At 58.9% G+C, this 461373-nt stretch carries 387 protein-coding genes, 9 tRNA genes, 3 rRNA genes and 23 pseudogenes (2 of these 422 only partly in view); 210 read left to right on the top strand and 212 right to left on the bottom strand.

Annotated features, from left to right (window positions below):
* From ACYZTX_RS22730 to ACYZTX_RS22720, 3 genes are all read left to right on the top strand, one after another.
* A protein-coding gene (locus ACYZTX_RS22730) for an ADP-ribosylglycohydrolase family protein (protein ID WP_462035942.1) crosses the window boundary here: on the top strand, nt 1-391 show its final stretch. Its footprint begins 608 nt before the window's first position; only the last 391 of its 999 coding nucleotides appear in the window; its start codon lies beyond the left edge, outside the window; its stop codon occupies nt 389-391.
* 231 nt (nt 392-622) lie between these two features.
* A complete protein-coding gene (locus tag ACYZTX_RS22725) occupies nt 623-2086 on the top strand; it encodes a purine-cytosine permease family protein (protein WP_462035941.1) in 1464 nt (487 codons plus the stop codon).
* Entirely contained in the window at nt 2079-3008 is a 930-nt protein-coding gene (locus ACYZTX_RS22720; protein WP_462035940.1) for a PfkB family carbohydrate kinase, read from the top strand. The genes ACYZTX_RS22725 and ACYZTX_RS22720 overlap by 8 nt, the downstream gene beginning before the upstream one ends.
* A gap of 111 nt (nt 3009-3119) precedes the next feature.
* On the opposite strand, the gene ACYZTX_RS22715 is transcribed toward ACYZTX_RS22720, so the two are convergent.
* Nucleotides 3120-3374, bottom strand: coding sequence for a hypothetical protein (locus tag ACYZTX_RS22715; protein ID WP_462035939.1), 255 nt, complete (start codon nt 3372-3374; stop codon nt 3120-3122).
* A 122-nt stretch (nt 3375-3496) separates the two neighbouring features.
* Complete coding sequence (locus ACYZTX_RS22710; RefSeq protein WP_462035938.1) at nt 3497-4702, bottom strand: MFS transporter; 1206 nt, start codon at nt 4700-4702, stop codon at nt 3497-3499.
* Nucleotides 4703-4911: 209 nt separating this feature from the next.
* Here ACYZTX_RS22710 and ACYZTX_RS22705 point away from each other — a divergent pair, with 209 nt between their 5' ends.
* From ACYZTX_RS22705 to ACYZTX_RS22680, 6 genes are all read left to right on the top strand, one after another.
* On the top strand, nt 4912-5394 hold the full coding sequence (locus tag ACYZTX_RS22705) for a GNAT family N-acetyltransferase (protein ID WP_462035937.1): 483 nt from the start codon (nt 4912-4914) through the stop codon (nt 5392-5394).
* A 198-nt stretch (nt 5395-5592) separates the two neighbouring features.
* Nucleotides 5593-6585, top strand: a complete 993-nt coding sequence (locus ACYZTX_RS22700) for a 2-dehydro-3-deoxygalactonokinase (protein ID WP_462035936.1) — start codon at nt 5593-5595, stop codon at nt 6583-6585.
* Nucleotides 6586-6604: 19 nt separating this feature from the next.
* On the top strand, nt 6605-7225 hold the full coding sequence (locus tag ACYZTX_RS22695; protein WP_462035935.1) for a 2-dehydro-3-deoxy-6-phosphogalactonate aldolase: 621 nt from the start codon (nt 6605-6607) through the stop codon (nt 7223-7225).
* 48 nt (nt 7226-7273) lie between these two features.
* Nucleotides 7274-8422 (top strand): galactonate dehydratase, encoded by a 1149-nt coding sequence (dgoD, locus tag ACYZTX_RS22690; protein ID WP_008152275.1) that lies wholly within the window; start codon nt 7274-7276, stop codon nt 8420-8422.
* A 197-nt stretch (nt 8423-8619) separates the two neighbouring features.
* Nucleotides 8620-9930 carry an MFS transporter gene (locus tag ACYZTX_RS22685; RefSeq protein WP_462035934.1) on the top strand — a complete coding sequence of 437 codons (1311 nt, stop codon included), beginning with the start codon at nt 8620-8622 and terminating at the stop codon, nt 9928-9930.
* A gap of 60 nt (nt 9931-9990) precedes the next feature.
* Nucleotides 9991-10794, top strand: a complete 804-nt coding sequence (locus ACYZTX_RS22680) for an IclR family transcriptional regulator (protein WP_008152270.1) — start codon at nt 9991-9993, stop codon at nt 10792-10794.
* On the opposite strand, the gene ACYZTX_RS22675 is transcribed toward ACYZTX_RS22680, so the two are convergent.
* On the bottom strand, nt 10791-11843 hold the full coding sequence (locus ACYZTX_RS22675) for an NAD(P)-dependent alcohol dehydrogenase (RefSeq protein WP_462035933.1): 1053 nt from the start codon (nt 11841-11843) through the stop codon (nt 10791-10793). The genes ACYZTX_RS22680 and ACYZTX_RS22675 overlap by 4 nt on opposite strands.
* 188 nt (nt 11844-12031) lie before the next feature.
* Between ACYZTX_RS22675 and ACYZTX_RS22670 the strand changes: the two genes are divergently transcribed.
* Nucleotides 12032-12922 (top strand): AraC family transcriptional regulator, encoded by an 891-nt coding sequence (locus ACYZTX_RS22670; protein ID WP_462035932.1) that lies wholly within the window; start codon nt 12032-12034, stop codon nt 12920-12922.
* A 51-nt stretch (nt 12923-12973) separates the two neighbouring features.
* Here ACYZTX_RS22670 and ACYZTX_RS22665 read toward each other — a convergent pair whose 3' ends face one another.
* The gene (locus ACYZTX_RS22665; RefSeq protein ID WP_462035931.1) at nt 12974-14638 is read right to left on the bottom strand and encodes an electron transfer flavoprotein-ubiquinone oxidoreductase; all 1665 of its coding nucleotides are present in this window, start codon (nt 14636-14638) and stop codon (nt 12974-12976) included.
* A gap of 548 nt (nt 14639-15186) precedes the next feature.
* Here ACYZTX_RS22665 and ACYZTX_RS22660 point away from each other — a divergent pair.
* From ACYZTX_RS22660 to ACYZTX_RS22615, 10 genes are all read left to right on the top strand, one after another.
* Entirely contained in the window at nt 15187-15936 is a 750-nt protein-coding gene (locus ACYZTX_RS22660) for an electron transfer flavoprotein subunit beta/FixA family protein (protein WP_056745417.1), read from the top strand.
* Nucleotides 15937-16866, top strand: a complete 930-nt coding sequence (locus tag ACYZTX_RS22655) for an electron transfer flavoprotein subunit alpha/FixB family protein (RefSeq protein WP_462035930.1) — start codon at nt 15937-15939, stop codon at nt 16864-16866.
* A 198-nt stretch (nt 16867-17064) separates the two neighbouring features.
* Entirely contained in the window at nt 17065-17901 is an 837-nt protein-coding gene (locus ACYZTX_RS22650) for a substrate-binding periplasmic protein (protein WP_462035929.1), read from the top strand.
* A gap of 9 nt (nt 17902-17910) precedes the next feature.
* On the top strand, nt 17911-18267 hold the full coding sequence (locus tag ACYZTX_RS22645) for a DUF4398 domain-containing protein (protein WP_462035928.1): 357 nt from the start codon (nt 17911-17913) through the stop codon (nt 18265-18267).
* Nucleotides 18264-19076 (top strand): OmpA family protein, encoded by an 813-nt coding sequence (locus ACYZTX_RS22640; RefSeq protein ID WP_462035927.1) that lies wholly within the window; start codon nt 18264-18266, stop codon nt 19074-19076. Before ACYZTX_RS22645 ends, ACYZTX_RS22640 begins: the two co-directional genes overlap by 4 nt.
* A 352-nt stretch (nt 19077-19428) precedes the next feature.
* The gene (locus ACYZTX_RS22635; protein WP_462035926.1) at nt 19429-20868 is read left to right on the top strand and encodes an aminotransferase-like domain-containing protein; all 1440 of its coding nucleotides are present in this window, start codon (nt 19429-19431) and stop codon (nt 20866-20868) included.
* An 88-nt stretch (nt 20869-20956) separates the two neighbouring features.
* The gene (locus ACYZTX_RS22630; RefSeq protein ID WP_462035925.1) at nt 20957-21430 is read left to right on the top strand and encodes a translation initiation factor 2; all 474 of its coding nucleotides are present in this window, start codon (nt 20957-20959) and stop codon (nt 21428-21430) included.
* Between the two features lie 165 nt (nt 21431-21595).
* Complete coding sequence (locus ACYZTX_RS22625) at nt 21596-21850, top strand: YkgJ family cysteine cluster protein (protein WP_462035924.1); 255 nt, start codon at nt 21596-21598, stop codon at nt 21848-21850.
* Nucleotides 21851-21891: 41 nt separating this feature from the next.
* Nucleotides 21892-22497, top strand: a complete 606-nt coding sequence (locus ACYZTX_RS22620) for an START domain-containing protein (protein ID WP_462035923.1) — start codon at nt 21892-21894, stop codon at nt 22495-22497.
* 994 nt (nt 22498-23491) lie between these two features.
* Entirely contained in the window at nt 23492-25585 is a 2094-nt protein-coding gene (locus ACYZTX_RS22615) for an LTA synthase family protein (RefSeq protein WP_462035922.1), read from the top strand.
* 60 nt (nt 25586-25645) lie between these two features.
* On the opposite strand, the gene ACYZTX_RS22610 is transcribed toward ACYZTX_RS22615, so the two are convergent.
* Nucleotides 25646-25804, bottom strand: a complete 159-nt coding sequence (locus tag ACYZTX_RS22610; RefSeq protein ID WP_172901242.1) for a DUF3309 family protein — start codon at nt 25802-25804, stop codon at nt 25646-25648.
* Nucleotides 25805-26083: 279 nt separating this feature from the next.
* On the opposite strand from ACYZTX_RS22610, the gene ACYZTX_RS22605 reads away from it, so the two are divergent.
* The 3 genes from ACYZTX_RS22605 to csrA all read left to right on the top strand — a co-directional run bounded on the left by ACYZTX_RS22605 (nt 26084) and on the right by csrA (nt 27635).
* Nucleotides 26084-26899: an SDR family oxidoreductase gene (locus tag ACYZTX_RS22605; protein WP_462035921.1), complete on the top strand. Its 816-nt coding sequence runs from the start codon at nt 26084-26086 to the stop codon at nt 26897-26899.
* Nucleotides 26900-26963: 64 nt separating this feature from the next.
* On the top strand, nt 26964-27296 hold the full coding sequence (locus ACYZTX_RS22600; protein ID WP_462035920.1) for a YnfA family protein: 333 nt from the start codon (nt 26964-26966) through the stop codon (nt 27294-27296).
* A gap of 153 nt (nt 27297-27449) precedes the next feature.
* Nucleotides 27450-27635: a carbon storage regulator CsrA gene (csrA, locus tag ACYZTX_RS22595; RefSeq protein WP_282481278.1), complete on the top strand. Its 186-nt coding sequence runs from the start codon at nt 27450-27452 to the stop codon at nt 27633-27635.
* A 5-nt stretch (nt 27636-27640) separates the two neighbouring features.
* Here the strand turns inward: csrA and ACYZTX_RS22590 are convergent, their stop codons facing one another.
* The 4 genes from ACYZTX_RS22590 to ACYZTX_RS22575 all read right to left on the bottom strand — a co-directional run bounded on the left by ACYZTX_RS22590 (nt 27641) and on the right by ACYZTX_RS22575 (nt 32904).
* Complete coding sequence (locus ACYZTX_RS22590; RefSeq protein WP_010461751.1) at nt 27641-27868, bottom strand: YheU family protein; 228 nt, start codon at nt 27866-27868, stop codon at nt 27641-27643.
* Between the two features lie 160 nt (nt 27869-28028).
* Nucleotides 28029-29219, bottom strand: coding sequence for an osmoprotectant NAGGN system M42 family peptidase (locus ACYZTX_RS22585; protein ID WP_462035919.1), 1191 nt, complete (start codon nt 29217-29219; stop codon nt 28029-28031).
* 160 nt (nt 29220-29379) lie between these two features.
* Nucleotides 29380-31128 carry an N-acetylglutaminylglutamine synthetase gene (gene ngg / locus ACYZTX_RS22580; protein WP_462035918.1) on the bottom strand — a complete coding sequence of 583 codons (1749 nt, stop codon included), beginning with the start codon at nt 31126-31128 and terminating at the stop codon, nt 29380-29382.
* A gap of 3 nt (nt 31129-31131) precedes the next feature.
* A complete protein-coding gene (locus ACYZTX_RS22575) occupies nt 31132-32904 on the bottom strand; it encodes an N-acetylglutaminylglutamine amidotransferase (protein WP_462035917.1) in 1773 nt (590 codons plus the stop codon).
* A 369-nt stretch (nt 32905-33273) separates the two neighbouring features.
* Between ACYZTX_RS22575 and ACYZTX_RS22570 the strand changes: the two genes are divergently transcribed.
* Entirely contained in the window at nt 33274-38022 is a 4749-nt protein-coding gene (locus ACYZTX_RS22570) for an NEL-type E3 ubiquitin ligase domain-containing protein (RefSeq protein WP_462035916.1), read from the top strand.
* Between the two features lie 5 nt (nt 38023-38027).
* Here the strand turns inward: ACYZTX_RS22570 and mnmC are convergent, their stop codons facing one another.
* On the bottom strand, nt 38028-40010 hold the full coding sequence (gene mnmC / locus ACYZTX_RS22565) for a bifunctional tRNA (5-methylaminomethyl-2-thiouridine)(34)-methyltransferase MnmC2/FAD-dependent 5-carboxymethylaminomethyl-2-thiouridine(34) oxidoreductase MnmC1 (protein WP_462035915.1): 1983 nt from the start codon (nt 40008-40010) through the stop codon (nt 38028-38030).
* 253 nt (nt 40011-40263) lie between these two features.
* On the opposite strand from mnmC, the gene pap reads away from it, so the two are divergent.
* Together pap and ACYZTX_RS22555 are read left to right on the top strand one after the other, a co-directional pair.
* Nucleotides 40264-41784 carry a polyphosphate:AMP phosphotransferase gene (gene pap, locus ACYZTX_RS22560; protein WP_462035914.1) on the top strand — a complete coding sequence of 507 codons (1521 nt, stop codon included), beginning with the start codon at nt 40264-40266 and terminating at the stop codon, nt 41782-41784.
* 105 nt (nt 41785-41889) lie between these two features.
* On the top strand, nt 41890-43074 hold the full coding sequence (locus ACYZTX_RS22555) for a thiolase family protein (RefSeq protein WP_462035913.1): 1185 nt from the start codon (nt 41890-41892) through the stop codon (nt 43072-43074).
* A gap of 112 nt (nt 43075-43186) precedes the next feature.
* Here ACYZTX_RS22555 and ACYZTX_RS22550 read toward each other — a convergent pair whose 3' ends face one another.
* Complete coding sequence (locus ACYZTX_RS22550; protein ID WP_462037097.1) at nt 43187-43381, bottom strand: DUF6316 family protein; 195 nt, start codon at nt 43379-43381, stop codon at nt 43187-43189.
* A 211-nt stretch (nt 43382-43592) separates the two neighbouring features.
* On the opposite strand from ACYZTX_RS22550, the gene ACYZTX_RS22545 reads away from it, so the two are divergent.
* On the top strand, nt 43593-44552 hold the full coding sequence (locus ACYZTX_RS22545) for a DMT family transporter (RefSeq protein ID WP_462035912.1): 960 nt from the start codon (nt 43593-43595) through the stop codon (nt 44550-44552).
* Between the two features lie 125 nt (nt 44553-44677).
* On the opposite strand, the gene ACYZTX_RS22540 is transcribed toward ACYZTX_RS22545, so the two are convergent.
* Nucleotides 44678-46072 (bottom strand): class II fumarate hydratase, encoded by a 1395-nt coding sequence (locus ACYZTX_RS22540; RefSeq protein WP_462035911.1) that lies wholly within the window; start codon nt 46070-46072, stop codon nt 44678-44680.
* A 191-nt stretch (nt 46073-46263) separates the two neighbouring features.
* On the opposite strand from ACYZTX_RS22540, the gene ACYZTX_RS22535 reads away from it, so the two are divergent.
* The 5 genes from ACYZTX_RS22535 (at nt 46264) to ACYZTX_RS22515 (ending at nt 50596) form a co-directional block, all read left to right on the top strand.
* A complete protein-coding gene (locus tag ACYZTX_RS22535; RefSeq protein WP_109633752.1) occupies nt 46264-46788 on the top strand; it encodes a DUF2059 domain-containing protein in 525 nt (174 codons plus the stop codon).
* 12 nt (nt 46789-46800) lie between these two features.
* The gene (locus tag ACYZTX_RS22530; protein WP_008151216.1) at nt 46801-47100 is read left to right on the top strand and encodes a BolA family protein; all 300 of its coding nucleotides are present in this window, start codon (nt 46801-46803) and stop codon (nt 47098-47100) included.
* A gap of 102 nt (nt 47101-47202) precedes the next feature.
* A complete protein-coding gene (gene trhO / locus ACYZTX_RS22525) occupies nt 47203-48144 on the top strand; it encodes an oxygen-dependent tRNA uridine(34) hydroxylase TrhO (protein ID WP_462035910.1) in 942 nt (313 codons plus the stop codon).
* A 39-nt stretch (nt 48145-48183) separates the two neighbouring features.
* Nucleotides 48184-48786: a DsbA family protein gene (locus ACYZTX_RS22520; RefSeq protein WP_462037096.1), complete on the top strand. Its 603-nt coding sequence runs from the start codon at nt 48184-48186 to the stop codon at nt 48784-48786.
* Nucleotides 48779-50596 carry an ABC transporter ATP-binding protein gene (locus ACYZTX_RS22515; RefSeq protein WP_462035909.1) on the top strand — a complete coding sequence of 606 codons (1818 nt, stop codon included), beginning with the start codon at nt 48779-48781 and terminating at the stop codon, nt 50594-50596. The genes ACYZTX_RS22520 and ACYZTX_RS22515 overlap by 8 nt, the downstream gene beginning before the upstream one ends.
* 13 nt (nt 50597-50609) lie before the next feature.
* Here the strand turns inward: ACYZTX_RS22515 and ACYZTX_RS22510 are convergent, their stop codons facing one another.
* Nucleotides 50610-55220 carry a deaminase domain-containing protein gene (locus ACYZTX_RS22510; RefSeq protein WP_462035908.1) on the bottom strand — a complete coding sequence of 1537 codons (4611 nt, stop codon included), beginning with the start codon at nt 55218-55220 and terminating at the stop codon, nt 50610-50612.
* A 184-nt stretch (nt 55221-55404) separates the two neighbouring features.
* On the opposite strand from ACYZTX_RS22510, the gene ACYZTX_RS22505 reads away from it, so the two are divergent.
* Together ACYZTX_RS22505 and ACYZTX_RS22500 are read left to right on the top strand one after the other, a co-directional pair.
* Complete coding sequence (locus ACYZTX_RS22505; RefSeq protein WP_462035907.1) at nt 55405-57864, top strand: EAL domain-containing protein; 2460 nt, start codon at nt 55405-55407, stop codon at nt 57862-57864.
* Between the two features lie 78 nt (nt 57865-57942).
* Entirely contained in the window at nt 57943-58704 is a 762-nt protein-coding gene (locus ACYZTX_RS22500; RefSeq protein ID WP_462037095.1) for a TenA family transcriptional regulator, read from the top strand.
* An 82-nt stretch (nt 58705-58786) separates the two neighbouring features.
* Here the strand turns inward: ACYZTX_RS22500 and sugE are convergent, their stop codons facing one another.
* Both sugE and rdgC read right to left on the bottom strand, forming a co-directional pair.
* Nucleotides 58787-59101: a quaternary ammonium compound efflux SMR transporter SugE gene (gene sugE, locus ACYZTX_RS22495; protein ID WP_131062177.1), complete on the bottom strand. Its 315-nt coding sequence runs from the start codon at nt 59099-59101 to the stop codon at nt 58787-58789.
* Nucleotides 59102-59299: 198 nt separating this feature from the next.
* Nucleotides 59300-60220, bottom strand: a complete 921-nt coding sequence (gene rdgC / locus ACYZTX_RS22490) for a recombination-associated protein RdgC (RefSeq protein WP_462035906.1) — start codon at nt 60218-60220, stop codon at nt 59300-59302.
* Nucleotides 60221-60379: 159 nt separating this feature from the next.
* On the opposite strand from rdgC, the gene ACYZTX_RS22485 reads away from it, so the two are divergent.
* From ACYZTX_RS22485 to ACYZTX_RS22470, 4 genes are all read left to right on the top strand, one after another.
* Nucleotides 60380-60455, top strand: a tRNA-Val gene (locus tag ACYZTX_RS22485).
* 19 nt (nt 60456-60474) lie between these two features.
* A tRNA-Asp gene (locus ACYZTX_RS22480) sits at nt 60475-60551 on the top strand.
* Between the two features lie 187 nt (nt 60552-60738).
* Nucleotides 60739-60814, top strand: a tRNA-Val gene (locus ACYZTX_RS22475).
* 18 nt (nt 60815-60832) lie between these two features.
* Nucleotides 60833-60909, top strand: a tRNA-Asp gene (locus tag ACYZTX_RS22470).
* Nucleotides 60910-61050: 141 nt separating this feature from the next.
* Here ACYZTX_RS22470 and ACYZTX_RS22465 read toward each other — a convergent pair.
* A complete protein-coding gene (locus ACYZTX_RS22465) occupies nt 61051-62184 on the bottom strand; it encodes a catalase family protein (RefSeq protein ID WP_462035905.1) in 1134 nt (377 codons plus the stop codon).
* A complete protein-coding gene (locus ACYZTX_RS22460) occupies nt 62181-63989 on the bottom strand; it encodes a di-heme-cytochrome C peroxidase (protein WP_462035904.1) in 1809 nt (602 codons plus the stop codon). Before ACYZTX_RS22460 ends, ACYZTX_RS22465 begins: the two co-directional genes overlap by 4 nt.
* Nucleotides 63990-64258: 269 nt before the next feature.
* On the opposite strand from ACYZTX_RS22460, the gene ACYZTX_RS22455 reads away from it, so the two are divergent.
* From ACYZTX_RS22455 to ACYZTX_RS22420, 8 genes are all read left to right on the top strand, one after another.
* On the top strand, nt 64259-64975 hold the full coding sequence (locus ACYZTX_RS22455) for an FKBP-type peptidyl-prolyl cis-trans isomerase (RefSeq protein ID WP_462035903.1): 717 nt from the start codon (nt 64259-64261) through the stop codon (nt 64973-64975).
* A gap of 294 nt (nt 64976-65269) precedes the next feature.
* Nucleotides 65270-65725 (top strand): YkvA family protein, encoded by a 456-nt coding sequence (locus ACYZTX_RS22450; RefSeq protein WP_462035902.1) that lies wholly within the window; start codon nt 65270-65272, stop codon nt 65723-65725.
* Between the two features lie 114 nt (nt 65726-65839).
* A complete protein-coding gene (locus tag ACYZTX_RS22445) occupies nt 65840-66181 on the top strand; it encodes a helix-turn-helix domain-containing protein (protein ID WP_131062170.1) in 342 nt (113 codons plus the stop codon).
* The gene (locus ACYZTX_RS22440) at nt 66178-66549 is read left to right on the top strand and encodes a hypothetical protein (protein WP_462035900.1); all 372 of its coding nucleotides are present in this window, start codon (nt 66178-66180) and stop codon (nt 66547-66549) included. The genes ACYZTX_RS22445 and ACYZTX_RS22440 overlap by 4 nt, the downstream gene beginning before the upstream one ends.
* Nucleotides 66550-66957: an SEL1-like repeat protein gene (locus ACYZTX_RS22435; RefSeq protein ID WP_462035899.1), complete on the top strand. Its 408-nt coding sequence runs from the start codon at nt 66550-66552 to the stop codon at nt 66955-66957. It abuts the gene before it with no gap.
* A 239-nt stretch (nt 66958-67196) separates the two neighbouring features.
* Nucleotides 67197-71852, top strand: a complete 4656-nt coding sequence (locus tag ACYZTX_RS22430; protein WP_462035898.1) for an RHS repeat-associated core domain-containing protein — start codon at nt 67197-67199, stop codon at nt 71850-71852.
* Nucleotides 71852-72139 carry a contact-dependent growth inhibition system immunity protein gene (locus tag ACYZTX_RS22425; RefSeq protein WP_462035897.1) on the top strand — a complete coding sequence of 96 codons (288 nt, stop codon included), beginning with the start codon at nt 71852-71854 and terminating at the stop codon, nt 72137-72139. The genes ACYZTX_RS22430 and ACYZTX_RS22425 overlap by 1 nt, the downstream gene beginning before the upstream one ends.
* Nucleotides 72140-72515: 376 nt before the next feature.
* Entirely contained in the window at nt 72516-72839 is a 324-nt protein-coding gene (locus ACYZTX_RS22420; protein ID WP_462035896.1) for a hypothetical protein, read from the top strand.
* A gap of 42 nt (nt 72840-72881) precedes the next feature.
* Here ACYZTX_RS22420 and ACYZTX_RS22415 read toward each other — a convergent pair whose 3' ends face one another.
* Complete coding sequence (locus ACYZTX_RS22415; RefSeq protein WP_462035895.1) at nt 72882-74672, bottom strand: bifunctional diguanylate cyclase/phosphodiesterase; 1791 nt, start codon at nt 74670-74672, stop codon at nt 72882-72884.
* Nucleotides 74673-74820: 148 nt separating this feature from the next.
* A complete protein-coding gene (locus tag ACYZTX_RS22410) occupies nt 74821-76902 on the bottom strand; it encodes a carboxy terminal-processing peptidase (RefSeq protein ID WP_462035894.1) in 2082 nt (693 codons plus the stop codon).
* A gap of 140 nt (nt 76903-77042) precedes the next feature.
* Between ACYZTX_RS22410 and ACYZTX_RS22405 the strand changes: the two genes are divergently transcribed.
* Nucleotides 77043-78005 (top strand): zinc-binding dehydrogenase, encoded by a 963-nt coding sequence (locus ACYZTX_RS22405; protein ID WP_462035893.1) that lies wholly within the window; start codon nt 77043-77045, stop codon nt 78003-78005.
* A 124-nt stretch (nt 78006-78129) separates the two neighbouring features.
* On the opposite strand, the gene ACYZTX_RS22400 is transcribed toward ACYZTX_RS22405, so the two are convergent.
* The 6 genes from ACYZTX_RS22400 to ACYZTX_RS22375 form a co-directional block, all read right to left on the bottom strand.
* Nucleotides 78130-78783: an HAD family hydrolase gene (locus tag ACYZTX_RS22400; protein WP_462035892.1), complete on the bottom strand. Its 654-nt coding sequence runs from the start codon at nt 78781-78783 to the stop codon at nt 78130-78132.
* A 34-nt stretch (nt 78784-78817) separates the two neighbouring features.
* Nucleotides 78818-79807 (bottom strand): ABC transporter ATP-binding protein, encoded by a 990-nt coding sequence (locus ACYZTX_RS22395; protein ID WP_462035891.1) that lies wholly within the window; start codon nt 79805-79807, stop codon nt 78818-78820.
* Entirely contained in the window at nt 79804-80604 is an 801-nt protein-coding gene (locus ACYZTX_RS22390; protein WP_462035890.1) for an ABC transporter permease, read from the bottom strand. The genes ACYZTX_RS22395 and ACYZTX_RS22390 overlap by 4 nt, the downstream gene beginning before the upstream one ends.
* Nucleotides 80591-81427, bottom strand: coding sequence for an ABC transporter permease (locus ACYZTX_RS22385; protein WP_462037094.1), 837 nt, complete (start codon nt 81425-81427; stop codon nt 80591-80593). The genes ACYZTX_RS22390 and ACYZTX_RS22385 overlap by 14 nt, the downstream gene beginning before the upstream one ends.
* 5 nt (nt 81428-81432) lie before the next feature.
* Nucleotides 81433-82239: an alkaline phosphatase family protein gene (locus ACYZTX_RS22380; RefSeq protein WP_462035889.1), complete on the bottom strand. Its 807-nt coding sequence runs from the start codon at nt 82237-82239 to the stop codon at nt 81433-81435.
* Nucleotides 82240-82419: 180 nt separating this feature from the next.
* Nucleotides 82420-83487 (bottom strand): ABC transporter substrate-binding protein, encoded by a 1068-nt coding sequence (locus ACYZTX_RS22375; RefSeq protein ID WP_462035888.1) that lies wholly within the window; start codon nt 83485-83487, stop codon nt 82420-82422.
* Between the two features lie 349 nt (nt 83488-83836).
* On the opposite strand from ACYZTX_RS22375, the gene ACYZTX_RS22370 reads away from it, so the two are divergent.
* A complete protein-coding gene (locus ACYZTX_RS22370) occupies nt 83837-84550 on the top strand; it encodes a UTRA domain-containing protein (RefSeq protein WP_008145862.1) in 714 nt (237 codons plus the stop codon).
* A gap of 37 nt (nt 84551-84587) precedes the next feature.
* On the opposite strand, the gene ACYZTX_RS22365 is transcribed toward ACYZTX_RS22370, so the two are convergent.
* Nucleotides 84588-85355, bottom strand: coding sequence for a DODA-type extradiol aromatic ring-opening family dioxygenase (locus ACYZTX_RS22365; protein ID WP_462035887.1), 768 nt, complete (start codon nt 85353-85355; stop codon nt 84588-84590).
* Between the two features lie 103 nt (nt 85356-85458).
* Between ACYZTX_RS22365 and ACYZTX_RS22360 the strand changes: the two genes are divergently transcribed.
* On the top strand, nt 85459-86112 hold the full coding sequence (locus tag ACYZTX_RS22360; RefSeq protein WP_462035886.1) for a thiopurine S-methyltransferase: 654 nt from the start codon (nt 85459-85461) through the stop codon (nt 86110-86112).
* Nucleotides 86113-86169: 57 nt separating this feature from the next.
* Here ACYZTX_RS22360 and htpX read toward each other — a convergent pair whose 3' ends face one another.
* Together htpX and ACYZTX_RS22350 are read right to left on the bottom strand one after the other, a co-directional pair.
* Complete coding sequence (gene htpX, locus ACYZTX_RS22355) at nt 86170-87057, bottom strand: protease HtpX (RefSeq protein ID WP_462035885.1); 888 nt, start codon at nt 87055-87057, stop codon at nt 86170-86172.
* A gap of 315 nt (nt 87058-87372) precedes the next feature.
* Complete coding sequence (locus ACYZTX_RS22350; RefSeq protein ID WP_219095308.1) at nt 87373-88584, bottom strand: pyridoxal phosphate-dependent aminotransferase; 1212 nt, start codon at nt 88582-88584, stop codon at nt 87373-87375.
* A 226-nt stretch (nt 88585-88810) separates the two neighbouring features.
* On the opposite strand from ACYZTX_RS22350, the gene msrB reads away from it, so the two are divergent.
* The 3 genes from msrB (at nt 88811) to ACYZTX_RS22335 (ending at nt 90257) form a co-directional block, all read left to right on the top strand.
* Nucleotides 88811-89206 carry a peptide-methionine (R)-S-oxide reductase MsrB gene (msrB, locus tag ACYZTX_RS22345; RefSeq protein ID WP_462035884.1) on the top strand — a complete coding sequence of 132 codons (396 nt, stop codon included), beginning with the start codon at nt 88811-88813 and terminating at the stop codon, nt 89204-89206.
* A gap of 104 nt (nt 89207-89310) precedes the next feature.
* Nucleotides 89311-89796 carry a glutathione peroxidase gene (locus tag ACYZTX_RS22340; RefSeq protein WP_462035883.1) on the top strand — a complete coding sequence of 162 codons (486 nt, stop codon included), beginning with the start codon at nt 89311-89313 and terminating at the stop codon, nt 89794-89796.
* Nucleotides 89793-90257: a MarR family winged helix-turn-helix transcriptional regulator gene (locus ACYZTX_RS22335; RefSeq protein WP_462035882.1), complete on the top strand. Its 465-nt coding sequence runs from the start codon at nt 89793-89795 to the stop codon at nt 90255-90257. Before ACYZTX_RS22340 ends, ACYZTX_RS22335 begins: the two co-directional genes overlap by 4 nt.
* On the opposite strand, the gene ACYZTX_RS22330 is transcribed toward ACYZTX_RS22335, so the two are convergent.
* Nucleotides 90238-92559 (bottom strand): hybrid sensor histidine kinase/response regulator, encoded by a 2322-nt coding sequence (locus tag ACYZTX_RS22330; RefSeq protein ID WP_462035881.1) that lies wholly within the window; start codon nt 92557-92559, stop codon nt 90238-90240. The two genes, ACYZTX_RS22335 and ACYZTX_RS22330, sit on opposite strands and share 20 nt — an antisense overlap.
* Before the next feature lie 166 nt (nt 92560-92725).
* Between ACYZTX_RS22330 and ACYZTX_RS22325 the strand changes: the two genes are divergently transcribed.
* Together ACYZTX_RS22325 and ACYZTX_RS22320 are read left to right on the top strand one after the other, a co-directional pair.
* The gene (locus tag ACYZTX_RS22325; protein ID WP_462035880.1) at nt 92726-93616 is read left to right on the top strand and encodes an ATP-binding protein; all 891 of its coding nucleotides are present in this window, start codon (nt 92726-92728) and stop codon (nt 93614-93616) included.
* The gene (locus ACYZTX_RS22320; RefSeq protein ID WP_462035879.1) at nt 93613-94095 is read left to right on the top strand and encodes a GAF domain-containing protein; all 483 of its coding nucleotides are present in this window, start codon (nt 93613-93615) and stop codon (nt 94093-94095) included. Before ACYZTX_RS22325 ends, ACYZTX_RS22320 begins: the two co-directional genes overlap by 4 nt.
* Here ACYZTX_RS22320 and ACYZTX_RS22315 read toward each other — a convergent pair whose 3' ends face one another.
* From ACYZTX_RS22315 to ACYZTX_RS22275, 9 genes and pseudogenes are all read right to left on the bottom strand, one after another.
* Nucleotides 94096-97044 (bottom strand): HD domain-containing phosphohydrolase, encoded by a 2949-nt coding sequence (locus ACYZTX_RS22315; protein WP_462035878.1) that lies wholly within the window; start codon nt 97042-97044, stop codon nt 94096-94098.
* A gap of 49 nt (nt 97045-97093) precedes the next feature.
* Complete coding sequence (locus ACYZTX_RS22310; protein WP_462035877.1) at nt 97094-100738, bottom strand: transporter substrate-binding domain-containing protein; 3645 nt, start codon at nt 100736-100738, stop codon at nt 97094-97096.
* Between the two features lie 8 nt (nt 100739-100746).
* Complete coding sequence (locus ACYZTX_RS22305) at nt 100747-101373, bottom strand: response regulator (protein ID WP_462035876.1); 627 nt, start codon at nt 101371-101373, stop codon at nt 100747-100749.
* Between the two features lie 254 nt (nt 101374-101627).
* Nucleotides 101628-102020, bottom strand: coding sequence for a response regulator (locus ACYZTX_RS22300; protein WP_462035875.1), 393 nt, complete (start codon nt 102018-102020; stop codon nt 101628-101630).
* Nucleotides 102021-102203: 183 nt separating this feature from the next.
* A complete protein-coding gene (locus ACYZTX_RS22295) occupies nt 102204-103532 on the bottom strand; it encodes a deoxyguanosinetriphosphate triphosphohydrolase (RefSeq protein WP_462035874.1) in 1329 nt (442 codons plus the stop codon).
* A gap of 68 nt (nt 103533-103600) precedes the next feature.
* Nucleotides 103601-104752, bottom strand: a pseudogene (locus ACYZTX_RS22290) (EAL domain-containing protein).
* Nucleotides 104753-104877: 125 nt separating this feature from the next.
* Nucleotides 104878-105219, bottom strand: a complete 342-nt coding sequence (locus ACYZTX_RS22285) for a hypothetical protein (protein ID WP_462035873.1) — start codon at nt 105217-105219, stop codon at nt 104878-104880.
* Nucleotides 105216-105605 carry a phage holin family protein gene (locus ACYZTX_RS22280; protein WP_201182589.1) on the bottom strand — a complete coding sequence of 130 codons (390 nt, stop codon included), beginning with the start codon at nt 105603-105605 and terminating at the stop codon, nt 105216-105218. The genes ACYZTX_RS22285 and ACYZTX_RS22280 overlap by 4 nt, the downstream gene beginning before the upstream one ends.
* 1 nt (nt 105606) lies before the next feature.
* Nucleotides 105607-105921: an ElaB/YgaM/YqjD family protein gene (locus tag ACYZTX_RS22275; protein WP_150713107.1), complete on the bottom strand. Its 315-nt coding sequence runs from the start codon at nt 105919-105921 to the stop codon at nt 105607-105609.
* Between the two features lie 327 nt (nt 105922-106248).
* On the opposite strand from ACYZTX_RS22275, the gene ACYZTX_RS22270 reads away from it, so the two are divergent.
* The gene (locus ACYZTX_RS22270) at nt 106249-107457 is read left to right on the top strand and encodes an ammonium transporter (protein ID WP_462035872.1); all 1209 of its coding nucleotides are present in this window, start codon (nt 106249-106251) and stop codon (nt 107455-107457) included.
* On the opposite strand, the gene ACYZTX_RS22265 is transcribed toward ACYZTX_RS22270, so the two are convergent.
* Nucleotides 107454-109166, bottom strand: coding sequence for a cation:proton antiporter (locus ACYZTX_RS22265; RefSeq protein WP_462035871.1), 1713 nt, complete (start codon nt 109164-109166; stop codon nt 107454-107456). The genes ACYZTX_RS22270 and ACYZTX_RS22265 overlap by 4 nt on opposite strands.
* 204 nt (nt 109167-109370) lie before the next feature.
* Here ACYZTX_RS22265 and ACYZTX_RS22260 point away from each other — a divergent pair, with 204 nt between their 5' ends.
* The 3 genes from ACYZTX_RS22260 (at nt 109371) to ACYZTX_RS22250 (ending at nt 111035) form a co-directional block, all read left to right on the top strand.
* Nucleotides 109371-109607: a glutaredoxin family protein gene (locus ACYZTX_RS22260; protein ID WP_462035870.1), complete on the top strand. Its 237-nt coding sequence runs from the start codon at nt 109371-109373 to the stop codon at nt 109605-109607.
* A 148-nt stretch (nt 109608-109755) separates the two neighbouring features.
* Nucleotides 109756-110073 (top strand): hypothetical protein, encoded by a 318-nt coding sequence (locus ACYZTX_RS22255; RefSeq protein WP_008145883.1) that lies wholly within the window; start codon nt 109756-109758, stop codon nt 110071-110073.
* Nucleotides 110074-110144: 71 nt separating this feature from the next.
* Nucleotides 110145-111035, top strand: a complete 891-nt coding sequence (locus ACYZTX_RS22250; protein ID WP_462035869.1) for a pseudouridine synthase — start codon at nt 110145-110147, stop codon at nt 111033-111035.
* Between the two features lie 87 nt (nt 111036-111122).
* Here ACYZTX_RS22250 and ACYZTX_RS22245 read toward each other — a convergent pair whose 3' ends face one another.
* On the bottom strand, nt 111123-111344 hold the full coding sequence (locus ACYZTX_RS22245; RefSeq protein ID WP_462035868.1) for a YgdI/YgdR family lipoprotein: 222 nt from the start codon (nt 111342-111344) through the stop codon (nt 111123-111125).
* 76 nt (nt 111345-111420) lie between these two features.
* Nucleotides 111421-112023 carry a molybdenum cofactor guanylyltransferase MobA gene (gene mobA / locus ACYZTX_RS22240; RefSeq protein ID WP_462035867.1) on the bottom strand — a complete coding sequence of 201 codons (603 nt, stop codon included), beginning with the start codon at nt 112021-112023 and terminating at the stop codon, nt 111421-111423.
* An 81-nt stretch (nt 112024-112104) separates the two neighbouring features.
* Between mobA and moaB the strand changes: the two genes are divergently transcribed.
* Both moaB and ACYZTX_RS22230 read left to right on the top strand, forming a co-directional pair.
* Nucleotides 112105-112644, top strand: a complete 540-nt coding sequence (gene moaB, locus ACYZTX_RS22235; RefSeq protein ID WP_462035866.1) for a molybdenum cofactor biosynthesis protein B — start codon at nt 112105-112107, stop codon at nt 112642-112644.
* Nucleotides 112628-113854 (top strand): molybdopterin molybdotransferase MoeA, encoded by a 1227-nt coding sequence (locus tag ACYZTX_RS22230; RefSeq protein WP_462035865.1) that lies wholly within the window; start codon nt 112628-112630, stop codon nt 113852-113854. The genes moaB and ACYZTX_RS22230 overlap by 17 nt, the downstream gene beginning before the upstream one ends.
* Before the next feature lie 64 nt (nt 113855-113918).
* Here ACYZTX_RS22230 and ACYZTX_RS22225 read toward each other — a convergent pair whose 3' ends face one another.
* Nucleotides 113919-114227: a hypothetical protein gene (locus ACYZTX_RS22225; protein ID WP_462035864.1), complete on the bottom strand. Its 309-nt coding sequence runs from the start codon at nt 114225-114227 to the stop codon at nt 113919-113921.
* Between the two features lie 227 nt (nt 114228-114454).
* Here ACYZTX_RS22225 and yegS point away from each other — a divergent pair, with 227 nt between their 5' ends.
* Nucleotides 114455-115372 (top strand): lipid kinase YegS, encoded by a 918-nt coding sequence (gene yegS / locus ACYZTX_RS22220; protein ID WP_462035863.1) that lies wholly within the window; start codon nt 114455-114457, stop codon nt 115370-115372.
* Here yegS and ACYZTX_RS22215 read toward each other — a convergent pair.
* The 3 genes from ACYZTX_RS22215 to ACYZTX_RS22205 all read right to left on the bottom strand — a co-directional run bounded on the left by ACYZTX_RS22215 (nt 115356) and on the right by ACYZTX_RS22205 (nt 117716).
* The gene (locus ACYZTX_RS22215; protein WP_462035862.1) at nt 115356-116015 is read right to left on the bottom strand and encodes a response regulator transcription factor; all 660 of its coding nucleotides are present in this window, start codon (nt 116013-116015) and stop codon (nt 115356-115358) included. The two genes, yegS and ACYZTX_RS22215, sit on opposite strands and share 17 nt — an antisense overlap.
* Nucleotides 116012-116905: a sensor histidine kinase gene (locus tag ACYZTX_RS22210; protein WP_462035861.1), complete on the bottom strand. Its 894-nt coding sequence runs from the start codon at nt 116903-116905 to the stop codon at nt 116012-116014. Before ACYZTX_RS22210 ends, ACYZTX_RS22215 begins: the two co-directional genes overlap by 4 nt.
* Before the next feature lie 340 nt (nt 116906-117245).
* Nucleotides 117246-117716 (bottom strand): hypothetical protein, encoded by a 471-nt coding sequence (locus ACYZTX_RS22205; protein WP_462035860.1) that lies wholly within the window; start codon nt 117714-117716, stop codon nt 117246-117248.
* Nucleotides 117717-118178: 462 nt separating this feature from the next.
* Between ACYZTX_RS22205 and ACYZTX_RS22200 the strand changes: the two genes are divergently transcribed.
* Together ACYZTX_RS22200 and ACYZTX_RS22195 are read left to right on the top strand one after the other, a co-directional pair.
* Nucleotides 118179-119114 (top strand): chemotaxis protein CheV, encoded by a 936-nt coding sequence (locus ACYZTX_RS22200; RefSeq protein WP_462035859.1) that lies wholly within the window; start codon nt 118179-118181, stop codon nt 119112-119114.
* Nucleotides 119115-119204: 90 nt separating this feature from the next.
* Entirely contained in the window at nt 119205-120011 is an 807-nt protein-coding gene (locus ACYZTX_RS22195; protein WP_462035858.1) for an MOSC domain-containing protein, read from the top strand.
* 71 nt (nt 120012-120082) lie between these two features.
* Here ACYZTX_RS22195 and ppnP read toward each other — a convergent pair whose 3' ends face one another.
* The 8 genes from ppnP to ACYZTX_RS22155 all read right to left on the bottom strand — a co-directional run bounded on the left by ppnP (nt 120083) and on the right by ACYZTX_RS22155 (nt 129427).
* Nucleotides 120083-120367, bottom strand: coding sequence for a pyrimidine/purine nucleoside phosphorylase (gene ppnP, locus ACYZTX_RS22190; protein WP_034151340.1), 285 nt, complete (start codon nt 120365-120367; stop codon nt 120083-120085).
* Between the two features lie 69 nt (nt 120368-120436).
* Complete coding sequence (locus ACYZTX_RS22185; RefSeq protein WP_462035857.1) at nt 120437-120979, bottom strand: 3'-5' exonuclease; 543 nt, start codon at nt 120977-120979, stop codon at nt 120437-120439.
* A gap of 71 nt (nt 120980-121050) precedes the next feature.
* Nucleotides 121051-123012, bottom strand: coding sequence for an acetyl/propionyl/methylcrotonyl-CoA carboxylase subunit alpha (locus tag ACYZTX_RS22180; RefSeq protein ID WP_462035856.1), 1962 nt, complete (start codon nt 123010-123012; stop codon nt 121051-121053).
* A 118-nt stretch (nt 123013-123130) separates the two neighbouring features.
* On the bottom strand, nt 123131-123928 hold the full coding sequence (locus ACYZTX_RS22175) for an enoyl-CoA hydratase/isomerase family protein (protein ID WP_462035855.1): 798 nt from the start codon (nt 123926-123928) through the stop codon (nt 123131-123133).
* A complete protein-coding gene (gene atuD / locus ACYZTX_RS22170; protein ID WP_462035854.1) occupies nt 123925-125082 on the bottom strand; it encodes a citronellyl-CoA dehydrogenase in 1158 nt (385 codons plus the stop codon). The genes ACYZTX_RS22175 and atuD overlap by 4 nt, the downstream gene beginning before the upstream one ends.
* Nucleotides 125083-125107: 25 nt before the next feature.
* Nucleotides 125108-126724, bottom strand: a complete 1617-nt coding sequence (atuC, locus tag ACYZTX_RS22165; RefSeq protein WP_462035853.1) for a geranyl-CoA carboxylase subunit beta — start codon at nt 126722-126724, stop codon at nt 125108-125110.
* Nucleotides 126725-126727: 3 nt separating this feature from the next.
* Complete coding sequence (locus ACYZTX_RS22160) at nt 126728-127612, bottom strand: SDR family oxidoreductase (RefSeq protein ID WP_462035852.1); 885 nt, start codon at nt 127610-127612, stop codon at nt 126728-126730.
* A 12-nt stretch (nt 127613-127624) separates the two neighbouring features.
* Nucleotides 127625-129427, bottom strand: coding sequence for an acyclic terpene utilization AtuA family protein (locus ACYZTX_RS22155; RefSeq protein ID WP_462035851.1), 1803 nt, complete (start codon nt 129425-129427; stop codon nt 127625-127627).
* Nucleotides 129428-129605: 178 nt separating this feature from the next.
* Between ACYZTX_RS22155 and ACYZTX_RS22150 the strand changes: the two genes are divergently transcribed.
* From ACYZTX_RS22150 to ACYZTX_RS22140, 3 genes are all read left to right on the top strand, one after another.
* Nucleotides 129606-130232 carry a TetR/AcrR family transcriptional regulator gene (locus ACYZTX_RS22150; RefSeq protein ID WP_462035850.1) on the top strand — a complete coding sequence of 209 codons (627 nt, stop codon included), beginning with the start codon at nt 129606-129608 and terminating at the stop codon, nt 130230-130232.
* Nucleotides 130233-130323: 91 nt separating this feature from the next.
* Nucleotides 130324-131130 carry a substrate-binding periplasmic protein gene (locus ACYZTX_RS22145; RefSeq protein ID WP_462035849.1) on the top strand — a complete coding sequence of 269 codons (807 nt, stop codon included), beginning with the start codon at nt 130324-130326 and terminating at the stop codon, nt 131128-131130.
* Between the two features lie 100 nt (nt 131131-131230).
* Entirely contained in the window at nt 131231-132244 is a 1014-nt protein-coding gene (locus ACYZTX_RS22140) for a GNAT family N-acetyltransferase (protein WP_462035848.1), read from the top strand.
* Nucleotides 132245-132355: 111 nt separating this feature from the next.
* On the opposite strand, the gene ACYZTX_RS22135 is transcribed toward ACYZTX_RS22140, so the two are convergent.
* Nucleotides 132356-132904, bottom strand: a complete 549-nt coding sequence (locus tag ACYZTX_RS22135; RefSeq protein ID WP_462035847.1) for an RNA polymerase factor sigma-70 — start codon at nt 132902-132904, stop codon at nt 132356-132358.
* A gap of 372 nt (nt 132905-133276) precedes the next feature.
* On the opposite strand from ACYZTX_RS22135, the gene ACYZTX_RS22130 reads away from it, so the two are divergent.
* A complete protein-coding gene (locus ACYZTX_RS22130) occupies nt 133277-146260 on the top strand; it encodes a non-ribosomal peptide synthetase (protein ID WP_462035846.1) in 12984 nt (4327 codons plus the stop codon).
* Between the two features lie 171 nt (nt 146261-146431).
* Entirely contained in the window at nt 146432-147244 is an 813-nt protein-coding gene (locus ACYZTX_RS22125; RefSeq protein ID WP_462035845.1) for an alpha/beta fold hydrolase, read from the top strand.
* A 42-nt stretch (nt 147245-147286) separates the two neighbouring features.
* Here the strand turns inward: ACYZTX_RS22125 and dsbG are convergent, their stop codons facing one another.
* The 4 genes from dsbG to ACYZTX_RS22105 all read right to left on the bottom strand — a co-directional run bounded on the left by dsbG (nt 147287) and on the right by ACYZTX_RS22105 (nt 151421).
* Nucleotides 147287-148057: a thiol:disulfide interchange protein DsbG gene (dsbG, locus tag ACYZTX_RS22120; RefSeq protein ID WP_462035844.1), complete on the bottom strand. Its 771-nt coding sequence runs from the start codon at nt 148055-148057 to the stop codon at nt 147287-147289.
* Nucleotides 148033-148899 carry a TlpA family protein disulfide reductase gene (locus ACYZTX_RS22115; RefSeq protein WP_462035843.1) on the bottom strand — a complete coding sequence of 289 codons (867 nt, stop codon included), beginning with the start codon at nt 148897-148899 and terminating at the stop codon, nt 148033-148035. Before ACYZTX_RS22115 ends, dsbG begins: the two co-directional genes overlap by 25 nt.
* On the bottom strand, nt 148899-150635 hold the full coding sequence (dsbD, locus tag ACYZTX_RS22110) for a protein-disulfide reductase DsbD (protein ID WP_462035842.1): 1737 nt from the start codon (nt 150633-150635) through the stop codon (nt 148899-148901). The genes ACYZTX_RS22115 and dsbD overlap by 1 nt, the downstream gene beginning before the upstream one ends.
* Before the next feature lie 90 nt (nt 150636-150725).
* Nucleotides 150726-151421 carry a hypothetical protein gene (locus ACYZTX_RS22105; protein ID WP_462035841.1) on the bottom strand — a complete coding sequence of 232 codons (696 nt, stop codon included), beginning with the start codon at nt 151419-151421 and terminating at the stop codon, nt 150726-150728.
* A 265-nt stretch (nt 151422-151686) separates the two neighbouring features.
* Between ACYZTX_RS22105 and ACYZTX_RS22100 the strand changes: the two genes are divergently transcribed.
* The 5 genes from ACYZTX_RS22100 (at nt 151687) to ACYZTX_RS22080 (ending at nt 156194) form a co-directional block, all read left to right on the top strand.
* Nucleotides 151687-152370 (top strand): response regulator, encoded by a 684-nt coding sequence (locus ACYZTX_RS22100; RefSeq protein ID WP_462035840.1) that lies wholly within the window; start codon nt 151687-151689, stop codon nt 152368-152370.
* On the top strand, nt 152367-153692 hold the full coding sequence (locus tag ACYZTX_RS22095; protein ID WP_462035839.1) for an ATP-binding protein: 1326 nt from the start codon (nt 152367-152369) through the stop codon (nt 153690-153692). Before ACYZTX_RS22100 ends, ACYZTX_RS22095 begins: the two co-directional genes overlap by 4 nt.
* A 217-nt stretch (nt 153693-153909) precedes the next feature.
* On the top strand, nt 153910-154395 hold the full coding sequence (locus ACYZTX_RS22090; protein ID WP_462035838.1) for a GNAT family N-acetyltransferase: 486 nt from the start codon (nt 153910-153912) through the stop codon (nt 154393-154395).
* A 77-nt stretch (nt 154396-154472) separates the two neighbouring features.
* Nucleotides 154473-155885: a diaminobutyrate--2-oxoglutarate transaminase gene (locus ACYZTX_RS22085; protein ID WP_462035837.1), complete on the top strand. Its 1413-nt coding sequence runs from the start codon at nt 154473-154475 to the stop codon at nt 155883-155885.
* Nucleotides 155886-155966: 81 nt separating this feature from the next.
* A complete protein-coding gene (locus ACYZTX_RS22080; protein ID WP_461969733.1) occupies nt 155967-156194 on the top strand; it encodes an MbtH family protein in 228 nt (75 codons plus the stop codon).
* Between the two features lie 163 nt (nt 156195-156357).
* On the opposite strand, the gene ACYZTX_RS22075 is transcribed toward ACYZTX_RS22080, so the two are convergent.
* The 10 genes from ACYZTX_RS22075 to soxR form a co-directional block, all read right to left on the bottom strand.
* Nucleotides 156358-157269, bottom strand: coding sequence for a metal ABC transporter substrate-binding protein (locus ACYZTX_RS22075; RefSeq protein ID WP_462035836.1), 912 nt, complete (start codon nt 157267-157269; stop codon nt 156358-156360).
* Nucleotides 157270-158169, bottom strand: coding sequence for a metal ABC transporter permease (locus ACYZTX_RS22070; RefSeq protein WP_462035835.1), 900 nt, complete (start codon nt 158167-158169; stop codon nt 157270-157272).
* Nucleotides 158169-158927 carry a metal ABC transporter ATP-binding protein gene (locus ACYZTX_RS22065; RefSeq protein ID WP_462037093.1) on the bottom strand — a complete coding sequence of 253 codons (759 nt, stop codon included), beginning with the start codon at nt 158925-158927 and terminating at the stop codon, nt 158169-158171. The genes ACYZTX_RS22070 and ACYZTX_RS22065 overlap by 1 nt, the downstream gene beginning before the upstream one ends.
* A gap of 74 nt (nt 158928-159001) precedes the next feature.
* On the bottom strand, nt 159002-159931 hold the full coding sequence (locus tag ACYZTX_RS22060) for a metal ABC transporter substrate-binding protein (protein ID WP_462035834.1): 930 nt from the start codon (nt 159929-159931) through the stop codon (nt 159002-159004).
* Between the two features lie 35 nt (nt 159932-159966).
* The gene (locus ACYZTX_RS22055; RefSeq protein ID WP_462035833.1) at nt 159967-160539 is read right to left on the bottom strand and encodes a DUF6162 family protein; all 573 of its coding nucleotides are present in this window, start codon (nt 160537-160539) and stop codon (nt 159967-159969) included.
* Nucleotides 160536-160865 carry a hypothetical protein gene (locus ACYZTX_RS22050; RefSeq protein ID WP_462035832.1) on the bottom strand — a complete coding sequence of 110 codons (330 nt, stop codon included), beginning with the start codon at nt 160863-160865 and terminating at the stop codon, nt 160536-160538. The genes ACYZTX_RS22055 and ACYZTX_RS22050 overlap by 4 nt, the downstream gene beginning before the upstream one ends.
* Nucleotides 160862-161404 (bottom strand): thiamine pyrophosphate-binding protein, encoded by a 543-nt coding sequence (locus ACYZTX_RS22045; RefSeq protein ID WP_462035831.1) that lies wholly within the window; start codon nt 161402-161404, stop codon nt 160862-160864. Before ACYZTX_RS22045 ends, ACYZTX_RS22050 begins: the two co-directional genes overlap by 4 nt.
* Entirely contained in the window at nt 161401-162600 is a 1200-nt protein-coding gene (locus tag ACYZTX_RS22040) for a PepSY-associated TM helix domain-containing protein (protein ID WP_462035830.1), read from the bottom strand. Before ACYZTX_RS22040 ends, ACYZTX_RS22045 begins: the two co-directional genes overlap by 4 nt.
* 332 nt (nt 162601-162932) lie before the next feature.
* Nucleotides 162933-163391, bottom strand: coding sequence for a VOC family protein (locus ACYZTX_RS22035; protein ID WP_449644178.1), 459 nt, complete (start codon nt 163389-163391; stop codon nt 162933-162935).
* A gap of 128 nt (nt 163392-163519) precedes the next feature.
* Nucleotides 163520-163966, bottom strand: a complete 447-nt coding sequence (soxR, locus tag ACYZTX_RS22030; protein ID WP_462035829.1) for a redox-sensitive transcriptional activator SoxR — start codon at nt 163964-163966, stop codon at nt 163520-163522.
* Nucleotides 163967-164061: 95 nt separating this feature from the next.
* Between soxR and ACYZTX_RS22025 the strand changes: the two genes are divergently transcribed.
* The 5 genes from ACYZTX_RS22025 (at nt 164062) to ACYZTX_RS22005 (ending at nt 168862) form a co-directional block, all read left to right on the top strand.
* A complete protein-coding gene (locus tag ACYZTX_RS22025; RefSeq protein WP_192410921.1) occupies nt 164062-164427 on the top strand; it encodes an antibiotic biosynthesis monooxygenase in 366 nt (121 codons plus the stop codon).
* Nucleotides 164428-164648: 221 nt separating this feature from the next.
* On the top strand, nt 164649-164918 hold the full coding sequence (locus ACYZTX_RS22020; RefSeq protein ID WP_462035828.1) for a hypothetical protein: 270 nt from the start codon (nt 164649-164651) through the stop codon (nt 164916-164918).
* A gap of 94 nt (nt 164919-165012) precedes the next feature.
* Complete coding sequence (locus tag ACYZTX_RS22015) at nt 165013-165627, top strand: LysE family translocator (RefSeq protein WP_462035827.1); 615 nt, start codon at nt 165013-165015, stop codon at nt 165625-165627.
* A 203-nt stretch (nt 165628-165830) separates the two neighbouring features.
* On the top strand, nt 165831-166988 hold the full coding sequence (locus tag ACYZTX_RS22010; RefSeq protein ID WP_462035826.1) for a cysteine desulfurase family protein: 1158 nt from the start codon (nt 165831-165833) through the stop codon (nt 166986-166988).
* Between the two features lie 65 nt (nt 166989-167053).
* Nucleotides 167054-168862 carry an aminopeptidase P family protein gene (locus ACYZTX_RS22005; protein WP_462035825.1) on the top strand — a complete coding sequence of 603 codons (1809 nt, stop codon included), beginning with the start codon at nt 167054-167056 and terminating at the stop codon, nt 168860-168862.
* A gap of 54 nt (nt 168863-168916) precedes the next feature.
* Here ACYZTX_RS22005 and ACYZTX_RS22000 read toward each other — a convergent pair whose 3' ends face one another.
* Together ACYZTX_RS22000 and ACYZTX_RS21995 are read right to left on the bottom strand one after the other, a co-directional pair.
* Nucleotides 168917-169507 carry a 2-hydroxychromene-2-carboxylate isomerase gene (locus tag ACYZTX_RS22000; protein WP_462035824.1) on the bottom strand — a complete coding sequence of 197 codons (591 nt, stop codon included), beginning with the start codon at nt 169505-169507 and terminating at the stop codon, nt 168917-168919.
* A 33-nt stretch (nt 169508-169540) separates the two neighbouring features.
* Nucleotides 169541-170269, bottom strand: coding sequence for an SDR family oxidoreductase (locus ACYZTX_RS21995; RefSeq protein WP_462035823.1), 729 nt, complete (start codon nt 170267-170269; stop codon nt 169541-169543).
* A gap of 92 nt (nt 170270-170361) precedes the next feature.
* Here ACYZTX_RS21995 and ACYZTX_RS21990 point away from each other — a divergent pair, with 92 nt between their 5' ends.
* Nucleotides 170362-170922, top strand: coding sequence for a TetR/AcrR family transcriptional regulator (locus ACYZTX_RS21990; RefSeq protein ID WP_462035822.1), 561 nt, complete (start codon nt 170362-170364; stop codon nt 170920-170922).
* Nucleotides 170923-170937: 15 nt separating this feature from the next.
* Here the strand turns inward: ACYZTX_RS21990 and ACYZTX_RS21985 are convergent, their stop codons facing one another.
* Nucleotides 170938-171219 (bottom strand): hypothetical protein, encoded by a 282-nt coding sequence (locus ACYZTX_RS21985; RefSeq protein WP_008156219.1) that lies wholly within the window; start codon nt 171217-171219, stop codon nt 170938-170940.
* A 174-nt stretch (nt 171220-171393) separates the two neighbouring features.
* Entirely contained in the window at nt 171394-172281 is an 888-nt protein-coding gene (gene rhtA / locus ACYZTX_RS21980; RefSeq protein WP_462035821.1) for a threonine/homoserine exporter RhtA, read from the bottom strand.
* 659 nt (nt 172282-172940) lie between these two features.
* On the opposite strand from rhtA, the gene ACYZTX_RS21975 reads away from it, so the two are divergent.
* From ACYZTX_RS21975 to mrdA, 6 genes are all read left to right on the top strand, one after another.
* Nucleotides 172941-174479: ribosomal RNA gene (locus ACYZTX_RS21975) — 16S ribosomal RNA — on the top strand.
* A gap of 162 nt (nt 174480-174641) precedes the next feature.
* Nucleotides 174642-174718: transfer RNA gene (locus ACYZTX_RS21970), tRNA-Ile, on the top strand.
* Nucleotides 174719-174748: 30 nt separating this feature from the next.
* Nucleotides 174749-174824, top strand: a tRNA-Ala gene (locus tag ACYZTX_RS21965).
* A 251-nt stretch (nt 174825-175075) separates the two neighbouring features.
* A 23S ribosomal RNA gene (locus ACYZTX_RS21960) occupies nt 175076-177967 on the top strand.
* 155 nt (nt 177968-178122) lie between these two features.
* Nucleotides 178123-178238, top strand: a 5S ribosomal RNA gene (rrf, locus tag ACYZTX_RS21955).
* Together the 16S, 23S and 5S rRNA genes with 2 tRNA genes alongside form the textbook arrangement of a ribosomal RNA operon.
* A 251-nt stretch (nt 178239-178489) precedes the next feature.
* The gene (gene mrdA / locus ACYZTX_RS21950; protein WP_462035820.1) at nt 178490-180382 is read left to right on the top strand and encodes a penicillin-binding protein 2; all 1893 of its coding nucleotides are present in this window, start codon (nt 178490-178492) and stop codon (nt 180380-180382) included.
* A gap of 12 nt (nt 180383-180394) precedes the next feature.
* Here the strand turns inward: mrdA and ACYZTX_RS21945 are convergent.
* Nucleotides 180395-180601, bottom strand: a pseudogene (locus tag ACYZTX_RS21945) (LysR substrate-binding domain-containing protein); the annotation flags it as partial.
* A gap of 411 nt (nt 180602-181012) precedes the next feature.
* Between ACYZTX_RS21945 and ACYZTX_RS21940 the strand changes: the two are divergent.
* Nucleotides 181013-181273: pseudogene (locus tag ACYZTX_RS21940) on the top strand (hypothetical protein); the annotation flags it as partial.
* 46 nt (nt 181274-181319) lie between these two features.
* Here the strand turns inward: ACYZTX_RS21940 and ACYZTX_RS21935 are convergent.
* Complete coding sequence (locus ACYZTX_RS21935; protein WP_462035819.1) at nt 181320-181721, bottom strand: lysozyme inhibitor LprI family protein; 402 nt, start codon at nt 181719-181721, stop codon at nt 181320-181322.
* A 63-nt stretch (nt 181722-181784) separates the two neighbouring features.
* The gene (locus ACYZTX_RS21930) at nt 181785-182183 is read right to left on the bottom strand and encodes a GFA family protein (RefSeq protein ID WP_462035818.1); all 399 of its coding nucleotides are present in this window, start codon (nt 182181-182183) and stop codon (nt 181785-181787) included.
* Nucleotides 182184-182404: 221 nt separating this feature from the next.
* On the opposite strand from ACYZTX_RS21930, the gene ACYZTX_RS21925 reads away from it, so the two are divergent.
* Nucleotides 182405-182893: an SRPBCC family protein gene (locus tag ACYZTX_RS21925; RefSeq protein ID WP_462035817.1), complete on the top strand. Its 489-nt coding sequence runs from the start codon at nt 182405-182407 to the stop codon at nt 182891-182893.
* Nucleotides 182894-183434: 541 nt separating this feature from the next.
* Here the strand turns inward: ACYZTX_RS21925 and inhA are convergent.
* A complete protein-coding gene (gene inhA / locus ACYZTX_RS21920) occupies nt 183435-184130 on the bottom strand; it encodes an isonitrile hydratase (RefSeq protein WP_462035816.1) in 696 nt (231 codons plus the stop codon).
* A gap of 92 nt (nt 184131-184222) precedes the next feature.
* Between inhA and ACYZTX_RS21915 the strand changes: the two genes are divergently transcribed.
* Nucleotides 184223-185206, top strand: coding sequence for a GlxA family transcriptional regulator (locus ACYZTX_RS21915; protein WP_462035815.1), 984 nt, complete (start codon nt 184223-184225; stop codon nt 185204-185206).
* Here the strand turns inward: ACYZTX_RS21915 and ACYZTX_RS21910 are convergent.
* The 4 genes and pseudogenes from ACYZTX_RS21910 to ACYZTX_RS21895 all read right to left on the bottom strand — a co-directional run.
* Nucleotides 185175-185759 (bottom strand): annotated as a pseudogene (locus tag ACYZTX_RS21910) (alpha/beta hydrolase); the annotation flags it as partial. The gene ACYZTX_RS21915 and the pseudogene ACYZTX_RS21910 overlap by 32 nt on opposite strands.
* A 58-nt stretch (nt 185760-185817) precedes the next feature.
* Nucleotides 185818-186207, bottom strand: coding sequence for a hypothetical protein (locus tag ACYZTX_RS21905; RefSeq protein WP_462035814.1), 390 nt, complete (start codon nt 186205-186207; stop codon nt 185818-185820).
* Nucleotides 186208-186374: 167 nt separating this feature from the next.
* On the bottom strand, nt 186375-188201 hold the full coding sequence (locus ACYZTX_RS21900; protein WP_462035813.1) for a glycoside hydrolase family 15 protein: 1827 nt from the start codon (nt 188199-188201) through the stop codon (nt 186375-186377).
* The gene (locus ACYZTX_RS21895) at nt 188194-188994 is read right to left on the bottom strand and encodes an SDR family oxidoreductase (protein WP_462035812.1); all 801 of its coding nucleotides are present in this window, start codon (nt 188992-188994) and stop codon (nt 188194-188196) included. The genes ACYZTX_RS21900 and ACYZTX_RS21895 overlap by 8 nt, the downstream gene beginning before the upstream one ends.
* A 242-nt stretch (nt 188995-189236) precedes the next feature.
* Between ACYZTX_RS21895 and ACYZTX_RS21890 the strand changes: the two genes are divergently transcribed.
* From ACYZTX_RS21890 to ACYZTX_RS21870, 5 genes are all read left to right on the top strand, one after another.
* Nucleotides 189237-190409, top strand: coding sequence for an MFS transporter (locus ACYZTX_RS21890; RefSeq protein ID WP_462035811.1), 1173 nt, complete (start codon nt 189237-189239; stop codon nt 190407-190409).
* 66 nt (nt 190410-190475) lie between these two features.
* Nucleotides 190476-191210, top strand: a complete 735-nt coding sequence (locus ACYZTX_RS21885; protein WP_462035810.1) for a thioesterase II family protein — start codon at nt 190476-190478, stop codon at nt 191208-191210.
* A gap of 256 nt (nt 191211-191466) precedes the next feature.
* Entirely contained in the window at nt 191467-202440 is a 10974-nt protein-coding gene (locus ACYZTX_RS21880) for an amino acid adenylation domain-containing protein (protein WP_462035809.1), read from the top strand.
* The gene (locus ACYZTX_RS21875) at nt 202440-214202 is read left to right on the top strand and encodes a non-ribosomal peptide synthase/polyketide synthase (protein WP_462035808.1); all 11763 of its coding nucleotides are present in this window, start codon (nt 202440-202442) and stop codon (nt 214200-214202) included. The genes ACYZTX_RS21880 and ACYZTX_RS21875 overlap by 1 nt, the downstream gene beginning before the upstream one ends.
* Before the next feature lie 60 nt (nt 214203-214262).
* On the top strand, nt 214263-215219 hold the full coding sequence (locus tag ACYZTX_RS21870; protein WP_462035807.1) for an alpha/beta hydrolase: 957 nt from the start codon (nt 214263-214265) through the stop codon (nt 215217-215219).
* 109 nt (nt 215220-215328) lie between these two features.
* Here ACYZTX_RS21870 and ACYZTX_RS21865 read toward each other — a convergent pair whose 3' ends face one another.
* The 6 genes from ACYZTX_RS21865 to pvdM form a co-directional block, all read right to left on the bottom strand.
* Entirely contained in the window at nt 215329-216597 is a 1269-nt protein-coding gene (locus ACYZTX_RS21865) for an IS110 family RNA-guided transposase (RefSeq protein WP_462035806.1), read from the bottom strand.
* 420 nt (nt 216598-217017) lie between these two features.
* Nucleotides 217018-219495, bottom strand: coding sequence for a TonB-dependent siderophore receptor (locus ACYZTX_RS21860; protein ID WP_462035805.1), 2478 nt, complete (start codon nt 219493-219495; stop codon nt 217018-217020).
* Nucleotides 219496-219781: 286 nt separating this feature from the next.
* A complete protein-coding gene (locus ACYZTX_RS21855) occupies nt 219782-221431 on the bottom strand; it encodes a cyclic peptide export ABC transporter (RefSeq protein WP_462035804.1) in 1650 nt (549 codons plus the stop codon).
* Between the two features lie 209 nt (nt 221432-221640).
* A complete protein-coding gene (gene pvdO, locus ACYZTX_RS21850) occupies nt 221641-222504 on the bottom strand; it encodes a dihydropyoverdine dehydrogenase (protein WP_462035803.1) in 864 nt (287 codons plus the stop codon).
* 22 nt (nt 222505-222526) lie between these two features.
* A complete protein-coding gene (gene pvdN, locus ACYZTX_RS21845) occupies nt 222527-223807 on the bottom strand; it encodes a pyoverdine-tailoring periplasmic protein PvdN (protein WP_462035802.1) in 1281 nt (426 codons plus the stop codon).
* A 30-nt stretch (nt 223808-223837) separates the two neighbouring features.
* A complete protein-coding gene (gene pvdM / locus ACYZTX_RS21840) occupies nt 223838-225187 on the bottom strand; it encodes a pyoverdine-tailoring dipeptidase-like protein PvdM (RefSeq protein ID WP_462035801.1) in 1350 nt (449 codons plus the stop codon).
* 251 nt (nt 225188-225438) lie between these two features.
* Here pvdM and pvdP point away from each other — a divergent pair, with 251 nt between their 5' ends.
* Nucleotides 225439-227049 carry a pyoverdine maturation tyrosinase PvdP gene (gene pvdP / locus ACYZTX_RS21835; protein WP_462035800.1) on the top strand — a complete coding sequence of 537 codons (1611 nt, stop codon included), beginning with the start codon at nt 225439-225441 and terminating at the stop codon, nt 227047-227049.
* An 85-nt stretch (nt 227050-227134) separates the two neighbouring features.
* Here pvdP and ACYZTX_RS21830 read toward each other — a convergent pair whose 3' ends face one another.
* From ACYZTX_RS21830 to ACYZTX_RS21820, 3 genes are read right to left on the bottom strand one after another with little or no spacing between them, the layout of a single operon-like run.
* Nucleotides 227135-228529 (bottom strand): efflux transporter outer membrane subunit, encoded by a 1395-nt coding sequence (locus ACYZTX_RS21830; protein ID WP_462035799.1) that lies wholly within the window; start codon nt 228527-228529, stop codon nt 227135-227137.
* 7 nt (nt 228530-228536) lie between these two features.
* A complete protein-coding gene (locus ACYZTX_RS21825; RefSeq protein ID WP_462035798.1) occupies nt 228537-230510 on the bottom strand; it encodes a MacB family efflux pump subunit in 1974 nt (657 codons plus the stop codon).
* On the bottom strand, nt 230511-231683 hold the full coding sequence (locus ACYZTX_RS21820) for an efflux RND transporter periplasmic adaptor subunit (RefSeq protein ID WP_462035797.1): 1173 nt from the start codon (nt 231681-231683) through the stop codon (nt 230511-230513).
* Between the two features lie 398 nt (nt 231684-232081).
* Here ACYZTX_RS21820 and ACYZTX_RS21815 point away from each other — a divergent pair, with 398 nt between their 5' ends.
* From ACYZTX_RS21815 to ACYZTX_RS21790, 6 genes and pseudogenes are all read left to right on the top strand, one after another.
* Complete coding sequence (locus ACYZTX_RS21815) at nt 232082-232564, top strand: sigma-70 family RNA polymerase sigma factor (protein ID WP_429510696.1); 483 nt, start codon at nt 232082-232084, stop codon at nt 232562-232564.
* A gap of 122 nt (nt 232565-232686) precedes the next feature.
* The gene (locus tag ACYZTX_RS21810) at nt 232687-234024 is read left to right on the top strand and encodes a lysine N(6)-hydroxylase/L-ornithine N(5)-oxygenase family protein (protein WP_462035796.1); all 1338 of its coding nucleotides are present in this window, start codon (nt 232687-232689) and stop codon (nt 234022-234024) included.
* A gap of 429 nt (nt 234025-234453) precedes the next feature.
* Nucleotides 234454-235350: pseudogene (locus tag ACYZTX_RS21805) on the top strand (HAD-IC family P-type ATPase); the annotation flags it as partial.
* Between the two features lie 225 nt (nt 235351-235575).
* Nucleotides 235576-235989: a response regulator gene (locus tag ACYZTX_RS21800; protein ID WP_462035795.1), complete on the top strand. Its 414-nt coding sequence runs from the start codon at nt 235576-235578 to the stop codon at nt 235987-235989.
* Between the two features lie 109 nt (nt 235990-236098).
* Nucleotides 236099-236734, top strand: a complete 636-nt coding sequence (locus ACYZTX_RS21795) for a response regulator (RefSeq protein ID WP_462035794.1) — start codon at nt 236099-236101, stop codon at nt 236732-236734.
* Nucleotides 236735-236746: 12 nt separating this feature from the next.
* Nucleotides 236747-239965 (top strand): transporter substrate-binding domain-containing protein, encoded by a 3219-nt coding sequence (locus ACYZTX_RS21790; RefSeq protein ID WP_462035793.1) that lies wholly within the window; start codon nt 236747-236749, stop codon nt 239963-239965.
* A gap of 103 nt (nt 239966-240068) precedes the next feature.
* On the opposite strand, the gene ACYZTX_RS21785 is transcribed toward ACYZTX_RS21790, so the two are convergent.
* Entirely contained in the window at nt 240069-240494 is a 426-nt protein-coding gene (locus ACYZTX_RS21785) for a hypothetical protein (RefSeq protein ID WP_462035792.1), read from the bottom strand.
* A gap of 206 nt (nt 240495-240700) precedes the next feature.
* On the opposite strand from ACYZTX_RS21785, the gene ACYZTX_RS21780 reads away from it, so the two are divergent.
* Nucleotides 240701-241141, top strand: coding sequence for a carboxymuconolactone decarboxylase family protein (locus ACYZTX_RS21780; RefSeq protein WP_462035791.1), 441 nt, complete (start codon nt 240701-240703; stop codon nt 241139-241141).
* 87 nt (nt 241142-241228) lie between these two features.
* Here the strand turns inward: ACYZTX_RS21780 and ACYZTX_RS21775 are convergent.
* Nucleotides 241229-241926: pseudogene (locus tag ACYZTX_RS21775) on the bottom strand (AraC family transcriptional regulator).
* Between the two features lie 41 nt (nt 241927-241967).
* Between ACYZTX_RS21775 and ACYZTX_RS21770 the strand changes: the two are divergent.
* From ACYZTX_RS21770 to ACYZTX_RS21760, 3 genes and pseudogenes are all read left to right on the top strand, one after another.
* Nucleotides 241968-242798, top strand: a pseudogene (locus tag ACYZTX_RS21770) (MFS transporter); the annotation flags it as partial.
* Between the two features lie 133 nt (nt 242799-242931).
* The gene (locus tag ACYZTX_RS21765; protein ID WP_462035790.1) at nt 242932-243705 is read left to right on the top strand and encodes a hypothetical protein; all 774 of its coding nucleotides are present in this window, start codon (nt 242932-242934) and stop codon (nt 243703-243705) included.
* A 53-nt stretch (nt 243706-243758) separates the two neighbouring features.
* Nucleotides 243759-244622 carry a hypothetical protein gene (locus ACYZTX_RS21760; RefSeq protein ID WP_462035789.1) on the top strand — a complete coding sequence of 288 codons (864 nt, stop codon included), beginning with the start codon at nt 243759-243761 and terminating at the stop codon, nt 244620-244622.
* 27 nt (nt 244623-244649) lie between these two features.
* On the opposite strand, the gene ACYZTX_RS21755 is transcribed toward ACYZTX_RS21760, so the two are convergent.
* The 3 genes from ACYZTX_RS21755 to tnpB (ACYZTX_RS21745) are packed head-to-tail and all read right to left on the bottom strand — an operon-like array spanning nt 244650 to nt 246887.
* Entirely contained in the window at nt 244650-244934 is a 285-nt protein-coding gene (locus tag ACYZTX_RS21755) for a hypothetical protein (protein ID WP_462035788.1), read from the bottom strand.
* 32 nt (nt 244935-244966) lie between these two features.
* Nucleotides 244967-246511: an IS66 family transposase gene (gene tnpC / locus ACYZTX_RS21750; protein ID WP_462032479.1), complete on the bottom strand. Its 1545-nt coding sequence runs from the start codon at nt 246509-246511 to the stop codon at nt 244967-244969.
* A 16-nt stretch (nt 246512-246527) separates the two neighbouring features.
* Nucleotides 246528-246887: an IS66 family insertion sequence element accessory protein TnpB gene (gene tnpB, locus ACYZTX_RS21745; protein ID WP_252117532.1), complete on the bottom strand. Its 360-nt coding sequence runs from the start codon at nt 246885-246887 to the stop codon at nt 246528-246530.
* 227 nt (nt 246888-247114) lie between these two features.
* Here tnpB (ACYZTX_RS21745) and ACYZTX_RS21740 point away from each other — a divergent pair.
* Nucleotides 247115-247438, top strand: a pseudogene (locus tag ACYZTX_RS21740) (class II aldolase/adducin family protein); the annotation flags it as partial.
* A 2-nt stretch (nt 247439-247440) separates the two neighbouring features.
* On the opposite strand, the pseudogene ACYZTX_RS21735 reads toward ACYZTX_RS21740, so the two are convergent.
* Nucleotides 247441-247650: pseudogene (locus tag ACYZTX_RS21735) on the bottom strand (helix-turn-helix domain-containing protein); the annotation flags it as partial.
* Between the two features lie 159 nt (nt 247651-247809).
* On the opposite strand from ACYZTX_RS21735, the pseudogene ACYZTX_RS21730 reads away from it, so the two are divergent.
* Nucleotides 247810-247929 (top strand): annotated as a pseudogene (locus ACYZTX_RS21730) (helix-turn-helix transcriptional regulator); the annotation flags it as partial.
* A 165-nt stretch (nt 247930-248094) separates the two neighbouring features.
* On the opposite strand, the gene ACYZTX_RS21725 reads toward ACYZTX_RS21730, so the two are convergent.
* Nucleotides 248095-248478 carry a hypothetical protein gene (locus tag ACYZTX_RS21725; protein ID WP_462035787.1) on the bottom strand — a complete coding sequence of 128 codons (384 nt, stop codon included), beginning with the start codon at nt 248476-248478 and terminating at the stop codon, nt 248095-248097.
* 1000 nt (nt 248479-249478) lie between these two features.
* On the opposite strand from ACYZTX_RS21725, the gene srmL reads away from it, so the two are divergent.
* Together srmL and queC are read left to right on the top strand one after the other, a co-directional pair.
* The gene (srmL, locus tag ACYZTX_RS21720; RefSeq protein ID WP_462035786.1) at nt 249479-250627 is read left to right on the top strand and encodes a PheS-related mystery ligase SrmL; all 1149 of its coding nucleotides are present in this window, start codon (nt 249479-249481) and stop codon (nt 250625-250627) included.
* Nucleotides 250628-251049: 422 nt separating this feature from the next.
* On the top strand, nt 251050-251739 hold the full coding sequence (queC, locus tag ACYZTX_RS21715; RefSeq protein WP_462035785.1) for a 7-cyano-7-deazaguanine synthase QueC: 690 nt from the start codon (nt 251050-251052) through the stop codon (nt 251737-251739).
* Nucleotides 251740-251798: 59 nt separating this feature from the next.
* Here queC and ACYZTX_RS21710 read toward each other — a convergent pair whose 3' ends face one another.
* Together ACYZTX_RS21710 and ACYZTX_RS21705 are read right to left on the bottom strand one after the other, a co-directional pair.
* The gene (locus tag ACYZTX_RS21710) at nt 251799-252677 is read right to left on the bottom strand and encodes a queuosine precursor transporter (RefSeq protein ID WP_462035784.1); all 879 of its coding nucleotides are present in this window, start codon (nt 252675-252677) and stop codon (nt 251799-251801) included.
* On the bottom strand, nt 252667-253263 hold the full coding sequence (locus ACYZTX_RS21705) for a helix-turn-helix transcriptional regulator (RefSeq protein ID WP_462035783.1): 597 nt from the start codon (nt 253261-253263) through the stop codon (nt 252667-252669). Before ACYZTX_RS21705 ends, ACYZTX_RS21710 begins: the two co-directional genes overlap by 11 nt.
* Nucleotides 253264-253657: 394 nt before the next feature.
* Between ACYZTX_RS21705 and ACYZTX_RS21700 the strand changes: the two genes are divergently transcribed.
* The 5 genes from ACYZTX_RS21700 (at nt 253658) to ACYZTX_RS21680 (ending at nt 258538) form a co-directional block, all read left to right on the top strand.
* Nucleotides 253658-254044 carry a DUF6124 family protein gene (locus ACYZTX_RS21700; protein WP_462035782.1) on the top strand — a complete coding sequence of 129 codons (387 nt, stop codon included), beginning with the start codon at nt 253658-253660 and terminating at the stop codon, nt 254042-254044.
* A 33-nt stretch (nt 254045-254077) separates the two neighbouring features.
* A complete protein-coding gene (locus ACYZTX_RS21695; protein ID WP_462035781.1) occupies nt 254078-254332 on the top strand; it encodes a hypothetical protein in 255 nt (84 codons plus the stop codon).
* A 160-nt stretch (nt 254333-254492) separates the two neighbouring features.
* Nucleotides 254493-254993, top strand: coding sequence for a sigma-70 family RNA polymerase sigma factor (locus ACYZTX_RS21690; RefSeq protein ID WP_462035780.1), 501 nt, complete (start codon nt 254493-254495; stop codon nt 254991-254993).
* A 40-nt stretch (nt 254994-255033) separates the two neighbouring features.
* Nucleotides 255034-256017 carry a FecR family protein gene (locus ACYZTX_RS21685; RefSeq protein WP_462035779.1) on the top strand — a complete coding sequence of 328 codons (984 nt, stop codon included), beginning with the start codon at nt 255034-255036 and terminating at the stop codon, nt 256015-256017.
* 97 nt (nt 256018-256114) lie between these two features.
* A complete protein-coding gene (locus tag ACYZTX_RS21680) occupies nt 256115-258538 on the top strand; it encodes a TonB-dependent siderophore receptor (RefSeq protein ID WP_462035778.1) in 2424 nt (807 codons plus the stop codon).
* A 96-nt stretch (nt 258539-258634) separates the two neighbouring features.
* Here ACYZTX_RS21680 and ACYZTX_RS21675 read toward each other — a convergent pair whose 3' ends face one another.
* Nucleotides 258635-259786, bottom strand: coding sequence for an MFS transporter (locus ACYZTX_RS21675; protein ID WP_462035777.1), 1152 nt, complete (start codon nt 259784-259786; stop codon nt 258635-258637).
* A gap of 198 nt (nt 259787-259984) precedes the next feature.
* Here ACYZTX_RS21675 and ACYZTX_RS21670 point away from each other — a divergent pair.
* Nucleotides 259985-260287: pseudogene (locus ACYZTX_RS21670) on the top strand (helix-turn-helix domain-containing protein); the annotation flags it as partial.
* A gap of 5 nt (nt 260288-260292) precedes the next feature.
* On the opposite strand, the gene ACYZTX_RS21665 reads toward ACYZTX_RS21670, so the two are convergent.
* The 5 genes from ACYZTX_RS21665 to ACYZTX_RS21645 form a co-directional block, all read right to left on the bottom strand.
* Complete coding sequence (locus tag ACYZTX_RS21665) at nt 260293-260508, bottom strand: hypothetical protein (protein ID WP_462035776.1); 216 nt, start codon at nt 260506-260508, stop codon at nt 260293-260295.
* Nucleotides 260509-260551: 43 nt separating this feature from the next.
* Entirely contained in the window at nt 260552-260923 is a 372-nt protein-coding gene (locus tag ACYZTX_RS21660) for a hypothetical protein (protein WP_462035775.1), read from the bottom strand.
* Nucleotides 260869-261390 carry a tetratricopeptide repeat protein gene (locus ACYZTX_RS21655; protein ID WP_462035774.1) on the bottom strand — a complete coding sequence of 174 codons (522 nt, stop codon included), beginning with the start codon at nt 261388-261390 and terminating at the stop codon, nt 260869-260871. Before ACYZTX_RS21655 ends, ACYZTX_RS21660 begins: the two co-directional genes overlap by 55 nt.
* Before the next feature lie 121 nt (nt 261391-261511).
* Complete coding sequence (locus ACYZTX_RS21650; protein ID WP_462035773.1) at nt 261512-262423, bottom strand: tetratricopeptide repeat protein; 912 nt, start codon at nt 262421-262423, stop codon at nt 261512-261514.
* Nucleotides 262404-263642, bottom strand: a complete 1239-nt coding sequence (locus ACYZTX_RS21645) for a phospholipase D-like domain-containing protein (protein ID WP_462035772.1) — start codon at nt 263640-263642, stop codon at nt 262404-262406. Before ACYZTX_RS21645 ends, ACYZTX_RS21650 begins: the two co-directional genes overlap by 20 nt.
* A 158-nt stretch (nt 263643-263800) precedes the next feature.
* On the opposite strand from ACYZTX_RS21645, the gene ACYZTX_RS21640 reads away from it, so the two are divergent.
* Nucleotides 263801-264799 (top strand): diaminopimelate epimerase, encoded by a 999-nt coding sequence (locus tag ACYZTX_RS21640; protein ID WP_462035771.1) that lies wholly within the window; start codon nt 263801-263803, stop codon nt 264797-264799.
* 105 nt (nt 264800-264904) lie between these two features.
* On the opposite strand, the gene codA is transcribed toward ACYZTX_RS21640, so the two are convergent.
* The 5 genes from codA to ACYZTX_RS21615 all read right to left on the bottom strand — a co-directional run bounded on the left by codA (nt 264905) and on the right by ACYZTX_RS21615 (nt 270133).
* A complete protein-coding gene (gene codA, locus ACYZTX_RS21635) occupies nt 264905-266152 on the bottom strand; it encodes a cytosine deaminase (RefSeq protein WP_462035770.1) in 1248 nt (415 codons plus the stop codon).
* Between the two features lie 13 nt (nt 266153-266165).
* Nucleotides 266166-267437 carry a cytosine permease gene (codB, locus tag ACYZTX_RS21630; protein WP_462035769.1) on the bottom strand — a complete coding sequence of 424 codons (1272 nt, stop codon included), beginning with the start codon at nt 267435-267437 and terminating at the stop codon, nt 266166-266168.
* Nucleotides 267438-267687: 250 nt separating this feature from the next.
* Nucleotides 267688-268518: an alpha/beta fold hydrolase gene (locus ACYZTX_RS21625; protein ID WP_462035768.1), complete on the bottom strand. Its 831-nt coding sequence runs from the start codon at nt 268516-268518 to the stop codon at nt 267688-267690.
* A gap of 85 nt (nt 268519-268603) precedes the next feature.
* The gene (gene queD, locus ACYZTX_RS21620; protein WP_008152165.1) at nt 268604-268960 is read right to left on the bottom strand and encodes a 6-carboxytetrahydropterin synthase QueD; all 357 of its coding nucleotides are present in this window, start codon (nt 268958-268960) and stop codon (nt 268604-268606) included.
* 93 nt (nt 268961-269053) lie between these two features.
* Nucleotides 269054-270133, bottom strand: a complete 1080-nt coding sequence (locus ACYZTX_RS21615; protein WP_462035767.1) for a patatin-like phospholipase family protein — start codon at nt 270131-270133, stop codon at nt 269054-269056.
* Between the two features lie 275 nt (nt 270134-270408).
* Here ACYZTX_RS21615 and ACYZTX_RS21610 point away from each other — a divergent pair, with 275 nt between their 5' ends.
* Genes ACYZTX_RS21610 through ACYZTX_RS21595 form a run of 4 tightly spaced genes read left to right on the top strand, consistent with a single transcriptional unit; the run spans nt 270409 to nt 273022 of the window.
* A complete protein-coding gene (locus ACYZTX_RS21610; RefSeq protein ID WP_462035766.1) occupies nt 270409-270717 on the top strand; it encodes a PepSY domain-containing protein in 309 nt (102 codons plus the stop codon).
* A complete protein-coding gene (locus ACYZTX_RS21605) occupies nt 270717-271040 on the top strand; it encodes a PepSY domain-containing protein (protein ID WP_462035765.1) in 324 nt (107 codons plus the stop codon). Before ACYZTX_RS21610 ends, ACYZTX_RS21605 begins: the two co-directional genes overlap by 1 nt.
* Nucleotides 271041-271043: 3 nt before the next feature.
* Complete coding sequence (locus ACYZTX_RS21600) at nt 271044-271712, top strand: response regulator transcription factor (RefSeq protein WP_283188672.1); 669 nt, start codon at nt 271044-271046, stop codon at nt 271710-271712.
* On the top strand, nt 271709-273022 hold the full coding sequence (locus tag ACYZTX_RS21595) for a sensor histidine kinase (protein WP_462035764.1): 1314 nt from the start codon (nt 271709-271711) through the stop codon (nt 273020-273022). The genes ACYZTX_RS21600 and ACYZTX_RS21595 overlap by 4 nt, the downstream gene beginning before the upstream one ends.
* A gap of 126 nt (nt 273023-273148) precedes the next feature.
* Here the strand turns inward: ACYZTX_RS21595 and ACYZTX_RS21590 are convergent.
* Together ACYZTX_RS21590 and ACYZTX_RS21585 are read right to left on the bottom strand one after the other, a co-directional pair.
* Nucleotides 273149-273661: pseudogene (locus tag ACYZTX_RS21590) on the bottom strand (methyl-accepting chemotaxis protein); the annotation flags it as partial.
* A 345-nt stretch (nt 273662-274006) separates the two neighbouring features.
* Nucleotides 274007-275077, bottom strand: a pseudogene (locus ACYZTX_RS21585) (methyl-accepting chemotaxis protein); the annotation flags it as partial.
* A gap of 412 nt (nt 275078-275489) precedes the next feature.
* Here ACYZTX_RS21585 and ACYZTX_RS21580 point away from each other — a divergent pair.
* Together ACYZTX_RS21580 and ACYZTX_RS21575 are read left to right on the top strand one after the other, a co-directional pair.
* Complete coding sequence (locus tag ACYZTX_RS21580) at nt 275490-276806, top strand: Na+/H+ antiporter family protein (RefSeq protein WP_462037092.1); 1317 nt, start codon at nt 275490-275492, stop codon at nt 276804-276806.
* A gap of 142 nt (nt 276807-276948) precedes the next feature.
* Nucleotides 276949-278361 carry a methyl-accepting chemotaxis protein gene (locus tag ACYZTX_RS21575; protein ID WP_462037091.1) on the top strand — a complete coding sequence of 471 codons (1413 nt, stop codon included), beginning with the start codon at nt 276949-276951 and terminating at the stop codon, nt 278359-278361.
* 123 nt (nt 278362-278484) lie between these two features.
* Here ACYZTX_RS21575 and ACYZTX_RS21570 read toward each other — a convergent pair whose 3' ends face one another.
* On the bottom strand, nt 278485-279420 hold the full coding sequence (locus tag ACYZTX_RS21570) for a LysR family transcriptional regulator (RefSeq protein ID WP_462035763.1): 936 nt from the start codon (nt 279418-279420) through the stop codon (nt 278485-278487).
* 113 nt (nt 279421-279533) lie between these two features.
* On the opposite strand from ACYZTX_RS21570, the gene ACYZTX_RS21565 reads away from it, so the two are divergent.
* The 3 genes from ACYZTX_RS21565 (at nt 279534) to ACYZTX_RS21555 (ending at nt 280720) form a co-directional block, all read left to right on the top strand.
* A complete protein-coding gene (locus ACYZTX_RS21565; RefSeq protein WP_462035762.1) occupies nt 279534-280028 on the top strand; it encodes a DMT family transporter in 495 nt (164 codons plus the stop codon).
* On the top strand, nt 280028-280483 hold the full coding sequence (locus ACYZTX_RS21560; RefSeq protein WP_462035761.1) for a DMT family transporter: 456 nt from the start codon (nt 280028-280030) through the stop codon (nt 280481-280483). The genes ACYZTX_RS21565 and ACYZTX_RS21560 overlap by 1 nt, the downstream gene beginning before the upstream one ends.
* A gap of 72 nt (nt 280484-280555) precedes the next feature.
* On the top strand, nt 280556-280720 hold the full coding sequence (locus ACYZTX_RS21555) for a metallothionein (RefSeq protein ID WP_140680239.1): 165 nt from the start codon (nt 280556-280558) through the stop codon (nt 280718-280720).
* Between the two features lie 26 nt (nt 280721-280746).
* Here the strand turns inward: ACYZTX_RS21555 and ACYZTX_RS21550 are convergent, their stop codons facing one another.
* The 3 genes and pseudogenes from ACYZTX_RS21550 to ACYZTX_RS21540 all read right to left on the bottom strand — a co-directional run.
* Entirely contained in the window at nt 280747-281025 is a 279-nt protein-coding gene (locus ACYZTX_RS21550; protein WP_462035760.1) for a hypothetical protein, read from the bottom strand.
* 38 nt (nt 281026-281063) lie between these two features.
* Nucleotides 281064-281291: a DUF6555 family protein gene (locus ACYZTX_RS21545; protein ID WP_461978381.1), complete on the bottom strand. Its 228-nt coding sequence runs from the start codon at nt 281289-281291 to the stop codon at nt 281064-281066.
* 238 nt (nt 281292-281529) lie between these two features.
* Nucleotides 281530-281649, bottom strand: a pseudogene (locus tag ACYZTX_RS21540) (nucleoside-specific channel-forming protein Tsx); the annotation flags it as partial.
* 132 nt (nt 281650-281781) lie between these two features.
* Between ACYZTX_RS21540 and selD the strand changes: the two are divergent.
* On the top strand, nt 281782-282816 hold the full coding sequence (gene selD / locus ACYZTX_RS21535) for a selenide, water dikinase SelD (RefSeq protein ID WP_462035759.1): 1035 nt from the start codon (nt 281782-281784) through the stop codon (nt 282814-282816).
* On the top strand, nt 282816-283925 hold the full coding sequence (gene mnmH / locus ACYZTX_RS21530; RefSeq protein ID WP_462035758.1) for a tRNA 2-selenouridine(34) synthase MnmH: 1110 nt from the start codon (nt 282816-282818) through the stop codon (nt 283923-283925). Before selD ends, mnmH begins: the two co-directional genes overlap by 1 nt.
* A 36-nt stretch (nt 283926-283961) precedes the next feature.
* On the opposite strand, the gene ACYZTX_RS21525 is transcribed toward mnmH, so the two are convergent.
* Nucleotides 283962-284630, bottom strand: a complete 669-nt coding sequence (locus tag ACYZTX_RS21525; protein WP_462035757.1) for a histidine phosphatase family protein — start codon at nt 284628-284630, stop codon at nt 283962-283964.
* A gap of 369 nt (nt 284631-284999) precedes the next feature.
* On the opposite strand from ACYZTX_RS21525, the gene ACYZTX_RS21520 reads away from it, so the two are divergent.
* Complete coding sequence (locus ACYZTX_RS21520; protein WP_462035756.1) at nt 285000-285710, top strand: glutathione binding-like protein; 711 nt, start codon at nt 285000-285002, stop codon at nt 285708-285710.
* Between the two features lie 167 nt (nt 285711-285877).
* Entirely contained in the window at nt 285878-286852 is a 975-nt protein-coding gene (gene hemB, locus ACYZTX_RS21515; RefSeq protein ID WP_449644027.1) for a porphobilinogen synthase, read from the top strand.
* Between the two features lie 88 nt (nt 286853-286940).
* On the opposite strand, the gene ACYZTX_RS21510 is transcribed toward hemB, so the two are convergent.
* A complete protein-coding gene (locus ACYZTX_RS21510; RefSeq protein ID WP_462035755.1) occupies nt 286941-288470 on the bottom strand; it encodes an FAD-dependent oxidoreductase in 1530 nt (509 codons plus the stop codon).
* Nucleotides 288471-288628: 158 nt separating this feature from the next.
* Here ACYZTX_RS21510 and ACYZTX_RS21505 point away from each other — a divergent pair, with 158 nt between their 5' ends.
* Nucleotides 288629-289723, top strand: coding sequence for a DUF1615 domain-containing protein (locus ACYZTX_RS21505; RefSeq protein WP_462035754.1), 1095 nt, complete (start codon nt 288629-288631; stop codon nt 289721-289723).
* A gap of 173 nt (nt 289724-289896) precedes the next feature.
* Here ACYZTX_RS21505 and ACYZTX_RS21500 read toward each other — a convergent pair whose 3' ends face one another.
* From ACYZTX_RS21500 to ACYZTX_RS21485, 4 genes are all read right to left on the bottom strand, one after another.
* On the bottom strand, nt 289897-290616 hold the full coding sequence (locus ACYZTX_RS21500) for an anti-sigma factor (protein WP_462035753.1): 720 nt from the start codon (nt 290614-290616) through the stop codon (nt 289897-289899).
* Nucleotides 290613-291134: a sigma-70 family RNA polymerase sigma factor gene (locus ACYZTX_RS21495; RefSeq protein ID WP_462035752.1), complete on the bottom strand. Its 522-nt coding sequence runs from the start codon at nt 291132-291134 to the stop codon at nt 290613-290615. The genes ACYZTX_RS21500 and ACYZTX_RS21495 overlap by 4 nt, the downstream gene beginning before the upstream one ends.
* Nucleotides 291135-291231: 97 nt before the next feature.
* Complete coding sequence (locus tag ACYZTX_RS21490) at nt 291232-291753, bottom strand: DUF3455 domain-containing protein (RefSeq protein WP_462035751.1); 522 nt, start codon at nt 291751-291753, stop codon at nt 291232-291234.
* A 379-nt stretch (nt 291754-292132) separates the two neighbouring features.
* Nucleotides 292133-293191, bottom strand: coding sequence for an IS110 family RNA-guided transposase (locus ACYZTX_RS21485; RefSeq protein ID WP_461972970.1), 1059 nt, complete (start codon nt 293189-293191; stop codon nt 292133-292135).
* Nucleotides 293192-293345: 154 nt separating this feature from the next.
* Between ACYZTX_RS21485 and ACYZTX_RS21480 the strand changes: the two genes are divergently transcribed.
* Nucleotides 293346-293969, top strand: coding sequence for a glutathione S-transferase N-terminal domain-containing protein (locus tag ACYZTX_RS21480; RefSeq protein ID WP_462035750.1), 624 nt, complete (start codon nt 293346-293348; stop codon nt 293967-293969).
* 12 nt (nt 293970-293981) lie between these two features.
* Here the strand turns inward: ACYZTX_RS21480 and ACYZTX_RS21475 are convergent, their stop codons facing one another.
* Nucleotides 293982-294422: a CBS domain-containing protein gene (locus ACYZTX_RS21475; RefSeq protein ID WP_462035749.1), complete on the bottom strand. Its 441-nt coding sequence runs from the start codon at nt 294420-294422 to the stop codon at nt 293982-293984.
* A gap of 342 nt (nt 294423-294764) precedes the next feature.
* Here ACYZTX_RS21475 and ACYZTX_RS21470 point away from each other — a divergent pair, with 342 nt between their 5' ends.
* Complete coding sequence (locus tag ACYZTX_RS21470) at nt 294765-297125, top strand: DNA polymerase II (RefSeq protein ID WP_462035748.1); 2361 nt, start codon at nt 294765-294767, stop codon at nt 297123-297125.
* On the opposite strand, the gene ACYZTX_RS21465 is transcribed toward ACYZTX_RS21470, so the two are convergent.
* From ACYZTX_RS21465 to ACYZTX_RS21455, 3 genes and pseudogenes are all read right to left on the bottom strand, one after another.
* A complete protein-coding gene (locus ACYZTX_RS21465) occupies nt 297090-297560 on the bottom strand; it encodes a DUF1810 domain-containing protein (RefSeq protein WP_462035747.1) in 471 nt (156 codons plus the stop codon). The two genes, ACYZTX_RS21470 and ACYZTX_RS21465, sit on opposite strands and share 36 nt — an antisense overlap.
* A 29-nt stretch (nt 297561-297589) precedes the next feature.
* Nucleotides 297590-298411, bottom strand: coding sequence for an aldo/keto reductase (locus tag ACYZTX_RS21460; protein ID WP_462035746.1), 822 nt, complete (start codon nt 298409-298411; stop codon nt 297590-297592).
* Nucleotides 298412-298553: 142 nt separating this feature from the next.
* A pseudogene (locus ACYZTX_RS21455) lies at nt 298554-299468 on the bottom strand (aldose epimerase family protein); the annotation flags it as partial.
* Nucleotides 299469-299707: 239 nt separating this feature from the next.
* Here ACYZTX_RS21455 and ACYZTX_RS21450 point away from each other — a divergent pair.
* The 7 genes and pseudogenes from ACYZTX_RS21450 (at nt 299708) to ACYZTX_RS21420 (ending at nt 305749) form a co-directional block, all read left to right on the top strand.
* Nucleotides 299708-300457: a hypothetical protein gene (locus ACYZTX_RS21450; protein WP_462035745.1), complete on the top strand. Its 750-nt coding sequence runs from the start codon at nt 299708-299710 to the stop codon at nt 300455-300457.
* Between the two features lie 102 nt (nt 300458-300559).
* Nucleotides 300560-301345: a sulfite exporter TauE/SafE family protein gene (locus ACYZTX_RS21445; protein WP_462035744.1), complete on the top strand. Its 786-nt coding sequence runs from the start codon at nt 300560-300562 to the stop codon at nt 301343-301345.
* A gap of 183 nt (nt 301346-301528) precedes the next feature.
* On the top strand, nt 301529-302128 hold the full coding sequence (locus ACYZTX_RS21440; protein WP_462035743.1) for a biliverdin-producing heme oxygenase: 600 nt from the start codon (nt 301529-301531) through the stop codon (nt 302126-302128).
* A pseudogene (locus tag ACYZTX_RS21435) lies at nt 302125-302469 on the top strand (ATP-binding protein); the annotation flags it as partial. The gene ACYZTX_RS21440 and the pseudogene ACYZTX_RS21435, both read left to right, overlap by 4 nt.
* Nucleotides 302470-302535: 66 nt before the next feature.
* Nucleotides 302536-304335, top strand: a pseudogene (locus ACYZTX_RS21430) (ATP-binding protein); the annotation flags it as partial.
* A gap of 194 nt (nt 304336-304529) precedes the next feature.
* Nucleotides 304530-305093, top strand: coding sequence for a DUF4174 domain-containing protein (locus ACYZTX_RS21425; RefSeq protein ID WP_462035742.1), 564 nt, complete (start codon nt 304530-304532; stop codon nt 305091-305093).
* Nucleotides 305094-305371: 278 nt separating this feature from the next.
* The gene (locus ACYZTX_RS21420) at nt 305372-305749 is read left to right on the top strand and encodes a DUF6124 family protein (RefSeq protein ID WP_462035741.1); all 378 of its coding nucleotides are present in this window, start codon (nt 305372-305374) and stop codon (nt 305747-305749) included.
* 231 nt (nt 305750-305980) lie between these two features.
* Here the strand turns inward: ACYZTX_RS21420 and ampC are convergent, their stop codons facing one another.
* The 3 genes from ampC to ACYZTX_RS21405 all read right to left on the bottom strand — a co-directional run bounded on the left by ampC (nt 305981) and on the right by ACYZTX_RS21405 (nt 309969).
* A complete protein-coding gene (gene ampC, locus ACYZTX_RS21415) occupies nt 305981-307138 on the bottom strand; it encodes a class C beta-lactamase (RefSeq protein WP_462035740.1) in 1158 nt (385 codons plus the stop codon).
* Between the two features lie 116 nt (nt 307139-307254).
* Nucleotides 307255-308598 (bottom strand): glucarate dehydratase, encoded by a 1344-nt coding sequence (gudD, locus tag ACYZTX_RS21410; protein ID WP_462035739.1) that lies wholly within the window; start codon nt 308596-308598, stop codon nt 307255-307257.
* Between the two features lie 24 nt (nt 308599-308622).
* Nucleotides 308623-309969 (bottom strand): MFS transporter, encoded by a 1347-nt coding sequence (locus ACYZTX_RS21405; protein ID WP_462035738.1) that lies wholly within the window; start codon nt 309967-309969, stop codon nt 308623-308625.
* 276 nt (nt 309970-310245) lie between these two features.
* On the opposite strand from ACYZTX_RS21405, the gene ACYZTX_RS21400 reads away from it, so the two are divergent.
* Nucleotides 310246-310959: a FadR/GntR family transcriptional regulator gene (locus tag ACYZTX_RS21400; RefSeq protein WP_462037090.1), complete on the top strand. Its 714-nt coding sequence runs from the start codon at nt 310246-310248 to the stop codon at nt 310957-310959.
* A gap of 70 nt (nt 310960-311029) precedes the next feature.
* Here the strand turns inward: ACYZTX_RS21400 and ACYZTX_RS21395 are convergent, their stop codons facing one another.
* The gene (locus ACYZTX_RS21395) at nt 311030-311938 is read right to left on the bottom strand and encodes a DMT family transporter (RefSeq protein WP_462035737.1); all 909 of its coding nucleotides are present in this window, start codon (nt 311936-311938) and stop codon (nt 311030-311032) included.
* Between the two features lie 96 nt (nt 311939-312034).
* Here ACYZTX_RS21395 and ACYZTX_RS21390 point away from each other — a divergent pair, with 96 nt between their 5' ends.
* A complete protein-coding gene (locus tag ACYZTX_RS21390; RefSeq protein ID WP_462035736.1) occupies nt 312035-312898 on the top strand; it encodes a LysR family transcriptional regulator in 864 nt (287 codons plus the stop codon).
* Nucleotides 312899-312905: 7 nt separating this feature from the next.
* Here the strand turns inward: ACYZTX_RS21390 and trhP are convergent, their stop codons facing one another.
* Nucleotides 312906-314231 carry a prephenate-dependent tRNA uridine(34) hydroxylase TrhP gene (gene trhP, locus ACYZTX_RS21385; protein WP_462035735.1) on the bottom strand — a complete coding sequence of 442 codons (1326 nt, stop codon included), beginning with the start codon at nt 314229-314231 and terminating at the stop codon, nt 312906-312908.
* Between the two features lie 176 nt (nt 314232-314407).
* Between trhP and ACYZTX_RS21380 the strand changes: the two genes are divergently transcribed.
* A complete protein-coding gene (locus tag ACYZTX_RS21380) occupies nt 314408-315469 on the top strand; it encodes an AI-2E family transporter (protein ID WP_462035734.1) in 1062 nt (353 codons plus the stop codon).
* Here the strand turns inward: ACYZTX_RS21380 and ACYZTX_RS21375 are convergent.
* The 3 genes from ACYZTX_RS21375 to ACYZTX_RS21365 all read right to left on the bottom strand — a co-directional run bounded on the left by ACYZTX_RS21375 (nt 315466) and on the right by ACYZTX_RS21365 (nt 316541).
* The gene (locus ACYZTX_RS21375) at nt 315466-315648 is read right to left on the bottom strand and encodes a hypothetical protein (protein WP_095128871.1); all 183 of its coding nucleotides are present in this window, start codon (nt 315646-315648) and stop codon (nt 315466-315468) included. The two genes, ACYZTX_RS21380 and ACYZTX_RS21375, sit on opposite strands and share 4 nt — an antisense overlap.
* Before the next feature lie 100 nt (nt 315649-315748).
* Nucleotides 315749-315943, bottom strand: a complete 195-nt coding sequence (locus ACYZTX_RS21370; RefSeq protein ID WP_003179723.1) for a hypothetical protein — start codon at nt 315941-315943, stop codon at nt 315749-315751.
* Nucleotides 315944-316175: 232 nt separating this feature from the next.
* Nucleotides 316176-316541, bottom strand: a complete 366-nt coding sequence (locus ACYZTX_RS21365) for a hypothetical protein (RefSeq protein WP_462035733.1) — start codon at nt 316539-316541, stop codon at nt 316176-316178.
* A 245-nt stretch (nt 316542-316786) separates the two neighbouring features.
* On the opposite strand from ACYZTX_RS21365, the gene ACYZTX_RS21360 reads away from it, so the two are divergent.
* Together ACYZTX_RS21360 and ACYZTX_RS21355 are read left to right on the top strand one after the other, a co-directional pair.
* The gene (locus tag ACYZTX_RS21360) at nt 316787-317641 is read left to right on the top strand and encodes a shikimate 5-dehydrogenase (RefSeq protein WP_462035732.1); all 855 of its coding nucleotides are present in this window, start codon (nt 316787-316789) and stop codon (nt 317639-317641) included.
* 12 nt (nt 317642-317653) lie between these two features.
* On the top strand, nt 317654-318172 hold the full coding sequence (locus tag ACYZTX_RS21355) for a cupin domain-containing protein (protein WP_462035731.1): 519 nt from the start codon (nt 317654-317656) through the stop codon (nt 318170-318172).
* Nucleotides 318173-318361: 189 nt separating this feature from the next.
* Here the strand turns inward: ACYZTX_RS21355 and ACYZTX_RS21350 are convergent, their stop codons facing one another.
* Nucleotides 318362-319009 (bottom strand): YceH family protein, encoded by a 648-nt coding sequence (locus ACYZTX_RS21350; protein WP_462035730.1) that lies wholly within the window; start codon nt 319007-319009, stop codon nt 318362-318364.
* A gap of 139 nt (nt 319010-319148) precedes the next feature.
* Here ACYZTX_RS21350 and ACYZTX_RS21345 point away from each other — a divergent pair, with 139 nt between their 5' ends.
* Complete coding sequence (locus ACYZTX_RS21345; RefSeq protein ID WP_462035729.1) at nt 319149-319658, top strand: DUF1993 domain-containing protein; 510 nt, start codon at nt 319149-319151, stop codon at nt 319656-319658.
* Between the two features lie 163 nt (nt 319659-319821).
* Here the strand turns inward: ACYZTX_RS21345 and sstT are convergent, their stop codons facing one another.
* On the bottom strand, nt 319822-321054 hold the full coding sequence (gene sstT / locus ACYZTX_RS21340; protein WP_462035728.1) for a serine/threonine transporter SstT: 1233 nt from the start codon (nt 321052-321054) through the stop codon (nt 319822-319824).
* Between the two features lie 278 nt (nt 321055-321332).
* Between sstT and ACYZTX_RS21335 the strand changes: the two genes are divergently transcribed.
* Nucleotides 321333-322487 (top strand): MFS transporter, encoded by a 1155-nt coding sequence (locus ACYZTX_RS21335; protein WP_462035727.1) that lies wholly within the window; start codon nt 321333-321335, stop codon nt 322485-322487.
* 4 nt (nt 322488-322491) lie between these two features.
* Here the strand turns inward: ACYZTX_RS21335 and nhaR are convergent, their stop codons facing one another.
* A complete protein-coding gene (nhaR, locus tag ACYZTX_RS21330) occupies nt 322492-323391 on the bottom strand; it encodes a transcriptional activator NhaR (RefSeq protein WP_462035726.1) in 900 nt (299 codons plus the stop codon).
* A gap of 135 nt (nt 323392-323526) precedes the next feature.
* Between nhaR and ACYZTX_RS21325 the strand changes: the two genes are divergently transcribed.
* A complete protein-coding gene (locus tag ACYZTX_RS21325) occupies nt 323527-323769 on the top strand; it encodes a hypothetical protein (protein WP_283188639.1) in 243 nt (80 codons plus the stop codon).
* Between the two features lie 28 nt (nt 323770-323797).
* On the top strand, nt 323798-324547 hold the full coding sequence (locus ACYZTX_RS21320) for a TerC family protein (RefSeq protein WP_462035725.1): 750 nt from the start codon (nt 323798-323800) through the stop codon (nt 324545-324547).
* A gap of 77 nt (nt 324548-324624) precedes the next feature.
* Here ACYZTX_RS21320 and ACYZTX_RS21315 read toward each other — a convergent pair whose 3' ends face one another.
* Nucleotides 324625-324795 (bottom strand): hypothetical protein, encoded by a 171-nt coding sequence (locus tag ACYZTX_RS21315; protein ID WP_462035724.1) that lies wholly within the window; start codon nt 324793-324795, stop codon nt 324625-324627.
* A 167-nt stretch (nt 324796-324962) separates the two neighbouring features.
* Between ACYZTX_RS21315 and ACYZTX_RS21310 the strand changes: the two are divergent.
* From ACYZTX_RS21310 to ACYZTX_RS21300, 3 genes and pseudogenes are all read left to right on the top strand, one after another.
* Nucleotides 324963-325692 (top strand): annotated as a pseudogene (locus tag ACYZTX_RS21310) (peptidase C39 family protein).
* A gap of 91 nt (nt 325693-325783) precedes the next feature.
* A complete protein-coding gene (locus ACYZTX_RS21305; RefSeq protein ID WP_462035723.1) occupies nt 325784-325990 on the top strand; it encodes a DUF6021 family protein in 207 nt (68 codons plus the stop codon).
* 17 nt (nt 325991-326007) lie between these two features.
* The gene (locus tag ACYZTX_RS21300) at nt 326008-326223 is read left to right on the top strand and encodes a hypothetical protein (RefSeq protein ID WP_462035722.1); all 216 of its coding nucleotides are present in this window, start codon (nt 326008-326010) and stop codon (nt 326221-326223) included.
* 54 nt (nt 326224-326277) lie between these two features.
* On the opposite strand, the gene pbpG is transcribed toward ACYZTX_RS21300, so the two are convergent.
* Both pbpG and folD read right to left on the bottom strand, forming a co-directional pair.
* Entirely contained in the window at nt 326278-327216 is a 939-nt protein-coding gene (pbpG, locus tag ACYZTX_RS21295; protein ID WP_462035721.1) for a D-alanyl-D-alanine endopeptidase, read from the bottom strand.
* A 238-nt stretch (nt 327217-327454) separates the two neighbouring features.
* On the bottom strand, nt 327455-328309 hold the full coding sequence (folD, locus tag ACYZTX_RS21290) for a bifunctional methylenetetrahydrofolate dehydrogenase/methenyltetrahydrofolate cyclohydrolase FolD (protein ID WP_462035720.1): 855 nt from the start codon (nt 328307-328309) through the stop codon (nt 327455-327457).
* A 279-nt stretch (nt 328310-328588) separates the two neighbouring features.
* Here folD and ACYZTX_RS21285 point away from each other — a divergent pair.
* From ACYZTX_RS21285 to ACYZTX_RS21240, 10 genes are all read left to right on the top strand, one after another.
* A tRNA-Arg gene (locus ACYZTX_RS21285) sits at nt 328589-328665 on the top strand.
* 40 nt (nt 328666-328705) lie between these two features.
* Nucleotides 328706-328781, top strand: a tRNA-His gene (locus ACYZTX_RS21280).
* A gap of 54 nt (nt 328782-328835) precedes the next feature.
* A tRNA-Leu gene (locus ACYZTX_RS21275) sits at nt 328836-328920 on the top strand.
* A 423-nt stretch (nt 328921-329343) separates the two neighbouring features.
* Nucleotides 329344-330654 carry a trigger factor gene (tig, locus tag ACYZTX_RS21270; RefSeq protein ID WP_462035719.1) on the top strand — a complete coding sequence of 437 codons (1311 nt, stop codon included), beginning with the start codon at nt 329344-329346 and terminating at the stop codon, nt 330652-330654.
* Nucleotides 330655-330747: 93 nt separating this feature from the next.
* On the top strand, nt 330748-331383 hold the full coding sequence (gene clpP, locus ACYZTX_RS21265; RefSeq protein WP_054053844.1) for an ATP-dependent Clp endopeptidase proteolytic subunit ClpP: 636 nt from the start codon (nt 330748-330750) through the stop codon (nt 331381-331383).
* A gap of 112 nt (nt 331384-331495) precedes the next feature.
* On the top strand, nt 331496-332779 hold the full coding sequence (gene clpX / locus ACYZTX_RS21260) for an ATP-dependent Clp protease ATP-binding subunit ClpX (RefSeq protein WP_007946893.1): 1284 nt from the start codon (nt 331496-331498) through the stop codon (nt 332777-332779).
* A gap of 162 nt (nt 332780-332941) precedes the next feature.
* On the top strand, nt 332942-335338 hold the full coding sequence (gene lon, locus ACYZTX_RS21255; RefSeq protein WP_462035718.1) for an endopeptidase La: 2397 nt from the start codon (nt 332942-332944) through the stop codon (nt 335336-335338).
* A gap of 147 nt (nt 335339-335485) precedes the next feature.
* On the top strand, nt 335486-335758 hold the full coding sequence (locus ACYZTX_RS21250) for an HU family DNA-binding protein (RefSeq protein WP_002552737.1): 273 nt from the start codon (nt 335486-335488) through the stop codon (nt 335756-335758).
* 233 nt (nt 335759-335991) lie between these two features.
* Nucleotides 335992-337863, top strand: coding sequence for a SurA N-terminal domain-containing protein (locus tag ACYZTX_RS21245; protein WP_462035717.1), 1872 nt, complete (start codon nt 335992-335994; stop codon nt 337861-337863).
* Between the two features lie 229 nt (nt 337864-338092).
* The gene (locus ACYZTX_RS21240) at nt 338093-338926 is read left to right on the top strand and encodes a DUF2242 domain-containing protein (RefSeq protein WP_462035716.1); all 834 of its coding nucleotides are present in this window, start codon (nt 338093-338095) and stop codon (nt 338924-338926) included.
* Nucleotides 338927-339276: 350 nt separating this feature from the next.
* Here ACYZTX_RS21240 and ACYZTX_RS21235 read toward each other — a convergent pair whose 3' ends face one another.
* Both ACYZTX_RS21235 and ACYZTX_RS21230 read right to left on the bottom strand, forming a co-directional pair.
* Nucleotides 339277-340317: an AraC family transcriptional regulator gene (locus ACYZTX_RS21235; protein WP_462035715.1), complete on the bottom strand. Its 1041-nt coding sequence runs from the start codon at nt 340315-340317 to the stop codon at nt 339277-339279.
* A gap of 3 nt (nt 340318-340320) precedes the next feature.
* A complete protein-coding gene (locus tag ACYZTX_RS21230) occupies nt 340321-341451 on the bottom strand; it encodes a carbon-nitrogen hydrolase family protein (protein WP_462035714.1) in 1131 nt (376 codons plus the stop codon).
* Nucleotides 341452-341891: 440 nt separating this feature from the next.
* Here ACYZTX_RS21230 and ACYZTX_RS21225 point away from each other — a divergent pair.
* The 5 genes and pseudogenes from ACYZTX_RS21225 to ACYZTX_RS21205 all read left to right on the top strand — a co-directional run.
* Nucleotides 341892-342426: pseudogene (locus ACYZTX_RS21225) on the top strand (methyl-accepting chemotaxis protein); the annotation flags it as partial.
* Between the two features lie 69 nt (nt 342427-342495).
* On the top strand, nt 342496-342798 hold the full coding sequence (locus tag ACYZTX_RS21220; RefSeq protein WP_462035713.1) for a hypothetical protein: 303 nt from the start codon (nt 342496-342498) through the stop codon (nt 342796-342798).
* Between the two features lie 133 nt (nt 342799-342931).
* The gene (locus tag ACYZTX_RS21215) at nt 342932-343930 is read left to right on the top strand and encodes a bile acid:sodium symporter family protein (RefSeq protein WP_462035712.1); all 999 of its coding nucleotides are present in this window, start codon (nt 342932-342934) and stop codon (nt 343928-343930) included.
* Nucleotides 343931-344138: 208 nt separating this feature from the next.
* Nucleotides 344139-346178, top strand: coding sequence for an oxidoreductase (locus ACYZTX_RS21210; protein WP_462035711.1), 2040 nt, complete (start codon nt 344139-344141; stop codon nt 346176-346178).
* Between the two features lie 99 nt (nt 346179-346277).
* On the top strand, nt 346278-347195 hold the full coding sequence (locus ACYZTX_RS21205; RefSeq protein ID WP_462035710.1) for a 1-aminocyclopropane-1-carboxylate deaminase/D-cysteine desulfhydrase: 918 nt from the start codon (nt 346278-346280) through the stop codon (nt 347193-347195).
* Nucleotides 347196-347205: 10 nt separating this feature from the next.
* Here the strand turns inward: ACYZTX_RS21205 and ACYZTX_RS21200 are convergent, their stop codons facing one another.
* The 3 genes from ACYZTX_RS21200 to ACYZTX_RS21190 all read right to left on the bottom strand — a co-directional run bounded on the left by ACYZTX_RS21200 (nt 347206) and on the right by ACYZTX_RS21190 (nt 350028).
* The gene (locus ACYZTX_RS21200; protein ID WP_462035709.1) at nt 347206-347754 is read right to left on the bottom strand and encodes a cytochrome b; all 549 of its coding nucleotides are present in this window, start codon (nt 347752-347754) and stop codon (nt 347206-347208) included.
* Between the two features lie 186 nt (nt 347755-347940).
* Entirely contained in the window at nt 347941-348768 is an 828-nt protein-coding gene (phnX, locus tag ACYZTX_RS21195; RefSeq protein ID WP_462035708.1) for a phosphonoacetaldehyde hydrolase, read from the bottom strand.
* A 150-nt stretch (nt 348769-348918) separates the two neighbouring features.
* Nucleotides 348919-350028: a 2-aminoethylphosphonate--pyruvate transaminase gene (locus ACYZTX_RS21190; RefSeq protein WP_462035707.1), complete on the bottom strand. Its 1110-nt coding sequence runs from the start codon at nt 350026-350028 to the stop codon at nt 348919-348921.
* 109 nt (nt 350029-350137) lie between these two features.
* On the opposite strand from ACYZTX_RS21190, the gene ACYZTX_RS21185 reads away from it, so the two are divergent.
* Entirely contained in the window at nt 350138-351001 is an 864-nt protein-coding gene (locus tag ACYZTX_RS21185) for a LysR substrate-binding domain-containing protein (protein WP_462035706.1), read from the top strand.
* A 102-nt stretch (nt 351002-351103) separates the two neighbouring features.
* Here the strand turns inward: ACYZTX_RS21185 and ACYZTX_RS21180 are convergent, their stop codons facing one another.
* Nucleotides 351104-351976, bottom strand: a complete 873-nt coding sequence (locus tag ACYZTX_RS21180; RefSeq protein ID WP_282376486.1) for a LysR family transcriptional regulator — start codon at nt 351974-351976, stop codon at nt 351104-351106.
* 268 nt (nt 351977-352244) lie between these two features.
* On the opposite strand from ACYZTX_RS21180, the gene ACYZTX_RS21175 reads away from it, so the two are divergent.
* The gene (locus tag ACYZTX_RS21175) at nt 352245-353570 is read left to right on the top strand and encodes an MFS transporter (RefSeq protein WP_462035705.1); all 1326 of its coding nucleotides are present in this window, start codon (nt 352245-352247) and stop codon (nt 353568-353570) included.
* 10 nt (nt 353571-353580) lie between these two features.
* Nucleotides 353581-354972, top strand: coding sequence for an FAD-dependent oxidoreductase (locus ACYZTX_RS21170; RefSeq protein ID WP_462035704.1), 1392 nt, complete (start codon nt 353581-353583; stop codon nt 354970-354972).
* Nucleotides 354973-354975: 3 nt separating this feature from the next.
* On the opposite strand, the gene ACYZTX_RS21165 is transcribed toward ACYZTX_RS21170, so the two are convergent.
* The gene (locus ACYZTX_RS21165) at nt 354976-356400 is read right to left on the bottom strand and encodes a type VI secretion system Vgr family protein (protein WP_462035703.1); all 1425 of its coding nucleotides are present in this window, start codon (nt 356398-356400) and stop codon (nt 354976-354978) included.
* Between the two features lie 255 nt (nt 356401-356655).
* Entirely contained in the window at nt 356656-357960 is a 1305-nt protein-coding gene (locus tag ACYZTX_RS21160) for an IS4 family transposase (RefSeq protein WP_462037067.1), read from the bottom strand.
* Nucleotides 357961-358859: 899 nt separating this feature from the next.
* Here ACYZTX_RS21160 and ACYZTX_RS21155 point away from each other — a divergent pair.
* On the top strand, nt 358860-359567 hold the full coding sequence (locus ACYZTX_RS21155) for a YebC/PmpR family DNA-binding transcriptional regulator (RefSeq protein ID WP_462035702.1): 708 nt from the start codon (nt 358860-358862) through the stop codon (nt 359565-359567).
* A gap of 27 nt (nt 359568-359594) precedes the next feature.
* Here the strand turns inward: ACYZTX_RS21155 and ACYZTX_RS21150 are convergent, their stop codons facing one another.
* The 8 genes from ACYZTX_RS21150 to ACYZTX_RS21115 form a co-directional block, all read right to left on the bottom strand.
* Entirely contained in the window at nt 359595-360908 is a 1314-nt protein-coding gene (locus tag ACYZTX_RS21150; protein WP_462035701.1) for a leucine-rich repeat-containing protein kinase family protein, read from the bottom strand.
* A gap of 254 nt (nt 360909-361162) precedes the next feature.
* The gene (locus tag ACYZTX_RS21145) at nt 361163-362224 is read right to left on the bottom strand and encodes an ABC transporter substrate-binding protein (protein WP_462035700.1); all 1062 of its coding nucleotides are present in this window, start codon (nt 362222-362224) and stop codon (nt 361163-361165) included.
* Between the two features lie 18 nt (nt 362225-362242).
* On the bottom strand, nt 362243-363358 hold the full coding sequence (locus ACYZTX_RS21140; RefSeq protein ID WP_462035699.1) for an NAD(P)/FAD-dependent oxidoreductase: 1116 nt from the start codon (nt 363356-363358) through the stop codon (nt 362243-362245).
* Complete coding sequence (locus ACYZTX_RS21135) at nt 363355-364710, bottom strand: FAD/NAD(P)-dependent oxidoreductase (protein ID WP_462035698.1); 1356 nt, start codon at nt 364708-364710, stop codon at nt 363355-363357. Before ACYZTX_RS21135 ends, ACYZTX_RS21140 begins: the two co-directional genes overlap by 4 nt.
* 121 nt (nt 364711-364831) lie before the next feature.
* Complete coding sequence (locus tag ACYZTX_RS21130) at nt 364832-365122, bottom strand: (2Fe-2S)-binding protein (protein WP_462035697.1); 291 nt, start codon at nt 365120-365122, stop codon at nt 364832-364834.
* A gap of 7 nt (nt 365123-365129) precedes the next feature.
* Complete coding sequence (locus ACYZTX_RS21125) at nt 365130-365924, bottom strand: ABC transporter permease (RefSeq protein WP_056740278.1); 795 nt, start codon at nt 365922-365924, stop codon at nt 365130-365132.
* A 6-nt stretch (nt 365925-365930) separates the two neighbouring features.
* Complete coding sequence (locus ACYZTX_RS21120; RefSeq protein WP_462035696.1) at nt 365931-366800, bottom strand: ABC transporter permease; 870 nt, start codon at nt 366798-366800, stop codon at nt 365931-365933.
* Nucleotides 366797-367816, bottom strand: coding sequence for an ABC transporter ATP-binding protein (locus ACYZTX_RS21115; RefSeq protein WP_462035695.1), 1020 nt, complete (start codon nt 367814-367816; stop codon nt 366797-366799). Before ACYZTX_RS21115 ends, ACYZTX_RS21120 begins: the two co-directional genes overlap by 4 nt.
* 244 nt (nt 367817-368060) lie before the next feature.
* Between ACYZTX_RS21115 and ACYZTX_RS21110 the strand changes: the two genes are divergently transcribed.
* The gene (locus tag ACYZTX_RS21110) at nt 368061-368897 is read left to right on the top strand and encodes an IclR family transcriptional regulator (RefSeq protein WP_462035694.1); all 837 of its coding nucleotides are present in this window, start codon (nt 368061-368063) and stop codon (nt 368895-368897) included.
* Nucleotides 368898-368937: 40 nt separating this feature from the next.
* Here the strand turns inward: ACYZTX_RS21110 and ACYZTX_RS21105 are convergent.
* A pseudogene (locus ACYZTX_RS21105) lies at nt 368938-369456 on the bottom strand (anti-sigma factor family protein); the annotation flags it as partial.
* A gap of 384 nt (nt 369457-369840) precedes the next feature.
* On the opposite strand from ACYZTX_RS21105, the gene ACYZTX_RS21100 reads away from it, so the two are divergent.
* Nucleotides 369841-370929, top strand: a complete 1089-nt coding sequence (locus tag ACYZTX_RS21100) for a catalase family peroxidase (RefSeq protein WP_462035693.1) — start codon at nt 369841-369843, stop codon at nt 370927-370929.
* Nucleotides 370926-371471: a cytochrome b gene (locus ACYZTX_RS21095; protein WP_462035692.1), complete on the top strand. Its 546-nt coding sequence runs from the start codon at nt 370926-370928 to the stop codon at nt 371469-371471. The genes ACYZTX_RS21100 and ACYZTX_RS21095 overlap by 4 nt, the downstream gene beginning before the upstream one ends.
* A gap of 95 nt (nt 371472-371566) precedes the next feature.
* Here ACYZTX_RS21095 and ACYZTX_RS21090 read toward each other — a convergent pair whose 3' ends face one another.
* Both ACYZTX_RS21090 and ACYZTX_RS21085 read right to left on the bottom strand, forming a co-directional pair.
* Nucleotides 371567-372718 (bottom strand): M14 family metallopeptidase, encoded by a 1152-nt coding sequence (locus ACYZTX_RS21090; RefSeq protein ID WP_462035691.1) that lies wholly within the window; start codon nt 372716-372718, stop codon nt 371567-371569.
* A gap of 1156 nt (nt 372719-373874) precedes the next feature.
* Nucleotides 373875-374216: a DUF6124 family protein gene (locus ACYZTX_RS21085; RefSeq protein ID WP_462035690.1), complete on the bottom strand. Its 342-nt coding sequence runs from the start codon at nt 374214-374216 to the stop codon at nt 373875-373877.
* Nucleotides 374217-374345: 129 nt separating this feature from the next.
* Between ACYZTX_RS21085 and ACYZTX_RS21080 the strand changes: the two genes are divergently transcribed.
* On the top strand, nt 374346-374993 hold the full coding sequence (locus ACYZTX_RS21080) for a LexA family protein (protein WP_462035689.1): 648 nt from the start codon (nt 374346-374348) through the stop codon (nt 374991-374993).
* Between the two features lie 39 nt (nt 374994-375032).
* On the opposite strand, the gene ACYZTX_RS21075 is transcribed toward ACYZTX_RS21080, so the two are convergent.
* The 4 genes from ACYZTX_RS21075 to ACYZTX_RS21060 form a co-directional block, all read right to left on the bottom strand.
* Nucleotides 375033-376982, bottom strand: coding sequence for an acetyl/propionyl/methylcrotonyl-CoA carboxylase subunit alpha (locus ACYZTX_RS21075; RefSeq protein ID WP_462035688.1), 1950 nt, complete (start codon nt 376980-376982; stop codon nt 375033-375035).
* Nucleotides 376982-377797: a gamma-carboxygeranoyl-CoA hydratase gene (locus tag ACYZTX_RS21070; protein ID WP_462035687.1), complete on the bottom strand. Its 816-nt coding sequence runs from the start codon at nt 377795-377797 to the stop codon at nt 376982-376984. Before ACYZTX_RS21070 ends, ACYZTX_RS21075 begins: the two co-directional genes overlap by 1 nt.
* 116 nt (nt 377798-377913) lie before the next feature.
* Complete coding sequence (locus ACYZTX_RS21065; protein WP_462035686.1) at nt 377914-379521, bottom strand: carboxyl transferase domain-containing protein; 1608 nt, start codon at nt 379519-379521, stop codon at nt 377914-377916.
* Nucleotides 379522-379533: 12 nt separating this feature from the next.
* Entirely contained in the window at nt 379534-380697 is a 1164-nt protein-coding gene (locus ACYZTX_RS21060) for an isovaleryl-CoA dehydrogenase (RefSeq protein WP_462035685.1), read from the bottom strand.
* 204 nt (nt 380698-380901) lie between these two features.
* Here ACYZTX_RS21060 and ACYZTX_RS21055 point away from each other — a divergent pair, with 204 nt between their 5' ends.
* Both ACYZTX_RS21055 and ACYZTX_RS21050 read left to right on the top strand, forming a co-directional pair.
* On the top strand, nt 380902-382593 hold the full coding sequence (locus ACYZTX_RS21055; RefSeq protein ID WP_462035684.1) for an AMP-binding protein: 1692 nt from the start codon (nt 380902-380904) through the stop codon (nt 382591-382593).
* Nucleotides 382594-382697: 104 nt separating this feature from the next.
* Nucleotides 382698-383189: a transposase gene (locus tag ACYZTX_RS21050; RefSeq protein WP_462035683.1), complete on the top strand. Its 492-nt coding sequence runs from the start codon at nt 382698-382700 to the stop codon at nt 383187-383189.
* Between the two features lie 61 nt (nt 383190-383250).
* On the opposite strand, the gene tnpC (ACYZTX_RS21045) is transcribed toward ACYZTX_RS21050, so the two are convergent.
* Nucleotides 383251-384795, bottom strand: coding sequence for an IS66 family transposase (gene tnpC / locus ACYZTX_RS21045; protein WP_462032479.1), 1545 nt, complete (start codon nt 384793-384795; stop codon nt 383251-383253).
* 16 nt (nt 384796-384811) lie between these two features.
* Complete coding sequence (gene tnpB, locus ACYZTX_RS21040; protein WP_252117532.1) at nt 384812-385171, bottom strand: IS66 family insertion sequence element accessory protein TnpB; 360 nt, start codon at nt 385169-385171, stop codon at nt 384812-384814.
* A 15-nt stretch (nt 385172-385186) separates the two neighbouring features.
* Between tnpB (ACYZTX_RS21040) and ACYZTX_RS21035 the strand changes: the two genes are divergently transcribed.
* Nucleotides 385187-386284: an IS3 family transposase gene (locus tag ACYZTX_RS21035; protein ID WP_462035682.1), complete on the top strand. Its 1098-nt coding sequence runs from the start codon at nt 385187-385189 to the stop codon at nt 386282-386284.
* Nucleotides 386285-386954: 670 nt separating this feature from the next.
* Here the strand turns inward: ACYZTX_RS21035 and ACYZTX_RS21030 are convergent.
* The 3 genes from ACYZTX_RS21030 to ACYZTX_RS21020 form a co-directional block, all read right to left on the bottom strand.
* Nucleotides 386955-387854 carry a hydroxymethylglutaryl-CoA lyase gene (locus tag ACYZTX_RS21030; RefSeq protein WP_462035681.1) on the bottom strand — a complete coding sequence of 300 codons (900 nt, stop codon included), beginning with the start codon at nt 387852-387854 and terminating at the stop codon, nt 386955-386957.
* Between the two features lie 147 nt (nt 387855-388001).
* A complete protein-coding gene (locus ACYZTX_RS21025; protein ID WP_462035680.1) occupies nt 388002-388403 on the bottom strand; it encodes a MerR family transcriptional regulator in 402 nt (133 codons plus the stop codon).
* A 95-nt stretch (nt 388404-388498) separates the two neighbouring features.
* Complete coding sequence (locus ACYZTX_RS21020; protein ID WP_462035679.1) at nt 388499-389428, bottom strand: LysR family transcriptional regulator; 930 nt, start codon at nt 389426-389428, stop codon at nt 388499-388501.
* 165 nt (nt 389429-389593) lie between these two features.
* On the opposite strand from ACYZTX_RS21020, the gene ACYZTX_RS21015 reads away from it, so the two are divergent.
* Nucleotides 389594-390823, top strand: a complete 1230-nt coding sequence (locus tag ACYZTX_RS21015; protein WP_449645415.1) for an acyl-CoA dehydrogenase — start codon at nt 389594-389596, stop codon at nt 390821-390823.
* A gap of 57 nt (nt 390824-390880) precedes the next feature.
* Here ACYZTX_RS21015 and ACYZTX_RS21010 read toward each other — a convergent pair whose 3' ends face one another.
* Nucleotides 390881-391687, bottom strand: coding sequence for a TatD family hydrolase (locus ACYZTX_RS21010; protein WP_282376516.1), 807 nt, complete (start codon nt 391685-391687; stop codon nt 390881-390883).
* A 235-nt stretch (nt 391688-391922) separates the two neighbouring features.
* Here ACYZTX_RS21010 and ACYZTX_RS21005 point away from each other — a divergent pair, with 235 nt between their 5' ends.
* The 3 genes from ACYZTX_RS21005 to ACYZTX_RS20995 all read left to right on the top strand — a co-directional run bounded on the left by ACYZTX_RS21005 (nt 391923) and on the right by ACYZTX_RS20995 (nt 394439).
* Nucleotides 391923-393344 carry an MltF family protein gene (locus ACYZTX_RS21005; RefSeq protein ID WP_462035678.1) on the top strand — a complete coding sequence of 474 codons (1422 nt, stop codon included), beginning with the start codon at nt 391923-391925 and terminating at the stop codon, nt 393342-393344.
* 103 nt (nt 393345-393447) lie between these two features.
* The gene (locus ACYZTX_RS21000) at nt 393448-393882 is read left to right on the top strand and encodes a DoxX family protein (RefSeq protein ID WP_462035677.1); all 435 of its coding nucleotides are present in this window, start codon (nt 393448-393450) and stop codon (nt 393880-393882) included.
* A gap of 248 nt (nt 393883-394130) precedes the next feature.
* Nucleotides 394131-394439 carry a hypothetical protein gene (locus ACYZTX_RS20995; protein WP_084319875.1) on the top strand — a complete coding sequence of 103 codons (309 nt, stop codon included), beginning with the start codon at nt 394131-394133 and terminating at the stop codon, nt 394437-394439.
* 18 nt (nt 394440-394457) lie between these two features.
* On the opposite strand, the gene greB is transcribed toward ACYZTX_RS20995, so the two are convergent.
* Genes greB through ACYZTX_RS20980 form a run of 3 tightly spaced genes read right to left on the bottom strand, consistent with a single transcriptional unit; the run spans nt 394458 to nt 398191 of the window.
* Nucleotides 394458-394955, bottom strand: a complete 498-nt coding sequence (gene greB / locus ACYZTX_RS20990) for a transcription elongation factor GreB (RefSeq protein ID WP_129436988.1) — start codon at nt 394953-394955, stop codon at nt 394458-394460.
* Between the two features lie 48 nt (nt 394956-395003).
* Complete coding sequence (locus ACYZTX_RS20985; protein WP_462035676.1) at nt 395004-397508, bottom strand: ABC transporter permease; 2505 nt, start codon at nt 397506-397508, stop codon at nt 395004-395006.
* On the bottom strand, nt 397508-398191 hold the full coding sequence (locus ACYZTX_RS20980; RefSeq protein ID WP_033057202.1) for an ABC transporter ATP-binding protein: 684 nt from the start codon (nt 398189-398191) through the stop codon (nt 397508-397510). The genes ACYZTX_RS20985 and ACYZTX_RS20980 overlap by 1 nt, the downstream gene beginning before the upstream one ends.
* A gap of 10 nt (nt 398192-398201) precedes the next feature.
* Between ACYZTX_RS20980 and ACYZTX_RS20975 the strand changes: the two genes are divergently transcribed.
* The 3 genes from ACYZTX_RS20975 to ACYZTX_RS20965 all read left to right on the top strand — a co-directional run bounded on the left by ACYZTX_RS20975 (nt 398202) and on the right by ACYZTX_RS20965 (nt 400234).
* Nucleotides 398202-398807 carry an arylesterase gene (locus ACYZTX_RS20975; RefSeq protein ID WP_462035675.1) on the top strand — a complete coding sequence of 202 codons (606 nt, stop codon included), beginning with the start codon at nt 398202-398204 and terminating at the stop codon, nt 398805-398807.
* 56 nt (nt 398808-398863) lie between these two features.
* Complete coding sequence (locus ACYZTX_RS20970) at nt 398864-399157, top strand: hypothetical protein (RefSeq protein ID WP_003226812.1); 294 nt, start codon at nt 398864-398866, stop codon at nt 399155-399157.
* A gap of 102 nt (nt 399158-399259) precedes the next feature.
* On the top strand, nt 399260-400234 hold the full coding sequence (locus ACYZTX_RS20965; RefSeq protein ID WP_462035674.1) for a L,D-transpeptidase family protein: 975 nt from the start codon (nt 399260-399262) through the stop codon (nt 400232-400234).
* Between the two features lie 124 nt (nt 400235-400358).
* On the opposite strand, the gene oprI is transcribed toward ACYZTX_RS20965, so the two are convergent.
* Nucleotides 400359-400610, bottom strand: coding sequence for an outer membrane lipoprotei OprI (gene oprI, locus ACYZTX_RS20960; RefSeq protein WP_002553018.1), 252 nt, complete (start codon nt 400608-400610; stop codon nt 400359-400361).
* Nucleotides 400611-401248: 638 nt separating this feature from the next.
* Between oprI and ACYZTX_RS20955 the strand changes: the two genes are divergently transcribed.
* On the top strand, nt 401249-401536 hold the full coding sequence (locus ACYZTX_RS20955) for a GNAT family N-acetyltransferase (RefSeq protein ID WP_008057026.1): 288 nt from the start codon (nt 401249-401251) through the stop codon (nt 401534-401536).
* A gap of 60 nt (nt 401537-401596) precedes the next feature.
* Here ACYZTX_RS20955 and ACYZTX_RS20950 read toward each other — a convergent pair whose 3' ends face one another.
* Together ACYZTX_RS20950 and ACYZTX_RS20945 are read right to left on the bottom strand one after the other, a co-directional pair.
* A complete protein-coding gene (locus ACYZTX_RS20950) occupies nt 401597-402673 on the bottom strand; it encodes a 3-deoxy-7-phosphoheptulonate synthase (protein WP_307339950.1) in 1077 nt (358 codons plus the stop codon).
* Between the two features lie 117 nt (nt 402674-402790).
* On the bottom strand, nt 402791-403234 hold the full coding sequence (locus ACYZTX_RS20945; protein ID WP_462035673.1) for a PilZ domain-containing protein: 444 nt from the start codon (nt 403232-403234) through the stop codon (nt 402791-402793).
* Between ACYZTX_RS20945 and ACYZTX_RS20940 the strand changes: the two genes are divergently transcribed.
* The 5 genes from ACYZTX_RS20940 to cysB all read left to right on the top strand — a co-directional run bounded on the left by ACYZTX_RS20940 (nt 403233) and on the right by cysB (nt 407224).
* On the top strand, nt 403233-403619 hold the full coding sequence (locus tag ACYZTX_RS20940; protein ID WP_462035672.1) for a thioredoxin family protein: 387 nt from the start codon (nt 403233-403235) through the stop codon (nt 403617-403619). The two genes, ACYZTX_RS20945 and ACYZTX_RS20940, sit on opposite strands and share 2 nt — an antisense overlap.
* Entirely contained in the window at nt 403616-404572 is a 957-nt protein-coding gene (locus ACYZTX_RS20935) for a putative 2-dehydropantoate 2-reductase (RefSeq protein ID WP_462035671.1), read from the top strand. Before ACYZTX_RS20940 ends, ACYZTX_RS20935 begins: the two co-directional genes overlap by 4 nt.
* 25 nt (nt 404573-404597) lie before the next feature.
* Nucleotides 404598-405503: a 5'-nucleotidase gene (locus ACYZTX_RS20930; RefSeq protein WP_462035670.1), complete on the top strand. Its 906-nt coding sequence runs from the start codon at nt 404598-404600 to the stop codon at nt 405501-405503.
* Between the two features lie 94 nt (nt 405504-405597).
* A complete protein-coding gene (locus tag ACYZTX_RS20925) occupies nt 405598-406101 on the top strand; it encodes a universal stress protein (RefSeq protein ID WP_462035669.1) in 504 nt (167 codons plus the stop codon).
* A gap of 148 nt (nt 406102-406249) precedes the next feature.
* Complete coding sequence (gene cysB, locus ACYZTX_RS20920; protein WP_010461327.1) at nt 406250-407224, top strand: HTH-type transcriptional regulator CysB; 975 nt, start codon at nt 406250-406252, stop codon at nt 407222-407224.
* 6 nt (nt 407225-407230) lie between these two features.
* Here cysB and ACYZTX_RS20915 read toward each other — a convergent pair whose 3' ends face one another.
* Nucleotides 407231-407713, bottom strand: coding sequence for a GreA/GreB family elongation factor (locus ACYZTX_RS20915; RefSeq protein ID WP_462035668.1), 483 nt, complete (start codon nt 407711-407713; stop codon nt 407231-407233).
* Nucleotides 407714-407727: 14 nt separating this feature from the next.
* Nucleotides 407728-408138, bottom strand: coding sequence for a hypothetical protein (locus tag ACYZTX_RS20910; RefSeq protein ID WP_462035667.1), 411 nt, complete (start codon nt 408136-408138; stop codon nt 407728-407730).
* Between the two features lie 124 nt (nt 408139-408262).
* On the opposite strand from ACYZTX_RS20910, the gene earP reads away from it, so the two are divergent.
* On the top strand, nt 408263-409405 hold the full coding sequence (gene earP, locus ACYZTX_RS20905; protein ID WP_462035666.1) for an elongation factor P maturation arginine rhamnosyltransferase EarP: 1143 nt from the start codon (nt 408263-408265) through the stop codon (nt 409403-409405).
* 48 nt (nt 409406-409453) lie between these two features.
* Nucleotides 409454-410023, top strand: a complete 570-nt coding sequence (locus ACYZTX_RS20900) for an elongation factor P (protein ID WP_028619992.1) — start codon at nt 409454-409456, stop codon at nt 410021-410023.
* 158 nt (nt 410024-410181) lie between these two features.
* On the opposite strand, the pseudogene ACYZTX_RS20895 reads toward ACYZTX_RS20900, so the two are convergent.
* From ACYZTX_RS20895 to ACYZTX_RS20880, 4 genes and pseudogenes are all read right to left on the bottom strand, one after another.
* A pseudogene (locus tag ACYZTX_RS20895) lies at nt 410182-411065 on the bottom strand (alpha/beta hydrolase).
* A gap of 34 nt (nt 411066-411099) precedes the next feature.
* Nucleotides 411100-411519, bottom strand: a complete 420-nt coding sequence (locus ACYZTX_RS20890; RefSeq protein ID WP_415757151.1) for an organic hydroperoxide resistance protein — start codon at nt 411517-411519, stop codon at nt 411100-411102.
* A gap of 321 nt (nt 411520-411840) precedes the next feature.
* Nucleotides 411841-412302, bottom strand: coding sequence for a MarR family winged helix-turn-helix transcriptional regulator (locus tag ACYZTX_RS20885; protein ID WP_462037088.1), 462 nt, complete (start codon nt 412300-412302; stop codon nt 411841-411843).
* A 69-nt stretch (nt 412303-412371) separates the two neighbouring features.
* On the bottom strand, nt 412372-413328 hold the full coding sequence (locus ACYZTX_RS20880; RefSeq protein ID WP_462035665.1) for a LysR family transcriptional regulator: 957 nt from the start codon (nt 413326-413328) through the stop codon (nt 412372-412374).
* 111 nt (nt 413329-413439) lie between these two features.
* Between ACYZTX_RS20880 and ACYZTX_RS20875 the strand changes: the two genes are divergently transcribed.
* Nucleotides 413440-414189: a sulfite exporter TauE/SafE family protein gene (locus ACYZTX_RS20875; RefSeq protein ID WP_462035664.1), complete on the top strand. Its 750-nt coding sequence runs from the start codon at nt 413440-413442 to the stop codon at nt 414187-414189.
* Here the strand turns inward: ACYZTX_RS20875 and ACYZTX_RS20870 are convergent.
* The gene (locus ACYZTX_RS20870) at nt 414179-415033 is read right to left on the bottom strand and encodes a LysR substrate-binding domain-containing protein (protein ID WP_462035663.1); all 855 of its coding nucleotides are present in this window, start codon (nt 415031-415033) and stop codon (nt 414179-414181) included. The genes ACYZTX_RS20875 and ACYZTX_RS20870 overlap by 11 nt on opposite strands.
* Nucleotides 415034-415128: 95 nt before the next feature.
* Between ACYZTX_RS20870 and ACYZTX_RS20865 the strand changes: the two genes are divergently transcribed.
* On the top strand, nt 415129-415344 hold the full coding sequence (locus ACYZTX_RS20865; protein ID WP_462035662.1) for a DUF1127 domain-containing protein: 216 nt from the start codon (nt 415129-415131) through the stop codon (nt 415342-415344).
* A gap of 64 nt (nt 415345-415408) precedes the next feature.
* The gene (locus ACYZTX_RS20860) at nt 415409-416638 is read left to right on the top strand and encodes a winged helix-turn-helix domain-containing protein (protein WP_462035661.1); all 1230 of its coding nucleotides are present in this window, start codon (nt 415409-415411) and stop codon (nt 416636-416638) included.
* An 86-nt stretch (nt 416639-416724) separates the two neighbouring features.
* Here the strand turns inward: ACYZTX_RS20860 and ACYZTX_RS20855 are convergent, their stop codons facing one another.
* Entirely contained in the window at nt 416725-418071 is a 1347-nt protein-coding gene (locus ACYZTX_RS20855) for a class II 3-deoxy-7-phosphoheptulonate synthase (RefSeq protein WP_428275961.1), read from the bottom strand.
* A gap of 160 nt (nt 418072-418231) precedes the next feature.
* Between ACYZTX_RS20855 and ACYZTX_RS20850 the strand changes: the two genes are divergently transcribed.
* Complete coding sequence (locus ACYZTX_RS20850; RefSeq protein WP_462035660.1) at nt 418232-418987, top strand: spermidine synthase; 756 nt, start codon at nt 418232-418234, stop codon at nt 418985-418987.
* A gap of 109 nt (nt 418988-419096) precedes the next feature.
* Here ACYZTX_RS20850 and ACYZTX_RS20845 read toward each other — a convergent pair whose 3' ends face one another.
* Nucleotides 419097-419888: a crotonase/enoyl-CoA hydratase family protein gene (locus ACYZTX_RS20845; RefSeq protein WP_462035659.1), complete on the bottom strand. Its 792-nt coding sequence runs from the start codon at nt 419886-419888 to the stop codon at nt 419097-419099.
* A 422-nt stretch (nt 419889-420310) separates the two neighbouring features.
* On the opposite strand from ACYZTX_RS20845, the gene ACYZTX_RS20840 reads away from it, so the two are divergent.
* Nucleotides 420311-421984 carry a DEAD/DEAH box helicase gene (locus ACYZTX_RS20840; protein ID WP_309677529.1) on the top strand — a complete coding sequence of 558 codons (1674 nt, stop codon included), beginning with the start codon at nt 420311-420313 and terminating at the stop codon, nt 421982-421984.
* Between the two features lie 110 nt (nt 421985-422094).
* Here ACYZTX_RS20840 and ACYZTX_RS20835 read toward each other — a convergent pair.
* The 8 genes and pseudogenes from ACYZTX_RS20835 to minC all read right to left on the bottom strand — a co-directional run.
* Nucleotides 422095-422226, bottom strand: a pseudogene (locus ACYZTX_RS20835) (hypothetical protein); the annotation flags it as partial.
* A gap of 307 nt (nt 422227-422533) precedes the next feature.
* Nucleotides 422534-422710: a hypothetical protein gene (locus tag ACYZTX_RS20830; protein WP_462035658.1), complete on the bottom strand. Its 177-nt coding sequence runs from the start codon at nt 422708-422710 to the stop codon at nt 422534-422536.
* A gap of 147 nt (nt 422711-422857) precedes the next feature.
* The gene (locus tag ACYZTX_RS20825) at nt 422858-424147 is read right to left on the bottom strand and encodes a M18 family aminopeptidase (RefSeq protein ID WP_462035657.1); all 1290 of its coding nucleotides are present in this window, start codon (nt 424145-424147) and stop codon (nt 422858-422860) included.
* 106 nt (nt 424148-424253) lie between these two features.
* Nucleotides 424254-425096, bottom strand: coding sequence for a protein kinase family protein (locus ACYZTX_RS20820; protein WP_462035656.1), 843 nt, complete (start codon nt 425094-425096; stop codon nt 424254-424256).
* 144 nt (nt 425097-425240) lie between these two features.
* A complete protein-coding gene (locus ACYZTX_RS20815) occupies nt 425241-425876 on the bottom strand; it encodes an RluA family pseudouridine synthase (protein ID WP_008146175.1) in 636 nt (211 codons plus the stop codon).
* Nucleotides 425877-426053: 177 nt separating this feature from the next.
* Nucleotides 426054-426308, bottom strand: coding sequence for a cell division topological specificity factor MinE (minE, locus tag ACYZTX_RS20810; RefSeq protein WP_007898843.1), 255 nt, complete (start codon nt 426306-426308; stop codon nt 426054-426056).
* Nucleotides 426308-427120, bottom strand: coding sequence for a septum site-determining protein MinD (minD, locus tag ACYZTX_RS20805; RefSeq protein WP_462035655.1), 813 nt, complete (start codon nt 427118-427120; stop codon nt 426308-426310). The genes minE and minD overlap by 1 nt, the downstream gene beginning before the upstream one ends.
* Nucleotides 427121-427321: 201 nt before the next feature.
* The gene (gene minC, locus ACYZTX_RS20800) at nt 427322-428059 is read right to left on the bottom strand and encodes a septum site-determining protein MinC (protein WP_462035654.1); all 738 of its coding nucleotides are present in this window, start codon (nt 428057-428059) and stop codon (nt 427322-427324) included.
* Nucleotides 428060-428177: 118 nt separating this feature from the next.
* Between minC and ACYZTX_RS20795 the strand changes: the two genes are divergently transcribed.
* Both ACYZTX_RS20795 and ACYZTX_RS20790 read left to right on the top strand, forming a co-directional pair.
* Nucleotides 428178-429110 carry a lipid A biosynthesis lauroyl acyltransferase gene (locus ACYZTX_RS20795; protein ID WP_462035653.1) on the top strand — a complete coding sequence of 311 codons (933 nt, stop codon included), beginning with the start codon at nt 428178-428180 and terminating at the stop codon, nt 429108-429110.
* A 35-nt stretch (nt 429111-429145) separates the two neighbouring features.
* A complete protein-coding gene (locus ACYZTX_RS20790; protein WP_462035652.1) occupies nt 429146-430300 on the top strand; it encodes a patatin-like phospholipase family protein in 1155 nt (384 codons plus the stop codon).
* Nucleotides 430301-430387: 87 nt separating this feature from the next.
* Here the strand turns inward: ACYZTX_RS20790 and ACYZTX_RS20785 are convergent, their stop codons facing one another.
* The 8 genes from ACYZTX_RS20785 to puuE all read right to left on the bottom strand — a co-directional run bounded on the left by ACYZTX_RS20785 (nt 430388) and on the right by puuE (nt 438551).
* Nucleotides 430388-431173, bottom strand: coding sequence for an outer membrane protein OmpK (locus ACYZTX_RS20785; RefSeq protein ID WP_461978632.1), 786 nt, complete (start codon nt 431171-431173; stop codon nt 430388-430390).
* Between the two features lie 375 nt (nt 431174-431548).
* Entirely contained in the window at nt 431549-432334 is a 786-nt protein-coding gene (locus ACYZTX_RS20780; RefSeq protein WP_462035651.1) for an outer membrane protein OmpK, read from the bottom strand.
* 173 nt (nt 432335-432507) lie between these two features.
* Entirely contained in the window at nt 432508-433866 is a 1359-nt protein-coding gene (locus ACYZTX_RS20775) for a nucleobase:cation symporter-2 family protein (protein ID WP_462035650.1), read from the bottom strand.
* Nucleotides 433867-434059: 193 nt separating this feature from the next.
* A complete protein-coding gene (locus ACYZTX_RS20770; protein ID WP_462035649.1) occupies nt 434060-435352 on the bottom strand; it encodes a urate hydroxylase PuuD in 1293 nt (430 codons plus the stop codon).
* 50 nt (nt 435353-435402) lie between these two features.
* The gene (locus ACYZTX_RS20765; protein WP_462035648.1) at nt 435403-435906 is read right to left on the bottom strand and encodes an ureidoglycolate lyase; all 504 of its coding nucleotides are present in this window, start codon (nt 435904-435906) and stop codon (nt 435403-435405) included.
* 120 nt (nt 435907-436026) lie between these two features.
* Nucleotides 436027-437022 carry an allantoicase gene (alc, locus tag ACYZTX_RS20760; RefSeq protein WP_201112765.1) on the bottom strand — a complete coding sequence of 332 codons (996 nt, stop codon included), beginning with the start codon at nt 437020-437022 and terminating at the stop codon, nt 436027-436029.
* Nucleotides 437023-437112: 90 nt separating this feature from the next.
* Entirely contained in the window at nt 437113-437628 is a 516-nt protein-coding gene (uraD, locus tag ACYZTX_RS20755) for a 2-oxo-4-hydroxy-4-carboxy-5-ureidoimidazoline decarboxylase (protein WP_462035647.1), read from the bottom strand.
* Nucleotides 437625-438551, bottom strand: a complete 927-nt coding sequence (gene puuE / locus ACYZTX_RS20750) for an allantoinase PuuE (protein ID WP_059404690.1) — start codon at nt 438549-438551, stop codon at nt 437625-437627. Before puuE ends, uraD begins: the two co-directional genes overlap by 4 nt.
* Before the next feature lie 419 nt (nt 438552-438970).
* Here puuE and uraH point away from each other — a divergent pair, with 419 nt between their 5' ends.
* Nucleotides 438971-439324 carry a hydroxyisourate hydrolase gene (gene uraH / locus ACYZTX_RS20745; RefSeq protein WP_008146146.1) on the top strand — a complete coding sequence of 118 codons (354 nt, stop codon included), beginning with the start codon at nt 438971-438973 and terminating at the stop codon, nt 439322-439324.
* A 151-nt stretch (nt 439325-439475) separates the two neighbouring features.
* Here the strand turns inward: uraH and ACYZTX_RS20740 are convergent, their stop codons facing one another.
* The 3 genes from ACYZTX_RS20740 to ACYZTX_RS20730 form a co-directional block, all read right to left on the bottom strand.
* The gene (locus ACYZTX_RS20740; RefSeq protein WP_462035646.1) at nt 439476-440102 is read right to left on the bottom strand and encodes a LysE family translocator; all 627 of its coding nucleotides are present in this window, start codon (nt 440100-440102) and stop codon (nt 439476-439478) included.
* A gap of 79 nt (nt 440103-440181) precedes the next feature.
* On the bottom strand, nt 440182-441531 hold the full coding sequence (locus ACYZTX_RS20735) for an NCS2 family permease (protein WP_462035645.1): 1350 nt from the start codon (nt 441529-441531) through the stop codon (nt 440182-440184).
* Nucleotides 441532-441770: 239 nt separating this feature from the next.
* The gene (locus tag ACYZTX_RS20730) at nt 441771-442217 is read right to left on the bottom strand and encodes a MarR family winged helix-turn-helix transcriptional regulator (RefSeq protein WP_462035644.1); all 447 of its coding nucleotides are present in this window, start codon (nt 442215-442217) and stop codon (nt 441771-441773) included.
* An 80-nt stretch (nt 442218-442297) separates the two neighbouring features.
* Here ACYZTX_RS20730 and ACYZTX_RS20725 point away from each other — a divergent pair, with 80 nt between their 5' ends.
* Nucleotides 442298-443464 (top strand): aminotransferase-like domain-containing protein, encoded by a 1167-nt coding sequence (locus tag ACYZTX_RS20725; RefSeq protein ID WP_462035643.1) that lies wholly within the window; start codon nt 442298-442300, stop codon nt 443462-443464.
* Nucleotides 443465-443640: 176 nt separating this feature from the next.
* Here ACYZTX_RS20725 and ACYZTX_RS20720 read toward each other — a convergent pair whose 3' ends face one another.
* From ACYZTX_RS20720 to ACYZTX_RS20700, 5 genes are all read right to left on the bottom strand, one after another.
* Nucleotides 443641-444012: a glutathione S-transferase N-terminal domain-containing protein gene (locus ACYZTX_RS20720; RefSeq protein ID WP_461978649.1), complete on the bottom strand. Its 372-nt coding sequence runs from the start codon at nt 444010-444012 to the stop codon at nt 443641-443643.
* A 100-nt stretch (nt 444013-444112) separates the two neighbouring features.
* The gene (folE, locus tag ACYZTX_RS20715; RefSeq protein WP_003204506.1) at nt 444113-444658 is read right to left on the bottom strand and encodes a GTP cyclohydrolase I FolE; all 546 of its coding nucleotides are present in this window, start codon (nt 444656-444658) and stop codon (nt 444113-444115) included.
* 77 nt (nt 444659-444735) lie between these two features.
* On the bottom strand, nt 444736-445293 hold the full coding sequence (locus ACYZTX_RS20710) for a Smr/MutS family protein (protein ID WP_462035642.1): 558 nt from the start codon (nt 445291-445293) through the stop codon (nt 444736-444738).
* Between the two features lie 76 nt (nt 445294-445369).
* Complete coding sequence (locus tag ACYZTX_RS20705) at nt 445370-445690, bottom strand: hypothetical protein (RefSeq protein WP_462035641.1); 321 nt, start codon at nt 445688-445690, stop codon at nt 445370-445372.
* A gap of 131 nt (nt 445691-445821) precedes the next feature.
* On the bottom strand, nt 445822-446412 hold the full coding sequence (locus ACYZTX_RS20700) for a cysteine hydrolase family protein (RefSeq protein ID WP_462035640.1): 591 nt from the start codon (nt 446410-446412) through the stop codon (nt 445822-445824).
* A 239-nt stretch (nt 446413-446651) separates the two neighbouring features.
* Between ACYZTX_RS20700 and prmB the strand changes: the two genes are divergently transcribed.
* The gene (gene prmB, locus ACYZTX_RS20695) at nt 446652-447560 is read left to right on the top strand and encodes a 50S ribosomal protein L3 N(5)-glutamine methyltransferase (protein ID WP_461978652.1); all 909 of its coding nucleotides are present in this window, start codon (nt 446652-446654) and stop codon (nt 447558-447560) included.
* A gap of 105 nt (nt 447561-447665) precedes the next feature.
* On the opposite strand, the gene ACYZTX_RS20690 is transcribed toward prmB, so the two are convergent.
* Nucleotides 447666-448457 (bottom strand): hypothetical protein, encoded by a 792-nt coding sequence (locus ACYZTX_RS20690; RefSeq protein WP_462035639.1) that lies wholly within the window; start codon nt 448455-448457, stop codon nt 447666-447668.
* A gap of 99 nt (nt 448458-448556) precedes the next feature.
* A complete protein-coding gene (locus ACYZTX_RS20685; protein ID WP_462035638.1) occupies nt 448557-449555 on the bottom strand; it encodes an alpha/beta hydrolase in 999 nt (332 codons plus the stop codon).
* 83 nt (nt 449556-449638) lie between these two features.
* On the opposite strand from ACYZTX_RS20685, the gene aroC reads away from it, so the two are divergent.
* The 4 genes and pseudogenes from aroC (at nt 449639) to ACYZTX_RS20665 (ending at nt 452603) form a co-directional block, all read left to right on the top strand.
* The gene (gene aroC / locus ACYZTX_RS20680; protein ID WP_462035637.1) at nt 449639-450730 is read left to right on the top strand and encodes a chorismate synthase; all 1092 of its coding nucleotides are present in this window, start codon (nt 449639-449641) and stop codon (nt 450728-450730) included.
* 28 nt (nt 450731-450758) lie between these two features.
* A complete protein-coding gene (locus ACYZTX_RS20675; RefSeq protein ID WP_462035636.1) occupies nt 450759-451910 on the top strand; it encodes an MFS transporter in 1152 nt (383 codons plus the stop codon).
* 20 nt (nt 451911-451930) lie between these two features.
* A pseudogene (locus ACYZTX_RS20670) lies at nt 451931-452023 on the top strand (hypothetical protein); the annotation flags it as partial.
* A 34-nt stretch (nt 452024-452057) separates the two neighbouring features.
* The gene (locus ACYZTX_RS20665) at nt 452058-452603 is read left to right on the top strand and encodes a 1,2-dihydroxy-3-keto-5-methylthiopentene dioxygenase (RefSeq protein ID WP_462035635.1); all 546 of its coding nucleotides are present in this window, start codon (nt 452058-452060) and stop codon (nt 452601-452603) included.
* An 87-nt stretch (nt 452604-452690) separates the two neighbouring features.
* On the opposite strand, the gene ACYZTX_RS20660 is transcribed toward ACYZTX_RS20665, so the two are convergent.
* Complete coding sequence (locus tag ACYZTX_RS20660) at nt 452691-452969, bottom strand: DUF3509 domain-containing protein (protein WP_008146103.1); 279 nt, start codon at nt 452967-452969, stop codon at nt 452691-452693.
* A 343-nt stretch (nt 452970-453312) separates the two neighbouring features.
* On the opposite strand from ACYZTX_RS20660, the gene ACYZTX_RS20655 reads away from it, so the two are divergent.
* Together ACYZTX_RS20655 and ACYZTX_RS20650 are read left to right on the top strand one after the other, a co-directional pair.
* A complete protein-coding gene (locus ACYZTX_RS20655; RefSeq protein ID WP_462035634.1) occupies nt 453313-455151 on the top strand; it encodes a long-chain-acyl-CoA synthetase in 1839 nt (612 codons plus the stop codon).
* A 111-nt stretch (nt 455152-455262) separates the two neighbouring features.
* Nucleotides 455263-455781, top strand: a complete 519-nt coding sequence (locus ACYZTX_RS20650) for an ankyrin repeat domain-containing protein (protein ID WP_007944465.1) — start codon at nt 455263-455265, stop codon at nt 455779-455781.
* Nucleotides 455782-455946: 165 nt separating this feature from the next.
* Here the strand turns inward: ACYZTX_RS20650 and ACYZTX_RS20645 are convergent, their stop codons facing one another.
* Nucleotides 455947-457287, bottom strand: a complete 1341-nt coding sequence (locus ACYZTX_RS20645) for a substrate-binding domain-containing protein (protein WP_462035633.1) — start codon at nt 457285-457287, stop codon at nt 455947-455949.
* Between the two features lie 191 nt (nt 457288-457478).
* Entirely contained in the window at nt 457479-458291 is an 813-nt protein-coding gene (gene xthA / locus ACYZTX_RS20640; RefSeq protein ID WP_461970093.1) for an exodeoxyribonuclease III, read from the bottom strand.
* A 172-nt stretch (nt 458292-458463) separates the two neighbouring features.
* Between xthA and ACYZTX_RS20635 the strand changes: the two genes are divergently transcribed.
* The 3 genes from ACYZTX_RS20635 to ACYZTX_RS20625 all read left to right on the top strand — a co-directional run.
* Nucleotides 458464-459114: a GNAT family N-acetyltransferase gene (locus ACYZTX_RS20635; protein WP_449644651.1), complete on the top strand. Its 651-nt coding sequence runs from the start codon at nt 458464-458466 to the stop codon at nt 459112-459114.
* A 65-nt stretch (nt 459115-459179) separates the two neighbouring features.
* Nucleotides 459180-460907, top strand: a complete 1728-nt coding sequence (locus ACYZTX_RS20630) for an autotransporter assembly complex protein TamA (RefSeq protein WP_462035632.1) — start codon at nt 459180-459182, stop codon at nt 460905-460907.
* A protein-coding gene (locus ACYZTX_RS20625; protein ID WP_462035631.1) for a translocation/assembly module TamB domain-containing protein crosses the window boundary here: on the top strand, nt 460904-461373 show its start. Its footprint extends 3205 nt past the window's final position; only the first 470 of its 3675 coding nucleotides appear in the window; its start codon is at nt 460904-460906; its stop codon lies off the right edge, out of view. The genes ACYZTX_RS20630 and ACYZTX_RS20625 overlap by 4 nt, the downstream gene beginning before the upstream one ends.

The raw sequence follows: 461373 nt of genomic DNA, 5'->3' as shown, positions 1-461373 counted from the left end.
GCAAGCTGAAAGCCATGGCCATTGGGTTGCGGGTGGGCGAATAGCCTCGCGCATCAGCTGGGCGCGGACCCTCAGCGTCGACAGCGACAAGGCGCTGCTGGCGGATTTGATGTACGACGTGATTGGCACTTCAGTGGCTTCGCAGGAATCGGTGGTGGTTTCGTTTGCCCTGGCGCAACAAGTGGCCATTGGTGAAATGAGCGCCTTCGAAGCGCTGTGCATGGCCGCGAGCCTTGGCGGCGACACTGACACCATCGCGGCGATTCTCGGCGCGATGCTTGGGGCCTGCCTGGGTCTTGGGAGTTGGCCGGTGGCGATGATCGAACAGGTCAAAACCGTTAACGACCTCGAGCTGGAACCGTTGGTGCAAGGGCTTTTAGCTTTGCGCTGATTGCACTGACGCCTTCGCGAGCAAGCCCGCTCCCACACTTAATCTGTGTCATGCACAAGATTTGTGTGCTCAGGAGATCCATGTGGGAGCGGGCTTGCTCGCGAAGGACGCACCGCGCACTCAAATTTTTTCATCGCAATGGATCGCACTGACTTGGCCAGGACAGCCGGGATGTCGTTTTGTCTTCCGTCATTGCCCACAACCACAACAAAGGCAACAGGAGCATTTCACATGAGTTCATCGAACGCCGGGCAAAGCGCCGGGCAACTGGAAACCCGTGGCATCGAGCCGGTGCCGGAAGCGGAGTGCAACGGTCATCCGCTGCAACTGTTCTGGGTCTGGTTCGCGGCCAACATTTCTATCCTCGGCCTGCCACTGGGTGCCACGCTGGTGGCGTTTCGCGGGTTGGCGATCTGGCAGGCGATCATCGTCGCGATCCTAGGGGCCGCCGGGTCCTTCGCGGTGGTCGGGATCATTTCCATCGCCGGTCGTCGTGGCCGTGCGCCGAGCCTGACCCTGTCGCGAGCGATCTTCGGTGTACGCGGCAACATCGGGCCGACCCTGGTCTCGCTGATGTCGCGATTGGGCTGGGAAACCGTCAACACCACCACCGCAGCTTTCGTGCTGCTGTCGCTGTGCTCGATCCTGTTTGGTTCGCCGGTAGAAGCCAAAAGCGCACCGTTGCTGACCCTGGTGTTCATCGCGATTTTCGTGTTGCTGACGTTGTCGGTTTCTGGCCTCGGTCACGCCACGTTGCTGGTGATCCAGAAGTGGGCGACTTACGTGTTCGGCGCGCTGAACCTGCTGGTGGGCGGCTTCCTCTGCGCCACCATCGACTGGAGCGCGGTGTTCAATGCAACGCCCGCGCCGTTGAGTGCGATGATCATCGGCGTTGGCACCATGGCCGCTGGCACCGGGATCGGTTGGGCCAACGCCGGTGCCGACATGTCGCGCTATCAGCATCGCAGCGTCAAAGCCGTGCGCCTGGTGGCGTCGGCAGCGTTCGGTGCGGGGATTCCGCTGGTGTTGCTGATCACCCTCGGCGGCCTGCTGTCGGTGGGCAACAATGACCTGGCCTCGGCCACTGACCCGATCATTGCAATCCGCGACATGCTGCCGACCTGGATGGCCGTGCCGTACCTGATCACCGCGTTCGGTGGGTTGCTGCTGTCGAACAACCTGTCGGTGTACTCCGCCGGTTTGACCACGCTGACCCTCGGTCTAAAGGTCAAACGTGTCTACGCCGTGGTGGTCGATATCGTCGCGATCTTCGCCGGTTCGATTTATTTCATGCTGATCGCCGACAGTTTCTACGGTCCGTTCATTACCTTCATTTCGTTGCTGGCGGTGCCAATCACGGCGTGGGTCGGGATCTTCGTCGTCGACCTGATTCACCGTCATTACTACAGCCCCAAAGACCTGCTGGACGTCAGCCCGAGCAGCGCTTACTGGTACAGCGGCGGTATTGAGTGGCGCGCTTTTGGTGCGTGGGCGGTGGCGATCGTCTTGGGCTTCAGCTTCACCACCATCGGCACGACCGAACAAACCGTCTGGTTCCGCGGCTTCCTGTCCGACTCCTGGCTGGGCCATAACGGCCTCGGCTGGATCGTGACGTTCCTGGTGGCCGGCGGGATTTATTGGGTACTCGGCGGGGCCAAGGATCGCCGCGCCGCGACCGAGAACGCTCATGCATAGGTTGCTGCACACCGGCCAGGTCATCATCGACCTGGTCATGGCCGTGGATAAACTGCCTCATTCGGGCGGCGATGTACTGGCGCAGTCCGCCAGTTTCGAGGCCGGCGGCGGCTTCAATGTGATGGCTGCCGCCCAGCGCAATGGCTTGCCGGTGGTTTATCTCGGACGCCATGGCACCGGACGTTTCGGCGACCTGGCCCGCGAAGCGATGAACGCTGAAGGCATTCGGATCGGCATTACTCACCGCGCCGAGCGGGATACGGGATTGTGCGTCGCGGTCACCGAAGCGTCAGCCGAGCGCAGTTTCATCTCCTATATCGGTGCCGAAGGTGAGTTGACCGCCGAGGACTTGGCGAGCGTGCCGGCAGAGGTGGGGGACTATGTCTACGTCAGCGGCTACAGCCTGCTGCAGGGCGGCAAAGCTCAGGCGCTGGTGGATTGGGTGCTGGATATACCGAGAGCGATCAAGGTGGTGTTCGATCCGGGTCCGCTGGTGGATTCGCCGGATGAGCCGTTGATGCAAGCCTTGCTGGCACGCATCGATCTGTGGACCAGCAACAGTGTCGAAGCGTTGAAGTTTACCGGTACGTCGGACATTGCCGAGGCCTTGAACCGGTTGGCCGATCATCTGCCGGCCGACGTCTTGATGGTGATTCGTGACGGCCCTCAAGGGTGTTGGATCAACCAGCGTGGAGACCGCCAGCATGTGCCGGGTTTCAAGGTTGAGGCGGTAGACAGCAATGGCGCAGGGGATGCGCATGTCGGGGTATTTTTGGCCGGGTTGGCGCAAGGATTATCGTCGGTTGACGCGGCGCTGCGGGCCAATGCGGCTGCTGCTCTGGCGGTTACGCGGTGGGGGCCGGCGACTTCACCGGGAATTGCCGAAGTGGATGCGTTAATCCGCAAGACCTTTGGCGCCTGATCTATCGCCTTCGTCGGATCGCCGCCCGGAGACAAGCTCGCTCCCACATTGATCTGCGGCGTACACAGATCCCTGTGGGAGCGAGCCTGCTCGCGATGAGGCCCTCAGCTGTTAAGTATCCAGCTTGCGCGCCGCTTCAACCCCTGCGGCACTGAGTTTGATCGGCAAACTCAACGAATGCTCACCTGCTTCGTTGCAGGTCACGTGCCCATGTTGAATCAGACCGCGATCCTGCAGCGTGGCGAGGGTGCTGGCCACGACTTTCTCCCCCCGGTAATTGTCCAGGACCTCTTTGCCCAAACCGCTTGGATGGGCATGCAGCAGACGGGTCAGGATTTCTTGCTCAAGGTTTTTATCGACGTTCATGGTTACCTCTTCATGGATGTTGATAGGTCGCTCGCGTCGGCGAACTCTCCATTTAATTAGAGCCCTTACCAGATGTTGGTGCGCCCCCGATTTGGATTGGTGCCTGATGAACGACGAACGGTCTAGGCCTGCTGCAACGCTTCGCGGGTAACGACGCGGCGCCAGACCAGCCGGCCGACGGTGATCAGCCAGTTCAGCAGGGCCACGGCCAGTACCGTGAGCAGCAGCGTCGACATCCCGTGTTCGACGATGATTTTTCCGGCCAGCAACGGAAAACCGAACACCCCTATGAAGTAGGACAGGCTGAACAGCAGCAAGGATTGTGCGGTGGTGCCGTTTGGCGCCTCGTTGGCCGCCAGGCCGTTGATCACCGAATAGGTCAGCCCGTAGCCGACCCCGAGCATCACTGCCGCCAGCACGTAGCTGAACCCATCGTCGACGCCGAAACCGAACATCAGGATCGAACCCATCATCAAGCCCGACAGCAGGCAGGACGCCCAGAATGGGTCGCGCTTGACCACGAAGCTGGCGATCAGCATTCGGCTGCTGATCGCTGCGCTCATGAAGCCGAGGAAGAACAGTGAGTAGTCGAGTGAACGCGCCGCCGCGTAGCTGGTTTGAAAACTCGACAGACCGCCGAATACGCAACCACCGAGGCCAACCATGATGATCGGGAACACCGCTCTGGACGACAGCACTTGCGCCGCTGCACGCCAGGAAATTCGTGACACTGCTGCCAAGTGGGCGGGCGCTTTTTTCAAGCGCACATCCAATCGCCAGAACAGCAACACGCCAATCAAGCTGGCCAGCGCCGCCAGGTAAAACGCCGCGGTGATCGGATACCCGAGGGCGCTCGCGGCGCGACCCAGCAAGGGGCCGCTGCCGATCCCTGTCATCATGCTGCCCGACAGCAGCGCAAAGTATTTCGCGCGTTGGGCAGGCGTTACCAGACTCGCCACGATGATCGGCCCCAAGGTGTAGAACACGCCCCAACCCAGCCCCAGCAAGAGCCCGAAAAATAACAACAGATTGCCGAAGCCTGGCGCCAGGGCGAAGCCCAGACTGGCGGCCACCAGCAAGACGCCGAACAGGGCAATCGATCGAGCGGCGCCGAGCAGATCGGACAAGTGTCCGGAAACGATGACCGCGACAAAGGTGCTGAGCATTGCCGCCGAAATCACACTGCCGGCATCGTGCTCGTTGCCGCCGCGGGAACCGATCAATAGCGACAGCAAAAAGGTCGAGCCGTAGGACAACGACAGCAAATAGCTGGCGAGGCAAAACAGGCCGAACAACCTGCTGGAGACTGGGGGTGTTGCGCTAGACATGACGCGGTTCCTTGACCCGATAGAAGAGAGCTTCATCTATCTATCATGCAAGGCGTCGATGTTAGGTCTGAGGTTATCGATTTCAGGGTTAGCGCTGGCCGGAGTAAGGTCTTCAACAGGCACCACGGATGACGTTTTGATTTCACATGTGACGAGCGCCGCTCGCCGACTTAGTATGGCGTTTTCCACTTTTTGACGAAGGCACGTCCATGACGATCGAGATCCGCCCGGCGACCCCGAGTGATGCACCGCAAATCCTCGGGTTCATCACTGAACTGGCCGACTACGAACGTGCCCGCCACGAAGTCATCGCCAGTGTCGCCGACATCGAGCGCAGCCTGTTCAGCGAAGGCGCCACCGCTCACGGCCTGATCTGCCTGCGCGACGGCTCGCCGATCGGCTTCGCGGTGTTCTTCTTCAGTTATTCCACGTGGCTGGGCAGCAACTGCCTGTACCTCGAAGACCTCTACATCACCCCTGAACAACGTGGCGGCGGTGCCGGCAAAACCTTGTTGCGCCATCTGGCGAAAATCGCCTGCGCCAATGATTGCGGTCGATTTGAGTGGAGTGTGCTGGACTGGAACAAACCGGCGATTGAGTTTTACAAGTCGTTGGGCGCGCAGCCGCAGGAAGAGTGGGTTCGGTATCGGATGGATGGGGCGGTGTTGCGAGGGTTTGCCGAGGGTAATTGATTCTCTTAAAAGATCGCAGCCTTCGGCAGCTCCTACAGGATCGGGTTTACACACGGTCAATGTAGGAGCTGCCGAAGGCTGCGATCTTTTTTTGTCTTGGTCCCACAATATGGGAGTGATATTTATATATTGAGATTTAGCCGCATCAAGGTTTATAGTCCAGCTCACTCACTGCCAATAAACAAAACAGGTGAATCGATGCTGGCGCAATTGATCGCGCTCGATTGGGGGACAACCTCATTACGTGCTTACAAACTCGCCGCGGGTGGCCAGGTGCTCGAACAGCGTTCGCTGCCGTCGGGCATCATGCAGCTGCCGAGGACGCCGCGAATGATTGCGGGTCAGGCATGTACCGACGGTTTTGAACTGGCCTTCGATGAGGCCTGCGGCGACTGGCTCGACGCGCAGCCCGATTTGCCGGTGATTGCCTGTGGCATGGTCGGTAGCGCACAAGGCTGGCGTGAAGCGGCTTACCGCGATACGCCGGCGAACGTCGCCAATCTCGGAACTTCCCTACAAACGGTTCGCAGTCTTCGCGGTGTCGATGTGCACATCGTGCCGGGCGTGATTCAGCGTTCGCGCCTGCCGAACGTGATGCGTGGCGAAGAAACCCAGGTGCTCGGCGTATTGCAGAATTTACCGGCCGAGGCGGGCGGTGATCTGTTGATCGGCCTGCCGGGCAGTCATTCGAAATGGGTGGAAGTGGCCGACGGCTGCATCGTGCATTTCGATACCGTCATGACCGGCGAAGTCTTCGCCGTGCTCAGCGAACACAGCATTCTGGGGCGCACCCAGCAAAAGGGCGCGTCCTTCGATGGCCAAGCCTTTGATCGTGGTGTGCAGGTTGCCCTGTCGGCGGATGGCGAGATCGGGCCGTTGTCGACAGTGTTCAGTGCCCGCAGCCTCGGGTTGACGGGCGAACTCAGCGCCACCGCTCAACCCGATTACTTGTCCGGTCTGTTGATCGGCCATGAACTGTCAGCGTTGGCGAGTGTTCAGCGACGCCGACGCAACAGCGTTCATCTGCCTTCGATCATCCTCATCGGTAATGGCCAACTCTGTGCCCGCTACAGCCGGGCGCTCGACGCCTGCGGATTTGCCCGGGTGACCCTGGCCGAACAGGCCACCGAACGCGGCTTGTGGCAGTTGGCGGTTGCCGCCGGACTGATCACATCACACGCATCCCGTTAAACCTGACTGGAGGTCTGACATGCTCAAGCAAGCATTGGCGCAAAACGGTCTGATCGCGATTTTGCGTGGCCTGCGCCCGCAAGAAGCGGCAGCCATCGGCGAAGTCCTTTACGCCGCCGGATTTCGCGTCATCGAAGTGCCGCTTAATTCCCCTGAACCGTACGAAAGTATCCGCATCCTGCGCAGTACCTTGCCCGCCGATTGCCTGATCGGCGCGGGCACCGTGTTGACGCCGGAACAGGTTGAGCAAGTGAAAGCAGCGGGGGGCCAAGTGATCGTCATGCCTCACAGCGATGCCAAGGTGTTGCGCGCAGCGAAAGCGGCGGGGTTGTTTCTGTCGCCGGGTGTGGCGACGCTGACGGAGGCCTTCGCTGCATTGGCCGAAGGGGCAGACGTACTGAAGATGTTCCCGGCCGAGCAGATGGGCCCGGCAGTCGTCAAAGCCTGGCTCGCGGTGCTGCCTGCTGGAACGATTCTGGCACCGGTCGGCGGGATCACGCCGGACAACATGCAAGTGTTTATTGACGCTGGCGTCAAAGGATTCGGACTGGGTTCCGGGTTGTTCAAACCGGGCATGACTCCGGAAGAAGTGGCAGTGAACGCCAAGGTGTATGTCGCTGCATGGAACGCTCTGCGTTAAGACTTTTTTGGCGCCGAGCGCGCTGCATCTAATAAGAGAGACAACGAGATGAAAATCACCAAACTGACCACCTTCATCGTTCCGCCGCGCTGGTGCTTCCTCAAGGTCGAAACCGACGAGGGCGTGACCGGTTGGGGCGAGCCCGTGGTCGAAGGCCGCGCGCACACCGTGGCCGCCGCCGTTGAAGAATTGTCCGACTACCTGATCGGCAAAGACCCACGCAACATCGAAGACATCTGGACCGTGCTCTACCGCGGCGGCTTCTACCGGGGCGGCGCGATCCACATGAGCGCGTTGGCCGGTATCGATCAGGCGCTGTGGGACATCAAGGGCAAGGCCTTGGGTGTATCGGTCAGCGACTTGCTGGGCGGGCAGGTGCGGGACAAGATTCGTGTGTATTCGTGGATCGGCGGAGACCGGCCGGCGGACACTGCTCGCGCTGCGAAAGAGGCCGTCGAACGCGGTTTCACAGCGGTGAAAATGAACGGCACCGAAGAGCTGCAATTCCTCGATTCCTTCGAAAAAGTCGACCTGGCCCTGGCAAACGTCGCCGCCGTGCGCGATGCGGTGGGGCCGAACGTCGGCATCGGTGTGGACTTCCATGGTCGGGTGCACAAGCCCATGGCCAAGGTGCTGATGAAGGAACTCGATCCGTACAAACTGATGTTCATCGAAGAACCGGTGCTCAGCGAAAACTACGAAGCGTTGAAAGAATTGGCGCCGCTGACCAGCACCCCGATTGCCCTCGGTGAGCGGCTGTTCTCGCGCTGGGATTTCAAGCGTGTGCTCAGCGAAGGTTATGTCGACATCATTCAGCCGGATGCGTCTCACGCCGGCGGCATCACCGAAACCCGCAAGATCGCCAACATGGCCGAAGCCTACGACGTGGCGCTGGCGCTGCACTGCCCGTTGGGCCCGATTGCACTGGCGGCGTGTTTGCAGCTTGATGCGGTTTGCTACAACGCGTTCATCCAGGAACAGAGCCTGGGCATCCACTACAACGAGAGCAACGACCTGCTGGATTACGTCAAGGATCCACGGGTGTTCGACTACGACAAAGGCTTCGTGAAAATCCCCAACGGTCCGGGCCTGGGGATCGAGATCAACGAGGAATATGTAATTGAACGTGCGGCGGTCGGCCACCGCTGGCGCAACCCGATCTGGCGCCATGCAGATGGCAGTTTTGCCGAGTGGTGAGTTCTCACTGACTCAACACAATCCCTTTGTGGGAGCGGGCTTGCTCGCGAAAGCGGGGTGTCAGCCGACATCAATGTTGAATGAACCACCGCTTTCGCGAGCAAGCCCGCTCCCACATTTGATCTCCATTGACCGGAAGATCTGCGTCAATCCAAGCTTTTCATCGACCTCAATAAACATAAGAAGAGGCATTCCCCATGCAACCGCAAACCCTCACCGGGCAGGCGTCGTTGGTGACGCCCAGCCGCAAGCGTTTTTTCATCATGGTCCTGCTGTTTATCACCGTGGTGATCAACTACCTGGACCGCAGCAACCTCTCCATCGCCGCCCCGGCGCTGACCAGCGAACTGGGCATTGATCCGATTCATGTCGGTCTGATTTTCTCCGCATTCGGCTGGACTTACGCCGCGATGCAAATCCCCGGCGGCTGGCTGGTGGATCGCGTCCCTCCGCGGATTCTTTACAGCGTCGCGCTGCTGTTATGGTCGATCGCCACGGTGATGCTCGGCTTCGCGGCCAGCTTCATCGCACTGTTTGTGTTGCGTATGGCGGTCGGCGCACTGGAAGCACCGGCGTACCCGATCAACAGCCGTGTGGTCACCACCTGGTTTCCCGAGCGCGAGCGCGCTACAGCCATCGGTTTCTATACCTCCGGGCAATTCGTCGGTCTGGCGTTCCTGACACCGGTATTGGCCTGGCTGCAGCATCAATATGGCTGGCACATGGTGTTTGTCAGCACCGGTGCGGTGGGCATTCTCTGGGCTGTGATCTGGTACGCGGTGTACCGCGAGCCACGGGATTTCAAAGGCGCCAATGACGCCGAAATCGAACTGATCCGCGAAGGTGGCGGGCTGGTGGATATCCAGGCTGAGCAAGCCAAAGTCAAAGCCAAATTCAGCTGGGTCGACCTCGGCATCGTTCTGACCAAACGTAAGTTATGGGGTATCTACCTCGGCCAGTTTTGCCTCAACTCGACGTTGTGGTTTTTTCTGACGTGGTTCCCGACCTACCTGGTGAAATATCGCGGCATGGACTTCATCAAGTCCGGCCTGTTGGCGTCGCTGCCGTTTCTTGCCGCCTTCGTCGGTGTGCTGTGTTCGGGGTTCTTTTCCGACTGGCTGATCCGCCGCGGTTACACCGTGGGGTTCGCTCGCAAGTTGCCAATCATTGGCGGCCTGCTGATTTCCACCTCGATCATCGGCGCCAACTTCGTTGAGTCGACACCGTTGGTGATTGCCTTCCTCGCGTTGGCATTCTTCGGTAACGGGCTGGCTTCGATCACCTGGTCGCTGGTTTCAACGCTGGCCCCGGCGCGATTGCTGGGATTGACCGGCGGGGTGTTCAACTTCATCGGCAACCTCTCGGCGATTACCACGCCGATCGTCATCGGTTTCCTCGCCACCGGTGATTCGTTTGCCCCGGCGATCACCTACATCTCGGTTCTGGCGTTGATTGGTGCGCTTTCCTACATCTTGCTGGTAGGCAAGGTCGAGCGTATCAAGTTGTAGTCGCAGCCATCGGGCGACCATAATGCCGCCCGTTCACTCGCTCAACGGTAAAGGCTGGATATGCAGGAAGACGCCCCAAAAATCGCCAAGGACGCCGCACCGACCGGCACCCAGACACTGCTTCGTGGTTTGGGTGTGGTTCAGGCCGTGGCCAGTGGCGCCCGCGATCTCAAGGAAATCGCCCGGCTGATCGGCACCACGCGCAGCACCACCCATCGTCTGGCCAGTTGCCTGGTGGACGAGCGTTACCTGCGCGTGGTGCCGCAAGTCGGTTATCTGTTGGGGCCGAAGTTGATCGAACTGGGTTTCCAGGCGCGCGAAGAGCTGCCGCTGGTGACCCTGGCCGGGCCGTATCTGGATGAGTTGTCGGCGTTGACCGGTGACACCATTCACCTGGCGATTCGTGAAGGCGACGAGGTGCTGTACCTGCACAAGAATCCGGGGCGCAATGGCCCGGAAATGCGTTCGCGGGTTGGCCATCGCATGCCGTTGGCACGTACCGGGATCGGCAAGGCGCTGATGCTCGATGACACGCAGGAAGAATGGCAGCGGTTGTACGAAGTCAGCTTGCCGGCGGGCGGGAAAAATCAGTTCTGGCCGCAGCACCCGGAGCAGTCCTGGGAGCAGTTTCAGCAGCGCATGGTCGAGTATGTGGCGGGCGGTTACGCCTTCGATCTGGAAGACAACGAACCGTCGATCCGCTGCGTGGCGGCGCCGATCCGCGATGCCAGCAAACGTATCGTTGCCGGCATCAGCATCGCCAGCACCGTGCCGTATATGCCGCTGGAGAAAATGGCCGAGCTGATTCCCCTGATCAAAGGAGTCACAGCCCGGCTGTCGGCGGAGCTTGGCGCTAAGGTTTAGACCTTCAGCGTCGCCATGTCGATCACGAAGCGGTACTTCACGTCCCCGGCGATCATGCGGGTGTAAGCCTCGTTGATCTGGCGGATGTCGAGCATTTCGATGTCGCAGGTGATGTTGTGCTCGGCGCAGAAATCCAGCACTTCCTGGGTTTCGGCGATGCCACCGATCAGCGAGCCGGCCAATACGCGACGGCTCATCACCAGTTTGCCAGCGTGGACCGGTGGATCTACCGGCTCGATCAGCCCGACCAGAATGTGCACGCCGTCGAAACGCAGCGTATCGAGGTAGGGATTGAGGTCGTGCTGCACCGGAATGGTGTCCAGCAGGAAGTCGAAATGGCCGGCCGCAGCCTTCATCTGATCGGCATCGGTGGACACGATTACGTGGTCCGCACCCTGGCGACGACCTTCTTCAGCCTTGCTCGCCGAACGGGTGAACAGCGTCACTTCCGCGCCCATCGCCTTGGCGAACTTGATGCCCATGTGGCCGAGGCCGCCCATGCCGAGAATCCCGACCTTATCGCCCGCCTCCACGCCGTAGTGCTTGAGCGGCGAGTAGGTGGTGATGCCGGCGCAGAGGATCGGCGCGGCGCTGGCCGGGTCGAGTTTCTCGGGGATGCGCACCACGAAGTGCTCGCTGACCACGATGCTGTCGGAATAGCCGCCCATGGTGTTGCTGCCATCAACCCGGTCCGGGGTGGCGTACGTCATGGTCGGACCTTCGAGGCAGTATTGCTCCAGGTTCGACTGGCAGGCTTCACAGCTGCGGCACGAGTCGACCATGCAGCCGACGCCGACCAGATCGCCGACTTTGTGCTGGGTGACGTTCGAACCAATCGCGGTAACTTTGCCGACGATCTCGTGGCCGGGCATCAGCGGGTAGACGGCAATGCCCCACTCGTTGCGTGCCTGGTGGATGTCGGAATGGCAGACGCCGCAGTAGAGAATATCGATCGCAACGTCGTCGGCCCGTGGGCTGCGGCGCTCGAATTTCATGGGGGCGAGGGGAGTGGTGGCCGACTGGGCGGCGTATCCGATGGCGGTGTACATGATGAACCTCGCAAAAGCTGTGACAGGTGAGGTGGTGCATTCTGGGCGTCGCATCGGTCACCGGCCATGGCGAATACTCCGGGTGTCATGCCTATTCCTCCGGCATGTACCTCTGATGGGTCGCATTAGCGATCAGACCTGCGATGATGCTTTCATCCCTTTTCCGCGACTTTTTTTTTAGAGCTCTCATGTTGTTGACCCGACATCTCGATGCCAATGCCACCTTGGTTTCGCTGATTGAGCCACTGGCGATCCGCGACGGTTTCGTACCGACGGCGTTGCCGGGGGTGCAGGTATTGCGGGCAAGTTGCGACGTGGCCCGTGGTCCGCAGATTTACGAACCGAGCCTGGTCATCATCGCCCAAGGCAGCAAACTGGCGTACCTCGGGCCGCGTAGCCTGGAGTATGGTGCCGGGCATTATCTGATTCAGGCATTGCCGGTACCTTTTGAGTGCGAAACTTTTTCGGCGCCGAATGGGCCAATGCTCGGGATTTCCATCGCCATTGACCGGGTGCTGCTCGGCGAGTTGGTGTTGGCCATGGGGCTGGCGCCGGGGCGCAATATTCCTGCGCAGACACCCGAGTCGATGACCTCGGCGGTGCTCGACAATGACATGCGCGGTTGTGTAGAGCGGCTGTTGCGCTGCCTGCACGATCCGCTGGAATGTCAGATCATGGGGCAGGCGCGATTGCGTGAGTTGCTGTTCGTTGCGTTGCGCGGTCCGCAAGCCAATGTGTTGCGTGCGCTGGTGGAGCAGCAGGGTCAATTTGCCCGGGTCGCGGCATCGCTCAGTCATCTGCATGCGCATTACACCGAGCCGTTGAACGTCGAGACGCTGGCCAGTTGCGCGAATACGAGCGCGTCAACGTTTCATGAGCATTTCAAGCGCAGCACGTTGTTGTCGCCGGTGCAGTATCTGAAGCGTTTGCGCTTGCTCAAGGCCCAGCAGTTGTTGCTTGCCGAAGGTTTGGGGGTGGCGCAGGTGGCGCATCGCGTGGGGTATCAGAGTACGTCGCAGTTCAGTCGCGAGTACAAGCGCTACTTCGAGCGTAATCCCGGCGATGAGCGCGCTGCCTGACGGGCAACAAAAAGGCCCCCGTTCGGGAGCCTTGATGTTCAGCCGTTCGACTTACATGTTCGGATAAGTCGGGCCGCCAGAGCCTTCCGGCGCCACCCAGGTAATGTTCTGTGCAGGGTCCTTGATGTCGCAGGTCTTGCAGTGAACGCAGTTCTGGGCGTTGATCTGGAAGCGCTTCTCGCCGTCTTCCTTGGTCACTACTTCGTACACGCCGGCCGGGCAGTAACGCTGGGCAGGCTCATCGTACAGCGGCAGGTTCTTGGCGATCGGGATGCTCGGGTCGGTCAGCTTCAGGTGACACGGCTGTTCTTCTTCATGGTTGGTACCGGAGATGAACACCGAGCTGAGTTTGTCGAAGCTGATCTTGCCGTCTGGTTTCGGGTAGTCGATCTTCTTGCAATCGGCCGCCAGTTTCAGGCAAGCGTAATCCGGCTTGTTATCGTGCAGGGTGAACGGCAGTTTGCCGCCGAAGATGTTCTGGTCGAGCCAGTTGAAACCGCCGCCGACGATGGCGCCGAACTTGTGGATCGCCGGGCCGAAGTTGCGGCTGGCGAACAGTTCGTCGTGGAGCCAGCTCTTCTTGAACGCGTCGACGTAAGTGGTCAGCTCTTCGGTGCCGTCTTTTTCAGCAAACAGCGCCTCGGCCACGGATTCGGCGGCGAGCATGCCGGACTTCATCGCGGTGTGGCTGCCTTTGATCTTGGCGAAGTTCAGGGTGCCGAGGTCGCAACCGATCAGCGCGCCGCCCTTGAAAACCATTTTCGGCAGCGAGTTCAGACCGCCCTTGCAGATAGCGCGAGCGCCGTAGCTGATGCGCTTGCCGCCTTCCAGGTATTGCTTGAGCACCGGGTGATGCTTGAGGCGCTGGAACTCGTCGAACGGCGACAAGTAAGTGTTGCTGTAGGACAGGTCGACGATCAGACCGACTACGACCTGGTTGTTTTCCAGGTGATAGAGGAACGAGCCGCCGGTGTTCTCGGAGCCCATGATGTCCATCGGCCAGCCGGCGGTGTGGACTACCAGGCCTGGCTGGTGCTTGGCTGGATCGACTTCCCAGATTTCTTTCAGGCCGATGCCGTAGTGCTGGGCGTCGGCATCGCTGTCGAGGTTGAAGCGCTTGATCAGCTGCTTGCCGATATGGCCGCGGCAACCTTCGGCGAACAGCGTGTACTTGCCACGCAGTTCCATGCCCGGGGTGTACAGGCCTTCCTTCGGATGGCCTTCGCGGTCAACGCCCAGATCGCCCGTGATGATCCCGCGAACCACGCCGTTCTCGTCGAACAGTGCTTCCTGGGCGGCGAAGCCTGGGTAGATTTCTACGCCCAGATTCTCGGCCTGCTGGGCCAGCCAGCGGCACAGGTTGCCCAGGGAGATGATGTAGTTGCCTTCGTTGTGCATGGTCTTGGGCACAAAGAAGTCAGGAATCTTCTGCGCGCTGTCAGCGTTCTTGAGAACGAAGATGTCATCGCGAGTCACCGGCGTGTTCAGTGGGGCGCCAAGTTCTTTCCAGTCCGGGAACAATTCGTTCAGGGCACGGGGTTCGAAAATCGCGCCGGAGAGAATATGTGCACCGACTTCGGAGCCTTTTTCGACCACGCAGACGCTGATTTCCTTACCGGCTTCGGCGGCCTTCTGCTTCAATCGGCAGGCGGCGGAAAGACCAGCGGGGCCGGCACCGACGATGACCACGTCGAATTCCATGTATTCGCGTTCCACAGGTTATCTCCTACTCAAGGCTCAACAGTTTTTTTTCTAATTGGAGGTTTGGTGTCGCATCCATGAATTCCTGCGCAATGCAGGAAGAGGACAATCGATGAGCCACCTTTCTCTCTAAGGTGGCGCATTATATCTACACCACTCCTAGCGTCCAATACAAACGTTTGTTTGAATCGGCTCAAAGCCAGAGAAATCAAAGTCACGCGGCTTATGACTGGCCATTTTGCCGTATTGACCGGAATAGGCGTTCCGGTCAATATACGGTCGGTTTTGCGCTCGCCGTAGGCTGACTGTTGGTATCAAGAGCACCTCTAAAGACAGGGCGATGGCAGTACAGGGTGGTGCGCCGCACAAGTTTGCTGCGCAGTTTACACGCCGCGATATTGAATGACTTGTCGGTCATCACTGACGAACGGTCATCTGCATCGTGAGCGCTTGTCACTTGACACCTTTGCCAGCGTTTTTAGAGGTGCCCTTGCGCCGATGAGCATCAAACCGCCAGGTTCGCCTAGGCGACTTTCTTTTCACCGGAGAGTAACGAGGAATCCATGAAGGTTCTTGTAGCTGTCAAACGCGTTGTGGATTACAACGTCAAGGTTCGCGTCAAGGCGGACAATTCCGGCGTTGACCTCGCCAACGTCAAGATGTCGATGAACCCGTTCTGCGAAATCGCAGTGGAAGAAGCCGTACGCCTGAAAGAGAAAGGTGTTGCGACTGAAATCGTCGTCGTCTCCATCGGCCCGTCCACCGCTCAAGAGCAACTGCGCACCGCGCTGGCTCTGGGTGCCGACCGCGCCATCCTCGTCGAATCCGCCGAAGATCTGACTTCCCTGGCCGTTGCCAAACTGTTGAAAGCGGTTGTCGACAAGGAACAGCCTCAGCTGGTGATCCTTGGCAAACAAGCCATCGACAGCGACAACAACCAGACTGGCCAGATGCTCGCTGCATTGAGCGGCTACGGTCAGGGCACGTTCGCGTCCAAAGTCGAAATCAGCGGCGACACCGTTGCCGTGACTCGCGAAGTCGACGGCGGCGCGCAGACGGTTTCCCTGAAACTGCCGGCCATCGTCACCACCGACCTGCGTTTGAACGAGCCGCGCTACGCGTCCCTGCCAAACATCATGAAAGCCAAGAAGAAGCCTCTCGAAGTGCTGACTCCGGACGCTTTGGGCGTTTCCACCGCCTCCACCAACAAAACCGTGAAAGTCGAAGCGCCTGCTGCACGCAGCGCGGGTATCAAGGTCAAGTCGGTGGCTGAACTGGTCGAGAAACTGAAAAACGAAGCGAAGGTAATCTAAATGACTATCTTGGTTATTGCTGAACACGACAACAAAGTAGTGGCCCCGGCCACACTGAACACCGTGGCTGCTGCTGCCAAAATCGGTGGTGATATCCACGTTCTGGTTGCAGGCCAAAGCGTTGGCGCCGTGGCTGAAGCCGCTGCGAAAATCGCGGGCGTGGCTAAAGTGCTGGTGGCCGATAACGCCGCCTACGCTCACCAACTGCCGGAAAACGTCGCACCGTTGGTAGCAGAGTTGGGCGCTGGCTACAGCCACATCCTGGCTGCCGCTACCTCCAACGGCAAAAACATCCTGCCGCGCGTTGCCGCTCAGCTCGATGTTGACCAGATCTCCGAGATCATCTCGGTCGAAAGCGCTGACACCTTCAAGCGCCCGATCTACGCCGGTAACGCCATCGCGACCGTTCAGTCGAACGCTGCGGTCAAAGTGATCACCGTGCGTGCCACCGGTTTCGACCCGGTTTCTGCTGAAGGTGGTTCGGCCGCTGTTGAAGCCGTTGCGGCTGCTCACGATGCTGGCACTTCCAGCTTCGTCGGCGAAGAACTGGCCAAGTCCGATCGTCCGGAACTGACCGCTGCCAAGATCGTCGTTTCCGGCGGCCGCGGCATGCAGAACGGCGACAACTTCAAACACCTGTACGCCCTGGCCGACAAGCTGGGCGCTGCCGTTGGTGCTTCGCGCGCCGCGGTCGACGCAGGTTTTGTACCCAACGACATGCAGGTCGGTCAGACCGGCAAGATCGTTGCGCCACAGCTGTACATTGCCGTCGGTATCTCCGGCGCGATCCAGCACCTGGCCGGCATGAAAGACTCCAAAGTGATCGTTGCGATCAACAAGGACGAAGAAGCGCCGATCTTCCAGGTGGCCGATTACGGCCTGGTGGCTGACCTGTTCGAAGCCATCCCTGAGTTTGAGAAGCTGGTCTAATCCAGCGGCCTGACTTATAAAGAGCCCGACCTTTTGGTCGGGCTTTTTTTTGTTCTTCTGTAGGAGCTGTCGAGTGAAACGAGGCTGCGATCTTTTGATCTTTCGCTTGGGATTCGAGTGGACCTGAAAAGATCGCAGCCTCGTTTCACTCGACAGCCCTACAGGCGATGTAACCGACTTTGAGTGGAGAGTATCGCCATGGATCTGCGCCACATGTGTGGCTGGTCATTGCTGCTGGGCCTGACAGTATTTTCCGGGCTGTCCGTCGCTGCGGGCAAGTGCGAACGCCTGGTGGTGACCGGCAGCCCGGATGCGCCACCGTACCTGTGGCAAGACCCGCAAAACCCCAAACACCTGATCGGTGCCAGTGCCGATTTGTTGCAGCAAGTGGCGGGGGAACTGGGCATCAAGGTCGAACTGCTTTACGCCGGCAAGCGTTCCCAGGCCCTGGACGAAGTGCGCAGTGGGCGCATGGACATGCTGGCGGATGCGTCATTGACGGTCAGTGAACTGCAATCCCTGGATTACATTCATCCGCCGCTACTGGAAAACGATTACCTGGTCTGGACCCGCAAAGACTCGACGCTGGTCTACAACGAAGCGCAGGACCTTTACGGTCATCCCGGTGCGTTGTCGGAAAAGTCTCGAATGACTGCGGCATTCGGCACGTTCGCCGAGCAGCAATTGACCCTCACACGTACGTCAAACCTGACCCAGGCTTTTCAGAAATTGCTGTTGGGCGAGGTGGAATTTGTCCTTGCCGGACGCTACTCGGGCATGGCCGCTGCGCAGACGCTGAGCATGGCCAATGACCTGATCGCCCGCCCACAACCGATCGACAAACCCGGCCTGTTCCTCGCGGTTTCCCACAACTCAGCCTGCAACGATCCGTGGTTGCGCGGACAGCTGGCCAAAAAGATGACAGAATTGCCCGCGTCCGGACTGACGGAAGCCGTGCTGCAACGCAATATCGAGCGCTGGAAGGCGCAACAGCAGCAATCGCCGCAACAACCCGTCAGTACCCCAAAACAGTAGGGATTTTTAGTGAGTATTCGACCTCTTTTCGCTGCCCTGGCCGTTCTGGCTCTGGCGGGTTGTGCAGCCGATCCGGCGCCGAGTGAACAAATGCGCCTGACCGAACAGGCACTCGAGCAGGCCAAGGCCGTGGGCGCCAATGCCGACGACGTGCCGGAAATGAAACTGGCCGAAGACAAGTTCAACCGCGCCAAGGGCAGCATGAACGACCAGTCCTTCAGGAACGCGCGCATGCGGGCCGAGCAGGCCGAGCTGGACGCGCGTCTGGCCGAAGCCCGGGTTCTGACCCTCAAGAGCGAGGAGCAGTTGAACGTGCTCAATACCCGCATCACTCGCCTGCGCAAGCAACTGGGAGATGCCCAATGAGCCTCAAGACCAAAGCACTCGGCGGTTTGATCCTGGCAGGCTGCGCAAGTCTCTATGGTTGTGCCGGTCATCACAGCGAGACCGCGTTGCAACAAGCCAGTACAGACTTCCAGAAGGTCAAGGAAGACTCCAACGTGTTGCGTATCGCGCCCAAGGACGTGATTCGCGCCGGTGAGTCGCTGGCCCGCGCCGATCGTCTGTCCAGCTACTGGGGCAGTGGATCGGACGTGCTGCATTACGCTTACCTGAGCGAGCGCTACAGCGAAATCGCGCGCGAACACACCAATCAGGTGCTCAACGAAGAACGTGCAGCGAAGCTCGAACTGGAGCGTCAGCGACTGCAACTGGCCCTGCGCGAATCCAAACTGCTCAGCGTGCAGCAGCAGGGCAAATGGCTCGAAGAACAGATTGTCGCGCTGGCGACCACCCAGACCGACCGCGGCCTGGTGATGACCCTGGGCGATGTGCTGTTCGACACGGGCGAAGCAGAGTTGAAAAACTCGGCTAACCGCGTGGTGTTGAAGATTGTGCAGTTCCTGCAGCTCAACCCCAAGCGTGTGGTGCGCATCGAAGGCTACGCCGACAGTACCGGCGGTAAACAGGAAAACCGCAAGCTGTCTCGCGACCGTGCGCAATCGGTAGCGAACGTGCTGATGGATCTGGGCATCGACGACAAACGCATCCAGGTCGAAGGGTATGGCGATGAATACCCGGTGGACGTGAACGCCTCCGAACGGGGCCGGGCACAGAACCGTCGGGTGGAAATTGTGTTCTCCGACGAAAAAGGCCAGCTCGGCGCCGCCCGTTAAGGGTCGCGTTACTGGAGGCAGGCCTACGGAAACTGCTGACGCTCGAGATCCTGTAGCAGCTGTCGAGTGAAACGAGGCTGCGACCTTTTGATCTGCCGCTTGGGACTCAAGTGGATCTGAAAAGATCGCAGCCTCGTTTCACTCGACAGCTGCTACAACCCGGCCTGCCAGTCAGCGCCGGGTTTTTTTGCGCCTGCCATTTACCTCGCGTCATGCCCCTAAAAGCAGTACAGTTTTGGCTGACACAGCACTGTACGGTCGACTATTGTGGCAACTGTCCCAGTACACTTCTAAACTGTTCCGGTATTGTTTCACACAAGAATAAAATGCCCGTGAAATCGAGTGCTGCGTCATGACCAATCTCTTGCTCTACCAACGTATTGCTCAGCAACTGGCCGAAGACATCCGCCGAGGCGTCTATCAACCCGGGGAGCGCGTGCCTTCGGTGCGCAAGATGAGCTCACAGCTCAACGTCAGCCACGCGACGGTGTTGCAGGCATACGCCAACCTCGAGGATCAGGGGCTGATCCGCGCCCGGCCGCAGTCGGGTTACTACGTGCACCAGACCCCGGCCCTGACCGCGCCGACACCGGACATCGCCCGGGTCGAACGTCCCGGTCTGGTCACTCGCAGCAGCATCATTCAACAAGTCCTGGTCGAATCCCGCCGCGAAGGTGTTTTCCCTTTGGGCGCGGCCGTGCCGAGCGTTGATTATCTGCCGGTGCGGGCGCTGCATCAGCAACTGGCCAAAGTCACCCGTTTCCATAGCCCGCGGGCGTTCAGCTACATGTTCAGCCCCGGCTTCGAGCCATTGCGCCGTCAGGTTGCGATTCGCATGCGCGATGCCGGCGTAGTGGTCGATCCGTCGGAAGTGGTGATTACCCACGGCTGCGTCGATGCCTTGCAGATGTCGCTGCGGGTGCTGACCCGGCCGGGCGACCTGATCGCCGCCGAGTCACCGACTTATTACGGTTTGCTGCAACTGGCCGACCTGCTGGGCCTCAAAGTCATCGAGATCCCGAGCGACCCGGCGACCGGCATGAGCCTCGAAGCCCTGCAATTGGCAGCCAACCAGTGGTCGATCAAGGCGCTAGTGCTCACCACTCGTTTGAGCAATCCGCTGGGCGGCACCATGCCTGAAGAGCGGCAAAAGCAACTGCTGCGTCTGGCCTCGGATTTTGATATCCAGATTGTTGAAGACGATATCTACGGCGAGTTGATGTTTGAGCAGGGGCGCACCAAGTCGCTCAAAGCCTATGATCGGCTGGACCGGGTGATCTACTGCTCCAGTTTCTCCAAAACCCTGTCGCCGGGCGTGCGGATCGGCTGGATGATTGCCGGCAAGTACCAGCAGGAAATCCAGCGTTTGCAGACCTTCAGTACTCATTCGGCTTGCAGCGTCACACAAATGGGCATTGCGGCCTATCTGGAGAATGGTGGTTACGACCGGCATTTGCGCTACATCCGTCAGGAGTACCGCAAGAATCTCAGCGCTTTTCAGCTGGCCGTGCAGCAATACTTCCCGGAAGGCACGCAGATGACCCGGCCGACCGGCGGCTTCATTCTTTGGGTCAGTCTGCCGGGGCGGGTCAACACTCAGGAGCTGCACGTTCGTGCGTTGCAGCAGGGCATCAGTATCGCGCCGGGGCTGATTTTCAGTAACACCGAGCAGTTCAATCACTGCATTCGGCTGAACTGCGGTACACCCTGGAACCGTGAAGCCGAGCGTGCGTTGATGACCCTGGGTATGCTGGCCACCCAGCTCTGTCAGGAGATGGCCGGCGGCCTCTGACGGTGCGGGCAGGTTATTCCTGTCCGTGCTTGTCATGTAGCCTGCAACAAGCGAGCATATGGCCTCCTGCCGTTGCACCGTTGGGTCCATGAAATCGATTTTCCCCACCGTCTGGCTTTCGATCTGCCTGCTGATGACCTTCCAGGCCGAAGGCGTGATGGCGGCTTCGGTTCAGGAAAAGCCGGCAGCCAGCACCGCCTCGAAAAAACCGGCGCCCGCCAAAAAAGCCGCGCCGGTCAAAAAGAAAGCGGCCCCGGTGAAAAAACGACCGCCGATTGCCTCCAAGTCAAAAACCGCCAGTGAAGTCGTGAAAACCAAGCTTCCATCGGTCGACTTGGATTTGAGCCTGCCCGAGGACATGGCCGAGGAGCTGAAACCGATCGGTACGGTCCCGTTGGCGCGGCACGATACGGTGTTGCCGCAAATGTTCGGTGACAAGGCCGGCAGCTCTCCGTTTCAGCTCAACGGAAGGCTGATCAGCAACGAAATGCAGTTACAACTGCGCAACGAAGAGCGCCATGAAGTCGAAGGCGCAGCGCTGGAATTCGAGTTCAAGCGCTAATTCCCTCCCATCTGTGACCCGCTGGCCAGACGCTTTGTCGGAGACTGGTCAGTCACGCTCGTTTGAGCGAAAAAACCCGGGTCCAGGTAATTTTAAACAAGCGTTTTAGCGGTTACTCTGTGCCACTTCCATCAACACATCGCCCGTCGCGAGGAGCTCGTCGTCATGAAATGCCGTGAAGGCTGTGGCGCCTGTTGTATTGCCCCTTCCATCAGTTCACCGATTCCCGGCATGCCCAAGGGCAAAGCCGCCGGAGAACGTTGCGTACAACTCTCTGTCGAAAACCTGTGCAATATTTTCGGAAAACCGGAACGTCCTGCAGTGTGTTCGGCGTTCGAAGCCGACATCGAAGTCTGCGGAAGCAGCAATGACGAAGCGATCAAGTTGCTGGGGTGGTGGGAGCAAATGACGGCTGCGTGATGTGTTCGACGAACGGAACTTCAACAATAAGGAATAAGATTATGGGTTCGCTGCAACGTTTGGCTGTGCTGTGTGGTTTGACGGTAATGCTCGCCACCACGGCTGCTCAGGCCGAAGACTGGAAAGTCGCCAAGGAACAGGACGGCATCAAGATCTCCTTGAGCGAGGTGGCCGGCTCCGATTACAAGGCCTACCGTGGTGTCTCGCTGATGAAGACCACCATGGCCAAACTGCGCGCATTGCAGGAAGACGTGTCAGGGGCCTGCGCCTGGATTCACGAATGCAAGACCCAGAAATTGCTCAAGCACGAAGGTGATCAGAGCTGGACTTACACCCAGTTCAATACGCCTTGGCCGGTCACCGCGCGTGACTCGGTGCTGCATGTCACCACGGTCGAGGGTGCCGATGGCAGTCTGACCCGTAAGCTCGAAGGTGTGCCGAAGTACATTCCTGAGGAAAAAGGCTTTGTGCGGGTGACCAAGGTCGACGGTTTCTGGAAGTTCGTGCCCAAGGGTGACCAGATTGAAGTGACTTATCAGGTGCACACCGAACCGGGCGGTAGCATACCGTCGATGGTGGCCAACAAGTTTGTGGTCGATGCACCGTTCAATACCTTGAAAGCCCTGAAAGAACGCGCCGAGAGATAAATTCGGTTTTGATGGGGGCATATCCGTTTCTGCGGTAACGGCGACTGGCGGTTTCGCTTTTACAGCGAGTCACTTGGAGAAGCGCCGATGGAAGTAGTCACAGGTTGACGGACAGGCTCAGGGCGTGAGGGGGCGTGCAGCGCAAAACCAAGAGCGAGGCGGTCTGCCGGCCGGCCTGGCTTCAAGTGAACGCATTTCCCTGTAGGAGCTGACGAGCGAAGCGAGGCTGCGATCTTTTGATCTTTTGATCTTGCCGTTGCCGTTGCTTTGCTTTGGCTTCAGATCTGCCGCCCCTTTCCCAGAGGCCGAACGCAGGCGTTGCGCAGGGGGCACCGCGGCAAGGATGCCGCGGTAGCCGCCCCCGGCCCAGAGTGTGTAAAAACGCTTAGTCAAAATTGAGGTCTGCGCTTCTATGTGAAATCTGAAGTTTATCGGCTGGTTGGCAGACCTAGATTTTTCGTAGATGCGTGATTTTCAGCCCTGATTTTGGCGCCAATCTCGCTGAAAAACGTTTTTACACACTCTGGGCCATGGATGGCCGATGGCGGCGGGCCCCCGGAGCAATGCCGGAGTGAGGGCATGCCGAGCCTAAGCGAGGCACCGAATGGCGGGGCAAAAGCGTTTGGTTAATTTGGGCTTTTCAAAGTGACTCGCTGTAAAAGCGAAACCGCCAGCGGCCGTTACCGAAGAAACGGATATGCCCCCGATCAAAGAGCAGCCATTACCGAAGAAATGGATATGCCCCCCGAACTAACGGGCATCAAGAGCAGGGGCCTGTATTTTGTTTCCGGATATCGCGTTGCACGAAATTTTCACAAAGTCTCCAAGACAATCCGCCCGCGCCAAACATGCGGGGCAGTAATCAATGGCAATGCCGCGGATGATCGTGCAACATTTGCGCACCGCGCAAGCCCCGGGGCCGAGTACTGGCCAACAGAGGGCAAGGCGCCGCTGTATTTTTGAAACTTCAACTTCCAATGGGTCCTAAAACGACATGGCAATCCCGGACGCCCTGAATCAGCAGCGAGCTTCAAGTCGCCTGCTGCAACCGACCGTCAAATCGCATCTGGCCTACACGTTGCTGTGTGCCTTGGTCATGATGGTCATGTTCAGCCTGCTGCGCGTCGCGCTGCTGGTCTACAACAGCTCGATGATCCTCGATACCCCGGCTTCGACCTTCCTCGAAGCGTTCGCCAACGGCCTGCGTTTCGACCTGCGTCTGGTGGTCTACCTCAGCATTCCGCTGGTGCTGGCACTGTTCAGCACCCGGGCCATGGCCGCACGCGGGTTCTTCCGTTTCTGGTTGACCATTGCCTCGAGCATCGCGCTGTTCCTCGGCCTGATGGAGATGGATTTCTATCGCGAGTTTCACCAGCGCCTCAACGGCCTGGTCTTCCAGTATGTGAAGGAAGACCCGAAAACCGTCATGAGCATGCTCTGGTACGGTTTCCCGGTGGTGCGCTACCTGCTGGCCTGGGCCGTGGGCACGTTGATCCTGACACTGGCGTTCAAGGGCGCCGACCGCGCCACCCGTCCACGTGGTCCATTCAGCGGCGGCAGCATCGGTACGCGCCAGATCGCCCCGTGGTATTCGCGCATCGCGGTGTTCGTGATCTGCCTGCTGGTCTGTGTGGTCGCCGCTCGCGGCACCCTGCGTCAGGGCCCGCCAATGCGTTGGGGTGACGTCTATACCACCGACTCGAACTTCGCCAACCAGCTGGGCCTTAACGGCACGTTGTCGCTGGTAGAAGCGGCCAAGAGCCGGATGTCCGAAGATCGCGACAACATTTGGAAGGCCACCCTGCCACAGCCTGAAGCGCAGAAAGTGGTGCGTGACATGCTGGTGATGGCGGACGACAAGCTGGTGGATAGCGAAACCGCAGCCGTGCGTCGCGATTACACGCCGCCGGCCGACAAGACCCTGCCGATCAAGAACGTCGTCGTGATCCTGATGGAAAGCATGGCCGGTCACTCGGTGGGAGCCTTGGGTGCACCGGGCAACATCACGCCGTACCTCGACAAACTGTCGAAGGAAGGCCTGATGTTCGATCGCTTCTTCTCCAACGGCACCCATACCCACCAGGGTATGTTCGCCACCATGGCGTGCTTCCCCAACCTGCCGGGTTTCGAATACCTGATGCAGACCCCGGAAGGCGGCCACAAGTTGTCCGGCCTGCCGCAATTGCTCAGCGCCCGTGACTACGACGACGTGTACGTCTATAACGGCGACTTCGCCTGGGATAACCAGTCGGGTTTCTTCAGTAACCAGGGCATGACCAACTTCATTGGTCGTAACGACTTCGTGAATCCGGTGTTCTCCGATCCGACCTGGGGAGTGTCCGACCAGGACATGTTCGACCGTGGTCTGGTAGAGCTCAAGGCGCGGGAAAACGGCAAGCCGTTCTATGCGTTGCTGCAAACCCTGTCCAACCACACGCCATACGCCTTGCCGACCCCATTGCCGGTCGAGCGCGTGACTGACCGCGGTAGCCTGAACGAGCATTTGACGGCCATGCGCTACGCGGACTGGGCGTTGGGCCAGTTCTTTGAAAAAGCCCGAAAGGAGCCGTATTTCAAGGAAACCCTGTTTGTGATCGTCGGCGACCACGGTTTTGGCAACGAGCGTCAGATCACCGAAATGGACCTGGGGCGCTTCAACGTGCCGATGCTGATGATCGCACCGGGCATCCAGGAGAAGTTCGGCCAGCGTGACCATACCGTGGGCACGCAGATCGACATCGTGCCGACCATCATGGGCCGCATTGGTGGCGAAGTGCGTCATCAGTGCTGGGGGCGTGACCTGCTCAACTTGCCTGAAGGCGACACTGGTTTTGGCGTGATCAAGCCATCGGGTAGCGAGCAGACCACCGCCATCATCACGGCTGATCAGATTCTGGTTCTGCCGAAGGAAAAGGAAATGGCGCCGAAGATGTACCAGTACGAACTGGGCGCGACGCCTCACGCCGAGATCGTTACTGATGCGCCGCGTACCGCTGAGCTGAAGCTCAAGCTCGAAGCGTTCCTGCAAACGGCGACCAAGAGCCTGATCGACAACACCGCCGGTGTGGTTGACGGCAAGCCGGACTAAGTCTTGACGCAATAAAAAAGAGGCCCTTCAAAAGGGCCTCTTTTTTTGCCGGTTAAACCTTCATATCTTGCCGAGCAACAGCAGGATCAACAGCACCACCAACACGACGCCGATGATACCCGACGGGCCATAACCCCAACTTCTGGAGTGCGGGAACACTGGTAAACCACCAATCAGCAAGAGGATCAGGATTACGATAAGAATTGTGCCCATGTCTATTTCCTTGTTGGAAGTGTTCTGGAGTACCTGGCGTTTAACTGTCAGCCGGGATGCTATAAAACCAGGCTGCTTACAAAATCCGACTGTCGCTCATGAAAGAAAATTCCAAGTTTTTTTAATGTTTTTCGAAGAAAGGCTTATTTCGTTTTTTATTACTCTAGTTGGTTCAGACGCTCCCGCGGTTTGCTCGGGCCATTCAGCAATCTGATGGAGCGTGGGTCGGGCATTGTCCTTCGCTACACTCGATGCATCTTCCCCGGAACTACAAGGCTGTTTGCTATGCAAAATCGCATGATGATCACTGGCGCGGGCTCAGGCTTAGGTCGCGAAATCGCGCTGCGCTGGGCGCGTGAAGGCTGGCAGCTGGCCTTGTCGGATGTCAGCGAACCCGGTCTGCAGGAAACCCTCAAGCTGGTTCGCGAAGCCGGTGGCGATGGTTTTATCCAGCGTTGCGACGTGCGCGATTACAGCCAGCTGACCGCCTTCGCTCAGGCTTGCGAAGAGAAACTCGGTGGCATCGATGTCATCGTCAATAACGCCGGTGTTGCCTCGGGCGGGTTCTTCAATGAACTGTCCCTGGAAGACTGGGACTGGCAGATCGCGATCAACCTGATGGGCGTGGTCAAGGGCTGCAAGGCCTTCCTGCCGCTGCTGGAAAAAAGCAAAGGCAAGATCATCAACATCGCGTCGATGGCAGCCCTGATGCAAGGCCCGGCCATGAGCAACTACAACGTCGCCAAGGCTGGCGTGGTGGCATTGTCCGAAAGTCTGCTGATCGAACTGGCGCAGCAGGAAGTTGGCGTGCATGTGGTGTGCCCGTCGTTCTTCCAGACCAACCTGCTGGACTCCTTCCGTGGCCCGACGCCGGCGATGAAAGCCCAGGTCGGCAAGTTGCTGGAAAGCTCGCCGATCACCGCTGCCGACATTGCCGATTACATCTATCAACACGTTGCCGCCGGCGAATTCATGATTCTGCCGCACGAGCAGGGCCGCATGGCCTGGGCGCTCAAGCAGAAGAACCCGCAACTGCTCTACGACGAAATGACCGTCATGGCCGACAAAATGCGCGCCAAGGCCAAACAATCCGCAGGCTGAGCTTGCCCGTGCACAACACCGTCGTTAGGGTGGCCGCAATCGGTCATCCTCGTGAGACGTTTGCATGCTCAATTACCTGTGGTTTTTCCTTGCCGCGCTGTTTGAAATCGCCGGGTGCTTTGCCTTCTGGATGTGGCTGCGCCAGGGGAAAAGCGCTTGGTGGGTCGTGCCGGCTCTGCTCAGCCTGACCTTGTTCGCGCTGCTGCTGACCCGCATCGAAGCGACCTATGCCGGTCGCGCCTACGCCGCTTACGGTGGTATCTACATCATCGCGTCGATTGGTTGGCTGGCGGTGGTCGAGCGGATTCGTCCGCTGGGCTCGGACTGGATCGGTGTGGCGATGTGTATGATCGGGGCGAGCATCATCCTTTTCGGGCCGCGTTTCTCCGCCTCCTGAAGGATCGGTCCTTCAATCAATAGGTTTGTCAGACGTTTCCTTAGGACGCGTTCGACCTGCGCTGTAGGGCGGGACTGATTGTCTGTCAGCGCATTGAAGAGCCGCTGCACGCGGGGCATCTTCAGGGTCCGAAAACCTTGAAGGATGAATGTCATGCTTGTACTCAGTCGCGTTGTGGGCGAATTGATTTCCATCGGTGACGACATTTCCGTGCGCATTGTCGCGGTCAACGGCAACACTGTGCGCTTCGGTGTCGAAGCGCCGCAGAACGTCAGCGTGCACCGGGCAGAGGTCTACGACCGCATCCAGGCCAAACGGGCAAAAAACAAAGGGCGCTGAAGGCGTCAGTCGAACAGATGCTTGGGCACATCATGCTTGAGCATCAACTGGCATTGCTCGCTGTCCGGATCGAAGACAATCAGCGCCTGGCCCTTGGTCAATGCCTGGCGAACCCGCAGAACACGGGTTTCCAGCGGCGTGTCATCACCGTTGTCCGTACCGTCACGAGTTACGAAATCCTCGATCAGGCGGGTGAGGGTATCGACTTCAAGTTGGTCGTAGGGAATCAGCATGGGCACCTCGGCTAAACAATGTCGCGATGCTACGGAGGTTGAGCTCACAGGACCAGTAGGAGCTGCCGCAGGCTGCGATCTTTTGATTCTCAGCGATGCAACTGACGCCAAAGATCAAAAGATCGCAGCCTGCGGCAGCTCCTACGGTTTTGCGTTCGCTTTAGCTATCCGAGCGCTGCCCCACCAAACTGTCCACCGACGGCACCCGCGTGTCGCTTTCCATCTGCGTGTCATGTTCGATCTGATGACTGAACCGGTCGAGTGAGCCCTTGGCCGGTTGTGCATCGCTGGCAAACACTGGCGGGCTGAGGATGTAGGCGCCGAGCAGGCGGCTGAGGGCGGCAAGGCTGTCGATGTGGGTGCGTTCGTAGCCGTGAGTGGCGTCGCAGCCGAAGGCGAGCAGGGCGGTGCGAATGTCGTGCCCGGCAGTGACCGCCGAATGGGCATCGCTGAAGTAGTAGCGGAACAGGTCGCGGCGCACCGGCAACTCGTTGTCACTGGCCAGGCGCAGCAGATGCCGCGACAGGTGATAGTCATAAGGTCCGCCGGAATCCTGCATCGCCACGCTCACGGCATGTTCACTGGAGTGCTGGCCCGGAGCGACCGGGGCAATGTCGATGCCGACGAATTCGCTGACGTCCCACGGTAATGCGGCGGCCGCGCCACTGCCGGTTTCCTCGGTAATGGTGAACAGTGGATGGCAGTCGATCATCAGCTCTTCGCCGCTGTCGACGATCGCTTTCATGGCGGCCAGCAGGGCTGCGACACCGGCCTTGTCGTCGAGGTGACGGGCGCTGATGTGGCCGCTTTCAGTGAACTCCGGTAACGGGTCGAAGGCGACGAAATCACCGACGCTGATCCCCAGAGAATCGCAATCGGCGCGAGTAGCGCAATAGGCGTCCAGGCGCAGTTCGACGTGATCCCAACTGATCGGCATTTCATCCACGGCGGTATTGAACGCATGCCCGGACGCCATCAGCGGCAGTACGCTGCCACGGATCACGCCGTTGTCGGTAAACAGGCTGACCCGGCTACCCTCGGCAAAACGGCTGGACCAGCAACCGACAGGGGCCAGGGTCAGACGACCGTTGTCCTTGATCGCGCGAACCGCCGCGCCGATGGTGTCGAGGTGGGCGGAGACCGCACGGTCGGGGCTGTTCTTCTTGCCCTTGAGGGTGGCACGGATGGTGCCGCGGCGGGTCATCTCAAAGGGAATGCCCAGCTCTTCAAGCCGCTCGGCGACATAGCGCACGATGGTGTCGGTGAACCCGGTCGGGCTGGGGATGGCGAGCATTTCCAGCAGGACTTTTTGAAGGTAGTTCAGATCCGGTTCCGGAATTTTGCTGGTCATGGAAACTCCTGATGAGTTAAGCGCATCGATGGTTTCGATGAGGAGAAGAGATTGGGTGCCTGACCTGACGCCTTCGCGAGCAGGCTCGCTCCCACAGTGAAATGCGGTCAGCTGTGGGAGCGAGCCTGCTCGCGAAGGCGCCAGTCCAGGCTCTACATCATTAAGAAACAGCCGGCTGACTATGCGGAAACAACAAGTCCACAAACCGCTCGGCCGTCGGCTGCGGTTCATGGTTGGCCAACCCGGCACGCTCATTGGCTTCGATAAACACATAGTCCGGTTGATCGGCGGCAGGCACCATCAGGTCGAGCCCGACCATCGGAATATCCAGCGCCCGCGCCGCCCGCACCGCCGCATCCACCAACGTCGGGTGCAGGATCGCCGTCACATCCTCAAGAATGCCGCCGGTATGAAGATTCGCCGTACGCCGTACGAACAGATGCTCACCGGCCGGCAGAATGCTGCTGTAGTCATGACCCGCCGCGTGCAAGGTGCGTTCGGTTTCATGATCCAGAGGGATTTTGCTTTCACCGCTGGTAGCCGCCTGACGCCGCCGACTCTGAGCTTCGATCAGCTCACCGATGGAATGCTGGCCATCGCCCACCACTTCTGCCGGTCGGCGAATGGCCGCGGCGACCACCTCAAAACCGATCACCACAATTCGCAAATCTAGGCCATCGTGAAAGCTCTCCAGCAGCACTCGACTGTCGAACTGGCGGGCGGATTCGATGGCTTGCTGGACCTCTTCGATGGTCCGCAGATCCACCGCGACGCCTTGGCCCTGCTCGCCATCCAGCGGTTTGACCACCACGCGTTCGTGCTCGTCGAGAAACGCCAGATTGTCATCGGCATTGCCGGCCAGTTGCTGCGCCGGCAGGTTCAAACCAGCGGCCTTGAGCGCTTTGTGCGTCAGGCTTTTGTCCTGGCACAACGTCATGCTGATGGCGCTGGTCAGGTCACTCAGTGACTCACGGCAACGGACACGCCGACTGCCATGCACCAAGGTGAACAGACCGGCCTCGGCGTCATCGACCTGTACTTCGATGCCGCGCCGATGGGCTTCATCGACGATGATCCGCGCATACGGGTTGAATTCGGCTTCGGGACCGGGGCCCAGAAACAGCGACTGATTGATCCCGTTCTTGCGCTTGATCGCGAAGGTCGACAGGTTACGAAACCCGAGCTTGGCGTAAAGACTTTTCGCCTGGCGGTTGTCGTGTAGTACTGACAAATCCAGGTAACTCAGCCCACGGCTCATGAAGTGCTCGATCAAATGCCGCACCAGCACTTCACCGACACCTGGTCGCGAACGGTGCGGATCGACTGCCAGGCACCACAGGCTACTGCCGTTCTCTGGGTCGTTGAACGCCTTGTGATGATTGAGGCCCATGACACTGCCGATGATCGCGCCGCTGTCTTCATCTTCGGCCAGCCAGTAGACGGGGCCACCCTGATGGCGCGGGGTCAGCAGACTCGCGTCGATCGGCAACATGCCGCGTAACTGATACAGCTGATTAATCGCCTGCCAGTCCGCGTCGCCCTGGGCCCTGCGAATGCGAAAACCGCGAAACACCCGAGTGGACTGGCGGTAATCACTGAACCACAGGCGCAAGGTGTCGGACGGGTCGAGAAACAATTGGGCCGGCTCCAACCCCAGCACTTGCTGAGGCGCAGCCACGTACAGGGCGATGTCGCGTTCACCGGTCTGCTCGTTGAGCAGCTCTTGGGCCAGGCTCGCCGCATCCGGAAAGGTATGGCCGATCAGCAACCGGCCCCAACCGCAATGCACGGCTATCGGTGCGGCGCCCAATTCGCTGCCGTCTTCGGCCAGACGCGCCTGCAAGCGTTCGTATGAGGGCGCCTGACCGCGCAACAAGCGTTGGCTGTAGGCCGTGGCGTGGGGTTTCATCGATCAGATTCCTTGTTCACTGAGCCACAGGTTCAGCGCCGCCAATTGCCACAGCTTGGAGCCGCGCAACGGAGTCAACTGGCCCTGCGGATCGGTCAGCAGGCGGTCGAGCATCTCTGGCTTGAACAGGCCGCGATCCTGACTCGGATCAAGCAGCAGCTCGCGCACCCAGTTCAACGTATCACCCTGCAAGTGCTTGAGACCAGGGACCGGGAAATAGCCTTTTTTGCGATCGATTACTTCACTCGGAATGACCAGCCGCGCGGCTTCTTTCAAGACTTGCTTGCCGCCATCCGGCAGTTTGAATTTGCCCGGCACGCGCGCCGACAATTCCACCAGGCGGTAGTCGAGGAACGGCGTGCGCGCTTCCAGGCCCCAGGCCATGGTCATGTTGTCGACGCGTTTGACCGGGTCGTCCACCAGCATGATCGTGCTGTCCAGACGCAGGGCCTTGTCCACCGCCGCATCGGCGCCGGGCTGTGCGAAATGTTCTTTGACGAAGTCACCAGCGGCGTCATTCGCTGTCAGCCATTTCGGCTGCACAGTGGCGGCGTAGTCGTCGTAGCTACGGTCGAAAAACGCATCGCGATAGGCCGCGTACGGATCGGCGGCACCGTCGACTTGTGGGTACCAGTGATAACCGGCGAACAACTCGTCGGCACCCTGGCCGCTTTGCACCACCTTGCAATGCTTGGCCACTTCACGGGACAGCAGATAGAACGCAATGCAGTCATGACTGACCATCGGTTCGCTCATGGCACGGAACGCCGCAGGCAGTTGCTCGATGATCTCTTTTTCGTCAATGCGCAGTTGGTGATGCTGCGTGCCGTAGTGCTTGGCGATCAGGTCCGAATACTGGAATTCATCGCCGCGCTCGCCACCGGCATCCTGGAAACCGATGGAGAAGGTCGACAGGTTTTCAACACCGACTTCACGCAACAGACCGACCAGCATGCTCGAATCAACACCGCCCGAAAGCAGCACACCCACATCGACCGCCGCACGTTGACGGATCGCCACCGCGTCACGGGTGCTGTCGAGTACACGGTCACGCCAGTCTTCCAGTGTCAGATTCATCTCGTCGGCGTGTGGGCCGTAGGGCAGGGTCCACCAGGTTTTCTGCTCGGTGGTGCCATCCGCTTCGATGCGCATCCAGGTCGCTGGCGGCAGCTTTTCGATACCGGCCAGCAAGGTGCGCGGCGCCGGGACCACGGCGTGGAAATTCAGATAATGATTGAGTGCCACCGGATCGAGGATCGGGTTGATGTCGCCGCCCTTGAGCAGCGCCGGCAGTGCCGAGGCAAAGCGCAAGCGCTGACCGGTGCGCGACAGGTACAGCGGCTTCACGCCGAGACGGTCGCGGGCGATGAACAGGCGCTTGGCGTCGCGTTCCCAGATGGCGAAGGCGAACATGCCATTGAGCTTTGGCAGCAGCGCTTCGCCCCAGGCGTGATAGCCCTTGAGCAGCACTTCGGTGTCACCACCGGAATAGAAGGCATAACCGAGGCTTTCAAGCTCGGTGCGCAGTTCCGGAAAGTTGTAGATCGCGCCATTGAAGGCCAGTGACAAGCCCAATTGATTGTCGACCATCGGCTGTGCCGAGCCGTCCGACAGGTCCATGATTTTCAGGCGACGATGGCCAAGGGCAATCGGCCCCTGGCTGTGAAAGCCCCACGCGTCAGGGCCGCGTGGTGCCAGGTGATGGGTGATTCGTTCAACGGCTGCAAGGTCCGCAGGTTGATGATCAAAGCGTAACTCGCCAGCTAATCCGCACATAAAGTCCTTACCGGTTTTTCCGTTGGGGAGGGTCAATCGATACCTCGCCAAAAACGACGGGTACTCAGAAACTGACCCGCCTCGGTAGTGGGAGTTTTAGATCGATAAGTTATAAACAGAAATTGCCGGACGAATGGCAGGCAGGGCAGAAATGCGCAGTGCAGTGGTGGTAATTAATGATGTGATGCATAGGAGTTGTTGCTTGGATGCGCGCCACTCCGATCCGGAATTCGAATTATTAATTGCCTGTCGAGCTTCATAGACTGAGCGCCTCCTAACGCAATAAGGATATTGCTCATGCTGGCTACAACTTCGAAGGCCGCCCCCGCGGCGGAGCCAATGACACCCGCGCAACGTCTCGCGGCTTTGTTGGAACACACCGGTGATCTGGACAAGGCTGAAGTGTTGCAAACGTCTATTCCAGAATGGTTGGCGACTCCGGGTCTGAAGGTGGTGCAGGCTCTGAGAACCGCCTTCGAGCAGTCTTTTCTTGTTCAAGGCAAGGTCACAACGGCGCTGAAAAAGCTCAAGCCGTTGGACGAGTTCTGCCAAGAGCAGCTGACCACCTTCCTCAAGGGCAAATGGAGGACCGATTTCGACGTCGCGCGGGACACGCTGGACATCACAAAAAAAACATACTCGTCAACAGGACTTGCTCCGTTCGGCTCCCTGGCTAAAGAAACCACCACCTCACGCAGCCTGCTCCACGCGGCCATGGAAAACTTCACCGTTGAAGAAGCGAAGGGCGGCGCAACTCCGGTGGAGTCAGTGATACGGATCGACGCGAAGGCCCAATCAGGAACTGAAATAACCACCGAAAAGTTCGCAACGCTCTGTCGTGAACTCGACCTGGGTGCCCGCTATCAACGCCATATCAGCGAGGCCCTGGCATTGCCGGCAAAACCCAATAAAGGAGTGCCTGTCGATGATCGGGCTTCCACAGCTGACATCCGGCGATTGAAGGTGCTGGACATGCAAGTGGCCCTCCCTATTGCCTACCTGAAAAAGGACATCACCCAGGCCACTTATACGATGCTGTTGAGTGTGCTCGAACAGGATGTCCCTGCAGCTCAAACCAAGGACGCACGGTTTGATGGCGGGCCGGTGCTTTGGCAAGGCCTGACGATTCATGACGCCTGCATCTGTGGGGTATTGGTATTTACCAAGGCCTCCATCGAGAACGAGCCTAAGGCCAAGTGCGTGGTTTACATGCCGAACGAACCCCGACGGCCGCTGTTCGAATACGCCTCGCTGGAGGAGTTCAAGGTCTACCTCACGCTCAAATTGCAAAGTACAAGCTACAGAAAGTTTTTCGTCGAGCAGTACCTCCACGGCCACGAAAAAACCGATTTTTTTACCGGGTTTGATAAGGGCAGGACCCTGGGTACGCTCACCGCCTCTCCCGCCGACACCTGTCTTGCCGATTTTTTCTTCAGTACGTTTGTCAGCAAGACTCAACAAGACGCGCGAATCCTTGCTGTCCCGACCCAAGACGTCGATGAGCAACAGCGGGAAAAAACCATTCAGCTATTGGTGAATGGAGGTCTTGTGCTGTTGAACGCGGCCTCTTTTTTCGTGCCTGTGATCGGCCAACTGATGCTGGTGGTGGCCGTAGTCGACATTGTCAGCGAGGTGTATGAAGGTGCGGTTGACTGGACACATGGCGAGCGAACCGAGGCGTTGTCCCATTTGCTGAACGTTGTGGAAAACGTCGCGCAAATGGCGGCATTTGCGGCGGGCGGCAACATTTTTTCAGCCGTCAGCAGAAGCGTGAAAGAGCAGGTGGCTTTCTACGACGGATTCGAGGCCGTCACCCGCACTGATGGCAAAACAAGATTATGGAAACCCGACCTCGAACCCTATAAACAGACCTCGACACTGCCAGCCGACGTGCAACCTGATTCGCAAGGGCTCTACCGGCATGCCGGACTGACGTCGATCGTCATGGATGGGGCGCCCTATCGAGTCACTCGCAACACTGAGGGGGCGGCATGGACCATCAATCATCCTGTCCGAACGGACGCATTCCAGCCGGCCATCGAACGAAACGTGGAAGGTGGCTGGCGGCATGTCTATGAGCACGCACACGAGTGGCACGATGCCGGGTATGCGTTGGGACGCTCGGATCAGCGCCTGAGCCATCTCGGCATTGATCTGGAACCTTTTGCCGAAATCACCGAATTATCGACCGACAAGTTGCACCATATGCATGAAAGCAATCTCAAGTTGCCGCAGCGGCTGAACGACTGTGTAGAGCGCTTTAAACTCGACCAGTCCATCACCGATAGGGTCGCGGCCATGGAGCGCGGAGAGACGGCGAATACCGACTTTCTTCAGGAGCAACTGCATACACTGCCGAGGCTGCCCGGCTGGCCGAAGGAGCGCTTCATTGAAGTACGCGACGAGAACGACCTAGTCGTGTCCCGCTTCCCCGAAACAGCACCCCACAACGATGACATCAACAGCGTGCACGTCAGTCAGACGCAACTGGCTTCGGGACAATTGCTCGATACCGTCATCAGTGGCCTCTATCTGAAAGAAGTCGAGGGCATCATCGGTAGCACGACGACTGAATCGAAATCGCAGCTGTTGGCAAAGAAGATTGCGGCAAGTCTCAAGAGCAATCACCAGCCGCTGCGTGAGTGGCTCTATAAAACCTATGACGGCACCGCCACCGGTGACGTTGCGACGTTGCGTGAACACGCCGCTGACCTTCCCATCCGCGTGTGTCAGGAGTTGCTGGATAATGCCTCTGGCAGGGATCGCATTTTTCTCCGTGACCGCAAAATCCTTGGCATTGATCTCGCCCGGCAGGTCAGTGAGGCGCAGGCCGCGATCAGGCAGGACCGTGCACTCACGGGGTTGCATTTCCCGCAACTGGCCAATGCCGACACCGACACACTGGCGCTCGGGCTGATGGATCGGGTGCAAGGCTGGAATGACGGCTATCGACTTGAAGTACGACAGGGATCAGCGACCGGCACCTTGCTGGACAGCGTGGGCGAGGCTGATGCGCTGTCGCCCGGGGTCATCGTCAAGACACCCTCCGGCTATCAGGTCACCCAAAGCACTGGCAATGTGTCTTCCTATCTGACGAGCGAAACGCTGCTTCAGTCGATGCTTGATGCATTGCCCGCCACCCGACGCATCGGCATGGGCTTCACTGGCAACGATGCGTTGGATGTCCCGACGTTGCGATCACGACTGTCGCGGGCCGCCACCGGCGATCGGGCGCGTACCGGACGGCTGTTACGAGGTGAACACAGTGAAGCACCGAAACACCTTTCTGCCTGTGTCCAGGCGGATCCTCCCGCTGCGAGTTCTTATTCAAGGGGTTTGATTCGTAAAGTCAAAAAGCTCTTTCCGCTGTTCACGGATGCCCAGGTCTCGTCGTTTCTTGATGAGGCCGGCAGTACTCAGACGTTGCGGGTGAATCGAATCAAGGAACTGGAGCAGCAACTGAAGACACTGCGCGGGGTGCTGCGAACCTGGCGCGAGGATGAGGTGCAAATGAAGACGCTGCCGGGGCAACTCAACGATATCCGTGTCAACCGTCGTCAGGTGGCCAATGCCATCGAAAACTGCTGGCGTCGGGTAGCGCATCCGCGATGGCCGCAAAATCAGCCTTTTACCGCGCTAACGCTCCAGCGTAACCCAGCGGGGCCATTGCCGACGCTGACCGAGCAGGATGTCGCCCACGTGCGCTACCTCTCGATCAAGGACATGCAGGCCGGAGATGAGCTGGCGTATTTCCTCAAACCGTTCAAAGGACTGGTCAGTCTGGAACTGGACCGCAATCAACTCACACGATTGCCTGAGGCACTGTCGCACATGCCCAACCTTGAGCACTTGAGCCTGGGCGGTAATCAGATAGCGCTGACCGAATACACGTTGCGCAAGCTGGCCGAGATGCGCAACCTGCGCACGCTGGGGCTCAGCGGCAATCGGTTGGGTGCCACGATTGATGTCAGCAAAATGTCTGGTCTGCGGTCCCTGTTCCTGAGCGATACCCACGCCACGGAAATGCCCGTGGGGCTTGCTCGTTTGCCGAATCTGGACATGGTGGACCTGCGAGGTAATGAAATTCGGGAGTTGCCAGGCTGGCTGTTCCAGACCCCTCGAAACTTCGCCGAAGCGATCAACCTGCGGCACAACCCGATATCCACGGCGAGCCGTGCGAAGCTGGAAACGTACCGTGACAGTACGGGCATCGGGATGGGGCTGCTGGACAATAAAACCGTGATGCTCAATGAGCAAAGGGCCCGAGACCTGTGGATGTCAAAAACGGTTGAAGAGACCTATGCCAGTCGTAATCGTGCCTGGGTGGCGCTGAAGAACGAACCCGGTTCGACTGGATTTTTTGAATTGTTGGCAGACGTTGGAAGCGCGGCGGACACCCGCTTTGTGCGCGAAGACATGACCCGGCGAGTCTGGAGTGTGATTGAGGCGACTGAGGCTGACTCGGCGTTGCGCGATCAATTGCTGTCGATGGCGGTGAAAACCCATTGCGCTGATTCTGCGGCGACGATTTTCAGCAACCTTGAGGTGGCAGTGGATATCGATACCGTGGTTCGACAATCCGCCAACGCCCATGATCAGGCCGCTCGGCTGTTAAGTCTTGGGCGACGCTTGTTCCGCCAGGATTACCTCGCCGGGATTGCCCGGCAACAGGCCAATGCCGATCCCAAGCTTGATCCGGTAGAGGTGGAACTGGCCTATCGCACCGGCCTGGCCGACAGACTCGAACTTGTCGGTCAGCCCCGGCATATGCGTTATGCATCGCTTGGTGGTGTAACACCCAAGGAGCTGAATGATGCTTACAACAAGGTCCTCACCGCAGAACTCTCACCCGAATTGTCGACTTACATCAGTGGCCGCTCGTTCTGGATCGACTTTTTGCGTCAGCATCATGGCAAACAGTTCACCGACCTTGCTGCGCCTTTTCACACGCGGATGCAGACGGCCTTTGAAAGTCAGGAGACGCTTGGTGCGAAATATCTCACACAGGTCGACGGCATCGCCGATGAACTGAAGAGGGCTGAGGCCGGTTTGTTGACGCGTCTGACCGAGGCGGCCATGAAGGCTGACGAGTCAATGACTTGCTTTCCGTTCGATTGAACGCCTCAGGCCTTCCCTCGAATCAATCGACGCAGGGCGAAGCGGTTTGGATGACAGGCCTCGGCCACGGCTCTGGGCAGTGGCAGCGGTTCGTCATCCAGCCAGGCAGCCAGCAATTCGCCTGACAACGGCGCGGTAATCAATCCTCGCGAACCGTGGCCGCTGTTGACGTATAAACCGTCCAGCCAGGGGCAAGGGGCGTCCGGGACTTGCCGGGCATCCTTGCTCAATGCGCTATAGGCCTCGGCGAAAGCCGGGGCGTCGGCCAGCGGTCCGACAATCGGCAGATAATCCGGGCTGGTGCAACGAAACGCTGCCCGTCCCTCCAGCGATTCGGGTTGCATCGTGTCGGCGCCCAGACGCAGGACCAGATCCCTGGAGATTTCTTCGAGCATCTGCAGGTTGCCAGCGTGCTCGGCGGCTGTCGGTGTCAGGTCATCGTTGTTGAAGTCAAAACTGGCACCCAGGGTGTGTTCACCCATTCGCGCTGGCGCGACATAACCGTCGGCGCACACCACGGTGCTCAGCGTCTGGCTGTCCGGTGTCTGTGGCAGGCGGGTGATTTGTCCGCGTATGCGTTTGAGTGGCAACTCGCTGCTGTAAGGGAAACGCTTGATCTCGGCAGCGCCGGCCAATATCACGACCGGTGCATCGGCCAGCAGGTTTTTGCTATCCCAGGCTTGCCAGCGTCCATCCATTCGACGCAGATCCAGCACATCGTGATGGGTCATTATCTGGATGTTCGGATGCGTTGCTTGCCGTTGGCACAACGCCGGCGGATGCACCCATCCACCTTCGGGGTAAAACAGCCCACCCCATTGCAGGCCGATACCGGCACGCGTCACGGCCTGTTCTCTATCGAGCGTATGCAGCAACTCTTCGGGAAACGCCGCCGCCAATTGTGCCTGACGCTCGGCTTCCTTGGCGTTGAAGGCCAGCTGCAAGACCCCGCAGTCGTCCCAGTCGACGCCCCGTTGCAGATGTTCAAGCAAGCGCCGGGTGTGACCGAAACCGCTGACAATCAACTGAGACAACGCCGTCCCATGGGCCGACAGTTTGAGATACAGCACGCCCTGTGGATTGCCCGAGGCTTCTTGCGCCAGCGCATCGTGACGCTCCAGCAGACTGACTTGCCAACCCCGCGCCGCGAGGCTGGCGGCCGTGGCGCAACCGGCCAGGCCGGCGCCGATTACCAGTGCCCGACGTTCGCCGGTCAGTGGTGTCGGGCGCGCGAACCATGGTTTGGCTGCGGCGGGCGGCGGGACTTCTTCAGGCCAGCCGAGGAACACGCCGCGCAGGATTTCCCATTTGTGACCAATGCCGGGCGTGCGCTTCATCTTGAAGCCCGCCGCATTCAGCAGTCGGCGCACCCAGCCGGTGCTGGTAAACGTACTGATGGTTGAACCGGGCGCCGCCAGCCGGGCGAGTTCGGCAAACAGCTCGGCGGTCCACATGTCGGGGTTTTTCGCCGGGGCGAAACCGTCGAGGAACCAGGCATCAATCTGCGCGTCCAGTTGCGGCAACTGCTCCAATGCATCGCCGATCAACAGGGTCAACGTCACGCGACCGTTATCCAGCACCAGCCGTTGGAAGCCTTGATGGATCGCCACGTACTGCGCGAGTAACTGATCGGCAAACGGCTTGAGCTCCGGCCATAGCGCTAGCGCCCGTTGCAGATCCGGTGCACTCAGCGGGTACTTTTCGACACTGACAAAATGCAGTCGCGCTCCGGCTACCGCGTGCTGTTCGAACAGTTGCCAGGCGCAAAGGAAGTTCAGCCCGGTGCCGAAACCGGTCTCGCCAATCACCAGCCGACCGCCAGCCGGTAACGCAGCAAAGCGTTCACGCAGCGCGTTCTGTTCGAGGAAGACGTAGCGGGTTTCGTCCAACCCCGACAGATCGGAAAAATACACATCATCGAACACCCGCGAGCGCGGGAGGCCTTGGTCGTCCCAGTCGAGCTGGGCGTGGGGCAATACAGGTTTCATGGCAGGCTCGGCAACGGCAAGGCGGCCATTCTAGCCGATCGCCGGGGCGGTGCTTGATCCATGGCAAGTGTCAGGATGGCGTGCTTGGTCAAAATGGTGGTGACCGCAAAAGATCGCAGCCTGCGGCAGCTCCTACGGGTGTACGCCGATCCCACGTAGGAGCTGCCGCAGGCTGCGATCTTTTGGCCATTTTTGCATCACCGCAAACCTTGAACTTCCGTTAGTCTTGCTCAATCTGGAAAGGGAGCCATCCATGTTCGAATCTGCCGAAATCGGTCACGCCATCGACAAAGAAACCTACGACGCCGAAGTGCCGGCCCTGCGTGAAGCCTTGCTTGAAGCGCAGTTCGAACTTCACCAGCAACGCCGTTTTCCGGTGATCGTTTTGATTAATGGCATCGAAGGCGCCGGCAAGGGCGAGACGGTCAAGTTGCTGAACGAATGGATGGACCCACGCCTGATCGAGGTCCGCACCTTCGATCAACAGACCGACGAAGAGCTGGCACGGCCACCGGCCTGGCGCTACTGGCGGATGCTCCCGGCCAAGGGCCGCATGGGGATTTTCTTTGGCAACTGGTACAGCCAGATGCTGCAAGGCCGGGTTCATGGCTTGTTCAATGATCCCAGACTCGATCAAAGCATCAACGCAGCCGAGCGGCTGGAGAAGATGCTGTGCGACGAAGGCGCGCTGATCTTCAAGTTCTGGTTCCATCTTTCCAAGAAACAAATGAAGGCGCGGCTCAAGGCCCTGGCGGATGACCCGCTGCACAGCTGGCGCATCAGTCCACTGGACTGGCAACAATCGCAGACCTACGACAAATTCGTGAAGTACGGCGAACGCGTGTTGCGTCGTACCAGCCGTGATTACGCGCCGTGGCATGTCATCGCCGGGATGGACCCGCGTTATCGGAGTCTGGTGGTGGGAAAAATTTTGCTCGAGGGTCTGCAAAGCGCTCTGAAACGGCCGAAAATTCACCCGGAAAAAGTCAGCGCCGCGCCAGTGTTCCCTAGCGTCGATCAGGTAAACCTGCTCGACAGCCTCGACTTGACCCTGCGCCTGGACAAGGACGATTACGAAGAACAGTTGATCACCGAACAGGCGCGGTTTTCCGGGCTGATGCGCGACAAACGCATGCGTCGGCACGCCTTGATCGCGGTGTTTGAAGGCAACGATGCGGCGGGCAAAGGCGGGGCGATTCGCCGGGTTGCCGCCGCGCTGGACCCGCGTCAGTACAGTATCGTGCCGATCGCCGCGCCCACCGAAGAGGAACGGGCGCACCCGTATCTCTGGCGCTTCTGGCGACATTTACCGGCGCGTGGCAAATTCACTGTGTTCGACCGCTCCTGGTATGGCCGGGTGCTGGTGGAGCGCATCGAAGGCTTTTGCAGCTCGGCCGACTGGTTGCGCGCCTACAGTGAGATCAACGATTTCGAAGAGCAGATCGCCGATGCCGGGGTAATCGTGGTCAAGTTCTGGTTGGCTATCGACAAACAGACGCAACTGGAACGATTCGAAGAGCGCGAACAGATCCCCTTCAAACGCTTCAAGATCACCGAAGACGACTGGCGCAACCGCGATAAGTGGGAGGCCTACAGGGCTGCTGTCGGTGACATGGTTGACCGTACCAGCACCGAGATCTCGCCCTGGACCCTGGTGGAAGCCAATGACAAGCGCTGGGCGCGGGTCAAAGTCCTGCGCACCATCAACCATGCACTGGAAGAAGCGTTCGTAAAGTCCGACAAACACGCCAGGAAAGCCAAAAAGAACTCGTAACGAGCCGATGGTTACGCATACGCGGGGTGAATGATTGTCGCGGTCGGTAATGCAGTGGACTTATGCTCGGTCCACTCTCAACCGACAACAACAATGAGGTATGCCATGCGTGAAGTGGTGATCGTCGACAGCGTGCGGACCGGCCTGGCCAAATCCTTTCGCGGCAAGTTCAACCTGACCCGTCCGGACGACATGGCGGCTCACTGCATCAATGCGCTGCTCGAGCGCACGGGCATTGACCCGGCCAGCGTCGAGGATTGCATTGTCGGTGCCGGCTCCAACGAAGGCGGCCAGGGCTTCAACATCGGTCGCAACGTCGCGGTGCTGTCGCGCCTGGGCACCGGCACTGCCGGCATGACCCTCAACCGTTTTTGCTCGTCGGGCTTGCAGGCGATCGCCATCGCCGCCAACCAGATCGCTTCGGGTTGCAGCGACATCATCGTCGCCGGTGGCGTCGAGTCCATCAGCCTGACCATGAAAAGCATCAACACCGACAACCTGATCAATCCACTGCTTAAAGAGCAGGTGCCAGGCATCTATTTCCCGATGGGGCAGACGGCCGAAATCGTCGCCCGTCGTTACAACGTCAGCCGCGAAGAACAGGACCTGTACGCGCTGCAGAGTCAGCAACGTACCGCTCAGGCTCAGGCCGCTGGATTGTTTGACGATGAAATCGTGCCGATGGCGGTGAAGTATCGCATTGAAGACAAGGCCACTGGTCAGGTGCAGATCCTTGACGGCATCGTCGATCACGACGACTGCAATCGCCCGGGCACTACCCTGGACAGCTTGGCGGGATTGAAACCGGTGTTTGCCGAAGACGGTTCGGTGACGGCGGGCAATTCTTCTCAGCTGTCCGATGGCGCGTCAATGACGCTGGTGATGAGCCTGGAAAAAGCCCTGGAACTGGGGTTGAAGCCGAAGGCGTTCTTCCGTGGTTTCACCGTGGCAGGGTGCGAGCCGGATGAAATGGGCATCGGCCCGGTGTTCTCGGTGCCGAAGTTGCTCAAGGCCAAGGGTTTGCAGATTGCCGACATTGATCTGTGGGAGCTCAACGAAGCCTTCGCGTCCCAGTGCCTGTACAGCCGCAATCGGCTGGAGATCGATAACGACAAGTACAACGTCAACGGCGGTTCGATTTCCATCGGCCATCCGTTCGGCATGACTGGTTCGCGGCAGGTCGGGCACCTTGTGCGTGAATTGCAACGGCGAAATCTGCGTTACGGCATCGTCACCATGTGTGTGGGGGGCGGGATGGGTGCGACCGGGTTGTTTGAGGCGGTGCGTTAAATCCCCAAGTTTTCTGTTGCCTGATTTACCGCTTTCGCGAGCAAGCCCGCTCCCACATTTGAAATGCATTCCAATGTGGGAGCGGGCTTGCTCGCGAAGGCAGCGCCGCGGTCTATAGGCTCATACGCAGAAGCAGCATCCGCTCGATGTAAGCCTGAATCTCCCGCGCTGCCTTCTCCGGGTTTTCAAACGGCCCCTCCAGGGTGTTTTCCCGGGTGCTGAAATACAACTCCCCATTCACACGACACACCCGATCACAACGAAAGTGCGTGGCGGGTGCATGGTCCTGGGCGCGTTTGCCGTACATGGCGATCTCCTGAGGCACGTTCTTATTGGCGAATGCAATGAGCATATGCATGAACCCCTTGCAACGCCTGGCCAGCCGATCGACGGCATAGCGCCAATTTAATGGTGCGACCTGCACAGTTTCATTCGCGGCCAACACCCAACTGTCCCTGTGTGCCAAACGTCGCTAAGCCTAGAATGACCCTTCTCGCCACTTGGCTTCGGGGTTCGCCATGCACATTTCATCGGGTCGCTGGGTTTATGGTCTGTTCCTGGCCTTGGTGACCGCGTTGCTGTGGGGAATCCTGCCGATCAAACTCAAGCAAGTGCTGCTGGTGATGGACCCGGTGACAGTGACCTGGTTTCGCCTGATCGTATCCGGCGGGTGCCTGTTCATTTACCTGTCGGCGACCAGGCGCCTGCCGAGCCGCAAAGTGCTCGGGCCGCGCGGAGGCTGGTTGGTGTTGATGGCGGTGCTCGGCCTGGTGGGCAACTACGTGCTGTACCTGATGGGCCTGACCCTGCTTAGCCCCGGCACTGCGCAACTGGTGGTGCAGATGGGTCCGATCATGTTGCTGATCGCCAGTCTGTTTGTGTTCAAGGAACGGTTCAGCGTGGGGCAGGGGATTGGCCTGCTGGTGCTGCTGATCGGCTTTGCGCTGTTTTTCAATCAGCGCTTGGCCGAGTTGCTCACCTCGCTGACCGATTACACCGCCGGTGTGCTGCTGGTACTGTTGGCGTCCACGGTCTGGACCTTCTACGCCTTGGGCCAGAAGCAATTACTCACGGTGTGGAATTCGCTGCAGGTGATGATGGTGATCTACCTGTTCTGTGCGCTGCTGCTGACGCCGTGGGTGCATCCGCTGGAAGCGCTGCAACTGAGTCCGCTGCAAGGCTGGCTGCTGCTGGCGTGCTGCATGAACACCCTGATCGCCTATGGTGCGTTTGCCGAGGCTCTGGCCCATTGGGAGGCGTCGCGGGTCAGTGCGACGCTGGCGATTACGCCGTTGGTGACGTTCGCCGCGGTGGCTGTGGCGGCGTGGTTGTGGCCGGACTATGTGCATGCCGAGCAGATCAATGGTCTGGGTTATGGTGGGGCGGTGCTGGTCGTGCTGGGGTCGGCGCTGGTGGCGTTGGGGCCGTCGCTCATCGCCGGTCTCAAGGCGCGGCGGGTGAGGATGGCCGACAGTTAGACCGCGTCATCGTTCTTCGCGAGCAAGCCCGCTCCCACATTTGACCGTATTTCTCTGAGAGAACTCGGTCAAATAATGTGGGAGCGGGCTTGCTCGCGAAGGCGGACTTACTGTCAACGCAGATCTCAGCCTTTAGCACCCGCCTCCAACATATTCTCCGGCCGCACCCAGGCATCAAACTCTTCATCCGTCAGATACCCCAGTTGCAACGCCGCCTCACGCAAGGTCAGCCCTTCTGCGTAAGCCTTTTTGGCGATCTCCGCCGATTTGTCATAACCAATGTGCGGATTCAGCGCCGTCACCAGCATCAACCCACGCTCCAGGTGTTCAGCCATTTTCTCTGCATCCGGTTCCAGGCCCGCGATGCAATGCTGCTGGAAGTTGCTGCAGCCATCGCCCAGCAGACGGATCGATTGCAGCAGGTTGTGGATGATCACCGGTTTGAACACGTTCAATTGCAAATGGCCCAGACTCGCTGCAAAACCAATGACGACGTCGTTGCCCAGTACCTGACAAGCCAGCATCGATAGCGCTTCGCACTGAGTCGGATTGACCTTGCCCGGCATGATCGAACTGCCCGGTTCGTTGGCGGGCAGTTTCACTTCGGCGAAGCCTGCTCGCGGCCCGGAGCCTAGCAGGCGCAGGTCGTTGGCGATTTTCATCAGGGTCACGGCGAGGGTTTTCAGCGCGCCGGACAGTGTCGTCAGCGGTTCATGGCCAGCCAGGGCGGCGAATTTGTTTGGTGCGGTGACGAATGGCAGGCCGGAGAGGGCGGCCAGCTCGGCAGCGATGGCTTCGCCAAAACCGTGGGGCGAATTCAGCCCGGTGCCGACCGCGGTGCCGCCCTGGGCCAGTTCACACACGGCCGGCAGCGCGCTGCGGATCGCCCGCTCGGCGTAATCCAGTTGCGCGATGAACGCCGAGAGTTCCTGGCCGAAGGTAATCGGCGTCGCGTCCATCATGTGGGTGCGACCGGTCTTGACCAGTTTCATATGCCGCGCGGACAACTCGGCCAATCCGCCCGACAGTTCGCTGATCGCCGGCAGCAAATGCTGTTGCACCGCCTGGGCGGCGGCAATGTGCATGGCGGTCGGGAAGCAGTCGTTGGAGCTTTGAGAGCGATTGACGTGATCGTTGGGGTGGACCGGCGTCTTGCCGCCGCGAGGATTACCGGCCAGTTCATTGGCGCGTCCGGCGATCACTTCGTTTACGTTCATGTTGCTCTGGGTGCCGCTGCCGGTCTGCCAGACCACCAGCGGGAACTGGTCGTCGTGGCTGCCGTCGAGCACTTCGTCGGCGGCCTGCTCAATCAGCCGGGCGATGTCGGCGGGCAGGTCACCGTTGCGGTCGTTGACGCGCGCCGCGGCTTTCTTGATCAGCGCCAGGGCATGCAGCACTGCCAGCGGCATACGTTCGTTGCCGATGGCGAAGTTAATCAGCGAGCGTTGCGTCTGAGCGCCCCAGTAGGCTTCATCCGGGACTTCCACCTGGCCAAGGCTGTCGGTTTCGATACGGCTCATCATGCACACTCCTGTAGGTCTGATAGCGAGTTTAGGCCTTGATCGCCGGCCGTGGTTCCATCAGTCTGGATTTTGACCGTTCAACCCCTCTAATTCAGGCCCTGTAAGGCTTGGGGTTGAGTGACACACTTTTTTAGGCGCAGAATGGACGCCCTTGGGGTTTTACCTCGCCTGCTAGAAAAGGAAACTCGATGACTCGTCTTCGTGCCATCTGTACCGCGGTTGCACTGGTTTGCGCCAGCGGCCCTGTTTTTGCCGATACCGCCAGCCACAACGCCAGTGCCGAAGCTTTCCTGACCCTGGCGCACGCTGACAAATTGGGCACCCCGGTGTACATGCAAGTACAGCAAATGTTCGCTCAGCGCTTTGAACAGACCAAAGCCCCTGAATCGAAAAAAGCCTTGCTGGAAACTTACCAGGCCAAAGCCAACGCCGCGCTGGACCAAGCCATTGGCTGGAACAAGCTGAAGCCGGACATGGTCAAGCTCTACACCACCAACTTCAGTGAATCCGAGCTGAAAGACCTGGTCGCGTTCTACAAATCGCCACTGGGCAAGAAAGTCCTGGAAAAAATGCCGCAGCTGACTCAGCAATCGGCCCAGATGACTCAAGCCAAGCTGGAAAGCGCGGTGCCTGTGGTCAACAAACTGCTGGCTGACATGACTGCCGAGCTGGAGCCTAAAGGCGCCGCCGCTCCAGCCAAGAAAAAGCCTTAAGCGGAGTTCGGTATGACCATGCAACAACGCATCGAATCGACGCTGGGCCTGTTGCAGCCGCAGCATCTGCAAGTGCTGGATGAAAGCCACATGCACAGCCGTGGGTTGCAGACCCACTTCAAGGCCGTGGTGGTCAGCCAGCAGTTCGAAGGGCTCAACCGGGTCAAGCGTCACCAGAAAGTCTACGGCACGCTCGGCGAGCTGATGGGCGAGTTCCATGCGTTGGCGCTGCATACCTACACACCAGAGGAATGGGCACAGATCGACGCGGCTCCGGCCTCGCCGACCTGTGCTGGCGGTAGCAAGCATTAAGCATTGGTTTTTTGCTAGAATCCGCAACGCGCCGCTCACCCGGCGCGTTTTTTTTCGCATCCGGTTCACCCCTTACGAGGGTAGCCACCTGGAGAATCACCCATGACACAACAGATTGTCGTGGCGGCACTGTATAAGTTCGTCACTCTGGAAGATTACGTCGCCCTGCGTGAGCCATTGCTGCAAGCGATGGTCGACAACGGCATCAAAGGCACGCTGCTGATCGCTGAAGAAGGCATCAACGGCACCGTGTCCGGTAGCCGCGAAGGCATCGACGGGCTGATGGCCTGGCTCAAGAACGATCCACGCATGGACGACATCGACCACAAAGAGTCGTACTGCGACGATCAGCCGTTCTATCGCACCAAAGTCAAACTCAAGAAAGAAATCGTCACCCTTGGCGTTGAAGGCGTGGACCCGAACAAAAAGGTCGGCACCTACGTCGATCCAGAGAACTGGAACGCTTTGATCAGCGATCCTGAAGTGCTGTTGATCGACACTCGCAACGACTACGAAGTCTCGATCGGCACCTTTGAAGGCGCCATCGACCCGAAGACCACCAGTTTTCGCGAATTCCCCGACTACATCAAAGCCCATTTCGACCCGGCCGTGCACAAGAAAGTCGCGATGTTCTGCACCGGCGGCATTCGTTGCGAAAAGGCCTCGAGCTACATGCTCAGCCAAGGCTTCGACGAGGTTTATCACCTCAAGGGCGGCATTCTGAAGTACCTCGAAGAGGTGCCGCAGGAAGAAACCAAATGGCAGGGCGACTGCTTCGTGTTCGATAACCGCGTGACCGTTCGTCATGACCTCAGCGAAGGCGACTACGATCAATGTCATGCCTGTCGTACACCGGTCAGCATCGAGGACCGCGCGTCCGAGCACTATGTGGCCGGCATCAGTTGCCCGCATTGCTGGGATAAGCTGAGCGAGAAGACCCGTCGCAGTGCCATCGACCGGCAAAAGCAGATCGAACTGGCCAAGGCGCGCAACCTGCCTCATCCGATCGGCTACAACTACAAGCAAACTCCTTCCGAGGCTTGAATCATGTCTGCGCAACGCCTGCTCTATGTGATGGACCCGATGTGTTCCTGGTGCTGGGGCTTCGCGCCAGTCGCCAATGCGCTGGTCGAGCAGGCGCAAGCCGCGGGTGTGGACGTGCATCTGGTGGTAGGCGGTTTGCGCACCGGCAGCGGCGCGGCGCTGGAGCCGACGACCCGACGCTATATCCTTGAGCATTGGCAGGCGGTCACCGAGGCTACAGGCCAACCGTTCAAACTTGAAGGCGCATTGCCCGACGGGTTTGTCTACGACACCGAACCCGCCTGCCGGGCACTGGTGACTGCGCGCAGCCTGGCGCCGGATTGCGCGTGGAAACTGCTCGGTTTGATTCAGCATGCGTTCTACGCCGAAGGTCGCGATGTCACGCACGCCAGTGTTCTGGTGGAGCTGGCGGAGCAGGCCGGTCTGCCGCGCATTGAATTCGCCGCTGCGTTCGACCGTGCCGATCAGCACGCCGCGACGGCTGCCGATTTCACCTGGGTCCAGGACCTGGGCATTGCCGGTTTCCCTACATTACTGGCTGAGCGAGACGGTCAATTGGCGCTGTTGACCAATGGCTATCAGCCACTCAGCGTATTGTCTCCGTTACTCGACCGCTGGCTGGAGCGCGCTGCCTGTGCATGATCTGCCCGACGACGTGCCAGCTCCTTCGCGTGTCGACCGTCTGAGCTGGGGGGAAATCCGTCGCCTGGCACTGCATCACAAAAAAACCCTGTGGATCGCCAACGGCGTGGCGGTGCTGGCAACCCTGTGCAGCGTGCCGATCCCCTTGCTCTTGCCGTTGTTGGTCGACGAAGTGCTGCTGGGCCACGGCGACGCCGCACTGAAGATCATGAATCACGCGCTGCCCGAAAACTGGCAGAAAGCCGCGGGTTACATCGGCCTGATGCTGCTGGTGACGTTGGGACTGCGTTGCGCCGCTTTACTGTTCAACGTTGTGCAGGCACGGTTGTTCGCGGCGCTGGCAAAAGACATCGTGTACCGCATTCGCGTGCGGCTGATCGAACGGCTCAAGCGCATTTCGCTGGGCGAATACGAAAGCCTGGGCAGCGGCACGGTCACCACCCACCTGGTGACCGACCTGGATACGCTGGACAAATTCGTTGGCGAAACCCTCAGTCGTTTCCTCGTGGCCATGCTGACCCTGGTCGGCACCGCGTCCATCCTGATGTGGATGCACTGGAAGCTGGCGTTGCTGATCCTGCTGTTCAACCCATTGGTGATCTACGCCACGGTGCAGTTGGGCAAGCGGGTCAAGCACCTGAAAAAACTCGAAAACGACAGCACCTCGCGCTTCACCCAGGCACTTACCGAAACCCTCGATTCCATTCAGGAAGTGCGCGCCGGCAACCGCCAGGGCTTTTTTCTCGGGCGTCTGGGTCAACGTGCCCGGGAAGTACGCGATTACGCGGTGAACTCGCAGTGGAAAACCGATGCCTCGAACCGTGCCAGCGGCTTGCTGTTCCAGTTCGGCATCGATATTTTTCGTGCGGCGGCGATGCTCACCGTGCTGTTTTCCGACCTGTCCATCGGCCAGATGCTCGCGGTGTTCAGCTACCTGTGGTTCATGATCGGTCCGGTGGAACAACTGCTGAACCTGCAGTACGCCTACTACGCTGCCGGCGGCGCGCTGTCGCGGATCAACGAGCTGCTGGCCCGGGCCGATGAGCCTGAATACCCGGGCGGCGTCGACCCGTTCAATGGTCGAGAAACCGTTGGCATCGAAGTCCAGGGATTGAGTTTCGGTTACGGCGACGAACTGGTGTTGAACCAGATGAACCTGTCGATTGCCCCCGGTGAAAAAGTTGCGATTGTCGGCGCCAGCGGTGGCGGCAAAAGTACCTTGGTGCAGTTGCTGCTGGGCTTGTACACGCCGCTCGCCGGGACCATTCGTTTCGGCGGTTCGACCCAGCAGGAAATCGGTCTGGAAACCGTTCGGGAAAATGTCGCCGTGGTCCTGCAGCATCCGGCACTGTTCAACGATACCGTCCGCGCCAACCTGACCATGGGCCGTGAGCGCAGCGACGAAGCTTGCTGGCAAGCGCTGGAAATCGCGCAACTGCACCAGACCGTTCGAGAGCTGCCCAACGGCCTGGACAGTATCGTCGGACGTTCCGGTGTGCGCTTGTCCGGCGGCCAGCGTCAACGCCTGGCGATTGCGCGGATGGTGCTGGCTGACCCTAAAGTGGTGATCCTCGATGAGGCTACCTCAGCGCTGGATGCCGCCACCGAATACAATCTGCACCAGGCGCTGGCGCGGTTCCTGAGCAACCGCACCACGTTGATCATTGCGCACCGGTTGTCCGCGGTGAAGCAGGCCGACCGGGTGCTGGTGTTCGACGGCGGGCAAATTGCCGAGGACGGCGATCACCAGCAACTGATTGCCGAGGGTGGGTTGTACGCAAAGCTTTATGGGCATTTGCAGCAGCACTGAGCACGGCGAGCATTTATTTCCAGATCACGTCCAGCGCATCAGGGCCGTCATAACCAAACTGCTTCATGACAACCGAGCATGAGTCGCAGGGCGCCATGGTGGTCGCGATGGTGATGGAGTCCAGCTCCTTGGGATCAGGGTACTTGCCTCGAATAACGCTGATGAGTTTGCTCTCGGTGTCCAGCGAGGTGGGACGATTCGTCAGTGCAGGTGTGTAGTTTTCAATATCGTTGATCGTGTGGGGGATCGCCTGCAGCTTGCCTTGGGGGTTTACTTCAAGTGCCGTCTCGGGGAAGCGGATTCCATGATCGATATTGAAGTAACTGGCGTTGCCGACTTTTACTTCGTTAGCACTCCTGTTTTTGGCAAACAGCGGGAGGAAGCCAGTGTCATTCTGATTGCCGGAAACGCTGACATACACCTCATGCACCCCGCCCTTGGTCTTGATCTCGGCGAAAGCAATGTTCCTGGGGCTGTGAACGGGGCGATGTGTTTCCTTGCTTATGAGTCGTTGCAGTTGGCGCATCGTGTCGTCGATCTTTAAGGCCTTGGGGCCGCCCTGAGTCGATGAACTGAGGGTTACGACCTCTTTCTGAAATAGATGGTTGAAGATTTCTGCGGTGGTTTCTCTCACGCTGTTCGGGGCAGCCTTGGACAGGGACCAGGTTGCGGCACCATCGGTGGAACTACGGACAATCATTCTTGTGGAGTGATCGAACAGCACTGCTTCCCCAGGGCTGGTATCAACCTTGAGCAATTTGAGCGTATCGGGCGGATTCACATGGCCGCCAACAGGGATGGCGATTTCGTCCATGGTTCTCAAGGCGCGCTCAACAGGACCGACCCCGTAAATCCTGGCCATGTTATTTGCGTTCAACGAGCCGGTGTACACCAGCAGTAGCTCGTTTTTCAGTGCTTCTGGAAGGGTATCGGCCTTCTTGAACGTCAGGATGTCGTGCACGCTCTGTCCGATTCCGCGCTCGGCAACGTAGAAGTCCCCTGCGTTCAGACGCATGAAAACATAGTGTTTTGAGCCATCCATTGATTCGACGATGATGCTGCCAACCTGAAAGTTATCGACGAGCTGTTTTCCTCGTACAGGGACACTGACGAAGACCCGCCCGTAGATACCTTTTTGAAACTCCATCGTGGCTTCGAGGGTGGCGTGCGCGCGGATGGCATTGACCTGCATCGCGGCTCTGCCGGTGGCAGGGGTGTAAATAATGTCACCGAACCAGGGCGCCCAGCCCTTGTCATTAACGAAGCTTCCGAGCTCAGGGGTAGGGGCCGGGTCGCGAATGACGTAACTTGTTTTACACAAGTCGGCACCCGGCGCGCGACGCACTCGGCAAGGTATTGCCTTGTAGTTGTTATCCGCACCCGTCAGGTCTGGACGGCGTAACACGTCGTCCTTCAATCGGTAAGGTTGGTCATCAATGAAGAGTGTCGTTCTGCCGTCTACTTCAAGCACTTCCCGAATGCGACTGTTTTCAGAAAGTTCGACAATGACGTGACGGTCGTTCTTTGCCCGCATGCTGTAGTGGGAGCGACCCAACGACAATTCGCCCGAACGGGTGGCGAGCGAAGGGCCGTACTGCTTGGACGATAGCGGATCAATCAGGTGATAGTGAGCTGTGCCTGTAGATGCGATGTTGCGCACGGGGACATCTTCGATTCCGCGCAAGGTCGCCAGTTGGTCCCCATGTGAAAGTGGGGTCCAGCGGCCGGGATTGCTTGCCTGAGGTAGACCCTCGATGAAACTGTAGCTGCCTGATCTACCGATCAAGGGCTTCAGACTGTTGTATGACTTTCTTGCCGTGAATCTAACGCCTGCATAGATCCCCGACAGGGCACCACGTGCGAGCCGCAGGGTTAGCGTTGGAACACCATAAAACGGAATAAAGTTTTGTGCGGTTGAAACAAGCAGTTTTTGCGACAGTGCTCCAAATTTCGGAAGTGCAGCACGTACACCTGATCGGACGGATGTGGAGACCAGTTTCATTGAACCCGATACGAATTTACCCAAAGGAAATGCAAACGAGGCCACATCTATAAACAAGCCAAAAACGGCCCATCCCTTGTTCGGATTGTCTGAAAGCAGATCACTGATACTGCCCCAAAACGGTATGAACCCTTTGACTGACTCCAGCCAATGTGGGCGTGCAGCGATACGCTCCATTTCTGTTTCGCCCCTGGCTGTGGCATGAAGCAGTTTTTCGTCATAGTAGAAGAAGTTTCTGGCAATGAAGTTGGCAAGTTCCGTAGCGCGGGAAGTCGTATCGGTCAGGCGCGCAGACAGCTCGCGCTCGATGTTAGGAAAAGGGGCTGTAAATGTAGAGCCAAGTTGATCAATGATTGCGTCACAGGTTGCATTTTTTTTCGGGAAACTACCGCTCTCATGAGCGGACCAGTCAAATGGAACACGTTTTTCACCTCGCACTGCAATGACGTCAGTGTTTCCGAGGAATGATCCTTTGACTTGCTGGGCTTTTATTTTTCCGTTGAGCATGGCTGATGAAAAATCCCAACGCTTTCGAATAATCCCGGAACGTGGTAAACATTCGTAATAGGAAATCCTGGCCTTATAAGAGATCTGAAGAATAAAGCCCATTCGAAGCCTGAGTGGCAGTGTCATTTCCGATGTCTCGTCTTCCAGCTCTATTTCGCTAGTGGATTTTCTCAAGGTATAGATCTTTACCTCCCCCAGTTCAATGGCTTGACGATCATCATAGGGGAGTGAAGTAAGCTGACTTTTCAACAGTGTTTGATACGCGCTTTTACTCAGTTCAAGGTAACTGTTGAATGCCGTATCAAATAATTTTTCTATATCGGGTAGGGGCTTCTGAGTCAGCGTTGCCGGAAGCCAGGGTGCATCGGTTTTTATTGTGCGGTCTGGGTTAATGCTGATTCGGTACTCGCTTTTACGTATTCCGTCAGTCGTTGTAATAAACCAGTTTCTGTTTTTACTCAGACCTCCCGAAATATAAACATCTTGAAATGTGTAGATTTTGTCCTTTAACGGTGGGGTCTGTAAAAGTCCACCTCCATCAACATCTCCGAAGTCCTCAATCAACTTTCGTCCGTCGGAGATGAATGCGAAGAAGGATTGGTTCTCACCCCATCTGCTGTATAGTTTTCCATCATGACCCGTGCGCAAGGCATCCTTGAAATACCTTTTTATTTCCCTCTCGGCGATAGTTGATCTTTCTGGATAGTTGACATCCATTTGAATGATCGCTTTTTTCAAGGCGTCTGTGTGTTCGTCGAGTGCTTTAATAGAATGAGCTTTTTCCTCTGTGGAGTAATTCGAATCGACTCTCTCAGCAATGATGCCGTTGGTAATGGCCCACTCGAGAGTTGGAGGTAATCTGCACAATGCGATGAGCTCCAGCTCTTGCTGATTAGCTTGCATAGACTGCTGAAGCGGAAAGTCCACCAGTTGCTGAAAGCTCATGCGCTGGATCGAGTCAGGCTCCATGGCCTCTGCGAGCACCACACCGTGGACGAAGTTTACCCATACGATTGAGCTCCTGTAGGGCAGGTCTTGCGGTATATCACGAACCTGAAATTCGGTGGGTAGCTGCGGCTGAAGCAGGCGTGCGAGCAAGATAGCTTCACGAGTCGTGGTCACACGACCCGAATCAATCAAATAGAGTTCAAATTCGCTGCGCAGGGTTTGATAGCTCTTGCCCCAGTTTGAAGCTTGTTCAAGTCTAAAGCGTGCAATGGTGTCATCGGGTTTGTCGTCCGTGAGGCTGTACCAGCGCCGGATAGCCTCAGCTACCAACCTTTTTTTGATGGAGCTATCGGGCTCTTCATCGGGCTGTGCGCCGTACCATTTCAACTGTTCGAGCAGTTTCTCCGCCAACCATTGCGCTTTATTACTGCTTAACAGCCGATCCAGGAAAATGGCAGGGGTTGCGCGCAGTTTATCGGCCGCGACATTAACTAGCGCTTCCTTCCCCAGACTTTCAATGACAGATGTTTCATCGTCGTCAAGGATGAGGCTGACGGCATCGAGTATTGGCCGATGATCGGACTCCTCGATGAGATCGCCAATATCCATGCCGTTTTCCAGACCGAGGATGTAATCCGCCCGCATCTCATCCAGCTGCTGAATCAAACTGTCAAGCGTGCCAACATTTTGCAGCTGCTCCGGCTCCAGGCCGTAGTACCACAGGATCTGAGGAAGACTAAGCAGACGGTCGGAGCGTATTCGTCCGCCAATGTTCAGGACAGCTTTCTCGATATTTCCCGCCAGGCTCTGCAATGATGATTGCTCGGTCAAGGGCAGGATGATGGTTTTGCCGTCTATATTAGCCGTCTCATAGACAGCGTTGCCGTTACTGAACGCGACTGAAAGGTACATGCTGCGGATGCTTGCTGCCTTGGAGCGCAGCAGGTCAAGATAATCCGGGTTCTCTAGCAGTTTTTGCAGGTGGGTCTGGCCAATTTCATGCTCCTGGGCAAGGGGAGAGTGGGGTTGGGGGGAAAGAAAGATGTCGGGTAGAGAAATGGTGTTGGCCTTGGCGTTACGCAGAGATGTTATCAACGCGTCATATTCGGCCAGTTGCCCCATATGTTGTTGGTATGAGGTTGTTGCCAGAGGATTTGTGGCCAGCATAAAGAAGAGCCTGCGCTTGAAAGTGAACCCTCAGTATTTGAGTTTCAAGAGCAATTAATGCGGTACATATGTATTGGGGGTATTGATGTTCGATGCTTTGCTTGCCGGAACCGAGAACGCACCCTAGTCTAGCTGTAGCGATCACGTTGGATGATGATCTGGCAGTGCTAAAACAAGGGACCTCATGAATCAAACGCGGACTCTCGGAACGCCACGGTTGTTGGGCATCGTCTGGCCATTTATCGCCGTCGTTTTATTTCAGGCTCTCCTGGGCGGCGTCAGCCTGTACGTTCTTTCGGCGGTTCGTGGCTATGTGGCCGGTGAAAGTCTCTGGTCCAAGGGCCAAAAAGACGCCATCTATTACCTCAACCTTTACGCCGACAGTCGCGACGAGACGATTTTCCTCAAGTACCAGAGCGCTCTTGTCGTGCCTCAGGGCGGTCACGAATTACGTGTGGCGCTAGACCATCAACCACCCAATATCGAGGCAGCGCGACTGGCGATCCTCAAGGGGGGCAATCACCCGGACGATGTTTCCAGTCTGATCTGGCTCTACCTCAATTTCCGGCATTTCAGTTACCTCGAAAAAGCCATCGACCTTTGGACGGTGGGCGACGCGTATCTGGTGCGTCTTGATAGTGTTGCGCGGGAAATGCATCAGCGCATCACTGCCAGTCAGGCCACCGATTCCGACATCAAGCGCTGGAAAGACCAGATATTCGCCATCAACGATGGCGTGACACCGGCGGCGAAAGCCTTCAGTGATGCCTTGGGCGAAGGCTCGCGGATGATCCTGCGGCTGCTGCTGGTGACGAACCTGGCCACCGCCCTGGGCTTGATTGCATTGGCCTTGATGCGCACGCACAAATTGCTCAAACAGCGCCATGCGTTCGCCGACGCCTTGCAGTTGGAGAAAGAACGGGCGCAGATCACCCTTCAATCGATTGGCGATGGCGTGATCACCACGGATGTCGAAGGCGCGATCGCCTACATGAATCCGGCCGCCGAGGCGTTGACGCACTGGAAGGCCGAACAGGCGACGGGGTTGCCGCTGGCGGCGCTGTTCAATCTGCTGGACGAGAACGCTCAGACCGATGGCTTTACGCTGATCGAACACATTGTGAGCGGACATCTCAGCGGTGGCAGCGAACACTCCAAATTGATCCAGCGTCTGGATGGCAGCACGGTGTCGGTCACCCTGGTCGGTGCGCCGATCCGCAACGCTGGCAAGGTCAGCGGCACGGTGCTGGTACTGCACGACATGACCCAGGAGCGGCAGTACATTGCCAATTTATCCTGGCAGGCGACCCATGACGCCTTGACCGGGCTCGCCAACCGCCGCGAGTTCGAATATCGGCTGGAACAAGCGCTGCATAACCTGACGCGGCAATCGGGGCGCCATGCGCTGATGTTCCTCGATCTGGATCAGTTCAAACTGGTCAACGATACCTGCGGCCACGCCGCGGGTGACGAGTTACTGCGACATATCTGCGCCTTGTTGCAGTCCGGTTTGCGCGAAGGCGATACCCTGGCCCGGCTGGGTGGCGACGAGTTTGGCATCCTGCTGGAGAACTGCGCCCCGGAAGCCGCTGAGAAAATCGCCGAGGTCTTGCGGCAGACCGTACAGAACCTGCACTTCGTCTGGAAAGGCCGACCCTTCGTGACCACGGTGAGCATCGGGCTGGTTCACGTCGCCCAGAATCCGACCACGCTGGAAGCCTCGCTGCGCGCTGCCGACATGGCGTGCTACATGGCCAAGGAAAAGGGGCGCAATCGGGTTCAGGTCTATCACGCCGACGATTCGGAATTGTCTCTGCGCTTCGGCGAGATGGCTTGGGTGCAGCGCTTGCACATGGCGCTTGAAGACAACCGCTTCTGTCTGTATGCCCAGGAAATTGCACCCCTGGGGCATGTCGAAAAGGGTGGCGGACATATTGAAATTCTATTGCGCCTGCATGACGAAGCCGGACGCATGATTCTGCCCGACAGTTTTATTCCGGCTGCCGAACGTTATGGACTGATGACGTCCCTTGACCGCTGGGTTGTGCAGAACGTATTCAAGATCATTGCCCAATGCATTACCGAAAAGCACAAAGGGCCGTTAGCCATGTGTGCGATTAATCTGTCAGGCACAACTATCGGAGATGACGCGTTTCTAGACTTTCTGCGTGAACAGTTTGTTGCTTACTCCATACCGCCTGAAATGATTTGTTTTGAAATCACTGAAACCAGTGCAATTTCCAATCTTGGAAGTGCAATTAGATTTATTAATGAACTCAAAGGTTTAGGTTGCCACTTTTCGCTGGATGACTTCTGCGCCGGAATGTCCTCATTCGCCTACTTGAAACATTTACCTGTAGACTTCCTGAAGATCGACGGGAGTTTCGTAAAGGATATGCTGGACGACCCGATTAACCGCGCCATGGTCGAAGTGATCAATCACATCGGACATGTAATGGGTAAGCGTACGATTGCCGAGTTTGTTGAAACACCCCAGATCGAGCAGGCATTGCTGGAGATCGGGGTGGATTACGCTCAGGGGTATGTTATAGAACGCCCGCATCCGTTTACCTGCGACAGTTTACAAAGTCGTCCTGCCAGGCCTCAGCCTTTGTTATTCAAGGCGCCTGGCACGTTCCGTTGAAATCTCTTGCTGGTCCTTATAATCACAATCAAAAGGAGCTCGACAGTGATCGACACATTCAACCGAACCGGCCCCCTCATGGAAGCTGCAAGTTACCCCGCCTGGGCTCAACGCCTGATCCAGGATTGCAGCGAGAGTAAACGCCAGGTTGTCGAACACGAACTGTATCAGCGTCTGCGTGACAACAAACTCAGCGTAAAGACCATGCGCCAGTACCTGATTGGTGGCTGGCCAGTGGTCGAACAGTTCGCGTTATATATGGCACAGAACCTGACCAAGACCCGCTTTGCCCGCCACCCGGGCGAAGACATGGCGCGTCGCTGGCTGATGCGTAACATTCGCGTCGAATTGAATCATGCCGATTACTGGGTGCACTGGAGCCGTGCTCACGGTGTCAGCCTGGAAGATCTGCAAGCGCAACAGGTTGCCCCTGAACTCCACGCATTGAGCCATTGGTGCTGGCACACCAGTTCCTCGGATTCGCTGATCGTTGCCATTGCCGCCACCAACTACGCCATTGAAGGGGCGACCGGGGAGTGGTCGGCGCTGGTCTGTTCCAGTGGCGTCTACGCGGCATCGTTCCCGGAGGAAGATCGCAAGCGGGCCATGAAGTGGTTGAAGATGCATGCCCAGTACGACGATGCTCATCCGTGGGAAGCGCTGGAAATCATCTGCACACTGGCGGGCATGAACCCAAGCAAATCCTTGCAAGTGGAATTGCGTCAGGCAGTCTGCAAGAGCTACGACTACATGTTCCTGTTCCTGGAGCGTTGCATGCAGCTTGAGCAGGCGGAAAAGGCCCCGGTCGCGCGTGAGCGTAGGGCACTGGCCGAAAGCTGATTCGTTATCCCTGTATTGAAAAAGCCCGCCCCCCTGTCCGTATCGACAGGGGGGCGGGCTTTTTAGTTACAGCTGAAAATGACTAAGCGCTGACCTTCAGCCCAACCAGCCCGGCAATGATCAGCGCCACACTGGCCAGCCGGAACAGCGCCATGGATTCGCCAAACAGAATGATCCCGGCGATCACTGTCCCGACTGCACCCACACCGGTCCAGATCGCATAGGCCGTACCCAGCGGCAATTCCTTCATGGCAAGACCCAGCAAGCCAAGGCTGATGACCATGGCGGCAACGGTCAATGCGGTGGGGAGAGGACGGCTGAAGCCATCGGTGTATTTCAGGCCGACGGCCCAGCCAACTTCAAACAGGCCGGCGAAGAACAGAATGATCCAGGACATGAGAGACCTTCATCGATTGACGGGGTCGTCCCCAGATTAATGACTCGATCGAGCCGCGAGGTCGTCCTCGCTTGCGCAATAGAGTGCCCATCATTAATCCGGGGATCAAGTTTTTGGATCAGTCGACAGCCTGCTGGGCCGCTATTTCCCGATCCTCTACCGAAAATTACGCGGACACATTGAAAACCGCGCGTCAGGTTAGATTCCCTGCGGAGTCTCTTCGCTGCCCAACGCTTCAACCAGCGCCGGCAGGAAGTCGCCAAAGGTCAGCATCATCAGGGTGAAGCTGGCATCCAGTTGACCGAGGGCTTCTTCGCCACCGTCCTGTTCTGCCTGATCTTGCAGCAGATCTTCGAACTTCAGGCGCTTGACCACCATTTTGTCGTCAAGCACGAAAGACAGCTTGTCTTGCCAGGCCAGCGACAGCTGAGTGACCACTTTGCCGGTGCTCAGGTGCAGCTGGATTTCTTCGCTGGTCAGGTCCTGACGCTTGCAACGCACGATGCCGCCGTCTTCGTGGGTGTCGCGCAGTTCGCACTCGTCCAGCACGAAGAAGTCGTCCGCCGCTTTCTGGGTGGTGACCCATTCGGTCATGGTCGCGGTAGGGGACATCTTCACGGTCAGCGGACGCACCGGCAGCGAGCCAATGACTTCACGCAGGGTGGACAACAGGTCTTCGGCACGTTTCGGGCTGGCCGAATTGACCAGGATCAGGCCCTGTTTCGGCGCGATGGCAGCGAAAGTCGACGAACGACGAATAAAGGCGCGCGGCAGGAAGGCCTGGATGATTTCATCCTTGATCTGGTCGCGTTCCTTTTTGTAGACCTTGCGCATTTGTTCCGCTTCGATCTCTTCGACCTTTTCCTTCACGGCGTCACGTACGACGCTGCCCGGCAGAATACGTTCTTCTTTACGCGCGGCGATCAGCAGGAAGTCACCGCTGACGTGGGCCAGCGGTGCATCTTCGCCCTTGCCGAACGGCGCGACGAAACCGTAGGTGGTCAACTCCTGGCTTGCACATGGACGCGCCAGTTTGGTGGCCAGTGCAGTTTCCAACGCCTCGGCATCAAAAGGCAGATCTTGGGTCAGGCGATAGATAAGCAGGTTTTTGAACCACATGGGGCAAGTCTCTCCTTTATGCAAAGGGGGGCATTATTCTCTTCGCGGCGCCATAGGCCAACCCTTCTCTAAGCCTTTGGAAGGCCTGAAAAATTATTTTAAAAAGTGCTTGCCAGAGGTGGAGTCGCTCCGTAGAATGCGCGCCACACCGAAAGTGAAGGGTGATTAGCTCAGCTGGGAGAGCGTCTGCCTTACAAGCAGAATGTCGGCGGTTCGATCCCGTCATCACCCACCATTCGCTTCAAGTGTTACGCGCAGCGGTAGTTCAGTCGGTTAGAATACCGGCCTGTCACGCCGGGGGTCGCGGGTTCGAGTCCCGTCCGCTGCGCCATATTCGGTAACCTGGAACGCTGAACGCCAGGTCACCACGGAAAAGCCCGCTAACGCGGGTTTTTTTCTGTCCATAGTTCCTGCAGGGTGTATCGTTTTACCGGTTTTCAGATTTTTTTGATAATTTATCAATTAAATCAACACGTTATGAAAATCTGTGGCACAATGCGCCCCGCAACGAAGGTAAAGGGTGATTAGCTCAGCTGGGAGAGCGTCTGCCTTACAAGCAGAATGTCGGCGGTTCGATCCCGTCATCACCCACCATTACTTTCAATGTTACGCGCAGCGGTAGTTCAGTCGGTTAGAATACCGGCCTGTCACGCCGGGGGTCGCGGGTTCGAGTCCCGTCCGCTGCGCCATATTCGGTAACCTGGAACGCTGAACGCCAGGTCACCACAGAAAGCCCGCTTAATGCGGGCTTTTTGCTGTCTGGGATTTGGCTTCTGCCGAGGCTGCACTGAGAAAGCGACCTTGGGATCGCTATTTGTCGTTCTGCCTTCTTATTGTTCGGCGTTGCGGCTGTGTCGGTAGTCGCTCACGGCTTCATACACGGCTTTGCGCAACCGGTTGATACCGCCAATGGGGCGATGAGCCTCAAGGCCAAACCACGGGTTGAACGACAGGTTGTCGCATTGCACGTTCAGCGCAGGCGTATCGAAGTCCTGGGCAGGTACTTTGATCCGCGCCACGGTCTCGAACAGTGCATCGCTTTGCTGCCACTCAATGCTCGTGTCTTCGATCGGCATGTACTTGGCCGGGTCCTGGCGTTGTATCTGCAACACGAAACAGGCCGCCATCCGGTCGGCCGACAATTGCTGGTTCAGCGCATTGCGCAGGAAGTTCGGTAACTTTTGGTTTTGCGCGGGCAGGGTGTAGGTCGGGCAGCTTGCCAGATCGGGCGTGACGCGAAACTTGGCATTGGCTTCGCCGAATTTGTAGGGCGAGACCGAAAAGTAAGTCGTTTGGGTCGGACTTTCCGGGGCGGGTGACAGTGTCGCCAGCGCGATAAACAGGTGGCGAACCTGCCAGGTCCGTGGGTCCCAACCCGGGAAGAACGCCCCCAGCTTCTTGCCGTCAGCCTGTGCGGCTACATTCTGACGGTACTCGGCGACATCGCTGACGAAGAAGTTTGGATGGCTGAACATTACGAAGTCCTGTTCGCCACGACTCTGTTGATCGTTCAGCAGTTGTTTGTCGGGCACGTCGAGCAACTTGATTGCCATACCCCGTGCATCGCGAATACTGTCGAACTGCGGGTACGCATTGCCGTTGGACAGCCGCATCGTCGCTTGCCAGGTTTTCCCGGGTTCGCTGAACACGCCCTGACGCAGCTCAACCGCCAGATTCGGCAGCACCTGAACCTCGGCCTTCACGCAGCCGTGGGCCTTGGCATGGGCGTCGCGCAGGTAGCGGGTGCTTTCACGGTGTTGATCGACGATGCGCACGGCAGTCTGGATGATGTCTTGGCTCATCGCTGATTCGCCCTCTGGAATCAGTTCTTCAGCCGAAACCGGGCCACTGTGTTGCCAGGCGAACCACGCCGTGGCCAGCGCCCAGCCGAGCAATCCAAGGCCCAGCAAGCACAACAGGATTTTGCCGAGAAGGGCGCCAAGACGCATCCAGAGCCTTTTCATGGCAATTGCGCCTCCAACGGCCCGCCCAACACTTTCAGGTACTCCAGCAATGCCCAGCGTTCTTCCGGTTGCAGCCAGCGGCCGATAACGCCGTTGCCGCGCTTGCCTGCGCGGAACTCGTGGCCACTGTTGTGATTGCCGGTGATGCGTGTCTCGAACAAAAATCCATCGGTGAAAGCCTCGGTGCGATAGCCGAGGTGCCTCGGGTCGTACTCGAAAGTGCCTTTGTAGAAGGTGGTTGCACGTTCATCCTGAGGCGAGAGCAATTGATAAAGGCTCGGTACCGAACCATTATGCAGAAATGGCGCGGTCGCCCAGACGCCTGCCAAGGGGCGCGCCTTGTAGGCCCGCATTTCGCGCACGCCAATCGGCAGGCCGAAGCCATCCATGTCCGGTCGTCCGGCCGTAGGAATGTCTGCTTCGCGGTAGGCACGATTTCCGACGAAAGCGGTGACATAGGCCAACCCTTTAGCCGATGAGAGCTTGCTCAAATCCAGCGATTCGGAGGGCGTCGGCTGCAATTGCACATTCAGCTGCGCCAGTTCCACCGGATCCCATTGCAAGGCCGTCAGGTCGAAGCGATGGTCGGCGATGTTATTGGCGGCGCCTGGGTCTGTGCCAATGAACTCCACGGGCAGCATTTTCAAATGTTGCACCCAGCGTCCGTTGCTCTGGACCGATCGAGGCACATGGCAGCCAGCGCAGTTCTCGGTAAACAGCTCGCGACCTTTGGTGGCCATGGGTTTGTCGACAGCGCCGAGCAGCTCTTCAGGCCAGGCCGGTGGTTTGAGCCGTTGCAGGGTTTGTTCGATCAGGTGCAGATCACGCAATCGGACACTGGACGGATAACGAGCGTCACCTTTAAGCGGTTGGCCGTTAGCGTCGAAGAAATTCAGCGTGGCGCCTACGCCCAGGGCCTCACCGATGTTGCGGGCCATCGGTTGCTGAGCCGAACCGTTCCACTGCACCCAGTCGAAGGTCCACATGTCCCACAGTTGTGGATAGTCGACCGGAGCGTTGGCCACGCGGTAGTTGGTTGGGGAAATCGCATCGCCGAAACTGGCGTTGGCAATGCGACCGAAAGCGTCGGTGCGGCCGGGGCCTTCTTCGGTCGGGTAGAGCCCGCGATGGGTGTCGTTCCAGGCCACCTTCAAGAAGGTGTCGAGAGAGATTTTGAAGTCTTTGCGCAGCTGTTGATGCCGGGCATCGTAGTCCTGGCCCAACACGTTGCGTGCGAAACGTTCGAATTTCCACGGGTTGTAGTAAGTCGACGTCAGACTGGCCACCAGCGCTTGCCCGAAACTGCCACCGCGCAACGTAGGAACGCTGGATGGCAACACATGCTGCGCCGAACCACCATCGATACGCACGGCCTGGCCGTTAAAACGCAGTTCGCCGGTATGGCAGGCAGCGCAGGTGATGTCCAGAAACTCGTCCTGGCTTCCAGGGTTCTGATGACGGGCAAAACCCACGGGCAAATTGCCGGGGTTGTTCGGCGTGGGTCTTTGGCTGGGGTTGATCAGGAAACCGAAGCGCGCGAGGTATTCGGGAGCGGCGAATCGCTGTTGCGAGAACGGCAATTCGAGGGCCTTGAACCAGTTATAGCGCAAGCCTTTGACCTGAGTACCCTGAGGTGTGAAGTAGTAAATCTCGCGGTCGGCGGCGCTCCATTGCTCCAGGTAGTGCACCTGCTGCACGGGTGACCAAGCCGGCAGTTTCGGGTTGGCGACGTAGTACAGAACCATGGCGAGGCCCAGCCCGAGCAGCACTGCGAGCAGAACCAGTAAACGGAAGAAGAGACGCAAGATAAACATCCTTGTCAATTTATAACTCCCTTATGCCTCAACACCAGAGGTGCGGCAAGTGGCCATTACGCCAGATGCTGTGGTATCCGATACCTGTTTCTATGAGCGCAAGATGACAGAAGCTTCATCATCCCATTCCCGAAATGCGTTGAAACACCTGAACTTATCAGAAGTTTCCGGCTCTCATGCCGGTAGCCATTGGTCGTGGCCGCCTGATAAGCTCGCGGCTTTATTCGATTGCCCTTTAGGCGCATGAACAAGGAAATAGCATGAAACAGCATCGGTTGGCGGCGGCGGTGGCCCTGGTTAGCCTGGTACTTGCGGGTTGTGATTCGCAGACCAGCGTAGAGCTGAAAACCCCGGCGCAAAAAGCTTCCTACGGAATTGGCCTGAACATGGGCAAGAGCCTGGCTCAGGAAGGCATGGATGACCTGGACTCCAAAGCCGTAGCGCAAGGCATCGAAGATGCCGTCGGCAAGAAAGAACAGAAGCTGAAGGATGACGAGCTGGTCGAAGCCTTCGCAGCACTGCAGAAGCGTGCTGAAGAGCGTATGGCCAAAATGAGCGAAGAGTCGGCATCCGCCGGCAAGAAATTCCTCGACGACAACGCCAAGAAAGCCGGTGTAACCACCACCGCTTCGGGCCTGCAATATGAAGTGGTCAAGAAGGCCGATGGCGCACAGCCTAAGCCGACCGACGTAGTGACCGTTCACTACACCGGCACCCTGACCAACGGCACCGTTTTCGACAGCTCCGTCGAGCGTGGCAGCCCGATCGATCTGCCGGTCAGCGGTGTGATTCCGGGTTGGGTCGAAGGCCTGCAACTGATGCACGTTGGCGAGAAGTACAAACTGTACATCCCTAGCGAACTGGCTTACGGCGCCCAAAGCCCAAGCCCGGCGATTCCAGCCAACTCGGTGCTGGTATTCGACCTGGAACTGCTGGCGATCAAGGATCCAGCAAAACAAGACGCCGCTGCCAAGTAACAGGCGTCTGCTCTAAAAACAACGCCTCGCTTATGCGGGGCGTTGTTGCATCTGGCGTTCAGCGAAGGTAAACAAAGCGAACGGATGCTGTAGGCTGGAGTCATAGCCATTGAGGACGCCTGTGCTAGCCGCGCCAGAGCGCCAAGTCAATGAAATCTTGGGTTTTTTTATGTGAGTAAAAAACGCCCGATCTGAGTTAGGCCCTTATGAAACGGGGCTTTCAGCCGTGAAAAGCAGCTCTGTTCACAAGGTTATCCACAATTTGTGTGGATAACATTTCAGTGGGAGGAAATGATGAAAACACCCTGGAATTTCGCTCGTTTCCTGCCTTTGGCCGGACGCCTGCTCGCGCGTGGACGTTTGCCGACCTTGCTCTTCGCGGTGGCCAGCAAAGGTGCCAGCCAAGGCAACCGGCTGGGCAAACTCAAGGATGATCTGCGCCTGTTGCAGGGACTCTGCCTGGCTTACTGGCGCGGCGAGTATCGGGCCATCAGCCCAAAGGCGCTGATATCAGTCGTGGCAGGCCTGATGTACTTCCTCAGTCCGCTGGATGCGATTCCGGATTTCATTCCGGTGTTCGGCATGCTCGATGACATCGCGGTGCTGGCTTGGCTGATGAAAGTCCTCGACGACGAACTCAACGCTTTTCGCGCCTGGCGCAATCGTCAGTCGCCGGAGAAGCTCGCAGTGGCCGAGCGCCTACCCGATACCCCGGAACAACTTCAGCTTCAGGGGCCGAAAAAAAACTGAGTTGATTCAGTCTCATCCACAGATTGATGCCCCCCGCGACCTTGGCCGCTGTTAGGATTACACTTCTAGGGAAAAGTGCCGACTCGCTAAGTGTTGTTGTCCTACGGGGTAGTCATGGATATTCAGATAATTACACGCGAAGGCGAGCCCGAATATGCGGTTCTGCCGTGGGCTCAGTATCAGGCTCTACTGAAAGCAGCAGGCATCAACGAACAACCGGCGCCCGACACGCCGGTGCGTCACGCAGCATCACCAGACCAGATTCTTCCGGGGCTGGATCAACTACGCAGTTTGCGCGAAGGGAAGGGCATCGCCATCGAGGCGCTCGCCCGCACGGTAGGCATCAGCCCGTCTTATCTGGCCTTGATTGAAAGTGGCGAGCGTCAACCCGACGCTGCGATTCGCCGCAGCCTGGCCTGGGAATTGACGGTGCCAGGGTGGAGGGATGAATCGTGAGCGTACGCATCAGTCGTCAACATTGGGACGGGTTGCTGGGTGAACTGGATCAGGCGCGCCGCCAGCGCCATCTTCTGACATATCGGGCACTGCTAGAACGTTTGCAACTGCCCACGCCGGCCATGCAAACCCTGACCGCCGCCCTTGAGCATCTGGCCGCGATGGACGCCAAGGCCGAGCAGCCCTTGCGCAGCTCGCTGGTGATCAGCCAGGGTGCCAGCCGCTTGCCGCGCACCGGTTTCTTTGAATGTGTCGAGCGTCTGGGGCGTTTCTCCGGTCCTTCCGATGGCATCGCCGCAGCGTCCTGGCATGCCTCGGAAGTGGTGCGGGTGTTCGAGTACGAATACCCCGAGTCGGCGGAGGCCTGAGTGTTGCTGCGACTCAAGGCGAAGGCCAGTTACTGGCTGGCGCGTAGGTTGTTTCACTGGTCGTGGTTTGTGCGTCAACCGCGTGGCTGGAACTGGCTCGAAGGCCAGTTCGCCCGCATGGCGAACCTGGGTGATGTCGGTGCCCAGAGCTTCTACGGCCACATCCTGGCCTTTCGCGGCGTCGGCCTTGGGGCACGCGAGGAGGGTGTGAGATTGCTGCGCCTCGCGGCGTTGGCGGGGGATGGCAAGGCAGCGTATCAGGTGGGCGTGATCAGTCTTGCCGGAACGCCGAGCAAGGTGCCGGATCCGGTTGAAGCTGCGCGGTTTTGGGGAATCGCTGCCAAGGCTGGGCATCCGTTGGCTGAGCTTAAATTGAAAGAGTTGGCGTCTCGCGGTTCTGCGCAATAATCCAAAGATTGTCCGAAAAATAAACGTGGCGTAAGGGAAACCTTCCGCCACGTTTGCGTTTCTGCCTGCTTGTCATTCGGTGATCGTTAATTAGGGATTCGCCCTACATCCATATCCTACTTCCCTGACTTCTTTCTTGATTGATCCCCCGCAAAGTTTCGCGCGCCCCATTTTCTGCGCGAGGGATTGCTCATGTTTGACCCGATTATTCACTCTGCTTCATGCCGCATGGTGCGTTGATGACGTACATCGCCCGCATTGAGCAGGAGCTCGACGGTTTTAAAGACACCCTAAGTTTGTATCGCCAACAACTCGGCGGCTTCCTGAGCAGGAATGCGGACAGGGTCAGTCGGGCTGCGGACATGCCGTCGCTGATGGGCATGGAGCGGAAGATCAAACTGGGGAATACCAGTAAGTCCGTTAGCCAAAGTGATGAGGATTTTTTCTCCAGTGTTGCGCGATGCCCGGAAGGCGGAATTCTGGAAATCGAGAGCAAGTTTGAATCGGTTTACGACATTCCGTTGGGGAACATTTCGGTCGATGTGATTGCCATGGATGGCGGTAAGCGCGCATCGGTCTCGCTCGACGAAAACGGCAAGGGACAGTTCGAAGGCACGCCGGGCAAGTTCTATCGAGTTCATGTTCAGAGTGAAGTGACTCCGGCACACATCAAAGATCTCTTTTCCTCTTACGATGGCCTGACCTCAGAGTTGGAAGATTGGCTGCGCAAGGAATGGGAGGGGGTCAAACCGCAGTGGTCGCAGTCGGCTTTTGCAGCCACGGGTAACGGAATGCTCGCAGGAAGTTGGGCTGCGATTATTGGTGTGTGGGACAGCATCAGCCTGCTTTCAGACATTCTCCAGGATCCCCGAAAGTTCGGTGACCGCTTGGGTAGCGGCGCCGGCCAACTGGCCGAACTGGCGGAGAAATTTCCAGCAACAATGGAAAAGGTCCAGCTGCTGGCCAGTGATGAAGCGGCCCTCTGTCTGTTGCTGCGCACGGCCAGCCTGTGGTTGGAGATGCTGCCTCCCAGCGTAATCGCCGGCAAAACTGCCGAAGCGATTTCAACCGTGGTGGTGCAACTGCTCATCGATATTCTGATCGGGGTTGTCCTGACTTTTGCGGGCGCAGGCGCAGGCATTGCCTATCTGGGTATGCGCCTTACCAACTACGGCGCCCGAATCGTCGACGCTGTTGTGGGTTTCGTCAAAGCGATCTTCAACATCATCAACAGCTTCATTACCTACGTTGATCGCTACAAAAAAGTTGCCGCGCGCGGTGTTGCAGCGGGTCTGAAAAAAGGTCGTATGCAACTGCGTTGGGATGCCAAACGCAACACCACGCTCAAGCAAAACGAACACCGCGACGACGTCCCGGATCAAGCGAAAAACCCCAACGGCGACAGCGTCGACTCCGCCGATAAAACCGCGACCAACAAATGCCCGGTGTCGATGGTCACCGGCGAAGAACTGCTGACCCTCACCGACGGTGCGCTGGACGGCATCCTGCCGTTCAACTTCACCCGGCTCTATCGCACCAGCGCTGCCGAGATCGATTGCGGCCTCGGTTTCGGCTGGAGTCACAGCCTCGCCCATCGACTGGAAATCGATGGCGAAAACGTCATCTGGATCGACCACGAAAACCGCCGCACCCCCTTCCCGCTACCCAACAGCGAACGCCCGGCGATCCACAACAGCCTGTCGCGCGCGGCGATTTACCTGGGTGATCAACCCGAAGAACTGATCCTCGCCCAGGCGGGAGACGACACGCGTTTCTATCACTTTCAAAACGGTCGGCTGACAAGCATCAGCGACGCTTACGACAACCGCCTGCGCATCACCCGCGACCGCCAGGACCGGATCAAGCGCCTCGACAACGGTACCGGCCGAGCCTTGCTGTTGCGCTATGACCGCAGCCATCTGGTCGCCGTCGACTATCAGATTTTTGTCCCGGCCCAGACCCTGGACGAAGCTTGGCACACCGAGCAAACACTGGTCAGTTACCACTACGACGAACGCGGTCAGCTGATCGAAGCGGCCAACGCCGCCGGTGAAAGCGAGCGCTACGACTACGACGATCAGCACGTCATTCTTCAGCGGCAACTGGCCGGTGGGGCAAGTTTCTTCTGGGAGTGGGAAAGGTCCGGCAAGGCGGCCCGATGCATCCGCCACTGGGCGTCGTTTTCGCAGATGGATGCGCGGTATGTCTGGGATGACCAGGGCAGTGTCACCGTCCACAACATCGACGGCAGCGAAGAGGTTTACGTCCACGACGATCGGGCGCGGCTGGTACGCAAGGTTGAACTGGATGGTGGCGAACACCTCAAGGCCTACGACGACCAGGGGCGGTTGATCGCCGAGCAGGACCCGCTCGGCACCGTCACCGAATACCGCTACGACGAAGTCGGACGGCTGGTCGCGCTGATTCCGCCAGAAGACGAGCCGACGGCCTACGAGTATCGCAACGGTTTCCTGCACGCGCGCTATCGCGGTAAAGCCGTCTGGAAATATCAGCGCAATGCTCAGGGCGATATCACCGAAGCGACCGATCCCGACGGCCATGTCAGCCACTATCACTACGACGAAAAAGGTCGGCTGCTGTCGATCCGTTACCCGGACAACAGCCGGCATGTCTTTGTCTGGAGCCCATTAGGGCAACTGCTCGAAGAGACCTTGCCGGACGGTGGCCAGCGGCGGTTTTCCTACGATGGATTGGGCCGGCAGATTACCCGTCAGGACGAACACGGCGCCGTCACCCAGTACCAATGGGATGCCGTCGGCCGACTGATTCAGACGACGCTGCCTACCGGTGCCAGCCGCGCGTTCACTTACAACGCCTACGGCAAAATCACCGCCGAACGCGACGAACTGGGCCGCGTCACCCGTTACGAATACGTCGACGACCTGCACCTGGTCAGCCGCCGCCTCAGCGCCGACGGCACCCAGCTGAAGTATCGCTACGACAACGCGCAGCTGTTGCTCACGGAAATCGAAAATGAATCCGGCGAAAAATATCAGCTGGACTACACGGCCAACGGCCTGATCCGACAGGAAACCGGCTTCGACGGCCAGCGCACGGCGTATGCCTACGACCTCAATGGCCATCTGCTGGAGAAAACCGAGTTCGGCGATGACGGTTCGCAACGGGTCACGCAATACGAACGCGATACCGCCGGACGTCTGCTGTTTAAGACCCTGCCCGACGGCATCAAGGTTCAATACTGCTACGACAGCCTCGGTCGCCTGATCAGCGTCAATGACGGTCATGACCATCCGCTGGAATTCGAGTACGACCAACAGGATCGCCTGATCACCGAACACCAGGGCTGGGGCACGCTGCGCTACGGCTACGACGCCTGCGGCCAGCTCAATCGCCTGCGCCTGCCGGACGGCTGCAAGCTCGATTATCACCACGCCAAGGGCGGCGCGCTGACCGCCATCGACCTCAACGGCGCGCGGCTCACCACCCACCAATTTGCCTTCGGTCGCGAACAACAACGCCAGCAAGGCCAGCTCACCAGCCACTATCACTACGACGAACAAGGCCGGTTGCAGGCCCACGCGATCAATCAACAAACCCGACCGCTGTACATGCGCCATTACGGCTACGCGGTCAACGGCAACCTGGCGACCATCGCCGACAGCCGCCACGGCCAGCGCAGCTATTACTACGACCCGCTCAACCGCCTGACCCGCGTGCGCCACACCCGCGACGCCCCACCGGAAACTTTCGCCCACGACCCGGCCGGCAACCTGCTGATGCAGGACCGCCCCGGCGCCGCGACCGTCAAAGGCAATCGCCTGCTCATGCAAGGCGACCGCCACTACGACTACGACGCCTTCGGCAACCTGATCCGCGAACGCCGTGGCACCGGGCAAAAACTCGTCACCGAATACCGCTACGACTGCCAGCACCGCTTGATCGGCGTCACCACCCCGGACGGTCGTTGCGCAAGTTACTGCTACGACGCCTTCGGCCGCCGCATCGCCAAAATCGTCGACGGCCACACCACGGAATTCTTCTGGCAAGGCGACAACCTCGTCGCCGAAAGCAGCCGCGAGCATTACCGCAGCTACGTATATGAGCCGGGCAGCTTCCGCCCACTGGCCATGCTCGACGGCAAAGGCCCGCGAAAGGCGTGCCCGTTCTACTACCAACTCGATCACCTCGGCACACCGCAGGAATTGACCGATTTCGGTGGCGAGATCGTCTGGTCGGCGAAGTACAACGCCTACGGCAAGGTCACGCGCTTGGCGTTCGGTGGGGGCGAGCAGCTCGAGCAGCCGTTACGGTTTCAAGGGCAATACTTTGATGCCGAGAGCGGTCTGCACTACAACCGGCATCGGTACTATGATCCGGAGGTGGGTCGGTACCTGACGCCGGATCCGATCAAGTTGGCGGGCGGGCTGAACCAGTACCAGTACACGCCGAATCCGACGGGGTGGGTTGATCCGTTGGGTTTGTCTTGTAACCCGTGTCCTGGCGCCAAAGAGGACGTTGGACCGTATAGCGAAATCGTTCCTGGAGGAGGGTTGGGTGCGCATGAAGCTCGAGGAGGGCACTTCATTGAAAAACACGTAGGTCGATCTGAAGCTCAGCTGGCACAGCGGTTAAAAGACGAGCCGTGGCTTGGTAAGGCGTCGACTTTCTCTGATCGGGCAACGGCGGAGAAAGCCATGTCTAGCGTGATAGCGACCAATAAGGCTGTAATAGAAAAATTCATAAAGAGCCGAGATACCCAGATTATTATTAGTGACTCTGTCCCTTATCCAGTTGGTGTTGTTTTAAGACGCAAAGCGTCTACCGTTAAGCCCGTATCCGGGGTGTATCTACTTTTACGCAAGGACAAGCGAATGCCAGACGGTTATCGAATACATACAGGATATGCAGAATAATGAGCACTAGATTTCCCTCGCTATTCCAGTTCCTTGCTGGCTACTTCCATGAGGATTGGCATTGTGATCACGAGTCTGAGGATGATGTCGTTCGATCATTCCTTGCTGAATCATCGTTAGAAACGATTTCTCAAGTGAAGTACGAGTTACAGGTCGTTTTGTACACTATCCAGAGTGAAGAGGAACTACAGGTATTCTTGTTTGAAGAAATAGGATGTTCCTACTATTACCCCTATGCATGGACGTCAGGGCGAGCTTGGTTAGAACATCTTTTCGGGATGCTTTAGCTTGGACGTTACTAGGTTTCTGTTTAATCGAAGCGGGGGCGTGGCGAAATTTCTGGGCAAGGTCGTCGGAAGTTTCCTTCAAAACGTATCGATTTCCAAGAACTGGTGCGAAGTCAGTTCACCCGGTAGCCTTTGATGGTCACTGAAAACTCAGTGGTGGGGTGTAGGAACCTTTTCAGCATCGGTATTGCGTAAGCGTCGAAACCTGATTTGCGGCCGTCAATTTGCGTCCGTAAGATCTGTTGCGGCGGCTGTGCGCGGGCACGCTTCGGCGTGGTCGAGTCTCCGATGCTCGGTATTCCTACCCCGCGTATAGCTGCCACCCAAGCCTGTAGGAAGGCTTTTGGCAGCTCCTATTTTCATCGGAAGGTCTCAAATGCCAACACTACATCCCGATCCACCCTACGAAAAACCAATCCCCCACCCCGAAAACCGCTTCATGGCGTTGACCAGCAACTGCAACGACATGCCCACCCTGTTCGTTGATACCCGCGCACCGCTCGATGTCTTGGCCGACGCGGCCAGCTTCCGAATCCGCGCTGTCACTCAAGTGCTGGAGAACCTGTCCATGCGTGGTTCGGTTGAGTGTCAGTCCTTCATTCTCAGCGACTTTGCCTTGCTCTGCGCCATTCCATTGCGAGATGGGTGTGATGTGCTGGATGTGATTGGACGGCGGTTGCGGGCGCGGCCTTCGGAGTAGCACCGCTGAAAGATCGTTCCCACGCGCGTGGGAACGATCAGATCACCGATGTCCGGCAACCAACGTTTCCTCGGCTTCTGGCACGGCCAAACTATCAATCACATGCACGCTATACCCCGGCACATTCTTCGCGTGGTGCTTGGCTTGCGAGGCCATCTCCGCCAACTGACTTGCATCGAGTTGTCCACAGGCCTGTGGATGTAAATGCACCACGCCGATCGACAGTGACAACAACGCAAACTCCTGACGCACGCCCTGACGGTTGGGGGCGATGAAGCAGCCGGCTTCCAGGTGTTCGCTGCGGTAGAAACGTCGGCACTGGCTCTGGAAGTCGTCCAGCAACTGGTTCAAACGTTTGCGCCAGTCTTCCGGGCCGAGTACCAGCAGGAAGTCATCGCCGCCGATATGCCCGACGAAGTCGCGGGAAGGATCGACGCGATCATTCAGGCATTGCGCCAGGCACAGTAGGACTTCGTCCCCTCGGCCGTAGCCGTAGATGTCGTTAAAGGGTTTGAAACTGTCGATGTCCACGTAGCAGATCACCGATTCCCGTTGCTGTTGCAGCAGCCGTGTCAGGCATTGCTGGATCGGCACGTTACCCGGTAGCAGGGTCAGCGGGTTGGCGTAGCGGGCTTGCTGGATCTTCAGTTCGGTAATCAGTTTGAGTACGTCGATCACTCGACCCAGTCCCAGGTAACCGCCGTTGAGGGTGATGATGAAGTCCTCTTCGATGCGCTGCCGCGCGCGGCTGGTGATCAGGCGACTCACTTGTTGCAACGACTGGCTCATCTCAACGGCGAGGAAGTCATCGTTCATTAAGCGGTTGATCGGCTTGCGGGCGAACAGGTCGGTGGCAAAGGGTTTGAGCAGTGCGTCAGAGAGTGAATGTCGGTGGACAATGCCGCAGGGCTGGCCTTGCTCGTCGAGCACTGCCAGGGAGTTCAGGTTGGCCTGGCGGCGGAAGGCTTCCAGCACCGTGGCGGTCGGAGTGTCGCGATTCACTGCCGGTTGGTCGTTGAGCAGGGCACTGAGGTCACTGCCTTCATCGTTCAGCGCCACGGCGGAGCTGTCATGTTTAGGCATCATCGTTCGGGCATCCCGAGGCGGTTGCTCCTGAGGCCGACAGAGCAAATAGCCCTGGACCAGGTCGACGCCCATCTCGGTCAGTACCGCGAGTTCTTCCGGCAACTCGATGCCTTCGGCGATCACTTGCGCCCGCGAGGCCTTGGCGATTTGCAGGATCGAGCCAACGAATTCGCGCTTCAGGGCGTCCTGGTGAATGCCGTCGATGAAGTGTCGATCAATCTTCACGTAGTCCGGACGCAGTTCGGACCAGAGCCGCAAGCTCGAATAACCTGCACCCAGATCATCCAGAGCAATGGAAAACCCCATCGCTCGATAGTGATGCAGCGCGGTTTGCAGCAGCTCGAAATCGTCGGTCGGGGTCTGTTCAGTCAGTTCGATCACCACCTGGCTCGGCGGTATGCCGAAATCCTGCAAAAGTTGCAGGGTGCGACCGGGTTGGTGAGCGGCTTCGAGCAGGGATTCCGGGGAAACGTTGAGGAACAGTTTGCCGGGCAGTTGTTGTTCGTTGAAGCGGCGGCAAGCGCTTTGACGGCAAGCGATCTCCAGTTCGCTCAGGCGGCCAGCCTGCCGGGCGACGGCGAACAGTGCGATGGGGGAGTGCAGCGGACTGTTGGAGGGGCCGCGACTGAGCGCCTCGTAACCGAGAATGCGTCGCTCGGAAAGGCAAATGATCGGCTGGAACAGGCTGTGCAAACCGCTTTGAGCCAGTATGGAACTCAAGGCACTCAGCTGTTCTGTGGTGGTCATGGCTTTCTCTGGCGATAAAAAAAGGACTGGCAGCAGACTCTCGATAAAGAGGTGTTCCCAGTCCTGTATTTCACGACAGAACGATGACTGTTTGATGACGCTCCGGGGAGCGCCACCATTAAATTGCCATCATCTTGCTTGTAACCACTTAGTGCTTGGCTACCGCGGTGTTGAGCTTCAGGTAGTCCAACAGAATCCGCCCGGTCTCGCTCAGATAGGCATCGTCTTCTGGTTTGGTCTTGTCTGGCTCGGCCGCGATCGCGTCTTCGTCTTCTTTCTTCAGCTCTTTGAGCGGTTCTTCACCCTTGGCCTTGCGACGGATGTTTTCCATGGCAAGTTGCTTGGCTTCGATATCGGCGTGTTGGGCACGACGATCAGCTTCATTGAGGCTGACGGTTTTTTCCGCCATCAGTTTCTGCGCCAGGGCCAGTTTGTCGCGGATGAACACGAACTCCGCGTCTTTGGCCGAGCGTACGTCATGCTCGGATTTAAGCTGCGAGATGTACGGCTTGAACGGGTCGACCGCAGGCTTGATGGCCGCACGGATGGTGTCCCACGGCATGGCTTCAGGTAGTGCGCTTTCGCCGATTTCCTTGGTGTCGATGATCGACGGGTAATTGATGTCCGGCAATACGCCCTGATGCTGGGTGCTCTGGCCGGAAACCCGGTAGAACTTGGCCAGGGTCAGTTTCAGTTCGCCATGGTTCAGCGGCTGAATGGTCTGCACGGTGCCTTTACCGAAGGTCTGGCCGCCGATGATCAATGCGCGGTGGTAGTCCTGCATGGCGCCGGCAAAAATCTCCGAAGCCGAGGCGGACAAGCGGTTGACCAGCAGCGCCATTGGCCCTTTGTAGAAGGCGCCCGGGTTTTCATCTTCCAGCACATCGACCCGGCCATCGGCATTACGCACGAGAACGGTCGGACCTTTGTCGATGAACAGACTGGTCAGCTCGGTGGCTTCCTGCAGGGAACCGCCGCCGTTGTTGCGCAGGTCGATGACTACGCCGTCAACTTTGTCTTTCTGCAACTCGGTCAGCAGTTTCTTGACGTCGCGAGTGGTGCTCTTGTAATCCGGATCGCCAGCACGGAAGGCCTTGAAGTCCAGGTAGAAGGCCGGGATCTCGATGACGCCGAGCTTGTAGTTCTTGCCGTCCTGTTTCAGGTTGAGGACCGACTTCTTCACAGCCTGGTCTTCAAGCTTCACTGCTTCGCGGGTGATCGGGACGACCTTGGTGGTCTGGTCGTTCGGCGCGTTGCTGGCCGGGATCACTTCCAGGCGCACCACGGTGCCTTTCGGCCCACGGATCAGCTTGACCACTTCGTCCAGACGCCAGCCCACCACGTCGACCATTTCTTTGTTGCCCTGGGCAACGCCGATGATCTTGTCAGCCGGTGCGACTTGCTTGGTCTTGTCGGCCGGGCCTGCCGGCACCAGACGCACGACTTTCACCTGGTCGTTGTCGCTCTGCAACACGGCGCCGATGCCCTCGAGGGACAGGCTCATGTTGATGTCGAAGTTCTCCGCGTTATCCGGCGACAGATAGTTGGTGTGCGGGTCGTAGGACATGGCGAAGGTATTGATGTACGCCTGGAAGATGTCTTCCGGACGGGTCTGGTCCAGGCGCGACAATTGGTTCTTGTAACGCTTGGTCAGGGTTTCCTGAATCTGCTTGGGCTCTTTGCCGGCTATCTTCATCCGCAGCACTTCGTCCTTGACGCGTTTGCGCCACAGGTCGTCGAGTTCGGCTGTGGACTTGAGCCAAGTGGCGTCCTTGCGATCGATCTGCAAGGTTTCCTTGGCCGTGAAGTCGATCTTGTCGACGCCTTTGTTCAGTTCGGCAAGGGCAAAGTCCAGACGCGCTTTGACGCGGTCCAGGTAGCGCTTGTAGATGGTGAACCCTGCGTTCAGGTCGCCGCTTTTGAGGAAGTCGTCAAACTGGGTTTTCCACTTGTCGAATTCGGCAATATCGCTGGCCATGAAGTAGCTGCGCGACGGATCCAGCAGCTTGAGGTAGCTGTCATAAATGATCACGGAGCGCGCGTCATCAAGCGGCGGTTTGCTGTAGTGATGGCGCTTCAGCAACTCGACGACGTTCAGACTGGCGATCACTTCGTCACGATCAGGCTGAAGCTTGTCCCAGCTATTGGCTGCAAACAAATTGGTCGACATCGGCAACAGGCCGATACCAATGAATAAGGCTAGGGCGGTGCTGGGAAAAAAATGCTTCATGCTGATTCGACGCGGGGACAATTGATCACGCATATTAGGCCGTCTTTGAAGTCGCCGGTTCCACAAAGGGCCGGTCAAAAAATGCAAGAAAGCCCGGCGCTACAGCAACGGGCTCAGTCCAGACTCACTATGGAGGCACTGTGAAAGCATTGCAAGGCGTTGAAGGTCAAGTGGAGTGGGTGGAAGAGCCCAGTCCTACATGCGATGTAGGACAAGTTAGGATTCGAGTGGCGGCTGCGGGTCTCAATCGCGCTGATTTGTTACAGAAGGCGGGTCTTTATCCGCCACCGCAGGGAGCCAGTCAGGTACTGGGTCTTGAGTGTTCGGGGGTGATCAGCGAGGTGGGGCCGGGCTCGTCCTGGCAGATCGGTGACCGGGTCTGCGCCTTGCTGGCCGGGGGTGGGATGGCCGAGGAGGTAGTTGTCGACGGACGGCATGTGTTGCCGGTTCCCGAAGGTTTGTCTCTGGCTGAGGCAGCAGCGCTGCCGGAAGTGTATGCGACCGTTTGGCTGAATTTGTTTCAATTGGCTGCGCTCAAGCCGGGTGAAAAAGTGCTCCTGCACGCCGGAGCAAGTGGAATCGGTTCAGCTGCCATTCAGCTGTGCAAGGCGTTTGGTAACCCGTGCTGGGTCAGCGTCGGTTCCGCCGAGCGTTTGGCGTACTGCGAAGCGCTGGGCGCACAAGGCGGGGTAGTGCGCAACGGGGGGCTGGACAGCTTGAGCGATCTGGGGCCGTTCGATGTGATCCTCGATCCGGTCGGTGGTAACTACGCGACGTTGAATCTGAAACTGCTGGCCCGTGACGGCCGTTGGGTGTTGATCGGCCTGATGGGCGGACGTGAGGCGAAGCTGGATCTGGCGCAGGTGCTGGCCAAGCGTGTGCAATTGCTGGGTTCGACGTTGCGCAGTCGCGACGATCGGTTCAAGGCGGATTTGTTCAGTGATCTGAGCCAGCATGTCTGGCCGCTGTTTGCCGAAGGGCGATTGAGTCCGCAGTTGGCCAAGACCTTCCCGATCAAGGATGCAGAGGCGGCGTTTGCGGAGTTGGCGAGTAATAAGGTGGCGGGGAAGTTAGTCTTGGTGATCGACCCAAGCCTGACTTGAGAAACCTGGTACGGCGCAACCCTTGTGGGAGCGAGCCTGCTCGCGAAAGCGGACTTACATTCAACACATAGGTTGAATGACACACTGCCTTCGCGAGCAGGCTCGCTCCCACATGGGTTCTGCGTTACTTCCAGAGGTGGATTGGCCAGCCTGCTTTTTCGGCGTGCTCAAGCAACACTGGATCCGGATTCACCACGTGCGGGAAATCCACCTTCAGCAACAGCGGCAAGTCATTGCGTGAGTCCGAGTAGAAACTCGCGCCTTCCAGATTTTCTTCCTCCGCATCCAACCATTCCAGCAAACGCGTGATCTTGCCTTCGCGGTAGGTCAAGGTGCCGACGGTGTGCCCGCTATAAACCCCGTGCGCCACTTCCAGCTCGATGCCGAGAATCTCGTCAATGCCCAAACGATCGGCAATCGGCCTCACCAGGTGCGTGCCCGACGCCGAAATCACCAAAATCCGGTCGCCGGCCTTGCGATGGGCTGCAATTGCTTTGGTGGCGTCACTGAAAATGATTGGCTCGATATAGTCTTCCACCCAAGGTCCGACCAAATGGTCGACCTCTTGCGGAGTGCGCCCGATCATCGGCTCCAGACTGAAGGTCATGTACTCCTCCATCCGCAGCTTGCCGTGGCTGTAAGCGTCCATCAGTTCGTTGTTCTGACGCATGAACGACTCGGGATCGACCCAACCCAGGCGACCCATTTGCTCGCTCCAAAGGGTGGCGCAGTCACCGTGGATCAGGGTTTCGTCCAAATCAAAAATTGCCAGGGCCATCAGTGCGGTTCTCTCTTCAACATCAGCAAAGGCATCAGGCTACCTCACAGAGGGCCGTCGGATCGATGGAAAGCGCCAGACGCTGACCATCGGGATGTAGATCGGCCGCCGAGCGGTTCAAGACATCCACCACCAATTCCACGCCCCGGGCTTCAACCCGGTAGCGAATCACGTTGCCCAACAGGCTGTGGCTGCGAACTTGCGCGTCGAGTTCGCCATTCAGGCTCAGTTCGATGGCTTCCGGGCGAATCGCGATGCGGTGGGTAATGGGGCGCTGCAGCAATCTTGTAGCACTGTCGGCGTCCAGCAGGTTGTAGTTGCCGATGAAACCTGCGGCAAAGAAATCGATGGGTGCGGTGTAAAGGGTCTGCGCGTCGCCGCTCTGTACGATTTTTCCCTGATTCATCAAGAATATCCGGTCGGACATCGTCAGGGCTTCTTCCTGATCGTGAGTGACGAAGATCGTGGTCAAGCCCAGTTCACGCTGGATCTGACGGATCTGTTCGCGCAAGTGCTTGCGAATCCGCGCATCGAGGGCCGACAGCGGTTCATCCAGCAACAACAGACGTGGTCGGGTCACCAACGATCGGGCGAGGGCAACTCGCTGGCATTGGCCGCCGGACAGTTGATGTGGATAGCGCGCGGCGAAATCGTTGAGTTCCACCAGTTTCAGCACTTCGGCGACACGCTTGTGGCTGTCGTCGGCGTTGACCTTCTGCATGCGTAAACCAAAAGCGACGTTCTGTTCCACGGTCATGTTGGGGAACAGCGCGTAGCTCTGGAACACCATGCCGATCCCGCGCTTCTGCGGGCTCAACGGTACGAGGTCGGCGCCATCGAGCAGGATCTTGCCGCCATCCACCGAGGTCAGCCCGGCGATGCAACGCAGCAGCGTCGACTTGCCGCAACCGGACGGGCCGAGGAGCGTGACGAACTCACCCTTCTGGATTTCGCAGTTGATGTCGCTGAATACGGCGGTGCCCGAATAGTTTTTTTGCAGGTGTTGGACGCTGACATAGCTCATTCGCTTTTGTCCTTGTTCAAAATATTGGCCGCCCAGGTCAGAACCAGCACAAAGAAGAAGTAGGAAATCACCAGCGCACTGGTGAAGTGGCCGCTGCTGTTACGCATGTTGTTGAGGTAGACCTGCAGGGTTTCGTAGCGGGTGCCGACGAGGATGTTGGCGAACACGAACTCACCGAACAGGAACGAGAACGACAGCAGCAACGCCACCATCAAACCTTTGCGCAAGTTTGGCAGCACCACCAGGAACGCCGCTTGCCAGGTGCTGGCGCCGAGCAGTTGGGCGGCGTCCATCAGGTCGCGCAGGTTGATCGCTTGCAGGTTGTTGGTGATCGCCCGGTACATGAACGGCAGCGCGATGGTGAAGTAGCAGCCAATCAGAATCCACGGTGTACCGACCATCGCAAACGGCCCGGAACCATAGAGCTGCAACAGCCCCACCGACGACACCACCGGCGGCACCGCGAAGGGCAGCAGGATCAGGATGTTCATCAGCGCATCAAGTTTGGGGAAGTGGTAATGCACCACGAACAGCAGCGGCAGAATCAGCACCACCGACAGAATCAACGCGCCGACGCAGACTAGCAGCGACTGCCCGAAGGCATGCAGAAAGCGCGGATCGCTCCACAGCTGGATGTACCACTTGAAGGTAAAGCCACTGGGCAGAATGGTCGCCGACCAACTGCTGGCGATCGAGTAGATCAGCGTCCCAAGCAGCGGCAACAACAGAATGGCAAACAGCAAGTACACCACCACCCGGTGATAGACACCGATGGGGCCCAGTTCAGCGCGAGACATGGTAGCTCCTCTTCAGCAGCAGCTGATGCACGATGGTCACCAGGGTCATCAACGCCACCAGCACCACGGCCAAGGCACTGGCCATGTTCGGATCGAGGGAAATGTCGCCGGACACCATCGCCGCGATGCGGATCGGCAGCACGTTGAAGTTGCCGGTGGTCAACGCGTAGACCGTGGCGTAGGCGCCGAGGGCGTTGGCCAGCAAGATCACGAAGGTGCCAAGCAGCGCCGGTGTCAGCACTGGCAATCCGATGTGGCGCCAGAACTGCCAGCCGTTGGCGCCGAGCAATTGGGCGGATTCACGCCAGTCTTCGCGCAAGGCATCGAAAGCCGGGTAGAGCAGCAGCACGCCCAATGGTATCTGGAAGTAGGTGTAAAGAATGATCAGCCCGGTTTTCGAGTACAGGTTGAAGTCCTGAATGATCCCGGCCTGTTTGAGCATGATGGTGAAGCTGCCGTTGAACCCCAGCAGGATGATGAACGCGAAGGCCAAAGGCACGCCAGCGAAGTTGCTGGTCATGTTGGCGAAGGCGTTGACGAAGTTGCGCAGTTTCGAGTCGACCCGGCGCAGGGAATAGGCTCCGAGAACCGCGATGATGATCCCGAACACGCTGGACCAGAAACTGATCTCGAGGCTGTACTGGATCGCCTGCAAATAGAACTTCGAATTGAAGATCTTGGTGAAGTTCGCCAGGCCCCAGCCGAACTCTTCCGATTGCAGGCTGTTGATCATCACCCAGATGAGGGGGGCGATCTCGAACACGATAAAGAACAGTGCGAAAGGCACCAGGCACAAGGCTGCCAGCCATTTGCCGCGCGTCATGGCGTTCACTTGAGCAATTCCCGGCATACAGGTTTGTCGTGGGCCACACCCAGCAATTCGCAGACGGTGCCGCATATTTCAGTCTGTTTCGGTGCGGCGCTGGCGTTGAAGCTGAAGGCATCGCCGAGGACGAACAGCGGCACTTCGCGTTCTTCCGGCAGGAGGCCATTGTGGGAGCGGTCGTTGTTCATGCCGTGGTCCGCGGTCACCAGCACCTGATAACCGGCGTCGAGCCAGGTTTGCAGATAGTCGGCCAGAATAATATCGGCCGAACGAGCGCTGTTGCGGTATTGCGGAGTATCGAGACCGTGCTTGTGCCCGGCGTCGTCGATGTTCATGGGGTGGACCAGCAAGAAATTCGGCGCATGACGCAGGCGCAGATTTTCGGCGTCGGCGAACAGGTGCGAGTCCGGGTAGAGATCGTTCCAGTAGAAATGGCCGTGCTGGATTGGCAGGTCGGGGTTGTCGGTGTGACGATCCCGTGCCGCCACGAAGGGCGAGCGGTTATACAACTCGCTGACCCAGTGATAGGCCGCGGCGGCGGTTGTAAGGCCGGCATCCGTGGCGTAGTGATAAATGCTGCGCTGGTTGGACAGGCGCGAGACGTTGTTGTGGACGATGCCGCTCTCGATGGGCGGGACGCCGGTGAGGATGCATTCGTAAAGCGGTCGGGACAGGGCCGGCAGTTCGCACTCCAGTTTGTAGAGCGACGCGCGTCCTGCGCCGACGTAAGCCTGCAGGTGCCCCATGGCGTGGCGCGCGACCTCGTAATTGAGGCCGTCGAGCACGACAAGGATGACGTTGTGCTTCATAGGGGCAAAAACTCCGCAAAACAGATAATTCAAGTACGCAACCAATCCCCCTGTGGGAGCGAGCCTGCTCGCGAAAGCGGTATGACATTCAACATCTTCGTCGAATGTTCAGCCGCATTCGCGAGCAGGCTCGCTCCCACATTGGATCTCCATTAGGTGTCCAATGTGGGATCTACAGCATTACTGCATGTTGATGATGACTTCTTCCTGCCACTTCTGAGGCAGCGCCTTGGAGGTCTTTTCCCACGCATCTGCGTCTTTGATCGGCGTGACCTTTTTGTACTGCTCGTTAGGCAGCAGTTGGGCCTTGACGTCATCCGGCAATTTGACGTGGTCGGCGCGGATCGGACGGGCGTTGCCGCGCGCCAGGTTGATCTGACCGGCATCGCTGAAGATGTATTCGCGGGTCAGCTTGGCGGCGTTCGGGTTTTTCGCGTATTTGTTGATGATGGTGGTGTAACCGGAAATCACTGAGCCATCGGATGGAATCAGCACCACGTAATCATCCGGATTTGCCATCTTGGCCTTGTAGCTCAGGCCGTTGAAGTCCCAGACCACGCCGACTTCGATTTCACCCTTTTCCATCGTGGCGATGGTCGGGTTGGCCATGGACAGGCGTCCTTGTTTGGCGATATCTGCGAACAGCAACAGCGCTGGTTGCAGGTTCTTTTCGTCGCCACCGTTGGCCAGTGCTGCGGCCAGTACACCGTTGGCGGCCTGGGCGGCGGTGCTCACGTCACCGATGGAAACCTTGTATTTACCGGTTTTCAGATCAGCCCACTTGGTCGGGGCTTCGGAACCGTGCAGCAGCTTCTTGTTGACGATAAACGCGATAGTGCCGGTGTAGGCCAGCGCCCAGTTGCCGTCCTTGTCCTTGGCCCAATCTGGAATCTGATCCCAGGTAGAGGGTTTGTAAGGTTGCACTACATCTTGTTTGACTGCGATCGGGCCAAAGGCTGCACCGACGTCGCCGATGTCGGCGCTGGCGTTGTCTTTTTCAGCTTTGAACTTGGCAATTTCCTGGGCCGAACTCATGTCGGTGTCGATGTGTTTCAGGCCGTAATTCTTGGCCAGATCATCCCAGGTGCCTTTCCAGTTGGCCCAGTTGTCGGGCATGCCGACACTATTAACCTCACCTTCCGCTTTCGCAGCGGCTTCCAGGGTTTTCAAGTCGGTGTCAGCAGCCATGGCGGCGGTGCACATGGCAATGGTCGAGCCTAACAGTGATGCCAGGAAAAGCTTTTTCATCCGAAGCTCCTTTGGGCGTTTTCAACGCTGCGATTGCGGTTGTGTTGGTCTAGGTCAGCAATACCTGAGCCAATTTAGGCCGGCTGGATGACATTTTGATGTCGACGACCGGTCTACCTCTATGTTCTGCGCTGGAATGCTCAGGCTCCGAGGTAAGCGTAGACCATGGCTAAAGAGCTGATATGAAAGGACTTGGCTGTGAAATTGCAGGTGTCTGGATCAACCGTTCGGCGGCTTTGTCATCTGTCAGTCATAAGCAGTGCCTAGGCTTGCAGGGAGTTGATGGGAGCCGATTGAATCGCGGTTCCGCCCCGAAACAGTGCTGGTCTAGTCCAGATAGGTAACGTTGATGCGCATCGAGACAACCAAAGCGGTGACAGCGATCGGGCAGGTTCTGCAGGAACAGCTTGACCATGGCCTGTTGGCGCCCGGTAGCAAACTGCCGGCCGAGCGTAAACTCAGTGAGTTGTTCGGTACCACGCGAATCACCGTGCGTGAAGCGTTGTTGCAGTTGGAAGCCCAGGGGCAGATTTATCGGGAGGAGCGCCGTGGCTGGTTCGTGTCGCCACCGCGCCTGGCGTATAACCTGATGCAGCGCAGTCACTTTCACGCGATGGTCAGTGCACAGGGGCGTGTGCCGTCCACCGAGGTGATTTCAGCGCGGTTGCAACCGGCGTCGGCGGCGGTCTGTGCCTGGTTGCAGTTGCCGGCGTTGTCGAGCGTGATTCAGATTTGCCGGGCCCGGCGGATTGATGAACGACTGGTGTTGTACGTGGAGCACTATTTGAATCCGCAGTTTTTCCCGGGGATTCTGGATTTCGATTTGAATCAGTCGATTACCGAGCTGTACGCGCGGCATTACGATTTGCACTATGGGCGGGTGCGCTTCGAGATTGTGCCAACGGCGTTGTCGGTGGATGCGGCGGCTGCTTTACGGGTATCGGTGGGGAGCCCGGGGTTGCGCATCGCTCGGGTCAATTACGATCAGCATGAACGGTTGATCGATTGTGACCTGGAGTTTTGGCGGCATGATGCAATTCATGTCGGGGTTGATGTGGTCTGAGCCTGGCCGCCACAGGCTGAGCGCTTGTATTGCGACATTATCCGAAGCGGTAAATGTCCATGCCCAAAGCCCCCATGGTGAAACCCTTGTGAGTCACGCTGAAATTTCCGCCGGCACCGCGGGCAAAATATAAAGGCAGCAAATGTTCATCGCTAGGATGGTTGCGCACGGCATTCGGTGCTTGCTGGCGGTAGTCGTGCAACGCGGTTTCGTCGTTGGCAGCGAGTTTTTCGATCATCCAGTCACGAAATGCCTGGGCCCAGGGCTCGACGCTTTCCGGGCCGGCGTGCCAGTCCAGTTCGCGCAGGTTGTGGGTGATACTGCCGGAACCGATTAATAGCACGCCATGTTCGCGCAGACTGGCCAGCGCATGGCCGACCCGAGTTTGCAGGGACGGGCCGCCACGGGTGGGCAGCGAGACTTGCACCACGGGGATATCGGCGTGTGGATACATCAACGACAAGGGCACCCAGACACCATGGTCGAACGGCCGTTCGGCGTCGATGCGTGCGGGCAGGCCATCAATCTTCAGCAGTTCGGCGACTTCTGCGGCCAACTGTGGATCGCCGGGCGCCGGGTATTGCACGTCGAATAACGCCTGTGGAAATCCGCCGAAGTCATGCCAGGTTTCAGGCTGGGGATTGCCGCTGACGAGCAATTCATTGCTTTCCCAATGCGCAGAAACAATGACGATGGCCTTGGGTTTTGGCAATTCGGCGGCCAGGCGAGCGAGGGCGGGCCCGCTGGCGCCCGGTTCCAGTGCCAACATGGGCGAACCATGGGATATGTACAGGCTGGGGAACATGAATGAGCTCCTGAGGCGTAAGATGGCATCATCTTCAGTCAGATCATTGATCTAAATCTAATATAAGTTTTAGGGTCTTTTGATCGAATTTTCGGGATTAATTATGCAGCCGGAGTTTTGGCACAAGCGGTGGACGTCGAATCAGATCGGCTTTCACCTGCCGGAAGTAAATCCATATCTGCAACGGCACTGGCCGCAGCTGGGCCTGGAGGAGGGCGCGCGCGTACTGGTGCCGTTATGTGGGAAAAGTCTGGATTTGTTGTGGCTGGGGAAATGCGGTCACGAAGTGTTGGGCGTCGAGTTGTCGGAAAAAGCGGTGGAAGACTTCTTTCACGAGCATCAATTTGATCCGGACGTCAGCGATCAAGGCCCCTTCACTGTCTATCGGGCGGGCTCGATCGAGATCTGGTGTGGTGATTTCTTCGCCTTGACGGCCGGCGATGTCGCCGATTGCAGTGCGTTGTACGACCGCGCTGCGTTGATCGCCTTGCCACCGAAGATGCGCGAGCAATACGCCGAGCATCTGAAGCGAATTTTGCCGAAGGATTCGCTGGGCCTGCTGATTACCCTGGACTACGAGCAGACGCAAATGGACGGACCGCCCTTTGCAGTGCTGGATGACGAAGTGCAACGGTTGTTCGGGGCAACGTGGAAGCTGAAGATTCTGGAGGATCAGGACGTTCTGGGCGAGAGTTGGAAGTTCCTGGAAAGCGGTGTTACGCGGCTTGAAGAGCGGGTGTATAGGATTTCCAGCTGATCAGCAGACAAAAAAAGGCCCGCATTCACTGCGGGCCTTTTTTTATTGCGGAACCTCTCAGCCCCGACGACGCAACGCGTCGATGCGCTCTTCCAGCGGCGGGTGGCTCATGAACATGCGGGCGAACCCCTGTTTGATGCCACCGTTGATGCCGAAAGCAGTCAGGGTGTCCGGCATGTGCACCGGCAGACCCTGTTCCGAACGCAGGCGTTGCAGGGCGCCGATCATTGCGGCGGTGCCGGCCAGACGTGCACCGGCTTCATCGGCACGGAATTCGCGTTTGCGCGAGAACCACATGACGATGGCGCTGGCCAGAATGCCCAGGACCAGTTCGGCGAAGATGGTCGCCACGTAGTAGGCAATGCCCCGGCCTTCTTCGTTCTTGAAGATCACCTTGTCGACAAAGTTGCCGATGATCCGTGCGAAGAACATCACGAAGGTGTTCACCACACCCTGGACCAACGCCAGGGTGACCATGTCGCCATTGGCGACGTGGCCGATTTCGTGGGCCAGAACGGCTTTCACTTCATCCGGCGAGAAACGCTCGAGCAGGCCCTGGCTGACCGCGACCAATGCGTCGTTCTTGTTCCAGCCGGTGGCGAAGGCGTTCGCCTCATAGGCCGGGAAAATACCGACTTCGGGCATCTTGATCCCGGCTTCCCGGGACAATTGCTCGACGGTTTGCAGCAGCCATTGCTCGTGACGTGTGCGCGGCTGGCTGATGATTTGGGTGCTGGTGCTCATCTTCGCCATCCACTTGGAGATGAACAGCGAGAACAACGAACCGGCGAAACCAAAGACCGCACAGAAAATCAGCAGCTGATTGAGGTTGAGATCAACCCCGTTGGCCGCCATGAACCCGTTGAAGCCGAAAAGGCTCAGGGTGATGCTGGCAATCAGCACGACCGCCAGGTTAGTGGCCAAAAACAGCAGGATGCGCATCATGGTTGTAGAAATCTCCTCATGCTAAATATGTAGCGTACTGCGGGGTATATAAGGTGCTGACCCGGGCTATTCAACCGGGTGACTATTTCAAACTGTGTCCTACGGCAACAGTCTAGCTGCTTGAAGGGCATTTCCGACGTCGATAGGGGAAGGGTTTGTCAGTCATTTCACGTCGCAGGCCCCGTCGTTGTTGGACGCGAGCGCGCAACGAGTCCCAATCAGCAATTGAAGACGCGATGTTTGGCAGGGCGCAAAGATATGTTGCTGAATCAATCACCGTGCGACTTACGCAAGCGTCGCACGGTGACAGACCGCTTACTGGCGATAGGACTTGAGGAAGTTGCCAATACGTCCAATCGCCATGTCCAGTTCGTCGACTCGGGGCAGAGTGACCACGCGGAAGTGGTCCGGCCAAGGCCAGTTGAAGGCGGTGCCTTGAACCACCAGCAGCTTCTCCGACAGCAGCAGGTCGAGCACGAATTTCTCGTCGTTATGGATCGGGCAGACTTTCGGGTCAATCCGCGGGAACGCATACAGCGCGCCCATTGGCTTGACGCAGCTTACGCCGGGAATGTCGTTGAGCAGTTCCCAGGTACGGTTGCGCTGTTCCAGCAGCCGACCTTGGGGTAGTACCAGATCGTTGATGCTCTGATAACCGCCGAGGGCTGTCTGGATAGCGTGCTGGCTCGGCACGTTGGCACACAGGCGCATGTTCGCCAGCATGTCGATACCTTCGATGTAGCTCTGGGCGTGGTGTTTCGGGCCGGAAATGGCGATCCAGCCGGAACGGAAACCGGCCACGCGATACGACTTGGACAGACCGTTGAACGTCAGGCACAGCAGGTCCGGTGCCAGAGAGGCCGTGCAGATGTGTACGGCATCGTCGTACAGAATCTTGTCGTAGATCTCGTCGGAAAAAACCACCAGGTTGTGCTGACGGGCCAGTTCCAGCATGCCCAGAAGGACTTCTTTCGAATACACCGCGCCGGTCGGGTTGTTCGGGTTGATGATCACCAATGCTTTGGTGTTCGGGGTGATCTTGGCCTTGATGTCGGCCAGGTCCGGCCACCAGTTGGCCTGCTCGTCGCACAGGTAATGCACCGGGTTGCCGCCCGACAGGCTCACCGCGGCGGTCCACAGCGGGTAATCCGGGGCCGGCACCAGCACTTCGTCGCCATTGTTGAGCAGGGCCTGCATCGACATTACGATCAGCTCGGAAACGCCGTTGCCCAAATAGATGTCTTCAATGCCGACGCCTTCCACCTGCTTTTGCTGGTAGTACTGCATGACGGCCTTGCGGGCGCTGAACAAACCCTTGGAGTCGCTGTAGCCCTGAGCGGTCGGCAGGTTGCGGATCACGTCCTGGAGGATTTCATCCGGCGCTTCGAAACCAAAGGGCGCCGGGTTGCCGATGTTCAGCTTGAGGATGCGATGGCCTTCCTCTTCCAGGCGTTTGGCGTGCTTGAGCACTGGGCCGCGAATGTCGTAGCAGACGTTGGCGAGCTTGTTCGATTTGCTGACCTGCATGGCGATGTGTTCCCGAAAATGAACGATCCAGGCGGAGTATGAACAACCGTACTGGGAATCCTGCGTATTCACACAGGCCTGGCGCCTTGAGATGCAGCACCCATAAATCCGTTTGAATGCGCGTGGTCTGGCTGCCAGACTGGCGTTTGACGAGGCGCAATCATACGTGCCGCCCGATCCGTGGAAAAGGTACAGATCGGGCTTTTTCAACTGCTGAGGTGTGATGATGGAAAAGTTGGAAAAAACCCTGGAAGAATGGAAAACAATGCTCGACCCGGAGCAGTACAACGTTTGCCGCCTCAAGGGCACCGAGCGACCGTTTTCCGGCAAATTTAACGACACCAAAACTGACGGTGTTTACCACTGCATCTGCTGCAACGAGCCGCTGTTTGATTCAAAGACCAAATTCGACTCCGGCTGCGGCTGGCCGAGCTTCTATGCGCCGATCGGCGACAGCGCCATGGTCGAAATCCGTGATGTCAGCCACGGCATGGTCCGTACCGAAGTGGTCTGCGGCAAATGCGATGCGCACCTGGGGCACGTGTTTCCCGACGGTCCACCGCCGACCGGTCTGCGTTACTGCATCAATTCGGTGTGCCTGGACCTGGTACCCCGCGTGTAATAAGCCAGAGGGCGATCCGATGATCGCCCTTCGGATATTTAAATTGCACACAATTCAATTGCTCGCTATGTTTGTCTCGTCTTCCCTCATTTGGAGTCCGAATCATGAGCGACAACTTGCTGAGCATCCCTTGCACCACCATCAAGGGTGAGCAAAAGACCCTGGCGGATTTCGCTGGCAAAGCCGTGCTGGTGGTCAACACAGCGAGTAAATGCGGCTTCACCCCGCAGTACAAAGGCCTTGAAGAGTTGTGGCAGACCTACAAGGATCAAGGTCTGGTGGTGCTGGGTTTCCCGTGCAACCAGTTTGGCAAGCAAGAGCCGGGCAACGAAGGGGCGATTTCCGAGTTCTGCGAACTGAACTTCGGCGTCAGTTTTCCGCTGTTCAAAAAGATTGAAGTCAATGGTGCCGGTGCCCATCCGCTGTTCGTTCAACTGAAAAAACGCGCGCCGGGTGTGCTGGGTTCCCAGGGCATCAAGTGGAATTTCACCAAGTTTCTGATTGGCAAGGATGGCCAGATGGTCAAGCGCTTCGCCCCCGCGACCAAGCCGCAGGACCTGAGCCGCGAGATCGAAGCCCTGCTCAAATGAACACCTTGTCAGTCGACTCCCTGAAGCTCGACAGCCAATTGTGCTTCAAACTGTACGCCGCTTCCCGCGCGGTGATCCGCGCCTACAAGCCGATGCTCGATCAGCTCGGCCTGACTTACCCGCAATACCTGGCGATGCTGGTGTTGTGGGAATGGCAGGAAGCAGGCCCTGAGCAGCCGACGGTCAAGGCGTTGGGCGAACGCCTGGCGCTGGATTCCGGCACGCTGACGCCGTTACTCAAGCGTCTTGAGCAACTGCAACTGGTTCAGCGTCAGCGCTCGGCGCGGGATGAGCGTGAAGTGCACTTGAGCCTGTCGCCCACCGGCAAAGCCTTGCGCGAACAGGTCGGGCCGCTCAAGGCCCGTCTGCTGTGCGACAGCGGTGTGGATCTGGATCGCCTGAATGATCTGCGCGATGGCCTTGATCACCTGTTGGGGCAAATCAAAGCACTGTCGTCGTAGGGATCCACACGTCCAGCAGGGCAGCCAACTCTTCCCGGCGGAAGGGTTTTGCCAGGTAATCGCTCATGCCCGCCGCACGACAGCGTTCGCGCTCTTCGGACATGGCGTTGGCGGTCAGGGCGACGATGGGCAGCTGTGGCCAGCGCCCGCTGCGACGGATTTGACGACTGGCCTCGTAGCCGTCCATCACCGGCATGTTGCAGTCCATCAGCACCAGATCGAATTCGCGCTGCTCAAGCTGATCCAGGGCCTCGCCACCATGACCGGCGACGATCACTTCGCAACCGAGTTTTCCGAGCATTCCCTTGGCCACTAATTGGTTGACCGGATTATCCTCCACCAGCAGCACGCGTCCGCGTCGTTGTGGGGAGAGGGTGTCGAGCCGGGCATCGTTGATCGTGTTGAGTTCCGGCTGCAGGACTCGTCGCAGCGTCTGGTACAGCGCGTTGCGCGCCAGAGGCCGCGCCTGTTGTTGCAAGGGGGTGAGGGCGAGGGCTTCTTCGCTGGGCATGAAACTGCCGTAAGCGGTGACCAGCAGAATGGGGGCTGTACACGAGGGACGCAGGCCAAACAGGCATTCGGGGCAATCAGTAATCAGTACATCAGGGTTCAGGCCCAGCAACGAGTCATCGATGGAACGCTGCTGATAGTCGAGCCCCCAGCCGGGCAACACACTGTTCAACAGTTCTGCCAGACCGCTGCTCGCGGCGGTAATTGCGATGACCTTGCCCTGTAAGGCGGCCGGAGGAAGAGCGCGGGTGTGGCTGGGCAGCGGCAGATCCGCGCAGAACTGGCTGCCAAAGCCTGCTTCCGAGCTGATGGTGAGGCGCCCTTGCATGACTTCGCAGAGGTTGTAAGTCAGCGCCAGGCCCAACCCGGTCCCGCCGAATTGCCGGGTAATGCCGGCACCCGCCTGGGTGAAGGGCTGGAAGATCTTGACCTGGGCGTCCTGGGCGATACCGATGCCGGTGTCGCAGACTTCGATTCTGACGCCGTCCTCGAATGTCGAGAGGCGTACATCGACTCGACCGAAACGCGTGAACTTGAGGGCGTTGGACAACAGGTTGCTGACGATTTGTCGGACCCGGGTCGGGTCCCCGAGCACCAGCGCCGGAAAATGCGGATCGATCAGGCAGCTCAGTTCGACGCTCGGCGCGGCGTTCTGTGACAGCAGGTTGGCGGTGTCCTCGATCAGCGCGCCAAGGTCGAACGGAATATGTTCGAGCTCAAGTTGGCCGGCATCGAACTTCGACAGATCGAGAATATCGTTGAGCAGTTCCACCAGTACTTTGCCCGAGTCATGGGCGATGGACAGCTGTTGCTGTTGCTCGGCATTGAGCGGACCGTCCAGGGAAAGCGCGATCATCCCCAGCAGGCCGTTGAGCGGCGTGCGGATCTCGTGGCTCATGTTGGCCAGGAACACCGAGCGCGCGTCGGCCATACCCAGTGCGGTGCTGCGGGCGACTTCCAGCTCCTGATTGGATTGGCTGAGCCGAGTGTTGATCGCCTTGAGTTCCGCCGTACGGGCCGAGACGATGTTCTCCAGTTGCCCGAGGTAGTCGGTCAGACGGTTTTCGGCGTTGCGTCGCTGCTGGATTTCGGTGGCGATGTTTTCGAACTGTTGATTGGCAACCATGACCAGTACACCGATTTCATCGTTTTCATGGCCCGTCGGACATTTCATCGACGTCGGCTCCGCGCTGCGCGGGTCGCGACTACTGAGTTCGCGGATGACACGCACCAACGGCTTGGTCAGCATCACATAGAACAGCGCCAGCAGGATGCCGGTCAGCAGCAGGCTGCGGGCGAAGCCATTGAGCAGTGTCACCTCGGCCCGGCGCAGGAACCGGTTGCCGAATGAATAGGTGTCGACGTCCAGACGCAGGGTGCCGAGCGATTCGGTGGGCAAGTGATCCAGGTAGAGACGGTCTTCGAACTGCCGGTTGGCGCCGAACAGGAAGTCGCTGATTACCCGATAGCCGCTTTGCACGCCTGGGCGTTTGACGTTGGCCAGCACGGTACTGTTGTTGTCGATCAATTGCGCGCCGATGATTGCCGGCGAGCGCAACAGGCCCAGGGTCAATTCCTGAGCGAGTTCGGCGTCGATGTTGTAGGCGATGCGGGACGCGGGGTTATGGCTGATTTCCAGTAAAGACAGGATTTCGCGGTTGATGGAGGCGTCTTCACTGGCATAATCGATGCCTATTTGCAGCAGACTGAGCAGCGTGCCCAGAATGAAACCGACCAGCACCGTAAGCCTGGCTTGCTTGTAGGACAGCCGGTTGGTGAACTTGATATCCATGGGGTGTTGAACCACTTCCGTTTCCCTTCGCTGCTCAAGCATAGTCGATCATGCATGGATACCGATGTTCTCGCGAGCCCTTGTGCCAAGGGATGAACCGGACACCGAGCGCTGTGTTTCGTCGCTGTATCGCCATCATTACTGTGAACGTGCCTGAGGAGAAGACGTGGATTCCCGATTAAATGCTTTTCTTGAACGCGCCGATGCCGTTTTGGCCCGTATCGAACCGCTGCTGCCCGCACCTCGGCAAGTCATCGACTGGAACCACTGCCTGGCTGCACGCTGGCAGCGCGAGGGGCGCAGCGGTTTTATGCTGCCGCTGCAAGTCAGCCTCGACATGCGTTTGTCCGACCTGATCGGCGTCGACCGGCAACTGGAGCAACTGGGGCGAAATACCCAACAGTTCCTCGACGGCATGCCGGCCAACCACGCGTTGCTCTGGGGCTCGCGCGGCACCGGTAAATCGTCGCTGGTTCGCGCCTTGCTGGCCGAACACGCCAAGGCAGGTTTGCGGCTGATCGAGATCGAACGCGATCACCTGGCAGACTTGCCGCGAGTGGTCGAACAAATCGCCAAGCTGCCGCAGCGTTTCGTGCTGTTCTGCGATGACCTGTCGTTCGAGTCGGGCGAGGGTGACTATCGGGTGCTCAAGAGTGTGCTCGACGGTTCTCTCGAACAGGCGCCGGATAACGTGTTGCTGTACGCCACTTCCAACCGTCGCCATCTGGTGCCGGAAAAGGAAAGCGATAACGAAAACTGGAAACGGGTCGACGGCGAACTCCATCCCAGCGAGGCGGTGGAAGACAAGATTGCGCTGTCGGACCGTTTCGGATTGTGGCTGTCGTTCTACCCGTTTACCCAGGAACACTTCCTCAACGTCGTCGAACACTGGATCGGTCAACTGGCCGACAAGTCTGGCCTCAAGTGGCAGCGAGACGAAGAGCTGGACATCCTCGCGGTGCGCTGGGCCACGGGGCGGGGTAATCGCAATGGACGTTGCGCGTATCAATTTGCCCGCTACTGGGTCGGGCTGAAGCTGTTGGAGCACAAGGCATGATCGATTTACAGAAAAGCGGCCATGGCCTCGAAGGCTACGGCATGCTGTGGGCACAATTGGAGTCATTGCTGGCGGACGAGCGGGATTTCATCGCTAACGCCGCGCAGTTCTCGGCGTTCCTGTTCAACCAGCTCGATGACCTGAACTGGGCTGGGTTCTACCTCAATCGCAACGAAGAACTGGTACTCGGCCCTTTTCAAGGACAGATCGCCTGCGTGCGGATTCCATTCGGTCGGGGCGTGTGCGGGGCTGCGGCGGCGACCTTGCAGACCCAGTTGGTCGAGGACGTGCATGCGTTCCCCGGTCACATCGCTTGTGACAGCGCGTCGAACAGCGAGCTGGTGGTGCCACTCGTCAAGGACGGCCGATTGATTGGTGTGCTGGACCTCGACAGCCCGAAACTGGCGCGTTTTACCGCTGAAGATCAGGCCGGTATCGAGCAATTGGCGGCGATTTTCCTGCGCCTGACCGACTGCTGATCATGCCCTCAAGCCTGCCTTGACCAGCAGGCTCGCCGGATCCACCGCATCGATTTGTTGGGGGTCGAGGAATCGATCGGCGTACTGCAAATAGATTTGTGCGTTGATGAACAGCCCGAACAACTCAGGATCGATGTGGGCGTCCCGGCACATGGTGGCCATGATGCCCAGCGCTTCGCTCAACGACTTGGCATTCTTGTAGGGGCGATCGGCGGCGGTCAGTGCTTCGAAAATATCGGCAATCGCCATCATCCGCGCCGGCAGGCTCATCTCTTCACGCTTCAACTGTTTGGGATACCCGGTGCCGTCCATTTTTTCATGGTGGCCGCCGGCGATCTCCGCGACGTTGTTGAGGTGGCCGGGGAAGGGCAGGTGGCTGAGCATCAGAATCGTCTGCACCATGTGGTGATTGATGATGTAACGCTCCTCGCGGGTCAGGGTGCCTCGGGCAATGCTCAGGTTGTAGAGCTCGCCCCGGTTGTACTTGTAGCGCGGCACATCGAGTTTGAACCCCCAGGGATTATCCTCCGGAATAAGTTCGGCTTCGGGTCGTTCGAACAGGTGCTCGGGTTTGTCCGCCAGCAATGGCTCGCTGACCGGCAGTGTCGGTGCCGGGGTTCGCGCCTGGCGCCGGTTCTCTTCCCAGGAAACACCCAGCCGGTCATCCAGTGTTCGGGTCCAGGTGCGCTGGGCCATGCTGTGCAGGCGTTGCAGGTCGGACTCGGCCATCGCCTCGCCACCGAGGTTGCAGCGGGCAACGAACGCGAAGTCATCGTCCAGTCCCGCCAGAGTGGCATTGCGCAGTTCGGCCAGGTGCTGTTCGTCACCGCCCAGGGCCATGGCTTGCCAATAGTTGATCCAGACATCGCGCTTGAGCACTTCGAAACGGGTACGGATTTCGTGGATGCGGTCGTTAAGCGTTTCCAGCTTCGTGGCTTTATCGACCACGTATTCCGGCGTGGTGACCTTGCCGCAATCGTGTAGCCAGGCCGCGATGTGCAGCGCTTCCCATTCATCCTCGGTGGGCTGATAGCCACTGAAGGCCGGGTCCTGACTGGCCGCGGCAGCTTGGGCGAGCATCAGGGTCAGCGCCGGCACTCGCTGGCAGTGACCGCCGGTGTAGGGGCTTTTGGCGTCAATCGCACCAGCCAGCAGTTGGATGAAGGAATCCAGCAGTTGTTTTTGTTTGGCTTGCAGACGCTGACTTTCAATACTCACGGCGGCCGCACCGGATACGGCCTGGAGGAACGCGATGCGGTCCGGACGAAGTTTTTCCAGATCGCTCTGGTTGCCGGTATCGGCTAACAGCAGGACTAGCAGGCCCACGGTTTCGTTATGACGATTGTGCAATCGAATACCGATCAGATGAACGCGGGGGCACTCCAGCGCAAGCAATACTTTCTGCAAATCCCCGGCCTGTTCGAAACCCAGCGTGGTGACGACGTTGTTGGCATTCGCCAGCTGCCGTAGCCATGCCGGGCTTTGCGGAGCCTGGAGTTCGTGTCCTCGAAGATCAAATGACGGCAATGCCTGTGAGGTGCCGTTGATGACCAGACCCTGCGGCTCCATGCGATCGCCATCACCTTCGCGCAGGTAGATCAGACCGGCCTGGGCCTGGCCGATTTTCACCGTTTCAAACAACACGCGTTCCAGCAAGGGGGCAAAACGGACCTCGGCGCTCAGGCTTTCGGTGATCTGGAAAAAACTCGCCAGGGTGTCTTTCATGCGCGTCATCGATACGCTCAGTTGGTCGACTTCGAGCACGGGAGAGCGACGTGAGGCCGGAAAGTTGAAGTCAAAACTGCGAACCGCATCGGCCTCTCGCACCAGCGCGCGCAGGGGTTTAACCAGAATCCGAGAGGTCAGCCATCCCAGCGGCAGGCACAGCAACAGCGTGGCGAGGGTAATCAGCGCGCCTTGCCAGCGCATGCGGTAGGCATCGGCGAGCAATTCATCTTCCGGCACCAGCAGCGCCAGTTGCAGTCCCTGGGGGCCGCCCTCCTGCATGCTGCTGCGGGCAACGATCCATTGACGACCGGCGACATCCAGGCGGTTACCTTCGGGGGGATTGTTGAGCAATGCACCGAGGCTGGGGCTCAGGTCAGCGGCTTTGATCAGGCGGGCAGTCTGATCGTCGATGATCAGTTTGCTGCTGTCGGGATAAGCAATGGCATTGCCCTCGGCATCGAACAGCACGATTTCGGTACTGGGGGTCACCACGTGTTTGGCCAGGGTCGCGGAGAGTTCCGCCAGGGTCAGATCGGCGCCCATGACGGCTTGTTCGCCGCTGCGCCGGGCCAGGGTGGTGCCGACATTGTGGGTGGAGAAAAAAATGTAGGGTTCGGTGGTGATCTGATCCCGGTCGCTGCGGGCGTTGGCATACCAGGCGCGGGTTCGCGGATCGTAGGTTTCGTCGGGGTTGTCCTGGCGGCTGATGAGGGCCAGATCTTGATCGAAAAACAGTGATTGGGAGCGGGCCTTTGCGCTGTCGCCGGTTCGCTCAATGCTCCACACCTGATAAGCCGCAGTGTCCGGGGCATTGAGGAGCGTTTTCAGACCGGGGGTTCGCAAGGGCCTAACCATGAAAAAATCACCGTTGCCGTAGCCCAGATACAGCGAGGCCAGGTCGGGGTTGTCCTTGAGTGACTGGCTGAAGGGTTTGAACAACGCCAGCCGTTGCTCCAGGTCAGGTGCCTGCGTCGCCGGGTAATCCGCCAACAGGCTCAGCAGGTGACGAATCGGCTCATAGGTGGTGTGCAGGTCCCGACGGACGTCCTGCTCGATGCGGTTGAAAAGCTTTTCACTGCTGGAAAGGATGATCTGCGTGGTGTGTCGGTAGTTGAAAATGCCCAGCACCACTCCAGTCAGCATCAGCAGGAGAGTGAACATTACGCTGATATGGACGTGCAGGGGAAACCGCCGTTGATCCGGGCGCAGTGGGCTGGGCATTGCAGGTCTCTCCATGATGGTTAACACACTGCTCAGCGTCCTAGCATAGTTAAGGCCCTGTCATTCTGCTGTTGTCGTTTTGGCCAATCTGTTGCTGCAAGGCTTGCTCCAGTTCGAGCATGGCGCGCTCTATAGCCTTGCTGCAGTCGGCCACCTCGTCATGATGGAACACTTCATGGCAGGCCTTTTCCAGCGCCTCACAGCTGTCGATCACCCGGGAAGCCTGGACGATTCGGGCGGCGCCCTTGATTTTATGGGCGACGTCGAGAAATGACTGGGGGTCTTTGGATCGGGACAGGGCCAGCAGTTCTTGTCGGTCCAGACGGTTGCTGTTCAACAGTTCGGCCAACAATCGCTGGTCCAATAGCGGATTTCCACCCGTCAAAAGACGCAGTCCTTGCAGGCTGAACGCCGGATCGCGGACGGTCGGCCTGATACCTTCAACCCACTGACTCAAGGCTGTCAGGGTGAGGGGTTTGAACAGGCAGTCGTCCATCCCGGCTTGTTTGCAGCGATGTATTTCTTCCGGTTGCGCGTTGGCGGTATAACCCAGAACGGTACAGGGCGGGCGTTGCGTGTGTCGTTCCTGGCGGCGAATGGCGCGGGCCAGTTCGTATCCGTTCATGATCGGCATGTTGCAATCGACAATGACCAGATCGAACGACTCTGCTTTCCACGTCTCGTATCCCGCTTCGCCATCCGCCTGGACGCTGAATCGATGCCCCAGAAACTCCAGTTGCTGGCACATGAGCAAGCGATTGGCCGGGTGATCGTCGACCACCAGAACGTTCAAGGGGGTCGTCGTGGTGTGTATCTGCGCTTCAACAGTCTCCGGCACCTGCGCGAGTGGCAGTGTTGCCAGGTGCAACGAAACCTCGACTTGAGTGCCCACGCCCGGCTGGCTGCTCAATTGCAGGCTGCCACCCATCATCTCGCACAGGCTGCGGCTGATCACCAGGCCAAGTCCTGCGCCACCTCTGTCTGAATGTGCGCAGTTATCGGCTTGAGCGAAGGGTTCGAATAACCGCTGCTGATCCTGTTCGCTGATGCCTATGCCACTGTCCTGAACGTGCAACAGCATCCGAACCCGCTCGGGTTCGGCGGTGGGCTGCAGGTCGACGATGACCCGGACCTGGCCCTGCTCCGTAAAATTGATGGCGTTGCTGACCAGGTTGGACAGCACCTGCTTGAAGCGCATCGGGTCCAACAGGACATCGAACTCTGGATTGGCAGGGCGGAATTCCAGCAGCAGTCGGAGATTTTGCTGGCGAGCCAGTCCATCGAAGACCCGCACGACCGAGGTCACGATTTCACTTGGATTGACGCGTTCAGGGCTCAGGCTGAGACGTCCGGATTCGATCCGTGCAATGTCGAGAATGTCCCCGATCAGTTCCAGCAGGTCCTTCGCCGAGTTGTACGCCACATCGATGGCCGGGCGATCCGGGTGCTCATGATCGATACGCTTGAGTGTCAGTTCAAGCATGCCGATGACCGCATTCATTGGGGTGCGGATCTCATGGCTCATGGTTGCCAGAAACGTGCTTTTTGCCCGGTTGGCTTCATCGGCGCGCTCTTTCGCGCAGCGCAGCTCATCAAACAGTTGCCGCCGTTCGCTGATGTCGATCCAGCCGCCGATGATGCCTTGAACTTCACCGCTCGAATCACGGTAGGGCAGAATCCAGTGGTAAATCGTCAGTCTGCGGCCGCCGATGTGCAACGCGCGGTCGAGTATCAGCGGTATGCCTTCGGCCACGACGCGCTGGTAATCGGCCTGATATTCCCGGGCTTCGAACGCATTGCTCATGTTGCCCTGCATGACGCTTTTGCCGATGACGTCTTCACGTTTCGCGCAGAAGGCTTCCAGGTAACTGTCGTTGCAGCTTTGCAGCAATCCCTCGCGATCGCGTACGTAGATGGGATGAGGCGTGCCGTTGACCAGTGATCGCATGAATTCGAATTGATCGTTCAACGCGCGCTCCGCTGCCTGACGCTGCTTTATCTGGCGACGCATGTAAGCGTTCCAGGCAACGGAAATCAGCAGCAGCACCCCGGCACCGATAACGATTTGGTAGAACAGTCGGTGATAGAGACGCCAGGTACTTTGTGAGGACGCCGAATAGCCACGCCAGCGGCTGTTGATGATGCCCAGCTCTTGCGGCTCAATGCTCAGCAGCGCCTTGTTGAGGATGGCGTTCAGTTCTTTGGCCTCTCGGCCTGTGGCCAGGGAGAACGCGGCCTGGCGGGTACCGATGGTGGTACTGATTTGAAGTGTGTGCTCGAAGAGCCGCGATGAGATGAAGTAGTTGGCAATCACCAGCGAGTTCACCGCGCCGTCTGCCTTGCCCTCGGCCAGCAACTCCACGGCGCTGAATGCGTCCGGTGTTTCAATCAGCTTGATCCGTGGAAACTCGCTGCGCAGGTAATCCACCAGGGGATTGCCTTCGGCAATTGCCAGGCGTTTGTCCTGCAACTGCGCAAGGCTTGTCGGGCTGTCGGCGGCTTTGCGAGTCAGCAGGACAAAGGAGTTTTGCAGATAGGGTCGGGTGAAATTCAACGTCGTTTCACGTTGGGCGCTGGGGAGCAAGGCGGCGATCACGTCGGCCTTATTGTCCTTGATCTGCTCGATCATCTCGCCATCGCTGCGGCTGCGATGGACGTCGAAGCGTAACCCGGTGCGCAATCTGATCAGCTCGAGCAAGTCCGCGGTAACCCCGCGAAAGTTGTTATCACTGTCGAAAAACGTCAGCGGCGCAAAGGCCTCATTGACCACCACCCGGACTACCGGATGTTGCGCCAGCCAGCGTTCCTCGTTGTCAGTGAGCTGCAGTTTTTGATCGGTGAGAAGAATGTCACTGCCGGCACTCCAGCGTTTGGCGATGTTATCGCGTTCGCTGGTGGGGATCGCCCTGAGCATTGCGTTGATGATCCCGAGCAATTGCGGGTTGTCTCTGCGCACAGCAAAGCTGAAACCGTGGGCTTCGTGTTTGCCGAAGTTGGCCATGCGGATATTGTTCAGATAGCCCTTGTTGATCATGTAATGGGTGGAAATAGTGTCACCCAGAAAAACATCAGCCTGGTCGAAGGCAACTGCATTGATCGCATTCTGGTAGGACGGAAAGGACGTGATGATCGCCCTCGGATACATTGCCTCGACCTCTTCCAACGGCAGATAGTGATACACCATGCTCAGCCGTAGACCGGCCAGGCCATCGGTCAAGGATCTGATTTCTCCTTCGCGCGTGACCAGAACCGGCTGGTCTACGGCGTAGGGTGTGGAAAGTACAATGTCGGCGTTATGCGCTTCGAATCCGTTGGCGCTACCCAGCAAGTCGACTTCGCCGTTTTCGAGTGCTTCGATTGCGGCCTCCCGGGACGCAAAGCGCAGAACCTTGATTGGCAAACCGGTTGTTGTGCCCAGGATGCCCGCGTAATCGGCGGTATAACCTTCATAGTCGCGACCACTGGTGGTCATGTCGAAAGGGGGGTAGTCCGGCGCTGACGTGCCAAGGATCAGTTCCCGTTTATTCTTGATCCATTGTCGTTGTGATTTATCCAGTTGGACTTCCTGATGTCCGGTCATTGAGCGACTGAGCAGGGTGTAGTTCTCGCTGACGGCCTGCGCAGCGAGCACTGAGGTGCTCAGGCATAAACCGGCGGCCATCAGTGTCAGATAATCCTTTATACGACTGGGCATCCTGTCTCTCACACTAAGGCGTTACGTTTTGCCATATCGATGAGTTCAACCAGAGATTTGGCTTTGAGTTTTTGCATGAGGCGTTTTTTATAAGTGCTGACAGTCTTGTTGCTTAAAAACATACCTTTGGCAATTTCCTTGTTGGTGCGGCCCTGGGCAAACAGTTGCAATACCATCAGTTCTCGGTCATTGACTGACTTGAACAATTCCAGGTCGGCGAAGCGCGCGTCATCACAGCGAACAGGATTCAAGGCCTGACTTGGAAAATAGTTGTACCCTGACAATACGGCTTTTATAGCACTGACCAGTTCACTCAGATCTTCTTGTTTGCACACATAACCCGATGCACCGGATTGCATGCAGCGAATACCAAAAAGTGTCGGGCACTGTGCTGTAAGCACCAAAGTTTTGAGACGGGTACTCATCGCGTTGAATCGGGCGAGAACTTCCAGCCCATCCAGTTTGGGAATACTGATGTCGAGAATGACCAGGTCGGGCGTGCATTCGCGAACCATCTGCATGGCATCGACCCCATTATCAGTTTCGCCGACGACTTCGTAACCTTCATGTTCAAGCAACATTCTGACGGCAAGGCGAATGACCGGGTGATCGTCGACAATAAAAACGGAGTTCATAATCAAATCCCATACGAGCGCAAATAAAGCGCGCACCTTAGCTCAGTTAGCTGAGGTGACGCATGAACTGGCGGACCTGTAGCGGCAATATAGGAAGATTCCTACAGATGAAGAGGAATAGGACTACGCATCAACTGGATTATTTGTGAAGAAGGGCGAAGTTTGTCGAAGCTTGGTCGAAGTGTTGCAAGTATTGAGTTGTAAACTTCAAGTTGTGTTCGTGCTGAATTTTTAATGCGTTCGGTGTAGGTTCTTTACAGTGAAGCCAAGGTCAACAAATATCTGAATTCGGATTGTTTCAGCGGCTTGATCAAGTAACCCAACAAGGGCAGTCCGTGTTCGTTGGCTTTTTTTTCAAGTTTGTCCAGTTCAGCGGATGTCAGGCTACTTAACAGTATTGCCTGTCTGATCATCCCCCGGTGGCTGGCGATTTCGACCAGGTCAAGCCCGCAGAGGTCGGGCAGACATTGATCGCATAAAAGAATATCAAACGGTTGCCCGGCCTTGAGCATTTTTTGCAGCGCGCCATCGGCACTGTCGGTGGTGGTCAGATGGGTGAAACCGTAACTCTCAAGCAGGTATTGAGTCGCCTTGAGTTGAAAGGGATGATCTTCCACCAGCAAGATGCGCAGATCGTCTTTGAACATAGGTTTATTCACGCTTCTTCTGTCGAACGGAGGGAAGCGGGATTATTTCGCGAGGTTACTGAATAATCGATCAGTTAGCTCAGCACATGTTGTAGGGGGATTCGGCGAACGTTGAGTGCACTTGGGTTATGAGAGGTCAATCAGCCATCGAAGGCAGTGTAATGGCTGATCAACCGGGTCTCATCAGTGGCTCGAACGACCGGTCATCTCCAGCGCCATTTCGCTCGCATAGCTGTCGGTCATGCCGGCGATGAAGTCAATCATCCGTAGAAACGAGGTGTGCAATGGGCCGTGGGGATCGGGTGCATTGTTGCCCAACAGGTCGAGGATGCGGCGACTCTTGAAGGACGGCGTTCGACCGTTATGCTGTTCCAGTGCCGCGCCGCAGAAGGCGTTGAGCAGGATTTCCAGCGTGGTGTATGCGCCGATTTCATGCAGGGTCTTGCGCTTGTCCTGGAAGATTTTTTTGCGCGCCATGTCCTTGGCATTCAGTACGCAACGCTTGGCAGGGCCGTGCATGTGCTCCACCAGATCACCGGGCAGCGTGCCGGCCAGCAACGCGTCCTGTTGCTCGACAAAGGCGCGGGCTGCGGCGTTGGTCAGGTGTTCAATGGCTTTGCCTCGCAAGATCGCCAGTTTGCGCCGACGCGAATCCTGTGGACCAAGCTGGCGATAGGTTTCCGGCAGATCGTCACCCACGAGGTCCAGCAATAGCGACTCGACTTCGGCGTATTCCAGCAGCTCCATTTCCAGACCATCTTCCAGATCGATCAACGCGTAGCAGATGTCATCGGCAGCCTCCATCAGATACACGAGCGGATGGCGCGCCCAGCGTTGTTCCTCGAGTTGCGGCAGACCGAGTTTATGGGCGATCTGTTCCAGTAGCGGCAATTCGCTCTGATAGCAGCCGAACTTGTGTTTCTTGTAGCCCAGTGAATCGGCGTGTTTCGCCGTCCATGGATACTTCAGATAAGTACCCAGGGTGGCGTAGGTCAACCGGGTGCCGCCGTCGAACTGGTGATATTCCAGCTGGGTAAGTACCCGGAAGCCTTGGGCGTTGCCTTCGAAGTTGAGGAAGTCATTGCGTTCGACTTCACTCATTGCATCCAGCCAGCCACGGCCGGCGGCTTGCAGGAACCAGTGACGAATGGCGTCTTCGCCGGAGTGGCCGAAGGGCGGATTGCCGATGTCATGGGCCAGGCAGGCCGATTGCACCACCATCCCCAGATCGCTGGGCTCGCACCAGTCGGGGAGGGCGCTGCGAATGGTTTCGCCGACGCGCATGCCCAGCGAACGGCCGACGCAGCTGACCTCCAGCGAGTGGGTCAGGCGCGTGTGGATATGATCGTTGCTGGTGACCGGATGGACCTGGGTCTTACGCCCGAGGCGGCGGAACGCTCCCGAGAAAATGATGCGGTCGTGGTCTTTGTGGAAAGGGCTGCGGCCGAGTTCTTCCGGGCTGTGCAGAGGCTTTCCGAGGCGTTCGCGGGTAAGCAGGGTTTGCCAATCCAAGGCTGGTTCTCTCCGTCAGGTGACTGAGCCCCTAGCTTCCCGTTTCGCACCGGTGCCTGCAAGCGGAACTACAGCCCGGCGGCGTCGATATCGATGAGCAGCAGTCGCTCACCGTTGTCGAAAAATTGCCCGGCGGTGAGGCAGTACTGGTTGCTGGTGGCGTCGCGGTAAGTGTTGGAAAGCGTCAGCCTGCGCTCATCCCAACCCTCTGCCAGCAGGTGATAGAATTAAGGGCGCCATGACCAGTTGTGGCCGAGGTAGCGGTTGTCAGCCTCCCAGCCGTTATTGCGCCATTCAAGGTTGGGTGTCAGCTGCGTGCCGTGGCGGTCGCATTGATAGAAGCGCAGCAGCCAGGGGAATGCGTCCAGTTGTGGCAAGGCGCTGAGCGGTGCACGGGCCTGAGCCCATTCTTGCAGGATCGCCATCAGCTCGCTGAGCTGTTGGCGCATGATCATCAGGCGCCCGCGCTCAGCCAGCTTCTGCTGAACATAGCGCTGACGCAACTGAGCAAAGCGCTCGACAAAGGCGTCCGTGGCAAAGAAATCAGCTTGCACTCGGGCGAACAGAAAACCCTGGACGTAGCGCGAACCGCATTCCAGGGCAAAACTCAGTTGAGCTTCGGTTTCCACCCCTTCGGCGATGATCCAGCAACCGGTTTTCTCCGCCATTTGCGCCAGAGCCTTGACCACGTCGCTGCTCGGTCCACCTAACGCAGCGGCCTGGAACAAGCGCATGTCGAGCTTGAGAATGTCCGGTTGCAGCGCGAGTACGCGATCAAGCTGAGAGTAACCGGCACCGAAATCATCGATGGCGATCCGCGCGCCGGCCTGTCGGTAGCGTGCCACGACATCGGCCAGGCGCTGAATATCGCCTCCCAGTTCGGTGATCTCGAAGACAATACGTTGCGGGTCAACGTTGTGCCTGTTCAATTGCTTGAGGCTCGGTAGAGCCTGGTCCTGCCGCAAGCGTGGCGATATGTTCAGGCTCAGAAACCAGTCCGCGGACGCTTCATGCAGACGGCTCAGCGCGTTAGCGCGGATCTGGCGATCCAGACGACGCAGCGCGATAGCAGGCGTTCGCGGGTCGGCGAACAGCGGCCCCACCGAGGCCATTTGACCGTCGGCCTGGCGCAATCGACCCAGTGCCTCGACGCCGGCGATGCGGCCGGTGGCGGTATCAATGAATGGTTGAAAGCAGGCGAGCGGTTGCCCGTCGATCACGAGGCCTCCTTGGTTAGGTCTTGTTCTTGGATAAAATCTGGTTACCGGTCAGGCACGCAGGATTGAACCCCTCGATAAAGAGGTTCATCCCGGTGATGTTGCAAGAATGCAGCCAGAGGGTGGCTTTAGTGATTGCGCGAAGAGCCCTGTATGACCAGCTTGATCAGCGGCCCCAGCGTGGTGCCCAGACGAACCAGTCGGGTGAGGCTGCTTACGCCACCGCTCTTGGCGCCCTTGCCAGTCAAAAAGCCCAGCAAGGTGACGGCTGCCACGCCCCAGAGTGGGGCGTGCTTGATGCCGAAACCATCGTGCAGGTTTTGCGTCATCCCGCGCATGCGCTGCAAAGGTTGCAGCAATTGCCGGGATTCGTGGCGAATTTCCTGGCGATGCATTTCCATGCGCAGGCGGATCAGCGCCTTGCGCATTTCTGTGCGCGAGCTGTTGTGAGGCAGTTCAGGCAGACTCATGGCAGCAGGCGCTCCCGATCGTTGGCCAGTTCTTCCAGGGTGCCATGGAAGGGCGAGGACTCATCGAAAATCGCCGCTCTCAAGCGCATCCCGCAGAAGACGCATGCAAGGGTGTAGAACACGCAGAGTGCGATGATGGCGGGCAGGCGATAAGTGTCCCAAAACAGGATCATCACCAGCGTCGACAACCCCACCAGTAACAGCAAGGCAAAAACCAGCGCCAGGCCTGCAAACAGCAACAGGCTTACAGTGCGCGCTTTTTGTTCCTGCAATTCGATGCCGAACAATTCGACATGGCTGTGCAGCAGTCCAAGAAAAGCGGCACCCAGGCGCCGCGGTGATGAGCTTGGGCCCGTCGCGGACGAGCCGGATTCGCCGATCGCCATATCAGCGCCGCGTTGCCAGCAAACCAATCAGGAAACCTACGCCAGCCGCGATGCCGACCGATTGCCATGGGTTTGCCTGAACGTAATCTTCGGTGGCGGTGACGGCGGCTTGGCCGCGTTCGCGCAGGGAGTCTTCGGTCAGTTTCAAGGTTTCGCGGGCACGCAACAGACTGTCGTGGATCTGCTCGCGCAACTCATCGGCCTGATCGCCGGCCAGGGTAGCGGTGTGTTCCAGCAACCGTTCGGTGTCGCTGACCAGTGTCTGAAAATCGTTCATCAGGATCTCTTGAGCAGTCTTTGCCTTGATGCTGGCCATTGGTGGATCTCCGTAAGTGGCTTCTGAAACGTTCGAGTATGAGCCTTGCGCGAAGGTTCAGTACAAATGACTGGTACAACTTTTGCTACGTCGTGGTGCATCTGCCTGCGTCGTTGCGCTGTTGCCGGGCATGACTTCAGGAAAACCTTAACTTAAACAATCAAAACCCGCGCAAACATCCCGCTCGTGATTTGCCTTCAGGAATTTTGTGCGCCAAAGCGGTTTGTCGCGATGGGCTCTTGATTCCGGCAAGTCGCAACTTGGTGCATGAATTGTCTGCGCGAACTGCTTTGGTGCTTTTTTTCAGCCTTAAGGTCTGCCAACCCCATGGAAAATCTGCAAAGCGCTGTGGACAGTCTGGTCCATAGCTCCAATACGTTGTTCATTCTGATCGGCGCGGTCATGGTGCTGGCGATGCACGCCGGTTTCGCCTTTCTCGAAGTCGGCACGGTTCGACAAAAGAACCAGGTCAATGCCTTGTCGAAGATCCTCAGCGACTTCGCCATTTCGACCCTGGCCTACTTCTTTATAGGCTATTGGATTTCCTATGGGGTGACTTTCATGCAACCGGCAGCGGTGATCAATGCTGATCATGGCTATGGCTTGGTTAAGTTTTTCTTTCTGCTGACCTTTGCTGCGGCGATACCCGCGATCATTTCCGGGGGGATTGCCGAGCGCGCCCGGTTCGTCCCTCAGTTGTGCGCAACGGCACTGATCGTGGCGTTCATCTATCCCTTCTTCGAGGGGATGATCTGGAACGGCAACTTTGGCCTGCAAGCCTGGTTGCTTGAACGCTTTGGCGCCAGCTTCCATGATTTCGCCGGCTCGGTCGTGGTCCACGCCATGGGTGGTTGGTTGGCCTTGGCAGCGGTGTTGTTGCTCGGGCCGCGTAATGGTCGTTATCGCGAAGGGCGCCTGGTGGCGTTCGCACCCTCGAGCATTCCCTTTCTGGCGTTGGGGTCGTGGATCCTGATCGTTGGCTGGTTCGGTTTCAACGTGATGAGTGCGCAAACCCTGCAAGGTGTCAGTGGACTGGTGGCGCTGAACTCGTTGATGGCCATGGTCGGCGGTACTGTCGCGGCGCTTATCGTCGGGCGCAATGACCCGGGTTTTCTGCATAACGGCCCGCTGGCCGGGTTGGTGGCGATCTGCGCCGGTTCCGACCTGATGCATCCGGTGGGTGCGCTGATGACGGGCGCGATTGCGGGGGCACTGTTTGTCTGGTGCTTTACTGCGGCCCAGGGCAAATGGCATATCGATGATGTGTTGGGGGTCTGGCCGTTGCATGGTTTGTGTGGCGTCTGGGGCGGGATCGCCTGCGGTATTTTCGGTCAAAGTGCTTTGGGCGGTTTGGGCGGCGTGAGCCTGATCAGTCAGTTGATCGGCACTTCGCTGGGCGTGGTCGTGGCGCTGGCTGGTGGTTTTACGGTGTATGGCGTGATCAAGGCGTTCCATGGTCTGCGCCTGAGCCAGGAAGAAGAGTATTACGGTGCGGACTTGTCGGTGCACAAGATTGGCGCCGTGAGCCAAGACTAGGTTTCTTCATCGTTAGCACCTGGATAGAAACCGTGCAGCAGGCGATAGCGGTCATGCCGAATCTGGTCCGCCCGTTCCTGTACCTGATGCGCGGGTAATCCCAGCATGATCAGTGCATGAGAGGCGAGCATCAGGCTCGACTCCAGCAATTCGGGCACGACTTCGCTGGCACCGGATGCTTTCAACTCGGCCAGTTGGCTGTCATCGCGTGTGCGTACCAGAATCGGCACGGTCGAGTTGAGTCGGCGCGCTTCCTTGAGGATCAGCAAAGCGATGTCGGTCTGGTCCACGGCGATCACCAGCAGTTTGGCACGCTCCAGCCCTATTGCGGCCAGCAGTTCGCCGCGGCGTGAGTCGCCATAATGCACGCAGGTTTCACCAACGGCAGCTTCCTGAACACGCACCGGATCAGAATCCAGTGCGATATAGGGTTGCTGCGCGTTGCGTAGCGCGCGTCCGATTGACTGACCTACACGACCGTAGCCACAGATCACTACATGGTTGTGCAAATCGGCGTTGAGTGCGCTGATTTCTTCAAGTTTCGCTTCTTCATTGGGTTTGCGGTGCAGGCGTGTGGCGATGCGAGGTGCGGCGCGCAGCAGCAACGGCGTGACCAGCATCGAACAGAAGGTCGCCGCCAGCAGCAGACCGCCAAAATCGGCGGGCATCAGTTTGTTCAGCTGCATCTGTGCCATCAGCGCAAAGCAGAACTCGCCGCCCTGGGCCAATGCCAAGCCGCTGCGCCAGGCGGTTTCACTGTCGCTGCCGCGCCATTTGACCAGCAGCGCAACGACGCTGCCCTTGATCAGCAACAATCCCAGGGTCAGGCCGAGGATCAGCAGGCCGTGGCTGGCGAACAACTGCAAGTCGATCAACATGCCGATACTGACGAAGAACACCCCCAGCAGGATGTCGCGGAACGGGCGGATGTCGGCCTCGATCTGATGCCGGTAGTGGCTTTCCCCCAGCAGCATGCCGGCGAGAAACGCACCCAGGGCTGGGGAGAGGCCGAGCAGGTGAGTCAGCCATGCTGTCAGCAGCACAATGACCAGCGCCAGTAGCACGAACAGTTCCGCGGAGCGGGCCGCCGCCACTTCATGGAACAGCCGCGGCAAAACCCAGCGACTGGCCAGTAGCAGGCCGACGAACAACACGACGGTTTTCCCCAGCGTCAGTGGCAGCGCCCAATACCAGGCCTGTTCGCTGCTACCAGCGAACACTGGCACCAGGGTCAGCAGCAATACCGCCACGATGTCCTGGAACAGCAACACGGCGATGGCATTCTGGCCGTGGCTGCTGAAAATCTCGCCGAGACTGCTCAGCTCTTTACTGACAATGGCAGTGGAAGACAGCGACAGGCCGGCGCCGAGCAACAGCGCAGGCGTGATCGGCATGCCGAGCAGCATCAGTATGGCGCCCAGCAGTATCCCGGAACCCAACACTTGCAAGCTGCCAAGGCCAAACACCACTTGACGCAACGCGAGCATTTTCGACAGGGAAAATTCCAGACCGAGGGAGAACAGCAGAAACACCACGCCCAACTCGGCTAGATCCGGCAAGTCCTCGTTTTCATTCACCCAGTTGAATGCGGTCGGCCCAATCATCAGCCCCACGCACAGGTAGCCCAGCACTGGCGGTAATCGCAGGCGCTGGAACAGTGCAATCACCACTAGGGAGGAGGCGAGGATGATCAACAGGTTGGCGAACACAAAAAACTCCGGTGATAGGTTCTGGCTACACAAGCGTAGAGGCAAAAAAGCCGTGAGCATGTCGCAAGTAATGTTCTGACCGAATGATGTGCGTCAGGGAGTTGCAGAAATCTCCTGAAACCAGTTCTGGTCAACACGTCCTCGGCTCGACGACTTATCGTGGCGGGCCTAGAATGAACGCCTACTTTGCCGGGTCTTATGGTCATGCCTCCTGAATGTCAGCTTTTCGGCACCCTTGGGTGTCATCTCTGTGAAGTGGCCGAAGCCATGTTGATGGAATTTGTCGAAAACGGTCTGCTGGTGGAACTGGTGGACATTGCTGACGACGAAACATGGTACGAAGCCTACAGTCTGCGTATTCCGGTATTACGACGGGTCGATACTGGCGCTGAGCTGGGCTGGCCGTTCGGTGCCGATCAGGTAGTGGCATTCTTGCGTTAAGCGGTTTTTGCGGCGGCGGTGTTCCCGCCTGTCGAACTTTGCGATTGATCCCCTTGGCTTTACCGGCAGTGTTCGGATACTGTATGCGCATACAGTTATTCGTGATGCCTGCCCTGCGCAGGCAATCCGGGCGTGAGAGGGATGAATCGTGGTCAATGTCGAACAATTGAAGAACAGCGTTAACCGGATGTCGGCGGACGTGGTGCGCGAGGCTGTCCTCGAATTACGTCTGGATGGCCTGGTGACGGAAGGTAAAACCCCCTTCAACAAACTGCATTTCAATACCTGTTTCGCGGAAATCGAAGCCTTGTTCCAGCGCGCGGGCTATCACCGGCAGCTGGATGTCGTGGGTTATCAGGGGTTGTTGTACGCGCTTTATGATCCCGGTCGCTGGGAAGCGGTCGATGTGTTGCGCTGGCTCAAGGAATTCACCGAAGCGGCAGCGCGCACGCAGATACCGGCTTGAGGATTCTCTTCTAGGTTCGTTCCGGCCGCTGTTGGATAATGCCGCCCTGTATTGAGGGTTAGAGCTTTCGTATGTCCACTTCATCTTTTTCTGCTGCACACAACCAGGCCAGCACGCTCTACTTGCCGCCTGGCCCGTGGCAGACCGTACTCGATTGTCTGTGCGAACATTTCAGTGCCATTGGCCGTGATCAATGGCTGGACAGAATCGCCCGCGGTCGTGTGCTTGATGGGCATGGCATGCCAATCGCCCTGGACTTGCCTTACAAGGAAGGCCTGCGGATTCACTATTTTCGTGAAGTGCCGGACGAAAAACCGATTCCGGTGGTGGAGTCGATTCTGTACGCGGATGAACATCTGGTAGTGGCGGACAAGCCGCATTTTCTGCCAGTGACTCCGGCGGGTGAATACGTGGAACAGACCCTGCTGCGACGGCTGATCCGTCGACTCGATAACCCGCATCTGGTGCCTTTGCATCGCATTGACCGTCACACGGCGGGGCTGGTGCTGTTTTCCGCCAACCCTAAGAGCCGTTCGGCGTATCAGTCGTTGTTTCCTACGCGGCAGATCGAAAAGCGCTACGAGGCAATTGCCCGAGCGTTGCCTGAACTCTCTTTTCCATTGGTCCATAAGAGCCGGCTCATTGATGGCGAGCCTTTCTTCCGCATGCAGGAAGGTCCTGGCGTCAGTAATACCGAGACGGCAGTCGAGGTCCGGGAGAAGAACGATGACCTCTGGCGTTATGCGCTTTACCCGGTGACGGGCAAGAAACATCAGTTGCGGGTGCACATGACCGCCTTGGGCGCCAGTATCTGCAACGACCCGTTTTATCCGCAGGTACTCAAGGATGTTGAGGATGACTATGCCAATCCTTTGAAACTGCTCGCTCAGGGGCTACGGTTTGTGGATCCGGTCACCGGCCAGGAAAGAGTATTCGAAAGTACTATCACCCTGCAGTGGTGATCGCGAGTTCAGTAAATCTGCTGATCTTCAGCCACGAAAAAGCCCGCATAAAGCGGGCTTTTCCATATCCGGTTGTCACCGCAAAAATTACAGCTCTTTAACGGTACGAACCTGATCCTTGTTGATGCGGGTCTGCTTTCCATCCAGTTGTTCGAATTCGTAGAAACCCGAATCCTTATCGAACTGTGGCGCGTCGACAGCCTGGATTTCTCGACCGTCATTCAAGGTGATCACTGTAGGCGATGCGCAACCGGCGAGGGTAGCGAGGCCCAGTGCGAGCATGAAAGTGGCGAGGGTCCGTTTAGTCATGAGTGTGTCTCCGAATATGAATTCTTTTGGTTACTGAGCTTGAGACGTGTACAGCGCGCGCAAGTTCCTTCTCCTGTCAGTCTGACACAGTGTTGTGGGCACTTAATAGTTCTGGTGTGTTGAGGTTGGCCAGGCGGGGGTCGTTGTCGGGGCATTGCAGGGCGGTAGCGCCCAGTTTGCGCATGAGGCGACCCGGGCTGCGTTCGCCGTCGCTCCAGGCACTGTCGAAATCTGCCAGGAGTGCCACGGGGATAATGCACAACAAGGGTTCCCAGTGTTCACCATGGCGCAGCATCAGCGGTTGGTCCGGGTGCTGGCTGGCAGTTTCGCGCATGCTATTGAGCAGCGCGGCATCGATGCGCGGTACGTCACAAGGCAGCACCAGCAGATGCGCATGGCGGGCAGCCTTCAAGCCTGCGCGAATACCGGCCAGAGGACCCGGAAAGTCGCCTTCATCGTCATGAACCAGTTGGTCGGCGTAGGGTGCGTACTTTTCCAGGTTTCTGTTGCAGGAGATGATCAGGTCATCGCTCAGCGAACGGGTCTTGCGGTGCAAGTGGGCGATCAGTGGCTCGCCGTGCCATTCCAGCAACCCTTTGTCCTGTCCGCCCATGCGTTGGCCACGACCACCTGCCAGGAGCAGAATGGAACAGGGCGGCAAAAGTGTGTTCGAGGTCATGGCAGGTCTCCATGGGGGCGGCGAAAAAATGAGGCGCTGTGATATAACACCGGGCTGTTTCTCCTACAACTGGATGAGCCTATGACAGCCAAGGCTGATGTACCTTTCGCGCCGCTCAACATCGCGGTGCTGACGGTCAGCGATACTCGTACCCTGGAAACCGATACCTCAGGCCAGGTCTTCGTCGACCGGTTGAGTGCAGCCGGTCATAACCTTGCGGCCCGAATTCTGCTCAAAGATGACCTCTACAAAATTCGCGCGCAAGTCGCCAACTGGATTGCCGACGATATCGTGCAGGTCGTGCTGATCACTGGCGGTACCGGTTTCACTGGACGCGACAGCACTCCGGAAGCGGTGAGTTGCCTGCTGGACAAACAGGTCGACGGTTTTGGTGAGCTGTTCAGGCAGATATCGGTGGCGGATATCGGCACCTCTACTGTTCAGTCCCGTGCACTGGCCGGTCTGGCCAATGGCACGCTAGTCTGCTGTTTGCCGGGTTCGACCAATGCCGTGCGTACCGGTTGGGATGGCATTCTTGCCGAGCAGCTGGATTCGCGGCACCGTCCGTGCAATTTCGTCGCTCATCTCAAACAGGCGGCACCTTGTGAATCCCGCGGGTAAGCCAGGCAAGACGGGTAGTCTGCTGGCTGTCGAGGTAGCACTGGCACGCTTGCTGGCAATGGCTGAAGCCTCACCGATTCGTGAGCGTGAACGCTTGCCATTGGCCCAAGTTCAGGGTCGCGTGCTGGCCGATGACCTGGTCTCGACGCTTGATCTGCCACCTTGGCCCAATAGTGCCATGGACGGTTATGCCTTGCGCATGGCCGACTGGACTGGAGAACCAATGGTGGTCAGCCAGAAGATTTTTGCCGGACAGGCTCCGGAGCCCTTGAAACCCGGCACCTGTGCACGAATCTTCACCGGTGCGCCAGTTCCCGCAGGCGCTGATTGCATCGAGATGCAGGAAAACACCGAGGTTCAGGCGGATGAGCGAGTACGTTTCACCGAAACCGTGACCTCAGGACAAAACATCCGTCCTCAAGGCCAGGAAACCACTGTCGGTGAATTGATCCTGCCAGCCGGCACGCGCCTCGGGCCGATCGAACAGGGGCTGGCTGCATCGCTGGGATGTGCAGAGCTGGACGTGATTCGCAAGGTTCGTGTTGCTGTTCTGTCCACCGGGGATGAACTGGTTGAACCGGGTCACGCTCTGGGGCCAGGACAAATCTACAACAGCAACCGAGTGTTGCTTTGCAGTTGGTTGCAGCGTTTGGGCTGTGAGGTGATCGATGCCGGTATTCTTCCGGATGATTTAGCAACCACTCGCGTTCGCCTTGGTCAATTGAACGATGTCGACCTGATTCTTTCGACCGGCGGTGTATCGGTGGGAGAGGCGGATTTTCTGGGCATTGCCTTGCGTGAGGAGGGCGAGTTGACGTTGTGGAAACTTGCCATCAAACCAGGTAAACCGCTGACATTCGGGCATTTTCGCGGCGTCCCTGTGATTGGTTTGCCCGGCAACCCCGCCTCGACCCTGGTGACCTTTGCTTTGTTGGCAAGGCCCTATTTCTTGCGTCGACAGGGCGTAAAAGAGGTTGAGCCCCTGAAGTTCCAGGTGCCGGCAGGGTTTGCCTGGCCCAAAGCAGGCAATCGACGCGAGTATCTGCGTGGACGTCTGGAGAACGGCCGGGCAATCATCTACAAGAATCAGAGCTCTGGTGTACTGCGTAGCGCCGCCTGGGCCGATGGTCTGGTTGAGGTGCTGGAGGATCGCACGCTGATCGAAGGTGACTGCGTAAGCTTTATCCCGCTGAGTGAAGTCCTGAGCTGATTCCTGTCGAAGGCTTGCCCCTAACCCGGTTGATCGAACCGGGTTTTGCGTTCATGGCTAACCCTTAATGAGCCAGGAGTGTCACGACCTGGTCAAAACGGCTATTGGCGATCCAGGCCAGAAGCCCGATGACCACGGTAGTTCCGCCAGCCGAATAGGCAAGCCTGTGTTTGATGGATTTGACGTCGCTACGGACTTCATCCATGTCTCGTCGGATGTATTTGAGGTGTGTCTCCAATTCAACGACGCGAGGTTCCATATCAACTTCTCCAGTGGGTTTTGCGCTGTTTTTGAATTCAGCTTGATGATTGGCGCGTTTTTCTGCGAGCGGTACGACCGGAATGACCGGTGACCTGATCTCATGGCTTTGCATGGCACGTCCCTGTGTGTGTCCTGCTGATGTTTGATAACCGCAGACGCCAAGGTGTACCAATCGCACTTGCCGGTCAATTGAGCCGATTCCTCAGATTTGTAAGAAAAAGTCCCGCGTTGTAGGACGCCATACTGCTCGCCTTCAAATAATTCAAATTCTTGCGACTTTTATGGGGCGCGACGAGGTCAACATCTCTCATACGGAATTCAATCATGGGAGTGACCACAATGAGCGAACGCAAAGCGGTGTTGATTCTGCATGGCAAGCAAGCGCTCAACGAGGCGGTTCGTTCTGCCGTTGAGGGCAAGCGCAAACAGGGTTGGGAGCTAGCCGTTCGAGTGACCTGGGAGGCCGGCGACGCACAGCGCCTGGTGGATGAAGCGCTGGCGGCAGGCTATATGCAGGTTATCGCCGGCGGCGGTGATGGCACCTTGCGTGATATTGCCGAGGCCATGGCGGCGCATTCGACGCAGGCCAGCCTGGTACTGATGCCCTTGGGGACCGCCAATGATTTTGCTCGCGCGGCCGGCGTGCCTCTGGAACCCGATCAGGCGCTGGATCTTCTTGATACTGCGCCGAGCGCCATTGATCTGGGGGAGGTCGGCGGGCAGGTGTTCCTGAATATGGCCACGGGCGGTTTTGGCAGTCAGGTCACTGCGAACACCTCGGAGGACTTGAAAAAGATCCTCGGGGGCGCGGCTTACCTGTTCACCGGTTTATCGCGATTCAGTGAATTGCACGCGGCCTATGGCGAGTTGCAGGGGCCTGATTTTCAGTGGAGTGGCGAGCTGTTGGCACTGGGCATCGGCAATGGCCGGCAGGCTGGTGGTGGACACGTGTTGTGCCCGGAAGCGCTGGCTGACGACGGGCTGCTGGACATCAGTATTCTGCCTGCTCCGCAGGAACTCGTCGGCACTTTGAAAAACCTGCTGGCCGATGGCTTCGGCATCGACAACATGTTTGTGCGAGCCCGACTACCCTGGGTCGAAATCAAGGTCGCGGAAGGCCTCTACATCAACCTCGATGGCGAACCTCTGGAAGGCGACAACTTGCGTTTCTCGGCACGTCCGGCGGCACTGCGTGTGCATTTGCCTGAAAACTCGCCGCTGCTGGGGGCATCGCAATTGATCAATCATCCAGGCTGATGATCTGCTCGCGAACGGCGAACAGCACCAGGCCCGCCACATCGTAGATCTGTAAGCGCTTCATGATCTGCGAGCGATGTGTTTCGACCGTCTTGATACTGAGGCCCAAGCCGTTGGCGATCTCTCGGGTGGATTTTCCGCGAACGATCAAACGAAGGATTTCCAGCTGACGCGCTGTCAGGTTGTGCGAGTCGACAGGTTCCGGGCGGTGTTTCTGAGATCGGGTCAGCGCCTGGTTGATGACGGTGTGAGCGATGGCCGGGCTCAGGTAGCGTTCGTTGTTACGCAAGGCTTCCAGGGCATGTTCGAGTTCGGTGGCCGTGGTGTCCTTGAGCAGGTAGCCATGTGCGCCGGATTCCAGTGCCTGCATGATGAGTGCAGGATCGGTGTGCATCGACAGGATCAGCACTTTGCTCTGCGGACGTACTCGTTTGAGTCGCTGCAATGCTTCAAGGCCACTGGTTTCCTTCATGGAAATATCCAGCAGGACGATGTCCGGGGACAGTTGCTCGACCATCTCGAGCAACTGCGAGCCATCATTGGCCTCACCGATTACCGCGTAGCCTGGAATATCCAGCACCAGAGCGCGCACGCCTGCCCTGATAAGCGAGTGGTCATCCACCAGAAGTAAGTTACAAGTCAATGCATAACCTTATTCGAACTGGCCCGTTCGAGCGCACGAGGTGCCCAGGGGAAGAGAGCTTCGATTTGAGTGCCTTTGCCCGGCTCGCTGGTAACGTTCAGTGTGCCGCCGAGCAGATCGATCCGTTCCGACATCCCCGCCATTCCGCGTTGCCCTTCACGACCTGGATCCGTCGATGGCGCGAAACCCAGACCATCGTCGCTGATCGACAGCGCCAGTCCCTGAGGCAGACGTTGCAGGCGGACCAGCAGATTTTTCGCGTCGGCATGGCGCAGTATATTGGTGACTGCTTCCTGGGTTATTCGAAAGGCGGCCAGCGCCATTTCTTCCGGTATACCGGTTAAACGCTGATGGCATTCCAGGCTCCAGTGCATCGACGTGTTGGCCAGCGTCTTGAGTAGATGCGCACGCAGACTGGCTTCCAGCCCGAGACTGGCCAGTTGCCTGGGATTGAGAATGGCGGATACATCCCGAACTTTGGTCAGGGTTTCTTCCAGCGTGTCGCAGAGCACTGAACACTGGCCCTGAAGTTCTTCGGGCATTCGGCGTTTGAGCCAGTCACTTTGAAGTTTTGCCGCGGTCAGCAACTGGCCGATGTCGTCATGCAGTTCCCGACTGAGCCGGTGACGTTCGTTTTCTTGAACCTCCAACAGCCGGTCGGCCAACTCTTGAGGTTGAAACTTTATCGATTTGCGCGAGAGGCAATGCTCCACCCAGACGCAGGTCAGCGCCACAACATTGAGCACCAGCAGAATCAGCGGCAGGCGAGAGGACAGACTATAAATCAGCAGGCAGCCGATCGCCGAGCAGGTACACACCATAAGTGTGAACAGGCGCGCATTTTTTCGGGAGGGTGGCCATAGGGTGATTGACTTGAGGCTAGCGTACATAGCGGATGGAGCCAATGGGTGTTCGCTGCGGGAAGACCGTTCATAAAGGATGACGGTCTCTGTCTGGAGTCACTCTGCCATTAATTGACGTCAACTAATGGGCGGCATAATACCACTTAAGAAACCGTTGGTCGCGCTTGGTATATATCTGCAGGTCAGGAAATAAGAGGCTATGGACGGCAGTTCCATAATGGAAAAAGTTGGGTGGCAGGAATTGTTTATTTGTTTCGAGTTGTCGTTAACAGGTATGGAATATTCAATTGTGACATGACTTCGCTAAAGTCAGAGTGGCAGTCACGGCAATAAAAAAATCGGAGCGCGGCATAGTGCTCCGATAGATTCAGGCTTGCCGTCCTGAAAAGGAGACGAGTGCGAACGGTTTGGAGTGAGCGGGTGGATGAAACTGATTGTGTCCGACCTGAAAGGCGAAGGCTTCGATCAGAGTGGTCTGTTCACTGTCATCAAGGCTGAGTTGACCGGTGTGCTGATCGATAAGCTCGAGTTGCCAAGCGATCAACGTCAGGCAGTCTTTCAGCGCACCCAAGGCCTGCTCGTGCAATTCCATGTGATTCTGGGCGTGGCTCAGCAAACCATGAATGTGCAACGAAAACTCCGAAACGGCTGCCAGGGCGAACGCATCAGCCTTTTTGGCCAGTTTGAGCAGGGTGCTGAGCATGCAGTCGATGGCGTCCATGTCATTGCTGATCAGTTGCAAATGACTCAGGCATTCCTCGGTTTTGGCCAGGAGCGTCTCAGCTTCGACGATAAACTCCGCGTGCTGCTGTGCCCACTCTTTACGATCGTTCGGCATGCTTATCTCCACAACGTCATGTCAAATGAGGGAATGTCGTGTGTGTCGACGAGGACGATCAGCGTACCGGCATTGCCGTGCCATCGTGAGATCGCGCGCCGGCCTGCCTGGCTGCAGGCTGGGGAACTCGATAGGCTGGAGGGCCACTGACCTGCAATCGCACACAAAAGCCTGACTCCGTTCATGCAATGAGAATGGCGTCACATTAATGGCTATTGGATATTGCGAATATCAGGTCGGGCCTGATCGCTACTAGGGGAATCCCTTACACAGGGAAACCAACCGAACGAAACGAGGTCTCGCGGGAGAGAATGAAGCGGGATGAAATCACTTGGCCAGTAAAGCATGATGTTAATGTGACATCAATGTTCAGTCGTGGCATTTTACAAGGGGTCAAGGTCCGGCAAAAACAGCCGATAACCCCCTTTAATGAATTCATCAGAACAAGCCCAGGAGTCATTGATGGCCGGCATTCTCGACACGGTAGACCAACGCACGCAACTGGTGGGTGAGAATCGCCTGGAAATTCTCATGTTCCGGCTGGCCGGACGGCAATTGTTCGCGATCAACGTCTTCAAAGTGCAGGAAGTGCTGCAACTGCCCAAGCTGACCCTGATGCCCCAGCGTCATCCGTTTGTCTGCGGTGTGGTTAACCTGCGTGGCCAGACCCTGCCGGTGATCGACCTGTCCCAGGCCATTGGCATGCGTCCGCTGGTGCCAAGCCCGACCAGTACAATTATCGTCACCGAGTACAACCGTTCGGTGCAGGCGTTCCTGGTCGGAGGTGTGGACCGTATCGTCAACATGAACTGGGAAGCCATTCTGCCGCCGCCGGCCAGCGCCGGCCGTCAACATTACTTGACCGCTATCAGCAAGGTCGACGACCAGTTGGTGGAAATCATCGACGTCGAAAAAGTCCTGGCGGAAATTGTCCCGTACAACGCCAAGGTATCGCGCGACAAACTCGACGATCCGGTTCTTGAACGTGCCCGTGGCCGTGAAGTACTGCTGGTGGACGACTCTAATGTGGCGCTGTCGCAATTGCGTGACACTCTGGGTCAGTTGGGCGTGAAGATGCATATTGCCAGCGATGGCTTGAAGGCACTGAACATGCTCAAGGCCTGGGCCGATACCGGTGTAAACATGACCGACAAACTGCTGATGATCTTCACCGACGCGGAAATGCCGGAAATGGACGGCTATCGCCTGACGACGGAAATCCGCAACGACCCGCGTCTGCGTGGCCTTTACGTGGTGCTGCATACCTCGTTGTCCGGTAGCTTCAACGACTCGATGGTCAAGAAAGTCGGCTGCGACAACTTCCTCTCCAAATTCCAGCCGGACAAACTCGTCGATGTGGTGCGCGAGCGCCTGATGCTCGATGAAGTGCCGGCCTGACACGCTCGCAGAGGCAGGCCTGAAGTCAGCCTTTGATTCGGCGACCAAGCTCGTATAGGGTGGCGTTTTTTGCCCACCAGGGAGCTGGCCATGCTGCGTCTGAGCGCGCTTTATCGTTATCCGTTGAAATCCGGCAAGGGCGAGATCCTGCAGCAGGTCAGCCTCGACAAGCTGGGCCTTGACGGTGATCGACGCTGGATGCTGGTGGACGAGGCCAGCGGCCGCTTCCTGACCCAGCGTGCGGTGGCGAAGATGAGTCAGCTGTCGGCGTTGTGGAATGCCGACGGTGGTTTGACCCTCAGTGCTCCGGGGCACTCAGCGATCGATATTGCCTTGCCGGCCAGCGACGCTGAACTGCGCGGCGTGACGATCTTTAGAGACAGTCTGCGAGTGCCCGATGCCGGTGATGAGGCCGGTGCCTGGGTCAGTGAGTTCATTGGTAAACCGACGCGACTGGTGCAAATTCCTCTGGATCGCGCGCGCACCACTCAAGCGGGCTACGGCAGGGACGACGATCAGGTGGCCTTCGCCGATGGCTTTCCGCTGCTGCTGATCGGGCAGGCATCCCTTGAGGACTTGTCGCAAAAGGTCGGGCGCCCGCTGGAAATGCTGCGCTTTCGGCCCAATCTGGTGATCGAGGGCAGCGAAGCGTATGCCGAGGATGGCTGGAAGCGTATCCGCATCGGCGATGTCGAGTTCCGCGTGGTCAAGTCGTGTTCACGCTGCATTCTGACCACCATCGATCCGCAAACCGGCGTGCGCAGTGATGATCGTGAACCGCTTGCAACCCTGCAGAAGTATCGCGCTCAGGAAGACGGCGCAATGTTCGGCCAGAACCTGGTCAATGACGGCAATGGCCAACTCGAAGTCGGCATGCCGGTCACGGTCCTGGAATAAAGGACCCTGAATGAAAAATGCCCGTGTCCAAGGACACGGGCATTTTTTTGTCGCTGTGAAAACCCGGGGGTTTAGCCGCGGTATTCGCACAGGTAAGCGGTGTCGACGGCCACTTTCAGCTGGAACTTGCTGTTGGCGGGTACGTTGAACTGGCTGCCGGCGGCGAAGGTTTCCCAGTCATTGCCGTCCGGCAGTTTGACGGTCAGGGCGCCGGACACCACGTGCATGATTTCACGCTGGCTGGTGCCGAATTCGTATTCGCCCGGTGCCATGACGCCGATGGTCGCAGGACCTTCAGCGGTGCCAAAGGCGATCGACTTGACGGTGCCGTCGAAGTACTCGTTGACTTTAAACATGGGCGATTCCTCGAAAAGGGCTAAAAAGGGCTGGCCAGTATGCACAAGGCCCTTGGCGCCGTCACCTCTCTAGACGGGGAGAACCAGTGGTAACAGACGCGCTGTATTGCGCGCGTCTTCCAGCGCCCGGTGTTGCTGCCCGGTAAACTGCATGCCCGCCAGTTGCAGCGCGCCGTTGAGCCCCAAGGGGCGTTCCAGCCGGCGAGCCTTGGCAAAGCGCTGTTTGAGGTTCATGTGCGGCACTCGGCTCAGGGCGCTGTCGAGTTGCAGTTTCTGCCATTCCTGAAGCAGCTGTTTGCGGTCGTAATCGCCCCAACTGGCCCAGCCTTCGAGGCCCGAGTGATGTTGGCCGAGCCAGCGTTCGAACGACACCCAGACCTCGCTCAGAGGCTCGGCGTCATCGACGTTGGCCTGAGTGATGTGGGTCAGTTCCCGACAAAACGGCGTCAGCAAAGGCCGACGCGTCGGGCGTACGAAGCGCTGAAAACTATCCAGTTCTCGACCTTTTCGGTCCACAAGGGTGGCACCGATTTCGATGATTTCCATTTCAGTTACTGGCCAACCACCCTGATCGGTGGTGGCTTCGAGATCAATGACCAGCCAGTGAGGCATCGCAGGGTTCCTGGTATCCGCGTCCTGATAGGGCTTGAGCGTAGCCAAACCCGGCGGATCCGCCTAGCGGCTTATTCGACCTCCAATAAAATCTGACGATTTTTTACCTGATCACCGACCCTGACCTGCAAGCGTTTGAGCACGCCGTCGATGCCCGACTTGAGCGGATGCTCCATTTTCATGGCCTCCAGCACGACCAACAACTGGCCTTTGCTGACCGGACTGCCCTCAGTGACCAGCACGTCGACGATCGCCCCGTCCATTGGCGCCTTTAGAGTGCCGGTGCTGACGCTTACCTGGCTGCTGACCAAGGCCTGGGTCCGATCCACCAGCCGCAGGCTGCCAGGGCGAGTGAACAGCCAGAGTTGCCCGGCGTCGAGACGGTAGGCGTGACGTTGACGAATGCCGTCTATATCCAAAGTCGCCCAGCGTCCATCGCACTGGATGAGCGTTAATTCAACGTTTTGCTCAGCGACTTGAATCCGATACGGTTGCCCCGGCACAGCGTTCAATTCCACTGACCAATCCTGATCATCAAGGCCGATTCGATAGTGCAACGGCACGCTGGCGTTGTTGCGCCAACCGGCCAGTGGCGCGGGATGAACCTGCGCCGAGACCTGATAGAACAGCGCTGCGGCGATTGCCAGTTCTTCGGCGCCGGGTACTCGGGGATGCAGGCAGGCATGGTCGGCAAAATACGTCGGGATGAACCCGGTGCTGAACTCGCCACTGATGAACTGCGGGTGTTCCAGCAGACTGGCGAGCAAGCGCTGATTACTTTGCATGCCGAGCAGCACACTGTCCTGCACCGCTCGCAGCAACTTGCGCCGGGCTTCTTCGCGGGTGGCCCCGTGGGCAATGATCTTGCCCAGCATCGGGTCATAGAACGGGCTGACGTTCTGGCCTTCGATCAGACCATGGTCGATCCGTACGTCGCCCTGCAACGCTGGCTCCCACGCGGCAATGCGACCGGTTTGTGGCAGAAAACCGTGTGCTGGATCTTCGGCGTACAAACGGACTTCCATGGCATGCCCGTTGAGCTGTACCTGTTCCTGACGCAGCGGCAGCGGCAGTCCTTCGGCGATGCGTAACTGCCAGGCCACCAGATCGAGGCCGGTGGTCAATTCAGTCACCGGGTGTTCCACCTGGAGTCGGGTATTCATCTCCAGGAAGTAAAACTGCCCGCGCGCATCCAGCAGAAACTCGACGGTGCCAGCACCGACGTAATTCACCGCGCGACCGGCCTTGAGCGCCGCTTCACCCATGGCCTGACGCAACTCTTCGGTCATCACCGGGCAGGGTGCTTCCTCGATGACTTTCTGGTGGCGGCGCTGGATCGAACAATCGCGCTCGCCAAGGTAGATCAGGTTGCCGTGCTGGTCGCCGAACAGCTGAACCTCGACGTGGCGCGGATCAACCAACGCCTGCTCAAGGATCAGCTCGTCACTGCCAAACCCGTGCAGCGCTTCGGAGCGGGCGGTGCGCAGCTGCTCCAGCAAATCATTGGCTTCGTGTACCAGGCGCATGCCACGCCCGCCACCGCCGGCACTGGCCTTGATCATCAACGGATAGCCAATCATTTCGGCTTCGCGGCTCAGGGTGGCGTCGTCCTGTTCGGCGCCCTGATAGCCTTTAATGCACGGTATACCGGCTTCGAGCATGGCGAGTTTCGACAGACGCTTGCTGCCCATCAGTTTGATGGCTTCGGGGCTGGGGCCGATGAAGGTGATGCCGGTATCCCGGCAGGCGCGGGCGAATCCGGCGTTTTCCGAGAGGAAGCCGTAGCCGGGATGGATCGCGTCGGCACCGGTGCGCCGGGCAGCGTCGAGCATTGCCGGGATGCTCAGATAGGACTGCTGCGCCGGGGCCGGGCCGATGTTCACGGCTTCGTCGGCCATCTGCACATGCAGGGCATCGGCGTCGGCATCGCTGAACACCGCGACCGTGCGATAGCCCAGGGCCTGGGCGGTGCGCTGGAGGCGGCAGGCAATTTCACCGCGGTTGGCGATCAGGATTTTGCTGAATCCGGGCATTGGGTCTTCTCTCGAGTTGTGCGGTGCAATTGATGGCCTCTTCGCGAGCAGGCTCGCTCCCACAGGGTTTTGTGTACGACACAGATCCAGTGTGGGAGCGAGCCTGCTCGCGAAGCTTTTAAGGCGCCCAGCCCGGTTTACGCTTTTGTACAAAAGCCATGGTCCCCTCAATACCTTCAGCTCCGGTCACCGCTTCGCTGAACCACTCGGCCGCTTCATCCAGCAACGCATTCGACGGCTGTCTGGCACTCGCCAGCAACAGCTTTTTGGTCGTCGCATTGGCCTCCGGCGCGCAGCACAACACATGCGCCAATATTTCATCGAGGCGCTCGGCCAACGCTTGCGCGTCATGTTCGACAAAATGCACCAACCCCATGCGCCGCGCCTGTGTGCCGTCGAAACGAGCCGCAGTCAGTGCCAGTCGGCGAGCCTGAGTCAGGCCGATGCGCTGGACCACGAACGGTGCGATCTGCGCTGGAAGCAGGCCGAGGCTGGTTTCCGGCAGACCGAATTGCGCCTGGTGATCAGCCAGGGCGACGTCGCTGACGCAGGCCAGACCCAAACCCCCGCCGAGCACCGCGCCTTGCAGCACCGTGATCACCACTTGTGGTGCGTGTTGCACCTCTTGCAGCAGCGCACCAAACGCTCGATTCAGGTCGCGGTAGGCGCTCGGACCCTGAGCGCGTGCATTGGCCATGTCCTTGATGTCGCCCCCGGCGCAGAAATGCCCGCCGGCACCGCCGATCACCAGCGCGCGAATGGTGCGGTCGTCACGCACTGCGGCCAGCACGGCACGCAGTTCAGCAACCATCTCCAGGCTCATGGCGTTGCGGCTTTGCGGCCGATTGAGGGTGATGTGCAGGACACCGTTATGCGGTTCGAGCAACAAGGTCCGGCAAACAGGCAGGGTGCTCATTTCTTTTTCCCCGGCAGGATGCCCATGAGTTTGCAGATGATCCCCAGCATGATTTCGTCGGCACCGCCGCCGATCGACACCAGCCGCACATCGCGGTACGCGCGGGCCACCGGGTTGTCCCACATGAAGCCCATGCCGCCCCAATATTGCAGGCAACTGTCGCTGACTTCACGGCCCAGTCGTCCGGCCTTGAGTTTGGCCATGGACGCCAGGCGGGTGACGTCCTGGCCTTTGATGTATTGCTCGGTGGCCTGATAGACCAGCGCCCTCAGGCATTCGATTTCGGTTTGCAGTTCGGCCAGCCGGAAGTGGATGACCTGGTTATCGATCAGCGCGTTGCCGAAGGTTTTGCGCTCCTTGCAGTACTCGATGGTGCTGTCGATGCAGTACTCCAGGCCCTTGATCATGTTCGCCGCGCCGAACAGCCGCTCCTCCTGGAACTGCAGCATCTGCATCATGAACCCAGCGCCTTCATGGCCGATGCGATTGCGTTGCGGCACCCGCACGTTGTCGAAAAACACCTGAGCGGTCTCCGAGCTGCGCATGCCGAGCTTGTCCAGGTGCGAGCTGAGGCTGATGCCCGGCGTGTTCATCGGCACCATGATCAGCGACTTGTTGATGTGCGGTTTGTCGTCCGAGGTGTTGGCCAGCAGGCAGATGAAATCCGCGCTCGGCGAGTTGGTGATCCACATCTTGCTGCCGTTGATCACGTAGTCGTCGCCGTCCTTGCGGGCGGTGGTTTTCAAACCGGCCACGTCGGAACCGGCGCCGACTTCGGAAACACCGATGCAGCCGACCTGCTCGCCAGTGATCGCCGGACGGAGGAATTCTTCGCGCAATTCATCGGAACCGAAGCGGGCGAGGGCCGGGGTGCACATGTCGGTCTGCACACCGATGGACATCGGAATTCCGCCACAATGAATGGTGCCGAACGCTTCGGCCGCGACGATTGAGTAGCTGTAGTCCAGACCCATGCCGCCGAACTTTTCCGGTTTGGAAATCCCCAGCAGGCCGAGGTCGCCGGCCTTGCGAAAGATCTCGTGGATCGGAAAGCGTCCGGCCTTTTCCCATTCCTCGACGTAAGGATTGATCTCATGATCGACAAATTGGCGGACGGTGCGGCGCAGTGCTTCGTGTTCCTGGGTGAAGATCATTGTTATTGTTCTCCTGATCGCGCTCTTAGAAGCGAGCTACACCAAAACTGTTGGTTTGCAGCGAACGAACCTCGGCTTCATGACAAATATCCAGCAAGTACCCGAGCAAGGTCCGAGTATCGCGAGGATCGATCAACCCGTCATCCCACAGGCTGGCGCTGCCATACAGCGCGGTGGACTGGCTGTCGAGTTTCTGCGCGGTAACCTGTTCCAGCATGTCGAGCATTTTCGGGTCGGGCACCAGGCCGTCCTTGGCCTGTTTGGCCTCGGTGACGATCCGCAGCACTTTACCGGCCTGGGCGCCACCCATCACCGCCGTGCGGCTGTTGGGCCAAGCGAAGATGAAGCGCGGGTCGAGCCCGCGGCCACACATCGCGTAGTTCCCGGCGCCGTAGGAACCGCCGACAACGATGGTCAGTTTAGGCACCCGGGCGTTGGCCACCGCTTGAATCATCTTCGCGCCGTGTTTGATCACGCCTTGCTGCTCCGACTCGGTACCGACCATGAACCCGGTGGTGTTGTGGAAAAACAGCAGCGGCGTCTGGCTCTGGTCGCAGAGCTGAATGAACTGCGCAGCCTTGCTCGCCCCCTTGGGGGTGATCGGCCCGTTGTTGCCGATGAACCCGCAGGCGCGGCCTTGAATCTGCACATGGCCGCAGACAGTTTGCTGATCGAACTCGCCCTTGAATTCGAGAAAGTTCGAGCCATCGGCAATCCGCGCGATGATCTCGCGCACGTCGTAAGGTTTTTTCGTGTCGTCAGGAATCAGTCCGAGCACTTCGTCGATGGGGTAGAGCGGTTCTTCCCAGTACCGCGCAGGCGCTAAAGGTAACCGGGCATTCCACGGCAGCAGACTGACAATCTCGCGTACCTGCCGCACGCCATCGGCATCGCTCTCGGCAAGGTATTCAGCGGTGCCGGCGATTTGCGCGTGCATCTCGGCGCCGCCCAGTGCTTCATCGGTGGCGACTTCGCCGGTGGCAGCCTTGAGCAGCGGCGGGCCGGCAAGAAACAGCTTGGCCTTGCCACGCACCACCACGACGTAATCCGAGAGCCCCGGCTGATAAGCGCCGCCGGCCGTGGCCGAACCGTGGACCACGGTGATTTGCGGCAAGCCCATGGCTGACATCCGCGCCTGATTGGCAAAGCTGCGGGCACCTTCGACGAAAATCTCCGCCGCGTAATTGAGGTTCGCGCCGCCGCTTTCGGCCAGGGTAATGACCGGCAGTTTGTTCTCCATGGCGATCTGTTGCAGACGCAGGGATTTTTTCAAACCGCTGGGGGAAATGGTCCCGCCCTTGATCGCACTGTTGTTCGCCACCACCAGTACCCGAACGCCGGACACGTAACCGATCCCGGCAATCAAGCCGCCACCAGCTGAACTGCCATCCTTGTCGTCATGCAGTTTATAGCCGGCCAGGCTGGCCAGTTCGAGGAACGGTGCGCCAGGGTCGAGCAGTAGATTGAGGCGTTCGCGGGGCAACAATTGGCCGCGTTTGTCGAACCTGGGTTTGGCTTCGGCCGCCTTGTTCAGCAGGTTCAGTTCGAGCTGGCGGACGTGCTCGATGCCGACCAGCATCGCCGCTCGATTGAGCGCGAACTGCTCGCTGAACGGGTCCACTTGCGACTGAATCACCGGCATGACTTATTCCTTGTCCTTGAGCACGTCTGGTCTGAGCACTTCTGGTAAGTCCGCGCGGTGAAAACCGTTATACGACGTACTGATCTGCGCCTTGTGTATCGGCCAGGCGCGCCCGCCCAGGCTGGCGGCCCCGTCGATGCGCAAGGTGCTGCCGCTGACAAACGCCGCTGCCGGGCTGAGCAGGAAAACGATCGCCGCGCTGACTTCCGACTCGGTGCCGATGCGTTTGAGCGGCACGTGCTCGCGCAACGTCGGGATCACCGCTTTGAACGCGCCCTCGTAGGTGTCCATGCCGCTGGACGCGATCCAGCCCGGCGCCACGGCATTGACCCGTACCCCGGCGTAACCCCATTCGAACGCGGCGGTCTTGGTGAGGTTGTCCATGCCCGAACGCGCCGCACCCGAGTGGCCCATGCCGGGCATGCCGCCCCACATGTCGGCGAGCATATTGACGATGGCCCCGCCGTGCGTGCTCATGGATTGGTTGAACACTTCCCGGGCCATCAGGAAGCCGCCCATCAGGTTGGTGCGCAACACCGTTTCGAAGCCTTTTTGATTGATCGACGCCAACGGCGCCGGGTACTGCCCGCCGGCATTGTTGACCAGGCCGTGGATCGGTCCGTGCTTGCGGATCAACTCGCTGACCACATGCATGACCGCTTCTTCCTGACGAATATCGCAGACCATCCAATCCGCCTTGCCGCCATCTTCGGCAATCTCGGCCGCGACTTTTTTCAGCTTGTCTGTCGTGCGCCCGAGCAGCAGCACATGGGCGCCGAGGGCCGCCAGTTCGTGCGCGGTGCAACGGCCGATGCCGCTGCCGCCACCGGTGACGATGATGGTTTGGCCTGCAAACAAATCGGCTTTGAAAATCGAATCGTAAGCCATGGCGACAGTCCTCTAGTTGACCTGGTCGGCGATGCGCTGAGGCACCGGAATCTGGATTTCCAGCAGTTGCTGGGCGAAGGCTTTGCCTTGCGGATCGATCCGCAGGCTGGCCACACCACCGCCTCCAAGGGCGTTCTCCAGCAGAAAATTAAGGCTGTGGGTGCCCGGCAGATACCAGCGTTCGACACGGCCGTGGATCGGGTCGAGGACATGACTCATCCAGTCGACGATCACTTCTGGCGTCAAGGCCTCGGCAATCCACGGCAGGTACTCCGGCTCGCGGGCCATGACGCCGATGTTGCTGTGGTTGCCCTTGTCACCGGAACGCGCCACGGCGAGTTTGACCAGGGCCACGCTGGCATCGGCCCGGCCTGAGGGTTTGGGGGGCGCGCACGCCACGGGCAGGTCGGCGGTGTCGAGTACATCAACGGCGGGCAGGGCGCAGGGGTGGCGCTGGCCGTTGAGATCAATTTCCAGCGTGCAGGCGGTTTTGTCGACAAGGAACGAGAACAGCCGGATCAGCGGATACACCGTCGGCCGTCCACCGACAATCCCGGTCAGTCCCGGCGCCATGCCGGTGGCGGCCTGGGCGATTTCCCGAGAGAACACAATCAACGCCTGTTTGCCCGGATGGCGCACTGCAAGTTTGATCACCACTTCGCGGCTGTCATAGCGCTGACCGTGAGGGCCGTACGTGGCTTCGCTGCCGAGCAGTTCGATGTTCACTTCGCTGTAGGGTGGCCAGCCACGCTGGCTGAAGATTTCCGACGTCTTGTTGATGATGGCTGCGCTGACTCGACGCGCCTTGTCGACCGCATCGATCCCCGCGATCAGGCAACTGGCAGTGCAGCGGAAACCGTCCGGGTAAGTCGCGCTGACCTTGTACTGATCGGTCGGGGGCAAGCCTTTTGCGCCGTGCACCTGAACCGCATTTTTGCCTTGTTGCACGAGTTTGACTTCAGTGAAATCGCAGACCACGTCCGGCAGCAGATAGGCCTGCGGGTCGCCGATTTCATACAGCATCTGCTCGCCGACCGTCAGCGGTGTGACCAGTCCGCCGGAGCCTTCGGGTTTGCTGACGATGAATTGGCTGTCGGCGCTGACTTCGACGATGGGGAAGCCGATGTGTTCGTAGTCGGGCACTTCGCGCCAATCGGTGAAGTTGCCGCCGGTGCACTGGGCGCCGCATTCGATGATGTGGCCGGCCAATGCGGCTTGGGCGAGTTTGTCGTAGTCGTGCCAGGACCAATCGAATTCATGCACCAATGCAGCGCTGACCACCGCGCTGTCGACCACGCGTCCGGTGATCACAATGTCGGCGCCCAGGCGCAAGGCTTCGACGATGCCCGGCGCGCCGAGGTAGGCGTTGGTCGAGACGCACATCGGCGGCAGGGGCGCGCCGCTGAACATTTCATGGATACCGCTGCTGCTCAGCTGTTTGAGCTGCGGCTGCAGGTCATCGCCCAGCAGCACGGCGATTTTCAACGCCACCCCGGCCTTGTCGCAGGCAGCGGTCAGGGCGGCGGCGCAGGCCTGTGGATTGACTCCGCCGGCGTTACTGATGACGCGGATTTTCTGTTCGGCGAGTTGACCCAGCAGCGGGCCGAGGACTTCGATGAAGTCGTGGGCGTAACCGGCCTGAGGATCTTTCATCCGCGCGCCGGCCATGATCGACATCGTAATCTCGGCCAGATAATCGAAGACCAGATAGTCCAGGCGCCCACCTTCCACCAGTTGCGCGGCAGCGGTCGAGGTGTCGCCCCAAAAGGCGCTGGCGCACCCGATGCGAATTGTTTTAGGCCCAGTCAACGCCATAGTCACCTCCGACAGCAGTGCATCGAGACTACCAAGCAAGCGCTTGGTTTGTAAATGGCTTAACTATCTTCTTACCGAGCGCTTGCTTGGGCGCCCCGGCCAGCTTAAATTGCCCGCGCAACCCCGCTGTTTTAGCGGTGAGCAGCGTATTTGATTGATCGACTGTAGGAGAGAACGGGTGGACGAGCAAAAAGCCCTGAGGGTGATGCGCGAATTGGTCGACAACGGCCAATTGACCGACCCGGACAGCGCTCGCGGCAAACTGCTGCAAGTGGCGGCTCACCTGTTCCGCAACAAAGGTTTTGAACGCACCACCGTGCGCGATCTGGCCGGCGCCGTGGGCATTCAGTCAGGCAGCATTTTTCATCACTTCAAAAGCAAGGACGAGATCCTGCGGGCGGTGATGGAGGAAACCATTCGCTACAACACCGCGTTAATGCGTGCAGCCCTGGCAGAAGCCGGCAGTGTGCGCGAGCGAGTGCTGGCGCTGATTCGTTGTGAATTGCAGTCGATCATGGGCGGCAGCGGCGAGGCTATGGCGGTGTTGGTCTATGAATGGCGTTCGCTGTCCGAAGACGGGCAGGCGCAAGTGCTGGCGCTGCGTGACATTTATGAAGACCTCTGGCTACAGGTGCTGGGGGAGGCCAAGGACGCCGGTTTTATTCGCGGGGATGTGTTTATCACCCGCCGCTTTCTGACCGGTGCGCTGTCCTGGACCACCACCTGGTTTCGCGCCGGCGGCAGCATGAACCTCGATCAATTGGCCGATGAGGCATTGATTCTGGTGCTGGAAGAGAAACAATAGCTTTCCAAGTCAGAAGGAAACTGGCTAAGTGACCGAAACCACCTAGCTTGAATGCATTGATGCGTATTTTCTCGGGGAGTAGGTTGTTTTGATGTCTTCGCCCATTCGGACGACTTCGCGGCTTTTGCTGGCGACGCTTGCGGTGTTATGCGCGGTTCCGTCCCAGGCAGCACAGCTGGTGCGGGTCGGTGCTGCACATTTTCCTCCTTATACCGTGCGCCCGGAAACCGGTGCTGACACCGGTTTGCTGCCGCAGCTGGTCGAGGCACTCAATGCCTTGCAAAGCGACTATCAGTTTGTGTTGGTGCCCACTTCCATTCCCCGGCGTTTTGGTGACTTCAAGCAAGGCCGGGTGGATATGGCGATTTTCGAGAACCCGGACTGGGGCTGGAAGGACATCCCGCACACCAGTGTCGACATGGGTCTGGAAGACGCCGAGATTTTCGTCGCGCAACGCCAGCCCGATGGCGAACCGGTTCGTCAGCAGAATTATTTTGCCGACCTTGCTGGCAAGCATCTGGCGCTGTTCAGCGGCTATCACTACGAATTCGCCAACTTCAATGCCGATCCAAAATTCCTCGCGCAGAACTACAACGCCACGCTGACGTATTCCCATGACAGTAACCTGCTGATGGTGCTGCGCGGGCGTGCCGACGTTGCCTTGGTGACGCGCTCGTACCTGAGCGATTACCTGCTGCGCAACAAGGAAGTCGCTGATCAATTGCTGGTGTCCCAGCGTATCGATCAGGTCTATCACCACTACGCCATCCTCCGTCCGGCCGCACCCATCAGCGGCGAGGCGCTCGGCAAGTTGCTGCAAGGGTTGCGGGACAATGGCCAGATGCTGAAGATTTTCGACCCCTACAAGATCGCCGTGGTGTCGGTCCCGGGTAGCTGAGATCGCGCCACAGGTCGCGTATTTGCCGACTTTTCTTAAATTTCCCGCACTGGCTCACGTCACATCGTTGAACTGTCGACGATTAACGTGAGCCCGACCCATGTCCACTCTGAATGACCTGACTGTCCTGGCCTTGCCGACAGGTAGCCGTTTTGTAGCTGATGAAACCGGAAGCCGCCTGTGTCTCAGCCTTGAAGGGCAGCCGCTGATCGAGTTGCGCCTGACCCGTGAGCCCGAGTTGCAGGTACAAGTCGAAGAGCGTTTCGACCACGCCGACAGTCAAGCCATCTGGGCAGCCTGTTATTGGCTGTTTGCCCGTGACCCGGCCTGTCAGCGCCTGATCTGGCACCTCGATGTGGCCCCCACCGAAGCATTGCTCAGCGGGTTGCTGATCCCCACTGAACTCGTCGGCCAGTATCGCTGTGAGCGAACCCTGTTCTGGCAGTTGCCTCAGCCTTGGCTGGGTGTGTCGCTGACAGCGAGTTATCCACAGCAATTGATCATCAGTGGCGGCAAGCGTCATCCGCTGCGCCCGATGAAACCGCGCGGTGAAGTCTATCGGCGTTTTGATGCGCGCCTCGGTGCCTGGATTTCCCTGCGCACGGTGGATATCGACATCGATCTGGCGCGTTTCAATCGTTGGCAGAACAGTCCCCGAGTGGCGAGTTTCTGGCAGGAGGAGGGCAGCCTCGACCAGCATCGCGAGTACCTGAGCAAACTTGAAGCTGATCCCCACAGCCTGACGCTGATCGGTTGTTTCGATGATCAGCCGTTCGCCTACTTTGAAGCCTATTGGGCCAAGGAAGATCGCATCGCGCCGTTCTATGGCGCCGGCGATTACGACCGCGGTATTCATATGCTGGTGGGTGAAGAAAATCACCGTGGCCCGCACAAGGTGGCGAGCTGGTTATCGGCGTTGACGCATTACCTGTTTCTCGCCGATCCACGCACTCAGCGGGTGGTTGCCGAGCCTCGCGCCGACAACGCGAAGATGATCGGGCATATGCAGAACCAGGGTTTCCACTGCGAGAAAGAATTCGATTTCCCGCACAAGCGCGCGGCGCTGATGGTGTTGGGGCGTGAGCGGTTTTTTGATCGGTGTGTGTTGGCGTGAGGCTGCGTTAAGTCTAAAAGATCGCAGCCTTCGGCAGCTCCTACAGGGTGTACGCAATCCCATGTAGGAGCTGCCGAAGGCTGCGATCTTTTTTATGAAACCGGCAAGATGTCAGCGACGGGCAAAAGTATCCACACGACTGCCCGACACCTTGCGGCAGTGCACCAACGCATCGCGAATCATGAAGTTCACCAGGGTCGGTGATACGCCAAGCTCCTTGGCGATGTCTTTTTGCGGCACGCCGTGCAGGCGATACATCTCGAAGGCGTAGCGGGTGCGGCTGGGCAGCTCAGTCAGCGCATCGGCAATGTGTTCCAGGGTCGAGAAGTTGATGTGCGAGGTTTCCGGCGAAGCGCCTTGAATCACCACGTTCAGGCCTTCTTCTTCAGGGCCCGAATACTTCTGTTCCAGCGCCTGTTTGCGGTAGTGATCGATCGCCAGGTTGCGCACGATCTGGAACAGGTAGCTGAGCTGAGCCTTGAACGAGGACGTGATCTGCGGCGCGGATTGCAGCCGGAAGAACGCATCCTGCACCACGTCTTCAGCTCGCGACCGGCAGCCGGTAATGCGCGCTGCAATCTTGACCAGAATCAGTCGATTGTCGACGAATGCCTGAAGTAGCGGTGAATCGCACCTGCCTGTGGACATTTGTTCCGTCATGGAAATCACCTTGCTGCCAATAGGTTAGTGGGACGGCCAGCGGGGGCTGAGCCGTCCTACACATCGAGCGACAAATTATTCTTAATGATAATGATTGTCAAATGAGAAGGAGAACTAATGCTCCGCAAAGAAGCAAAGTGAGAACTGCGACACGCTGCCGCACTGCAGCCCCATTTGCGATCGGGTCCTCCGACTAATTATTTCAAGACGTCAACCGTTCTCATTGGTGAAGCGTTCCGGGTCGCCGCTGCGGCCAAAACAGCATTCCCAAGCCTCGCGCGGTCGGCGAAGACCGCGTCCTGCACGCCCTCGAAGGGGCGTGACGTCAGAAAACCGATTTCACTTGCAAGCCGAATTCAGGCAGGAAACCTCATGACCGACGCGTTCGAACTCCCCAGCACACTGGTCCAAGCCCTTCAGCGCCGAGCGGCCCTGACGCCGGACCGGGTGGCCTTGCGTTTTCTCGCCGAAACCCAGGATCAGGCTGTGGTGCTCAGTTATCGCGAGCTGGATCAGCGGGCGCGGACCATTGCTGGCGCGTTGCAGGCCGAGGCTGCGTTTGGCGATCGCGCAGTGCTGTTGTTTCCCAGCGGCCCGGATTATGTCGCAGCGTTCTTCGGCTGCCTGTACGCCGGTGTGATCGCGGTGCCAGCCTATCCGCCGGAGTCGGCTCGACGTCATCATCAGGAGCGTCTGCTGTCGATCATCAGCGATGCCGAACCGCGTCTGCTGCTGACCAGCGCCGGCCTGCACGATGCGTTGCTGCAAATCGACGGCGCGCCGCCGTTGCTGTGTGTCGATACGCTCGACAGTGCATTGGCCGAACGTTGGGTGGCGCCGAACCTTGCAGACGACCACATCGCGTTCCTGCAATACACCTCCGGCTCCACCGCGTTGCCCAAAGGGGTGCAAGTCAGCCACGGCAACCTGGTGGCCAATGAACTGCTGATTCGCCACGGCTTCGGCATTGATCTGAATCCTGACGACGTGATCGTCAGCTGGTTGCCGCTGTACCACGACATGGGCCTGATTGGCGGTCTGTTGCAGCCGATTTTCAGCGGCGTATCTTGCGTGTTGATGTCGCCGGCGTATTTCCTTGGCCGGCCGTTGCGCTGGCTGGAAGCGATCAGCGAATACGGCGGCACCATCAGCGGCGGGCCGGACTTTGCGTATCGGTTGTGCAGTGAGCGGGTCAGTGAATCGGCCCTGGAACGCCTCGACCTGAGTGGCTGGCGCGTGGCGTACTCCGGCTCCGAGCCAATTCGCCTCGATACGCTGGAACGCTTCGCCGAGAAGTTCGCAGCCTGCGGTTTCACCCAAGACAGTTTCATGGCGTCCTACGGGTTGGCCGAAGCGACGCTGTTCGTGGCCGGCAGCCCTCGCGGTCAGGGCATTGGAAACATGCGCGTGGACGATCAAGTCCTGGCACAAAACCGTGTGGAGTCAGGCGACGGCAACCCGATCATGAGTTGCGGCATCAGTCAGCCGGAGCACGCGGTGCTGATTGTGGGTCCGACAGCGCTCAACGAGTTGGCTGACAACGAGATCGGTGAGGTCTGGGCCGCCGGGCCCAGCATCGCCCGCGGTTACTGGCGCAACCCCGAAGCCAGCGCCAAGACGTTCGTTCAGCACGCCGGCCGTACTTGGCTGCGTACCGGCGACCTGGGTTTTATGCGCAACGGTGAACTGTTTATCACTGGGCGCCTGAAAGACATGTTGATCGTGCGTGGTCACAACCTTTATCCGCAGGACATCGAGCAAACCATCGAACGCGAAGTGGAAATGGTGCGCAAAGGGCGGGTCGCCGCTTTCGCCGTCTACATCGAGGGGCAGGAAGGCATCGGCATCGCGGCGGAAATCAGCCGCAGCGTGCAGAAAATCCTCCCGCCCGACGCCCTGATCAAAGCCATCCGCCAAGCCGTGGCCGAGGCGTATCAAGAAGCGCCGAGCGTGGTGGTGCTGCTCAATCCGGGGGCGCTGCCCAAGACCTCCAGCGGCAAACTGCAACGCTCGGCATGCCGCAATCGCCTGGCGGACGGCAGCCTCGACAGCTATGCGCTGTTCCCGTCGTTGGTCACTGACAGCGAAGGAAAAACCGAATCGGGTTCTGAACTGCAAACCTTGATCGGCCAGATCTGGTGCGAGCAACTTCAGGTCAAACAGATCAGCGCTGACGATCACTTCTTCCTGCTGGGCGGCAATTCCATCGCGGCCACTCAGGTGGTCGCGCGTCTGCGCGAAGAACTTGCTCTGGAGCTGAACCTGCGCCTGCTGTTCGAAGCGCCGACCCTTGGCGCGTTTGCCGCCGTGGTCGCTCAGCAACAGCAGGACGGTGGCCTCGCCCAAGGCACGATCACCCCGCTGTCGCGCACAGAAGCCATGCCCCAATCCCTGGCGCAAAATCGTCTGTGGATTACCTGGCAACTCGACCCGCAGAGCAGCGCCCACAACATTCCCGGCGCCTTGCGCTTGCGCGGCGAGTTGGATGAAGACGCCTTGCGCGCCAGTTTCCAGCAGTTGATCGAGCGTCACGAAGCCCTGCGCACACGGTTCTTCGACCGTGACGGTGTGGCGCTGCAACAGGTCGATGCCGCGAGCGAATTCAACCTGCAACTCATCGATATCAGCGACCTGCCGGTTGCCGAACGGGAAGTCCGTGCGCAGCAAATCCGTGAGGACGAAGCCCGTACTCAATTCGATCTGGAAAAAGGCCCGCTGCTGTGGGTGACCCTGGTGCGCCTCGATGAAGAGGACCATCAACTGTTGGTGACGATGCACCACATCATCGCCGACGGTTGGTCGCTGAACGTGCTGATCGACGAGTTCTCGCGCCTGTACGCCGCAGCGTCCCAAGGACAACAAGCGACGCTCGCGGCATTGCCCACGCAATACGCCGACTACGGCAGCTGGCAGCGCCAATGGCTGGCGCAAGGGGAGGGCGAGCGTCAGCTGGCGTACTGGAAAGCGCAATTGGGCGATGAGCATCCAACCCTGAGCCTGGCCACTGACCATCCGCGCTCGGCGCAACACACTCAGAGTGCTGCCCGCCATTGCGTGAAGCTGGGTGCGACCCTCAGTGATGCCATTCGCCAGACCGCCCAGGCCCATGAATCCACTTCGTTCATGCTGTTGCTCGCCGCGTTCCAGAGCCTGCTGCACCGCTACAGCGGCCAGCGCGACATCCGTATCGGCGTGCCGAACGCCAACCGTCCGCGCCTGGAAACCCAAGGGCTGATCGGCTTCTTCATCAACACCCAGGTGCTACGCGTGGAGTTGCATTCGCAGCTGCCATTCGTGGAGCTGCTGGCGCAAACCCGTCAGGCCGCGTTGGGCGCACAAGCGCATCAGGATCTGCCGTTCGAACAATTGCTCGAAGCCTTCCCGCAAGCCCGCGAACAAGGTTTGTTCCAGGTCATGTTCAACCACCAGCAGCGGGATTTGAGTGCACTGCGTCGCCTGCCTGGGTTGCTGGCCGAAGAGCTGCCGTGGCACAGCCGCGAAGCCAAGTTCGACCTGCAGTTGCACAGCGAGGAAGACCGTAATGGTCGCCTCAGTCTGTCCTTCGACTACGCCAGCGAACTGTTCGACGTGGCGACTATCGAGCGTCTGGCCGAGCATTTCAGCAACCTGCTGCGAGCGATCTGCGAGCAACCGAAAACCGTCATCGGCGACCTGCAACTGCTGACCCCTTCCGAGCTCGAACAGCAAGCAGTGTGGAGCGCCGCACCGTGTACGCCGGCCAACGTTTGGCTGCCGGAACTGCTCAACGAACAGGCTCGCCTGACCCCTGAGCGCACCGCGTTGATGTGGAACGGCGGCGCAATGGACTTCGCCGAACTGCACAGCCAATCCAATCGCCTGGCCCATTACCTGCGCGACAAAGGCGTCGGTCCGGATGTCTGCGTGGCCATTGCCGTCGAGCGTTCGCCGCAGTTGTTGATCGGCCTGCTGGCGATTATCAAGGCCGGTGGCGCCTACGTGCCGCTGGACCCGGACTACCCGGCCGAACGCCTGGCCTACATGCTCAGCGACAGCGGCGTCGAATTGCTGCTGACCCAAACCGAACTGCTTGACCGCCTGCCAACCGCCGACGGCGTCAGCGTGATCGCTATGGACGCCTTGCATCTGGAGAACTGGCCGAGCCAAACGCCGGGCCTGCATTTGCACGGCGACAACCTGGCGTACGTGATTTACACCTCCGGTTCCACTGGCCAGCCGAAGGGCGTCGGCAACACTCACGCCGCCCTCGCCGAGCGGCTGCAATGGATGCAGAACACCTATCGCCTGAACGAAACTGACGTGCTGATGCAAAAGGCGCCGATAAGTTTCGATGTGTCGGTATGGGAATGCTTCTGGCCGCTGATCACAGGTGCACGCTTGCTGATAGCCGGGGCGGGTGAACACCGCGATCCGCATCGCATCGCGCAGCTTGTTCAACAGTACGGCGTGACCACGCTGCACTTCGTACCGCCGCTGTTGGCGCTGTTCATCGACGAACCGCTGACCGCCGAATGCACCAGCCTGCGTCGGGTGTTCTCCGGTGGCGAAGCCTTGCCCGCCGAACTGCGCAACCGCGTGCTGGCACAACTGCCCGCCGTGCAATTGCACAACCGCTACGGCCCGACCGAAACCGCGATCAACGTCACCCATTGGCACTGCACAACGGCCGATGGCGAGCGCTCGCCGATTGGTCGTCCGCTGGGCAATGTGCTGTGTCGCGTGCTCGATGAGGCCCTCAATCCCGTTCCGGCCGGTGTGCCGGGCGAACTGTGCATCAGTGGCCTCGGTTTGGCGCGCGGCTATTTGGGTCGTCCGGGCCTGACCGCCGAACGCTTCGTCGTCGATCCGCTGGGCGAGCAGGGCGCGCGTTTGTACCGCACCGGTGACCGTGCGCGCTGGACCGCTGACGGCGTAATCGAATACCTCGGCCGCCTCGATCAACAGGTCAAACTGCGCGGCTTCCGCGTTGAACCGCAAGAAATCGAAGCACGTCTGCTGGCTCAGGACGGCGTCGCTCAAACCGTGGTGCTGGTGCGCGAAACGGCGGCCGGCGCACAGTTGATCGGTTACTACATCGCCACTGAAACCGGCGAAACCGAAGACGCTCAAACCGCCCGCCTGAAAACTGCACTGGCGTCTGAACTGCCGGAATACATGGTTCCGGCGCAGTTGATGCGTCTGGACGAAATGCCCCTGAGCCCCAGTGGCAAACTCGATCGTCGCGCCTTGCCGGAACCGCAATGGCAAGTCCGCGAACACGTCGAACCGGTCACCGCGCTGGAACAACGCATCGCCGGTATCTGGCGTGAAGTATTAGGACGGGTGCAAATCGGTCTGCGTGACGATTTCTTCGCCCTCGGCGGCCACTCGCTGCTGGCCACGCAAATCATTTCCCGCACCCGTCAGGCCTGCGACGTCGAGTTGCCGCTGCGCACGCTGTTCGAAAACAGCGAGCTGGGCGCGTTTGCCGAACAGGTTCAACTGATCCAGGCCAGTGGCAACACCAATCTGCAGCCGCCCATCGAGAAAGTCGACCGCAGCCAACCGGTGCCGTTGTCCTATTCCCAGCAGCGCATGTGGTTCCTCTGGCAGATGGAACCGGACAGCCCGGCCTATAACGTCGGCGGCATGGCGCGGCTGCGCGGGGTACTCGATGTCGGGCGCTTCGAAGCCGCGCTGCAAGCACTGATCATGCGCCACGAAACCTTGCGCACCACGTTCCCGAGCATCGACGGCGTGGCCCGGCAACGGGTTCACCCGGACACCGGGATGCGCATGGACTGGAAGGACTTCTGCGCGCTCGACGTTGATAGCCGCGAACAGCGCGTCCAGCAACTGGCCGACGACGAGGCGCATCAACCGTTCGATCTGGAAACCGGACCGCTGCTGCGCGCCTGTATGGTCAAGACCGCCGAGCAGGAACACTACCTGGTGCTGACCCTGCACCACATCGTCACCGAAGGCTGGGCGATGGACATTTTCGCTCGGGAACTGAGTGCGCTCTACGAAGCCTTTGTCGATGACCGCGAATCGCCGCTGCAACCGCTGCCGGTGCACTACCTGGATTACAGCGTCTGGCAGCGTCAGTGGCTGGAGTCTGGCGAACGTCAGCGCCAACTCGATTACTGGACCACACAACTGGGGCGTGAACATCCGCTGCTGGAATTGCCCGCCGACCGTCCACGTCCGCCCGTGCAAAGTCATCAGGGCGAGCTGTTCCGTTTCGACCTGAGCGATGACCTTGCCGCCCGGGTACGCGCCTTCAATGCACACCACGGTCTGACCCTGTTCATGACCATGACCGCCGCGCTGGCCGTGCTGCTTTATCGCTACAGCGGCCAGACCGATCTGCGCATCGGTGCGCCGGTGGCCAACCGGATTCGCCCGGAAAGCGAGGGGCTGATCGGTGCGTTCCTCAACACCCAGGTGCTGCGTTGCCAGCTCGACGGGCAAATGTCCGTGGGTGAGTTGTTCGAGCAGGTTCGCCACACCGTGATCGAAGGCCAGTCCCATCAAGACTTGCCGTTCGATCACTTGGTTGAAGCCTTGCAGCCACCGCGCAGCGCCGCCTACAACCCGCTGTTCCAAGTGATGTGCAACGTGCAGCGCTGGGAATTCCAGCAGAGCCGCACACTGGCCGGCATGACCGTCGAGTACCTGGCCAACGATGCGCGAGCGACCAAGTTCGACCTCAACCTGGAAGTCACCGACCTCAACCATCGCCTGGGTTGCTGCCTGACCTACAGCACTGATCTGTTCGATGAACCACGCATTGCGCGGATGGCCGGGCATTGGCGCAACCTGCTGGAAGCGCTGCTGGCCGATCCGCAACAGCGCCTCAGTGAGTTGCCATTGCTGGACGCCACCGAACAGCAAAACCTGCTCGACAGCCTCGGCGTCGAGCCGGGCGAACATCGACTCGACCAGTGCATTCATCACCTGTTCAGCGAGCAGGCCCTGATCCGCAAAGATGCACCCGCACTGACGTTCGCCGGGCAAACCCTGAGCTACGCCGAACTCGACAGTCGCGCCAATCGCCTGGCCTGGATGCTCCGCGAGCGTGGGGTTGGGCCGCAGATTCGGGTCGGTCTGGCGCTTGAGCGGTCGCTGGAAATGGTCGTCGGCCTGCTGGCGATTCTCAAGGCGGGCGGCGCCTACGTACCGCTGGACCCGGAATACCCGCTGGACCGTTTGCACTACATGATCGAAGACAGCGGCATCGGTTTGCTGCTCAGCGATGCGGCGATGTTCAAAGCCCTTGGTGAATTGCCGTCGACCGTGGCCCGCTGGTGCCTCGAAGAAGACGCCGCCGAACTGGCCAATTACCCATTCACCGAGCTGCCGTTTATCAGCCTGCCGCAACATCAGGCGTACCTGATTTACACCTCGGGCTCTACCGGCAAACCAAAAGGTGTGGTGGTGTCCCACGGCGAAATCGCCATGCATTGCCGCGCCGTGATCGAGCGCTTCGGCATGCGCCCGGACGACTGCGAGCTGCATTTCTATTCAATCAACTTCGACGCCGCGACCGAGCGTTTGCTGGTGCCGCTGTTGAGTGGGGCGCAAGTCGTTCTGCGTGCGCAAGGCCAGTGGGACGCGGAAGAAATCTGCGGTCTGATTCGTCGTCACAACATCAATATCCTCGGCTTCACCCCAAGCTACGGCAGCCAATTGGCGCAGTGGCTGGCGACTCAGGGCGAGACATTACCGGTGCGGATGTGCATCACCGGCGGTGAAGCCTTGACCGGCGAACACTTGGCGCGAATTCGCGCAGCGTTCAAGCCGAGTCTGTTTTTCAATGCCTATGGTCCAACCGAAACCGTGGTCATGCCGCTGGCGAGCCTCGCCCCCGAGCAGCTTGAAGAGGGAATGGGCAGTGTGCCGATCGGTAGCCTGATTGGCGCTCGCGTGGCGTACATCCTTGATGCCGATCTGGCGTTGGTGCCGCAAGGCGCGACCGGCGAGTTGTACGTCGGCGGTGCCGGTCTGGCGCAGGGTTATCACCAGCGTCCGGGTATGACGGCGGAGAGGTTTGTTGCCGATCCTTTTGCCGCCAATGGCGGGCGTCTGTACCGCACCGGCGATCGGGTGCGTCAGCGCGACGATGGTCTGGTGGAGTACCTCGGGCGCATAGACCATCAAGTGAAAATTCGTGGATTCCGCATCGAACTGGGCGAGATCGAAACCCGTCTGCTAGAGCATGAATCCGTGCGTGAGGCCGTGGTTTTGGCCCTTGATGCACCGAGCGGAAAACAACTCGTCGGCTATCTGGTGACCGACGTTGCCGAGCAGGACGAAACCCTACAAGCCTCACTGCGCGAAGTCCTGAAGAATCATCTCAAATCCCAGTTGCCGGATTACATGGTGCCGACGCACTTGATCTTGCTGGCCAGCATGCCGCTGACCGCCAACGGCAAACTCGACCGCCGCGCATTGCCAGCGCCGGACCCGGAGCTGAACCGTCAGCACTACGTGGCGCCGAGCAATGAGCTTGAACTGACGTTGGCCGCGATCTGGTGCGAAGTGCTGAACGTCGAACAAGTCGGCCTCAACGACAACTTCTTCGAACTGGGGGGCGACTCGATTCTGTCGATCCAGGTGGTCAGCCGTGCACGCCAACAAGGCATTCATTTCAGCCCGCGCGACCTGTTCCAGCACCAGACGGTACAGACCCTGGTCGCCGTGGCGACCCGCACCGAGCAGGTCAAGGCCGAGCAAGGTTTGCTGACCGGCGAATCGCGGTTCACGCCGATCCAGCACTGGTTCTTCGACACCGATATCCCCCAGCGCCAACACTGGAACCAGGTATTGCTGCTGGAACCCACCGTGGTGCTGGAACCCCATCGCCTCGAGCAAGCATTGCTGGCGGTGATCGAACAGCACGACGCCTTGCGTTTGCGTTTCACCGACGTCGCAGGTCAATGGCAGGCCGAGCACCACGCGATTTCCGATGCGCCGGTGCTGTGGCAAGTGCGCGTTGCGGCCATGGACAAATGCGCGGCACTGTTCGCCGATGCCCAGCGCAGCCTCAACCTCGAAGAGGGACCGCTGATGCGGGCGCTGCTGGTCGACGGGCCCGAGGGCCAACAACGGCTGTTTATTGCCATTCACCACTTGGTGGTGGACGGCGTTTCCTGGCGGGTGCTGCTGGACGACCTGCAAACGGTGTATCGCCAACTGGACGCGGGGCAGTCGGCAAAACTGCCGGCGAAAACCAGTGCCTTCAAGGACTGGGCCGAGCGCTTGCAGGCGTATGCCGGCAGCGAATCCCTGCGTGAAGAACTGAGCGGGTGGCAGGCGCAACTGGCCGGTGAAAGCGTCGAGTTGCCGTGTGATCGACCCGAGGGTGGCCGGCAGAATCGTCATGCACAAACCGTCAGTGTGCGTCTCGACAGCGAGCGCACCCGACAATTGTTGCAGCAAGCGCCGAGTGCCTATCGCACCCAGGTCAACGACTTGCTGTTGACCGCATTGGCGCGCGTGCTGTGCCGCTGGAGTGGTCACGCGTCGGCGTTGATTCAACTTGAGGGCCATGGCCGTGAAACGCTGTTCGACGAAATCGACCTGACGCGAACCGTCGGCTGGTTCACCAGTGCCTATCCGTTGCGGCTGATGCCAGCGGACGGGCAGGGCGCCTCGATCAAGGCGATCAAGGAACAACTGCGTGCGGTGCCGCACAAAGGCCTGGGTTATGGCGTGTTGCGTTATCTGGCCGAGGACCTGTGCCGTCAAAGCATGGCGGCCTTGCCGGTGGCGCCGATCACCTTTAACTACCTCGGTCAGTTCGACCAGAGCTTTGGCGCGGACGCCTTGTTCCGTCCTCTCGATGAAGCGGTCGGCGCAGCCCATGATCCTCGCGCGCCGCTGCCCAATGAGCTGAGCGTCGACAGTCAGGTCTATGGCGGTGAGCTCGTGTTGCGTTGGACCTTCAGCGCCGAACGCCACGATGTGCAGACCATCACCGATCTGGCAGACGCTTACCTCAGCGAATTGCACAGCCTGATCGAGCATTGCCTGCACGACGACGCGGGAGGCCTGACGCCGTCGGACTTCCCGTTGGCGAAACTGACCCAACCGCAACTCGACGCGCTGCCCATCCCGGCCGCGGCTATCGAAGACGTCTACCCGCTGACCCCGATGCAGGAAGGCATGCTGCTGCACACCTTGCTGGAGCCGGGCACCGGCCTCTACTACATGCAGGATCGCTACCGCATCAACAGCGAGCTCGACCCGCAGCGTTTCACCCAGGCCTGGCAAGCGGTGATCGCCCGTCACGAAGCCCTGCGCGCATCGTTCTGCTGGAACGTCGGCGAAGACATGCTGCAAGTTATCCACAAGCCGGGCAGCACGCCAATCGAGTATCTGGACTGGACCGCAATCGCCGAAGCCGAGCAGGAGTCGGCGTTGCAGGCGTTGCTTAAAAGCGAGCGTGAGGCCGGGTTCGATCTGCTCAATCAGGCACCGTTCCACTTGCGACTGATCCGGGTGGGCGCAGCGCGCTACTGGTTCATGATGAGCAACCACCACATCCTCATCGATGCCTGGTGCCGTTCGCTGCTGATGAACGATTTCTTCGAAATCTACACCGCACTGGGCGAAGGTCGAGACGCGCAGCTGGCCTTGCCACCGCGCTATCGCGACTACATCGGCTGGCTGCAGCGCCAGAGCCTGGCCGAGGCGCGGCAGTGGTGGAAAACCAACCTGCAAGGCTTCGAGCGGACCACGCCGATTCCGAGCGACCGGCCGTTCCTGCGTGAACATGCCGGTGAAAGCGGCGGCATGATCGTCGGCGACCGCTACACAAGGCTGGATGCCCGTGACGGTGCGCAACTGCGCGAACTGGCCCAGGCGCATCAACTGACCATCAACACCTTTGCTCAAGCGGCGTGGGCGCTGGTGCTGCGACGTTTGAGCGGTGATCGCGACGTGCTGTTCGGCGTCACGGTGGCTGGTCGTCCGGTGGAAATGCCAGCGATGCAGCGCACCGTCGGGCTGTTCATCAACAGCGTCGCGCTGCGGGTGAAAATGCCCGAAGACGATCAGCGTTGCAGCGTTCGTCAATGGCTCAGTGGCTTGCTCGACTGCAACATGCAGCTGCGCGAGTACGAATACCTGCCGCTGGTGAGCATTCAGGAAAACAGCGAACTGCCCAAGGGCCAGCCGTTGTTTGACAGCCTGTTCGTGTTCGAAAACGCTCCGGTGGAAGTCTCGGTGCTGGACCGTGCGCAGAGCCTCAACGCGACGTCTGATTCGGGTCGAACCCACACCAACTTCCCGCTGACGGCGGTCTGCTATCCGGGCGATGACCTGGGCTTGCACCTGTCTTACGACCAGCGTTACTTCGATGAATCGACCGTCGAACGCATGCTCGGCGAGTTCAAGCGGTTGCTGCTGGCGCTGGTCGAAGGTTTCCATGACGACATGGCTGACTTGCCGCTGCTGGGGCCCGAAGAGCAGGACTTCCTGATCCATGGCTGCAATCAGAGTGAACACGACTATCCGCTGGAGCAGAGCTACGTCGCGTTGTTCGAAGCTCAGGTCGCGCAACATCCACAACGGATTGCCGCGAGTTGCCTCGACAAGTTGCACAGCTACGTTGAGCTGAACCAGCGCAGTAACCGTCTCGGCCATGCGCTGATTGCGGCAGGCGTCGGGCTGGATCAACCGGTGGCATTGCTGGCTGAACGTAACCTCGATCTGCTGGGCATGATCATCGGCAGCTTCAAGGCGGGCGCCGGTTACTTGCCGCTGGACCCGGGCCTGCCGAGTCAGCGTCTGAGCCGGATCATTGACCTGAGCCGCACGCCGTTGCTGGTTTGCACTGAGGCCTGTCGTGAACAAGCTGTCGCGCTACTGGAACAGTTCAGTTGCGCCAATCGGCCGAAGTTGCTGGTGTGGGAAGAGGTGCAGGCGAGCGATGTTTCGGTGGTCAATCCGGGTGTCTACAGTGGTCCGGACAACCTCGCCTACGTGATCTACACCTCGGGTTCCACCGGTCTGCCGAAGGGCGTGATGGTCGAGCAGCGCGGCATGCTCAACAATCAGTTGAGCAAGGTGCCGTATCTGAACCTGAACGCCGCCGACGTGATCGCTCAAACCGCCTCGCAAAGTTTCGACATTTCGGTCTGGCAGTTCCTCGCCGCACCGCTGTTCGGCGCTCGAGTGGACATCGTGCCGAACACCATCGCCCATGATCCGCAGGGTTTGCTGGCGCATGTGTCGGCCCAGGGCATTACCGTGCTGGAAAGCGTGCCGTCGCTGATCCAGGGCATGCTTGCCCAGGAACGCATGAGCCTCGACGGCTTGCGCTGGATGCTGCCGACCGGTGAGGCAATGCCGCCGGAACTGGCGCACCAGTGGTTGCTGCGCTACCCGCAGATCGGTCTGGTGAATGCCTACGGTCCGGCGGAATGCTCGGATGACGTGGCGTTCTTCCGTGTGGACATGGCGTCGACGCGTGGCAGCTATTTGCCGATCGGTACGCCGACCGACAACAACCGTTTGTACCTGCTCGATGGCGCGCTGGAACTGGTGCCGCTGGGTGCGGTGGGTGAGTTGTGTGTCGCCGGCACCGGTGTCGGGCGCGGATATGTGAGCGATCCGCTGCGCACCGCGCAGGTGTTTGTGCCGAATCCGTTTGGTGAACCGGGTGATCGTCTGTATCGCACCGGCGACCTGGCCCGTCGGCGCAGTGACGGCGTGCTGGAATATGTCGGGCGTATCGACCATCAAGTGAAGATCCGCGGTTATCGCATTGAACTGGGTGAAATCGAGGCGCGTCTGCATGAGCAACCGGAAGTGCGCGAAGCGGCGGTGGGTGTGCAGGAAGGGGTCAACGGCAAGCATCTGGTCGGCTATTTGGTAGCGGCTGATTCTTCAATCAATCCAACCGAGCGGCTGGAACGCATCAAGCAACGGCTGCGTGCCGAGCTGCCGGAATACATGGTGCCGCTGCACTGGCTATGGCTGGATCGCATGCCGCTCAACGCCAACGGCAAGCTTGATCGCAAGGCTCTGCCGGTGCTGGAGATCGGTCAGTTGCAGAGTCAGGACTACCAGGCGCCGCGCAATGAACTGGAGCAGACCCTGGTCGATATCTGGGCCGAGGTGCTGAAGGTCGAGAAGGTCGGTATTCGCGACAACTTCTTCGAGCTGGGCGGGCATTCGCTGCTGGCGACGCAGATCGCTTCGCGGGTGCAGAAAGCCCTGCAACGTGATGTGCCGCTGCGGGCGATGTTCGAATGCAGCACGGTGGCTGAGTTGGCTGAATACATCGGTGGGCTGGCGGCGAGCGATATCACCGAGGAGAAGGTGGATCGTCTGAATGACTTGATGGCGGAACTGGAAGGGCTTTAAACATCAAAAGATCGCAGGCTTCGCCAGCTCCTACACAGGCTAGGCATACACTTGTAGGAGCTGCCGCAGGCTGCGATCTTTTGATCTTCAATCCGGTTGACTGCCGAGCACATGCGGCTCAGGCTGCCTGTGCTTTTTTGGGTGGATCGCAATTCACAAAGGAGACAGTCGATGCCCTTCGCAACAATAGACGGAGAATCACTTCACTACCTTGATCAAGGCACTGGCCCGGCCGTTCTGCTGGCCGGCAGTTATCTGTGGGACCAGGCCATGTGGGCGCCGCAGATTTCCGCGTTGTCGCAACACTACCGGGTGATTGCTCTGGACTTGTGGGGCCACGGTGAATCCGGACCGCTACCCCAAGGCACGAAATCGCTGGATGACATCGCACGCCAGGCACTGGCGTTGCTCGATCATCTGGACATCGACCGTGTCACGCTGGTCGGTCTCTCGGTCGGCGGCATGTGGGGCGTGCGTCTGGCGCTATCGGCGCCGCAGCGGATCAATGGTCTGGTGCTGATGGACACTTACGTCGGCGTCGAACCGGAACCGACTCGCCACTACTATTTCTCGCTGTTCAAACAGATCGAAGACACCGGCATGATCGCGCCGCAGCTACTCGATATCGTGGTGCCGATCTTCTTCCGTCCGGGCATCGATCCGCAGTCGGCGCTGTATCAGGAGTTCCGAGCCAAGCTGGCTGCATTGCCGCCCGAGCGTCTGCGTGAAAGCATCGTGCCGATGGGGCGGATTACGTTTGGGCGTGATGATCTGTTGCCGCGACTGGGCGAGTTGAATCCTGAAACCACGCTGGTGATGTGTGGTGACCAGGACAAACCGCGACCGCCATCGGAGACGCGGGAGATGGCCGAGTTAATCGGTTGCCCATCTGTGCTGGTGCCGGGGGCGGGGCATATCTCCAATCTGGAGAATCCGCAGTTTGTCACCGAGGTGCTGCTGAAATTCCTGGCCCAGAGAACTTAGTCGCTCTTACCGGCCCCTTCGCTCGCGAAGGGGCCGGTGAGGTCACTTAGGCCCGAGAATCTTCACCAACTTGTCCGGCGAAGGCGCGCCTTGCTGTTGTTGCAGCTCGCCCTTGTCGTCCATGTAGAAAATCGCCGGGGTGGCCTGCAGCTCCAGGTCTTCCATCAGCCGCATGTTCGCCGCCAGTTTCGCCTGAATTGCCGGTGGCACGTCTTTCAGGGCTTTTAGCGAACTGTTCTTGCCTGACTTTTCATGGTTTTCCAGCGCTTTCTGCGGATCCTTGGCGGCCAGCAGTGCAGCCGATTTCCCCGGACTGTCTTCGCGAATGATGCCGACCATGATGTGCCGCAGCTGCACCTTGCCCGCCTTTACCCATGGCCGCGCCTGTTCCCAGAACACGTTGCAATAAGGGCAATTCGGATCACTGAACAGGTACACGACCCGCGGTGCATCTTTCTTCCCGTCACCGATCCAGTTGCTGGCTTCCATCTTGCCCCAGACTTCCTTGGACATCGGTGCGTAAACCAGCTTCTGCAACGGCGCGCTGCTCAGGTCGTTGCCGTCGGCGTCGTACAGATTGCCGAGCAGCACGTGCTTGCCATCCGGGGTCAGGTACAGCGCTATGCCACGGTTCTGGTACTGCGCCGCATAACCGCGCAAGCCATCGGGTGCGTCGAATTGGCCGACGATTTTCGCGCCCTTGGATTCGATTTTCTTGATCGCTTCGGGTAATTCTTCGGCGGCCTGCACCGACGGTAGATGCAGCAGGGCGGCGCCCAGGGTCAACGTCAGCAGGTGGCGGAGGCGGGGCATGGCAATTTCCTTGAAGAGGTGGCCGGTACGGCAGGATTCGGGGTGTCGAAGTTTTCCAGGGCGCGGGCCAGGCTGGCTTCCGACAGCTCACCCAGATGGCTGCCCAGCAGGCGACCGTCGGGGCTATAGAACAGCGTAGTCGGCAACGCCATGGAGCCGACGGCCTGACCCAATCGGCCACTGCCGTCAAAAAGTACGTTGGACAGGCTCAGGCCCTGGGTTTCCAGGAAAGTACTGACACTTTGCATGCTTTCAGCCTGATTGACGAACAGGAACGTCAGGTCCGGGCGGTGTTGCTGGGCGTTTTCCAGCACCGGCATTTCCCGACGGCACGGCGGACACCAGGTGGCCCAGAGATTGATCACCAACGGGCCGCCCTTGTAATCGGCCAGTTGCACGGTTTCACCGGCGGCATTGCGCAGGGTAATTTCCGGCAGGCGTGTGCCTTGTTCATAAATGGTCAGGGAGAAGGTCGCCAGCAGCCAGAACGCCAGGCCGCTGGCCACGCCAAAGCCCAACGGCCGGCGCAAGCCCGGACGACGCCAGCCTCGATACAACGCGGCGAGCAGCAGCACGATCACACCCGGCCAGGCGAGGAAACCGCCGTCGCGCAGGTCGATGATCTGCCAGGGATCATCGCGATAATGGGTCCAGTAAACGGCTACGAAACCGACCCGGGCGGCCAGCATACCCAGCAGGAACAGGCTGAACAGCACCGACTCCGGATTCTCGCCGCCGCGCTTGGCCACCCGCCAGCCGACAAACGTCGCCAGCGCCAGGGCACTGATCAGCAGCAGGTGGTTAAGCGCGATGGCAAACGTGCCGAGGGTAAAAGTCAGCATTAACGGGCGTCTCGGGTAGTGGTCCAGCGTTGCAGGAAGGTGTCGGCATCGACCTCGCCAGTGATGCGCTGGCTACGACGTTCTTCGCCGTCGGCGCCGATCCACAAAAAACTCGGCGGCCCCGGCACTTTATAACGGCCAAGCAGTTCGCGGCTGGCGGCATTGTCGGCGGTGACGTCCAGCCGTAGCAAGCGCACATCGCTCAAGGCTTCCAGTACGCGAGCTTTGCCGAACACCTGTTTTTCCATGACCTTGCACGACACGCACCAGTCGGCGTAGTAGTCCAGCAGCACCCATTGGCCTTGAGCCTGTGCCGCGTCGAGCTCCCGTTGCAGAGCTGCCGGGTCCTTGATCGTGGTGAATGCGTCGTGGCCGACCGGGCGGGCGACATTGCTCGCATTTGCAGCGCTATAGACCTGCAGCGGTTTCAACAGGTCATCACTGCCGCCCGCTGCACCGATCATCAACAGACTGCCCCAAACGCCGAGCAACAATGAGCTGGCACCGAACAGATGCGCGACGCGACCGAAACCTTCCGACTGTTTCCAGGCGCAGTAGGCGGCAATCAGCAACAAAGCACCACACAGGCCGATCCACAGCGATTCATCCAGCACCGGTCGCAGCATCAGCAACGCGGTGGCGAGGAACAGGAAACCGAACACGCCTTTGAGCAGGTTCATCCACGCGCCGGGTTTAGGCAGGAAGCGATTGCCGACGGTCACCAACAACATCAGCGGCACACCGATGCCAATGCCCATGGCGAATAGAATCAACCCGCCGTGCAGCGCATTGCCGCTTTGCGCGATGTAGAGCAGGGCGCCCGCCAGAGGAGCGGTCATGCATGGACCGACCAGCAGACCGGACAACGCGCCCAGCGCACCGGCGCCGATCAGGCTGCCACCGCGCTGATTGCGTGAGACATTCTCCAGCCGATCCCGCACCGCCACCGGTAGTTGCAGTTCGAAGAAGCCAAACATCGGCAGGGCCAACAGCACGAACACCGCGGCGAAACTGCCCAGTAACCAAGGATTTTGCAACAGCGCTTGCAGGTTCGCCCCGAGCAGCGCGGCCAGCACGCCCATCGCCGCATACACCAGCGCCATGCTCACGACATAGCTGGCGGCCAAGGCGAAACCGCGCTTGGGCGTGGCGCCACTGCCGACGATCAAACCGCCCAGAATCGGCAGCATCGGTAGCGAGCAAGGCGTGAAGGCCAGCAGCAGCCCCAGACCGAAGAACACCAGCAAGCTCCAACCCAGCGCCCGCTGTTGCAGGTCGCTGGCCAAGGCTTGGTCCGGCGCTTCGTTTGTCGCCGCGGTAGTCGATTTGCCGCCCAGATCCACCACCTGAGTTTGCGGTGGATAACACAAACCGGCATCGGCACAGCCCTGGAAGCCCACTTTGATTTGACCCGTGGCACCTGCCGGGATCTTCAATTCCAGGCCTTGGCGATAGACCTGCTGTTCGCCGAAGAACTCGTCGCTGTGCGCTTCGCCATCAGGCAATGCAGGCTTGTGTTCCGCGGGCAAGCCATCGAATTTCAGGCGTTGCTGGTAAAGGTAATAACCGTCGGCGATCTGCCAATAGAGCTGGGTTTCACCGGAATCAAGGCGTTCGGAGGTGAAGATGAACGCTTTGCCGACGGGTAGAAAATCGGGTTGGGTCTCGAACGGATTGGTCCCTGCCTGGGCCAGGCCCGAGATCAGCAGAACAAAAAATAGAAACAGTCGACGCATGGGTAAGCCTTGTCCCTGTGCAAGTGAGGTGCACAATGGGCGGCGGCGATTAACCGATGATTAACCGCGCAACCGGACGTCGCTGAATCCTCAGTCCCTCAACAGTCCGGGCCAATTATCATCATTGATTTTTTTCGGGCCGGTCTCTGCTTTATTATCTTTCAGGTTATATCTGATGTATTCGTTGTTGGTGAGAAAGATATAGTAATAAGTGTCAATCAGAGGTCCGTCATTTTGCACTGCGCCTATGATTCGGTTTTTATACGGCGCCAATCCAGGCCAGGATTCAGGCGTTATTGGCAGCCGTGATATTTTGTTTGTCGTGTAGTTAAATACGATGTAGTGACCGTCATTTGTCAAGAAACGGAATACGTTTTTTGGCGCAAAGGTATCCCACCAGGTGCCCGCGACAATACTGTCAAAGTAAGGGGTTAGTGAACGCCATATCGAATCTTCAAGGCGATAATTTGCAACGGGTTTGTCAAGGTCCTGGTCGTACTTCCAGACCATGGGCGTATTGTTGGTTTTATGAAATAGCCATAAGATGTCATCTCCCCCACCCCATGTACCTCCGAGCGCACTGGACGCGAATCCGAATCGCAGATTTTTTAGGGAAGCATGAACGGCTCCCCAGTTATCGAATGTAATATCGGCAGGATATCCCGTTTCCACCGTGTTGGAGGCAATATCAAATCGAGAGTATTTGTTAGTGTCTTTGAAGAAGAAGTAAATTTTATCGTTGCTTGCGCGCCAATCAACGGCCACAAAATTTTTGAGTATTTGCATGATCTGATTCCTTTCAGTTTGTTGAGTTGTTTATGTCTTCAGGGTTGGCGGATGTTGGCCTGGTGTGGAGATTATCTTACTTATAATTCTTTCGGGGTTAGAGCGGTTTATTGTTATTGTGTGTTTCTCGTTGGAGCGGGTAATGAGCTTTACTCCAGATAAAGAATACTCAGTGAACGTCAGGCTGTTCGTCAGCCGCCATGGTTGACATAATTGCGCCTTAATCCTCACCTGATTGACTCGCGTTTTTTCTCTTGGAGCACCCATGCACGTACTGGTTTGCGAAGACGATGAGCTGATCGCCAGCGGCATTGTCGCCGGCCTCACCGCTCAGGGCCTGACGGTAGAGCATGTCGCCACCGCATCGTCTGCCCGGGCGATGCTCAAGGTCGCGGAGTTCGATGTGATGGTGCTCGACCTCGGTCTGCCCGATGAAGACGGATTGAAGCTGCTGCAGCAGTTAAGACACAACGGTCTGGAAATCCCGGTGTTGATCCTCACCGCCCGGGATTCAGTCACCGACCGTGTTGATGGCTTGCAGGCCGGCGCTGACGATTACTTGCTCAAGCCTTTCGACCTGCGCGAACTGGCGGCGCGTCTGCACACGTTGTTGCGACGAGTGGCGGGGCGCAGTGTCAACCTGATCGAACACGGCCGTCTGACTTATGATCCGAGCAGCCGCGAAACCATGCTCGGCGGCCAGCCGGTGGACCTTTCTCGTCGTGAGCAGTCGCTGTTGCAGGCCTTGCTGCATAATCGGGGCCGGGTGCTGTCCACCGAGCAATTGAAAGACAGCGTTTATGGTTTTAACGATGAGCTGGAAAGCAACGCCCTCAACGTGCATATCCATCACCTGCGGCGCAAACTCGGCAATGGCATTGTCGAGACGGTGCGTGGCCTGGGCTATCGCTTGGGGCCGGCCAATGGTGGAGAGGAACTGAAAAAGTGATGAGCCTGCGTTTGCGCCTGAGCCTGACACTCGGCGCCGCTTTTGCCCTGATCTGGGCCTTGGCTGCGGCCTGGATGCTCAGCGACCTGCGCAACCAAATGATGTTTTCCCTCGACCAGCGGCTGGTAGCGTCGGCACGCATGGTCGCCGGCCTGATGGAGCAAATGCCGGCGTTGCCGAGCAAGGGCGAGGGCACCCATTTCAGCGCTGAACAACTGAACATCCCCGGTGGCATGGCCTGTCAGGTCAGTTCGTTACGTGGCGAAATCCTCGCCCGCAGTCACACCGATCCGCAACAAACTCTGGAAGCCGAAAAAATGGGCTTCCACGACCAGATGATCGACGGTGCACCGTGGCGCAGTTTCACCCTGGCCCGCGGCGACGTGCGCATCACCACCGCCGATCGGCAGATCGAGCGTGAAGCGCTGAACCTGTCGATCCTGCTGGCGGCTTCGGTGCCGGTGGGCGTGGCCTTGCTCGGTTGCCTGTGCCTGCTCTGGCTGGGCATCGGCCAGGGATTGGCGCCGCTGAACCGCATGCGCGATGCCTTGATGCGCCGCAGCGCCGACTCCCTGGAACCGTTGCAGATCCAACCGCTGCCCAGCGAATTGCAACCGTTGCTGGACACCCAGAATCAGCTGTTCCAACGGATCGGCAAGACCATCGAACGGGAACGCCGTCTGACCGGTGACGCTGCCCACGAATTACGAAGCCCGCTGACGGCGATCAAGACCCACCTGCAAGTGGCGCGCATGACCGACGGCGCGGCGCGGGATCAGTCCCTGGCCCGGGCCGAAGAGGGCGCCGATCGCTTGCACCGGACCCTTGAACAATTGCTGCTGCTGGCGCGGGTCGAGGGCAGTCTGTCGTTCGATGATGGTGTGCAATGCAGCGCCGAACAGGTGGCGAAACTGGCGATTCAGGACGCCGCCAGCGGTGATCGTCAGCGGATCAAATTTCAGCTGCCGCCGAAGATCTCTCACGCCCCGGTGCAAATGCCCGCCGTGCTGTCGATTGCCGCGTTGCGCAACCTGCTGGACAACGCGCTGCGTCATACCCCGGACGACGGCGCGGTGGAGCTGAGTCTGGTAACCACCGGCAACCGCGTGCAGTTTGTGGTTCGCGACCATGGTCCCGGCATTGCCGAAGACGATCTGCAACACCTGACCCAACGTTTCTGGCGCAACGGTCAAAGCACCGGCTGCGGTCTTGGTCTGGCGATTGTCCAGGCGATTGTCCAGCGCTGCGGTTGTACGTTGCATTTCGACAGCCGGCCGGATGGGTTGCGAGTCGAACTGACCATGCCGTTGCAACCCATCTGACAAGCACCGCAGAGCAAATGTGGGAGCGGGCTTGCTCGCGAAAGCGGTTTAACATTCACCGATGATGTTGGCTGTGAGTCCGCCTTCGCGAGCAAGCCCGCTCCCACACTGTTTCTGTGTTGCACATCAAATGTAACTCCTCTCCATTGGCATTCGAGCCGTCACCGACGCTATCGTCCCCGGCAGCTTTGACTCAATGGATTGAGGTAACAGCGCCATGGATGCACCCATACACATTTGCAAGGCAACCCCTGCGGACGCCGGCATCATCAGCCGGATCGTCGAGCGCTCCATTCGCGTGTGTTGCGCGCTCGACCATCGCAACGATCCGCTGACCGTCGCCACCTGGACCCACAACAAGACCATCGAACACGTGCAGCCCTGGCTGACCGATCAGCGGTTGTACCTGAACATCGCCCTGTTGCAGGACAAACCGGTCGGTGTCGCCATGGCCGCGATCAGCGGCAAGGTCGCGTTCTGTTACGTGCAGCCGGAATGGTTTCGGCGCGGGGCCGGGCAAGCACTGGTGCACGACCTCGAAGACTGGTTGACCCATCAGGGTTTGCGCCAGGCACGACTCAATAGCACCCGTACCAGTGAAGCGTTTTACCGTCATCTGGGTTACCAGCCTTGCGCTGAAACCTTCGCGGTGGCTGGGCTCCACGCCATTCCCATGCGCAAAGCACTGACACCCCCTTCATAGAAAGCTGATCGAGGGTCTAAATCCTCGACGCCCTGATGCGTTTCCAGAACAGGAAAACCTTATTGAGGGGTCGAGAGATGTCAGTCGCTACCAGCCTTATGGAAGATCAGTCGGCCCGGATCACTTCGGCGCCGACCGAGACGCTTTATCAGTTCAACGAATCGCCGTTGCTGGCCCGTCAAAACCAGCAGGAATCGAATGCCCGCAGCTATCCGCGACGTATTCCCCTGGCCCTCAAACGTGCCAAGGGCATTTATGTCGAAGACGTCGAAGGCCGCCGTTTCATCGACTGTCTGGCCGGCGCCGGGACCCTGGCCCTGGGGCACAACCATCCGGTGGTGATCGAAGCGATCCAGCAAGTGTTGACCGATGAACTGCCCCTGCACACCCTCGACCTGACCACCCCGGTCAAGGATCAGTTCGTTCAGGACCTGTTCGGTCTGCTGCCGCCGGCATTGGCGGCTGAAGCCAGGATCCAGTTCTGCGGCCCGACCGGCACCGACGCGGTGGAAGCCGCGCTGAAACTGGTGCGCACCGCCACCGGACGCAGCACCGTGCTGTCGTTCCAGGGCGGATATCACGGCATGAGCCAGGGCGCGTTGAGCCTGATGGGCAGTCTGGGGCCGAAAAAGCCCTTGGGCGCTTTGCTCAGCAGTGGCGTTCAGTTCATGCCGTATCCCTATGATTACCGCTGCCCGTTCGGGCTCGGCGGCGCGCAAGGTGTGCAGGTCAATCTGAATTACCTGGAAAACCTGCTGAATGATCCCGAGGCAGGTGTGCAATTGCCGGCGGCAGTGATCGTTGAAGCGGTGCAGGGCGAGGGCGGGGTGATCCCGGCCGATCTCGACTGGTTGCGCGGCCTGCGGCGGATTACCGAAAAGGCTGGCGTGGCGCTGATCGTCGATGAAATCCAGAGCGGTTTTGCCCGCACCGGCAAGATGTTCGCCTTCGAGCACGCCGGGATCATTCCCGATGTGGTGGTCATGTCCAAAGCCATCGGCGGCAGTCTGCCGCTGGCCGTGGTGGTCTATCGTGACTGGCTCGACACTTGGCTGCCAGGCGCCCATGCCGGGACCTTCCGCGGCAATCAGATGGCCATGGCCGCAGGTTCTGCGGTGATGCGTTACCTGACCGAACACAAGGTCTGCGAGCACGCCGCTGCCATGGGCGAACGTTTGAGCGAACACCTGCGCATCCTGCAACGGGACTTCCCGCAACTGGGTGACATTCGCGGTCGCGGCTTGATGCTCGGCGTTGAACTGGTCGACCCGACGGGCGCACCGGATGCACTGGGTCATCCACCGATTTTCGGTCGTCTGGCGCCACTGGTGCAGCGTGAATGCCTCAAGCGCGGCTTGATTCTTGAACTGGGCGGCCGTCATGGCGGCGTGGTGCGGTTCCTGCCGCCGCTGGTGATCACTGCGACGGAAATCGATCGGGTGGCCGAGATTTTCGGCAGGGCCATGGCCGCTGCCACCGTCAGTCTCTAAATTTTTCAGCCTCTGGCACGTTCCTTCTACATAACGGCTGCGCACGCAGTGCAGTCCACCCTACAGCGATGGAGAAACACCATGACTTCAGTATTCGACCGCGAGGACATCCTCTTTCAGGTCGTGGTCAACCACGAAGAGCAATACTCGATCTGGCCCGATTACAAAGCCGTGCCTGCAGGCTGGCGCACCGTGGGCAAGAGCGGCCTGAAAAAGGACTGCCTGGCCTACATCGAAGAAACCTGGACTGACATGCGTCCTTTGAGCCTGCGTCAGAAAATGGAAGAACAGGCGGCCGTGGCGCACTAAGTCACCGCGCAAAAAGAAGCCCGCTGAGCCGGTAAGGTCAGCGGGTTTTTTTGTATGTGGAACATCAAAAGATCGCAGCCTCGTTTCACTCGACAGCTCCTACAAGGGATCTGTGGAAACCTGTAGGAGCTGTCGAGTGAAACGAGGCTGCGATCTTTTGATCTTAGGCTGATGGCTTACCGCTCAATCCCTTGATCAGCAAATCCACATTCCCCTCCAGCTCGGCCACCGGATCCGCCGCGTCCACACTCAACACCACCAACCGGCTACCCGCGTCGGCAATCACCGTTTTCAGCGCATCCGAGGGCTGTCGATGATGCAACACCACCGCCACGTCATTGTCCTTGAGCGTCGCGCCCAATTGCTTGAGTGCTTCAGGTGTCCACTCGGCATCCGGCCGTGCATCGAGACCGATCAGCTCCAGGTTGAGGCCGCCAATCAGATAGCCAAAGTGGTCACTCAGGCTCATCACGCTGAGGTTGTCGGCGCTGGCCAACCGCGCTTCGCTGTCAGCGCTGAACTTGAGCAAGCGCTGTTTGAGCGCCGCCAGGTTGGCCTCGATTTTCGGCTTGGCCTCGGGCGCCAGACGCACCAGGTCCGCCGCTATCACGTCCGCCATTCGCCCCATGTTGTTGCTGGAAAACCACGGCTGACTGTTCAACCCATCGACCTTGTTGCCAGGCTGCACGGCGATGCCGGGCAGGGCGCCATCCACCGGGCGCGCGGCATCGACTTCAACGATACGGATGTTGCTACGCCGGGAGATCGGGTACAGCGGGTCATCCGCCCACAGCGAGCGCAGGCCGATCACCGCATCGGCATCGGTCGCCAGTCTGGCCAGCGCCGGAGCGCCACGACCCGTGAAGTACGCGGTCTGACGACTGCCGGGCAGGTTGGCTGGCGCAGCACGTTCAAGGCTAATGTCGGTGCCTTTGAGCAGGACTTCGCCGAGCCCGTAAGTGATCGGCAAGGACGCCAGTACGCGCAGCGGTTTGACGCTGTCAGCCGCAAAGGCTGTATTGACCAGACCACACAGGGCTACGGCCAGGCTCAGTTGACGCAGAGAAAATGACATTTATCCGAGATTCCCTTTCAGGCTTGGGACGACGCCACGCGCAATGGCAGCGAGAGCGAAGGCGATGCCGGCCACCAGAATGATCGCGGCGCCGGACGGGATAGGCAGGTCGAACACAATCGGTGCGAGGATCCCGCACAGCGTACTGACGGTGGCGATCAGCACCGAGCACCAGAAGAAGCCCTTGAGCGACTGGCTGAGCAAGCGCGCCGCCGCCGCTGGAATTACCAACAAGGCACCGACCAGAATCGCGCCGATGACTTTCACCGCCGCCACGGTGATCAGCGTCACCAGAATCACAAACAGGTAATCCAGGGTCTTCACCGCCACACCGCGGACCGACGCCAGTTGCGGGTTGAAACTGGCCAGCACGATGCGGTTGTACAACGGCAAGGCCAGCCCCATGACCAGCGAACCGACGATGGCCAACACCAACAGGTCATTGCCGTTCACCGTCAGCACCGAACCGAACAGCACGTTTTCGAGGATGTGCACGTTGATCTTGCCCGCCAGAATCAGCAGCAGACTGGCACCCAATGCCAACGACACCGAGAGGAACACACCGATCAACGTATCCGGCGCCAGACCCGTGCGGTTGCGCAGGTAGTTCAGCAAGATGCCAAACAACAAGCAGTAGCCGAACAGGCTGCCATAAGGCCCGGTGTAAGGTTCGCCCAGCAGAATGCCGATGGCCACGCCGGTCAACGCCGCGTGGCCCACCGCTTCGGAGAAAAACGCGAAGCGCTTGACCACCACCAACGTACCCAAACCGCCCAACACCGGACCGATCAGCAAGCCGGCGAGCAGCGCGTTGACCACAAATCCGTAGGCGAGCGCCTCGGGCAGGTAACCCGACGAGGCCCAGCCCTGAACCATCAATCGAAAGGCTTCGTAACTCATCAGGCAGCGCTCCGTGGATGGGTCGAAAACAGAGTCAATAATCGCTCCGGCGTCAGTGCCTGTTTCGGCGTGGCATCGAACAGCACCCGACGATTGAGCCCGGTGACGCGATCCGCCAGCCGTCCAACCGCTTCCAGGTCATGTTCGATCCACAGCACGGTGATCCCGCTCTGGCGCCAGTCGCCGAGCAGCCGTTCGAACACCTGAATACCGGCCTCATCGAGCGCCGACATCGGCTCGTCGAGCACCAGCAACTGCGGCGCTGGAATCAGACCCTGAGCCAGCAATACCCGTTGCCGTTCACCGCCAGACAACGCACCCATGCGCCGCTTGCGTTTGTCCTGCATGCCGACCCGTTCCAGGGCTTCGCCAATAGCGGCTGCGTAGTGTTTGCTCAAGCCGAGGAACGCCGGACGGCGCTGACACATGGCCGCCATGAAATCATCGACGGTCATCGGCAAACCCCGATCGAATTCCAAGGCTTGAGGCACGTAGCCGATGGTTCCCGGTGTGCCGGGCCATTGCAGACTCAGACTGCCCTGATGGGGCATCTGCCCGAGCAGAGTCTTGATCAGTGAACTTTTGCCGCCACCGTTGGGGCCGACCAGCGCATGCACGCTGCCGGGCTGGACCTGGAACGTGACGTTGTCGAGGATCATCGTGCGGCCCAGCGTCAAACTGACGTCGGCGAAATCAAGGGTCGGACCCGAAACCTGTGGGAGCGGGCTTGCTCGCGAAAGCGGTGGGTCAGTCAACATTGAGGTCGACTGACACTCCCTCTTCGCGAGCAAGCCCGCTCCCACAGGGGATTCGCTGATGGTTACTTGAGCCGTCATTGGCCGGACTCCTGAATCGCCCGGACCACGGTGTTGAGGTTGCCGGTCATTTCCTTTTCATATTTGTCGGCGGTGTATTCACCATAGGAAATGTGCGACAGCGGGTACAGCTTCACACCGGATTCTCGCTGGATGGTGTCGACGTAGGTGGACGGGAAATCCATCTCGGAGAAGATCACCTTCACGTCCAGTTCCCGCAATTGATCGATGGTTTTTTTCAGCTGGCTCGGGCTCGGTTCGATGCCGTGGGCCGGTTCGACCACAGCGGTCACTTCCAGGCCGAACTCGCGCAGTAGATAGTCGTACGCCGCGTGGACAGTGGCCACTCGCAGTTCGGCGTTCGGCGCCTGGGTCAGTTTTGCCAGGGCGTCGGCGCGCATCTGCCTCAGGCGCTTGCCATAGGCGCGGGCGTTCTGGGTGTAGGTCTTGGCGTTGGCCGGGTCGAGCTTGCCCAGTTGCCGGGCGATGTTGTTGACCTGGGCAATCGAGGCGCTGATCGACAGGAACGTGTGTGGGTTTACGACCTTGCCGGCGCCGCGCGCGGCGACGCCGGTGGCGGCCAGCAACGGTACGTTTTCGTTGGCTTCGATCACGGGAATGTTCGGGGTTTCGCTGGCGGCGATCATGCGGTCGGCGAAGTCGTCATGACCGACGCCGTTGAGCACGATCACGTCCAGCCCGCTGATGCGCTTGATGTCCTCGGCGCGGGGCTCGTAGGCGTGCGGGTTGAAACCGGCCGGAATCAGCGGCACCACCTCGGCCTTGTCACCGACGATGTTCGCCACGTAGCTGTAATAAGGGTGCAGGGTGATGCCGATACGCAAGCGTTTGGTCTCGTCGGCACTGGCCAGTGGTGTCAGCAGACAGGCAAACAGGCCGATCAGCAGCAGGCGCAAAAGCGGACGACGTTGAGATGAAATAGGCATGGGAAAGCGGTCTTCTCTCGGGTGAAGGCGAGGGTTCAGTGCCGGTGCTGGCGGGTGACGCCGGTATCGAATTGCGCAACGATCTGCTGCCAGCCGGCGCTTTCGAGCGCGGCGTCAGTCAGGTCGGTTGGGGCCGCGAGGGCTTTGCCGCGGTTGAGCCAGACGTCCGGCGCATCGTCGTCAGCGGTCAAGCGCATCAGAAACGAACCCGCCACGGTGGGCGTCTGGCTCTGGCCGAAGTAAGCCTTGTCGTCGAGCAATTGCCAGGCATGAGCGCCACGGCTGACGGAACTGGCGTCCTGGGCGAACGGCGCAAAACCCTCATCGGCAAGAGCTGCGGGGGCGGGGAGCGCCTGTTGCTCCTGACGTAGCAGGTGAATTTCATCGAGCGTCACCCGCAGGTCGGCGTAGATGCCTTGCTCGGACGCGCTCAAGTCACGGCGGGCATCCAGTTGATTGCTGCCAACGCTGCTGACTTCCTGAGACTCACCGCGCCAGGCGACTACCGAGCCGGCCACCGCCAGGATCATCAGGCACAACAGCAACACATAGAGGGTTTCATGGCCGGCACCGGCCGGACGGACGACGTGCGTGGTTGGCATACTCATGGGGCTTCGATGTCCGCTTGGTCGATCTCGACAACGTGGCCGGGGCCGGCATCGAACAGCACGTAGAACTCGGCGCCGGGCTTCTTGAAGGTCAGGGTCGAATCGGCACCGAGCTTGCCCGGCACGAGGATGGTTTCGTCGTAGCCGATCACGTCGAGGGTCACCCCCGGTGCGCCGCTGCCGTCGGAGAAACCGCCGGTGCATTGGATCTGCTCGGCGTCGATGGCTTTGCATTCGCACATCGGGTTGTGGGCCAGGGCGCTGGGGCTGAAACCGGTGCAGAGCACCAGCAGCGCGGCGCTGAGAGGACGTATAACGTTGATCATGGTTTGCCTCCTTGTTGGTTCAGCCAGGCGAGGGTGGCCGGGGATGCCTGGCTCAGGGGGATAGAGGCTTGATGCATGGCGCCGTCCCAGCCTTCCATGGTGATCCACAGCTCGGCGTCGGCTTTGGTCTTCTCCGGGATCGGCAGCATCGCGCCCATGCGGTACGGCGTGCCAAAGAAAATCACCCCGGCCGCGCGCAGGCTGCGTGGTTTGCCAATGCGCAGGTAAGTGGCCTTGACCTGATCACGACAGCGGTCGCACAGCGCCGCGTTGAAGTTCTTCATGTAGCCGGCCGGGCCATCGAGCGTCGGCGCTTCGTTACGCAACTCGGCCAGTCGCAGGCTCCAGGGACCGACCTGAACCTCGCCGATTTCCCGCTCACCCAGGCCGGTGTCACCGCGAAACAGTGCGGCGTCGGCGAAGTATTTGGGCATGAACCCGAGCGGCACCAGCAACAGCAGAACGTTGATGTGGAAGCGCCATTTGTGCCAGAAACGGCTGACTGTCGAAGCCGGTTTTTCTGCGGCGAACAGGCTCATTGGCTGACCTCCGTGGCTTCACTGCGGGTGGCCGGAGCAGTCTGACTGCGCGGGCGTTTATGGCTGCGCTTGAGGGCGTTGGCCGTGGCCAGGGCAGTGCGCTTGGTCCAGATCAGCAGACCGCTGAGGACCATCATGCTGAGGACCAGGCCGAAGAAGAACCAGATCAGTTTGATCCAGATCCCGCCGAAATCACCGGTGTGCAGCGGACGCATGGATTCGGTCACCAGTTCCAGGCCGGAACGGTCCGACAACAAACGGGTGGCGGCGATTTCACCGGTATACGGGTTGATGTCGGCGGTCTGGAACATCAGCGGATACCAACTGCGTCCGCCCACCGAAAGGTAGCTGTAGGCGTTGGCGGGCAGGCTGACGAAGCTGTCGTCCAGGCCGGGAATACGTTCCTTGGCTTCAAGAATGGCCGTCTCCAGGCTGATCATCGGCGCTGGCGAACCATCGGCCGTCAGCGGGACACTTTCACGCGGAACCACGGCAGCGACTGGCGCGGTGCTGATCGAGATCTGGTTATCGAACATGAACGCCTGAATCAGGAACCAGGTGCTGGTGACGGAAATCACCGCGATGAACCAGATCGACCAGATGCCGCTGAGGCGGTGAAAGTCGCCCCAGAAAATCCGTGCACCGTGACGAATGCGCAAAGTCGGGCGGAAGAAACCTTTCCAGAAGCGCTTGTAGACCACCAGCCCGGTGACCAGCGAAGCCAGCAATGGCAGGCTGAGAAACGACACCAGGTACCAGCCCCAGCTGTAGCCGTTGGTGAACGGCACCAGCCACCAGCCATGCAATGCGCGGGTAAACGCCTTGAAATTGAACTGCGGGGCAGTGCCCTGAATGATGCCGCTGTAAGGGTTGACGTAGACCGTCACGGATCGCCCGTCGGGGTAGCTGACCTCCACGTCGAGGGCGAAGTGCGATTCATCGGGCCGGCTGATGGCCTCGACCAGTGTGTTGGGCTCGGCCTTTTTGATCGCGGCAATGATCTGGTCATAGCTGAGCAGCGGTGCATCGTCCGAGGGTTGGCTGGCGCGCATTTGCGGGTTGGCCAGCCAGGCGATTTCCTGACTGACCACCGCCAGGGTGCCGGTCACGCAGACGATCAGCACGAAAAACCAGATCGGCAACGCGAGCCAGCTATGGACCAGAAACCAGAGTTTTGAACGGGATTTCTTCGACATGATTAAAGGTCTTGTTTCGATGAGAGGGTCTCAGCTGCGGGCTTCCCAGCGATGAGGTCCATGAAAGCCAGGCCGTGGCTTTTGCCTACGCGGGCCGACTGCATCTAAATAAGACGGATGAGCATTCGAAATCCCGAACGGGGATGTGAAAGAAAATGTTTCGTGTTTCTTTGTGCACATAACCCTGTGGGAGCGGGCTTGCTCGCGAAAGCGGTCTGTCAGTCACATCACTGCTGGATGTGCCTAAGCCTTCGCGAGCAAGCCCGCTCCCACAGGTTTTTTATTCACTAGAGGTCGCGGTGTGTCGAACCAACACGCCACAAATGTGGTGGTTAACCTTGGCTGAACATCTCCTTCGCCCGCTGCTCAATCTGCTCCTGAGTCAGATCTTCCTTGCGCGTGGCCAGAAACCACAGATGCCCATAGGGATCCTTCAAAGTCCCCGAGCGGTCGCCATAAAACTGATCCTTGACCTCGGACACCACCGTGCCGCCCGCTGCAATCGCCTGTTTATAAGACGTGTCCACATCGTTCACATACAGATGCAGGCCCACGGAGGGCGACGTGTCCGGATTGCTCAACGGGCCCTGATCGCAAGGCGTACCGAGCATGATCGGGCAATCGCCGATGCGCAGTTCGGCATGCCCGATGCCGCCATCGGGCATGGACAGGCGCATGACTTCGGTGGCACCAAAGGCTTTCTTGTAGAACTCGATGGCTTCGGCCGCTTTTTGAATGCCCAGATACGGGGTGATGCTGTGATAACCCTCTGGAATGGGTTTGACGCTCATGATGGTTCTCCCTGTTCTTGTCGTGAGTGAAGAAGTGTTCCTGCGCCGATTTCCGGTCGAATAACTATAGGTCAGCGTTTTTCACTCAACCGAACCCCCGACGAGCAGTAATCACTGTTCAAATATCTTTAAAGCAGCTGCGCCCCGGGCCCTTGCTCCCCCAACACATCGCCAAAATTGCGCAACGGACACGCCTCCATCGACAGACACCCACACCCAATGCAGCCATTGAGCCGGTCCCGCAGCAGCACGAGTTGATTGATCCGCTCGTCCAGATCCCGACTCCACTGCGCCGACAACACCTTCCAGTCCGCCGCCGTCGGGGCGCGGTTATCCGGCAGGGACTTGAGCGCCTGGCCAATCTCCGCCAACGGAATGCCCAATCGCTGGGCCACTTTGATCAACGCCACCCGTCTCAACACTTCCCGTGGATAACGGCGCTGGTTGCCTTGGTTGCGATCGCTTTTGATCAAACCCTTGGACTCGTAAAAGTGCAGCGCCGTGACCGCGACGCCGCTGCGCGCAGCCAATTGGCCGACGGTGAGTTCCTTGTGCAGATTTTCCGAGGTGATCATTTAATAAATGCCTCTTGACCTCTAGTTAACTCAAGGTTTTACCCTGCAGGCCTTCGGATCGCAAGATCCGGCTTACACGTAAGTGGGGACTATTCATGCAAGCGTCAGAGAAAAATCGCAGTTTCACCCAGCTGATCGAATTCGAGATCGAACCTCATCAACAGCCCGCACTGGTGTCGGCCTTGTCGAAACAGACCGAGCGCCTCGCCCAGGGCTACAGCGGTTTTCTAAGTGCCAGCATCCAGGCCAGCGACGATGGCCGGCGAGTGCTCAACTACCTGCAATGGCAAACACGCGAGGCGGGAGAAGCCGCGTTTCAAAGCTTTGAAAGCGGCGAGCAGGATTTCTGGCAGCTGATCCGCGCCCATCAGGCAAAAACCGTGACCTTCGGCTCGTTCCAGGTGCTGCACAGTCTGGAACGCAGCCACGACAACGCGCTGCATTGCAATCTGGTGGGTTAGATCGACAGCTGGATGACGCGCTCGCCCTGGAGGTGTTCCGTGGGCGGCGCTTGTTCGCCGCCAGCTCGCCGATTTATAGATAATTTTGGACTACAAAATGGTCTGCCTGAGCGGCGTTAGCCAAAGTCGATAGCCACTATCGAGAGCGTTGATTTCTGCTGACCGGATGCCCGGCGTAGCCTGTGTTCATTGCCCCGAACCCAGTTGCCAGGACGCCAACCATGAAACCTCTAATCGCCACTTTCTTGCTGCTTGCAGTCTCCGTTCTCGCCGGATGTGCCAGCCATGTTTCCCCGGAATTACGGCCCTACACCGCAGAAGAAACCAGGGAGCTGGCGCTTGAGGACTTGAATCGCCGCGGTCTGTCTTTCGAGGAGTACCACGCGAAGAAAGCCGAATTGCTCGGCCAACCGCAAAAGTCGTTCAGTTTCGACAAGCAAGGCGAAATGAACGCCGAACGTGCTGTACAGCTTCACGGTCGTCCTAGCTGAGACTGTACTGGTCGAAGTTTTACCTAACTGTCCATGGGTTTCCCTCAAGGCGTGCGATAGGGTCAACACCTGACTGACCTGATGGACCGCTGCCATGACGCTCTCGCTAGATTTGCTGCTGGGTTTCGCCCTGTTTGCACTCGTCACCTCGATTACTCCCGGCCCCAACAACACAATGTTGCTGGCATCGGGTGTGAACTTCGGCTTTAACCGCACCATTCCCCACATGCTTGGCATCACCTGTGGCTTCTTCGTGCTCGTGGTGGCAGTGGGTTTCGGTTTGGGCGCCGTGTTTCAAACCTATCCGTTGCTCTACAGCGTTCTGCGTTACGTCGGCGCGGCGTATTTGTTGTACCTGGCGTGGAAAATTGCCCGTTCGGGAGCGGTTGGCGATAGTGAAAAGGGCGAGAGTAAGCCGATCAGCTATTTGGGCGCCGCTGCGTTTCAGTGGGTCAATCCCAAGGCCTGGATCATGGCCATCGGTGCCATCAGCACCTACACGCCAATGCAGGGCTACTTCACCAACGTGATCGTGATTGCGGCCGTGTTCGCCTTGATCAACCTGCCGAGCGTTAGCGTCTGGGCAGGTTGCGGCACGTTGTTGCGTAACGTGCTGAAGGATCGTCGCTGGTTGCGGCTGTTCAACTGGGGCATGGCCTTGCTGCTGGTGGCTTCGCTGTATCCGTTGTTGCTCGAAAGCTTTGACTGACGCATTGCTTCAACCGGTTGCCCGATGCCTGTTAAGCTCGACTTCAGGAGCGTTCCTACGCACTTTTAAATGAAGTTGTTCTTCTTTAACGGCCTCCGATCAGGTATTTCTAACGCTCTGGACGATCGGCGCAGCTCACGAGGCTGCGCTTGACGTTTCAGTGACGAGCTTCCTGATCCCGGAACACGCTCTGCGAGTCTTTTATGAATAAACGTCCGTTGTATTTCGACTACGCCGCCACCACGCCGGTAGATGAGCGAGTCATCAAGGTGATGGTCGAGTGTCTGGGTTTTACCGGCAATTTCGGCAATCCGGCGTCCAGCTCCCATGCGTTCGGTCAACAGGCCCGGCAATCGGTCGAGCAAGCGCGGCGCCAGGTCGCCGAACTGGTCGGCGCTCAGGCGCAACAGATCGTCTGGACCTCCGGCGCCACCGAATCGAACAACCTTGCCCTCAAGGGCGTGGCCCAGGCCCGCGGCGTTTCTGGCGGCCACATCATCACCAGCCAGATCGAACACAAAGCGATTCTCGACACGGCGAAGCAGTTGCAGGACGCCGGTGTTGCGGTGACTTATCTGGTGCCTGACACCGAGGGTTTGATTACCCCGCAAGCGGTCAGCGAAGCGATGCGCGAAGACACCTTTCTGGTGTCGCTGATGCTGGTCAACAACGAGCTGGGCACCCTCAACGACATCCCGGCCATCGGTCAGGTAGTGCGTGATCGCGATGCGTTGTTCCATGTTGACGCAGCCCAGGGCGCGGGAAAAGTGGCGATCGATCTGGCCAAGTGGCCGGTGGATCTGATGTCGTTTTCCGCCCACAAACTATATGGCCCCAAAGGTATCGGCGCGCTGTACGTCGGGCCTCGGGCGCAACAGCGCTTGCAGGCGCAGATCCACGGCGGTGGTCACGAGGGCGGTTTGCGTTCCGGCACCCTGGCGACTCACCAGATCGCCGCCATGGGTGTGGCTTTCGCGTTGGCGGCCGCCTCGTTCGATGAAGAGAAAGCCACGATCGTGCGTCTGCGTGAACGCTTGCTTAAGCAACTGCTGAGCATTCCCGGGGTTTGTCTCAATGGCAGCCCGACCCAACGCATTCCCCATACCCTGAGCCTGACCTTCAACGAAGGCGAGTTCAACGCTGCGGCGCTGAGCCATTCGATTGCGTTTTCCGCGACCTCGGCCTGCAACTCCGCCAGCAATGCTCCCTCCCATGTGCTGCTGGCCCTGGGGCATGACGCCCGCTCGGCGGGTCGCACCATTCGCTTGAGTCTCGGCCGGTTCACCACCGAGCAGGACATCGACCAAGCGGTACACCTGATTAATGCGGCCTGCGTCAGTGCTCCGGCATTTTGGCAATAAGGTCTGAAAGTGCCGGCATTGATCGGTACTCAACAATAATGATGAAGTGATTAGCAGGAGACATGATGAGTACGCAGCCTTCGATCAATGGATCGGTGCCACAACGCCTGGCGCAAACCCGCGAGCTGATGAGCCGGGAGGGCATTCACGCTCTGCTGGTGCCGTCGGCCGACCCGCATCTTTCGGAATACCTGCCGGGTTACTGGCAAGGGCGGCAATGGTTGTCGGGGTTCCATGGCTCGGTCGGCACGCTGATCGTTACGCCGGACTTTGCCGGTGTCTGGGCCGACAGCCGTTATTGGGAACAAGCGACCAAGGAACTCAAGGGCAGCGGCATCGAACTGGTCAAGCTGCAACCGGGTCAACCCGGCCCGCTGGACTGGTTGGCCGAGCAAACCCCTGAAGGCGGCGTTGTCGCGGTAGATGGTGCAGTGATGGCCGTGGCTTCGGCGCGTACGTTGGGCGGCAAGCTCGAAGAACGCGGCGCACGTCTGCGCACCGACATCGATGTGTTGAGCGGAGTCTGGAGCGATCGTCCGACGCTGCCGAATGAGCCGATCTATCAACACCTGCCGCCTCAGGCGACTGTCAGCCGCGGCGAGAAACTGGCCAAGCTGCGTGAGGTTTTGAAAGATCGCGGTGCCGACTGGCACTTCATCGCCACCCTCGATGACATTGCCTGGCTGTTCAACTTGCGCGGCGGCGACGTGTCGTTCAACCCGGTGTTTGTTTCCTTTGCCTTGATCAGCCAGCAGCAGGCAACCCTGTTCGTGGCGCTGAGCAAGGTCGATACCGAGCTGCGCGCAGTCCTCGAACAGGACGGCGTAACCTTGCGCGACTACAGCGAAGTGGCCGCCGCCTTGCGCGCCGTACCGAGCGGGGCGAGTCTGCAAGTCGATCCGGCGCGCGTCACCGCCGGCTTGCTGGATAACCTGGATAGCGGCGTGAAGCTGGTCGAAGGCCTGAACCCGACGACGTTGGCCAAGTCGCAAAAAAGCCTGGCCGATGCCGAGCACATTCGTCAGGCGATGGAGCAGGACGGCGCGGCGTTGTGCGAATTTTTCACCTGGCTGGACACGGCGTTGGGCCGTGAGCGCATCACCGAACTGACCATCGACGAACACCTGACGGCGGCGCGTACCCGACGTCCGGGGTATGTATCGCTGAGCTTCAACACCATTGCCGCGTTCAACGCCAATGGTGCAATGCCGCACTACCACGCCACCGAAGAAGAACACGCGGTGATCGAGGGTGACGGTCTGTTGTTGATCGACTCCGGCGGCCAGTACCTGGGTGGTACCACCGATATCACCCGGATGGTGCCGGTCGGGACGCCGACCGATGAGCAGACGCGCGATTGCACGCGCGTGCTCAAAGGCGTGATTGCACTGTCCCGTGCGCAATTCCCTCGTGGCATTCTTTCGCCGCTGCTCGATTCGATTGCCCGCGCGCCGATCTGGGCGGAAAGCGTTGATTACGGTCACGGCACCGGTCATGGCGTCGGTTACTTCCTCAACGTGCACGAGGGCCCGCAGGTCATCGCCTACCAAGCTGCCGCCGCGCCACAAACTGCAATGCAGCCGGGCATGATCACCTCCATCGAGCCGGGCACTTACCGTCCAGGACGCTGGGGTGTGCGGATCGAGAATCTGGTGTTGAACCGCGAGGCGGGCAAAAGCGAATTCGGTGAGTTTCTGAAATTCGAAACCCTGACGTTGTGCCCGATCGACACTCGTTGCCTGGAGCCGTCACTGCTGACAGATGACGAAAAACAGTGGTTCAACGCCTACCACGCCGAGGTGCGCGAGCGCTTGAGCCCGTTGCTCGAAGGTGCAGCCCTAGAGTGGTTGAACACCCGCACTGCGGCTATTTGATCGGTTGGAGTTCAGGCGCTTCTTCAAGCGCCTGGCTCATGTAGTCGACGAAAGTTAACTCAGGGCTTCAAGGACGAAGTCCAGGCGATCCTGACCGAAGAACAACTGATTATCGACAAACATGCTCGGGGCACCGAATACACCCCGTTGCACGGCTGTTTCTGTGTTGTCCTTGAGAGTGGCTTTGACTTCCTCATCGGCAGTCATGGCCAGCACCTCATTTGGATCGAAACCGTTCTGTGTCAGAACTGTCGCGACAGTCGCCGGATCATCGAGGTCGCGGCCTTCAACCCAAAGGGCGTGAAACAGGCAATCGATGAACGCCTGAAAGCGTTCAGGATGGCGCAACTGCATGCCAGTGACGGCGCGCATCAGCATCAGGGTGTTGATAGGGAAGCGCGGATTGAACTTCAGCGGCACGCCGTAGCGCTTGGCGTAACGGTCCAGGTCCTGAAACATGTAACGGCCCTTGGCCGGGATGGTTGCCGGTGAAGCGTTGCCGGTGGCTTTGAAGACCCCGCCCAGCAACATCGGCTTGTAGATCAGTTGGCTGTCGGTCTGCTCGCAGATCTTCGGCAGTTGGGTATAAGCCAGGTAGGTGGCGGGGCTGCCGAGGTCGAAATAGAATTCCACGGTTTTGCTCATGGTCGATGTGCTCTGCTTATTATTTTAGGGGGGTTACCAGCGTTCGTTCCAGGGACGCAGGTCCAGCTCGAAGGTCCATGCGTCACGGGGCTGGCTGTGCAGGAACCAATAGTTATCGGCGATGTGCTCAGGATTGAGAATGCCGTCCTGCTCCTTGGTCGCGTACTTCTCGGGGAAACTCTCGCGGATAAAATCGGTATCGATGGCACCGTCGACGACAACGTGGGCGACGTGAATGTTCATCGGTCCCAGTTCTCGAGCCATGCTTTGCGCCAGGGCGCGAATCCCGTGTTTGGCGCCGGCAAACGCCGCAAACCCTGCTGCACCACGCATGCCTGCGGTGGCACCGGTGAACAGGATAGTGCCGCGTTGACGCTTGGCCATGCGCTTGGCCACTTCACGAGCATTGAGAAAGCCTGAGAAGCAGGCCATTTCCCAGATCTTGAAATATTTGCGCGCAGTTTCTTCGAGAATGCTGCAAGGCACGTTGGCGCCGATGTTGAAAACGAACGCTTCGATCGGGCCAACCTGGCTTTCGATCTGTTCGACCAGCGCAATCACGTCCTCTTCCTTGCGCGCATCACAGGCAAAACCGTGGGCTTCGCCGCCATCGGCCTTGATGGCATCCACCAGCGGCTGGAGTTTGTCCGCGCTGCGGCGGGTAACACACGCCACATATCCTTCCTGCGCAAAGCGTTTCGCAATTGCGCCGCCTGTGGCATCCCCTGCGCCTACAACCAGTACGACCTTCTTGTTATTCATAGGTAGATCCCTTTGCTAAACGATCGTTAACTAAACGAACGTTATGCTACGATTCGGCAAGCGTCAAGGCGATCAATCCTGAGGGCAAGGCAATGCGTTACTCGGCCAATCACAAACTGGAAACCAAAGAGAAGCTACTTGAAAGCAGCGCGGTGTCCGCCAAGAAGTCGGGTTTTTCAACGGTAGGTGTCGACGGTTTGATGAAGGCGATCGGCTTGAGTGGCGGGGCTTTCTACAGTCACTTTTCATCGAAGGATGAGCTGTTCGCCTCAATCGTTGAGCGTGAGCTGTGCCAAAGCCTGGAGCGTTTAGGGGCGGACCAGAATCGCGAAAAGTTCACGCGTTGCCTGAAACACTACCTGAGCATGTCCCATGTCGAGCACCCGGAATCCGGTTGTGCTTTGCCAGCATTGGGGGCTGAGATTGCCCGTTCAGACGTGATGATTCGTCAGCAGGCGGAGAACTGGATTTGTCGGCTTCAGCAGAGTTGGGCGCGGGTTCTGGAAAGCGACAGTCTGGCATGGGCGATTCTGTCGCAATGTATCGGTGCGATGGTCGTGGCACGAATGCTGGCCACGCCAGACATCCAGCGCGTGGTCTTGAAGTCCAGTTACGATGAGATTGGCCGCCAGATTGCAGGTCCACGAACCTGACAAGGCGGTATCAACCTATTTGCAGATGACGATCATGCTGCGACTGGTATAGCCGGCAGGGTTGAGGCCGAACGGGTAGTCGCCTGGTTCCTCCACGGCGTCCCCCGACTTGGCGATGACCTTGTAACCTTTGGGGGCGCACGAGTTGGCGGCGCTGGTGTAGCACTTGTCCCATGATGACGAGAGCCCGGAACAGTTGATATGCAGCCCTCTCTTGCCGTGTTTAACTTGGGTTTTCGATGTCGCCGCGCAGCCCGCAACCGCAAGTACGGCGATCAGGATCAAAATTCGTTTCATTGCTGTCCTTATAGCGTCCCCGGATCTTTGCGCCCGGGTCTGGCTGCTTTCGCTTTCGCTTTCGCTTGAAGCGTTCTGATATCCCTATCTGAAAAATCCATGTCTGACACTGGTTTACGGGCCTAAACATGGCCTAATTGCGCGGCAAATACCAGACCCTCGTAAAATCCTGTCTCAATCTGCAACGACCGCAGGCTTTACCGCACTCCCCATCGTCATGGTCGCGCCCACGGAAGCCAGAATGATGCACATGATGGCCATCCATTGTGACAGTGAGAGGTATTCATGGAGAAACAACAGGCCTGACAGTGCGCCGATAGCTGGTTCAATGCTCATCAACGTGCCGAATGTCCGGGTTGGGATTCGGGTGAGGGCGATCATCTCCAGCGTGTAGGGCACGGCGGTGGACAGAATGGCGACAGCGATGGCCACGGGGATCAGTGAGGGAGTGAGCAGCGCGGCGCCAGCATGGACGATGCCGATAGGGGCGACAAAAAGTGCCGCAATCATCACCCCCAGTGCCGCGGTCTGTACGCCATTGTCGGCGCCGGCCTTCTGGCCGAACAGAATGTACACCGCCCAGCAGACACCCGCGCCCAATGCATAGCCGGCGCCTACCAGATCGATTCCCGTCGTCGTTTCTCCCGTAGGTATTAACAGCAGCAAACCGATGGCAGCCAGGGCGATCCACAAAAAGTCGATCGCGCGACGTGACGCAAAGATGGCAACCGCCAGTGGGCCGGTGAATTCCAGTGCAACCGCGATACCCAGTGGGACGGTTTGCAAGGACATATAGAAGAGGAAGTTCATGCCGCCTAACGCCATCCCGTAGACGATGACGGTGCGCAGGGATTTTGCGGTGAGCTTCGCGCGCCAGGGGCGCAGTATCAGCATCATGATCACGCTGGCGAAGATCAGTCGAAGGGTGGTGGTCCCTTGCGCGCCGATAACGGGGAACATACTTTTAGCAAGGGACGCTCCCGACTGGATCGATGCCATGGCTATCAATAGCAGGCCAACCGAAAACAGAGTCGAGGCAAGGCTGCGGGGCTGGTCATTCATTGCGTGGCATCTTCCGAAGTAGAAAGCGAGAATGTTGTTGGGCAATATACTGCGCATTCGTTGCGAGCAGTCTATATATAGCAGCGATTTTGAACATCCTTATAGAAAAGCGTAATTAAGGGTTGACGGCAGATTCTGGAAGTCTATAATTCGCCCCACTTCCGGCGCAGTCGAAACGGAAAACTCCTTGGTAAACAATGAGTTACGCAGTTTTCGACAGCGAGTTGCTTCAGGTCATCGAAGCCCAGAAGGAGTTGAGAGAGCAGGGTTGTGTGGCTCTTTTAACGGTTCGATCTTCTCGGTCGAAAGCGGTGTAAAAGAGGTGTTGACAGCAGCGAGTAACGCTGTAGAATTCGCCTCCCGCTAACGAGAGATCGGAAGCGCAAGTGGTTGAAGTTGCAGAGGAAACTTTGAAAACTTCTTAAGATAACCGCTTGACAGCAACAGAGGCTGCTGTAGAATGCGCGCCTCGGTTGAGACGAAAGATCTTAACCAACCGCTCTTTAACAACTGAATCAAGCAATTCGTGTGGGTGCTTGTGGAGTCAGACTGATAGTCAACAAGATTATCAGCATCACAAGTTACTCCGCGAGAAATCAAAGATGTAACCAACGATTGCTGAGCCAAGTTTAGGGTTTCTTAAAAACCCAAAGATGTTTGAACTGAAGAGTTTGATCATGGCTCAGATTGAACGCTGGCGGCAGGCCTAACACATGCAAGTCGAGCGGCAGCACGGGTACTTGTACCTGGTGGCGAGCGGCGGACGGGTGAGTAATGCCTAGGAATCTGCCTGGTAGTGGGGGATAACGCTCGGAAACGGACGCTAATACCGCATACGTCCTACGGGAGAAAGCAGGGGACCTTCGGGCCTTGCGCTATCAGATGAGCCTAGGTCGGATTAGCTAGTTGGTGAGGTAATGGCTCACCAAGGCGACGATCCGTAACTGGTCTGAGAGGATGATCAGTCACACTGGAACTGAGACACGGTCCAGACTCCTACGGGAGGCAGCAGTGGGGAATATTGGACAATGGGCGAAAGCCTGATCCAGCCATGCCGCGTGTGTGAAGAAGGTCTTCGGATTGTAAAGCACTTTAAGTTGGGAGGAAGGGCAGTAAATTAATACTTTGCTGTTTTGACGTTACCGACAGAATAAGCACCGGCTAACTCTGTGCCAGCAGCCGCGGTAATACAGAGGGTGCAAGCGTTAATCGGAATTACTGGGCGTAAAGCGCGCGTAGGTGGTTCGTTAAGTTGGATGTGAAATCCCCGGGCTCAACCTGGGAACTGCATTCAAAACTGTCGAGCTAGAGTATGGTAGAGGGTGGTGGAATTTCCTGTGTAGCGGTGAAATGCGTAGATATAGGAAGGAACACCAGTGGCGAAGGCGACCACCTGGACTGATACTGACACTGAGGTGCGAAAGCGTGGGGAGCAAACAGGATTAGATACCCTGGTAGTCCACGCCGTAAACGATGTCAACTAGCCGTTGGGAGCCTTGAGCTCTTAGTGGCGCAGCTAACGCATTAAGTTGACCGCCTGGGGAGTACGGCCGCAAGGTTAAAACTCAAATGAATTGACGGGGGCCCGCACAAGCGGTGGAGCATGTGGTTTAATTCGAAGCAACGCGAAGAACCTTACCAGGCCTTGACATCCAATGAACTTTCCAGAGATGGATTGGTGCCTTCGGGAACATTGAGACAGGTGCTGCATGGCTGTCGTCAGCTCGTGTCGTGAGATGTTGGGTTAAGTCCCGTAACGAGCGCAACCCTTGTCCTTAGTTACCAGCACGTCATGGTGGGCACTCTAAGGAGACTGCCGGTGACAAACCGGAGGAAGGTGGGGATGACGTCAAGTCATCATGGCCCTTACGGCCTGGGCTACACACGTGCTACAATGGTCGGTACAGAGGGTTGCCAAGCCGCGAGGTGGAGCTAATCCCAGAAAACCGATCGTAGTCCGGATCGCAGTCTGCAACTCGACTGCGTGAAGTCGGAATCGCTAGTAATCGCGAATCAGAATGTCGCGGTGAATACGTTCCCGGGCCTTGTACACACCGCCCGTCACACCATGGGAGTGGGTTGCACCAGAAGTAGCTAGTCTAACCTTCGGGAGGACGGTTACCACGGTGTGATTCATGACTGGGGTGAAGTCGTAACAAGGTAGCCGTAGGGGAACCTGCGGCTGGATCACCTCCTTAATCGACGACATCAGCTGCTCCATAAGCTCCCACACGAATTGCTTGATTCATTGAAGAAGACGATAAAGAAGCAGCCCTGACGGGTTGTAGCTTGGTTGGTTAGAGCGCACCCCATGCTTTGTGGTAGAGAGCAGGGTGAGGTCGGCCTTATAGCTCGAAATTGGGTCTGTAGCTCAGTTGGTTAGAGCGCACCCCTGATAAGGGTGAGGTCGGCAGTTCGAATCTGCCCAGACCCACCAATTTTGTGTGGGAAACGCCTGTAGAAATACGGGGCCATAGCTCAGCTGGGAGAGCGCCTGCCTTGCACGCAGGAGGTCAACGGTTCGATCCCGTTTGGCTCCACCACTAACTGCTTCTGTTTGTTGAAAGCTTAGAAATGAGCATTCCATCGTGATGATGGTGAATGTTGATTTCTAGTCTTTGGCTAGATCGTTCTTTAAAAATTTGGGTATGTGATAGAAAGATAGACTGGACGTTACTTTCACTGGTAACGGATCAGGCTAAGGTAAAATTTGTGAGTTGCTCTTAATGAGTAAGAATGCGAATTTTCGGCGAATGTCGTCTTCATAGTATAACCAGATTGCTTGGGGTTATATGGTCAAGTGAAGAAGCGCATACGGTGGATGCCTTGGCAGTCAGAGGCGATGAAAGACGTGGTAGCCTGCGAAAAGCTTCGGGGAGTCGGCAAACAGACTTTGATCCGGAGATGTCTGAATGGGGGAACCCAGCCATCATAAGATGGTTATCTTAAGCTGAATACATAGGCTTAAGAGGCGAACCAGGGGAACTGAAACATCTAAGTACCCTGAGGAAAAGAAATCAACCGAGATTCCCTTAGTAGTGGCGAGCGAACGGGGACTAGCCCTTAAGTGGCTTTGAGATTAGCGGAACGTTCTGGAAAGTACGGCCATAGTGGGTGATAGCCCTGTACGCGAAAATCTCTTAGTCATGAAATCGAGTAGGACGGAGCACGAGAAACTTTGTCTGAATATGGGGGGACCATCCTCCAAGGCTAAATACTACTGACTGACCGATAGTGAACTAGTACCGTGAGGGAAAGGCGAAAAGAACCCCGGAGAGGGGAGTGAAATAGATCCTGAAACCGTATGCGTACAAGCAGTGGGAGCCCACTTTGTTGGGTGACTGCGTACCTTTTGTATAATGGGTCAGCGACTTATTTTCAGTGGCGAGCTTAACCGAATAGGGGAGGCGTAGCGAAAGCGAGTCTTAATAGGGCGTCTAGTCGCTGGGAGTAGACCCGAAACCGGGCGATCTATCCATGGGCAGGTTGAAGGTTGGGTAACACTAACTGGAGGACCGAACCGACTACCGTTGAAAAGTTAGCGGATGACCTGTGGATCGGAGTGAAAGGCTAATCAAGCTCGGAGATAGCTGGTTCTCCTCGAAAGCTATTTAGGTAGCGCCTCATGTATCACTGTAGGGGGTAGAGCACTGTTTCGGCTAGGGGGTCATCCCGACTTACCAAACCGATGCAAACTCCGAATACCTACAAGTGCCGAGCATGGGAGACACACGGCGGGTGCTAACGTCCGTCGTGAAAAGGGAAACAACCCAGACCGTCAGCTAAGGTCCCAAAGTTATGGTTAAGTGGGAAACGATGTGGGAAGGCTTAGACAGCTAGGAGGTTGGCTTAGAAGCAGCCACCCTTTAAAGAAAGCGTAATAGCTCACTAGTCGAGTCGGCCTGCGCGGAAGATGTAACGGGGCTCAAACCATACACCGAAGCTACGGGTATCACTTAGGTGATGCGGTAGAGGAGCGTTCTGTAAGCCTGTGAAGGTGAGTTGAGAAGCTTGCTGGAGGTATCAGAAGTGCGAATGCTGACATGAGTAACGACAATGGGTGTGAAAAACACCCACGCCGAAAGACCAAGGTTTCCTGCGCAACGTTAATCGACGCAGGGTTAGTCGGTCCCTAAGGCGAGGCTGAAAAGCGTAGTCGATGGAAAACAGGTTAATATTCCTGTACTTCTGGTTATTGCGATGGAGGGACGGAGAAGGCTAGGCCAGCTTGGCGTTGGTTGTCCAAGTTTAAGGTGGTAGGCTGGAATCTTAGGTAAATCCGGGATTCTAAGGCCGAGAGCTGATGACGAGTTACCCTTTGGGTGACGAAGTGGTTGATGCCATGCTTCCAAGAAAAGCTTCTAAGCTTCAGGTAACCAGGAACCGTACCCCAAACCGACACAGGTGGTTGGGTAGAGAATACCAAGGCGCTTGAGAGAACTCGGGTGAAGGAACTAGGCAAAATGGCACCGTAACTTCGGGAGAAGGTGCGCCGGTGAGGGTGAAGCATTTACTGCGTAAGCCCATGCCGGTCGAAGATACCAGGCCGCTGCGACTGTTTATTAAAAACACAGCACTCTGCAAACACGAAAGTGGACGTATAGGGTGTGACGCCTGCCCGGTGCCGGAAGGTTAATTGATGGGGTTAGCTAACGCGAAGCTCTTGATCGAAGCCCCGGTAAACGGCGGCCGTAACTATAACGGTCCTAAGGTAGCGAAATTCCTTGTCGGGTAAGTTCCGACCTGCACGAATGGCGTAACGATGGCGGCGCTGTCTCCACCCGAGACTCAGTGAAATTGAAATCGCTGTGAAGATGCAGTGTATCCGCGGCTAGACGGAAAGACCCCGTGAACCTTTACTATAGCTTTGCACTGGACTTTGAATTTGCTTGTGTAGGATAGGTGGGAGGCTTTGAAGCGTGGACGCCAGTTCGCGTGGAGCCAACCTTGAAATACCACCCTGGCAACTTTGAGGTTCTAACTCAGGTCCGTTATCCGGATCGAGGACAGTGTATGGTGGGTAGTTTGACTGGGGCGGTCTCCTCCTAAAGAGTAACGGAGGAGTACGAAGGTGCGCTCAGACCGGTCGGAAATCGGTCGTAGAGTATAAAGGCAAAAGCGCGCTTGACTGCGAGACAGACACGTCGAGCAGGTACGAAAGTAGGTCTTAGTGATCCGGTGGTTCTGTATGGAAGGGCCATCGCTCAACGGATAAAAGGTACTCCGGGGATAACAGGCTGATACCGCCCAAGAGTTCATATCGACGGCGGTGTTTGGCACCTCGATGTCGGCTCATCACATCCTGGGGCTGAAGCCGGTCCCAAGGGTATGGCTGTTCGCCATTTAAAGTGGTACGCGAGCTGGGTTTAGAACGTCGTGAGACAGTTCGGTCCCTATCTGCCGTGGACGTTTGAGATTTGAGAGGGGCTGCTCCTAGTACGAGAGGACCGGAGTGGACGAACCTCTGGTGTTCCGGTTGTCACGCCAGTGGCATTGCCGGGTAGCTATGTTCGGAATAGATAACCGCTGAAAGCATCTAAGCGGGAAACTAGCCTCAAGATGAGATCTCACTGGGACCTTGAGTCCCCTGAAGGGCCGTCGAAGACTACGACGTTGATAGGTTGGGTGTGTAAGCGCTGTGAGGCGTTGAGCTAACCAATACTAATTGCCCGTGAGGCTTGACCATATAACACCCAAGCAATTTGTGAACTCGAAAGAGGCCAGATTGCGGTGTGTGAAGACGACACCAGTCGAAAATTCGCAAGGCAACACACAAATCTATCGCCTACCCATTCGCTGGAGCGTGAACCTGAAAAGGCCCACGACCTGGCTACCGAATTTCTTGACGACCATAGAGCATTGGAACCACCTGATCCCATCCCGAACTCAGCAGTGAAACGATGCATCGCCGATGGTAGTGTGGGGTTTCCCCATGTGAGAGTAGGTCATCGTCAAGATTAAATTCCGAAACCCCTATCTGCGTATGCAGGTAGGGGTTTTGTTTTGTCCGCAGGAAAGTTCTCACAGCAATACCGGACGGCTCCCAGCTGTCACAGACTCCGTTGTTTTGCCCTTCAAGGACAACGTTAGAGGAAATCGCACTAAAGCGACCGCACGGTTTTTGGTATGGTGCAGCTCGTTTTTTTAACGGACTGATTTCAAGCCTACGGATCGGCACCCCCTTTACAGTCAAAGAGCTGCTGCAGAAATGCCCCAACCGATACCGATCAAGGACCACGAAAAAGAGACGCGCCTGGTCAACAAAAGATTGATGGCTTGCGCCCTGTTCGTCGTCGCCATTACCTGCGCGCTGGTAGTGCGCATGTATGTCCTGCAGGTAGTCGAATTTGACTATCACTCGACAATCTCCGAAAACAACCGCGTCCATGTCCTGGCGATCACCCCAACCCGTGGGCTGATCTACGACCGCAACGGCGTGGTTCTGGCAGATAACCGGCCCAGCTTCAACCTGACCATCACCCGCGAACGCGCCTCCGATGTCAAAGAAGAACTGGATGAGGTGGTCAACCTCCTGCACTTGCCGACAGAAGATCGAACGCTGTTCGACAAGGCAATGAAGCAGGCCCGGCATCCCTTCGTGCCGGTCACCTTGTTTTACGAACTCAGCGAAGAACAAATCGCCGTGTTGGCAGTCAACGAGTTCCGTCTGCCGGGAATCGACGTAGAGCCACAATTCGTTCGCCACTACCCGATGGGCGCGCACTTTGCGCATTCGATTGGCTATGTCGGCCGCATCAACGAGAAAGAATCCAAAGCCCTGGACACGGTGGAATACCGTGGCACTCAATCCATCGGCAAGACCGGCGTCGAAAAATTCTACGAGTCGCAGTTGCACGGCCAAGTAGGTTACGAAGAAGTCGAAACCAACGCTCAGGGCCGGGTCCTGCGAGTGCTAAAGCACACCGATCCGATTCCCGGCAAAAACATCGTACTGAGCCTCGACTTCAAGCTTCAGGAAGCCGCCGAGGAAGCCTTGGGCGATCGTCGCGGTTCGGTGGTCGCTCTCGATCCGTCGACCGGCGAAGTGCTCGCGATGGTCAGCAAGCCAAGCTTCGACCCGAACCTGTTCGTCACCGGGATCAGCGTCAAGGAATACGCAGCGCTGCACGACTCCATCGACCGGCCGCTGTTCAACCGCGTACTGCGCGGCCTCTACGCGCCGGGTTCGACCATCAAGCCGGAAGTGGCCATTGCCGGCCTGGACGCGGGCGTCGTCACCCCACAGACCCGCGTCTTCGACCCTGGTTACTACCAACTGCCGGACTTCGATCACAAATACCGTAACTGGAACCACAGCGGCGATGGCTGGGTGGACATGGACGCAGCGATCATGCGCTCTAACGACACCTACTTCTACGACCTGGCCCACAAGCTGGGCATCGACCGACTGCATGACTACATGGCCATGTTTGGCCTCGGCGAGAAAGTCTCGCTGGACATGTTCGAAGAGTCTGCCGGCCTGATGCCATCGCAAGCCTGGAAGCGCGCCACGCGCCGTCAGGCATGGTTCCCGGGTGAGACCGTGATCCTCGGCATCGGCCAGGGCTACATGCAGGTCACGCCGCTGCAGCTCGCCCAGGCCACTGCGCTGATTGCCAACAAAGGTGTCTGGAATCGCCCGCATCTGGCCAAGACCGTGGACGGTGTTGCGCCAGTGGATGAGCACCCGATGCCAAACATCCTGTTGAAAGACCCGCGTGACTGGGAGCAGGTCAACCATGGCATGCAGATGGTGATGCACGACGCTCGCGGGATTGCGCGGGCGGCAGCGGCGGGGGCTCAATACCGCATCGCCGGCAAGAGTGGTACCGCGCAAGTGGTGGCGATCAAGCAGGGCGAACGTTACAACCGGGCGAAAACCCTGGAGCGCAACCGCGACAACGCCTTGTTCGTTGGCTTCGCCCCGGCCGAACATCCGAAGATTGTCATCTCGGTGATGATCGAAAATGGCGAGGCCGGCGGTCGAGTCGCAGGTCCCGTGGTGCGACAGATCATGGATGCCTGGTTACTCGATCAGGACGGCCACCTGAAGCCGCAATACGCCACACCGAGCAAATTGCCGGGCGACCCTCACGTCTAAGCGATCAAGGCTTCACAGCACAGGCTCACGAATACTGAGCATGTGCTGGAAGCTTTCCAGGAACACTGTTTCTGCCTGAGTCATCTTCTGCTCGCGGTTCCACAGCAGTTGAATATCGAAATCGACCACTCCCTCTTCCAGCGGCAAACGCCAGAGCAAACCTTGCTCCACATCCCGCCGTACCAAGTGAACCGGCAAACAACCAATACCAAACTGTGCCCAGTCGGGAAATATCCCCGTAGATATCTGCCGCAATGCGCAGGACTTCTTTTCCGGTTTCGGTCAGATCAAGTCGTCGCCCGCTACGGGCAATCAACAGGGTGAATTTCACCATCGACCTGCGTCATCACCGCGACGAAGCCATTGAGGCGATGGAGCAGCAGGTCCGCGCGCGACTTCTGCTTAACGCCGTACTTGCCCGCGCGGGCATTGCCTACTAAGGAACAGTGCTGCGAACACAAAACCTGTGGCGAGGGGATTTATCCCCGCTGGGCTGCGCAGCGGCCCTAAAACCTGAGCCTGCATTTCTTCCTGCACAACGCGTCAACTGATTTTGCGACTGCTTCGCAGCCGAACGGGCGGTGCGGCGGTCCGCTAAATCCCCTCGCCACAACTGACAGGTATAAACCCATGCGCAGTTTTTTCCACCCCGAACAATCGCTTCACCATCCGCGCAGTTGCTACTCCCGTGGGCAGATGCGCACGCCGCAGGAAGTGCCCGAGCGCGCTCAGCGGTTGGTGCAGGCGTCTCGTTCATTGGGCTTTACGGTTGAGCAACCGACAGCCTCGCTTGCTGGCGAGCCGGCCGCTTACGCCTTGTGTCGTCCACCGGGGCACCATGCCCGGGCAGAAGCGGCGGGCGGATTCTGTTATGTGAACAATGCTACGGTGCTCCGGGGGCGATCCGACGAAGAGGCCCTCACAGGCACCCTAAGTATCAAGCCCCAGGCACCGGACAACTCAAATCCCCCTCCTGGCACTTCAAGTAATTCTTGAAAGTCTCAACCCGCGCCTTGGTCAATTCAGTCACACAGTTGCTGTAGATCAGCGGATACACACTCCCGCCTTCCACCCCGGCGCTTGAGAACTTGCACTCGGCATCCCGAAACGTAATCCACGAACGCTGCGCCCCGATCAGCAGCTTTTTGCTGTCGGGGTTGCTCTTCAAACGCGCGTTGATCTGCTGGTAAAGCGTATTCAACTCCTTATCCGCCGCCTTGTGCTGCTGCGCCGCGCACTGATTCATCGTGGCCTGATCGGCGGCGTTGTCGCAGTCCACCGCATAAGCAGCGGTGGTGAACAGCAAAGGTGTCAGCGCCAGAAGAAAGCGTGGGTGCATGGGGATTCTCGTTGTGACGTGGAAAGTTGAGGTGCAGTGTAGCGCTGCGGCGTATTCAGTTATCTATGCTTGCCATTCAGGGTGTTTTTCAATGGCTTCATATTCAAGCCAGGGCACGTCATGGGATGCCCAGATATGCGCTTGAGGCATCATTTCCGGGTCATCATCCAGTGTCGCCACACGCACAATGACGTGGGGTTGGTCCAAGCGCTCAGCCATCAAATGTGAACCGCAAACCGAACAGAAATTCCGAAGCTTGCCCGGCGACGATTCATAACTGCTCAGATGGTCCTGACCTTTGGTCCAGCGAAAATGTTCGCGCATGACCCCGGCTGTCGAGGCGAATGCCGCAGCGTGTGCTTTACGGCAGGTTTGACAGTGGCAATGACTGATGGGCATGTCGAGACAATCGAGTTGGTATTCGATGGCTTTACACAAGCAGCTGCCGTGCAGGCTATTCATGATGTTTCCCCGAGAGCATGAGTGAGTGTGGGGCTAATATTCTTGTCTGGTTTGCAAACGTTATCAGCTTCAGCCCGCTGACTCGTGTCTTCAAACCGGTGCTCAAGGGCAGAAATGCAGCCGAATATTTCGTACAGGGTTGATTGCGATACCCGATTGATACAACTTTAGGGTTGGTCTCGTGGTCTTACAGGCCTACTGTTCAGTACAGGAGGTGACTTATGAATCCAGCATCAGATCGCATCGAAAGGAAGATCCTGCTTAAAACGCCGCGTTCGCAGGTCTGGCGCGTGCTGGCCAATGCCGAAGCCTTTGGGCAGTGGTTTGGCGTTTCGCTGGAGGGCAAGCGTTTTGTCGCCGGTGAGTGGACCCAGGGGCAGATTACATATCCCGGTTATGAGCACCTGCTGTGGAATGTGCTGGTGGAACGGGTCGAGCCGGAACGGGTGTTTTCGTTTCGTTGGCACCCGTATGCGATTGAGCCCGAAATCGATTATTCCCAGGAGCCCACCACACTGGTGAAATTCGAGCTCGAAGACATGGATGACGGCACGTTGCTCAAGGTCACCGAGTCCGGTTTCGATCACATCCCTCAAACGCGCCGGCTCAAGGCGTTCCGCATGGATAGCCGCGGTTGGGATGAACAGATGAACAACATCGAAGAGTTTCTCAAAGTCAGTGCCAAGGAACGCGAGCGTCAGGAAGAGTGATGGCAGCACGCTGCAGGCCGCTGAATTCGAGGCCTCTCTGCTTGATACCTGAGCCGTCTAAGGGTTTTCGGAAGGGCGTCTATAGCGAATGTCTTACGCGCGATGGTAGCTATGTCGTCTATTGCACATTGGATCCGAAGCGTAATCTGGCTTCATCAACCGAAGCACAGGAAGTGCTCGGGATCATGGATGATCGACCATAAGCAAGGAATCGCTGCCGACAGGGAGTCGTAATGGTCTTGGGAAAACCCGCTTAGGCGGGTTTTTTTTCGTCTGCTGAAATCCCCTTCAGCGCCCGAGTAGCCAAAGGCTTACATCCGTTGACGGGCATCTCGTCTTTTGATGCGTCACCGATGTGTTTAATCTGGCCCCATCAACTGAGTCGCAGGATGCACTCAGGATCACGGATGATCGACCATAGGCCCGGATGGCTGCTGACAGGATGTCGCAATGGTCTTGAGAAACCCGCTTAGGCGGGTTTTTTTGTGAGCGATGGAAAGCCCTCGATGCAGCCGGGGCGCTGCCTGCACCGAGGAATGGATCAACGTACGGACGCCCGATCGAGTTTCGCCGCTGCACGCTCGGTAATTTCCGAGCGCAACTTCAACGATCCAGCAGCACGTTTGCGCGCTTCCTCCAGCACGCTGGCCGGAGCCGTCTCAGGGCTGCCCGAAGTAAACGGCGGCGCCGGGGCGTATTCGAGCTGCAACTGCACCAGCTCAGCCGTGTCCTTATCGAACAACTCTGCGGCCAGCGTCAGGGCAAAATCGATGCCCGCCGTGATCCCGCCACCGGTCAGCAGATTGCCGTCGCGTACCACTCGATCTTTCACCGGGATCGCTCCCAAAGGCGCCAGCAATTCGTGATACGCCCAGTGAGTGGTGGCGCGCTTGCCCTTCAACAGACCCGCCGCACCGAGCACCAGCGCGCCGGTGCACACCGACGTGATGTAACGCGCGTTGGCGGCCTGAGCCTTGATGAAGGCCAGGGTCTGTTCATCCTCCATCAACGGCCCGACGCCGCTGCCGCCGGGGATGCAGATCACATCCAGCGGCGGGCAATCGTCGAACGTAGTGGTCGGTTTCAGCACCAGGCCCGTGCTCGCGGTGACCGGCACCAGGTCCTTCCAGATCAGATGCACCTTCACGTCCGGTAGCGAGGCCAGTACGTCGTAAGGGCCGGTGAGGTCCAGTTGCTGAAGCTGTGGAAACAACAGAAAACCGATCTGCAACGTCATGGCATTTTTCTCATGAGGTGGGGGTAGACGCCTTTACTGTAGGCTCGTAGGATTTGGCGTATACGCCAATAACCCCACGAATTACGCCAATCATGCCGAAGACCATTCATGTGCTTGCCTTTGCCAATGTGCAATTGCTCGATGTCACCGGGCCATTGCAGGTGTTCGCCTCGGCCAACGATATTGCTCGCCAGAAAGGCTTGCCGCCGCCTTACGCGCCGACGGTGATTGCCAGCGGCGGCGGGGCGGTGATGTCGTCGGCGGGGTTGGTGCTGTTGGCCGAGCCGTTGCCCGAGGAGGGCAGCGACACGTTGATCATTGCCGGTGGCTGGGGCGTTTACGACGCGGCGCAAGACCAACCGCTGGTAGCTTGGGTGCGTGAACATGCGACCGGGTGTCGGCGGATTTCATCGGTGTGCACAGGGGCATTTTTGCTGGCTGCCAGCGGCTGGCTCGATGGCCGGCGGGTGGTCACTCACTGGACCCGTTGCGAGCAGTTGGCGCAGAAACATCCGCAATTGCGGGTCGAACCCAATCCGATTTTCATCAATGACGGCCCGGTCTGGACCTCGGCCGGGGTCACCGCCGGCATCGACCTTGCGCTGGCGATGGTTGAAGAAGATCTTGGCCGCACGATGGCCCTGGAAGTCGCCCGGCAACTGGTGGTGTTCCTGAAACGGCCCGGTGGCCAGTCGCAGTTCAGCGTGACCCTCTCTTTGCAGAAGGAAGGCAGCCGTTTCGACGAACTTCACGCCTGGATCAGTGAAAACCTCACCAAGGATTTGGGCATCCCGACCCTGGCCTTGCAGGCGGGCATGAGCGAACGCAGTTTCGTGCGCCACTACCGCGCCGACACCGGCCAGACGCCGGCCCGGGCCATCGAACTGATTCGGGTCGAGACCGCCCGACGTTTGCTCAGCGATACCGGTTTGCCGATCAAACGGGTGGCGGTGCAATGTGGATTCGGTAGTGAAGAGACGCTTCGGCGCAGTTTTCTGCGGGCCATGGGCGTGACCCCGCAGGCCTATCGAGAGCGTTTCAGCGTCAGCCCTCCAGCAGATCCAGTAATGCTCTGACCGTCGCCTCGGGCGCTTCTTCGGGAATGTTGTGCCCGACGCCCGCCAGCACTCGCCGCTCATAACACCCGGTGAAATAGGCGATGTCTTCGTCTATCTCCGGTGCCGGTCCGACGCCATCGTCAGCACCGCACAGGGAAATCGTCGGTACGCTGATCGGCGGTTGTCGGGTCAGCGCTTCTTCGATCCACTCCAGCGCCGGGTCGCCGGGCGCGTACATGAACCGGTGGCGGTAGGAGTGAATCACCACATCGACGAAATCCGGATTATCGAAGGCCGGTGCGCTTAACGGATACAACTCAGGGCCTTTGGTCCAAGTGGGTGACCACAAGGTCCAGAGCAATTCGCACAAGGCTCGGCGATGTTTCGTCAGTCCTTCGACGCCCCGTGGTGTGTGGAAGTAGTACTGATACCAGAGGCGGTGCTCGGTTTCCGGGTCCCGCGGTTCGGTGGAGTGGGGAATGTTCTGAAGGTTGTAACCGTCGCCGGTCACCAGGCAGCGAACCCGCTCGGGCCATAGCGCCGCCACGATGCACGCCGCCCGACCGCCGAAGTGGATCAGCGCTTCAGTGTTAATTCGACTCTCCAGCAAGGTTGTTTTCGCCTATCTCCTAGACTTCGACTTCCGCCACCTGATTGAAGTACTTCGACCGGTCCGGTGTAAACGTCACCACCATGTTGGTTCGCGAGCAGGTCAACGCCCGTTCTTCACTCAGATCGATATCCAGATCTCCCCCGCGTAACCCTTGCCATTGAGCGAGGTATTTGAGGGAGCCATACTTTTCGAGTTTTTTAAGGCTGCGACTCACACCACCTTTCCAGCCCAGCACCGGCAGTTCGCCGGCAAGGCAGCGTTGGGCGAGTTCGGGGAAGCGGGCGGCGCGTTGGCGGCCGATCTCCCAGCATTTGATCAGGCCTTTGTCGTGGGCTTCCCACAACTCGTCGCGGTTCAGGCCGGACCTGAGTGGGGTGTCGATGCTGCGGTGGATGCGCTGGGTCATTCTGGTTCCTTGAATTCGGGTTTTGTTGGACAGCTCCGCTGTACCCGTCGACGGTGGATGGTAGGGGGGGATGTAACGGCTGGCAACAAAGGTTTTTCGGGGGAGGATGCGGGATTTTGTTTAAGCGATGCAGGACTTCACACTACACAAATTTGTGGCGAGGCGGTTCACGGCTGCCAGAAATTCTTCTCCCCACTCAGTTTTCGATCCAGAAAACTTGCCGCACTGATCAGCGCCAAATGCGTCAGCGCTTGCGGCGTATTCCCCAGGTGGCGCGCATGGCTGTCGAACTCTTCGGCGTACAACCCCAACGAGTTGGCGTACCTCAGCAGCTGTTCAAATTCCAGATGTGCCTTTTCCACCTGGCCGGCGCGGGCCAGGCATTCGACGTACCAGAACGAACACGCGGCGAACGCGCCTTCGGTGCCGACCAGACCGTCGATCTGGCTGTCTTCGTTGCGATAGCGGTAAACCATGCCATCGCGCACCAGATTCTTTTCGATGGCGTCGAGGGTCGCGAGCCAGCGCGGATCCTTGGCGCTGACGAAGCGCACCAGCGGCATCAGCAACATCGAGCCATCAAGCGCGGTGCCGCCCTTGTACTGAACGAAGTGCCCGCGTTCTTCGTTCCAGAAGTTTTCCCAGATGTCAGCGTAGATCGCCTGACGGGTCTGGTCCCAGCGGGCGAACGGGGCGGGCAGTGAGCGTTTGGAGGCGAGGCGAATGGCCCGGTCCAATGCGACCCAGCACATCAGTCGCGAGTGCAGGAAGTGATGTTGTTCGCCACGCATTTCCCAGATGCCGACGTCCTTTTGCTCCCAGGTTTCGCAGACCTGATCGACCACTTCCACTGCGTGTTTCCAGCCTTCATGGGAGATGGCGTCGCCGTATTTGTTGACCAGGTACACCGCGTCCATCAGTTCGCCGAAGATGTCGAGCTGGACCTGGTCGTAAGCCTGATTGCCGATCCGTACCGGTGTCGCGCCGCCATGGCCGGACAGGTGCGAAAGTTCGGTTTCCGGCAATTCCTGGCGGCCGTCGATGGCGTAGAGAATGTTGAGTTTCATGGAGTTGCCGTGGCAATCGTTGACCCTCCCGCGTAGCCAGCGCATGTAATCGTTGGCCTCCTGAACGAAACCCAGGCGCATGAACGCATAGACGGTGAACGAGGCGTCGCGGATCCACGTGTAGCGGTAGTCCCAATTGCGCTCGCCGCCAGGCGTTTCCGGCAGGCCGAAGGTCGCGGCGGCGAGGATCGCCCCGTGTTTGCGCGAGGTCAGCAGTTTCAGCGCCAGGGCCGAGCGATTGACCATCTCCCGCCAGCGACCGCGGTAGTTGGACTGGCCGATCCAGTCGCGCCAGAACTTCAGCGTGCGTTCCATGCACAGTGCTGCGGCGCCTTCCTGGAAGCGCGGATCGTCGATGCCGCCGAGCAGGAATTTGGCGCTCTGGTCCTGTTCGAGGGTGAATTCGGCGACCGCCGCATGGCCGTCGATACGTAAAACCTGGTCCGAAGACAGGCGCAGGGACGGCTGATCGGCGGCTTCGAAGGTCACGTCCTCTTCATCCATGCGCGCTCGGGTCTTGGCGCGAGCGTAGTCATGACGCACGGCGCAGCGCATGTGAAACGTCGCCTGGCCGCTGACCACGCGAACCCGGCGCATCAGCACCGGCGTGGCATCTTCGCTGTCACCGATGGGCAGCAGGTCGGTGACTTCGACGACTGCGCGGTCGCTAAGCCATCGGGTTTGCAGCACATTGGTGTCGGGCAGGTAAATCTGTTCGCGGCGAGCGTCGGGTAAATCCGGGGACAGTTGGAAAATCCCCGCCTCAGGCGTATCCAGCAGCGAGCAGAAGATCGATGGGCTATCGAATTCTGGCCAGCAGAAAAAATCCACACTGCCCTTGTCGTTGACCAGTGCCGCACTGCGCATGTCGCCGATGATGCCGTGGGCATCGATAGCGCTTTGTCGTTCGGGGTGATGATCAGCCATTGCCGCGAAACTCCGGATAAAGGCTCATGCCGCCGTCGATGAACAGGGTGGTACCGACAATGTAGTCGGAGGCATCGGAGGCGAGGAAGACCACCGCGTTGGCGATGTCTTCGACGTCACCGATGCGGCCGTAGGGGATGAGTTTGAGCAGTTCTTCGGCGGCTGCGCCTTCGGTGGCGTCGCGGTTGATCGCCGTGCGGATCGCCCCCGGCGCAATCCCGTTGATGCGGATCCGCTGGTGGCTGACTTCCTGGGCGAGGGTTTGCATCAGCATGTCCACGCCACCTTTGGACGCGGCGTAATTGACGTGACCGGCCCAGGGAATGCGTTGGTGCACCGAGCTCATGTGGATGATTTTGCCAGCGGCCCGGGACACGCCTTCGCGAATGCCTTGTTGGTTGAAAATTTGCAGGGCGGCGCGGGCGCAGAGGAACTGACCGGTGAGGTTGACGCCGATCACCTGGTTCCAGTCGTCGAGGCTCATGTCCACGGCCGATGCGTCTTTCTGCAGGCCAGAGTTGGCGACCAGAATGTCCAGAAAACCGAAGGCTTCGAGGGTTTGTGTGAATAACCGTTCGACGTCTTCTTCTTTGGAGACGTCGGCGCCAATGGCGATGGCTCGATCGCCTTGAGCATTGATCGTCCGGGCCAGCGCCTCGGCGGGGGCGGCCTGAGAGTTGTAATTGATCACCACGGCGGCACCGGCGGCGGCCAGGGCCTTGGCAGCACCGGCACCGATGCCGGAACTGGCACCGGTGATCAGGGCGACTTGTTGGTCGAGGGAAATCTGCATGGAGTTTAAAGCCTTGAGTCGAGGGCTTAACTAGCTGACTGGTTTGAGCGGCCTAGAGTTCAGCAGCAAGATCAAAAGATCGCCGCCTTCGGCAGCTCCTACAGGTGAGCGCATTCCAACGTAGGAGCTGCCGAAGGCTGCGATCTTTTGATCTTCAAGGTCTTCACATTCAACCAACAAATAGCCACTTTCCCCTAAACCTGCCTTATGGCAACTTGCAGGCCCTTGTTGAGACCCGAACCATGGCAAACCCCTACCGCGAACTATTCAAAGCCCCCGGCAGCAGAGCATTCGTGCTGGCCGGCATGATCGCGCGCATGCCGATTTCCATGACTGGCATCGGCCTGATTACCATGCTCTCGCAATTGCAGGGCGGTTATGGATTGGCCGGTGCGGTAGCGGCGACGTTTGCCCTGGCCACGGCGTTTTGTGCACCGCTGGTTTCGCGGCTGGTGGACCGTTTCGGGCAGCGGCGGATCTTGCCGGTGTCGGCACTGATCGGTGGCGGGGCGTTGTTGCTGGTGTTGCTTTGCACTCGCTTGCAGGCGCCGAACTGGACGTTGTTCCTGTTCGCAGCGCTGGCCGGTTGCATGCCGAGCATGTCGGCGATGGTGCGGGCGCGCTGGACCGAGGTGTATCGCGGCCAGCCTGAACTGCAAACGGCCTATGCCCTGGAGTCGGTGCTGGACGAAGTCTGCTTTATTGTCGGGCCGCCCTTGTCGGTGGGGTTGTGCGTGGTCGCGTTTCCCGAAGCCGGGCCGTTGGCGGCGTTGCTGATGCTGGCGATCGGGGTCACGGCGTTTGTGCTGCAACGTGATACCGAGCCGGCGATTCATCCCCATGAAGACCATCATCAGGGTTCGATCATTCGTTCTGGCGAGATTCAGTTGCTGATGCTGTTGATGGTCGCGATGGGCACCATCGTCGGTGTGGTGGATGTGGTCAGCGTGGCGTTCGCCCAGCAGCAGGGCCAGCCGGCGGCGGCGAGCATTGTGTTGTCGGTGTATGCCATCGGCTCGTGTATGGCGGGGTTGGCCTTCGGCGCGTTGCGCTCGAAATTGCCGCTGCCGCGACTGTTTCTTTACGGCGGGGTGGCGACGGCGGTGACCACGTTGCCGTTGCTGCTGGCGACGAACATTCTCGGGCTGTCGCTGGCGGTGTTCGTCGCCGGGTTGTTCTTTGCGCCGACGCTGATTGTTGCGATGGCGTTGGTGGAGCGCATCGTGCCGCCGGCCAAACTGACTGAAGGCCTGACCTGGCTGGTCACTGGGTTGAGTATTGGCGTGGCGGCTGGTGCGGCCAGTTCGGGGTGGCTGATCGATGCATTTGGGGCGCGTAGCGGGTTTTGGGTGGCGATTGTTGCTGGCGCGGTGGTCCTCGGTTCCGCAGTGCAAAGCTTCCGTCACTTGAAATAGATCTTCGACTAATTCAGGTACTGCCTCGTCCGTTCTCTTAACAGACAACTTTTCGAGGTAAGCCCGGTGACCCAGCTGACTTTGCTCTGCCTGCCCTATTCGGGCGCGAGTGCCATGGTCTACAGCCGCTGGCGGCGCAAACTGCCGGAATGGCTGAAGCTGCAGCCCGTGGAACTTCCGGGGCGTGGCGCCCGGTTTGGCGAACCCTTGCACACCGACATGCGCCGCTTGGCGCTGCAACTCGCGCAGGAACAAAAAGCCACGCTCAAGGCGCCGTATGCGCTGTTCGGTCATAGCCTCGGCGCGTTGCTGGCTTGTGAGATGGCCCATGCGTTTCGCTCGCTGGGCTGCCCGGAACCGGTGGCGCTGTTTGCGTCGGGCACCGCCGCACCGATCCTGCGTGCCGACTACGATCGCGGTTTCGCCGAACCCAAAACCGATGCCGAATTGATCGAGCAATTGCGCACCCTCAACGGCACCAGTGAAGAGGTGCTGGCCAACGAGGAGCTGATGAACCTGACGCTGCCAGTGCTGCGCGCGGACTTTCTATTGTGCGGACGTTTCGAACCGCAGCAGCGCCCGTTGCTCAAGTGCCCGATCCATGTGCTCGGCGGCAAGACCGACCGCGCCACCCCCGAGCAACTGATCGGCTGGAGCAAGGAAACCCGCGGCAGCTTTTCGGTGGACATGCTCGCTGGCGGTCATTTCTTCATCCATGAGCACGAGGCCAAGGTGTTGCGGGTGATCAAGGATCAGCTCGACGTGCACCATCGTCGGCACATCATGGCCGCCAGCGCCTGAAACAATCTCAAAATTCACTCAATCCCCTGTGGGAGCGAGCCTGCTCGCGAACGCGGATTATCAGTCGACATCAATGGTGGCTGACACGCCGCCTTCGCGAGCAGGCTCGCTCCCACAGTGATTTTTGACACCCTGACACTCCGCGCTCTACCTCCTTTCTGATACTTGTTCTCATTCGCTAATTTTTCCGGTCTGCATTCGTTTTATAGGGACGACGTGCCTTTGTGCTTCCCGCCACTGATCCGGATGCTTAGAAATGAATGCTGAAGACTCCTTGAAACTTGCTCGCCGGTTTATCGGGTTGCCCCTGGAAAAGCGCCAGATGTTCCTTGCGGCCTTGCACAAGGAGGGCGTTGATTTCGCCCGGTTTCCGATTCCTGCCGGCGTCGAAGCCGACGATCGCCAGGCGTTGTCGTACGCCCAGCAGCGTATGTGGTTTCTTTGGCAGCTGGACCTGCAAAGCGGCGCCTACAACCTCCCGGGCGCGGTGCGTCTGACCGGGCAGTTGAACCTGTCAGCGCTGGAACAAGCCTTCGCCAGCCTCGTTGAACGTCACGAAACCTTGCGCACGGTGTTCCAGCGTCAGGCCGACGGCAACCTGCTGCAAGTCCCGGCCAGCGCGCCGCTGGTGATCGATCAGGTGGATTTCAGCGTTTTACCGGCGATTGAGCGCGAGCAGGCAGTGGCTCGCGCGGCCGAGCAGCAATCAGTGTTGCCGTTCGATCTGTCGGCTGGCCCGCTGCTGCGCATCACCTTGCTCAAACTCGCCGAGCAGGAACACGTCCTCCTGTTGACCCTGCACCACATCGTTTCCGACGGTTGGTCGATGAACGTGCTGATCGACGAATTCATCCGCTGCTACGACGCCTTCGAAGCGGGCGCGCAACCGCAACTCACGCCATTGCCGATCCAGTACAGCGACTACGCGTTGTGGCAACGTCGCTGGCTGGAGGCCGGCGAACAGGCGCGCCAACTCGATTACTGGCAGACGCAACTGGGCGCCGAGCACCCGGTGTTGGAGCTGCCCACCGATCATCCGCGCCCAGCGATGCCGAGCTATCGCGGCACCCGTTACGAATTTGCGGTCGACGGGCAACTGGCCGAGCAACTGCGGGCCACGGCGCAGAAGCACAACATCACGCTGTTCATGCTGTTGCTCGGCGCCTTCAATGCGCTGCTGCATCGCTACACCGGGCAGACCGACATTCGCGTCGGCGTGCCGATCGCCAACCGTAACCGAGCTGAAATCGAAGGGCTGATCGGCTTCTTCGTCAACACTCAGGTGCTGCGTACGAAGCTCGACGGCCAAACCCGGGTCGACGACTTGCTGCGCGCCATCAAGGAAACCGCCCTCGGTGCCCAGGCCCATCAGGACTTGCCGTTTGAGCGTTTGGTCGAGGCGCTGAAACTGGAGCGCAGCCTTAGCCACACGCCATTGTTCCAGGTGATGTACAACCACCAGCCGCAGGTCGCAGACATTTCCACCGTCAGCACCGCGTCCGGTCTGGCGCTGGGCGTGATCGAGTGGGAAGGGCGCACCACCCAGTTCGACCTGACCCTCGATACCTATGAAAAGAGCGGCAAGCTGCACGCGGCGCTGACTTACGCCAACGACCTGTTCGACGCTGCGACCATCGCGCGCATGGCGCAACACTGGACGCATTTGCTGCAAGGCATGGTCAGCGATTCGCAACAGCGCATCAGTGATCTGCCGCTGCTTGAAAGCGCCGAATACCAGCGCATCGTGCAGGACTGGAATCGTGCTGACGAAGGCTTCGCTCAAGACGCCTGCATTCATGAGTTGATCAGCCAGCAAGTCATCGCTAACCCGACTGCATTGGCGGTGACCTTTGGCACGAAGCAGCTGACTTACGCCGAACTCGACACTCAGGCCAATCGCCTGGCCCACAAGCTGATCGCGCTGGGTGTGGGCCCGGAAGTCCGGGTCGGCGTGGCGATGCAGCGTTCGGAAGGCTTACTGGTAGCGTTGCTGGCCGTGCTCAAGGCCGGTGGCGCCTACGTGCCGCTGGACCCGGATTACCCCGCCGAACGCGTTGCCTACATGCTTGAAGACAGCCGCGCGGTGGTGCTGCTGACGGAACAGGCTGTCGCCGCGACATTGACCGTCGCCGCCGACACCCAAGTCCTGCTGATGGAGGGTATGGAGTGGGCTGATTGCCCAGGCAACGCGCCGGTGACTTGCGTCACATCGGATAACCTCGCCTACGTCATTTACACCTCCGGCTCCACCGGCAAACCCAAAGGCGTGGCCATCGCCCATCGCAACGTGCTGGCGCTGATCGACTGGTCGAAATCGGTCTACAGCCGTGAAGACATTCAAGGGGTGCTGGCCTCGACATCGGTGTGCTTCGACCTGTCGGTGTGGGAGCTGTTTGTCACCCTGGCCAACGGCGGCTCGGTGATCATCGCCCGCAATGCCCTGGAGTTGCCGCAACTGCCGGCCCGGGATCAGGTGCGCCTGATCAACACCGTGCCGTCGGCGATCAATGCGTTGCAGCGCGCCGGGCAGATCCCGCCGAGCGTGCGCATCATCAACCTCGCCGGCGAACCGCTGAAGCAGAGCCTGGTGGACGCGTTGTATCAGCAGCCGACCGTCGAACACGTCTACGATTTGTACGGTCCGTCGGAAGACACCACGTACTCAACCTGGACCCGGCGCGAGGCCGGTGGTCGCGCAAACATCGGCCGCCCGCTCAAACACACCGCCAGCTATTTGCTCGATGCTGACCTGCAGCCGGTGCCGCAAGGCGTGTCCGCCGAGCTGTACCTGGCCGGTGCTGGCATCACCCGTGGTTATCTGGCGCGGCCGGGCATGACCGCCGAAAAGTATGTGCCGAACCCGTTTTCCAGCAATGGCGAGCGCCTGTACCGCACCGGCGACCTGACCCGGTATCAGGCCGACGGCACGCTGCAATACGTCGGTCGCATCGACCATCAGGTCAAGGTCCGCGGTTTCCGCATCGAACTCGGTGAGATCGAAGCGCGACTGTTGCAGCAGGACGCCGTGCGTGAGCTGGCGGTGTTGGCGCAGGACGGCGTCAACGGTCAACAACTGGTCGCCTACATCGTGCCGACCGATCTGGCGTTGCTGGGCGATATCGACGCTCAGGCAACCCTGCGTGAAACCCTGAAAGCTGCACTGCGTCAACACCTGCCGGACTACATGGTTCCGGCGTTTCTGCTGTTCCTCGAATACTTGCCGCTGACCCCCAACGGCAAACTCGACCGCAAGGCCTTGCCAGCGATTGACGGCTCTGAGCAACAACGCGAACACGTCGCGCCGCGCACTGCGATGGAAAAATCCCTCGCGGCGATTTGGCAGGACGTGCTGACCCTCGACAACGTCGGTCTTGAAGACAACTTCTTCGAACTGGGCGGCGACTCGATCGTGTCCATGCAAGTGGCCAGCCGCGCGCGTCAGGCCGGGATCGTGTTGAGCCCGAAAGATCTGTTCCAGCACCAGACCCTCCGCAGCCTGGCCCAGGCCGCCCGCAGCGGCGAGCAGCCGTTGATCGACCAAGGTCCGGCCATTGGCGCAGTGGCGTTGGCGCCGGTGCAACAGTGGTTCTTCGAGCAAGCGATCCCCGGGCGTCAGCACTGGAACCAGTCGCTGCTGCTGGTACCGCGCGAGGCATTGAACGTCGAGGCGCTGGACCGCGCATTCGAGCAATTGCTGACGCATCACGACAGCTTGCGCCTGCGTTATGAGGAGACCGCCGAAGGTTGGCAGCAAACCTACGCGGCGCCGACCACTGAATCGGTGTTGTGGCTGCGCCAGGCGCAATCGGTCGTAGAACTCAACGCCCTGTGCGACGAAGCCCAACGCAGTCTCGACTTGCGGAACGGCCCGTTGATGCGGGCGCTTCTGGTCGCGATGGCTGACGGCACTGAGCGCTTGCTGCTGGTCATTCATCACCTGGCGGTGGACGGTGTTTCCTGGCGCGTGCTGCTGGAAGATCTTCAACAGTTCTACAGCGGCAGTACCGTGAAGATGGCGAAAACCAGCACCTATCAACGCTGGGTCACCTGTCTGCAAGCTCATCTTCCAGCCTTTGAAAACAGCCTCGGTCACTGGCAGGCCCACTTGCGCGACGCGCCGGACGATTTGCCGTGCGAGCGCCCAACCGGCGCACTGGAAAACCGCTTCGAACAGAAACTCGAACTCAAGCTCGACGCCGAGCAAACCCGCAAACTGCTGCAACAGGCCCCGGCGGCCTATCGAACCCAGGTCAACGACCTGCTGCTGACCGCCCTGGCGCGAGCGGTTTGCCGCTGGAGCGGGCAGGGCAGCACGCTGATCCAGCTTGAAGGCCATGGCCGCGAAGACCTGTTCGATGACATCGACCTGACCCGCACCGTCGGTTGGTTCACCAGCCTGTTCCCGGTCAATCTGATGCCATGCGCCGATCTCTCGGCTTCGATCAAAACCATTAAAGAACAACTGCGGGGCATGCCGGACAAAGGCCTGGGCTACGGCGCGCTGCGCTACCTCGGCACGCCGGCGATCCGCGCGGAACTGGCGGCGTTGCCGCAACCGCGCATTACCTTCAACTACTTGGGGCAGTTCGACCGTCAGTTCGACGTCGCCGCGATGTTCGTGCCGTCCACCGAAGGCAATGGTGTGGCGCAGGATCCTTCGGCCCCATTGGGCAACTGGTTGACGGTCGAAGGCCAGGTCTATGGCGGCGAGTTGTCGCTGAGCTGGGGCTTTAGCCGTGAGATGTTCGACACCGCGACTATTCAGCGTCTGGCGGACGATTACGCACAGGAACTCAACGCGCTGATCGAGCATTGCTGCGCGCTTGAGGCAAACCAGGCCACACCGTCGGACTTCCCGCTGGCGCGCATCAGGCAGGCGCAGCTCGATGCATTACCGGTCGTTATCTCGACTCTCGAAGACCTTTATCCGTTGTCGCCGATGCAGCAGGGCATGTTGTTCCACACCCTGTACGAACCTGAAGTCGGCGCCTACATCAGTCAGCTGCGTCTGGACATTCAAGGCCTCGATCCGCTGCGTTTCGCTCAAGCCTGGCAGACCGCGCTGGAGCGTCACGACATTCTGCGCAGCAGTTTCCACTGGCAGGGTCTCGACACCGCGCATCAGGCGATTGTCCGCCAAGTGGCGCTGCCGCTTGAAGTGCTTGAAGCGACCGACACCGATGATCTGGCCGACGCTGAACGCGCCCTGGGTTTCGAACTGGGCAGCGCGCCGCTGTTCCGCCTGAAGCTGGTCCGCACTGGTGCCAATGACTGGCACCTGGTCTACACCAGCCACCACATTTTGATGGACGGCTGGAGCAACGCGCAGTTACTCGCCGAAGTGATCCAGCACTACGCCGCTGGCCAGTCGCTGCCAGCGCCGGCCGGGCAATACCGCGATTATCTGGGCTGGTTGCAGCAGCAATCCGCCGTCGCTGGCGAGCAGTTCTGGAAAGCCGCCTTGGCGCCGCTTGAAGCCCCGACGCTGCTGGCCGAAGCCTTGCGGCCTCCGGTAGGTGCCGAGGGCAGCGAGGAATATCGCGTAGCACTCGACAGTCGCGCGACCCAGCGTCTGGCCGAGTTCGCCCGCCAGCAGAAGGTCACCCTCAACACCGTGCTGCAAGCGGCGTGGAGTCTTTTGTTGCAACGCTACACCGGCCAGGATTGCGTGGTCTTCGGTGCCACCGTAGCGGGCCGATCTGCGCCGTTGCCGGGGATCGAAGAACAACTCGGCTTGTTCATCAACACGCTGCCGCTGGTGTGCGCGATGAAGCCGGATCAAACCGTCAGCCAGTGGTTGGACGAGCTGCAAGGGCTGAACCTGGCCATGCGCGAGTTCGAGCATGTGCCGCTTTACGACATCCAGGGCTGGGCGGGGCAGCAGGGTTCGGCGCTGTTCGACAGCCTGCTGGTGTTCGAAAACTTCCCGGTGGCCGACGCGCTGAAACAGGGCGCACCGGCCGGGCTGTCGTTCGGCAATCTGCACAACCACGAGCGCACGCACTATCCGCTGACGCTGGGCATCGAGCTGGGAGAAGGCCTGAGCCTGGACTTCAGCTACGACGCGGAGCGCTTCAGTGCCGCTCAGGTCACTGAGTTGTCGGCCAATCTGCAGCACCTGCTGGCGCAATTGATGGCGCTGCCGGACGCGGCGTTGGGTACGCTGGAGTTGCTTGATGAGGCCGGAAAAAATGCTGTGCTCGCTGTCAGCCAACCGGCTGCAGTTGAGTTATCCACAGCATTTTTGGTGCACGAACAAATCGCGGCTCAGGCCGCCGCTACCCCAGACGCGATGGCGTTGCAGGTGGACGGCCAGTCCTTGAACTACGCCCAGTTGAATGCTCACGCCAACCGACTGGCCCATCGCCTGATCGACAACGGCATCGGCCCAGGCTCGCGTGTCGGTCTGGCGCTGCATCGGGGTCCGCAACTGATCGTCAGCCTGCTGGCGGTGCTCAAAACCGGCGCAGCCTATGTGCCTTTGGACCCGAAATACCCGGCCGAACGCCTGGCTTACATGATCGACGACAGCCGTCTCGACGTGCTGCTGTGCGAGTCCGGTCTGCTGGAAGAGGTGCCAGGCGTGCGGCGTCTGAGCCTTGAAGACAGCAGCGACTACCCCGACAGTAATCCGCAAAACCAGGCGGTCGCCGACGATCTGGCCTACATCATCTACACCTCCGGCTCCACCGGCCAACCTAAAGGCGTGGCCATCGCCCATGCCGCGCTGCGCGAGTTCTGCCAGACCGCCGCCGACTATTCGGTGCTGTCGGCGTCCGACCGCGTGTTGCAGTTCGCGACCTTCAGTTTCGATGGTTTCGTCGAGCAGTGCTTCCCGGCGCTGTGCGTCGGTGCGGCGTTGATCATGCGCGGTGATGACGTGTGGGATGCCGGCCGACTCGCCGCCGAAATCGTCCAGCAGGGCGTGACCGTGGCGGACTTGCCGGCGGCTTACTGGTACTTGCTGGCCCGTGAATGTGCGAGCGGTGTGGTGCGCAACCTGGGTGATTTGCGCCAGGTTCACGTTGGCGGCGAAGCCATGTCAGTCGAAGGTCTGCGCTTGTGGCATCAAGCCGGTTTGAGCCACGTGCGCTTGCTCAACACCTACGGCCCGACTGAGGCGACGGTGGTGTCCAGCGTTCATGAATGCCGACTGATCGATGCCAGCGACGCGTTTGGCATTCCCATCGGTCGAGCCATCCCGGGTCGGGCGCTGTACGTGGTGGACGCGGCCGGTCAATTGATACCAAACGGTGGCGTCGGCGAATTGTGTATCGGCGCCTCGGCGAGCCTGGCGCAAAGCTACTTCGACCGCCCGGCGCTGACCGCAGAGCGTTTCCTGCCAGACCCGTTTGCCCGTGAGCCGGGCGCGCGCCTGTACCGAAGCGGCGACCTGGCGCGTTACAACGCTGAAGGGAATCTTGAATACGTCGGCCGCATTGACCATCAAGTGAAGATTCGCGGTTTCCGCATTGAAATGGGCGAAATCGAAGCGTGCCTGCAAGCACGGGACGACGTGCGCGAAGCGGCCGTCATTGCTCAGGACGGGACGCAACTGGTGGCGTATGTCGTGGCCAACGGTGCGACGGTTTCTCAGGCCGAATATCTGGAAGGGCTCAGGGCCGTTTTGCGCCAGTCGCTGCCGGAATACATGGTGCCAAGCCACCTGATCCTGCTGGCCAAATTGCCGCTCAACAACAATGGCAAACTCGACCGCAAAGCGTTGCCGCATATTGAGGCGGGCGATGCGCAACGGGCGTTCGTAGCCCCGGCTGAAGGGCTGGAAACGCAACTCGCGCAGATCTGGCAGGAAGTGTTGCAGGTCGAGCAAGTGGGCCGCGACGACAACTTCTTCGAGTTGGGCGGGCACTCGTTGCTGGTGCTTCAAGTGATCTCTCGCGTGCGTCAGCAACTGCAACTTGAGCTGTCCGTAAGCAGCCTGTTCTCCGCCGCCAATCTGGCGGAATTTGCCGAGCGTGCCGCACTGGCGAACGCCAGCGGCCAACCGCTCCTGCAGCGTGCACCGGTCGATCAACCACAAATCCTGTCGTACGCCCAACAGCGCCAATGGATTCTCTGGCAGCTTGATCCACAGAGCTCGGCCTACAACATTCCCGCCGCGCTACGTCTCAAGGGATCGCTGAACCGCGAAGCCCTGCGCGAAGCCTTTGCGCAATTGCAGGCCCGTCACCACACCCTGCGCACAACTTTCGAACAGGATGGTCAGCAGGCGCGTCCGGTGCTCCACGATGACCTGGCGCTGCAACTGGAAGAACGCACACTCGATGAGTCTTCGATCGACAGTGCCGTCGCAGAAGAAATCGCCCGCCCGTTCGACCTGCGCAACGGCCCGCTGTGGCGCGTATTGCTGCTGCAAGTAAACACCGACGAACACGTGCTGGTGCTGACCGTGCACCACATCGCCGCCGATGGCTGGTCGATGCAGGTAATGGTCGATGAATTCAGCGCGCTGTATCAGGCTGCCGTCGAAGGTAGCGCCGCCAACTTCAACAGCCTGCCGGTGAACTACAGCGACTACGCCCGTTGGCAGCGCGACTGGCTGGAGGCCGGTGAGGGTGCCCGCCAACTGACGTGGTGGCGCGAGCAACTGGCCGGCAGCCAGGCACCGCTCGAGTTGCCAAGTGAACTGACCCGCCCGGCCCGTCGCACCGAGCGCGGCGCCAGCCTGACGGTCAACGTTGATCGCGAGTTGCTGGCCGGTTTGCGTCAACGCGCCCAGGAACAACAAGTGACCTTGTTCATGCTGTTGCTGGCGAGTTTCCAGACCTTGCTGCATCGCCAGAGCGGGCAGTCGAGCATCAGTGTCGGCGTGCCGAGCGCCGGTCGTTCGCGTCTCGAAACCGAAGGCCTGATCGGCTTTTTCATCAACACTCAAGTGCTGCGTGCCGAGATCGATGGGCAGCAAGCCTTCAGCGCGTTGCTGCAACAGGTCAAACAGGTGGCATTGGGCGCGCAGGCCAATCAGGACGTGCCGTTCGAGCAGTTGGTCGACGCCTTGCAGCCCGACCGCAGCCTCAATCACAGCCCATTGTTCCAGGTGCTCTACAACCATCAACAGCAGTTGGGCGCGAGCGTCGAGCGCAACGTTGCCGACTTGCAGGTCGAGCGTCTGCACTGGCAGCAACACACCACCCAGTTTGATTTGGTACTCGATACTCAGGAGCTGGGCGACAAACTCGATGCCAGCCTGACCTACGCCACTGACCTGTACGACGCGGCTTCTATGGAGCGGTTGGCCGAGCAGTGGCTGAACCTGCTGCGAGCAGTGGTCGCCGATCCGCAGCAGCGCGTCGCCGAACTGCCAATCATTGACCGTTTGCAACGGGATGCTTTGGTGCAGCACTGGAACCCTGCGTTTGAGGCGCAACCGCAATCGCCGACCTTGCATCAGTTGTTCGAAGCTCAAACCGCACAACGGCCGAACGCCATCGCACTGGTCTACGAAGGCGAGCAACTGACCTACGCCGCGCTCAACGCTCAGGCCAATCGACTGGCGTGCAAACTGCGTGAACAGGGCGTCGGGCCAGAGGCGCGGGTCGGCATCGCCACCGAGCGGGCGATGCCGCTGGTGGTTGGCTTGCTGGCGATTCTCAAGGCCGGCGGCGCCTACGTGCCGCTCGACCCACACTACCCGACCGAGCGCTTGAGCTACATGATCGACGACAGCGGCATCACGCTGCTGCTGACTCAGCAACACCTGATCGACGGTTTGCCGTCCCGCGACGGCGTGCAAGTGCTGAGCCTGGAGTCGTTGCAGCTGGACGACTACAGCGCCGACAACTTGCCAGCGCTGGCGTCCGCGGAAAACCTCGCCTACGTGATCTACACCTCCGGTTCCACTGGCCGGCCAAAAGGCGCATTGCTCAGCCATGGCAACGTCGGGCGTCTGCTCACCGCCACCGCTGACAAGTTCAACTTCGGCCCGGACGATGTCTGGACGCTGTTCCATTCCTACGCCTTCGACTTTTCGGTGTGGGAGCTGTTCGGCTCGCTGTGCACTGGCGGGCGTCTGGTGATCGTGCCGTATGACATCAGCCGCGAGCCGCAAGCGTTCCACCGCTTGCTCTGTGATGAGGGCGTGACGGTGTTGAATCAGACCCCGACTGCTTTCCGTCAACTGTTGCCGATTGCCTGCGCCAGCGAGCGAAACCTGGCGTTGCGTCAGGTGATTTTCGGCGGCGAAGCCCTGGAAGTCGCGAGCCTGCGTCCGTGGTTCGAGCGCTTCGGCGACCAACAGCCAACCCTGGTCAACATGTACGGCATCACCGAAACCACGGTGCACGTGACCTACCGCGCCATCCGCCTGGCCGACCTCGACGGCAAGGCCCAAAGCCCGATTGGCCTGCCGATCCGCGACCTGCGCTGGTACCTGCTCGACAGCCAGTTGCAACCGGTGCCGGTGGGTGTGGCGGGCGAGCTGTACATCGCCGGCGCCGGTCTGGCGCGCGGTTATCACGGACGTTTCGGCCTCACCGCCGAGCGTTTCGTACCGAGTCCGTTCGACGCATCCCAGCGTCTCTATCGCAGCGGCGACCTGGCGCGTCAGCGTGCCGACGGCAGCATTGATTACCTCGGGCGGATTGACCAGCAAGTGAAGATCCGTGGCTTCCGCATCGAACTGGGCGAAATCGAAGCCGCACTGCTGGCCCAGCCGGGCGTGCGCCAAGCGGTGTTGAGCGTACATGCGGGCGAAAGCGGGCCGCAGCTGTGCGCCTACGTGGTGGCCGAGCAAACCCCGCATGACCCGATCGCCTGGCGCGACAACCTGCGCGTCGCGCTCAAAGTTGATCTGCCGGATTACATGGTGCCGAGCCACTGGCTGCTGCTCGATGCCTTGCCGCTGACCGGTAATGGCAAGCTCGACCGCAAGGCCTTGCCGGTGCCCGATGCCCAGGAATGGCAGCGACCGTTCGAGGCCCCCGAGGGCGATCTCGAACGGCAACTGGCAGCCATCTGGGCCAGCGTGCTGGGCGTGGCGCAAATCGGCCGGCGCGACAACTTCTTTGAATTGGGCGGGCATTCGTTGCTCGCCGCCCAAGCCAGTGCCCGTGTGGAACTGGAACTGGGCATCGAGCTACCGCTGCGCGCGCTGTTCGAATCCACCGACCTTCAGGCTTATGCCGCCATGGCCGGGCAACACGCCCCGGCTGACAACGATGCACGTCTTGATGCGCTTGAGTCGCTACTCGACGAGATGGAGATCAACTGATGGAGCACACCACTGCCCAGCGCATCGCCAGCCGCTTCGCCGGTCTGCCTGCCGACAAGCGCCGCGAGTTTCTGACACGCATGCAAGAGCAGGGCGTGAGCTTCGGGCAACTGCCGATTCCGCCCGCTGCCGATCCGCAAACGACCTTCGAACTGTCGTACGCGCAGCAACGCCAATGGTTCCTCTGGCAGCTTGATCCGCAGAGTTCGGCGTACAACATTCCTGCCGCCCTGCGTTTGCACGGGCCGCTGAATGTCGCGGCGTTGCAGCAAAGTTTCGACGTGCTTTTGGAACGTCATCAGAGCCTGCGCAGCCGATTCGTCGAGGACGACGGTCAGGTGGTGCAGACACTGGCCGGGTTCACCTCGCTGCCGATCGAACAGATCGACCTGCGCGATGAACCTCAGGATCAACGTCTCGATCTGGCGATGGAAACGGTCGAGCAGGAGATTGCCCGGCCGTTCGATCTTCAGCACGGTCCGCTGTTGCGGGTCAGCCTGTTGCAACTGGATGCCGAAGACCACGTGCTGTTGCTGACCCTGCACCACATCGTCACCGATGGCTGGTCGATGGGCGTGTTGGTGGAAGAATTTTCCCGGCTCTACGCCGCGCATTGCCAAGGCCAGAACGCAGCGCTGGAAGCGTTGCCGATCCGGTATTCCGATTACGCGATGTGGCAACGCCGCTGGATGGAAGCGGGCGAGCTGGAACGTCAGCTCAACTGGTGGCGCGAAACGCTGGGCAGCGAACAACCGCTGCTGGAATTGCCGACTGACCGCTCGCGCCCGGCGCAACCGAGCCAGCGCGGTGCGCGACTGGATTTCGCCCTCGATGCGACCTTGGCCAGCGGGCTGATGAACCTGGCCAAACAGCGCGGTGTTACGCCGTTCATGCTGTTGCTGGCGAGCTTCCAGGCGTTGCTCTATCGCTACAGCGGTCAGTCCGATTTGCGCGTCGGCGTGCCGATTGCCAACCGCAATCGCGCGGAAACCCGTGGTCTGATCGGTTTCTTCGTCAACACTCAAGTGATGCGTGCCGAGCTCGATGGGCGTCTGCCGTTCAGCCAATTACTCGATCAGACTCGCACCGCTTTGCTGGATGCCCAGGATTATCAGGACTTGCCGTTCGAGCGTCTGGTGCAGGCGCTGCAAGGTGAACGCAGCCTCAGCCACAGCCCATTGTTCCAGGTGATGTTCAACCACCAGCAAGCCATACCGGCAGCGGTCAGCGGTTTACTTGCCGGTCTGCGAGTCGAAGCACTGAACGCGACGGCGCACACCACACAATTCGACCTGCAACTGGATACTCAGGAAGAGGGCGACAAGCTGTTCGCCAGCCTGACGTATGCCACCGATCTGTTCGACGCCGAGCGCATCGAGCATTTAGCGCGTCATTGGCGCAATCTGTTGGCCGGGGTACTGGCGAACCCGCAATGCCCGCTCGCCGAGTTGCCGTTGCTGAATGCCGGCGAGCGTCGGCGTATTGTTGATGGCCTCAATGACACCGCTCAGGATTATCCGGGCGAAGTCTGCGTGCAGCGGCATTTCGAAGCGCGCGTGGCTGAAGACGGTGAAGCGACGGCGCTGGTGTTCCAGGGCCAGCGCCTGAGTTACGCCGAGTTGAACCTGCGCGCCAACCGTTTGGCTCATCACCTGCGCGCCCAGGGTGTCGGCCCGGAAGTGCTGGTTGGGATTGCCTGCGACCGCTCATTCGAAATGGTTGTCGGTCTGCTGGCGATTCTCAAGGCCGGTGGCGCCTATGTGCCGCTGGACCCGGAATACCCGCTCGATCGTTTGAGCTACATGATCGAAGACAGCGATATTTCGCTGTTGCTGACTCAGGAACATCTGCTGGCGCAATTGCCGACGCCGGACAACGTGCGCACCGTGTGCCTGTACAGCGAAGCCGATTGGCTGAGCGATCTGCCGGGCACCGATCTGGCAAACCTTGCGGTCGCCGAAAACCTCGCCTATGTGATTTACACCTCCGGTTCCACCGGCAAACCCAAAGGCGCCGGCAACCGCCATGTGGCGCTGCATAACCGTCTGGCGTGGATGCAGCAAGCCTACAACCTGCTGCCGAGCGACCGCGTGCTGCAAAAGACGCCGTTCAGTTTCGACGTGTCGGTGTGGGAGTTTTTCTGGCCGCTGATGAAGGGCGCCACGTTGGTCATCGCCGCGCCGGGCGAGCATCGCGATCCGCAGCGCCTCGCCGCGTTGATCGTCGAGCAGGCGATCACCACGCTGCACTTTGTGCCGTCGATGCTCTCGGCGTTTATCGGTGCCGACGAGGCGTTGGCCTGCACCTCGCTGCAACGGATCATTTGCAGCGGCGAAGCACTGCCGATGGAGCTGCAACGCCAGACCCTGCGCCGCCTGCCGCAAGCCAATCTCTACAACCTCTATGGCCCGACCGAAGCAGCCATCGACGTGACCCACTGGACCTGCGTGGAAGAGGGCCGCGACAGCGTGCCGATCGGTCGGCCGATCGCCAACCTGCGCACCTGCATCCTCGACAGCGAACTGCAGCCGTTGCCACTCGGCGCGGTGGGTGAGTTGTACCTCGGCGGCGTCGGCCTGGCGCGCGGTTATCACCGTCGTGGCGCGCTGACCGCCGAGCGTTTTGTCGTTGATCCGTTCGGCAGCGGCGAGCGTCTGTACCGCACCGGTGACCTGGCGCGCTATCGCGCTGACGGCGCCATCGACTACTGCGGGCGTATCGACCACCAGGTGAAGATTCGCGGTTTGCGCATCGAACTGGGCGAAATCGAAGCGCGCCTGCAAGAGCATGCCGACGTGCAGGAAGCCGTGGTGCTGGCCCTCGATGGACCGAGCGGCAAACAATTGGTCGCGTACATCGTGCCGCAGGATCGTGCACTGCTGGACGCCGATGCCGAGCAGCAAGGCGCATGGCGCGAATCCCTGAAAGGCCATCTGCTGGCGAGCCTGCCGGATTACATGGTGCCGGCGCAAACCATGCTGATCGAGCAAATGCCCCTGAGCCCCAACGGCAAACTCGACCGTAAACGCCTGCCTGCGCCGACCGCGCAAGTCAGCCAGCGTGCCTTCGAAGCACCGCGCAGCGAACACGAACAGGCGCTGGCGCAGATCTGGCAGGACGTGTTGGGCGTGGAGCAGGTCGGCCGTCAGGACAACTTCTTCGAACTGGGCGGCGACTCGATCATTTCGATTCAGGTGGTCAGCCGTGCCCGCCGCGCCGGCCTGAACCTGCAACCGCGAGACCTGTTCCAGCAGCAGACTCTGCAAGCACTGGCTGCGGTAGTGAAGGAACAAGCGGCACCGCTGGCGCAACAAGGACCGGTGGACGGTGTGCAAACACTCACGCCGATTCAGCGCTGGTTCTTCGACGAACCCATCCCGCAACGCGCTCACTGGAACCAGGCGGTGCTGCTGGTGCCGCGCGAAACCCTCGAATTGCCGCGCCTGCAAGCTGCGCTGCAACGCCTGCTCAAGCAGCACGATGCGCTGCGTTTGCGCTTCAGTCAGGTCGACGGCCAATGGTGGGCGCGCTATGTCGGGGCCGACAGCGCCGACGTGATCGACATGCTCTGGACCGCTCGCGTGGCCAGCGATGCCTCGCTGGAATCGGTGTGTGATGAAGCGCAACGCAGCCTCAGCCTGCAAGACGGTCCGCTGTTGCGGGTTGCGTTGATCGCCCAGGCTGATGGTTCGCAGCGTTTGCTGGTGGTGATCCATCACTTGGCCGTGGACGGTGTGTCCTGGCGGGTGTTGCTGGAAGATTTGCAGGCCGCTTATCAAGGGCAAGACCTGCCACCGAAGACCAGCGCCTTCCAGGCCTGGGCGGAGAAACTCGATGCCCATGCACGCTCCGATGCCGCCGCCAGCGAACTGAATTGGTGGCAGTCGCAACTGAGCCTCGCGAATGATTCATTGCCAGCGGCCAATGCCGAGGCCAGTCAGGCCGGGCATCTGCGCCAGGGCGTCAGCATCGGTCTTGACCGCGAACAGACCTGTCGGTTGCTGCAACAGGCGCCAGCGATCTACCGCACGCAAGTCAACGATTTGCTGCTGACCGCGCTGGCTCGCACCCTGAGCCGCTGGACCGGCCACGCATCGGCGCTGATTCAGCTCGAAGGCCATGGCCGCGAAGAGCTGTTCGACGACATCGACCTGACCCGCACAGTTGGCTGGTTCTCCAGTCAGTTCCCGGTGCGCCTGACGCCGACCGCTGACCTTGCGGGTTCGATCAAGGCGATCAAGCAACAACTGCGCGAAATCCCCGGCAAAGGCATGGGCTACGGCCTGTTGCGTTACATGGGCGATTCGACGACCCAAGCGGCGTTGGCCGCGCTGCCGCAAGCGCGGGTGACGTTCAACTATCTGGGGCAATTCGACCAGAGCTTCGCCGAGGATGCGCTGTTCACTCCGGCTCGCGAATCCAGCGGTGCCGCGCAATCGGCCGACGCACCGTTGCCGAACTGGTTGTCGGTGGATGGCCAGGTGTATGGCGGCGAGCTGAAACTGGATTGGACCTTCAGCCGCGAATGCTTCGACCTGCGCGAGATCGAAGTACTGGCGGCGGATTTCCGCGCTGAGTTGCTGGCGCTGATCGCCCATTGCCTGAGCGATGGCGCAGGTGGCGTGACCCCGGCGGACTTTCCGTTGGCGCGTCTGACCCAGGCGCAACTCGACGAACTGCCAGTGCCGCCGGCGCAGATCGAAGACCTGTATCCGCTGTCGCCGATGCAGGCCGGTTTGCTGTTCCATAGCCTGTACGAATCCGATTCCGGCGCGTACGTGAACCAGCTCAGCGTCGAAGCCCGTGGCCTCGACGCCGAACGACTGGGCCTCGCCTGGCAAGCGGTGCTCGACACCCATCCGATCTTGCGCAGCAGCTTCCACTTCCCCGACGGCTTCGAAGCACCGGTGCAATTGGTCCACCGTCATCTGCAATTGCCGCTGACCTGCCTCGACTGGCGCGATCGCTGCGATCAAACCGAAGCGCTGGCACAGCTGATCGACAGCGAACGCCTGCAACTCAATTCGACCCAGGCGCCGTTGATGCGCCTGACCTTGGTACGACTGGACGATGAGCGTCAGCAACTGATCTACACCCACCATCACCTGTTGCTCGATGGCTGGAGTAATTCGCTGCTGTTGAGCGAAGTCCTGCAGCGTTATGCCGGGCAAGACGTGCAGGCACCGACCGGGCGTTTCGCCGATTACATTGGTTGGCTGCAACGTCAGGATGCTCACGCCGACGAGATCTTCTGGCGCGAGCAACTGGCGACCCTCGACAACCCGACCCTGTTGGCGCAGAGCCTGGCGCATGGCAACAGTAAAAACCTGTCGGCAACGGATTTTGCCGACCACCGCCAGACCTTCGATGTCGCCACCAGCAAACGCTTCAGCGAGTTTGCCCGTCAGCAAAAAGTGACGCTCAACACCTTGGTCCAAGGTGCCTGGGCACTCTTGCTGCAACGCTACAGCGGTCAACGCAGCGTCGCGTTCGGCGCGACCGTGGCGGGGCGGCCGGTGGACTTGCCGGGGGCCGAAAGCCAGCTCGGCCTGTTCATCAACACCTTGCCGGTGATCAGCAGCCCGGACGCAGTGGAAAGCGTCGGTCAATGGCTGACCCGCTTGCAGGCGCAGAACCTGGAACTGCGTGAGCATGAGTTCACCGCATTGGGTGACATTCAGCGCTGGGCCGGACGTGCCGGTGAGCCGCTGTTCGACAGCCTGCTGGTGTTCGAAAACTTCCCGGTAGCCGAAGCGCTGCAACAGGGCGCGCCGGCCGGGTTGAGCTTCTCGATTCCTCAGAGCCATGAACGCACCAACTTCCCGCTGACCCTGGCGGCCACTGCCGAAAGTCAGCTCAGCCTGAACTGGAGCTACCAGTGCGCCCATTTCAGCAGCGAAGCGATTGCCCACATGAGCGAGCATCTGGCCGCGCTGCTGGCGGCGATGGTCGCCGCGCCACACGCTGCCTTGAGTGAACTGGACCTGCTGACCGCGCCGGAGCGTGCGCAGCAATTGCTGGAATGGAACCCAGCATTCACCGCGACGGAAAACCCGCTCTGCGTGCATCAGATGATCGAGGCGCAGGCCGTCATCCGACCGGACGCCACGGCACTGATCTTCAATGACCTCGAATTGAGCTTCGACCACCTCAACCGTCGCGCCAACCAATTGGCCCACCACCTGCGCGCACTGGGCATCGGCCCGGAAGTGCGGGTTGGCCTGGCCATGCAGCGCTCGCCGGAAATGATCGTCGGCCTGCTGGCGATCCTCAAGGCCGGCGGCGCCTACGTGCCGCTGGACCCGGCGTACCCGGCCGAACGCCTGCGTTATCTGATGGAAGACAGCGGGATTTCGCTGCTGATCAGCCAATCGTGGCTGCGGGAAAAACTGCCCTTGCCGGAAGGCTTGTCGGTGTTGGAAATCGACCGCGAACCGCTGGAGTTTATGGCTGACACCAACCCGGTCAACCTGACCTGCGCCGAAAACCTCGCGTACCTGATTTACACCTCGGGCTCCACCGGGCGGCCGAAAGGCGTCTGCGTGGCGCACGGTCCACTGGCCATGCATTGCCTGTCGATCGGCGAGTTGTATGGCATGACCCCGGATGACCGCGAGCTGCAATTCGCCTCGATCAGCTTCGACGGTGCCCACGAACGCTGGCTGACGCCGCTAGTTTTCGGTTCGGCGGTGATGCCGCGCGACGACGAGTTGTGGAGCGTGGAGCGCACGTGTGCGGAGATCGAAAAGCACGGCATCACCATCGCCTGCTTCACCCCGAGCTATCTGTTGCAGATGGCCGATTTCATGGGCGAAGCGGGGCGCAATCTGCCGATCCGCTCCTACACCCCATGCGGTGAAGGGATGGCCAAGCACGCATTCGATGAAGTCCAGCAGGTGCTGCAACCCAAGCGCCTGATCAACGGCTACGGCCCGACCGAAACGGTGATTACGCCGCTGATCTGGCTGGCGTATCCCGATACTGAATTCGACTCGGCATTCATGCCGATTGGCCGGCCGGTCGGCAACCGCAGCGCCTATATTCTGGACGGCGGCTTGCAGCCATTGCCGGTTGGCGTGGCGGGCGAGTTGTACCTGGGGGGGGAGGGTGTCGCGCGTGGTTATCATCAACGTCCGGACCTGACCGCTGAACGCTTCGTGCCCGATCCGTTCGTGCCGGGCGCACGTTTGTACCGCAGTGGCGACCTCGCGCGGTTCCGTGCCGATGGCGTGGTTGAATACCTCGGCCGTATCGACCAGCAAGTGAAAATTCGCGGGTTCCGTATCGAACTCGGCGAAATCGAAGCCTGCCTGCTGGAACACGAAGGCGTGCGTGAAGCGTTCGTGATCGATCGCGAAGGCCCGGTGAGCCGCCAGTTGGTCGGTTATGTGGTGCCGCGCGATCCGCTCGCTGATGAGCAGGATCTGCGTGAAGCGCTGACGTTGCACCTGCGCAGCCGTCTGCCGGCGCACATGCTGCCGGCGCACTTGATGTGCCTGGCCGCGTTGCCGCTGACGCCGAACGGCAAGCTCGATCGCCAAGGCCTGCCGGCGCCTGAAGCCACTCGTCAGAACCACGATCAAGTGGCCGCCGCGTCGCCGGCCGAAGCGTTGCTGGTGGAAATCTGGCAAGCGCTGTTGGGGCTGGATTCGGTGGGCGTCACCGAGAACTTCTTCGAACTGGGTGGTGACTCGATCATTTCCCTGCAAGCGGTGAGTCGTGCCGGGCAGCGCGGGCTGGTGTTCAGTCCGAAGCAACTGTTCGAGGAGCAGACGATTCGCGCTCTGGCTGCAGTCGCCAGCAGCCGTGAAGCGGCGTTGATCGAAGCGCCGAAAGTCCCGGCGTTCGCGCTGGTGCCGCACATCGACATCGCTGGCCGCGAGGGTCTGCAAGATCTGTATCCGCTGTCGCCGATGCAGCAAGGCATGCTCTTCCATTGCCTCGATTCGCCGGAGCTGAACCCCTACGTCAACCAGTTGAGCGTGGCAGTGGACGGTTTGCAGGTGCCGCGTTTCCGCGCGGCCTGGCAGACCCTGGTCGAACGTCATGAAGTGCTGCGCGCGGCGTTCCGCTGGCGTGATGGTCTGGCCGATCCGCTGCAAGCGGTGTTCGCCGACGTTGAGTTGCCGATCGAAGAACTCGACTGGCGCGACCGTACTGACACCAAGCAGGCGCTGAGCGAACTGGCGGCGGCAGAGCAGGCAAAAGGCTTCGACCTGAGCTGCCCGCCGTTGATGCGTTTCATTCTGATTCGTCTGGGCGATGACCGTTACCAGATGATCTGGATTTACCACCACTTGCTGCTGGACGGCTGGAGTGCCTCGCGGCTGTTGGGCGACATGCTGCGCCTGTACCACAACGACAGCCTGCCGACCCTGACCGGTCGCTATGCCGACTACATTGCCTGGCTGCAACGTCAGGACGGTGCGCAGGCCGAAGGCTTCTGGCGCGAGCGCCTGGCATTGCTCGAAGAGCCGACCATTCTGGCCAAGGCTTCCGGTGCGACAGGTTCCGGTCACGGCGTGATGTACAGCAACCTCGACGCCGAGGCGACGCGCAAACTGCACACCTTCGCCAAGCGTCAACGCGTAACCCTCAACACGCTGGTGCAAGGCGCGTGGCTGTTGCTGCTGCAACGCCACAGCGGTCAGCGCAGTGTCGCGTTCGGCGCCACAGTGGCGGGGCGTCCTACCGGGTTGGCCGGTGCGCAAGACATGCTCGGCCTGTTCATCAACACCTTGCCGGTGATCCAGACCCTCGATCCGCAACAGTCGTTGGGCGAGTGGCTGCGCGACTTGCAGGATTACAACCTGATGGTCCGCGACTACGAACACACGCCGTTGTCGGACATTCAGCGCTGGGCCGGGCAGGGTGGCCAGGGCTTGTTCGACAGCATCATCGTGTTCGAAAACCATCCGGTGGACCGCGCCTTGAAAGGGGGCGAGGAAGGTGAGTTGCGCTTTGCCGAAGTCGGCAGCGGCGGGGTGACCAACTTCCCGATGGACTTGATGGTCAGCGCCAACGAAGAAGGCCTGGAAGTCGAATACCTGTTCCTGCGGGATCGCTTCAGCGAGCTGGAAGTGCAGCGGATTCGTGCGCAGCTTGAAGGTTTGCTGCGAGCGTTGCCGGAGGATGCCACGCGTCTGCTTGGCAACATCGGATTGCCTGAAGCGCGTTTGAGTCTGCCGCAGGTGTCCGACGACAACGCCGATTTGCTGCAAGCGTTCAATCAGCATGTACGCACGCAACCGCAGAAAATCGCCTTGATCTGCGAGGATCGGGAAGTCAGTTATGCACAGCTTGAGGCTCAGGCCAATGGTCTGGCACAGCAACTGATCGGTCGCGGCATCGGGCCGGAAAGCCTGGTGGCGGTGGCGCTGCCGCGTTCCGAACGCACCATCGTCGCGTTCCTCGCGGTGCTTAAAGCAGGTGCGGCGTATCTGCCTCTGGACCTCGCGTACCCGGCCGAGCGGCTGGCTTACATGCTCATGGATTCGGCGGCCAGTCTGTTGCTCTGCGACAGTGATCTGGGCGAACGACTGACCCTGGCTGATAGCCCGCCACGTCTGTTGCTCGATCAACTGGCCGTTGCTGGCAACACCGAGTGCCCGGTTTCCAATCCGCTGCCGGGGCATCTGGCGTACCTGATCTACACCTCCGGTTCCACCGGCCAACCGAAAGGCGTGGCTGTGGCGCGCGGACCGATTGCCCGGCATTGCCGCGGCATCATCGAGCTCTACGAACTGGCACCGCGCAGCCGCGAGTTGCACTTCATGTCGTTCGCCTTCGACGGTGCTCAGGAACGTTGGCTGAGTGTGCTGTTGGCCGGTGGCAGTCTGGTGGTCCGCGATGACAGTGTGTGGACCCCGGAGCAAACCCTGCAAGTGCTGCAGCGTCACGGCGTCACCGTGGCCTGCTTCCCGCCGGCGTACCTGCAACAGATGGCCGAAGTGGCTGAATGTTTGGGCAATCCACCGGCGGTCGAGGTGTATTGCTTTGGCGGTGATGCGGTGCCGGAGGCCAGTTTCGAGCAGGTCAAACGGACTCTGCGTCCGCAGCGTCTGGTCAACGGTTACGGCCCGACCGAAACCGTGGTCACGCCGTTGTTGTGGCGTGCCGAGGTCAGCGAAACCTGCGACGCGGCGTATGCGCCGATTGGCCGTGGTGTGGCCGGACGTGGGTTGTACGTGCTGGATGCCGACCTCAATCCGTTGCCGGTCGGTGTCAGCGGCGAGTTGTACCTGGGCGGCGAATGCCTGGCGCGCGGTTACCACCAGCGTCCCGGCATGAGCGCCGAGCGTTTCATCCCCGATCCGTTCGAGGCCGGTGGCCGCATGTACCGCACCGGCGACCTGGTGCGCCAGCGTGAATGCGGATTGATCGACTACCTGGGGCGTCTCGACCAGCAAGTGAAGATCCGTGGTTTCCGCATCGAACTGGGCGAAATCGAAGCCCGACTGCGCGACCGCATCGGCGTGCAGGATGCCGCCGTGGTGGTGCATGACACACCGACTGGCAAACAACTGGTTGGCTATGTTGTTGCGGCGGGCGCGACGGGGCTGGATCGTCGACTCAAGGCTGAACTGCAAGCGCAACTGCCCGATTACATGGTGCCGGCGCGTATCCTGGTGCTGGAACGCTTCCCACTGTCGGCCAACGGCAAGCTCGACCGTCGCGCACTGCCTACGCCGGAATGGGCGCTCGGCGGTTATCGCGCACCGCGCAATGCGCTGGAAACGGCGCTGACCGCGATCTGGCAAGAGGTGCTCGGCGTGCCGCAAGTGGGCATCGACGATAACTTCTTCGAACTCGGCGGCGACTCGTTGCAGGTGCTCAAAGTCATCTCACGGGTGCGCAGCCAGCCGCAACTGGGCTTCGAGTTGAAACTGCGCGACTTGATGCAGAAACCCTGCATCGCGGAACTCAGCGGCTATCAGGCTGCCGAGCCGGCGTCTGCGCCGGACCCGTTGCTGGCGCTGAATGCACGAATCCCCAACGTGCCGGCGCTGTTCTGCCTGCACGCCGGTTTCGGCACGGTGTTCGACTACGAACCGCTGGCCCGTCGACTGGAGGGCCGGCGCACGGTGTACGGCCTGCAATGCCGCATGCTGCTCGATCCGCACTGGCAGGATGCGTCGCTGTTGGCGATGGCTCAAGCCTATGCGCAACGGATTCGCAGCCAGCAGGCCAAGGGGCCGTATTACTTGCTGGGCTGGTCCTTGGGCGGCGCGTTGACGCAACTGGTCGCTCACGAACTGGAAACCCAAGGTGAGGCGGTGGCGTTTGCCGGGCTGGTCGACAGCTACGTGGCGGGCACCGCGGAAGCGGGGGGCTGGCGCGAGGACCTGGGCAACTTCCTGACGTTTGTGCTCGGTCTGCCCGCTGATGAGGCTCAGGCGCTGATTGCGTTGAAAACCGCTGGCTTGAGTGAGCGCGACGGTGCCACCGCGGTGATCGAGGCGGCCCTGCACGGTTCCAATGAGCAAGCCGCGTTGGGTGCTGGGGAACTCACGCAGATCTTCACCACCGGCTCACGTCTCAAGCAACTGGCGCTGGCGCATCGGCAACTGCCGGCGATTCAGGTCACAGCGCATCGCTGGTGGGTGGTCGAGCGCGACGACGAACGCCGGGTGTTCGAGGCCCAGGTCGGTAGCCACGGCGTTGATCGCTTGTTGGCGGGTGGGCACTACGAGTTGCTGCGCGGTGATGAGTTGCTCGACGCGCTTGAAGACTTGCTGGAACGCCGATTGGCGATCATTTGAAAACAGCCGGGTGTTTCACCGCGCCCGGTTATCGACCTATTTGTGTGAAGGATTCGTCCCATGGCTGTTTTGCCAGAACTTGAAGCATTTTTAGAACTCGCCGCGTTCGGCCGGATGACCGGCAAAAGTCGCGCGATGCATGAACAGTCGCCACAACAGGCGCGGATCGATTTTGAAGCGTCGTCGGGGTTTCTCGATGTGCCGCTGGACAGCGTTGCCTGCGAGGACTTCACCATCGCCGCGCGAGATGGCCACAGCCTGTCGGCAAGGGTGTATCGCGATGGGCACGCAGTCGACGGGTTGCAGCCGGTGGTGTTGTATTTCCATGGCGGCGGGTATGTGGTCGGCAGCCTCGATTCCCATGATGCGCTGTGCCGGCGATTGGCGGCACAGGGTGGTTTTACGTTGTTGACGGTGGATTATCGCCTGGCGCCGGAATGGCGTTTCCCGACGCCGGTGCAGGATGCCTGCGATGCGGGAAACTGGCTGGTCCGTGAAGGCGCAGCACATGGCCTGGACGCGACGCGAGTGGCCGTGGCCGGTGACAGCGTGGGTGCGACGCTGGCGACGGTGTTGTCGATCATGGCCGTGCGTGAACCTGAGGAACTGGCGTTGAAGCCCAAGGCGCAAGTGCTGGTTTACCCGGTGACGGATGCCACGACGAAACGGGCGTCGCATCGGGATTTCGCCGAGGGTTATTTGCTGGAGACGCCGACGCTGGACTGGTTCTACGGGCAGTACGCGCGCACGCCAGAGGATTTGGCGGATTGGCGTTGTTCGCCGTTGCAGACAGCGGATCTGTCCGGTGTGGCACCGGCGCTGGTGTATTTGGCGGGACATGATCCGTTGCATGACGAAGGGTTGGCGTATGCCGATTTGTTACGTGCTGCGGGGAATGAGGTGACGTTGTTGGAGCAGCCGGGCATGACCCATGACTTTTTGCGCATGGCGGGGTTGTTGGGGGAGGTTGAGGGGATTCATGCGGAAGTGGCGGGGTGGGTGCGTTCGCGGGTTTGAGTTGAAATGAAAAAAACCGCCATTCCTGGGTCAGAGTGGCGGTTTTTTTGTGTCCGGCCTGAATATTTCTAGTGAGGCGACAATCGCCTTCACGCCCTGAGCCTCTCCGTCAACTCGGTTTTACTGTGTCCAGCTCACTGGTCAACGGTGAGCCGTGCCGGAGCAAGGCCTGTAAATAAACCTTTTCGTCGTACACGGTACTGGTCGTCCAGCACCGATAAACGATCCGGATCCACTTGAACGCCAGGGCCCTGAGGGCCGCTTGGTAAGAGCAGCCTTTGGCCCTTTGCTGGCGATAATAAGCCTCTGCCCACACCGATTGATTGATGCTGTGGGCAGCCCACTCAACAAAGGTCTGGCGCAAAAAAGTTGCGCATTGATAGCGCCAGTGGACGACTTTTTTCTTGCCACTGCGTTCGGTAACCGGGGCAATCCCGGCATATCGCTGCACCGCACTGGCATCCTTGAAGCGATCACGCTGCTCACCAAAGGCGACCATCAACCGTGGTGCAAGCTGCTGTCCCGCGCCGGGCAAGGCCTTGAAGAGTCGGTAGTCGGCCAGGGTGTTGGCAGTTTTTTCGATTTCCCGATCAAAGTCTTTGATCGCCGTGATGATCCCTTTCAGTTGCGAGACCAGGGCCAGCACATACAGCGCTGAAGGACTGACCACGCCTGGATCTTCAGTCAACGGCATGGCGTTGGCGATCAACGCCAAACGCTGCTGATTGAGCTCAGCATGGCGAACATTATGCGCGTGAAGGAACTTCAAAACGCTGGCTGGCCGAGCGCGCTTAAGCGTTTCAAAGGTCGACCAGCGCGCCAGAAATTCACAAAAAACCAGCGTGTCATGGTCATGAAACAGCTCCAGGGCCAACGGGTAGTACTGTTTGAGCATGCAGACCAGACGGTTGCTGATCTTGACCCGGTCATCGACCAATCCGCGGCGATGTTCAGTCAGGCTGGCGAGCGAACGCATGGCGGAGCTTTGCTGGACCAGTTGAGGAAACCGTTCGGGGTGATTCAGCAACAGTTCAAGCGCCCATTGAGCATCCGTTGGATCATCCTTGGCGCCACTGGGGACGAAGGTTTTACGGTGCCGGGCCAAGGTGCTCGGATTGATCGGAAAGATACAAAAAAACTCATATTTTTGCAGAGCCGCTATCAGTGGGCCTTTGTTCAACTCCACGGCGATCGCGATCGGGCCACCGTAACGTCGATGCAGCGACTTGGCCCAACGATCAATCGACTCGGGCTTGTGGTCGATGACCTCGAAACTCCGCTGAGCCTCTCCAGCTATCTGCAAACAGGTGTCGTGCTTGGCGTCTGCCCAATCAATTCCGATGTAAGCAGTGAAACTCTGAGACAGGAGCGTTTGCATGGAACACCTCCACAGACGCTAAAGTACATGCAGGGACATGCATGCTTGCGTCCAGCGAAGGCGATATAGAGAGCCGTGTCGGGCTTTCCCTGAGAATTCGTTAGAGGGCGCAAGCGCACCTGTGGACTCGAAGGTGAAGGCGTAATCATCGAGTGCTGCGCGAGCATATTCGTAGCCCGCAGGTGCATGTTCCTTCCTCGCCGACAGCCAACTTCCAGCGAAGTCAGTATGGAAGAGAAAGGAACGGACTACCTATATCGCGAGCAGGCTCGCTCCCACATTTGAGCTGTGTGCCCACTGAAGATTACCTGTGGGAGCGAGCCTGCTCGCGAAGGCGGTCTGATATGCCAACATAAATCTGCCAGCCAAAAAAATACCCGCATCTCACGACACGGGCATTTTTTCATTTCAGCTTACAGCTCAGAAATCATACTTCGCAGTGAGCTGCAGGTTGCGTGGCTCGCCGTAGAACGTGGTGCCGAAGTTGCCCAGGCCCGACATGTACTTCTTGTCGAAGACGTTGTAGGCATTGGCGGTGAAGCTCAGGTGTTCGTCGTACTGATAACGGGTCATCAGGTCCACGAGGGTATAGCCACCTTGCTTGAGCATGGTGCTGCCGCCCTCGCCACCGCCCACGTTGGGGCTGTAGCTCTGGCCGTAAAACGCGCTCTGCCAGCTGACACCGCCACCGACGGTGACCTGGTCCAGTGCGCCGGGCAGACGGTAAGTGGTGAACGTACGCACCACGTGTTCCGGTTTGCTGGAGGCTAGCGGGAAACCGAAGATACGTTGTTCGTCTTCGTCGCGGGTACGCGCGTAGGTGTAGCCGGCAGTCACGTTCCAGCCATCCGCCAGTTCGCCAGCCAGTTCCATTTCCACACCTTTGGTGGTGGCGCCGGAGATGGCTTTATAAACATCCTGGCCGGTGCCTACGTCGGTGGTGACGTATTGCGCGACGTTGTCCTGCTCGATCTGGAACAAGGCGAAGCTGGCGTTCAGCTTGCCTTCGAAATAAGCCGCCTTGATGCCGGTTTCGTAGCTGTCGCCTTCAACAGGCTTGAGGGTCGAACCGGTCACGTCCTTGTAGATTTGCGGCTGGTAGATCTTGGTGTAGCTGGCGTAGACCGAGTACACATCGTTCAGGTCATAAACCACACCGGCGTACGGTGTGACGACGCCATGCTCCTTGTAGCTGGCGTGGGTGTCAGTCTGGGTAGCGCCTGGATAGTAGGAGTAATCTTCGTTGTACTTGAAGGTGCTCAGACGGCTGCCGAGGATGAACGACAGGTCGTCGGTCGGACGCAGGCGCGTGGCCAGGTAAAGACCGTTCTGGCTCTGGGTGCGTTCGTATTTGCCGTTTTTCGGGAATTCCTGTTTCGGCAGGTGACCGTTCCAGTCAAAGATGCTGCCCGGCACCAGTTCGAACGCGCTGGTGTCGTAGGTCGCACCGGTCTGACGCGAGTGGGAAGCCATGAATCCAGCCACCAGTTCATGCTCGCGACCACCCAGGGAAAACGGCCCGGAGACGTTTACGTCTGCAGAGTTCTGTACGCGATGACCTTCCCAGCGGCCCCAGTAAAGGAAATTGCCTTCGCCCGTGACGGGGTCGGCGGAGCCACCGCTGGCCGAGGCCAGTTGGGTATCGTGATCGGTGGTTTTCTGGTCGAAACTGGCCTTGAATTTCCAGTCATTGGCCAGCGCTTGTTCCAGCGACGAGAAGTAGGTGACGCTGTCGAAATCACGACGGCTCCAGTCGGCACCCGGGTTGAAACTGCGGGAGAAATCGGTGCGGCTGCCATCGGTGAAGTACGGCGCGTTACCGGTCCACGAACTGCCCCGTGGCGTTGCACTGGACTTGTCGACGCCAACAGTCAGCAGGGTGTTGTCTGTCAGGTCGGCTTCAAGGATGCCGTAGTAGATATCTTTTTTCTGGCTGTAGTGGTCGATGTACGAACCTTTGTCCTGGTAGGCGCCAACGAACCGACCGCGCACGTTGCCCGAATCGGTCAGCGAACCGGAGATGTCGCCTTCGGTGCGGTAGTTGTCCCAGGAACCTGCGGTGGCGCTGACCGAGGCCTTGAAATCCTTGGTCGGTTTCTTGCGGATCAGGTTGACGGTGGCAGACGGGTCGCCAGAACCGGTCATCAGGCCGGTAGCGCCTTTGATGACTTCGATGTGGTCGAGGCTGGCCGCGTCGTCGCTGTTGTTCGGGTTTTCACCGTACACACCGTCGTAAGGCTGGTTGACGCCATCGTACTGAAAGTTGGTGATGGCGAAGCCACGGGCTGAAAACTCGGTACGGTCACTGTCGTACTTCTGTGTCGTAACGCCGGGGGTGTTGCGCAACGCGTCGGCGACGCTGGTGACGCCGCGATCGTCCATTTGCTGGCGTGTCACCACGGTCACCGATTGTGGCGTTTCACGCAGGGTCAGCGGCAACTTGGTCGCGGTGGTGGTCGCACCGGTGGTGTAGGAACCGGTGTCTTCAGTGGTCAGGCCCAGGGCCTGGCCGGAAATGGTGGTCGCACCCAGTTGCAGGCTCGAGCCGCCGCCGGACACCAGGGTGACGCTGTTGCCGTTGATCTGGAACGAAATACCGGTGCCTTGCAGCAGGGCCTTCAGGGCGTCGGACGGTTCCAGCGAACCGGAGACTGCGCGGGACTTGATGCCGGCAACCTGGTCCGGGCTGTAGAGGATTTGCAGATTGGTCTGCATGCCCAACTCGGTCAGCGCGTTGGAAAGCGATTGACCTGCAATGTTCACTTTCACAGGTGCAGCATTGGCCATCGAGCTCCCCAGCAAGGTGGCGGTCAGCAGTACGCTAGTGAACAGGGTGCGATGCAAAGTCGGGCGCTGTACGGCCAGCGCGAGAGGTGTGCGGCGTGTTTGAGGTCGCATTACTTACCTGAGCTCCAGAAAAAGTGTTGTGCAGAGTTTTTGTTAATAGGAATGATTATTAGACGCAGCACGAACGAGAAACCGGAAAGAAACCGGAAAAATAAAATTCATGAAGGTGGCAAAACGCGATCTGTGTAGCAGCTGGCGAAGCCTGCGTTCGGCTGCGCAGCAGTCGTAAAATCAAAGCTCGCGGTGCATCAGGCAGACCTCGCGAGCCGGGTTGACGACTGCTTCGCAGCCCGAACGCAGGCTTCGCCAGCTGCTACATAGACCGCGGTCCTCGGTTTCAGGCAGGGGCGAGTTCCGTGATGACGCGTCCGCTTTCCATACGAACAAGTTGATCCGACACGTCGAAATAACGGTCATCGTGGGAGATCACGATGATGGTCTTGCCCAGACGTTTGAGGTCCGGCAGCAACTCGGTGTAGAAGATCCGGCGGAAGGTCGGGTCCTGGTCGGCCGCCCATTCATCGAACACCAGCACCGGACGTTCCTCCAGCCAGGCATTGACCAGAGCCAGGCGTTTGCGCTGGCCGGTGGAGAGGTCGGTGGTGGTGAAGTTGCCGTCCTTGACGCTGACCTTGTGCGCGATCTCCAGGCGTTGCAGGTATTTGTTGGCGTCTTCGGGGATGTGCTGATCGCCCTGGACCACATCATCGAACAGGTAATAGTCGGCGAAGATGGTGGTGAACAACTGGCGATAGTCATCGCGGTTCTGCGCGTCGATCGCCTCGCCGTTGACGCGGATTTCGCCCTGTTGCGGTGTGTACAGGCCCAGCAGCAGCTTGATCAGCGTGGTCTTGCCGCAACCGTTCTCGCCGACAATAAAGGTGATGTCGCCTTGCTTGATCGTCAGGTTCACCGGCCCGAGCTGGAACGGCGCAGCCCCTTCAGCAGCCGGGAAGTTGAAACGCACATCCGCCAGTTTCAGTTCGTGCACCGCTTGCTTGACGTTGCCTTTATCGCTCAGCAGCAGATGAGGTTCCGGGGTGGAAAACTGCTCCGAGAGCTCGGCGATGCGGCGAAAGGCAATCTGCGCGCGGCTGACGATCGGCAAGGTGCTGATCAAATGTTCCAGCGGTCCTTTCATATAAAGCAGCACCAGCACGAAGCCGCTCATCACGGTTTTGTCGGCACTCGGCCAAAAGGTTTGCAGGGCCAGGGCCAGGCCGATCACCACGAAGAACAGCATCGAACCGAAGGTCTTGGCGATCACGAATGTATTGATCGAACGCACCTGGGTGTTGCAGATGAACTCGGCGGTGGCCTTGATACCCGAGACGAACATGCGCTGGCGACGTGGACGATGAATGCGCAGTTCCTTGGCACCTTCGGCAATCGCGTTGTAGTGCTTTTGCAGTTCATCTTCGGCCTCACGGGCGGCCATGAAACCCTGCACGCCTTTGCTCTGGGCGTAGGCCTGGATCGCCGTGCCGATCAGAATCGCGGCGACCATGATCAGGAACATCGGCCACGACAGAATCGCCAGGTAGCCCATGCAGCCCAAGGTCACGGTTACGGAAATGGCCAGCGGCGCGAAGGCGAAAGCGAAGTCGCTGATGGTGTCGACGTCGTGGGTCAGCACCGGGATCAGGCGGTGACTGCGATAGCGCTCGATCTGTTCGATCGGTGCCGAGAGAACCTTTTCACCCAACTGTTTACGCAGCTTGGCGATGATGTGCTGGCCGACATAGTTGGTGCCGATGTCCGAGCAGATCGAACTGGCCAGTGCCAGCAGGCACAGGCCGGCGAACAGGGCGACGACACCTTGGGTCAGGCCGGTGTCCGAATGCAGGGCGTTGTTGATGGTCGCCAGCAATACCGTGACGCTCAGGCCGCCGACCATGCCCAAAAAAATGGACGCGGCGACGATGAGCCGAAAAGGTTTCAACAGGGCGAACAATTCGCCGATGGCGCCACGGGTAGGCTGGGTCATGGAAGACAGTTCCTTGGGTCGTAAAGGCAGATACCCAGTAGAACGTCTGGTGGGGGGCTTAATTTAGAAGGGCGCCGACTGGCGGCGGGGCGTGCCACACAAAACCCTGTAGGAGCTGCCGAAGGCTGCGATCTTTTGACTTTGCTTTGAAAAAACAAGATCAAAAGATCGCAGCCTTCGGCAGCTCCTACAGGGGGGCAGCGTACGGCTTAGAGTTCGCGCACGATGCGGAAACCCATCCAGTCGCCGCGCTCTTGCTGGTATTGGCTGTTGCGGTTGCCGGAGCGTGAGAACACCGGCGCTTCACCCCAGTCGTTGCCGCGAATCCGCACGGCTTCGCACTTAGGCTCGAGCCAGGCGCTGCCATCGGTGGGGGCTCCGACGTAATCAGGGTGTTCGCAGTCCTCGACCCATTCGTAGACGTTGCCGTGCATGTCGTACAGGCCGAAAGCGTTCGGCGGGTAGCTGCCCACGGGTGAGCTGTAGCTGTAACCGTCCGCCGGGCCATAGGTGTTGGCGTGCTTGGCGATGCTGTATGCCTTGCCTTCATCGAACGGGAAGGGGAACGGCCCTTTGCTGCCGCCACGCGCGGCATATTCGCGTTGGGCTTCGCTGACCATGTGGTACTTCTGCCCGGTCTTTTTCGATAGCCAGGCGACGTAGTTTTTCACGTCATCGAAGTTCATGCACACCGCCGGCTGACGCGGGCTTTGCGGATAACGCGGCTTGCTGGCGACGCACTCGCGACCCGGCCGGGTATCGCCATTGGCGATGGTCACGCCACTTTCCCGTACGTAACTGTCCCATTCGCCGGCAGTGACCTGGAAGCGGCTCATGGCGAACGGTTTGGCAAAGGTTACCTCGTGCATCGGACCTTCATCAGGCTCGCGCCCGACTTCGTCTTCGGGTGTGCCCATGGTGAAGGTGCCAGCCGGCAGCACGACCATTTCCGGGCAGTCCCGGCAGTCCTTGAACACTTTGCCCGGTTGCGCGGGTGCGGCCGCCTGAGCAGCGGTCGGCAGCAGTCCTGCGAGGAGGGCAGTCAGTGCCAGGGTCAGCAGATCACGGTTCATGAGTCATCTCGATTAAAGGAAATCACAAGCGCTTGCTCAACACGGCCATGAAGCGGTCGATATCGTTTTCGGTGTTGAGCAGGCCGGGGGCGATGCGGATTACCGGGCCGACGTCGCGGTCCACCGCGTCGCAGACCACGCGGTTTTCCATCAGCAGGACGGCGACTTTTTCGCAGTCCCGATCCTTGATCCGGAAGAAGGTGAAACCGGCCGACAGGTCCGGACTTTTTGGCGTCACCCGTTCGATCTGCGGGTGCTCCAGCAAACGGTTTTTTGCGTAGGTATTGAGCGCGTGGATGCGCGCCTGCACCTCGGCCTTGCCCAAGTCCAGGTGCAGCTTGAAGGCTTCGTTCAGGGCCCAGCGATGTTCAAAGCTGTGATAGCCGCCGGGGGTCATGATGGTCGAGAAGGTGGTGGCTTCGGAGAACGTCGGGATGGTCGGCGTCACGTCCTTGAGCTCGGTCGAACGCGCGCAGATGATCCCGGTGCCGCGCGGGCCGAACATCCATTTGTGCGTGCCGGCAATGAAGAAATCGCAGTGCATGTCGGGGAAGTCGAGGTCCTCGACGCCGAAGCCATGGACACCGTCGACCACATACAGGATGCGGTCCTTTTCCTCGCGGTGGCGGTTCTGTTCGTCCACCAGTTTGCCGATCTCGCCGATCGGCAGTTTCACGCCGCTGCCCGATTGCACCCACGTCATGCCGAGCACCCGGGTTTCGGGGCGAATGCCTTTGGCGATCGAGCCCAGCACCTCATCCACCGAAACGTCGTGACTGTTCTCGAACAGCTTGAGCTTGCGAACCTTGACGCCGTCCTTTTGCTGGCGATACCCCAGCGCATAGTTCGTCGCGTAGTGTTCGTGTTCGCTGGTGAGGATTTCCTGGTCGGGGCGCACATGAATGCCGCCGTAAATCAGCGACAGACCTTCGGTGGTGCTGCCGGTGAGGGCGATTTGCTCAGGCTTGGCCTTGAGGTAGCGACCGGCCCAGACGCGCACTTCCTGCTCGCGTTTTTCGGTTTCCCCCAAGTCCCAGTCCATGGCCCGACCGGGATTGCGGTCGAGGTTGGCGCGGTGCATGTCGATGGCTTCACGCACCGGCCTTGGGTGTGAGGTCACCAGAAAATTGGCGAAGTGCAGGTAATCCGGGTCCTGATTGAACATCTGGCGTAGTTGCGCCCATTTATCCTTCGGCAGCGGCGCCGGATTGGCGGCCAGCGCCGGCAGGTTCACGGCTGCGCCCAAGGGCAGGCTCGCCGCGAGAATACCGGCCTGCTTGAGGAATGAACGACGGTTGGTCATGAGTTCGGTTCGCTTTTGCAAAGGAGGGGATCAGTTTTTCGCCACAGGCTTGGAAGACTTCTGCACCTGGTCCCAGACCCGCAGGAAATTGCCGCCCCAGAGCTTGGCGATATCGGCTTCGCCGTAGCCGCGGCTGATCAGTTCGGCGGTCACGTTGCGCGCCTCGCTGACGTCTTTCCAGCCGTCCAGACCACCGCCGTCGTTGAAGTCAGAACTGATGCCGACGTGGTCGATGCCGATTTTCTTCACGGCATAGTCGATCGCGTCGCCGTAGTCCTTGAGGTTGGCCTTGGGTTCTTCGTCGATGATGGCGTAGAGCTGGCTGGCGTACTCGCCGAAGCGTTGTTCGGACCAGACGGTGATCACCGGATCGCCCGGCATCAGCGCCATCTCCAGACCTTGCAGCGGTTGCAGGTCGAACCCTGCGCGCAGGGCGTTGAGTTTGTCCTGGGTAGCCTGGCTGAGTGGGCGGATGTAGGTCGGGAAACCGACAATCTGCACCACGCCGCCGCTGTTCTTGATCAGCTGCATTTCCTGGTCGCTGAGGTTGCGCGGGATGTCCACCAGACCTCGCGGTGCCGAGTGGGACGCGACCATCGGTGCACGGCTCAGCTGGGCAACTTGCTCCAGCGCCTTGGTCGACATCTGCGAAACATCGATGATCACGCCTAGGTCGTTGAGGCGGTGTACGGCTTGTTTGCCGATCTCCGAGAGGCCGCCGAGGGCGTCCCGCGAGTCATTGAAAAATGGCAATGGCCGGGACGAGTCGGCCCAGGCGTTGTTGCCCACGTAACTGAAGCCGAACATGCGCATGCCCCGGGCCGCCCATTGGTCCAGGGCGTTCAGGTCGTTGCCCAGCGGATAGGCGTTGAGCATGCTCATGAAAATCGCGAACTTGCCTTCGCCGTGCAGGCGGCGGAAATCGTCGGGGGTGTAGGCGATGGCGACCTGATTGGGGAAGTCACGAACCAGGGTGCTGATGATTTTGTAGCGGGTTTCCTGCTCGAACCGTGCCTCGTCGACGAAACCTGCGGTGGGCCGGTGCGGGGCGTTGGCGCCGTTCCAGATTTCCGGCCAGCCGAAAATCGTCAGGGCTGCGCCGGACAGCCGTCCGCGCCCGGTCTTGACCAGGTCGAATTGCCCGGTGCCGTCCTTGTCCGCTTCATTGCCGGCCGTGCCGAAGTCCAGCGGGACGGTGACGTGGCTGTCGAAAGAAAGAATCCGCTCGTGCAACTCATCGGCCTGTTTCATCACCTTGACCGGGTAGCCGGGATTGTCCCTGAACCAATAATCCCAGGCCGCAAAGCCTGCGCCGGCGCTGATCGCCAGGGCCAGCGGCAGGCCGATGTAAAGAGCCTTTTTCGAACGTGGTTTTGTCATTGCCGTCTCAGTCAGGTTCGCCGCCCCGGTGCAGGCGCAGGGGCCTTTGCTATCTGGGAAGAACGAGTGGCCTGCCAAGGAATTTAGTGTTTGTGCCGGCCTCTTCGCGAGCAGGCTCGCTCCCACAGTTGATCTGTGTACGCCTCGGTCCAATGTGGGAGCGAGCCTGCTCGCGAAGCTCTTAAATTTTTGAAGGCAACAAACGTTCTAGCTTGGATAAAGCCTGCTTCATGGCTGACACAGGTAGGGCAATGACGATTTCTCGACGATGGTTCATGGCAGGCCTGGCGCTGACCGGCGCCGCCGTGCCCGCGGCTTTTTATGGGCATCGTGAATGGACGAAACCGGATCCGACGATCACCCCCGGCGAAGCTTCGTTCGATGTCGCGGATGTCGCCGGCCAGCACTTGGCGAACACCTTGCGGGGTGTCTGGCAGGTTCGTTTCGAAGGTCGTGATGCCGGCATCGAAGGCCTGCCACGGGACGGACTGGAAGTGTTTCTCGACATCAGTCACAAAGGTCGCGGCTTGAGCGGCTTCCTCGACACCGCCGAACGTTTGCGTTCGAGCGATGCGCCGCGTTATCGGGTGCTCGGCGACCTGGCCGGCGCCAAACCGGCGCAATTGAGCTGGCGACTGCTCAGCGCCAGCGGCTCGGCGGATTATGAATTCAGCATGGCGCTGGACGAAGTCTGGGCCGGTTTCGGCAATGCTGGCAGCGGCACCCTCAGTGGTCGCGTATTGAATCTGGATCGTCCGCTGATGTTGACGACGCAGGACAATCGCTTCATCGCCGTCAAGCGCGTGTTCCCCGAAGCCCGCGAGCGCTCGGGTCTCAATCCGACACTGCTGGCCTGGCTGATTTCGCCCGAGCATCGACTGTTTCACCAGCTCTGGCATGCCTCCCGGGACAAATGGCACACGCTGTCCGAAGACAAGCGCGCAGCCCTGCGCGGCGTTGGCTGGCAGCCTGGCCCGCGCGACACGGAGCGTGATGCCCGTGGTTCGCGCAAGGATCGCAACGGCTCGGGTGTGGATTTTTTCTTCATGCACCGTCATATGCTCGGCAAGGCGCGCTCGATGCAGGATTTGCCGTCCTGGTCGCACTTCCCATTGCCACAGCCGGAGCTGGCGCGGGATCGTTTCGGGTTCGCCGCTTATTTCGACAACCACGACGGCACTTCGCTGCCGCCTACCTGGCTGGCCGACGACGATGCTGAGTACTCGCAATGGGTCAGCGACATCAAGACCGCCGAGACCTACCACAGCAACTTCCAGGTCTGGGAGTCGCAGTACCGCGATCCGCGTTATCTGTCGAAGTTGACCCTGGGTCAGTTCGGTTCAGAGGTGGAGTTGGGGCTGCACGACTGGCTGCACATGCGCTGGGCCTCGGTGCCGCGCGATCCATCCAATGGCCAGCCCGTGCCGTTTGCCCGGGATCCGGCGGACTTCTCCGCGCGCTGGTATGCACCGGAAAACGACTTCCTCGGCGACCCGTTTTCGTCCCACGTCAACCCGGTGTTCTGGCACTTCCATGGCTGGATCGATGATCGTCTGGAAGACTGGTTCCGTGCGCACGAGCGTTTTCATCCGGGGGAGCTCAGTCGGCTTGAGGTGAATGGCGTGCCCTGGTTTGCGCCCGGCCGTTGGGTCGAGATCGACGACCCGTGGCTCGGCCCGAGCACTCATGGTTGCAGCACCACGCCGGGGTTGCAGACCGGCAAGTCGGTTGAGATTGACCCGGAAACCATGAAGCTGGCGTTGCGGATTACCTTTGGTGATGACGAGAAGAAATTGGCGGATTTGTTTCGCAAGGTTCCGCAGCGGCCTTGGTATGCGCGGCATTTGAAGGCCAAAGCCTAGATCAAAAGATCGCAGCCTTCGGCAGCTCCTACAGGTGTACGTCATACCAATGTAGGAGCTGCCGAAGGCTGCGATCTTTTGATTTTTAGAGTGTCTGCCACCCACCACCCAACGCCTTGTACAACGCAATACTCGCCTGCAACCGTGACAACCGCAGCTGCACATTCAAGTCCTGCGCCGCATACAGCGTGCGCTGTGTCTCCAGCACCGTCAACAAATCCTCGGCACCGGCCTGATAACGACGCTGCGCAACGTTGAACGCCGTCTGCGCCTGGTTCAGTTCTTCACTTTGCCACTGCCGCTGTTCGTCCAGTCCGCGAATGCTGTTGAGGGATTTTTCCACATCGGCGAAGCCATTGATGATCGCCCCGCGATACGTCTCCAGCAGTTCTTCCTGGCGAGCCGTGGCCTTGTCGCGCTCGGCACTCAGGCGACCCTTGTTGAAGACCGGCGCGAGCAATCCGGCGGTCAGGTTGTAAAAGGGGTTGCGCAGGATGTCGGCGGTGCGGTCGGCACCGGAGCCGATGTCTGCGCTCAGGGTCACGGCTGGCAGCAGGGCGGCGCGAGCGACGGTGACGTTGGCCTGTGCGGCGGCCAGTTGTGCTTCGGCGCGGGCGATGTCCGGTCGACGGCTGATCAGTTCACTGGGCACACCGGCCGCGATGGTTGGCCATGACAGTTGATCAAAGCGTTCCTCACCCAGGCTCAGTTCCTGAACGGGTCGACCGAGCAGGACGGCGAGGCTGATCTTCGCGTCCTGAGCCTGTTGCTGCACCAGCGGCAATTGTCGTTGTTGTGCGGCGACCAGACTCTTCTGTTGCGCCAGTTCCAGCGCCGTCGCGGAGCCTGAGTCGAAACGCGTCTGCACCAGTTTCAAAACGTTCTGCGCGTTCGCCAGGTTCAACTCGGCGATGCGACTTTGCTCACGTAACGACAGGGTTTGCGCGTAGCTGTTGGCGACGCCACTGAGCAGCGTCAACGCCACCGTCGCCTGATCGAATTCACTGGCCTGCAGCCCGAATTGCGCACTGTCGCGGGACGCGCGTTGCCCGCCCCAGAAATCGATTTCGTAACTGGCACTGAGGTTGGCGTCGAAGTAATCCACCGCCTTGTTGCTGCTGTCGGCATCCAGTTGGCTGTAGCCGTTGCCGCGCAGTAACTTCTGGCGATTGGCGTTGAGGGCGGCCGTAACTTCAGGCAGCAACGTGCCGCCGGCAATCACCGTGTCGGCCTGAGCCTGGCGCACCCGGGCGATGGCGGCGGCCAGATCGTAACTGCCAACCCGGGCCTGTTCGATCAGGCGATCAAGCTCTTGGCTGCCAAACTGCGTCCACCATTGCAGGTTACTGCGGGTGGCGCTTTCGGTGTGCGGCGATTGCCAGGAGGCGGGCGGCTGAATGCCGCTGTCCGGGCGCTGGGCGGGACTGCCACAGGCGCCGAGCAACAGGCAGAGGGTCAGCAAACTCAGTTGCGGCTTCATGGAGAGATCATTCACTGGTAAGGGCCGTGACCGGGTCGAGTCGGGCAGCTTTGCGGGCCGGCATGAAGCCGAAGACAACACCGGTGACCAGGGCGCAGCCGAAGGCGCCGAGCACCGCTATCAAGGAGAACGCGACGGCGACTTCGCTGAGGATCAGCACGCCGCCGACGATCAGCGCCAGGGCGATCCCGGCGAGCCCGCCAACCACCGAAAGCATCACCGCTTCCGTCAGAAACTGCCGGAGGATGTCGCGCTGGCGGGCGCCGGTGGCCATGCGGATGCCGATTTCGCGGGTGCGTTCGCGCACGGTCATGAGCATGATGTTCATCACGCCGATCCCGCCCACCAGCAACGAAATCGCGGCAATCGAGCCGAGCATCAGCGACAGGGTATTTTGCGTGCGCGCTTCGGCCTGAATCATTGCCGCGTTGTTGGTCAGTTCGAAATCCTTTTTGCCTTTGTGCAGGCGCAGCATCAATTGTTCGATGGCTTTTTCAGTCTCCTTGACCTTGCGCGCATCGGCCGCGGCGATGGCCACGTATTCGGGATTGTGGGTGCCGAACAGCCGCACACTTGCAGCGGAATAGGGAATGGCAATGCGGTCGTCGCTGTCGGAGTCGCCCGAGCTGGCGCCTTTTTCCGCGAGCACGCCGACCACCTGGAATGGCACGTTCTCAATCAGGATGTACTGGCCGATCGGGTTGGCGACATCCTTGAGCAACTTGGTGCGCACCTTGTGGCCAATCACCGCGACCGCGGCCGCGTTGCGTTCATCTTCCTGGGTGAAATAGCTGCCTTCCACCACCGGCCAGTTGAAGATCGCCGGGAAATTTGTGTCGTTGCCGCCGACGTAACTCAAGTGGTCGAGGTTGCCGAAACGCACCCCGGCCTCCTGGCCATTGACCGGCATGATCCGCATCACCTGCGGCAAACTCGCCACCGCTGCGACGTCATCCAGGGTGACGATGCCCAACGCTGTTCGCGGGTTTGGCGACGAGCCGCTGAGGTAAATGATGTTGGAACCGAACGCGCCCATTTGCGCCATCACCTGGCGCTTGCTGCCTTCACCCACCGCCAGCATCACCACCACCGACGCGACGCCGATGATGATCCCGAGCAGGGTCAGCGCGGTGCGAAAGCGGTTGATCCACATCACCCGCCAGGCGGCTTGCACCGCATCCACCAATTCGCCTTTCCAGGCCCCGGTGGCTTCGGCGCCCTCGGTGAGGCGCTTGCGTAAGTCCACCGCTTGCAGGGCGCCGGGGTTGGCTGAGGTCTGTGCTTTAGGGTTGTCTGCGGCGCTGTCGCTGATGATCAGCCCGTCGCGAATTTCGATGATGCGTTTGGCCCGGGCCGCGACTTCGCGGTCATGGGTGATGAGGATCACCACGTGGCCCTGGCCCGCCAGTTCATCGAGCAGGGTCATCACCTCGGCGCCGCTGTGGCTGTCGAGTGCGCCGGTGGGTTCGTCGGCGAGGATGATGTGGCCGCCGTTCATCAAGGCGCGGGCGATGGACACCCGTTGTTGCTGGCCGCCGGAGAGCTGGTGCGGACGATTGCCGGTGCGTGAAGCCAGGCCGAGACGGTCGAGCAGGGCGGCTGCGCGGGCGTGGCGTTCGGCGCCCGGAGTGCCGGCGTAGATGGCCGGCATTTCGACGTTTTCCTGGGCCGAGCCGGACGGGATCAGGTGATAACCCTGGAACACAAAACCGAAGGCTTCGCGACGCAGCCAGGCCAGCTCGTCGCTGTCGAGTGCGGCGACGTTTTCCCCGGCGAAGCGGTATTCGCCCGACGTCGGGCGGTCGAGGCAGCCGAGGATGTTCATCAATGTCGACTTGCCGGAGCCGGAAGCACCGACAATCGCCACGAACTCCCCGGCATGGATCGACAGGTCGATACCGCGCAGTACGTGAACTTCAGGTGAATCGCCACCGCCGTAGGCTTTGCGGATGTCCTGCAGGTCAATCAGAGGCGTCTGCATTCAGCCGCCACTCCCGTCGGCCGGGCCGATCAACAGGTGATCGCCCTCCTGCAAGCCATCGAGGATTTGCACCCGCAGGCGATCGCTGATGCCGGTGCGCACGTCGCGCTGCTCGATGCGGCCGTTTTTGGCGACGACTTGTGCGGTCTGATTGTCCGTTCCAGTGCCGGCTTGCAGGGCCGCGATGGGGACGGTGAGGACGTTGTTCGCCTGCTCGGCGACGAAGAAGACTTGCGTGGTCATTTCCGCCATCAGTGCGTTGTCGGCGTTATCGACGTCGAGCAACACGGTGTACAGCACCACGCGAGCGCTGCCGCTTTTGCTCGAACTGGCGGGGCTGCCGCCACCCTGGCTGGTCTGGTCCAGCGGCTTGGGCGGCACCGGCAGAATCTGCCGCACGGTACTGTTCCAGCGACGGTTGCCGCCGCTGAGCGTGGTGAACCAAGCCGTCATGCCCGGTTTGACGTGACCGATGTCCGCTTCCGACACCTCGGCCCAGACGGTCATCGGCGACAACCTGGCGATGCGCAGAATCAGTGGCGTTTGTTGTTGGGCGTTGAGGGTCTGGCCTTCCCGGGCGTCAAATGCAACGACGGTTCCGCTCATGGGCGCATAGATGAGGGTGTAACCCAGTTCCGCCTGATCGCTGCGCAGGCTGGCCTGGGCCTGGCGGATCTGCGCCTGGAACATGTCGATACGGGCCTGGGTGGCGCGCAGTTCGGCCTGGGCGGTCTGCACATCTTCTTCACGGGTGGCGCCACCGGCCTTGAGGTTCTGCTGACGCTGGAATTTCTGTCGGGCGAGGTCGTGCTGCGCCCGTTGTTCCTGCAGCTGTGCCTTGAGGTTTTCGATGGAGAAACGCCCGGCATCGAGTTTGGCCTGTTGCATGGAGGGATCGATTTCCACCAGCAACTGGCCTTCCTTGACGGTGTCACCGACTTCCACGTGGATCTTGTGGATCTGCCCCGACGCTTGGGCGCCCACGTCGACATAGCGTCGAGGTTGCAGAGTGCCCAGCGCGGTGACGCTGCTTTCGATGTCGGCGCGGGTGACCTGAACGGTGGCGAACTGGTCGCGGCCGGGCGGGATGATCTGCCAGGCGGCCACGGCGATAACGGGGATCAGACAAAGTGCTACAAGCAGGGCGCGTCGGGTCTGTCGGGGACGTTTCATGCAGGGTTCCGGACAATGGATATCGGCCCGTCGCTCGGCCTGCGCCCAAAATTGGGCAACAGCAGAGCGCTGTCGGGGGGCCGACAGAGACGGGGAGCTGTTTTGTAAACGAGGAACGTACCGGGGAATTTAGGCGCGAACACATCGCGTAACACGTGTAGGAGCTGCCGCAGGCTGCGATCTTTTGATCTTTAGCGCGTCCATGTACGCCGAAGATCAAAAGATCGCAGCCTTCGGCAGCTCCTACTATTTGTCGGGCAAGGTGAAGCAACACTTTAAATCTATATGAGAATTACTATAAATTACGCACCTCGAACTGCCACTATCGTGCCACTGCCTATTTCGGCGGTCGTCGATCTGGCTCAAGGACAGAAACCGCACCCCTGCGGCCGGGAGTCATGTTGGAAAACTACTATCGCGAGCTGGTGTGTTTTTTGAACGCCAGGCTGGGCAACCGTCAGGTGGCCGAAGATGTGGTGCATGACGCTTATCTGCGGGTACTGGAGCGTTCCAGCGACACACCGATCGAGCAGCCTCGGGCGTTCCTGTATCGCACTGCGCTCAATCTGGTGATCGACGACCATCGGCGCAATGCCCTGCGTCAGGTCGAATCGCTGGAAGTGCTCGACAACGAAGAGCGCTACTTCACGCCATCCCCCCATCACAGCCTCGATCACGGCCAACGCCTGGAGATGCTCCAGCGTGCATTGGCGGAATTGCCCCGGTTGTGCCGCGAGAGTTTCCTGTTGCGCAAGATCGATGGCCTGTCGCACCCGGAAATTGCTGAGCACCTCGGTATCTCGCGCGCGCTGGTGGAGAAGCACATCGTCAATGCGATGAAGCATTGCCGCGTGCGGATGCGGCAGTGGGACGCCCACTGATCTCTTCTCTCTAAATTTTTTTTCATTGTCCTCGTTCCTACTCAACAGAAGACCTGCTGTCCTGCATCAGGTCACTTAGGTTTATTCCCCTTGTTGAGGGGTTCATCCAGAGGACACTGGAAATGACACAGGCAATTGCATCGCCCATCGTTCACGACCTGATCGGCGTCGGTTTCGGCCCTTCGAACCTGGCGCTGGCCATCGCTCTGCAAGAGCGCGGGCCGAGTCAGGGCGAGTTGGATGTTCTGTTTCTCGACAAGCAAGCCGACTACCGCTGGCACGGCAACACCCTGGTGACCCAGAGCGAGTTGCAGATCTCCTTCCTCAAGGACCTGGTGACCCTGCGCAATCCGACCAGCCCTTACTCGTTCGTCAACTACCTCAAGTACCACGGGCGTCTGGTGGACTTCATCAACCTGGGCACCTTTTATCCGTGCCGCATGGAGTACAACGATTACCTGCGCTGGGTCGCCGGGCAATTTGCCGAACAGAGCCGTTACGGCGAAGAAGTACTGACCATCGAGCCGGTGCTGCACAACCAGCAGGTCGAAGCACTGCGGGTGATCTCGCGCGATACACAAGGTCAGCAGCACGTTCGCACCGCCCGTTCGGTGGTGGTCAGCGCCGGCGGTACACCGCGAATTCCCGAAGCGTTCAAGGTGCTCAAGGGTGACAGCCGCGTCTTCCACCACTCCCAGTACCTGGCGCAGATGGCCAAGCAACCGTGCGTGAACAACCAGCCGATGAGCATCGCGATCATCGGCGGCGGGCAAAGTGCGGCGGAAGCCTTTATTGATTTGAACGACAGTTTCCCGTCGGTGCAGGTGGACATGATCCTGCGCGGCTCGGCCCTGAAGCCGGCGGACGATAGCCCGTTCGTTAACGAAGTGTTCTCGCCGGAATTTACTGACCTGGTGTTCCAGCAGGTGAGCAGCGAGCGCGAGCGACTGGTCAACGAGTACCACAACACCAACTATTCGGTGGTGGACATCGACCTGATCGAACGCATCTACGGCATCTTCTATCGTCAGAAAGTGTCGGGCATTGCGCGCCACGCGTTCCGCACCCTGACCACTATCGAAAAAGCAACCGCCACCGAGCGCGGTATCGAGTTGGCCGTACGCAACAACGTCACGGGTGAAGTCACGGTCCGTCATTACGACGCCGTGGTGTTGGCCACCGGTTACGAGCGCCAGATGCACCGCAAACTGCTGGCGCCGCTGGAGCAGTACCTGGGTGATTTCGAAGTTGATCGCAACTACAAACTGATCACTGACGAGCGCTGCAAGGCTGGCATTTATATGCAGGGCTTCTGCCAGGCGAGCCATGGTTTGAGCGACACGCTGTTGTCGATCCTGCCGATCCGCGCTGATGAGATTGCCGGTTCGTTGTATGACCATGGCAAGGCACGTGGGCAGGGTCGGTCGGTGATGGATTTGTTGTTGGCTACTGCCAGCTGATATCGAGTTGCTGCGGAAAAGATCGCAGCCTGCGGCAGCTCCTACAGGGTGTACGCCATCCAATGTAGGAGCTGCCGCAGGCTGCGATCTTTTGATTTTTGGGCCGATCCTGAACCCTTCCTGAAGAACCCCGCGATTCCCCCATCCCACGGCCCGGCATCGTTTACTCTCCAGAAGTCGGGGCGTAAGCTTCGCGCGTTTTCAATCAATAGCGGAGACCCACAGTGGGTACTTGTTCGAGTGACAGTAGTCGGCCGGTTTCGATAACCGGCACCTTCCCGGCAAGATAACGCGCAGCCTTTTGTGCCGTTGTCTCGCCAAAAAGCGAGCAGCGGCATCCCGAACGCGGCCAGTCCTGGCCAGATTCCCGACGTCCTCTCATCGACGCTGAACCGTGCGTGATGTTCGACTTTTTTGTCGTCGTCGCGGCGCATGAGCGACGCCGAACTGGCGGTGGCGGTGGAGACCACCAATGTCTTCGCCAAACTCACGCCGTCGCACAAGGAGCGCATCGTCCGATTGCTCAAGGGCAATGGTCATGTGGTCGGCTTCATGGGTGACGGCATCAACGACGCGCCGGCCCTGCGCACCGCCGACATCGGTATTTCAGTGGACAGCGCCGTGGACATCGCCAAGGAAGCGGCCGACATCATCCTTCTGGAAAAGAGCCTGATGGTGCTCGAAGAGGGCGTGCTGGAAGGGCGCCGGACCTTCGCCAACATGCTGAAGTACATCAAAATGACCGCCAGTTCGAACTTCGGCAACGTGTTTTCGGTGCTGGTGGCCAGCGCGTTCATTCCGTTCCTGCCGATGCACCTGCTGGTGCAGAACCTGCTTTATGACATTTCACAGATCGCCATCCCGTTCGATAACGTCGATGAAGACATGCTGAAAAAACCACAGCGCTGGCAGCCGGCGCACGTCGGTCGTTTCATGCTGTTTTTCGGCCCGATCAGCTCGATCTTCGACATCACCACATTTGCCCTGATGTGGTACGTGTTCGACGCCAATACTCCGGATCACCAGACCCTGTTCCAGTCCGGCTGGTTCGTGGTCGGGCTGCTGACCCAGACCCTGATCGTGCACATGATCCGCACGCCAAAGATTCCGTTTCTGCAAAGCCGCGCGGCGATGCCTCTGATGGTGATGACCGGAGTCATCATGGCCGTGGGTATCTTCCTGCCGATGGGGCCATTGGCGCACTACTTCAAATTGCAGGCGTTGCCATCGCTGTACTTTGCGTTTTTGCCGATGATTTTGCTGGCGTACATGGCACTGACCCAAGCGGTGAAAGGCTTCTACATTCGCCGGTTTGGCTGGCAGTAATGCTGCCAAATGTAGGAGCTGCCGAAGGCTGCGATCTTTTGATCTTGATCTTTGCGCAAATTGCCGAGAAGCCAGATCAAAAGATCGCAGCCTGCGGCAGCTCCTACAGAAGTACCCAGTTCTCCGGACGAAGTTGCGGTTTTTAGGAAAGGTCCTACAGAAAACGCGACAGGTCTTCCGTAGCCTTGCGCCCTCACGAATCCGACACCTTCCTGGGGGCCCCTGTTGTCGAACAAAGCCTTACGTATCCTGATCGCCGACGAGCTGCATTTTCACCGCATGAAGGTTGAGCGACTGTTCAATCAACTCGACTACTACCGGATAGCACCGGTGCACAGCCTGGAAGAACTATTGACCCTGGTCGAATACGATTGCGAGCCATTTGATCTGGTGGTCATCAACGCATCGCTGGCGGGTGGAGCGTTGAACCTGCTCGATTTCTTCCTCGATAACCAACAGGTTCATCGCGCCTTGATTTATGACGGCCAGCAGGCACAGTTGCCGCCTATTCCTGCGTGCGTTCAACAGACCGTTCAGGTGAGCCATGCGACGCTGCCTGATCTGGCGTCCATCCAGCGGATGATGGCGATCATCGATCCTTGTCTACCGTTCGTCGGCACTGTCATTTCTGTCAGGTAGTAGCGTCCGGATTTCCATGCAAAAGTCTTTGCGCAGCCGGTGCGTTAACCGGGCCGGGCTTATGGGCATTGATTTATCAATCGTCGTGTTTTTTGCGCAGGAAGTTGCCATGAAGTCAGAGCCGTCAGTACTGGTTGGAGACGATCATCCTGTGGTCCGTGCCGCGGTCAAAATCGTATTGAAAGAAGAAGGCTTCAAACACATATACGAAGCGTCCGGCGGTGACGAGGTTTTATCGATTGTCCGGGATCGTTCACCCGATCTGGTGGTGCTGGATCTGGTGATGCCCGGTGGCGACGGGCTGGATGTACTGGCGCGGATCAAGGCCAGTGAGGTGCCGTGCCGAGTACTGGTCTTCACGGCGCAGGAACCTATGATTTATCAGGATCGGTGCATGCGCGCCGGTGCCGCGGCGTATGTCGCCAAGACCAATGATTTGCAGCATTTGCACAAAGCGGTTCACGCCGTGATGGCCGGTTATACCTATTTCGCCCAGCTTCCCGGCACGTCGGTGGCGCTGAACACGTTGCAACTCAGCGAAAAACAGATGATCGACACTCTTTCCGACCGCGAACTCGCGATCTTTCAACATCTGGCCCGAGGCACGAGCAACAAGGTGATCGCCGACATCATGCACCTGAGCCACAAGACCGTCAGTACCTACAAGACCCGATTGATTGAAAAACTCAACGTGGAAGCGTCTGTACACTTGAGGGATTTTGCCAAGCGTAATCATCTGATCTGAGTGAGCCTGATCATGCGCAATTGTTTGTGGGCTCTGTTGCTGCCCTGTGTATTGGGAGCACCGGTGATGGCGGCCGATGAACCACAGCTTTTGCATGTGCTGGGGCGTTCCACGGTGGAGGGCTATCAGGTCCAGCTGGATGAAAGGGACTGGCAGTGGCTGCGAGGCAAACGAGTCTTGCGCCTCGGGGTGTCCGGGCCAGACTACCCGCCGTTCGAGATCACACGTAACGTTGATGAGCTGGAAGGCATCACCGCGGACTATGCGGCGCTGTTGGCGCAACTGCTGCACGTGAAAATCGAGGTGCTTCGTTATCGCACACGCGAGGCGGCCATGGATGCGCTCAAACGCGATGATCTGGACCTGCTCGGCACGTCCAACAATTTCGAGGCGGCCGATCCCGAGCTGACCCGATCCGCTGCTTATGCTGAAGATCAGCCAATGCTGGTCACGCGACTGGACGAACAGGTGCCCGCCGATCTTGCGAAGAAGCGAATCGCCATGGTCGATGACTATCTGCAGGCGCAGACCGTCGAAGCCTACTATCCCGAGGCCAGCCTGCAACGTTATCCCTCGGCGCGCGAAGCGCTCGGGGCGGTGGCGTTCGGGCAGGATGATGTGTACCTCGGGGACTTCATCAGCGCCAACTACCTCATCAACAACAACTACCCCAATGACGTTCACCTGGTGGGGCCTTCCGGCCTTGACGCCAACCCGTTCGGCTTTGCCCTCGCCCGGGGCAACCCGAGCCTGAAGCGCATTGTCGACGAGGCTCTGGCGGCGATTCCCATGGATCAGCGCTTGGCCATCGAGCAGCGCTGGAGCGCTGGCAGGGCCAATATGACAGGCCTGCAGCGAGTGAGTCTGAGCGCCAATGAACGACGCTGGCTGGATCGGCATCCGACAGTGACCGTCGCAGTTGTCGAGAACTTTGCACCGCTGAGTTTCTATGATGCCCAAGGCCGGTTCAGCGGACTGACGGCGCAGTTGCTGACCTTGATCAGCCAGCGCAGCGGTTTGAACTTCAATGTGCAGCGGGGGAACTCCCTCGATCAGCAGGTCCACCAACTCAAGGCCGGCAAGATCGACGTGTTACCTGTGGTCACGCCCAGTATCGAACGCGAAGTCGAACTGCATTTCACTCGGGCCTACTTGAACAATCCGTTTGTACTGGTCAGTGCGACCACCCCGGGAAGCCCCAGGACCCTGGATGACATGGCCGGTAAACGCCTGGCGATTTATCGCGGTCATCCGTTGTTCGGGTTCATTCGCGCTCGGGCGCCAACTGTACGTCTGGTGGAAGTGCAGAGTCCGGAGCAGGGTATGGAATGGGTGATGAAGGGCCAGGCCGACGGGGCAGTCAGCTCAATGATCGTGGCTCGGTATCTGATTACCCGGCAATACCGCGAGCGTCTGCGGATCAGCAGTACCGTGGGTGATGAACCCGCGCGCATCGCCCTGGCCACCGACCGGGGTGCTCTGGAATTGCACTCGATTCTGAACAAGGCACTGCTGAGCATTTCGCCCCAGGAGATGGACGAACTGGTCGCCCGTTGGAGCAATGACGTGGTGGTGGATGACAGCTATTGGCTGCGTCATCGCGAAGGAATTCTGCAGGCATTTGCTGCGGCCGGCGCCTTGCTGTTGCTCGCACTGGTGTGGATTGCCTGGCAGCGTCGGCAGATCCGTCAACGCCAACAATTGCTCGGGCAATTGCAGGACGCCAAGAACGCCGCCGACGATGCCAACCGCGCCAAAACCACCTTTCTGGCGACCATGAGCCATGAAATCCGCACGCCGATGAATGCCCTGATCGGCATGCTCGAATTGGCGCTGAAGCGAGCGGAGGAGGGCGTCACTGACCGCTCTGCCATTGAGGTGGCGTCCGATGCCGCGCAGCAATTACTGGCGTTGATCGGCGACATCCTGGATATCGCCCGCATTGAATCCGGGCATTTGTCGTTGACCCCGGCGCGAGCGAATCTGCGGGCACTCGTGGCGTCGGTGTGCCAGGTGTTCGAAGGCCTGGCACGGCAGAAGAATGTGCAGTGGCGGGTCGAATTGGGCGAGCACAGCGACTGTGACGTGTTGGTCGACCCCACGCGCCTCAAGCAAGTGCTGTCCAATCTGCTGAGCAATGCGATCAAGTTCACCCGTGAAGGTGAGGTGAGCCTGACGCTGCAAGTGGACCCGGGTTTGCCGGGACATCTGACAGTCAGTGTGCGCATTGAGGACAGCGGCATCGGTATCAGTCTGGCCGATCAGCAGCGATTGTTCAGCCCGTTCGTGCAGGCCGGCAACAGCCAGCAGTCAGGTCGAAACGGGTCCGGCCTGGGACTGGTCATCAGCCGCTCTCTATGCGAAATGATGGGTGGCCGATTGCAGCTCGACAGCGTCCTCGGACTGGGTACGCAGGTCAAAATCAGCCTTGATCTGATTGCGTTGCCACCCTTGACCTGCAGTGAGTCGGTGGATAGCGGTTTGCAGGTGCTCACCCGGTCGCTGACGATTCTGGTGGTCGACGATTACCCGGCCAATCGACTGTTGCTCTCACGCCAGCTGAGCTATCTGGGGCATCGTGTGCTGGAGGTGGAGAATGGCGAGGGTGGTCTGGCGCAGTGGCGCGAACATGAGCTCGATTTGGTCATCACCGACTGCAATATGCCAGTGGTCAGTGGTTATGAGCTGGCAGGTGCGATACGCGATGAAGAGCGCGCCCATGGATTACCGCCGACCCTGATTCTGGGATTTACCGCCAATGCACAACCCGAGGAGAAGGTCCGCTGCCTGGAGGCGGGCATGGATGACTGCTTGTTCAAACCCATTCGGCTGGCGGATTTGCGTGCCTGGCTGGCGTCCCGATTTGTAAGTGAGCCGCCAGCGCCGGTTGAAGAGCGATCAACGTCCGAGATCGACTTGACCGGCCTGGAGCTATACGTCGGTGAAGACCGGACGCTGATCAATCAATTGTTGCGCGAACTGGCCGAGACCAATCGCTACGATCGCGATGATCTGCTTGCCGCGCACGTCAGTGGTAATCGCCACCGTCTGCAAGACCTGGTGCACCGCATCAAGGGGGGCGCGCGCATCGTCCGTGCAGAACGTTTGATCGAGTGTTGCGAACATCTGGAACGTGCCTGCGCCGAAGGGCGCGCGGCGTTGATCGACGAGGCCGTCGATCAATTGCAGCACGCCATGGCACGCCTGGATCAGAGCCTCAAGCGAGACTGACGCTTAATCCCAGTGTGGCGCGATGCCTTTGGGGCTGGTCAGTCGATGGCCGCGATCAAGACCGGCGATCAGCATAAGGCCCAGAGGTTGACTCAAGAAGCGCCTAAGGTTGTGCAGAAGAAGAGTTTTTTGCAGTGGCTGCGCAAGCGAGCGTAGGGGCTCGAAGGTCTCGGGCGCGGGTGCAATCGAGTGAGCCGTCAGCAGGCGCCTGGCGAATAAGCTGTTCGCTGACCAACGTACGATCATGGCTGTTCCAGTAGTCGAACGGCGCATGTTGCCAAACCATGCCAACGGGGCCGGCGATCAACAGCAAGGCTAGATAAGCCAGGGTGTGTCGGCGACTCAGCGGTTTTTTGTGCGCCGACTGTAGCGCTGCGAACCGGGCGCGGCCATGTCCGTGAATCTGGGAGAGCAGAAAGGCTTCGCGCGCCTGTTCCGGCATTTCCCACAACAAGGACTCCAGGTGCCAACGCGCTTCGGAATTCGGCGAAGTAGTAGGTGGCAAAGGCATTTCGGATGAGGACGACATGGGCAGGAGGTACTCGTTTCCGGCATCCTGGCCGCGCTATCAAGAATGAGTCGCATTCTAGTGGTGTCGGTGGCGTGATGGTAATTACCCATATGGACTATTTTTTTGCCCGCCCATTGGCATCCTCAACTTCCCAATAATTGGCTATTTGCTGCAGGTCAGTGCGCGATTAACGTAGCTCCACACCTTTTGTGACTGGAGCCACCATGCAACCGCGTATCGATTTCTACACTGCTTCCCCTGACGCACTCAAAGCCATGATCGCGTTGGAAACCGCTGTGTCGAAGCTGCCTCTGGAAAAGTCATTGATTGAGCTCGTCAAGCTGCGCGCTTCCCAGATCAACGGCTGCGCCTTCTGCATCGACATGCACACCGCCGATGCCCGCAAGGGTGGTGAAACCGAACGTCGGCTGTACGCAGTGTCGGTCTGGCGTGAAACGCCGTTCTTCACCCCGCGTGAACGTGCGGCGCTGGCCTGGACCGAATCCCTCACGCTGCTGAGCCAGACCCATGCCCCGGACGAAGATTACGAACTGGTTTGCGCGCAGTTCACGCCCAAGGAAATGGTCGACCTGACCGTGGCGATATCCACCATCAATAGCTGGAATCGCCTGGCGGTTGGCTTCCGCAAAATGCCTCAGGAGTAACACTAACGGGTCAATGAGCATCCGCACTCGGCGCTGCCAATGGCGATATTTTGTGGCAAATGATTTCTGTTGCCGGTCGTCAGGTGCTTATTTGAGCCAGGCGCCAGGGGTGATGCCTGTCATGTCCTTAAAGAAGGCGATGAACGCGCTGTCACTGGCAAACCCCAGGTCGAAGGCGCTGTAGCCAATGTTCCGCCCGGTAGCGAGCAGTTCGATGGCGCCAGCCGCCATTGCTGATAGCCCATGCCGGTTTCACGCTGGAAGATTCGCCCGATGGTTCGGCCGCTGGCGCCGATCTGTTGTTCCAGGGCTTGAAGTTCCGGTGGCCGTTGCTCGAGCGTTGCGAGCAGCGGCGCCAGGCGTTTGTCCCAGGGCAATGGCAGTAGCATCGGTTGCTGCACGGCGTCGCGGATTTCGCTCAGGCACAGACCCAACAGATGAATGAATTTACCCTGCTGCCAATCGGTGTCGAAGTCGGCGACGGCTATCGGTTCCAACACCGCCCGCAGCAACGGGCTGACTTCAATCACACAGACCTGTTGCGGCAGCCCAGCGCACAACGACGGTGTCAGGTAAATCGATCGATAGTCGACGCTCTGCTGCATCACCGCGCGGTGGGCAACCCCAGGTGGAATCCACGCGGCGCGAGAGGGGGGCAGCAGGCACAACTGCTGCGCAAGGGTAATGCGCGTGCAGCCCTGACGGGTGAACAGCAACTGACCGCGTTCATGCTGATGCAGTCCGGAATCGTGATCACCCAAGATTGCGGCGATGCCGATGACCAACGCCGGGTAGCTATCGGGATCGAATTGCGTGTGGGCATCGAGCTTTTGGCGGTGCGGTGGGTTCGGTTGTGACGCAAACCGTGCTGCGCGACCGCTTCAAGGGGGCGGAACTGGCGCAGGTGTTTTCGATGATGGGCATCGCACTGGCGGCAAGCCCGGCGATTGGCCTGTTCACCGGGGCCAGCCTGGTGCAAGGCTTCGGCTATCGCGGCGTGTTGGGATGCCTGTTGCTGGTGTCCTCGGCGTTATGGCTGTGGTGCCTGCGAACCTTACCGGAAACCCGACCGCAGAATGTCACGACACCCGCTCTGTTCCAGACGCTGTGGAGAATGCTGCACGACCGCGATATCTGGCGTTCCACGCTCCTGGTGGCGTTATTCAATATTGCCCTGTTCAGCTATTACAGCCTCGGTCCCTTCATGTTTCAGCGATTGGATTTGAGTGCGCAGTTGTTCGGTTACAGCGGGATAATCCTGGCCTTGGGCTCCGGCCTTGGCGCCTGGCTCAACAAACGCCTGCTGCATCGAGGGCTCAATGGTTTGCAGTTGATCCGGCTGGCGGCAATTTTGGCATGGGTGGGAGGTGTCGGCGTTTGGCTGATGCAGGGCAGCGGTCTGTTCGTAATACCGATGCTGCTGGTGGTGCTGGCGTTTGGCATGGCGATCCCGAATATCCTCGGTTCGGCACTGGTCAATTATGGCGATCGCCTGGGCACGGCTGGCGCGTTGTTTGGTTTGCTGTATTACCTGCTGATTGGTTTTGGGTTGCAGCTTGCAGCGTGGGGGCAGGCGTTGGGTGAAACCTTGGTGGTGTGCGGCGCGTTGGCGTTGCTGCTGACAAGCAAGCAACGCCCTGTGGGATCGATGAAATGATGATTTTCTATTTCGCTCGCCGAGACCAAGGCGTAAGAAACATCCTGAAAAAATGCTTATGAACAAGGGCCTTTGCCACCTGTGCTAGCTTTATTGGCAGGTTTGAAGCGGGCGCAAAACGGGAATTTTTCCAATGGCGGTTCAAATCGATTTTCAGGGACTCCGAAAACCGAACTTGCAAGGATGCTCGATTATGCCGCTACAACGGCCCATTTCCTCCTTACCAGCCTATGACACCTTTGGGAATCCCTTCCAGGTGAAAGTCTGCGTCGTCCCAATGACAATAGCGTTAGCAAAACAATGGCACGAAAAGGTTCAGCCTCTCGTCAATAGCAATTACTCACATGATGGCGCAACGAACAGGAAAGTTCGTGCTGACGTTGGATGGCGCTGGCCAACGTATCTAAAACTTGTGGCGATCCATAACTACCTCACCAAAATGCCTGGTAATTGCTCCGAAAAAGGAAAGGCAATGTGTGTTGTCGTTTCGAAAGGTGAGCAAAAGTTTCCGATAGGAATGCTATCCATCGTTCCGAAATTGAATTGCAACGTTGAGGGAGTGGAACGGCAACGCGCTTTCACTTGGTACCTTTCCGACGCACCGTCAGAAGCTTATGAGCAGTTTTTGGAGCAGCCAGCGGTTCGTGGTGTTGCCAAGGCGCTGATTGATTGCACGATTCAAGCTGCTTTGGACGAAGGCAATGACGGAGAAATGCTGTTGCATGCAGATCCCAAAGGAGGCAGGAAGCTCATCGATTTTTACGAGGCTGGATGTAAAATGCGCCGGCTCTCACCCAACAACGGCTGCGTCACGGTGGTATGGCGCAGGAGTCGCCCAGATGAATATTTCCACTTCAACGGGGCAGATGCTCAGGCATTTTCTTCTCGCTATGACGCACGGCGATAGGCGGTCATGCTTCCACTTTGCGCTACGGACTATCGGGAGGTAGAGTAAATTTTATGAATGATGCCAGACCCCAACTTTCAAAAACCGAGCTTGCCTATGCGCTTCGCGAGATGAAGGGGTTCAATGCCGATCTGGAAACGCAAACCGGTTACGAAGCATCCGCGGAGTTGCTCTCTGAAATAATGGCTGACCCAGTTCAGCGAGATCAGCTCGTTGCATTGCTGGAGCAATTTGATGAGTGCGGGGCGCAGCGATCGGATGTGAACTGGGTAAATGATGGTTCACCCCTTGACCTGTCCTCAGGATCATTAGTTCTGGATGATCTTTACTTTGATCTTCCAACGGGGGCTGAAGAGGCGAGTCTGATATCGGGCTCTTCTGTTGCTACTGTCAAGAATTTCCTGAGTAAGTACAAAGAGGAAATGTCCGCTTCCAATGGTTTTAGATATGAGTCTCCCCCGTTGACTTGTGGCACCTATAGGGCGATGGCCGAACCACGCTCGTATGAATGTCAGAGGTGCCCGGATCATATCTCTTACGATGCCGAAGCTTGGAGCCAAGTGCTGATTTTAGCGAAACAGAAGTTGCAGGACGAGGCGACTCGCCACACTTCATTTTTATCCCGGCTTGCCCAGGTTTTTAACAGGAATGAGCCGCCGGAATGGGAAGTCGAAAAGTGCCCGATCGCCCGGGACTCTATTTTAGTTATTTTGCATCATGGCAATGATCACGCCTCTATCGGTTTTGTAGGCAGCGGTCAGAGTGCTTATGTCATGGTGTCGATCAACGATACTGCGTTGACAATGAATGAGTCTTTCCTAAATACCCAAAAGTTTGCGTCTCGTATCGCGGATTTCTTTACCGATGCTCCCAAGTCCGGCCACAAAGCCATCCACCATATGCTCAAAGCATTGTGACGTGGAGTTCTTCAATCCCCCGCGCTTCTACGAGGGATTGGTGAACTGTTTTTGAGCGGCCAACCTGGCACTGGCCACCGTTAACCTATCCGGGCCATCCCGACTGCCAACCCCGGCAACCCAAGCCTCCAGCATCGTCGGATGAGCCTTCAACCACGCCTTGGCCGCCGCTCGCGGTTTCTGATGCTGATTCAACACCGCATCCATCAGCTGGTTCTCCATGGGTAACTTGAACGCCATGTTCTGTTTCTTCGCCACCACCACGCTCTGGTCGAACAGATCTGTGACCACGCACTGACGTATGCGATCCATGAAGCACACCTACCGTCAGATGCGCTGCCCGTTTACCGTGGCATTTCCGGTGAGCAGTTCCACGGCAGCAATGCTTCATAGTCGGTTACTGACTGCGCATGCGGCAGACGCTCCAGTACGTGGCGCAGCCACGTATAGGGCTCCTGGCCGTTGACCTTGGCGGTCTCGACCAAGCTGTAGATCTGGGCACTGGCGGTGGCGCCTTTGGGCGTGTCGCTGAACAGCCAAGCCTTGCGCCCAATGACAAACGGCTTTATTGCGCGCTCTGCCGGGTTGTTGTCGATCGGTAAAAAACCGGCTTCCACGTAGCGTTCCAGCCGGCTCCAGTTGCTGGCCAGGTAGTTCACTGCCTTGCCCAGCACACTTTGAGGGGTGACCTGAGGCTGCGTTTTTTCCAGCCAGCCTTTCAACTGGGCCAGGATCGGCAGGCTCTTTTCCTGACGGCCAATAAAACGCTGCTCATCACTGGCATCCTTGAGTTCACGCTCGATGCCGTACAGCTTGTTGATCATCGTCAGCGCGATATCGGCACGTCCCGTCTTGCCCTTGGGCTGCACTTTTTGCGCATCGACGAACTTGCGCCGTGCATGGGCCATGCACGCCAGCCGCTCCACACCCGGTTGCAACGCCAATGCGTTATAACCCGCGTAATCATCAGTCATCACGTAGCCGCGATAACTTTCCAGCAGGCGCAACGGCACGTCCTGCGCACGGCTGGACGTGTAGTCGAACAGCACGACTTTTCGGTCTGGCGGCCCGCTGGCCTGCACCCACATCCAGGATTGGCTGGTAGGGTCGCGATCCGGTTCCTTAAGTACCTGGACGCGGGTTTCATCACAGTGGATGACCGGGCTTTCCAGCAATCGGTCGCGCAATAAATTCAGCAACGGTTGTAAGTGCTCCCCGCACTGGATAACCCAGCGAGCGAGAGTCTGACGCGGGATATCGATACCGTGTCGGCTCAGCACCGTTTCGAAACGATGCAGCGGTAAGCCATCGACATACTTGGTGGTCAGCAGCATCGCCAGTACGCTCGGACTGGCCATGCTCTTTTCGATCAACTGAGCAGGTTTATCAGCAGTCACCGGAGCCGTTTCACAACCACGGCAGCCGTAGACTTTGCGGATGTGTTTGATCACTCGGATCTGCATCGGCACGATGTCCAGCTGTTCGCTGGTTTCTTCACTGATCACATGCTTGCGGCAACCGCAGGCACAGGTCAGTTCATGTTCTGGCAGTTCGTGGATGACTTCGATGCGCGGCAGATCAGCCGACAGTGGCTTGCGTTTGCCACGACGTGGCGTCGGAGCAACCACTTCTTCGTCAGCGTCGCCGATTGAAGGCATCGGCTCGCTTTCGGGCTCGTTGAATAACGCGAGTTGAGGCGTGTTGGGTTCAACGGTCTGCTCGGATTTACGTCCGAATAAACGGTCGCGCAGCAACTTGATCTGTTCTTTTAGATCGACGATATGAGTCTGGTATGCCTCAGCCGTTGCCTGCTGACGGCTGAGTGCCTCAAGCAACATTTGCTTGAGCAGAATAGGGTCATCAGGGAGGTCTTCGGGCATCAAATTCATGCCCGGATTATACCCGTCAAGCGACGAATCTTGGCGTTAAAACCTTGTGAGGACGGTTGCGCCAGAGATCAAATCCATCCAGTAGCCAGTTCAGTTCCTGAACGGTCAGCACGATAGCCTCGTCCACCTCATCAGGTGAAATTTTAAAACGCTCGGACTCCAGGCGCTTGAGCCAAAGGCAGAAGCCGTTGCGCTCCCAGTACAACACTTTGACGCGGTTACGGTGGCGATTCAGGAAAACAAAGAGCACGGGGTCAAACACCGCGACCTTGATATCCAGTTCGACCAGCGCAGCCAGGCCATCGATGGACTTTCGAAAGTCTACCGGCTTTGGATAGAGGTACACTTTTTCAACGCTGGCATTGGGACGCATCATGGTGATGGGCTCCTCATGGAAATCGGGAGCACAGCATCAGCCGTCAGCTATCTGCTTGGAATGTGGGGTTCATGGATCCCTTACGCACTGACCCGGCTCGGCGAACTCGCTGACGTGCCCGAATCTAAGGCGCGGGGAGGCGCTGGGATTGATGGATCGCGACCAGTTGATGGAAGAAGTCATCAAGAGCCTGGCGGTCCTGTGTCTCATCGTGCCCTCTTTACCACGGAGTCGATGGCATGGGCTTGGGAGACGAAGCCGAGCGCGTCAGCCATGTGCTGGGAGACAAACCGATTTTGTTGATGGGCAACCATGGCCTGCTGGTCGCAGCGCCGACCATCGCCTAGGCGTTCGATGATCCGTACTACTTCGAACGGGCCTGCGAGACCTACATCACAGCGCTTTCAACCGGCCGCGAGTTGCGCATCGCCAGTGATGAAATCGCCCGCAAGACCTGTCGACAATGGCTCGATTGCGCAGGCTTCGCCGACAAACATTTCAACGCGCTGATGGGCATTCTTGACGAGGAAGAAGCGGGTTATCGGCTATGAATTCAATCCGCCTCGGCCGGCCGGTGCTCCTTGCGCAGCGGCGGACGCATCACCGGGGCGGTCCAGACCTGGCTGCGGTCCTCGCTGGGTGGGCAACCGAAACGGGCGCGGTAGGTGCGGGAAAAGTGCTCCAGCGAACCAAACCCTGAACACGCCGCCACTTGCGCCACGCTCAAGCGAGTTTGCTGCAGCAGGCTATGGGCCTTGGCCAGCCACGAAGCCATGCACGATGCGGCGATGTTGAACTTCGGGCTGTACTTCGGAAAAGTGGTGGATACAGCTGAGGAGTTGTTGGCGCCCTTGACGATAGAGGGGCGCAACGCCCGCTAGTGTCGGTGTCGGTGTCGGTGTCGTTGTCCGTGACGTCAACGGCCAGCCAGATGAGCATCTCGCCTGAGACGGTACGCATGCACCGCAAGAATCTCTATTTGAAGATGAATGTCGGTTCACAGTCGGAGTTGTTTGCCCTGTTTATTGAGTGGTTGCGCTAGCACTGGCATCAAAAGATCGCAGCTTGCGACAGCTCCTACTGGGGGATGCAGATCCATGTAGGAACTGTCGCAGGCGTCTTTGCGACAGGTGCTGTGGAACAGGCGTATTAACCAACCGCGGTCCGATTGCTCTGTGCTATCAGTAAGTAGTTACCAATGTAACTGCTAGTGTATTGGGCTTACGCTCACGGCTGGGCTAAGGAAGTCTATGTGATAGCCGGAAGATCCATCACCAATAGCTAAATGAACCCCACTGATACCTTCATTCATCTGTGAGTTGATTTTGTAGTCAATACTTGACGCGATAGCCTCGTTTACCCCGATAGCGAACTCGGTCAGCTTAAGTCCGCGAGAACCAGCCGCAAGATCCAAAAGTTTTAGATGTTCCTCGTTTTTTACTTTCAGTGAGGTGATGATGTTGTCTTCAACTGATAAGAATGCCCCTTCTTCCGATATGCGATCATTCAGCCATTTTAGTGAGGTTTTCAATCCTTCTGGCAATGTCGGGTTAGGTTTTCTCAGTACTGTCAGTATTCCTGCGATTTTCAAAGTTTCCGCTAAAAGAAAACGGGCAAGATTCTTGTGGGTTCATATGTGCATAATGAACTTCAAAAAATTCTGCCACGGACTGAACAAAGTCGTGTTCAATGTCTTCGGCAAGTAGTGCGTATGGCTGTGCGTGAGGGAAAATAGTGACCCGCGCATCAGCGTCATTACCAGACAGGAAAAAGGATTCATTTGAATTGAGCATGTTCAACACGGATCGCTGTGTGCATAAGGCATGTTCAAAATTGCTGCTCAGCAAGAGCTCCAGGCTGTAGAGTGCACTAGCTAAGGAAGGCTCGAACACTTGCGTTGCGCAAAAAACGCTTTTTTTTGTTTTTTGTGTTTTTTGCGATATCAAACGTCAATTTTGCAGCGTCATTGCTAAAGGAAAAAATAATACTATTTTTTGGTAGTTTCTCAATCTCAGAAATATTTGCCGTATTGAAACCTAGGTGCGCACATTCTCTGAGGAAGTCTTCTGAATCCGAAATTATTGATAACTCCCCCTGACCAAAGAGCGTCGATATCATTTTGATGTTGGCATAAAATCCTCCTCTTCTTTCCAATGAGCGGCAAGAGAGTTCTTGTCGCTCATTGGTATTATTTACTCTCCAGTGTGAGCCCAAGCCAGAGGTGCCCAACCAAAATTATCCGGGCCAGAAGTGATTCGGTTTAGTTTTTCTTTATGACATTTTCTTTTTCATCTGATCTTCCTTTTTCATTTGTTGGTTTGTACTCCCTGAAATGCTGGGGAGTGGACTAATTAATACAGGATTTTTTGATGTATTAAATGATTTGTCAGAGGGCTTTTTGGATTAATTTGACTGTTGGGGTCCTCGTAAAGCTCTATAGGTTATTTGTGTAGGACGTATCTGTAATCTTGTTCTGAAAATTTAATATTTTCCTTTTTTTTGGTTGTGGCTGATGATCTGATGTCGTTAGGTTTATTTATGGGTTTTGTTTTTTTAAAGCAAATGTTCAACTGTTAATAGAGGGTTATATAGTGCATGCATCAAAGAAATACCTGACAGATACGTCTGTCCATCAAGCCCTACTACTGGTTGATCTTACCGAGGCAAGCGCACCCGATCACGCCGTCCGACTATTGCTAAATGAAGTTCTTCAGGAGCTTGCTGAAAAAGGCTGGCCCCAAGCGCAACTTCAGACCGGACCACGAATTGTGTCCGCTGAAGAAAATTACGGTTTGCTGGGTTATGACCCAGCAGAAGTCACTCTTGGGAGTGAACACACCCGTTGGGTCGATGAGTGTTCCCTTTTGCGTACACAAACCACCAGTCAAATTCCGGCGGCACTTCAGCGTGCAGCTCATGTGCGGCAACCGGGGGAGACGATATTGCTGGCCGCGCCAGGTATCACTTTTCGTCGAGATAGTCGGGATCGTTGGCATTGCGCAGAACCACATCAAATGGATATCTGGGTGCTGGGTGATCCGGAACTGTCGACGCATGACCACTTGTTGCGTCTGGTCAGCGATATCCTCCAATCAGCCGTTCCTGACAAGCGTTGGGTCTACAGCGATAGTCCGCATCACTACACGGAGGGCGGAATAGAAGTGAATGTGTTGAATGACGGCGCTGGGGTCGAGGTGCTGGAGTGCGGTCGTATTGCTACGTCTTTGTTAGAGCGCTTGAAGATTGATCCGCAGCGTCATGGAGGGCTGGCGCTCGGGATGGGGTTGGATCGACTGACCATGCTGCGCAAGGGGATTCCGGATATTCGCTTGCTACGTGATCAGAACGTACGAGTGCAGGCGCAGATGCATGATTTGAATCCCTGGAGCGCTGTATCACGTTTGCCTTCGATTGCTCGTGATATTTCGTTGGCGGTAACGCCAGGGTTAAGTGAGGAAGTGTTGACCGAGAGGATGTTACAAGCTGCTGGCGACAACTCTGACTGGATCGAGGAGATGCAGGTCAAGGGACGTTGGGGATTCTCGGATTTACCTGTGCAGGCAATTGAACGCCTCGGACTGCTGCCGGGCCAGGAAAATGTGCTTCTGCGCGTTGTACTGCGTGATTGTTCGCGATCAATCACTACCCAAGAAGCGAACGCCTTGTATGCGAACATTCAGTCGGCGTTGCATGAAGGTGCGCCGGGGGCGGGTTACAGAATGGATCTTCCAAAGGCTTGAAACCGCCATTGTCGAATTGCCCAAGTAATCACCGAGACACCGTGTAATCGTCCATCGCGAACAAGCTCTCTTCCGCGCTAGATCTTCAATGAGCACAAATGCTGTGTACGACGCGGATCAAATGTGTAGGCGAGTTTGCTCGCGATAGTGGCAGGTCAGTCAGCATCAATGTTGAGTGATCAATTGCTTTCGTCGGATCGCCGCCCGGAGCAAGCTCGCTCCCACAGGGACCGCGTAACTGCCGTTTGAAGCGGGTCATCAGTGATGACTGGTTGGAAAATCCCTCGGGCATCCAGCATGGAACTGACACAAACGGAAATCGGAGACGGTGATTTCGGAAACCTCCCACACCCAGAGTTTGAGCTTCCCGGTAGGGTCAACGGCCCCGGCACCCTGTCGGGACACCCAAGGAAGAACGAACCATGACCAGAAAGGCCGTTATCGTTTTCAGCGGCGGACAAGACTCAACCACCTGCTTGATCCATGCATTGCCGATGTACGATGAAATTCATTGCATTACATTTGATTATGGCCAGCGCCATCGTGCGGAAATCGAAGTGGCGCAACAGCTTTCAAAACAGCTTGGCGTGAAGGTGCACAAGATATTGGACACTTCATTGTTAAGCGAACTGGCCATTTGCAGCTTGACGCGTGACAACATTCCAATTGCAAGGAGTACGGGGAACGACGTGCCTGATACGTTCGTGCCTGGCAGAAATATTCTGTTTTTAACCCTGGCTTCTATTTATGCCTATCAAGTAGGCGCTGAAGCTGTCATCACAGGTGTTAGTGAAACGGAGAGCTCTGGCTACCCCGACTGTGGCGATGAGTTTGTTCAGGGGTTGAACCGCGCCATTCACTTAGGCATGGACTATAAGGTACGAATCGAGACGCCGCTTATGCGGTTGAATAAGGCAGAGACTTGGGCTTTGGCTGATTACCATAAGCAACTGGATTTGATTCGTTACCATACATTGACTTGCTACAACGGGTTAATGGGGAGTGGGTGCGGTGACTGCGATGCTTGTAGTCTTCGTTCAAAAGGATTGAGTGAGTTTCTGGAAAATAGAGCGGAAATTATAGATAGCCTAAAAATAAAAATGGAATTATAGAGAGATATTGTATTGCTGGGAAGGTGCGCAACTTGTAATAGGCGCACTCTTCCCGGGTTTTAAGTGGTTTTGGCTCCTGCTATATATCTTTTAAATAATGACCTTGCTCCGTAAGCTGGAAAAATGTTAAATACAGCAAAGCACATCTTTATCGCTATCTGTGCGTAGACCATATTAATTATATCGCTATTTTGCATTGCACCATAAAACGCAATAAAGCAAAAAAGAATGCTATCTATTATCACTGCGAAGAAAGTGCTAAAAAACACGCGCAAAAATAAAAATCTGGAGTTTGTGAGCTCTTTTATTTTACAAAGCAAGTAAGAGTTTACGTATTCCGAAAAAAGAAACGAAACTGATGATGCTACTAGAACTGACGACACGTGGGACACGACTTCTGTATAAGGTACGTCAAGTTTCCATCCGGGTAACCCAGGGAGATAAATGACTGCGTTCATTAGTAAAATAATTAGAGCGTTACTTGAAAAAGCAAATAGTAGGGCTTTCCTTGCAAGTCTAAGTCCGTATGTCTCGTTCAACAAATCAACGACTAAAAATGTTAGCGGATAAAGGAAAACAGCAGGAGGCACGACAAGATCAAACCATTGCAAATAAACAAGTTTAGTCGCGGCAATGTTTGTGAAGATGTAAAGTGAAAGCAGAAGTACATTTAGAGCAACATAGATCATCCATGATCGTTCATGGCGATCATTCATTTCGTAGGTGGTTGGCGCGGTTCCGCCAGAGTAATATTTCCGGTATATGTCCTTTATTTCCAGCTTGCTTAGGTTGTCTATTATTTCGCTTCTTAAGATCTCGCCAATCTTTATTTTTATAATTTTTCCTGTGGAGATCACCATAATGACAACAAGGTTTTTATTTTTTTCAAAACCCAATAATTTATATTTGCTGTTTTCGGCTTCGTTGTTAATTACCATTAAATCTTTCCTCGATCACTGCTCCAATAATGTAGCTAGTGTCAGTGTCAAAGCCGTCACTGGTAATAAGTAGTTTCTTTGTTATTTTATCGTACGCCAATTTGTCTCCGTCGCCACTCGACAACCCCTTCTTAACTATCAAAATATCTCCAGGTTCGTTCATTCCACTAATTTCATTCTCCAGAAGCACGGCTATTAAATTGCAGGCCGTGCCGAAGTAATAGGTCAGCGGGTGCGTGATGGCTAATTCGCCAATTCTTTTGTCCAGACTTTCAATCAGCAAACACTCTTTAATAACCGGGACTGCTGCGGGATTCATATTCCCTTGTGGTGAAACGCTACTCTCTATTATTTCTTTCTCTTCAAAATCTACTGCCTCTATCTCCTTATAAGAAACGCCAAAAAAATCCGATATTTTTCGAATGGTAGATTGTTGTACATGGACAACCTTTCCTTCCAAAATGTTATAGATTGTCGTTCTGGTCAATCCGCTGGCATTGCACAATGAAAGCCTGGTCTCCCCACGGCTCTTTATCAGGTACCTGATGTTGTTTTTTAATTTTTCCGTTCTGTCTTTCTTGTGCATTAAATATTTACCATTTACTTGCCATTGCAATAGATCGCACGTTTGGAGGTGATTCGCTTTGAATGCAGCATCCTACACGCCTGACCCTAGGACAAAAAAGATAATTTTTCGCGAGGATTAAACAATCTGGAATATTTTCTATTGCCGCGATTAGGCTCTGACATTGTATGTAAGACGCTGCCTACTCGGTCAATAGAAGTTTCTTACAGTAACGAGGAAGAGTCGAAAAACATTAATCAGGTGAGAATCATTTAATTACACAGACGTTCATTTATTTGATTAATTAAATAGAATTTTCTGGTAATAAATATACCGGTCCGCCATGCATAGCCGTCACCCAATCCTGGTTGAAGGCAAGAGACGGGCGCTTTCTACCCTTGCAAGGAGCTATGTTATGAAAAAAATCCCCACCCAATCCGCGGAATCACCAATCGATTCCCCCAACGACACCGTCGATTCATCCGCTCCCGCCACAGTCACCGAACAACTCGTCAGCGTGCCCCTGCGCAATCCCAATTGTCCCGAACCCGTCAGCCATTTCTTCGCCATCGTTCCGGATGTCGACACGGAATCCCTGCTCTGTCAGGCCTCTGAAACCCTGGCCTCCCTCAGTGTCATGGCCACCGATCTCGCCCGTGAACTGGAAGGCCCTCGTCGCCATGTAATTTTGGCTATTCAGCAACTGTCCGCGTTGGGCGAATTACTGGTCAATCGAGCGCTGGACAACCTGGAACCACCCCAGGGATCGTATGAACGTCGTCCAACTGCTAACGCTGAATAATCGTGTGCCTTTACCCAATGGAGGTTTTTCGTCATGGACCGATACATGCCTGTTACCGGCGTCGACTGCAACGTCCCATCATTGCTGATTGACACTGAAGCACCACTGGACGTGTTGCATGAAACCGCGGCCTATCGCATTCGTACCGCAACGCAGTTGCTGGAGAGCTTTGCATTTGGCGAGGGTGTCCACAGTGAGCTGGCGCGGGTGTTGGTGATTTCACTGCGCGATGGCTGTGATTTGATGGATGTCGTCGGACGACGATTGCAGGGGCAAGTTTCAGCGTAGAAAAGGGTGCCGTTTGGCGTATTGCCGATCAGTTAAGCCGTAAGACGATCTGTAGCAGCTGGCGAAGCCTGCTGCTACGGTCCGTGTCGGTCGTTAATCCCATTGCTTCCAGTTAATAGGAAGCATTATTATTCACGCCTTATCCCCACAGCACACCGCAATGACCCCCAAGCTGCCCCGCAGACACGGCTTTTTCGAGCATTACGAAGAGTTGGTCGGGACCTGGACCCGTCGCCTGAGAAATCGTCAGCAGGCCGAGGACCTGGCCCACGACACCTTTGTGAGGGTGCTTGAGTCCGATTCGGCGTTGGTTGCACAACCTCGGGCGTATTTGCACCAGACCGCGCGCAACATCGCGGTGGATGGTTATCGGCGTGAAGATCGGCGGGGCGCGATGGAGTCGGAGGCGATCGATCACAGTGTGTCGTCGTCCGGTGACCCGGAGCATTTCATGCATGCGATCCAGTTGGCTGACGCCATCGAACGGGCGCTCACCGAGCTGCCGATCAATTGCCGCAAAGTGTTTGTCTGGCAGAAGATCGAAGGCCTGACCCAGGCCGAAATCGCCGAACGCCTGGGGCTGTCCAAGAACATGGTGGAAAAGTATATGATCCGCACGCTGCGGCATCTGCGCGACCGCCTTGACGGACTGCAGCCATGATCGGCCGTGCCTTCTCCTCCCCAGCCAAACAGGACCTTCCATGATGGATACTCGTGATTGTGCGTGCGGGCAAACAACGGTTCGCGACGATGCGGCGCGCTGGTTTGTGCGTTTGCAGGAACCTGCGATGAATGTCGAAGAGTGTCGGCATTTCGAAGTCTGGCTGGACGAACACCCTCAGCATCGCGACGAATTCCAGATACTGCAGGGCGTGTGGACGGCGGCTGATTTGCTGCCGGCGGCGCGCCTGCAAGCCTTGTGTGAAACCGTGCCGGTGTGCAGCAAGCGCCGCCCGCTGATGCGTTATGCGGTGGCCGCCAGTGTGTTGGCCGTCGCGCTCGGTTTAGGGCTGTTCAGCGGTTTGAATCATCCGACGATCTACTCCGCCGAATTTTCCACTGCCTTGGGCGAGCGACGTCATGTGGCGTTGCCGGACGGTTCGGTGATCGACTTGAACAGTCGCAGCCGCGTTCAGGTGCGCTATGAAAACGACCGTCGCAGTATCGAACTGACCCAGGGCGAAGCGATGTTCAGCGTCGAGCACGACACCCGGCGGCCCTTCGTGGTCGAGGCGGGCAGCGGCAAAGTCACGGTCACCGGCACCCGTTTTGATGTGCGCCGCGACACCGCCCAAACCCGGGTCGCGGTGGAGCAGGGCAGCGTCAAGGTTCAGAACCGCACAGCGCTGGACAGCGATTTCATCAGCCTCACCGCCGGCCTCGGCACGCACATCGATGCACAAGGCAAAGTCGCTGCCGCCTACGCGGTCATTCCTGCCGAGCTGACCGCCTGGCGCAGCGGCAAACTGGTGTTCAACAACGCCAGACTCAGCGACGTCGCCGAGGAAGTGTCGCGCTATCGGGAGAAACCAATCACCGTCGGCAACGACAATGTGGGCAATCTGCGGCTGACCAGCGTGTTCAAATCCGACAACACCGACGCCTTGCTCAAGGCCTTGCCGACCATTCTGCCGGTGGCCGTGCGCACCCTCGATGACGGCAGTCAGGAAATAATTTCAAAATAAATTCAGGTTTTTTTCGAGTTGATCGTCTTCCTGTCCAACTGCAACTGGTTTGCATTAACAAGCGCACACTCTTGCGATCCACAGGACTCCGTTCGACGTGAAAAAATCCACCGCTAAAAACAACAAATCCCCTTGGTTGCGCCTTGCTCTCGCCCTGGCCGTCAGCACGGCGCTGCCCCAGGCCTTTGCCGCCGACGTGATTCACATCCCGGCGCAACCCCTGGGTCAGGCCCTGAGTCAACTGGGCCAGCAAACCTCGCTGCAGGTGTTCTTCAGCCCTGAGCTGGTCGCCGGCAAACAGGCCCCGGCGGTGGACGGTAACCTCTCGCCAGAAGACGCGTTGCGCCAGCTGCTGCAAGGCAGCGGTCTGCAATACCAGATCGACGAAGGTTCGGTCACGTTGATGCCTGCACCGACTTCGGCTGCAAACGGCCCTTTGGAATTGGGCGTGACCGACATCAAGGTAGTCGGCAACTGGCTCGGCGACGCCGATGCCGCTGTGGTGCAGAACCACCCCGGTGCGCGTACGGTGATTCGCCGCGAGGCGATGGTCGAGCAGGGCGCGATGAACGTCGGCGACGTGTTGAAGCGCGTGCCCGGTGTGCAAGTGCAAGAGGCCAATGGCACCGGCGGCAGCGACATTTCCCTGAACGTTGGCGTGCGTGGCCTGACTTCGCGCCTGTCGCCACGCTCCACCGTGCTGATTGACGGCGTACCGGCGGCGTTCGCCCCGTACGGCCAGCCGCAGTTGTCCATGGCACCGATTTCCTCCGGCAACCTCGACAGCATCGACGTGGTTCGCGGCGCCGGCTCCGTGCGTTACGGGCCGCAGAACGTCGGTGGCGTGATCAACTTCGTCACTCGCGCGATTCCGGAAAAAGCCACCGGTGAAATCGGCAGCACCCTGGAAACCTCCCAGCACGGTGGCTGGAAGCACATCGATACGGCGTTTCTTGGCGGCACCGCGGACAACGGCATCGGCATGGCGCTGCTGTACTCGGGCGTGAACGGCAACGGTTACCGTGAGCGCAACAACGGCAACGACATCGACGACGTGATCCTCAAGACCCACTGGGCACCCACCGATGTGGACGATTTCAGCCTCAACTTTCACTACTACGACGCCAGCGCCGACATGCCCGGCGGCCTGACCCAGGCGCAGTACGACGCCGATCCGTTCCAGTCCGATCGCAACAACGACAACTTCAGCGGACGCCGCAAGGACGTCTCGTTCAAGTGGGCACGGCAGATCGACGACCGCACTCAGGCCGAAGTGCTGACTTACTATTCCGACAGCTTCCGTGGCAGCAACATCGCCGCTCGCGATCAGAAAACCCTCGGCTCGTTCCCGCGTACTTACTACACCTTCGGGATTGAACCGCGGGTGTCCCGTGTGTTTGATGTCGGCCCGACTACCCAGGAAGTCAGTGTCGGTTATCGCTACCTCAAGGAAGGCATGCACGAAGAGGCGAGCCGCCTGGCGCTGGTCAACAACGAGCCGGTCGCGACCAAGAGTTCGGATGGCCATGTCTATCAGGATCGCACCGGCGGCACTGAAGCCAACTCGGTGTATGTCGATAACAAAATCGACGTCGGTAACTGGACCATCACCCCCGGCATCCGCTTTGAACACATCAGCACCGACTGGCACGATCGCCCGGTGCTCGACACCGCCGGCAGACCCGTGCTGGAAAAGAACCGCAGCATCGAAAGCAACGAGCCGCTGCCGGCCCTGAGCGTGATGTATCACGTGTCGGAAGAGTGGAAACTGTTCGCCAACTACGAAACCTCGTTCGGCAGCCTGCAATATTTCCAGCTCGGCCAGGGTGGCACGGGTGACGAACCGGCCAATGGCCTGGAACCGGAAAAGGCCAAGACCTACGAGGTCGGCACGCGCTACAACAATGATGTGTGGGGCGGGGAAGTGACGCTGTTCTACATCGACTTCGATAAAGAACTGCAATACATCAGCAACGATGCGGGCTGGACCAACCTCGGGGCGACCACGCACCAGGGCCTCGAAGCCTCGGTGCACTACGACATGTCGGCGCTGGACCCTCGACTTGACGGCCTGTCCGCCAACGCTGGCTTCACTTACACGCGCGCCGTTTATGAAGGCGAGATCCCAGGCTTCAAGGGCCGTGACCTGCCGTTCTATTCGCGTCAGGTGGCGACTGCCGGCCTGCGTTACGACATCAACCGCTGGACCTACAACCTCGATGCCTTTGCCCAGTCCAAGCAGCGCTCGCCGGGCGTGGCTGTGAACGCTGATGGCAGTTTCAGCGGCAACTACATCACCGAAGGCACCGCGGACGGCCAGTACGGCGACATCCCGGGCTACGTCACCTGGAACGTGCGCGGCGGTTATGACTTCGGCGAACAGCTGTCGAACCTGAAAGTCGGCGCCGGGGTGAAGAACGTTTTCGACAAGCAGTACTTCACCCGCTCCAGCGACAACAACTCGGGGATGTACGTCGGCGCACCGCGCACGTTCTTTGTGCAGGCCAGCGTCGGGTTCTAACGGCTGAAGATCAAAAGATCGCAGCCTCCGGCAGCTCCTACATTTTGGATGGCGTACATCCTGTAGGAGCTGCCGGAGGCTGCGATCTTTTCGCTTTCAGACTTTCAACACCTTCCCGCCAATGGCCACCGCCACCAGCAACACCGCCATCAACCCGAAGGCAAAACTCAAACTGCTGGCATGGGCGATAAATCCGATTAATGCAGGCCCTGCAAGAATTCCGGCATACCCCAGCGTAGTAATGGCCGGCACGGCGACGCTTTCGGGCATCACCGTCTGTTTGCCCACCGCGGTGTACAGCACCGGCACAATGTTCGAGCAGCCAACCCCCAACAATGCATAACCCACCAGCGCCGCTTCCCAACTCGGTGCGAAGGTCGCCACAAACAGGCCCGTCGCGGCCGTCAACCCACCGAACACAATCACCCGCGTAGCGCCAAGTCGACGCACAATCACGTCACCGGTCAAACGTCCGACGGTCATGGTCAACGCAAACGCTGCATAACCCAGCCCCGCATACGCTGTGTCGATCCCGCGCTCCTGTGCCAGGAACACCGCGCTCCAGTCGAGCGCCGCGCCTTCGGCGAGGAACACGATGAAACACATCCCGCCGATGAACAGCACGATGCCATGGGGAACGGCGAACGCCGGCCCCGAACTTTCACTGCCGTAGGGCAACAGGTGCGGCGCGGCTTTCAGCAGCGCCAGCACCAGCACGACAATCACCACCGCCATCGCCCCCAGCGGCGACAGACCCAAGCCGAGCAGGGCGCTGACGCCCGCCGCACCGACAATCCCGCCAAGGCTGAACAGCCCATGGAAGCCCGACATCATGGTCTTGCCGCTGGCCCGTTCGACGATCACCGCTTGCAGGTTCACCGTCGAATCCACCGTGCCAAGGCCCGCCCCAAACATGAACAACGCGGCAATCAACGCCGGAATCGACGACACCGTCGCCAATAGCGGCAGGGCTGCACAGATCAGCAACACCCCGGCGCTCACCACCCGGCGACAGCCGAAACGCGTGGCCAGAAGCCCCGCCATCGGCATCGCCAGAATCGACCCCACCCCCAGGCACAGCAGCAGCAAACCGAGCGTTCCTTCATCCAGCCCGGCCCGCGCCTTGGCGTAGGGCACCAGCGGCGCCCACGCAGCGATGCCGAAACCGGCAATGAAAAAGGCGATGCGCGTGGACATCTGCTCCAGGCGTCCGGGAACAAATGCGGTTTGGGTGTTGAGGTTGGTCATATCAATCCTTGGCAAAAAACGTCGCGTACTCAAGGGACAGTGATCGACCTGCGAGGGTTCGATCAGCGTCCGTCCAGGTTCGCGGTGAGGCAGAGTGACATCCTTGCACAGCCTGACCCTCCATCGCGAGCGTGGGTGTCAGTGCCCTTCGCACAATCCGCGCAGGTGTTGGTCACGCACTTGCAGTACGATCCTTGATTGCGGCGGATCACCCAAGCGCTGGTCGATGACCTGGCAGGCAACCGCTCACTGGAGCAATGGGCGCAGTGGGGCGGTTTGTCGGCGCGAACCCTGGCCCGGCGCTTCGTCAGCGAAACCGGCTTCACCTTCAGCCAATGGCGTCAGCGCGCGCGGTTGTTGCGGGCGCTGGAACTGCTGGCGGCAGCGGTGCCGGTGACGACCATTGCGCTGGAACTGGGTTATGAAAACGTCAGCGCGTTTATTGCGATGTTTCGACGTACGTTTGGAGTGACGCCAGGGCGGTATTTTGCTGAGTTTTGAAGCGTTTATCGGGCGTTATCTTTGGGCCAGCAAATCGCAACCAGGCCACCGGCCAAACTCAGGAAAAAGAACACCTTGGCCGCCATGAACGCGACATCCACGTCACCGGAGACCCTTCCACCGCCGGAGGCTGCGCCAGCGATACCGCCCAGTCCGATCAGTGCGCTGAAAAGTGAAATGGCCAGCAATAGGGCGGCGAGTATTCCGAGTGTTTTACGCATGATGTAACTCCTTAGTTGTTGGGTCTTCCATGGGGGATTCGGGTTATAGCGCTGGGCGCCGATCCGGGTGTTCGGCGTCGAAGCCTTGTTTGGGATGGGCGGGTAGTGGGTGGTCTTTCATCAGGTTTGGGAAACGTAGCTGAGGGTTTGCATTAAGTTGCTCCCACAGGTCGGAGTAGAAGTTGTAGAGCTTTTCGTTTGGTTGGTATCCGAAGTTATACATTGGCTCAGGTTGGTCCTCGAATGCTCCTTTCAGATTGCTCAAGGCAGTAGAACCGCCCAATGAGGCCGCTCGCTGATAGTAGAACAGTGTGCGAGGGTTATTTTTTTTTGCGATCTTATAAAAGCTTGCAGTTTCCTCTATGGCGTCGGGATTGTCCTGAGCACCCGCGCATCGGTAGTAAGGTTCAGCCATGTCATCATCCTGCTTATCCCTTGGGAGAGTCCAAAAGCGAAGTATTGGCCGATTTGAACCTGTGCTAACGGACTACCCAATTGCGCCGCCTGGAACATATAGGAACTCGCCATCCGATCCGACTTAAAAATACCTCTTCCGTTCTCGGCCACCACGGCCCAGTTGTAATAACCCAATGGCACTTTTAGCTTTACCATGCCCTCGTAGAGGTCAAGCATCTTGCCGGTGTTCTGCTCAACACCGGGTTGCCCTGGCCACCCGGTGCGATAGAACGCCGCCATATTGTGCATGGCCTTCCAGTGATCTTTAGCGATGGCTTTATCGTATAGACCAACAATTGCTCCCCAGTCTTTGACGCCTCGCACTTTCTCCAAAACGCGTGCCTGTTGAAACCAGCGCTCGGCTTCTGCATCCAGTGGTGGGTTGTGATCTTTTTCATAGGCACAGGTAAAGGTTGGATAGGCCATGGCTGGAGTTCCGCTCAGCAAACTATAAAGAGCGATGCATAAAGCAGCAGATTTTGCGGTAGCCACAGGTCCCTTCCAGTGTCGATGTGTCATGAATTAAGGGTGCCACATGACAAGTAAGTCATATTTCCGGTCTGCGGTCTGGATGCTCTGCGTCAAAACCTTGTTTGGGGTGCGAGGGAAGTGGATGCTCTTTTATAAGATCTGGAAAACGCAGTTGAGGGTTAGCATTAAGCTGCTGCCACAGATCGGAGTAAAAATTATAGAGTTGTTCATCTGGTCGATAACCGAAGTTGTATATTGGCTGGGGCTGAGTTTCGAACGCTCCCTTTAAATTGCTTAGCCCAGTGGAGTTGCCCAGGGAAGCGGCACGCTGGTAGTAAAACAGTGAGCGTGGCATGTTGTTTTTAGCGTTTTTATAAAAAGATGCTGTTTTTGATACGGCTTCTTCGTTGTCTTGCGCCCCAGCACATCGATAGTATTGCTCAGCTATGTCGTCATCCTGCTTATCTCTGGGGAGCCCAAAAGCAAAGTACTGACCCAACTGTACCTGTGCCATTGGATTGCCTAGTTGCGCCGCTTGGAACATATAGGAACTGGCCATCCTGTCCGATTTCATAACGCCTCGTCCATTCTCGACAGCCACAGCCCAGTTGTAATAACCCAGCGGTACCTTGAGCTTCACCATGCGTTCGTAAAGATCAAGCATTTTGTTGGTGTCTTGTTCGACACCCGGCTGCCCAGGCCACCCAGTACGATAGAGAGCCGCCATGTTGTGCATGGCCTTCCAATGATCTTTAGCGATGGCTTTGTCGTAAAGACTAACAATTGCTCCCCAGTCTTTGACGCCTCGTACTTTTTCCAAAACGCGTGCTTGTTGAAACCAGCGATCAGCTTCAGCATCCAGCGGCGGGTTGTGATCTTTTTCGTAGGCACAGGTGAATGTTGGGTAAGCCATAGCTGGATTTCCACTGAGAAAAATAGAAAACATTAGGGCACTAAATAAAATCGCTTTAGTCAACGGCCTTGGCATAAGGTGTCTCCACGTCCCAAAAGCGGGTTAGATGAGCAATGAGTGGAAGTTCTCGGCCTTTTTTTTCCCAATTATCATCCATCACATCATTCCATTTCTTGAAGTTGGCTGCCGCATCACATCGCCCCTTACTGTCATTAACTGACTCCCCCACATGCAACTTCCACAACTCCTCCCGCCAATGCTTCGCCAACTCAGGATCCGGTGTAGCAACCCCCAGCTCCGAGTCGGTATGCAGACTCCGCGTGTTGATATTCGCTGAGCTCAGCAAGCTGAAGACATCGTCCACCACCAGCAGTTTTGAGTGCACGTAGATGTCCCGAAAAAAGGCCTGTTCGCCTTTGGCTAACGTGCCCCCAGGCTCTGGCGTGCAGGCAGTAAGCGTCGCGATGGCGACTTTGAGGCCCGGCAAATCCTTGAGGGTATAGGGTTTTGCATCATCCCCATCGTCCGGTTTCGGTTTGCTGAGTTCGGGGATGTCTTTTTGTTTGAGGCCGCCCATGCGCTCTTCCACTTCCGGGGTGACGCCCTTTTTTTCCTGCTCGGTGATCTCGCGTTTCAGCACTTCGGCGCGATTGAGCTGAGCCCGTTGTACGTAAGCGTCGTTGTGCGGGTGGGTTTCGAGCCAGGCCAATTGGCTGCGTTTACGCAGCATGTCTTCCGCCAGGCTCCGCTGGGCCTGGGGCATCAGTTGTTCCTGCCCCAGTTCCTGCAGGCTCGCATAGGTGGTACTGGAAAAGTCTTTGGAGTTCGGATTGTTGGTCACCACGAACACGTACAAGTCTTTGTCCCGGCCTTTGGCAATGTAAGCCGCTGCCAGTTCGCGCAACTGCCGGGAAAACGGCGGGTAGCGGAAGTACTGGTTTTCAAAGTAGACGTAGTCGCGCACGTTGCCCAACGCCTTGTGGTAAAGCTCCAGAATCGAAGTCTCGGCCCCTTCTTGCGGTTGTGTGCGGCAAATCTGCGCCATGCTCGTTCCGGCAGCTTTGAAGTTGTCCGGTTTTATAGCTTGGCGCTGCGCCTGCATACCATCGGCAAACCATTTTTTGACCCAGAAAGTCTCTCGATCCCAAGCGGTCGTGAAGTTGTGGTTCAAGTCATGCAGGGCCGGGCCTTGTACCTTCGTGGACAGGTCCTGCCACGGTCCGAAACCCGGACTGCGCTGTGCGGCTTTGTCGTTGTACAGGTGCGCACTGGTGTCCCAGTAGTTGCGATGCATGTTGTGGCCCATGACGAAGCCAACCGCGGCCGCGGTGTCTTGGCGATGTGCTATCGCTTTATGCCTGAAAAGGGTGCTTTTTCAGATTTGGAGCGTGATTGCCGGCCTGCTCAAGCATTAGAGTGGGCGCCGCCTAAAAGATAAAAAAGGACCGGTACATGGCGCAGTACTACGACGCACGCGGCAATATTTATGGCGTGGTATCTCCTGCAGCGGTGCGTCGCGCCGGTGTCGATTTGCCGACAACGGCCGGGCAGGCCGCGTCGTCCCGGGCGGTCTGGAGCCGGCAAGCGGTCGATGCATTTTGCGAATGGCCTTCGCATTCGCGTGCGACCAATGCCAAGTCGCATCGCTGCGATGGCTTGTTGATCGGGCCGTTTCAAACCTCGCCACCGTTTGACCTGCTGATCGTCAACACCGACGGCACGCTCGCCGAGCGCAGTGGCAACGGGCTGACGATTTTCTCTCAGGCCCTGCTTCAGCAAGGTCTGCTGTCGAGGGATGAGGCTTGTTTGCTCAGGGTTCATCACGACAAGGCTGATGCGGTTTCACCGGTGGACACTTCGGTAAAACCGGCCGAGGTCGAGGGTGTGAAAGGGTTCTGGCTGGATCTGGGCAAACCCTCGTTCGGGCCGGACGCGGTGGGGGCTGAAAAGGTTGAAGCGGTGCTGCTGAACGGTCGCGAGGTCAGCCATGTGCGGCCGTTGTCATCACTTGATCGCGCATGGTCTCGAAGCCAGTTCGTGCGCATCGGCAATCCACACTGCGTGACACTTTTAGATAACGTCGCTGCATTGCCGAGCAATGAGCAGATGCGCGATCCGGGGGTGTCCGAAGGGCTGACGCGTATCGCTTACGCGATGCCGACCGGGGCGGGGGAACCGTGTTCTGCTGGCGTCAATCTGCAATGGGCGATGCTTGAGTTTGAAGGGCGAATCGTCGCGCGGGTATTTGAACGCGGAGAAGGGCCGACGGCGTCGTCGGGCACCAGCGCCAGTGCGGTGGCGTGCGCCGCATGGCGGGTGGGTTGGATCACGGCTGGCGAAGTGAAAGTCGTCATGCCCGGCGGCGCGGCACCGATTTTGTTGGAGGAAATGGGTGGTGAATTGAGTCGGGTCAGCCTGTTTGGTACGGCGCGGTTGATGGGTGATAGTTAGACCGCCATCGCGAGCAGGCTCGCTCCCACATTGGATTTGTGTCGTTCACAAATTTCCTGTGGGAGCGAGCCTGCTCGCGAAGGCGTCAGCCCAGTCAACCAAAATTCAGTACTGATCGCCGAAAAACTCCACCACCGGCATCTGCCGCTTCATCAACACCTTGCCATCGCGCACCGAATACAGCGGCAGGCCCTGGCTGCGGATCACCTCGTAATCGCTGTCCGCCGACAGAATCAGCAAATTCGCCGGCCGTCCGCGTTCCAGTCCATACCGATCACCGAGGTTCATGGCCTTGGCGCTGTTGTCGGTGACCAGGTCCAGCGCGCCTTGCAGGTTGCGGTAACCGAGCATGTGGCAGATGTGCAGGCCGGCTTCGAGCACCCGCAAGATGTTGCCGTTGCCCAGCGGATACCACGGGTCGACGATCGAATCCTGGCCGAAACACACGTTCATTCCCGCTTCCATCAACTCATTCACTCGGGTCACGCCACGGCGTTTCGGGAAGTTGTCGAAGCGCCCTTGCAGGTGAATGCTTTCGGTCGGGCAGGAGACAAAACTGATCCCCGAATGCCCAAGCAGACGAAACAGTTTGGCGCAGTAAGCGTTGTCGTAAGAGCCCATTGCCGTGGTGTGGCTGGCGGTGACCCGCGAGCCCATGTCGCGGCTGCGGGCTTCTTCGGCCAGCACCTCTAGAAAGCGTGAGTGCGGGTCGTCGGTTTCATCGCAATGCACGTCCACCAGGCAACCGGTGCGCTCGGCCAGGTCCATCAGGAATTTCACTGAGCTCACGCCTTGATCGCGGGTGTACTCGAAATGCGGAATGCCGCCGACCACATCGGCGCCCATGCAGATCGCTTCTTCCATCAGCTCCCGACCGTTGCGGTACGACTCGATGCCTTCTTGCGGGAACGCAACGATCTGCATATCGATCAGATGACGGCTTTCCTCACGCACTTCGAGCATCGCTTTCAACGCAGTGAGCTGCGGGTCGGTGACGTCGACGTGGGTGCGAACATGCTGGATACCGTGGGCGGCGAGGGTCTGGATGGTTTTCTTGGCACGGGTTTTGGTGTCCTCCTCGGTGATCGTCACCTTGCGCTCGCCCCAGCACTCGATGCCTTCGAACAGCGTGCCGCTCATGTTCCAGCGCGGCTCGCCGGCAGTGAGCGTAGCGTCGAGGTGGATGTGCGGCTCGACGAAGGGCGGTACCACCAGATTGCCGCCGGCGTCCAGATCATCGGGCCCCAGGGTGGGTGCTTCGGTCTGTCGGGCGATGCTGCTGATCAGGCCGTTTTCCAGGTGCAACTCATGCAGGCCATCTTGGTTGCGCAGGCGGGCGTTGATGATGTGCATCAGGCGAATCCTTTTATAGATCTTGTAATGGTGCGTTGGCAGTCCGGGCACCCAGCACGCCGGTCAGTAACATATACGTTAGCGCAGCAGCGGCGATTCCTACCAGCGGCGCGACCCATGGCGAGCTGAACGCGGCGACCGTGCCAACCGCGTAAGCACTCAGGCCGGACCAGTTAAACGCCGGCAACCGCGCATCGGCCAGACGTGGATATTGACCTCGATAGCGGTAGAAAAAGTCCGCCATGATCACGCCGCCAATCGGCGGAATCACGGTGCCCAGCAGAATCAGATAGGGCACCAGCATGTCGTACATGCCCAGCAGCGCCAGCAACGTGCCGATCACCGCGCCTGCCAGGGTCACGGTTTTGCGACGGCCGGTGCGAAGCAGGTTGCATCCGGCGACGGCGAAGTTGTAGATGGTGTTGTCCTGGGTGCTCCAGATATTGAGCAGCAACATCGCCATTGCCGCCATGGCGAAGCCTTGCAACAGCAACACTTCGACCACGTCCGGTTGCTGATAAACGATGGCCCCGTAGGCACCGATCAACACCATCAGGCCGTTACCGATGAAGAAACCGATCAGGCTCGCCAGCACCGCGACTCGCGCTGAACGGGAGAAACGCGTCCAGTTGGTCGCCTGGGTTGCGCCGCTGACGAAGGTGCCGAACACCAGCGTAATCGCGGTCGACCAGTCCAGTGTCCCCGTCGGGACTACCGCGAGCAAACCGTCGAGCCCGCCGACTTTCACAGTGGCCACCCACATCGACAGCATCAGCAACAACATCATTGCCGGTACGGCGATGTACGACAGAATCTCCAATCCGCGATAACCGACATACGCGGTCGCGCAAAACATCAGGCCGAACAGCACCATCAGCCCAAGAACGGTGCCTTCGCTCAAGTCGAAATACTTGCCCAGCACCACGGCGGCAGTGGCTGTGCCCCAGGCGTACCAGCCGATCTGGGTAAAACCGAGGATCAGGTCGCTGAGCTTGCTGCCCACTTCACCGAAGCAAAAGCGTCCCATCAGCACCGAATTGAGGCCGCTCTTGAAGGCGATGTAGCCAAGGCTAGCGGCGTAAATCCCCAGCAGCAGATTGCCGACGACAATCACCGCCATCATCTCGCCGAAGCTGAACGCCACACCCAGCTTGCCGCCGGCAAACATGGTGGCGGTAAAAAAGGTGAAACCCAGCAACACCATGGCCGTGGAGGCCAGGCCTTTGCGGGCGTGCATCGGGACTTCGCTGAGGGGGTAATCGTTGCCGGGATCGTTCTGCGTCATGTGGCGTTCCTTGCTGAATGGGTGGCGCGGGGGAGTGTTGCAGGGGGCGTGCCAAGGGGGGTGGATGTTGTTATGTATAGACGAGCCGGCGGGATTGACGCGGGGAGGGCACAAAAGCAGTGCACCTGACAGAACACCAAGCCCATGTGGGAGCGGGCTTGCTCGCGAAGGCGGACTAACACTCAACATTGATGTTGGATGTGATGGTCCCTTCGCGAGCAAGCCCGCTCCCACAGGGGATGTGGTTTTTTCAGGGGGATTTGTGTTGCGGCAAAAACCTCAGCAACGCGGCAACGATCGCTTCCGGTGCATCTTCCTGAACCAGATGCCCGGCATTGGCAATGGGGTGAAATTGCGACCCTGGAATCATCTGGTGTAACGCCCGCCCACGCTCGACGGGGATCCACTGATCGTCTTCCCCCCAAAGAATCTGCACCGGGCAGCGAATCGTCGGGTACAGCCCTTCGGCCTCACGGGTATAACGCTCATCCATCTGCGCGATCTGTCGATAGAACGCCGCTTGCCCTGGGTCGCCCAGCCACGGCTGCACGTAAGGCGCGAGTTCGTCGTCCGGGATTGCGCGCTTGATCGCCCCGCGAATGTAGGTCGGCACGATGGCCTGCTGAATGTAATCCGGCAAGCCACTGAACGCCGCCTCATGCTGACGCACATGCTGCACAAACGGCGAACCCCAGGGCGTCAGCGCCACAGGATCAATCAACGTCAGGCTGCGGTAGTCCTTGCCGTTGAGCAGGTGAGCACGCAGGGCGGTGGCGCCGCCGAAGTCGTGAGCGACGACGTCTGGTCGCCCAAGCCCCCAGTGATCGAGCAAGTGAGCCAACAGGTCGTTCTGCACACCCAGTGACACATCGCCCGCGATTTTCTCCGATTGCCCATAGCCCAGCAGGTCGAAGTAATGCACTCGGTGCGTGGTGATGAAGTGCGGCGCAATCCGGTGCCACACGTAAGAAGAGAAAGGCGTGCCATGCACGAACACCAGCGGCGGTCCGTCACCCCGTACGGCGTAGCGAACGGAGTGCCCGTTGAAGCGATAGGTCTGAGCCAGCGGCCAGTCAGTCATTGGGTGTGTCCTCTTGGCGTGGGGGAGCCAAAAAGCATAGGCATAAAAAAACCACCGGTCTCGGTGGTTTTTTTGATCTATCGGCTTACTCGCCGTGATAGATGCAACCGCTGGTGCACGTCTCGTGGATACGAATCGCACTGAGTTCCGGCAGCAGCGGCTTCAATTCTTTCCAGATGAATTTGGCCAGGACTTCACTGGTCGGGTTTTCCAGACCGGGAATGTCGTTCAGGTAGTTATGGTCCAGACGCTCGTAGAGCGGCTTGAAGATCGCCTTGATTTCCGAGAAATCGCGGATCCAGCCCGTGTGCGGATCGAGGTCGCCGCTAAGGTGGATCGCCACTTTGAACGAGTGACCGTGCAGGCGGCCGCACTTGTGGCCTTCTGGCACGTGGGGCAGGCGGTGGGCAGATTCGAAGGTAAATTCTTTGAAGATTTCCAAGGGGTTTGAGCTCTGTCAGGTGGCGATCGCCGCGGCGATGTGGGCAGGCGGCGAGTTTAACAGTTTGCGTTTGGCGTTGCGGGAAAACACTGACTAAAGGGTCAGTAAGCGCTCGCCCAGGCGACCATTGGCGGTCAGTTCGAGGAATTCGTCACCGAGCCTGCGGCTTTCATCCATCGTCGTGCGCCAGTATTTCTGCCGGCTCGGGGCATCGCCCATGAAGCGCTTGAAGTCGTTACGGTCCGGGAGTTTGCCGTAGGGCAGGCGCGCCAGGTATTCCTTCGACGGTGCCAGCAACAGGACATCCTGCAAGCGCGCAGGACAAGCGCGGCGCCAGGGCAGGGTCTTGTCGAACCAGCCGGGAATGACCCGGTCGGTGAAATGCGGATAGAGCACGATGTCGTTGCCGCTGTAGGGCAGATCGAGGTGATAGTCCAGCAGACCACCATCGCGAAACGTTCCTGTACCTGCGCCCGGCAGGTCACGCACACCTTCCATCACCATCGGGATCGAGCCCGACGCGAGCAAGGCCTGGCGCAGGTTACCGGCCTCCAGCGCAATGAAACGCGAGGGGAAGTCGTTCAGTGCATTGACCGGTGGTGCCAGGCGCGGATCGTGGATGATCAGCCGTTCGAAATGCCGCGACAACCGCGCGCGGCCCCGCAAGTTGTCGGCGATCACCGATGACAGGCCCAGCCCCAGTCGGCCGCGATGATCGTCCGCCAACAGGCCGTGGCTTTTGACCACCATGATGTTCAGTCGGTAATGAGCGTTGTCCAGAATCGCGGCGTCGCGGCCGTCGAGCAAGTCATCGAGCATGCGCCGGGAGCTCTGGCTGACCTGCGCCATGGTCACGCCCTTGGCGAAGTTCTGTTCGGTGTAGAGGTGACCGAGGCGGCGGATGCCTTCGGCAGCATCCGGCAGACACGCGCTGGCGAAGCGCCAGGAACCCACCGACGCACCGATCAGCGAACGTTCCCGAGGCGCCGCCGGCAGCCACTCCCCGAACAACGCCAGGTCCAGACCTTGAATCCCCAACGCCTTGGGCCCCCCGGCGGCACCTGGCAGTGTGCCGACATCAAAGGCGCTCAAACCGTTTTCCCGGATGCGCGCGAAGGCGCGAGGGCCGGCCTTGAGGGTCAGGGAAGGGAACTTGATGTGGATGGCGGTCATACCGGTCTCGAGAGTTGGCGAACGTGCGGATTATAAACGCGTCGCACCCGATCAATGTAGGAGCTGCCGAAGGCTGCGATCTTTTGATCTTGATCTTTGATGTCCATGAAGCCGCCGAAGATCAAAAGATCGCAGCCTTCGGCAGCTCCTACAGGGTTGTGTGCCTGTTATTGATGTCGCGTTGCTATCTCCAATGATGGCAGTTCAGTTTCAATTAAGTTCGCCCCGTTAAGGTGCACTCCGTAGGCAACACATAAAAAAATACGGAGACACCCATGAAAACCCTGACTGCCCTGTTAACCGCATCCATCATCGGCATGACCGCCAGCATCGCCCACGCTCGCGACCTCGGCCCCGACGAAGCCCTGAGATTGCGCGACGCTGGTACCATTGTGTCGTTCGAGAAGCTCAACGCCGTCGCTCTGGCCAAACATCCCAGGGCCAAGGTCACCGAAACCGAGCTGGAAGAAGAGTACGGCAAGTACATCTATCAGGTGGAATTGCGCGACCCACAGGGCCTTGAGTGGGACCTGGAATTGGACGCTGTCAGCGGGCAGGTTCTCAAGGATCATCAGGATACGTAATGAAGGTGTTTTCTTTTTCACATCGGTGGGCGAGCGGTCGAATGGCTCTGGCGCTTCTGGCTTTTTGCTCGGTGGTCATGGCCCGCGACCTGGATCAGGACGAGGCCCTGCGCCTGCGTCAACAGGGCGTGATCCTGCCGCTCGAGCAGTTGTTGCAGCAAGCGCTGGACCTTTATCCCGGGGCCAAATTGCTGGAAGCCGAGCTTGAAGAAAAACACGACGTCTACGTTTATGAAGTCGAGCTGCTGACCACCGAAGGCGTGGTCCGCGAACTGGACCTCGACGCCACCACTGGGCAGTTACTGAAAGACAAGGAAGATTGATCGATGCGTTTGCTTCTGGTGGAAGACCATGTGCCGCTGGCCGACGAATTGATGGCCGGCCTCAACCGGCAGGGGTACGCCGTGGACTGGCTGGCCGACGGTCGCGATGCGGTGTATCAGGGCAGTAGCGAGCCTTATGACCTGATTATCCTCGACCTCGGTCTGCCGGGTTTGCCTGGGCTCGACGTGCTGACTCAATGGCGGGCCGGTGGCCTGGCCACGCCAGTGCTGATCCTCACCGCCCGTGATTCCTGGGCCGAGCGGATCGAAGGCCTCAAGGCTGGCGCCGACGATTACCTGACCAAACCCTTCCACCCCGAAGAACTGCATTTGCGAGTCCAGGCGCTGTTGCGCCGTTCCCATGGCCATGCCAACCAGCCGACACTCAAGGCTGCCGGACTGCATCTGGACGAAGGCCGCCAATGCGTGACCCGCGACGGCGCCGACATCCAGCTCACCGCCGCTGAATTCCGCCTGCTGCGTTATTTCATGCTGCACCCCGAGCAGATCCTTTCCAAAAGCCACCTCGCCGAACACCTCTATGACGGTGAAACCGAGCGCGACTCCAACGTGCTCGAAGTCCACGTCAACCACCTGCGGCGCAAACTCGGACGCAGTGTCATCGAAACCCGTCGCGGCCAGGGTTACCTGTTCGGCGGGCAAGCCCAGTGAAGTCGATCCAGCGCCGCTTGAGTCTGGGTCTGATCAGCGTGATGGTGATCGTCGGCCTGGTGCTGGCGCAGACCAGCCTGTGGCTGTTCGAGATGGGTTTGCAGCGCTACCTCGAAGCCGGGCTGCGCAACGACAGCGAAAACCTGCTGGTGGCGCTGGTGCGTGGGCCGCAGGGTTTGCAGCTGGATGAGCGGCGCCTGTCGCCGGCCTATCAGCGACCGTTTTCCGGGCATTACTTCCGCATCGACTTTGCCGACAGCCATTGGCGCTCCCGTTCGCTATGGGATCAGGACATGCCGCGCCTCGACCATGCCGGCCTGCACAGCAACTTGCAATTGGGGCCGGAAGGCCAGCAATTGCTGGTGCTGCGTTCGGACTATCGACGGCTCGGCCAATCAATTTCGATCAGTGTGGCTCAGGATTACACGCCGGTACGCGAAAGCTTCCTGCGTATGCAACAGGTCGGTCTCGGTCTGGGATTGGCGGGGTTGCTGCTGATTCTGCTGCTGCAACGGATCACCGTGCGCCGCGCCTTGCGCCCACTGGAAAAGGCTCGTGAGCAGATCGCCCAGTTGCAGCAGGGTCAGCGCTCGCAACTCGATGATCAGGTACCGGTAGAGCTTGAACCACTGGTGGCGCAGATCAACCATTTGCTCGCTCACACCGAAGACAGCCTCAAGCGCTCGCGCAATGCGCTGGGCAACCTCGGCCATGCCTTGAAAACCCCACTTGCGGTGTTGTTGAGCCTGGCCTCAAGCGAGAAGCTCGACGCGCATCCGCAGCTGCGCAAGGTGATTCACGCGCAGCTTGAGCAAGTGCAGCAGCGGCTCAATCGAGAACTCAATCGCGCACGGTTATCCGGCGATGCGCTGCCGGGAGCGTTGTTTGATTGCGATGCCGAATTGCCGGGATTGTTGGCGACGTTGAACATGATCCATGGTGAGCATCTTGAGCTCAGCTACCATGCACCTGCCGGTTTGCAACTGCCGTGGGACCGTGAGGATTTGCTCGAACTGCTCGGTAACCTGCTGGACAACGCCTGCAAGTGGGCGGACGCCGAGGTTCGGTTGAGCGTGGTCGAGAAGGCCGAAGGGTTTGAGTTGAGTGTGGAAGATGATGGCCCGGGGATTCCTGAGGCGCAGCGCGATCAGGTGCTTAACCGGGGAACACGTCTGGATGAACAGACGGACGGGCATGGGTTGGGGCTGGGGATTGTCCGCGATATCGTCGATACGTGGGGCGGGAGTTTGAGGTTGGAGGCGAGTGAGTGGGGTGGGTTGCGGGTTGTCATCGTACTTCCCAAACGCTGAGTACCCTGTGGGAGCGGGCTTGCTCGCGAATGCGGTGTGACAGTCGACATCTCTGTTGGCTGACACACCGCATTCGCGAGCAAGCTCGCTCCCACATTTTGATCTTCAGAGGACGCAATAACTGCGTTAAACGCGGAACTGATCCATCAAACGCTGCTGCTGATTTGCCAGGCTATTCAGCGACTGGCTCACCCGCGCCGACTCATTCGCCTGCCCCGACAACGACTCCGTCACATCCCGAATGGTCGCCACGTTGCTGTTGATCTCCTCAGCCACCGCGCTTTGTTCTTCAGCCGCACTGGCAATCTGCAAGTTCATGTCGCTGATCACCGTCACCGCCTCACCAATCTGCCGCAGCGCCGTCACCGCCTGACCCACCTGTTCGACACTGCCCTGAGCCTGACGGTGGCTGTTGTTCATCGAGCCGACCACGTCCTGAGTGCCGCTCTGCAACTGCTCGATCACCAGACGGGTTTCTTCGACAGACTCTTGGGTCCGGCGTGCCAGGTTGCGCACTTCATCGGCCACAACGGCAAAACCGCGTCCGGCTTCACCGGCACGCGCGGCCTCGATGGCGGCGTTAAGCGCCAGCAGGTTGGTCTGTTCGGCGATGGCCCGAATCACTTCCAGCACCGAACCGATTTTCTCGCTATTGGCCGCCAGGCCTTCGACTTGAACCATCGCCGCGCTCATGTCGGCGGCGAGGTTGTCGATGCTGGTGGTGGTGCGGTCGATCACAGTCAAACCGCGACGGGTTGCCTGATCCGCATCCCGCGCCGCCTGTGCCGCTTGCGCTGCGCTGCGAGCGACGTCTTGAGCGGTGGCGCTCATTTCGTGGGAAGCAGTCGCGACCTGATCCACCTGACGGTATTGCTGCTCCATGCCGGCGCTGGTCTGCGTGGCGATGGCGGACGACTGATCCGCCGTGTTGCGGGCGTCCTGTACCGAACGTTTGACCTCGGCGATGATCGGTTGCAGCTTGTCGAGGAAGCGGTTGAACCAGCCGGCCAGTTGACCGAGTTCGTCCTTCTTGTCGTAGGCCAGGCGGCGGGTCAGATCGCCTTCGCCGCTGGCAATGTCTTCGAGCATGTGCGCCACACCCAGGATCGGCTTGGTCACGCTGCGGGCCATCAGCCACACCAGCATCAGGCCAATCAACGCGGCCAGCACACCCAGGCCGAGTTCGACCAGGGTGCCGGCGGTGTTGCTGTCATCCAGTTGTTTTTTTAGCGCTTCGGCGGGGCCGACCAGGACTTTCTCCGGCACATCGAGCAACACGCCCCAGGACTTGCCACCGGGAATGGGCTGGAACGGCGACAGCACTTTGAGCTGTTGATTGCTGTGCAGGCTTTCGGTCTTGCTGCTGGTGGCGAGCAGGCGGATCAGCTCGGCACCGTTGGTTTTGTCCACGGTCTCCAGGCGGTGGCTGAGCTTGCTGGCGTCCGGGCTGTAGCCGGCCAGCAAACCGACCGGACTGATGATGCTGACGTGGGTCTGGCCGTCATAAAGCTTCTTGCTCGCGCCCTGGCTGATGGCTTGCAGGCTATCGAGGTTGATGTCCACCGACAGCGAAGCGATGACTTTGCCGTTGACCACCAGCGGGAAAACGATGCTGGTCATCAGCACGTTTTGGCCATCGATCACATAGAAGTAGGGTTCGATCACGCAGGGCTTGAGGGTTGTGCGCGGGCAGGTGAACCAGGCGTTGGCCGGCTCGCCGCTGGGGCCGGTGCGGGTGTCGGCCATGTCGCTTTCGGGCAGCGCCATGGACGTCACCTTGCCCGGTGTCGGTTGCGACCAGTAAAGGGCGAAGCGGCCCTTGTCGTTGCTGCCCAGCTCCGCTTGACCGGCGAACAGATCGTCCTTGCCATCCAGCGCATTGGCTTCGAACACCAAGGACAGACCGAGCAGTTCCGGGTTGGCTTGCAGGGCCGACTTGACCTGACGAGTCAGGTCTTCACGCAGGTCAAAGGCATCGAGGAAGCGCTTCTCGGCCTGGTCGCGCAGGAACAGCACCTGACGCGAAAAGCCGTGGCCATATTGATAGGCATCCATGAACTGCTGGCGAATCCCCAGCGCCTGGTTTTCACCCTGGGATTCGATCCGGGCCTGGGCGGCTTCGGTGAGCATCGCCATGCTCGAGGCTTTCACCAGCGCGGAGCTGTGCTCCATGCGATACAGCGAAAGACCCACCAGCAGGGTCACGATACTCGCCAGGCAAAGCCCGGCCAGCAGGGTGATTTTCCATTGAATGGAAAGTTGTCTGAGCGACATGGAGACGTCCTTTATTCGATATATATTTGAGCCTTCGTACTGTAACGGCCGCGAATCGGCTTACTTGAGGCTTGCAGCTTGCTGCTGCTTCCTTCAAAGTGCGCGCCCTCTAATAAAACCCTCTCTTTAATCCGCTGGCGGCTCTTTGCAGACTGTCGGCCGGGCTCATTCCGATTGCCTTGAGGTAACGATGATTAATGCTGTAATTGCCGCGGTCGGCGTCATGCTGATCCTCAGTCTGTCCCGCGTGCACGTAGTAATCGCGCTGATCGTGGGCGCCCTGGTGGGTGGTTTGACCGGTGGCCTGGGCATAGACGCGACACTCAAAGCCTTCAACAGCGGCCTCGGTGGCGGTGCGACGGTCGCGTTGTCCTACGCAATGCTTGGCGCTTTCGCGGTGGCCATTGCCAAGTCCGGCCTGGCCCATGCCCTGGCAGACAGAGCCTTACTGATGGTCGACCGCCAGCACGCCAGCGGTGGACGTCAGGTCAAATGGCTGTTGATCGGTTTGCTGTGGGTGGTGGCCATCGCGTCCCAGAACATCTTGCCGATACATATCGCCTTTATTCCGTTGCTGGTACCGCCATTGCTCTATGTGCTGACCAAGCTGCAACTGGATCGCCGGCTGATTGCCTGCGTCATGACGTTCGGTTTGATTACGCCATACATGTTCCTGCCCGTGGGCTTTGGCAACATCTTCCTGAATGAAATCCTGCTGGCCAACGTCGCCCGTAGCGGTGTGGACATCAGCGGCATCAACGTCACCCATGCCATGGGCATTCCAGCGTTGGGCATGGTCGTCGGGCTCGCGGCAGCGTTCGTCAGCTATCGCAAGAAGCGCGTCTACGATCTGGAAAAGATCGAGCAAGTCGAACAGGTCGCGGTGCAGTACAACCCGCTGAGCCTGATGGTCGCCGGTGTGGCCATCGCGGCGGCGTTCATTATTCAGTTGCTGCTGGACTCGATGATCATCGGCGCGCTGACGGGTTTCCTGATCTTCTCGGTCTCGGGCGTTGTTAAGTGGCGCGACACCGATGACCTGTTCACCGAAGGCATGAAGATGATGGCGATGATCGGCTTCATCATGATCGCCGCGTCCGGTTTTGCCGAAGTGATGAAAGCCACCGGCGAAGTACAGACATTGGTCGAAACCTCGGCCTCGTGGATCGGCCATAGCAAAGGCATTGGCGCGTTGCTGATGTTGCTGGTTGGCCTCTTGGTGACCATGGGCATCGGTTCGTCGTTTTCCACCGTACCGATCCTGGCAGCGATTTTTGTGCCGTTGTGCGTGCAGCTGGGCTTCAGCCCGTTGGCGATCGTTTGCATCGTCGGCACTGCTGGCGCCTTGGGTGACGCCGGTTCGCCAGCCTCGGACTCGACCCTCGGCCCGACCTCCGGCCTGAACATCGACGGCCAGCATCACCACATCTGGGACACCGTGGTTCCGACCTTCCTGCACTACAACATTCCGCTGCTGGTGTTTGGTTGGGTGGCAGCGATGGTCCTCTAAAATCAAAAGATCGTCCGAACGCGGCCCGAGCCTTCGGCAGCTCCTACACGGTCAATGTAAATACCGTCTTGAACCTCACCGAGCAAGCGCAAGTTTCGGGTCAAATGGTTGGCCCGACTTGAGCACGCCGTAAACAAAGTGCATCACTTACGGCAAGGACGGCTACTTCTTCGGCTACGACTCCAACACCGTGCGTCTGTTCAAGGCCAGCAGCCCTGAAGGCGTGGGCCAGAGCTTCAAGGACAACCGCGATCCGAACGGTGTCTACGTCAACCGCGACCTGGTGAAAGTTGCCAAGGACGGAACCCATTACCTGCAATACAGCTCGCCACTGCCCGGCAACACCCAAGTACTGGTGCCCAAACTCGGCTACACCGAATACCTGCCGAAGTGGGACATGGCGGTCGGTACTTCGGCGAACCTTGACGGCATCGAAGCGCAAGTCGCGCTGGTTGAGGCCAAGGTTCAGGAGCGCATGCAAGGCGTGGTGCTGAGCATCGTCGGAATTGCCGTGGTGGTGCTGTTGGTGATCGCCGCCGCCGGGATGCTGCTGGCCAACGCCATTCTGCGTCCTCTGAACCTGATGAAAGCCAACCTCGATGACATCGCGGCGGGCGAGGGCGACCTGACGCGTCGCCTGACCATCACCAGCCAGGATGAACTCGGCGAACTGGCCGGCTCGTTCAACCGCTTTGTCGACAAGATCCACGGCCTGGTGCGTCAGATCACCGAAATGACCTCGCAACTGACCGGTCTGGTGAATCAGGTCTCCGACCAGGCGCAGCGTTCGGATCAGGCGATGGAGCGTCAGCGTCACGAGACCGATCAGGTCGCCACGGCGATCAACCAAATGTCGGCGGCGGCCCAGGAAGTGGCGAAGAGTGCGCAAAACGCGGCGGTGGCGGCCCAGCAGACCGACGAAGAAGGCCAGGCGGCCAAGCGCGTGGTCGCCGGCAGCATCGTGAAGATTCATGCGTTGGTGGACGACATTCGCAGCAGCGGCGTGTCCCTCGACAGCCTGCAAAAAGACGTGTCGTCGATTGTCAGCGTGCTCGGCGTGATCCGTTCGATTGCCGATCAGACCAACCTGCTGGCACTCAATGCCGCCATTGAAGCCGCCCGTGCCGGTGAGGCCGGTCGTGGTTTTGCCGTGGTGGCCGACGAGGTTCGAGCGCTGGCCAGTCGCACGCAAATCAGCACCCAGGAAATCCAGGGCATGATCGACCGCTTGCAGGCCGGTACCCAATCGGCCGTGGAAGCGATGCGCCGCTCCAGTGAGGCCGGCGACGGCACATCCGCTCAGGCCAACGAAACCGGTGCTTCGCTCGATACCATGGCCCAGCTGATTGGTACCATCAATTCGATGAACGCGCAGATCGCCAGCGCTGCCGAAGAGCAGACCGCCGTGGCCGAAGAGATAAACCGCAGCGTGCATCAGATCGCCGTGGCCGTGGACAGCGTTGCCGATGAAACCCAACTCGGCGCCCAGACTTCCCGCAACCTTGCCGACCTGGGTCAACGGCTGGGCAAACTGGTGGGGCAGTTCCGTATCTAACAAGCGACCAAAGAAGCTGTGGGAGCGAGCCTGCTCGCGAATGCGGCAGTCACACAGATTTAGCCTGTACCTCCGCTTTCGCGAGCAGGCTCGCTCCCACAGGGATTGTGGTGCCGACAGGGGTTATGGCCTATCCCAGTAGGGCACCGCGCCGAAGCATTCGACGAAGAAATCAATCACCGTCCGCACCTTCACCGACAACCGGCGGCTGCCGGGCCAGAGCACGGCAATCTGCTGCGGCTCAAGGCTGTTGGACACCTGATACGCCCCGAGCACCGGCACCAGCGTGCCGTTGCGCACCGCCTCACCAATCAGCCACGACGGAAACATCACCAGCCCCAAGCCTTGTTCGGCGGCATGAGTCAGGGTGTCGGCGTGGTTGCCGGTGATCGGCCCCTTCACCGACCAGGGCGTCCAGTCCTGCGGATCCTTGCGGAAAAACCAGCGTTGCTGACCGGCCACGCCTTTGTAGGCCAGGCATTGATGCGCGGCCAGTTCTTCGGGATGGAGCGGCGTGCCGTGACGTTCCAAATAGGCCGGGCTCGCGGCGACTTGAAAACGATGGGGCGCCAGAATGCGCGCCTGCATGCTCGAATCGTGCAGCGGCCCGATGCGAAACAGCAGGTCGGCGCCTTCCTGCAGCGGGTCGACATAGCTGTCGGTCTGCTGGATATCCAGTTGCAGTTTCGGGTAGCGCTCGCAGAGCTGCCCCAGCCAGGGCGTCAGGTGCCGTTGGCCAAACACCACTGGCGCATTGATCCGCACCAGTCCGCTCGGTTCGCTTTGCTGTTCCTGCAAGGCCTGTTCGGCCTCTTCGAGTTGCACCAGCACCAGCCGCGCGTGATGACCGAGCATGCGCCCGGCTTCGGTGGGTGAGACGGCGCGGGTGTGGCGATACAGCAATTGCTGGTTCAGGGCGTGTTCCATCAACTGGATCTGCCGGGAAATCGAAGACGGTGCCAAGCCTTCGCGGCGGGCGACTTCGGAAAAACTGCCGTGGTCGAGCACGGCGACAAACAGTCGAAGTGCCTTGAATCCCAGTTCATTGAGGCCGTGCATGGCAAATCCTGCTGTGCGTGTTACGCAAAAGTGTTGTCAGGATGCTCCCATTTATCGCAAAGGATCGCCAGCCGATAATGCCCGCCATTGTTTACTTCAGGCAGGTTTTCTCTATGCGCACTTCTTCAATCGACGACGTTGGCGTTGTCGCCTCGTCGAGCACCCGGCCAGGGTTGCGGCTGTTGCTGCTGCCGCTGGTGATTCTGGCTGGCATGGGCCTTTCCGTGGAGGCCGGTTTGCTCGGGCCGCTCGGGGTTCAGGTCGGGCATTTGTGGGCGACCTTGAGCATCTTCGGTGTGGGCTCGGCGATTCTGTTTTTGCTGTTGCTGTTCAGCGGTCCGCAACAGGGCCCCGCCTTGAATGAGCTGCCGCGCTGGCAATTGATCGGCGGTTTCCTGGGGCCGATGTACGTGATCGTGCTGACCCTGGCCACACCGCACATCGGCATTGCCATGACGATGATCGCGATCCTCTCCGGGCAGGTCGGCAAAAGCGTGTTGATCGACCACTTCGGCTGGTTCGGCGCCACCCGCAAAAAGGTCAACGGTGAACGTTGGCTGGCCTTGCTGCTGATTGTCGCGGCACTTGTTCTGATCGCTCGGGGTTGATGATGAATCTGATTATTTTGTTGGCAGTGGTCGTAGCGGCCGGTGCGGTGTTAAGTGTGCAGGCGGCGATTAATGGACGGCTGGGCGAAACGGTTGGCGTGTTGCGCAGCAGTTTGCTCACGTTTGTGGTGGGCGCGGTGGTCACCGGGCTGCTGATCGTGTTTTTCGAACCGGCCCATGCCGTGAGTTTGCTCGACGTGCCGAAATGGCAGCTCAGCGGCGCGCTGTTCGGGGTGGTGTACATGATGGTGATGGTCGGCGCGGTGCCACGGGTCGGCACGGCGGTGGCGACGGTGGCGGTGATCGTCGGGCAACTGGGGATGGGGATGTTGATTGATAACTTCGGCTGGCTGGGGAACCCGGCGATCGAGTTGTCGAGTAGCCGGATGCTGGCGATGGTGTGTCTGGGGTTGGCGTTGGTGTTCATGTATCGCAGCAGTACGCGGCAGGGCTGACGCAAGCTCCTACACTGGTGGTACGGGCCGTATTTGCGAGACCCGGACGACCACAACCCTGGAGTCAGACTCATGATCAGCAGTGACAGTAAATGCGATTGCCCCAAATGCTCATGCAAGCTGGGCGAGCACCCGATCGCGCGCCACGGCAAGCACTATTGCTGCGAAGCCTGCGCCAAGCACCACGAACATGGCGAAGAATGTGCCAGCAAGGGCTGTAAGTGCGCCAAGGGCTGACCTCAGCCACGCACAGAATGTGGGGCCTATTCGGGCTCCACTTCCAGTTTCAGGCTTTGATCTTCCAGCCGCTCGGTATGGCGGATGATGCCATTGAGTCGTCGTCCATCCACCCTCACCAACACCGTTTTTGCCAGTTCCAGATCTTGCGGTATAGGTGACTGGATGCGCAGTGCGAAGCGGGTCGGGTCATGCTCGACTTGTTCAAGGCCGACCTGACACTCGGCGCTTTTAGTGATTCGACCGAACAGCGTATCGAGGCCGTAGTCGATGTGTGCCGTGCTGGTGAGTTGCGTTGATTTCATGCGCCGATCGCTCCAAATGTCCAAAGCCGCGCCATCCGTTAATTCGTCGACCGCCACTTGACGTTTTCCACGCCGAATTTTTCAGCCATCGGCTTGCTGGTTTTTTGCACCTTCTCTCGGCCGAAGCGAGGGATTCGTCCGACCCCCGCGTCGCAACTCGCCCAATGCCAAGCCTCCGCGTTATCCATCTTGTCCAGGCGGATGATGAAAGACTTGGGCGCGCCATGAAGGGTGTATTCAATGACGAAAAGTTTTGCGTTGTTCATAGAGCCCGTATTCCTCCCTGTGGTAATACAAGGATCGTTTGGGTTGCGGAAAATTCACTCGGATTGTCAGATGGATGCCGCCAGTAGCGACGAGACGGGTGGCTCGTTACCCTGCACTCTCTGAAACTCCCAATGATTGCTGGCCATGGCCCTTGCCGCGCCCCCAGACTTGAGTGACACCGATGTGCCTGGAAAGACGCGTCATAGCAAGCATAAAACCACCCGGTTCAAACAAATCTCAGAACTGATAGCCAACGCCGGCGTAGTAACCCCAGCCGTCGGAACAGGCGCGGAAGTTACCGTCGCCAAAATTCTACTCGCTGCCATCCTCCCGGTTGCCGCCGCTGTGGAAATAACGAAATGTTCAAAGCTTGGAAAAAGCTAGGAAATTGATGGTTTAACTGTCCTTTCGGTCAAGGCTTTCGTGGGACCTCGGGGCGCTGACGTTGATGTAGACTCCTCGGCATTGACTTCACAAGGCGTGCCCCCTATGAGCGAACCGATTCGTCTGACCCAATACAGCCACGGCGCAGGTTGCGGCTGCAAGATTTCTCCCCAGGTGCTGGAGGTGATTCTGGCCGGCAGCGGGGCGCAGAACCTTGACCCGAATCTCTGGGTCGGCAACGCCTCGCGCGACGACGCGGCGGTGTATGCCATCGATGAAGAACGCGGCGTGGTGTCGACCACTGACTTTTTTATGCCGATCGTCGATGACCCGTTCGATTTCGGCCGTATCGCCGCCACCAATGCCATCAGCGACATCTACGCCATGGGCGGCGATCCGTTGATGGCGATTGCGATCCTTGGCTGGCCGGTCAACGTACTGGCGCCGGAGATTGCCCGAGAAGTGATTCGCGGCGGGCGTTCGGTCTGCGAGGAGGCGGGGATTCCGTTGGCCGGTGGGCATTCCATCGACGCACCGGAACCGATCTTCGGCCTCGCCGTGACCGGTTTGGTGGAGAAGCGCCACATGAAGCGCAACGACACCGCCACCGCCGGTTGCCTGCTTTACCTCACCAAACCTTTGGGCATCGGCATCCTCACCACCGCCGAGAAGAAGGGCAAGTTGCGCCATGCCGACATCGGCCTGGCCCGCGACTGGATGTGCACCCTGAACAAACCCGGCAGCCGTTTCGGCAAACTCGACGGCGTGACCGCGATGACCGACGTCACCGGTTTTGGCCTGCTGGGGCATTTGGTGGAAATGGCCGACGGCAGCAACGTGACCGCTCGCATCGAGTACGACCGCGTGCCGCGTCTGCCGGGTGTCGAGTATTACCTCGACCAAGGCTGCGTGCCGGGTGGGACGTTGCGTAACTTTGACAGCTACGCCAGTAAGCTGGGGCGTCTTCAGGAAATGCACAAACGCGTGCTCTGCGATCCGCAGACCAGCGGTGGCCTGCTGGTTGCGGTCACCCCCGAAGGCAACGAACACTTCCTCAAAGTGGCTGCCGAACTGGGCCTGACGCTTGAGCCGATCGGTGAACTGATCGAGCGACAGACCAACGCGGTTGAGGTGTTTTGATGTCTATGGAATTCACCGATTACCGCGACATCTTCCTCAACGATCGGCCGATGATGGATGCCCGCGCGCCGATTGAGTTTCTCAAAGGTTCATTCCCCGGCGTCCTCAACCTGCCGCTGATGAATGACCACGAGCGGCAACGGGTTGGCACCTGTTACAAGCAACACGGCCAACAGGCGGCCATTACGCTGGGGCACGAATTGGTGTCAGGCGAGATAAAAACCGCTCGGATCCAGGCCTGGACCGATTTTGCCCGGGCTCATCCTGATGGGTATTTGTATTGTTTTCGCGGTGGCTTGCGTTCGCAGATCGTCCAGCAATGGCTCAAGGACGAGGCGGGCATCGAGTATCCGCGCGTCGGTGGCGGCTATAAGGCCATGCGCACCTTCTTGCTGGACACGGTCGATCAGGCGCTTGCCCAGTGTGATTTTGTCTTGCTGGGCGGCATGACCGGCATTGGCAAAACCGAAGTGCTTACACAGTTGAGCAACGGGCTGGACCTTGAAGGTCACGCCAATCACCGCGGCTCGAGTTTCGGTAAGCGCGCCACCGGCCAACCCTCCAACATCGATTTTGAAAACCGCTTGGCGGTAGACGTGCTGAAGAAGCGCGCCCACGGCATCGAGCAGTTTGTGCTGGAAGACGAGAGCCGTATGGTCGGCAGTTGCGCCTTGCCGCTGCCGCTGTTCCAGGGCATGCAACAGTTTCCGATGGTCTGGCTTGAAGACAGCCTGGAAGGGCGGGTCGAACGGATCCTGCGCGATTACGTGGTGGATTTGTGTGCCGAATTCATCCGAGTGCATGGCGATGAAGGCTTTGCGCTGTTTTCCGAGCGCTTGTTGGAGAGCCTGAATAATGTGCAGAAACGCCTGGGCGGTGAACGCCATCGACGGATGTTGATTTTGATGGAAGACGCGCTGGCGGCGCAGGCGAGCAGTGGGGCAGTGGACCTGCATCGGGGTTGGATCGAAGGGCTGCTTCGCGAGTATTACGACCCGATGTATGCGTTTCAGCGGGAGAAGAAAGGGTCGCGGATTGAATTCGCCGGGGAGCGGGCTGCCGTCCTCGAATACCTGCGAGACCGCAGCAGCCAGCGGACAGGGGGTTAAGTAGCGCCGCCCCGATCAACCCGCTGCAGCTGACACTTACGTCGGACAGGTCTCGCGCCCATGATCCAGGCCTTGCTTGTAGGCGTGGCTCTGCACACTGGCCTTGCCGTTGTGCCAGGTCAGGGTGAGCACGTACAGCGAGTCGTAGTCGTTGGACTCCCAGTCATCGGTGATGGTCTGTTTCTTGCCGACGGCTTCTCCAGCGACCTTGTTGATCAGCTCGGGCAGGTAGCCGTGGGACCAGGCGGTGTAGATGACCGAGTTGTGATACTTGTCGTGAAGCAACTCATCGGCCAGGTCGCTGGTGTCGTTTGCCGAGAAGTTGATGTTCACCGGCAAGCCGAGCTTGATCGCGCTGGGGCTGATGGTCATCAGGGGGCGGATGTAGCTGTAGGAATTGTCCAGTTCGCCTTCCTCGACATTGCGTGTCGGGTTGGCGGCAAACACGTAGTTGGCCTTGCCGAACTTTTCCGGCAGCAAGGTGGCCAGGTCGATGGCGCGATTCAGGCCCTGGCAGTTGAGCTGGCCGAGGCCGCCTTCGGGTTTTTCCGCGTGACGCAGGAATACCAGCGTCTGGGTGCCGTCTGCCGGTTGAGCGCGGCTTTCGCCAAGGAACAGAAACAGCGCGCTGGCCGCCAACAGGGAGGGCAGGACGACATACGCGCGATGTTTGAAGCGTTTGACGAGTTTCAAAATGTTCATCATTTGAATAGGTGATCTTCAGCGCATTCGGTTAAGGCTGACAAACCTTTACACCGCGAGCTCCCAGCTTCGGGTGTTTTCCATGTCGTTGGGCCGGTCCGTTTCCGAAAGGGCAACCTTCAGAGTCCTCTGAAGCCCATTTGGTTCGATCCGAGCGAGTGCGCAGCACTGTATCGGCAACCTGAGATGGGTTGGAGCAGAGGTTATCGACAGAATGTTGCGGATTTATGGACACAGTACACGTGAGGCGCCGCTGAAAGGCTGCAATCTTTTGATCTTGCTCATCAGCAATATTGATAACGCCAAAAGATCGCAGCCTACGGCGGCTCCTACATTATGATCAGCGCCTACTTTTGCGCGTGGATGCTTCCCATGACCGATTTGTCCGCATTCCCCATCACTCAAAAATGGCCCGCCCAGTACCCCGAGTGGATCCAGCTTTACTCCTTGCCGACACCCAACGGCGTCAAGGTGTCGATCATGCTCGAAGAGATCGGGCTGCCCTACGAACCGCATCGGGTGGGCTTCAACACCCATGATCAGATGTCTCCCGAATTTCTTTCGCTGAACCCCAACAACAAGATCCCGGCGATCCTCGACCCCCATGGTCCGGGGGACCAACCCCTGGCGCTGTTCGAGTCCGGGGCGATTCTGATCTACCTGGCCGACAAGAGCGGGCAATTGCTGGCCCAGGAATCGGCAGCGCGTTACGAAACCATTCAGTGGCTGATGTTTCAGATGGGCGGCATCGGGCCGATGTTCGGTCAGCTCGGTTTTTTCAACAAATTTGCCGGCAAGGATTACGAGGACAAGCGTCCGCGGGACCGCTACGTCGATGAAAGCAAACGCCTGCTCAATGTCCTCGACAACCGCCTGGAAGGGCGTGACTGGATCATGGGCGAGCGTTACACCATCGCGGACATCGCGACCTTCCCCTGGGTGCGCAACCTGATCGGCTTCTATGAGGCTGGCGAGTTGGTGGGCATCAACGACTTCCGGAATGTCACGCGGGTGCTGGAGCGCTTTCTGGCGCGGCCGGCGGTGATGCGCGGGCTGGAAATCCCCAAACCAGTCTCGAACTGATACACCGCAAAACCTGTGGGAGCGAACAGCCTCGCTCCCACAAGGGATTGTTGCCGGTCCGGTAAGGGTTTGTTGATCTTGCGAGGTTTGTGCCCTGGATAGGGAAGGGCATAAGATTCGGCGCCTCTGTGACTTCCGTCTCGTCCTCCCTTTTTCAGGAACCCCTCATGTCCAGTCAGTTCCCCGAAGCACGTCCACGCCGTCTGCGCCGCAATGCGAGCCTGCGCAGCCTGTTCCAGGAAACCGAGTTCAGCTTGAACGATCTGGTGCTGCCGATTTTCGTCGAGGAAGACATCGACGACTTCGTCCCCATCAAAAGCATGCCAGGCGTGATGCGTATTCCGGAATCGAAACTGGCGGGAGAGATCGAGCGTTATGCCCGGGCCGGGATCAAGTCGGTGATGACGTTCGGCGTGTCGCACCATTTGGACGGCAACGGCAGCGACACCTGGAGCGACAACGGTCTGGTGTCGCGCATGTCGCGCATCGCCAAGGATGCGGTACCGGACATGATCGTGATGTCCGACACCTGCTTCTGTGAGTACACCGATCACGGCCATTGCGGCGTGCTGCACAACCATGAAGTCGACAACGACCAGACCCTGATCAACCTCGGTAAACAAGCGGTGGCTGCGGCCCGTGCCGGCGCCGATGTGATTGCCCCGTCGGCGGCCATGGACGGGCAGGTTCAGGCCATTCGCCGGGCGCTCGATGAAGCGGGATTCAGCCAGACCGCGATCATGGCCTATTCGACCAAGTTTGCCTCGGCGCTCTACGGTCCGTTCCGTGAAGCCGGCGGCAGCGCGCTCAAGGGCGATCGTAAAAGCTATCAGATGAACCCGATGAACCGACGCGAGGCCGTGCGCGAATCACTGATGGATGAGCAGGAAGGCGCCGACGCGCTGATGGTCAAACCGGCCGGCGCGTACCTGGACATCATTCGCGACATCCGTGAAGCCTCGCGTTTGCCGCTGTCGGCGTATCAGGTGAGCGGCGAGTACGCGATGATCAAGTTCGCGGCGCAGGCCGGGGCGATCGATGAAGATCGTGTGGTGCGTGAGAGCCTTGGCGCGATCAAACGGGCCGGGGCGGATCTGATCTTTACCTACTTTGCGATGGATCTGGCCCTGGCCGGGATCTGATCAAACCAAAAGATCGCAGCCTGCGACAACTCCTACAGGAGTACTCAATTCCCTGTAGGAGCTGCCGCAGGCTGCGATCTTTTGATCCTCAACCGAAAAACGGCCGAATCCCGTGATCCCGCAAGTACCGCTCGATCACCTTGGGATCGGCAGAGTTGTCGGCAATCGCCACATACGTATCCGGCCGCAACAGATAAAACCCGTTACGTCCCAGCCCAGCCGCTTCAAACGCCGGCCGCCAGTCAAACACATGCAACGGCAAATGATGTTCGTGGCACCAGGCGATCATTTCGTCGCTGGTGTCGCCATACACATGCACCTGCCAGGTCGGACACTTCAGTGATTCGAAATTGTCCCCTTCACCGTCGTGAGCCCAAGGCAGGCGATCGCCACCGTGAACATGACCGGCAACGCCCGTGCTCAAAGGCATGCCGCGATAATTCAGGGTGATCTGCGACACCGTGCGAAACAGGAACTCGCGGGAGGCCTCAAACGATGCCATTTTCGGAATCACGAACGGCGCCAGACGCGTGCGCAGCAAATCGGCCATGCGTCCTTCGGCCGTGACGAAACTGAACACCCGATCGGTGGTGGCGACCAGTTTGCGGGCAAACGCGATGCGTTCGGTTTCATAGCTGTCGAGCAACTTGGCTTCAGCGCCGCCGCTCAACACCGCCGCGAGTTTCCAGGCGAGGTTGATGGCATCGCCAATGCCGGTGTTCATGCCCTGGCCACCGACGGGGCTGTGGACGTGGGCGGCGTCACCCAAAAGAAATGCGCGCCCGGTGCGAAAATGGTCTGCCACCCGATGATGCACGCGGTACGTCGAGAACCAGTTCACCTGTTCGATCTGCACCTTCAAATGTTCGATGGCCTGGCTGCTGACGTCTTCAAACTGGAGGGCTTCGACATGATCGGCGCGCTCATCGCGTACCGTGCCGATCAGGCGGGCGCGGCCTGTAGCGGCCAAAGGAAACACCGCGAGAAAATCCGCTTCATCGAGATCCACGTGCAGTTCGCCGTTGAACGTCGGCCCGCTGGCCTGCACGTCGGCGACGTAGAAGATCTGCTGGTAAGTGCCACCCGGGAAACCGGTGTCCAGCGTCTTGCGCACAATCGATCGGGCACCGTCGCAACCTGCCAGATAGCAGGCCTGACAGGTTTCCTGCTGACCATCGGGCAGGCGCAGATGGGCGGTGATGCCGTCGCCGGTTTCTTCGAAACTTTCCAGTTCGGTGTTGCGCTCCACCTTGATGCCAAAGGCTTCGAGGCGGTCTATCAGCAGCCGTTCGTGCTCATCCTGAGGGAAGATTTCGAGGAACGCGTAGGGCGTCAGGCCTTCGCCGATGCGGGTCAGCGGCAAGTACGCCACAGGTTCGCCCTTGACCCAGAAGTTCGCCGCGCCTACTCGATGACCGTTCTGCACAATGGCAGTGCTGAGGTCGAGCTGGCGATACAGCTCCAGCGTCCGCGCCTGGACGGCCAGCGCCCGCGAAGTGGTGCCGGGTGCCGACGTCTTGTCGAGAATCCGCACCCGGATCCCCAGTTTGCTCAGCCACAGCGCCAGCACCAGCCCGGTCGGGCCGGCGCCGATGATCAATACGTCGCTACGGTTCATGAGCCTGTCCTCCTCGGGTTGTGGCTCAAGTATGGTTCAGCCCAGGCGTGAGGTCCGGCAGACTGTCCAACGGAACAGGGCGCGGCAGCCACAGTCATAGCCTGCGCCATGCCATTGATCGTATGGTTAACCCGGCTCAACGGATTTGATGGAGCAACATGCAAGCCAATCGATTGATAATGAGCGTCGCCACGCTGCTGGTTCTGGCCGGCTGCGGCACTCAGCGGACGCAGGAACCACCGGCGCGCAAGCCTGCCGAGGTCAAGGCCGAGATCGTGCGCCTGCTGCCGGCCAAAGCCACTGATCGGCAAGGCTGGGCCACCGATATTTACGCAGCCTTTGCTGCTCAGAGTATTTATCCCTCCACCCAAAACCTGTGCTCGGTATTGGCGGTCACCGAGCAGGAATCGACCTTTCAGGTTGACCCATCGGTACCGGGCCTGGGCAAGATTGCCCGCGACGAGATTGACCGCCGCGCCGCCAAAATCCATATCCCCGGCCTGCTGGTGAGCGGTGCGCTGCAGGTGAGTTCATCCAACGGAAAAAGCTACAGCGACCGACTCAATGCGGCGCGCAGCGAAAAAGAACTCAGTGCGATCTTCGATGATTTCATCGGCATGGTGCCCATGGGCCGGACGCTGTTCGGTGGCTTCAACCCGGTGCACACCGGTGGGCCGATGCAGGTCAGCATCGATTTCGCCGAGCAGCAGGCGAAGGCGTATCCGTACCCGGTGGACGGCTCGATCCGGCATGAAGTATTCACTCGTCGCGGCGGCATGTACTTCGGTATCGCCCATTTGCTCGGTTATCCGGTGAGCTACAAACAGCCGCTGTATCGCTTCGCCGATTTCAATGCCGGTTGGTACGCCAGTCGCAATGCCGCGTTTCAGAACGCGGTGAGTCGCGCTTCGGGCATACCGCTGGCGCTGGATGGCGACTTGGTCCGCTACGATTCGATCATGCCTGGCACCACGGAATTGGCGGTGCGCACCCTCGGCAAGCAACTGGACATGCGCAATCCGAGCATTCGCGATCAATTGGAAGAGGGCAAAAACGTCGAGTTCGAGGACACCCAGCTCTATGCGCGTGTTTTCGCCCTGGCCGAAAAGGCGGAAGGTCGGCCATTACCGCGTGCGGTGTTGCCCGGGATCGTGCTGCAAAGCCCGAAGATCACCCGCAAACTCACCACGGCGTGGTTCGCCAAACGGGTCGATGAACGCTATCAGCGATGTATGGCGCGTGCGGGCAAGTGACCGACCGCAACAAACAAGCGTAAAAAAACCCGGCTGATGAGGACGGGTTTTTCATTGAGTACCGCGGTAAAACCATTCATTTATGCAGCGCCTATCAACAAGGCGCCAGTCGTGCTCAGGTGTTTGCCGCCGGAACCTGGGGCGGGGGGATCGCGGCGCTTGGCTGATCGCCGTCAGATCACCTTCACCGCTCGGCCGATGAACTGAATCGGCCCCGTAGGTTTGCCGGTCGGCGAGCCATTGGGGTTTTCCAGGGTCAGCTCGAACAGCTGGTCGTGTTGCAGTGGCGGCAACTTGTCCAGCGGCACCGAGAGCATCTGCCCCGGTTTGACCAAGCCCAGGGACACCGGTCCTTGCCAGCCTTCAGCCTTGGTCCAGAACTCCAGCGCCTTGTCGGCCGGAACTTGCGCCACGCCCAGCGGGATCAACTGGATTTCCCTTGGATTGCTGGCCTGAATCACCCAACCCGGCGCTTTGTCCTGAGGGGCGACCAGTACCACCAGATAGGTCGGTTTGACCGTGGTTTGCGTCAACATCAAAGCGCCGAGCAGCAAGGTCGCTGCCAGCCCCGCCCCCGCGAGCCCGCGCCACAGCGGCAGCAGGTTCCACCAGGATGACGACGCAACTGCCGCCCCTGCTGGTTGCCGGTTCAAGGCATGCACACTGCGCTCGATGCGCTGCCACAGGTGTGGCGAGGGTGCCAGGGGTTCGGCGAAGTCAGTCAGGTCGAGCAAGCGGCGTTCCCAGGTGTCGACCGCCGTGCGCAGTTCGACATCGTCGCGCAGGCGCTGTTGCACCTCGGTACGTCGCTGCGCCGGGAGCGTGCCCAGCACATATTCGCTGGCCAGCTCGTTGAGTTCTTCCGGAGTTTCATTCGCAGGTCTGGTGGTCATCCCATGCACTCCCGCAATGCCGTCAGGCTCCGTTTGATCCAGGCTTTGACGGTGCCCAGCGGGGTGCCGAGTTTGTGTGATATTTCAGCGTGGGAATAACCGTCGACGTAGGCGTGCAGAATACAGCTGCGCCGCGCAGGTTCCAGTCGTTCCAGACACAGATGAATGCGTGACGAGTGGACCTGAGCATCGAAGGTTTCAGCGTTGTGCTGTATGTCGATCTCGGCGTGAACCTCGCGGCTGTTGTCACGGATGACATTGAGCGCCAGATGCCGGGTCACGCTAAACATCCAGCCTCGCGCCGAACCCCGCGCCGGGTCGAACCGCGCGGCGCCGACCCAGATCTTGAGGAACGCATCATGGACAATATCCTCGGCCAGTGCCGTGTCGCGCACCAGGCGTTTTGCAACCCCCAGCAGGCGCGGACTCTCCTGCACATACAAATCCCGCAAGGCCTGACGCTCGCCGCGAGCGCAGGCAGCCAGATGAGCTTCGTAATCAAAAAGAGGTTGGGGCAAGGACACAGTGCTCAGCCGTCAAAGTGGGCAATAGCCCCGGACCTGAGGACCGGGGCATGTGCAGAGCAGCGTAGACCAATTTCCCGCAAGACTGGTTTCAGTTGGCCGCCCAGAAAATATAGTCCGCCTGGTACTTCACCGTTTCCTGCTTGCCCTTGTTGGCGGCCGTGCACTCGGCGGCTGGGGCCACGCCACCCTTGAGGGCTACGCGCTGGATGTAACTCACGTCGCTCATCGCGCCTTTGCCCTCGGTCGGGTTGGCCTTGACCAATTGGTAGGGGAGATTGCCCGGGCTCGACGGTGCGACGGCCAGTTGGGTGCCGGTGACTTTCGAGCCATCTTGCGCCTGCCAGGTAGCGGGGGGGCCGAAGTAGGTGCCGACCTGTTTGCCGCTGCGATCATTGAGCACCGCTTTGGGCCCGACAAAAAACCATTCGGTCTGGCCGGCTGCATTGGGCTTGTCACGGCATTCGTAAGTGATCTCGCCGACCCCGGTGGTTTCCATGGCGACCTTGTGCCCCTCCGGCACCTTGATGCTGTCGGGCAGACCCGTCTGGGCATAAGCTGCAGGTATGGCAGCGAGTAAACCGGCAAGGCAAATCAGGTGTTTGGCGTTCATGAATTTCTCTCCGAAAATGAGTAACCCGCTCGGCAGCATCAGGGCTGCTACAGGTACTACCCATCGGAAAGCGATTTGGATGCAGTGGGTAAAAGAAATTTTCTAACATTGCCAAAGTCAGCTGCTATGTATGGACTCGCCCCCACTGTCTACCCGCTTTTGAAAAACCGTCGCCCCGTTGCATCTATGTATCAGGCCTATTCGAGGAAGCCGTCTTCGGCTTCTGGCCAAAATTGGAAGAGCTCGTGGTATGCCGATTACAGTCAGGCCTCGAAGGCCAGTAGCAGCTTAGGCATCAATCCACGCCGGTCTTACCTGGGGTCAATTTTCTTCAGCAAAGGGTCGGACAGTCAGTACCTCGGTGGCAGAACTCTATCGCTCAGTGGCTCATCGTCGCTTGCTGGCCATCACCAGCGTGGCGACGATAAGTCTGGTCATTCTGTAGAAGCACCCAGACGATTCGCAGGTTGCGGTTGGCTAGCCTGATCGCAGCCTCCTTACGGCCCAGTCGGCTCATCCAGCGCAACAAGCGGCGGTCATCGGGTTGCTGGGAATCAGGTCGTAGTTGTTGCAGTACCGCATGAGCTCCCTGGATCATCAGGCTGCGTAAATAAACATCGCCTCGCTTGGTCATGTCCCCCAGCCGGACCGTCTGCCCGCTGCTGTGCTGGTCAGGCACCATGCCAAAGTACGCGGCAAACTTGCGGGCATTGGGAAATCGCTCAGGTTTGGTTTCCTTGGCCACCAGTGCCGTGGCAGTGACTGGGCCGATGCCGCGCACAGTCATCAGTCGCTTCGCCGTCATGTCGGCGTTGGCGGCCACTTCCAGGCGTCCCGTCAGCACGCTGATGCGCTCGCCCAAATGGCGCCACTCGGCCAACAGTTCGTCGATCAGTTCACGCAGCAGGCCAGGCACCGGCTGGGTAGCATCTTCCAGTACCCGCGGAATTTTCTGGCTGATCGCAACATCGCCCTGCGCCAAGGCCACGCCGTGCTCGAGCAGCAGGCCGCGCATCTGATTACTTACCGCCGTGCGTCGACGCACATAGCCCTGACGGGCGCGATGCAGCGCCTGCATTGCCAGCGCCGCAACGCTTTTGACCGGTACTGCGCATATCTTTTCATCGCGACCAGCCCGCAGAATCGCCAGCGCATCGTTGCGATCATTTTTAGGCCCGCTGCGGTGTGTGGCCACCAAACCGGCTGGAAGAATGCGCGCCAAATTGCCTTGGTCTTGCAGCTGCCGGGCCCAGGCTTGAGCACCCGGACCGGTCTCCATCAAAACCACGACATGAGGCGGTAACTGTTGGAGAAACTCATAAAACGCCTCACGCGACTTGATCCGCTGCTCATAGCGCACCTGGCCGAGGACATCTTCACCGGCAACCTGAAAGACCTGCTTGGCCAGATCGACCGCCAAGGTTGTGCAGGCCGACAAATCGGAAGAAGACAGGGATTGATCAATCGAACTATGATTTTTCATGGACTCGCCCTCGCTGTCGTTGGCTGTTTAGACTGCCACCGTGGCGCATTGACGCCTCGGCTTGGGCGAGTCCATCCAATTACAAAGAGACAATCGCAAGGAGGTGTTTATGTACCAGCTCTACGGACACAAGAACTCTGGAGCTGCGGCGATAGAAGCCGCCCTTGAGCTCTGCGAGATTGCTTACCGTTTCATCGACGTTGAATCCTCTCCTGAAGCGACCCACGCGCTGGAGAAGCTCAATCCGCTCAAGCAGATTCCGACACTGCAATTGCCCGACGGCAGCATTCTCACCGAGAGCGCGGCGATTCTGATTCATCTGGGGCTCACGTTTCCCGAGTCGAACCTGCTGCCGAAAAACGCCGCCGCGCGGGATCAGGCCATTCGCGGCCTGGTGTACATCGTCAGTAATTGCTACGCGGCCATCGGCATCATCGACTACCCCGAGCGCTGGTTGGCCGAGGCGGATGAACCGTCCAGGCAAAACCTCGTGGCCGGCACCCGCGCGCGACTGCACCGGAGTTGGGAGGTGTTTGCCGATCAGTTTTCGGGCGATTTGTACCTGGGCGATGAAACGCCGGGGGCGCTGGATGTGCTGGCGACGGTGGTTTCCAGGTGGGCGGGCAGTCGGGAGCATTTACGCAGTGCAAGGCCCGGGTTTTTCGCCTGGCTGGAACGCATCGACCGGCACCCGACACTGGCACCGGTCTTCGCGCGGCATTGGCCGGCCTGAAAAGAGCTGCTCTTAATCGCCGCGGATGTACTGTTCCAGCTGGCGAATCAGTTCAGCCTGCTCGGCGATGGCCTCCTTGACCAGGTCGCCGATCGACAGCAAGCCGATCAATGTGCCGTTTTCCACCACAGGCAAGTGGCGCAGGCGTTTGTCGGACATGATGGCCATGCAGGTTTCGACGGTTTGATGGGTGTCCACGGTGATGACCGGCGAGACCATGATGTCTTCGACCGGCGTACCGACGGAGGAGCGGCCCTTGAGCACGAGTTTGCGCGCATAGTCGCGCTCGCTGATGATGCCGACGACCTCGCTATTCTTCACGACCGGCAATGCGCCGACGTTTTTCGCGGCCATGACCATCAGCGCTTCCAGCACCATTTGATGCGGCGCAATGGTGTGGACTTCATGATTCTGTTCAGCCTTTAACTTCAGCAGTTGGGCGACGGTTTTCATGGCGGTTTCTCAGGTGTTGTCGTTGTCCTTGAAGAATCGTAGACCCAGGCGCTGAGGGCAAGGGAGAAAGCGGCAGATAACACGCAAAAAACGTCATTCAGCGGTTTTTCTTCCGAAAACCTGAGTGTTCCATAGTTATTCACTCATCCATGGGCTGACTCAACCCTGTGGGAGCGAGCCTGCTCGCGAAAGCGGTGGGTCAGGTCAATACAAGTGTCGACTGATACACCGCTTTCGCGAGCAGGCTCGCTCCCACACGGATTGCATCCACCTCGCAGAGAGGGCTATCGCCTTCGATGACGCGTAGAATTGCGCCTTGAATCAAATCTAGAGGTTGCAGTGGTGGATTTACAGCAGGGCTTCGTCCTGACCCGGCATTGGCGCGATACCCCGGCCGGTACGGAAGTCGAGTTCTGGCTGGCGACCGATGCCGGTCCCCAGCGGATCCGCCTGCCTCATCAACCGTCGGTGGCGTTCATCCCCGCAGCACAACGGGAGCAAGCCGAATTGCTGCTGCGCGGCGAAAAGAACGTCGAGCTGCGGCCGTTGGCGTTGCTGGATTTCGAGCATCGCCCGGTGCTCGGTCTGTATTGCCAGCAGCACGGTCAACTGATGCGCCTGGAAACCGCGCTGCGCAAGGCCGGGGTCGACATGTTCGAAGCCGACGTACGCCCGCCGGAACGCTACATGATGGAGCGCTTCATCACCGCACCAGTCCGGTTCAGTGGCACGCCGAACACCGAGGGCCTGCTGCTCGGTGCGCAGATGAAACCCGACCCCGATTACCGACCGAGCCTCAGGCTGGTCTCCCTGGACATCGAAACCACCGCTCAGGGCGAGTTGTACTCCATCGCCCTGGAAGGCTGCGGTGAGCGCCAGGTCTACATGCTCGGCCCGCCCAATGGTGATGACAGCGAGGTGGATTTCCAGCTCGAATACTGCGACTCCCGAACCCTGCTGCTGAAAAAGCTCAACGAGTGGTTCGCCCGCCACGACCCTGACGCGATCATCGGCTGGAACGTCGTGCAGTTCGACCTGCGCGTGCTCCACGAACACGCCCGGCGCCTGGCGGTGCCGCTGAAACTGGGGCGTGGCGGCGAAGAAATGCAGTGGCGCGAACACGGTAGCCGCAACCATTACTTCGCTTCGGCCGCCGGTCGGCTGATCATCGACGGCATCGAGTCCCTGCGCTCGGCGACCTGGAGTTTCCCCTCGTTCAGCCTGGAAAACGTCGCGCAAACCCTGCTCGGCGAGGGCAAGTCGATCGACAATCCGTACCAACGCATGGACGAAATCAACCGCATGTTCGCCGAGGACAAACCGGCGCTGGCCAAGTACAACCTCAAGGACTGCGAGCTGGTGACGCGGATTTTCGCCAAGACCGAGCTGCTGACTTTCCTGCTGGAACGGGCCAGCGTCACCGGGTTGCCGGCGGATCGCAGCGGCGGCTCGGTGGCGGCGTTCACTCACCTTTACATGCCGCTGATGCACCGCCAGGGTTTCGTTGCACCGAACCTTGGGAACAAGCCTGCGCAGGCCAGCCCCGGCGGTTTTGTCATGGACTCGCAACCGGGCCTGTACGAGTCGGTGTTGGTGCTCGACTACAAAAGCCTCTATCCCTCGATCATCCGTACCTTCCTCATCGACCCGGTGGGCTTGATCGAGGGGCTTAAACATCCCGATGACAGCGAGTCGGTGCCGGGCTTTCGCGGTGCGCGGTTTTCAAGGACCCGGCATTGCCTGCCCGCCATCGTTTCCCGGGTCGCCGAAGGTCGTGAAATCGCCAAGCGCGAACACAACGCGCCGCTGTCCCAGGCCCTGAAGATCATCATGAACGCCTTTTATGGCGTGCTCGGTTCCAGCGGTTGCCGTTTCTTCGATACGCGCCTGGCGTCATCCATCACGCTGCGCGGCCACGAGATCATGCTGCGTACTCGACAGCTGATCGAAGCCCAGGGCCACACGGTGATTTACGGCGACACTGACTCGACCTTCGTCTGGCTGCGCCGCGCTCATGGTCAACAGGAAGCCGCACAGATTGGCGGCGCGCTGGTGGATCACGTCAACCAGTGGTGGTGCGAGCATGTGCAGCAGCAATACGGTCTGGACAGTGCGCTGGAGTTGCAGTTCGAAACCCACTACAAGCGCTTTCTGATGCCGACCATTCGCGGTGCCGAGGAGGGCAGCAAGAAGCGCTATGCGGGACTTGTGACCCGCGCCGATGGCACCGACGAAATGGTCTACAAAGGCTTGGAAACCGTGCGCACCGACTGGTCGCCGCTGGCCCGGCAGTTCCAGCAGGAACTGTACCTGCGCATCTTCAATCGCAAGCCTTATCAAGATTATGTGCGCGATTACGTGCGCAAGACGTTGGCGGGGGAGTTCGACGACCGCCTGATCTACCGCAAGCGCCTGCGCCGCACCCTCGATGACTATCAGCGTAACGTGCCGCCCCACGTACGGGCCGCGCGGATTGCCGATGAATACAACGACCAACAGGGTCGCCCGCGGCAATATCAGAACGGTGGCTGGATCAGTTACGTGATCACCGTCGCCGGCCCCGAACCGCTGGAAATCCGCCGCGCGCCCATCGACTACGACCACTACGTCACCCGCCAACTGCAACCGGTGGCGGACGCAATTCTGCCCTTCGTGGACGACGACTTTTCAACCTTGATTGGTGGGCAACTGGGCTTGTTTTGAATCCAGCAGCAACAACGTCCAGTCATCCAGGATACCGTGGAAATACCGGTCCAGTACTCGATGAAAGTCGCTGTTTGCGTCGGCCACCTGGGCGAACAGCGTCATGGAAGAGTGAAACTTGAGATCGTCGGGGTGACCGAATATGCCGGCAACCGAGCTCTTTTCGATGTTCAGCACCAACTCAGTGCAGGTGCGCAATCGGGAACCCAACAGTGGATGATTCAGGTACGCCGCCGCTTCCTCTTTGGAACGAATGGCAAAGTGGCGCGACATCTCGCTACCGCCTAACCCCAAGAATTGCGGAAAGATGAACCACATCCAGTGGCTACGCTTGTGACCCTCCTTCAGCTCGGTCTGGACCCGTTTGAACACCGGGTCCTGGGCCAGGATAAAGCGTTGCAGATTAAAGGAATCGAGCTGATCGGTGCTTCTCATGCCGAAGCCCTCTGACAGACTGCGATGGCTCAGACCATGGCCAACCGCTGTTTGCGTTGTGGCGCACGAAATGCCTTGTCCAGCGCCTCCAGATCCCCAGCCTCCAGTTGCAATTGCGCGGCTTGCGCGTTGAGTTGCACGTGCTCGGGTCGGACCGCTTTGGGGATGGCGATCACTCCGTCCGTGCGCATTATCCATGCCAGCGATACCTGGGCAGGCGTCACCCCGTGACGGGCGGCAACCTGCTTGAGGGTTGAGTTAACCAGCATATTCCCACCCTGACCAATCGGACAGTAGGCCATGAGCGGTAGATGATGCGCTTGGCTCCAGGGCAGTAGATCGAACTCGATGCCGCGTTCCTCCAGGTTGTAGAGCACCTGATTGGTGGCACAGGCCGATGAGGCCAGCTCTTCCAGATCGTCGACGTCGAAATTGGAGACTCCCCAGCGACCAATCTTGCCGTCTTCGCGCAAGCGTTCGAAAGCCTCGACCGTTTCTTCGAGGGGATACTGGCCACGCCAGTGCAGCAAGTAGAGATCGATGTAATCGGTATCCAGCCGCCGCAGACTGCGCTCGCACGCCAGGGGTACGCCTTTGCGGCTGGCGTTGTGCGGGTAAACCTTGCTGACGAGAAAGACGTTGTCACGCCGGCCTGCGATGGCTTCACCGACCACTGTCTCGGCACCGCCCTCGCCGTACATTTCAGCGGTGTCGATGAGGGTCATGCCCAATTCGATGCCCAGGCGCAATGCAGCCACTTCTTGGGTGAGTCGGGAAGGATCCTCGCCCATGCGCCAGGTGCCTTGGCCGATGACCGGTACATTGACGCCGGCCAATTCGAGGGTCCGCATTCAAACCTCCTTTCTGGATTTCGATCGATACATCAGTGGGCAGCAGAATAGCCCGGTGGTTCCGTCGAACTCCAGAAAGGCGATCACAGCACTGAGTCTGCGTCGTAGGTTTATTGCACAGAAAACTTCAAGACAGTGCTCTGGAGCGTGGGTCGCTGACTTCGGCAGCGAGTTGGCCCACATCACCCATGGCGTTCAGCACCCAGTTGAAATCGAAGCCACCCTGTTTCGGTTCGGCAAATTTCAATTGTGGGTGATCGGCTTTTATGTTTTTGCCAATGGCGGTCGGTTGGGTGAAATCCATCGGTGTGCCGGCCACCGGGGCCAGTTCGCCGGTAGGGATCAGCTTGCCGGTGACCGGCGTGTAATGGCTGGCGTGCAAGGTGGCGAGCTGTTTCAGCACATCACCGTTACCGGCGCCAGCGAGGTTGAAGTAGCTGTGATTGGTCAGGTTCAACACCGTGGGTTTATCGGTGGAAGCCTTGTAGTCGATGCGCAGCTCGTTGTGCTCGTTGAGGCTGTAGGTGACCTCGGTTTTCAGGTTGCCGGGGAAGCCCAGTTCACCGTCCACCGACAGATACGTCAGGGTCACGGCCACCGAATCCTTGGCGGTGTTCGGTTGAGCTTTCCAGACGTGTTTGTCAAAACCCTGAGGGCCGCCGTGCAGCGAATTTGAACCGTCGTTAAGCGGCACCTGATAGCGCTTGCCGTCCAGTTCGAAAGCACCGTTGGCCAGACGATTGCCGAAGCGCCCAATGGTTGCACCGAAGTACGCGGTGCCGCTCTGATAACCCTGCACGTCATCGAAACCGAGCACCACATCGTCGAACTTACCGTTTTTGTCCGGCACTTTCAGCGACTGCAGGATGCCGCCGTAGGTAATGACCGTGGCAGTCAGGCCATGGCTGTTGCGCAAGATGTATTGCTCGACGGGTGTGCCGTCATTGGTTTTGCCGAAGGCTTTGTGTTCGCTGGACAGGCCCGCAGCCTGGGCGGAGAGGGTGGCGATCATCAGGGACAGTCCGAGGCCGCAGAGTGGGTGTCGGGATTGAAGCATGGTTGACCTTCCTTTTTGTTGTTTTTGTAAGAGTAGTCATACTAATAATCGATTTTCAATCCGATCAAGGAAGGATTTATAGCTTATGTCTGGCCTGTTGCAATTATAAAGTATGACTAGTGTGCTGGCTGCCACCGTTTACAGACCGTCGGCACTGCACTTTTTCAGGATTCACGGCTCTATCCTTGGCCAGCCCGCGGCGATCCCCACCGCCGGCAAATGCCCAAGTTCAAGAACCCATGGCTCGAGTGTTACCCCTCACCACCACGCCAATCCGCCGCCATTGCCTGCTGTTGGCCTGCTTGTCGATGCTCACCGCCTCTGGGTGCAGTCAGCAGCAGGGCAGCGACATCGTCAGCCAGTTCCGCGAAGGCAAACCCCAGGAGTTCCTCCAGACCAGCGTCGACCGCATGGCGACCCTGGCGATGCGTGACAACCTCGACAGCCTCTACCTGCTGATGAGCAAGCTCTACTTGCGCAACCCGGACGAGCTGAAAAAATCCGGTTTCCTCGATGCCCGCACCGCTGGCAAGCAAGTGCGCATGGCCATCGAACAACAACAGCCGCTGCCGACCCTGGGCGGAAAAAAAGACCTGGCGGCGTTGAGTTATGCCATGAGCCCGGAATTTCTCGGCGACCGGGTCGGCGCTTTCATCTATGCCATCGGCAGCATGCTCGTCACCGCCCACGGCAATCGGCTCGAGTTCTACATGACGGATGCGATCAACCCGACGTTCGTCAGCAACGCTGCCCGCAACATCGAGAAAGCCACCTGGATACTCAGCCAGCGGCAAAACAGGCACGGCGAGCCTTTGCTGTTTTCCAACGAAATTTCAGAGGAGGGCAGCAACCTGAGTTTTGCCGTGGAGTTCGGCAAGATCGTCGCGCGGCTGGACCTGCTGACGCAGATGCTGGACGAACGCTACCGCCGGATCGGTTTGAATTACGCGCAGAGTTTGTTGTTTTTGAATTTCTTGCCGGTGCAGTAAGCGAGGAAGTGCATAAAGATAGATCGCATCGATATAACTGGTTATAAGAAAAATCGCTATGCTGCGGGCCAGATTTTTCATGCGTTTTTTGTGGGCGTGTTAATGGAATTCGGTAATTTCGGTTTGGTCATTGCAGGTCTGGTGGTCGGCTTTATTGTCGGGATGACTGGCGTTGGCGGCGGTTCGTTGATGACCCCCATTCTGTTGTGGTTCGGCGTCAATCCGGCCACCGCAGTGGGCACGGATTTGCTGTACGCGGCGATTACCAAGTCCAGTGGTGTGCTGGTTCATAGAAAGAACAACAACATCGACTGGGCAATTACCGGTTGGTTGACCCTCGGCAGTGTGCCGGCGGTGGCACTGACGCTGTGGTTCCTGAGCACCCTGCAGGCATCACCCGAGGCGATGAACGCTGTTATCAAACAGGCGTTGGGCTTTGTCCTGTTTGCCACGGCGCTGGCGATTTTCTTCAAGAAACGCCTGCTCGATTTCGCCCACAAACGCGCGGGCGGTCATTACAACCCCAGCGGCAACCGCTTGAATGTACTGACCGTGATCACCGGCCTGGTCCTCGGCACCATGGTTGCCCTGACCTCCATTGGCGCAGGCGCCCTGGGCACCGTCGCGTTGTTCATACTTTATCCGCTGCTGCCGACCCGCCGCCTGGTGGGCACGGAAATCGCGCACGCCGTACCGCTGACGCTGGTTGCAGGCCTCGGCCATGCGAGCATGGGCAACATGGATTGGCATGTGCTGGGTTACTTGCTGGTCGGTTCGCTGCCGGGGATTTACCTGGGCAGCCACCTGACGGGCCGCATCTCCGATGAAGTGTTGCGTCCTTGCCTGGCCACGATGCTGGTGCTGATCGGTTACAAACTGGCTTTTTAGCCGACACAGGATCCAGAAACAAACCACCTCCTGCGCCGTATAGTGCTACGGTGGAACGCCCGCCTTCATTTACCCGTGAATGACCTGTCGGCATTTCCCCGTGATCGACAAGAGGTGGCACGTGTGCGCGCTAATCGCTGAATATCAAAGCCACGAAGCCGGGTATTGCCTCGACAGACTGTCGTGACAGCCCCGCCCAAAAGCCTGCCGCTGATTCTCAGTGAGCTGCGCACCGCCACGACCCGGCAGCATCAAGTGCTGGAAAAACGCATTCCGTTTTTCACCGCCGATTTATTGCTCTACACCCGCCTGATCGAGGCCTACTACGGTTTTTATCGGCCGCTGGAAAACCTGCTGTCCCAGGTGGCAATGACCATTCCTGATCTGGACTGGCTGATTCGTAGCAAAACCCCATCGCTTGAAGCCGATCTGTATGCCTTGGGGCTGGACACCGCCGCCATTGATGCCATCCCCCTCTGCCAGTTTTCCTTTCAGCCGCGCTCCATTGCCGATGTGCTGGGCGTGCTGTACGTCCTTGAAGGCGCGACGCTGGGCGGGCAATCGCTGCGCAACGGCCTGTACTCGCGCCTCGGTGTCGATGAACACACGGGCGGCCGGTTTTTTGCGGTGTATGGCAGGTCGACCTTGCTGATGTGGCGCGGTTTTCTGGCATGCCTGTATGAGGTGTGTGATCCCGTTGAACGGGCGGCGTCGGTGACCGCGGCCCAGGCGACGTTCGAGGCCTTCGAAGGTTGGCTCGAGCGCTGCGAGGTATTGGTATGAATCGCCTCACTGATGAGCAACTCGATGCTGCGCTCGCCGAGTGCGCCCGCGAAGCGATCCGGATTCCGGGGTCGATCCAGCCCCATGGCGTTCTGCTGGCCCTGAGTGAGCCTGAGTTGATCATCCAGCAGATCAGCCGCAATTGTGCGTCGTTGCTCGGTCAGACGGCGGCGGCGTTATTGCAGCAACCGTTGACGATGCTGTCGGGTGTCACGGCGGCAGAGCAGGTTCGTCAGGCGCTGTTGTTGAATGATCTGGAGGAAGCCAATCCGTTGCTGCTGGAGATGGCAGGGCAGCGATTCAACGGATCGCTCAACCGACATGACAGCGTGATTATTCTTGAACTGGAGCCGTTGCACGACGCTGCGCCGGACAACACCGGCATCCTGCTTCGGGCACTGCGGCGGATGCAGGCAGCCAGCACGCTGGACGACTTGTACGCCGTCAGTGTCGATGAAATCCGCCGCCTGACTGGCTTCGACCGGGTGATGATTTATTGTTTCCAGCCGGCGGGGCATGGGCAAGTCATCAGCGAGGCGCTGGGCGGGGTTTTGCCCGGTTACCTGGGGCAATGTTTCCCCGCCTCGGACATTCCAGCGCAGGCGCGTGAGCTGTATCGCCTGAACTGGATCCGGGTGATTCCGGATGCGCGTTATGTGCCGGTGCCGATTCTTCCGGCGTTGCGCCCCGACACCGGACAGCCGCTGGACCTGGGATTTTCGGTCCTGCGCAGCGTATCGCCGGTGCACTGCCAATACCTGGAAAACATGGGCGTGCGGGCCTCCATGAGCCTGTCTTTGCTTGCGAGCGATCAGCTGTGGGGGCTGATCACGTGTGCCCATCCCGAACCGCTGCTGGTGAGCCATTCGGTGCGCACGATGTGCGCCGCGATCGCCCAGTTGCTCAGCGTGCAGATCACGGCACTGCAAACCCGGGACGAACAGAGCCAGCGTGAACAGAAATCCCGGCTGATCAATGAACTGACCGCAGCGATGCGCCTGGCTGAAAACGATGTGCTGGAGGGGCTGCTCAACCACCCGGAGTCATTGCAAGCCCTGACCGGGGCCAGTGGCGTCGCCGTATTGATCGAAGACCGCTTGCAGCTTTTTGGTGAGTGCCCGACGGTCGAGCAGGTACGAGCGCTTTACCTGTGGGTGCGCGAGCAATGCCTGGCAAGCGGCGAGCCGCTGTTGACCGACCACCTGCAAGGCCTGCACGGGGTCAGCGCCCTCTACTGTGACGTGGCCAGCGGTCTGCTGGCTTTCGTGCTGCCCAAACCGGTGGACAACGGCGTCCTGTGGTTCCGCCCGCAACTGCGCTCCAGCATGAAGTGGAGCGGCAATCCTGATGAGCATTTCAGTGCCGCAGGCGACAACCGTTTGCAGCCGCGTACATCCTTTGCACTGTGGGAGCAGCAAGTGGAGGGCAGGGCGCGCGAATGGAGCGCGGCGGATGCTTATGCGGTCAGAGAGCTACGCCGCAGTGCCATCGAAAACGACCTCGCCCGTCAGGTGCTCCGCGAGCATGAAGCGGTCCGCGAGCGTGATGAGCTGGTGGCGGTGGTGTCCCATGACCTGCGCAATCCCATGACCATTATCATCATGCAATGCGGAATGATGCAGCGCCTGGTCGCCAAGGACGAAGGCCAGCATACCGTGCGCCTGAGCGCGGCCCTGGGCACCATGGAGGAAGCCACCGCAAGGATGAACACCCTGATTGCCGATTTGCTGGACAAGTCGAAACTCGATGCAGGCAGGTACCCACTCGAGTGCAAACCGCTGGATGTGGTCAACCTGCTTGAAGAGGCCTGTGGGTTGCTGGTGACCCTCACGTCTCACAAAAACATCGAGCTCAACTGCAGCAGTTCTGAAGGATTGAGCATCGAAGCCGATCCCCAGCGGTTGTTCCAGGTGCTGTCGAACCTGCTGGGTAACGCGATTAAATTCACCCCCTCGGGCGGACGTATTGACCTCAGCGCCCGTCAGGTAGACGGCAAGGTGCTGATTTCGGTGCGCGACAATGGCGGTGGTATCCACGCGGTGCATTTGCCGCACATCTTCGAGCGCTACTGGTCGGTTCGTGACGGTAATCCCAACGGCAGTGGCCTGGGGTTGTACATCTGCCGCAGCATCGTGCAGGCCCATGGCGGAGAGCTTTGGGCCGAAAGCGAACCGGGGATTGGCAGCGTGTTTACCTTTTCCATTCCGGCGTTGGTAGCTGACGCGGCTTAGGGTCGGGTCAGAATCTCCAGCAGATGCCCATCCGGGATTAGCTCAGCCTGTTGCGCAATGACCGCCCTGACCTAAGCTTTGGGCAAGGCGGAACACAATTGCGGTGCGTCACCCGGAACGAACGCCGCGATGCGCAATCATTAGAGCGTGGATATCAAAAGGAGATGCGCATGCTCATCAGGTCATTGACCCTGACTACCTTGCTGGCTTTCGCCGGCCCCTTGTTCGCTGCCGATGACGGCTCACCTCTGGATATGGACAAGGGCAGGGCCCGGCCTCTGATTGTTATTGCTCCCAGCACCGTTGACCCGGTCTGGACGAGCCTGAAAAAGTCGCTGGACGATCCGGCCAACAAGGAGGGTGTCGCCCAACGCAATATCAGGGTGTACACCGTGCTGAACATGTTCGGTCAGCTCGACGGCAAGGATCTCGGCCAACAGGACACCATGGCACTGATCCGCTCGCTGAAACTCGGTGCGGGGGGGTTGCCCAAAGTCATCCTGGTGGGCAAGGACGGCGAAAAGAAATTCGAGAGTTCGGGGGATGAATCAAAATCGGTCGATTTGAAGAAAATTTTCGAGACCATCGACGCGTTGCCGGTGACCGAGAAAGAAGCTGCAGCACCGACGGTCGCGACGCCCGTTGTCGCCGAACCGGCCGCCAAGGGTGCCAAAGGCGCAAAACCGGGCAAACCGGCCAAACCCGCCAAGCCGCCTGAAATGCCGGATGATTAAACGCAGACTTTTGTATGAAAAATGGGCGACCTCAAGAGGTCGCCCATTTTTTTGCTCGGCTGCTGCTAAAAAACCGGGTGTTTCAGGGTGAGATGTATTGGCTTCTATTGGTCTCGGAAATTTCCTGCAAGTCATATCGGATTTCATGAACTGGTTTCTGTCAGCGCGTACCGTTAGCTTTCGTGAGCCACCGCAAAACTCGCGGTCGGACGTGGGAGTCCGCAACACTGAGGGATCCAGGGACGAACAATACCAATGGCCAGAAAGGAGCCTCGTCTATGAAGAAGTTCGGCAAAAATGATGCACAACGCCCAACCGATGCCAGCCACTTGAAGCTCGTTCGGCTTGGCGGTACGTCCGGGCGCGACACCAGCATTCGTGCGCGCAAGCCCAGGCGTTCCGTCCCGATCAACCAGATCTTCTCAATTGCCCCCGGCGTCGACACCATCACCCTCTTGCATCAGGCCAGCGAAACCCTCGCTTCCCTGAATGGCGTGATTGTGAATTTTGCCGTCAAGCGGGATGGCTCGAATCGAGCTATGCTCGGGGCGATTCAGCAGTTGGCAGGGATTGCGGAGTTGTTGGTGAATCAGGCTCGGGACAATCTTGATCCGGGAAACGATGGTCCTGACGCCCAGCCGCCGACTCGGCATTGAACTGACGTAATAACGACAATGGGCGACCTTAAAAGGGGCGCCCATTTTGTTGCCCGAAAGATACCTGTAGCAGCTGCCGAGCCTGCGAGGCTGCGTTCGGCTGCGCAGCAGTCGTAAATCCTGCAACCGCAGTTTTACAGATAAACCTCATTAGCCGGATCACGACTGCTTCGCAGCCGAACGCAGCCTCGCAGGCTCGACAGCTGCTACAGGGGATTGAGTTGCTCTGGGTTATTCAGTCAGGGCACTCAATATCTTGTGAGCAATCTTGATCCGCTCCGGGTTCGGATAATTCTTGTTCGCCAGGATCACGATGCCGATGTCTTTCGACGGAACGTACGCCACGTAAGCACCGAAGCCGCTCGTTGAACCGGTTTTGTTGATCAGCACGCTTTTCGGTTGAGGCTGCGGCGGGGTCAGCCACTGGACTTCGTGCGCCTCCATCGCCATCTGCGTCGAGTTCCCCGCCAGCAATGTATCCAGGGTGACCGGGTAGTGGTAAAACTCCCATCCCAGCCCCTGCGTCATGTCGCCGACCCTGTAATAGCCGGTGTGAGTCGTAGCGATTGCTTGCTGTAAAGGCTTTTCCAGAGCCCCGGGTTTCATGTTCGCCTCAACATACCCAATCAGGTCCGCAGCGCTGGTTTTCACGCCATACGCCTCTGAATCCAGTGCCCCCGGCCCAACCCGCACAGGCTTGTCATCCTTGTTGTAACCCTGAGCGTAAAGCCCCATTTGAGCCTGCGGCACTTTGAGGTAGGTGTGCTTGAGCCCAAGTTTCGGCAGCAGGGTCTTTTCCATCAATTCATCAAACGGCTGGCCCATGCTTTTGGCTGCCAGATAACCGAATAACCCCAGGCTCGGGTTCGAATACTGCCGATGGGTGCCGGCGGCATAGGTCGGTTTCCACTGTTTGAAATAGCCGAGCATCTTGTCCGGCGCATCTGCATCGCCGGGGAATTGCAGCGGCAGGCCGCCGGCACTGTAGGTGCCCAGTTGCAGCACGCTGATGCTATCGAACGCGCTGCCACGCAGTTCCGGCAGAACGCTGCTGGCCTTGTCGGACAGCGACAGTTTGCCGGTGGCCTGAGCGTAGGCGGCGAGGGTAGCGGTGAAGGTTTTGCTCACCGAGCCTATCTCGAACAAGGTGTCTTCGGTGACGGCTTTGCCGTTTTCCTTCGAGGCCACGCCGTAGTTAAAGTAATGCGGCTGGCCGTTGATGGTCACTGCCACGGCGATTCCGGGAATGGCCTGGGCTTGCATGACCGGTCGTACGGCGGCATTCACCACCGTCTCGATTTGATCCTGTGCGACACATTGGCCGGTGGCGAGCACCGCCACGCAAACGGCGAGAGTCTTCAGCCTATCCATGTTGGTTTGGTCCGTCATTGATTCGATTGCGCGTTATTTTAGGGTGTTAAACGCTACGCTCCGAGCGGTTTTTAAACCCGGCCGCCCATAGGCGGGCCGGGCTGATTATTAACAGGCCAGTTGCGACCGCTGATTCAGCGCACCAGGCACGGCCGCTTGTTGTCGAACGTCCATCCCGGCAGCAGAAACTGCATCGCCACGCTGTCATCCCGCGCGCCCAATCCCATGCCTTTGTACAGCTCATGGGCCTTGGCCAATTGATCCATGTCCAGTTCGACACCCAGCCCGGGTTTCTTCGGCACCTGCACGCAGCCGCCGACGATTTGCAGCGGCGCTTTGGTCAGGCGCTGACCGTCCTGCCAGATCCAGTGGGTGTCGATGGCGGTGATTTCACCCGGTGCGGCCGCCGCGACGTGGGTGAACATGGCCAGGGAAATATCGAAGTGGTTGTTGGAGTGGGAGCCCCAGGTCAGGCCCCACTCATGGCACATCTGCGCCACGCGGACCGAGCCCTGCATCGTCCAGAAGTGCGGGTCGGCCAGCGGAATGTCCACTGATTGCAACTGGATCGCGTGGCCCATTTCCCGCCAGTCGGTGGCGATCATGTTGGTGGCGGTTTTCAGACCCGTGGCACGACGGAATTCCGCCATGACTTCACGTCCGGAATAACCGTTTTCCGCGCCGCACGGGTCTTCGGCGTAAGCCAGCACATGATGCTGATCCCGGCACAGGCGAATGGCTTCTTTGAGTGACCACGCGCCGTTCGGATCAAGGGTAATGCGTGCGTCGGGGAAGCGTTCGGCCAGAGCGGTGACGGCTTCGATTTCTGCATCGCCACTGAGCACGCCGCCCTTGAGTTTGAAGTCCTTGAAACCGTATCGGGTGTGGGCGGCTTCGGCCAGGCGGACCACGGCGTCGGCGCTCATGGCCTTTTCGTGACGCACGCGAAACCAGTCGTTGTCGGCGTCCGGTTCGCTGCGGTAGGCCAGATCGGTTTCGTTGCGATCACCGACATAAAACAGATAACCCAGCATCTTCACTTCGTCGCGCTGCTGGCCTTCACCGAGCAGGGCCGCGACCGGCACGTCCAGGTGCTGACCCAAGAGATCAAGCAGCGCCGCTTCAAGGCCAGTGACGGCGTGGATGGTGATGCGCAAATCGAACGTCTGTAGCCCGCGACCGCCGGCATCGCGATCAGCGAAAGTCTGGCGCACCTGATTGAGGATCTTTTGATAAGTGCCAATCGGACTGCCGACCACCAGCGAACGAGCGTCTTCGAGGGTCTGGCGAATGCGCTCGCCGCCCGGTACTTCACCGATGCCAGTGTGACCGGCGTTGTCCTTGAGGATCACGATGTTGCGGGTGAAAAACGGCCCGTGAGCGCCGCTCAGGTTGAGCAACATGCCATCGTGGCCAGCCACCGGAACAACCTGCATGCTGGTGATGATCGGGGCCTTTGCGGTTTCTTGTGCGTTCATTTTCATGTCCTTCAACACAGATGATTAGCCGTGGTTGGGCGCTGGTTTGCCCAGAGCAACAGCAGGTGCGGGTTTCGGTTTATTGCGTGCGGCGAAGACGATGATCGCGGCAATGATCGAGGTCGCGGCCAGGCCGTACAGCCCGCCCTGAATCGAACCGGTGCGTTCTTCCAACAGGCCGAAGGTGGTTGGTGCGACGAAGCCGCCGAGGTTGCCCACCGAGTTGATCAGCGCGATCACGCCTGCAGCGATCCGTGCATCCAGATAGGCCTGGGGAATCGGCCAGAACAGCGACGACGCCGATTTGAAACCCAACGCAGCAAAGCAGATCGCAACGAAAGCGAAGATCGGCCCGCCGGTGGTGGACATGAACATTCCGGCCGCCGCAATCAGCAGGGCAGCAGCGACCCAGGCTTGTTGATGCTTCCATTTGGCCGACAGCGAAGCGAAGGCGTACATGCCGACGATCGACAGCAGCCACGGAATCGAGTTGAACAGCCCGACCTGTATGTCGCTCAGATCGCCCATCTTTTTGATGATGCTCGGCAGCCAGAAAGTCGCGGCGTAGATGGTCAATTGGATGAAGAAGTAGATCAGGCAGAACAGGATGATCTGGCGATCCTTGAGCAGTGTGCTTAAGGAAGGTTTGATCGGTGTCGCGGCTTCGCGGGCCAGTTGTTCGTCGTCGATGGCTTTGACCAGAGCGTCCTGTTCTTCACGGCTCAGCCATTTCGCGTCGTGGGGTTTTGAATCCAGCCAGAACCAGACGAACACGCACAGCCCGACCGAGAACATCCCTTCAATGAAGTACATCCATTGCCAGCCGTGCATGCCGAACCCGCTGATTTGTAGCAGCAGCCCGGACAGCGGACCCGAGATCAGCGAAGCAATGGCCGAGCCGCTCAAGAAGATCGCAATTGCTTTGCCACGCTCAACGCCAGGTAACCAGCGGGTGAAGTAATAAATCACGCCGGGGAAGAAACCGGCTTCGGCCACGCCCAGCAAGAATCGCAGAATGTAGAAGTGGGTTTCGTTCTGGATGAACGCCATGCAAGCGGCAACCAGGCCCCAGGTCAGCATGATGCGGGTCAGCCAGATTCGTGCGCCGACTTTTTGCAGGAGGATATTGGAGGGGACTTCAAACAGCGCGTAACCGATGAAGAACAGCCCGGCACCAAGGCCGTAGGCGGCAGCGCCAATCCCCAGATCATGTTCCATGTGGGCACGGACGAAGCCGATGTTCACGCGGTCGATGTAGTTGACGATGAACATGATCACGAACAGCGGCAGTACATGGCGTTTCACTTTCGAGATGGCGGACTTCAGGACCGAGTCGGCGCCATCGTTCATCCCGGATATGGATGTATTCACTGCGTTATCTCCCACTGATTATTGTTATGCGGGGTGTGGCGGGCGTGACGAGTTGATGGACATCATACAACTGCATTTTTTCGTCCTGCAAGTGTCTTTGTCCAACAAAATGGCGCTGTACAAGGGATGTGTTGTTCATTTTGCGGTGGTTGGCGCCTTCTTGGTGGTCTTGTGCCGTAGTTGTTGAGTGTTGTCATACAAGTTGGCGGCGTTTTCCTGAGATTCCCGCCGAGCGCAGTGCTACGATTCCGGTAGCCCTGATTTCGGATGACCGCCATGCAAGAAGACCTCGACGCGCCTGCCCGCAAGCGCACCCACAACCTGGCCTATGACCTGGTCACCAAACTGACCCAGAGCATCCTGCTCGGCCAAATGCTGCCCGGGGACAAGCTGCCGTCCGAGAACACGATTGTTCAGGAGCATGGGGTCAGTCGCACGGTGGTGCGCGAGGCGATCTCGAAGTTGCAGGCGTCCGGGTTGGTGGAGACCCGGCACGGTATTGGCACCTTTGTGATTGAACGAGCGCCGGAACAGGGGCTTCGGTTGAACGTCGATACCGCGCTGGGGGTGCGCAGCATTCTGGAGTTGCGCATGGGCCTGGAAACCCAGGCCGCCGCACTGGCGGCAACCCGTCGCACGGATCATCAAATGGCGCAGATGCGCGAAGCGCTGGACGACTATCAGAGCCTGCTGGCCAACAACGACAGCTGCGTCGAAGCCGACAAGCGCTTCCATCTGCTGATCGCCGAAGCCACCGGCAACGTGTGCTTCACCGAAATCATGCAGCACCTGGGCAGCGCCATGATCCCGCGAACCCGCGTCAATGCCGCCGAGCGCGGCGCAGTGGACTTGAGCAAGCTCGGGCAACTGGCCAACCTTGAGCACGAGGCGATTCTCAACGCCATCAAGCGCCAGGATCCGGATGCGGCGCGGGCGGCCATGTGGCTGCACCTGACCAACAGTCGCGACCGGTTTTCGACAGAGCGCTGACAACCGCCGTGATTCCTGTGGGAGCGAGCTTGCTCGCGATAGCGCCAGACGCCTCAACGCAGATCAACGATCAGATGCTAGCCACCTGAGCCACCACCCGCCGCTCCAGATTCAACGCCAACACGCTGACCAGCACCACCAGCGCGCCAACAATGATCATCAACGTCGGCCGTTCGCCCAGCGCAAAAGACGCAATCGCCATGGCGGTCGGTGGAATCAGATACAGCGTCATCGTTGCCCGGCTCAGGTCTACGTGAGCCAACACATACGCCCAGGCCAGGTACGCGAGGGCGCTTGGGAACACGCCCAGCGCAACCACCGCCAGTTGCACATGAACCGGTGCACTGAGCACCTGATTCGCCAGGCCGGGTAGATAAATCAACAGCAGCACCGTCCCGGCCCAGACGGTGTAGCACACCAATGTCAGCCCGTCGTAGCGCCGCGAGTGATGCTTGTGCAATGCAAAGTAAAAACTCCACGACACCGCCGCCAACAAAATCAGCAATCCATGGGCGTCGATGCTGCCCAGTCCGTGATCGCCGGCCACTACAATCACCACGCCGGTCAATCCCAGAAAAACACAGCCCCAACGCCACACGCTCACCCGGTCCTTGAATACAAAGCGCGCCAGCAGTGTGCTAAACAACGGCGTCGATTGTGCCAATACGCTGGACGCTCCGGCGCTGACACCTTGTTGGCCGAAATTCAGCGCGACATGGTGCAGGCTAACCGCAAAGAAACCGAGTGCGAACATCAGCGGCAGGTCGCGAATAGTCGGCAGGCTGATGCCGCGGAACACTGTGACCACCGCCATGAACGCCGATGCCACCAGAAACCGCAGCAGTGCTAGATGTCCAGGATCATAGGCCTGCAGACCGATGTGAATACCGGTCGGTGAGTAACCCCAGCAGGCAACAACAAAGGCCATGGCCAGGATGATTTTGACGGGGGAATGGGAGGTGGCTGTGAGCGGTTGCATGGTCGGATACCTGTGGGCATAGGCACCGAGTATCAGAAGCCTGACCGTTCTCCACAGCTGACTTATACTGCATCAACTGTTCACTTTAGGTGATGTATGGAGCTGGCACAGATTCGCATGTTCAAGACCGTCGCCGAGGTCGGCAGCATCGCCCGGGCGGCTGAACTGTTGCATTGCGTACCGTCGAACATCACGGCACGGATCAAGTCCCTGGAAGCGGAGCTGGGTGTCGCGCTGTTTCTACGCGAGGGCCGAGGGCTGCGAATCAGCCCGGCGGGGCAAACCTTTCTGGCGTATGCCTCGAAAATTCTCGCCCTGACGGTTGAAGCCAAACGCGCGATGGACCCTGCCGCCGAGCCATCCGGACCGTTGCGCATAGGCGCCATCGAGTCGTCGGCGACCGGTCGTTTGCCGCGGCTGCTGGCGAAGTTCCACAAGCGTTTCCCTGCGGTTGCGCTGGAGCTGACCACCGGCAGCTGGAGCCAATTGCTCGACGACACACTCAATCACCGACTCGACGGCGCGATCGTCGCAGTGGATGTCGAGCGCTCACACCTCAAGCGCACGCCGATGTACCGCGAGGAGCTGCTGCTGATTGCCTCGACGTCAATGGGGCCGGTGCGTGATATCGCGGATTTGCAGGACAAGACCGTGTTCATGTGGCCTCAGGGTTGTCCCTACCGGGCGGCGCTGGAGCATTGGTTGTTGCGGCAGGGGCAGGCATTGCCGATCGTCAGCCTGGCCAGTTACGGCGCGATTGTCGGCTGCGTCAGTGCTGGGGCGGGCGTTGCGCTGGTGCCTAAAGGGGTGTTTGATCAGTACGCCAAAGGAGCGGGTTGCGCAGGATTTGAGTTCCCTGAGCTGACGGCGATCGACAACCTTTTTTACTGGCATGAAAATGCCGGGGTTCACCCGGCGCGGGAGGCGTTTGTGGGGATGTTGCGGGAGGAGTTCACGTAGGCGGACATCAAGGCACGCTGACATCCCGCATCAACAACCCAAAACTCAAATCCACCGCATCCGGAATCGGCAGATACACCGTGTGCCCATCCCCCGGCGCCACCTTGATCGGCTCGCCTTTGATGTTTTGCAGCTGATGCAAGTCGAATTGGAAGTTACCCTTTGGCGTCATCAGTTCCATGTGATCGCCCAGGCCAAACCGATTCTTCACCTTGACTTCCGCCATCCGGTCACGCCGCTCACCGGTCAGCTCGCCGACAAACTGCTGGCGCTCCGACACCGAACTGCCGTGCTGGTAGTTCTGGTATTCGTCATGCACATGCCGCCGCAGAAAACCTTCGGTGTAGCCGCGCTGAGCGAGGGATTCCAGGTCCGTCATCAGGCTGCGGTCGAACTCACGACCAGCCACTGCGTCGTCGATCGCCCGGCGGTAAACCTGAGTGGTCCGCGCGCAGTAAAAGTGGGATTTGGTCCGGCCCTCGATTTTCAATGAGTGCACACCCAGCTGTGTCAGGCGTTCGACGTGTTGCACCGCGCGCAGATCCTTGGCGTTCATGATGTAGGTGCCGTGTTCGTCTTCAAAAGCTGGCATCAGTTCGTCGGGCCGGTTGGCTTCCTGCAACAGGAACACCTGATCGGTCGGGGCGCCGATGCCCAGGGTCGGTTCAGGCTGGAAAGTCTGCACGATCTCGCCCAGCTGATTTTCCGTGGCCGGCTGCGCCGAATACTTCCAGCGACAGGCGTTGGTGCAGCTGCCCTGATTGGCGTCGCGCTTGTTCATATAACCCGACAGCAGGCAGCGGCCGGAATAGGCCATGCACAAGGCGCCGTGAACGAACACTTCGAGCTCCATCGCCGGGACCTGCTCGCGGATTTCAGCGATTTCTTCCAGGGACAGTTCCCGCGACAGGATGATCCGGCTCAAGCCTTGTTGCTGCCAGAACTCGACACTGGCCCAGTTCACCGTGTTGGCCTGCACCGAAAGGTGAATCGGCATCTGCGGATAATGCCGGCGGACCAGCATGATCAAGCCCGGGTCGGACATGATGAGCGCGTCCGGCGCCATGGCAATCACCGGCGCCAGGTCTTTGAGGAAGGTTTTCAGTTTGGCGTTGTGCGGGGCGATGTTCACGACCACATAAAAACGCTTGCCCTGAGCCTGGGCCTCGTGAATGCCGAGGGCGAGATTGGCGTGATCGAATTCGTTATTGCGCACCCGCAGGCTGTAACGGGGCTGACCGGCGTACACCGCATCGGCGCCATAGGCGAAGGCATAACGCATGTTTTTCAGGGTGCCCGCGGGGGCGAGCAGTTCCGGGGGGAGCAGGGTCATGGCAGTGTCGGTCACAAAAGCCGCCGAGAATAAGCGGCTTGCCCCAAAGATTCATTGATCTGGATCTATGCTTGATGAACAAACGGATGGCACTCGCGCGAACCGTGGCGGACTAAGCATCAGCACGGCTCTTCAGCACAAGAGCCTGCGCCCCCGCGGACTGACATGGATTGGACATGAACGAAGAGAAACTGCAAAACAAATCACTGGCGATTTTACTGGGACTGGTCACCGCCGCTTTCATCTGGATTTTGCTGCCGTTTTACGGCGCGGTGTTCTGGGCGGTCATCCTCGGTATCCTCTTCGCGCCCCTGCAGCGTCGACTGCAACTGAAGTTCGGCTGGGAGCGCAACTTGACGTCGCTGCTCACCCTGAGCATATGCGTGGTGATCGCGATCCTGCCGGTGATCATCCTCAGTATCTTGCTGGTTCAAGAAGGGGCCGCTCTGTACAAGAGCATCGAAAGCGGCGAACTGGACATCGCCGGGTATGTGACGCGTTTCAAACAAAGCCTGCCGCCGTACTTTCAGCACGTGCTCGATCGGGCCGGGGTTGGCGAGCTGGACGGGTTGCGGGAGAAAATCATCAAGAGTGCAGTGACAGGCAATGAGTTCATCGCCAACAAAGCCTTCAGTTTTGGTCAGGGTACGTTCGAATTCGTGATGGGGTTTTTCATCATGCTGTACCTGCTGTTCTTCTTTTTGCGCGACGGTGCAGAACTGGCGCGAAAAGTACGCGCTGCCGTGCCGCTGGATGAACACCAGAAACGCCGTCTGCAGCTAAAGTTCAATCGCGTGGTGCGGGCGACAGTGAAGGGCAACCTGCTGGTGGCAATCACGCAAGGCGCGTTGGGCGGTTTGATTTTCTGGTTTCTGGACGTCCCGAGCGCGTTGCTCTGGGCGGTATTGATGGCGTTTCTATCCCTGTTGCCAGCGGTGGGGGCGGGGATCGTCTGGGCACCGGTGGCGGCGTTTTTCCTGTTCGCCGGGGCGATCTGGCAGGGCGTGGTGCTGGGGCTGTTCGGAATTTTTGTGATCGGTCTGGTGGATAACGTGCTGCGACCGATCCTGGTGGGCAAGGATACAAAGATGCCCGACTATCTGATCCTTATCTCGACCCTTGGCGGTCTGGCGGTCTTCGGCCTCAATGGTTTTGTGATCGGGCCGCTGATCGCCGCGCTGTTTATGTCGAGCTGGTCAATCTTCATTGAAACCAAGCCGCGGGTGCAGCTGCCTTAAGCGCTGAGTTGGCCTTGGCCGATACGTTGCGACAGTGCCTGGGCGGCCGGCAGCGAGGTGAGCGGACCGCTGATCGGTTCACCGTCCTGCACCAGGTACCAACAGGCGAGCAATCCTAGCTCTCTGAGCGGTGCGGGAACGGCGCTGCCGATAACGGACATGATCTGAACCTGGGACATAAGTACCTCCATCAATCTATGGAGCTACCTTACGGACCCGACGGCTGGACGGACAATCAACGCTTTCGATAGTCGTCATTGACGCCAATGAGCTTTCGGTTCAGTCGACCACCAGATCAAGCATATGGACCACTTCCTGCTCGTTGAGCAGGCCTTTGCGCACCAGGTTTTCTGCCAGCAGCGAAAGAAATTTGGCGCTGCGATGGCCTTCCAGGTGCTTGAGTTCGGTCAGTGCGTTGTACACCTTGCTGGAGGTGCACAAGCCGACAATACGGTGCGGGTTTTGCGTGGGCATGAGGTCGTCCTTGTTTTTATCAATCTGTTGTTAGCGGACAGGTCCAAGATTGCGGACCTGACATGACATAAATATGACCGTTTTTCCCAATGGCGGAAGGGTGGCGAGTCAATCTTGCCAACTTGAACCGCAAAGACTGTCCCGACAGCGACCTTGGCGAGATTTATCAAGACCTCTACCGACGGACGGTCACAAAAAAGGCCCCGCTGTTGAGGCGGGGCCTTTGATTGTGTTACCAGCGGCCGTAACCGTGGGGAGGGCCGTAATAACCGCGCGGTGGACCGTAATAACCACGGGGCGGACCGTAGTAAACCGGCGGCGGGCCGTAATAGACCGGTTGTTGCACGTAGACCGGTGCCGGCTGGTAATAAACCGGTGGAGGTTGTTGTACATAAACCGGCTGAGGCTGAACGTAAACCGGTTGCTGTACATAGACCGGGCGGTTGCTGTTAATGATGGCCGAACCGACGATGGCCGAGCCAACGATCGCGCCAAATACCGCCGGTCCTTCCCAACCGTGCCCGCCGCCAGCCTCTGCCTGCCCTGCGATAGCAAAAGCACCGATCAGCAAGGCAACTGTGGGGATTTTACGGATCATGATAATTCCTCGGTTCTTCGACCCGGCGCTTGCGTCTGCAATAGACCCAAGGATTGTCGCGGGGATACTTCTAAGACAGCGTTTTTTTGAAATTCAGCACAGCCGTTGGGTAAATTTTGTGTAAGGTCTGTACTAGCATCTTTACGGTCCAGTGATGCCGCGTGCAGACACGCCGTTATGATCGATCAGACCCGGTGGAATGGCTAATCCCGTCCATCTGAAAGTGCTATTGAAGGAGATTTTTCATGCAGATGAACCCCAACAGAGACACCCAACTGTGTATGTCACTTTCCGCACGTCCCGGCAATTTTGGCCTGCGGTTTCACAATCATCTGTATGAGCAACTGGACCTGAATTTTTACTACAAGGCCTTCAGCAGCCAGGATCTGCCAGGCGCCGTTGGCGGCATTCGCGCCTTGGGGATTCGTGGTTGCGGCGTGTCGATGCCGTTCAAGGAGGCGTGCATTGCGCTGGTCGACGAACTGGACCCCTCCGCGGCGGCCATTCAATCGATCAACACCATCGTCAACACTGACGGCCATCTCAAGGCTTACAACACCGACTACATCGCGATCGCCCAGTTGCTTGAAACCCACGAGGTGCAGAAGGAATCGACCTTTGCCCTGCGCGGCAGCGGCGGCATGGCCAAGGCTGTGGCCAGTGCCTTGCGCGATGGTGGCTACAAAAATGGTCTGATCGTTGCCCGTAATGAGCGTGCCGGACGTGCGTTGGCCGAATCGCTGGGCTATCAATGGCAAGCGGAGCTGGGCTCGGAGCGGCCGCAGATGCTGATCAACGTCACACCGATTGGCATGTCTGGCGGCCCCGAAGTCGATCAGCTGGCGTTCGATGCTGAAACCATTGCTGCTGCCGAGACTGTCTTCGATGTGGTGGCCGTCCCCTCGGAAACACCGCTGATTGTGCGCGCTCGTGCTGAAGGCAAGCGAGTGATCACCGGACTGGAAGTGATCGCGATCCAGGCGCTGGAGCAGTTCGTGCTGTACACCGGCGTGCGGCCGACCGATGAGCAGTTTCACAACGCCGTGGAATTTTCCCGCAGTGGCCTTGGCTATACTGCTGCCCAGCAAGCGAAACCGTGACCGGGGTTATTCATGCATCCTGCCATTCTTAATCTGGATCAAGCCGAACTTGAGGCGATGCCCGAAGCGTTTGCCCCTACAGGAGACACCGCCGGCCGCTATCAGCAGCGGCAGGCGCGCATCGGCCAGCAGCTCGGCGCGCAGAAGCTGGGTTATCGCCTGTACGCGCTGGAACCGGGGATGCGTGGCAGTCCGTTTCACAGTCATCGGGTTAACGAAGAGATGTTTTACATCGTGGCCGGGGAAGGGGAGATTCGCTTGGGTGCCGAACGCTTTCCCGTTCGCGCCGGAGATGTCATTGCCTGCCCGCCGGGCGGCCCTGAAGCCGCGCACCAGATCATCAACACCAGCAACGCTGAGCTGCGCTACCTGGCGGTCAGCACCCAGCTATCCCCCGAGATTTGCGAGTACCCGGATTCCGGCAAGTACGCGGTGATGGACGACTTCAAGGTCGACGCCGAAGGCAATGCCTCGGGCTTCGTCGCCGTCGCCAGGCCGGCAGACGGCGTGGATTATTGGGACGGCGAATAACCACGCATCCCTCTTTGTAGCAGCTGTCGAGCCTGCGAGGCTGCGTCCGGCTGCGCAGCAGTCGTTAAATCAAGCGATGCGGTGTTTCTGGAAAACCTTACATGCAGGGTTTACGACTGCTGCGCCCGAGCGCGGACCGAGCCGAACGCAGCCTCGCAGGCTCGGCAGCTGCTACATAGACCGTGTTGTTTACTCGAGGCGGGCCAGACGCTCTTCCAGCGCCGCAATCCGCGCCTCAAGTTCTTCGATCCGCTCAACCGATACGCCGCTGCCCGTGCCACGTTCAACCGGGTTCTGCCGTGCCGCCATGATCACTTCGATGTCAGCCGGGTCGCCCAAGGCGTGCATGTAGCGGTCTTCCCGCTGACCGGCCTGGCGCGCAATCAACAGCGCCAGACCTCGAGCAATCAAGCGTTCCAGCTGATGCACGACCTGTTCGGCATCTTCGAAGTCATGCATGCGGCCGCTGCGTGTCAGCAGTTCATTGACCGTTTGGGGGCCGCGCAGGAACAGCAGCCCAGCAAGAATGACCTGCGCCGGCACCAGTTCCAGTGCCTTGTCGACCTTATGTTCCCAGCGATCGGCACGACTGCCCATCACCAGTTTGGTAAAACCGCGTCCTTCGAGGGCGCGCAGACTTTGGCCGACCTGACCCTGGGTAAGGTTCATCACCGGTTCGCGGCTGGTTTTCTGGTTGCAGGCAATCACCAGCGCATTGAGGGTCAGTGGATAGGTTTCCGGGCTGGTGGCCTGTTTTTCGATCAACGAACCCAGAATGCGGATTTCGGTGCTGTTGAGTCGCGGCTCGTCGAAGGTCGTTTCTTGCTCAGTGCTCATCGCGCTTTTCCCTATGCAGTCGAAGCATGCAGTCGAAGCCGCCTAGCGTAATCCTTGCAGGATAAAAGACAAGCCGCAGGAGGGGCGGGGATGGCTATAATCGGCCCACGTTTCCCTCCTGTCACCACACGAGACTGCCATGACTATTTCCCTGTACGCCGCTTCCGTCCCGGTTTTCAAACAAATGCTCAACGCCCTGAGTGACGTTTTGAACAAGGCCGAAGCACACGCTACCGCCAAGAACATCGACCCAAACGCTTTCCTGCAAGCCCGTCTGTACCCGGACATGTTCCCGCTGGTCCGTCAGGTGCAGATCGCCGTTGATTTCGCCAAAGGCGTTTCTTCGCGTCTGGCCGAAGTTGAACTGCCGAAATACGACGACACCGAAACCACCTTTGCCGAGCTGCAAGCGTTGATCGCCAAGGTGCTGGCCTTCATCGGCGAGATCAAACCAGAACAGATCGACGGCAAGGAAGGCATCGAAATCATCACCCGTCAGGGCACGCCGAAAGAGAAGCGCTTCACCGGCCAGGCTTACCTGCTGAGCTACGGCCTGCCGCAATTCTTCTTCCACGTCACCACCACCTACGCACTGCTGCGTCACAACGGTGTGGAAGTGGGCAAGCGCGATTACATGGGTGCGTTCTAAAACTCCCGGATACACAAAAGCCCGCCAAGGTTTATGCCTTGGCGGGCTTTTTTTGGTGAATCAAAAAGATCGCCGCCTCGTTTCACTCGACAGCTCCTACAGGGGTAAGCATTTCAATGTAGGAGCTGTCGAGTGAAACGAGGCGGCGATCTTTTGATCTTTGTTACGCCATACGCTCGGCTTTTTCTTCTTCACCCAGGCACGCGGCGGCGGTGAACAGCACGTCGGTGGAGGAATTCAGCGCGGTTTCCGCCGAGTCCTGCAACACACCGATGATGAAACCGACCGCCACCACTTGCATGGCGATTTCACTTGGAATGCCAAACAGGCTGCACGCCAGTGGAATCAACAGCAACGAGCCGCCCGCCACGCCCGAAGCGCCACAGGCACAAATCGCCGCGACGACGCTCAGCAAGATGGCTGTAGGAATGTCCACAGCGATGCCCAGCGTATGCACGGCTGCCAGGGTCAGCACGGTGATGGTGATCGCCGCGCCCGCCATGTTGATGGTCGCGCCGAGTGGAATCGAAACCGAGTACGTGTCTTCGTGCAGGCCCAGGCGCTTGCTCAATTCCAGATTGACCGGAATGTTCGCCGCCGAACTGCGGGTGAAAAATGCGGTGATGCCGCTTTCCCGCAGGCACATCAGCACCAGCGGATACGGGTTGCGACGCAGCTTCCAGAACACGATCACCGGGTTCATCACCAGCGCCACAAACAGCATGCAGCCCAGCAGCACCGCCAGCAGATGCGCGTAGCCGATCAAGGCGCCGAAACCGGATGTGGCGAGGGTCGAAGCGACCAGGCCGAAGATCCCCAGCGGCGCGAAACGAATCACCAAGCGAACGATCAAGGTCACGCCATTGGACAGATCACCGAGCACTTCGCGCGTCGTGTCACCGGCATGGCGAATGGCAATGCCCATGCCAATCGCCCACGCCAGAATGCCGATGAAGTTGGCATTCATCAGCGCGCTGACGGGGTTGTCGACCACGCTCAGCAACAGACTTTGCAACACTTCACTGATACCGCCCGGCGCGGTGACCGCAACGTCGTGAGTCGCCAATACCAGGTTCGACGGGAACAACGTACTGGCGACAACGGCGACCACCGCCGCCGCGAAAGTCCCCAGCAGATACAAAAACAGTATCGGCCGGATGTGAGTTTCCTGGCCGTGCTTATGGTTGGCGATCGACGCCATGACCAGCACGAACACCAGAATCGGTGCGACAGCTTTAAGCGCCGATACGAAGACTTTGCCGATAAACGCAGTGGACTTCGCCGCTTCAGGCGCAACCAGCGCCAGGGCAATCCCGGCGATCAGGCCGATGACTATCTGCGTAACCAGGCTCAAGCGCTTCAAACGTTGCAACAACGAAGGGGATGAAACAGTCATAAAACGGCATCTCTGATTTTATTAGGTGCGGGGTGTCGCGACATCGAGTCCACCAAACGGCTGATGAACAGGGTGTACGAATCGCAGGGCGCGGACTTTATCACAGCGTCGTCTTTATCCTTCAGACCTGTGACGATCTGCCGCCAGTCGGTCAACGCGATATGCAGGTTCGTGCAACCACGTTCAGAAACACTCTGTTAAGATTCCGCATCCTCATTTTCATGTTATGCCAGTGGGCCTTCGGGCTATCGCTGGTGTCGTCGTTTTCTGGAGTCTGCATGTTGTTGCCCATCCTTCTGTTGTCTGCTGCCGGTTTCACGGTGCTGACCACGGAATTCGTCATCGTCGGCCTGTTGCCGGCCATCGCTCGAGACCTTGAAGTCACTATCCCCCAGGCGGGTTTGCTGGTGACCTTGTTCGCCTTCACGGTCGCCGCATTCGGGCCATTCCTGACCGCTTACTTTGCCCGGTTCGAGCGCCGCAAGTTGTTCATCTCGGTGCTGATCATGTTCGGTCTGGCCAACACCCTCGCGGCGTTTGCGCCGAACATTTGGGTAATGGCCATTGCCCGGTTGATTCCGGCGCTGGGCTTGCCGGTGTTCTGGGCGCTGGCCAGTGAGACGGCGGTGGGCATTGTCGGCCCGGACTATGCCGGCCGCGCCATCGCCAAGATCGGTTTCGGTATTGTCTGCGCCACGGTGTTTGGTATTCCTGTGGGCACACTGATCTCTGATGCATTCGGCTGGCGCAGTGCCTTTGGCATTCTGGCGGTGATCGCGTTTGCCAAGGCGTTGCTGCTGTTTATCTACCTGCCGAAAACCAATCTGCATCAGCAGCAAGTGAGTTTCCGCTCGCAATTAAAGATCCTGCGCAGTCCGCTGATGGTGGGGCATGTGTTGCTGTCGATCCTGGTGTTCAGCGGCATGTTCACCGCTTACACCTACCTGGCGGACATTCTTGAGCGCTTGGCCGGTTTCAATGGCACCGTGGTCGGCTGGTGCCTGATGGGCTTCGGCGCGGTCGGGTTGATCGGCAACTCACTGGGCGGGCGCGCGGTGGATCGTCATCCGTTGATCGCTTCGATGATGTTCTGCGCGTTCATGATCGCCGGTCTGGTGGCGTTGGTGCCGAATATTCATTCGCCCCTCGGTCTGGCGGCGGCGATGGGGATTTGGGGCGTGACGCAGGCGGCGTTGTTCCTGGTCAGCCATGTGCGATTGATGAAAGCTGCACCCGAAGCGCCGGCGTTCGCGGCATCGCTGAACATTGCCGGGGCCAACCTCGGGATCGGTCTGGGCGCCATGATCGGCGGCCGGGTCATTGACGGTGTCGGACTGCAAGGTCTCGGTTTCGCGGCCGCCGGTTTTATCCTGGCCTCGATCCTGCTGGCGATCGCGCTGATGACCTTCAAGCCTCGCGAAGTCTGCGCCTGACACCTCACAGCTCGGTGAACAGTTCGCGTCGGGCACCTTCGGTAATGGCCACAATGCCGGGGTGCTTGACCTTGCGTTCCACCGAAATGGCGTAGAACGACTCGGTCACCGCGTCAGTCTGGCCAATCAACTCCACGCCGTATTGGCGCTTCACTTCATCGGCAATCACGCTTGGGCCGATGAAAATCCCGCTGCCGGATTGACCAAACGCCTGCATCAAGGCGCTGTCGTCGAACTCGCCAACGATGCGTGGCTGGATCTGCTGTTCGGCAAACCAGCGCTGCAAGCGGCTGCGCACCACGGTCTCCGGCCCGGGAATCAGCAGCGGTGCGCCGTGCAGGCTGCGGGGGAAGTCCTGGCCGTAGCGCGCCGCCAATTCAGCGGTGGCAAAGAAGCTGATCCCGCATTCCCCGAGTTTCTGGCTGTAGCCCTTGATGTTCAGGTGCGATGGCATCGGGCTGTCGGAGATGACCAGATCCAGGCGCTGGATCGCCAGGTCGGCGAGCAGGCGTTCGAGTTTGTCTTCACGACAGGTGATGCGCAGCGGCTCACTCAATTCCATGGTCGGCGCAATCAGCCGATAGACGATGGATTTGGGTACCACGTCGGCCACACCCACCCGAAACAGAATCTGCTGCTCATTGGGCTGCGCTCGCAACATCAATTCCAGTTCACCTCCCAGCTGAAACATTTGCTCGGCGTAGGGCAGGGCCTGACGTCCAGCTTCCGTCAGCTCAAGCTGTCGGCCGACCCGGCGAAACAGCTCGATGCCATAGGTTTGTTCGAGTAGCGAAATTTGCCCGCTGATGGTCTGTGGTGTCAGATTGAGTTGCTCGCAGGCGCGCACAATGCTGCCGGTCTTGGCCACCACCCAGAAGTAATGCAATTGCCGATAATTGAGCATGATGACCTACAGTTCGTAAAAACCGAAGTATAACCGCTAAAAATACGAATTTTCCTGAAGTGTTTGCCTCCCTAGAATGCCTCGCTATCAACGGGCCATCGTTTCGGTCCGGATTGTTCTATCGAGGAAAGCATCATGAAGCTTAAAACCACGGCACTGCTGATTACGTCTTTACTGGTATTGGCCGGTTGTGACCAGGCCGAGAAAAGCGCTCAGCAATTGATGGGCAAGGCTGCCGAAACCGCCAAGCAAGCGATCGATGACACCCACAAAGCCGCCGAGCAAGCAATCAGCGACGCCACCGGCGGCCTGATCAGCAAGAAAGAATCATCAAACGAAGATAAAGACAAAACCGAATCTTCGTCCCAGGAAATCTAAACCGTTTAAAACGAGTCAGGACTGACCCATGGAATACCTTTTAGAACTTGCTGCAAGCCCCACCGCCTGGGTCGCCCTGGCCACGTTGATCGTCATGGAAATCGTGCTCGGCATCGATAACCTGATCTTCATTTCAATCCTGACCAACAAGCTGCCCGAGCAGCATCGGCAGAAAGCACGCCGCATCGGTATCGGCATGGCGCTGATCCTGCGACTGGCGCTGTTGAGTACCATCGCGTTCATCGTCCAGTTGACTGAGCCTGTGATCGACATTCTCGGCCATGCGTTCTCCTGGAAAGACATGATCCTGATCGCCGGTGGCTTGTTCCTGTTGTGGAAGGCGACCACCGAGATCCATCACAGCATGGACCCGGCACCGGATGATCCGAAGTCGGCTACTTCGGCCGTGACGCTTGGCTTCGCTGCCGCCATCGGTCAGATCCTGATGCTGGACATGGTGTTCTCGATCGACAGCATCATTACCGCTGTCGGCATGACCGAGCACTTGCCGATCATGATCATCGCCGTGGTGGTGTCGGTGCTGGTGATGTTGCTGGCGGCTGATCCTCTGGCCAAGTTCATCAATGACAACCCGACGGTGGTGATGCTGGCGCTGGGCTTCCTGATCATGATCGGCATGACGCTGATCGCAGAAGGCTTCGGTGCCCATGTACCGAAAGGCTACGTTTATGCGGCCATGGCGTTCTCGGCGACGATCGAGGGTTTGAACATGATGTCGCGGCGGTCAAAGCAAAAGCGTGTAGTTACTGAAGCTTAACGGGCGATAAACGAAACGGCCGCCTGCGCTCGAAAGAGGGCAGGCGGCCGTTTTTTTTGCTGTTAAAAAAGTGCCAGTCAGTGCGCGCTGGCGTGGTGTGCAGTGGTTTCATCCGTTTTCACCACCGGCGCCGATTGAGCAGGGCGGTGATGGTGCCGGCGGGTAATGCGCAGGACTCCCCATAACATGGCGGTGGCAACGGCCAGCCAACCAGAAATCAACATCACAATGGTCATTGTCAGGCTCATCAGTGCCTCCTCTTTGCCCTGCTGCGGGCACACACTCTTTGCACATGACAGTCTAGTCGCTGCTGTGTTTCAGGCTATTGACCAAAGGTCGGCTGTCACCAATCAGTTCGCTCTATCGAATGCAATCATCTGCCGGTTAAGGCTATACCGACGTCGCTCGGCGTCCTATGATCGACGGCCAAGCCGGGCGCGCGAATACCTGGCGTCTAAATCAAGAGAGTGATGATGGTGCGGGTATTTTCTCGAATTCGATCGTTGGTGCTGATCGTTGGCTGCGTTGCAGGTCTGGCTGGCTGCGCGGGGAGTGTGGCGCCTGAAATCAAGCGCCTGCCGGAGCGTGTCGAGCTGAGCGGTACGTTCTACCGTGGCGTGGCGAATCAAAGCGGGCCGCAAGTGCTGGCCAGCCTGTTGTCCCAGCAAGGCATTGTAATTACGCCAGGCTTGCTCGAAAAACCGTTGCATTTGCCGGGTGCCGAAGCCCAGTTGCAGCAGAACATGCAGAACCTTGCCCGTGAGTACGGCATGGTCGTCTATCCCCTCGACAGCAATCTGCCAGCGCTGTTGACCCAGGTCGCGGCTGGATACCCGGTGATGGTGCGCTTCACTGAAGGCTCGGCGTTCTGGGCTGAACCCCGTTACGCCATTCTTGCCGGGTACAACCGCCAAAAGCGCACTGTGCTGCTGCGCTCGGGCATGAATCGCCGCGAGTTGATGGGCTTCGGTTCGTTTGAATCGTCGCTCAAGGATGCCGGTGGCTGGGCAGTGCTGATCCAGAAGCCGAATCAGCTGCCGGCCAATGTCGATCAACAGCGATGGCTCAAGGCTGCGAGCGATCTTGCCCAGGCCGGTCAGGAGCAAGCGGCAGCCAGGGCGAAGAAAGCGCTGAACGCGCAGTAAGGCCGTTCGTCATCTGTCGGGCACCCCTGCACGTTGCCGACTTCCAAGGTATAGGGCCCGGATTTCTACGGGCTGTGACCAGGAGGCGCCCATGGCACATTCCAATACCCCCGACGGCCCGCACTCGTCCGAGCATTCCTCGGGCGATGAATTGGGGTTCGACCCCGATTCACCGGACCTCGCCGATCCTCAAGTCGACCCCATCGGACCCGCCAAGGCCCCCAGGGATGTGAAGCCGGGCGACAATCCCAAGGTGCCTGCGAAGCCTTACGATCCACTTGCCGACCTGAAACCCTGAGCCTTAGTGAGGTGCGTATGTCTACCGATTCGAGTTTCAACGACAAACGTCCGGACAGTGTTCCAACCACGCCGGAAGAGGGTGTTGACCCCGTGATGGATCCGAACGATCCGTTAAGGGACCCCTTGGCGCGTCCGATGGTAGTGCCAACCGAACATCCCCACGGCACGAGAGATCCGAGTGCCGGGGACCGCATTCCAGATGACGACCAAATGCCGCTGCCCAATGATTAACGCTGGACGAAAAAAAGCCCCGAATGATCGGGGCTTTGTTTTTCTGTCGCTTATTTACTTCGACGCTTCAACTACGCCGCTTTGACGATGCTTGAGGTTCTTGTCGGATTTGTACTGCAAGGCTACAGACGGCACGTTCGTGCCCTTGCCCGTTTCCACCCAGTTGCGAATACGGCTGGCATCGGCAAAGTGTGTGTACTTGCCAAAAGCATCAAGAATCACCAGCGCGACCTGGCGATTACCCATGCTGGTGACCAGCACCAGGCAGTGACCGGCCTCATTGGTGAATCCGGTTTTCGTCAGTTTGATGTCCCAGTTCGGCTTTCTGACCAGATGGTCGGTATTACGGAAACCCAGGCTGTAGTTGGGTTTGCGGAACGAGACGGTTTTTTCCTTGGTCGTGCTCAGCTCAGTCAAAAGTGGATACTTGTGCGCTGCGATCAACAGTTTGCTCAAGTCGCGGGCGGTGGACACGTTGCGAGGGGAGAGCCCGGTCGGCTCGACGAAGTGGGTGCTGGTCATGCCCAGTGCCTTGGCTTTGGCATTCATCGCGGCAATGAACGCGACATAGCCGCCACGGTAGTGATGGGCAAGGCTCGCGGCAGCGCGGTTTTCCGAGGACATCAGGGCAATCAGCAGCATTTCCCGGCGCGGTAGTTCGCTTTTGAGTTTGACTCGGGAAAACACGCCTTTCATTTCCGGCGTGTCGCTGATGTTGATGGACAGGTATTCGTCCATGTTCTGATTGGCTTCGACCACGATCAGGCCAGCCATCAGTTTGCTGACCGAAGCAATCGGCACAACCACGTCAGGGTTGCTGGCATAGATGACTTTGTTGGTCTGCATGTCCATCAGCAATGCGCTGCCGGAAGCGATCTTGAGTTGTGAGGTGTCGCGGGGCGCCGAGGTGGTTTCGGCGGCGTTGGCTATTGGCGTGATGAACGTCCCTGTAAATGCAAAAAATAGGCTCAGGATGGAAAGACGGATTTTCACGCTGGCAGACTCATTAGGTGTGGATTAGCCGTTCTGTAACGGGTTGTTTCTTCAAACTGACGCATTTTAGGAGTATGGCTGAAGAACTGTCGATGGTTGTTCAATGAACACGTGAAAGTCCCTGAAAACCCCTACAAAACAGCAGGTTTCCGGCGAGTGGTAGCGTTTTTTATCCTGGCAAAAAGAACCCCGCCATTGGCGGGGTTCATTTGTGCGTCGCGGATGTCGAAGTGCGAACTCAGCTGTGCAGTGTTTCGGCTGCGTACAGCGTGTTTTCCAGCAGGCAAGCGCGAGTCATCGGGCCAACGCCTCCCGGGACTGGAGTGATCCAGCCGGCGCGGGGCAGGGCGGTTTCGTAGATCACGTCACCGACCAGTTTGCCGTCTTCCTGGCGGTTGATGCCGACGTCGATCACGATCGCGCCTTCCTTGATCCATTCCCCCTTGACCAGCCCCGGCTTGCCGGCCGCAACCACCACCAGGTCGGCACGGCCGACGTGGCCTGCCAGATCCTTGGTGAAACGGTGGGTGACGGTCACGGTGCAGCCGGCCAGCAGCAATTCCATCGCCATCGGCCGGCCTACAATGTTGGAGGCTCCGACAACCACGGCGTCCAACCCGTAAAGATCGACACCGGTGCTTTCCAGCAACGTCATGATGCCTTTAGGGGTGCACGGACGCAGCAGCGGAATACGCTGGGCCAGGCGGCCGACGTTATAAGGGTGGAACCCGTCGACGTCTTTGTCTGGACGAATGCGCTCCAGCAACTTGGAGGCGTCCAGGTGTTCAGGTAATGGAAGCTGAAGGAGGACGCCATCAATCACTGGGTCGTCGTTCAAACGATCGATCAGATCGGTCAGCGCTTCTTGAGTGGTTTCGGAAGGCAGGTCATAGGCTTGGGAAACGAAGCCGACCTCTTCACAGTCTTTACGCTTGTGCGAGACATAAACCTGAGAGGCAGGATCACTGCCGACCAGGATCACCGCGAGGCCGGGCGTGCGCAGGCCTAGCTGGCGACGCTCGTTGACGCGTTTGGCGATCTGCTGGCGCAGGCTGGCGGCGATCGATTTGCCGTCGATTAGTTGTGCAGTCATTGCGCGTGATTAACCATCGAGAGGGGAAAAAAAGAGAACGCATTCTCGCATGTCATGAGGTGAGGGCAAAGGCGCTTGGTCTGCAAATTCCCCTAACCCCTTTAATTAAATGAATTTTTTTTAAAAAAGAGTTGACGACCTTCAGGGTCACCTATAACATTCGTCGTACTTGTCGGGCACAGCCTAGCACTGGTTAAGAAGGTCGAGCAGAGTTGATGTTTAATTCGGCGAGACTGAAAGCACTTAGTTTGTAATCGTCCAAGAATACAGATTAACAAGGCGCCCGTAGCTCAGCTGGATAGAGCATCCGCCTTCTAAGCGGATGGTCGCAGGTTCGAGTCCTGCCGGGTGCGCCATTAGGCAGCTTTGGCACAAGTAACGCAACATGGCAATATGGTGGGCGTAGCTCAGTTGGTAGAGCACGGGATTGTGACTCCCGTTGTCGAGGGTTCGATCCCCTTCGTCCACCCCATATTTAGAAAGGCGCCAGATTAACAGTCTGGCGCCTTTGCTTTAAAAGCTTGATGCGGATGTGGTGGAATTGGTAGACACACTGGATTTAGGTTCCAGCGCCGCAAGGTGTGAGAGTTCGAGTCTCTCCGTCCGCACCATTACAAATAGCTATTTAATAGCAGAAAACGGCGCAGCACCTGAAAAGGGCTGCGCCGTTTTTGTTTTAGAAGTCTGAATTTTCAAAGCGGCCGCAGGTTCTGGGTCGAAAGGGCAGGTCGGGTCATCGGATTTATGTTTCTCGATGATGCCGATTTTGCCCGTCGGTCCCCTCGCGGGGTCGACTGTCAGGGATGGATTACCGATGTCTTCTATATATAGAAGGATTGGTGCAGAGCCCCGGCATGATTGGCTGTATTTGCTAACAGGGCGAGGCACAACCGTTTGTCCCCGCCTATAAATTGCCTGCTGCTTTTTTACCCGTTTTCAGTAGGGTGACTTCTTGAGTTTGACCCACTAGAATGCATGCCCTTGATTCTGGGGTCGGAAACGGCCGGCTAACGTCTGTGCAACGAGGAATATCCATGCAAGTTTCTGTTGAAAATACTTCTGCTCTTGAGCGCCGCATGAGCATCACCGTGCCGGCTGAGCGCATCGAGACTCAGGTCAACAAGCGTCTGCAGCAGACTGCCCAAAAGGCCAAGATTGCTGGCTTCCGTCCAGGCAAAGTGCCAATGAGTGAAATCAAGCGCCGTTTTGGTGCTGATGCACGTCAAGAAGCAGTCGGCGACGTGATCCAGTCCTCTTTCTACGAAGCTGTCGTTGAGCAGAAGCTGAACCCGGCTGGCGCTCCTTCGATCGAGCCTAAATCGATGGAAGCTGGTAAAGATCTGGAATACGTCGCAGTTTTCGAAGTGTTCCCGGAGTTCACCGTTGCTGGCTTCGACGGTATCACCGTAGAGCGCCTGAGCGCTGAAGTGGCTGATGCTGATCTGGACAAAATGCTGGAAGTCCTGCGCAAGCAGAACACCCGTTTTGAAGTGACTGATCGCGCTGCTCAAAACGAAGACCAGCTGAACATCGATTTCGTCGGCAAGGTCGACGGTGAAGTGTTCGCTGGCGGTTCCGCCAAAGGTACTCAGCTGGTTCTGGGTTCCGGCCGCATGATCCCTGGTTTTGAAGATGGTCTGGTTGGCGCTAAAGCCGGCGAAGAGCGCGTTCTGAACCTGACCTTCCCAGAGGACTATCAGAACCTCGACCTGGCAGGCAAAACCGCTGAGTTCACCGTTACCGTGAACACTGTTTCCGAGCCAAAACTGCCAGAGCTGACTGAAGAATTCTTCGCTCAATTCGGCATCAAGGAAACGGGTCTGGAAGGCTTCCGCACCGAAGTTCGCAAGAACATGGAGCGTGAACTGCGTCAGGCGATCAAATCCAAGGTCAAGAATCAGGTAATGGACGGTCTGCTGGCCACCAACCCGATCGAAGTGCCAAAGGCTCTGCTGTCCAACGAAGTTGACCGTCTGCGCGTGCAGGCTGTTCAGCAGTTCGGCGGCAACATCAAGCCTGAGCAACTGCCGGCCGAGCTGTTCGAAGAGCAAGCCAAGCGCCGCGTTGTGCTGGGTCTGATCGTGGCTGAAGTGGTCAAGCAATTCGACCTCAAGCCTGATGACGCCCGCGTTCGTGAAATGATCCAGGAAATGGCTTCGGCTTACCAAGAGCCTGAGCAGGTTGTGTCCTGGTACTACAAGAACGACCAGCAACTGAACGAAGTTCGTTCGGTTGTGCTGGAAGAGCAAGTTGTGGATACTGTTCTGCAGAAAGCTAGCGTGACCGATAAAGCGGTCTCTTACGAAGAAGCAGTCAAGCCGGTAGAAGCTCCACAAGCCGACTGATCGTTTTTGCGGTAAGAAGTACACACCATAAGCCAGCCTTCGTGCTGGCTTATGCGTATTCAAGACATAACTATTTGGGAGTGACTGCAGAGCATGTTCCGTAATTCGTATATTCAGCAGAACTCTGATATCCAGGCCGCAGGCGGCCTGGTCCCGATGGTTGTCGAGCAGTCTGCTCGTGGCGAGCGCGCTTACGACATTTACTCGCGCCTTCTCAAGGAGCGAGTGATTTTTCTGGTTGGTCCGGTAGAGGACTACATGGCCAACCTGATCTGTGCGCAACTGCTGTTCCTTGAAGCGGAAAACCCGGACAAGGACATCCATCTCTATATCAACTCCCCGGGCGGTTCGGTGACGGCGGGCATGTCGATCTACGACACCATGCAGTTCATCAAGCCAAACGTGTCGACCACCTGTATCGGTCAGGCGTGCAGCATGGGCGCGTTCCTGCTGACTGCAGGTGCCCCTGGCAAGCGTTTCTGCCTGCCGAACTCGCGTGTGATGATTCACCAGCCATTGGGCGGTTTCCAGGGTCAGGCGTCGGATATCGAAATCCATGCCAAGGAAATCCTCTTCATTCGTGAGCGTCTCAACACGCTGATGGCCAAGCATAGCGGGCACACTCTTGAAGAAATCGAGCGTGACACCAACCGTGATAACTTCATGAGTGCAGAAGCCGCGCGTGAGTACGGCTTGATCGATGAAGTGATCAGTCAGCGCCCCGCATAAAATAAGCAGCTCAAAATAGGGTTGGTCGGCTGCTCCGATCACCAGCGGGCTTGAAAAAGCCCGCAATAGCCTTCATCTTGTGTTGCAAGCCTATCGGATTTGGATCGAACGAATGACTGACACCCGCAACGGCGAGGACAACGGCAAGCTGCTCTATTGCTCCTTCTGTGGCAAAAGCCAGCATGAAGTGCGTAAGTTGATTGCCGGCCCCTCGGTCTTTATTTGCGACGAGTGCGTCGACCTGTGCAACGACATCATCCGTGAGGAGGTGCAGGAAGCCCAGGCCGAGAGCAGCGCGCATAAATTGCCTTCGCCTAAAGAAATCAGCGGCATCCTTGATCAGTACGTGATTGGTCAGGAGCGTGCGAAGAAGGTTCTGGCCGTAGCGGTGTACAACCACTACAAGCGCCTGAACCAGCGCGACAAAAAGAATGACGACGTCGAACTCGGCAAGAGCAACATCTTGCTGATCGGCCCGACAGGCTCGGGTAAAACCCTGCTTGCCGAAACACTGGCCCGTTTGCTGAACGTTCCGTTCACCATCGCTGACGCAACCACCCTCACCGAGGCGGGTTACGTGGGTGAAGATGTCGAGAACATCATTCAGAAGCTGCTGCAGAAGTGCGATTACGATGTAGAAAAAGCCCAGATGGGCATTGTCTATATCGATGAGATCGACAAGATCTCGCGCAAGTCTGACAACCCGTCGATTACCCGGGACGTTTCCGGTGAAGGCGTGCAGCAGGCCCTGCTGAAGTTGATCGAAGGTACGGTCGCTTCCGTTCCGCCTCAAGGTGGTCGCAAGCACCCGCAGCAGGAATTCCTTCAGGTTGACACCCGTAACATCCTGTTCATCTGCGGTGGTGCGTTCTCCGGTCTGGAAAAGGTTATTCAAAACCGTTCCACCAAGGGCGGCATCGGTTTCAACGCGGAAGTACGCAGCAAGGAAGAAGGCAAGAAGGTGGGTGAATCCCTGCGTGAAGTCGAGCCTGACGATCTGGTCAAGTTCGGTCTGATCCCGGAGTTCGTCGGTCGTCTGCCGGTACTTGCCACGCTGGACGAACTTGATGAGGCTGCGTTGATGCAGATTCTCACCGAGCCGAAAAATGCTTTGACCAAACAGTATGCCAAGCTGTTCGAGATGGAAGGTGTGGACCTGGAATTCCGGGCCGACGCGCTGAAATCGGTCGCCAAACGAGCCCTGGAACGCAAAACCGGTGCCCGTGGACTGCGGTCGATTCTCGAAGGTGTATTGCTCGACACTATGTACGAAATCCCCTCGCAGTCCGAGGTGAGTAAAGTAGTGATCGACGAAAGCGTTATAGAAGGCAAGTCCAAGCCACTGTATATCTACGAAAACAGTGAGCCTGCTGCCAAGGCTGCGCCTGACGCTTAAGCGTCAGGCAGCTGGAACAAAGAAGGGGCCTTCGGGCCCCTTTTCTTTTAAAGCATTTTTAACACCCTCTTTGCGCTTGTTTTTTTTCAAAGCAGCCCCCATCTTGGTTTCAAGCTTACTTCCATCTGTTTACGGCCTTATGGCCGCCGTAGAGGCGAAATCATGAAGACAACCATCGAATTGCCTCTCCTGCCATTGCGTGATGTTGTGGTTTATCCGCACATGGTTATCCCGCTGTTCGTGGGGCGCGAGAAATCCATCGAAGCCCTCGAAGCTGCGATGACGGGCGACAAGCAGATCCTTCTGCTGGCTCAGAGAAACCCTGCTGACGACGATCCCGGTGAAGACGCACTTTATCGCGTAGGTACCATTGCTACCGTTCTGCAGCTGCTCAAGCTGCCTGACGGCACGGTCAAGGTTTTGGTCGAAGGCGAGCAGCGGGGCGCTGTTGAGCGTTTCAGCGAAGTGGACGGCCACTGCCGTGCCGAAGTTTCATTGATCGACGAAGTCGACGCGCCGGAGCGCGAGTCGGAAGTGTTCGTCCGCAGCCTGCTGGCTCAGTTCGAACAATATGTGCAGCTGGGCAAGAAAGTCCCGGCTGAAGTCCTGTCGTCGCTCAACAGCATCGACGAACCGGGCCGCCTGGTCGACACCATGGCCGCGCACATGGCCCTGAAGATCGAGCAGAAGCAGGAAATCCTCGAAATTATCGATTTGTCGGCCCGGGTCGAGCACGTTCTGGCGTTGCTGGATGCCGAGATCGACCTGCTGCAAGTCGAAAAACGCATTCGCGGTCGCGTTAAGAAACAAATGGAGCGCAGTCAGCGCGAGTACTACCTGAATGAGCAGATGAAGGCCATTCAGAAAGAGCTCGGCGACAGCGACGAAGGCCACAACGAAATCGAAGAGCTGAAAAAGCGCATCGATGCCGCTGGGCTGCCGAAAGATGCCTTGGCAAAAGCCCAGGGTGAACTGAACAAATTAAAACAAATGTCGCCAATGTCTGCGGAAGCGACCGTGGTCCGCTCGTACATTGACTGGCTGGTTCAGGTGCCGTGGAAGGCCCAGAGCAAAGTGCGTCTGGATCTTGCGCGCGCTGAAGACATTCTCGATGCGGACCACTACGGTCTGGAAGAAGTCAAAGAGCGGATTCTCGAATACCTCGCCGTGCAAAAACGCGTTAAGAAAATTCGTGGTCCGGTGTTGTGCCTGGTCGGTCCTCCGGGGGTGGGTAAAACCTCGCTGGCGGAGTCGATTGCTCACGCCACTAACCGCAAATTCGTCCGTATGGCCCTCGGCGGCGTACGCGATGAAGCGGAAATTCGTGGTCATCGCCGTACTTATATCGGTTCGATGCCAGGAAGATTGATTCAAAAGATGACAAAAGTGGGGGTCCGCAACCCGCTGTTCCTGCTCGATGAAATCGACAAAATGGGCAGTGACATGCGTGGCGATCCGGCGTCGGCGTTGCTGGAAGTGCTTGACCCTGAGCAGAACCACAACTTCAACGATCACTATCTGGAAGTCGACTACGACCTGTCCGATGTGATGTTCCTTTGCACTTCCAACTCCATGAATATTCCACCGGCGCTGCTGGACCGGATGGAAGTGATTCGTCTGCCGGGTTACACCGAAGACGAGAAGATCAACATCGCCGTCAAATACCTTTCGCCTAAGCAGATTACTGCCAACGGCTTGAAAAAAGGCGAGCTGGAATTCGACGCCGAAGCGATCCGCGACATCATCCGCTACTACACCCGCGAAGCCGGTGTACGGGGGTTGGAGCGCCAGATTGCCAAGGTTTGCCGCAAGGCGGTCAAAGAGCATTCACTGGAAAAACGCTTCTCGGTGAAGGTCACGGCCGAGATGCTGGAACACTTCCTGGGTGTGCGCAAATTCCGCTACGGTCTGGCTGAATCGCAGGATCAGATCGGTCAGGTGACCGGGCTGGCGTGGACTCAGGTCGGTGGTGAATTGCTGACCATCGAAGCCGCCGTCGTGCCGGGTAAAGGCCAGTTGATCAAAACCGGTTCTTTGGGTGACGTGATGGTCGAATCGATCACAGCGGCACTGACCGTTGTCCGCAGTCGCGCGAAGAGCCTGGGGATTCCCCTGGACTTCCACGAGAAGCGCGACACGCACATCCACATGCCGGAAGGGGCGACCCCGAAGGACGGCCCTAGCGCCGGTGTAGGCATGTGCACGGCTCTGGTGTCGGCATTGACCGGGATTCCTGTGCGTGCGGACGTTGCCATGACTGGCGAAATTACGCTGCGTGGTCAGGTGCTGGCGATTGGTGGTCTGAAAGAAAAACTGCTCGCTGCTCACCGCGGCGGGATCAAGACCGTGATCATTCCTGAAGAGAACGTACGCGATCTGAAGGAAATTCCTGACAATATCAAGCAAGATCTGCAGATTAAACCGGTTAAATGGATTGACGAAGTCCTGCAAATTGCGCTGCAATACGCGCCGGAGCCCTTGCCCGATGTAGCTCCAGAGATAGTTGCAAAGGATGAAAAACGCGAGTCTGACTCTAAGGAAAGAATTAGCACGCATTAATACGCATTTGCCTGGGGGGCTTGTTGACAGCTTTTTAGAGCCCTTGTTATAAAGCGGCTCTTAAGTGTCTGTAGGCCATTCAGCACTCGTTTTTGCTTTCACCAAAAAACTTAGAATCATACTCAAATAGATATAAGGGGACTTAGAGTGAACAAGTCGGAACTGATTGATGCTATCGCTGCATCCGCTGATATCCCGAAAGCTGCTGCTGGCCGTGCGCTGGACGCTGTAATCGAATCCGTCACTGGCGCTCTCAAGGCTGGCGACTCTGTTGTTCTGGTTGGTTTCGGTACTTTCTCCGTCACTGATCGTCCAGCTCGCATTGGTCGTAACCCACAGACCGGTAAGACACTGGAAATCGCAGCTGCTAAAAAACCAGGTTTCAAAGCCGGTAAAGCACTGAAAGAAGCTGTTAACTAAGTTCGACTCAGGTTTTTGCCTATCCGGGTCGGGGTCATGCCTGACCTGGCAGCGGAGCGGTAGTCCAGTCGGCGAGTCGCCGATTCGAGACGCCGAGGCTCGCAAGTTCGAGTCATCGGTCCGCTCCGCCAGTTACGAGAAGGCGCATCCTCGGATGCGCCTTTCTTCTATCCGGATTCTACCCACGCTCCACGGTTGCCTAATTTTGAAGTTCAACCGTTTCTGGGGGACGCATGCTGCAGAATATCAGGGACAATTCACAAGGCTGGATTGCCAAGACCATTATCGGGATCATCGTTGTTTTGATGGCGTTCACCGGTATCGAGGCCATTTTCCAGGCTACGACCAACAGCCAGGATGCGGCCAAGGTCAATGGTGAAGAAATCAGCCAGAACGAGCTGAGCCAGGCGGTCGATATGCAACGCCGTCAGCTCATGCAACAGCTGGGCAAGGATTTCGATGCTTCGTTGCTCGACGAAAAAATGCTGCGCGAATCGGCTCTTAAAGGCTTGATCGATCGCAAGCTGCTGCTGCAAGGCGCAGACGATTCGAAATTCGCCTTTTCCGAAGCCGCTTTGGACCAAGTGATCCTGCAAACACCTGAATTCCAGGTTGACGGCAAGTTCAGCCCTGAGCGTTTCGACCAGGTTATTCGCCAACTCGGCTATAGCCGCATGCAATTCCGCCAGATGCTGGCTCAGGAAATGCTGATCGGTCAGCTGCGCGCTGGTCTGGCGGGTAGCGGTTTCGTCACCGACGCACAGGTTCTGGCATTCGCCCGTCTGGAAAAACAGACCCGCGATTTCGCTTCCCTGAACGTCAAGGTTGATCCGGCGGCTGTGAAGCTGACCGACGATGAAGTCAAAGCCTATTACGACGAACACGCCAAGGAATTCATGACGCCGGATCAGGTGGTCATCGATTACCTCGAGTTGAAGAAGGCTTCCTTCTTTGATCAGGTCAGCGTCAAGGACGAAGACCTGCAAGCGGCGTATCAGAAAGAAACTGCGAACCTGTCCGAACAACGCCGGGCCGCGCACATTCTGATCGAAGTGAACGACAAGATGACCGAAGCGCAAGCCAAGGCCAAGATCGAAGAGATCCAGGCACGTCTGGCAAAAGGCGAGAAGTTCGAGGCTCTGGCCAAAGAGTTCTCCCAGGATCCTGGTTCGGCGAACAACGGCGGTGACCTCGGCTATGCAGGTCCCGGTGTCTACGATCCAGCCTTCGAAACAGCGCTGTATGCGTTGGCCAAGGATCAGGTCTCGGCGCCGATTCGCACCGACTTCGGCGTTCACCTGATCAAGCTGTTGGGCGTGGAAGCACCTGAAGTGCCGACGTTAGCCAGTTTGAAAGACAAGCTGACTCGTGAGCTGAAAGCCCAGCAGGTCGAGCAGCGTTTCGTCGAGGCGACCAAGCAACTGGAAGACTCGTCGTTCGAAGCCTCCGATCTGGCTCAGCCGGCGCAGGACCTGAAGCTGACCGTTCACACGTCCAAGCCGTTCGGCCGTGAAGGTGGCGAAGGTGTTGCGGCCAACCGTGCCGTGGTCACTGCTGCGTTTAGCCCTGAAGTGCTGGATGAGGGTGCCAACAGCACCGCCATCGAGCTCGATCCGGAAACCGTGATCGTGCTGCGCGCCAAGGAGCACCTGAAACCTGCGCAACTGCCGCTCGAAAGCGTTGCTGCCAGCATTCGCGTGCAATTGGCCAAGGAACACGCGAGTGCTACCGCCAAGACCAAGGCTGAGGAGCTGATTGTCAGCCTGCGCGATGGCAAGACACCGCTGGACAAGGCGATCGACGGCCAGAACTGGAAAGCAACCCAGGCAGCCACTCGTGGCCAGGAAGGGGTTGACCCAACCGTGTTGCAAGCGCTGTTCCGCATGCCGAAGCCGGCAGCCAAGGACAAGCCGACCTTCAGTAACGTGACCCTGGCCGATGGTAGCCTGGTGATCGTGCGTCTGAATGCCGTGAACGAAGCCGCTGCGCCGACCGAAGAAGAGAAGGCTCAATACCGTCGCTTCCTCGCCTCACGCATTGGCCAGCAAGACTTTGCGGCTTACCGCAAACTGCTGGAAAGCCAGGCTGAGATCAAACGCTTCTGATACCTGACTGAGCTTGTCGCGACATAAAGACCCCAGCCGAAAGGCTGGGGTTTTTTATGAGCGAAACAAAAGCAGGGTGGGTTACCCGTCGCCTGAGTATTTACCGTGCGACTTTTTCCTGTAAATGACAGTCACTAGACGTGTAACTGTTTTAAGACACTAATCGATACTCCGCTAAGCATCGATCTGTTGCACAATACGCCCCGGACCGTTTTCCTCAGGATGTTCAATGTTTAAATCATTTCCCATGCGTGTTGCCGGGCTGGCGTTGGTGCTGGCCGCCGCTGCCGGCTGCTCGTCGAAGAAAGCCCCAATCTATGAGCATGAGAACTTCGATGACTCCGGAACGTTTTCGCGCAGCTACCCGGTGACTGATACGCAGACGTGCGAAGCTGCCCGTCGGGCGTTGCTCAGCCAGGGCTACATCATCACCAGCGCCGACCCGAAACTGGTCAGCGGACACAAAAGCTTCCAGCAGACCGGCGAGACCCACATGGAGATCAGCTTCAGTGTGGTCTGTGCCGATGATGGCAGTGAGGGGCGCCACGCGACGATGTTCGCCAACGCCCTGCAGGACCGTTATGCGCTGAAGAAGACCAACAACTCCGCCAGCGTTGGTGTGGGCGTGCTGGGTTCGGTGTCGATGCCGATTGGCTCGTCCGACGACTCGATGGTCAAGGTTGCCAGCGAAACCGTATCGTCGCCCAAGTTCTACGAGCGTTTCTTCACCCTGGTCGAGTTATTCCTGCCTCCGGAAGCAAAAAAGGCCGCGCACATCCAGGAGAAGCCGAAACCCGATCTCGGCGTGCCTGAAGCCAAGGCCGCACCGGCTCCGTTGGCGCCGACCCCGGCACCTGCGGCAGAACCTGCGCCGGCACCTGCCGAAGCTGCTCCAGCAGCCTCTGAGCCGGTCGCACCGCCGCCCGAAGCCGCTCCGATTGCTCCAGCCGAGAACACCGAGCCGGCACCGGCACCGGCCACGGAAACTGTCACTCCGCCGCCACAATCAAGCCTCCCTCCACCCACCGAGCCTATTTCGCCCAATCCTGTTTCAGGCCAGTAATCGGGTGCTGGCGCTGCGGGATCGGGTCAGTGACACCGATTGTGCAGCGACTTTCAAGATTGATCCACGTCAACTCAGGCCGTAGTCCTACGGCCTGTATCGAAAAAATCCTGTGATAAATTCCTGACGGGCTGCTACGTTTTATTAAGTAGCCGTTGAGCGGCGTGCCTGCGTCATTTTTCTTTCACGTGGGCACTTTATGCTCGGGGTGCTGGTCATTTATTCAGGCGTTTTTTTCAACGAGTTGGGGGAAATTAAAAATGGACGAATATCAAGAAGAGTTGCTCGAGTATCAGGCGTTTGAACTGGACCCGCTGGAACCAGCCGAAGACGCTACTGAGCTGTAAGCGTCAAGCGGATTGGCGATGACTGCGGCGAAACTCGCCGGGTGTCTGGCTGCTCCAGCGTTTGAAGGCGCGTTGAAACGCTTCGGCTGAGGCAAAGCCCAGCAGGTAGGCGATTTCTCCGAACGCCAGTTCGGTATCGCGGATGTAGGTCATGGCCAGGTCGCGACGTGTGTCGTTGAGAATCGCGCGAAATTGCGTGCCTTCTTCGGCAAGTTTGCGGCGCAAGGTCCAGGTTGGCAGCTTCAGGCGTGCCGCCACTTCTTCCAGGTCGGGTTCCCGGCCACCATTGAGTAACGGCCCCAGTAACTGAGTGATTCGTTCACGCAGGCTGCGGGTGCGTGTCAGTTGCTCCAGTTCCCGTTCACACAGTTGCAGCAGGTGTCGCCAAGTGCTTGGGCAATGTTCCGGGTTACGCTGTGCGAGGCTGGCAAGGCTCAAGCGCAGTTGATTGTGCTCGCAGCCAAAGTGGATCGGGCAGTCACCCAGCACCTCATAAGCCGTGCGGTAATCCGGTTCCTCAAACTCGATCTCAATGCGTTCGGCCCGCAACGGGGCAGGGCTTATGCTGGACAATTGCTGTAACCAGCCAGCGATGATCGAATCCACCACGAAGCGGTTGTAGGCGTTGTAAGGGCTGATGGAATAGAACCGCAGCCAGGCACCTTGGGCGTCTTCGTGGAAGCTCGATTGACCGCGATAGTTGGAGCCATATAAGGCTTCGAAGCGAATCAGGCAGCGAGCGGCTTCTCGCACCGTTGGCGCCTGGGCGGCGGTGACCCCGGCCAGGCCGGCTTGGCTCAGGCGACTGAGCTGACCCATGCGCAAACCCAGTGCCGGGTTGTCGGTCAGTTGAATGGCGCTATGGCCCAGGCGCATGTAGCGCGGGATCGAGAGCCGGGCGCCTGCTTCGCTCAGGCGAGCCGCGTCGAGGCCGTATTGTTCGAGCAGCGTCTGCGGGTCTACACCGTGGCTGCGCACCGCGTCGGCCAAGCTATGAACAAAGCCCACCGACAAATCACCGAGACGCATCGGCAACGGTTTCATCGGTTACAACCAGAGGTTCAGCAAACGCGCGCCACGGGTATTGCCGTCGGCGAACTGCTGCCCGTTTCTGCTGAGAAAACTTTGACCAGCGCTGCCCTGATCCCAGAACTGACCGCGCAGGAACACGCTCATGCCGGCGATTGCCTGGCTGCTGGGTGGTTGAGCGGTGAGCGTCAGACGATGCCAGGCCTGGCCTTCACTGAGCTCCCCGGCCTTAAGACTGACGGAGCCAGGCGTCGACAACCCCTTGTAACCACGCCACGGTTTGTCCCAGGTACCACGCCCGATCACAAACGCCGGGACCGCGACGAACTGCGCACCCTGGCTGTCGAGCTTGCGGTAATTATCCGGGTACCAGCTGTCGCTGCCGATCAGCACACCCAGGCGTCCGGCCGGGGTGTCGACGACGTTGAGCTTATGTTCGCCATTGGCCGCGATGACTTCATGTTCATCGAAAACCGGATGCATCTGACGCTGGGGCTGGCCGATCGGCAGGCCATCGCGGCCGAACACTACGCTGCTGTTGTACAACGCGCCGCTGCCGATTTTCAGGGTGCCGTCGATGATGCGAGGCTCGGGCAGCACGATGGAGCCCGCCACCAGGGTCACATGGAATTCTTTCGCCAGACCACCAAACAGCGCCTGGTAGTCCTTGGCCATGCCTTTGGCTTTCATACGCAGGTGCGCGTCGTCCAGACGGCTGTCGCCCTTGGCACTGATCAGTGCGCGGACGAACTTCAGTGGATTGCTGACCGCTAGCCAGTTCATGGCCTCTTTGAGCGTGGTGGCTTGGTACAGCTCATCTTTCTCGCCGCTGACCATCAGCCAGGTGCCGACATGTTCGGGCAGTACAACGATGGTTTTTTCATTCAGCAGGCCCTGGTCCTGCGCCTTCTGCAAATAGGCCGCCAGCTTGCGGTGCAAGCGCTCCGGGCTTTGGTAGTCGGTGGGAAACAGCTCGGGCTGGATGCCAAGCAAATTGCCGCGATCAGCGGGTGTGCCTTGGTCGACCGCAAGATTGATCCGCAGGTCTGACAGGTAATGACCCACCGGACGGTCCGCGGCCCACATTGCGTAGGTCGTAACGGCGGCAATCAATGCCATGGAAAAGGTCAAGTACAGAAGTTTGCGCATGGGAAAGCAGTTTACAGCCTTGTGCAGGTTCATGGTTTTGCATTCAGATTTGCATCGAGCCTACGGCAAAACAACGGGTTGGCGAAAGGATTCGTCCTCATCCTCAGCACTTTTTTCGTTTCAAACCGCCATGTGCATGTCATGACTGCCAACTATTTTCAGGGCCTGTTTGCGTAGGCGCGGGGGAGTCGGTATTGCAGCGTATTAGCGCTGTCTAAAAACAGCCCTCTTATAGCGCGTGTCGCGCTTGGCGCGCTGACTTGAAGCATGACGTTTCACACTCCGCCGTCCTGCACGCTTAAACAAGCAAGAAAGTCGACGGCTGTGCCGGAGTTTCCCTGCGAAAAGAGCAATAGTGGGTGGCCTTACGGATTGGCCTGGTATTTGCTTTTGATTTCCCATCTGAATGTCGCAGTTGGGGATGTGAATGTCGCGCGCGAATGGCCAACGATGAGACCGGTGACATGGGGCGATGGATCAATAGTTTTATCGACCATCTGGACTCGGTTGTCGGGCAAGTGGTGAAGGCCAATCGCAACGTCGGCACCACCAATCAGATGATGTTGAGCCGCAGCCACGAAGCCAGTCTGACTTCCGCAGAAGTCGCCGAAGCTGTGCACCACATGATGATCATCGTCGAAGATCAATTGGGCGAGATCCAGCAAGCTTCTGTCAGCGCTGAACAAATGAAGCAGGCAATGGATGAAGTCGTCACGCGTGCCCGCGAGCAATTTCTCGCCGTGCAGGCAGGCACGCAGTCTATTCGGAATGTGGTCGAACGTTCTTCTTCGAGCGTGCAGTTGCTAGACAGTCGCATGACCCAGATCGGCAACATCACCGGCCTGATCAGCGACATCACCAATCAAACCAGTTTACTGGCACTCAATGCCGCCATTGAAGCCGCACGCGCGGGTGAACATGGGCGAGGTTTTGCGGTGGTCGCCGATGAGGTCCGGAGTCTCGCCTCACGCACATCACGTGCTGCCGACGACATTCGCCAGATGGTCGAAGGCCTGCAGAACGAAACGCAAAGCCGTCAGCTTCATGGAGGAGGGTGTCAAAGACGTCGATAACAGCCTGCGCCTGGCCGAAGATGCATCTTCGGAAAACGTGCAGTTGCATCAAGCCGTGGAAAGTATGTTTGCGATCATTCAGCAACTCAACAATCGCAGCCTCGGCTACGGCAAGACGATCAAGAAGGTCGACCAATCCTCCACTGAGATGCGCCAGACGGTGGTGGTGCTGCAGAGCAGCGCGGAAACCGTGAGGCTCAATGCCAACAAACTGCAAAAGTTAGTGGGGCAGTTTGAGGTGAGTAGCAACAATGAACGAGGTGCGGCCGCGTGAAGCCGGGTGACTTCTGACCTCTAAACCATCGTGATGTCCTTTAGGCGACATCTACTGGGTTATTAGCGTTAGTCGGTAAACCGCAGGCGCGTTAGAGTCGTCAGGACGCTCCTGGCAAACCCGGATGATCCTGATGACACGCCCTCGTTTCTTACCCGACAACTTCACCCTGACCCTGATCGGTGTGGTCACTCTCGCCAGCTTGCTGCCCGTCAGCGGTCAGGTCGCGGTGGGTTTTGGCTGGTTGACCAACATCGCCATTGCCCTGCTGTTTTTCCTGCATGGGGCCAAACTGTCGCGCGAGTCGATCATCGCCGGGGCGGGCCACTGGCGTCTGCATTTGCTGGTGTTCGGTTTGACCTTTGTGCTGTTCCCGCTAATCGGCCTGGCGCTCAAACCGTTGCTGTCGCCATTGATCGGCGACGATCTGTACTTGGGCATGCTGTACCTCTGCGCGTTACCCGCAACGGTGCAGTCGGCGATTGCTTTTACCTCGCTGGCTCGCGGAAATATTCCGGCGGCGATTTGCAGTGCGGCGGCGTCCAGCCTGTTCGGGATTTTCCTTACGCCGTTGTTGGTAACGATGCTGTTCAATGTGCATGGCGAAGGCGGCTCGACCCTCGATGCGATTGTGAAGATCAGCGTGCAACTGTTGCTGCCGTTCATTGCCGGACAGATCGCGCGGCGCTGGATCGGCGCCTGGGTAGGGCGCAACAAGAGTTGGCTGAAGTTCGTTGATCAGGGCTCGATTCTGTTGGTGGTGTACGGTGCGTTCAGCGAAGCGGTGAACGAAGGCATTTGGCACCAGGTCCCGCTCCGGGACCTGGCCGGGCTGGTGCTGGCCTGCTGTGTGGTGTTGGGGTTGGTGCTGGTGGCCGCCACCGTGTTGGGCAAAGCCTTTGGCTTCAATCAGGAGGACCGCATCACCATCCTCTTCTGTGGTTCGAAGAAAAGCCTGGCTACCGGTGTGCCGATGGCTCAGGTGTTGTTCGCTGGCAGCACCATCGGTGTGCTGATTCTGCCGCTGATGCTGTTCCATCAGATACAGCTGATGGTCTGTGCGGTGCTCGCGCAACGCTATGCCAATCGCCAGGAATCGGTGGCCAAACTAATGGGGCAAGTAGATCCTTGACCAGCAGGGCCGGGTGACCGGCCTGTTCAATTGGATTCATTCCAGCCGCATGCCGGCACTTGCCATGGGGCGCTGCACATTTGGATCATTAAGTTGTCAGTTACGGTCATTGAGTGGCGGCGGCGCGACTCTTAGTCTGTCCAGCATGACTGACGGGGGCCGTAGAGCTCCTGCACTTTTTCCGTGATCGCTCGATGTGGAGTTACCGATGGCCGCCGCTCATTACCCGCACCTGTTGGCCCCGCTGGACCTGGGTTTTACCACACTGCGCAACCGTACCCTGATGGGTTCGATGCACACCGGTCTTGAGGAAAAGCCCGGCGGTTTCGAGCGCATGGCGGCGTACTTCGCCGAACGTGCCCGTGGCGGCGTTGGCCTGATGGTCACCGGTGGTATTGGCCCGAACGATGAGGGCGGGGTGTACTCCGGCGCGGCCAAACTGACCACTGAGGAAGAAGCGCTCAAGCACCGGATCGTCACCCGCGCGGTGCACGAGGCGGGCGGCAAGATCTGCATGCAGATTCTTCACGCCGGCCGTTATGCCTATAGCCCGAAACAAGTCGCACCGAGCGCCATTCAGGCGCCGATCAACCCGTTCAAGCCAAAAGAGCTGGACGAGGAAGGCATCGAGAAACAGATCAGCGATTTCGTTACCTGTTCGACCCTGGCGCAACAGGCCGAGTACGACGGCGTCGAGATCATGGGTTCCGAAGGTTATTTCATTAACCAGTTCCTCGCGGCTCACACCAACCATCGTACTGACCGCTGGGGCGGCAGCTATGAAAACCGTATGCGCCTGCCAGTGGAAATCGTCCGCCGGGTGCGCGAAGCGGTAGGCCCGAATTTCATCATTATCTTCCGCTTGTCGATGCTCGATTTGGTGGAAGGCGGCAGCAGCTGGGAAGAAATCGTGACCCTGGCCAAGGCCATCGAACACGCCGGCGCGACCATCATCAACACCGGCATCGGCTGGCACGAAGCACGGATCCCGACCATCGCCACCAAAGTGCCGCGCGGCGCTTTCAGCAAAGTCACGGCCAAGTTGCGTGGCTCGGTGAGCATTCCGCTGATCACCACCAACCGCATCAACACCCCGGAAGTCGCCGAGCAGATTCTGGCCGAAGGCGATGCCGACATGGTCTCGATGGCGCGGCCATTCCTCGCCGACCCGGACTTCGTCAACAAGGCAGCCGCCGGCCGTGGCGATGAAATCAACACCTGCATCGGTTGCAATCAGGCGTGTCTGGATCACACCTTCGGTGGCAAGTTGACCAGTTGCCTGGTGAACCCGCGCGCCTGCCATGAAACCGAACTCAATTACCTGCCGGTGCAGCAGATCAAAAAAATCGCTGTGGTCGGTGCCGGTCCTGCGGGTTTGTCCGCGGCTACCGTGGCCGCCGAGCGCGGGCATCAGGTGACGCTGTTTGATTCGGCCAGCGAAATCGGCGGCCAGTTCAACATCGCCAAGCGCGTGCCAGGCAAGGAAGAGTTCTTTGAAACCCTGCGCTACTTCAACCGCAAGCTACAGACCACCCACGTCGAGGTGTGCCTGAACACCCGCGTCGATGTGGCGCAATTGGTAGAAGGCGGTTACGACGAGATCATTCTCGCCACCGGCATCGCCCCAAGAACCCCGGCGATTCCGGGCGTCGAGAACGCCAAGGTGCTGAGCTACCTGGACGTGATCCTTGAGCGCAAACCGGTGGGCAAGCGCGTCGCGGTGATCGGCGCCGGTGGTATCGGATTCGACGTGTCGGAGTTTCTGGTTCACCAGGGCGTGGCCACCAGCCAGAATCGCGAGGCGTTCTGGAAGGAGTGGGGCATCGATACGCATCTGCAAGCACGCGGCGGTGTCGCCGGCATCAAGGCTGAACCCCATGCACCGGCTCGGGAAGTGTTCTTGCTGCAACGCAAGAAATCCAAGGTCGGCGACGGCCTGGGCAAGACCACCGGCTGGATTCACCGCACCGGTTTGAAGAACAAGCAGGTGCAGATGCTCAACAGCGTCGAGTACCTGAAGATCGACGACGAAGGTTTGCACATCCGCATCGGTGAAACCGGCGAGCCGCAAGTGCTGCCGGTGGACAACATCGTGATCTGCGCCGGGCAGGATCCGCTGCGCGAATTGCAGGAGGGGCTGGTGGCGGCCGGGCAGAACGTGCATTTGATTGGCGGCGCGGATGTGGCGGCGGAGCTGGATGCCAAGCGCGCGATCAACCAGGGGTCGCGTCTGGCAGCTGAACTCTAAAACTCCCACATCCTGTAGCAGCTGGCGCAGCCTGCGTCCGGCTGCTACAAGGTTTGCGTTGGCTGATAGACTGGCGTCTTTTCCGTCTGCGCAGAGCCGATGCTTTCTCTTCCAGCCAACTGGCTATCTAAGCCCCTGCTCGAACCCCTTCATCTCGGCTGGCTGACCAAAGCCGGCATCGAAGTCGCGATCCTGCGCCTCGACCAGATCGATCCACTGATCAGCGGCAACAAGTGGTTCAAACTCATCGAACATCTGAAAACCGCTGACCGGATCGGTGCCAAAGGCATCATCAGTCTCGGCGGTGCCCACTCCAATCATCTGCATGCACTGGCCGCCGCGGGCAAACGTTTTGGCTTCACCACCGCTGGCCTGCTGCGTGGACATCCACAAGAAACGCCGACGGTGAAGGACTTGCAGGCATTCGGCATGCAGCTGCATTGGCTGGGTTATGGCGGTTATCGAGCGCGGCACGAGCCGGGTTTCTGGCAACCCTGGCAGGCGCAGTATCCCGATCTGCATCCGGTGCCGGAAGGTGGCGGCGGATTGCAGGGAGCAAAGGGCTGCATGCAGCTGAGGACAAGGGTCAGCGAGCAGCTGAACGGTCTGGGCTGGAACGACTACGACGGCTGGTGGCTGGCCTGCGGAACGGGCACGACCCTGGCCGGTCTGGTGCTGGCCGAGGCGGGCGAACACCCGGTGTATGGCGCGTTGGCCGTGCCCGACGATCATGGGGTGGCGCAGCAAGTCGAGTCGATTGTACGAGAGGCCGGTTTACAGGATCGCGCTTATGAATTGTTCGACGCCAGCCGTGGTGGCTTTGCCAAAGTCGATCCGCTGTTACTCGAATTCATCGATCAGACCGAACAGGCCAGCGGCATTCCCCTCGAACCGCTGTACACCGGCAAAGCAATGTTGGCGTTCAAGCAGCACGTCGAAGCGGGAACGTTTGCTCGTGGGACACGCCTGATCTTCATCCACACCGGCGGTTTGCAGGGCCGCCGGGGTTTCCAGTGAGCGGCGGAATTTAGCCGCGCTTGGGCATCATCCGCAGCAAGGTGTTATCGCGCACCACATAGTGGTGATAAATCCCCGCCAAGGCATGCAGGCCGATCAGCCAATAGCCGATAGTGCCGCCGAGTTCATGCCAGCCCTGGATCTGCTTGGCCAACGCCTTGTCTTCGGCGACCAGCAACGGCAGGTCAAAGCCGTAGAACATCACTTGATGGCCTTTGGCGCTGGTGACCAGCCAGCCCAGAATCGGCATGGCGATCATGAAAATGTACAGCGCCCAGTGCATCAATTTGGCCAGCACGGTTTGCCACTGAGGCGAGGCCGGGAAGATTTGCGGTGCCGGGCCCAGGCTGCGAGCAAACAGCCGCAGCCAGACCAATACAAATATCGTCAAGCCCAGCATAAAGTGCGATTCGGTGATCAGCGTGCGGCCGCCACTGCCTTTTGGAAAGATCCCGCGAAATTCGATACAGGCGTAAACCAGCGCCAGCAGGACCAGCATCAGCCAATGCAGCGCGACCGATACGGTGCTGTAGCGTGAGTCGGAATTCTTCCAGGGCATACGGTGTTCCTCACAGGTCAGGTCGAGCCACCGTTCTTGTTCGACGGTGTGCGCTAACTGTAATCCGCTTTGGTGGATTTGCCTGTGGCTATTTGGACGTTCACTGCTCTGGATCAGGTGATCGACCAAAAAAAAGCGCCAGTTGCGTTAAGGCACTGGCGCTTTTTTATGAGGCGATAGGTGCAATCAGTGGGTTTGCGGCATCTCGCCATTGGCCAGACGCTTATTGATATCAGCGATCACTTCCGGCAAATCGGTGATGGTGTCGATCATGTAGTGCGGCCGCGAGCCTTCGAACATTGCATGGATGCGTTTACGTTCGCTGGCCAGTTTGTCGCTGCCCAGGGCCTGATAACCTTCGTAGTCCAGGCCCAGCGCGTTGCCCGAACAGATCAGCGCCACGGTCCACATGCCGGCACGGCGACCTTCGAGAATGCCCGGCACGGTGTCGTCGATCTTCACACAGGCCGCGACATCATCGATGCCCAGGGCAATCACGTTGGCCAGCGCCTGGGCCGGCCATGGACGACCGTTGGGCACTTCGTCGGTGGCGACCACGTGGTCGGCAACGTAACCGTTGGTGGCGGCCAGTTCGACAACCTTGTCCATGACCTGTTTCGGGTAACCGGAGCAGGAACCGATCTTGATCCCTTGCTGGCGCAGGTTGGCGATGGTGTCCAGCGCGCCGGGAATCAGCGCCGAGTGCTCGGCGATTTTCTCGATCTGCAATGGCATGAAGCGTTTATAGATGGCGGTGACGTCATCATCGGTCGGCGTACGGCCGAACACCGCGCGATAACGTTCGGCCACTTCTGGTTGATCGCACAGGGTGCGGATGTGGTCCCACTTGCCCATGCCCATCGGCCCGCGGGCTTCTTCAATCGAGACTTGGACGTCGAACTCGGCGAAAGCTTCGACAAAGATCTGCGTTGGTGCGAAGGAGCCAAAGTCGACCACAGTGCCGGCCCAGTCGAGGATGGCGGCTTGGAGTTTGGTTGGGTTTGTATAGTTCATGGTGATCAAATCCTGTGGCAACTGATTAATAGGAGAGCCGCTTTTGGTGGGAGCGGGCTTGCTCGCGAAGGCGGTGTGCCAGCCGGCATCACTGTTGAATGTCAGTCCGCTTTCGCGAGCAAGCCCGCTCCCACAGGGATTGGTGGTGATTCAGATTTCGAGGACTTCCATCTCGCGCAGTACTTCGGCGACCGCCGCCACCGCCGCGTGCATCTCGGCCTGGTTGACGTGGCCGATGCAGCCGACGCGGAAGGTTTCGACCTGGGTCAATTTGCCGGGGTAGAGGATGAAACCCTTGGCCTTGACGCGTTCGTAGAACTCCTTGAACTGGTAGCGCGGATCTTTCGGTGCATGAAAAGTGACGATGATCGGCGCCTGAATGGCGGCGGGCAGGAAGCTGCGCAGTCCGAGCTTGGCCATGTCATCGAGCAACACCTGGCAGTTGTTGGCGTAGCGCTGATGCCGGGCGGGCAAACCACCTTCTTCGTTGTATTGCAGCAGGGCTTCGTGCAGCGCGGCGACCACATGGGTCGGCGGGGTGAAGCGCCATTGACCGGTCTTGGCCATGTAGGTGTGCTGGTCAAAAAGGTCCATCGCCAGCGAGTGCGAGTTGCCGGCGGCATTCGCCAGCGCTTCTTTGCGAGCGAAGACGAAACCCATCCCCGGCACGCCTTCCAGGCATTTGCCCGAGGCGGCGATCAGCGCGTCGAACGGCACCCGTTGCGCGTCGATCGGCAGGGCACCAAAGGAGCTCATGGCATCGATGATCAGGCGTTTGCCATGCTGCGCGATAACGTGGGCGATTTCCGGCAGCGGGTTGAGGATGCCGGTGCTGGTTTCGCAGTGAATCAGCGCGACGTGGGTGATGCTGGCGTCGGCGCGCAGCAGGCGGTCAACGTCGGTGGCGGTGGTCGGTTCATCTTCGGCAGTTTCAAAGATGCTGAAGGAGCGGCCGAGTACTTCGCAGATTTTCGCCAGGCGTTTGCCATAGGCGCCGTTGATCAGCACCAGGACTTTGCCGTCGCGGGGCACCAGCGTACCGATCGCCGCTTCGACCGCGAACGTGCCGCTGCCTTGCAGGGGCACGCAGTGGTGGCTGTCGCCGCCGTTGATGATCGCCAGCAGTTGCTCGCAGAGGCTGGCGGTCAATTGATTGAAGCGGTCATCCCATGAACCCCAGTCGACCATCATCGCCTGACGGGTGCGGGCCGATGTGGTCAATGGGCCGGGGGTGAGCAGGATGGGTTCGGCGGTACTCATTCTCGTGTCCTCGCAATCGATGGGATGAAGCTACGGTGCTTAAATTGCAATTTGCCGTGCTATCAATCAAATTGTTTGTTGTTATGCCAGCCATCAGTGAGAGTTATTCATGAACCTGTTCCAGCTCCGCGCATTCGATGCGGTGGCCCGCGAGGGCAGCTTCACCCGGGCCGCTGCGCGACTGTTCATCAGCCAACCGGCGGTCACCGGCCACATCAAGGCGCTGGAGGAGCACTACCAGATCACCTTGTTGCGGCGCACCGCGCGACGAGTGGAGCTGACGGAAGAGGGCACCAAACTGGCCGCGATCACCCGGGCGATGTTCGGTCTGGCCGAAGAAGCGCAGGTGATGCTGGAAGCAAACCGGCAGTTGCTGACCGGTCGCCTGGAAGTGGCGGCAGACGGGCCGCACATGGTCATGCCGATGCTCGCCAGCCTGCGCGCGCGCTATCCCGGCATTACCGTGAACCTGCGGTTGGGCAATGCTCAGGAAACCCTGGCGGCGTTGTTGTCGGAGCATGCCGACGTCGCGGTGCTGACTGAGGTCGAACCGCGCAAAGGCTTGCATCTGCAAGGTTTAAGCGAGTCACGAATTTGTGCCTTGGTGCCTGAGGGGCATCCATGGGCGCAGATGTCGAAGGGCGTGCCGCTCAAGGCGCTGGATCAAGTGATCATGGTGTTGCGCGAGCCAAGCTCGATCACCCGGCGCACCTTCGACGAGGCCTGCGCGACGGCGTTGGTCAATCCAAGGGTGTTGCTGGAGCTGGACAGTCGTGAGGCGGTGACCGAAGCCGTCGCCGCAGAGTTGGGGGTTGGCGTGGTGTCGTCGGTGGAAGTCAGTCACGACCCGAGGGTGGTGGCGGTGCCGATTATTGGCGAAGGGTTGGTCAATCGGCACATGATTGGCTGCATGGAACGGCGGCGGGATTTGCGCTTGATACAGGCGTTTTTCGGGTTGGCGCCCGCCTTGTAACCGAGGTGCGCCCATCGCGAGCAGGCTCGCTCCCACAGGGATTTTGTGAGCGCTGGAGATCCAATGTGGGAGCGAGCCTGCTCGCGAAGGGGCCGGGCCTGCTTATGCCAGACTCTCGCGAACCATCTCCAGAAACGTCGCCACCACCCGCCGCGAACTCTGCTCGCGCAAGCACACCAGTGTCTCGGTCAATCGTCGTTTGCAATCGGTAATCGGCAACGCGCAAACCCTCGAATCCGCACCGAACTCGGCAGCCGATACCACGCCGACACCAATCCCTACGACCACCGCTTCACGCGCTGCTTCCCGACCTTCAACCTGAATCGCCGGCCGAATGCGAAACCCGGCCCGGGCCATTTCCTCTTCCAGCGTCTGGCGCGTCACCGAGCCGATTTCCCGCAGCACCAAAGGCGTGTCGTCCAGATCCGCGAGGCAAATCGACTCACGGTCGGCCCACGGATGATGGCGGGAAACGAACGCCACCATCGGGTCATTGCGCAGCGGCAACGAAATCAATCGTTCGTCGCTGACCTCGCGCCCCAACAACGCCAGATCGGCCTGGTAGTTGAACAACCGAAACAGCGATTCATCGGTGTTACCGGTTTCGATTTTCACGCTGATGCCGGGGTAGCGCTCACAGAACCGCGCGATCTGCGGCAGCACGTGCACCGGCGCATCGACGGCGAGAATCAGGCTGCCGGTCTGCAGCGCCTGAGACTCCTGAAGCAACTCTTGAGCCTCGGCCTCGATGACGAACAGCCGCTGAGTAATGCTCAGCAACCGCTCGCCCAGATCGGTCAGGCGCACCGAGCGTTTGTTGCGGTGGAACAGCAGCACACCGAAACGCTCTTCGAGTTTTCGCACTTGGTCGGAAATCGCCGGCTGGGTGAGAAATAGCCGCGCGGCGGCTTTGGTAAAGCTTCCGTGCACGGCCACGGCGTGGAAGGCTTTGAGCTGGGCGTGGGAAACCGACATCGAAACCTCCAGTAACAAGCTGAGCTTATATTGGAAATACGATAAATCGATTTCACTTATTAATCAGTAATTGTTTTTATCGACATCAGCCCCGGTGACTGGTCAGTCGAACAGCGTCGGCGGCCATGAGCCTGTGCGTGCAACAGCAGGACTCATCTGACCGATATCGCCTCAGGGAAGCAGCGATATCGAAGTGCTCAACAATAAAAAAACAGGCGTTATTTCTCAATTTCTGCCGGCACACTCACACCCTGAGGTCAGAACCACAATGAACAAGCACATCGGCACCATCAAACGTTGGCGCGTACAGATCTTCGCGATCACCTGGCTCGCTTACGCCGCGTTCTATTTCACCCGCAAAGCCTTTGCCGTAGCAAAACTGGGGATCGCCGAAGACCCCGACTTCATGCTCGACAAAATGGCCATGGCCAACCTCGACGCCATCTACCTGACGGCCTACGCCATCGGGCAATTCACTTGGGGCATCCTTGCCGACCGCTTTGGCCCGAGGGTCGTGGTGTTTGGCGGGTTGCTGATTTCAGCGGCGGCAGCCTTGGTGATGGGCAGTTTCGCGACGTTGCCAATCTTCGCCACCTGCATGCTGATTCAAGGGTTCGCGCAGTCCACCGGCTGGTCCGGGCTGTGCAAGAACCTCGGCAGTTTCTTTCCCGCCGAGCAGCGCGGGCGGGTGCTGGGCTTGTGGAGTTCCTGCTACGCCTTTGGTGGTCTGGTGGCCTCGCCGTTTGCCGGCTGGTGGGCGTATACGCTGATCGGCACCTGGCATGCGGCGTTCTTTTCCAGTGCGGCGGTGGTGGGGCTGGTCGCCGTGCTGTTTTTTATTTTTCAGCGCAACAAACCCGAAGACGTTGGCTTGCCGGCGGTGGAACCGGAGCCGCAACTGACGGCGCAAGAGGCCGACGCGCAAAGCAAGATCAGCATGCTGGAACCATTGAAAGAAATTCTGCGCAACCGCACCGTGCTGGTTCTGGGCCTCGCGTACTTTCTGCTGAAACCGGCGCGTTACGCGATTCTGCTCTGGGGCCCGGTGATCGTTTTTGAGCAAATGCCCTCGGTGGGCAAGGTCGGCGCGGCAATCATTCCGACCGCGTTTGAGCTGGCCGGATTGCTCGGGCCGATTATGCTGGGCCTGGCTTCGGACAAACTGTTCGGCGCCCGACGCATGCCGGCGTGTGTGCTCAGCCTGTTGGCGTTGACCGTGACCCTGGCATTGTTCATGGGCGCTCTGCAAACCGGCAGCGTGATGCTGGTGGTGGCGCTGCTGTTCGTCATGGGCCTGACCCTGTACGGACCGGACTCGATGATCAGCGGCGCGGCAGCGATCGATTTCGGCACCGCCAAGGCGGGCGCAACCTCGGCCGGCTTCGTCAACGGCTGCGGCTCGGTCGGGGCGATTCTCGGCGGGTTGCTGCCGGGCTACTTCGACTCGGTCACCGTGTTCATTATCTTCGCCGGCTGCGCCTTGTTTTCAGCGCTGGTGCTGATCCCCTATTGGAACAGTCGCCCCGCGGGCCTGCGTGCAGAAAGTGCATTCGTGCCTAACCGGCCGATGAGCGTCAAACCCCTGCGTACCTGAGGAAACACCGATGAGACCTTTCTGGCTGGAACAGGCGCTGGCGGCCGAGTCCTGCGCGCCGTGCGAACCCTTGGCGGGCGACACCCGCGCCGACGTCTGCATTGTCGGTGGTGGTTACACCGGGCTGTGGACCGCGATCATGCTCAAGGAACAGAACCCCGAACTGGATGTGCTGCTGATCGAGGCCGATATCTGCGGGGCCGGCGCCAGTGGGCGAAACGGTGGCTGTGCGCTGTCGTGGTCGGCCAAGTATTTCACGCTGGAAAGGTTGTTCGGTGTCGAGGAGGCGGTGCGGCTGGTCAAGGAATCCGAGCGCAGTATTTATGCCATCGGCACCTTCTGCGAACAGTACGGCGTGGACGCCGATTACCGCCTCGACGGTACGCTCTACACCGCCACCAACCGTGCCCAATGCGGCTCGACCGACGCCGTGATCGCGGCGCTGGAGCGCAATGGCATCAATTCCTTCACCCAGAGACCGCTAGCGGATGTACAGCGCATGGCCGGTTCCAGCAAACACCTGGAAGGCTGGTTTTCTCCGGCGGCGGCAAGCGTGCAGCCGGGCAAACTGGTGCGCGGCTTGCGCCGGGTCGCCTTGCAACTCGGTGTGAGGATTCATGAGCACACCGCCATGACCGGGTTGGAGGAGGGCAAGCCGGCAGGGATTCAAACCCCGAACGGCACCATTCGCGCGGACCGCGTGGTGCTGGCGATGAATGCCTGGATGGCCCGGGCGTTTCCACAGTTCGAACGCAGTGTGGCGATCGTTTCCAGCGACATGCTGATCACCGAACCGCGCCCTGATCTGCTTGATGAGATCGGTTTGACCAGCGGCGTCACCGTGCTCGACTCGCGGATTTTCGTGCACTACTACCACAACACCCCGGACGGCCGGATCATGCTCGGCAAGGGCGGCAATACCTTTGCTTACGGCGGGCGAATGTTGCCGGTGTTCGATCAGCCGTCGCCGTATGCCGGTTTGTTGCGGCACAGCCTGAGCGAGTTCTTTCCGGCGTTTGCCGAGGTCAAGGTCGAGGCAACCTGGAACGGTCCGTCTGATCGCTCCGTCACCGGTTTACCGTTCTTCGGCCAGATGAGTGCCAGCGGCAATGTGTTTTACGGTTTCGGATACTCCGGCAGCGGGGTTGGCCCGTGTCATATGGGCGGGCAGATTCTCGCCTCAATGGTCCAGGGACTGGACAACGCCTGGACCCGTTCGCCTCTGGTCAACGGCCCCTTGGGCTTCTTTCCACCGGAGCCGATTCGTTACCTCGGCTCACTGATGGTGCGCAACGCCATCCGCCGCAAGGAGCGCGCCGAGGATCACGGGCGCCAACCCCGGCATCTGGATGTGCGTCTGGCGAAGTTCGCGGCGGCTGCAGGCAAGGCCGACAAGGGCTGAGTGTCAGGGGGCGAGGTCCGAGCGATTGACCAGCCAATCGAGCAGCAAATGGCTATCGCCGCGTGGCTCGGGAGCAGGCCGAGTCCGCGGGTGATGGCCCATCTCGACGCACAGCACCGGCCGGTCCGGGTCGCTGTCGAGAAAACTGATGAGTACATCGCTGCCGGCCCTTGGCAATTTGGACGGGTCAATCCGACCGTCCGGCGCTGCGAGGGCCACGGGTAGCCAGATACCGGCGGATTCATCCGGACCCGGTTCCGCTGTTGGCCACAGCCTGACCTGTATTCGTCCTCGCGCATCCATCACAGCTGGCTGTCCGGCAGGGCCAAGCACCCGCGCCGGCTGATAGCCCGGGATGCTCGGCCGGGTCTGTTTGAGTGCCGGCCTGAAGACCGTTGACCAGGGAATGGCGGTGAACTGATTGCGGTAATGGCGGACAGTCACGGATTTGTCGGCGGCAAGAATCGAAGGCTGTTGCCCCTGATGTCGGGTTTCTGTGAGCAGCCATTGATCGTTGAAACTCGACAGTGGATGCGCTGACACTTGCACAACCTGTGCGCTACGCAGCGCGCTATGGTTGCTTTGACCGTGGATTTTCACGTGCTGGCAACGCAGGCGCTCCAGTTGTCTTCGGCTCAGATGATCGCGATGGAGGTGCTCGGGAGCGGGACGGGCCATCACCGGCAATGGTCGGGTGAAAGCGTGGTTGGCCGCTCCCTCGTCGGCGATCTGCGAGCCACGGTTTCTGGCCTCCAGGCGTAAGGGAGGGGGCGGCGAGTCATGGCGCTGGAACAATTCACTGATCACCGGTAAATCACTTTCGTCGGGAGTGCTGTCCTGGAAAGGCGTAAGGACCGGTTCCTGGGGGAAACTCAGGCTGTCATCGGCCACGACCAGCACATGCCCGTCGCGCTGATGTTCGAAGTGATAGTGAATGCCTTCTTCTTCGCACAGTCGTTGCAGCAGTGCCAGATCGCTCTCCTCGTACTGAATGCAAAAAGGCCGGGGAGGATAGTGCCCGTTCGACAATTCGAAGCGATAGCTCCCCTCGGGCACATCATGTTCCTCCAGTAGTTGGCGCAGGATCATCGGTACGCTGAGGCGATGAAAGACGCGCCGTGAACGCTGCCGGTCGAGCATCTGAAGGTAGGGCACCAGCACCAGTTTGTAGCCGATCCGGTGTGGGCCGCGATGCTCGCGACTGGCACTGTGAAGTACGCCATGAATACCCTGGCCATCCGTCAGGCTGAGGAAAACCGGTTGTTGCAGCAATCGATCGAGGTTCATGGCCGGCGCCAGGCCGATCACTTCGATGTCGAATCGATAGGGCTGGTTGAGGGCTTCTCGGCCGCTGAACTGCAATACCTGCAAACTCAAGTCGCCGTCGAGGAGTGTCAGCGTGAAGGGACTTTCCTTGTCGTTGTGCATCGAACGCGCTTCTGCCATGGGATAAGGGCGCAGAGGGTACGAAACCACAGCCCTTTATAGTCACCGCAAATCGAAGTTTCAGAATCGCCCTACAACTGCAGGTGAAGATGTCGATTCACCATGCGGGTGAACAGGGTGTAATGCTGTTCACTTTAGAAAATGGATGGCGGCCTGAGAGCCGAACGGGTTTTGATCGTGTACATATCCGTTGCTGGGTAACGGCGGCTTAGGGTTCCGCCCTTACGGCCATCCCTTTCAAGGTCTTTTGGCCTTGGCGGCTTTGAGCACCCGATCTGTCGACACATGGGCATTCACTGCCTTGCCCTCAAGCCACTCCTTTGATTTGGGCACCTTCGGACCTCGTTTGCTTTTGGCGACCGCTTTGGGCTGGACGTTTCGGGCTAGCGTCAGCAGGTACTGAGCCAGCCCTCCTGCGGGGATGGGGATGGATAAGTGCTCTGGCGGCAAGGCTATTTGCATGCCCTCATAACCGCTGCGTACCTGCACCGTCAGGTGAAAGATCGACGCTTCCCAGTCTTCTGATTGAGTCTGGCAATGAGCCTGTTCGACACTGCGTTTAAGCACGGACAAAACGTTGTAAGCCAACACGGCGGACGCGAACCCCAGCAGGGCGGCTTTGGGGTTGCCCAAGGTTTCGATTTCACTGTCCAGCACCGATTCCAGACGCTGGAACATCCCTTCGATACTCCAGCGACGTCGATACAAATCGGCGATCTGCTCTGCACTGATGGTGTCGGGCAAGTTGCTCCAGAAGGACAGCGTGGTGTCGCCGGATTCGGTGGGGTTTTGCAGGCTCAGTTCGACACGCCGCCACTGGCGTCCGCCTTTTACTTCGATGGTTTGCTCGCGCACGCTGCCGGTTGCGACCGGGACAGGCTCCTGCCAGTCGCTTTCTTTAAGCAGGCGTGGATGCTTGCTTTGTTCGCGAATGATGAATGAAGCGCCGGCATCTTCGCAGGCCTCCATGACCGGGAGCGTGCAGTAGAGCCGATCAGCCATCCAGAGCTGGCCCGCCGTGGCTTTTTCCAGCAAGGGCAACACGCCGACGCGTTCGCTGGCATAGGCATCTTCACAGGGCTGAAGGTCGACGACTTGGTCGAGATCAGGGTCGTAAACCACGACCGAAAAACCAGGGCGGGCGGCACCTCGTTCACGGCGCAAAGCGCCCAGACGTTTTTCGCTGGAAGGCAGATGGTTGCCGTCGACGACGCGTAATTGCCAGCCAGGCAAAATGGCCGAGCAACCCAATTCTTGAATCGTCGGAGCCAGGCGCTGCGCGCTACCAGTTACCAACGCGCGCAACAGCGCAGGTTCGGTTCGGCTGACCTTGTCATAAAGCGCCGCCAGGCTGACGGGAAGATCCTCCATCTGCCGCGCGGCGGCGTGTAGGGAGGGCCGCAACCCCAGAGAAACAAGGGACATCAGCTCAATAATGGTCGAAAACAAAAGCTCGCGCGGGTACTGGCGCTGACGATGTTCTTCGAACACCTGATCAACCCACTCTGCCGCAACGGCCTGCTCCAAAACCAATTTGGCCATGACACTGGCCGGTGCTTTTTTCTCGAACCGCGCTAAAACTTCTGCCCACATCGTCTCGCCGTCCTGACTGGAGTTTTGAGGATTTTATCAAAGACCTTGAAAGGGCTGGCCCTTACGGCGGGTCACTTGGAAATACGGAATGCCGCCCAACCCCAAGTAACCAAACGCTCTTGCCCCTGACGTCCGGCCCTTCGCCTAGGCTCAGGGTATCCTCGCTCCGGTCCTGCTCCGTGGGCCCGCCGCCATCGGCCATCCATGCCGCGGTGCCCACTGCGCAGAACCTCCACTGGGCCTTCCGACGGGGCAGATCAAGATCAAAAGCCAAAGCAACAGCAAGATCAAAAGATCGCAGCCTCGCTTCGCTCGACAGCTCCTACAGGGAAATGTGTTCACTTGAAGCCAGGCCGGCCGGTAGGCCGCCTCGCTTTGGCATTTGCGGTGCAGGCCCCATCGAGAGGCCGAGCGCAGGTTCTGCGCAGTGGGCAACCCGGCATGGATGCCGGGTTAGCCGCCCCCGGCCATGGATGGCCGATGGCGGCGGGCCCACGGAGCAGGACCGGAGCGAGGGCACCCTAAGCCTAGGCGAAGGGCCGAACGAAAGGGGCAAGAACCCTTTGGTTACTTTGGGGTTCTTTTCCAAAGTGACCCGCCGTAAGGGCGGAGCCGCCAGCCGCCGTGACCGTAGAAACGGATATATACACGATCAACAAAATACCAGTCGGCCGGCTCTTGATGCATCGCCCCTCGCTACGCCTGTGTGTGCCTGAAACCCCGAGCTTAAGTGAATAGCATTAGTGAACAGCGTGGATTTTTTGGTCGATTGCCAACTTTAGGCCGTATAAACTTGCGCAAAGCGTCGGCCAATAGATGTCTCGGCGCCACAGATAAGAGAGTGAGTAATGGGCGCACAGTGGAAGGTTAAACACAAAGAAGCGGCATCTAACGCCAAGGGCAAAATCTTCGGCAAACTGGTGAAGGAAATCACCATTGCTGCCCGCAACGGTGCCGATACTGCCACCAACGCACACCTGCGTCTGGTGGTCGAGCAGGCCAAGAAAGCCTCGATGCCCAAGGAAACCCTGGATCGCGCGATCAAGAAAGGCGCGGGCCTGTTGGGCGAAACCGTGCAGTACCATCGCGTGACCTATGAAGGCTTCGCACCGCATCAGGTGCCAGTGATCGTCGAATGCGTGACTGACAACATCAACCGTACCGTCGCTGAAATCCGCGTCGCGTTCCGCAAGGGCCAATTGGGCGCTTCCGGCTCGGTGACCTGGGACTTCAACCATGTCGGCATGATCGAGGCCTCGCCGGACAGCCCTGATGCCGATCCGGAAATGGCCGCCATCGAAGCTGGCGCCCAGGATTTCGAGCCGGGCGAAGAAGAGGGCACGACCCTGTTCCTGACCGAGCCTGCGGACCTGGATTCGGTTCAGAAAGCCCTGCCCGAGCAAGGTTTCACCGTGTTGTCGGCCAAGTTGGGTTATCAGCCGAAAAACCCGGTCAGCGGTCTGAGCGATGAGCAGATGGCTGAAGTCGAAGCCTTTCTCGAAGGCCTCGATAACCACGATGACGTGCAGGACATGTTTGTCGGGTTGGCGGGTTAATCTGTTACTTCGGTGACCGCTTTGCGGTCACCGATTCTCCAAGGCCTGCACAATCTCTCTGAACCCCGGTCGCGCCATCACCTGCGGCTGACAGCAGCGCTGTTGCAATGCCTCAAGCTGCACGCGACCCTCGTCGCTTAACCCCGAGTCGATCCGCTCCAACAATTCCCCCAGCAAAACACCAAACGCCCGTACCTCGATCCGTTGTAGCGCACGGCTTTCAAAGCTGTCTGAGGTGGCATGAAAAGACGCCGCGCCAAAATCCCCCAACAGGCAATCACCGTGCTCGTTCCACAAAATGTTGTGGCCGTAGAGGTCGCCGTGGGTGATGCCATGTTGGTGCAAATGCTCGGCCGCCGAGGCGATGCCAGAGGCGATCCGCAATGCCGCGCCAGCGCTGAACCGGGCGTCGTTGGCGTAAACGTCGCGGGTACATGACGCCAGGCTCGGCAGCCCGGCCAGATTGCGATAACTCGGATCGATCAAGTGCATCACCAGCCCGGCCTGAGCTTCTGGATGCCCGACGACTCTCCCTTCAATCTGGATCAGGTTGGGGTGACAACCTGCGGTGATGCAGGCGTTCATTTCGTGCAACGGCGAGCCATCGCTGGTCATTTCGCCTTTGTAGAGTTTGACCGCGACTTGTGTGGCCGGTTGGTCCGGTCGATCCCAAATAGCCCCATGAATCACTCCCGACGCGCCTTCGCCCAGTTGCTGCTCCAGACGCAGTTCAGGCCAGGGAATGCGCGGCGTCGCTTCGAGGGCGGCCGCATCGGCTTCGGTCTCCAGCGGGTTCCCGGCGTACGCCAGCCAGGTCAGGCTCGGCAGGGACAGCAGCCATTCGGGCAACTCGGTCAACCGATTGGCGGCGATGCGGATCAGTTCCAGACGATGGCACTGGCGCAAGCTCTCGGGCAAACGCTGCAAACTGTTCCCTGCGAGCATGAGTTTTTGCAGATGCGGGCGTTCACCCAGCTCGGCGGGCAATTCGGTGACGCAGTTATCGGTCAGGATCAGCCAGCGCAACAAGGGTGGCAGGGCGGCGCCTGGCACGCGGTCGATGCGGTTGGCCTTGAAGCTGATCATCGTCAGTGCGGCGCATAGGCCCAGGCAGTCGGGCAGTTCGGTGAACAGATTGTCCGAGCAGAACAGCACACGCAAACGGGCCAGGCGGTGCAAGTCGTCCGGCAGGCTGCTCAAGGCATTGCCGCTGAGATCGAGGACTTCCAGCGAGTCCGCCAGGTCGAAGATTTCTCGCGGAAACTCCGTCAAGCCGCAGGTGAGGTCCAGGCGGGTGATGCCCGACAGTTGGCCGGCGCGCAGTTGGGCAAGGGTATCCATGAACAGATTCACTATTGATCGAGAGGAGGGCGCGGGGGCCTTAAAATGGGCGCGATGATAGCCGGAAAAGTGTGGCGTCTGTCAGGCCGCCTTCGCGAGCAAGCTCGCTCCCACATTAGATCGCGACCGTCCAGACAACTCGGTCAACTGTGGGAGCGATGCGCAAGCTGCTGCACTTTGTTTACGGCGTGCTCAAGTCGGGCCAACCCTATAACCCGAAACTTGCGCTTGCCCAGTGAGGTTCAAGACGGTATCTACCGCTCGATACTACGATTCCACCGCGCATTCCACGCCGGGCGCTGTTCGTTGACTTGATCCCAATCGATTGCAATGGCCGTGGTCAGGTACTGCTTCATCGCCTCGACCTGGCCGCGCGTCTTGTCGGTGGTCGGGGTATTGGGGTTGGACGGGATCTGGTCGCCGCCTTCAAGCGCGGCGGCCTGGGCTTGCGGCGTCAGCAAGAAGGCGGCGAGTTTCTGCGCCAGTTCCGGTTGGGTGTTGTTGGCGATGGTGCATTCGGCAACGTTGAGCACCACGGCGCCTTCCTTCGGCTGCGCATATTCCACCGGCATGCCCTTGAGTTTCAGGGCGGTGACCTGGGTCGGTGTGAGCGGGAACAGCGCTGCTTCGTCGGTCTGAAGCATTTCGGAAATCTTCGCCGAACTCGGGATGTACTCCAGCACGTTGCGCCCGACGGTATTCGGCCAAGCCTTGAAGCCCGGCTCGACGTCGGTTTCGCTGCCGCCCTGAATCCGGTTGAACATCAGGAAACCGTGCAGGCCGAAGGTCGAGGAGGCCATCGACTGGAACACCAGTTTGTCCTTGAAGCGCGGATCGGCCATGTCCATCCACGAGGTCGGTGCGGTCCAGCCTTTCTCCTTGAACAACCGCGTGTTGTACGCCAGCCCGGTCACGCCGAGGCTGACCGCCACCGCTTGATCCTTGATGCGGCCCTTGGCCGGAATCTGCGCCAGCGGTGCACTGTCTTCGAGTTTGTCGCACAGCCCCATGGCGATTGCGCGGTACATGATGCCGTCGTCGAGGAACATCACGTGCATCTGCGGGTTGCCTTTGCTGGCCTGGACCTTGGCCAGAATATCGGCGGAGGTACCGGGCACAATCACCACTTTGACGTTGTTGGCCTTCTCGAAAACCGGCAGCACCTTGTCGGCGTAGAGCCGTTCCATGGTCCCGCCGTTCATGCCCAGATACAGCGTCGGCTCTGCCTGGGCCTGGGTGACCGGGAGCAGGGCGCCTAAGCCAGAAAAACTAAGCCAGGACAAACCGAGCAGTGCACTGCGTTTGACGTTATTCATTGGCGCGACCTTCCTCTATCAAGCTACGGAGATGGAGTGAAACCGGGTGATGGAAAACGCATCCAGCGACGTTTTTGAGGCGCCGCTGCAGATGATGTCGGTGAGCGCCTGGCCCACCGCAGGCCCGATCTGAAAGCCCGCACCGGCAAAGCCGAATGCGTGCAACAGACCAGGTCGAGTGCCACTGTGGCCGATCACCGGTTGGCGATCGGGCAGATAACCTTCGGTGCCGCTCCAGGTGCGAATCGCCTGGGCGCCTTCGAGAAACGGGTAGAGCTCGACGGCCTGACGCAGAATCTCGATCACCGCGTGCTGACCGGGCCGGGCGCGGGCGTCGTCGAGGGCATAACCCTGGCCACCGCCCAGCACGCAATTGCCGCGTGCGACTTGACGGGCATAAATACCGCCGCCCTCGACCCCGGTGCTGGCATTCATCACCAACGGCAACGGCTCGGTGACCAGCATCGCCGGGTGTCCGGCGTGCATCGGCACCGGTTCGCCGAATTGTTCTGCCAGGCTGCCGGCCCACGCGCCGGCGCAGTTCAGCAGCCAGGGCGCGTGCAGTTCGAGACCGGTTTGCGTGCGGATGCGAAAGCGTTGACCGTCGTGCTCCACCGCCGTCACCGCGCATTGTTCATGGACCTGCGCGCCATGCCGACGCGCCGCCCGGGCAAACGCCGGGGAGACCAGTCGCGGGTTGGCGTGACCGTCATCGGGGCAGAACGAGGCGCCGACCGCCACCTCGCCGACCCACGGAAAACGTGCGCGCAATTCACTGAGCTCGAGCACCTGCAAATTGAGGCCGAAGCCCTGACTGCTGGCGGCATAGTCTTGCAACGCACGCAGGTCGCTGAGGCTGCGTGCCAGCTTCAGGTGGCCGCTGCGTTGATACTCGCCGTCGATGCCAATCAGCTGCGGCAGCTGCCCCCAGATTTCGTGCGCCCGTTGCGACAGTGGCAGTTGCGACAGTGGTCGCCCCTGACGCCGGACGCCGCCGTAGTTCACGCCGCTGGAATGCGAGCCGCAAAAATCCCGCTCCAACAGTGCCACGCGACGCCCGGCTTTGCTCAAAAAGAGCGCGGCCGAGGCACCGACAATGCCGCCGCCGATAATGACGGCATCGACCTCGATCATGATTCCACCTCCAGGCCAAACGGCAGCGGTTTGATGGGGGCCTGAGCCCGCAGTCGACCGATGTCGGACACGGATCGCTGGCTTTCGCAGGCAATGATTTCCGCGGCGGCGGCGCCACACATCCGGCCTTGGCAACGGCCCATGCCGACCCGGCAATGGGCCTTGACCCGGTTGAGTTCCCAATGGCCCTCGCGCACGACTTGGCGGATGTCACCGGCCCGCACTTCTTCGCAGCGGCAGATCATCAAATCATTCGGGGCATCGGCGGCCCAGTTCTCGGGAAAGACGAAGGCCCGCTCCAGGCCTTGGCGGAAGGTATTGATCCGTCCCAGCGCGAGCTCCAATTGCGCACCACGTTGCGCCGGGATCAGGTAACCGATGTCTTCGAGCAACGCCAGAGCCGCGCGTTCGCCGGCCATTTCGGCAGCGTCGGCGCCCATGATGCCGGCGCCGTCACCGGCCAGGTAAACTTCGGCGACACTGCTGCGACCGGCGCTGTCACGTTGCGGCAGCCAGGCGCGGTTGATCGGGTTCCAGATGAACTCACAGCCGAGCAAATCGGCGAGTTGGGTTTCACTGCGCAGGCCGTGGGCGAAGGCGACGGCGTCGCAATCGAGTGGCTGTTCACCCCTTGAGTTGGACCAGGTCAGCGACTGCACACGTTGTTCGCCATTGATGCGTTTCAGGGTTGCGCCCTGATGCACCGGGATGCCGTGGGCGGTCAGCCAGCTGCGGTAATAAATGCCTTTTGCCAGTGTGGCCGGTAGCGAGAGCAGGCCGGGCAGGGCGTGGGCCTTGGCGCTGAAGGGCGAACTGTCGAGCACCGCAACCACCTTGGCGCCGGCCTTGGCGTATTGATACGCCACCAGGTACAGCAACGGACCACTGCCGGCGAACACCACCCGTTCACCGATGGCGCAGCCTTGAAACTTGAGGGCGATCTGCGCTGCGCCGAGGCTGTAAACCCCCGGAAGGGTCCAGCCCGGTACCGGCAAAATCCGGTCGGTTGCGCCCGTGGCGACGATCACTCGGGAGAACGCCAGCCGTGCGGCGCGACCCTCATGCAAAGTGTCGAGCGCGCCGTCCTCGGCGTTCCATACAAGGGTTTCGGGACGGTAGTCGAGTTGCTCGCGCAGCTCATCAATCGTCTGATGCAGCGCGTTGGCCTTGCCGGCTTCGAAGCCATACAGCTTGACCGGCGAACGCTTGAAATTCGCCGGTTGCCGCCGATAAATCTGCCCGCCGCCACGCGTTGCTTCGTCCAGCAAAATCGGGCGAATGCCCTGCGCAACCAGTGTCTGCGCCGCACGTATACCGGCCGGGCCGGCCCCGATGATGATCACGGAATTCATATCGCCCCCACGATTTTCAAGATCAAAAGATCGCAGGCTTCGCCAGCTCCTACAGAGGATCGCGTTCGGCGTAGGAGCTGGCGAAGGCTGCGATCTTTTGGGCGCACCGGATAAATGACTGTCATACGCTGCGCCCCGGTTCGCGGCTGATCTGCTGGCCGGCTTCGAGCGGCGTCGAGCAGGCGCGCACGCGTCGACCATCGCCCAGTCGAACCCAGCAGTCCTGACAGGCACCCATCATGCAAAACCCGGCGCGGGGTTCGGCGCTGAAGTCGCTGCCGCGCAAGTGGTCGCTGCAGGTCAGCACCGCCGTCAGCAAGGTGTCGCCGAGCAGGCCGGTGGCCGGTTGGCCGTCGAGGGTAAAGTCCAGGGCCGGGCGGTCGCCTTCGGCCAGTCGTTTCAGCAGAGCCATGGCGCCCTCATTGTTTGCCCACCAGAACCCGATCGAGACCGTAGACCCGATCAAGCAGAATCATCGTCAGCGCGGTCAGCGCAATCACCAGGGCCGACACCGCCGCCATCATCGGATCGATGGATTCGGTGGCGTACACGTACATCCGCACCGGCAGGGTTTGCGTGGCCGGCGAGGTGACGAAGATCGACAGCGTGACTTCATCGAAACTGTTGATGAACGCCAGCAGCCAGCCACCGGCGACCCCCGGCAGAATCATCGGCAAGGTGATTTCCCGGAACAGCGTGAAGCGCCCTGCACCGAGCGATTGCGCGGCGTGTTCGGCGCTGCGATCCAGGCCAATGGCCGACGCCAGCACCAGTCGCAGCACGTACGGCGTGATCACCAGCACATGAGCGAAGATCAGCCAGGCGAAGCTGCCATTCACGCCCATCAGCGCAAACAACCGCAGCAAAGCCACCCCCAGCACCAGATGGGGAATGATGATCGGTGACAGGAACAGACCGTTGAAAAAGTCCCGGCCGGGGAACTCGAATCGAGTGATCGCCAGCGCCGCCGGCACCGCAATCAGCGTCGCCAGACTGGCGGCGCAGAACGCGAGGATCAGGCTGTTGTAGAACGCATCGACAAAGTCAGCACGCTCGAACACCGCGCGAAACCAGCGCAGGGAAAACTCCGTGGTCGGCAGGCTCAGGGTGTTTTCCGGGGTGAAGGCCACGAGGCAGACCACCACCAGCGGCGCCAACATAAACAGCACCACCAGGGTATGGAACAGCAGGGCGAAAGGACCGTTCTTGGACATGACGAGTTATCCCAATGACTTCTTGTAGCGGCCTTCGATCATCCGGTTCCACGACAGCATGATCAGCAGGTTGAGCAACAGCAGGGTCACGGCGATGGCCGCACCCATCGGCCAATTGAGCTCCGACAGGTATTGGTCGTAGATCAGCGTGGCGACCATCTTCAGGCGGCGTCCGCCGAGCAGGCCGGGAATCGCAAACGAACTGGCGGCGAGACCGAACACGATCAACGTGCCAGAGAGCACGCCGGGCATGATTTGCGGCAGCACCACTTGGCGCATCACGGTGAAGTGACTGGCACCGAGGGACATCGCGGCCTGCTCGGCGGCCGGGTCGAGTTTTTGCAACGAGGTCCAGACCGGAATAATCATGAACGGCAGCATCACGTGGACCAGCGCGATCACCACCGCAAACGGTGTGTAGAGCAATTTCATCGGCGAGCCGCCAAAGGCCTGCAGGGTCTGGTTGACCAAGCCGTCGGCACCCAGCAACAGGCTCCAGCCGAAGGCGCGCACCACCACCGAAATCAGCAATGGGGTGAGGATCAGAATCAGGAAAATCGAGCGCCACGGTGCGCCCATGCGGCTGAGGATGTAGGCCTCGGGCACGCCGATCACCACGCAGAGCAGAGTGGTCAGGGCGCTGATCCACATCGTGCGCAGAAAGATTTCGTAGAAGTACGGATCGCCCAGCAGGCTGCTGTAGTGGTCGAGGGTGTAGGCGTCGCCGTTGATCCCCGAGCTGTAGTCGAACACGTTGAACGACAGCACCAAGGTCAGCAGCAGCGGGATAACCAGCAGGCCGAGGTATAAGGCCAGGGCCGGTGCTGACAGCCAGTAACCCTGGCGTCCCTGGCGAATGGCGACAAGCGTACTCATGCCGGCACCTCGTCGACACTCAGCACCCGCAGCAAGGTCGCGTCCCACTCGAGGCCGACCGCCGTGCCTTCGGTCAACGGTGCCGAACCGTCGTTGCGGCGCACCACGCTGAGTTCGCCCAGGGTCGTCGATACGCCGTACAGCCATTGGCTGCCGAGAAAGAAGCGACTGACGATCTTGCCTTGCAAACGGCCCTGACCTTTTTCCTGCAGATCGATTTTTTCCGGGCGCAGGCTGAGGGTCATATCGCCGCCACTGCTCACCTGGACGACGCCGGCACTGTCCCGTTCGCCGGGCAGCAGATTGGCCTTGCCGACGAACCCGGAAATGAATTCGGTGCGCGGGTGTTCGTAGAGGGTGTAGGGCGCGTCGATCTGGGTGATACGCCCGGCCTGCATCACCACCACCCGGTCGCTGATGGACAGCGCTTCGCACTGGTCATGGGTGACCATCAGCGTGGTGATCCCGACTTCGCGCTGGATGCGGCGGATTTCGAACTGCATCTCTTCGCGCAGGTTGGCGTCGAGGTTGGACAGCGGCTCATCAAGCAGCAGCACCGGCGGCTCGATCACCAGCGCCCGGGCCAACGCAACACGTTGCCGCTGGCCACCGGAGAGTTCTCGCGGGTAACGCTCGGCATGCGGGGTCAGGCGCACCAGTTTCAGCACCCGGTCCACCCGCTGCTGCAACTCGCCGCTGGCCACTTTGCGCATGCGCAGACCGAAGGCGACGTTGTCTTTCACCGTCATGTGCGGGAACAGCGCGTAACTCTGGAACACCACGCCCAGGCCGCGACTGGCGGGTTTGGCGTGGGTGATGTCGCGACCGTCCAACAGAATGCGTCCGCTGCTGACGTCGACGAAGCCGGCAATCATTTGCAGGGTGGTGGTTTTGCCGCATCCGGAGGGGCCGAGCAGCGAGACGAATTCGCCTTTTTCGACCGAGAGGTTGGTGGCAACGACGGCGTCGATCTCACCGTAACGTTTGCCGAGTCCTTCAAGTTGCACAAAAGCCATAACTGCGCTCCACCTGAGATTGTTATGCGTCGCCCGAAGGCGCGCTTTTTTGTATGGGCAGATACGAAAAGGTCTTGCTGGGTGCGTTGGCGCTCGACTTCAGTCGGCTGCCGCTGTTGTTCGAATCGCCCCTGTCTGGACGCAGAGTAGGACGAAGAATAGGATGGGCTCAATGGCCTATTTCACTGAAGCGATGACTATTTTCGGTTTCATTCGGTGAGTAAATTAATTATCGAGTAAATCAATGCCAGATTCCATTGAGCGGAATGATCAAAAAAATGAAGTCGGTGTCGGCGCAGTCTCAAGACTGTTTGCCGTGCTGCGCAGCCTGGGTGACACCGTCGAGGGCGGGGAGCGGGTGACGCAATTGGCCCACCGCATTGGCCTGTCGCAACCGACCACGCACCGTTTGCTGCGCAACCTGATGGATGAGGGCATGGTCGAGCAGGATGCGCGCAGCAAACGCTATCGCTTGAGTCTGGAGTTTTTCGCCCTGGCGGCTCGTGCCGGGAACACTGGAAACCTGCGCGAACTGGTGCGGCCGGCGCTGCTGCGGTTGTCGGCGTCGTTGGGGGATTCGTTGTTTTTGCTGGCGCGCAGTGGATTTGATGCGATCTGCCTGGACCGCAGCGAAGGGCCGTTTCCGATCCGCACGTTTACCGGTGACATCGGTGGGCGGGTGGCGCTGGGGGTGGGGCAGGGCAGCCTGGCGATTCTGGCGTTCCTGCCGGAAGAAGAGCGCGACACGGTGATTCACTACAACTTGCCGCGGTTGAAGGATTTTCACCTGTACGACGAGGTGTTCCTGCGTTCGGAAGTCGAGAACGTGCGCACACTCGGTTACGCCGGGCGCAACACCGGCGTGTTGCAAGGCATGGCCGGAGTGGCCGTGCCGATTCTGGATCGAGAAGGACGGGCCGTGGCGGCGTTGAGTGTGGCCACCGTGAGTGATCGGCTGGGGCCGGATCGCTTGCCGACAGTGGTCGAAATGCTCAAGCGCGAAGCGGCGCTGATCGGGCCGCGGATCAACCCGTTTGATCCATTGCTGCGCCGTCCTTCGCAAGTCTTCGGGCAGGGTTGAACACAAACCACAGGGCTCCCACAGGGGATTGGTGTTGCGATCAGAACTGCACGGTTTGCTTGAGCATCTGCGCCGCCGGCGTATCAGTCGGGCTGACCATCGCATAGTTGTACCCGCCCCCCGACCAGTACTCGGCCTGCAACTCGCCATCGCTGCGACTGCCCCTGGGCAACAGGTAGTTTTTCGGTCCCGGTGGGCGGACGTAGAAGCTGACTTTATGGCCGCCTTGATCCTCGTAGACCACCATCGCCGCCGGCCCTTGCTCGGTGCTGAGCAAGCGCCCGCTGACCGGTTTGAAACCGGCGCCCGAGAGGTCAGGCAAGCGATTGGCCTGAGTGAAATAGCGGTCTAGCCAACCCTGCATGTCACCGTCATCGCTGACTGTGTAGTCGGCCGGCAGGATGCCTTGCTGGGCAAACAGACGATAGGCCTGCAGGGCATCGGTCATCGGCGGCGGGGCACTGACGAGTGTCATCTCCCGGGCTTGCCAACCGCTGAACCCGCCGACGCTGACCGCGATCAGCAACACGGCGGCGCTGGCCAGGTGACGGCGCTTGCGCGTCAGCGACACGGCAAACCGGCGCAATCTGGGAATGATTTCTCTCAGTTGTTCGTCGATATCGTTCATGAAGTTCTGACTAGTCACTACGCTAGGGGGTGTCCGGTCTCACAAATACGTTTCCTTTTTGGCGGCGTCTGTTGTCGCCATACTGCGTTGCCGCTCCTTGCCATAGCTAGCTATGACGCGTCGCGGCGCCTTGCCTGGCAACAACAGCCACTCGTCAAAAAAGGAACGTATTTGTGAGACCGGACACCCGGAAGACGCCCGGCAGTCGAGGTTATTCCACGCCTGAAAAAATAAATACCGCGCGATGGAATAAACCGCCATGGGGTGCGTCTGCTTGATTCTTCTCACTTGTGGCCGATGGCCCTGGAGTCTTTCATGGTTGATCGCTCAACACCGCCAACCCGGCCACCCTTGAGTGCCGCGAGCCTGATATTTCGTCTGGCGGGCATTGCCGTGGTCGTTGCCGCAGTGGCCGGGGCTTTTGCCTACGTCAACGGCACCTTTGACCCACAGCGTCTGACCCCGAAAAAGCTGATCAATGTGTTGGAGACCAACAACGGCGTGCACCCAGGCTTCCGGCGTAACCACTCCAAGGGCGTGTGCGTGATCGGGCATTTCGAGAGCAGCTTTGATGCGCGCAGCTATTCCAGTGCTCAGGTGTTCAACGACGCGCGAACCCCGGTGGTCGGGCGTTTCGCCTTACCGGCCGGCAATCCTTATGCGCCGGACAACAGCGTGCCGATCCGCAGCCTGGCGTTGCGATTCACCCAGGCCAACGGCCAGCAGTGGCGCACGGGAATGAACAGCATGCCGGTGTTCCCGGTGGGCACGCCCGAGGCGTTCTACCAATTGCAACAAGCCCAGTCACCGGACCCGGCCACCGGCAAGCCGAACCCGGCTGCCGTGCCGGCGTTCTTCGGTTCGCATCCGGAAGCGGCACCGTTCCTGGCCTGGATCAAAACCGCCAAGCCGTCGGCCAGTTACGTGACGGAAACCTACAACAGCGTCAATGCGTTTTACCTGGTGAACGCTGCAGGACAACGGCAGGCGGTGCGCTGGAGCATGGTGCCGGTGGCTCAGGATGCAGCGGGTGCTACGGCGCCTGAAGGCGGTGATTTCCTCGAGAAAGACCTGGTTCAGCGTATTTCCGCAGGGCCGTTGCGTTGGCAGCTGAACATCACGCTGGCCAACCCCGGCGATCCGGTCGACGACGCGAGCAAGGCCTGGCCCGAGGGCAGAAAGGTCTTGAATGCCGGCACCCTGGTGCTCGAAAGCACTCAGCCGCAACTCAACGGTGAATGCCGTGACATCAACTACGACCCGCTGGTACTGCCCGCCGGTATCGAAGGTTCCGACGACCCGTTGCTCGCCGCTCGTTCAGCCGGTTACGCCAGTTCCTACTTGCGTCGCACCAGCGAAGTCAGCCAGTTGCCCTCTGCTAATAAACAGGAGACTCGTCAATGAGCGCTCAACCGAACCACTTCGCGCCTTTAGCGCGACTGCTGCATTGGCTGATGGCGCTGATGATCATTGCGATGCTGTTTATCGGCGCGGGCATGGCCGCTTCGGTGTCCGAGCGTCATGAGTGGCTGATTCATCTGCACAAACCTTTGGGCGTTGCGATTCTGTTGCTGGTGATCGTGCGTCTGGGCGTGCGTTTTTCCACCCGACAGCCACCGCTGCCCGCGGATCTGCCGGGTTGGCAAGTGCTGGCGGCCAAGGCTTCACATGTTTTGTTGTACGCCTTGATGCTGGTCCTGCCGCTGCTGGGCTGGGCGATGATTTCGGCGGCGGGGGATCCGGTGATGCTCAGCAGCTCGTTGCAGTTGCCATCGATTCTGCCCGCGAATGCCCAGGTGTTTGCGTTCCTGCGCAAGGCTCACGGGTATCTGGCGTATTTGCTGTTCTTGACGGTGCTGCTGCATTTGGCGGCGGCGCTGTTTCACGGCTGGGTGCGTCGCGATGAGGTGCTGGACAGCATGTTGCGGGGGAAGGATCGCGGCTAAAAGATCGCAGCCTGCGGCAGCTCCTACAAGATTCGTGCGGTTCACACGGTCGAAGTAGGAGCTGGCGAAGCCTGCGATCTTTTGATTCTGCGCATTCAGCGCAACGTGTTGACCATGTCCGCGACGGTGGTCAGCACATCCTTGCCCAACTGCTTCGAGCGCTTGCCGGACCAACCAGTCAGCGCATTCGGTGCGTCGTTGTTGTCCTTGAAGGGCATTTCCAGGGTCAGCGACAGGCAGTCGAATTTCTCGCCGACGCTGTTGCACGCCAAGGTCATGTTGGCTTTGCCCGGCTCGTCGCGGGTGTAGCCGTGCTTGGTCTGGAAGTCCTTGGTCAGGTGTTTCAGATGGCTGCGGAAATGCTCTTCGAGTTTTTCGATCCGCGGCGTGTAGCCCGGGTTGCCTTCGCAACCGGCGGTGAACACGTAGGGGATTTCTTCATCGCCGTGGATGTCGAGGAACAGGTCCACGCCGTACTTTTCCATTTGCTGCTGAACGAACAGCACTTCCGGGCTGACTTCCTGGCTGGCGCTCTGCCAGGCGCGGTTCAGGTCCTGGCCCATGGCGTTGGTGCGCAGGTGACCGTGGAAAGCGCCGTCCGGGTTCATGTTCGGCACCAGGTACAGGTCGGCGCTGGACAGTAATTTGCTCAGTACAGGATCGTCGTGCTTTTCCAGACGTTCAATCACGCCTTCCATGAACCACTCGGCCATGTGTTCGCCGGGGTGTTGCTGGGCGATCATCCAGACCTTGCGCTGACCGTCGGCGCCCGTGCCTTTACGCAGCAGCTGGATGTCCCGACCTTCGACGCTCTTGCCGGTGGCCAGCAGTTCGGTGCCGGCCTTGGACAGCGCCTGCTCGATCAACCAGTCATGGCGACCACGGCTGTAGGGTTCGAAGTAAGCAAACCAGGCGTGGGTGGCGGTGGCTTCAAGGCTGAAGCGCAGGCAGTCACCTTCGAATATGGTCGGCACCCGGAACCAGTTGACGTGGTCGTAAGACGCGACCGCCTGATAACCGTCCCAGGCTTTGTTGTAAGAGGACTTGCTGGCATTGTTCAGACGAAACCAGTGCTCCTGACCGACGTGCAGACCGCTGGCCTTGAAGTGGAACCATTGAAAGTGCTGGCTGCGAGTGTCTGGCTTGATGGCCAGCAGGGCTTGCAACGGGTTGCTGATGTCCAGCACTTCAATGTTGCCACTGTCGAAGTTGGCACTGATGTCGAAAGAAGATTTAGCCACGGTCATAGTCGATTCCTGAATATGATTTTATGGCTGCTACTTTACACGCTGCGAAGGGAAAAACCGGGGGAAAATTGCGGGGGGGAAGGGGGGTGTCCTCCTTGACGCCGACGCAGCTTAGAGACTGGGCGATTGATTCTCAAGTGCTATTTTTTAATTGGTTTGGGCCAATGATGCCGGGCTTCTCTTGCCAACGGATATTCTTTTGATATCATCCGCGCCATCGAATTTGCAGCACTTAAAGACTTCATTAGCCTGAAGGTAAAGCCAGAATAACTGGATCGAGTAGGAGGCGGGGTTGCCCCCGCCGTCCTCTCACACCACCGTACATACGGTTCCGTATACGGCGGTTCCTGCCTACTGACAAACAACGTCAGCGAGCTTGGTTCCGTTGATGTGTCGCCTGCGGTATCTAAGCGCCCAGACCGGCCCTCGGAGCTTCCGGCTCCTACCTCCTGATGGTCTCGACCCCCGCTACGCGGAGTTTCTGCTTTACGCTCCAACAGAGATCACACCCGACTATCCACTCATGGCAGGTTCAGCCCTTCATTACTCCGGTTTCGAGCAACTACTACGGCCTCTGCTGACTTCTGTCGCCCATCCCGTCATCTCGCGACGCCGGTAGCACATGGCAGGCTAAACAGATCTCCCAGGGTAATTCGCGCGACCTTCCTGCTTATGCCTGTCGGATCTACGTCGTAGCGCTCCGTGCAAGTATTGGGCTTTGGCAATTTTGGCTACCTTACCCCGCTACGCCGCCTAATCCGCTTCCTGTTCGTCAGGCCAGCATTTTGCCTCGGGCTTCCTTCAGATTCGCAGTCACCCGCGACACCCTTGCCTCTGGCTAACACTTCCCCTTGCCGGGTGTGTAGAGGACTTTCACCTCCAAGTCACCAGCGTGGCCACCATAGCCAAACTGGTTGCGCTTGCGCGCAACGCGCCATGCCTGGCGCACCAAAAAAAACCCGGCAAAAAGCCGGGTCAAAAACCGTGATTAGCCTGATGAGGAGAGAGTCCAGGAGACCGACCTAAGGTCACTTGGACAATCGACTGATCTCGCGACCAGCTGCATGCAATAATAATCATTCTCGTTTACAAGTCAAATGTTTTTATTTGCTCGATTGGAAAATTCTTTCCCGTCCTCCCCGACAGTACCCTCGTCTTACCCGTTCTGATCGCCCTCCAGGGATCGATCCACCATTGCCTTGGCCATGTCGATCATGTGTACCGCCGAAAACGCCAGGTCGCGGTTTGCGCCGTGCAGATTGTTGGCTGATTCGTACGCGGTGGCGGCGGCACAACGCAACAGATCCGAAGCATGGACCAGTGCCTCTTCGCAGCTGATGTTGCGGTTCACGTCAAAGAAACGTACTTCGACTGCTTCCTCTGAAACAGCTGGTTTCAAGTAATAGTCCAACGCACGTTGCGCGGCGGCAGAGCCTTTGGGCGAGGTGAGGCTGGTGTCGATTTGCATGTCTGGCAGGTCGTTGCAGGGGATGGACATGGCGATGGCGAGCTCCGTGATAGATTCAGATCCGTGAACCAATCCTAGTACGTAATGTATTTATTACGAGAGTTTAAATACTACAATTTGTGTTTTGATGGTCGGAGTCCCCCACGTATCGTGCCGCACATGGATAAATGGATTGAATTGGTCAAGGCCAAGATGGGTGAACTCAAAGTCACTCAAGAGATACTCGCCGAACGTCTTGGGATGTCCCAGGGCGGCGTGGGTCACTGGCTGAATAAACGCCGTCAGCCGAGCATCGAAGACATGAACCGTGTCTTGCGGGCGCTCGGGATGGATTTTCTGGAAGTGGCGATGGTGATCCGGGAGCCTTTAGTCCAGCAGGACGACGAGATTTCCCTGACGCAAAAGTACAACCCCTATTTCCGCTACCCGGTCAGCGACTGGCGGGCGCCTGCCGAGGTGCGTGACGGTGAGCTGTCGGTGTACGGCAAGCCACGTTTCGAACTGACCGATTACCACGCCCAGGGCGCGGCATTCTGGCTGGTGGTGGTCGGCGATGCGATGACTGCTCCCAGCGGTATCAGCATCGCCGAGGGCATGATGGTCCTGGTGGACCCGGCCATTGTGCCGGAGCCTGGAAAACTGGTGATCGCCCAATGGCCCGACAGCGCCGAGGCGACCTTTCGCAAGCTGATCGAAGAGGGCGGGCAGCGTTACCTGGTCCCGCTCAATCCGACGTATCCGAAAGCCCTTTACACCGAGGAGTGCCGAATTATCGGCGTGGTGGTTCAGGCGACAGCCAGGTTCTAATCAGATCGGTCCTCGCAAGACGCAGGACCGATCTTCATTTCACGCTTCTTCCAATTCAACCAACGCACTGCCTTCACTGACCATCTCGCCTTCCTGGCAATACAGGGCTTTGATCACCCCGGCGTGTGGCGCACGAATGCTGTGCTCCATCTTCATCGCTTCCAGCACCACCAGTTGCGCCCCGGCTTCGACCGTTTGCCCGGCTTCCACCAGTACCCGCACGATGCTGCCATTCATGGGCGCGGTCAGTCCGCCCTGATGGCTGTGACTGGCCTCGACGGCGCTGATCGGGTCGTAGGACTCGATGCGGCGCAATTCACCTTCCCATTGCAGATACAGCACGTCGCCACGGCGGATTGCCCGATGTTGGCGGCGCAGGCCGTTGTGCTCGATCAACAGTTGCTCGCCCTTGAGATGTGCCGAGCAGGTGGCGCCCAACGTCAGCGCGCGGTCTTGTCCTTCGCAGCTCAAATGCAATGTGATTTCTTTCGGCAGTCCGGCGCGCAAACCATTGCTGTTGGCCCAAGGCGAGCTCGGGTCATCGGCACGCGAGGAACCTGGTTGGCTCTGGGCGAACGCCTGGGCGGCGGCTTGCCAGAACGCGTCACCGAGGTCCGAGGCAACGGGCAGCAGTTCTTCCTGATAACGCGGAATGAAGCCGGTATCCAGTTCGGCTGCAGCGAATGCCGAATGGCCGACGATCCGGCGCAGGAAGTTGATGTTGGTCTTGAGCCCGCCAATGGAAAACTCATCGAGCATGCTCAGCAGCCGCAGTCGCGCCTGTTCACGATCCTCGCCCCAGGCAATCAGTTTGCCGAGCATCGGGTCGTAGAACGGCGAGATTTCGTCGCCTTCTTCGACACCACTGTCCACCCGCCGTCCCGGACCTTGCGCGGATTCGCGATACAGCTCCAGACGCCCGGTAGCCGGCAGGAAATCATTGCCCGGGTCTTCGGCATATAAGCGCACTTCGATGGCATGGCCGATCAGCGGAACCTCGGCTTGAGTCATCGGCAGCACTTCACCGCGGGCCACACGAATCTGCCAGGCCACCAGGTCGAGGCCGGTGATGGCTTCGGTGACCGGGTGTTCGACCTGCAGGCGCGTGTTCATCTCCATAAAGAAAAACTCACCGCGAGAATCCAGGAGAAACTCCACGGTGCCAGCGCCGACATAACCGATGGCTTGCGCCGAACGCACGGCCGCTTCGCCCATGGCGCGACGCAGTTCCGGACTCAAGCCTGGAGCGGGGGCCTCTTCGACGACTTTCTGGTGCCGACGCTGAATCGAGCAGTCCCGTTCGTTGAGGTACAGGCAGTTGCCATGTTGGTCGGCGAACACCTGAATTTCCACGTGACGCGGTTTGAGCAGGTACTTCTCCACCAGCATTCGCGAATCGCCGAACGACGATTGCGCTTCACGCTGGGCCGAGGCCAGGGCTTCGGCCAATTGACTGACGTCCTCGACCACTTTCATGCCTTTGCCGCCACCCCCCGCAGTGGCCTTGAGCAGCACCGGATAACCGATGCGTGCGCACGCGTCGCGGAAGGTGTCGAGGTCCTGAGCCTCGCCGTGATAACCGGGCACCAGCGGCACGCCGGCGGTTTCCATCAAGGCTTTGGCGGCGGATTTGCTGCCCATCGCGTCAATGGCCGAGGCGGGCGGGCCGAGGAAGATCAGGCCCGCTTCTTCGATGGCGCGGGCGAACCCGGCGTTTTCGGAAAGAAAGCCATAACCCGGATGAATCGCCTGAGCGCCGCTGGCCTTGGCGGCGGCGATCAGTTTGTCGATTTGCAGGTAACTGTCAGCGGCTTTGCTGCCACCGAGGTCGACGCGGATATCCGCTTCGCGGCTGTGTCGGGCTTCACGGTCAGTGGCGCTGTGAACGGCCACGGTGGTCAGGCCCAAGGCCTTGGCGGTACGCATCACCCGGCAAGCGATTTCGCCGCGGTTGGCCACCAACAGGGTGGTGAGAACAGGTGCGCTCATCAACGCGACTCCTTGGTGGTGGTTGCGGCTTGCCAGTTCGGCGGGCGTTTTTGCAGAAAGGCCCGCAAGCCTTCCTGGCCTTCAGGACTGACGCGGATGCGGGCGATGGCGTTTTCGGTGTAGCGCCGCAGCGCCGGGGTCAGCGCGCCGTGGCCGACTTCACGCAGCAAGTCCTTGCTGGCACGCATGGCGGCCGGGCTGTTGAGCAGCAGGTTGTCGATCCAATGCTCGACTTTTTCCTCCAGCTCAGCGATCGGATAACTCTCCGACAACAAGCCGATTTCCCGCGCTCGTTGTCCGCCGAAACGCTCTGCGGTCAGCGCGTAGCGACGTGCCGCGCGCTCGCCGATGGCTTGCACCACGAACGGACTGATCACCGCCGGGGCGAGGCCGATGCGCACTTCCGACAGGCAGAACTGTGCGTCGTCGGCGCCGATGGCCATGTCGCAGCAACTGATCAGGCCCAGCGCGCCACCGAATGCAGCGCCTTGCACCACCGCCAGCGTCGGGACTTTGAGTTTGGCGAGGTTGTACATCAACTCCGCCAGTTCCCGGGCGTCGTCGAGATTGGTGTGGTAATCGAGTTCGGCCGACTGCTGCATCCAGGCCAGGTCTGCGCCGGCGCTGAAATGCTTGCCGCGTCCGCGCACCAGCAGAAACCGCAGGCTGGCGTCGCTTGACACCTTGTCCAGGGCGAGGATCAGTTCGCGAATCATTTCGGCGTTGAAGGCGTTGTTCTTTGCTTCACGGCTGAGCCACAGGGTGGCGAAGCCACGTGGGTCGGTCAGCAATTCGAGGGTGTTGAAGTCGCTCATATTTTGTCCGTCTCCACAACTCATGTGGGAGCGGGCTTGCTCGCGAAGGGTTCACCGCGGTTGTTCTGATGCACCGCGTTATCGTTCTTCGCGAGCAAGCCCGCTCCCACAGAAAATCACATCCGGAACACGCCGAAGCGGCTCGGTTCGATTGGCGCATTCAGCGACGCCGACAAGGCCAGGGCCAATACATCGCGGGTTTGCGCCGGGTCGATGACGCCGTCGTCCCACAGCCGTGCACTGGAGTAGTAGGGATGCCCCTGTTCTTCATATTGGTCGAGGATCGGTTGCTTGATCTCGGCTTCCTGCTCGGCACTGAAAGCGTGGCCACTGCGCTCGGCCTGCTCGCGTTTAACCTGCACCAAAACACCCGCGGCTTGCTCGGCGCCCATCACGCCGATCCGCGCATTCGGCCACATCCACAGGAAACGCGGATCGTAAGCCCGGCCGCACATGCCGTAGTTACCGGCGCCGAAGCTACCGCCGATGATCACGGTGAATTTCGGCACCTTGGCGCACGCCACGGCGGTCACCAGTTTGGCGCCGTGCTTGGCGATGCCGCCGGCCTCGTATTTCTGGCCAACCATGAAACCGGTGATGTTTTGCAGGAACAGCAGCGGAATGCCGCGCTGACAGGCCAGCTCGATAAAGTGCGCGCCTTTCTGCGCGGCTTCGGCGAACAGAATGCCGTTGTTGGCGAGAATCGCGATCGGGTAACCGTGCAAGTAGGCAAAACCGCACACCAGCGTCGTCCCGAACAGCGCCTTGAACTCGTCGAACACCGAACCGTCCACCAACCGCGCGATCACTTCGCGCACGTCGAACGGCTGCTTGGCGTCTGCTGAGACGACGCCATACAACTCGTCGCTGTTGTACAGCGGGGCGATCGGCGTACGTTGTTGCACTTCGCCGAGCTTGCGCCAGTTGAGGTTGGCGATGCTGCGCCGCGCAATGGCCAAGGCGTGTTCGTCGCTCTCGGCGTAATGGTCGGCCACCCCGGAAATCTTGCAGTGCACATCGGCCCCGCCGAGGTCTTCGGCGCTGACCACTTCACCGGTCGCGGCTTTCACCAGCGGTGGGCCGGCGAGAAAAATGGTGGCCTGTTCGCGCACCATGATCGCTTCGTCGGCCATGGCCGGCACGTACGCGCCACCGGCGGTGCAGGAGCCCATGACCACCGCGATTTGCGGAATGCCCATGGCGCTCATGTTGGCCTGGTTGAAGAAAATCCGTCCGAAGTGCTCGCGGTCCGGGAACACTTCATCCTGACGCGGCAGGTTGGCGCCGCCGGAGTCCACCAGGTAGATGCACGGCAAGCGGTTCTGCTGAGCGATGGTCTGCGCGCGCAGGTGTTTTTTCACGGTCAGCGGGTAATACGAACCGCCTTTCACGGTGGCATCATTGGCGACGATCATGCATTCGACGCCTTCGACACGGCCGATCCCGGCAATCACGCCAGCGGCCGGGACGTCTTCGCCATACACCTGATAGGCCGCCAATTGGCTGATCTCGAGAAACGGCGAACCCGGATCGAGCAAGCGATTGATCCGCTCACGGGGCAGCAGTTTGCCCCGCGAGGTGTGGCGTTCTTGAGCCTTCGGGCCGCCACCTTGCTGCACTTGCGCGAGCAGGGTGTGCAGGGCGTCGACCTGTTTGAGCATCGCCGCGCTGTTGGCCGCGAACTCCGCCGAACGGGGGTTGAGCTGGGTATGCAAAATAGCCATGGACAGCTCCGTTTAGCGGGTTTCGTTGAACAGTTCGCGACCGATCAGCATGCGACGGATCTCACTGGTGCCGGCGCCGATTTCGTACAGCTTGGCGTCACGCAACAGACGACCAGCCGGGAATTCGTTGATGTAGCCGTTGCCACCGAGAATCTGGATCGCGTCGAGGGCCATTTGTGTGGCGCGCTCGGCGCTGTAGAGGATTACGCCGGCAGCGTCCTTGCGCGTGGTTTCGCCGCGCTCGCACGCCTGGGCCACCGCATAGAGGTAGGCGCGGCTGGCGTTGAGTTGGGTGTACATGTCGGCGACCTTGCCCTGGATCAGCTGGAATTCGCCGATGCTTTGGCCGAACTGCTTGCGGTCGTGGATGTACGGCACGATGAGGTCCATGCAGGCCTGCATGATCCCGGTCGGGCCGCCGGACAGCACAACGCGTTCGTAGTCGAGGCCGCTCATCAGCACCTTCACGCCGCCGTTGAGCACGCCGAGGATGTTTTCTTCCGGCACTTCCACGTCATCGAAGAACAGCTCGCAGGTGTTGGAACCGCGCATGCCGAGCTTGTCGAATTTGTTGCTGCGGCTGAAGCCTTTGGAATCACGTTCAACGATGAACGCGGTGATGCCGTGGGGGCCTTTTTCCAGGTCGGTCTTGGCGTAGATCACGTAGGTGTTGGCATCAGGACCGTTGGTGATCCAGGTTTTGCTGCCGTTGAGGACGTAGTGATCGCCGCGTTTGTCGGCGCGCAGTTTCATCGACACCACGTCGGAACCGGCATTCGGTTCGCTCATGGCCAGGGCTCCAATGTACTCGCCGCTGATCAGCTTCGGCAGGTATTTGGTTTTCTGTTCGTGATTGCCGTTGCGGTTGATCTGGTTGACACAGAGGTTGGAGTGCGCGCCGTAGGACAGCGCGACTGAGGCCGAACCGCGGCTGATTTCCTCCATGATCACCACGTGGGCCAGGTAACCCAGGCCAGCGCCGCCATACTCTTCCGGCACGGTGACACCCAGCAGGCCCATGTCGCCGAATTTACGCCACAGGTCGGCGGGGAACAGGTTGTCGATGTCGATCTGAGCGGCGCGTGGTGCGATCTCTTTGGCGACGAAGGACTGAACCTGATCGCGCAGCATGTCGATGGTTTCACCGAGGGCAAAGTTCAGGGATGGGTAGCTCATGGGTCACCTTTTGGCTTTTTTGTAGGGTAGGGAGGGCAGTGATTTGGCTCTCACCTTTACGTTAACGTAAGCCTGTGGCGAATGGCTGTCAATCACCCTTTACGTTAACGTCAGCTTGAGCGAGAGTAGAGCCAATTCTGAATGATCGGGGCTGGTCATAAGCCTCGTTCCAACAACCCACTAATAAAGACAATAGGGGTCGTCATGGAATCCAGTGCAAGCCCGCAACGCAGCTATACCCGTGGTGCCCAGGACAAAGCCTTGCTGGCGATGACCATCGGCCAGGCATTCGATAACACCGTCGCGCAGTATCCGACCGGGGAGGCGCTGGTCGTGCGTCATCAACAGTTGCGCTACACCTGGCAGCAACTGGCCGAAGCCGTGGACCTGCATGCCAAAGCGCTGTTGGCGCTGGGTTTGCAGACCGGTGATCGCCTGGGTATCTGGGCACCGAACTGCGCCCAGTGGTGTATCAGCCAGTTCGCCAGCGCGAAAATCGGCGTGATTCTGGTCAACATCAACCCGGCCTATCGCAGTTCCGAACTCGAATACGTGTTGAAGCAGTCCGGCTGCCAATGGCTGGTCTGCGCAGGCGCCTTCAAAACCTCCGACTATCACGGGATGCTGCAAGGCCTCGTTCCCGAGCTGGCTGAGCAATCCATCGGAAGGTTGCAGAGCGAACGACTGCCGCAGCTGCGTGGTGTCATCAGCCTTGATGCTCAGCCGCCATCGGGTTTCCTGCCATGGTCGCAATTAGCCGATCTCGCGGGGAGCGTGTCGACAGAGCAGTTGAGCGAGCGTCAGGACAGTCTGCATTTCGACCAGGCGGTGAACATCCAGTACACCTCCGGCACCACCGGTTTTCCGAAGGGCGCGACCCTCAGTCACTACAACATTCTCAACAACGGTTACATGGTCGCCGAAAGCCTCGGGTTGACCGCGAGTGACCGTCTGATCATCCCGGTGCCGTTGTATCACTGCTTTGGCATGGTCATGGGCAACCTCGGTTGCATGACGCACGGCAGCACCATGATTTACCCCAACGATGCGTTCGATCCGCTGCTGACCCTGACCACTGTCGCCGAAGAAAAGGCCACCGCACTCTACGGCGTGCCGACCATGTTTATCGCCATGCTCGATCAGCCCAAACGCGCCGAATTCGATCTGTCGAGCCTGCGCACCGGGATCATGGCCGGGGCGACCTGTCCGATCGAGGTGATGCGCCGAGTCATCAGTGACATGCACATGAGCGAAGTGCAGATTGCCTACGGCATGACGGAAACAAGTCCGGTGTCGTTGCAGACCGGTCCGTCAGACGAACTGGAGTTGCGCGTCACCACCGTCGGCCGCACCCAGCCGCAACTGGAAAGCAAAATCATCGACGAGGCGGGCAACCTGGTGCCGCGCGGCACGATCGGTGAACTGTGCACGCGCGGTTACAGCGTGATGCTCGGTTACTGGAACAACCCGCAAGGCACCGCAGAAGCCATCGACCAGGCAGGCTGGATGCACACCGGTGATCTGGCGAGCATGAACGACGAAGGCTATGTGTGCATTGCCGGACGTAACAAGGACATGATCATCCGCGGCGGTGAGAACATTTACCCGCGGGAGCTGGAAGAGTTCTTCTTTACTCACCCGTCGGTAGCCGATGTGCAGGTGATCGGGATTCCGTGCTCGCGATATGGCGAAGAGATTGTCGCCTGGATCAAATTCCATCCGGGCCACAGCGCCACCGAGCAGGAGCTGCAAACCTGGTGTAAGGAACGCATCGCGCACTTCAAGACACCGCGTTACTTTAAGTTCGTCGAAGAGTTTCCGATGACGGTGACAGGGAAGATTCAGAAGTTTCGGATGCGCGAGATCAGTATCGAGGAGCTCAAAGCGATACCGTAGGAGCTGCCGAAGGCTGCGATCTTTTGAGCTTGACCCTCCGTGTCAGGCTACCTGTCGCCCTTGTTGATTGACTCATTCATTCAAGAGGGCGAAGGTATTTAGCAATGCCCAAACGTTATGACGACAACTTCAAAGACTGGGTTGTCCTGCAGATGATGCCGCCCCTTAATCGCTCGGTGGCAGAGCTCGCGATTGCGCTCAAACTCACGCCACAGTCACTGCGTAACTGGAGACAAATGGCTAGAGATAAAGGTCTGATCGTGCCCGGGAACGGAAAGACCAGTGATCAATGGTCCAGCGCCGACAAATTCAATGCCGTCATGGAAACCGCACCGTTGAGCGAGGTGGAGATCTCTCAATATTGCCGAATAAAGGGCATTTATCCGGAGCAAATCCAGCAATGGCGCGAAGCCTGCCAAAACGCCAACACCTTGGCTGATCTGAAGCCCAGCGCAGAGAAAACTGCCGAGCAACGACGGATCAAAGAGCTGGAGCGTCAGTTGATCCGATCAGACGCTGGTCGGGCCGAAGCGGAGGCTTTGCTGGAACTCAGAAAAAAAGCCAATGCGATTTGGGGCAAGGACAAGGAAGACTGATCAGCGCCTCTGATCGGTATGCGATCCATGAAGCACACCTACCGTCAGATGCGCTGCCCGTTTACCGTGGCATTTCCGGTGAGCAGTTCCACGGCAGCAATGCTTCATAGTCGGTTACTGACTGCGCATGCGGCAGACGCTCCAGTACGTGGCGCAGCCACGTATAGGGCTCCTGGCCGTTGACCTTGGCGGTCTCGACCAAGCTGTAGATCTGGGCACTGGCGGTGGCGCCTTTGGGCGTGTCGCTGAACAGCCAAGCCTTGCGCCCAATGACAAACGGCTTTATTGCGCGCTCTGCCGGGTTGTTGTCGATCGGTAAAAAACCGGCTTCCACGTAGCGTTCCAGCCGGCTCCAGTTGCTGGCCAGGTAGTTCACTGCCTTGCCCAGCACACTTTGAGGGGTGACCTGAGGCTGCGTTTTTTCCAGCCAGCCTTTCAACTGGGCCAGGATCGGCAGGCTCTTTTCCTGACGGCCAATAAAACGCTGCTCATCACTGGCATCCTTGAGTTCACGCTCGATGCCGTACAGCTTGTTGATCATCGTCAGCGCGATATCGGCACGTCCCGTCTTGCCCTTGGGCTGCACTTTTTGCGCATCGACGAACTTGCGCCGTGCATGGGCCATGCACGCCAGCCGCTCCACACCCGGTTGCAACGCCAATGCGTTATAACCCGCGTAATCATCAGTCATCACGTAGCCGCGATAACTTTCCAGCAGGCGCAACGGCACGTCCTGCGCACGGCTGGACGTGTAGTCGAACAGCACGACTTTTCGGTCTGGCGGCCCGCTGGCCTGCACCCACATCCAGGATTGGCTGGTAGGGTCGCGATCCGGTTCCTTAAGTACCTGGACGCGGGTTTCATCACAGTGGATGACCGGGCTTTCCAGCAATCGGTCGCGCAATAAATTCAGCAACGGTTGTAAGTGCTCCCCGCACTGGATAACCCAGCGAGCGAGAGTCTGACGCGGGATATCGATACCGTGTCGGCTCAGCACCGTTTCGAAACGATGCAGCGGTAAGCCATCGACATACTTGGTGGTCAGCAGCATCGCCAGTACGCTCGGACTGGCCATGCTCTTTTCGATCAACTGAGCAGGTTTATCAGCAGTCACCGGAGCCGTTTCACAACCACGGCAGCCGTAGACTTTGCGGATGTGTTTGATCACTCGGATCTGCATCGGCACGATGTCCAGCTGTTCGCTGGTTTCTTCACTGATCACATGCTTGCGGCAACCGCAGGCACAGGTCAGTTCATGTTCTGGCAGTTCGTGGATGACTTCGATGCGCGGCAGATCAGCCGACAGTGGCTTGCGTTTGCCACGACGTGGCGTCGGAGCAACCACTTCTTCGTCAGCGTCGCCGATTGAAGGCATCGGCTCGCTTTCGGGCTCGTTGAATAACGCGAGTTGAGGCGTGTTGGGTTCAACGGTCTGCTCGGATTTACGTCCGAATAAACGGTCGCGCAGCAACTTGATCTGTTCTTTTAGATCGACGATATGAGTCTGGTATGCCTCAGCCGTTGCCTGCTGACGGCTGAGTGCCTCAAGCAACATTTGCTTGAGCAGAATAGGGTCATCAGGGAGGTCTTCGGGCATCAAATTCATGCCCGGATTATACCCGTCAAGCGACGAATCTTGGCGTTAAAACCTTGTGAGGACGGTTGCGCCAGAGATCAAATCCATCCAGTAGCCAGTTCAGTTCCTGAACGGTCAGCACGATAGCCTCGTCCACCTCATCAGGTGAAATTTTAAAACGCTCGGACTCCAGGCGCTTGAGCCAAAGGCAGAAGCCGTTGCGCTCCCAGTACAACACTTTGACGCGGTTACGGTGGCGATTCAGGAAAACAAAGAGCACGGGGTCAAACACCGCGACCTTGATATCCAGTTCGACCAGCGCAGCCAGGCCATCGATGGACTTTCGAAAGTCTACCGGCTTTGGATAGAGGTACACTTTTTCAACGCTGGCATTGGGACGCATCATGGTGATGGGCTCCTCATGGAAATCGGGAGCACAGCATCAGCCGTCAGCTATCTGCTTGGAATGTGGGGTTCATGGATCCCTTACTCTGATCGCACGCAAGCCATGAAGTTGATTACTGAAGCGGTCTTGGGTGGGGCTCGCCGATATCGAGCATGTGATGAGCTGGGACTGAGCCTGCGCACAGTTCAACGTTGGCGACACACCGACGGCGACGGGCGCCTGCTAGCTCAGCGGACAGCACCGTCAAATAAACTCAGCGAGGCAGAACGCCAAGCAGTGCTTGATGCCGCTAATCAGGCTGGCTACGCCAGCCTCACACCCCACCAGATCGTGCCCAAACTGGCAGATGAAGGTATTTATCTGGCTTCGGAATCGACCTTTTATCGCGTATTAAAAGCCGCCAATCAAAACGTTCGCCGTGGTCGGGTCAAAGCCCCGAAACGCAGAGTGCTGACGACACATCGTGCTGAGGGCCCCAATCAGGTTTGGTGCTGGGATATCACCTGGTTGCCGAGCACAGTTAAGGGCCGTTTTTTCTACTGGTATATGGTCAAGGACATCTACAGCCGTAAATTGGTAGCCAATGAAGTGCATGAAGTGGAGTGCGCCGAGCATGCATGTGAGCTGCTTGAAAAGGGCTGTCTACGAGAGCAAACGGCGGGACGTCCTTTGGTGCTGCACTCGGACAACGGCCACGTCATGAGAGGCTCTTTATTACGCGAAAGCATGGTTGCTCTGGGCGTCGAGCCTTCATTTAGCCGCCCGCGAGTAAGCAACGACAATGCCTACGCCGAAGCACTTTTTCGTACGGCAAAGTACTGCCCGCTCTGGCCGGACCAACCGTTTGATACGCTCACTGAAGCAAGGCTTTGGGTGCAAAAATTTATCGAGTGGTACAACGAAGACCACCGTCACAGTGCCTTGAAATACGTGACGCCGAACGAGCGCCACGAAGGCAAGGCAACGGCTCTATTACAAGCCAGAGCAGCACTGTATGAAGACGCCAGGGAAGCTAATCCGAGCCGCTGGAGTACCAGAACGCGCAACTGGAAATTGGCAGATGCGGTGTATTTGAACCCCGAACGCCCTGATGTTAAGGCCGCGATGGCATAGCAGCAGGAGTACCAAGGCGACAGGTACCTTGACACGTACCGTTGACGCAAAAAGGGTCAGATCAAAAGATCGCAGGCTGCGCCAGCTCCTACAAGACTGCGATATTTTGGGAAAACCCAAACGCCAGAAAGCACAAAGGGGAGCCGAAGCTCCCCTTTAATTTTGTCGTTGCGCGTGCTCTTTTTTTATTATTGAGGGGCGGTCTGTTTTTGTTTTTAGAAACCGTGACCCTTTACCGCTGTTTTTGTCGATCCCCATCCGGGATCAAGAGCAAACGTATTTTTTTGAGCGCTGATCTACTTTTTCGCTAAGCGATCCAACCAGTTCGGGAGCTACCTGAAGGTAGTTTTATTGTTCTCTGCCCGGTTGCGGGTTACTCCGAAAAGCACCCTGAAAAGCACATCCTCTCCAAAAAAATCTGTTAGCTGCGTCTCTGCCGTGTTGTTTTTGTTATGTCAGAGTCGTTACGTTTTATTTTTATTAGGTTTGCCGCTTTTTTTGTTCTTGTTATGTCATAGAGATAGCAGAAGCCGTGCCAACTTTTAAAAAGTCTTTAAAATCAACTGCTTGAGATTTTGTAGGATTTTTCATGCAGTCAAAGCACGACAATTTGTTTCCGTGTTACTCGCTTTCGCCCACGTTCCAGCCGTTGCGGTAACACCCCGACACCTCACTGTGCGCTGCGAGCCTTGGCCACGCGCGAACCGGTCGGACGTCCCAGCACCGTGCAAATTTGCTGGCCGGCCAGAATCAAGGCGTCCAGGTCAATCCCGGTTTCGATACCCAGGCCGTTGAGCAGGTAAACCACGTCTTCGGTGGCAACGTTACCGCTGGCGCCTTTGGCATACGGGCAGCCGCCGAGGCCGGCGATGGAACTGTCGAACACCGAGATGCCTTCCAGCAGACTGGCGTAGATGTTGGCCATGGCTTGGCCATAAGTGTCGTGGAAATGCCCGGCGAGTTTTTCACGGGGTACGTCGGCCGACACCACGTCGAACATCTTGCGGGTTGCGCCAGCGGTCCCTGTGCCGATGGTGTCGCCCAGGGAAACTTCATAGCAGCCCATCGCATAGAGCTCGCGAGCGACCCGAGCGACTTGCGCAGGATCGACGTTACCTTCGTAAGGGCAGCCCAGCACACAGGACACGTAACCGCGCACGCTGACACCGTGTTGCCTGGCGGCGTCCATGATCGGAACGAAGCGCTCCAGGCTTTCGCTGATCGAGCAATTGATGTTGCGCTGGGAAAACGCTTCCGACGCGGCGGCGAACACCGCGACTTCCTTGACCCCGGCGGCAATGGCGTCTTCAAACCCGCGCAGATTGGGGGCGAGTGCACCATAGGTCACGCCAGGCTTGCGCTTGATTTGCGCGAAGACCTCAGCAGAGCCGGCCATCTGCGGTACCCATTTAGGCGAGACGAAACTGCCGACTTCTATATAGCCGAGACCGGCGGCGGTCAGCGCGTCGACCAGTTGCACCTTGTCGGCAACGCTGATGGGTTGGGCTTCGTTTTGCAGACCGTCGCGTGGGCCGACTTCGACCAGGCGTACGTGAGAGGGTAAGGACATGGGATGCGACCTGTGCTGATTGTCTGAATGCTCAGAGAACCCTGTGGGAGCGAGCTTGCTCGCGATAGCGTCAGGTCAGGCGACATCCTTGTTGAATGTGCTACCGCCATCGCGAGCAAGCTCGCTCCCACAGGGGATTGTGTTGACCTACTGAACCGTCTGCTGGCTCTTGATGGTCTGTTCCAGCGCCTGGGTGCAACGCTCCTGCGCGGTGTCCAGTTCCAGCTTCATCTGCTCGATGTCGAGCATCTGCTGCTCCAGCTGTTCGCGGCGTTCGGCGATTTTGCTCAGCATGGTTTGCAGCTGTTTCTGATTGCCGCCCGTGGGGTCATAGAGTTCGATCAGCTCGCGGCATTCGGCCAGGGAGAAACCAATGCGCTTGCCCCGCAGGATCAGCTTCAGGCTGACCTTGTCACGGGGCGTGTAGATGCGTTCCTGACCGCGTCGCTCGGGGCTGAGCAGGCCTTGCTCTTCATAAAAGCGGATGGCCCGGGTGGTGATGTCGAGCTCGCGGGCGAGGTCGGAGATGCTATAGGTCTGATTGCTCATGGACGCGCTCGAAAAAAGGTCATGGCGCTAAGCTAATGTCAGGTTGACGTTTACGTCAAGCATCGCGCCCTGATCCTTCGTCTATCAGGTGTTTCCTACACCTTGTCGAGCTTCTTCTCATGCGCGGTCACCTGCTGGCACAACTCGATCATTTGCTCGCGCATCCAGCGGTTGGCCGGGTCCTGATCAGTGCTTTCGTGCCAATAAAGGTGGGTTTCCACCGGCGGCACGTCGTTGACCGGCAGGTTCACCGAGTACAGGTCATGGCGACGGGCGAAGCGTTCCGGCACGGTCATGACCATGTCGGTCTGTTGCAGCACTTGGGACGCCATCAGGTAGTGCTGGGAACGCAGGGCGATCTTGCGCTGAATGCCCATTTTGCCCAAGGCCAGGTCGACGTGGCCCAGACCACTGCGGCGGCTGGAAATATGGATGTGGGTCAGCGACAGGTAATCATCGAGGGTGAATTTCTCTTTGCTCGCCAGCGGATGGCCTTTGCGCATGGCGCATACGTATCGGTCTTCCATCAACTTGACGTGGCGCACTTGCGGGTCAGTGTTGAGCGGCGCATCGACGGCGAAATCGAGACGCCCGGCCGCCAGTTCCTTGGTGGTTTCGCGGCGCTTGGACAGAAAGCTTTCGATGATCACCGTCGGCGCCAGGCGCCGCAGGCGCTGGAACAGTGGCGGCAGGATCACCGCTTCGGTGAGGTCGGTCATGCTGATGCGGTAAGTCTTGACCGCCTGCAACGGATTGAAAATACGGCTTTCCTGCACCGACACCCGCAGTAAGGAGAGGGCGTTACGCACCGGCCCGATAATGTTCTGGGCCATCGGTGTCGGGACCATGCCCTGAGCCGTGCGCACGAACAACGGGTCATTGAAAGTCTCGCGCAGACGGGCCAGAGCGTTCGAGACCGCCGGTTGAGTAATGCCGACAATCTGCCCGGCGCGGGTCAGGTTGGCTTCGGTGTAGATCGCGTCGAAGACGATGAAAAGGTTGAGGTCGACCTTGCTCAGATTCATTGCGCTGCACTCTTATTGTTGGGCTCTCGATCAGCCGATCATATATCGGTGATGAATGTTAATACACGCCGAGAATAGGCTAGGTAAATTTTCGTAGCTGTTCTAGCATCGATTGCATGACCTGAACAACTCATCAAAACCCTCCGTTAAAAGGTAGAGCTGCCCATGGATTTCGCTTATTCGCCCAAGGTCCAAGAACTGCGTGAGCGCGTGACCGCGTTCATGGACACCTACGTTTATCCCGCCGAAGCGGTGTTCGAGCGCCAGGTCGCCGAGGGCGATCGCTGGCAGCCGACCGCAATCATGGAGGAGCTCAAACTCAAGGCCAAGGCTGAAGGCCTGTGGAATTTGTTTCTCCCTGAGTCCGAACTTGGCGCCGGCCTGACCAACCTCGAATACGCGCCGTTGGCAGAAATCATGGGCCGCTCACTGCTGGGGCCCGAGCCGTTCAACTGCTCGGCGCCAGACACGGGCAACATGGAAGTGTTGGTGCGCTACGCCAACGAAGAACAGAAGCAACGCTGGCTCGAACCGCTGCTGCGCGGCGAGATTCGCTCGGCGTTCGCCATGACTGAACCGGACGTGGCCTCGTCCGACGCCACCAACATGGCCGCCCGCGCCGTGCGTGATGGCGACGAATGGGTGATCAACGGCAAAAAATGGTGGACCTCAGGCGCCTGCGATCCACGCTGCAAGATTCTGATCTTCATGGGCCTGAGCGATCCTGACGCGCCGCGTCATGCGCAGCACTCGATGATTCTGGTACCGGTGGATGCACCGGGCGTGAAGATCGTTCGTCCGCTGCCCGTGTTTGGTTACGACGACGCACCTCACGGCCACGCCGAAGTGCTGTTCGAAAACGTCCGGGTACCGTACGAAAACGTCCTGTTGGGCGAAGGACGCGGCTTCGAAATCGCTCAGGGTCGCCTTGGCCCAGGACGGATTCACCACTGCATGCGTTCGATCGGCATGGCCGAGCGCGCGCTGGAACTGATGTGCAAACGTTCTGTGAGCCGTACTGCGTTCGGTAAGCCCCTGGCGCGTCTGGGCGGCAACATCGACAAGATCGCCGACTCGCGGATGGAGATCGACATGGCGCGCCTGCTGACGTTGAAAGCGGCGTACATGATGGACACCGTCGGCAACAAGGTGGCGAAGAGCGAAATCGCTCAGATCAAGGTTGTCGCACCGAACGTGGCCTTGCGGGTTATCGACCGGGCGATCCAGATCCATGGCGGGGCAGGGGTTTCCAACGATTTCCCGCTGGCCTACATGTACGCGATGCAACGCACCCTGCGCCTGGCCGACGGCCCGGACGAAGTGCACCGCGCGGCGATCGGCAAGTTCGAGATCGGCAAATACGTGCCTAAAGAGATGATGCGCAGCAGTCACTGACACCGCGACGTATATATCGCGAGCCTGGATCAGGCTCGCGATGGCGTTGAAGCTGCATCAATCAACAGAAGGCAACCCGTAGAATGCTCGCGCACACGCCGTGCTGTGAGCGGCCAGATCTTCCTCGCTCTCCCCACGATGCAACGCCACTTCACGTAACACTTCGGTCAGATACGCCGGTTCGTTGCGACCATTCTTCGGCTTGGGGCGCAAGCTGCGCGGCAACAGATACGGCGCATCGCTCTCCAGCATTAGCCGCCCCCGCTTGATCTCTTTTACCAGCGGATGCAGATGCGTGCCCCGGCGCTCGTCGCAGATCCAGCCGGTGATGCCGATGTGTAAATCCAGATCAAGGTAGCTGAACAGCGCCTTCTTTTCGCCGGTGAAACAATGCACCACGGCGGCCGGCAATTGATCACGGTAATCACGCAGGATTTCCAGCAAGCGCTGACTGGCGTCGCGCTCGTGGAGGAACACCGGCAATTGCAGCTCGACCGCCATCGCCAGATGCTCTTCGAGGACTTTTTCCTGCTGCGGGCGCGGCGAGAAATCACGATTGAAATCCAGCCCGCATTCACCCACCGCGACGACGTTCGGTTCCTTGAGCAAACTGCGCAGACGCTGGGCGCTGTCGGCGTTCCAGTCGCTGGCGCAGTGGGGGTGAATGCCGGCGGTGGCGAACAGCCGTTGAGCCGTTTCGTCCAGTTGTTGGCACAGCTCCAGAGCCTGCTCGCTGCCCTCGACACTGGTGCCGGTGAGCACCAATTGGCAGATCCCGGCAGCGTAGGCGCGGTCGAGTACAGCCTGGTGTTTGTCGGCAAAACTGGGGTTGGTCAGGTTGACGCCGATATCGATGAGTTGCATGGTGCTACCTCGGACCAAAGGCCGGAAAGCATATCAGAGCTGTAGATTTATAAGAAAAGCCAAGAACTACAATGAGTTGTAGCTGTCTCTTGATGCCGCGAGACAGGTCAGGGTGGCTAAGGTGCCATCACTGTGCCAGTCTTTCGCACGTTGCCAGCGCTCAAGGCGCTCTGTTTCTGTCGTTCGATTTCATGAAAATTCTTGAGATCGGCCCAGTATTCTTTCTGGAGAGTGGATGACACGTCCCTCGGTTTTGCTACTGCTGTGTTGTTCGTTGCTGCTGCCGATGCCGGCGGTCGCGCGTCTGGCCGGGCCGCTGCAAGCCGTGCCTTCGACCAAAGTGCGCGACTTGGCGGAAATCCGCAGCAGTCGTGTGCTTCGGGTGCTGGTCAACCAGAGCCGTAACAGCTCCGGCGAAGTCCAGGGCCAGGCCATCGGTGTTGAATACCACCGTTTGCGCGCCTTCGAACAATACCTCAACGGTCACGCCCGTGACGGTCAGGAAATTACCCTCAAGATCATTCCCAAAGCCAAGGATCAACTGATCGGCGCTTTGCAGCGCGGCGAGGGTGATCTTGTCGCACCGGGAGAACTGCTCGACCTGCAACCGGGCCACGCGGTCAGCACCAGTGCACCGATTGCCAGCAACATCCCGTTGGTCCTGGTGGGGATCAAAGGCGAGCGACGTTACACCCGTCTCGAACAACTTTCCGGCAAAACCCTGGCGTTGCCGACCGGCAGTGCCGCCGGGGACGCGGTCAGTCAGATCAATCAAAAGCTCGCGCTGCACAAGCTGGCACCGGTGAAAATCGAATGGGTCGATCCCAGTCTGGCGGTCGAGGACGTGCTGGAAATGGTTCAGGGCGGCATCTTTCACCTGACGATCGTCGAACAACCCATTGCCGAGCGCTGGGGCAAGATCCTGCCCAAATTGCGTTTCGATCGGCAGCTGCTCATCAGTGAACCGGGCGAAGAGTTCTGGTTCGTGCGCCGCGACGCCTCAATGTTACGGGCGAGCATTAATCGCTTCTTGCCCGGTTACAAAAAGCCATCGAATCAGGACGCGGCGTTCCTGCGGATCTATCGACGCCTGTATCAAGTGCACTATCCATTGGCCAAGGCTGATCGGCAGCGCCTCGAGAAACTTCGACCGGTGCTGCAGAAGCACGCCGAAGCCCAGGGCATGGACTGGCTGAACCTGGCGGCACTGGCGTTCAAGGAATCGGCCCTGCAACCCAATGCCCGCAGTGGCAGCGGCCCTACCGGCCTGATGCAGATCACCCCGTCCGCAGCTCAGCGGGTGGGGGTCAACAATATTCAGAATCTCGACGCCAATGTGCAGGCCGGGGCCAAGTACTTGGCGATGATCCGCCGCAAGTTCTTTGCCAGCCCCAAACTCAACGAACGCGAGCGCATGGCGTTCGTGCTGGCGGCCTACAACATGGGGCCGGAGCGGGTGCAGGGCATGCGTGCCGAGGCTCGTCGGCGCGGTTTGAATCCCAACCAGTGGTTCTTCCAGGTCGAGCGCATTGCCATGGAGCAGGTGGGAATGGGGGCTGTCAGCTATGTTAATAGCGTGAACAAGTATTATCTGGCGTTCGATCGGGAGCGTGAGTCGTTGGAGCCCGAGGGACAGAAAGTTGCCTCCCGTAAATGATCGATCAAACTGATTGTTATGGCGCATTTATTGCGCTTTTAACATGAGATTTACTGATTAATATAGCGGCCAACCAACACACACTGACAATGGATGACACAGCATGAGCTCACTGATCAACAAGGTACTGTTTACCCGCGCTGGCTACGGCCTGACCGTTCTGCGGATCTTCGTCGGCATCATCTTCGCTGCCCACGGCTCGCAGAAACTTTTCGGGGCATTCGGTGGTTACGGCTTGGCCGGAACCGCGCAGTACATGGAGAGCATTGGTCTGGCGCCGGGCTACCTGATGGCGATGCTGGCGGGTGGCACCGAGTTCTTCGGTGGTCTGGCCCTGATCATCGGTCTGCTGGCCCGCCCGGCAGCACTGGGTCTGACCTTCCTATCGCTGGTCGCCATTTTTACAGTGCACATCAGCAACGGTCTGTTCATGGCCAACAACGGTTATGAATTCGCCCTGGCCCTGCTCGGCGGCAGCATCGCGGTGCTGATCGAAGGCGCCGGCAACCTCTCGGCTGACCGCGCCATCGCAGGCTAACCGCTCTGGCTCAACGAAAAGGCTCGCATCGCGCGAGCCTTTTTTGTTGTGCGTCATTCTTGACACTGTCCGGTCAGCTTCTCTAGGATGCTGCTCATGCGCCGATTTAAACAGCTACTTGCGGGGCGCCAGGTGACTCATTCAGTTGCCGATAGAAGCTTGAAACAGGCTTCGAAATACCGCTAAAGCGCTGGTTCGGTGTTGCCTCTCACCTGCCATGCAGACTTTTGAGGCCGAGACACGACACGATGAATGCATTAAACCCCGTTGTACGCCCCGCGCCGATCACGGCACATCTCACCCAGCGCAATCCAAAAATCCTGCTTGGCGGCAAACATCAGCCGACACTCTTGCGTTATCTCGATGGCTGGCCACGTCGCACCGGTGGGCCTGCCGCCTTCCTGATCCAGTTTGTCGAAGACGGTGAATCGCTGGCTCGATTTGCCAGCGACAGTTTCGATTTGGCGGTGATTCAATCGCCCAGCCTCGAGGACGCCCCCGAAGTGATCAAACAACTGACTCGCGTTGCCCGACAGGGGCTGATTACCCGCCGCTGAAGCTTGGAACGCTGCGGCTCAAAGATAGTCGATCGCCACGATATACACGCACTGCTCGCCGGTCGGTGTCTGCACCCGAACTTCCGCATCCAGCGCCTTGCCGATCAAGGCGCGAGCCAGCGGTGAGTCGATACTGATCAAGCCTAGTTTCAGGTCCAGTTCATCCGGCCCGACGATGCGATAGCGCGACTCTTTGCCGTCCTCGTCTTCGATCGTCACCCAGGCACCGAAGTAAACCTTGTTCGGATCGCTGGGTTTCTCACTGACGACCTTGAGCGCTTCCAGCCGTTTAGTGAGAAAGCGCACGCGGCTGTCGATCTCGCGCAGCATCTTTTTGCCATAGGTGTATTCGGCGTTTTCCGAGCGATCGCCCTGCGCCGCGGCCTCGCTGACCGACTGTGTGACCTGCGGCCGCCGAACATGCCAGAGCTCATGAAACTCGGCCCGCATCCGCGCTTCACCTTCGGGGGTGATCAGCGCGGTGCCAGCGGTGCGGGGAGGGCGATAACGGCTCATGGCAACTTCTTGTGGTTGGGTTCTTGTGTACGAGAGTGATTGAGTCTATCAACCCTCGCGCAGGACTGTCAGTGGGCTGGCGTTCAAGGCCCGACGCGTGCCGAACACCCCGGCCCCACCGATCAGCACCGCACCGATCAGCGGCAGCACCAGCAACCACGGATGCGGATGCCAGGGCAGGTCGAACGCGTAGCGGTAGAGCACCAGGCTCACCAGTTCCGAGCCCAGCGCTGCCAACAGTCCGCTGACCGCCCCAAGCAAACCGAACTCGATCCGCCGTGCCTTGACCAGTAATTGCCGCTCGGCTCCCAGCGCTCGCAACAATGCACCTTGGCGAATGCGTTCATCGAGCGTCGCCTGCAAGCCTGAAAACAATACCGCCATCCCCGCCGCCAACACGAACAACAGCACGTATTCCACCGCCAGGGTGACTTGACCGAGGATACTGCGCAGCTGTTCGAGCAACGCTTCGACTTGCAGAATGGTCACCGCCGGGAAGGCCCGTGACAGATCCACGATCTGCTGATCATGACCCGCCGCCAGATAAAAACTCGTCAGGTAGGTCGCCGGCAGATCCTTCAACGTGCCGGGCTGGAAGATCATGAAGAAGTTCGGCTGGAAGTTGTCCCAGTTGATATCCCGCAGGCTGGTGACTTTCGCTTCGCGGTTAACGCCGCCCACGGTAAAGACCATGTGATCGCCGAGCTTGAGCTTCAAGCTTTCGGCAACTTTACCTTCCACCGATACGCCAGGAATCTCGTCTGGCGCCTGTTCGGGCCACCAGTTGCCCGCGGTGAGTTTGTTGCCCGTTGGCAAATCCGCCGCCCAAGTCAGGCTCAGGTCGCGCTGGATCGCTCGGTCACCGGCCGAATCCTTGCTGACGATTTCCTGCACCGGCTCGCCGTTAATGCTGATCAGCCGCCCCGGTACCACCGGGTACAGCGGCGCGGATTGCGCCTGCAGTTCGAACAGGCGATCGGTGAACGCCTGTTTATCCGCCGGCAGGATGTTCAACGCGAAATAGTTAGGCGCGTTTTTTGGTAGCTGGTTCTGCCAGGTATCCAGAAGCTCGCCACGCAGCAAAGCGATCAATGCCATGGACAGCAGAATCAGGCCGAAGGCCAAGGCTTGTCCCGCTGCCGCCAGCGGATGACGCAGCAATTGGCCCAATCCGAGGCGCCATGGCAAAGAGGCACGTGCCAGCATTCGGCGCAGACTCTTCAGAAGCAGCAACAGCAGACCACCAAGCACCAACGCCGCGATCACACCGCCACCGAGCAGGGCGAAGGTCAACACCAGGTCCAGGCTCAGACGCCACATGATCAGCCCGAGGGCGCCCAATGCCGCGCCGTAGACCATCCAGGTACTGGAAGGAATCGGCAACATGTCCCGACGTAAGACCCGCAATGGCGGAACGCGACCCAGTGCAGCCAGTGGCGGCAAGGCAAAACCGGCCAGCGCCACCAGCCCGGTGCCGATCCCGGCGATGGCTGGAAACAGACCGCCCGGCGGAACGTCGGTCGGCAATAAATCATGCAACAGCGCGAACAGACCCAACTGCGCGAACCAGCCGATGAGGGCGCCGCTGATACTGGCGAGCAGTCCGAGTACCGTCAGCTGCAAACTGAACAGCACCAGGGTTTCTCGCCGGGACAGCCCCAAGCAACGCAGCAATGCGCTGGCATCGAATCGGCGGGTGGCGAAGCGCGTCGCCGACAGCGCCACGGCCACACCGGACAGCAGAACCGCCACCAGACTGGCCATGTTCAAATAGCGCTCGGCCTTGCCCAGCGCACCACCGATCTGTCGGTTGCCATCCCGGGCATCCTGGATGCGCTGGTTGGCGGCCAGACCGGGTTTGATCAATTGACGATAGGTTTCCAGCGCCTCGGCTTTACCGCGCCAGAGTTCGCGGTAGCTGACCCGGCTGCCGGGTTGCACCACACCCGTCGCCTCGAGGTCGCTGAGGTTGATCAGCACTCGCGGTGTGAGGCTGTAGAAGTTGCCGGCGCGGTCCGGTTCGTAGGTCAACACTCGCGCCAGCTTCAGGGTTCGTATGCCAACATCGATGCTGTCGCCGATCTTCAAATCCAGCGCGGTCAGCAGTCGCGCTTCGACCCAGGCTTCACCAGGTTTCGGTCCGCCGCCGGGTTCTTCCGGGGCAAAGGGCGCCGGGGCACTTTTCAGTTCGCCGCGCAGTGGGTAGACCTCATCGGCGGCTTTGATACTGGACAGCTGAATGCCGTTGTCAGTGGCGATGACGCTGGAGAACTCCACCACTTGAGCGTGTTCGAGGCCCAGCTCCGTGCCGCTTCTGATCTGTTCGGGCCGTGCCGGCGAGCTGCCTTCCAGCAACAGGTCGGCGCCGAGAAACTCGGTGGCGCGCAGCATCATGGCGCCGTTCAGGCGGGCACCGAAGTAGCCGATGGCGGTACTCGCCGCGACGGCGACCAGCAAGGCGAAAAACAACACGCGCAACTCGCCGGCGCGGGCGTCGCGCAGCAGTTGGCGGATGGCAAGACTGAACAGGCGCAACAGCGGCAGGCGTGCCATCAAGGCTCCAGAGGGGCGACCAGCAGGCCGGCTTCAAGGCGGATCAGGCGCCGGCAGCGATGTGCCAGGCGTTCGTCGTGGGTCACCAGCACCAGAGTTGTGCCGCGTTCCTGGTTGAGTTCGAACAGCAGATCGCTGATGCGCTCGCCGGTGTGGCTGTCGAGGTTACCAGTGGGTTCGTCGGCAAACAGCACATCGGGTTCGGCGGCAAACGCACGGGCAATGGCCACGCGTTGCTGCTCGCCACCGGAAAGTTGGCGTGGCGAATGGGTCAGCCGCTGGCCCAGTCCGACCCGTTGCAGCAGCTCGGTGGCGCGCTCACGGGCATCTTTGCGGCCGTCGAGTTCCAGCGGCAGCATGACGTTTTCCAAGGCGTTGAGACTGTCGAGCAGCTGAAAGGACTGGAACACAAAACCGACATGCTCGGCCCGGATGCGCGCGCGCTGGTCTTCGTCGAGATTGCTCAGGGCTTGCCCTGCGAGAGTGACGTCGCCGCTGCTCGGCAGGTCGAGGCCGGCGAGCAAGCCGAGGAGGGTGGATTTGCCGGAACCGGAGGCGCCGACAATCGCCAGGCTGTCGCCCTTGTTCAGTTCCAGGCTGAGTTCGTGCAGGATAGTCAGTTCACCTTCCGCGCTGGGAACCACTTTGCTGAGGTTCTTCGCGGTGAGAATGCTTGCGCCCATGGAGAATCCGATGCGTGTGTGGTTTTTGAGTGCTGGCCTGGCCTTGATGTGCATGGCCCAGAATGCAGCGGCGGGTACAGTCCTGATCGTTGGCGATAGTATCAGCGCGGGTTTCGGGCTGGATACCCAGTTGGGATGGGTCTCCCTGCTCGAGCAACGGCTCAAGCGCGAAGGATTCGACGATAAGGTGGTCAATGCGTCCATCAGCGGCGACACCAGTGCCGGAGGCCAGGCGCGCCTGCCCGCGCTGCTTGCAGAGCATAAGCCTGAGTTGGTAATCCTCGAGTTGGGCGGGAACGACGGGCTGCGCGGAATGCCCCCAGCTAATTTGCAACAAAACCTTGCATCGATGATCGACAGCTCCAGGGACAGTGGCGCGAAGGTGCTGTTGCTCGGCATGCAATTGCCACCCAACTACGGCATTCGTTACACCGAGGCCTTCGCGAAGGTCTACAGCGCCCTGGCCGAGGAAAAAAAGATCCCGCTGGTGCCGTTTTTTCTCGACGGCGTGGGCGGTCATCCGGACTTGATGCAAGCCGACGGCTTGCACCCGACTGTCGGGGCTCAGGGCAAGTTGCTGGAAAATGTCTGGCCGACACTGAAACCGCTGCTTTGACGCTTTTCTAGTGGCGGTGTTTCGGCTAAGGTGGCGCCCCCGATTTGGAGCCCCCGATGCCACGTCCTGCCTGGTCTCTTTTTGCCTACCAACTGATCGAGCCTGACGAACAGCTGGATCTGTTCGCCTGCCAGGAAGTGCGGGTACATCTGGTGACCCGTCAGCTGGAACTGGGCGGCTCGGCGGACCGGACCTTGTGCGGCAGCCTGCTGCCGGCACAACCGCGCTGGTCGAGCGTCGACCGCCGAGTGTTCCAGGACCAGCGCCTGTGTTCGCTGTGCCGGGCCATTCTGGAATCGCAAAAACGCGGCACATCGCCGATCTGGCCCGAACTGCGTTTCGAGCTTTAGAACCCGATACATTGCTTGCTATCGGTCAACTCCCCGCTTTTCCAGACGCCGGTGTACAATCCAGTTTTTATACCCTTGTCGATCATGCGAAGGATTTTCCGGATGTTGCCGCGCTTTCCTGCCGTCACCCGCTACCTGTCTCTCGCCGCCCTCTGTGTGGCGGGTCCCGTAGCAGCATTGGAGCTGCCCCTGCCACCGCCCGGTGAAGACATCATCGGTCAGGTCCAGGTGATCAAGGCCAAGTACGAAGACACCTTCGCCGACCTTGGCACCACCTACGATCTGGGCTATTCGGAAATGGTCGCGGCCAACCCTGGCGTCGATCCATGGTTGCCGGGCGCTGGCACCGAAGTGGTGCTGCCGACGCGCTTCATCCTGCCGCCGGGCCCGCGTGAAGGCATCGTCATCAACCTGGCCGAGTACCGCCTCTATTACTTCCCGAAAGGCCGGAACGTGGTGTACACCTTCCCGCTGGGTATCGGCCGTGAAGGCTGGGGCTCGCCGATTGCCCACACCAGCATCATCGCCAAGACGCCGAACCCGACCTGGACCCCTCCAGCGTCGATCAAGGCCGAGCACCTTGCCGATGGCGATCCGCTGCCGAACGTGGTGCCGGCAGGTCCGGACAACCCGTTGGGGCCGTTCAAATTCACGCTGGGCACTCCGGGCTACCTGATCCATGGTTCGAACAAGAAGTTCGGCATCGGCATGCGCACCAGTCACGGTTGCTTCCGCATGTTCAACAACAACGTGCTGGAGATGGCCGGCATGGTGCCGGTCGGCACGTCGGTACGCATCGTCAGCGATCCGTACAAATTCGGCGTCAGTGGCGGCAAGGTGTATCTGGAAGCACACACGCCGCTGGACGACAAGGGCAACCCCTCTGTGGTCGACAAGCACACCGCGGTGATCAATGCGATGCTCAAGCGTGAGGACATCACCAACAACCTGCGCATGAACTGGGATGTGGTGCGCGATGTGGTTGCCGCTGAAGATGGCCTGCCGGTGGAAATCGGAGTGCCGAATAATGCTTCCGCGCCGATGGTGACGAGTGCACCGATCGACCCGCTGCAGTAATGCTTGAACAGAACCCGCCGACGCTGACTGCGCCGGCGGGTTTTTTATGGCCTGGACAAAACGCCGGGCAATAAAAAAGCCGACCCAAAAAATGGGTCGGCTTGATAACAATCCCGAAGGATTATTACTTGCGGCTAGCTTTGTCCAGCATGCGCAGAGCACGCTCGTTAGCTTCGTCAGCAGTCTGTTGTGCTTTTTGAGCAGCAGCCAGAGCTTCATCAGCTTTACGGTAAGCTTCGTCTGCACGAGCCTGGGAGCGAGCAGCTGCGTCTTCAGTAGCTGTCAGACGTGCTTCGGTTTCTTTCGATACGCTGCTGCAACCGGTAGCCAGAACTGCGGCCAGAGCCAGAGCAGAGAATTTCAGAACGTTGTTCATCGTGTTCCCCTTCAAGGACTTTCTATTAAGTAGCTATCTCCTCAGGTTGAGGAAATAGCCGGCGTACATACTACCCATTACTTGTCGTAAGTAAACTGACGTAAAGCAAGAAGCAAAAAAAATTGTAGGCGTTGATTCTTTTTCGAGCAACTTTTAACTGTTTTGTTTAAAAAATACTCAGCTGGGAGGCCCGAGCTGAGCGAGCCGCCGAAGAAAGGTTCCGCGTGCTCACCGCTCTTTTCCGAGTCTTGGCTAAAGTCTGTCTAGATGGATTCGTCTACACTTTTGTTCGGGTTTTGCGTGGTGCCTCTCATATCTTTTCTCCATGTTCAGGTGACTTTAACAAAGGGCGCTCGTCTTAAGTCTCAACATCCGGCAATGTTCAGGCTATCGACCTTCAGAGATCTTGGTCGAGCCATCTCTGCGTAACCCGGAGCAGCACCCGCCAACCCGCGTGATGACGAGCGTATCTTGAGCATTTCTGCCAATGGTGCCTACTATTTGATACGTGCTCGGTTACGCGAGATTGGTGCGGCTCTTCTCGGTGTCCATTCAGGCACGGGGTGGCGTAGATGTTTCTTCGCCGGAAAAACATCGGTAAGGTAGGGGTCAGAATTCAAGACCCGCGAGGAGTAGTGATGAGCGAGGCGTTGTCCATCCACCATGACCAGGCTGGTCATCAGTTCGAGACCAATGTGGACGGTCATCGTGCCTACCTGACCTATATGGATCTGGGGAAACAGACCCTGGATATCTATCGCACCTTCGTGCCCAACGCACTGCGTGGTCGCGGTATTGCGGCAGCCTTGACCGAGAAGGCGCTGGAGTACGCTGAGGAAATGGGCTACACCGTCATTCCATCGTGTTCCTACGTGGAGCGCTACATGGAGCGTCACCAGCGGCATGCGGCCAAGCTGAGCCAGTAAAACGAACGCATAAAAAAACGCCGGGTTAAGCCCGGCGTTTTTTTGTGCGGTGAAAAGTGATCAGGTGCGATCACGTTTTGGCAGCACATCCTTGAGCTTGGCATGCATGCTGCGCAAGGTGGTTTCGGTGGCGGTCCAGTCGATGCAGGCATCAGTGATCGATACGCCGTATTGCAGGTCGGCGAGGTCTTTCGGAATCGCCTGGCAGCCCCAGTTCAGATGACTTTCGACCATCAGGCCGATGATCGACTGGTTGCCTTCGAGGATCTGGTTGGCGACGTTCTCCATCACCAGCGGTTGCAGGGCCGGGTCCTTGTTGGAGTTGGCGTGGCTGCAATCGACCATGATGTTCGGCTTGATCTTCGCCTTGTTCAGCGCTTGCTCGCAGAGCGCGACGCTGACCGAATCGTAGTTCGGCTTGCCGTTGCCACCGCGCAGTACCACGTGACCGTAGGCATTGCCCTTGGTGGTGACGATCGACACGCCACCTTCCTGGTTGATGCCCAGGAAGCGGTGAGGGCTGGAAACCGATTGCAGCGCGTTGATCGCTACGGTCAGGCCGCCGTCGGTGCCGTTCTTGAAGCCAACAGCCGAGGACAGGCCGGAAGCCATTTCACGGTGAGTCTGGGATTCGGTGGTGCGCGCACCGATGGCCGACCAGCTGATCAGGTCCTGCAGGTATTGCGGGGAGATCGGGTCGAGGGCTTCGGTTGCGGTCGGCAGGCCCATCTCGGCCAGGTCCAGCAACAACTGGCGGCCGATGTGCAGACCGTCCTGAATCTTGAAGGAGTCGTCCAGGTACGGATCGTTGATCAAGCCTTTCCAGCCGACGGTGGTGCGTGGTTTCTCGAAATACACGCGCATGACCAGATACAGGGTATCTGACACTTCGGCCGCCAGCGCCTTCAGGCGCTCGGCGTATTCGTGGGCAGCCTTGATGTCGTGGATCGAGCAAGGCCCGATGACAACAAACAGGCGGTGGTCGGTGCCATCAAGAATGTTGCGAATGACTTCGCGGCCCTTGGTGACGGTGCGCAGGGCAGCGTCGCTCAGTGGGATATCACGCTTGAGCTGATCGGGAGTGATCAGCGTCTCGTTGGAGGCTACGTTTAGGTCGTTGATCGGTAAATCAGCCATCGTTTACTCGTCAGGTCACGGGTGCCGGCCGCCAGCGAACCCGCGCGGCGGAGCACAGCAAATTAAGCGCGTCGGGGAGCAGAACCTTAGCGCGTACGCGCCTGCTCGACAATGGGTTTAATCCAGCACAGCCTGTGCAAATGCCTTGCGAACCGTGTCGTGAGAGAACTCATCGGCGTGCTCCTGGACCCATTCGAGGGCGAGGGCTTGAGTTTCCTGCAGCTCATCGTGCGCGTCATGCAGGCGGCAGTAACGCTCGATCTGGCACACCTGCTCGCCCATTCGGGCACTGAACATCATCTGCTCGTCAACAAAAGCAATGCCTACCAGATAGCCGCGCTTGCGTCGCAGGCACCAGGCCACATAGCCCAGATAACGCAAGTCGGGGTTCAGGGTTGGCATGCGCACTTCCAGCGCCGTACCGTGGCGCCAGGCGCGGTGGTAATTGCAAGCCATGCCGCCGAGGCTGATAGTGTGCAGCCGTTGCCGCGAAATGCACTCATGCTTGAGTAACGTTAATTCGACGGGCACATCGTCAGGGTGAGGAAGAAAACGTCCCATGAACACGGACTCCATGTGTCAGCCATCTGACATTGTTTCACCCAGTATAGTGGTCGAATTGGAACTGACTGATTTCGACGCCGATCAACGGCTGCTGGCGATGAGCGGTGTGTCGCTGGTTATTTTCACCAGTGTCGGCTGCGCCAGTTGCCGTTTTGCCCGTGACCAACTGCCACGACTCGATCTGAACGTTGATCGACTGTGCTGGATTGATGCGGGGAACAATGGCGGGGTGGTCGAGCGTTATCAGGTCTTTTACTTGCCGGCGCTGTTTGTGGTGCGCGACGGTGAATTCTTCGGGGCACTAAAATCGCGCCTGACCCGCACCGAGCTCAATGAAGCCGTGGGCCAGGCCTTGAGTCGAATTGCAGAGGAGTTGCCATGATGGGGGCAGTGACCAAACCGACAGTCGGTATTATCGGCACCGGCGCGATCGGCGGGTTCTACGGCGTGATGCTGGCGCGTGCCGGTTTCGATGTGCATTTTCTATTGCGCAGTGAGTTTTCGGCCGTTGCCGAACGCGGATTGCAACTCGACAGCGCGGTGCACGGCGCGCTGACGTTGAACCCGGTTCAGGCCTATTCGACGGCCGAAGACATGCCGCCCTGTGACTGGTTGCTGGTCGGCGCGAAAACCACGAATAACGCGGAGCTGGCACCGATCATCACGCAAGTCGCAGCGCCCGGCGCCAAAGTGCTGTTGATGCAAAATGGCCTGGACGTTGAAGACAGTCTGCGAGCGTTGCTCCCCGATTCGCTGCACGTGCTCGGTGGGCTCTGCTATATCTGCGTTCATCGCGACGGACCAGGCGTCATCACCCATCAAGCGCTCGGCGCGGTGAATGTTGGCTACCACAGCGGCCCAGCAGCCGATGAGCAGGCGCGCATGGCAATTGTCGGGGAAGGCGCCGGGCTGTTCCGCACCGCCGGTATCGACTCCCAGGCCATGGCGAACCTGCATCAGGCACGTTGGCAAAAACTGGTCTGGAATATCCCTTACAACGGGCTGTCGGTGCTGCTTGGGGCGAGCACTACGCCGCTGATGGCCGATGCCGACAGTCGGGAGCTGATCAAGGCCCTGATGGCTGAAGTGGTTCAGGGAGCAATCGCCTGCGGTCACGACGTACCAGCCGGATATGCCGACCATCTGTTCATGGTGACCGAGAAAATGCCCGACTACTGGCCGAGCATGTACCACGATTTTCTGCACAAGCGACCGCTGGAACTGGCTGCGATTTACGCCCGGCCACTGGCAGCCGCCAAGGCCGCAGGGTGTGAGTTGCCGCGAATCGAAGCCTTGTATCGCAGTTTGAGTTTTATCGATCGACGTAACACGTGAGTCGATCAACCCTGGGGAGAAGGGCATGGCAAAAACGATCGACGACAAACTGGTGCTGGCGATTTCTTCGCGCGCGCTGTTCGACCTGAGCGAAAGCCACAAGGTCTATCTGTCGAGTGGCGTCGAGGCCTATCGGCAATATCAGATCGAACACGAAGATGAAATCCTCGAGCCCGGTGACGCATTCCCGTTGGTGCAAAAACTCCTCAACTTGAACACCAGCCTCGGCCGCGCCCGGGTCGAGGTGATCCTGGTGTCGCGCAACAGTGCCGACACCGGTTTGCGGGTGTTCAATTCGATCCACCACTATGGCTTGGCGATTTCCCGTGCGGCGTTTGTCGGCGGGCGCAGTCCTTATCCGTACCTCAAGGCGTTTGGCTGCGACCTGTTTCTCTCGACGCATGCCGAAGACGTGCGCAGTGCACTGGATGCCGGGTTCGCCGCGGCGACCATTCTGTCGGGGGGGGCAAGTCGTGCGGCCAGTGATGAATTGCGCATTGCCTTCGATGGTGATGCGGTGCTGTTTTCCGACGAATCGGAGCGCGTCTATCAGTCCGGTGGTCTGGAAGCGTTTCAGGCCAGCGAGCGCGAAGCCGCCCGCGAGCCGTTGCGCGGTGGGCCGTTCAAGGGCTTCCTCGCGGCCCTCAATCTGTTGCAACGTGAGTTTCCCGATGACGCCTGTCCGATTCGCACGGCCCTGGTGACTGCGCGATCGGCGCCGGCCCATGAGCGCGTCATTCGTACCTTGCGCGAATGGGACATTCGTCTGGACGAGTCGCTGTTTCTCGGCGGCCTGACCAAGTCGGCGTTTCTCGAAGCCTTTGCCGCCGACGTGTTTTTCGACGATCAGGCCGGTCATTGCGAGTTGGCCCGTGAGGTTGTCGCCACCGGCCACGTGCCGCATGGCATAAGCAATGAGCAAAAGATTTAAGCCCACGGTTCAACGCGTTACGCGGGACGTCGTACTCGCCAAGGCACTGCTAAGCTGAATCAATACCGGCCATGTCGGCATTCGAGGAGGTCATATGATTCGTTCGATGCTGTATGCCACTGACCTCGGCCTGTACGCACCTTTGGTGATGCAGCATGCCTTGGCGCTGGCTCGAACATTCAATGCCGACCTCTACGTGGTGCACGCCGTTGAACCGATGGGGCTGTTCGCCGAATCGGTGCTTCAGAGTTACCTCGATGAGCAGGCATTGAACGAATTTCACAGTCAGGGCCTGAATACGGTGATTGCCAATATCGAGCAGCGGGTGCTCGACAGCTTTCGTGAAGAGCTGGGGGGCGAAGGGGAGCAGGACCTGGAACGAATCAAAGCGGTGCGGGTGCTTCAGGGCGACCCGTCGCAGGTGATTCTCGACCAGGCGCAGAAACTCTCCGTGGATTTGTTGATCGTAGGTAGTCATAGCCATGGTGCTGGCGCGGAAACGCCTTTGGGTCGGACCGCAGCGCGGGTGTTGCAACTGTCTCGGGTGCCGGTCTATCTGGTGCCGCTGGTGGAACGTCGTCGTCAAGGGGATCGTTAGTGTCCTGCCTCGCGTATTCACGAGGCAGGACACCAGAACACGAATAGTGGCATTTTGATAAAAAGTTCTAGATTTATTCTTCAAACCATTAATATAGTTATATACCGTCGCTGATGCCCGTGGCGTCTACCTGCTTTGAGGGATTCATATGAAGCTTCAACAATTGCGCTACATCTGGGAAGTGGCGCACCACGACCTCAACGTTTCCGCTACAGCCCAAAGCCTTTACACGTCGCAACCGGGCATCAGTAAGCAGATCCGCCTGCTGGAAGACGAATTGGGGGTTGAGGTTTTCGCCCGTAGCGGCAAGCACCTGACCCGTGTCACCCCGGCCGGCGAGCGCATTATCACCACTGCCGGCGAGATCCTGCGCAAGGTTGAAAGCATCAAGCAGATCGCCCAGGAATTCTCCAACGAGAAGAAAGGCACCCTGTCGATCGCTACCACGCACACCCAGGCGCGTTATGCATTGCCACCGGTGATCAGCAATTTCATCAAGCAGTACCCGGACGTTGCCCTGCACATGCACCAGGGTTCACCAATGCAGATTGCCGAAATGGCCGCTGACGGCACCGTGGATTTTGCCATTGCCACCGAAGCACTGGAGCTGTTCGGTGATCTGGTGATGATGCCGTGCTATCGCTGGAACCGCTGCGTGGTCGTGCCTCAGGGCCACCCGCTGACCAAGGTGTCGAAGTTGACCCTCGAAGCCCTGGCCGAATACCCGATCGTGACGTATGTGTTCGGTTTCACCGGCCGTTCGAAACTCGACGAAGCATTCAGCCATCGCGGCCTGACGCCGAAAGTGGTGTTCACCGCCGCCGACGCCGACGTGATCAAGACTTACGTTCGCCTGGGCCTGGGCGTGGGCATCGTGGCGAAAATGGCGGTCGATGCCAAACTCGATAGCGACCTGGTCATGCTTGATGCCAGCGATTTATTCGAATCCAGCATTACTAAAATCGGTTTCCGTCGCGGCACCTTCCTGCGTGGCTTCATGTGCGACTTCATCGAGAAGTTCGCCCCGCACCTGACCCGCGAAGTCATGGCCAAGGCCATCCAGTGCCACAACAAGCAGGAATTGGAAGAGCTGTTCGATGGCGTCGAACTGCCCGTTCATTAATCTTCTTCAGACCACCTCGGTAACAGCAAACTGTTGCCGAGCGCCCGCCACCAGAATCTCTACCTCGTCGCCTTCGAACTTGCCCAGCAGGCTTTTGCCCAGCGGCGAGCGAGGGGTGATGACGGTGATCATTTGTCCCACCAGATCGACCTTTAAACCCGCCGCGTCAGGGGCCAGGAACAGCCATTGTTCACGTCCCTTTTCGTCTTCGAGACCGAGCAGGGCGCCGACTTCGATACCGCGCTGATCGTCATACGGGCGCAACGTCAGGTTCTGGCAAAGCGTCAGTGAATGACGGATCTCCTCGACCCGCTTTGCCTGCCCGGCCGCGAGGTATGACGCCTCCAGACCCAGCGTGTCGTACTTGTTCTCGGCAATGTTTTCTTCGTGGGTCGCGGTTTCGTAAGCGGTTTGCGCGGCACGCTCGGCGATGTCGAGATCGATCCGCAGCTTGTCGAGTATCAGTTGGTGGACGGTAGGCTTGTGCATGGTCAGGTTCATGATCAATCGCAGAATTGCTGGACGTTGGCGCGGCTTTTTTCGCTCGGTGCAGTCTGGTCCTGTTGCAACCAGAACTGGCATTTGGGGTTCGACAGGTTGCGGTTATTGCTGCGCGCCTGATCCAGCCTTTGCTGCTGCTCGTTTTTGCGCAGGTTCTCTTCGTATTGTTCGAACAATGGACTCTGCTGAGGAATATCCGGCACCGGTTGCACCACCACCGGCGGTTTGGCCAGTTGTTGTATCGCCGCCGCCACGGGCGCCAATGGCTCGTTGAACAGCAGGCGAGAGGCGAGCCAGCACGTCAGCGCGATCGCGATAAACCCCAGCCACAAACCCAGGGCAATGCTGCCGGTCAGTTGCAAGGCGCTGAGCTGGATCGGCAACGGGCGGCGCGGGGTTGGACGGTAGGGCATGGCTGCCTCCTGGCGGGTGGTCGCGGGCAAGTGGCGATTGTCGCATGAAGATTAATCGCCGTCGGCTCTTCTGCACGGGGTAATTTATGAGGACAATCGGCGCCTTTGCCAACGGGAGCCTGGAATGCCTGAAATGAAAGCCCGCTGGGATATTTTCTGCACGGTGGTCGACAACTTTGGCGACATCGGCGTGACCTGGCGTCTGGCCCGACAACTGGTGGCCGAACATTCGGTGGCGGTGCGCTTGTGGGTCGATGATCTGCGGGCCTTCGAACGCTTGTGCCCGGAAATCGACATCAACGCCTCACAGCAATGGCAGCAGGGCGTCGAAGTGCGGCAGTGGACGGCCGACTGGCAGCCCGCTGAAGCTGCGGATGTGGTGATCGCCGCGTTCGCCTGCCAATTGCCGGGCGCTTACATGGACGCCATGGCCGAGCGGGAAAAACCGCCGCTGTGGATGAATCTCGACTATCTGAGTGCCGAGGACTGGATCGTCGGCTGCCACCGTTTGCCGTCGGTGAAGTACAAAAGCGTACAAAAATTCTTTTTCTTCCCGGGGTTCCAGAAGGGCACGGGCGGTTTATTGCGTGAAAGCGGATTGCTTGAGCGTCGTCAGCAATTTCAACAAAACCCCGAGGCCCAGCGAGAATTCCTGCAGGGATTAGGGATTGATCGCGCGCCAGGTGCGCAGTTGGTTTCGCTGTTTGCCTACGAAAATAAAGGGCTGGCCAGTTGGTTTGATGCAATGGCGGCCGACTCGACGCCTACTCATCTGCTGGTGCCCGAAGGTCGGATTCTTGGGGATGTCGAGCGTTGGCTTGGTGTGGACGGTCTGTTGGCCGGCGCGGTGCATGTGCGCGATGCCTTGACCGTGCAAGTGCTGCCGTTCGTCCGACAAGACCAATATGACCTGTTGCTGTGGTCCTGCGATTTCAACGCCGTGCGCGGTGAAGATTCCTTTGTTCGCGCCCAATGGGCGGGCCGGCCGCTGCTCTGGCACATCTATCAGCAGGACGAAGATATCCATCTGGACAAGCTCGAGGCCTTCCTCGCTCTGTACACAAAAGGACTGTCGGAGCCTGCCCGCGAGGCGATCAGCGGTCTTTGGCATTCGTGGAATGCCGGTGAGACAATGTCCGACCACTGGCTGGCGACCCGCAAACACTGGCCAGAACTGCAAAAACACGCCGAAGCGTGGTGTCTGGAACAGGCCTTGCAGGATGATCTTGCCGCAGCGCTGGTACAGTTTTATGTAAATTGGATATGATACGCGGCCTAGATTTTTGTAAATCCCATCCAAATTCGGATATTCGCAATGAAAACTGGTAAAGAACTGAAACCCGGTACCGTGATCCGTCTCGAAAACGATCCTTGGCTGGTTCAGAAAGCTGAATTCACCAAGTCTGGTCGTAACAGCGCGATCATGAAGACCAAGCTGAAAAACCTGCTGACCGGTTACAAGACCGAGATCGTTTACAGCGCCGACGACAAACTGGACGACGTAATCCTCGACCGCAAAGAAGCGACCCTGTCCTTCATCAGCGGCGACACCTACACGTTCATGGACACCACCGACTACACCATGTACGAGCTGAACGCTGAAGACATCGAAGCCGTGCTGCCTTTCGTTGAAGAAGGCATGACCGATGTTTGCGAAGCGATCTTCTTCGAAGAGCGTCTGGTTTCCGTAGAACTGCCGACCACCATCGTGCGCGTAGTTGACTACACCGAAGGTTCGGCTCGCGGCGACACTTCCGGCAAGGTGATGAAGCCTGCCAAGCTGAGCAACGGTACTGAGCTGCAAGTTGCTGACTTCATCGAAATCGGTGACAAGATCGAGATCGATACCCGCGAAGGCGGTTCCTACAAAGGCCGTGCTAAATAAGCACCGCTTCAGGAATGAAAAAGCCCGACCATTGAGTCGGGCTTTTTTGTTCCATCAAGATCAAAGGATCGCAGCCTCGTTTCACTCGACAGCTCCTACATGGGTTTTGCATTCCTCTGTAGGAGCTGTCGAGTGAAACGATGCTGCGATCTTTTGCTTTATTTCAGGTGTTGCTTCAGTTCTTCAGAGGCTTGCAACATCGCCGAACGCACCGCAGGCACCTGGCTTATCACGTTAAGCAAACCATAGTCGTGGATCATGCCGTTGTAACGCACCGCCGTAACCGGCACCCCAGCCTCGTCGAGTTTGCGGGCGTAGGCTTCGCCTTCATCGCGCAATACGTCGGCGCCGGCGGTCTGCACCAGGGCAGGTGGCAGGCCTTTGAGTTGCGCGGTGCTCGCCCGCAGCGGCGAGGCATAGATCTCGTTACGCTGCTTGGCATCGGTGGTGTAGTTGTCCCAGAACCACTTCATCATGTTTTTGGTGAGGAAGTGCCCCTCGGCAAACTGGTTGTAGGATGCTGTCTCGAAACTGGCGTCAGTCACCGGCCACAGCAGCACCTGGAACTTGATCGCCGGCGTGCCCTTGTCTTTGGCCATCAGCGCAACCACTGCCGCCATGTTGCCGCCGACGCTGTTACCCGCCACGGCCAGACGTTTGCCGTCAACGTTGATCTCTTTTCCGTGCTCGGCTACCCACTGTGTCGCGGCGTAAGCCTGGTTGATCGCTACCGGGTAATGCGCTTCCGGCGACGGGGTGTAATTGACGAACACTGCCGCCGCCCCCGATCCCGTTACCAAGTCCCGAACCAGACGATCGTGGGTTGGAAGGCTTTTGGCAGCGTCAGTTTCACCCCGGCTTGCGCGCCGACCAGCACGGCGCGGGCATCGGCAGGGGGGAGTTGTTCCATCGGTTTGCCGGTGCCGGCATTCAGAACGTCGAGGAACGCCTGGGTGTTGTGTTCAACACCCTCACCTGCGAACGCGCTGTTAATGGACAAGGCGAGAAGGGTACCGGTCAAGACTTTACTGAAAGTGCGCATGTTCGTTTCCTGGTTCGGGCCTGGGAATCAGCGGTTAGACGGTAACGTGCAGGCGCACATCGACGTTGCCACGGGTGGCGTTGGAGTACGGGCAGACCTGGTGGGCAGCATCGACCAGGCTTTGCGCATCGGCGTGTTCAAGACCCGGCAAGCTGACGTGCAGGTCGATGTCCAGACCGAAACCACCAGGGATCTGGCCGATACCGACATGAGCGGTGATCGAGGCGTCGTCCGGGATTTTGCGTTTGGTCTGGCTGGCCACGAATTTCAGCGCGCCGATGAAGCAGGCGGAGTAACCGGCGGCGAACAGTTGCTCAGGGTTGGTCGCTGCGCCACCAGCACCACCGAGTTCTTTTGGGGTGGCGAGTTTGACGTCGAGGATGTTGTCGCTGGAAACCGCACGACCGTCACGGCCGCCAGTGGAGGTTGCGATGGCGGTGTAGAGAGTTTGCATGATGTAAGCCTCGTTCGAGTGTTTGTTTCGCGCTAAATGTTTGCGCGCTAAGTAAGTGCGAGATGAATGTATCTCGCTAATATTTAGCGCGCAAGATAAATTTTTTAAAAAAGTTTGTCCATGGTTGATGGGCATTAGCGAGAGAATTGGATTAGAGCCTTCTAGGCAGTTTCAAGAGCAACGATATTTGAAGTCACTGCAAAACAAATGTGGGAGCGAGCCTGCTCGCGAAAGCGGTGTGCCCATCAGCATCAATGCTGAATGTCACACTGACTTCGCGAGCAGGCTCGCTCCCACAGGGGATTTGTGATGGTTTGAAAATTAAAGGCTGTCTTGCAGATTGCTGCGCAGCACTTGCAGCTCTGCTTGCAGTTTCTGCAGGCGCTCCAGCGTCATACCGCTAGCGCCGAGGATGCACTGGGGAACGTCCCGAGCCTTGTCCCGCAAGGCGCGGCCCTGTTCAGTCAGTTCGACAATCACCACCCGCTCGTCCTCACGGCTGCGGGTGCGGCTGAGCAAACCTTCGACTTCCAGGCGTTTGAGCAGTGGCGTCAGTGAACCGGGATCGGTCAGCAGGCGCGTGCTGATTTCGCCTACGGTCAAACCGTCCTGTTCCCACAACACCATCATCGCCAGGTATTGCGGATAGGTCAGGCCCAGCGCTTGCAACAGCGGCTTATAAACCTTGGTCATCAGCAGCGAGGTGGAATGCAGGGCGAAGCAGGCCTGATTGTCCAGCAGCAGGGCGTCGCAGTTATCCGGGGTGTTGCGCGTGGTGGTCATTTCGAAGCCTTGATCAGTGATCGTCATAAATCTAGCGGGCGAATCTTTAATGCGCCAGACAATTTTAGCCTAGTGCCGGTCAAGGGTATTTTGCAGCGCCAGATCCCATGGCGGGATCGGGCTGAAGCGGGTCTTCAGGTATTCCAGTAACAAGCGACTGCGGGAATTGGGTTGTTGCTCCAGGCGCAGCGCATAAATGCCGGTGGTTTCCGGTGTTGGCAAACCGGTTTCGCAAAACAGTGGCAGCAACTCGCCGCGCAACAAGTATTCGCTGGCCAGCCAGGTCGGCAAGTGCGCGATACCCAACCCGGCCAATGCGCCGCAGACCAGCGCCTCGGCATTGTTGGCACTCATGCGGATGCGCGCCGGGCGGTGCAAGTGCATCTGCCCATCCCGTTCGAAGCGCCAGGCGAACGGCGGAGCCAGGCCAGCCCAGTCGAGCCCATCGTGCTCAATCAGCTGCGCCGGATCGGTTGGCACGCCACGCCGTTGCAAATACCCGGGGCTGGCGCAGGCGATGCGCACCATGCTCGCCAGCGGCGTGGCCACCAGCCGGGTATCGGCCATTTGCCCGGCGCGCAGCACCAGATCGACCTTGCCCAGATTCAAACCCTGCATGTCGACGAAACTGTCGATCAGGTGCAATTGCACGTCGAGGCCTGGGTAGAGCATCAGAAAATCGGCAATCACCGGCGCCAGATGTCGCCGTCCAAACGCTGCCGGTGCATCGATCCGAATCAAGCCTTCCGGTGCGCTGCTCAAGGAGACCGCTTCAGCCCGAGCCAGCCGCAGTTCAGCCACGATACGCCGTGCGCGTTCGGCAAAAGCCAAACCTGCCGGGGTTGCGCGTACCGCATGGGTGCTGCGAATGAACAACTGGCTGCCGACGGCGTTTTCCAGGCTATCGATGCGCCGTGCCACCGCCGAAGGTGTCAACGGGTGGCGGCGCGACGCGGCGGAAAAACTACCGGTTTCCAGCACATCGAGGAACAGGCCCAGTTGTTCGGTCAATTGATTGGGGTTCATGGTGTTGTCAGCGCTTATGCGAAGTTGGCAAAGCCATTGTGCGTTGCTGTGCGTTTCCCCACCAGCGCTGACTGCGTAGGATGAACAGCCTGACGTTAAGGGAAATCGCCTGTGATTGAGTTTTTGATGTATCTGGTCTTCGGCGCCGCCCTGGGCACCCTGGGTGGGTTATTCGGCATTGGCGGTGGTTTGATCGCGATCCCGTTGCTGGGCGTGTTGTTCGGCCTCGATCAACAGATTGCCCAAGGCACGGCGCTGGTGATGGTGGTGCCCAACGTGATGCTGGCGCTGTGGCGTTATCACCAGCGTAATCGCATTGAATTGCGCCATGCGTTGCCATTGGCTTCGATGGGTTTCTGTTTCGCCTGGATCGGTTCGATCTGGGCGGTGGGCATTGATGCGCAAACCATGCGCGTCGGATTTGTCGCGTTCCTGATTGCCCTGTCGGCCTACAACCTGGTGCGAATGTTCCGCGCCAATGCGCCGGCGTCTGCGCAGATGAATTATTCATGGCCATGGCTGGGCGTACTTGGTGCTGCTTCCGGCACCATGGGCGGGTTATTTGGCGTGGGCGGGGCGGTGGTGGCAACGCCGGTGCTGACCAGCCTGTTCGGCACCAGTCAGGTGGTTGCGCAGGGGTTGTCGCTGGCGCTGGCGTTGCCGAGCACGGGTGTCACGCTGGTGACTTACGCGGTGCACCATCAGGTGGACTGGATGATCGGCCTGCCCTTGGCGGTCGGTGGTCTGATGAGCATCAGCTGGGGCGTGAGGGTCGCCCACGCACTGCCGGAACGGCTGCTGCGCGGGTTGTTCTGCGGTTTCCTGGTGCTCTGCGCGGTGATGCTCGCCCTTAAAGTTTGAAACCTTCGACGATGTGTTCGGCCAGGCACTCGGTGATCGGCGAGGGATTGTGCAGGTTGCGCACCAGCATGATGCTGGCTTCAGGCAGGATCGGCAGGTCTTCGGCTTCACCGAGAATGCGCAGGTCGGGAGTGATGAGGCTTTCGAGTTGCGCGGTGACGGCCAGACCGGCGCTGACCACCGCCATGATCGCCGACAGGCTGTCGCTGTTGTACGCCACGCGGTAATCGCGACCCATGGCATCAAGCGCGTTGCAGGCCCATAAACGGCAGAAACAATCACTGTTGAACATCGCCAGCGGCAGCGGCGTCTGCTCATGAGCACTGAAACATTGCGCCTCGGCCCAGACGAAGTGCTCCTTGCGCAGCAACTGGCCGATTTCGTTGCCCGGCTCGCGGGTGACGATGGACAAGTCCAGGTCCTGGCGCAGCAGCAATTGTTTCGATGATTCGCAGTGCACCTCGATCTGGATCAGCGGATAAGTCTGCGCAAATCGCCGCAGAATCCCTGGCAAAAAACGCATCACGTAATCGTCCGGCGTGCCAATGCGCACCATGCCGACCATGTGCGGCTCGCGCAAGGTATTGAACACCTCACTGTGCAGCTTGAGGATGCGCCGGGCATAGCCGAGCAACACCTGCCCCTCAGCCGTCAGCCGCACCTGCCGTCCGTCGCGCTGGAATAGTTGACGCTGCAATACATCCTCTTCCAGCCGTTTCATCTGCATGCTCACGGCGGACTGAGTGCGGTTGACCAACTCGCCGGCACGGGTAAAGCCGCCCTGGTCGGCGATGGCGACAAAGGTGCGCAGCACTTCGGTGTCGATACTCGGGTAGGCAGACATTCATCAATCTCCGAGATGTGTGACATCAGAAACATTCGTTGGATTGATCTTAGCCCTGGCGCGACACTTGAGCCATCCAAACGGAGGGCAACAAGATGAAAGGTCAACATGAATATCCACCAGTAGAAAAGCACTCGATTCACTTGGTATCCAATCTGCTGCACAAATTCAGTCGCTGGTACGAACTTCACCGGGAGCGCGAGTTGTTGGCGAGTCTGAGCGATGAAGCACTGAAAGACATCGGCATGAGTCGTGCGGATGTGGAGTTCGAGTCGGTCAAACCGTTCTGGAATGACCCGATGCACAAATGAGTAATGCACAACTACACAAACCGTCTCCCGGTGAGGTAGGTTGCGAGCAGACAAGGAGATGCTCATGCCCGCAACAGTGTCCTTTTCCATCAAACAGGCTCGGCGTCTGGCGCTGGCTGCCCAAGGGTTCAGCGGGCGCCAGCCGCCGGCGGCGATAAAACCGGTCCAGCTCAATCGTCTGATTGAACGGCTGGGCATTCTGCAGATCGATTCGGTCAACGCGTTGGTGCGTTCGCACTACCTTCCCTTGTTTTCCCGCCTCGGCAATTACTCATCCGACTTGCTCGACCAGGCTGCCTGGAGTTCGGGCCGGCGGCGCACGCTATTCGAATATTGGGGCCATGAAGCCTCGTTGCTGCCCTTGTCGATGTACCCGTTGATGCGCTGGCGCATGCTGCGCGCGACCCGTGGCGAAGATATCTACCAGCAATTGGCACGTTTCGGTCGTGAGCAGCAGGACACGATTCGTCGGGTGCTGGCCTCGGTTCAGGAACTGGGCGCGCTGGGTGCCGGAAGTCTGTCGACCCGTCAGGAGCGGGCAGGGCCCTGGTGGGACTGGAGCGCGGAAAAGCATGCGCTGGAATGGTTGTTCGCCGCCGGTGAAGTGACCGTGGCCGGGCGGCGCGGGTTTGAGCGGCTTTATGATCTGCCGGAGCGGGTGATTCCTTCGGCGATACTCCAGCAACCGTTGCTCTCGGAAGCTGAGGCTCAGCGAGGTCTGTTGCGACATGCCGCGAATGCCTTGGGTGTGGCGACTGAGAAGGACCTGCGCGATTATTTTCGCCTGAGTCCCGGTGATGCCCGTCCGCGCTTGGCGGAACTGGTGGAGGCGGGTGAATTGCTGAGCTGTGAAGTCCAGGACTGGCGGCAACCGGCTTATTGTCTGCCAGTGCCGAAAGTGCCGCGCAAGGTTGAGGCCAGCGCCTTGCTCTCACCGTTTGATTCGTTGATCTGGGAGCGCAGCCGCACCGAGCGCCTGTTCGAATTTCGTTATCGGCTGGAGATTTATACGCCGCAGGACAAGCGGGTCTACGGTTATTACGTGTTGCCGTTTTTGCACATTGAACGGATTGCCGCGCGGGTAGACCTGCGCGCCGAGCGGGCGCTGGGCCGGCTGGCGGTGCACGCTGTGCATGAGGAAGAACCGGGGCTGGATGACGAGGGGATGCTGGCGTTGGCGGTTAATCTGCGGCGGATGGCGGATTGGCTGGGGCTTGAGCGGATTCAGTTGAATTGTCCGCGGGCGAGTGCGGCGCGGTTGCGGGTGGCATTGGCTAGCTTCGGCGGTGATTGAGCGGACGCCTTCGCGAGCAGGCTCGCTCCCACAGGTACAGCGCAATCCTGTGGGAGCGAGCCTGCTCGCGATAGAGGCGACGCAATTTAGCGTCGGACTTGCTTCAACGTTTCGGCAATCAAAAACGCCAATTCCAGCGACTGATCGGCATTCATCCGCGGATCGCAATGGGTGTGATACCGGTCCGACAATCCGTCTTCGGTAATCGGCCGCGCGCCGCCAATGCACTCGGTGACGTTCTGCCCGGTCATCTCGATGTGGATACCACCGGCATAAGTGCCTTCCGCTTCGTGAACCTGGAAGAACTGCTTCACTTCGCCAAGGATCTGCGCAAAGTCGCGGGTCTTGTAGCCGCTGCTGGCCTTGATGGTGTTGCCGTGCATCGGGTCGGAACTCCAAAGCACGTGCTTGCCTTCACGCTGCACCGCGCGGATCAACGCCGGCAAATGATCGCCAACCTTGTTCGCACCCATCCGCGCAATCAGATTCAGGCGGCCCGGATCGTTGTCCGGATTGAGCACATCGATCAGGCGAATCAGGTCTTCGGGGTTCATGCTCGGGCCGACTTTGACCCCGATCGGGTTGTTCACGCCGCGCAGGAACTCGACGTGAGCGCCGTCGAGCTGACGGGTGCGGTCGCCGATCCACAGCATGTGCGCCGAGCAATCGTAGTAATCGTTGGTCAGGCTGTCGCGACGCACGAAGGCTTCTTCGTAGTTCAGCAACAGCGCTTCGTGGGCAGTGAAGAAGCTGGTTTCGCGCAGTTGCGGCGAGCTGTCCATGCCGCAAGCGCGCATGAACGCCAGGGTTTCATCAATGCGATCGGCCAGGTGGCTGTACTTCTCGGCCAGCGCCGAGTTGGCGATGAAATCCAGGTTCCACTTGTGCACCTGATGCAGGTCGGCGAAGCCGCCCTGGGCGAAGGCGCGCAGCAGGTTCAGGGTCGCGGTGGACTGGTGATAGGACTGCAGCAGGCGTTCCGGGTCCGGTACGCGGCTTTTTTCGTCGAAACCGATGCCGTTGACGATGTCGCCACGGTAGGCCGGCAGGGTCACGCCGTCGATGGTTTCGTCGTTGGCCGAACGCGGTTTGGCGAACTGCCCGGCCATGCGCCCGACCTTGACCACCGGGCAACCGGCGGCGAAGGTCATGACAATCGCCATTTGCAGCAGGACTTTAAAGGTGTCGCGGATTTTCGCGGCGGAGAACTCGGCGAAGCTTTCGGCACAATCGCCGCCCTGCAGCAGAAACGCGCGGCCCTGGGTCACTTCGGCAAACTGACGGCGCAACTCCCGGGCTTCACCGGCAAACACCAGTGGCGGATAGCTGGCCAGGGTTTGCTCGACGTGCAGCAAATGCGCCGCGTCGGGGTAGTGGGGTTGTTGCTGGATCGGCAAGGCGCGCCAGCTGTCAGGGCTCCAGGGTTGGCTCATCACGGTCTCTAGTGTTTTACGCTCGGACGGTCATGTTATCAGCAATTAGTGCGTGACCTGTTCCCGTCGCTTCGCGGACAATCGCGCCTTTGCCGCTGTCTGCAGCGGTTTTATTGAGCTGCAGTTTACATTGCAGGCCCGGTAACGATCAGGAGACGAAATGACTGAGGAGCGCGTCGAGCATCTGCTCGCCGAGGTGGAGGATGAGTTCGGCGTGATTCGCGTGCTGGAAGTGGCCGATTACCGTTTTCTCGAGTTCGGTGATGCCATCGAGCAGAGCTGCGTGTTCACGGCTGACCCGAGCTGGCTCGAATACGATTACACCCGGGCGATGCTGATTGGCGCGTTGTGCCACGAGCAGCCGGAAAGCGCGCTGTTCCTCGGCCTCGGCGCCGGCACCCTGACCCAGGCCTGCCTCAAGTTTCTGCCGCTGGAAGACGTCGAAGCCATCGAACTGCGCCCCGACGTGCCGCGCCTGGCCATTGAATACCTTGGGCTGGATGACGATCCGCGACTGTATATCCGGGTGGGCGATGCGCTGGAGTTGCTTGATACCGCTGAGCCGGCGGATCTGATTTTCGTCGACCTCTATACCGATGTCGGGCCAGGTGTCGGGCATCTGGCGTGGAATTTCCTCGAAAACTGTCAGAAACGCCTGAATCCGGGTGGCTGGCTGGTGATCAATCAGTGGGCCACCGACGATGGCAAGCCGTTGGGCGCGGCGTTGTTTCGCGGGCTCTATCACCGGCATTACTGGGAACTGCCGGTGAAGGAGGGCAATGTGATTCTGATCGTGCCATCGGAGCTGGATCAGGAACTGGACATGGATGGCCTGAACGCCCGGGCCGAAGGGCTGGCGCCGCGTTTGGGGTATTCGTTGCAGTCGTTGATCAAGGCGATCCGCCCGGCGACATAAGTGTTGTTTGTCAGGGCCTCATCGCGAGCAAGCTCGCTCCCACAGGGGAATGCATTTCAATGTGGGAGCGAGCTTGCTCGCGATGGCCATCTTCCAGTCAACACATGCCTCAGAGTCCTTTGAAGACCCCCGGTCGCTTCTCGATCATCGACCGCACGCCCTCCTTGACATCCTCGCTAGCCAGCAGCTTCTTCACCAACGCCGGCAACCCCTGCGCCGCCGCTGTTTCCCCTTCATAACGTGCCTGCCTCGCAGACATCAACGTCGCCTGAACCCCAAGCGGCGCCTGCCGGGCAATCCGCTCAGCCAACTCAATCGCCCGTGGAAGCAGATCCTCGCTGGCCATGACTTCCTGGACCAATCCCAGGTGCAGCGCTTCATGGGCATCGAACTCATCGCCGGTCAGCAGCCAGCGCATGGCGTTGCCCCAGCCAGCGACCTGATGCAGGCGCAACGTGGCACCACCGAACGGGAAAAGCCCGCGTTGCACTTCTTTCTGGGCGAAGCGGGTGTTGCTGGCGCACAGGTTGATGTCAGCGGCCAGCATCAATTCGATACCGATGGTCAGGCAGTAGCCTTGCGCGGCGACAATCACCGGTTTACTAACCCTGGGGCCCGTGAATACACCCCACGGATCGCAGCCGCCGGGCGGTGTCTGCCAGCCTTCAGCCAGGGCCGCGCTGGCACTGACCAGGTCCAGCCCTGCGGTGAAATGCTCACCATGGCCGAACACTACCGCCACTCGCGCCTCGCTGTCGGCCTCGAACTCGCCATAGGCCAGGCTCAGTTCGTTGAGCAGATCGAGGTCGAAGGCGTTGCATTTGGCCACCCGATCCAGGCCTATCATCAGGACATGACCGTGTCGTTCACGGGTTACACGACTGGAGCCGGACTGATTCATGAAGCATTTCCTCGGGCGGGAAGGGATATGTGAGACCGCAGGTCTGCGTCACAAGGGTGAACCGTTTTAGCGCGATCGCCAGCAGGGCTGGGCCTTTGCAAAATAGACCGTTGCACGATGATCCGCAAAGCGTGTGACAGAACGCTATACGCGGCAGTTTTCCGACAAATAAAGCTCCCTTTTTGGGCTATTTCCGGTATAGTGCGCGCCGGCCTTTAACCGGGCCGCGTTTAGGTAGCGCAATTTCCCGAAGTCAGCTTCGGCTGCACGTCCGTACAGCGGACTCTCCCTTGACGAATCTTTTTCATTCATTCGTTTTCGCAAATCCCCGCCGACAAAGCAGCCAGGGCGACTCTTGAGTCTTACACGGCATGCGCAGCTTTGGAGCATGGGTCTTTGCGGATGCACTTAGAGGCAGACCCATGACCCAGGAAACCGGCGGCTTCGCCGCTTTTAATCTTAATCCGAATATTCTTGCAGCCGTCATCGCGACTGGCTACGAAGAGCCTTCGGCTATTCAGCATCAATCGATCCCGATCATCATGGCCGGTCACGACATGATTGGTCAGGCGCAAACCGGTACGGGTAAAACCGCTGCGTTCGCCCTGCCGATTCTGCATCGCATCGATCCTGCTAAGCGCGAGCCGCAAGCCCTGATCCTGGCGCCAACCCGTGAGTTGGCGCTGCAAGTAGCAACCGCTTTCGAAACCTACGCCAAGCAAATGCCGGGCGTTACCGTTGTGGCCGTTTACGGCGGCGCCCCTATGGGTCCACAACTGAAAGCAATCCGTAATGGCGCGCAGATCGTTGTCGCCACTCCGGGCCGTCTGTGCGACCACCTGCGTCGTGACGAAAAAGTCCTGTCTACCGTGAACCACCTGGTTCTCGACGAAGCGGACGAAATGCTCAAACTGGGTTTCATGGACGACCTCGAAGTTATCTTCAAGGCTCTGCCACCAACCCGTCAGACCGTATTGTTCTCGGCTACCTTGCCGCAGTCGATCCGTGCCATTGCCGAACGCCATCTGCGCGATCCGCAACACGTGAAGATCCAGACCAAGACTCAGACCGTTACCGCGATCGAACAGGCTCACCTGTTGGTTCACGCTGACCAGAAGACCTCGGCTGTATTGAGCCTGCTGGAAGTTGAAGACTTCGATGCCCTGATCATGTTCGTGCGCACCAAGCAAGCGACCCTGGACCTGGCCAGTGCCCTGGAAGCCAAAGGCTACAAAGCCGCTGCGCTGAACGGTGACATTGCTCAGAACCAACGTGAGCGCGTCATCGAATCCCTCAAGGATGGCCGTCTGGACATCGTTGTGGCGACCGACGTTGCTGCTCGTGGTCTGGACGTTCCGCGTATCACTCACGTGTTCAACGTGGATATGCCGTACGACCCAGAGTCCTACGTTCACCGTATCGGCCGTACTGGCCGTGCCGGTCGCGAAGGTCGTGCGCTGCTGCTGGTAACTCCACGTGAGCGCCGCATGCTGCAAGTGATCGAGCGTGTAACCGGTCAGAAAGTTGCCGAAGTTCGTCTGCCGGACGCTCAAGCTGTTCTCGATGCTCGCATCAAGAAGTTGACCAACAGCCTGTCGCCGCTGGTGGCTGATGCCGAATCGACTCACGGTGATCTGCTGGATCGCCTGACTGCCGACATCGGTTGCACCCCGCGTGCACTGGCCGCTGCACTGCTGCGCAAGGCCACCAACGCTCAGGCGTTGACCCTGGCTGCAATCGAGAAAGAACGTCCATTGGTGCCGAACAACGCACCGCGTGGCGATCGTCCAGAGCGTACCGGTGATCGTCCGGACCGTGGTGATCGTGAGCGTCGTGCTCCGGTTGCATTGGCCGAAGGTCGTGCTCGTTGCCGTACCGCGCTGGGTGCGCGTGATGGTATCGCTGCCAAGAACCTGCTGGGCGCCATCCTCAACGAAGGTGGCCTGGCTCGCGAAGCAATCGGTCGCATCCAGGTGCGTGACAGCTTCAGCCTCGTCGAGCTGCCGGAAGATGGTCTGGAAAAACTCCTGACCAAACTGAAGGACACTCGCGTTGCTGGCAAGCAGTTGAAGCTGCGTCGCTATCGCGAAGATTGATCCGCTCTCGGGCTGATTGATCGAACATAAAAAATCCCCGACTGGTTCGGGGATTTTTTTTGCGCATCCAAAAACGCTCTGTATGTAGCAGCTGCTACAGATTTAATCCGTCACTTGGCCGCCGCCAGGTCGAGCCCGGCTTCGTCCAGATGGCGCTTGAGTGACAGGTTGAAGGCTCGGGAAACTTCCCATTGCTTGATCGGCGCGGTCTTGAATCGGGCACGAAGAATCGCATTGCCTGAGCCTTTCGGCCGCTGTGGCTGATCGGCAGTTTCGCCGCCTTCGGTGAAGCCTTGTTCTTCGGTCGGGCCAAATCGCATCCGCACTCGGTGGCCGACCCAGATCAGCGCGGCGGCGAGCAAGCTCCAGACCATCAGGATCATGGCGAAGGCAAAAATGATTGGTAGCGATTCAGCAGCGTCATGAGGCAGACGAGGACGAAACACGGCAGGGCAAAAAGACGAGCGAACACTAGGCGGTCAACCTCGGGATAAGCAGATCGATCGAGTGTACGAGCGCGTCAAAATCAATGCGAGCCAGGGGAAGGATTTATTCGTTGAGTTTGGCGAGGATCTTGAAAACCACGGTAGCGAGAATCGTCAGCATGCCGATCCACATCGCGAACACGCCGGCGTTCTTGTCGCGAAAATTGAAGCCGATTGCCAGCATGATCATCCCGGCAAGAATCGGGATCAGCATGGAGTGAAACGAAGACATCGAGATCATGAGCGACTGCCTTGTCGAAGGGGGTAGTTAAAGTGTAGGAGCTGTCGAGTGAAACGAGGCTGCGATCTTTTGACTTTGCTATTTAAAAACAAGATCAAAAGATCGCAGCCTCGTTTCTCTCGACAGCTCCTACCAGCTCCTACAGGATTATGGCAGCTCGCGGCAGGCGTAAAACGCGCTCAACACTTTGACCAGGTGCGCCAGATCATGGCTGCCGCACAGCTCGCGGATCGAGTGCATGGCGAATGTCGGCAGGCCGATGTCCACGGTGCGCACGCCCAGGTGGCTGGCGGTGATCGGGCCGATGGTCGAGCCACAGCCCATGTCGCTGCGCACCACGAAGCTCTGCACCGGCACTTCTTCGGCCATGCACAGATGGCGGAAGAACCCTGCAGTTTCGCTGTTGGTGGCGTAGCGCTGGTTGCTGTTGACCTTGATCACCGGGCCGGCGTTGAGTTTCGGGCCGTGGTTGGCATCGTGCTTGTCGGCATAGTTGGGGTGCACGCCGTGGGCGTTGTCGGCCGAGACCAGCAGGGATTTCTGAATGGTCCGTACGAATTCATCACCTTCGGGCAACAGGCGACGCAGCGTTTGCTCAAGCATCGGGCCGTCGGCGCCGCAGGCTGAACAGGAGCCGACTTCTTCGTGATCGTTGCAGACCAGTACGCAGGTTTCGTCGGTTTCGGTGGTCAGCAAGGCTTGCAGGCCGGCATAGCACGACAGCAAATTGTCCAGGCGTGCGCCAGCAATAAAGTCGCCATTCAGGCCGATGACCGCAGCACTTTGGGTGTCGTAGAAGCTCAGCTCATAGTCGAGCACCACGTCGGCGTTCAAGCCGTGTTCACGGGCGAGTTGATCGGTCAGCACGGCACGGAAGTCCACACGCTCGTCACCGGCAAATTGCGCGAGGATCGGCGGCAGTTCGGTCTGGGCGTTGATTGCCCAGCCCATGTTGGCTTCACGGTTAAGGTGAATGGCCAGGTTCGGGATGGTGGCGATCGGCGCCTTGAAGTCGATCAACTGGCTCTCGACCTTGCCATCACGACGGAAGGTCACACGGCCGGCCAGGGACAGGTCGCGGTCGAACCATGGCGCCAGCAGTGCGCCGCCATAGACTTCGACGCCTAGCTGCCAGAAGCCCTGGCGTTGCAGTTCCGGCTGGGGTTTGACCCGCAGGCACGGGCTGTCGGTGTGGGCGCCGACCAGGCGAATGCCGCCATGCAGGGGTGAATGACGGCCCATCTTGAACGCGACGATCGAAGAGTCGTTACGGGTGACGTAGTAGCGACCGTTGGCTTCGGTGGTCCATGGCTCGCGCTCGTCGAGGCGTTGATAGCCCGCCGCTTCCAGGCGCTGAACAAGGCTGGCGGTGGCATGGAATGGGGTAGGGGAGGCCTTGAGGAAATCGATCAGGCCTTGGTTCAACTCTTCGCGCATAAGTAGCTCCAGACAGCAATGGCGCAAGTTTAACGTATTGCCTCGCGGCATTGCAGAGACAATGCCGTTCGGTATGCGTCGGCTGCTGGTTGGCGAGGAGGATGAGTCAACCAGTGATCAGGTTGCCATTGAGGAACACTTCGCGACGTTGCTTGCGGCCTACATATTCATGTTTGCTCGCGAGGTACACCTCGTTGAATTTTTCCTTCGAAATGCCGGGGATCTCCCGAATATAGTCGTCCACAAGTCGGTCGTAGGCGGCTTCGGTGATGAGCTTGTAGATGTCCCGGCGATAGAAGAAGCCCAGCTGAAAACCCAGGGTTTCGCTTGGGTGGTTTGTCTGGCCGGCAAAGCAGTTTTCAAAGTCGATGGCTTTGAGCGGGGTCTGGGGCGTTTGCGGAATCATGATGTTGCCGGCCCAGAAATCCATGTGCGTGATGTTCTTGCGCGACAGGGAGTTCAGCAATTGGAAAGCATCGAGAATGAATGTTTCGACGTTATCCGGGTTGCGTTTCAGCCATTGCACACCGTCGATATGATCGTCGAGCAGGCGCGTGATAATGAAATACTCCTGGGTCAGCCCCAGTCGGTCCTTGGTGTAACCAAACCCTTGCAGCGGCGGCATTTGAACGCCACGGCGCTGCGCTTCGAGCGTGTTGATCAGCTCTTCCAGCGGCCAGTCGAATCGGCCATTGCGCTGTGGTTTGCCAAAGGTTACGCGCACTTTGGCCTTTAACGTATCCAGCGGCTGGACCTTGGCAAACAGCGGGGTGTCGCCGCAGGTGAGCGGCGCACTCGCACGGGTGAGCTTGCGGGCACGTCGTTTGTGAATGAGTTGTTCAAGTGCCTGCTGCGCTTCAGCTGAGGGTTGCTCACTAAGGTGCAGCGTGGTGTTGAAGAGGCAGAAGGTAAAAGGATAATCGTCTTGGAATGTCTTGTTGCTGAGCACGAGGGCTTCCTGCCTGCTATCAAAGTGCTGGCATTTTACGTTTCATTACAAATTTGTGACAATATTTTCACGCCGTTTTCACGTCTATTTGTAACGAGAAAAACGCCCTTCAATGGAAGGGCGTTTTTTTGGTTCAGCGGTTGCTTAAAAAGGAGCAGGACACTCGAAGCGCAAGCGCTCGCCGCTTTGCGGGTGAGTGAAGCTCAGCATGCTCGCATGCAGACACAGTCGTGGCCAGGCCGCCAATGCTTGCTCGTGGGCATAGAGCCCGTCACCCAACAGCGGGTGACCGATGGAGAGCATGTGCACGCGCAACTGATGGGATCGGCCGGTGATCGGCGTCAATTCGACTCGACACCAATCGCCGCAACGCTCCAATACGCGCCAGAAGGTCAGGGCATGTTTGCCGAATTCGTGGTCCACCACATGGCGTGGCTTGGTCGGAGGGTCGTAGCGCAAGGGCAGGTCGATGCTGCCACTGTCCAGTTCCGGCTGGCCCCAACACAGGGCGGTGTAGGCCTTTTCGGTTTCGCGGTCGTGAAATTGCCGAGACAGTTCGCGATGAGTGTCCGGGTCGCGGGCCAACAGAATAATGCCGGAAGTTTCCCAGTCCAGACGATGGACGATTCGCGCTTCGGGGTAGCCGTTTTCTTGCAGGCGGGTAATCAGGCAGTCCTTGTTGTCATCGGCCCGGCCAGGGACGGAGAGCAGCAGGGTCGGTTTGTTCACCACCAATACGGCGGCGTCCTGATGGATGATGCGGATGTTGGACAACGGCATTAAAACAGCCTCGTAACAACGCCAACGGCGGCTCAGAACCCTCATTGTCCCGTGTAGGAGCTGCCGCAGGCTGCGATCTTTTGATTCTGTTTTAAAACAAGATCAAAAGATCGCAGCCTGCGGCAGCTCCTACAGGGGCTCAAAGATTCTGAGCCGCCGTGGCTCCTGTCTGATCGACTAGCGGTCAGGCAGGGTGATATTGAGTTCCAGAATCGAGCAGCTGCCCTGGTTTTCCAGAGCGACGTGCACGTCATCGGACCCGATATTGACGTACTTGCGGATCACCTCGACCAATTCCTTCTGCAGGGCTGGCAGGTAGTCCGGTGTACTGCGTTGGCCGCGTTCGTGCGCCACGATGATCTGTAGACGCTCTTTCGCTACCGACGCGGTGCTGACCTTTTTGCTGGCACGAAAGAAGTCAAAAAGATTCATTATCTACCTCCAAACAGGCGCTCGAAGAATCCCTTCTTCGTTACATCGAGAAAACGATGCTCCACGGTTTTGCCCAGCAGACGTTCGACCGCATCGCTGTATGCCTGACCGGCATCGCTCTGGTCGTCGAGAATCACCGGCACGCCCGAGTTGGAAGCTTTGAGTACCGCTTGGGATTCCGGAATGACACCCAGTAGGGTGACGGCCAGGATATCCTTGACGTCTTCGACGCCGAGCATTTCGCCGTCGCTGACCCGTTGCGGGTTGTAGCGGGTCAGCAGCAAGTGTTCCTTGATCGGCTCTTCGCCGTTTTCGGCGCGGCGGGACTTGCTGGCCAGCAGGCCGAGCATGCGGTCCGAGTCACGTACCGAGGACACTTCCGGGTTGGTCACGACGATCGCTTCATCAGCGAAGTACATGGCCAGGTGGGCGCCCTTCTCGATGCCGGCCGGGGAATCGCAGACCACGAATTCGAAGTCTTCTTTCAGCGCCATCAACACTTTTTCCACGCCTTCCACAGTCAGCGCGTCTTTATCGCGGGTCTGACTGGCGGCCAGTACGTAGAGGTTTTCCAGGCGTTTGTCTTTGATCAGGGCTTGTTGCAGGTTGGCTTCGCCGTTCACTACGTTGACGAAGTCATACACCACGCGGCGCTCGCAACCCATGATCAGGTCGAGGTTACGCAGACCGACGTCGAAGTCGACGATGACTGTTTTGTGGCCGCGCAGTGCGAGGCCGGTACCGATAGCAGCACTGGTGGTGGTCTTACCCACACCACCCTTGCCGGATGTAACCACGAGAATCTTGGCCAAGGTGTTTCACCCCTAAGGAAAAAGGACATTTAGCCCCTGAAAAACATCTCTAGAAAAACTACTGCAGTCGGACAGCCTTGGCTGGAATCCGGTCCAGAACGGCGCTTACCTTGGGTAAACACTGCTTATGGCCTTTTTCCTACTTCGTTTGAGCCGTTTTCGCTACGTTTTAGAGATGTTTGGAAAATGCGGCAGTATCCGTTAAAGCCGAATGATGTTCAACACATCGCCCGACAGGCTTATCTGTACGCCCGCGCCCCACATAGGGTCGCGACGCAGATCCTCCGAAACCTTGTAGTGGCCTGCGATGGAAACCAGTTCAGCGCTCATTTGCTGACAGAAAATCCTGGCTTTCGTGTCGCCCTTCACGCCGGCCAACACACGACCGCGCATCGGGCCGTATACATGGATGTTTCCATCGGCGAGAAGTTCCGCCCCCGGGCTGACCGACGAGATCACGACCAGATCACAGCCCTGGGCATAAATCTGCTGGCCACCGCGTACGGGCGACGTGATGATTTTCGTTGGCTTGATGGTCGGCTCCGGTGGTTTTTCCGGTTTTTTTGCAACGACGCCTTCGTGCGGGTCAAGCGCACGTTCACGGGCGCCGGACGGTGGCAGCACCGGTAGGTCGACCGCGATGGCCGCGGCGATGTCTTCAATGCGGCTGGCACGGATCGCCAGGGTGCGCAGGCCATGCTGGCGGCAGACGCGCATCAGGCTGGGCAGATCAACTGCGCCTTCGCTGGCCGGAAGTTTGTCCAGGGCCAGCACCAGTGGCGCGTTGCTGAAGAAGTTAGGCGCCTGGGCAACCTTGGCGGCCAGTTGACGATCAAGATTCTCGAGGTCGTTACGGGCCAGTTCCAGCACCGTAATGGCGAGCATGCTGCCCTTCAGCTGGAACACGGGCTCTTGGTCTAGCGGTTCGGTTTGGCTCATGATCGGCATACAACGACTTGTCACTAAAAGTGCCGAGACTTATAACGAGAACGCCCGCGAGCCGCAAGCCGGGTCGAACGATGTAGAATGCGCGGCCATTGTCTTTCCGGAACCTTTAATGGATCGCCCGCGTTTTCGAAGAGCATTTCTTTCTCCACGTTTCTGGCCGCTGTGGTGTGGCTTGGGGCTGTTGTGGCTGATTGTCCAGTTACCGTATCCGGCGTTGCTGTCGATCGGTCGCGCCTTGGGTGCATTGATGTATCGAGTAGCGGGCGACAGACGGCGCATTGCCAAGCGCAATCTCGAACTGTGTTTCCCTGAAAAAACCGCTGCCGAGCGCAAGCGCCTGCTCAAGGAAAACTTCGCCTCCACGGGCATCGCGTTTTTCGAGATGGCGATGAGCTGGTGGTGGTCGCGCGAGCGCTTGGCGAAGCTGGCCCATGTCGAAGGGTTGGAGCATTTGAAAAAGGCCCAGCGCGACGGCAAAGGCGTGATCCTGATGGCCGTTCATTTCACCACGCTGGAAATCGGCGCGGCGTTGCTCGGTCAGCAACACACCATCGACGGCATGTACCGCGAGCACAAGAATCCGTTGTTCGACTACGTCCAGCGCCTGGGGCGCGAGCGGCACAACGTCGACTCGCTGGCGGTGGAACGCGACGACGTGCGCGGCATGCTGAAATTGCTGCGGGCAGGCCGGGCCATCTGGTACGCACCGGATCAGGACTATGGCGCCAAGCAAAGTATCTTCGTGCCGTTGTTCGGGATTCAGGCCGCGACTGTCACCGCCACCAGCAAGTTTGCGCGGCTGGGCAAGGCGCTGGTGGTGCCGTTCACTCAGGAACGTCTGGCTGACGGCAGCGGTTATCGACTGATGATTCATGCACCGCTCGAGGGTTTCCCCGGCGAGACCGAAGAGGCCGATTGCATCCGCATCAATCAGTGGGTCGAAGGCGTATTGCGCGAATGTCCAGAGCAATACCTCTGGGCTCATCGCCGCTTCAAGAGCCGCCCACCGGGCGAACCCAAGTTGTACGCAAAACGCGGTTGAACCGCCGATCCCTATAAGCACCATGGAGTGTTGCGATGAGTCCTGCTGAACCGGTTACAGGGTTGATTCTTTCCGGCGGCGGGGCTCGGGCGGCCTATCAGGTAGGTGTGCTGGCGGCGATTGCCGAGCTGTTGCCGGTGGGGGCAGCGAATCCGTTCCCGGTAATTGTCGGCACCTCGGCCGGCGCGATCAACGCGGTCAGCCTCGCCAGTGGTGCGATGGACTTCCGTGGTGCGATTCAACGTCTGACAGCCTTCTGGCAGGGCTTTCGCAGTCATCTGGTGCTGCGCAGCGACTGGCCGGGCGTGATTCATCAGGCCAGCCGTTTTGTCAGCCACAGTTTGCTCGGGATTGGCGCTCAGGTGCCGGTGGCCTTGCTCAACAGTTCGCCGCTGCGCGGATTGCTCGACGACAAACTGCAGATGAGCGGAATTGCCGAGGCCATTGCACAGAAGCAGTTGCAGGCGGTTGCGGTGACCGCGTTCGGCTACGAGTCCGGTCAGGCGGTGACCTTTTATCAGGGCGGCGGCACCATCAATGCCTGGTTGCGCCATCGGCGAATCGGCGTTCCCACGCAATTGACCGTCGATCACTTGCTGGCCAGTTCAGCGATTCCGCTGCTGTTCGCGCCAGTGAAAATCGGTGAAGAGTATTTCGGTGACGGCGCGGTACGCCAGTCGGCGCCGATCAGCCCGGCGCTGCACCTGGGTGCCAGCCGGGTGCTGGTGGTGGGCGTCAGCGGCAACCCCCGCGGCGTCGACCCGGAACAACCGCTGCAACGCGCCTACACCGGCCAGCAGCCGAGCCTGGCGCAGATCGGCGGGCACCTGCTCAACAGCACGTTCATTGACAGCCTGGAAAGTGATATCGAATTGCTGCAGCGGCTCAATCAGTTCAGTCATCTGTTGCCCGATGGCACGCCGACCCGAGCACTCGGGGTGGCGCCAGTGGAGGTGCTGGTGATTTCGCCGAGTCAGCCGATCGATGAGATTGCGGCGCGGCATCGGCAGGAGTTGCCGGCGGCGCTGCGCCTGTTTCTGCGCGGTCCGGGGGCGACCAAGACGAGCGGGGCGGGTGTGCTGAGTTATCTGCTGTTCGAGGCGGGGTATTGCAGCGAATTGATTGATCTGGGGCGACGGGATGCGTTGGCCAAGCGGGATGAGTTGTCCCGGTTTTTGGGATTGTCATAAAGCAAAAGATCGCAGCCTGCGCCAGCACCTATCCCGGATGCGCACGTCCATAGGCGCTGGCAAAGGCTGCAATCTTTTGGTTTTACATCAGAAGTGGAGCTTCACCAGGAAGCTCGTGGTGCTCTGATCGGTCTTGAAGAACTGGCTGTCTTTGATCCCGTACTTGTCCGACCAGTAGTCGTACTCCACACCGACATACAACTGCTTCTCACCAATGCTCAACGCCTTGCCCAAGTCGTATTTGACCTGTGGGTTGAAGTGCAGGTTGGCGTGGTAGTCGCCTTTGGAGTTAGAGTCGTTGTCGACCACCCAATCCATGAAACCATCGATCAGGATGTTCGAATCGCCGACCGGGATGGTGTAGGACCAGGCCGGGGTGATTTGCCAGACGTTGTCGCCCGCACGGCTGCCTTCGGTATGGCGCTGATAGAAGTTCAGCTGGAAGTAGTCGAAGCCCGGGATCGCCAGGTCGAAACCAGGACCGATCAGGTAGGACTCGGTATCGCCTTCACCGAACTCGTACGTCATGGCCAGCAACACGTCTTTGACCGGGCCGAATTCGATTTTCTGGTCGAGGACCTTGCCCAGGGAAATTCGTGGGCTGAACTCACCGTAATAGGTGTTCGGGCCGACGTTGAAATCCTTGTCGCCGTTGTAGAAGATTTTGTCGACGAAGAAGAAGTTATCCCCATATTTCCAGCCATCGGCGTGTTCGAAAGTCACGGTCTGCTGAATGCGCGGATTGACCTGGAAGTCCTTGCCATACAGGTAGGTCAGGCTGTTGTTCTGCCATTGCAGCAAGTCGCCGGCCATTGCCTGGCCCCCGGCCAGCAACGATCCCGCCAGCATCAGGCTAGTGCACGTACGTTTCATTCGGTTGCTCCCAAAAAGTAGGTGGTTCCACGTTATTTTTTTAAGGTCGGCGCTCTGGTGTGGCGCCTTTTTCTGTCGCTGTAAAAATCATCCAATCGGTCAGCTTCAGTGCTGTTAGCAAGAGCTGCGCCAAGGCTTTCAAAAAGCCAAAAAACTCCCGCTCGGCTGCTCAAGAGCAGTCGATTCAGAGAGGTTTTGGAGTGCCTTGGTACCGTCCAGAGCCGGGATAAGTTGGCTTTCTGGTCAGGAATTAGATCCGGGCTTTTTTTTAGACCAGATTCGGGCGGCCGCGGAGAATACTGACTCCTTGGCCGGGTCTCAAGTGCCCCGCAACAGCGCACCGACGACAGGTTTGGAGCACGGTTGCGGGCCATCTTAAAAGTGCACCTTGACCAGCAGGCTGGTGGTGTTCTCATTAGTGTCGAAGTTGGCGTTGTTTTCGATGCCGTATTTGTCTTTCCAGTAGCTGTATTCGACGCCGACGTACACCTGTTTCTCCCGCCAGCCCAAGGCCTTCCCCAGGTCATATTTGATCTGCGGGTTCAAGTGCAGGTTGGCGTGGTAGGTGCCATTTGAGTTCTGGTCGTTATCCACGACCCAGTCGATGTAGCCGTCGATCAACAGGTTCGAGTTGCCCAATGGCAGGGTGTAGGACCAGGCCGGCGTGATCTGCCAGACATCGTCGCCGGGACGCGAGCCTTCGGTCTGGCGATAGTAGAAGTTCAAGGTGAAAAAATTGAAGCCCGGTACCGCGAGGTCGAAACCGGGGCCGATCAGATAGGCCTCGGTGTCGTCTTCGCCATTCTCGTAGGTCATGGCCAGCAACACGTCCTTGATCGGACCGAATTCGAACCGGCGGTCGAGGATTTTGCCGAAAGACAGGCGCGGACTGAACTCGCCGTAGTAGGCGTGAACGCCTTTATTCCGATCCTTCTCGCCGTTGTAGTACGTACTGTCGACGAACAGGAAATTGTCGCCGTACTTCCAGCGGTCGGCATGCTCGAACGTAACCGTTTGCTGGATCGACGGATTGACCGCGAAGTCCTTGCCATACAGATAGCTCAGGCTGTTGGTCTGCCACAGCAGTAAATCTCCGGCCATGGCTTGACTCGCGGCCAACAGGCCACCGCCCAACAGCATGTTTGTCTGTGTCCGAATCATCTGTTGCTCCCTCTTGTTTTTATTGTTTGGCGCGCGGGCAGCCACCCACCCACCTGTGGGAGCGAGCCTGCTCGCGAAGAGGCCATTGGCTTCAACATCACTGTTGACTGATATACCGCTTTCGCGAGCAGGCTCGCTCCCACAGGGTTCTGTGGCGTTAGTGGGTTAGTGGATTAGTGCGGGTGGACTTGGCAGTCGTTGATGGCCGCGCGTTCAGCGCCGCCGAGGATGTTGAACAGCAGGTTCAACGACAGCGCACTCAGCGTCGCCATGGCAATTCCGCTGTGGGTGATGGGGCTCATCCACAGTGGCAGGTGCGCGAAGAATTCCGGACGGACCACCGGAATCAGCCCCATGCCGATGCTCACCGCCACCAGCAACTGGTTGCGACGGTCACCGATGTCGGCTTCCTGAAGAATCTTGATCCCGGTGGCGGCGACCATGCCGAACATCGCAATAGCCGCGCCGCCCAGTACAGCGGGCGGAATCGATGCCACCAGAAACGCCGCTTTCGGCAGCAGGCTCAACACCACCAGCAAACCACCGGCGACGATGGTCACTGAACGGCAGCGCACACCGGTCATTTGCACCAGGCCGATGTTCTGGGCGAAAGAGGAGTGGGTGAAGGTGTTGAAGAATCCGGCGAAGAACGAGGCGCCTGCGTCACACAGCAAACCGCGACGGAGCATGCGTGGGCAGACTTCCTGGCCGGTAATTTTGCCCAGCGCCAGGAACATCCCGGTGGACTCGACGAAGATGATCACCACCACAAGGCACATCGAAAGAATCGGTGCGAGTTCGAACTTCGGCATGCCGAAATGCAGCGGGGTAACGAATTGCAGCCATGGCGCCTGGGCCATGCCACTCAGGTCGACCATGCCGATCAGGCCACAGAGCACGTAACCCAGGCACATGCCGATCAGCACGGAAATGTTGACCCAGAAACCGCGCATGAAGCGATGGACCAACAGGATGGTTGCCAGCACCAGCGCGGCGATGGCCAGGTAAATCGGTGAGCCGAATTGCGTGGCACCCGCACCGCCGCCGGCCCAATTCACGGCCACGGGGAACAGCGACAAACCGATTGAGGTGATGACTGTGCCGGTCACCAGAGGCGGGAAGAAGCGCACGACTTTGGACATGAACGGGGCGATGATCATGCCGAAGAAACCGGCGGCGATGGTCGCGCCGAAGATCCCTTGCAGGCCGATACCAGGCATGCCGGCCATGGCGACCATGCTGCCGACGGCGGCGAAACTGGCGCCCATCATCACCGGCATACGGATGCCCATAGGGCCGATGCCCAGCGATTGCACGATGGTGGCGATCCCGGCCACCAGCAGGTCGGCGTTGATCAGAAAGGCGATTTCTTCACGACTCAGGCCGGCGGCCTGCCCGATGATCAGAGGCACCGCGATGGCTCCACCGTACATCAGCAGAACGTGTTGCAGACCCACCAGGATCAGTTGCAAAAGGGGCAAACGCTGAATAGCGGGTGCGTCGGGGATGCGCGCTTCGGATAGCTCGGACATGCAACACCTCGGATCTTTTTTATTCTTATGATTTTGTGCATCAGGTGGACCTGTGGGAGCGGGCTTGCTCGCGAAGAGGCCATTACATTCAACATTACCGTTGACTGACCCGACGCTTTCGCGAGCAAGCCCGCTCCCACAGGGATCTGCGTTGCACCTGTAGGAGTGGGCTTGCCCGCGTAGCTTTCAGCGGTTAGTTGGTTGGGGCTCCCTGAACAATCCACGCGCCAATCAGGTCACGTTCCTGCTGGGTCATCTGGGTGATGTTGCCCAGTGGCATGATCTGGCTGGTGACGGCTTGCGCCTGGATGCGCGCGGCGTTCTGACGGATCTGTTCGGGGGTGTCGAACATCACGCCACCCGGCGCCGCGCTGAACAGTGGGCTGGTTGGTTTGGCCGAGTGGCAAACCGTGCAGCGTTCCTGAATCACGTCGTGCACCTTGTCGAAGCCCGGGCCGGCGTTCGACGCTTGCGCGGGTGCCGCTTCTGGTGCCGCTGCAGCCGGTTTCTTGCCACCGCCGAGGGCGGTTTCCGGCAGAGGCTGATACTCGATGACGCCCGCTGCCTTCGCGACTTCCGGCGCGCTGGACATCGGCTTCGGACCGCTGACATAGGCCAGGCAAATCATGCCCACCGCTGCCACCGGCAGGGTCCAGGCATATTTGTGGCTGTCGTGACGGGTGTTGAAGTAGTGACGCACCAACACCGCCAGCACCGCGATCCCGGCCAGGATCAGCCAGTTGTATTGGCTGCCGTAAGTGCTCGGGAAGTGGTTGCTGATCATGATGAACAGCACCGGCAAGGTGAAGTAGTTGTTATGACGCGAACGCAGCAAGCCTTTGGCCGGCAGCGCCGGATCCGGCGTGCGGTTCTCGGCAATCGCCGCCACCAGTGCGCGCTGCGCCGGCATGATGATGCGAAACACGTTGCCGACCATGATGGTGCCGATGATCGCGCCGACGTGCAGGTACGCGCCACGACCGCTGAACACTTTGCTGAAGCCGTAGGCGGCGCCAATGATCAGCACGAACAGGATGAAGCCGAGCAGGGCAGGGCGTTTGCCCAGGGCCGAGTCGCAAAGGAAGGAGTAGACGAACCAGCCGATGAACAACGAGGCAATGCCCAGGGCAACACCTTCAGGGCCGGTCAGGCTGCTGCCCGGTGCGAGCAGGTACAGCGTCGGGTTGGAGTAGAACACCACGCACAGCAGCGCGATCCCCGACAGCCAGGTGAAATAGGCTTCCCATTTGAACCAGTGCAGGTTGTCCGGCATGGTCGGTGGAGCCAGTTTGTATTTTTCCAGGTGATAGATACCGCCGCCGTGGATCGCCCACAAATCGCCCGCCAAGCCACTTTTCGGGTTGACCCGATTGAGGTTGTTTTCCAGCCAGACGAAATAGAACGACGCGCCGATCCAGGCCACGCCAGTAATCATGTGAACCCAGCGTATGCTCAGGTTCAGCCATTCGAACAGATGTGCTTCCACAGTCTTTACCTCTCGCCTTTCACTCTGTTGTCGAGTGATCAGACCTTCTCTTATTGGTGGGGGGCGAGGATCAAACACTCATCCTCTTTGAAAAAATGCTCATCGCAGTTGTTGCCTGTGCCACTGCGATCAACCACCAGGAAGTCATCCCGCTTTTCGATCGTCAGCACCGGATGGTGCCAAACGCCGCGATGGTAATTAATGCCCTGCCTGCCGTTGGTGACGAAGGCGCGGACCAAGCCTGATACAGGTTCATCGCCAAGTGGCGCGACCACGATCAGAAAGGGGTTGCCGAGCAGCGGGATGAAAGCCTGGCTGCCCAGCGGGTGACGCTCCAGCATGCACACGGTCAGCGGCATGTCCTGCGCGTCGGCGCGGAAGATGCTGATAATCGCGTTATCCTCTGGCGTGGCGGTTTCAACCGTCGCCAGTTTGTGAAAGCGCATGGTCGAACCGTTGTTGATCATGAAGTGATCGCGGCCAGAGGTTTCGATCACGTCACCGAAAGGGGCGAAGGCTTCTTTGGTCAGCGGTTCAATCGTCAGTGTGCGCATGCTGGTCTTCTTTTCCGAAATTTGTGTTGTTAGATCTGACGCCTTCGCGAGCAAGCCCGCTCCCACATTTGGAATGCATTCCCCTGTGGGAGCGGGCTTGCTCGCGAATGGCCTCACCGCTTATTTCGCGACCTTGCCCAAAACGCGCAGGCGACTTACACCACCATCCGGGAACACATTGAGGCGGATGTGCGTGATCGGGCCCAGCGCCTTGATCTGCTCGGCGAAGGTGTGTTCGGCGTGCATTTCCAGTTTCTGCGCCGGCAGCAGTTCACGCCAGAACAGCGATTGGGTTTCGATCTGGCTGTCGGTGCCGCCCTTCACGAAGGCGCCCTGGATTGAGCACGTGTCCGGGTAGTTGCCCTTGAAGTGCAGGGTGTCGACGATGACTTTCTCGATTTCGCCGGCATGACCCAGCGCGACGATGACCCAGTCATTGCCCGGGGTACGACGACGTGCGGTTTCCCAGCCGTCGCCCATGTTGATGCCGCGGCCCGGGTTGAGGATGTTGCTCATGCGACCGAAATGTTCATCGGAGCAGGCGAGGGCGCGGCCACCGTTAAGCGCTGCAGCCAGGTCAACCTGTTCGTTGTCGCCCACAGCGGACCAGTCGCGGAACGGAATACCGTAAACACGCAGGCGGGCCACGCCACCATCCGGGTAGATGTTAAAGCGCAGATGGCTGAAGGCCTGGTCGTTGTTGATTTCGTGGAAGTGGTGGCTGTTGCCTTGCAGCTCGACGGCCGACAGCACTTCAGTCCACTGGGTGTTTTCGTCCGGCTCGCCCGAGGCCAGGAAGCACGCTTCCAGAGAGGCCGATGGCGGGAAGTTGCCGGTGAAGAATGAAGTGTCGATGTCCACGCCTTTGATCGAACCTGGTACGCCCAGGCGGATCACGGCGCTGTCGTAGCCTTCGAAGCGCTTGCGGCGCGACTCCCAGCCGTCCATCCACTTGCCGTTGTCATCGAACACGCCTTCCTTCCACACAGCCGGGGTCGGTTGGAACAGGCGGTTGGCATCAGCGAACCAGTCATCGGTGACCGAGATGATTTTGGTGCCCAGGCGGGCGTCGGCCAGGTTGACGAACTTCTCGAAAGGTACGGCGTAAGCTTTCATTCTTCTTGTCTGCCTTTAATAAGTTGGCTTGGGATGCTCTCAGGGCCCTGGGTTCGTTCTGCGTTCGGAAACTTGCTCGGGCCAAGGTCGCTATAGGGTCAGTAATCGGAACAGGGCGATCTTGTTGATCTCCGCCAGCGCGCATCTGAATTCGGTATCTGCCGAGTTGTGAATGCGCGTTTCGAACGCCGCGAGGATCTGATGCCGGTTGCTGCCTTTTACCGCCATGATGAAGGGAAACTTGAACGTGGCTTTGTAGGCATCGTTCAGCTCGGTGAAGCGAGAAAACTCTTCGGCCGTGCATTGGTGAATACCGGCGCCAGCCTGTTCATTCGTGCTGGCTTCGGTCAGTTGGCCCTGGACGGCGGCTTTGCCGGCCAGGTCCGGGTGAGCAACGATCAGTTCAAGCTGGCTTTCATGATCGGCGCTCAACAGGATGTCGCTCATGCGCTGGTGCAGGGTTTCGATCTGGTCGATCGACACATCCTGGCCCAGGTCGAAGGCCTTTTCGGCCACCCATGGCGAATGTTCGTAGATGTCGGCGAAGGCTTTGATGAAGGCATCGCGGCTCAGGGTCGATGGCTTGAGGGTTTGAAAGGTGCTCATTTTGCGGCCCCTTGGTACGGGTGGGTTTCGTGCCAGTGGCGAGCGATGTCGACGCGACGGCTGAACCACACCTGTTCATGACTCTTAGCGTATTCGATAAAGCGTTTGAGTGAGGCAAGACGCGCCGGACGGCCGATCAGGCGGCAATGCAGGCCGATCGACAGCATTTTCGGGGCCTCGGCACCTTCGGCGTACAGCACATCGAACGCGTCTTTGAGGTATTCGAAGAAATCGTCGCCCTTGTTGAAGCCCTGGACCTGGGTGAAGCGCATGTCGTTGGTGTCCAGGGTGTACGGGATCACCAGATGCGGCTTGCCGGTCGGGTTGTTCGGTTCCCAGTAGGGCAGGTCGTCGTCGTAGGTGTCGCAGTCGTAGAGGAAACCGCCTTCTTCCATCACCAGGCGACGGGTGTTCGGGCCGGTGCGGCCGGTGTACCAGCCCAGTGGGCGCTCGCCGGTGATTTCGGTGAGCACGCGGATCGCTTCGAGCATGTGCTCGCGTTCCTGGGCTTCGTCCATGTACTGGTAGTCGATCCAGCGGTAGCCGTGGCTGCAGATCTCGTGGCCGGCATCGACCATTGCGCGGATCACGTCCGGGTGGCGCTGGGCGGCCATGGCCACGGCGAATATGGTCAGCGGAATGTCGAATTCCTTGAACAGTTTCAAAATCCGCCAGACGCCGGCACGGCTGCCATACTCGTAAAGGGATTCCATGCTCATGTTGCGCGCGCCTTGCAACGGCTGCGCCGAGACCATTTCCGAGAGGAAGGCTTCGGATTCTTTATCGCCGTGCAGGATGTTGCGCTCGCCACCTTCCTCGTAATTGAGCACGAAGGACAAGGCGATGCGAGCATTGCCCGGCCAGTGTGGGTGAGGAGGGTTACTGCCGTAACCGATCAGGTCGCGTGGGTAGTCAGCGCTCACTGCAGTCTTCCTTCTTATTCGTTGACAGGTTGCGTGGCGGCCTGGCGGTGAGATGACAGGCTGGCGTCACAGCGATGGGCTGATTGTATACAACTTTATATTCACTTTGTAAGCCTGATTTTTAGCATTTTTGATGAACTGTCATCTGTGCATGTTATTGCAAGAAACCTGCCTGATTGGTCAGCTAATGGATGGAAGGTCCTCTGACCATATGGTTCGACGCCAGATTCGTTATGAATCCTTGAGCAGCGTACATCGTCGTAAAAATGTGATTTTTATTGTGTACAATTTTTTTGAAAAGTGTCTTAATCAGTCGCTCGCCGCAGCTTTTCGTGCTCCGAATCGGTGCGGTCTCCTTTTCACCTGACTTCGGGAGGCGCGAGGTCTGACTGCTCCACGCAGGCAGGCGCGCAGAATCAATGGGACGTTTGACTACACACGTTTTGGACGCTGCACACGGTTGCCCGGGCAGCTCGATCAAGGTCGAGTTGTACCGCGTTGAGGGTTCGCAACTGGAATTGGTCGCCACTGCGATCACCAACAGTGATGGCCGTGTCGATGCGCCGCTGCTGCAAGGCGATGACTACCGCTCCGGGGTCTATCAGGTTCAATTTCATGCGGGCGATTACTACCGCGCCCGTGGCGTTCAGCTGCCGGAGCCGGCGTTCCTGGATGTAGTAGTGCTGCGTTTTGGCATCTCTGCCGAACAGGATCACTACCATGTGCCGCTACTTATTTCGCCTTACAGCTATTCGACCTACAGAGGAAGCTAGGACTTTCCCCCCAAAAATCCTGCGCATATAGCTTCTTTGGTCTTTTGCCCGCTCACACTGCGGGCTTTTTTTGCTTGCTAAAAAGTTAAAAGATCGCAGCCCACGGGAGCGTAGGAGCTGCCGAAGGCTGCGATCTTTTGATCTTGCTTTGCTATCGGCTCAACAGCGACGCAGTACCGGCACCACTGAACAATCCCGCACTCACCCGGTTAAACCAGCTCTGACCCTTGCCACTGCGCAAATACCGCGCCGCCCCGTGGGCACCCAGCCCATAAGCCAATTTGCACAACAGATCCAGCACGGTCCAGGTCACGATCATCACCAGTAATTGCGGCAGGAACGGTTGCTCGGCGCTGAGAAACTGCGGCAGGAAAGCTGCAAAGAACAGAATGTCTTTCGGGTTGCTCGCGCCCAGCACAAACGCGCGCCCGAACAGTGCACGAAAGCGTGGAACCAGTGCAGCCTGAGGCACTTCAGCGCCGCGAGAGGGCTGACGCGATTGCTGCCAGCTCTGCCAGGCCAGGTAGAACAGGTACAGCGCACCGACGATCTTCAGGGCACTGAACAGCTGTTCCGACGCCAGCAGCAAGGCGCCCAAACCCAGCGCCGAAGCACTGAGTAAACAGATCGACGCAATCACGCCTCCCAGAAACGCCGGGTATGAACGGCGCAAGCCGTAATTCAGACTGTTGCTGATCATCAGCAAAGACAGTGGCCCAGGGATCAGGATCACCACCAGCGCAGCGCCGCTGAACAGCAGCCAGGTTTCCAGACTCATCACTTTCCTCCATTTGTGCAAAAGCCCCACCCGACGGGGTGAGGCTGTTTTGAAACACTGCTTTTGAGACGTAGACGGCTTACAAGAAAACGAACTTGGCAATGAAGATCGCGCAGAGCACCCACAGACTGATGGAAATTTCCTTGTGCTTACCAGTACAGGCTTTCATTACCACGTAAGTGATAAAGCCCAGCGCAATGCCGTCGGCGACCGAGAAGGTCAGGGGCATCATGATCGCGGTGACGATCGCCGGAATGCTGTCGGTCGCTTCGTCCCATTCGATGTGAGCCATGCCGCCCATCATCAGCATCGCCACATAAATCAGTGCACCGGCGGTTGCATACGCGGGGATCATGCCAGCCAGTGGTGCAAAAAACATGGCGGCAATAAATAGCACACCTACGGTCACGGCAGTAAGACCAGTCCGACCACCCGCGGCTACGCCAGCGGCACTTTCCACGTAGCTGGTAACCGGCGGAACACCCACCACAGCACCGAATACGCTGGACGCACTGTCAGCTTTCAGGGCGCGGGAAAGGTTTTCGATCTTGCCGTCGGCGTTCACCAAACCAGCGCGCTGAGCGACGCCCATCAAGGTGCCGGCGGTGTCGAACATGTGCACGAAGAGGAAGGCCAGCACCACGCTGATCATGCTGATGTTGAACACGCCGGCGACATCCATGGCCATCCAGGTCGGAGCCAGGCTCGGCGGGGCCGACATGATCCCTTCGTAATGCACCAGGCCCAGGCCCCAACCGGCCAGGGTCACAGTGATGATGCTGATGAGGATCGCACCGAACACTTTGTGGTAACTGAGCACGGCGATCATCAGGAAGCAGATAGCCGCCAGCAGTGGGCCAGGCTCGCGTAGGGAGCCGAGTTTGATCAGGGTGGCCGGGCTATCGACGACGATGCCAGCGGTTTTCAAACCGATCAACCCGAGGAACAAGCCCACACCGGCGCCCATGGCGTAGCGCAAGCTGACCGGAATGCTGTTGAGCAGCCATTCGCGAATCCGCGAGAAGGTCAGGAACATGAACAGCACACCCGAGATAAACACCGCGCCGAGGGCGGTTTCCCAGTTGTAGCCCATGGTGCCAACCACGGTATAGGTAAAGAAGGCGTTCAAACCCATGCCTGGCGCCAGGCCGACCGGCCAGTTGGCGTAAAGGCCCATCAACAGGCAACCCAGCGCGGCGGCGATACAGGTGGCGACAAACGCGGCACCGTGATCAATCCCGGCGTCGGCCATGATGTTGGGGTTGACGAAGATGATGTAAGCCATGGTGATGAAGGTTGTCAGACCGGCAATCAGCTCGGTCTTCACCGTGGTGCCATGCAAGCTGAGTTTGAAGATGCGCTCCAGCCAGCCATTGCGTAACGGCGGCGAGAGTTCCAGCGTCGGGGCTTCGGATTTGCGGCTTTCCACAGCGAATACTCCTCAAGAGTTTTATTGTTATTTCCAGGGCCGGACCCATGAGGGTGGCAGCGACCCTTTGAGGCACTTGCGAATTTGTTGACCAGTTGGTCAGGAACTCGCACGAAGTGGATTATGCTTTTGTATACAAATAAAGCAAATAATGTTTTTGGTTTTGTAGACGAAAAGTTTGTTGATCGGGATATATCGGCTGTAGACGATCGTACCCACGATCTGCGGGGGAGCGAGAGTTACTCGGTTGGCACTTGGGTTTTTCCCAACGCCAGGTTCACCGCCAGCCACCCATTCACCGCCGTCTCCCCGGCCTCGGCAAACACCCGCTCCAGCAATTTCACCTGCTCACGCCGCAGCGACTGCTCAAACCGCGCGCCATCGTCGGTCAGTTCCAGCAATCGCTTACGCTTGTCGGTCTCGGACGCGACGCTGTTCACCAAATACATTTCCACCAACTGCCGCAGCGGAATGTTCAGCGCCTGCTTCGTCACCCCGAGCAACGCCAGCAGCTCCTTGACGCTCAGGTTCGGGTAGCGGGCGATGAAAAACACGATGCGTTGATGCACCCGGCTCAAGCCACGACGCTCGAGCATTTCGTCGGCCTTCGCGGTGAAAGCCTGGTAACCGAAGAAAAACGCTTCCATCGCTTGTTGCTGAGTGCTGGGATTTTTAAGGTCAAGCATGTTGACGTATCCATTCGGTTTGTCGTAATTTCGGTCAACCAGTTTGACTCATTTTCCTCAGGCCTCGCTACCGGTGACCCATGGCATTTTCCGAACGTGTCTCGCGCCTTAAAAGTTCTTTGATCCGTGAAATACTCGCCGCCGCCCAGCGCCCGGAAGTGATGTCGTTCGCCGGCGGCTTGCCGGCCGAAGCCATGCTGCCGAAAGTCGAGTGGGCCGACATGCCGTTGTCCATGGGCCAATACGGGATGAGTGAAGGTGAGCCAGCGCTGCGTGAAGTACTGGCAGCAGAGGCGCGGGCGCTGGGCGTGCCCTGCGAGGCGAGTCAGGTATTGGTGGTCAGCGGCTCCCAGCAAACCCTCGATCTGGCGGCCAAGCTGTACATCGATAAAGGCACCGAGATTTTGCTCGAGGCGCCGACTTATCTTGCGGCCTTGCAGATTTTTCAGTTGTTCGGCGCCGACTGCATCACTGTCCCGCTGGAGGTCGATGGCCCAAACCTGGCGCAACTGCGTACTCGTCTGGAAAAACACAGTCCGGCGTTCATCTACCTGATCCCGACCTTCCAGAACCCGTCGGCCGTGCGCTACAGCGAAGCCAAGCGCGATGCCGTGGCCGCCTTGCTCGACGAGTTCGACGTGACCTTGATCGAAGACGAGCCTTACCGCGAATTGACCTTTGACGGCGGCAGCGCCACACCAATTGTCAGTCGCTTGAAAAAGGCCAGTTGGATCTACACCGGCACCGTGTCGAAAACTCTGTTGCCCGGATTGCGAGTTGGCTATCTGATCGCCAGTCCGGACCTGTTCCCGCATCTACTGCGGCTCAAGCAATCAGCTGACCTGCACACTAATCGCGCCGGCCAGTGGCAAGCGCTGCAATGGATCGGCACCGAGAAATTCCAGCATCACTTGAGCGAACTGCGGGGCTTCTATCGGGTTCGTCGGGACGCGTTCCAGTCAGCCCTGGAAATGCATTTTGCTGATTTGGCGGACTGGAACGTGCCCGAGGGCGGGCTGTTTTTCTGGCTGACACTCAAGCAGCCGCTGGACACGCGGACGTTGCTCAAGGCTGCATTGGCAGCGGATGTGGCGTTCATGCCGGGCGAGCCGTTCTTTCCCGAGCCGGACAACAACCCAGGGCATCTGCGGTTGAACTTCAGCCATATCGACCCGGCGCGGCTGGACGAAGGGCTCAAGCGATTGGCTGAGGTGGTGCGTCAGGCCCAGGCGGCGATAGCGGCCTGAGGGGAGGGCAGAAACAAATAAACCGGCGCAAGGGCAAGGGCCGGTTTATTGTTGTCTCGAATTTGAGGTGCCTGGGTGGGCCTCTTCGCGAGCAAGCCCGCTCCCACAAGGGGAACGCGGTTAAATGTGGGAGCGGGCTTGCTCGCGAAGGCGTCCGTCAGGGCGCCACCAGAGCATCAGGCAGCAGCAAATCGCTTGTCCAGATAATCAATGATCACCTTGGACTCATACATCCAGGTGGTCTGGCCATTTTCTTCAATGCGCAGGCACGGAACCTTGATCTTGCCGCCGTGTTCCAACAGGGTCTGGCGATCCAGTTCGTTGTTCTTCGCATCGCGCAACGCCACCGGCACGTTCAAGCGGCGCAGGGTGCGGCGGGTTTTCACGCAGAACGGGCAGGCGTGGAACTGATACAGGGTCAGGCCCTTGGCAGCCGTGTTGACCTGAGCCTGAACCTCGGCAGGACGCTGCTTTTTGCCGGGGCGGGTGATGAAGTCGATGAAGATGATCAGTTGGCCAAGGCCGACACGAAGCGCTTTTACGAACACGGTATAAGCCTCACAGGGGCAAACGAAGGCGCGCAGCTTACCTGATTTTCGCGGGCGAAAAAAAACCGGCGATGAATGCCGGTTTTCTTCGTGCTGCAAATTACTTGATCAGGCTGAGAAACTCACTGCGGGTGGCGGCGTTTTCGCGGAACTCACCCAGCATCACCGAGGTGATCATCGACGAATTCTGTTTTTCCACACCGCGCATCATCATGCACATGTGCTTGGCCTCGATCACCACAGCAACGCCCAGGGCGCCGGTGACTTGCTGGACCGCATCGGCGATCTGGCGGCTGAGGTTTTCCTGGATCTGCAGGCGGCGAGCGTACATATCGACGATCCTCGCGACTTTCGACAGGCCCAACACTTTGCCGCTCGGAATGTAAGCGACGTGGGCCTTGCCGATAAACGGCAGCAGGTGGTGTTCGCACAACGAGTAAAGCTCGATGTCTTTCACCAGCACCATTTCGCTGTTGTCAGAGCTGAACAAGGCACCGTTGGTGACCTCTTCCAGTGTCTGTTCATAACCGCGGCAGAGGTACTGCATGGCTTTGGCGGCACGTTTTGGCGTGTCGAGCAGGCCCTCGCGGGAGACGTCCTCGCCCAATTGGCCGAGAATCGCGGTGTAATTCTGTTCCAGGGACATGAAACTACCTGTGGGATTTTACGCAAAGGGCAAGGGTACGGTGGCGGACACGGCGCTGCAAGCGTGACGCGACAGCTTTACTCGTCGCGACCTTCCATCATGGTGCGTTTGAGTATCACATAAACCGCTCCGGCGCCGCCGTGTTTTGCCTGGCACGAGGTGAAGCCGAGCACTTGAGAGTGCTGGCGCAGCCAGGTGTTGACGTGGCTTTTGATCATCGGCCGCTTGCCGTCCAGACGCACCGCCTTGCCGTGGGTGACGCGCACGCAGCGTATTTCAAATTTGGTCGCCTCGGCCAGAAACGCCCAGAGGGTTTCCCGGGCCTTTTCCACATTCATGCCATGGAGGTCGAGGCTGCCTTCGAACGGAATCTGTCCGATCTTGAGCTTGCGCATCTGGCTTTCCTGAACACCGTCGCGTGCCCACATCAGCTCGTCTTCCGGGCCGACATCGATGACAAACTGATCGGACAGCCCGTCAACGGTGGTGGCATCGGTGCGCACGGTGGCGGCCTGGCGCAGTTTGGCGATTTGTGCGCGGTCGGCTTTGGGTTTGCCGGTTTCGGCGCGATCGTGTTTGATCGGCTTGACGCCTTGGATCGCGCTTTTGAACAGGGAAAAATCGTCGTCTTGCATGTCAGCCTCCGCGAAGGGCGGCCAGTTTACCCAACTCGAGACGAATCGGGGCGCGAGAAAACGCGAAGCGTACGGCTCAGTCGTGTTTTTTCATCAGGTGCGGGGAGATGTTCAGCTCACGCGACTGGCGCGAGCGACGACGGCAGCGACGCCACAGCCACACACCGATGTACAGCACGAACAGGCCAATCGCCAGAATCACTGCCGACCCGAGCGGGTTGGTATTCATCTCACCCAACGCAGGTGCGTGGCCGAGCAGGCTGGCGATACCGGCCATCGCCAGCAACACGCCGCACATCGCCAGCAAGGCAGCAAATGCCGCGCCAATACGAAAACGCCAGTTGCGTTGGCCTTTAGGCCGCAGGCGGCGTGCGTCAAAACCATCGGATAACTTCATTCCGACCTTCCTCAATGGGTATCGGCCCTTCGACCGGGAGTTGACCGGGATGTTCCTGAGGCTAAGACATTTACAGCAAATGATAGGCTTTTGCGGATGAGCGGCGGCATGGACCGCTCATCGAGCGTCAATCAGATCAGATCTTGAGTCAGGGCGAGGGTGGCGAAGTTGTCCGCCATGATCGCCATTTCGGTCTGCTGAACGTGGTCCGCGCTCAATACGCCGCCTTTGTAAGGCAGGTCTCGAGTCGCGCAGGCGTCTTCCACCAGCGTGCAACGAAAGCCCAGGTTTTTCGCGGCGCGCACCGTGGTGCTGACGCTGGAGTGGCTCATGAAACCGCACACGATCAGGTCCAGCGAACCGAGATTCTGCAGGCGTTCCAGCAGTTCGGTGCCGTGGAACGCACTCGGCAGCAATTTACCGATGATGGTTTCGTCGCCCTGTGGTTCCAGGCCCGGGATGAACGCACCGCGCTCGCCTTGTGGATCGAAAAGCCCACCGACGGTGCCGAGGTGGCGGACATGGACGATTGGCCGGCCGGCTGCACGGGAAGCGGCCACCAGTTGCTTGATGTTCGCGACGGCAGCATCCATGCCGCTCAAGGCCAACGGGCCGCTGAGGTATTCTTTCTGGGCATCGATAATGACAAGGGTCGCATGGCTCAGTTTGGCTGCTGCATAACCGCGGCCGCTGAGTTGAAACATCGTTTGTGGAACGGACATTCTGGGGCTCCTTCAAGTGGGGCTTTTGCGACATTGTCCTCTGGCTGAGCGCTTCTGTGAATCGCTACCATCGCAGGCGCCGTCTTTGCTGGCTCGCAGCCTTGTCAATATGCCCCTTTTGTTCAATAACCAGCCGAAAAAATAGAATGGTCCTACATTTGCCCCGGTAGTTTTCCCGCGTCGTCGTGATGCGTTTTGGCTGTTAGAATCGCCAGTCGTTTTTTCTGGAGTTTGCCCCCGTGATCACTTCCCGACTTCGTACCCTGCGTGACCATATCCGTTGGGCCGTCAGCCGCTTCCATGGGGAGGATCTGTTTTTCGGCCATGGGACCGACAACGCCTGGGACGAAGCTCGTCAGCTGGTGTTGGGTGCCTTGCACTTGCCGTGGGAAATCGCTGACAGCTACCTCGACTGCAATCTGGAAGAAGACGAACTGGTCAACCTGCAACGCCTGCTCAAACGCCGTATCGAAGAACGCATTCCTACCGCCTACCTGTTGGGTGAAGCGTGGTTCTGCGGCATGTCGTTTATCGTCGACGAGCGCGTCTTGATCCCGCGTTCGCCAATTGGCGAACTGATCGAAAAGCGTTTCGAACCGTGGCTGGGCGCCGAACCTGCGCGGATTCTCGACCTGTGCACCGGTTCCGGCTGCATCGGTATCGCCTGTGCCTACGAGTTCCAGAACGCCGAAGTGGTGCTGGCCGACCTGTCGTTCGAAGCGCTGGAAGTGGCCAACCAGAACATCGAGCGCCATGGCGTCGATGAGCGGGTGTATACGGTGCAGGGCGATGGATTTGATGGTTTGCCGGGGCAGCGTTTCGACCTGATCGTGTCGAACCCGCCTTACGTTGATGCGGAAGATTTCGCCGACATGCCGGACGAATACCAGCACGAACCGGAGCTGGGCCTGGCCTGCGGTGATGATGGCTTGAATCTGGTGCGTCGCATGCTCGCCGAAGCGGCGGATCACCTGACCGAGAAGGGCTTGCTGATTGTCGAGGTAGGCAACAGCCAGGTTCACGTTGAGGCGCTGTACCCGGAAGTCGATTTCGCCTGGCTCGATTTCGAGCGCGGTGGACATGGCGTGTTCATGCTGACGGCGGAGCAGTGCCGCGATCATCAGGCACTGTTCGCTTCCCGCGTCTGACCCTTACAAGCAAAAGATCGCAGCCTGCGGCAGCTCCTACAGGGTTATGTGTACACCTGTGTAGGAGCTGCCGCAGGCTGCGATCTTTTTGGGTTCGACACTTGATTACCGGTGCGTAGCAATCCAGATCAACAATCCCGCCTGAAACACCGCAAACGCCACCAGGCAGGTAATGGTAAAGCGCAGCCCGGCGTCTTCGCGCTTGTACCTACTGACCTTTTCTTCGTGCTTCTTGAGTTTGACTTCCTGCTCGGCCAGATTTTGCTCGGCTTGCTGGAGCATCTGCGCCGCCTCAAGAATTTCCACGACCTGCAGTTTTTCCGTGTTCCAGTCAGCCAGCAGGTCGCCGACCTGTACTTCTTTGACGCTGCCCTTCAAATGCTGCGGGTCGGCATAAACCACATCGAAACCGTGCTTCCGCAAAAAGTGATCGCGGCGCAGGCGAGTGTCTTCGTTCAGCGCATCCTTGTTGTTCAGGTCGGTGCCGTCGACGGTGTAACCGGGCCAGCGCTTTTTCGCCCAGGTAATGCCCTGGGCGGCCATGAATCGGCCGATGCCACGGTTCAGCGGTTCAATTTGCAGGCCGCTGTCAGGCCCGAAGTGCACACGCTTGGTGGTGTGATCGACCCACACGTCCAGATGATTCTGTTCCTTGCGCACGCGCTGGCCCGGCAACTTGATGCTCATGCGCATCAGGCTGAGTTCCTTGTTATTGCGTTCCGCGTAACCAAACTCAACAAAACGCAGCGGCCGGCCACCGGTGTTGCGGTCGGTCTGCAACGGCGCCAGACGGAGCATCTTTTGGTGCTCGACGTGGACGTCCGCCCACGGCAGCTCTACCACTGGTGGTGTGTCTTTTTCAGCGGTGGTGTCGGGCGAAGTCTGGGTATCAGTCATAACGGCGAGGTCCTGTCCAAGCGCTGCTTGCCGCCAGTCATAGCGCTGGCGACAAAGGCTTATCGGCCGTTTTTTTCAGGACTGGAGGGCAAACAGCCTTTAACTGGTGCGAAGTCCGTCAATAAACCCGAGGATTCGCGCGCCGAGTTCGGCCGCCAGTGGCAATTGAGGATCCTTATAAGAGGCCAGTTGCCGTTTTACATCGTTGGGCACGATGCGCATCACGTGGTTCATGCCTTCGATCAGCGCCAGTTCGGCGTCCGGTTTGGCAGCTTTCAGCATCTTGGCATCACCGACGCCGACCTGGATGTCGTTGCTGCCCTGGATGATCAGCGCCGGCATCTTCAACTTGGCGAACGCCGCTGCCGGGTCCTGGCGGAACAGTGAAATCAGATACGGCTGCACGCTCGGGCGGAAAATCACCTGCAACTGCGGTGGCACGTTGTCGTCGGTGTGGCCGGCCTTGAGGCTGTCGAGCAGTTCATTGCTGCGCAGCATCAGCGGTGGCGGCAGGCGATTGCTCAATTGTTGACGCAGCACCTGATCGATCGGTCGGGCGCTGCCGGACATGGAAATGACGGCGGCGGCATCCAGACTCGGAGCCGCCAGGCTGGCGATCAAGGCGCCTTCGCTGTGGCCCAGCAGGATCAGCTGGCCAAAGCGCGGATCGGCTTTGAGCTTCTGGCCCCAGGCCTCGGCGTCGGCCACGTAGGCTTCAACCGACAGATTGCGTTCGTCCGGGGTCGCCGCAAGGCTCGCCGCTACGCCGCGTTTGTCATACCGCACGCTGGCGATGTTGTGTTTGGCCAGTACCCAAGCGAGACGCTTGAGGCCGTCGTTGCGTCCGCCGTCAGGGTTATTGCCGTCACGATCCGTAGGACCGGAGCCGGAAATGATCAGGACAACCGGTACCGGCGTGTCGGACTTGGGTAGCAATAACGAGCCGAAAAGCTCGCCGCTGCCCGTGTCCAAAGTGATTGGGCGTTGCAGGACAGTGGCCTGTACAAAGCCGGTAAACAGGGTAAGGCTCAAGGCTATAACTCGCAGCATCATCACGCCATCATGAACAAGATGCCGGTTGGACTCGCGGGCACCCATAAGGTTCGAGGATGAACTACTTGGGTAGCCTGCGTATACTGGCGCGCATTACGTATTTGGTTCGATTTCACGGAGCGTCCTGCATGTCCGGCAATACCTACGGCAAGCTGTTCACTGTCACCACCGCGGGCGAAAGCCATGGCCCGGCGTTGGTCGCCATTGTCGACGGCTGCCCGCCGGGCCTGGAGATCTCTCTGGAGGATCTGCAGCGTGACCTGGATCGCCGCAAACCCGGAACCAGCCGCCACACCACCCAGCGCCAGGAAGCCGACGAAGTCGAAATCCTCTCCGGCGTGTTCGAAGGGCGCACCACCGGTTGCTCCATCGGCCTGCTGATTCGCAACACCGACCAGAAGTCCAAGGATTACTCGGCGATCAAGGATCTGTTCCGCCCGGCCCACGCCGACTACACCTACCACCACAAATACGGCGAACGCGATTACCGCGGCGGCGGTCGCAGTTCGGCGCGTGAAACGGCCATGCGCGTGGCCGCTGGTGCGATTGCGAAGAAATACCTGGCCACTCAGGGCATCGTCATTCGTGGCTACATGAGTCAACTCGGCCCGATCGAAATCCCGTTCAAGACCTGGGATTCGGTGGAAGAGAATGCCTTCTTCAGCGCCGATCCAGACAAAGTGCCGGAACTGGAAGCCTATATGGACCAGCTGCGCCGCGACCAGGATTCGGTCGGCGCGAAGATCACCGTGGTCGCTGAAGGCGTGATGCCGGGCCTCGGCGAACCGATCTTCGACCGCCTGGACGCCGAACTGGCCCATGCGCTGATGAGCATCAACGCGGTCAAAGGCGTGGAAATCGGCGCCGGTTTCGCCAGCGTTGCCCAGCGCGGCACCGAACACCGCGATGAAATGACGCCGGAAGGTTTCCTCAGCAACAACGCCGGCGGCATTCTCGGTGGCATTTCGTCGGGTCAGCCAATCGTCGCGCACCTGGCGCTCAAGCCAACCTCGAGCATCACCACGCCGGGCCGTTCCATCGATATCCATGGCAACCCGGTGGAAGTTGTCACCAAGGGCCGCCACGACCCGTGCGTCGGCATCCGCGCCACGCCGATCGCCGAAGCGATGATGGCCATCGTGCTGATGGATCACCTGTTGCGTCATCGCGGGCAGAACGCCGACGTGCGCGTGAACACGCCGGTGCTGGGTCAGCTTTAATGGCTGACCTCAACGCCGCTGCGGTCTGATGACGGTGGCGGCGCTCCCGTACTGGCGGCTTTCCAGTTTCTATCTGTTCTATTTCGCCTTGCTCGGTTCGACAGCGCCGTTTCTGGCGCTGTACTTCGATCATCTGGGCTTTTCCAGTGCGCGCATCGGCGAGCTGGTGGCGATCCCGATGCTGATGCGCTGCGTGGCGCCGAACATCTGGGGCTGGCTCGGTGATTACACCGGCCGACGCCTGGCGATCGTGCGTTTCGGTGCGGTCTGTACGCTGCTGACGTTCTCGCTGATCTTCGTCAGCAAGACCTACGCCTGGCTGGCGATGGTCATGGCCTTGCACGCGTTCTTCTGGCACGCGGTGTTGCCGCAGTTCGAAGTCATCACGTTGGCGCACTTGCGGGGCCAGACTCACCGTTACAGCCAGATCCGCCTGTGGGGTTCCATCGGTTTCATCATCACCGTGGTCGCGCTCGGCCGATTGTTCGAAGGGTTGAGCCTGGACATCTATCCGGTGACGCTGGTGCTGGTCATGGCCGGCATTGTCGTCAGCAGCCTGTGGGTGCCCAACGCTCAACCGGTGCAGGGCGAGCGAATTGCCGGAGATGGATTTCTCAGGCAATTGCGCAATCCCGGTGTATTGGCGTTCTACGGCTGCGTGGCGCTGATGCAAGTGAGCCACGGCCCTTATTACACCTTTCTGACCTTGCACCTGGAGCGACTCGGTTACAGCCGTGGGCTGATCGGCCTGCTCTGGGCGGTTGGCGTGGTCGCCGAAGTCTTGATGTTTCTGGCCATGAGCAAGATCCTTGCGCGTTTCTCCGTGCGACGAGTGTTGCTGGCGAGTTTTCTGCTGGCGGCGTTGCGTTGGTTGTTGCTCGGTTCGTTCGCTGAATTTCTTTGGGTGCTGTTATTTGCCCAGGTGCTGCACGCGGCGACGTTCGGTAGCTTTCACGCGGCTGCCATCCAATTCGTGCAACGTAGCTTTGGCGCGCGCCAACAAGGGCAGGGCCAGGCGTTGTACGCCGCACTGGCCGGTACCGGCGGTGCGCTGGGCGCGTTGTATTCCGGCTATAGCTGGAATGCCCTTGGCCCTGCATTGACCTTTAGTATTGCCAGCCTCGCAGCCTTCGCGGCAGCCGTTATCATTGCCACACGTATGCAAGAGAACAGGCCATGAGCCTTACCCGCGAACACCTCGCGCGCATGAGCGATGCGCTGCGGCAGATCGAAGCCTTTGAATTTTTCGCGTGCGAGTTGAAGACGCTCTCGGTTTTTAACCATAAAGCATGATCCGTAAAGCATGAACCGTTAAGGAGTTGCCCTGATGAGCAGCCTGTCCGTTTACCACGTCTCAAGCCCTGAGTTGCCAAACAAGGTGCTGACGCATTTCGAAGACATCGCCTCGACGCTGGCCGAACAGGGCGTGCGTTTCGACCGTTGGCAAGCCACGGCGAAGATCCAGCCCGGCGCCAGCCAGGAAGAAGTGATCGCCGCGTACCAGGAGCAAATCGACCAGTTGATGACCGAACGTGGTTACATCACCGTCGATGTGATCAGCCTGAACAGCGATCACCCGCAAAAAGCCGAATTGCGCGCCAAGTTTCTCGACGAACATTGCCATGGCGAAGACGAAGTACGATTTTTCGTCGCTGGCCGTGGGCTGTTTACCCTGCACATCGACGATTACGTCTACGCGGTACTTTGCGAGAAAAACGACCTGATCTCGGTCCCGGCCGGCACCCCGCACTGGTTTGACATGGGCGAGCATCCGCATTTCGTCGCGATCCGTCTGTTCAACAACCCCGAAGGCTGGGTGGCCAACTTCACCGGCGAAGACATCGCCAGCCGCTTCCCGCGTCTTGAGGACTGAGCCCACATGGATTGCGCAGTTCCAGAAAGAAAACAGGCCGTGAAGCGAAAGCGCTCACGGCCTGATCGTTTACAGCGCTGGGGCGATTTACACCGAGTGATAGGTCGGCAGGGCAAACCGCTGCTGGCTTTGTAGCATGGAAATCTGCGGCAGTTCGCTGGCCTGTTCGGCAATGTCACGGCGAATGGCGCTGATCACCCAGGACAACTGATCACCGGCATGCAATTGCTGGTAGGAAATCGAACGTTTGAAGACTTTGCCGTCGGTGCTGCTCAAGGTCAGCAGAATCCCACCGTCCGGACGTGGCTGGGTGGTCACTTCGAAGTTGGAGAACAGGGATGAAAATTTTTCTTGGATCAGGTTCATGTCTATCAGCTCCGTTAGCTCTTGAATGGCAAGCATGCAGAGGTAGTTGCAGTGATTGTGCCAGCACCTGATTTTTTAAAAGTCTTTATAAATCAATAAGTTAATTTTCACCTGATTTTTTGCTTTCGTGCAATCTGCATGAATGGCCATCGTGCATCCTGCATTTTGCGTGGTTGACCAAGATTTAATGGAACGAATTGCCCGGCGCAAACTCACCCTTTCGAATTCATCAGCCGTGGATACAAATCATTTCAAAAACCGCGTGTACAGCTCAGGAACCGCTGACGTATTTTCGGCCTCAATCAACGCCGCCCGATAATAAAAAGAGCGACCGGGAGCAACCATGAGCCGCACGCCGAACGACACGATTACCTGGGGCATGATGCTCCGCAAGCTGCCTTCCATTGCCAAAGCCATTCCTCGCGTGGTGAAGGGCATGAAAGTCGCCAACGTCAAGGACCCGACCCAACCGTGTGGCCTGGGCTGGTACTTCGAGCAAGCGACGTTGCGCAATCCCGATGGCCCGGCATTGCTGCAGAGTGAGAGGGCGCTGACGTATGTTCAGGTCAACCAGTGGGCGAACCGCATCGCCCATCATCTGATGACCCAAGGCATCCGCAAGGGCGATGGGGTGGCGATCTTTATCGAGAATCGCCCGGAACTGTTGGTGACGATTCTGGCGGTGGCCAAGGTCGGCGCGATCAGTGCCTTGCTCAATACCTCGCAAACCCGCGATACCCTGGCTCACAGCCTGAACCTGGTAGCGCCCGCGGCAATCATTGTCGGAGAAGAGCTGGTCCCGGCGTTTTTGGCGGTGCGCGAACGGGTGTCGATCGAGGCGGCGCGCACCTGGTTCGTCGCCGATCAAGACACCTTCACCCAACCGGGTATTGCGCCCGACGGGTTCATTAACCTGATGACGGCCAGTGCCGACGCTTTCAGCGACAATCCCGACAGCAGCCAACAGATTTTCTTCGACGACCCTTGTTTCTATATCTACACCTCGGGCACCACCGGCTTGCCCAAGGCCGGGGTGTTCAAGCACGGCCGCTGGATGCGCAGCTGCGCAAGCTTCGGGCTGATCGCATTGGATATGCGCCCGGAGGATGTCGTCTATTGCACCTTGCCGCTCTATCACGCCACCGGGCTGTGCGTGTGCTGGGGCTCGGCGATCAGTGGCGCCTCGGGCTTTGCCATTCGCCGCAAGTTCAGCGCCAGTCAGTTCTGGAACGATGTGCGCAAGTACCGCGCGACCACCCTCGGTTACGTCGGCGAATTGTGCCGCTACCTCGTGGATCAACCGCCCAGTGCCGGTGACAGCAAGCACAGCGTGACGAAGATGATTGGCAATGGCCTGCGCCCCGGCGCGTGGGGCGAGTTCAAGACGCGATTCGGGGTGAACCATATCTGTGAGCTGTACGCCGCCAGCGACGGCAATATCGGCTTCACCAACATCCTGAACTTTGATAACACCGTCGGTTTTTCCCTGATGTCATGGGAGTTGGCGGCCTACGACCACGACAGCGGCGCACCGATTCGGGATGCCAAGGGCTTCATGCGCAAGGTCGCCAAAGGCGAGAAAGGGCTGTTGCTGGCGAAGATCGACGACAAGGCCCCGCTCGACGGTTACACCGATCCGCAGAAGACCGAAAAGGTTGTGCTCCACGACGTGTTCGAGAAAGGCGACCGCTACTTCAATACCGGTGACCTGCTGCGCAACATCGGTTTTGGCCACGCTCAGTTTGTTGACCGTTTGGGTGACACCTACCGCTGGAAGGGCGAAAACGTCTCGACCACCGAAGTCGAGAACATCCTTCTGCAACACCCTACTATTTCCGAGGCCGTGGCCTACGGTGTGGAGATCCAGAACACCAACGGGCGTGCCGGGATGGCGGCGATTACGCCAGCCGAGTCCCTGGCGACCCTGGATTTCAGTGAGTTGCTGGCTTTCGCCCGTGAGCAATTGCCCGCTTATGCGGTGCCTTTGTTCCTGCGAGTCAAAGTGAAAATGGAGACCACCGGGACCTTCAAATACCAGAAGACTCGCCTCAAGGATGAAGCCTTCGACCCCGGCAAAACCGGCGACGATCCGATCTATGCCTGGTTACCGGGGACCCAGACTTATGTGCAGGTCACTCCGCAGTTGCTGGCGGATATTCACGGCGGCGCTTTTCGTTATTGAATGCAGCGCTATTGAATGTGGCTATGGCGGTCCATGAGAAAAAAGAAGTGACAGCCTCGGGGCTGCTCGGGAAACTGTCGGCTTTGCGAATAACAGAAAGTGGAGTCCCCAATGTCAGACCAAAGCCGCCAGATGACCCCCGAAGAAGCCGCTGAATTTGCCGAACAGGTATTCAACAAAGCGCGCGAGGGCGATGCGGCCATGATGGCTGCGCTGTTGACCAAGGGCCTGCCGCCGAACCTGCGCAACCACAAGGGCGACACCTTGCTGATGCTGGCGGCGTACCACGGCCATGTGGAGACAGTAAAAGTCCTGCTCGAACACAAGGCTGATCCGGAAATCCGCAACGACAACGGCCAGAGCCCGATTGCCGGAGCGGCGTTCAAGGGGGATCTGGCGGTGGTCAAAGCGCTGGTCGATGGTGGCGCGCAAGTGGAAGGCTCGTCCTTCGATGGCCGTACCGCGCTGATGATGGCGGCGATGTTCAATCGCGTCGAAATCGTCGACTACCTGATCAGCAAAGGCGCCGACCCGAAAGCCAAGGACGCCAATGGCGTATCGGCGCTGGATGCCGCTAAAACGATGGGCGCGGTGGACACCACGGCGCAGCTTGAGAAATTGCTTGGCTGATTTGCACCCTGTAGCAGCTGTCGAGCTTGCGAGGCTGCGTTCGGCTGCGCAGCAGTCGTAAAACCTGTATGTGCGGTTTCCCTGAAACACCGCATCGCCTGATTTCACGACTGCTGCGCAGCCGAACGCAGCCTCGCAAGCTCGACAGCTGCTACACACACGCCGTCAATACACCCAAACCTCAACCCGCCGATTCTTGATTCTCCCCTCGTCCGCGCTATTGGCCGCCACCGGCATCTCGGCGCCAAAACCACGAATCTCACGAAACACTACGCCGCTTTTAACCAGTTCCCGCCGCACCGCCATGGCGCGCAGTTTCGACAGCAGATCAGCCCGCGCCGGATCACTCTTGGCGTCGCCAAACCCCACCAGCGTCACCTGCCGATTGGTTTTCTCTCGCTGCTTTATATAGTCGAGGACCCGCGACAGGTCCTGCCGGGCCTTGTTGTCCAGCGTCGCACTGCCTTCTTCGAAACGGAAATTCACTGACAATCGCTGGGCGTGACGGCTGAGCGCCTGATAACCCTCCGGCATCAATGCATTCGGCGTGACAGTCATGGCCTGGACGGTCTGGGCGATAAAACCATTGGCCGCGACAATCGCCTGACCCTTGCTGCTTTGGGCGAACGCCACCAATGCGTCGGCCCAGGGATTCTTCCCATTGGGCGGCAGGTAAAAGAACAGCCGGCGGGACAACGGATAATCTTCCGTGGCAATCAGGCTGTTGAGCGGCAACATGGCTTGGGATTGGCCATCGGCAATCGCCACGGCTTTGGCTTGACGCACATAAGGCAGGCCGATGAAGCCAATGCCTTGTGGGTCGAGGCTGACCGCGTCGGACAATTGCTCGCTGGATTCGAAACGCTTCGCAGCGCTACTCAGCGTTTTCCCACGACGGCTGAGGACCAATTCCTTGAACGTGTCGTAGGTGCCCGATTGGTCATCGCGCGCATAGAGATGAATCGTCCCACCGTTGCCGCCGAGTTCTTCCCAGGTTTTTGCCTCGCCGCTGAAGATTCGCGCCAGTTGTTCGGTGTTCAGTTCACTCAACGGATTGTGCGGATGAAGGATGATCGCCAGGCCATCGATGGCGATGACCTGCTCGGCGCCGGGGCTTTTAAAGTCGCCCAAGGGTTTGAGGTCCATCCGTTCGCTGTCCTTGATCGGGCGCGAGGAGGCGGCAAGATCGGCAGTGGCGGTTTTCAGGGCGGTGAAACCGGTGCTGGAGCCGTGGGCCGCGACGTCCACCACGACCCGGCGGCCCTGAACGGTTTCGCCGACGACGCGCAGTTCGTTGGCTTTATCCGGGGCCTCGCGGTGAACCTTGAGCAGACCCTGTTCGCGCATCAATCCCTCAACCAGCGCCGGACCCAATGCCGCGCCGATGGTATTGGAGCCCTGGATGCGCAGCAGCGGGCCAGGCCCGGGCGTCGGCAAATCGCCAGCCGAAGCCGTCAGCGGCAGCCAGGCGCACAGCATCAACAGGAACAACACGCGCAGCGTCATGCCGGCACCTTATAAAGCCAAAGGGAGTGCCGGGAGAATAAGTCAGTACGATTTCTGAAAGATGACAGTCTTTAAATGTGGGAGCGGGCTTGCTCGCGAAGGAGGATTGTCATTCAACATTGATGTCGACTGGCACACCACATTCGCGAGCAAGCCCGCTCCCACATTTGATCTATGAAGGTCTTGGAGGATCAGCTCAATTCAAGCCAGATCGGCGCGTGATCCGATGGTTTTTCCATCCCGCGCAGGTCGTAATCCACACCGGCATCCTTCACACGTGGCAACAACCCGTGGGACGCCATGATCAAGTCAATCCGCAGCCCGCGCTTGGGCTCATCCTCAAAACCGCGGCTACGGTAGTCGAACCAGCTGAAGCGGTCGGTCACCTGCGGGTTCAAGTGACGGAAGCTGTCCACCAGGCCCCAGTTCTTCAAGCGGGCCATCCATTCGCGTTCTTCTGGCAGGAAGCTGCACTTGCCGGTTTTCAGCCAGCGCTTCATGTTGTCCGGGCCGATACCGATGTCGCAGTCTTGCGGGGAAATGTTCACGTCGCCCATCACCACCACCGGCTGATCGTTGCTGAACTGGCTTTCCAGCAGTTGCTGCAGATCGCTGTAAAAACGTTCCTTGGCCGGGAATTTGGTGGGGTGATCGCGGCTTTCGCCCTGTGGGAAATAGCCGTTCATGATGGTCACCGGCACGCCATTGGCGTCGGCGAAAGTGCCCCAGATAAAGCGGCGCTGCGCGTCTTCTTCATCGGTGGCGAAACCTTTGTGCAAGGCAATCGGTTCCTGACGCGAGAGCAGGGCGACGCCGTAGTGACCCTTTTGCCCGTGGAAATACACGTGATAACCCAGCGCCTGAACCTCGGCCAGCGGGAATTGGTCGTCGTGGACCTTGGTTTCCTGCAAGCCGATAACGTCAGGCTGATGTTTTTCGATCAGCGCCGCCAGCTGATGGGGGCGAGCGCGCAGCCCGTTGATGTTGAAGGAGACGATCTTCATGGTCGGCAGTCCTGGCAAAAGGGCGATGCTAGCTGACATGTCGGAAGGGGGCCAGTCCAGTCGATGAAGATCCAGCCTTGGTCTATACCTGTGGGGAACTGTATTACCACCCAAAGGCTCGTACCAATAAGAGCGCCGCCATTTTGAGCTGCACCCGGGGAGATCTACCGTTATGCCCGAAACCTCGACCGTCATCGCCGATATTCACATGCTCGACAACGGTTATTCCCGCGAAGCACGTTCGCTGTTGTACCAGGCTTACCGGCATGAGCCGACATTCGGCTACCTGTTCGAAGCGGAACGTCCCGGTTATGAACAGCGGGTCCGCGCCACCGTGCGCGAGCTGGTCAAACAACACTTTCTTCAGGACTTGCCGGCCATCGGCCTGCTGGTCAACGACCGGTTGATCGGCATCGCGCTGATCGCGCCACCGCAACGTCGCCTGGGCATCACCGAAAGTTGGGCCTGGCGTCTGCGCATGGTGCTCAGCACCGGGTTTCGCTGCACCCGTCGCTATCTCGAGTATCACGATGCCGTGATGGCTTGCGTGCCGTCCGACTCGGTGCACGTGCTGCCGTTGCTGGGGGTTCATCCGCAATTCCAGGGCAAACACTTCGGCGAACAATTGCTGCAAGCGGTGCACAACTGGTGCGCGGTGGATGAGCACTCCGAGGGCGTGATTCTCGATACCGGGAATCCTCGTTATCTGGACTTCTATAAGCGTCAGGGTTATGAGGAAATCGGTGAGGTCGCCGTAGGACCGGTTCGCGAGCACGTGTTTTTCCACGCCAACCCGCAGGTGTTACAAACAGCAACGGCATAAAGGTAGAACTTTCACGGCACACCAGGCTCTATCACGCCCCCAAGCTCGTGATAGCATCCGCGCCTATGAAGTTTCCAGGAAGAATTACCAGCGGCGTACTGATGCTGATCACCAGCTGCACGGCGCTGGCCCAAAGTGAATTGGATGTGCGGATCAAACCGTCCAACGATGAACTGAAAGCCAATATAGAGGGCTATATCGGCAGCCCCGGCGATCGTGATGAAGAAGCCTTGTTGCGCTTCAGTCGTGGCGCTGAAGAGCAGGCGCGCAAGGCCGCCCAGGCCTTGGGTTATTACCAGCCGCAGATCGACTCGCAAGTGAAGGGCGGCAAGACGCCTCGCCTGGTGCTGACTATTGATCCCGGCGAGCCTGTTCATTTGCGCAACGTCACTGTTCGCATCGACGGCCCGGCCGCCTCCCTCAAATCCTTTCGTGTACCCAAAAGCAATGCACTGAAGACCGGCGCAGTGCTCAACCATGGCCAATACGAAGACGCCAAACGCCTGATTCAAAACCAGGCTTCGCGCTACGGCTTTTTCAGCGGGCACTTCAGCAGCCAGAAATTATCGGTCGACCCGCGAGCCGGCGTTGCCGATATTGAGCTGGTCTACAACAGCGGCCCACGCTATTCACTGGGCAAGGTCAGTTTCGAGGGTGACACGCCGTTCGACGAAGACCTGCTGCAACGCATGGTGCCGTTCAAGGCCGGCGCACCTTATGACTCCGAACTGATCGCGGAACTCAATCAGGCGATGCAATCGAGCGGCTATTTCGAAAGTGTGCGGGTGGATGCGGCGCCGACGGCGTCGAAGAACGATGTGATCCCGGTAGACGTCAAACTCGAAACCCGCAAACCACGGACCATGGGCCTGGGGCTGGGCTATTCCACCGACGTCGGCCCACGGGTCAAGGCCAACTGGACACGGCACTGGGTCAATCCTCAGGGGCACAGCTATGGCTGGGAGACCGAAGTCTCGGCACCACGACAGAACGTCGGTGTGTTCTATGACATTCCCCTGGACCCGCCGCTGACCGACAAACTGCGGTTCGCCGGTGGCTATCAGAACGAAGAAATCGCCGACAAGGATTCCCTCAGCAAGCTGCTGACCGTCGGTCCCGAGTGGCACAGCAAGCTGCCCAGCGGTTGGCAGCGGGTGGTGTCGCTCAAGTGGCAGCGCGAAGAATACAGGCTCGGCGACGACTCGGGGCTCAGCACCTTGCTGATGCCCGGCGTGAGCTATTCCTACCTGAAAAGCGACAACCGCATCGACCCGCACAATGGTTACCGCTTGGAATTCGAGACCAAGGTGGCCAAGGAAGGCTTGGGTTCCGACACCAACCTGCTTTACGGCACCGCGTTGGTGAAAGGCCTGACCACGGTCTTCGACAAGCACCGCTTCCTCGGGCGGGTGCAGGTCGGCGGCAGCGCCACCAATGGCTACAAATCGGTGCCGCCGTCGTTGCGTTTCTTCGCTGGTGGCGATCAAAGCGTGCGCGGCTACGACTACCAGAGCCTGTCCCCGGAAAACTCCGAGGGCGACCGCATCGGTGGCCGCTACATGGTTGCCGGCAGCGTCGAGTATCAGTATTCCGTCGCCGAAAAATGGCGGGTCGCGACCTTCATCGACCAGGGCAATTCCTTCAATACCCTCGAACTGCCGGACCTCAAGACCGGTGTCGGTATCGGCGTGCGCTGGGTCTCGCCGGTGGGGCCGATACGCCTCGACCTGGCCCATGCGATGGACGACGACGGCGGCATTCGACTGCACTTTTCCATGGGGCCTGAGCTGTGAATCGTGGTTTGAAAATAACGCTGCTGGCGATTCTGGCGCTGCTGATGCTGGTCATCCTGGCGCTGGCCACGGTACTGGGAACTGCAGCGGGCAGTCGCTGGGCGCTAGGGTTTGTGCCAGGTTTGACCGTCGAGAATTTCCAGGGCCGTTTGGGCGGACAGTGGAGTGCGGATCATCTCTTGTGGCAGCAGGACAGCAGCCGGGTTGAACTGAACAAGGCGATTTTCGCCTGGTCGCCGTTGTGCCTGACGCGTATGACCCTGTGCATCGAGCAATTGAAAGCCGATCAGGTCAGCCTGCAATTCCCGCCCGGTACGGAAGCAGAAAGCAGCGGGCCGATCAGTCTTCCGGATCTGAAATTACCCTTGGCCATCGAGCTGGGCGATGTCCAGGTCGGCAGCCTGCTGTTCAACGGCAGTGAAGAACTCAAGGGTTTGCAACTGGCGGCGCACTGGACGGCCAACGG

This window comes from Pseudomonas sp. MDT1-17 (assembly GCF_054898105.1).
Note: the sequence above shows the minus strand (reverse complement) of the source record. Positions and strands in the feature narration are given on the sequence as shown.

Coding starts and splice junctions, on each gene's coding strand:
- ACYZTX_RS21400 (WP_462037090.1), top strand. CDS start 310,246: ATGCAAGAAGACCTCGACGCGCCTGCCCGCAAGCGCACCCACAACCTG.
- ACYZTX_RS21205 (WP_462035710.1), top strand. CDS start 346,278: ATGCTTTCTCTTCCAGCCAACTGGCTATCTAAGCCCCTGCTCGAACCC.
- ACYZTX_RS21065 (WP_462035686.1), bottom strand. CDS start 379,521: ATGGCTATTTTGCATACCCAGCTCAACCCCCGTTCGGCGGAGTTCGCG.
- pvdM (WP_462035801.1), bottom strand. CDS start 225,187: ATGACAAAACCACGTTCGAAAAAGGCTCTTTACATCGGCCTGCCGCTG.
- ACYZTX_RS21200 (WP_462035709.1), bottom strand. CDS start 347,754: ATGCCCTGGAAGAATTCCGACTCACGCTACAGCACCGTATCGGTCGCG.
- ACYZTX_RS20795 (WP_462035653.1), top strand. CDS start 428,178: ATGGATCGCCCGCGTTTTCGAAGAGCATTTCTTTCTCCACGTTTCTGG.
- folE (WP_003204506.1), bottom strand. CDS start 444,658: ATGTCCCTGGAACAGAATTACACCGCGATTCTCGGCCAATTGGGCGAG.
- ACYZTX_RS22340 (WP_462035883.1), top strand. CDS start 89,311: ATGAGCGACAACTTGCTGAGCATCCCTTGCACCACCATCAAGGGTGAG.
- ACYZTX_RS20845 (WP_462035659.1), bottom strand. CDS start 419,888: ATGAATCAGTCCGGCTCCAGTCGTGTAACCCGTGAACGACACGGTCAT.
- ACYZTX_RS20710 (WP_462035642.1), bottom strand. CDS start 445,293: ATGCAAGACGACGATTTTTCCCTGTTCAAAAGCGCGATCCAAGGCGTC.
- ACYZTX_RS21160 (WP_462037067.1), bottom strand. CDS start 357,960: ATGGCCAAATTGGTTTTGGAGCAGGCCGTTGCGGCAGAGTGGGTTGAT.
- minC (WP_462035654.1), bottom strand. CDS start 428,059: ATGAGCCAAACCGAACCGCTAGACCAAGAGCCCGTGTTCCAGCTGAAG.
- ACYZTX_RS22430 (WP_462035898.1), top strand. CDS start 67,197: ATGACGTACATCGCCCGCATTGAGCAGGAGCTCGACGGTTTTAAAGAC.
- ACYZTX_RS22500 (WP_462037095.1), top strand. CDS start 57,943: ATGGAAGCTGCAAGTTACCCCGCCTGGGCTCAACGCCTGATCCAGGAT.
- ACYZTX_RS20740 (WP_462035646.1), bottom strand. CDS start 440,102: ATGAGTCTGGAAACCTGGCTGCTGTTCAGCGGCGCTGCGCTGGTGGTG.
- ACYZTX_RS20650 (WP_007944465.1), top strand. CDS start 455,263: ATGTCAGACCAAAGCCGCCAGATGACCCCCGAAGAAGCCGCTGAATTT.
- ACYZTX_RS22055 (WP_462035833.1), bottom strand. CDS start 160,539: ATGAGTATGCCAACCACGCACGTCGTCCGTCCGGCCGGTGCCGGCCAT.
- ACYZTX_RS21565 (WP_462035762.1), top strand. CDS start 279,534: ATGCGCACTTCTTCAATCGACGACGTTGGCGTTGTCGCCTCGTCGAGC.
- ACYZTX_RS21050 (WP_462035683.1), top strand. CDS start 382,698: ATGCCCAAACGTTATGACGACAACTTCAAAGACTGGGTTGTCCTGCAG.
- ACYZTX_RS21505 (WP_462035754.1), top strand. CDS start 288,629: ATGCAAGCCAATCGATTGATAATGAGCGTCGCCACGCTGCTGGTTCTG.
- ACYZTX_RS20940 (WP_462035672.1), top strand. CDS start 403,233: ATGAACACGGACTCCATGTGTCAGCCATCTGACATTGTTTCACCCAGT.
- ACYZTX_RS20955 (WP_008057026.1), top strand. CDS start 401,249: ATGAGCGAGGCGTTGTCCATCCACCATGACCAGGCTGGTCATCAGTTC.
- ACYZTX_RS21000 (WP_462035677.1), top strand. CDS start 393,448: ATGAGCTCACTGATCAACAAGGTACTGTTTACCCGCGCTGGCTACGGC.
- ACYZTX_RS20970 (WP_003226812.1), top strand. CDS start 398,864: ATGCCACGTCCTGCCTGGTCTCTTTTTGCCTACCAACTGATCGAGCCT.
- ACYZTX_RS22115 (WP_462035843.1), bottom strand. CDS start 148,899: ATGCTGACTTTTACCCTCGGCACGTTTGCCATCGCGCTTAACCACCTG.
- ACYZTX_RS20910 (WP_462035667.1), bottom strand. CDS start 408,138: ATGCCCTACCGTCCAACCCCGCGCCGCCCGTTGCCGATCCAGCTCAGC.
- ACYZTX_RS22010 (WP_462035826.1), top strand. CDS start 165,831: ATGAATAAACGTCCGTTGTATTTCGACTACGCCGCCACCACGCCGGTA.
- ACYZTX_RS21780 (WP_462035791.1), top strand. CDS start 240,701: ATGCAACCGCGTATCGATTTCTACACTGCTTCCCCTGACGCACTCAAA.
- ACYZTX_RS21110 (WP_462035694.1), top strand. CDS start 368,061: ATGCCAGATTCCATTGAGCGGAATGATCAAAAAAATGAAGTCGGTGTC.
- ACYZTX_RS22085 (WP_462035837.1), top strand. CDS start 154,473: ATGTCAGTCGCTACCAGCCTTATGGAAGATCAGTCGGCCCGGATCACT.
- ACYZTX_RS21640 (WP_462035771.1), top strand. CDS start 263,801: ATGGCGCAGTACTACGACGCACGCGGCAATATTTATGGCGTGGTATCT.
- ACYZTX_RS22105 (WP_462035841.1), bottom strand. CDS start 151,421: ATGCAAATACTCAAAAATTTTGTGGCCGTTGATTGGCGCGCAAGCAAC.
- ACYZTX_RS22600 (WP_462035920.1), top strand. CDS start 26,964: ATGCTCAATTACCTGTGGTTTTTCCTTGCCGCGCTGTTTGAAATCGCC.
- ACYZTX_RS22540 (WP_462035911.1), bottom strand. CDS start 46,072: ATGAGCCGTATCGAAACCGACAGCCTTGGCCAGGTGGAAGTCCCGGAT.
- ACYZTX_RS21890 (WP_462035811.1), top strand. CDS start 189,237: ATGGCAAACCCCTACCGCGAACTATTCAAAGCCCCCGGCAGCAGAGCA.
- xthA (WP_461970093.1), bottom strand. CDS start 458,291: ATGAAGATCGTCTCCTTCAACATCAACGGGCTGCGCGCTCGCCCCCAT.
- ACYZTX_RS22285 (WP_462035873.1), bottom strand. CDS start 105,219: ATGAGTCTGCCTGAACTGCCTCACAACAGCTCGCGCACAGAAATGCGC.
- clpX (WP_007946893.1), top strand. CDS start 331,496: ATGACTGACACCCGCAACGGCGAGGACAACGGCAAGCTGCTCTATTGC.
- ACYZTX_RS21865 (WP_462035806.1), bottom strand. CDS start 216,597: ATGCAAACGCTCCTGTCTCAGAGTTTCACTGCTTACATCGGAATTGAT.
- ACYZTX_RS20870 (WP_462035663.1), bottom strand. CDS start 415,033: ATGTCTGCCTACCCGAGTATCGACACCGAAGTGCTGCGCACCTTTGTC.
- ACYZTX_RS22550 (WP_462037097.1), bottom strand. CDS start 43,381: ATGTACGGCAAACGCGCCCAGGACCATGCACCCGCCACGCACTTTCGT.
- ACYZTX_RS20930 (WP_462035670.1), top strand. CDS start 404,598: ATGGCAAAAACGATCGACGACAAACTGGTGCTGGCGATTTCTTCGCGC.
- ACYZTX_RS22605 (WP_462035921.1), top strand. CDS start 26,084: ATGCAAAATCGCATGATGATCACTGGCGCGGGCTCAGGCTTAGGTCGC.
- ACYZTX_RS21760 (WP_462035789.1), top strand. CDS start 243,759: ATGAATGATGCCAGACCCCAACTTTCAAAAACCGAGCTTGCCTATGCG.
- ACYZTX_RS21550 (WP_462035760.1), bottom strand. CDS start 281,025: ATGAAATCAACGCAACTCACCAGCACGGCACACATCGACTACGGCCTC.
- ACYZTX_RS22585 (WP_462035919.1), bottom strand. CDS start 29,219: ATGACCAGCAAAATTCCGGAACCGGATCTGAACTACCTTCAAAAAGTC.
- ngg (WP_462035918.1), bottom strand. CDS start 31,128: ATGAAACCCCACGCCACGGCCTACAGCCAACGCTTGTTGCGCGGTCAG.
- ACYZTX_RS22280 (WP_201182589.1), bottom strand. CDS start 105,605: ATGGCGATCGGCGAATCCGGCTCGTCCGCGACGGGCCCAAGCTCATCA.
- ACYZTX_RS21150 (WP_462035701.1), bottom strand. CDS start 360,908: ATGGATACCCTTGCCCAACTGCGCGCCGGCCAACTGTCGGGCATCACC.
- ACYZTX_RS21100 (WP_462035693.1), top strand. CDS start 369,841: ATGGTTGATCGCTCAACACCGCCAACCCGGCCACCCTTGAGTGCCGCG.
- ACYZTX_RS21810 (WP_462035796.1), top strand. CDS start 232,687: ATGACACAGGCAATTGCATCGCCCATCGTTCACGACCTGATCGGCGTC.
- folD (WP_462035720.1), bottom strand. CDS start 328,309: ATGACTGCACAACTAATCGACGGCAAATCGATCGCCGCCAGCCTGCGC.
- ACYZTX_RS22090 (WP_462035838.1), top strand. CDS start 153,910: ATGGATGCACCCATACACATTTGCAAGGCAACCCCTGCGGACGCCGGC.
- ACYZTX_RS22270 (WP_462035872.1), top strand. CDS start 106,249: ATGGAAAATCTGCAAAGCGCTGTGGACAGTCTGGTCCATAGCTCCAAT.
- ACYZTX_RS21710 (WP_462035784.1), bottom strand. CDS start 252,677: ATGGTAATTAACAACGAAGCCGAAAACAGCAAATATAAATTATTGGGT.
- ACYZTX_RS20730 (WP_462035644.1), bottom strand. CDS start 442,217: ATGCTTGACCTTAAAAATCCCAGCACTCAGCAACAAGCGATGGAAGCG.
- ACYZTX_RS22260 (WP_462035870.1), top strand. CDS start 109,371: ATGCCTCCTGAATGTCAGCTTTTCGGCACCCTTGGGTGTCATCTCTGT.
- ACYZTX_RS21480 (WP_462035750.1), top strand. CDS start 293,346: ATGTACCAGCTCTACGGACACAAGAACTCTGGAGCTGCGGCGATAGAA.
- ACYZTX_RS22425 (WP_462035897.1), top strand. CDS start 71,852: ATGAGCACTAGATTTCCCTCGCTATTCCAGTTCCTTGCTGGCTACTTC.
- ACYZTX_RS21665 (WP_462035776.1), bottom strand. CDS start 260,508: ATGCGTAAAACACTCGGAATACTCGCCGCCCTATTGCTGGCCATTTCA.
- ACYZTX_RS22370 (WP_008145862.1), top strand. CDS start 83,837: ATGCGCATCGAGACAACCAAAGCGGTGACAGCGATCGGGCAGGTTCTG.
- ACYZTX_RS20725 (WP_462035643.1), top strand. CDS start 442,298: ATGGCATTTTCCGAACGTGTCTCGCGCCTTAAAAGTTCTTTGATCCGT.
- inhA (WP_462035816.1), bottom strand. CDS start 184,130: ATGACGTTGCAGATCGGTTTTCTGTTGTTTCCACAGCTTCAGCAACTG.
- ACYZTX_RS22300 (WP_462035875.1), bottom strand. CDS start 102,020: ATGTTCAAAGACGATCTGCGCATCTTGCTGGTGGAAGATCATCCCTTT.
- ACYZTX_RS22250 (WP_462035869.1), top strand. CDS start 110,145: ATGTCCACTTCATCTTTTTCTGCTGCACACAACCAGGCCAGCACGCTC.
- ACYZTX_RS22670 (WP_462035932.1), top strand. CDS start 12,032: ATGTTGTTGACCCGACATCTCGATGCCAATGCCACCTTGGTTTCGCTG.
- ACYZTX_RS20665 (WP_462035635.1), top strand. CDS start 452,058: ATGAGCAGCCTGTCCGTTTACCACGTCTCAAGCCCTGAGTTGCCAAAC.
- ACYZTX_RS21025 (WP_462035680.1), bottom strand. CDS start 388,403: ATGAGCAATCAGACCTATAGCATCTCCGACCTCGCCCGCGAGCTCGAC.
- ACYZTX_RS21080 (WP_462035689.1), top strand. CDS start 374,346: ATGGATAAATGGATTGAATTGGTCAAGGCCAAGATGGGTGAACTCAAA.
- ACYZTX_RS21450 (WP_462035745.1), top strand. CDS start 299,708: ATGGCTCGAGTGTTACCCCTCACCACCACGCCAATCCGCCGCCATTGC.
- ACYZTX_RS22035 (WP_449644178.1), bottom strand. CDS start 163,391: ATGAGCGTCAAACCCATTCCAGAGGGTTATCACAGCATCACCCCGTAT.
- ACYZTX_RS21320 (WP_462035725.1), top strand. CDS start 323,798: ATGGAATACCTTTTAGAACTTGCTGCAAGCCCCACCGCCTGGGTCGCC.
- ppnP (WP_034151340.1), bottom strand. CDS start 120,367: ATGTTTAAAGTCAACGAGTACTTCGACGGCACCGTCAAGTCGATCGCC.
- dgoD (WP_008152275.1), top strand. CDS start 7,274: ATGAAAATCACCAAACTGACCACCTTCATCGTTCCGCCGCGCTGGTGC.
- ACYZTX_RS21215 (WP_462035712.1), top strand. CDS start 342,932: ATGACACGCCCTCGTTTCTTACCCGACAACTTCACCCTGACCCTGATC.
- ACYZTX_RS22210 (WP_462035861.1), bottom strand. CDS start 116,905: ATGTACGCTAGCCTCAAGTCAATCACCCTATGGCCACCCTCCCGAAAA.
- ACYZTX_RS21220 (WP_462035713.1), top strand. CDS start 342,496: ATGGAGGAGGGTGTCAAAGACGTCGATAACAGCCTGCGCCTGGCCGAA.
- ACYZTX_RS21705 (WP_462035783.1), bottom strand. CDS start 253,263: ATGCACAAGAAAGACAGAACGGAAAAATTAAAAAACAACATCAGGTAC.
- tnpC (WP_462032479.1), bottom strand. CDS start 384,795: ATGAATTTGATGCCCGAAGACCTCCCTGATGACCCTATTCTGCTCAAG.
- atuC (WP_462035853.1), bottom strand. CDS start 126,724: ATGCCGGTGATTCAGTCGCAAGTGGACCCGTTCAGCGAGCAGTTCGCG.
- ACYZTX_RS21390 (WP_462035736.1), top strand. CDS start 312,035: ATGGAGCTGGCACAGATTCGCATGTTCAAGACCGTCGCCGAGGTCGGC.
- ACYZTX_RS22330 (WP_462035881.1), bottom strand. CDS start 92,559: ATGGATATCAAGTTCACCAACCGGCTGTCCTACAAGCAAGCCAGGCTT.
- ACYZTX_RS20865 (WP_462035662.1), top strand. CDS start 415,129: ATGAAAGGTCAACATGAATATCCACCAGTAGAAAAGCACTCGATTCAC.
- ACYZTX_RS22680 (WP_008152270.1), top strand. CDS start 9,991: ATGCAGGAAGACGCCCCAAAAATCGCCAAGGACGCCGCACCGACCGGC.
- ACYZTX_RS20995 (WP_084319875.1), top strand. CDS start 394,131: ATGAATGCATTAAACCCCGTTGTACGCCCCGCGCCGATCACGGCACAT.
- ACYZTX_RS21795 (WP_462035794.1), top strand. CDS start 236,099: ATGAAGTCAGAGCCGTCAGTACTGGTTGGAGACGATCATCCTGTGGTC.
- ACYZTX_RS22625 (WP_462035924.1), top strand. CDS start 21,596: ATGAAATGCCGTGAAGGCTGTGGCGCCTGTTGTATTGCCCCTTCCATC.
- ACYZTX_RS22400 (WP_462035892.1), bottom strand. CDS start 78,783: ATGGCCCTGGCAATTTTTGATTTGGACGAAACCCTGATCCACGGTGAC.
- ACYZTX_RS21125 (WP_056740278.1), bottom strand. CDS start 365,924: ATGTCCAAGAACGGTCCTTTCGCCCTGCTGTTCCATACCCTGGTGGTG.
- ACYZTX_RS22155 (WP_462035851.1), bottom strand. CDS start 129,427: ATGGCGTTGACTGGGCCTAAAACAATTCGCATCGGGTGCGCCAGCGCC.
- ACYZTX_RS22615 (WP_462035922.1), top strand. CDS start 23,492: ATGGCAATCCCGGACGCCCTGAATCAGCAGCGAGCTTCAAGTCGCCTG.
- ACYZTX_RS21085 (WP_462035690.1), bottom strand. CDS start 374,216: ATGTCCATCCCCTGCAACGACCTGCCAGACATGCAAATCGACACCAGC.
- ACYZTX_RS22145 (WP_462035849.1), top strand. CDS start 130,324: ATGTCTTCGCCCATTCGGACGACTTCGCGGCTTTTGCTGGCGACGCTT.
- ACYZTX_RS22060 (WP_462035834.1), bottom strand. CDS start 159,931: ATGCCTATTTCATCTCAACGTCGTCCGCTTTTGCGCCTGCTGCTGATC.
- ACYZTX_RS21520 (WP_462035756.1), top strand. CDS start 285,000: ATGACCGATTTGTCCGCATTCCCCATCACTCAAAAATGGCCCGCCCAG.
- ACYZTX_RS20775 (WP_462035650.1), bottom strand. CDS start 433,866: ATGTCCGAGCTATCCGAAGCGCGCATCCCCGACGCACCCGCTATTCAG.
- ACYZTX_RS22710 (WP_462035938.1), bottom strand. CDS start 4,702: ATGTCTAGCGCAACACCCCCAGTCTCCAGCAGGTTGTTCGGCCTGTTT.
- ACYZTX_RS21370 (WP_003179723.1), bottom strand. CDS start 315,943: ATGCCCACGCAAAACCCGCACCGTATTGTCGGCTTGTGCACCTCCAGC.
- ACYZTX_RS20860 (WP_462035661.1), top strand. CDS start 415,409: ATGCCCGCAACAGTGTCCTTTTCCATCAAACAGGCTCGGCGTCTGGCG.
- ACYZTX_RS20980 (WP_033057202.1), bottom strand. CDS start 398,191: ATGGGCGCAAGCATTCTCACCGCGAAGAACCTCAGCAAAGTGGTTCCC.
- ACYZTX_RS22575 (WP_462035917.1), bottom strand. CDS start 32,904: ATGTGCGGATTAGCTGGCGAGTTACGCTTTGATCATCAACCTGCGGAC.
- ACYZTX_RS21475 (WP_462035749.1), bottom strand. CDS start 294,422: ATGAAAACCGTCGCCCAACTGCTGAAGTTAAAGGCTGAACAGAATCAT.
- sstT (WP_462035728.1), bottom strand. CDS start 321,054: ATGACTGTTTCATCCCCTTCGTTGTTGCAACGTTTGAAGCGCTTGAGC.
- ACYZTX_RS22135 (WP_462035847.1), bottom strand. CDS start 132,904: ATGACGGAACAAATGTCCACAGGCAGGTGCGATTCACCGCTACTTCAG.
- ACYZTX_RS21445 (WP_462035744.1), top strand. CDS start 300,560: ATGGAATTCGGTAATTTCGGTTTGGTCATTGCAGGTCTGGTGGTCGGC.
- ACYZTX_RS21380 (WP_462035734.1), top strand. CDS start 314,408: ATGAACGAAGAGAAACTGCAAAACAAATCACTGGCGATTTTACTGGGA.
- tnpB (WP_252117532.1), bottom strand. CDS start 246,887: ATGATGCGTCCCAATGCCAGCGTTGAAAAAGTGTACCTCTATCCAAAG.
- ACYZTX_RS21935 (WP_462035819.1), bottom strand. CDS start 181,721: ATGCACCCACGCTTTCTTCTGGCGCTGACACCTTTGCTGTTCACCACC.
- ACYZTX_RS21305 (WP_462035723.1), top strand. CDS start 325,784: ATGGCACATTCCAATACCCCCGACGGCCCGCACTCGTCCGAGCATTCC.
- ACYZTX_RS22125 (WP_462035845.1), top strand. CDS start 146,432: ATGCCCTTCGCAACAATAGACGGAGAATCACTTCACTACCTTGATCAA.
- ACYZTX_RS21875 (WP_462035808.1), top strand. CDS start 202,440: ATGGAGCACACCACTGCCCAGCGCATCGCCAGCCGCTTCGCCGGTCTG.
- ACYZTX_RS21610 (WP_462035766.1), top strand. CDS start 270,409: ATGAAAACCCTGACTGCCCTGTTAACCGCATCCATCATCGGCATGACC.
- ACYZTX_RS20890 (WP_415757151.1), bottom strand. CDS start 411,519: ATGCAAACTCTCTACACCGCCATCGCAACCTCCACTGGCGGCCGTGAC.
- ACYZTX_RS20700 (WP_462035640.1), bottom strand. CDS start 446,412: ATGTCCGTTCCACAAACGATGTTTCAACTCAGCGGCCGCGGTTATGCA.
- ACYZTX_RS20765 (WP_462035648.1), bottom strand. CDS start 435,906: ATGCGCACACTGACGATTGAACCGCTGACCAAAGAAGCCTTCGCCCCT.
- ACYZTX_RS21175 (WP_462035705.1), top strand. CDS start 352,245: ATGAACAAGCACATCGGCACCATCAAACGTTGGCGCGTACAGATCTTC.
- ACYZTX_RS21915 (WP_462035815.1), top strand. CDS start 184,223: ATGCCGAAGACCATTCATGTGCTTGCCTTTGCCAATGTGCAATTGCTC.
- ACYZTX_RS22620 (WP_462035923.1), top strand. CDS start 21,892: ATGGGTTCGCTGCAACGTTTGGCTGTGCTGTGTGGTTTGACGGTAATG.
- ACYZTX_RS21035 (WP_462035682.1), top strand. CDS start 385,187: ATGGAAATCGGGAGCACAGCATCAGCCGTCAGCTATCTGCTTGGAATG.
- ACYZTX_RS21690 (WP_462035780.1), top strand. CDS start 254,493: ATGACCCCCAAGCTGCCCCGCAGACACGGCTTTTTCGAGCATTACGAA.
- ACYZTX_RS21655 (WP_462035774.1), bottom strand. CDS start 261,390: ATGGCCTATCCAACCTTTACCTGTGCCTATGAAAAAGATCACAACCCA.
- ACYZTX_RS22415 (WP_462035895.1), bottom strand. CDS start 74,672: ATGACCACCACAGAACAGCTGAGTGCCTTGAGTTCCATACTGGCTCAA.
- ACYZTX_RS21860 (WP_462035805.1), bottom strand. CDS start 219,495: ATGCGACCTCAAACACGCCGCACACCTCTCGCGCTGGCCGTACAGCGC.
- ACYZTX_RS21790 (WP_462035793.1), top strand. CDS start 236,747: ATGCGCAATTGTTTGTGGGCTCTGTTGCTGCCCTGTGTATTGGGAGCA.
- csrA (WP_282481278.1), top strand. CDS start 27,450: ATGCTTGTACTCAGTCGCGTTGTGGGCGAATTGATTTCCATCGGTGAC.
- ACYZTX_RS21140 (WP_462035699.1), bottom strand. CDS start 363,358: ATGATCGAGGTCGATGCCGTCATTATCGGCGGCGGCATTGTCGGTGCC.
- ACYZTX_RS22535 (WP_109633752.1), top strand. CDS start 46,264: ATGACTCGTCTTCGTGCCATCTGTACCGCGGTTGCACTGGTTTGCGCC.
- ACYZTX_RS21460 (WP_462035746.1), bottom strand. CDS start 298,411: ATGCGGACCCTCGAATTGGCCGGCGTCAATGTACCGGTCATCGGCCAA.
- ACYZTX_RS20630 (WP_462035632.1), top strand. CDS start 459,180: ATGAAGTTTCCAGGAAGAATTACCAGCGGCGTACTGATGCTGATCACC.
- oprI (WP_002553018.1), bottom strand. CDS start 400,610: ATGAACAACGTTCTGAAATTCTCTGCTCTGGCTCTGGCCGCAGTTCTG.
- ACYZTX_RS22005 (WP_462035825.1), top strand. CDS start 167,054: ATGAGTACGCAGCCTTCGATCAATGGATCGGTGCCACAACGCCTGGCG.
- ACYZTX_RS22705 (WP_462035937.1), top strand. CDS start 4,912: ATGACGATCGAGATCCGCCCGGCGACCCCGAGTGATGCACCGCAAATC.
- ACYZTX_RS21235 (WP_462035715.1), bottom strand. CDS start 340,317: ATGAAACCGTTGCCGATGCGTCTCGGTGATTTGTCGGTGGGCTTTGTT.
- ACYZTX_RS21855 (WP_462035804.1), bottom strand. CDS start 221,431: ATGACCCAGCCTACCCGTGGCGCCATCGGCGAATTGTTCGCCCTGTTG.
- minE (WP_007898843.1), bottom strand. CDS start 426,308: ATGAATCTTTTTGACTTCTTTCGTGCCAGCAAAAAGGTCAGCACCGCG.
- ACYZTX_RS20790 (WP_462035652.1), top strand. CDS start 429,146: ATGAGTCCTGCTGAACCGGTTACAGGGTTGATTCTTTCCGGCGGCGGG.
- ACYZTX_RS22245 (WP_462035868.1), bottom strand. CDS start 111,344: ATGACTAAACGGACCCTCGCCACTTTCATGCTCGCACTGGGCCTCGCT.
- ACYZTX_RS22000 (WP_462035824.1), bottom strand. CDS start 169,507: ATGAGCAAAACCGTGGAATTCTATTTCGACCTCGGCAGCCCCGCCACC.
- ACYZTX_RS20825 (WP_462035657.1), bottom strand. CDS start 424,147: ATGCGCGAAGAGTTGAACCAAGGCCTGATCGATTTCCTCAAGGCCTCC.
- hemB (WP_449644027.1), top strand. CDS start 285,878: ATGTCCAGTCAGTTCCCCGAAGCACGTCCACGCCGTCTGCGCCGCAAT.
- ACYZTX_RS22380 (WP_462035889.1), bottom strand. CDS start 82,239: ATGAAGCACAACGTCATCCTTGTCGTGCTCGACGGCCTCAATTACGAG.
- ACYZTX_RS22160 (WP_462035852.1), bottom strand. CDS start 127,612: ATGGCTTACGATTCGATTTTCAAAGCCGATTTGTTTGCAGGCCAAACC.
- ACYZTX_RS22040 (WP_462035830.1), bottom strand. CDS start 162,600: ATGTCGAAGAAATCCCGTTCAAAACTCTGGTTTCTGGTCCATAGCTGG.
- ACYZTX_RS22310 (WP_462035877.1), bottom strand. CDS start 100,738: ATGCCCAGTCGTATAAAGGATTATCTGACACTGATGGCCGCCGGTTTA.
- ACYZTX_RS20935 (WP_462035671.1), top strand. CDS start 403,616: ATGATGGGGGCAGTGACCAAACCGACAGTCGGTATTATCGGCACCGGC.
- ACYZTX_RS22530 (WP_008151216.1), top strand. CDS start 46,801: ATGACCATGCAACAACGCATCGAATCGACGCTGGGCCTGTTGCAGCCG.
- ACYZTX_RS22350 (WP_219095308.1), bottom strand. CDS start 88,584: ATGCAGGTCAGCAAATCGAACAAGCTCGCCAACGTCTGCTACGACATT.
- ACYZTX_RS22520 (WP_462037096.1), top strand. CDS start 48,184: ATGTGTTCCTGGTGCTGGGGCTTCGCGCCAGTCGCCAATGCGCTGGTC.
- ACYZTX_RS20850 (WP_462035660.1), top strand. CDS start 418,232: ATGACTGAGGAGCGCGTCGAGCATCTGCTCGCCGAGGTGGAGGATGAG.
- ACYZTX_RS21820 (WP_462035797.1), bottom strand. CDS start 231,683: ATGAAACGTCCCCGACAGACCCGACGCGCCCTGCTTGTAGCACTTTGT.
- ACYZTX_RS20885 (WP_462037088.1), bottom strand. CDS start 412,302: ATGACCACCACGCGCAACACCCCGGATAACTGCGACGCCCTGCTGCTG.
- ACYZTX_RS22225 (WP_462035864.1), bottom strand. CDS start 114,227: ATGCAAAGCCATGAGATCAGGTCACCGGTCATTCCGGTCGTACCGCTC.
- uraH (WP_008146146.1), top strand. CDS start 438,971: ATGGGACGTTTGACTACACACGTTTTGGACGCTGCACACGGTTGCCCG.
- ACYZTX_RS22455 (WP_462035903.1), top strand. CDS start 64,259: ATGAAACAGCATCGGTTGGCGGCGGCGGTGGCCCTGGTTAGCCTGGTA.
- ACYZTX_RS22695 (WP_462035935.1), top strand. CDS start 6,605: ATGCTCAAGCAAGCATTGGCGCAAAACGGTCTGATCGCGATTTTGCGT.
- ACYZTX_RS22140 (WP_462035848.1), top strand. CDS start 131,231: ATGTCCACTCTGAATGACCTGACTGTCCTGGCCTTGCCGACAGGTAGC.
- ACYZTX_RS21185 (WP_462035706.1), top strand. CDS start 350,138: ATGAACCTGTTCCAGCTCCGCGCATTCGATGCGGTGGCCCGCGAGGGC.
- ACYZTX_RS22305 (WP_462035876.1), bottom strand. CDS start 101,373: ATGAACTCCGTTTTTATTGTCGACGATCACCCGGTCATTCGCCTTGCC.
- ACYZTX_RS21060 (WP_462035685.1), bottom strand. CDS start 380,697: ATGAGCTACCCATCCCTGAACTTTGCCCTCGGTGAAACCATCGACATG.
- ACYZTX_RS21785 (WP_462035792.1), bottom strand. CDS start 240,494: ATGTCGTCCTCATCCGAAATGCCTTTGCCACCTACTACTTCGCCGAAT.
- ACYZTX_RS21005 (WP_462035678.1), top strand. CDS start 391,923: ATGACACGTCCCTCGGTTTTGCTACTGCTGTGTTGTTCGTTGCTGCTG.
- soxR (WP_462035829.1), bottom strand. CDS start 163,966: ATGATCACCTCGGAAAATCTGCACAAGGAACTCACCGTCGGCCAATTG.
- mrdA (WP_462035820.1), top strand. CDS start 178,490: ATGCCCCAACCGATACCGATCAAGGACCACGAAAAAGAGACGCGCCTG.
- codA (WP_462035770.1), bottom strand. CDS start 266,152: ATGCACATCATCAACGCCCGCCTGCGCAACCAAGATGGCCTGCATGAG.
- ACYZTX_RS21395 (WP_462035737.1), bottom strand. CDS start 311,938: ATGCAACCGCTCACAGCCACCTCCCATTCCCCCGTCAAAATCATCCTG.
- ACYZTX_RS20840 (WP_309677529.1), top strand. CDS start 420,311: ATGACCCAGGAAACCGGCGGCTTCGCCGCTTTTAATCTTAATCCGAAT.
- ACYZTX_RS21145 (WP_462035700.1), bottom strand. CDS start 362,224: ATGAATAACGTCAAACGCAGTGCACTGCTCGGTTTGTCCTGGCTTAGT.
- ACYZTX_RS21995 (WP_462035823.1), bottom strand. CDS start 170,269: ATGAATAACAAGAAGGTCGTACTGGTTGTAGGCGCAGGGGATGCCACA.
- ACYZTX_RS21930 (WP_462035818.1), bottom strand. CDS start 182,183: ATGAATAGCCTGCACGGCAGCTGCTTGTGTAAAGCCATCGAATACCAA.
- ACYZTX_RS21055 (WP_462035684.1), top strand. CDS start 380,902: ATGGAATCCAGTGCAAGCCCGCAACGCAGCTATACCCGTGGTGCCCAG.
- ACYZTX_RS22335 (WP_462035882.1), top strand. CDS start 89,793: ATGAACACCTTGTCAGTCGACTCCCTGAAGCTCGACAGCCAATTGTGC.
- pvdO (WP_462035803.1), bottom strand. CDS start 222,504: ATGAACCGTGATCTGCTGACCCTGGCACTGACTGCCCTCCTCGCAGGA.
- ACYZTX_RS22590 (WP_010461751.1), bottom strand. CDS start 27,868: ATGCTGATTCCCTACGACCAACTTGAAGTCGATACCCTCACCCGCCTG.
- ACYZTX_RS20635 (WP_449644651.1), top strand. CDS start 458,464: ATGCCCGAAACCTCGACCGTCATCGCCGATATTCACATGCTCGACAAC.
- ACYZTX_RS21090 (WP_462035691.1), bottom strand. CDS start 372,718: ATGACCGTGGCTAAATCTTCTTTCGACATCAGTGCCAACTTCGACAGT.
- msrB (WP_462035884.1), top strand. CDS start 88,811: ATGGAAAAGTTGGAAAAAACCCTGGAAGAATGGAAAACAATGCTCGAC.
- ACYZTX_RS21335 (WP_462035727.1), top strand. CDS start 321,333: ATGTTGTTGCCCATCCTTCTGTTGTCTGCTGCCGGTTTCACGGTGCTG.
- ACYZTX_RS21155 (WP_462035702.1), top strand. CDS start 358,860: ATGGGCGCACAGTGGAAGGTTAAACACAAAGAAGCGGCATCTAACGCC.
- ACYZTX_RS22630 (WP_462035925.1), top strand. CDS start 20,957: ATGAAATCGATTTTCCCCACCGTCTGGCTTTCGATCTGCCTGCTGATG.
- ACYZTX_RS21600 (WP_283188672.1), top strand. CDS start 271,044: ATGCGTTTGCTTCTGGTGGAAGACCATGTGCCGCTGGCCGACGAATTG.
- ACYZTX_RS22725 (WP_462035941.1), top strand. CDS start 623: ATGAGTTCATCGAACGCCGGGCAAAGCGCCGGGCAACTGGAAACCCGT.
- ACYZTX_RS20655 (WP_462035634.1), top strand. CDS start 453,313: ATGAGCCGCACGCCGAACGACACGATTACCTGGGGCATGATGCTCCGC.
- ACYZTX_RS22015 (WP_462035827.1), top strand. CDS start 165,013: ATGACGCTCTCGCTAGATTTGCTGCTGGGTTTCGCCCTGTTTGCACTC.
- ACYZTX_RS21325 (WP_283188639.1), top strand. CDS start 323,527: ATGAAGCTTAAAACCACGGCACTGCTGATTACGTCTTTACTGGTATTG.
- ACYZTX_RS21830 (WP_462035799.1), bottom strand. CDS start 228,529: ATGAAGCCGCAACTGAGTTTGCTGACCCTCTGCCTGTTGCTCGGCGCC.
- ACYZTX_RS21625 (WP_462035768.1), bottom strand. CDS start 268,518: ATGACTGACTGGCCGCTGGCTCAGACCTATCGCTTCAACGGGCACTCC.
- ACYZTX_RS22025 (WP_192410921.1), top strand. CDS start 164,062: ATGCAAGCGTCAGAGAAAAATCGCAGTTTCACCCAGCTGATCGAATTC.
- ACYZTX_RS21815 (WP_429510696.1), top strand. CDS start 232,082: ATGTTGGAAAACTACTATCGCGAGCTGGTGTGTTTTTTGAACGCCAGG.
- ACYZTX_RS22100 (WP_462035840.1), top strand. CDS start 151,687: ATGCACGTACTGGTTTGCGAAGACGATGAGCTGATCGCCAGCGGCATT.
- sugE (WP_131062177.1), bottom strand. CDS start 59,101: ATGTCCTGGATCATTCTGTTCTTCGCCGGCCTGTTTGAAGTTGGCTGG.
- ACYZTX_RS21095 (WP_462035692.1), top strand. CDS start 370,926: ATGAGCGCTCAACCGAACCACTTCGCGCCTTTAGCGCGACTGCTGCAT.
- ACYZTX_RS21605 (WP_462035765.1), top strand. CDS start 270,717: ATGAAGGTGTTTTCTTTTTCACATCGGTGGGCGAGCGGTCGAATGGCT.
- ACYZTX_RS21560 (WP_462035761.1), top strand. CDS start 280,028: ATGATGAATCTGATTATTTTGTTGGCAGTGGTCGTAGCGGCCGGTGCG.
- ACYZTX_RS22555 (WP_462035913.1), top strand. CDS start 41,890: ATGCGTGAAGTGGTGATCGTCGACAGCGTGCGGACCGGCCTGGCCAAA.
- ACYZTX_RS21360 (WP_462035732.1), top strand. CDS start 316,787: ATGCAGATGAACCCCAACAGAGACACCCAACTGTGTATGTCACTTTCC.
- ACYZTX_RS22390 (WP_462035890.1), bottom strand. CDS start 80,604: ATGTCTCGCGCTGAACTGGGCCCCATCGGTGTCTATCACCGGGTGGTG.
- ACYZTX_RS21700 (WP_462035782.1), top strand. CDS start 253,658: ATGAAAAAAATCCCCACCCAATCCGCGGAATCACCAATCGATTCCCCC.
- ACYZTX_RS22275 (WP_150713107.1), bottom strand. CDS start 105,921: ATGGCCAGCATCAAGGCAAAGACTGCTCAAGAGATCCTGATGAACGAT.
- ACYZTX_RS22075 (WP_462035836.1), bottom strand. CDS start 157,269: ATGTCATTTTCTCTGCGTCAACTGAGCCTGGCCGTAGCCCTGTGTGGT.
- ACYZTX_RS22200 (WP_462035859.1), top strand. CDS start 118,179: ATGGCCGGCATTCTCGACACGGTAGACCAACGCACGCAACTGGTGGGT.
- nhaR (WP_462035726.1), bottom strand. CDS start 323,391: ATGCTCAATTATCGGCAATTGCATTACTTCTGGGTGGTGGCCAAGACC.
- ACYZTX_RS22715 (WP_462035939.1), bottom strand. CDS start 3,374: ATGAACGTCGATAAAAACCTTGAGCAAGAAATCCTGACCCGTCTGCTG.
- ACYZTX_RS22130 (WP_462035846.1), top strand. CDS start 133,277: ATGACCGACGCGTTCGAACTCCCCAGCACACTGGTCCAAGCCCTTCAG.
- ACYZTX_RS21020 (WP_462035679.1), bottom strand. CDS start 389,428: ATGAATCTGAGCAAGGTCGACCTCAACCTTTTCATCGTCTTCGACGCG.
- tnpB (WP_252117532.1), bottom strand. CDS start 385,171: ATGATGCGTCCCAATGCCAGCGTTGAAAAAGTGTACCTCTATCCAAAG.
- ACYZTX_RS20985 (WP_462035676.1), bottom strand. CDS start 397,508: ATGGCACGCCTGCCGCTGTTGCGCCTGTTCAGTCTTGCCATCCGCCAA.
- ACYZTX_RS22065 (WP_462037093.1), bottom strand. CDS start 158,927: ATGTTGACTGACCCACCGCTTTCGCGAGCAAGCCCGCTCCCACAGGTT.
- ACYZTX_RS22450 (WP_462035902.1), top strand. CDS start 65,270: ATGAAAACACCCTGGAATTTCGCTCGTTTCCTGCCTTTGGCCGGACGC.
- trhO (WP_462035910.1), top strand. CDS start 47,203: ATGACACAACAGATTGTCGTGGCGGCACTGTATAAGTTCGTCACTCTG.
- ACYZTX_RS21755 (WP_462035788.1), bottom strand. CDS start 244,934: ATGGATCGCATACGTCAGTGCGTGGTCACAGATCTGTTCGACCAGAGC.
- cysB (WP_010461327.1), top strand. CDS start 406,250: ATGAAGCTTCAACAATTGCGCTACATCTGGGAAGTGGCGCACCACGAC.
- ACYZTX_RS20780 (WP_462035651.1), bottom strand. CDS start 432,334: ATGATTCGGACACAGACAAACATGCTGTTGGGCGGTGGCCTGTTGGCC.
- queC (WP_462035785.1), top strand. CDS start 251,050: ATGACCAGAAAGGCCGTTATCGTTTTCAGCGGCGGACAAGACTCAACC.
- ACYZTX_RS20685 (WP_462035638.1), bottom strand. CDS start 449,555: ATGGGTGCCCGCGAGTCCAACCGGCATCTTGTTCATGATGGCGTGATG.
- phnX (WP_462035708.1), bottom strand. CDS start 348,768: ATGAACTATACAAACCCAACCAAACTCCAAGCCGCCATCCTCGACTGG.
- ACYZTX_RS22365 (WP_462035887.1), bottom strand. CDS start 85,355: ATGTTCCCCAGCCTGTACATATCCCATGGTTCGCCCATGTTGGCACTG.
- pvdP (WP_462035800.1), top strand. CDS start 225,439: ATGACGATTTCTCGACGATGGTTCATGGCAGGCCTGGCGCTGACCGGC.
- ACYZTX_RS21675 (WP_462035777.1), bottom strand. CDS start 259,786: ATGACCAACCTCAACACCCAAACCGCATTTGTTCCCGGACGCCTGGAG.
- ACYZTX_RS21350 (WP_462035730.1), bottom strand. CDS start 319,009: ATGAGCACTGAGCAAGAAACGACCTTCGACGAGCCGCGACTCAACAGC.
- ACYZTX_RS21490 (WP_462035751.1), bottom strand. CDS start 291,753: ATGAACGCCAAACACCTGATTTGCCTTGCCGGTTTACTCGCTGCCATA.
- ACYZTX_RS22375 (WP_462035888.1), bottom strand. CDS start 83,487: ATGAAAAAGCTTTTCCTGGCATCACTGTTAGGCTCGACCATTGCCATG.
- ACYZTX_RS20815 (WP_008146175.1), bottom strand. CDS start 425,876: ATGCCGTTGTCCAACATCCGCATCATCCATCAGGACGCCGCCGTATTG.
- ACYZTX_RS22655 (WP_462035930.1), top strand. CDS start 15,937: ATGACTATCTTGGTTATTGCTGAACACGACAACAAAGTAGTGGCCCCG.
- ACYZTX_RS21130 (WP_462035697.1), bottom strand. CDS start 365,122: ATGGCTCTGCTGAAACGACTGGCCGAAGGCGACCGCCCGGCCCTGGAC.
- ACYZTX_RS22650 (WP_462035929.1), top strand. CDS start 17,065: ATGGATCTGCGCCACATGTGTGGCTGGTCATTGCTGCTGGGCCTGACA.
- ACYZTX_RS22180 (WP_462035856.1), bottom strand. CDS start 123,012: ATGCCCGGATTCAGCAAAATCCTGATCGCCAACCGCGGTGAAATTGCC.
- ACYZTX_RS21465 (WP_462035747.1), bottom strand. CDS start 297,560: ATGAGAAGCACCGATCAGCTCGATTCCTTTAATCTGCAACGCTTTATC.
- ACYZTX_RS22640 (WP_462035927.1), top strand. CDS start 18,264: ATGAGCCTCAAGACCAAAGCACTCGGCGGTTTGATCCTGGCAGGCTGC.
- uraD (WP_462035647.1), bottom strand. CDS start 437,628: ATGAGCACCTTTCAAACCCTCAAGCCATCGACCCTGAGCCGCGATGCC.
- ACYZTX_RS20645 (WP_462035633.1), bottom strand. CDS start 457,287: ATGACGCTGCGCGTGTTGTTCCTGTTGATGCTGTGCGCCTGGCTGCCG.
- ACYZTX_RS20705 (WP_462035641.1), bottom strand. CDS start 445,690: ATGAAGTTATCCGATGGTTTTGACGCACGCCGCCTGCGGCCTAAAGGC.
- ACYZTX_RS21240 (WP_462035716.1), top strand. CDS start 338,093: ATGTTTAAATCATTTCCCATGCGTGTTGCCGGGCTGGCGTTGGTGCTG.
- ACYZTX_RS21315 (WP_462035724.1), bottom strand. CDS start 324,795: ATGAGCCTGACAATGACCATTGTGATGTTGATTTCTGGTTGGCTGGCC.
- ACYZTX_RS22420 (WP_462035896.1), top strand. CDS start 72,516: ATGCCAACACTACATCCCGATCCACCCTACGAAAAACCAATCCCCCAC.
- ACYZTX_RS21135 (WP_462035698.1), bottom strand. CDS start 364,710: ATGAATTCCGTGATCATCATCGGGGCCGGCCCGGCCGGTATACGTGCG.
- ACYZTX_RS22320 (WP_462035879.1), top strand. CDS start 93,613: ATGATCGATTTACAGAAAAGCGGCCATGGCCTCGAAGGCTACGGCATG.
- ACYZTX_RS21695 (WP_462035781.1), top strand. CDS start 254,078: ATGGACCGATACATGCCTGTTACCGGCGTCGACTGCAACGTCCCATCA.
- ACYZTX_RS22635 (WP_462035926.1), top strand. CDS start 19,429: ATGACCAATCTCTTGCTCTACCAACGTATTGCTCAGCAACTGGCCGAA.
- ACYZTX_RS21075 (WP_462035688.1), bottom strand. CDS start 376,982: ATGAGCGCACCTGTTCTCACCACCCTGTTGGTGGCCAACCGCGGCGAA.
- ACYZTX_RS21650 (WP_462035773.1), bottom strand. CDS start 262,423: ATGCCAAGGCCGTTGACTAAAGCGATTTTATTTAGTGCCCTAATGTTT.
- ACYZTX_RS20950 (WP_307339950.1), bottom strand. CDS start 402,673: ATGGCTGATTTACCGATCAACGACCTAAACGTAGCCTCCAACGAGACG.
- ACYZTX_RS22050 (WP_462035832.1), bottom strand. CDS start 160,865: ATGATCAACGTTATACGTCCTCTCAGCGCCGCGCTGCTGGTGCTCTGC.
- ACYZTX_RS21510 (WP_462035755.1), bottom strand. CDS start 288,470: ATGAACCGTAGCGACGTATTGATCATCGGCGCCGGCCCGACCGGGCTG.
- htpX (WP_462035885.1), bottom strand. CDS start 87,057: ATGATGCGCATCCTGCTGTTTTTGGCCACTAACCTGGCGGTCGTGCTG.
- ACYZTX_RS21345 (WP_462035729.1), top strand. CDS start 319,149: ATGACTATTTCCCTGTACGCCGCTTCCGTCCCGGTTTTCAAACAAATG.
- ACYZTX_RS20690 (WP_462035639.1), bottom strand. CDS start 448,457: ATGACTGATACCCAGACTTCGCCCGACACCACCGCTGAAAAAGACACA.
- ACYZTX_RS22675 (WP_462035933.1), bottom strand. CDS start 11,843: ATGTACACCGCCATCGGATACGCCGCCCAGTCGGCCACCACTCCCCTC.
- ACYZTX_RS20945 (WP_462035673.1), bottom strand. CDS start 403,234: ATGGGACGTTTTCTTCCTCACCCTGACGATGTGCCCGTCGAATTAACG.
- ACYZTX_RS21170 (WP_462035704.1), top strand. CDS start 353,581: ATGAGACCTTTCTGGCTGGAACAGGCGCTGGCGGCCGAGTCCTGCGCG.
- ACYZTX_RS21925 (WP_462035817.1), top strand. CDS start 182,405: ATGAATCCAGCATCAGATCGCATCGAAAGGAAGATCCTGCTTAAAACG.
- ACYZTX_RS22185 (WP_462035857.1), bottom strand. CDS start 120,979: ATGCCTCACTGGCTGGTCATTGATCTCGAAGCCACCACCGATCAGGGT.
- ACYZTX_RS21525 (WP_462035757.1), bottom strand. CDS start 284,630: ATGATGAACATTTTGAAACTCGTCAAACGCTTCAAACATCGCGCGTAT.
- ACYZTX_RS22510 (WP_462035908.1), bottom strand. CDS start 55,220: ATGCTGGCCACAAATCCTCTGGCAACAACCTCATACCAACAACATATG.
- trhP (WP_462035735.1), bottom strand. CDS start 314,231: ATGACCCTGCTCCCCCCGGAACTGCTCGCCCCCGCGGGCACCCTGAAA.
- ACYZTX_RS21115 (WP_462035695.1), bottom strand. CDS start 367,816: ATGGCTTTTGTGCAACTTGAAGGACTCGGCAAACGTTACGGTGAGATC.
- tnpC (WP_462032479.1), bottom strand. CDS start 246,511: ATGAATTTGATGCCCGAAGACCTCCCTGATGACCCTATTCTGCTCAAG.
- mobA (WP_462035867.1), bottom strand. CDS start 112,023: ATGACCTCGAACACACTTTTGCCGCCCTGTTCCATTCTGCTCCTGGCA.
- lon (WP_462035718.1), top strand. CDS start 332,942: ATGAAGACAACCATCGAATTGCCTCTCCTGCCATTGCGTGATGTTGTG.
- ACYZTX_RS22465 (WP_462035905.1), bottom strand. CDS start 62,184: ATGAAAAGGCTCTGGATGCGTCTTGGCGCCCTTCTCGGCAAAATCCTG.
- ACYZTX_RS20975 (WP_462035675.1), top strand. CDS start 398,202: ATGCGTGTGTGGTTTTTGAGTGCTGGCCTGGCCTTGATGTGCATGGCC.
- ACYZTX_RS21030 (WP_462035681.1), bottom strand. CDS start 387,854: ATGTCCTTACCCTCTCACGTACGCCTGGTCGAAGTCGGCCCACGCGAC.
- ACYZTX_RS21660 (WP_462035775.1), bottom strand. CDS start 260,923: ATGGCTGAACCTTACTACCGATGCGCGGGTGCTCAGGACAATCCCGAC.
- alc (WP_201112765.1), bottom strand. CDS start 437,022: ATGAAAGCTTACGCCGTACCTTTCGAGAAGTTCGTCAACCTGGCCGAC.
- rdgC (WP_462035906.1), bottom strand. CDS start 60,220: ATGTGGTTCAAAAACCTGCTTATCTATCGCCTGACCCAAGATCTGCCT.
- ACYZTX_RS21500 (WP_462035753.1), bottom strand. CDS start 290,616: ATGACCACCAGACCTGCGAATGAAACTCCGGAAGAACTCAACGAGCTG.
- ACYZTX_RS21425 (WP_462035742.1), top strand. CDS start 304,530: ATGCTCATCAGGTCATTGACCCTGACTACCTTGCTGGCTTTCGCCGGC.
- ACYZTX_RS21010 (WP_282376516.1), bottom strand. CDS start 391,687: ATGCAACTCATCGATATCGGCGTCAACCTGACCAACCCCAGTTTTGCC.
- codB (WP_462035769.1), bottom strand. CDS start 267,437: ATGACGCAGAACGATCCCGGCAACGATTACCCCCTCAGCGAAGTCCCG.
- ACYZTX_RS21165 (WP_462035703.1), bottom strand. CDS start 356,400: ATGCACAACGACAAGGAAAGTCCCTTCACGCTGACACTCCTCGACGGC.
- ACYZTX_RS22685 (WP_462035934.1), top strand. CDS start 8,620: ATGCAACCGCAAACCCTCACCGGGCAGGCGTCGTTGGTGACGCCCAGC.
- ACYZTX_RS20900 (WP_028619992.1), top strand. CDS start 409,454: ATGAAAACTGGTAAAGAACTGAAACCCGGTACCGTGATCCGTCTCGAA.
- ACYZTX_RS21120 (WP_462035696.1), bottom strand. CDS start 366,800: ATGAGTACGCTTGTCGCCATTCGCCAGGGACGCCAGGGTTACTGGCTG.
- ACYZTX_RS21245 (WP_462035717.1), top strand. CDS start 335,992: ATGCTGCAGAATATCAGGGACAATTCACAAGGCTGGATTGCCAAGACC.
- aroC (WP_462035637.1), top strand. CDS start 449,639: ATGTCCGGCAATACCTACGGCAAGCTGTTCACTGTCACCACCGCGGGC.
- ACYZTX_RS21555 (WP_140680239.1), top strand. CDS start 280,556: ATGATCAGCAGTGACAGTAAATGCGATTGCCCCAAATGCTCATGCAAG.
- ACYZTX_RS22660 (WP_056745417.1), top strand. CDS start 15,187: ATGAAGGTTCTTGTAGCTGTCAAACGCGTTGTGGATTACAACGTCAAG.
- mnmC (WP_462035915.1), bottom strand. CDS start 40,010: ATGAAACCTGTATTGCCCCACGCCCAGCTCGACTGGGACGACCAAGGC.
- ACYZTX_RS21070 (WP_462035687.1), bottom strand. CDS start 377,797: ATGAGCGACTTCAACACCCTCGAATTGCTGACCGACCCACGTGGCTTC.
- ACYZTX_RS22445 (WP_131062170.1), top strand. CDS start 65,840: ATGGATATTCAGATAATTACACGCGAAGGCGAGCCCGAATATGCGGTT.
- ACYZTX_RS21615 (WP_462035767.1), bottom strand. CDS start 270,133: ATGACCGCCATCCACATCAAGTTCCCTTCCCTGACCCTCAAGGCCGGC.
- ACYZTX_RS22545 (WP_462035912.1), top strand. CDS start 43,593: ATGCACATTTCATCGGGTCGCTGGGTTTATGGTCTGTTCCTGGCCTTG.
- ACYZTX_RS20830 (WP_462035658.1), bottom strand. CDS start 422,710: ATGATCTCGATGTCTTCGTTTCACTCCATGCTGATCCCGATTCTTGCC.
- ACYZTX_RS22080 (WP_461969733.1), top strand. CDS start 155,967: ATGACTTCAGTATTCGACCGCGAGGACATCCTCTTTCAGGTCGTGGTC.
- ACYZTX_RS21985 (WP_008156219.1), bottom strand. CDS start 171,219: ATGAAACGAATTTTGATCCTGATCGCCGTACTTGCGGTTGCGGGCTGC.
- ACYZTX_RS21685 (WP_462035779.1), top strand. CDS start 255,034: ATGATGGATACTCGTGATTGTGCGTGCGGGCAAACAACGGTTCGCGAC.
- clpP (WP_054053844.1), top strand. CDS start 330,748: ATGTTCCGTAATTCGTATATTCAGCAGAACTCTGATATCCAGGCCGCA.
- dsbD (WP_462035842.1), bottom strand. CDS start 150,635: ATGCGTCGACTGTTTCTATTTTTTGTTCTGCTGATCTCGGGCCTGGCC.
- ACYZTX_RS21900 (WP_462035813.1), bottom strand. CDS start 188,201: ATGGCTGATCATCACCCCGAACGACAAAGCGCTATCGATGCCCACGGC.
- ACYZTX_RS22360 (WP_462035886.1), top strand. CDS start 85,459: ATGCAGCCGGAGTTTTGGCACAAGCGGTGGACGTCGAATCAGATCGGC.
- pvdN (WP_462035802.1), bottom strand. CDS start 223,807: ATGACCAACCGTCGTTCATTCCTCAAGCAGGCCGGTATTCTCGCGGCG.
- ACYZTX_RS21015 (WP_449645415.1), top strand. CDS start 389,594: ATGGATTTCGCTTATTCGCCCAAGGTCCAAGAACTGCGTGAGCGCGTG.
- ACYZTX_RS21375 (WP_095128871.1), bottom strand. CDS start 315,648: ATGTCCCAGGTTCAGATCATGTCCGTTATCGGCAGCGCCGTTCCCGCA.
- ACYZTX_RS20855 (WP_428275961.1), bottom strand. CDS start 418,071: ATGAGCCAACCCTGGAGCCCTGACAGCTGGCGCGCCTTGCCGATCCAG.
- ACYZTX_RS22070 (WP_462035835.1), bottom strand. CDS start 158,169: ATGAGTTACGAAGCCTTTCGATTGATGGTTCAGGGCTGGGCCTCGTCG.
- ampC (WP_462035740.1), bottom strand. CDS start 307,138: ATGACGGACCAAACCAACATGGATAGGCTGAAGACTCTCGCCGTTTGC.
- ACYZTX_RS21870 (WP_462035807.1), top strand. CDS start 214,263: ATGGCTGTTTTGCCAGAACTTGAAGCATTTTTAGAACTCGCCGCGTTC.
- ACYZTX_RS20965 (WP_462035674.1), top strand. CDS start 399,260: ATGTTGCCGCGCTTTCCTGCCGTCACCCGCTACCTGTCTCTCGCCGCC.
- ACYZTX_RS20785 (WP_461978632.1), bottom strand. CDS start 431,173: ATGAAACGTACGTGCACTAGCCTGATGCTGGCGGGATCGTTGCTGGCC.
- ACYZTX_RS22720 (WP_462035940.1), top strand. CDS start 2,079: ATGCATAGGTTGCTGCACACCGGCCAGGTCATCATCGACCTGGTCATG.
- ACYZTX_RS22045 (WP_462035831.1), bottom strand. CDS start 161,404: ATGAGCCTGTTCGCCGCAGAAAAACCGGCTTCGACAGTCAGCCGTTTC.
- ACYZTX_RS21210 (WP_462035711.1), top strand. CDS start 344,139: ATGGCCGCCGCTCATTACCCGCACCTGTTGGCCCCGCTGGACCTGGGT.
- ACYZTX_RS21300 (WP_462035722.1), top strand. CDS start 326,008: ATGTCTACCGATTCGAGTTTCAACGACAAACGTCCGGACAGTGTTCCA.
- ACYZTX_RS22195 (WP_462035858.1), top strand. CDS start 119,205: ATGCTGCGTCTGAGCGCGCTTTATCGTTATCCGTTGAAATCCGGCAAG.
- ACYZTX_RS20660 (WP_008146103.1), bottom strand. CDS start 452,969: ATGAACCTGATCCAAGAAAAATTTTCATCCCTGTTCTCCAACTTCGAA.
- ACYZTX_RS20915 (WP_462035668.1), bottom strand. CDS start 407,713: ATGCACAAGCCTACCGTCCACCAACTGATACTCGACAAGCTGCGGATC.
- ACYZTX_RS22020 (WP_462035828.1), top strand. CDS start 164,649: ATGAAACCTCTAATCGCCACTTTCTTGCTGCTTGCAGTCTCCGTTCTC.
- gudD (WP_462035739.1), bottom strand. CDS start 308,598: ATGAACGCACAAGAAACCGCAAAGGCCCCGATCATCACCAGCATGCAG.
- ACYZTX_RS20880 (WP_462035665.1), bottom strand. CDS start 413,328: ATGAACCCCAATCAATTGACCGAACAACTGGGCCTGTTCCTCGATGTG.
- ACYZTX_RS21570 (WP_462035763.1), bottom strand. CDS start 279,420: ATGCACGGCCTCAATGAACTGGGATTCAAGGCACTTCGACTGTTTGTC.
- ACYZTX_RS21990 (WP_462035822.1), top strand. CDS start 170,362: ATGCGTTACTCGGCCAATCACAAACTGGAAACCAAAGAGAAGCTACTT.
- pap (WP_462035914.1), top strand. CDS start 40,264: ATGTTCGAATCTGCCGAAATCGGTCACGCCATCGACAAAGAAACCTAC.
- ACYZTX_RS21880 (WP_462035809.1), top strand. CDS start 191,467: ATGAATGCTGAAGACTCCTTGAAACTTGCTCGCCGGTTTATCGGGTTG.
- ACYZTX_RS22700 (WP_462035936.1), top strand. CDS start 5,593: ATGCTGGCGCAATTGATCGCGCTCGATTGGGGGACAACCTCATTACGT.
- ACYZTX_RS21230 (WP_462035714.1), bottom strand. CDS start 341,451: ATGCGCAAACTTCTGTACTTGACCTTTTCCATGGCATTGATTGCCGCC.
- ACYZTX_RS22505 (WP_462035907.1), top strand. CDS start 55,405: ATGAATCAAACGCGGACTCTCGGAACGCCACGGTTGTTGGGCATCGTC.
- ACYZTX_RS21420 (WP_462035741.1), top strand. CDS start 305,372: ATGAAGAAGTTCGGCAAAAATGATGCACAACGCCCAACCGATGCCAGC.
- ACYZTX_RS21180 (WP_282376486.1), bottom strand. CDS start 351,976: ATGTCGGTTTCCCACGCCCAGCTCAAAGCCTTCCACGCCGTGGCCGTG.
- selD (WP_462035759.1), top strand. CDS start 281,782: ATGAGCGAACCGATTCGTCTGACCCAATACAGCCACGGCGCAGGTTGC.
- ACYZTX_RS20675 (WP_462035636.1), top strand. CDS start 450,759: ATGACGGTGGCGGCGCTCCCGTACTGGCGGCTTTCCAGTTTCTATCTG.
- dsbG (WP_462035844.1), bottom strand. CDS start 148,057: ATGCCCCGCCTCCGCCACCTGCTGACGTTGACCCTGGGCGCCGCCCTG.
- tig (WP_462035719.1), top strand. CDS start 329,344: ATGCAAGTTTCTGTTGAAAATACTTCTGCTCTTGAGCGCCGCATGAGC.
- ACYZTX_RS22395 (WP_462035891.1), bottom strand. CDS start 79,807: ATGAGCTATGTCAGCGTCCAACACCTGCAAAAAAACTATTCGGGCACC.
- moaB (WP_462035866.1), top strand. CDS start 112,105: ATGACAGCCAAGGCTGATGTACCTTTCGCGCCGCTCAACATCGCGGTG.
- ACYZTX_RS22205 (WP_462035860.1), bottom strand. CDS start 117,716: ATGCCGAACGATCGTAAAGAGTGGGCACAGCAGCACGCGGAGTTTATC.
- atuD (WP_462035854.1), bottom strand. CDS start 125,082: ATGATCTTCACCCAGGAACACGAAGCACTGCGCCGCACCGTCCGCCAA.
- yegS (WP_462035863.1), top strand. CDS start 114,455: ATGAGCGAACGCAAAGCGGTGTTGATTCTGCATGGCAAGCAAGCGCTC.
- ACYZTX_RS21895 (WP_462035812.1), bottom strand. CDS start 188,994: ATGCAGATTTCCCTCGACCAACAAGTCGCCCTGATCACCGGTGCCAGT.
- ACYZTX_RS21355 (WP_462035731.1), top strand. CDS start 317,654: ATGCATCCTGCCATTCTTAATCTGGATCAAGCCGAACTTGAGGCGATG.
- rhtA (WP_462035821.1), bottom strand. CDS start 172,281: ATGAATGACCAGCCCCGCAGCCTTGCCTCGACTCTGTTTTCGGTTGGC.
- ACYZTX_RS22385 (WP_462037094.1), bottom strand. CDS start 81,427: ATGACGCGCGGCAAATGGCTGGCAGCCTTGTGCCTGGTGCCTTTCGCA.
- ACYZTX_RS21905 (WP_462035814.1), bottom strand. CDS start 186,207: ATGACCCAGCGCATCCACCGCAGCATCGACACCCCACTCAGGTCCGGC.
- ACYZTX_RS21825 (WP_462035798.1), bottom strand. CDS start 230,510: ATGCAGACGCCTCTGATTGACCTGCAGGACATCCGCAAAGCCTACGGC.
- earP (WP_462035666.1), top strand. CDS start 408,263: ATGCCTGAAATGAAAGCCCGCTGGGATATTTTCTGCACGGTGGTCGAC.
- ACYZTX_RS20925 (WP_462035669.1), top strand. CDS start 405,598: ATGATTCGTTCGATGCTGTATGCCACTGACCTCGGCCTGTACGCACCT.
- ACYZTX_RS21645 (WP_462035772.1), bottom strand. CDS start 263,642: ATGCATCGCAACTACTGGGACACCAGTGCGCACCTGTACAACGACAAA.
- ACYZTX_RS22410 (WP_462035894.1), bottom strand. CDS start 76,902: ATGAAGCATTTTTTTCCCAGCACCGCCCTAGCCTTATTCATTGGTATC.
- ACYZTX_RS21190 (WP_462035707.1), bottom strand. CDS start 350,028: ATGAGTACCGCCGAACCCATCCTGCTCACCCCCGGCCCATTGACCACA.
- ACYZTX_RS21765 (WP_462035790.1), top strand. CDS start 242,932: ATGGCGGTTCAAATCGATTTTCAGGGACTCCGAAAACCGAACTTGCAA.
- ACYZTX_RS22175 (WP_462035855.1), bottom strand. CDS start 123,928: ATGAGCACCCTGCCTGTTTGCCGGACCTTGTTGCTCGAACCGCATAAC.
- ACYZTX_RS21365 (WP_462035733.1), bottom strand. CDS start 316,541: ATGATCCGTAAAATCCCCACAGTTGCCTTGCTGATCGGTGCTTTTGCT.
- mnmH (WP_462035758.1), top strand. CDS start 282,816: ATGTCTATGGAATTCACCGATTACCGCGACATCTTCCTCAACGATCGG.
- ACYZTX_RS22315 (WP_462035878.1), bottom strand. CDS start 97,044: ATGCCCAGCCCACTGCGCCCGGATCAACGGCGGTTTCCCCTGCACGTC.
- greB (WP_129436988.1), bottom strand. CDS start 394,955: ATGAGCCGTTATCGCCCTCCCCGCACCGCTGGCACCGCGCTGATCACC.
- ACYZTX_RS21545 (WP_461978381.1), bottom strand. CDS start 281,291: ATGAACAACGCAAAACTTTTCGTCATTGAATACACCCTTCATGGCGCG.